Below are 448,572 nucleotides of genomic sequence, written 5' to 3'. Positions count from 1 at the left end.
CGCTTCCGTCAGGTTCAAGCCCACACCGCCGGCCTTCAAACTGATCAGAAAGATCTGACGCTTGCCGCTCTGGAAATCCTTCACCGGCGAGCGCCTGTCGCGGGTCTGTCCGGTCAGTAGTGCATATTCAACGCCACGTTTCTTCAGCTCGACCTCGATCAACGCAAGCATCGAGGTGAATTGTGAAAACAGCAGAACCCGTCGGCCTTCCTCGAACAACTCCTCAAGCATTTCCATCAGGCTGTCGAGCTTGCCCGAGGTGCTTCCGCGTGTCGGCAGGGCGGCATCATTGACCAGGCGTAAATCGCAGCACACCTGGCGCAGCTTCAGCAGCGCCTCAAGAATGATGATCTGGCTGCGCGCCACGCCCTTGCGGATGATCTCGTCGCGCACCTTCTTGTCCATGGCCAGGCGCATGGTTTCGTACACATCGCGTTGAGCTTCGTTGAGCTCGACCCAATGGATGATTTCGGTCTTCGGCGGTAATTCCGTCGCCACTTGCTCTTTGGTCCTACGCAGCAGGAACGGTTTGATCCGACCGTTCAAGTGCTGAAGTCTTACTTCGCTGGCGCGCTTTTCAATCGGCACACGGTAATCGCGGTTGAAGCTTTTCACGTCGCCGAGCCAGCCCGGCAACAGGAAGTGAAACAACGACCACAGTTCACCCAGGTGGTTTTCCAGTGGCGTGCCGCTGAGGCACAAGCGCTGGCGCGCGTTGAGCGCTCGCGCAGCCTGGGCGGCTTTGCTGTTGGGGTTCTTGATGTACTGCGCTTCGTCCAGCACCAATACGTGCAGCGGCTGTGCAGCCAGGCGTTCGACGTCCTTGGGCAATAGCGCGTAGGTGGTCAGGATCAGGTCATATTCGGCCAAATGCTCGAAGTGCTTTTTGCGACTGGCGCCATACAGCGCCAGCACTTTGAGCTGCGGGGTGAAATGCGCCGCTTCGTCGAGCCAGTTGGGGATCAGGCTGGTGGGCATCACCACCATGCACGGGCGATCCAGGCGTCCGGCGTTTTTTTCGCTGAGAACATGCGCCAGCGTCTGTAGGGTTTTGCCCAGACCCATGTCGTCCGCGAGAATCCCGCCGACTTCCAGTTGCCGCAACGACTGCATCCAGCTCAAGCCTTCCAGCTGATACGGGCGCAGCGTCGCATTCAAGCCTTCCGGCGCAGTCGCGGTGTAGTCCTTGATGTCCCGCAGACGCTGGGCAAAAGTGCGGATCTGCTCGCCACCTTCCCAGAGCAGCGGCATGCCTTCCAGCGGGTTCAAACGAATGGCGTCGGCCTTACTCAGGCGCAGCGTGGTTTCGCCGGGTCCTTGCAGGTAGAACTCGCCCAGGGTCGCGAGTACCGGTTTTAAACGCCCAAAGGGCAGGGCCACTTGCAACGGGCCGTACTCCGAGTTCGGGCGATTGGGGATGTTCACCAGAATCAGTTCGTCGTCGCGCCGGCGGGCGAGACGTTCCGGGTTGAGGATCTCGGTGTGTGAGCGCATCAGGTTCAACAGGATCGGCAGTAGACTCAGCCGTTCGCCATTGACGATGATCCCCAGTTCCAGATCGAACCAGTCGCGTTCAGGCGCCTGCTCTACGGTGGCGTACCAATCGTCCACGGCCGTCAGGTCGAAGCCGAACTCCTCGTCGATCTGCAGCTCCCAGCCTTGAGCGCGCAGCTTCGGCAGCTCGTTGAGGGTGAAGGTCAGCCAGGCGCTGTCGTTGATCATCTCGTGGAGATCGCCGGCACTTTCCGGCAGCGCCTTGCTTTGCCGGGTGGCGATCTTGAAACCGAGGATTCGCAACTGTTCCCTGTAGGCCTGTTCGACTTCCGGCTGACGTTTTATCCGCAGCGTCTGCGCCTCCTGACGAATCAAGACGTCGGCATTTTTCTGCCCGCACACATATTCATCCAGATAGCTGAAGGACAGCGCCGCGCGATGCTGGATGTAGCGCTGCATCTTGCCGTTGCGCGGCTCGAAGGCGCTGAACTCGATGCTCGCCAGCCACAGGCGCGGCACCGGTTGCACGTTGTCGACCAGCACTTGCGGAGGCGCTTTCGGACTGCGGTTTTCCAGGACGGCCTGGAGTTTCTCAAGCAATTCGGCGTCTTGTGCGGCGGCGGGGTAGGCGAGGGTTTCCTGTACTTTCAGCAACACCGCTGCGCAATGTTTGCAGTTGCTGCGCACCGGACAGCTGCACGTGGCATCGACCATCAACAGTGTGGCTTTGGCTGACTCACGCAGGCGAATGGTCTGACGGTAAACGTTGCCGCCGGAGCCTTCACACGCGGCGGTAATGGTCGCGTCACCGACCTCGACGATCCTGACGCGGTTTTCCAGCGCATAGCGGCGGCCGCGCTCCAGACTCTGTTCCTTGAATCGGCTGACCCAGGAAGGTGCCAGGGGTTTGCTCAGGGTCGGGGGCATAAGGCCTTCAATCAGTCCGGAATTTCATCGGGGACTGGCCGGGGCGCAGGGGCTGTGAGCGAGGTGATCTTGATCAGCAGGCCGAGGTGGCCGTTGTCGAGGAAGTTCAACTGGCCGTTCTTGGTGTGGCTTTCCTGCTTGAGGCGTTCACTGGCAGTGACCATGCCGTTGCCGTCGATCTGGTTGACCCAGAAGTCGGCATCGACGTCGGTAAAGCGTCCCAGTTTCAGGTTGAGCGTGCCCTCGATCGGGAACTGGCCGAACTGCTCGTTGCCGTCGCTGATCGCTACTTTGCTGGCTGCTTCGCCGAGGTTCTGTTGCCAGGCCTTGTGCAGTAACACCGTGTAATCGTTGCTGGCGGTGAGTTTTTCCACTTCGCCGTTCAGGCTTGGCGTGCGCAGGCTCTGCGGGTTGACGCGCTGGGCGCCGGCGGCCCAGTCTTCCGGGGCGGCGCGACTGACAATGGCGGGCACGGCATTTTGGCGGACCAGAATCATTTCAATCTGATACAGGTCATCGGCAAACGCCGTGGGAGCCACCAGGGTCATCAGCAAAGTCAGAGAGCGAAACAGGCGCATGCGGCGTCCTTCAAGCAGTTTTCGGGATGAGGCATTGAAGCAGAGCCTCGACTGTATTAAAGCGTTCTTCCGGACGCTCCATCGGCACCATGAATTTAAACATCGTGGCCCCTTCGAATTTATAACGTTTAGGCTGGCCCTGAATCAGTTTGATCAGGGTCAGCGGATCGACCGGCGTCTGGGCCGCGAACTCGATTCGACCACCTTGCGGGCCACCATCGACTTTCTTGATGCCCAGCAGTTCGGCCTGCAACTTCAACGCGGTGATGCGCATCAGGTTCTTGGTCGGCTCCGGCAACAAGCCGAAACGATCGATCATCTCCACTTGCAGGTCCTTGAGACCATCCTCATCGGTGGCCGAGGCAATGCGCTTGTACAGAATCAGCCGCGCGTGGACATCTGGCAGGTAGTCTTCGGGAATCAACGCCGGAACGCGCAGATTGACTTCAGGGCCACCGCCCAATGGTTGATCGAGATTCGGTTGTTCACCCTTGCGAATTGACTTCACCGCGCGCTCGAGCATTTCCATATAAAGGGTGAAACCGACCGCCTGAATCTGCCCGCTTTGACCGTCGCCCAGCAGTTCGCCGGCGCCACGGATTTCCAGGTCATTGGTGGCGAGCACGAAACCCGCGCCGAGGTCCTGGGTGTTGGCGATCGCTTCCAGACGCTTTTCCGCGTCGGGGGTGATTTGCTGGCGCGGCGGAGTCAGCAGGTACGCGTAGGCCTGGTGATGGCTGCGACCGACGCGTCCGCGCAACTGGTGCAACTGCGCCAGGCCGAACTTGTCGGCGCGTTCGATGATGATGGTGTTAGCGCTCGGCACGTCGATGCCGGTCTCGATGATGGTCGAGGCAATCAGCACGTTAAAGCGCTTGTGATAGAAATCGCTCATCACCTGTTCGAGTTCGCGTTCGCGCATCTGCCCGTGGCCGATGCCGATCCGTGCTTCCGGCACCAGTTCGGCGAGGTCGGCGGCGCATTTCTCGATGGTCTTCACATCGTTGTGCAGGTAATAGACCTGGCCGCCGCGCAGCAACTCACGCAGCAGGGCCTCTTTTACCGTGCTCTTGTTCTGTTCCATGACGAAAGTGCGCACCGACAAGCGACGGGCCGGCGGCGTGGCGATGATCGACAGGTCGCGCATGCCCGACACGGCCATGTTCAGCGTACGCGGAATCGGCGTGGCGGTGAGCGTGAGGATGTCGACTTCACTGCGCAGTGCCTTCAGCTGTTCTTTCTGACGGACACCGAAACGGTGCTCTTCGTCGATGATCACCAGCCCGAGGTTTTTGATCTTCACGTCGTCCTGCAGCAACTTGTGCGTGCCGATGACGATGTCGATCTTGCCTTCGGCGAGCTGGGCGACGGCGGCGTTCACTTCCTTGGTCGACTTGAAGCGGCTCATCACTTCCACCGTCACCGGCCAGTCGGCGAAGCGGTCGCGGAAACTGTTGTAATGCTGTTGGGCGAGCAGGGTGGTCGGCACCAGAATCGCCACCTGACGACCGCCGTGAACCGCAATGAATGCGGCGCGCATCGCCACTTCGGTCTTGCCGAAACCAACGTCGCCGCAGACCAGGCGATCCATCGGTTTCGGGGCGAGCATGTCGGCGCGCACGGCGTCGATGGTGGTTTGCTGGTCCGGCGTTTCTTCGAACGGGAAACCGGCGCTGAACGTCGCGTAATCGGCTTTCGGATCTTCGAAAGCATGACCCTCGCGCGCTGCGCGGCGGGCATAAATGTCGAGCAGCTCGGCGGCGACATCGCGCACCTGTTCGGCGGCTTTGCGTTTGGCTTTCTGCCAGGTCTCGGAACCGAGGCGGTGCAGCGGCGCCAGGGCGTCGTCGCTGCCGGTGTATCGGGCGATCAGGTGCAGGTTGGCCACCGGCACGTACAGCTTGGCGCCCTCGGCGTATTGCAGGGTCAGGAACTCGGCGACCTGGTCGTCGATCTCCAGCGTCGCAAGACCCAGATATCGGCCAACGCCGTGATCGATGTGCACCACCGGAGCGCCTTCGCGCAGTTCGGTGAGGTTCTTGATGACTGCATCGTTGTTCGCGTCGGTGCGCTTTTCACGGCGTCGACGCTGCATGACGCGCTGCCCGAACAGCGGGCTTTCCGCGACCAGCGCCAAGGCCGGATCGTCGAGGACCAGGCCTTCGTCGAGCGGTGCAATGGTAATCGCCAGGCGTTCTTTGCTCGCGACAAAGTCCGGCCAGCTGTCGACGGTTTTCGGTCGCAGCTTCAGTCGTTCGAGCAGTTCCAGCAATACTTCGCGGCGGCCCGCGGACTCGGCGGTAAACAGCACGCGTCCGGGAAACTCGTCGAGGAAACCCGCCAGCGCCGCCAACGGCTGTGTCGCCTTGGATTCGATCGCCAGGTCAGGCAGTGCACGCGCGGGGAAACGCTCGCGACCGACGCCGGTTTCCACGTCCTGTTGGCTGACGACGACGCGTGGCCAGTTCTTCAGGCGCGCGAAGCAATCTTCCACTGGCAGGAACAATTCGGCTGGTGGCAACAAGGGACGGGCTGGGTCGACGCGGCGCTCTTCATAACGATTGCGCACGTCGTTCCAGAAATTCTCCGCGGCCTGCTCGATGCCCGGCAAGGAAAACACCTGGGTGTCCTGGGGCAGGTAATCGAACAGCGTCGAGGTTTCGTCGAAGAACAGCGGCAGGTAGTACTCGATACCGGCCGGTGTAATCCCGCTGCTCAAGTCCTGAAAGATCGGGCAGCGGCGGAAGTCGACATCGAAGCGCTCACGGAAACGCGCCTTGAAGCGCGTGACCGCATCTTTTTGCAGTGGAAACTCGCGGGCCGGCAACAGGCGCACGGTGTCGACCTTGTCGATGGAGCGCTGGTTTTCCGGGTCGAAGGTGCGCAGCGTCTCGATCTCGTCGTCGAACAGGTCGATGCGAAAGGGCAGTTTGCTGCCCATCGGGAACAGATCGATCAGCGAGCCGCGAACGGTGAACTCGCCATGCTCGTACACCGTGTCGACGTAGCGGTAGCCGCTGGCCTCGAGCCGGGTACGCATCTGCTCGACATCGAGCTTCTGGCCAACGTCCAGCACCAGGCTGCTGCCGAGCAGGAACCGGGTCGGCGCCAGGCGATGCAGGGCCGTGGTAATCGGCACCACCAGCACGCCATGACTCAGCTCCGGCAATCTATAAAGAGCAGCAATACGCTGGGAGATGATGTCCTGATGCGGCGAGAACAGGTCGTAGGGCAGGGTTTCCCAGTCCGGGAAATGCAGCACGGGCAAATCCGGGGCGAAGAAACTCAGCTCCTGTTCCAGCCGTTCAGCCGTCTGGCTGTCGGCGGTGAGCAACAGGGTAAAGCGCTTGGCAGCGCTGGCAGCCTCGGCGATGGCCAGGCTCAGGGCGGCACCGGGCAGATTGCCCCAGTGCTGTTTACCTGCCGCGGCAGGGAGAAGCGGTAGACGCAGAACGGGCACGGAAGGTTGAGCTCCAAGCGTTGCGACAAAGTCGGTAATTGTAGCGGCCCCGGGTGCCGCCTGTCAGTTGCAGACTGCGTCTATTACGCAGGTTTGGCGAAATGTAGTGGTAAACACAAAATTCGCCGTTTTTTTACGGAAAATCACCGATTATGTAGTGGCAAAACGACCGGGTGTTACGGAGGGTTACGGACAAGACAGCGGTGTCTCCAAAAAATTGACTGCGCTGAAAGCCACGGTTTTGCTGGGCTGCGGCAGTGCGTAATTTTTTTGAACGGAAATTGGTTACGGATTGCACGACAGGTGCGCATTGCTACCGAGGTCACTCGGCGGCATAATGTAGCCCCTTTTTTCTGCCCCTACATAGTGGAAGGTTCCCGTGACTCAGAAGCCCGACCAGTGTCTTGGTGAATGGATCGACCGTGAAGCACTCGCAGAAGCGATGATTCCGCTTATCGGTCAGCTCTACCGCAATAACAACGTGGTGAGCTCGATCTATGGCCGCAGCCTGATCAACCAGTCTGTCATCGCGATTCTCAAAGCTCACCGCTTTGCTCGCCATCGTTCTTCCGACGATAGCGAACTCTCCGTCCACGAAACATTCCCTCTGCTGAAAGCCATGAGCGAGCTCAAGCTCGGCGCGGCTTCGGTAGATTTGGGCAAGTTGGCGTACAAATTCCGCGTCGAAGGCAATGGCCGCACTGCCGAGCAGTTCGTCCGTGAAGAAATGGCTGACGTGGTTGGCCAGCAGAACGCCTCCGCTCGCAAAGGCACTGACGTTGTACTGTACGGCTTCGGTCGTATCGGTCGTCTGCTGGCACGCATCCTGATCGAAAAAACCGGTGGTGGCGACGGTCTGCGTCTGCGCGCCATCGTCGTGCGCAAGGGCGCCGATAACGACCTGACCAAGCGCGCCAGCCTGCTGCGTCGCGATTCGGTCCATGGTTCGTTCAACGGCACCATCACCATCGACGAAGAAAACAACACCATCACCGCCAACGGCAACTTGATCCAGGTTATCTACGCGAAAAGCCCGACTGAAGTGGATTACACCCAGTACGGCATCAAAGACGCGCTGCTAGTGGACAACACTGGTGTATGGCGTGACGCCGAGGGCCTGGGCCAGCACCTGGCTTGCCCGGGTATCGACCGCGTTGTTCTGACTGCGCCGGGCAAAGGCAAGCTGAAGAACATCGTTCACGGTATCAACCATGGCGAAATCACCGCTGACGACAAGATCGTGTCGGCCGCTTCCTGCACCACCAACGCCATCGTGCCGGTGCTGAAAGCTGTCAACGACAAGTTCGGCATCATCAACGGTCACGTTGAAACGGTTCACTCGTACACCAACGACCAGAACCTGATCGACAACTTCCACAAGGGCGATCGTCGTGGCCGTAGCGCTGCGTTGAACATGGTAATCACCGAGACCGGTGCTGCCACCGCTGCTGCCAAGGCCTTGCCTGAGCTGGCCGGCAAGCTGACCGGTAACGCGATCCGCGTTCCGACGCCTAACGTGTCGATGGCCATTCTCAACCTGAACCTTGAGAAAGCCGCTACCCGTGAAGAGATGAACGAGTACCTGCGCTATATGGCGCTGCACTCGGATCTGCACAAGCAGATCGACTTCGTCAATTCGCAGGAAGTGGTGTCCACCGACTTCGTTGGTTCGCGCCACGCCGGGGTGGTGGATGCTGAAGCCACCATCACCCAGGATAACCGCGTTGTGCTGTACGTCTGGTACGACAACGAATTCGGTTACAGCTGCCAGGTGGTTCGCGTGATGGAAGACATGGCCGGGGTAAACCCGCCAGCCTTCCCGCGTTAAGCATTAGCAACACATGAAAACGCCCCGACCTCGGTCGGGGCGTTTTTGTTTGTGCGACTTATATCTTTTTAATCTGTGCAGTGAATCATTAATAATTATCTAAAAATGTATACAACGTTCATTCAGCCATTAAAAATAAAAACTTCCAATAAAAATAAACAGTTGTAGTTTGCTCGCCGCTTAAAACCAGGAGTGGATCCAATAGGGTTCGCGCTACATATTTGGCGTCATTTAATCGTTCAGCTCAACTACTTGACACCCCAACTCACTGAATCTAGTGTCGCCAATGACAACGCCCGCTCTGCCTCGGGTTCGGTCACTGCGCTGTACAGCAACTCTCCAAAAAGACGGGAATCTCATTCCTGCTCACATCACAATAAAAACCACATAAACAGCGTCGGCTTAGTTGCCGTCCGAAGAAATCATTGTGTCTCGCTCACCCTGCCAAAAGTGTCTTGCGGTCACGGCCTGCTATTGCCTGACTTTACGCGGTTGGTTTATCGGGAGAGTCGAACATGGCGGAAGAACGCTCAAGGCTATTATCACTGTTGCCCCGTCTGGTCGGTCTGGGAGTTCTTGGTTTCATCATCTGGCTGTTGTTGTCGACGTTACTCATGCCGTTAGTCTCGGCATCGGCCACGCGGGCGATTTTGAATGCACCGGTGATTCTGCTGACAACGCCAATTGATGGCGTAGTGAGCGCATTGGAAGTCAAACCCGGCGCGACGTTTGTTCAGGGCCAGAAAATTGCCGTGGTTGAAAACCCGCGAGCGAATCAGGAAACCTTGCTGACACTGCAAACCCGGCGACTCACACTTGAGCAACAACTGTCATCTTCGGCCAGTCAGGCCGAGCATGATCAGCAGTATTACGAGGCGCTGGAGAAAACCAGCCAGCAATACCAAACCGCATTTCATACCCGCCAACTCTTCACCCAGAAAGCCCTGAAAGCCGAAAACAGCGCCGCCAGTGCGCGGTTGATGGATGCTCAGGAAACCGTCGAACGCAATCTCGAGTTGTTCGTGCAAGGCGCGGTGAGTGGTGCGGTGGTCGCCTCGTCGAAAGCGCAGCTGGCGTCTTTGCAAGGTGCGGCGGAGTCGGTGCGTTCGCAACTTCGCATCAGTGACGGCGATGTCAGCGCCGCCAACCAGCAGGTCTACCTCGATCCCGATCAACTGCGCATGTTCGACCTCAGCGCGCAGATGACCACGCTCAAGCTCAGTCTGGACAATCAGGCGCGCAATCGCGCGACCTATCAGCAGGAACTCGACAACCTCAACCAACTGATCGAAACCGAACAAAACCGCATGAAGTTGATGGCCGGTTACGACGTCGTCGCCTATTCGCCCGGCACCGTTCAGGAATTGTTGGCGCCACAGGGCACGTTGGTACAGGCCGGCTCGACCTTGTTGCGCGCCACCGATTGCGCGCAGAGCTACGTGATTGCGGTGTTCCCTGAGCGCATGGCGAGCAAGATCAATCGCGACAGCGTGTTGACCGTGAAAATACGCGGCCTCGACCAACCGCTCAAAGCCAGTGTGGTGCAGTTGCTGTCCAGCGCCTCGGACATTCGCGCCAACACCTACAGCGTGCCGTTTCCGTACGCCGAGCAAAACTCGGTGTACGTGGTCGGCACCTTTGCGGCAGACCTGACCGAGAGCCAGCGCGCCATGACCTGCAATCCGGGGCTGTGGGCCAGCGCCGAGGTGTCGCGACCATGAACAGCGTCTTGCGAGGAGTGGTGGGTGTGATGCTGATCAGCAGCGGGGCGTCCGCGCTCGCGGCCCAGGCGCGGCCGCAACTGGCGGCAATGACGTGCGCGGCGCTGGATCGGGCGGTCACCTCGCAACCGGCGGGTCCGGTGCTGGTGGCGAGTTATCCACCGTTGAACGGTCAACCTGCACCGATCCTCGCGTTGCGTGGCGTGGCATTCACGTACGACAACGCCTTGGCGAGCATTGCGCTGTTTGCCTGTGGCAAAGCCGAATCGGCACGACGCATCGCCGACGCCTTGGTGTTCGCCACGCAGCACGATCCCGAGTACCAGGACGGCCGATTGCGCAACGCCTACGCCGCCGGCCCGGCAGGTTCGCCGTCGATGAAATTGCCCGGTTACTGGAGCGTCGAGCGCAACGCCTGGAATCAGGACGCCTACCAGGTCAGCAGCGCCACCGGCAATCAGGCATGGGCGGCATTGGCGCTGCTGGAGGCTTTTCGCCAAAGCGCTGAGCCGTCTTACCTGGAGGCCGCAAGAAAAGTCCTGCAGTGGTCGCAGAAAAATACCTACGACGGCCAATCACCGGCCGGCTTCAGCGGCGGTTATTACGGCTACTTCTCCAAACAGGTCCAGCAGAACTGGAAGTCCACCGAGCACAACGTCGACCTCGCGGCGGCGTGGTCGGCGCTTGATGCGGTGGCGCCGGATCAGGGTTCGGCGCAACAGGCGCAGATTGCCCGGCAATTCGTCTCCAGCCAGTGGGATGCCAAGGAAGGGCGGTTCCTGATCGGCACCGGCGCGGATGGCCAGACGTCCGACCGCGTGCGCTCGGGACTGGACGCGCAGATCTGGCCGCTGATTGCCCTGCAGGACCCGCCCAAGGATTGGCGGCGGGTCTTCGCGTTTATCGATCATGCTCACCGCGCTGGCGACGGCTACGGTTTCAACCGCGACCCCGACGGCTTATGGACCGAGGGCACGGCGCAGGCGGCGGCCGTGGCGCAATTGAATGGCCTGAGTGACAAGGCGCAACCGCTGTGGAGCGTGCTGCTCGCACAAGAGGCGGGCGATGGCTGGCTGTTTGCGACACCGGCACCGCGCATCAGCACCGGGCTGGCCATCGGCCCGGATTCGGTCACCAACGATTTCTTCTATTACCACCTGCCTCACCTGGGCGCCACGGCGTGGGCAGCGATTGCGGCCACCGGCGTCAACCCCTTTACCGGCTCGCCAGAGGCTAACTGACATGCAGGCACTCGACTCGCTGCAACTGTTGCAAATCAACTTCTGGACGCTGGCGGCGGTGATTCTGTTCACCTGCCTGACGCATCGGGACCAATGGGCCGCACGTGCCGGGTTCGGCGCCGTCACCGCATTGTTGCTGGTCAACTACGCGGCGTGGCGGATTCGCGACACCTTGCCCGACGACCATTCCGGGTTCGCCACGGTCTGGGCTTATACCTTCCTGTTTTTCGAAATGCTGGCGATTGGTTACACATTGTTTTCCATCGTCGTGATGCTCTGCCGCTCGGATCACAGCAAGGACGCCGATGCGGGTGAGCGCCGCTTGCGTGCTGAAGGCAGCAACGCGCCGGCGGTGGATATCTTCATCGCCACCTACAACGAAGGCCTGGAGATCCTCGAAAAAACCATTATTGCTGCCCAGGCCATCGACTACCCCAACTTCACCATCTGGGTGCTCGACGATACGCGCCGTGACTGGTTGCGCGACTACTGCGCCGAAATGGGCGTGCAATATGCCCGGCGCCCGGACAATTCCCACGCCAAGGCCGGCAATCTCAACAACGGTTTACGCCAATCAGCGGCCGGCAGCAATGCGCCGTACATTCTGGTGCTCGACGCCGACTTCGCGCCGCAGCAACCGATCCTGCTGCGTACGCTGGGGCTGTTCGACGATCCGAAAGTCGGCCTCGTACAAACGCCGCAGTTCTACTACAACCCTGATCCGATCCAGCACAACCTTGGTACGTCCGACTGCTGGGTGGATGAGCAGCGGGTGTTCTTCGACGTGTTTCAACCGGCGAAGGATGGTTGGGATGCGGCGTTCTGCGTTGGCACGTCCTTCGTGGTGCGGCGCGATTTGATCAACGAAATCGGCGGCTTTCCTACAGGTTCCGTCTGCGAGGACATCTACACCACGTATCGGTTGCTGCAAAAAGGCTACGTCACCCGTTGGTTGAACGAGCGCCTGTCGATCGGCCTGTCTGCCGAAGGCCTGACCGAATACATCAACCAGCGTGGACGTTGGTGCCTGGGCACGATCCAGGTGGCGTTGCTCAAGGACGGACCGTTGCGCGGTGGCGGCTATACGCTCAACGACCGCTTGCACTACATCCACGGGCTGATGCACTGGTTTTCCAAGCCGTTCATTTTGATGATGCTGGTGTCGCCGGTGTTGTACTGGTACTTCGGCATCGCCGGTTTCTACGCCAATCCGGTGGATTTCCTGGCGTTCGGCATGCCCGCATTGATTGCGTTCTGGGGCTACGGCACCTGGGTCACGGACCGGCGCACCTTGCCGATTTTCACCGAAGTCACGCAGATCGTTGCTTCTTTGGCGGTCACGGCGACGATTGCCAGTGCGATGATCCGCCCCTTTGGGCGCCCGTTCAAAGTCACCGCCAAAGGGCTCGACCGGACCAAGACAATGGTGCACTGGAAACTGTTCGGGTTCTTTTTTGCCTTGACCCTGTTTTCGCAGATCGGCGCTTACATCGCTATCAGCACCGCCGCCGCGTTCGACGGCAACATGCTGTTCAACCTGTGCTGGACGGTGGTGGCACTGATCTACAACCTGGCCACATTGGTGGCGTGTGTCGACCGCCCACGCTTGCATGGCGAAGAGCGTTTCCCGTTCGACAAACCCACCGGGTTTCGTTTCGGCGGCAAAGTGCTTCCCGGTCGACTGGTGGATATTTCCCTCAGCGGCGCGTCGTTGAGTTGCGCGTTCGCATCGTCGATCAAGCCGGGCCTGTGCGGCGAAATGTGGGTCGACAAGCTGGGCTGGCTGAGTGTCGAGGTCATGCGCAATCACGGTAAAGACCATTTGGGCCTGCGCTTTGCCGAGCTCGATGAAGACCTGCGGCGGCGGCTGATTGCGCGGCTGTTCAGTGACGCATCGATCAATGTCGTGAGCAAGGCCGAACCGGCGCTGGCGTTCGGCACCTTGCTGCGTCGCGCGTTGCTCGGCGAAAAACGTCGCCATCCGAGTTTGCCCGCGCCGGTCAAGGCAACGTCCTACGTGCCGCAGCGCCGGTGGCGGCCGGTCAGTGTTCGTTCGCGTAGAAGACAGGCGCTGCCGCACATCAATGTCGGACGGTCAGGCTTGTGGTCTGTGCTTCTTTCCCCCTTGCGAGCTTTGCTCGGCCAACGTTTTTAGGTGCGCGCCATGAACAGTTGCTTACCGACTACCTGCTTGATGTCATTGCTGCTGCTCGGCGGATGTTCGCTGGAACCGACCTACGAGAAACCCGACGCACCGATCGATCAGCAATGGCCGGCCAACACGACGGGCGAGTGCTGCGTCGGCAAGCAGGCGTTCGACAAGGACTGGCGCGGTTTTGTGGTGGATGACCGACTGCGCCAGTTGATCGAGATGGCCCTGGTCAACAACCGCAGCCTGCGCCAGTTTGCGGCCAGCGTCGAAGAGTCGCGGGCGGGGTATGACAGTGCGCGCTCAGGGCTTTTTCCTACAATCGGCATCGACACCTACGCCGGACGCAGTAAGTTGCCGCCACTGGTGCGCACGCCCAACGGCGGCGACAGCTCTGGCAGCATTGCCAACACCTTTCAGGCAACCGGCGGGTTCACATCCTACGAACTGGATTTTTTCGGTCGCATCCGCAGTCAGCGCAATGCCGCCGGGGCGCGCTTCGAAGCGTCCGAGGCGGATTATCAGACTGCGCGGCTGGCGCTGATCGGCGAAGTGGCCAGCACCTGGCTGAGCCTAAAGGCCAATCAGCATTTGCTCGACCTCGCACAGACCACCTACCAATCCCAGGACCGCTACGGACAGCTGCTGCGCAAGAGTTTCAACCTCGGCTCCAGCGCGCGGATCGACGTGCACCAGGCCGATGCGCAAACCAACACCGCGGCGGTGCAGGTCAACACCTATCGCATGGCCGTGGCGCAGAACAGCAACGCGTTGCGAGTGCTGGTGGGGCAGCCGGTGCCGGTGAGTTTACTGCCGACCGGGGCGTTGGGTCAGAAATTGGCGACGCTGGATGTGCCCGCAGGTTTGCCTGCGTCACTGATCGAACGCCGTCCGGACATCATGTCGGCGGAAGCGTCATTGCGTGCGGCCAATGCGGATATCGGCGCGGCCCGGACGGCGTACTTCCCGACGTTTTCCCTGACCGGTGCGCTGGGCAGCCTGACCGGGGATTTTTCCCGGTTGCTCACGGGTCCGGCAGAGTTCTGGTCGGTGGCCTTGGCAGGGACGTTGCCCTTGATCGACGGCGGTGCTCGGCGGGCGCAGGTGGATGCCAGCCATGCGCGGTTTGATGGTCAGGCAGCGGCTTATGAAGCCACCGTGCAGAACGCCTTTCGCGAAGCGGCGGATGCGTTGAACGCGCGCCAGGAAATGCTCACCCAGGTGGAGTTCCAGAAAAAACTGGTGTGGGATTATCAGGAGGCGTATCGCCAGTCGCGCTTACGGTTTGAAGGGGGATTGGACAGCTATTTTTCTACTATGGACGCGCAGCGTTCGCTGTTCGATGCACAGCAGGAATGGGTGCAGCTGGAGTTGGCGCGGGAGATCAATCAGGTGACGTTGTACAAGGCGTTGGGCGGCGGGTGGAGTGGGTCGTTGAAGATGGCTAACCGATGAATCTGTGGTGAATTTTAGGGCCTCTTCGCGGGGCAGCCTCGCTCCTACAGGATTTCGGTGATCTTGTGGGAGTGAGCCTGCTCGCGATGGCGATCTATCAGGCGCCGCCGACCACCGCTGCCTGCGCCGTACGCAGTTCATGCTTGTTGCCATGGAACAACACCAGCGTCGCAATCAACCCCATCACCGCCGCACCGCTGAGCCAGATCCCCGGTGCAGCCTTGTTGTCCAGCACATGAATCAGGTAAGTACAGGCCGCCGGGGTAAACCCGCCGAAGGTCGCGGTCGCCAGGCTGTAGGCCAAAGAGAAACCGGTTGTACGAACTTCCACCGGCATGATCTCGGTCAGCGCGACTACCATGGCGCCGTTGTACGAGCCATACAGGAACGACAGCCATAGCTCGACAATCAGCAAATGGCTGAAACTCGGGTTGGCTACCAGCCAAGACAGCGCCGGGTAGGCCGTTAGGATCGCCAGAATAGTCGCCGCCAACAGCAGGGGTTTACGCCCGATCTTGTCGGACAAGGCACCCATCACCGGAAGCCAGAAAAAGTTCGACAGGCCGATGCACACCGTCACCAATAATGCATCCAGGTCCGACAGGTGCAGTTCGGCTTTGCCGAAGGTCGGGGTGTAGGCGGTGATCAGGTAGAACGACACGGTGGTCATCACCACCAGCGCCATGCCTGCGATGACGATGCCAAAATTCTGACCAATCGAGCGGACAATTTCCCGCAGCGTAGGGCGGTGTTTACGCGCCTGGAACTCAGGGGTTTCTTCCAGCGAACGGCGAATCACGAAGATCACCGGCACGATCATGCACCCGATCAGGAACGGCACGCGCCAGCCCCAGTCACCCATTTGTTCCGGGCTCAGCCAGTGATTCAGTCCGACGCCCAGCAGGCCGGCAAACACCACCGCTGCCTGTTGGCTGGCGGACTGCCAGCTGACGAAGAAGCCTTTGCGGCCCGGCGTTGAGATTTCTGCCAGATACACGGACACGCCGCCCAGTTCCACGCCGGCGGAGAAGCCTTGCAGCAATCGCCCGAACAGCACGATCAACGGCGCTGCGACACCCAATGTAGCGTAGCCCGGCACGCACGCAATCAACACGGTACCGGCGGCCATCATCGCGAGGGTGATGATCAGGCCTTTGCGGCGGCCATGACGGTCGATGTAGGCGCCGAGGAAAATCGCCCCCAGCGGACGCATGAGGAAGCCGGCACCGAACGTGGCCAGCGATAACATCAGGGACGCGAAAGCGCTGTCGGCAGGGAAGAAGGTCTTGGCGATGGCCGTGGCGTAAAAGCCATAGACCATGAAGTCGAACATTTCGAGGAAGTTGCCGCTGACAACGCGAAAGATCGCCTTGCCTTTGCCGGTCGTGGAGGACATGTCTGGATACTCACTTTTAAATCTTGTAAGAAAGCGTTTCGCGTGTGCCCCATAATGGCCGGCGTGCTTTTGCTGGGAGATGAAGATTTGTTCACTGGACGTTGGAAGGTGGTTGTGATGCTGGCCGGTGTTTTGGCTGGCTGCGGCAATGGCGATTCCATGGAGAGCTTCGGCGGCCGGACAATGGGCAGCACTTATTCAATCAAATACGTGCGCCATGCCCATCTGCCCGAGCCTGCGCAGGTACGCAGCGAGGTGGAGAAGATCCTCGCCGAGGTCGACAAGCAAATGTCTACCTACCGCAGCGATTCTGATATCTCGCGCTTTAACGAACTGCCCGCCGAGCGCTGTCAGACCATGCCCGCGTCGATTCTTGAATTAATTCGCGTCGGCGAGCAGCTGTCGCAACAAAGCGAAGGCTCCTACGACCTGACCGTAGAACCGCTGATGAATCTCTGGGGATTTGGCCCACAAGGGCGTGAGGAAAAAGTCCCAAGTGATGCGGCGCTGACTGAAGTGCGGCAGCGGGTCGGCCGCCAGCATCTGCATATCGATGGCCACCAGTTATGCAAAGACGCGGCGGTCGAGGTCGACTTCAACAGCATCGCTGCCGGTTACGCCGTCGATACGATTGCCGCCCGCCTCGAAGCGCTGGGCATCCACGATTACCTGGCCGAAGCCACTGGTGAACTCAAGGCCTGCGGCAAAAAACTCGATGGATCTTCGTGGCGCATAGCGTTGGAAGAACCGCGCGACGATCAACAAGTCGCCGAACGCATTATCAATGTCGACGGCTATGGCGTTTCCACTTCCGGCGACTACCGCAACTATTTCCAGCAGGACGGTCGGCGTTATTCCCACACCTTCGATGCCCGTACCGGTGCACCGGTCTCACACACCCTGGCGTCAGTCACGGTAATTCATCCTTCCGCGTTGATGGCCGATGGCTTGTCGACGCTGTTGCTGATTCTCGGACCTGAACGGGGGTGGGACTACGCGCAAATGCATAACATCGGTGCATTCTTTGTGATTCGTGCCGATACAGGTTTCGTCACACGAACCAATCAGGCTTTTGAGCGCCTCGCCGGCGGCAAAACGGGCGGCAAAACCGAATGATTGCGGCGATTTGCGCATTCAAGACTGGCGTTGTAGTGCAGGCAAAAGTAGCCTACGACGCGACCAAGGGTTAATGTGCGCGGCGTTGACGCTTCTATAGACTGTGTCCGGGTTCTGCACTGGCCCCAAATTGTTCCTTCACGCCGCAGAATCGGCGTGATTTAGCCGCAGGTGCCGAGGGCGCCGCGGCCTGTTCTGAGGAGTACGCATGGCTGTCTACAACTACGACGTGGTGGTGCTGGGTTCCGGCCCGGCCGGAGAAGGCGCGGCAATGAACGCCGCCAAAGCAGGGCGCAAGGTGGCGATGGTCGACAGCCGTCGCCAGGTCGGCGGCAACTGCACCCACCTGGGCACCATCCCGTCCAAGGCATTGCGTCACTCGGTCCGACAGATCATGCAGTTCAACACCAACCCGATGTTCCGGGCCATTGGTGAGCCGCGCTGGTTCTCGTTCCCGGACGTGCTGAAAAGCGCCGAGAAAGTCATTTCCAAACAAGTCGCCTCGCGCACCGGCTACTACGCCCGTAACCGCGTCGACGTGTTCTTCGGCACCGGCAGTTTCGCCGACGAGCAAACCATCGAAGTGGTCTGCGCCAACGGCGTGGTCGAGAAACTGGTGGCCAAGCACATCATCATCGCCACCGGTTCGCGTCCTTATCGCCCAGCGGACATCGATTTCCACCACCCGCGTATCTACGATAGCGACACCATCCTCAGCCTCGGCCACACCCCGCGCAAACTCATTGTTTATGGCGCTGGTGTGATCGGTTGCGAATACGCGTCGATCTTCAGTGGTCTGGGCGTACTGGTTGAGCTGGTGGACAACCGTGGTCAGTTGCTGAGCTTCCTCGACTCGGAAATTTCCCAGGCGTTGAGTTATCACTTCAGCAACAACAACATCACGGTTCGTCATAACGAAGACTACGACCGCGTCGAAGGCGTGGACAACGGTGTGATCCTGCACCTCAAGTCCGGCAAGAAGATCAAGGCCGACGCCTTGCTCTGGTGCAACGGTCGGACCGGCAACACCGATCAACTGGGTCTGGAAAACATCGGCGTCAAGGTCAACAGCCGTGGCCAGATCGAAGTCGACGAGGCTTATCGCACCGGCATTCAGAATATCTATGGCGCGGGCGACGTGATTGGCTGGCCGAGCCTGGCCAGTGCCGCGCACGACCAGGGTCGTTCGGCGGCGGGCAGCATTGTCGATAATGGCAGCTGGCGTTTCGTCAACGACGTGCCGACCGGCATCTACACCATTCCGGAGATCAGCTCGATCGGCAAGAACGAGCAGGAACTGACGCAGGCCAAGGTGCCGTACGAAGTCGGCAAGGCGTTCTTCAAGAGCATGGCGCGTGCACAGATTGCCGGCGAGCCTCAGGGCATGCTGAAAATCCTGTTCCACCGCGAGACGCTGGAAGTGCTGGGCGTGCACTGCTTCGGTTATCAGGCGTCGGAGATCGTGCACATCGGTCAGGCGATCATGAACCAGCCGGGTGAACTGAACACCCTGAAGTACTTCGTCAACACGACGTTCAACTACCCGACCATGGCCGAAGCCTATCGTGTCGCCGCGTACGACGGCCTCAACCGGCTTTTTTGAGCGGCTCCGGCCGGTGGCCTGAGCCGGCCGGGGAGACCGATTTCAGCAATTCTCGAGGGTGGCAGTGGCCAAACCGGGAAAGTCTGTAATCAGGCTGTCAACGCCGAAGTCGGCGAGTCTGCGCATCAGCGCGGGCTCGTTGACTGTCCATACCGACACATGCAACCCCTGGCGCTGCGCCTTTTGCAGGCGTTCCGGCGTACACAGGGTCCAGTTCAGCGCCAGAATCTCGCAGCCATAGCTTTGCGCAACCTTCAAAGGGTCGAGCCAGGCGTATTCGGCCACCAGTCCGCGAGACACGTCCGGCACCAGATCCAACGCCGCTTTCAACACTTCCCGCGAGCTCGAGGTGATCGTGACCTTGTCTAGCAGGCCGAAACGCTGAGCCATTTCCCGAATCGCCAGCACCGTGGTGACGGCGCGGGTGCGTGAAGCGCTTTTGACTTCCAGCTGCCAGTGCTCGAACGGACATTTCTCGAACAATTCTTCCAGCGTCGGAATCGGGCACGGCTTGATCCAGCCCGGGCCGCCTTTGCGTGCGTCGTAGGTCACCAGGTCGGCGGCGGACTGCTCGACTACTTTGCCGCGCCGGTCGGTGGTGCGCTTGAGCGTCGGGTCGTGGATGACCATCAACTCGTTGTCCTTCGACAGATGCAGGTCCAGTTCGCAACGGCGCACGCCGTGCTTGAGGCATTCCTGAAAGCTGATCAGGGTGTTTTCCGGTGCTTCGCCCTTGGCGCCGCGATGGCCGTAGATGAGGGTCACGGTTCTTCCTTAAATTAAATGCCTGATTCGTTTTCGCGGGCCAGACGTCGTTCCTGGGCCTGCTTCTGCAAAATGTAGCGAGCCAGCAGTTGGCGCTGGGCATCGGTGGGGCGTTCGAACTCGGTGCCGACGTCGTAGCCGCCGCCCTTGCGATCGCAATGGGTGACGCGCGCCCGTAACAACAGGCCAAGGGCTTGCGGCATCAGCACCAGTTTCACCGACAGGTGCGCGCCGACAGCGATCGCGGTCGGGTGCTGGAAGTCGATACCGCCCTCGGAGATGATCACCGGCTGCGGCTCGCCAATCTGCCCGAGCACGGTGAGGGCGATCACCTGGCTGAGCAGGTCGATGCGTTTGTTCTGAGATTTCAGGAGCGCAGCGAGGTTGCGGTCGCGCTCGCTGATCTGGCGCAGCAGGTGTTGCGACTCGAATTCGCTCAAGTGCAATTCGCTGAGCAGGTTGAAGAGTGGGGAAGCATCCTGCAACACTTCCTGGCCTGCGGCTTCGGGAGCGGACAGGGGCCGAATTTCCAGTGCGATCGTGTCCTCGATACGGTAGTATTCGCGGCGATCTTCTTCATCTAATGTCGACATGGCGAACCCATGGTAGCGGCGGTGGTCTGAGTGTAAAGCTGGTTTTCGACCCCCGCCACAAGGACGTTCCTTTTCCCTCCGAACAAGCCCCGACATGTTCAGACCTCTCTTCGTATTTATTGGCACGCGCTACACCCGTGCAAAGCGTCGCAATCATTTTGTGTCGTTCATTTCCCTGACCTCGATGATCGGTCTTGCCCTCGGCGTGATCGTGATGATCGTGGTGCTGTCGGTGATGAATGGCTTCGATCATGAGATGCGCACCCGCGTGCTGGGCATGGTGCCCCACGCGACCATCGAGTCCAGCGAACCGATCAGCGACTGGCAAAGCCTGGCCGCCAAGGTCAAGCAGAACCCGCAGGTCACGGCCGTGGCGCCGTTTACCCAGATGCAGGGTTTGCTGACCAACAACGGCAAGGTCTCCAAGGTGCTGCTCAACGCCATCGATCCGGCGCTGGAACGGCAGGTGTCGATCATCGACAAGTTCATGCTCCAGGGCAAACTCGACGACCTCGCCCCCGGCAGTTTCGGCATCGTCATCGGCGACAAGGCCGCTGCCAAGCTCGGCGCAGCCATCGGCGACAAGCTGACGTTCGTCGCGCCGGAAGTCACCGTGACCCCGGCCGGGATGTTTCCGCGCATGAAGCGCTTCACCGTGGTCGGCATCTTCCATGTCGGCGCCGGTGAGATCGACGGTTACCTGGGCGTCACCAATCTGCAGGACCTGGCCCGGCTGCACCGCTGGAAACCGGATCAGGTGCAGGGCATCCGCCTGAAGTTCGACGACCTGTTCCAGGCGCCGCGCACCGCGTGGAACATCGCCCAGCAGCTCGGCGAAGACCATTACTACGCTCGCGACTGGACCCGCACCCACGGCAATCTGTATCAGGCGATCCGCATGGAAAAAGCCATGATCGGTCTGCTGTTGCTGCTGATCGTCGCCGTCGCTGCCTTCAACATCATTTCCACCCTGGTGATGGTGGTGAACGACAAGAAGAGCGACATCGCGATTTTGCGTACCCTCGGCGCCACGCCGCGGTCGATCATGGCGATCTTCATGGTCCAGGGCACCGTCATCGGGGTGGTCGGCACGTTGATCGGCGCCGTGGTCGGGATCTTCGCCGCGCTGAACGTCAGCGCCGCGATCTCGGCCCTCGAAGGCTTGATCGGGCACAAATTCCTCAATGCCGACGTGTATTTCATCGATTACCTGCCGTCGCAAGTGCAGAGCCAGGATGTGTTGATGGTCTGCGCCGCCGCGTTGGTCCTGAGTTTCCTCGCCACCCTGTATCCAGCCTGGCGTGCCGCGCGCACCCAGCCTGCGGAGGCGCTACGTTATGAGTGAGTCGGGCATGAGTGAAAAAGCAATCTTGAGCTGCCGCAACCTGGGCAAATCCTACGAGGAAGGCCCGGAGTCGGTAGAGGTTCTGGCCGGACTGCAACTGGAACTGCACCCCGGTGAGCGAGTGGCGATTATCGGTACGTCGGGCTCGGGCAAAAGTACTCTGCTCAACCTGCTGGGCGGTCTCGACACGCCGACCAAGGGCAGCGTCTGGCTCGACGGCGAAGAGCTGTCGGCACTCAGCGAGAAAAATCGCGGCCTGCTGCGTAACCGTTCCCTCGGGTTCGTGTACCAGTTCCACCACTTGCTGCCGGAATTCACCGCGCTGGAAAACGTCTGTATGCCGCTGCTGATCGGCAAGACCGCGATCCCGGAAGCGCGTCAGCGGGCGACGGCGTTGTTGGAGCGGGTAGGGCTGGGGCATCGTCTGGAACACAAACCGTCTGAGTTGTCCGGTGGTGAACGCCAGCGTGTGGCCATCGCCCGTGCCCTGGTGAACAAGCCAGGTCTGGTGATGCTCGACGAGCCGACCGGCAACCTCGACTCCCACACCGCCCAGGGTATTCAGGATTTGATGCTGGAACTCAGCACCTCGTTGCGCACGGCGTTCCTGGTGGTGACTCATGATATGAACCTGGCTCGCCAGATGGATCGCGTCCTGCACTTGCAGGAAGGTTGCCTGACGCCCATCTGATTGACCGAAACCCGGCGTACTCAACAGTACGTCGGGTCTTTTATTTTTATACGGTGCCCCAGCGAATGTTCAGACCGTTATCGATCTTTATCGGCACGCGCTATACCCGCGCCAAACGCCGCAATCGCTTTGTCTCCTTCATCTCGATGACCTCGATGATCGGCCTCGCCCTGGGCGTGCTGGCGATGATCGTGGTGTTGTCGGTGATGAACGGCTTCCAGCGCGAAATGAGTTCGCGCATCCTCGGCATGGTGCCCCACGCGACCATCGTCGGCGTTAACCCGATTGACGACTGGCAGCCCGTGGCGGCCGCCGCGATGAAGAACCCGCAAGTGACCGCCGCCGTGCCATTCACTGAAATGGAAGGCATGCTGTCCTACAAAGGCACGATGCAGCCGATTCAGGTCAGCGGCGTCGATCCGGCGCTGGAAGGCAAGGTGTCGATCGTTGCCCAGCACATCGTTCAGGGCAAGCTCGATGACCTGAAGCCGGGCGAGTTCGGCGTGGTGATCGGCGAAATCACGGCGCGGCGTTTCCGCTTGAATGTCGGCGACAAGATCACCCTGATCGTGCCGGAAGTCAGCAATGCACCGGGGGGCATCACCCCTCGCATGCAACGCTTGAATGTGGTCGGTGTGTTCAAGGTCGGCGCGGAGCTGGACGGTTCGATGGCACTGATTCACGTCGCCGATGCCGCGCAGATGCAGCATTGGCAGCCGAATCAGGTGCAGAGCGTGCGTCTGGCAGTGAAGGATTTGTACGCGGCGCCGCAGGTGTCCAGCGAAATCGCGGGCGGTCTGGGCACGGCTTACAAGGCTGACGACTGGACCCACACCCAGGGCAGCCTGTTCAGCGCCATGAAAATGGAAAAAACCATGATCGGCCTGCTGTTGCTGATGATCGTCGCGGTGGCCGCGTTCAACATCATCGCCACGCTGATCATGGTGGTGAACGACAAGGGCGCGGACATCGCGATCCTGCGCACCATCGGCGCCACGCCACGGCAGATCATGGCGATCTTCATGGTCCAGGGCACGGTGATCGGGGTGGTCGGCACCCTGATCGGCGGTGTGCTCGGCGTGATCGCCGCGCTGAACGTCAGTGAACTGGTGGGCTGGATGGAGCGGGTCAGCGGACAACACATCTTCAGTTCCGATGTGTATTTCGTCAGCAACCTGCCTTCTGAATTGCAGGGCGGTGATGTGTTGCTGATTTGTTCGGCGGGGTTTGTGTTGAGCTTCCTGGCGACGGTTTACCCGGCTTGGCGGGCGGCGAAGATTGAGCCGGCTCATGCGTTGAGGTATTCGTAAGTCCTGAGACCGCTATCGCTGGCTTGCCAGCGATGAGGCCGTTCCTGCTGGCCTCATTCTCCCCTTGGCAACTCAATCACAAACCGCGTCCACCCATTCCCTGATTCGCAACGAATCTGCCCGCCATGGGCGCGAATGATCGACTGGGTAATCGCCAATCCCAACCCCGCATGTTCACTGCTGCCTTCCTGCCGTGCCGGATCCGCCCGATAAAACCGGTCAAACAGTCGCGGCAGCAACGCTTCGTCGATGCCATCGCCGCTGTTCTCAATTGTCAGACTCAAACCTTCCGCCAGATCGACAATCCGCACCCGAACCTCACCCTCGGCCGGTGTAAACCGCAGCGCGTTATCCAGCAAATTCGACAGCGCCCGTCGTAACATGCTGCGGTCGCCCTGCATGCGCGCGGTGCCTTCACGACTCAACGTCACCCGCGTGTCCTCGGCCAGTGGCGCAAAAAACTCCAGCAACACATCCGTTTCCTCCGCCAGTTCCAGCGGTTCACGTTTGGGCATCAACAAACCATGGTCAGCCTTGGCCAGGTACAACATGTCGTTGACCAACTGAGCCATCCATTGCAGTTCTTCGAGGTTGCTGTGCAGCGCTTCGCGGTAGTCTTCGAGGGGCCGTGGGCGGGTGAGGGTGACTTGGGTGTGGGTCAGCAGATTTGACAGCGGCGTGCGCAGTTCATGGGCAATGTCGGCAGAGAACGCCGAGAGCCGCTGGAAAGAGTCGTCGAGGCGTCCGAGCATGGCGTTGAAGTGGTGGGCCATTTCCGCGAGTTCGGGCGGCATGTGTTCTTCGGGCAGGCGAGCGTTCAGCGATTGCGCCGAGACACCTCGGGCGACCGCGCTCATGCGTCGCAATGGCCGCAACCCGCTGCGAGCCGCCCAGGCACCGAGCAGTGCCGTGGCCAGGGCGGACAAGCCAACAGTCAGCCAGATCAGGTGCTGCATGCGTTGCAGAAAATGCTGGTGATGGGTGATGTCCAGCAGCAAGGTCAATTGCGGAGACTCGGGCTTGTCGACAAATAACGGCGCATTCAGCACGCGGTAGTCGGTGCCGTTTTCGTTCACCGTGGACAGCCCCGGTTTTTTTGGCAACTCGGCGGGCAGACGCACCGAGCTGTCGTACCAGCGTTGGCCGTCACTGCCGGTAATTCGCAACGACAGATCGGCCTGACGACTCAACTCATCCGCCAGTTTTATTTCGCTGTCAGGCGACTGAATGTCGTGAAGCGCGCGGCGCACGCCAATCAGCTTGCCGTCCAGCAATTGCTGGTCCAACTCAACAAAGTGCGCCTCACTGGCACGACTGAACAGCACTCCGGCGAACAACGACACCACGGCGGTGCAGGCGGCGAACAGCAGCGCCAGACGGCTACTTAATGACAGTCGGCGCATCAGGCGGGACGCTCTTCGAGGACGTACCCCATGCCGCGCACGGTGTGGATCAACTTGTTCGGGAACTCGTCGTCGATTTTCAGGCGCAAACGGCGGATCGCCACTTCAATGACATTGGTGTCGCTGTCGAAATTCATGTCCCAGACCTGGGAAGCAATCAGCGATTTGGGCAGCACTTCGCCCTGACGACGCAAAAGCATTTCCAGCAGGGCGAATTCCTTGGCGGTCAGGTCGATGCGCTGACCACTGCGCTCGACGCGGCGGCGGATCAGGTCCAGGCGCAAGTCCGCCAGTTGCATGCTGGTTTCCTGCGACGCGGCGCTGCCCCTGCGCAAGAGGCTGCGGACCCGGGCCAACAGCTCGGAGAAGGCGAAGGGTTTTATCAGGTAGTCATCGGCGCCGAGTTCGAGTCCGTGGACTCTGTCCTCCACCGCGTCCCGTGCCGTCAGAAAAAGTACCGGCGTATCGAGGCCAGCGCTGCGCACCGCTTGCAGGATTTGCCAGCCGTCGCGGCCGGGCAGCATCACATCGAGGATCAACAAAGCGTAGTCGCCGCTCAATGCCAATTGCTGGCCGCTGATGCCGTCGGCCACCAGTTCGGTGTTGAACCCGGCCTCGGCCAGGCCTTGGCGCAGGTAGTGGCCGGTTTTCGCTTGGTCTTCGACGATCAGCAGTTTCATGGTCAACTCGGGTCAAATGGAACGAACGCTTTATACCGTGGGGCGTGCCGGTACAGGTCAACCTGACAAAGTTGTAATCTGGCTGTCAGGTTGCGGGCAGTGCCCGCAGTTTAAAGTTTTCCACAGGCTGAACCTTATCTTGTTGGAGTACGACTATGTTTTTGCGCAAACCTCTGTTGCTGGTCGCATGTTTGCTGGCGCTAAGCTCGCCGGCGTGGGCAGCGCCGGCGCATTACTATGATTTCGGTGAACCGGCCCCCGCCGCCAAGGCGACCCGCAGCGTTGAAGTGGTGATGGGTGACATGTCATTCACGCCCAAAGCCATCGACATCAAGGCCGGTGAGACGGTTCGTTTTGTGCTGGTGAATAAGGGCCAGCTGCTGCACGAATTTAACCTCGGTGACGCAGCGATGCATGCCAGACATCAGCAGGAAATGATGAAGATGCAGCAGAGCGGCATGCTCACCCCTACAGCGATGAAGGAAATGGACCACAGCTCGATGCCCGGCATGGATCATGTAATGAAGCATGATGACCCGAACAGCGTGCTGATCGAGCCGGGCAAGATCGCCGAACTGACCTGGACCTTCACTACGGCCACCAATCTGGAATTTGCCTGCAATATCCCTGGGCATTATCAAGCCGGCATGGTCGGCAAGTTGACTGTCAGTCAGTAAGCACTCAAAGGCGCACGCAAAGGCTGGTAGAATCCGCTGATTCTTCAGTCAGGTTTCCGCCATGCATCCCGCAGCCGAACACTCGCCGCTGGGCAAATCCAGCGAATACATCGCCACGTACACGCCGTCATTGCTGTTCCCGATCCCGCGCACCGCGAAATGGGCCGAGTTGGGCCTGACGGCAGAAACCCTGCCGTATAAAGGCGTGGATTTCTGGAACTGCTTTGAACTGTCGTGGCTGCTGCCGTCCGGCAAGCCCGTGGTGGCGATCGGCGAATTCAGTATTCCGGCGGATTCGCCGAATATCATCGAATCCAAGTCGTTCAAGCTGTACCTGAACTCGCTGAACCAGACATCGTTCGGCGATACCGAGAGCCTTGAAGCGACGCTGGTGAAAGACTTGTCCGCCGCGGCTGGCAAACCGGTTGGCGTGCGGATTCGCAGTTTGCAGGATGTCGAAGTCGAAGGCGTCATGGCACTGCCAGGCGTGTGCATTGACGATCTGGACATCAGCGTCAGCAACTACGAACACCCGCGTCCGGAGCTGCTGCGTTGCGATGATTCGCGCATTGTGGAGGAGAGCGTGCACAGCCATCTGCTCAAATCCAACTGCCCGGTGACCAGTCAGCCGGACTGGGGCAGCGTGGCGGTGGAATACCGTGGCGCGGCGCTGGATCACGCGAGCCTGCTGGAATACATCGTGAGCTTCCGTCAGCACTCTGACTTCCATGAACAGTGCGTGGAGCGGATCTTTCTTGATCTGCAACGGTTGCTGAAGCCGGAGAGGCTGACGGTGTATGCGCGGTATGTGCGTCGTGGCGGGTTGGACATCAACCCGTATCGCAGTACGGAAACCGTACAATTGCCGAACCACCGCTTGGCCCGCCAATAAAGTCAGGATCTTTTGACTTCTCTGAAAATGAAAAGCCCCGCTATCAATAGCAGGGCTTTTTTGTATCCGACGGATTCAGATTCCGATATTGCCCAGGGTTTGCACGATGTTGCGCAAGGTGCCGGCAATGGCGGGGTGTTCGAGTTCAAAGCGTTCTACTGCGAGGTTCACGCCGTCAGCGAGGTTGGAGTCTTTGGTTTTGGTTTCGAGCTCGATCTCAAGTTCGATCTGTTGCATCAGCGCGTGCAGGTCCTCGCGCTCGGCGTCGGACAGCGGCGGATTCTGTTCCAGTTGCTCGCGCAAAGTAATGAGCTGTTGTTGCAGTTCGCGGGCAGGCATGGCGTTCTTCCTTTTATCGATAGGCACTGGCATAGACCGCAGCGGCGCGCCAAAGGTCTATGGCTGACCTATAGATTAATCCACTCGTGCGCAACGTGCCTGCCTTCATAGGTATAAGGCAGCTGTCAGGGCTTTTCGCCCTTGAGGCGACGCAGGCTGATGTCCGCCAGGCAGGTGTCGAGCTCGCCCAGGTTGTCGATCACCGAATGCACGCCGAGGTTGAACAGTTGCACCGTGGCCTTGCCACGCAGGTGTTCGCGTTCTTTTTGGCTCAACGCCTGCCATTCGCTGGGCGCGAGCCCGCAGAGCGAGCCACAGGACGCCAGGCCAATCGTCCACAGCCCCGCGGTCAGGCCCGACTGCAGCAGTCGCGGTTCGCCGCTGACCAGCACGCAGCCATCCAGTCGATCCACATTTAGCGCCATCAAGGCTTGCCAGCACGCATCCGGCTTCGGCCACGGATTGATTGTTGCAGGGTATTGCGAAGGTTTGATCCATTCCGGCAGCGCGCTGGCCAGGGAATGGCTGAGGGCAGGGGAGAGCTCATCGAGCCAGGCGCAGGGAATCTGCTGGCGCTGCAGACTCCGCAGACTGTCCAGCGCGCCGGGCGTGACCTCGGAATGCTCTGCGGCATGGGCGTTGTGCTCGCGCGTGCGAGCGCCGAAATCCACCAGGCAGCCGCTGAGGCCGAATAGCACGGCGGTCAGGCTGGATGCAGCAAGGGGCAACGCTTCGGCATGCGACATATCTACGTCCCTGAAATAGCCATAAGGCTATGCGCTGCCGGTGACAGTTACGTGACATTGATGTGAATCGCTCACCGTCGTGGCGAATCATCCGTAGGCCATCGCGCACGATGCTGCCTAAAGCGGCTATTCCGTCTTATACTAGCTAGCTTAACGCCCGGGCCAAGCCGCCCGAGCCAGTACAATCCAAGGAGTTTTTCTATGCGCTGGAGCAATCATCTCGCTCAGCTGTTTGTGTGCGCCAGTGTGTTGCTGGCTCCGTTCGCTGTCCAGGCAGCCACGGAAGACGACCCTTGGGAAAGCATCAACCGCCCGATCTACACGTTCAACGACGTGGTTGACACTTATGCGCTGAAGCCTCTGGCGCAGGGCTATCAGTTCGTGACCCCGCAATTTCTCGAAGACGGCATCCACAACATGTTCCGCAACGTCGGTGATGTCACCAACCTTGCCAACAACCTCTTGCAGGCCAAACCGGCCGCTGCCGGCGTCGACACTGCGCGCCTGATCTTCAACACCACCTTTGGCCTGCTGGGCTTCTTCGACGTGGGCACCAAAATGGGCCTGAATCGCAGCGACGAAGATTTCGGTCAGACGCTGGGCTACTGGGGTGTGGGAAGCGGCCCGTACGTGATGCTGCCGTTGCTGGGCCCAAGCACCTTGCGTGACGCGCCGGCCAAGTTCGTCGACGGCTACACCGGCCCGTACCCGTACATCAACGACGTGCCTGTGCGTAACTCGATCTTCGGTCTGAACATCGTCGACACCCGCGCCAGTCTTTTGTCGGCTGAGAAGCTGATCAGCGGCGACAAGTACACCTTCATTCGCAACGCCTATCTGCAGAATCGCGAATTCAAAGTCAAAGACGGTAAGGTCGAAGACGATTTCTGATCTCGACCAGTAAAACCAAAGAAGGCGGCCAAATGGCTGCCTTCTTTGTTTTTGGATCCTGGTTATTTCATTTTCAAGATTGTAAGGCCGAGTTTCTGGCTTCCGCCGTCCTGCTCTCTCACCCACACCACTTCCGTGTCGGCTTCGAGACCCTTGAGTGCCGCGTGATCGGAGTCTATCCGTACGCTGAGAAGGTCGCCCACCTTGAACAGACGAGGCGCCTCGACCTGCATGCCACTGCTGGAAAGGTCGAGGCAGACGCCTGCAACCTCATCTCCTGCGTGAATCAGCGCGACATCGGCATCGACCCGCATGCGGATGAAATCACGCTTTTCGCTGTAGTCCCGATCGGTTTGACTCATGGGCTTCGTCCTTCAATTGGGTTACGGTTTTGCCTGTTCTTATAACTCTCGGTCATTTGACAAGTAAAGACGTCAAGCGACCATCGGCGTGAGCTTGAAACGCCCCGCGGATGGGAGTACCGTCTGCGCCTTAGAAGGGCACCTCTGGTGTGCCTGTCAGTAGGGCTTGTGCCCGAAAGCGGTGCAGTAGAGAGGCTAGAAAGCGAATCCAGTAGTGTGAGTCGGGTCAAATTCCCAACCTGCTACGCCAACCTAATTCTGGCGCCGTTTGCCCACATGCCAAAAACCAGTGCCACGCTGCTGATAATCGATGATGACGAAGTAGTGCGCGCGAGCCTCGCCGCCTATTTGGAAGACAGTGGTTTCAGCGTCTTGCAGGCCAGCAATGGTCAGCAGGGTCTTCAGGTATTCGAGCAAGACAAGCCCGACTTGGTCATCTGCGATCTGCGCATGCCGCAGATGGGCGGACTCGAACTCATCCGCCAGGTCACTGAGCGGTCGCCCCAAACCCCGGTCATCGTGGTTTCCGGCGCCGGCGTGATGAACGACGCGGTCGAGGCCTTGCGCCTGGGCGCAGCGGATTACCTGATCAAGCCTCTCGAAGATCTGGCCGTGCTCGAGCACTCCGTGCGCCGGGCCCTGGATCGTGCGCGCCTGCTGCTGGAAAACCAGCGCTACCGCGAGAAGCTGGAAAAGGCCAATCGCGAGCTCGCAGCCAGCCTGAACCTGCTCCAGGAAGACCAGAACGCCGGTCGCCAAGTGCAGATGAACATGTTGCCGGTCAGTCCCTGGACCATCGACGAGTTCCAGTTTGCTCACCAGATCATCCCGTCGCTGTACCTGTCGGGTGATTTCGTCGACTATTTTCGGGTCGATGAGCGTCGGGTTGCGTTCTACCTGGCGGACGTTTCAGGCCATGGCGCCTCTTCAGCTTTCGTCACCGTGCTGCTGAAATTCATGACCACGCGCTTGTTGTTCGAATCCAAGCGCAACGGCACTTTGCCGGAATTCAAGCCTTCAGAAGTCCTTGGTCATATCAACCGGGGCCTGATCAGTTGTAAGCTGGGTAAACACGTCACAATGGTCGGTGGAGTCATCGACGAGGAGACAGGTTTGTTGACCTATAGCATCGGCGGTCATTTGCCGTTGCCAGTGTTGTACACGCCAGACAGTGTCCGTTATCTGGAAGGGCGTGGTCTGCCGGTGGGCCTCTTCAATGAAGCCACCTACGAAGACCACGTGCTGGAATTGCCGCCGACGTTCAGCCTGACGCTGATGTCTGATGGCATTCTGGACCTTTTGCCAGAACCGACACTCAAAGAAAAAGAAGCGGCTTTGCCCCAGCGGGTTAAGGCAGCGGGCGGCACCCTGGATGGGCTGCGGCAGGTTTTTGGATTGGCCACGCTTGGGGAGATGCCGGATGATATCGCCCTGTTGGTGTTGAGCAGGAATCTTTGATGAGTACCGGTAGAATCCAGTTCGCCGAGCAGGACGGCACCTTCGTCCTCAAGTTCGTCGGTGAAGTTCGCCTGACCCTGTGTTCGGCGTTGGATGCGACTATTGAGCGGATCTTCACCGCGTTGAATTTCAACGCAATCGTGATCGACCTGACCGAAACCCGCAGCATCGACAGCACCACCCTTGGCCTGCTGGCCAAATTGTCGATCCTGTCGCGGCAGAAGGTCGGCTTGCTGCCGACCGTCGTCACCACCCACGAAGACATCACGCGTCTGCTCCAGTCCATGGGCTTCGAACAAGTGTTCAACATCGTGGATCGCCCGATCCCGTGCCCTGAATGCCTGACCGATCTGCCAGACCAGGACCAGTCCGAAGAAGTGGTGCGGATTAAAGTGCTCGAAGCGCACAAAATCCTCATGGGCCTGAACGATTCAAATCGCGAAGCGTTTCATGATTTGGTGAATGCTTTAGAGCGTCACTGATCCTTGAACTAGTCGGGAGTGTCGGTTCACGCAAAACCTGTAGGCGCCAGGCTTGCCGGCGAAGGCGTCCGCCCAATCTCCACATCCGCCCGCGCGAAGCCAAACAAACATCAAACCACGCACACAAAAAAGGGCGAACCCATCAAGGTTCGCCCTTTTTGCGATACGCCGAAGACTAAATCACAGCTTGGCCTGCAACAGCGCCTCAAGCTTCTCCTGATCCCGGGCAAACTGGCGAATCCCCTCAGCCAGTTTCTCGGTCGCCATCGCATCTTCGTTGGACAACCAACGGAACTGTACTTCATTCAGGATCAACCGCGCCTCACCCGCATGCCCCGGCGCCAGTTTGCGCTCCAGCTTGCCGGTGTCTGCTGCCAACTTGTCGATCAGGTCCGGGCTGATGGTCAAACGGTCGCAACCGGCCAGTTGCTCGATCTGATTCAGGTTGCGGAAGCTTGCGCCCATGACCACGGTCTTGTAGTCGTTGGCCTTGTAGTAGTTGTAAATGCGCGTCACCGACTGCACGCCCGGATCATCTGCGCCGCTGTAGTCGCTGCCGTTGGCCTTCTTGTACCAGTCGTAGATGCGGCCCACGAACGGCGAGATCAGGAACACGCCCGCATCGGCACACGCCGCCGCTTGAGCAAACGAGAACAGCAGCGTCAGGTTGGTCTGGATGCCTTCCTTTTCCAGGATCTCCGCAGCGCGGATGCCTTCCCAGGTGGACGCGATCTTGATCAGCACGCGGTCGCGGCCAATGCCGGCCTTGTCGTACAGGTCGATCAGACGGTGCGCGCGCTTCAGTACGGCGTCAGTGTCGAACGACAGGCGTGCATCCACTTCGGTGGAAATACGCCCAGGAATCACTTTCAGAATCTCTTGCCCTACCGCAACGCCAAAACGGTCACTGGCCAGGCCCACATCACCCTTGCAGTCACTGACGCAAGCGTTGAGCAACTCGGCATAACCCGTAATGGCCGCGGCTTTCAGCAGCAGGGAAGGGTTGGTGGTAGCGTCTACCGGTTTAACACGAGCGATCGCTTCGAAGTCGCCGGTGTCGGCAACCACGGTGGTCATTTGTTTGAGTTGTTCCAGCTTGGAAGTCATGGGCGTGCTCTGTCCTATGGGTCTAATGACATTACCCGAGCGCTGACAGCCACTCAAGGGCGCATGTACGTATCGAAGGCCCCGGGGACAACATCTGAGAAACGAATGTTTGAAAGGCTGGGGCACGGTGTTCGTATGTACGATGCCGAATCGGGGCGCAGGTTCAACTCAAGCGACCGTTAGCGCCTCTGGACTCTGCATCCTCGACTTTACGAATGAGGCCTTGAGCGCGTGAGCCGAGCGGTTCTTGGCGCCAAGCTCAACGCTCCCGTCTCGTAACGTCACAAACTCGACTACATCTCCGGCAACCAGTCCAAGCGCGGTGCGCACCTGCGCCGGAATGGTAACCCGTCCTTTCGTCGTTAGTTTCGCAGTTGTCATCAGTGATGCTCCATTCCGCGGGACCAAGGATCTTTCCGTTACCGCCCCTCAAGCAACTCCGCCGCCTGATCCAGCAACACTAAAGGCTCTTTAGCCTTATGAATATCCACCGACAACAACTGCCGAAACTTGCGTGCCCCCGGAAACCCGGTGCCCAGCCCCAGCACGTGCCGGGTGATATGGTGCATCGAACCACCCGCATCGATGTGCGCGGCGACATAAGGCCGCAACTGCGCCAGCGCCTCGGCCCGGCTGATCACCGGCGCCGTGCTGCCGAACAGTTGCTGATCCACCTCGGCCATCACATAAGGGTTGTGATACGCCTCGCGGCCCAGCATCACGCCGTCGAACGTTTGCAAATGTTCGTGACACGCTTCCAGCGTCTTGATCCCGCCGTTGAGAATAATTTCCAGATCCGGAAAATCCTTCTTCAACTGCGCAGCCACGTCATAGCGCAAAGGCGGAATGTCGCGGTTCTCCTTCGGCGACAGCCCCTCCAGAATCGCAATCCGCGCATGCACGGTAAAACTCGTGCACCCGGCGTCGCGAACCGTGCCGACGAACTCGCACAGCTGCTCGTAACTGTCTCGCCCGTTGATCCCGATCCGATGCTTCACTGTCACCGGAATTGACACTGCATCACGCATCGCCTTCACACAATCCGCCACCAACTGCGGATGCCCCATCAACACTGCGCCGATCATATTGTTCTGCACCCGATCACTTGGGCAGCCAACATTCAGATTCACCTCGTCATAGCCGTGCTCCTGCGCCATGCGCGCGCAAGCGGCGAGGTCCAGAGGAACGCTACCGCCGAGTTGCAGGGCGAGCGGATGTTCGGCTTCGTTATGGCGCAGGAAACGCTCGTGATCACCGTTGAGGAGTGCGCCGGTGGTGACCATCTCGGTGTAGAGCAGGGCGTGCTTGGAGAGCAGGCGCAGGAAGAACCGGCAATGGCGGTCGGTCCAATCCATCATCGGGGCGACGGAGAAGCGGCGGGAGAGCAGGGCAGGGGTAACGGCAATCGAAGACATTGGGGATCTGAATCGGTGAGGCTGAGAGGTGGAGAAGTTTATCAGGATTGGGCTTGCCGGGCCTCTGCAAGTCTTGCAACCGTCGTATCAGGTGTGTGAGCCCACATCAATAAATCGCGGTAGCTGAACACATGCTGTCGCCCCGCGATATTTCACCCTGAATCTCGGACATGTGGCCTACGATAACGTGCAGGCCGTATGACCATGCGTATGACCATGCCCTCCGCCCACAGGAAATTGAAAAATGATCCCGAACCTCTTCAAAGTCGTGATGATCACCAGTGCATTGCTGTTGAGCGCCTGCTCGGGCGTGAGCAGCCAAAGCAATGACTCAGAAGACCTGGGGCCATCGTCCGGCTTCGGCCCAGGCCCAACCAATAACCACAGTCAGTTGAATTTCCACGGCAGCGCACTCGGTAGCAGCTTCGGCGAGTACAGTTCTGGGTTGTTGCACGACGATTGAGGTATTCCAGTAGTTGCGTGTTTGCGGGGTGATCGACTGCTGCGCCCGAGCGCGGACCGGTCGACGCAGGCTTCGCCCGCTGCTACAGGGGGCGGGTGGTTATTGGGGGGCGGGGGTGGATTCCCATTGGCCGAGGACTTTCTGGTCGTTGCCCGTCACCTTGGCCAGATGCAACCACTGATCGACATACAACTTCTACCTCATGTCATCTCGCGGCAGCCAGTACGCCTTTTCCCCCTACTGCATAATTTGCACCCACTCGGTCTTCACGCCGAGGCTGTCGGCCAGGGACTGGGCCATGGCGATGTGGATTCCCGAGTAGGCGCCGTCCTCGGCTTTGACGGTGTAAGGCTTATAGTCGCCCGTGGTGCACACGCGCAGTTGGCCTTGCTGAATGACGCTGTGCAGATGCGCATCGGTTAGTGCGCAGCCGCCTTCAACGGGAAATAAACGCTGAATACCGTACCGTCTTCCACACTCGAACTGACTGAAACATCCCCGCCATGGGCCTTGGCAATTTCCCGAACGATAAACAGCCCAAGCCCGACGCTGCGCACATCACTGGCCGTTTCAGTACCTCGGGTCATCGGCTCAAACAGCACATCTATTAGAGCCTGGGGAATAACCGGCCCGTGGTTTTGCACTGACACAATGGCCTGATCAGCGTCCACGCGGGAGGTAATCGTGACGGGCTGCTGCAAATCCCCGTACGCCACGCTGTTGGCCACCAGGTTGCCGATGATTTGCTGCACCCGATCGGCATCCAGGAACGCAGAGCCGCATCCGAATAAGCGGTGCAACAGCGCTGCTTTCGGAAACGCAACCCGCAACTCATCGACACTGTGACTCACGAATGCATGCAAGTCCTGCGACGAAGGGGTGACGGCGATGCCGCTGCCCACCCTGGCGAGCGCGAAGTCCAGCAAGTCGGCAATCATGCGCTCGGCGCGATCCGCCGACTGGCTGATGTGGCCCAGCAGTTTGCTTTCTTTGGCGGTACGCTCGTTTCGCCCCAGGATGTCGGAGGCCATTTTGATCGCGGTCAGCGGGTTTTTAAGGTCGTGGCTGACGATGGCGACCATCTGCTCGGCAAACGACGCGCGACGCTGGGCTTTTTCGTAGGCGTCGCTCAGGTCGGCCTGGGCTTGCTTGAGGGCGGTTTCGGCAGCGGTTTTTTCGCGCAACAGGCCTTCAGCGTTTTTCCGAGCGCTTAGCAATTCGCGCTCATATTTGTCGCGGTCAGTGGTACCGAACAACGCCAGTTCATAGAACGCACCACTGGCGTGCTCGCGACGGACGCCGTTGAGCAGCATGGTCACGGTGCGCTTGTCTTGATGAACCAGGTCAAGTTTGACCTCGGCGACCGAGCCTTGTATCTGCATCAGTGGCGACCAGTGCGTTTGATGGAAGATACGCCCGCCCATGGTCAGCAGGTCCTGAAAGCGCCGGCCGATCAGCGCTTGGGCATCGAAGCCGATCCAATCGCTGAACGTCTGATTGCTGCGCAGGATCGTGCCGTCCTGTTTCGTCACCACCAATGCGCAGGGGGCTTGTTCGAACAACGTCTGCGCATCGGGTAGCGGCGGTAGATCAGTCGACATCAGTGCTTACCCAGGACGACAAAAAGCTGTCCATTTCCGCAGAGCACGCGCTCGGTGCGCTCATGTGCGGGCAATGCCCGACGTTGGCCACCAGGCACAGCGAACTGTTGGGCAGCACGGCGTGCAGGTACTCGCCCACGGCAATCGGGGCGATGAGGTCGTCGGTGGATTGCAGAATCAGCGTCGGCGTGGTCAGCCCTGCGATGTCTTCGCGGTTATCCGAGAGGAACGTTACGCGCGCGAATTGCTTGGCGATTTCCGGTTCGGTGCGGCAGAAGCTGTTGGTCAGTTCTTCGCCCAGCGCCGGTTGCCCGGGCGCGCCCATGATGACCGGGGCCATGGTGCTGGACCAGCCGAGGTAGTTGCTGTCGAGTGTGTCGAGCAGCGAATGGATGTCTTCGAGTTTGAAACCGCCCACATAGTTGTCGGAATCGATGTAGCAGGGCGAAGGACCAATCATTACGTGGGCGGTGATTCTTCCCGGCGACAGCCGATCCGCGAGGGCCGCGATCATCGCGCTGACGGAATGGCCGACCACCACCACCGGACCGCTGGCGACCTGATCGATGATTTCGCTCAGGTCTTTCGCGTAACCATTCAGCGAGCTGTATTTTTCTTTTTCGTAGGCTCCCAGGTCCGATTGACCGGCGCCCACCAGGTCATACAGCACCACTCTGAATCGACCGGTGAAATGATCGATGAGATAACGCCACATGGTCTGATCGCAACCGAAGCCGTGGGAAAAGATCATGGTTGCCCGGCCTTCGCCTATCACTTTGAGGTTGTTACGACGTTGAAGGTCCATGAGGTTTTCCCGAGCGAGCCGAAGGTATTTCTGGCGTGTCGGGAGTTTAGATAGTCGCAGGCATCCGGTCACGTGTTGTCATTGCGAATTGCGACGTCAACGCCTGGTCGTGGACTTCGCCGCTGTCGCCACCGTCCCGGAACCACAGTTGATGTACGACGACTTCTTCAGCCAGCTTTGATCGGGGTAATAGGAAAACAGCAATTGCCCGTCTTTCATCGAATCAATCAGCCGGTGCGCAATGGCCGGTCGCACGGCAGGGCAGCCCAGGCTTCGACCAATCCGCCCGTTGACCCGCGCCAGCATGGGGCTGACATAAGGCGCGCCGTGAATCACGATCGCCCGGTCAAACGCGTTGTCGTTGAAACCCGGCTCCAGGCCTTCCATGCGCAGGGAATAACCGTTCTGCCCGACATAACTCTGTTGGGTGCGATACAAGCCGAGGCTGGTGGCGAAGCTTTCATTTTGATTGGAGAAGTTGACGGCCATGTTCTCGCCGCTGTTGCGACCATGGGCGACCAATTCATGAAACAGCAATTTGCGCTTTTTTAAATCGAACACCCACAGCCGCTGTTCGGTCGAAGGTAGGGAATAATCGATAACCGCAAGTCTTTGGACAGGAGCAGCGCCTTGAGCGATGCTGCATTGCGAGGCGCGAACGGCGAGGCTGATGACGTTGGCGTTAGCTTTCGGGGCCGCTTTGATGAGGGCGGCCGCGAGCGAATCGGCGTAGGCTGACGGTACGGACATTGCAGTCAAGAGCAGGCCCGGCAGTAGAAAGCCAAAACGTAGTGGCGCCATATAGATGTCTCATCATGTTAAGTTCGAGTCTAGCAGCGTGTTGAAAGCCAGGCGTTGATTGCGGGAGATTAAGGATTATTCATGGTGCTTTTAACAAGGTTATTCGTCATAAGCCGCGTATTTTTTATGGGCTTTCTGATCAGCGGCACGGCCCTCGCGGAAACTTCGCCAAATGAGCCGGTAAATGCGCCGACCTCCGTTATCGAAGCTGCAGCGGACGACAACGTCGGTCAAGCGATCCAGGCCTCCCTCGAACCGCTGAAAACTTCATTTCCGCCGTTGCTGACGACGCCGCGTAATCGTCGGATCGATGTCAGCCGTCTGGTTATGGATTTCTACACCCATCGCGCCTATCGCGCGGCATGGACCCGCGACAGCGACGTTGCGCAACTGATCGCGAGCTTGAACGCGACGGAAGCCGATGGTTTGAACCCGACAGATTTCCATATTGAAGCGCTGGTCCGCTCCCAGGCCTCGTTGCAAAGCCAGGACACGCCCGAACAACGGGCTGCTTTCGATATTGCGACCACCCATAACTTTATTACTGCGCTGCTGCAACTGCGGCGGGGCAAGGTCGACCCTTCGAGACTCGACATTCACTGGAATTTTGACGCCAATGGCGTTGATCCGCGCGACGACGTCAATGCGTTCTTCGCTGCACTCGACAGTCACGATGTGGCGAAAGCGTTTGCCATCGCGCCGCCTCAGGAAGCGGTGTACGTCGGTTTGCGTCAGGCGCTGGCGCAATTGCGCGGTATTCGCGACCGGGGTGGCTGGCCGAAAGTGGCGGTCGATCATTCGCTGAAACCTGGCATGGACGAACCGGCGGTCGCGCAGTTGCGCTCGCGCATGGTTGCCGCAGGTTTCCTCGATCCGCGTCTGATCCACGGCACGAAGTACGACGCTGCCGTCACCGCAGCGGTGAAAAAGTATCAGAACGAACAATATCTAGGCGCGGACGGCATGGCGGGGGCGACCACGCTGGCAGCATTGAATGTACCCGTTGACGCGCGCATCGATCAGGTGCGGGTGAACATGGAACGGGCTCGCTGGCTGCTTTATAAGCTCCAGGGCACGTTCGTGATCGTTGATATCGCCGGCTACAAAGTGGCGATGTACCGCGATGGTCAGCCGATCTGGCGCTCCCGGGTGCAGGTCGGCAAAACGGCACGCAACACCCCAATCTTCCAGGCGCAGATTACCTACATCACGTTTAACCCGACCTGGACCGTGCCGCCGACGATCCTCAAGGAAGACGTGCTGCCGAAAATTCAGAGCAATCCTGGCTACCTGGCCGCCAACCGTATTCGCGTGATTGACCGCGAAGGCAATGTGGTGGATCCGTCGACCGTCGACTGGACCAACCCGCGCGGCATTAGCTTGCGTCAGGACGCGGGTGCGGATAGCTCGCTGGGTCAGGTGGTGATCCGTTTCCCCAACGACTACGCGATTTACCTGCACGACACGCCGCACCGCGAGTTGTTTGCCAAGACTGTCCGCGCGACCAGTTCGGGCTGCATTCGGGTGGAGAACCCGCTGCAGCTGGTGGAGTTGTTGTTCAACGATCCGGTTAAATGGAACAGCGCCGGTATTCAGAAACAGCTGGCCAACGGCAAGACCGAAAACATTCGGCTGCCGGTGAAAGTACCTGTGTTGCTGGCTTACTGGACCGTAGATTTAGCCAGTGACGGGCGCGTTTCTTTTAAACCGGATGTGTACGGTTACGACGAACCCGTGTTGCGGGCATTAAATCGACCTTCGCAATTGCCGGTGTTGAATCTGCATGCGGCGACGGCCTCGGTGGGGACCGTTCAGTAACCCGCGCTTGGAACTGGCGCTGTGCATGCAATGCCACGCCTGCCCAAACGACAATTGCCCCGCACCATCCCGTAGACTAAGCTCGCAAACATTAAGGGTTTTGGGCCTTCGCCCACGCCTTACCCTTGCAGGACGAGCTTTTGCCTATCTCCCATGACGATCCGCGCCACACCAGTGGCGTCGCTTTGAAACGGCTGCCGCTGCGCAAGGCAGCGGTAGCGTTTATTGCGGTGGTGTGTCTGTGCCTGTGCGGTTTGCTGTACCTGCAACTGGAGCAATCGCGCCGCCACGATCTCGCGGTGGCTGAAGTGGCGTCCTCGAACCTGACGCGCGCCATGGCGCAGCAGGCCGAAGACACGTTCATGAAAGCCGATCTGGTGCTGACCAGTTTGGCAGACTGGATTCAGGCGGACGGTTTTGACCTGGCACAAACGCCACGCCTGCAGAAAACCTTCGCCCGTCGGGTCCAGGCGCTGAGCCAGTTGCATGGGATCTTCCTGTTTGATCAGAAGGGCCAGTGGGTCGTCACCTCGTTTGAAGACCTGCCTCGTGGCCCGAGCGTGGCGGACCGCGACTATTTCCTGTTTCACCAGCAGAACGTGTCTTCGGTAGCGCACATCGGCCCCGCTATTCGCAGTCGCGCGAATGGCGAGTGGATCATTCCGATTTCCAAGCGGGTAAACGATCAAGACGGTCATTTCCGCGGCGTGTTGATGGCCGGCATCAAAATGTCCTACTTCGATCAATTTTTCAAAAGCTTCAGCCTCGATGACGACGGCACGATGTTCCTCGCACTGACCGACGGCACACTGCTGGCGCGGCGGCCGTTCGTGGAGTCGCAGATCGGCCTGTCACTGGCCAAAGGGGATATTTTCACCAAGCACCTGGCCGGTGCCATGTCTGGCAACGCGATGATGGGTTCCGTGCTCGATGGCACCGTCCGTTTGTATGGCTACCGGCAACTGGATGCGTATCCGTTGGTGGTGTCCGCGGCCTCGTCCCGGGAATCGATCCTCAAGGGGTGGCACGACACGGCGTTTCAATCCAGCGTCATCGTGGCGCTGGTGGTGCTGGGCGTGGGGTTGTTCGGATGGGTATTCGTGCGCCAGGTGCGCCTCGGCGAGCGGGTAGAGAAGGATTTGCGCAAGGCCAAGGAAGCGCTGAAGCTGATCGCAACGCATGACAGTTTGACGGGGCTGGCCAACCGCCGATTGTTCGAGCAGGCGCTGGACATTGAGTTCGGACGTGGCATCCGACAGGCAACTTCGCTGAGCCTGATCATGCTCGATATCGATTATTTCAAGCGTTACAACGATGCTTACGGACACGTGGCGGGTGATTACTGCCTGGCAGAAGTGGCGCGGGCGGTGAAGAGTTGCTGCCATCGAAGCGTCGATCTGGCGGTGCGCTACGGTGGTGAAGAATTCGCCGTGTTGCTGCCGGGCACGGATATTCATGGAGCGCTGGTGATCGCCGAGCAGATCCGCCGCAGCGTTATGGCACGCAATATCAATCACAGCGGTGCACCCAGCGGTTTTGTGACCGTCAGCCTGGGTTGTTATGCCTTTGTTCCGACTCGCCTGGACAGCACCGAAGTGCTGATCAAGCGTGCGGATGCGGCGTTATATCAAGCCAAGCATTCCGGGCGAAACCGTTCGGCAGTGCTGTCGAAGGAAGGCGGCTTCGACGAGCTGATGCGCTCAGATCGTTGAGCGAACGGTGTGTCGGCCAACCATCGCCCCGTGAGTTCACGTCACGGGTCACTCTTGTGCGTTCAGCTGCCGGTCCCGCCTCCGGCACCGCCAGTTCCGCCGCCCGCACCCCCAGTGCCACCGCCCGCGCCTGAACCGCTACCGCCACCAGCTCCGCCCGAACTGCCGCTCGATGAGCCCGCGCCGCCATCGCCTTTGCTGCCGCCGTCGCCAGTGTTGCTGCCCGAAGGCTGCCCCGGGTTGTTGTTGGGCGCCATCGTCGAGCCGCTCGTCGATCCGGATTTTGTGCCAGTGGCGTCTGCGCCGTCACCGGTCGCTGCGACAGTGCTGGCGGATGCCACCACCAAAAGACTCGCCAGTAACAGTGATGTGATTTTGATGTTCATCAGAATGCGTCTCCAAAGAAGAGTCGGTACCTGATATTGGTGGAATTTACCGTGCAGTTGGTGCCGGGAGGATGACCAACGGTCTCAGGGTGAGTCGAATCCGTTATCTGCAAGCCTTTGTTCAAGACGCTGGCGCACCTGCGGCCACTCATCGTCAATGATGCTGAACCGCACCGAATTGCGCTTGCGCCCGTCTGGCATGATTCGCTCGTGACGCACGATGCCTTCCTGCTGCGCACCGAGCCGGAGAATGGCGTTGCGCGATTTCAGGTTGTTTTCATCAGTGGTGAATTGCACCCGCACACAGTTCAATACCTCGAAGGCGTGGTGCAGCATCAGGTATTTGGCTTCGGTGTTGACGAAGGTTTTTTGCCAGCGGGCCGAGATCCAGCTGCTGCCGATCTCGAGCTTGCGATTAGGCCGGTCGACTTTCCAGAAGCGCGTGGAGCCGATGACTTCGCCGGTGTCCTTGAGCACGATGGCGAACGGCAGGACAGTGCCGGTATCCCGGCCATCCAGGGCTTTTTTCAGGTAACTGTCGACGGTGGTCGGGGAGGGCACGACGGTCACGGTGAGGTTCCAAAGCTCACCGTCACTCGCAGCCTGTACCAGTGCGTCGGCATCGCTGTATTGCAGCGGACGCAGTTTGATGGCGTGACCTTCCAGGGTGGTGTTCATGACGTCGGTTTTCTCGGCGGATCAGGTGGGCAGTGGGCGCCTATTACGCCGTACTTGAGACAACCGACGCAACCACCGGAACGCGTGGAGGTCACACGTGAACACACTTTTCCGGAGCGCCGGCCCATGAAAAATCTGCGCATCGCAACGTTCAACGTCAATGGCATGCGCGCCCGGCTGCCCAACCTGCTGGCCTGGCTGGAGCGCGAGAGGCCGGACATCGTCTGCTTGCAGGAGCTCAAGTCGGTGGACAGCGCCTTTCCTGCCGCAGAACTTGAAGCCGCCGGCTACGGGGCAATCTGGCAGGGACAGTCGTCGTGGAACGGGGTGGCGATTCTGGCGCGGGATGCGCAGCCGCTGGAGAGTCGGCGCGGTCTGCCGGGCGACGACAGCGATACCCACAGCCGGTATCTGGAAGCGGCGGTGCACGGAGTGCTGGTGGGTTGTTTGTACCTGCCCAATGGCAATCCGCAGCCCGGGCCGAAGTTTGACTACAAACTGGCGTGGTTCGAGCGGCTGATCGCCTACGCGAAGGATCTGCAGAGTAGCGAGCACCCGGTGGTGCTGGCCGGCGATTACAACGTGGTGCCCACCGACCTCGATATCTACAACACGCGCTCCTGGCTAAAGGATGCGTTGCTGCAACCGCAAAGCCGCGAGTGTTATCAGCGATTGCTGGATCAGGGCTGGATCGACTCCCTGCGCTATTTGTACCCGGAGGATCGGCTCTACACCTTCTGGGATTATTTCCGACAACACTGGCAGAAGAATTCCGGGCTGCGCATCGATCATCTACTGCTCAACCCCGCGTTGAACCCGTACCTGCAAGAGGCCGGTGTCGACGCCTGGGTGCGCAACGAGCCGCACGCCAGCGACCATGCTCCGACGTGGATTCAACTGAGCTCGCGCAAACAGCGTTGATGTCCACGAGTACAGCGATTGGCGAAATCAATTGTCGTTTGCAGCGCTTTTTCCCTTATACATGGCGCCCATTGGCGGAGTGATCCGCGGCACCGTGCATAAGGACCTAGCAATGAACGAAACACGTCTGAGCAATCTTGCGTTATACCTGCAACGCTTGGGTTTCGACACGCCACCTGCGCCAACGCTGGAGACCCTGCGTCAGTTGCAGTTTCGGCATACCGGGGCTTTTGCGTTCGAAAATCTCACGACGCTGTCCGGTGAACCTGTCCGCATCGATCTGCCGTCCATCGAGCAAAAGGTTCTGCACGAGCGCCGCGGTGGTTACTGTTACGAACTCAATAGCCTGTTCCTCGCCTTGCTTCAGGCGCTGGGCTTCGATGCTCGCGGCATCTCCGGCCGCGTCGTCATGGGGCAGCCGGAAGGAGCGTGGACCGCGCGTACCCACCGCTTGAGCCTGGTCACCCTCGAGGGCGTGCGCTACATCACCGATGTTGGCTTCGGTGGCATGGTTCCCACCGGACCGCTGCTGCTCGATACCCAGGCGGAACAACTCACACCTCACGAACCCTATCGCATCGAACAGCATGTCGATGGCTATACCCTGCGCGCCAACGTCGCCGGTGAGTGGCGAGCGATGTACATCTTCGACCTGCAACGCCAGGAAGACATCGATTACGCCGTTGGCAACTGGTACGTCTCGACCCATCCCGAATCGACGTTTGCCAAACAGCTGATGGTGGCGCGGACCGGTGAGGGCTGGCGGCGCACGCTGAACAATGGCAGCTATGCGATCCATCGGATCGGTGGCGAAAGCGAGCGTCGGCAAGTTGCGGACGTGGGTGAACTGGTTGGGCTGCTGGAGAGCGAGTTCAGGATTCGGGTGCCGGAGCACGGGCAGTTGAAGCGTGCGCTTGAGCGATTGATCGAACCCGCCTAGGGGCGCACGTCCGGCTCCATCATTCGATGGATTTCGCTGACGGCGTCCAGCAGCTTTTTTTCCAGGCTTTTCAGGTCGGAGGCCGTTAAGCCTTTTTTTAGGAGCGCGGTCTCGGCTGGCTTTCCCTTGTCATTGAGCAGGGCGTGGCGGAGCGTATTGTTGATCACCGTCTGGTAGCCATACCCCTCGCTCTCCGCGAGCGTACGCGCAGCCTCTATGACCGATTCATCGAGCATGATGGTAATGCGGGTTTTACCTTTGCTGGAGGCGACCGCTCCACGCTTGGCATTGCTGAAGTCGTATTCATCTTTCATCACTCAAGCCTCCAGATAGTGGCGGCGCTCGTTTTTCGTGGCGAGGCGCGCGGAAATGATTCGAACGAAATTCGGATCGCGATAGGTGTACGCGACGACCAGCAAGCGACCTTTGGCGTCCAGCCCCATGATGATCCATCGCTGCTCATCATGGTGATTGTCCTGAATCGTCAGCGCTCGCTCGTCATGGAAGACCGCTTCCGTTTCGGCGAGGCTGATGCCTTGATGCTTGAGTTTGTTCGCTGCGTTTTTTGCCTTGTGATACTGAATTTCGAATGGCTTCATTATGCATACTTTATATGTATAAAAAAGAGGGCGACCTTACCGGTGGTCGCCAGGAACTCAAAAGACTAGCGGGATAAAAGACGGGGCCCGATGCGCATATATTTCAAGGTTTATTGGCGGAGTGCTTGATGGGGCAGTTGGCTGAAATGGACACATGTCCATAATCTGACTGACGAGTTGTATACAACTCTATAGACATTTGTCCTGAGTCTTGCATACAGTGTGCGCATAACAAAAACCAGGGAACCCTTCAAACATGAAAACGCCCCATGTTTCACACCCACGGCCTGAGGACGAAAACCTCGGGGTCGGCGCGAATATGGCTTACGGCCTGCAACATGTTCTGACCATGTACGGCGGCATCGTCGCGGTGCCGTTGATCATTGGCCAAGCGGCCGGGCTCTCGCCGGCAGATATCGGTTTGTTGATTGCTGCTTCATTGTTTGCAGGGGGGCTGGCGACGTTACTCCAGACCCTTGGTTTACCGTTTTTCGGTTGTCAGTTGCCGCTGGTGCAGGGCGTTTCCTTCTCGGGCGTCGCCACCATGGTGGCGATTGTCAGCAGTGGTGGGGAGGGCGGATTTCAGTCAATTCTCGGAGCGGTGATCGCCGCCTCATTGATCGGATTGCTGATCACCCCAGTGTTCTCGCGCATCACCAAGTTTTTCCCGCCGCTGGTGACGGGCATTGTGATCACTACCATCGGCCTGACGCTGATGCCGGTGGCTGCGCGCTGGGCCATGGGTGGCAACAGCCATGCTCCGGACTTCGGCAGCATGGCGAATATCGGTCTGGCGGCGGTGACGCTGGTGCTGGTGTTGTTGCTGAGCAAAATTGGCAGCGCGACTATCTCGCGGTTATCGATCCTGCTGGCTATGGTCATCGGTACGATCATCGCGGTGTTCCTCGGTATGGCGGATTTCTCATCCGTCACCCAGGGCGCGATGTTTGGCTTCCCGACGCCGTTCCATTTCGGCATGCCGACCTTCCACTTCGCCGCGATCCTGTCGATGTGCATCGTGGTCATGGTGACACTGGTGGAAACCTCGGCGGACATCCTTGCTGTCGGCGAAATCATCGGCACCAAGGTTGACTCCAAACGCCTCGGCAACGGTTTGCGTGCAGATATGCTGTCGAGCATGATCGCGCCGATCTTCGGTTCCTTCACCCAAAGTGCATTCGCCCAAAACGTCGGGCTGGTGGCGGTGACCGGGATCAAGAGTCGGTTCGTGGTCGCCACTGGCGGTTTGTTCCTGGTGATCCTTGGCTTGCTGCCCTTTATGGGCCGGGTCATCGCCGCCGTACCGACCTCCGTGCTCGGCGGCGCCGGGATCGTGCTGTTCGGCACCGTGGCCGCCAGCGGTATCCGCACCTTGTCCAAGGTCGACTACCGCAACAACGTCAACCTGATCATCGTCGCGACCTCCATCGGTTTCGGCATGATCCCGATCGCCGCGCCGAACTTCTATGACCACTTCCCCAGCTGGTTCGCGACGATTTTCCACTCGGGCATCAGCTCCTCGGCAATCATGGCCATCGTGTTGAACCTGACCTTCAACCACCTCACCGCCGGCAACTCGGACCAACAGTCGGTGTTTGCGGCAGGGACCGAGCGGGTCTTGCGGTATCAGGATCTGGCGGCGCTGCGTGAAGGGGATTACTTCAGCGAAGGCAGGTTGCACGACTGCGACGGCAAGGAAATCCCGGTGGAGGAGGTAGACCACGGGCATGGAGAGGCGAAGGCGGTGCAGGTGAAAAGCGGTGAGCATGTCTGATCGCGATAGCTAGATCAAAAGATCGCAGCCTGCGGCAGCTCCTACAGGGTGAACGCCATCCCAACGTAGGAGCTGCCGTAGACTGCGATCTTTTGACTTCATGAGCAGCACAAAAAAGCCCCTGAACCTTTCGGTTCAGGGGCTTCTCGTTGTTGCTTGTCTGGCTCCACGACCTGGACTCGAACCAGGGACCCAGTGATTAACAGTCACTTGCTCTACCAACTGAGCTATCGCGGAATGGCGTGTATGTTACTGATTCAAAAAGAGAAGTCAAGCACCAGTTGGCGGTTGGATGAATTCTTGGGAACGGGCGGTGGTTTATCGGCGATTGGCGGTTACCAGAAACGCATCAGAGGTCTACCATGGCCGCCCGGAAGTGGTTACACGCGCTACCGGCCATTCGCCGAAAAGGTACGCGTCATGAATCAACCAGTCCTCACAGCTTGTAACCGCGGGGTGTCCGCATGAGCATCGCACAGATCAGCCTGCCAAAAGGTGTCGGCCCGCACGCCGAAAAACTCCTCGATGCAATCACTCAGGCCAGTACCGCTGACGAATTGAACCGTGCTGGCGGCAAAGCCGAGGGTTTTGTTCTGGGTCTGGAAAGTGCCAAGGCCATCAAAAGCCAGGTCGCTGAATCGCTGTACGTTGCCTATGACGACGCCGCCAGCCAGCGCGCGACCGAACTGGCTTAACCGCCGAACGTCACGGTGCCGAGCATCAGTTTGGCGTATAGAAGCGTCGCGCCCAGTTGCACCAGCCACAACGCCAGGCCGCCGAGAAACACCCCGGCCGCGACTTGCAGGACCAGGTTCTTGCCGCGTTTGGCGGGTGTGCGGGCGGTAAAGGTGTCCAGTTCGTCCAGGTCATCGCGCTCAGCGCGCAGGTCATCGTTTTTCATATCGGCTCACATCGAATCGGTGGTGTACACAAACCCTGTTGGAGCCGGCAACCCGGCTCCAACAAAGTAGATGTGCGCAGTCTAGAGGGCTTGGCACGCCGGTTGAGAATTATCTGCGAGCAAAAAAAACGGGAAGCCCAAGGGCTTCCCGTTTTTTGTATCAACCTGCGACTCAGATCACCGCTACGATGGCCTTGGTCACTGCGTCAATGTTGCTCTGGTTCAACGCAGCGACGCAGATGCGCCCGGTGTCCAAAGCGTAGATGCCAAACTCGTTGCGCAGACGGGTCACTTGCTCAACCGTCAGGCCGGAGTAGGAGAACATGCCGCGCTGACGGCCGACGAAGCTGAAGTCGTGCTGCGGAGCCTGTTGCGCCAGCAGATCAACCATCTGCGTGCGCATGCCGCGAATCCGCAGGCGCATTTCAGCCAGTTCGGTTTCCCACTGGGCGCGCAGTTCCGGGCTGTTCAGCACGGCGGCGACGATGGTTGCGCCGTGGGTCGGCGGGTTGGAGTAGTTGGTGCGGATCACGCGTTTGACTTGCGACAGCACCCGCGCGCTTTCTTCTTTCGATTCGCTGACGATCGACAGGGCGCCAACGCGCTCGCCGTACAGCGAGAAGGATTTGGAGAACGAGCTGGAAACGAAGAAGGTCAGGCCCGACTCAGCGAACAGGCGCACGGCAGCGGCGTCCTCGTGGATGCCGTCGCCAAAGCCTTGGTAGGCCATGTCGAGGAACGGCACGAGACCTTTGGCTTTCACCACGTCCAGCACATTGTTCCAGTCCGCCGGGCTCAGGTCGACGCCGGTCGGGTTGTGGCAGCAGGCGTGCAGCACGACGATCGAACCGGAGGGCAAAGCGTTCAAGTCTTCCAGCAGGCCGGCGCGATTGACGTCGTGTGTCGCGGCGTCGTAGTAGCGGTAGTTCTGTACCGGGAAACCGGCGGTTTCGAACAGCGCGCGGTGGTTTTCCCAGCTCGGGTCGCTGATCGCCACGACGGCGTTCGGCAGCAGTTGCTTGAGGAAGTCGGCACCGATTTTCAGTGCGCCAGTGCCGCCCACCGCTTGGGTGGTGATGACTCGGCCAGCAGTGATCAGCGGCGAGTCATTGCCAAACAGCAGTTTTTGCACGGCCTGGTCGTAGGCAGCGATGCCATCGATCGGCAGGTAGCCACGGGAAGCGTGTTGAGCGACGCGAATCGTCTCGGCTTCGACAACGGCGCGCAGGAGTGGAATTCGCCCCTCCTCGTTGCAGTAAACGCCGACCCCCAGGTTGACCTTATTGGTACGGGAATCGGCGTTGAATGCTTCGTTGAGGCCCAGGATTGGATCGCGTGGTGCCATTTCGACAGCGGAGAACAGGCTCATTTTTGCGGCGGCTCTGAATGGAGTGTGGAGGGACGTGTCGCGCTCCAGCCGAATGCACTAGAGCGGTGCACAAACGGGGAGCTAGTATAGAGGCCATCTGCGATCGATGGCGACAGTCGATTCGGCTTTTAGCGTAAGTTTTTTCGATTATTTTTCGACCGTTAGTCGATTGGCTGCGTCAAAGATGTCGAGGGATGTAGGACGTTTGCCTTGAAAGCGAGGGCAATCGGCACCACATTGAGTGCAATCCAGTTTTTTCCTCGGGCGACGTCGGTCGTTTGTGGTCTTTCCCGTTCCTGCCAGTTTGATCGGCCAGGCGCGAATCAGGGGTATTGAATGTCTGAATTCCAGCTTGTCACTCGCTTCGAGCCCGCCGGCGACCAGCCAGAAGCCATTCGCCTGATGGTCGAGGGCATCGAAGCCGGGTTGGCGCACCAGACATTGCTCGGTGTGACCGGCTCGGGCAAGACTTTCAGTATCGCCAACGTCATTGCCCAGGTGCAGCGCCCGACCTTGGTGCTGGCGCCGAACAAAACCCTGGCCGCGCAGTTGTACGGCGAGTTCAAGGCGTTTTTCCCAAACAACGCCGTTGAGTATTTCGTTTCCTATTACGACTACTATCAGCCCGAAGCCTACGTGCCGTCCTCGGACACCTTCATCGAGAAGGACGCTTCGATCAACGATCACATCGAACAGATGCGACTCTCGGCGACCAAAGCGCTGCTGGAGCGCAAGGACGCGATCATCGTCACCACCGTGTCGTGCATCTACGGTCTGGGCAGCCCTGAAACCTATCTGAAAATGGTCCTGCACGTGGATCGCGGTGACAAGCTCGATCAGCGCGCCCTGCTGCGTCGCCTGGCCGACCTGCAATACACCCGTAACGACATGGATTTTGCCCGCGCGACTTTCCGTGTGCGCGGTGACGTCATTGACATCCACCCAGCGGAATCCGATTTCGAAGCCATCCGCATCGAGCTGTTCGATGACGAAGTCGAGAGTCTGTCGGCGTTCGATCCGCTGACCGGCGAGGTCATCCGCAAACTGCCGCGCTTCACCTTCTACCCGAAAAGCCACTACGTAACGCCGCGGGAAACCCTGCTCGGCGCCATCGAGGGCATCAAGGTCGAATTGCAGGAGCGCCTGGACTACCTGCGTACCAACAACAAACTGGTGGAAGCCCAGCGTCTGGAGCAGCGCACCCGTTTCGACCTCGAGATGATCCTCGAACTTGGCTACTGCAACGGCATCGAAAACTACTCGCGTTACCTCTCGGGCCGCGATTCCGGTCAGGCACCACCGACCTTGTTCGACTATTTGCCGGCCGATGCCTTGCTGGTGATCGACGAATCCCACGTCAGCGTGCCGCAGGTCGGTGCGATGTACAAAGGTGACCGTTCACGCAAGGAAACTCTGGTGGAATACGGTTTCCGCCTGCCGTCAGCGTTGGATAACCGGCCGATGCGCTTCGACGAGTTCGAAAGCATCAGCCCGCAGACGATCTTTGTTTCGGCCACGCCGGGCAATTACGAGGCGGAACACGCCGGTCGCGTGGTCGAGCAACTGGTGCGCCCGACTGGTCTGGTGGACCCGCAAATCGAAATTCGCCCGGCGCTGACTCAGGTCGACGATCTGCTCTCGGAAATCGGCAAGCGTGTGGCGTTGGAAGAACGGGTTCTGGTCACCACGCTGACCAAACGCATGTCGGAGGATTTGACCGATTACCTGGCTGACCACGGCGTGCGCGTGCGTTATCTGCACTCGGACATCGATACCGTGGAGCGGGTGGAAATCATCCGCGATTTGCGCCTCGGCGCTTTCGACGTGCTGGTGGGGATCAACCTGCTGCGTGAAGGCCTGGACATGCCGGAAGTCTCGCTGGTGGCGATTCTCGATGCGGACAAGGAAGGTTTCCTGCGGTCCGAGCGCTCGCTGATCCAGACCATCGGCCGCGCGGCGCGTAACCTCAATGGCCGGGCGATTCTGTACGCGGACCGGATCACCGGTTCGATGGAGCGGGCGATTGGCGAAACCGAGCGTCGCCGCGACAAGCAGATCGCCTACAACCTGGCCAACGGCATCACGCCCAAAGGTGTGTTCAAGGACGTGGCCGACATCATGGAAGGCGCCACCGTACCGGGTTCGCGCAGCAAGAAGCGCAAGGGCATGGCCAAGGCTGCCGAGGAGAGCGCCAAGTACGAAGCCGAACTGCGCTCGCCGGGAGAAATCGCCAAGCGGATCAAAGGGCTGGAAGAGAAGATGTACCAGCTCGCGCGGGATCTGGAATTCGAGGCGGCGGCGCAGATGCGCGACGAGATCAGCAAGCTGCGGGAGCGATTGATCGCCGTCTGATCTCTAGCGCCTTTTGGGCCCCATCGCGAGCAGGGATTACGCTGAACCCTGTAGGAGTGAGCCTGCTCGCGATTGGGGCACCACTGATTTAATGGGCTTCCCCAGCCTTCAACCCCGCCGGCAACTTCTTGGTCAGCAACACGGCAATCATGCTGATCCCCAGCGCAATCCCGACAAAGTGAAACGCATCGTTGTACGCCATGATCGATGCCTGCTGATGGGCAATCTCACTGAGCTTGCCCAGCGCCGCCGTTTCACTGCCAATGCGATCCGTCAGTGAGGCCATGCGTTCGGCCACTTGCGGGTTGGTTGGCACAATTGATTCGCGCAAGTAATCAAAGTAAGTCTTGGTCCGCGCATCCAGCAACGTGGCGAGCAGGGCGATGCCGATCGCGCCGCCGAGGTTGCGCAGGATGTTGAACAGGCTCGACGCCGACCCCGCATCCTCCGGCAGGATGTACGCGGTGGCGATGAGCGAGATGGTCACCATAATCAGCGGCTGGCCCAGCGCGCGGATGATCTGGATCTGATTGAATTGTGGCCCGGCGAAATCCGGGTTCAGCACCCCCGACGAAAAACTTGCCAGCCCGAACAATCCAAATCCCAGGGTGCACAGCCATTTTGGCGAGATAATCTTCATCAGTTTCGGCACCAGCGGAATCAGGAACAGCTGCGGCACGCCCATCCACATGATCACCTCGCCGATCTGCAGGGCGTTGTAGTTCTGGATTTGCGCCAGATACAGCGGCAACAAATAGATCGAACCATACAAGCCGACACCCATCCCGACACTGGAAATGCTCGATAAACCGAAGTTGCGATTACCGAGGATGCCTAGGTTGATCAGCGGATTGGGCTTGGAAAACTGCACGATCACGAAGGTGATCAGGCTGACCAGTGCGATGCTGCCAAGGGTGACGATCAGGTTCGATTCAAGCCAGTCCTTGCGATGGCCTTCCTCCAGAAACACTTGCAGACAACCGAGGCCGACACCGAGCGTGACGATCCCCAGGTAGTCAGTGCTTTTCAACAGTTCCCAGTGCGCCTCTTTCTTTTCCAGGCCATACATCAGGCCGGCGATCATGATCAGGCCCGGCGGAATGTTGATGTAGAAGATGTATTCCCAGCCCCAGTTTTCCGTCAGCCAGCCGCCAAGTGTCGGGCCGATGGAGGGCGCGAAGGTGGCGGTCATGGCAAACATCGCCATGCCTTTGGCGCGATGGTGCTCAGGGAGTTTGATCAGCGTGAGGGTGAACGCCAGCGGGATCAGCGCGCCGCCGGTGAAGCCTTGCAGCGCGCGGAACACGATCATGCTTTCCAGGCTCCACGCCATCGAGCACAGCAGCGATGCAGCGAGAAATCCGAGGGAAACCCACACCGCCAAACGCCGCGCCGAGAGCAACTGCACCAGCCACGCGGTCAGCGGAATCATGATGATTTCCGCCACCAGGTACGACGTGGAAATCCACGAGCCTTCTTCGAGAGTCGCCGACAGCGCGCCTTGAATGTCCTTGAGCGACGAGTTGGTGATCTGGATGTCGAGCACCGCCATGAAGGCGCCGAGCATCACACTCATCACCGCGATCCAGTCGCGCCGGGTCGGTTCGCCGACCGGGCGCAGCAGTTGATCACCGGCCATCGTCAGGGGCGTCTTTGATGTTCACTTTGGCGGTGACCGACATGCCCGGACGAATCTTGCCGTGCAGCGGATTGTCCGCGGCGAAGGTCAGTTTTACCGGAATCCGTTGTACGACTTTGGTGAAGTTGCCCGTGGCATTGTCCGGCGGCAACAGGCTGAACTGCGCGCCTGAGGCGGCGAACAGGCTGTCGACCCGCGCTTCGATCGGCATGTCGCTGTAGGCGTCGAAGGTCAGCTCGGCTTTCTGCCCGGGCTGCATGTGGCCGATCTGGGTTTCCTTGAAGTTGGCCTGAATCCAGATGTCCTGATCCGGGACGATCGACAGCAGGTAGGCGCCGGCCTGCACGTATTGGCCTTCGCGAGCGGCGCGCTGGCCGATCAGGCCGCTGATCGGCGCGTGGATTTCGCTGCGGGTGAGGTTCAGTTCGGCCTGGGCCAGATCGGTTTTCGCGTTGGCGATCATGGCGTCGAGGCGTTTGATTTCGGCGCTCAGGGAATTGACCTGCTGGCGCTGACTTTGCGCGTCGGCCTGGGCCTTGCTCACTTGCGAGCGGGCTATGTGGTTATCGGCGGAAAGGGTGGTTACCCGTTCCTCTGAAACATAACCGGGTTTGCGCAAGGTTTGCGCGCGAGACAAGTCGATTTGCGAGCGGCCCAGGCTGGCCTGGCTGGAGGCGACTTGCGCGTCGCTGGCGGCGATCAGGCTGCCTTGCTGAGTCAGTTTGCTCTGGGCTTGCAGACGTTCGGCCTGGCGGGTGGCGAGGGCGGCATTGGCGCGGTCGACGGCGAGATGGAAGTCATCGCCTTCGAGCTTGATCAGCAACTGGCCTTTCTCGACGTGCTGGTTGTCCTGCGCCAACACCTGATTGATGCGCGCGCCCAACTGGCTCGACACGCGGGTGATCTCACCCTGGACATAGGCGTTATCGGTGCTTTCATAAAACCGCCCCTTGAAGAACCACTGGGCAAAAAAGCCCCCGGCAATCAACAGGACGATCAATAGGAAAATAAACAGGCGGCGCTTGAGTTGGGCAGGCATGGGGCAAACTGTAGTCGAGAAATTGTAAGGGAAGTTATCAGCAGGCGAATCTGGCATACAGTCGATAGTGGGTAAATGCCAGCGGCTGATAATCCATCATTCATCGCGACGGAGGCCCGTTGTAGACGCAACCTTGGCTTAAATGCCCTGTTCACTGGAGCCGGGCGGGCAACGCCTGTTACCATTCGCGCTTTGTTTTATCTTCATTTCGAGACTTGCCATGACCACCGTCCGCACGCGCATCGCGCCATCGCCTACCGGGGACCCCCACGTAGGTACCGCTTACATCGCTTTGTTCAACTACTGCTTTGCCAAGCAGCACGGCGGTGAGTTCATCCTGCGGATCGAGGACACCGATCAGTTGCGTTCGACCCGCGAGTCCGAACAGCAGATTTTCGACGCCCTGCGCTGGTTGGGTATCGACTGGAGCGAAGGCCCGGACGTCGGCGGCCCGCACGGACCTTACCGTCAAAGCGAGCGCGGCGAGATCTATCAGAAGTACTGCCAGCAGCTGGTTGAAATGGGCCACGCGTTCCCGTGCTTCTGCACCGCCGAAGAGCTGGACCAGATGCGTGCCGAGCAAATGGCCCGTGGCGAAACCCCGCGGTACGACGGTCGTGCGCTGTTGCTTTCGGCCGGAGAAGTCGCGCGTCGCCTGGCTGCCGGCGAGCCGCACGTGATCCGCATGAAAGTGCCGAGCGAAGGCGTCTGCGTGGTGCCGGACATGCTGCGTGGCGATGTCGAGATCCCGTGGGATCGCATGGACATGCAAGTGCTGATGAAGACCGACGGCCTGCCGACGTACTTCCTCGCCAACGTCGTCGATGACCACCTGATGGGCATCACCCACGTGCTGCGCGGCGAAGAATGGCTGCCGTCGGCGCCGAAACTGATTCTGCTGTACGAGTACTTTGGCTGGGAGCAACCGCAGCTGTGCTACATGCCGCTGCTGCGTAATCCGGACAAGAGCAAGCTGTCCAAGCGCAAGAACCCGACGTCGGTCACGTTCTACGAGCGCATGGGTTTCATGCCGGAAGCGATGCTCAACTACCTTGGGCGCATGGGCTGGTCGATGCCGGACGAGCGTGAGAAGTTCTCGTTGCAGGAAATGGTCGAGCACTTCGACCTGAGCCGCGTTTCCCTAGGCGGGCCGATTTTCGACGTCGAGAAACTCTCCTGGCTCAACGGCCAGTGGTTGCGTGATTTGCCGGTGGAAGAGTTCGCCAGCCGCTTGCAGACGTGGGCGCTGAACCCTGAATACATGATGAAAATCGCGCCGCACGTGCAGGGCCGCGTTGAAACCTTCAGCCAGGTCGCGCCGCTGGCGGGGTTCTTTTTCGCCGGGGGCGTAAACCCGGACGCCAAGCTGTTTGAATCGAAGAAGCTCTCGGACGATCAGGTTCGTCAGTTGATGCAGTTGATCCTGTGGAAGCTGGAGAGCCTGCGTCAGTGGGAGAAGGAGAGCATCACCGCGACGATTCAGGCGGTGGTCGAGTCCCTGGAATTGAAACTGCGTGACGCTATGCCGTTGATGTTTGCCGCGATCACTGGCCAGGCCAGCTCGGTGTCGGTGCTCGACGCGATGGAAATCCTGGGCCCGGACCTGACGCGTTTCCGCCTGCGCCAAGCCATCGACTTGCTCGGTGGCGTGTCGAAGAAGGAAAACAAGGAGTGGGAAAAACTCCTCGCTAACATCGCCTGATCCCCACGCTTCTGTAGGAGCGGAACTTGCCCGCGAAGAACGATGACACCGTGTAACAGCTACACCGCGGCGTCCCATTCGCCGGCAAGCCTGGCTCCTACAGATGCAGGTATGCACCGGATTTACGGGGGGAGGGCGGTAAGTGATTGTTATGTCGGCAAAAAACTTCGGAAATAGTTAAAAATAAATTTGACACGTTTCCGAAGCGCCATTAAGATTCGCCCCGTCCTCAGCGATGAGGGGCTATAGCTCAGCTGGGAGAGCGCCTGCATGGCATGCAGGAGGTCAGCGGTTCGATCCCGCTTAGCTCCACCAATTTACACTTCAAGGTCTGGCCACACCGGTCTTGAAGCGATCAACACTCAGCGTTGATCGGGTGTATAGAAGGGTTTGCGTCCCCTTCGTCTAGTGGCCTAGGACACCGCCCTTTCACGGCGGTAACAGGGGTTCGAGTCCCCTAGGGGACGCCATTTTTACAGAAGCGATGTTGCAAGATGTCGCTCCGCCGCGAGGCGAAAAATCCGGGGCTTTAGCTCAGCTGGGAGAGCGCCTGCATGGCATGCAGGAGGTCAGCGGTTCGATCCCGCTAAGCTCCACCAATTTACAGTTCAAGGTCTGGCCACACCGGCCTTGAATTGATCAGCTCTCAGCACTGATCAGTTGTATAGAAGGTTTTGCGTCCCCTTCGTCTAGTGGCCTAGGACACCGCCCTTTCACGGCGGTAACAGGGGTTCGAGTCCCCTAGGGGACGCCACGATTACCCGCTCTGCGGGATTTTATAAGGGTCATTCAATTATTGAATGGCCCTTTTGTTTGTCTGGCGTTTGGCCAAATCCCCCAATTCTTTCAAACTGTTCTTCTCTTCAGGCCAGTCTTCAGGCCAGTCTTCAGACCAGCGGTCACAATCACGACTTGCAGAAAATTATTATGAGAATAATATTCTAGTCGTAATATTCGGAGGCAACGATGAACGATAAAAAAGCTCAAACCCGCGAACGCATCCTCAAGGCCGCCAGCGCAGCGCTGATTCAGCGTGGCCCGGCCGAACCGAGCGTGGGCGAAGTGATGGGCGCAGCCGGCCTGACGGTGGGTGGCTTCTATGCGCACTTCGAAAGCAAGGACGCGATGATGCTGGAAGCGTTCAAGCAACTGCTCAGTCACCGCCGCGGCTTGATCGCCGACATGGATGCCGAGTTGACCGGCGAAGAGCGTCGCGCATTGGTGGCGGCGTTTTACCTGTCGCGCAAACACCGTGATTCCTCGGATTCCGCGTGCCCGATCCCGGCGTCCGTTGGCGAGTTGGGGCGTCTGCCGGACTCGTTTCGCGAGGCGTTGAACGAGCATTTGGAAATGATGGTCGCGCAGTTGGCGGCCAGCCCGGAAGACACTGACAAAGCTTTGGCTGACATGGCTCTGATGGTGGGTGGTCTGGCTCTGGCGCGGGCGCTGGGGCCGGGAGAGTTGTCCGATCGATTGCTGCGTGCCGCCAAGTCGGCGGTGCTATGACCTGAAGGCAGAGCCTTGGGAGGGAGAGCGATGAGCACGTTGAAGTGGGTTCGTGGCGTTAATGGCACCCTGGGCTGGTTTGCACCGAAACTGGTCGCAAGCAAAATGCGACTGGCATTCATGACGCCGCGGGACCTGCCGCCGCGTGATTGGGAGTTGCCGCTGTTGGCAAAATCCGAACGGATCACTTTGCGCTTCGGCCTTTCGGTGTTGCGTTGGGGGCAAGGCCCGGCGGTGTTGCTGATGCACGGATGGGAAGGGCGGCCGACGCAGTTCGCCAGCCTGATCACCGCGCTGGTTGATGCCGGTTACACCGTGGTTGCGCTGGATGGCCCGGCCCATGGCCGCTCGCCCGGTAGCGAAGCCAACGTCGTGCTGTTCGCCCGCGCCATGCTGGAAGCTGCTGCCGAGTTACCACCGTTGCAAGCGGTGGTTGGTCACTCGATGGGCGGTGCCAGCGCCATGCTCGCCGTGCAGTTGGGCCTGCGCACCGAGACCCTGGTGACGATTGCTGCCCCGGCGCGGATTCTAGGGGTTCTGCGAGGTTTCGCACGCTATGTGCGGCTGCCGCCAAAAGCCCGTTCGGCGTTCATTCGTCAGGTCGAGAAAGACGTGGGCATGCGCGCGGCGACGCTGGATGTCGCGCACTATCAGCTCGACATGCCGGGCCTGATCGTGCACGCCGAGGACGATTGCTTCGTCTCGGTCAAGGAATCCCAACTGATCCATGAAGCCTGGTTCGACAGTCGTTTGCTGCGGCTGGAAGAGGGTGGTCATCAGCGAGTGCTCGCCGACCCGCGAGTGATTGATGGCGTGTTATCACTGCTGGCCGGTCGCAGCCTGCAATCGCGCCAATCAGCCTGAGCATCCGTTACACTGCCCCGGTCGCAATAATCTGACCGGGAGTGGGGCATGGGCTGGGATCGGGCAACGCCGTTTATCATTGATCTTGAAGTGGGCGCCGAGGACATCGACGGCCTGGGCCACGCGAATAACGCGGTGTACGTGACCTGGCTCGAACGCTGCGCGTGGCGCCACTCCCAGCGGCTGGGCCTGGATCTGGTCGAGTACCGGCGGCTGGATCGGGCAATGGCGGTGGTGCGACATGAGATCGATTACCTGGCCGCGGCTTATGAAGGCGATGAGTTGCAATTGGCGACCTGGATCGTCGATTGGGACCAGCGCCTGAAAATGGCCCGGCACTTCCAGCTCAAGCGCCCGAGCGACAACACCACGTTGTTGCGCGCGCAAACCACGTTTGTTTGCATCGAACTGTCGACGGGCAAGCCCAAGCGCATGCCGGCGGAGTTCATCGAAGGTTACGGCCCGGCGTTACAAGTAACGATTTAATTGACCCCTTCGCGGCGCCGAAACCAGTAAACTGCCGCACGTTTTTCGTCGAGTGTGTTTTTCATGCAAATTGCTTTGGCGCCCATGGAGGGGTTGGTCGACAACATCCTGCGGGACGTGCTGACCCGTGTGGGCGGTATCGATTGGTGCGTGACCGAGTTCATCCGGATCAACGACCAACTGCTTACCCCTGCCTATTTCCACAAGTTCGGCCCTGAATTGCTCACGGGCGCGCGCACCGCGTCTGGCGTGCCGTTGCGCGTGCAGTTGTTGGGTTCCGATCCGGTGTGCCTGGCGGAAAACGCGGCGCTGGCCTGCGAGCTTGGCTCCGAAGTCATCGACCTCAACTTCGGCTGCCCGGCCAAGACTGTCAACAAGTCCCGAGGCGGCGCAGTGCTGCTCAAAGAGCCCGAGCTGCTCAACCAGATCGTCGAACATGTCCGGCGTGCCGTGCCGGCGCACATTCCGGTCACCGCGAAAATGCGCCTCGGCTTCGACAGCCCGGACGGCTCGCTGGTCTGCGCCACGGCCCTGGCCGAAGGCGGCGCGGAACACATCGTGGTGCATGCGCGAACCAAAACCGATGGCTACAAGCCGCCGGCGCATTGGGAATGGATTCCCCGCGTGCAGGAAGTGGTCAAGGTGCCGGTGTTCGCCAATGGCGACATCTGGAGCGTCGAAGACTGGCGCCGCTGCCGCGAAATCAGCGGCGTGGAAGACATCATGCTCGGTCGCGGCCTGGTGTCGCGCCCGGACCTGGCCCGGCAAATTGCAGCTGCCCGTGCCGGTGAACAAGTGGTCGAGATGACCTGGGCCGAGCTGCTGCCGCTGATCCAGGACTTCTGGTTGCAGGCCAAGGCGCAGATGACGGCCCGTCAATCGCCGGGTCGTCTGAAGCAATGGCTGGCCATGCTGACCCGCAATTATCCCGAGGCGGTCGAGCTGTTCACCGTCCTGCGCCGTGAAACCGAACTGGATCATGTGTCGCGCTTGCTGGGTTTGCAGGTCGCCGAAGCGGCTTGAATCCCGATCAATAGGGTGCAAAAGCAGGCTCCGCAGCACTCAGGCAGAGCAGTAAAAAAAGGGCGCCAATGGCGCCCTTTTTTGTGCCAGTAATCTCCAACGTTACGCACGCTCCGTAGCAGCTGCCGAGCCTGCAAGAGCTTTTTAGCTGAAACACCGCGGCGTTTGATTTCACGACTGCTGCGCAGCCGAACGCAACCTCGCAGGCTCGGCAGCTGCTACGTGGGTTCGGGTTATTTCAGGAGTTTCTGGAACGACTCCACCGGCAACGGCCTGCTGTGCAAATACCCCTGATAAAGATGGCAGCCCAGCCCCTGCAAAAACTCCAGTTGCTCCGGCGTTTCCACGCCTTCTGCAATCACCTTCAACTCCAGGCTGCGGGCCATGGCGACGATGGCGCGGATGATCTCGGCGTCGTTCGGGTCGGTGGTGGCGTCGCGGATGAATGACTGGTCGATTTTAAGGGTGTCGACCGGCAGACGCTTGAGGTAAGTCAGCGAGGAATAGCCGGTGCCGAAGTCATCCATGGCAAAGCTCACGCCGAGTTTTTTCAGGCGACGCATTTTGCTGATGGTGTCTTCCAGGTTCTGGATCACGATGCCTTCGGTGATTTCCAGTTTCAGTATCGAGCAGGGCAGGCCATGGCTGGTGAGGCTGTGCTCGATGCGCTCGACAAAGTCGTTCTGACGGAATTGCCGCGGACTGATGTTCACGCACAGGCTGAAATTCAACGGATCGATCAGTCCCTTGGCAGTCAATTGTTTGAAGGCATTGCACGCTTCGTCGACGATCCAGGTGCCCACCTCCAGAATCAACCCGCTGTCCTCCAGCACCTTGATGAACTCGGTAGGTGATTGCGCACCGAGCTCCGGGTGGTTCCAGCGCACCAGTGCCTCGGCGCCGACGATGCGGTTATCCCTGGCGTCGACCTGCGGCTGGTAATGCACGTGGAACTCGCCCCGGGAAAGGGCCAGGCGCAAGTCGGTTTCCATGCGCAGGCGTTCGCTGGCCGCCTTCTGCATGGTGTTGTGATACATCTGCGTGGTGTTGCGCCCCGAGTCCTTGGCCCGATACAGCGCGATGTCGGCGCGCTTGAGCAGATCGGTCGGAGTCGAGCCGTGATCGGGAATCAGCGCGATGCCGATACTCGGCGTGACTTGCAGGCGTTGGCCGTCGAGGAACATCGGCTCCGACAGCAACTCGCGCAAGGTGTCCGCCAGCCCGCGGACCTGGGCGCTGACCTCATTGCGCGAGCCTTCAAGGCCGCTGAGCAGCACCACGAATTCGTCACCGCCCAGGCGCGCGACGGTGTCCTCCATGCGCACGCTGGCTTCAAGGCGCGCGGTGATGATCTTCAGCACCGTGTCGCCCACCGGGTGGCCGAGAGAATCGTTGATGTGCTTGAAATGGTCGAGATCAAGGAACATCAGCGCGCCGCGCAAATTGTGGCGTTTGAGCAGGGCGATCTGCTGGCTCAGGCGATCCATCAACAGCGCGCGGTTTGGCAGGTTGGTCAGCGGGTCGTGGTAGGCCAGGTGGCGGATCTGCGCTTCGGCGTTTTTCAGCAGGCTGACGTCCCGCGCGGTCAGCAGCAGGCAAGCGGTTTCATTGAGGGTGATCGGCTCCACCGACACTTCGACGGTCAACAATTCGCCGCGCTTGTTGCGACCGAGCATTTCCTGGTGGTGCACCCGACCCTTGATCTGTAGCTCGGCCAGCAGCGCCGAACGTTGTTTTTCTTCGGCCCAGATCCCGACCTGGTACACCGTGCGACCAACCACTTCATCGGCGCGATAGCCGGTCAGGCGGCAGAAACCATCGTTGACCTCGACATAGCGCCCGGTGTCGCGTTCGGTGATGGTGATGGCGTCCGGGCTGGAGTGGAAGGCTTTGGCGAACTTCTCTTCGCTGGCCTTGAGCGCCGCTTCCGAACGCTGCTGCTGGGTGATGTCGCGCAAAGTGGTGACGATACACGGCTGCTCGCCGACGCTGATCTGACGACTGGAAATCACGCAGGTCAACGATTGACCGTCCCGGTGCTGAACCAGAATGGCCACATTGTTCAGGCCTTGTTCGCGGATGACTTGTTCGATTCGGCTCAGGCTCTTCGCCGACGCATCCCACAGGCCGATTTCGTCGGCGCTGCGGCCAATCACTTCGGCGGTGCTCCAGCCGAAGGTCTGGGTGAAACTGGAGTTGATTTCGATGAACTGGCCGGTGTCCTGGCGAGTGACACAGATCGGGTCCGGGCTGACTTGGAACAGGGTGGCAAATTTCTCTTCGGAGGCGACCAGCTTTTGTTCGCGCTCGACCTGATCGGAAATGTCCAGCAAGGTGCCGGCCATGCGCAACGGCACGCCATGTTCATCGCGGTAGAGGCGGGCGCGGCTTTCCAGGTAGCGCGAGGTACCGTCCTGCAGTTGCACGCGGTAGGTCAGCTGATAATTGCCCGCCGGACCTTCGCGCAGGCTGCGATAGGCATCGCGCATGCTGCCGCGCTCTTCGTTGGGTACGCCTTCGAAAAATTCTTCGAAGGATTCATGGAACGGTTTGGCTTCCAGTCCATGCAACTGGGCGGCCCGGGCCGAGCCATAGAGCATGCCGCTGGGAATGTGCCAGTCCCAGGTGCCGAGTTGCGCCGAGTCCAGCGCCAGGTCGAGACGCTCCTGGCTGTCCTTCAAGGCATGCTCGGCGACCTTGCGTTCAGTGGTGTCGAGAAACGTGCTGAGCAGATAAGGCTGGCCCTCGAGTTCAACTTTCTGCGCACTGAGAATGCCGTCGTGAATTTGACCATTGCTGGCGCGAAACTGCACTTCCATGCTCACCAGTTCGCCTTTGGCCTTGGTTGCCCTGACCAGTTTTTCCCGTTGTTCCGGGTGCACCCACAAGCCCAGTTCGACGGTGGTGCGGCCAATCGCATTTTGTACCGGCCAGCCGAACAGGCTTTCGAAATACTGGTTGGCTTCGGTGATCAAGCCGTCTTCCTGGCGCGTCAGCAAGACCATGTTCGGGCACAGGTGAAACAGCGTCGCGAAGCGTTTTTCCGAGCTGCTCAGCGCCTGCTCGCGCTGGCGCTGGTGGGTGATCTCGCGGATCACCCCGATCATCCGGGGCCGCCCGTCTTTATCCGGTAGCAGGCTGCCGTTGATTTCCAGCCAGTGCAGGCTGCCATCGGGCCAGCGAATGCGGTGGTGCATCGCTTGTTCCAGCGGGGCGCCGGCAATCACTGCATGAAACGCGCGCACGGTTTTCGCCCGGTCTTCGGGTGGCAGCAGGTCGAGGTATTCCAGATCGGCGGGCAGCGGCTGGCGGGGGTCAAAGCCGAACAACGCCTGCGTCCCCCGCGACCAACTGATCTGCCCGCGCTCTATGTCCCAATACCAGGCGCCCAGACGCGCGCCGTTGAGGGCGGCGAGCAACTGCGGCGCGCTTTCCCAGCTCTGCTCGGACCGTTTCGGGTCAAGCGCCTGAATACGTGGCATCGGCGGAATACGGTCAACAGATTTCGGCATTGGCAGGCCTTGGGCTGAATTGGGCGTTAGGCACAGGAATTCGCGGCTCTATAGGAGTAGCACAAGTTAGCCTTGAGTCCCTGGCAGATCGAGTTGTGCATCCAGCAAGGCCATGAAGGCCCGTGCTGCGTTCGACAGCGTCCGTTCGGTGTGCAAGATATAGCCTAGCTGGCGAGTGAGTTGTATGCCCGGCAAAGGTATTCGCGCAACTTGACCGTCGAGCATGGTGCGCGGCAGCACGCTCCAGGCCAGGCCGATCGAGACCATCATCTTGATGGTTTCCAGGTAGTTGGTGCTCATGGCGATGTTCGGCGTCAAGCCCTGGGCTTCGAACAGCCGATGGACGATGTGGTGCGTAAAGGTGTTGCCGCCAGGAAATACGGCCGGGTGCAGGGCAATGTCGGCGAGGCTGACCGCACCGTTGTTGACCAGTGAATGCTCCGGGGCGACTACAAAATCCAGCGGGTCGTCCCACACCGGCGTGGCCTTGACCAGCGCGTGGGGCTCCGGCGCCAGGGTGATGACCGCCAGTTCAGCGCGGCCATGAAGAATTTCTTCGTAGGCCACTTCCGAATCGAGGAACTGAATATCCAGCGCCACTTGTGGGTAGCGGCGGGTGAACTCCCTTAATAAGGGTGGCAATCGGTGCAGGCCGATGTGGTGACTGGTGGCCAGGGTCAGCCGACCGGTCACTTCGCCGGTCAGGTTGGTCAACGCGCGGCGGGTGTCGTCCAGCACATTGAGAATCTGGTAAGCCCGCGGCAGCAAGGCGCGACCGGCTTCCGTCAGGCCGACTTCCCGGCCCAGGCGATCAAACAATCGCACGTTCAATTGCTGCTCCAGCCCGGCGATGCGTTTGCTGATGGCCGGTTGTGTCAGGTGCAGCCGTTCCCCGGCACCGGAGAAACTTCCGGTCTCGGCGATAGCAATAAAGGCATTGAGGTTGGCCAGATCCATTCAAGTATTCCAGTTGGTTATCCAAAGCATAAAAAATATGAATTTGAGTTATTTAATGTAACCCCCTAGGATCGACCTCACAAGCCAAAGGGTTATTGAACTGTTCAAAGCCCGGGTAGAAACACGCTGATGAGGACCTTCTGATGGCCGGCAAAACGCTTTACGACAAGCTCTGGGATTCCCATGAAGTGAAACGGCGCGACGATGGGTCGTCGCTGATCTATATCGACCGCCACATCATCCATGAAGTGACATCGCCCCAAGCTTTCGAAGGCCTGCGTCTGGCCGGGCGCAAGCCTTGGCGCGTCGACTCGATCATCGCCACCCCGGACCACAACGTGCCGACCACGCCGGATCGCAAGGGCGGCATCGAAGCGATCACCGACCAGGTCTCGCGTTTGCAGGTTCAAACCCTCGATGACTACTGCGACGAATATGGCATCACCGAATTCAAGATGAATGACGTGCGTCAAGGCATCGTGCACGTGATCGGTCCGGAGCAGGGCGCCACCTTGCCGGGCATGACCGTGGTCTGCGGCGACTCGCACACCTCGACTCACGGCGCATTCGGCGCCCTGGCCCACGGCATCGGCACTTCCGAAGTCGAACACGTGTTCGCCACGCAGTGCCTGGTTGCCAAGAAAATGAAGAACATGCTGGTGTCGGTCGAGGGCACATTGCCGTTCGGCGTGACCGCCAAGGACATCGTGCTCGCGGTGATCGGCAAGATCGGCACCGCCGGCGGTAACGGCCACGCCATCGAGTTCGCGGGCAGTGCGATTCGCGACTTGTCCGTCGAAGGCCGCATGACCATCTGCAACATGTCCATCGAGGCTGGCGCTCGCGTAGGGCTGGTCGCCGCTGACGAAAAAACCGTGGCGTACGTGAAAGGCCGTCCATTTGCTCCGAAAGGCGCGGAATGGGACCTGGCAGTCGAGGCCTGGAAGGACCTGGTTTCCGACAACGATGCCAGGTTCGACACCATCGTCGAACTCGACGCGACCCAGATCAAACCGCAAGTCAGCTGGGGCACTTCGCCCGAGATGGTATTGGCGGTTGATCAGAACGTGCCGGACCCGGCGAAGGAGATGGACCTGGTCAAGCGCGGTTCCATCGAACGTGCCTTGAAATACATGGGCTTGAGCGCCAATCAGGCGATCACCGATATTCAGCTCGATCGTGTGTTCATTGGCTCCTGCACCAACTCGCGGATCGAAGATTTGCGCGCTGCTGCCGTTATCGCCAAGGGCCGCAAAGTCGCTTCGACCATCAAGCAGGCCATCGTCGTGCCCGGTTCGGGCCTGGTGAAGGCGCAAGCCGAGGCCGAAGGCCTGGACAAGATTTTCCTCGAGGCCGGTTTCGAGTGGCGTGAACCGGGCTGCTCGATGTGCCTGGCAATGAACCCGGACCGTTTGGAGTCGGGTGAACATTGCGCCTCGACCTCCAACCGCAACTTCGAAGGGCGTCAGGGCGCCGGTGGCCGTACGCACCTGGTCAGCCCGGCCATGGCCGCGGCGGCTGCCGTCAACGGTCGTTTCATCGACGTTCGCGAACTGATCTGAGGAACCGCACATGAGAGCTTTTACCCAACACACCGGTTTGGTCGCGCCTTTGGACCGTGCCAACGTCGACACCGACCAGATCATTCCGAAGCAGTTCTTGAAGTCGATCAAGCGCACCGGTTTTGGCCCGAACCTGTTTGACGAATGGCGCTACCTGGACGTGGGCTATGCCTACCAGGACAACTCCAAGCGTCCGCTGAACAAGGACTTCGTGCTCAACGCCGAGCGTTATCAAGGCGCCAGCGTGTTGCTGGCCCGCGAAAACTTCGGTTGCGGCTCCAGCCGTGAACACGCGCCGTGGGCGCTGGAAGAGTACGGTTTCCGCAGCATCATCGCGCCGAGCTATGCCGACATCTTCTACAACAACAGCTTCAAGAACGGCTTGCTGCCGATCATCTTGAGCGACGCCGAGGTCGATGAGCTGTTCCAGCAGGTCGAGGCGAATCCTGGCTACAAGTTGACGGTAGACCTGCAAGCCCAGACCGTGACCCGCCCTGACGGCAAGGTCTACCGCTTCGAGCTGGACGAGTTCCGCAAGCATTGCCTGGTCAATGGCCTTGACGATATTGGCCTGACATTGATGGATCACGAGGCGATTGCAGCATTTGAAAGCAAGCACCGGGCGAGCCAGCCTTGGTTGTTTCGCGACGCATAAATTTGCGCAAGTTGTGATGACGCCATCGCTGGCAAGCCCGCTCCTACAAGGACAGCGCACTACCTGTGGGAGCTGGCTTGCCAGCGATGAGGCCCCCAACAGATACTTCAAGACTCACCCCAAAAAGGAAGTCCCCATGACCCGCACCGCCCAGCACAGCCAGGTCGTACAAAAGCAATTCGGTGAACAGGCTTCGGCCTACCTGAGCAGCGCCGTCCACGCTCAAGGCACCGAATTTGCGCTGCTACAGGCGGAACTGGCCGGGCAGGGCGAGGCCCGGGTGCTCGACCTCGGTTGCGGCGCCGGCCACGTGAGTTTTCACGTCGCCTCGCTGGTCAAAGAAGTGGTGGCTTACGACCTGTCCCAGCAAATGCTCGATGTGGTCGCCGGTGCGGCCGTTGATCGTGGGCTGAGCAACGTATCCACAGTCTTGGGTGCCGCTGAGCGCCTGCCGTTCGCCGATGGCGAATTCGACTTCGTGTTCAGCCGTTATTCGGCGCACCATTGGAGCGATCTCGGCCTGGCCTTGCGCGAAGTGCGTCGGGTGCTGAAACCGGGCGGCGTGGCGGCGTTCATTGACGTGTTGTCGCCGGGCAGTCCGTTGTTCGACACGTACCTGCAAAGCGTCGAAGTGCTGCGCGACACCAGCCACGTGCGTGATTATTCTGCCGGCGAGTGGCTGCGTCAGGTCAGCGAGGCCGGGTTGCACACCCGTAGCACCACGCGTCAACGCCTGCGTCTGGAGTACAACAGCTGGGTCGAACGCATGCGCACGCCAGAAGTGATGCGCGCCGCGATTCTTGAGTTGCAGCAATCGATGGGCAACGAAGTGCGCGAATATTTCGAGATTGAGGCCGATGGTTCGTTCAGTACCGATGTGCTGGTGGTGATGGCCGAACGATAAGCGTCGAGCGATAGACTTTTTCCGGGTGCGTCCGAGCACGCACCGACTGATGACATGAGGAAAGCATGAGCAAGCAGATTCTGATTCTCCCGGGTGACGGTATCGGTCCGGAAATCATGGCCGAAGCGGTCAAGGTGCTGGAACTGGCCAACGACAAGTACAGCCTCGGCTTCGAACTGAGCCACGACGTGATCGGCGGCGCGGCCATCGACAAACACGGCGTGCCACTGGCCGACGAAACCCTGGAGCGAGCCCGCGCCGCCGACGCCGTTCTGCTGGGCGCCGTGGGTGGCCCGAAATGGGACACCATCGAGCGTGACATCCGTCCTGAGCGCGGTTTGCTGAAAATCCGAGCGCAATTGGGCCTGTTTGGCAACCTGCGCCCGGCGATCCTTTACCCGCAACTGGCCGAGGCGTCGAGCCTGAAAGCCGACATCGTTTCCGGCCTCGACATCCTGATCGTCCGCGAACTGACCGGCGGCATCTACTTCGGCGCGCCGCGTGGGACCCGCGTCCTGGAGAACGGCGAGCGTCAGGCCTACGACACCCTGCCGTACAGCGAAAGCGAAATCCGCCGTATCGCCCGCGTCGGTTTCGACATGGCCATGGTCCGCAGCAAGAAGCTTTGCTCGGTGGACAAGGCCAACGTTCTGGCGTCCAGCCAGCTGTGGCGTGAAATCGTCGAGGAAGTGGCCAAGGATTACCCTGAGGTCGAGCTGAGCCACCTGTACGTCGACAACGCCGCCATGCAACTGGTGCGCGCGCCGAAGCAGTTCGACGTGATCGTCACCGACAACCTGTTTGGCGACATCCTCTCCGATCAGGCGTCGATGCTGACCGGCTCCATCGGCATGCTGCCGTCGGCATCCCTCGATACCCACAACAAGGGCATGTACGAGCCGTGCCACGGTTCGGCGCCGGACATCGCAGGCAAAGGCATTGCCAATCCTTTGGCGACCATTTTGTCGGTGTCGATGATGTTGCGTTACACCTTCAATCAGTCGGCGGCGGCGGACGCCATCGAGAAAGCCGTGAGCCTGGTGCTGGATCAGGGCCTGCGCACGGGCGACATCTGGTCGACCGGTTGCACCAAAGTCGGTACGCAGCAAATGGGTGACGCAGTAGTCGCCGCGCTGCGGAATCTGTAATCTCTCGGGCCCGCTGCCACTTTCAACTTCGAAAGCAGCGGCCCACTTTTCAAGAAGGTGTAGTTGCGATGAAACGTGTAGGTCTGATCGGTTGGCGCGGTATGGTCGGTTCCGTGCTCATGCAGCGGATGCTGGAAGAGCAGGATTTCGATCTTATCGAGCCGGTGTTTTTCACCACTTCCAATGTCGGTGGCCAAGGCCCGTCTGTGGGCAAGGACATTGCTCCGCTCAAAGACGCTTACAGCATTGATGAGCTGAAAACCCTCGACGTGATTCTGACCTGCCAGGGTGGCGACTACACCAGCGAAGTCTTCCCGAAACTGCGCGAGGCCGGCTGGCAGGGTTACTGGATCGACGCCGCATCCAGCCTGCGCATGCAGGATGACGCAGTGATCGTGCTGGACCCGGTGAATCGCAAGGTCATCGACCAGCAGCTCGACGCGGGCACCAAGAACTATATCGGCGGCAACTGCACCGTCAGCCTGATGCTGATGGGCCTGGGCGGTCTGTTCGATGCCGGCCTGGTCGAGTGGATGAGCGCCATGACCTATCAGGCGGCCTCCGGTGCCGGCGCGCAGAACATGCGTGAACTGATCAAGCAAATGGGCGCGACCCACGCCGCTGTCGCCGATCAACTGGCCGATCCGGCCAGCGCCATCCTCGACATCGACCGCCGTGTCGCCGAAGCCATGCGCAGCGATGCGTACCCGACCGAGAACTTCGGCGTGCCAATGGCCGGCAGCTTGATCCCGTGGATCGACAAGGAACTGCCGAACGGCCAGAGCCGCGAAGAGTGGAAGGCCCAGGCCGAGACCAACAAGATTCTTGGTCGTTTCAAGAGCCCGATCCCGGTGGACGGTATCTGCGTGCGCATTGGCGCCATGCGTTGCCACAGCCAGGCGCTGACCATCAAGCTGAACAAAGACGTGCCGATCGCCGACATCGAAGGGCTGATCAGCCAGCACAACCCTTGGGTCAAACTGGTGCCGAACAACCGCGACATCAGCATTCAGGAACTGAGCCCGACGAAAGTCACCGGCACCCTGAACGTACCGGTTGGCCGTCTGCGTAAGCTGAACATGGGCACTCAATACCTCGGCGCCTTCACCGTCGGCGACCAGCTGCTGTGGGGCGCGGCCGAACCGCTGCGTCGCATGTTGCGGATTCTGCTTGAGCGTTGATTAACTGAAGTAATAACGGAACCCGCACCTTGAGAGAGGCGCGGGTTTTTTTATGGGTTTCATCGGGCGGCGAAAATTGCCTGCACGCCACCCACCCGGTAAAGTGCCGCTCCCCCCGTTTCGCCTGAGGTAGAACCATGAGCCAGTCCTTTGATATCGCTGTGATCGGCGCCACCGGTACTGTCGGCGAAACGCTGGTGCAGATTCTCGAAGAGCGTGATTTTCCGGTCGGCAACCTGTACTTGCTGGCCAGCAGCGAGTCGGCCGGGCATTCGGTGCCGTTTCGTGGCAAGAACGTGCGGGTGCGCGAGGTGGATGAATTCGACTTCAGCAAAGTGCAGTTGGTGTTCTTTGCCGCCGGCCCGGCGGTGACCCTGAGTTTCGCCTCGCGCGCCACGGCCGCCGGTTGCTCGCTGATCGACCTGTCTGGTGCCTTGCCCGCCGATCAGGCCCCGCAAGTGGTTCCGGAAGCCAATGCCCAGGTGTTGGCCGGTCTGAAAAAACCGTTCCAGGTCAGCAGCCCCAGCCCGTCGGCCACCACATTGGCCGTGGTGCTCGCGCCGTTGCTCGGTTTGCTCGATTTGCAGCGCATCAATCTGACCGCCAGCCTGGCCGTCTCTGCCCAGGGCCGGGAAGCCGTCAAGGAACTGGCCCGACAGACCGCCGAATTGCTCAACGTGCGTCCACTGGAACCGACTTTCTTTGACCGGCAAATGGCGTTCAACTTGCTGGCTCAAGTCGGCAAGCCAGATGATCAAGGCCATACGCTGCTGGAAAAACGTCTGGTGCGCGAACTGCGCCAGGTCATGGCGTTGCCTTTGTTAAAGATTTCCGTCACTTGCATTCAAGCCCCGGTGTTTTTTGGCGATAGCTTTAACGTGACCCTGCAATCTGCAAGCGCCGTGGACCTGGTCAAGGTCAACGCTGCGCTGGAAGACGCTCCGGGCATCGAGTGGGTGGAAGCCGGTGATTACCCGACGCCGGTCGGCGATGCGGTAGGGCAGGATGTGGTTTACGTCGGTCGTGTGCGGGCCGGAATCGACGACCCGTCGGAACTTAATTTGTGGCTGACGTCAGATAACGTACGCAAGGGCGCGGCGCTCAATGCTGTGCAGGTGGCCGAATTGTTGATAAAAGACCTGCTGTAAAAGATACTTGCAACAATTTGCAGAATGATTCCAGCCGAGCGCTATGCTTGGCCAGATTGCTTAAGGCGAGCCACCCTGCGAGGCTTTCCGGGGCATGACAGAAATGATCGCGCGCGACGACTCTTCGCCGCCGCGCGCAATGCCTTACGGCAGCGACTATCAACACCTTCTCGCTGGCCGAGGAATGTTCAAACAAAGGATGAGGCTATGGTTCAAGTTCGCAAACTGGTGTTAGCAATAGCGGCCGCCTCAGCGCTGTCCTCCGGTATGGCGCATGCGCTCGGGCTTGGGGAATTGACCCTGAAGTCGTCCCTGAACCAGCCGCTGGTGGCGGAAATCGAGTTGCTCGACGTCAAGGACCTCACCGCTGCCGAGGTGGTGCCGAGCCTGGCTTCGCCCGACGATTTCGCCAAGGCCGGTGTCGACCGCCAGGCGTTTCTCAACGACCTGAGCTTTACCCCGGTGCTCAACGCCAGTGGCAAGAGCGTCTTGCGTGTGACTTCCAGCAAGCCGCTGTCCGAACCGATGGTGAAATTCCTGGTTCAGGTGATGTGGCCTAACGGTCGCCTGCTGCGCGACTACAGCGTGCTGCTCGATCCGTCCAAATTCTCTCCGCAAACCGCTGAAGCGGCTGCGCAACCGGCGCCGACGCAAACCGTCGCCGCACCGGTCACCGGCGCCACCAAGCCGAATCAATACACCACCACGCCACGCGATACCCTGTGGGAAATTGCCGCGAAGGCGCGCAATGGCGGTTCGATTCAGCAAACCATGCTGGCGATCCAGGCGCTGAACCCGGATGCGTTCATCAACGGCAACATCAACTTGCTGAAAACCGGACAGGTCCTGCGCCTGCCGGATCAGACCCAGACCGCCAGCGTGCCGCAACCCAAGGCCGTCGCTGAAGTCGCTGCGCAGAACACCGCGTGGCGCCAGGGTCGTCGTTATGTTGCGAAGCCCGGCACCGGGCAGCAACAACTCGATGCCACCAAGCGCCCTCGCGCTGAAGTCGCTCCTGCGCAGCCTGCCAAGGATAATCTGAGCCTGGTTTCCGCCGAGTCCGGCAAGGCCGGCAAAGGTGCCAAAGGCGATGCGAAGAACAAGCTGGCCCTGGTTCAGGAAAGCCTCGATACCACCCGCCGTGGCAACGAAGAATTAAAAAGCCGCATGTCCGATCTGCAAAGTCAGATGGACAAGCTGCAACGCCTGATCGAACTGAAGAACAATCAACTGGCCAAGTTGCAGGCCGATGGCGCGGCGGCGGCTCCGGCTGCTGCCGTGGCGACTGCTCCGGTCATTTCCGCCGAACTGACGCCAAGCCCAGCGCCGGCGCCGGTCGAAGCAGTGCCTGTCGAAGCTGCGCCGGTAACGCCAGCCCCGGCAGCGACTGCTCCAGAAGCAGTGCCGGCCCCGGCCGAAACGCCTGTGGAGCCGAAGCCTGCCGCGTCCGACGATCAAAAATTCAACGAGTTGCTGACCAATCCGCTGCTGCTGGGTCTGGTTGGCGGCGGCGTGATCGTTCTTCTGCTGTTGCTGTTGCTACTGGCCCGTCGCCGCAAAGCCCAGCAGGAAGCCGAGAAACACCTGCGCATGGCTCGGGCCTTGTCCGAGGACCAGGAATTCTCCGCTGAACAGGACTTGCCAGACAGCAGCTTCGAAGGGCTGGAAGTTCCGCCGCCGAGCGTGCACCTCGCGACCGCCCCTGCGCCAGCACCGACCCCGGCACCCGCTCCGGCTCCAGTGATTGCACCTGTGGTGGTCATGCCGCCGATCGCCGCGCCATTGGTGTCGCCGGCCGCTGAGCGCGACGACGACGTGCTGAGCAAGGCGCAATCGCACATCGCCGCCGGTCGCCTGAATCAGGCGGCCGCGTTGCTGGAAGACGGCATCAAGCAAGAGCCTCAGCGCAGCGACTTGCGCCTGAAGTTGATGGAAGTCTACGGCCAGCAGGGCGACCGCGATGCATTCGTCGGTCAGGAGCGTCAGTTGGTGGCCAACGGTGAAAACTTCGCCCGCGTCGAAGAGCTGAAAAGCCGCTTTCCGACGATGGCTGTGGTTGCCGCCGGTGGCCTCGCCGCAGCGGCCATTGCTGCCGAGCTGGACGCGCAATACGTCAAGGACCTGTTGCTGGACGAACCCGAAACGCCGGCAGCAGCACCGGACGACGACTTCGACAGCGACTTCGACCTGAGCCTGGATGACCTGGAATCGACATCACCCGCCGTAGTGGCGCCTGAGCCGGTGGCAGAGGATCTGTCTGAGCTGGAAGAGTTTCCACTGGATGACGACCTGAGCTTCGAGTCGGTGCTGGCGCAGCAGACCGAGATTAAGGAGAACCTCGATGACCTGTCGGATTTCGATCTGGACATGGACCTCGGCGCCGGTCCTTCCACGGCTACGCCGGCTGACGACGATTTCCTGCTGAACCTGGATGACGACGCCAAGGGCCTGCCTTCCGCTGCCGCACCGACGGTAACGCCGGATGAACTGGAGCTTCCGGCTGATTTCGATCTGTCGTTGGCCGAAGAAATGGATGCGCCGGATGCCTTCTCGGCGGAACTGGATGACGTCAACGCCGAGCTGGATCGTATGTCCCAGGGCATTGGCGAGCCGACGTTCACCGCAGAAGACGCCATGGCCTCCGCTGCTGACGAGCCTGATTTCGACTTCCTCTCTGGTACCGACGAAGTGGCCACCAAGCTCGACCTGGCCCAGGCTTACATCGACATGGGAGACGCCGCGGGCGCGCGGGACATTCTCAATGAGGTGGTGACTGAAGGTGATGCCGGCCAGAAGACTGAAGCCAAGGAAATGCTTTCGCGTCTGGCTTGAATGACTGGTAGGGCATAAACAAAAACGGCAGCCATCGAGGCTGCCTTTTTTTATGAGAATGGCGCATGGATTCGCGCATGGACACCACGTGCCACTGGCGTCCGGTTACGACGGCCTTATAATGCCCGCCTTTGCGCACATCAGCAGGCTTTCACTCCTTGGCAAATATAGATAACCCGGCCGCCGAAAGGGTCCCCGACGGTTTTTTCCGCATCGCCTTGGGCGTTGAATATAAAGGCTCGCGCTATCGCGGCTGGCAGCGTCAGGCATCCGGCGTGCTCACGGTGCAGGAAACCCTGGAAAATGCCCTGTCCAAAGTCGCCGACGCCCCGGTGTCACTGCTCTGCGCCGGGCGCACGGACGCCGGCGTGCATGCGTGCGGTCAGGTGGTGCATTTCGACACGCAGGTCGAGCGCTCGATGAAAGCCTGGGTCATGGGCGCCAACATCAACTTGCCCCATGACGTCAGCGTCAGTTGGGCCAAGGTCATGCCGGCGCATTTTCACGCGCGATTCAAGGCCATCGCCCGGCGCTATCGTTACGTGATCTACAACGATCAGATCCGCCCGGCGCACCTCAACGAAGAAATCACCTGGAATCACCGTCCGCTCGACGTCGAGCGCATGGCCGAGGCCGCTCAATATTTGGTCGGCACCCATGACTTCAGTGCTTTTCGCGCCGGTCAGTGCCAGGCCAAGTCGCCGATCAAGGAATTGCATCACCTGCGGGTCACACGGCACGGCAAAATGATCGTGCTGGATATCCGTGCCAGTGCCTTCCTGCATCACATGGTGCGCAACATTGCCGGTGTGCTGATGACCATCGGTACCGGCGAGCGTCCGGTGGAATGGATGAAAGAAGTGCTGGAGAGCCGGATTCGTCGTTCAGGCGGGGTGACGGCGCATCCGTTCGGCCTGTATCTGGTGCAGGTCGAGTACCGCGACGAGTTCGAATTGCCCGAGCGTTACATTGGCCCACACTTCCTGACCGGTTTCACCGAACTTGACGGCTGACGCCCTCGAACGCATTTGTTACCATCCGGGACTTTCCCGGATTTGCCCTGAGGTTTTATCGACATGTCGGCCGTTCGCAGCAAGATTTGCGGGATTACCCGCTTAGAAGATGCGTTGGCGGCAGTCGAGGCCGGGGCGGATGCCATCGGGTTTGTGTTCTACGCCAAGAGCCCGCGGGCCGTGACGTTCCAGCAGGCGCGCGACATCATCAAGGCGCTGCCACCTTTCGTGACCACCGTGGGTTTGTTCGTCAACGCCAGCCGCTGCGAGTTGGGTGAACTGCTCGATGCCGTGCCGCTCGACCTGTTGCAGTTCCATGGCGATGAAGCCGCGGCAGACTGCGAAGGCTGGCATCGACCGTACATCAAGGCGTTGCGGGTCAAGGCTGGCGACGACATTGCGGCCGCCTGCGATGCATTCCCGAGCGCCAGCGGTATCCTGCTCGACGCCTACGTCGAGGGTGTGCCCGGCGGAACCGGCGAAGCGTTCGACTGGTCTCTGATACCGCAAGGCTTGAGCAAGCCGATCATCCTCGCGGGTGGTTTGACGCCGGACAACGTTGCCCAGGCGATTACGCGGGTTCGACCTTATGCAGTGGATGTCAGCGGTGGGGTGGAGGCGAGCAAGGGCATCAAGGATCACGCAAAGATTCAGGCATTCATTAACGCGGTACGCGCATCGATGTGACGGCTGGCACACTGCCGCCGTCCACAGGCATGGCTGAGGATTTTTGGGGTGTACGCAGGTCATGTTCAGCTGATCCGGCATCTCATCGATCATCGCCACACACATGAATTTAGCTCAAGGGCATACGCGGGGCTGCGAACCAGAGCGTTCGGGCCGCCGGTACTGGAGAAAGAAAGCATGAGCAACTGGTTAGTAGACAAACTGATCCCTTCGATCATGCGTTCCGAGGTCAAGAAGAGCTCGGTGCCTGAAGGCCTGTGGCACAAATGCCCGTCTTGCGAGGCTGTGCTGTACCGTCCGGAGCTGGAAAAGACCCTGGACGTTTGCCCCAAGTGCAACCACCACATGCGTATCGGCGCGCGCGCCCGTATCGACATTTTCCTCGACGCCGAAGGCCGCAACGAGCTGGGCGCGGACCTGGAGCCGGTTGACCGTCTGAAATTCCGCGACGGCAAGAAGTACAAGGATCGCCTGGTCGCAGCGCAAAAGGCGACGGGCGAAAAAGACGCACTGATTTCCATGAGCGGCACCTTGCTGGGCATGCCAGTGGTGGTTTCGGCCTTTGAATTCTCCTTCATGGGCGGTTCCATGGGCGCCATCGTTGGTGAGCGCTTTGTTCGCGCCGCCAACTACGCCCTGGAAAACAACTGTCCGATGATCTGCTTCGCTGCTTCCGGTGGCGCGCGGATGCAGGAAGCCCTGATTTCCCTGATGCAAATGGCCAAGACCTCTGCGGTGCTGGCGCGTCTGCGTGAAGAAGGCATCCCGTTCATCTCGGTGCTGACAGACCCGGTCTACGGCGGCGTTTCGGCCAGTTTGGCAATGCTCGGCGACGTGATTGTCGGCGAGCCGAAAGCCCTGATCGGCTTCGCCGGTCCACGCGTTATCGAACAGACCGTTCGTGAAAAACTGCCGGAAGGTTTCCAGCGCAGCGAGTTCCTCCTGGAGCACGGTGCGATCGACCTGATCATCCACCGTCAGGAACTGCGTCCGCGTCTGGGCAACCTGCTGGCGCAACTGACCGGCAAGCCGACGCCGAAATTCGTCGCCGCGCCTATCGAGCCGATCGTGGTTCCGCCGGTGCCTGCAAACATATGACCCAACGCACCCTTGGCGAGTGGCTCGCCTACCTCGAGCATTTGCACCCTTCGGCCATCGACATGGGCCTTGAGCGCTCGCAACGGGTAGCGTCCCGCATGGGACTGGGCAAGCCGGCGCCTCGGGTGATCACGGTCACTGGCACCAACGGCAAGGGTTCTACCTGCGCATTCGTGGCTTCATTGCTGCGAGCGCAGGGCTTGAAAGTCGGTGTCTACAACTCTCCGCATTTGCTGCGTTACAACGAGCGGGTGCAGGTCAACGGCGTCGAAGCGACCGACGCCGAGCTGTGCGAAGCCTTCGCTGCGGTCGAGGCTGGGCGTGGCGAGATTTCCCTGACGTATTTCGAGATGGGCACTCTGGCGGCGTTCTGGCTGTTTCAACGGTCAGCGCTTGACGCGGTGGTGCTTGAAGTCGGCCTGGGCGGGCGTCTGGATACGGTTAACGTGGTGGATGCCGACATGGCGCTGGTAACCAGCATCGGCGTTGATCACGCGGATTACCTGGGCGACACCCGTGAATCCGTGGCGTACGAAAAGGCCGGCATCTTCCGCCAGGGCGCGCCCGCGCTCTGTGGCGATCTGAATCCGCCCCAACCGCTGCTGGACAAGGCGCGCGAACTGGCGTGCCCGTTTTTCCTGCGGGGGCGCGATTTTGACCTTGGTGTGACCGAGCACAATTGGCAATGGCGCGGGCTCGACGCTCAAGGGCAGGGGGTTGAGCTACACGGATTGCCGTTGCTCGATCTGCCGATGGAAAACGCCGCGCTGGCGTTGCAGGCTTATCTGCTGCTTGGTTTGCCTTGGGTCGACGCGCAAATTATGGATGCGCTGAAGGTCACTCGGGTGGTTGGTCGACTCGATCGCCGTCAATTCGACTGGCAGGGAAAACGCCTGAACCTATTGCTGGACGTGGGGCACAACCCTCACGCCGCCGAATACCTGGCCCGTCGTCTGGCCAGTCGGCCGCCGGCCGGCAAGCGTCTGGCGGTGTTCGGGCTGCTGGCGGACAAGGATCTGGATGGTGTCGTCGGCGAGTTGAATGCTAGTGTCCAGCACTGGGCGGTTGCGCCGCTGGATTCGCCGCGGGCGAGACCGGTTGCCGATTTACACGGGGCGTTGCAGAACCTTGGCGCGTTGGTAACGTCCTATGACAGCGTCGCCGCTGCCTTGGAAGGGCAGTGCGCGCAAGCGACGAGCGACGACGAGATTTTGTTGTTCGGATCATTTTATTGTGTCGCCGAGGCCCTTGAATGGCTGGCCCGGCGCTCCACGGAGGACGCGGCAAATGGCATTGCTGGATAAAGCTTACAAACAGCGCATGGTCGGCGCCCTGGTGCTGGTGGCGTTGGCGGTGATTTTCCTGCCGATGCTGTTTTCCCGTCAGGATGAGCAGCGTCAGGTCACGGTCGAAGCACCCGCTGCTCCTCAGGCGCCTTCGGTGCCGCCTGTGCAGGTCGAATCGGTGGTGGTGCCTGAGCCGCAAGCTTTGCCGCAAGAGCCTGTGCCGAGTGATGACGACATCGCCCAGCAGGAAGAGCCATCGATGCCGGTAGCACCTGTAGCGCCGGCACCTGCGCCTGCCGCGAAACCGGTCACACCGCCTCCGGTCAACAAACCGACGACTGCACCGAGCCAGCCGATTACCGCTGCACCGGGCAAGCCGGACACCACTCAAAGCCGCATCGATGCCAATGGCCTGTCAGTCAGCTGGTCGGTGCAACTGGCCAGCCTGGCGAGTCGTGCCGGTGCAGAAAACCTGCAGAAAACCCTGCGCAGCCAAGGCTACAACGCCTACATTCGCACGGCCGACGGCAAGAATCGGGTGTTCGTCGGGCCACTGATCGAGCGGGCAGAAGCCGATCGCTTGCGTGACTTACTGAACCGCCAGCAGAACCTCAAGGGTTTTGTGGTGCGCTTCCAGCCTGAGCGCGGTTAAACACTATCGACCCGATTTGAAATGCACTGACAATCGCAGCTTACCGATAAGCATGGGCTCTGCTAAAATGCGCCGCCTTATCCGTCTGTAGGCTGCACTGTGCCATTTACCTGGGTTGACTGGGCGATCGTTGCAATCGTCGCCATCTCCGCATTGATCAGTCTGAGCCGCGGCTTCGTCAAAGAAGCATTATCGCTGGTGACCTGGATCATCGCAGGAGTCGTTGCCTGGATGTTCGGTGGCGCATTGTCCGAGTACCTCGCCGGATACATCGAAACACCTTCGGCTCGCGTGATCGCGGGCTGCGCAATCATGTTTGTCGCCACGCTGATCGTAGGCGCAATGGTCAATTATCTTATCGGCGAATTGGTTCGCGTCACCGGGTTGTCCGGGACCGACCGATTTCTTGGCATGGCCTTCGGCGCCGCGCGGGGCGTGTTGCTGGTGGTCGTGGCGGTCGGGCTATTGAGCCTGGGGCCGGTACAGCAGGACGGGTGGTGGCAGCAGTCGCAACTCGTACCCAAATTTCTATTGGTCGCAGACTGGTCCAAAAACCTGATCCTTGGGTGGAGCAGTCAGTGGCTTGCCAGCGGTATCAGCGTACCCGCTGATATACCGTTCAAGGAGCACCTCTTGCCGATGGCCAAAACGCCTCAGTGAGTTGTGTTCAGTCCAGATCCATTAAGTAGGGGTTGCGTCGCATGTGTGGCATCGTCGGTATCGTCGGTAAGTCGAACGTCAATCAGGCGCTGTATGACGCGCTAACCGTCCTCCAGCACCGCGGCCAGGACGCTGCCGGTATCGTGACCAGCCATGACGGCCGGTTATTCCTGCGCAAGGACAATGGTTTGGTGCGTGACGTGTTCCATCAGCGTCACATGCAGCGCCTGGTCGGTCACATGGGCATTGGCCATGTGCGTTATCCGACCGCTGGCAGCTCGACCTCGGCCGAAGCTCAACCGTTTTACGTCAACTCGCCTTACGGCATCACGTTGGCGCACAACGGTAATCTGACCAACGTTGAACAGCTGGCCAAGGAAATTTACGAATCTGACCTGCGCCACGTCAACACCAACTCCGATTCGGAAGTGCTGCTCAACGTGTTCGCGCACGAATTGGCCCAGCGCGGCAAGTTGCAGCCAACCGAAGAAGACGTGTTTGCCGCCGTGACTGACGTGCACAACCGTTGCGTCGGTGGTTACGCCGTGGTGGCGATGGTGACCGGTTACGGCATCGTCGGTTTCCGCGACCCGCACGGGATTCGCCCGATCGTCTTCGGCCAGCGTCACACCGACGAAGGCGTGGAGTACATGATCGCCTCCGAAAGCGTTTCCCTGGACGTGCTCGGCTTCACCCTGATTCGCGACCTGGCACCAGGCGAAGCGGTCTACATCACCGAAGACGGCAAGCTGCACACCCGTCAGTGCGCGATCAACCCGTCCCTGACCCCGTGCATCTTCGAACACGTCTACCTGGCGCGTCCGGACTCGATCATCGATGGCGTGTCGGTCTATAAGGCCCGTCTGCGCATGGGCGAGAAGCTGGCCGAGAAGATCCTGCGCGAACGCCCGGAACATGACATCGACGTGGTCATCCCGATTCCGGACACCAGCCGCACCGCGGCCCTGGAACTGGCGAACCACTTGGGCGTCAAGTTCCGCGAAGGCTTCGTGAAGAACCGCTATATCGGCCGGACCTTCATCATGCCGGGCCAGGCCGCGCGGAAAAAATCCGTACGCCAGAAGCTCAACGCCATCGAACTGGAATTCCGCGGCAAGAACGTGATGCTGGTGGACGACTCGATCGTTCGCGGCACCACCTGCAAGCAGATCATCCAGATGGCCCGTGAAGCCGGCGCCAAAAATGTCTACTTCTGCTCCGCAGCCCCGGCCGTTCGCTACCCGAACGTCTACGGCATCGACATGCCGAGCGCGCACGAACTGATCGCCCACAACCGTTCGACCCAGGACGTGGCGGATCTGATCGGTGCTGACTGGTTGATCTATCAGGACCTTCCTGACTTGATCGAAGCGGTCGGTGGCGGCAAGATCAAGATCGACAAGTTCGATTGCGCGGTGTTCGACGGCCAGTACGTCACCGGCGACGTCGACGAGGCTTACCTGAACAAGATCGAGCAGGCACGTAACGATGCCTCCAAGGTCAAGACGCAGGCAGTCAGCGCGATCATTGATCTGTACAACAACTGAGTAACTACCGGCCCTGAGGGGCCGGTTTTGTATCTACTGAAAGAGCAAGGCAAGGAGTGACAGCATGAGTCAGGATTGGGATGCCGGTCGGCTGGACAGCGACCTCGAAGGCGTAGCGTTCGATACCCTGGCCGTACGCGCCGGTCAGCACCGCACGCCGGAAGGCGAACACGGTGATCCGATGTTCTTCACCTCCAGCTACGTGTTCCGTACCGCCGCCGACGCGGCCGCGCGGTTTGCCGGGGAAGTGCCGGGCAACGTTTACTCGCGTTACACCAACCCGACCGTGCGCGCGTTCGAAGAGCGCATTGCCGCGCTGGAAGGCGCCGAGCAAGCCGTGGCGACCGCGACCGGCATGGCCGCGATCCTCGCGGTGGTGATGAGCCTGTGCAGCGCTGGCGACCATGTGCTGGTTTCGCGCAGCGTGTTCGGTTCGACCATCAGCCTGTTCGAAAAATACTTCAAGCGCTTCGGCATCGAAGTCGATTACGTGCCTCTGGCGGACTTGTCCGGCTGGGACGCGGCCATCAAGCCCACCACCAAATTGCTGTTCGTCGAGTCGCCATCCAATCCGTTGGCCGAGCTGGTGGACATTGCCGAATTGTCGAAAATCGCAAACGCCAAAGGCGCGATGCTGGTGGTCGATAACTGCTTTTGCACACCGGCATTGCAGCAGCCGCTGAAGATGGGCGCGGACATCGTCGTGCACTCGGCGACCAAGTTCATCGACGGTCAGGGTCGTTGCATGGGCGGCGTCGTGGCTGGCCGCAGCGAACAGATGAAAGAAATCGTCGGTTTCCTGCGCACCGCCGGGCCGACCCTGAGCCCGTTCAACGCCTGGATTTTCCTCAAAGGCCTGGAAACGCTGAGCCTGCGCATGAAGGCGCACTGCGCCAATGCGCAGCAACTGGCCGAGTGGCTGGAGCAGCAGGACGGCATAGAGAAAGTCCATTACGCCGGCCTGAAAAGCCACCCGCAGCACGCGTTGGCACAGCGCCAGCAGAAGGGTTTCGGTGCCGTGGTGAGTTTTGAGGTCAAGGGTGGCAAAGAGGGCGCCTGGCGCTTTATCGATGCGACCCGTCTGATTTCGATCACCGCTAACCTCGGCGATAGCAAGACCACCATCACCCACCCGAGCACCACCTCCCACGGCCGTCTGGCGCCACAGGAACGTGAAGCGGCGGGTATTCGTGACAGCCTGATTCGCATCGCGGTCGGTCTGGAGGACGTGGCCGACCTGCAAGCCGATCTGGCGCGTGGGTTGGCGGCCTTGTGATCGAGTTGTCCACGTCGACGACTGGCTCCAATGGCCGCGTTGCGCTGGTGACCGGCGCGGCGCGAGGCATTGGACTGGGAATCGCCGCCTGGTTGATCGCTGAAGGCTGGCAGGTGGTGTTGACGGACCTGGATCGGGTGCGAGGGTCGAAAGTGGCGAAAGTGCTGGGCGCCAATGCCTGGTTCATCACCATGGATGTCTCGAACGAGGGGCAGGTGGCGCTGGGCGTCGCCGAGGTGCTGGGGCAGTTCGGGCGCCTGGATGCACTGGTGTGCAACGCTGCGGTGACCGATCCGCACAACATCACCCTGGAAAGCCTCGATCTGGCGTATTGGAACCGGGTGCTGGCGGTGAACCTCAGCGGGCCAATGCTATTGGCCAAGCACTGCGCGCCGTACCTGCGCGCTCACAGCGGCGCGATCGTCAACCTGGCCTCGACCCGCGCCGGGCAGTCGGAACCTGATACTGAGGCGTACGCGGCCAGCAAGGGCGGCTTGCTGGCCCTGACTCACGCGCTGGCGATCAGCCTCGGCCCGGAAATCCGCGTTAATGCCGTCAGCCCTGGCTGGATCGATGCGCGAGACCCTGTGGTGCGACGCGCCGAACCCCTGACCGATGCCGACCATGCGCAGCATCCGGCGGGCAGGGTCGGGACGGTCGAAGACGTGGCGGCGATGGTTGCCTGGCTGCTGTCGAAGAATGCAGGTTTTGTCACGGGCCAGGAGTTTGTGGTCGATGGCGGGATGACCAAGAAGATGGTCTACGCGTAGAAGCGGCAAGGGACAGTTTTCAAGTAGAGGCAGGCGTCGGCGGCGCTGAGTACGCAATTCTGCTTTTGCTTGCGGCTTGAAGCTTGCGACTTGAAGCTGTTTTGAAAAAACTCCAATCCTGCTATTGACTTAGCTTCGTGAGGTGCGTAAATTTCGCGGCCTCGGAGAAGCAAAGGGTGATTAGCTCAGCTGGGAGAGCGTCTGCCTTACAAGCAGAATGTCGGCGGTTCGATCCCGTCATCACCCACCACTTCTTGAGAGTCTTGCGAAAGCAAGATGGAAGCTGAAAAGCCTCCACCGACGCGCAGCGGTAGTTCAGTCGGTTAGAATACCGGCCTGTCACGCCGGGGGTCGCGGGTTCGAGTCCCGTCCGCTGCGCCATATTTCCGGGTCAGGTTTTTTCCTGATTCGAGACTGAAAGCCTCGAAGCTTCCAGTCAGACGAGTTACTTGGATGAAAGTCCAAAGCGATACGCAGCGGTAGTTCAGTCGGTTAGAATACCGGCCTGTCACGCCGGGGGTCGCGGGTTCGAGTCCCGTCCGCTGCGCCATATCTGCCTCAAGGCCCACTGAACGCCTTGGAGCTACGAAGAAAGCCGCTGGCTTATTCGAGTCGATAGCAAAGACCCTGGTCGAAAAGACCGGGGTTTTTTGTGTCTGAAATTTGGTTTTTATTCCCGCCCTTTCTACCCGTTCCGACCTTTCTGTGCATGCGGTGCATAAAGGGCTTGGTTCAACGCGTCGACATTAATTAGAATCACTCTCATTTACGATAACTCCTTGGCCCAGGGCTTTTTGAGATGAGTGATGCTGCGATGCCGAAGGAGCAAACCCTTCACGACCTGTACCGCGATCACCGTGGCTGGCTCGAAGGCTGGCTGAGAAGGCGCCTCGGCAACCGCTGTGATGCAGCGGACCTGAGTCAGGATACGTTCCTGCGCGTGCTCGCCAGCTCCCAGCGAGTCGCCGACCTGCAAGAGCCGCGTGCTTATCTGCTGACCGTGGGCAAACGCCTGCTGAGCAATTTCTATCAGCGCCGTAGCCTCGAACACGCGTATCTGGCCGCGCTGGCGTCGATGCCCGAAGGGTGTGCGCCGTCACCCGAGCAGCGCTGGCTGTTGCTGGAAACCCTGCAAGCCCTCGATGAACTGATCGATGGATTGCCAAGGGCCGTGCGCCGGGCGTTTTTGTGGAGTCAGCTCGAAGGCCTGACCTATCAGCAAATCGCCGAGCGCCTGCAGGTGTCCGAACGCACGATCAAACGCTACATGGCGCAAGCCTATGAACATTGTCTGTTGGTGGACCTGTGAACAGCCAGGCGGCCGATGCTCGTCAGGCCGTCCGCGCTGCGGCGCAATGGCTGGCATTGCTGGAGTCCGGCGGCGCCAATGAGCTGGACCGGGCAAATCTGCAGCGCTGGCGCGAGACGAGTGCCAGTCACGAGCAGGCCTGGCAGAAGGCGCAAGCCTTGCGTCAGCGTTTCGCTGATCTGCCTTCGGGGCTGGCGTTGAGCAGTCTGGATCGTCCCGATCCGGCGCGACGCGTGGTGCTGAAACGTGCGCTGGGCGCCGTCGCGTTGGTGCCGGCAGCGTGGTTGATCAGCCGACAATTGCCGCTGGATGCCTGGCGCGCGGACCTGCGCACCGCCACCGGCGAGCGTAAAAAAGTGCCGCTCGCCGATGGCAGTTCTCTGCAGCTCAGCACCGCCAGCGCCGTCGATGTCGATGTGCTGGCGCGCCGTGTGAAATTGATCGAAGGCGAGCTGTCGTTGAAGGTGCCGGGACTCGCACCGCTGACGATTCGGACAAGGTTCGGCAACGTCATCGTCAGCCAGAGCGAAGTCTGTGTGCGTCAGGACGCGCGCGGTTACCAGGTATCGGTGTTCAGCGGTTCCGTGTGGTTGCAGCCCTTGCAAGGGTCGGCATTGGCAATGCAACGCGGCCAACAGGTCAGCCTGCAAGCGGCAGGTGTCGGCACGATCACGCCATTCGATGCACTGGCGCCGGGTTGGCGCGAAGGCGTGCTGATGGCGAAGAACCAACCCTTGGGGGATTTCCTCCGTGAACTAGGGACCTACCGACCGGGCGTTCTGCGTTGGGAGCCGGAGCTGGAAACCCTGCGTGTTACCGGCAGTTTCCTGCTCGACGACACCGATCGCGTCCTCGCGCTGCTCGCGGCCAGCCTGCCAGTGGAGGTGCATTTCCGAACCCGTTACTGGGTGACGTTACTGCCGCGCAAAAATAGCGTGTGAAGCCTGTCCCTTTTTTTCGGCTCGCTTGTCATTCAAGGCATGTGAACGATCAAGAGAGCACTTCCAATGCCTTCACCTTGTTACCCGCGTCCGGTTTCCTCCCGCCTGCGTCCGTTGTTGCACCTGAGCCTGTTGCTGGGCCTGAGTGCCAGTCCGATGTTCATCACCACAAGCTGGGCCGAAGACACTGTCCGGCGCCAGTATCAGGTGCCGGCCGGCAGTCTCAGCGATGCGCTGACCCGTTTCGCCGGGCTGGCCGGGGTCAATCTTTCAGTGGACCCGGCGTTGGTGAGCGGTCGCACCAGCAACGGTCTATCCGGCGAGTATGCGGTGGAGCAGGGCTTTGCCCGGCTGCTGCAGGGTTCCGGTCTGCAATTGCAACCGGTGGGCGAGCAGGCATACATCCTGACCCCGTCGCCAGACAGCGGTAGCTTGCAACTGGCACCGACCTCGATTTTCGGGGCCACGGGCGCGGCGGGCGACGAGGTGTATGCCGGCGGCCAGGTCGCGCGTCGTGGTTCGCAAGGCTTGCTGGGCTCGAAAGACTTCATGGAAACGCCGTTCAGCATGACCACCTACACCCGCGAGGCGGTCAAGAACCTGCAGGCCCGGACCTTGGGCGATCTGATCGCCAGCGATCCTTCGGTACGCGCCACCAACCCGGCGGGTGGGCGTTACGAGCAGTTCACCATTCGCGGGTTCAGCCTGTTCAACAGTGATGTTTCCTACAACGGCCTCTATGGCGTCCTGCCGACGTACACGATCGACATGGAAATGGCCGATCGCGTCGACATCATCAAAGGCCCGAGCCAGCTCATCAACGGCATCTCGCCGCGGGGCAGCGTCGGCGGCGGGATCAACGTGGTGCCCAAGCACGCAACCGACAAGCCGATTACCTCGTTCACCGGCAACTACGCCTCCGACAGTCAGGTCGGTGGCGCCGTGGATGTCGGCCGGCGTTTTGGTGAGGACAACAAATTCGGCCTGCGTTTCAACGGCGTGAAACAGTCCGGTGATACCGAATGGGATCACCAGAGTGTCGACCGCGAGATGGCGGTGTTGGGTCTGGATTTTCGCGGTGAACGCCTGCGCCTGTCGACCGACATCGGGCGCACCGAGCGCGATACCGATTCGCCGCAGGAGCGTGTGCAGGTCGGCGCCAACGCCAAGGTGCCGAATGCCAACGATGTGCGCCACAACTATGCGCAGCCCTGGAGCAAGGCCAGTACCAACGATACCTTCGGCATGGTTAATGGCGAATTCGATGTCAGCGATTCCGTCATGCTGTACGGCGGTGTGGGCATGCGCAAAAGCAATCATGACTTCCTCCGGCATGCCGTTTCGGTCACCAATGACCGGGGTGATTTCAGCGTGCTGCCGCGTGATTTCACTCGTGATGAACATGTCCGTACGGCCACGGCCGGGGTACGCAACTGGTTCCATACCGGCCCGGTGAGCCATGAAGTCAACCTGGCCGCCAGCTACTTCTACATGGACTTTGAAAACGGCGGCGCCCGTTATGCGGCGGCCCCGAGCAACCTTTACAACCCAGTGGAAACCCGCACGCCGGTCACGCCCACGCGACTTGATTCCAAGGTCTACACCGAGAACCGCTTCAGCGGCGTGGCGTTGTCCGACACCCTGGGACTTTTCGATGACCGCCTGCTGCTGACCCTCGGCGCCCGCTGGCAGCGGGTGAAGGTTGACGACTGGACCGATAACGTCAAAGGCGACACGGCCTACGACGAGGAAAAGGTCTCGCCATCGGGTGGCATCCTGTTCAAAGCCACCGACACGCTGTCGCTGTATGCCAACTATATGGAAGGTCTAAGCCAGGGCAAGATCGCGCCGTCGACTTCGATCAACGAAGACGAAATTTTTCCGCCATTCATCAGCCGCCAGATCGAGGTCGGTGCCAAATATGACGCGGGCGCGTTTGCCATTACCGCCGCCGTGTTCCGGATCAAGCAGCCGGCCTATGAGACCAACGCCACGACGCGGGTCTTCGGCCCGAACGGCAAGCGGCAGAACGACGGTGTTGAAGTGACGATGTTTGGTGAGCCGCTCAGCGGTTTTCGCCTGCTCGGCGGCGTGATGTACATCGACAGCGAACTGACCAACACCACCAACGGCACCTTCGACGGCAACCGTGCACCGGCCACGCCGAAATACAACGTCAACCTCGGCGCCGAGTGGGACGTGCCGACCGTGCAAGGTTTGACCCTGACCAGTCGCGGTATTTACTCAAGCTCGCAGTATCTGGATCAGTCAAACCAGAAGGAAATCGATTCCTGGGAGCGTTTTGACGTGGGCGCCCGTTACGCGTTCAAGGTCGAGGACAAAAACATCACCCTGCGTGCCAATATCGAAAACGTCGCGGACAAGCGCTACTGGAGCTCGGCAGGGGCTTCGGATGACAGCGAGCCTGGCTTGACGCTGTCGACGCCGCGCACGTATCTGCTGTCGGCGACTGTCGATTTCTGAGGGTTTCCCATCGCCTGGGCTGACGCCTTCGCGGGCAAGCCCCCTCCCACAGGATTTTTGTTGTTCATTCGGTTTGTGTACCACCGGAGACCACTGTGGGAACGGGCTTGCCCGCGTAGGCGATATCAGCCGCACCGCCACCGTTCGGCCCATGCAGGGCTCACGCACCCAGCACGCCCGCGCATGAACAACAGCGGTTTTCTGATTATTTGGTCAGATTTATGTAACCAGTTGTTTTCTAAAAGTGCATAAGCCTATAAAGTTAACCTTTCGGTCAGCTTTGCACGGTCAATTCAGCCCTTCGCTTCGTCAATAAGGGCTTCTGCAAGACTCGAGATTTCCAGAACACAACCAGAAGGGCGGACCCATAACCGCCCAGAGGATGATCCATGTCCAACTGTGAAATATCCCGGCGCTCGTTCCTTCAGGGCGGGCTGGTGGCGGGTGTGAGCGTGACGCTTACGCCGCTCAGCTCCCAGGCGCTGGCCGCCTTGATGGAAAACAGCGTGACCGTGCCGTCCGAGCAATGGCTCGGCAACAACGGCAAGGTGCGCTCGCGTAACGATGCCTTGTCGAAAGTCTGCGGCAGCAAAGTCTTTGCCCGCGACATCCGCGCCAAGGACATGCCGGGCTGGCCACAGCAGCAGGGCCACGCCATGCTGCTGAAAACCGTCAGGGCCGACCGCATCTACGCAGGCTACGACTTGTCGTGGCTCGGTGCCGAGTTGCAGCCTGATCGCATCGTCACTGCCGCTGACCTGATCAACGACGGCATCGTTTTTCCGGAAGAACACGCGCCGGACCCGTTGCTGCCGGAAGGCAAGGTGCCGATGTTCATCGGGCATCCGGTTGCGATCCTGATCTGGAATGATTTCGAGCGATTCCGTCAGGCCAAGGGCAAACTCAAGTTCAATGACAAAGCCATCCGCTATGGCGAAAAAGCGCCTTACTACGAAGGCGATCCATACGGCAGTTTCCGCTACGTTCGCGTCGGCGGAGTGACCTCGGCGGACGAGGACGAATTCGCCAGTCTCAAGGATTCGATCCTGTTCCCGATGCTGCGCAACCGGCGTCCGGTGTGGAATTCCCAGCCAAACCTGCACGGCAACCTGACCGAGCGCGGGTTGTTTTACGCCGACCGCATGAAGCAGCAGATCGACGCGCCGCCGGATAACTGGCTGGTATTCGACGAGCGCTACAAAACCCCGTCGATCGAGCCGGCGGCGATGGAGCCGGACAATGGCAACGGCTGGTACGACCCGGCGACCAAGACCCTGCATTTTGTCGTCGCCACCCAGTGCCCTCTGGAGACCGCGACCGAGACCGCGAAGATGATCGCGCCATCGCGATTCGGTCTCGCCAACCTGAACATGCACCCGGGTTACACCGTCGGTTATGGCTCCAAAGACCACAACATTTTCGTCTACTACGCGGCCCTCGCGGCGCTGTACGGTGCCGGTGTGCCGGTGCGTCTGGCCAACGATCGCTACGAGCAATTCCAGAGCGGGATCAAGCGTCACCCCTTCGACATCCGCTATCAACTGGCGGTGGACAAAACCGATTACAGCTTCAAGATTTTCCGTGCCGAAATGAACGTCGACGGCGGCGGTCGGATCAACTACAGCCCGTCGGTGGCGGCGGTTGGCGCCACGGCGGCGCAGTCGATCTACTACATGCCGCAAAACGATTTGCAGGTCACCGCCTACCATTCCCGCGCCGTTGAGGCCGGGTCGATGCGCGGTTACGGCACGCTGCAAAGCATGGCGTCCACCGAGATGATGGTGGATGAAATCGCCGGTCGCCTTGGTATCGATGCCATCGACCTGCGCAAGAAAAACGCCATGCTCTCGGGTATGAAAAACACCCAGGGCGCTGTGCCGGCCGGTGCCTTGCGCCTGCATGAAATCCTCGACAAGGCCGCCGTGCACGAAGTCTGGAAAAACCGCGACGCGATCAAGAAACAACGCGAAGCGCAGGACCCGGATAACTGGTACGGCGTGGGTTTCGCCATTTGCCAGAAAGACTTCGGCACCGGTTCCGAAGCGCCGATGGCCAGCATCGAATTCACCGCTGAAGGGCACGTCACCCTGCGTCACATCGGTATCGAAATCGGCACCGGGATGTCCACCTCGCAAGCGTTGGTGGTGGCGGATTTCCTCGGCGTCGCGGCGACCGAAGTGAAGACCGGCGAGACCGAATGGAAAGAGTTGCAGCTGATCACCGGCGGCAACCCGTACATCATGAGTCAGGCCGAGCAGGACACCTTTCTGCGTAACCCGCGCTGGGTCGGCAAGTTGGCCTCAGCGTCGTCGGCCACCAACTCCGCGTACTACTTCAGCCACGCCACCCGTGAAGCGGCGCGTGTGCTGTTCAACCACGGCTTGTGGCCAGCGGCGTTGCAGATCTGGGGCCAGGGCCCTTACGGCGGCCAGGCCAACCCGTATGTTGTGCGTCGCGAAGATGCGCATTGGGTCGACGGCAAACTCACCGCCAACGGCATGCAGCCGTTGAGCTTCGAACAGCTGGCCCAGCATGCCCACGAAAAAGGCCTGGTGACAGGCGCGACCGTGCACGGTTTCAACCGCTGGAGTTGGGCCGAGTCCGAATTCAGCATCGACGGCGTGCGTGAACGCCTGCCGCTCGACGGCTTGGCGGTGAAGTACGGCGACGGCGCGCCGAACGTAAAAAAGGCGCAGATGAACAGCGCCGGTTTCCACTTGCTCGACCGCCAGAACGTGCATTACCCGGACACGCAGTTGAACAACGCGGCGGTGACGTATTACAGCCCGGTCGCGACGCTGGTGGAATTGAAAGTCAACAAGGGTTCAGCCGAAGTGCAGGTGCTCAACCACCACTCGTGGGTCGAGTGCGGTCGGGTGCTGGTGGAAGAACTGGTGAGGGGGCAGCTCGAAGGCGGGATCGCGATGGGCATTGGCCATGCGCTGATGGAAGAGATGCCGCTGTACGAAGGCGGGCCGGGGGAGGGTGACTGGAACTTCAACCGTTACCGCTTGCCGATGGCGCGCCACGTTGCGGTGTGGAAGCAGACGGCGGAAATCCTGCCGCCGCTGTCGCCGAGTGATCCGTCCAAGGGCATCGCCGAGGTGGTGATGATTCCGGTGGTCGGCGCCATCGGTAACGCCGTGGCGCATGCCATCGGCAAACGTGTCCGCGACTTGCCTATCACTTCTGCCCGCATCAAGGAGGCCCTCAATGGCTAACCGTCCGCTTCAACTGACCCTCAACGGTCAATCCGTCGGCCCGGTGGACATCCCTGATGACCTGCCGATGATCGACTACCTGCACGAATACAAAAACCTCACCGGCTCGCGCCTCGGCTGTGGCCAAGGAATTTGTCATGCCTGCGTGGTGATCGTCGACAACCCCGACGGCACCAGCGAAGAAGTGCGCACCTGCATCACCGGCGCGCACTATTTCGAAGGCAAGAAAGTGCGGACCATTGAAGGCCACGCGACCCGCGACGAGCAGGGCAAGGTCTCCGAGCTGAACCCGATCCAGCAACGTTTCGTCGATGAATTCGCTTTCCAGTGCAGCTATTGCGCGCCGGGTTTCGTCAATGCCGCGACCGTATTGGTAGAGAAACTGCAGCGCCAGCCAATCGTCAAAAGCCAGCTCGAACAAGTCATTGAAGACAGCCTTGGTCATCACATCTGCCGCTGCACCGGCTACGTGCGCTACTACAGCGCGACGCGCAACGTGCTGACGGATCTCGGCCTGGTCAAGGAAGGTTAAGCATGAACACTCTACTTTCGCGCCTGGCGTTGACAGCCGGACTGGCATCGTCCGCGTTGCTCGCGCAGGCCGATGATCAGGTGGTTCGCGGGGCCTATCTGGCCCGCGCCGCGGACTGCATGGCCTGCCACACCGCGCCGGGTGGCGCGCCTTACGCGGGCGGTCTGCCGATCGTTTCGCCGTTCGGTACGATCTACGGCACTAACATCACCCCGAGCAAAAAGCACGGCATCGGCCTCTACAGCGATGACGAATTCTTCGCCGCGCTCACCGAAGGCAAGCGTCGTGACGGCGCAAACCTGTACCCGGCGATGCCGTACACCTCGTACCACTTGATGCCGCGCGCGGATTCGGACGCGATTCACGCGTACCTGAAAACCGTCGAGCCGATCGAACGGACGACGGCGGTCACCAGCCTGAGCTTTCCGTTCAACGTGCGCCTGGGTTTGATGGGTTGGAACATGCTGTACGGCAAGGACGTGAAACTGTCATCCACCGAGGGCAAAAGCGAGGCCTTCAAGCGTGGCCAATACATGGTCGACGTGCTTGGCCATTGCGGCGAATGCCACACGCCGCGCGGGTTGCCGGGTGCGATGCAGCAGTACAAACGCCTGACCGGCGGCCTGCTCAACGGCTACCTGGCGCCAAGCCTGCTGGCGACTGACCTGGCCGCGCGCGGCTGGAATCATCAGGATTTGAGCACGTTCCTCAAGCACGGCATGAGTGCCCAGGGCACGATGTTCAACGAAATGTTCCCGGTGTTCCACAACAGCACTCAGGGCCTCAATGATCCGGATCTGGCGGCGATGGCGACCTTTCTGCTCGGCGATCAACCGCCCGCGGCCAAAGTGCTGACCGACGTGCCGCTGGACACCCTCAGCGCCAGCGCCCAGCGCGGTCATCAGAATTACCTGAACGTCTGCGCCGGTTGCCATGCGGTCGGTGGCGAAGGCAAGCCGCACATCGCCGTGGCCATGCGCGGCAACACCACGCTGCGCCTGGAAGATCCGCGCAACCTGGTGCGGGTGATCGACGACGGTATTGGCGAGCAGAAGTTTGCCGGGTTCGAACACATGCAGCCGATGCCGGCGTTTGCCGAGAAACTCAGCCACGAGCAACTGACTGACCTGCTCAATTACCTGCGTCAGGGCTGGGGTGGTCAGGCGAACGATCTCGCCGTGGGCGACGTGCAGAAGTTGCGCGCCGATGCGCCGCCGCTCGAGCACAAGGCGCACTGACATGCAGCATCTCGATCTGCAAGTGGTACGCCGGGCGCTGGCGTGGTCGATGGCCGGCCAGCGCGTCTGGCTGTGCACGGTGCTCGCCACGTACGGCTCGGCGCCGCGTGCGCCGGGCTCGCTGCTGGCGGTGAATGCCGAGGGGCAGTGGATCGGCTCGCTGTCCGGTGGCTGCGTTGAGGAAGATTTTCTTGAGCGCGTCGCCGAGGGCGCATTCGATCAAGCCGTCAGCGTCGTGCGTTATGGCGAGGGCGATGATCCGCGTTCACGGGTGAGCCTGCCTTGCGGTGGCGTCCTTGATGTGCTGGTCGAGACGCTGGATGCGGAGTGTGAGGTTCAGGCGCATTTGCGGGAGCTGGAGTCGGCGCTGTTGGGGCAGCGCCGGTTGATCCGCCAAGTTGATCTCGCCAGCGGAGCCCGCAGCCTGTTTGATGATCGCGAGCAGGGTGTGCGCATCGAGCGTGAGATCGATTGGGTGCGCGTGCGCGTTGGCGCCGCTCAGCGCTTGTTGCTGGCGGGGTATTCCAGCGTGGCTCAGGCCTGCGCCGAGTTTGCCGTCGGGTTGGGTTTCGAGGTGATTCTCTGCGACCCCCGGGACGACGTGTTGGAAGGTGTGGTGCTGGACAACGTCGAGATTCGTCGCCAATTGCCATCGGTGTTTATCGCCGATGGCGGTTGCCACAGCGACACGGCGGTAGTGGCGCTGACCCACGACCCGCGCATCGACGATCTGGCGATGATGGAAGCGGTGCGCACCGAGGCGTTTTACATCGGCGTGATGGGCTCCATGCAGACTTCGCAAAAGCGCTTTGAGCGGTTGCGCAGGATAGGTGGTTTAGGTGACGACGAACTAGCTCGAATCCATGCGCCGATCGGCCTGAACCTGGGCAGTAAAACCCCCGCGGAAATCGCCCTCGCCGTGCTGGCGGACATCCTGCGAATCCGTAGTGGCATCCCTCGGAATAGGCTCTGACCACAAGCCCGTTCCGACCTGGTTTTGTGGTGGTGCTTAATATCCGAACTTGTCCCTTAACCCGTAATACCACGCCCCCAGCGCCGCAAATGGCGTGCGCAGTAATTGCCCACCCGGAAACGGGTAATGCGGCAAGTCCGCAAATGCATCGAAGCGTTCCGCCTGGCCACGCAACGCTTCGGCCAGGACCTTGCCCGCCAGGTGCGTATACGTCACACCGTGGCCGCTGCAGCCCTGGGAATAGTAAATGTTGTCGCCCAGGCGACCGACCTGCGGAAGACGAGACAGGGTCAGCAGGAAATTGCCGGTCCAGGCGTAATCGATCTTCACGTCCTTGAGCTGCGCAAAGGCCTTGAGCATTTTAGGGCGGATTATCGCCTCGATATTCGCCGGGTCACGCGCGCCATACACCACGCCGCCGCCGAAAATCAGGCGCTTGTCGCCGGTCAGTCGGTAGTAATCGAGCAGGTAATTGCAGTCTTCGACACAATAATCCTGAGGCAGCAGGTCGTTAGCCAACTCGTCGCCGAGGGGTTCAGTGGTAATCACCTGAGTGCCGCAGGGCATCGACTTGGCCGCCAGCTCCGGCACCAGATTCCCAAGGTAAGCGTTGCCCGCCACGATGATGAACTTGGCCCGGACTTTACCCTCAGGCGTGTGCACCACCGGGTTCGCGCCGCGCTCGATGCGCACCGCCGGCGATTGCTCATAAATAGTGCCACCCAGCGACTCCACGGCCGCTGCTTCGCCCAGTGCCAGGTTCAGCGGATGAATGTGCCCGCCGCTCATGTCGAGCATGCCGCCGACGTATTGATCGCAGTTCACCACTTCGCGGATGCGCTGCTGATCCATCAGCTCAAGCTGAGAATGACCAAAACGCTCCCACAGACGCTTCTGCGATTCCAGATGACCCATCTGCTTGGCGGTGATCGCGGCAAACACACCGCCGTCCTTCAAGTCGCACTGGATGTTGTACTTGGCCACCCGCTCACGAATGATCCGTGCGCCTTCAAACGCCATGTTCCCCAGCAGCTGTGCCTGCTTGGGACCGACCGTGCGCTCGATAACATCAATGTCGCGACTGTAGCTGTTAACAATCTGGCCACCGTTGCGGCCCGACGCGCCAAAGCCGACCTTGGCGGCTTCCAGTACCGTGACCTTGAAACCGTTCTCCAGCAGAAACAGGGCAGAGGACAAACCTGTGTAACCGGCGCCGATCACACAGACATCAGTCTCTACATCACCCTGCAAGGCCGGGCGCGGCGGAACCGCATTGGCTGATGCAGCGTAATAGGACTCTGGGTAGGGAGTGTTCGCCATCCTGCAGCCTCTGTTTAATATATTTTACGAGTGCGTCGATCCTACCCGAGTTAAAAATCGACCGCCAGCCTGCGCATTTTCTTCTTCGCAGCAGCCAAATTAAATATTTTGCATATTCATAGGGTTAGCGCGAAAAAAGGTGTTGACACCCCTCCGGATTTCCGTAGAATGCCGCCTCACAGCAGGCACGTAGCTCAGTTGGTTAGAGCACCACCTTGACATGGTGGGGGTCGTTGGTTCGAGTCCAATCGCGCCTACCAAACAAAATCCGCTCTGCTGGGCGGTCTAGAAGGGCTCACCGAAAGGTGGGCCCTTTTTGCTGTCTGGGATTCATGCAGAACGTTCACAAAATATAGGCTTCGTTCACACTGGGCAATGTGAATGACACGCAGGCGTTCTTTAGCTGGTCTGTTCATCGTGTTTGACACCAATGGAGTCGCTGTCTCCATGCGCCTGGCCCGTAATCGGGAAAGCTCCCCGCCATACTCACCTGTTAAATCCGGATTCACCGTTTTTGGCCATTGGCTTACTTAATGCCGAAAAATCTTCATTGACGAGATATTCCCGGCCCTCGGCGGTGAGAGCGGCATTCGCCTCACTTAGGCCATGATTTCGATTTAGTCCGATGGAAACAAACTTGAGAGGCAGGCAAGGCTACTTCTATTTAAGCGAGACCTTTTATGCTGCTTCGAGTTCTTTGGTGTAATCTGGTTTTTGGCTCGTAACGGGGCCAGGCGTCGATATCCTTTAGCTCCCATTAATCCGTTGTCAGTCATCCATACTCATTTAACTGCGAGGCTACTTTTCATTAGGCGTGGTTAGTGCGGGGGGGGGGGGCTCTAGCTTCCATCCTGTCTGACAGACGGATTCCTGGTTTTTGGGAATAATAATTTCAGGTCGAACCGAGCGTGGCCTGAGGGGAGTATGTCGATGCTGGTCCACTGGATTCTTGCGGCGGTTCACCTCTCGGCATTGGTCCTGGGTTTTTGGGCTGTCCTGTCCCGTGGTACGGCTTTCCGGCGCATGGCTACCGGCATCGGCGAAGCTCGCAGCGTTTTGATCGCGGATAATATTTGGGGGATTTCTGCAGTGATCCTGCTGGTCACAGGCGGAATGCGCGCCTTTGGCGGGTACGAAAAGGGCACTGATTACTACCTTCACCAGCCGCTGTTCCATCTGAAGATGACGCTGTTTGTCCTTATCCTGTTACTTGAGATCGCGCCGATGGTGACGCTGATCAAATGGCGGATTGCGCAAGCGCGGGGCGCGGCTATCGATTCAGGTCGTGCAACGCTGTTTGCGCGGTTCAGTCACGTCGAAGGGCTGTTGATGTTGCTGATGGTCGTGGCGGCCACGGGAATGGCGCGGGGCGTGACCTTTGGTTAGCGCTGAGTGATAGCAGGCGTTAACAGCGTAAATCCGAAACGTCCGACAATCATGACGTGAGGAGTGCCGATAGTATCGGCGTCACGTGCTGGGTAGGTGATGGCGTAGATAGCGACGCTTGAATCTTAGCCAGCCGTGATTCCGGGGCGAACGGGCTGGCTACTGATTGCAGCAGGATTCAGGATTGTGGCTTGTCCGGGGCGGTCAGGCCTGCCTGAATGCGCTGATAAATTTCTTCACGGTGCACCGCAACGTCTTTCGGGGCGTTGATGCCGATTCTGACTTGCTGGCCGCTTACGCCCAGGATGGTGATCGTAATGTCATCACCAATGTTTATGCTTTCACCGACTTTGCGGGTGAGTATCAGCATGGTCTTCTCCTTGATTGCTTTGTGGGGCACCTGATTCGGACAGTGCAGAGGTCGGTGGTATGTATAGATTAGTGCGAAGTCTCACGGTTTGGGTGCCTCTTTCTGACGTGCAGATGCTGCTTTAATTCCCAAGGCGTAACTATACAGAGGCCGCCTCCATCATTCTCGTTGTTTTAAGCCCATTTTGCGGCACTCGGGAAGTATTCATGGATGTTAAAATCCCGGCTTTCAGCATTCAGAGGGAAGCGTTGTGCGCAAAATGGCCTTGGTAATCGCAGTACTGGCATTGGCGGGATGTGGTGAAGGCAAGAGTGTTGACGCGCAAAAACCGCAACCGGCGGCGACCGTGACGCCTGCGGTGGCCTCCGCTCCCCAGTGGGATTTGGAGGTGCGAGGTGAAATCACCCAGGCTGTCAGCGATCTGAGTGGCTGGCTGATCGAGCACAGTTTCGTCTCCAGTGTGGTCAAGGAAAACGGCAGGACTCGCATTTTAATGGGGCCATTCAGTTCGAAAGCTGAAGCTGAGGTTAAACAGGATGAAGTGCGCGCGGCACTGACCCGAGCGAAAAAACAGAACATCGAATTACTCATCATCGAACGTCCGTTGATTCAGTAACAGCTCATCCGCCGGAGCGGTGTTGAAAACAAAAAAGGCCTCGAGGATTAACCCGAGGCCTTTTTTTGTGCGCTTGTCTGCATTTAACCGCAGGTTTTCATGTCAACCGGCCCGACGAACTCGTTGCCGCGTCCCATCACGCACGCCACGCTTTGGTTGCGTTGCCGCTCCCAGGCTTGTACCGGGTAGGTTTTGTTCCAGGATTCGAACAGTTGCCGGTCCTGCTTCGACAGGCGCAATCCATATTGTTGGCTCATGTAGAAGTAAGTGCGGGCGATCATGCCGCGAATGGACGGGCGGGGCATGACCTTCTTCGCCTTGAAGTCGACCTGGGTCAGGCACGAGCCGTATTGACCGGATTGCTCCGGCAACCAGCCATAACTGAAGTTACTGCGATCGCCATTCACCTCGCCGATGCTGGGCACCAGGTTATGCAAGTCAGCCTCGGCTTTTTGATAGGTCGGGTCGTAGCGCGTGCAGTTCTTGCGTCCACCATCCTGCCAGCACTGACGCAGGTGGCCGATCTGCCAAGCAGGAACGATATGCTCCCATTCGATGCGGGAGGCGCGCTTGGCATTTTTGCGCGGCACATAACCGCAGGCCGAAAGATTCACCTTGTTGCCGGTGTATTTGCACCCGCAATAGAACTCGGTGGATTGCGGGGCATAGAGTTTCCAGGCGACTTTCTTGGCTTCGTTGAAAGTACGTGGGGCATCGGCCTGGGCGCCCATTGCGAAGAACACAAACAGTAAAGCAAAACAACGCACACTCATTGACTCAGTCTTCCTTCGGCACAACCCAAAAAATCTGCACACCGCCATCGTCGCGATAAGCGAGGGTGACGTTGTCGTTCTCATCGATTTCTTCGAGCAATTGTTCCCACTCATCCGCTGGCTCGTCCGGTAGACGGAAGATCAGTGCTGCCTTGGCTTTCTGGGCAGTGGGGGAATTGATGATTTTCTGAACGCGAACGCCCATGCGTTGATAGGCGTCAGGAGAAGCAGGGGTCGTAGCCACGGAATTATCCTTATTAAGCTGTACGTGCATACAGTATTTAACTGTAAGCATTTTCGCAACTGCTTAAAATTCAAGAAAATCCTCTGACAGCGGTTTTTTCCGTTTGGTGTAGGAAGAAGGTAAATTTTTTATCGGATAAATTACCACTCGCCGGGGGTGGCGAGTGGCGACTGCGGTGCCCGACCTGGAACCGGTCGGGCGAGTGTCAATCAGTATTCCCAGAACATCCGCTGCAGCTCTTTACTGTCATTGGTCTTGGTCAGCGCGACCATGGCCAGGATACGAGCTTTCTGCGGGTTCAAGTCATGCGCCACCACCCAGTCATATTTGTCGTCAGGTTGTTCGGCGTTTCGCAGTACGAAACCACCGGCATTGACGCGGGAAGACCGGATGATTTGCACGCCGTCCTTGCGCAAGGCCTGCAACGCTGGAACCACCCGCGAAGAAACCGAGCCGTTGCCGGTGCCGGCGTGGATGATCGCTTTGGCGCCGGATTGAGCCAGTGCTTTGTAGGCGGTATCGCTCACGTTGCCGTAGGAATAAGCGATTTCGACGTCGGGAAGGCTCTTGATGTCCTTGATGTCGAATTCCGAATCCATGGTGTGACGCTTGGCTGGCAGGCGAAACCAGTAGGATTTGCCTTCCACTACCATGCCGAGCGGGCCCCATGCACTTTTAAACGCCTCGGTCTTGATGTTGATCATTTTGCTGACATCGCGACCCGACTGGATTTCATCGTTCATCGTCACCAGCACGCCTTTGCCACGAGCCTCTTTGCTGCTGGCCACGGCGACAGCATTGTAAAGGTTCAGCATGCCATCGGCGGACATCGCAGTGCCCGGGCGCATGGAACCCACGACGATAATCGGCTTGTCGGTTTTTTCTACCAGGTTCAGGAAGTACGCGGTTTCTTCCAAGGTGTCGGTGCCGTGAGTGATGACGATGCCATCGACGTCCTTGCTGTCGGCCAGTTCGGCCACGCGGCGGCCCAGTTGCAGCAGATTGTCGTTGGTGATGCTTTCCGAGGCGATCTGCATCACCTGTTCGCCGCGAACGTTAGCCAGTTGGCTCAGTTCCGGAACGCCAGCGATCAATTGTTCAATGCCGACTTTTGCCGCCTGATAAGTCGCGCTGTTGGCGGCGCTGGCGCCTGAGCCGGCAATGGTGCCGCCGGTGGCCAGGATCACCACGTTCGCCAGTTTCTGTTGGGTTTCGGCTTCTTTTGCCTGGAGAGCTGTCGGAAGGAGCAGCAGGAGGGCTAAGGCGCCCGGAACGAAAGTCTTGAAAGCAGATGTCATTATTTTTCTCTTCTAGTAGTGAGACGGTGCTGATGCAGGTTCATCTAGATGCGCCCCAAAGCGAATCTGAACGCTTGGGGTGAAGGAGAGGGAGCACGATCTGTACCAGTCATATTCAGAATTGAATGAACAACTATAACGTGATGATTTTTATAGATTTTACGTTCTATTCAGTAGAAGCGCTAAACACCTCGTTGTCCGGCATTCCGAATAAGGTTGGTGTTGGCGTTCGGCTCTCCGAAAGGGACTACGGCATGTTTTAAACAGCAGGTGATTCCAGCGTGGGCAATCGTTTCTAAAGAAACCCGGACGCAGGTCGATGCCCTTCAAAGGATTTTTCTTTCAGGAGTACACATGTCATTTTCGGTTGGTTTTCCCAATGCTGGCGCAGTCACCATCGGTGGCAAATCCACGGCAACCATCAATGCCCTCAGCGAATCGACGTCCGAGGCTTCGAAGCTGGCGTTAGGTAACGACGACGAAGATGACGCAACACATGTCCGGACTGGGGGCGGTACGCCGGCCGCAGTGAAAGCGGAGAGCGGTGGCGGCGACCAAAGTATCGCGGTCAAAATGTTGCTCAAGCGTATGCAGGAATTGCAGCAGCAACTGCGCGAACAACAGCAGCAACTGGCGTCCGCGCAGTCTGCGTCTTACTCGACACCGGAAGCCAAGGACGCAGTGGTCATCGCGATTCAAGGCCAGGTCGCCGACACAAACGGGGCGCTTCTGGAAGTGACCGGCAATCTGGTGAAGGAATTGGCCAAGGGTTCCGGCTCGGGTGGTTTAATTAGCACCACGGCCTGAACAGGATTTCCTTTCGAAGCATTAACCGTGCTTTCCAGTCGTTGACAAATCGCAGCAGGGTTCGCATAGTTCGTTCTACGCAAACGTTTGCGCGGCTGCCGACGGCTGGTATCGTTGGTAATTGTGGTTAAGCCTACGCCAGCGCAAATGTTGCTCAGAATAATCATAAGATCGGAGTGAACCCATGAAGCTGCCATTCGCTGGACGTCTTCTCGCTGTCGCTATGCTAGCTGCCGCATCCGTCGCGTTGCCTGTCTCCTCGGCCTTCGCCGAAACCCCGGAAAAACCTAAAGTCGCGCTGGTCATGAAGTCTTTGGCCAATGAATTCTTCCTGACCATGGAAGATGGCGCCAAGGCCTACCAGAAAGAACATTCCGCCGATTTCGACCTGATCTCCAACGGCATCAAGGACGAAACCGACACCGCAGGCCAGACTCGCATCGTCGAGCAAATGATCCTGGCCAAGGTCAATGCGCTGGTCATCGCGCCCGCTGATTCGAAAGCCATGGTCCCGGTGATCAAGAAAGCCATCGATGCCGGCATCACCGTCATCAATATCGATAACCAGTTGGACCCGGCCGTGGTCAAAAGCAAAAACATCACGGTTCCCTTCGTAGGCCCGGACAACCGCAAAGGCGCGCGTCTGGTGGGCGAATACCTGGCCAAACAACTGAAGGCTGGTGACGAAGTCGGCATCATTGAAGGCGTGTCCACCACCACCAACGCCCAGGCCCGTACTGCCGGGTTCAAGGATGCGATGGAAGCGGCGCAGATCAAGGTCGTTTCGCTGCAATCCGGCGATTGGGAAATCGATAAAGGCAACAAGGTCGCTGCGTCGATTCTCAGTGAATACCCGGACGTCAAAGCCCTGTTGACCGGCAACGACAGCATGGCCGTCGGCGCAGTCTCCGCGGTGCGCGCCGCGGGCAAGGCCGGCAAGGTGCAAGTGGTCGGCTATGACAACATCAATGCGATCAAGCCGATGCTCAAGGATGGTCGCGTCCTCGCTACTGCCGACCAGTTTGCCGCCAAGCAAGCTGTGTTCGGCATCGAGACTGCGCTGAAGATCATCAAGGGTGAGAAGGTCGACAGCGGCACCAACGGCGTCATCGAAACTCCGGTGGAGCTGGTGACCAAGTAGTCCTTGCGCTGAGACAACGGCGCTCGCCCTGTCGGGCGAGCGCATGGAGAGTTTTTTATGTCAGTTTCCGCTCCGAACGCTGTCCTCTCGGTCAGCGGTATCGGTAAGACCTACGCGCAGCCTGTCCTCACCGGCATCGACCTGACGCTGATGCGCGGCGAAGTGCTGGCGCTGACCGGCGAAAACGGTGCCGGCAAGAGCACGCTGTCGAAGATCATCGGCGGGCTGGTCACGCCGACCACCGGCCAGATGCAATTCCAGGGTCAGGATTATCGCCCCGGCAGCCGCACCCAGGCTGAAGACCTCGGCATCCGCATGGTCATGCAAGAACTCAATCTATTGCCGACCCTGTCGGTGGCGGAAAACCTGTTTCTCGACAACTTGCCCAGCAACGCGGGCTGGATCAGTCGCAAGCAACTGCGCAAGGCCGCGATCGAAGCCATGGCTCAGGTCGGGCTCGACGCGATTGACCCCGATACACTGGTCGGCGAGCTGGGCATCGGTCATCAGCAGATGGTCGAGATCGCCCGCAACTTGATTGGCGACTGCCATGTGCTGATCCTCGACGAGCCGACCGCGATGCTGACGGCACGTGAAGTGGAAATGCTCTTCGAGCAGATCACCCGTCTGCAAGCGCGCGGCGTATCGATCATCTATATCTCCCACCGTCTCGAAGAATTGGCGCGGGTCGCCCAGCGCATTGCCGTGTTGCGCGACGGCAATCTGGTCTGCGTTGAGCCAATGGCCAATTACAACAGCGAACAACTGGTTACGTTGATGGTCGGCCGTGAACTCGGCGAACACATCGACATGGGCCAGCGCAACATCGGCGCACCGGCGTTGACGGTGAAAGGTTTGACCCGCTCCGACAAGGTTCGCGACGTATCCTTTGAAGTGCGTGCCGGCGAAATCTATGGGATCTCCGGGTTGATCGGTGCAGGGCGCACCGAGTTACTGCGGCTGATCTTCGGTGCGGACACCGCGGACAGTGGCACGGTCGCGCTGGGTTCGCCGGCCAAGGTCGTGAATATCCGCTCCCCGGCGCACGCGGTCGGTCATGGCATTGCCTTGATCACCGAAGACCGCAAAGGCGAAGGTTTGCTGCTGACCCAGTCGATCAGCGCGAACATTGCCTTGGGCAACATGCCGGTGATTTCCAGCGGTGGTGTCGTCAACAACGGTGACGAGATGTCCCTGGCCCAGCGGCAGATCGATGCCATGCGCATCCGCAGTTCCAGTCCGACGCAATTGGTGTCGGAGCTGTCCGGCGGCAACCAGCAGAAAGTCGTGATCGGCCGTTGGCTGGAGCGTGATTGCTCCGTGATGCTGTTCGACGAGCCGACTCGCGGTATCGACGTCGGCGCCAAATTCGACATCTATGCACTGCTCGGTGAGCTGACCCGTCAGGGCAAGGCGCTGGTGGTGGTGTCCAGCGACCTGCGTGAATTGATGCTGATCTGCGACCGGATCGGCGTGCTATCGGCAGGGCGCCTGATCGAGACGTTCGAGCGCGACAGCTGGACCCAGGATGACTTGCTTGCCGCTGCTTTTGCCGGCTACCAAAAACGTGATGCGTTGCTCAATGAAGCAGCGCCTAGGGATCTTCCATGAAAACTGCAACGTCTGCCGGTAAACGTAGTGGCAATTTTTACGGCCTCGGCACCTATCTGGGGCTGGCCGGTGCCTTGCTGGCGATGGTCGCGCTGTTCTCCGTGCTGAGCAGCCATTTTCTGTCTTACGACACTTTCAGCACCCTGGCCAACCAGATTCCGGACTTGATGGTGTTGGCGGTCGGCATGACGTTTGTGCTGATCATCGGCGGCATCGACCTGTCGGTGGGCTCGGTGCTGGCACTGGCGGCGTCGACGGTCAGCGTGGCGATTCTCGGCTGGGGCTGGAGCGTCTTGCCCGCCGCGTTGCTCGGCATGGCGGCGGCCGCATTGGCCGGGACCATCACCGGTTCGATCACCGTGGCGTGGCGGATTCCTTCATTCATCGTGTCCCTCGGCGTGCTGGAAATGGCGCGTGGCGTGGCGTACCAGATGACCGGCTCGCGCACGGCCTACATCGGCGATGCCTTTGCCTGGTTGTCCAACCCGATTGCTTTCGGCATTTCGCCATCGTTCATCATCGCTTTACTGATTATCATCATTGCCCAGGCGGTGTTGACCCGCACGGTGTTCGGTCGTTACCTGATCGGCATCGGAACCAACGAAGAAGCCGTGCGTCTGGCGGGGATCAATCCAAAACCTTACAAGATCCTGGTGTTCAGTCTGATGGGGTTGCTGGCGGGCATCGCCGCACTGTTTCAGATTTCGCGCCTGGAAGCGGCGGACCCGAATGCCGGTTCCGGCCTGGAGCTGCAGGTGATTGCTGCGGTAGTCATCGGCGGCACCAGCCTGATGGGTGGGCGCGGTTCGGTGATCAGCACCTTTTTCGGCGTGCTGATCATTTCCGTCCTGGCAGCCGGCCTGGCGCAGATCGGTGCGACCGAGCCGACCAAACGCATCATCACTGGCGCGGTCATCGTGGTCGCGGTGGTGCTTGATACCTATCGCAGTCAACGCGCAAGCCGGCGGTCCTGAGACATGGCAACCATCAAGGATGTGGCAGCGCTCGCGGGGATTTCCTACACCACGGTCTCCCACGTGGTGAACAAGACGCGGCCGGTCAGTCAGGAAGTGCGAATCAAGGTCGAGGCCGCGATAAAAAGCCTCGACTACGTGCCCAGTGCCGTCGCTCGTTCGTTGAAAGCCAAGACCACGGCCACCATCGGTTTGCTGGTGCCCAACAGCCTCAACCCGTACTTCGCCGAACTGGCGCGTGGCATCGAGGATTATTGCGAGCGCAACGGCTACTGCGTCATTCTCTGCAACTCCGACGACAACCCGGACAAGCAGCGCAGCTACCTGCGGGTGCTGCTGGAAAAGCGCATCGACGGGTTGATCGTGGCCTCCGCCGGTGGCGATGCAGGGCTGGCCGAAGGTCTGGCAGGCGTGCGCACGCCAATGGTCATCGTCGACCGTGGGCTCGACGGCGTGAATGCCGACCTGGTACGCATCGATCACGAGTACGGCGCTTATCTGGCGACCCGCCACCTTCTGGAATTGGGCCATCACGACATCGCCACCATTGGCGGGCCGGCGGGAACCAGTGTGGCGCAGATGCGTCTGGCCGGTTATTGCCGCGCCTTGAAAGAGGCGGGCATCGAAGTGCCCCGTGAGCGCATGCTTGAAAGCGATTTCACCAGCACTGGCGGTTACAGCGCCGCCGCGATTCTGTTGGAAAAGAATCCGCCCAGCGCGATTTTTGCCGGCAACGACATGATCGGCATCGGCGTGCTGCGAGCCGCCGCCGAGCGCAATATCCGGGTGCCGGCCGAGCTGTCGGTGATCGGCTTCGACGATATCCAGATGAGTCGTTATGTCTACCCGGCGCTGACCACCGTGGGGCAGTCGATCCTGCAACTCGGCGAGATGGCGGCCAGTGTGTTGTTAAGAAGGATTGCCACACCGGATTTGGCCACCGATCAGCGGATCGTGACACCGAGTATTGTCTTGCGCGAATCGACTGCGCCGCTGGCCGGTGTGTTCGCCGAATATCGTTGAATAGCGAGTAGTGATGTATGCCAGCAAAAGTAGTGGTGATAGGCAGCCTGAACATGGACCTGGTGACCCGGGCCTCGCGGTTGCCCCGTGGCGGTGAAACGCTGATCGGTGAGTCGTTCACCACGGTCCCCGGCGGCAAGGGCGCCAATCAGGCGGTGGCCGCGGCGCGCTTGGGCGCGCAGGTGTCGATGGTCGGTTGCGTGGGCAGCGACGCTTACGGTGAAGAATTACGCGGTGCCTTATGGGCTGACGGGATCGATTGTCAGGCGGTCAGCACGGTTGAAGGTGCCAGCGGCGTAGCGCTGATCGTGGTCGATGACAACAGCCAGAACGCGATCGTGATCGTTGCGGGTGCCAATGGCGCGTTGACGCCTCCAGTGATTGACCGTTTTGACGCGGTGTTGCAGGCCGCGGACGTGATCATCTGTCAGCTGGAAGTGCCGGATGCCACGGTCGGGCATGCGCTCAAGCGCGGCCGCGAACTGGGCAAAGTGGTGATTCTCAACCCAGCGCCGGCCAGCCGTCCGCTTCCGGCAGACTGGTATGCTGCCATCGATTACCTGATCCCCAACGAAAGCGAAGCTGCGGCGCTCAGCGGTTTGCCGGTCGATTCGCTGGCAACTGCCGAAATCGCAGCGACCCGACTGATTGCGATGGGAGCGGGCAAGGTCATCATCACCCTGGGCGCCCAAGGCTCGCTGTTTGCCAATGGCAAACACTTCGAACACTTCCCGGCGCAGAAGGTGCAGGCGGTCGATACCACGGCGGCGGGCGACACCTTTGTCGGTGGTTTCGCCGCGGCACTGGCGGCCGGAAAAGATGAAGCCGAAGCGATCCGTTTTGGCCAGGTGGCCGCCGCGTTGTCGGTGACCCGTGCCGGCGCGCAGCCCTCGATCCCGAATTTGTCCGATGTACAGGCCTTTACGACACCATGAAGAAAACACCTCTGCTCAACGTCGCGTTGTCGCGACTGATCGCTTCTTTGGGGCACGGCGACCTGGTCGTGATTGGCGATGCCGGCCTGCCGGTGCCGCCGGGCGTCGAACTGATCGACCTGGCCCTGACTCACGGAATCCCTGATTTCATCAGCACATTGAACGTCGTGCTCAGCGAAATGCAGGTTGAAAGCCACGTGTTGGCCGAGGAAATTCTGGTCAAGCAGCCGTCCGCAATGGTCACGCTGGACCACCTGAATACCGAAGGCGCGCTGGGTCAGCGTGAGCTGCTCAGTCATGAGCAGTTCAAGGTCATGACCCGACGGGCGCGGGCGATTGTTCGTACGGGCGAATGTCAGCCGTACTGCAACATCGTGTTGGTGGCTGGGGTCACGTTCTGATTCTAAGTTGTCTCTCTGCTTCCCACGCACAAGGAGTGCGCCATGCACCGCTATGCTCAGAAACTGCACCATCTGCTCTGGAGTCTGCTGCTTTTGTCCGTGATGACCGCAACAAGCGCCCAGGCGGCGGAAAAGATCAACTTGATTATCGACACCGATCCGGGCGCCGATGATGTGGTGGCCTTGCTGTTTGCCCTGGCCTCACCGGAAGAGCTGAACATCCTTGCGCTGACCACCGTCGCCGGCAACGTGCGTCTGGACAAGACGTCGCGCAATGCGCGGCTGGCCCGCGAGTGGGCCGGGCGCGAAGAGGTGCCGGTCTACGCGGGGGCACCCAAGCCGATGATGCGCACGCCGATCTACGCCGAGAACATTCATGGCAAGGAAGGCCTGTCGGGCGTCACCGTGCATGAGCCGAAGCAAGGCCTGGCCAAAGGCAACGCGGTCAATTACCTGATCGATACCTTGAAGTCCGCCAAGCCGCACAGCATCACCATCGCCATGCTCGGGCCGCAGACCAACCTGGCACTGGCGCTTATCCAGGAGCCGGAAATCGTTCAGGGCATCAAGGAGGTGGTGATCATGGGGGGTGCTCACTTCAATGGCGGCAACATCACGCCGGTGGCCGAATTCAACTTGTTCGCCGACCCGCAGGCCGCTGAAGTGGTGTTGAAAAGCGGCGTCAGACTGACCTATCTGCCGCTGGACGTGACGCACAAGATCCTCACCAGCGAAGCGCGCCTGAAGCAAATCGCCGCGCTGAGCAACAATGCCAGCAAACTGGTTGGCGATATTCTCAACGAATACGTCAAAGGTGACATGGAACACTACGGAATGTCGGGTGGTCCGGTGCATGACGCCACGGTCATTGCCTATTTGCTGAAGCCAGAGCTGTTCAGCGGTCGGTCTGTCAACGTGGTGGTGGATAGCCGCGATGGCCCGACGTTCGGGCAAACCATCGTCGATTGGTATGACGGCCTGAAAGCGCCGAAGAACGCGTTCTGGGTTGAAAGCGGCGACGCCCAGGGTTTCTTCGACCTGCTGGTCCAGCGTCTGGCGCGTCTGAAGTAAGCTTTACGCCCGCAGGTGCCAGCCTGCGGGTCTATTACTCCCTCTCGGTGTCTACCGCACCGCTGTAGTCGGCCGGGTACTTTTCGAACACCTGCGCGATGAAGGATTGCGCGGCTTCAGTGCCCAACTCCTTGACCAATAGATCGATACCAATGAGTGCCAACTCTTCCGGGCTGCCCGGGCTATAGGAGCTATGACCTTGCGGCCACTTGGCTTTGATGTCGGCGTCGATGCTTACGGTGGTCATGATGGCGCTCGTGAATTCGGGAAAGTCTGCGTGTGAGTTAACCATTTTGCAGAACGTTTGGCACTCCGACTTAGGCATGAGGGGAGGGCTATGCGACACTTGGTCTTTCATTGTTTTTCAAGGACCGTGCTGTGCAGATCGATTTGAACTCTCCTGACGGCTTGACCCTGGAGGCGGTGCGCCAGCTGCTAGCCTCGGCCAGCGATGATGAGCACACCCAGTTGCGGGTGACCAAGGGCGGCATTGCTTATATTTCATCTGGGGTTGTAGGTGGTACTGATATCGAGGGGCTGCTGTTCCGCCTGGAGACGTGGGCCAAGGGCTCAGGGTACGTAGGATTGGTTGCAGCCAGTGACGAGGTCTGGGTCATGCAGATTCTCAACGCGTTGAAAGAGAATTGGCCGACACCGTCGTTCGACTACATCGACATTTACTGAGTGCTGTTCATATCCAGTCACGATTGAGTCGTGAACGACTGGGGAGGGTCAGGCAAACTCGCCGATCGTCAGGATCGAAGGCAGGGTGAAAGCGCTGCCGGCGAAACCAAACGCCAAATTGGCGGTCGCACGATTTCAGCTAAACTATTGAAAAGGAGGCTTCATGCCTTGGAAGTTCGCGTCATTGGGTGCCTTGTTGGCCGCTAGTCTGCTGGCAGGTTGCAGCAACACGTCCACCGAGTCGGCAACAGACCCTGTTACGACGACTGATACGGGTCACAGCCGTTGCGAAGCAAAGGCTGCCGAATTCACCCTTGGCAAACAAGCGACGCCCGCACTGCTGGAACAGGCGCGCACTCGCGCAGGCGCGCAGAATGCCCGAATCCTCAAGCCTGACGATATGGTCACGCTGGAATACCGCTCTGATCGCCTGAACCTGAACACCGATGCCAATCTGGTGATCACACGCGTCAACTGCGGCTGACCGCGTCAAGCCTTTTGCTTCACCCATAAAAAACCCCGTCACATGGACGGGGTTTTTTTAGTGCGCCTGGAAATTACTCTGGGCGAACTTGAGCAGCTTGCATACCCTTTTGGCCTTTCTCAGCCACGAAGGAAACGGTCTGGCCTTCTTTCAGGCTTTTGAAACCGTCGCTTTCGATAGCTTTGAAGTGTACGAACAGGTCGTCACCGCCACCTTGAGGAGTGATGAAGCCGAAGCCTTTTTCATCGTTGAACCATTTAACGGTGCCGGTTTGGCGATTAGACATGGTGTATCTCCAAGAAACATATATTTTCAGTAGTACTGTGCTGCTCAGGCCAACTGGGCACACCGGGGTATCATAGTCGAAATGTTCGCTTTGGGAGCCCCCCGGACGTGCTGTTTGCCCTACCGTTGCGCTTTCTTTGTTGTCTGATATGGCTGGAAGCCCCGATTTACAAGGCTTCCAGTCAAAAGTAAAGACGATAAAAAAAGCTGTAAAACCTGCATAATTTGTACGAAAAAGCCCTTTTCAGGGGCTTTTCATCGGCTTTTGAGGCCTTCAAAGCGTCCTTTCGGGCTTATTTTTTTGCCTTATTATCCGCCTTGCACGACGAAATCTGGGTCAGTGCTTTTTGCTTCAACGCATCACTGGCCGTGTTGTCCATCAAGGACTGAATGTCGCTGGCCGGGTACGACTTGATGGCGTCCGCCCCGCAAGCACAGTGTGCTTTCGCCGCGGGTGCACCAATCTGCGGAGTAGCTGCCTGGGTGCACTGAGCCATGTATTTATCGCGCTCGCCCTTTGGCCAATCGGCATGGGCGGCCAGCGGCAGCAGCAGAAGGATGGGGGAGACGACGGCGAACAAACGATTCAGACGCATGCTGGGATGCTCCTTGTGGGTCAATGTCTTGGTATCTGAGAGGTAAAGCAGGATTCAAGTTCAGCACTCTGGCATAAATCAGGTGATTTGCCCCGCTGGAAAACCCGGCACCGCGACGACCGTTCATCTGTGCTAGCATGCCCCGCTCGGGTATTTGCAAGCTCCGGAGACCTTCAGTCCCGGTGGCGGCAGCAGTCCGAATAACCCTGATTTGAATCCCAGTCACTCTGGTTCGGTTTTCCGGTTGGCCGCAAGGCTCCTGCCGCTGTAAGGCAGGCGTTCGTTATTGAATGGCCTGGATCGGATCTTGTACTGGCTCATCCCAACCCACGTGACCTTTGGTAGGGGTCACCACTAGGAGAGGAGGCGCCATGCCAACTATTACTCTTCCCGATGGCAGTCAACGTTCATTCGATCACCCGGTTTCCGTAGCCGAGGTCGCCGCATCCATTGGTGCAGGTCTGGCCAAAGCCACCGTGGCCGGCAAGGTCAATGGCAAGCTGGTTGACGCCAGCGACACCATCGACAGCGATTCCACGCTGCAAATCATTACACCAAAGGACGAAGAGGGGCTGGAGATTATTCGCCACTCTTGCGCTCATTTGGTCGGCCACGCGGTCAAGCAGCTGTATCCGAACGCCAAGATGGTCATCGGTCCGGTCATCGACGAAGGCTTCTATTACGACATCGCCTTCGAACGTCCTTTTACTCCGGACGACCTGGCCGCCATCGAACAGCGCATGCAACAGCTGATCGAAAAAGATTACGACGTGATCAAGAAAGTCACTCCGCGCGCCGAAGTGATCGAAGTGTTCAAGGCTCGCGGCGAAGACTACAAGCTGCGCCTGGTCGAGGACATGCCGAACGAGCAGGCCATGGGCCTGTACTATCACGAAGAATACGTCGACATGTGCCGCGGTCCCCACGTGCCGAACACGCGTTTCCTGAAATCCTTCAAGCTGACCAAGTTGTCCGGCGCCTACTGGCGTGGCGATGCCAAGAACGAGCAATTGCAGCGCGTCTACGGCACCGCCTGGGCAGACAAGAAGCAGTTGGCGGCTTACATCCAGCGTATCGAAGAAGCTGAAAAGCGGGATCACCGTAAGATCGGCAAGCGCCTAGGGCTGTTCCACACCCAGGAAGAATCCCCAGGCATGGTGTTCTGGCACCCGAACGGCTGGACGCTGTATCAGGTACTCGAGCAATACATGCGCAAGGTTCAGCGCGACAACGGCTACCTGGAGATCAAGACTCCGCAGGTCGTTGACCGCAGCCTGTGGGAGAAATCCGGGCACTGGGCCAACTACGCCGACAACATGTTCACCACTCAGTCGGAAAACCGCGACTACGCCATCAAGCCGATGAATTGCCCGTGCCACGTGCAGGTATTCAATCAAGGCTTGAAGAGCTACCGCGAGTTGCCAATGCGTCTGGCCGAGTTCGGTGCGTGCCACCGTAACGAGCCATCGGGTGCGTTGCACGGCATCATGCGCGTCCGCGCATTCACTCAGGACGATGCCCACATCTTCTGTACTGAAGAGCAGATGCAAGCCGAATCTGCCGCCTTCATCAAGCTGACCATGGACGTTTACGCCGACTTCGGCTTCAAAGACGTCGTGATGAAGCTGTCCACTCGTCCGGAAAAACGCGTCGGTTCCGACGAATTGTGGGATCGCGCCGAAGCGGCATTGGCTGCAGCCCTTGATAGCGCTGGCCTGCCGTACGATCTGCAGCCGGGCGAAGGTGCGTTCTACGGTCCGAAGATCGAGTTCTCGTTGAAAGATTGCCTCGGCCGCGTCTGGCAGTGTGGTACTCTGCAGCTCGATTTTAACCTGCCTGTCCGTCTGGGAGCCGAATACGTCTCCGAAGACAACAGTCGCAAGCACCCGGTTATGTTGCACCGGGCGATCCTCGGGTCCTTCGAACGTTTCGTCGGAATCCTGATCGAGCACTACGAGGGTGCATTCCCTGCGTGGCTGGCTCCGACCCAGGCAGTGATCATGAACATCACTGACAAACAGGCCGATTTTGCCGCCGAGGTTGAAAAAACCCTCAATGAAAGCGGATTTCGTGCCAAGTCTGACTTGAGAAATGAAAAGATCGGCTTTAAAATCCGCGAGCATACTTTGCTCAAGGTTCCTTATCTCTTGGTTATCGGAGATCGGGAAGTCGAGATGCAGACTGTCGCTGTGCGTACTCGTGAAGGTGCTGACCTGGGCTCGATGCCCGTCGCCCAGTTCGCTGAGTTTCTCGCGCAAGCGGTTTCCCGGCGTGGTCGCCCAGATTCGGAGTAATTACTATTAAGCGTGAAATGAGACAAGATAAACGAGCTGCACCGAAAGCCCCGATCAACGAGAATATCTCGGCACGCGAGGTTCGGTTAATTGGGGCTGAAGGTGAACAGCTTGGGATTGTGTCAATTGAAGACGCGCTTCTTAAGGCTGAAGAGGCCAAACTGGATCTGGTGGAGATTTCCGCCGATGCAGTACCCCCTGTTTGCAAACTGATGGACTACGGCAAATCGATCTTCGAGAAGAAGAAGCAGGTTGCCGCGGCCAAGAAAAACCAGAAGCAGATTCAGGTTAAAGAAATCAAGTTTCGTCCAGGGACGGAGGAAGGGGATTACCAGGTAAAACTGCGCAACTTGGTACGTTTCCTGAGTGATGGGGACAGGGCCAAGGTATCTTTGCGATTCCGTGGCCGTGAGATGGCCCACCAGGAGCTGGGGATGGAACTCCTCAAGCGAGTTGAAGGTGACTTGCTCGAGTACGGTTCGGTCGAACAGCATCCTAAGATGGAAGGACGCCAGCTGATCATGGTCATCGCCCCGAAAAAGAAGAAGTAATCATCAGGGCACGGCAGGCCTTCTGATTATGTTTATCAACTGAATGCGGAGTACCGAACATGCCAAAAATGAAAACGAAAAGTGGTGCTGCTAAGCGGTTTTTGAAAACTGCTAACGGTATCAAGCACAAGCACGCTTTCAAGAGCCACATCCTGACTAAAATGTCGACCAAGCGTAAGCGTCAACTGCGCGGTAGCAGCTTGCTGGCACCGTGTGACGTTGCAAAAGTCGAGCGCATGCTGCGCCTTCGTTAATTTAGTCAAGAATAGAGGAAGTAACTCATGGCTCGTGTAAAGCGTGGCGTCATTGCCCGTAAACGTCACAAAAAAATTCTGAAACTTGCTAAAGGCTACTACGGCGCTCGCTCGCGCGTATTCCGTGTCGCCAAGCAAGCGGTAATCAAGGCAGGCCAATACGCCTACCGTGACCGTCGTCAGAAAAAACGTCAGTTCCGCGCTCTGTGGATCGCTCGTATCAACGCTGGTGCACGAATCAACGGTCTGTCCTACAGCCGTTTCATCGCCGGCCTGAAAAAAGCGTCCATCGAGATCGACCGTAAGGTTCTGGCTGATCTGGCAGTGAACGAAAAAGCGGCGTTTGCTGCGATTGTCGAGAAAGCTAAAGCCACCTTGGCTTAAGTACCCCCGACAGTCACCCGGCCTCACCTCTGTGGGGCCAGGTGTTAAACGTCATAAATAGGGGAAGAGCCTTCAAGCTCTTCCCCTATTTTGTATCTGGAGTCTGTACATGGAAAACCTGGACGCGCTCGTCTCTCAAGCACTAGAGGCTGTGCAAAGCGCTGAAGATATCAATGCCCTGGAACAAATCCGGGTTCACTACCTTGGCAAAAAGGGTGAATTGACTCAGGTGATGAAGACCCTGGGGAATTTGCCGGCTGAAGAGCGTCCGCAAGTCGGCGCCCTGATCAACGTTGCCAAGGAGCGTGTCACAGAGGTTCTCAATGCCCGCAAGGCACTGTTTGAAGAGGCCGATCTGGCCACCAAACTGTCTGCCGAGTCCATTGACGTAACCCTGCCTGGCCGCGGCCAGACCTCGGGTGGTCTGCATCCGGTTACGCGTACGCTGGAACGAATCGAACAGTTCTTCACCCACATCGGCTATGGCATTGCCGAAGGACCTGAGGTCGAAGACGATTATCACAACTTTGAAGCGCTCAACATCCCAGGCCATCACCCGGCCCGGTCGATGCACGACACCTTCTACTTCAACGCCAACATGTTGCTGCGCACCCATACCTCGCCGGTACAGGTCCGCACCATGGAATCGACCCAGCCGCCAATCCGCATTGTCTGCCCAGGCCGTGTGTACCGCAGCGACTCCGATATCACTCACTCGCCGATGTTCCACCAGGTTGAAGGCCTGCTGGTCGATCGCGATATCAACTTCGCCGACCTGAAAGGCACCATCGAAGAGTTCCTGCGCGTGTTCTTCGAGAAAGAACTGGCCGTGCGTTTCCGTCCTTCGTACTTTCCGTTCACCGAGCCCTCCGCTGAAGTCGATATGGAATGCGTGATGTGCAGCGGTAAAGGCTGCCGCGTCTGCAAACAGACTGGCTGGCTGGAAGTCATGGGCTGCGGCATGGTTCACCCGAACGTGCTGCGCATGTCGGGGATCGACCCGGAAGAGTTTTCGGGCTTTGCCTTCGGCATGGGCGTTGAACGTCTGGCCATGCTGCGTTACGGCGTGAACGACTTGCGTCTGTTCTTCGACAACGACTTGCGGTTCCTCGCGCAATTTCGCTAGTCGTAATGAATTCTTAGGAGAGCAGGATGAAATTCAGTGAACAATGGCTGCGTGGCTGGGTAAGCCCGCAGGTAAGTCGCGACGAGCTGGTTGCCCGTCTGTCGATGGCCGGTCTTGAGGTCGATAGCGTTACGCCGGCCGCCGGTGAATTCAGTGGCGTGATCGTGGGTGAGGTGCTGAGCACCGAGCAGCACCCGGACGCCGACAAGCTTCGCGTTTGCCAGGTCAGCAATGGCTCGGAGACCTTCCAGGTTGTGTGCGGTGCGCCAAATGTGCGCCCGGGCTTGAAGATCCCATTCGCCATGATCGGCGCCGAACTGCCGGGCGACTTCAAAATCAAGAAAGCCAAGCTGCGTGGCGTTGAGTCCAACGGCATGCTGTGCTCGCAAGCCGAGCTGCAAGTGGGCGAAGGCAACGATGGCCTGATGGAATTGCCGGCCGATGCGCCGGTTGGCCTGGACATTCGTGAATACCTGCACTTGGATGACGCCAGCATCGAGGTCGACCTGACCCCGAACCGTGGCGACTGCCTGTCCCTGGCTGGTCTGGCCCGTGAAGTCGGCGCGCTGTACGACGCCAACGTCACCCGCTTGGTTATCGCCGTCGTCCCCGCCGTGCACGATGAAGTGCGTTCGGTTGAAGTGCTGGCGCCTGCCGCTTGCCCGCGTTACCTGGGTCGCGTGATCCGTAACGTCGACCTGACCAAGCCGACGCCGCTTTGGATGATCGAACGTCTGCGTCGCGGCGACGTGCGCAGCATCGACGCCGCCGTCGACATCACCAACTACGTGATGCTGGAGCTGGGCCAACCGCTGCACGCCTTCGATCTCGCTGAAATCAACGGCGGCATCCGCGTGCGCATGGCCGAAGAGGGCGAGAAGCTGGTATTGCTCGACGGTCAGGAAGTCAGCCTGCGTAGCGATACCCTGGTAATCGCCGACCACACCCGCGCCCTGGCAATCGCTGGCGTCATGGGCGGCGAGCACAGCGGCGTCAATACCGCGACCACTCGCGACATCTTCCTTGAAAGCGCGTTCTTCGATCAGATCGCGGTCGCTGGCAAGGCCCGTTCATACGGCCTGCACACCGACGCCTCGCACCGCTACGAGCGCGGCGTGGATTGGCAACTGGCCCGTGAAGCCATGGAGCGCGCCACTGGCCTGCTGCTGGAAATCACTGGCGGCGAAGCCGGCCCGATCATCGAAACCGTCAGCGAACAACACCTGCCTTCGATTGCGCCAGTGACTCTGCGCGCCCAACGCATCACCCAGATGCTCGGCATGGAAATGGATTCGGCTGAAGTCGAGCGACTGCTCAGCGGCCTGGGTCTGAAGATTTCTGCCGATGGGGCAGGGCAGTGGCGCGTTGAAGTACCAAGCCATCGGTTCGACATCAGCCTCGAAGTTGACCTGATCGAAGAGCTGGCGCGTCTGTACGGCTACAATCGTCTGCCGGTTCGTTACCCGCAGGCCCGCCTGGCGCCGCAAGCCAAGGCTGAAGCGCGTAGCGATCTGCCTGAACTGCGTCGCCTGCTGGTGGCGCGTGGTTATCAGGAGGCGATTACTTACAGCTTCATCGATCCGAAACAGTTCGAGTTGTTTAATCCGGGCGTAGAGCCGCTGCTGCTGGCCAACCCAATCTCGAACGACATGGCTGCCATGCGCTCGTCCCTGTGGCCGGGTCTGGTCAAGTCGCTTCAGCACAACCTGAACCGTCAACAGGATCGCGTCCGTCTGTTCGAAAGCGGCCTGCGTTTTGTAGGTCAGCTGGATGGCTTGAAACAAGAGCCGATGCTGGCAGGTGTTGTTTGCGGCAGCCGTCTACCGGAAGGCTGGGCGCAGGGTCGCGATGTCGTGGATTTCTTCGACGTCAAAGCCGACGTGGAGGCCGTGTTAGGCTTCGCCGGTGCCTTGGATTCGTTCACATTTGTGCCGGGCAAACACCCTGCGCTGCACCCGGGTCAAACCGCGCGCATCGAACGCGAAGGTCGACTGGTGGGCTTCGTTGGCGCAATCCACCCTGAATTGTCGAAGGCCCTCGGTCTCGACCGTCCGGTCTTCGTTTTCGAGCTGGTTTTGGCCGAAGTGGCGTTGGGCAAAATGCCTAAATTCCAGGAGTTATCGCGCTTTCCTGAAGTGCGCCGTGACTTGGCGCTAATCGCTGAGAAAGACGTCGCAGCCAGCGCTGTACTGGACGTAATCCGTGAAAATGCAGGGGAATGGCTGACAGACCTCAGGCTATTTGACGTATATCAGGGTAAAGGCATTGATCCTGATAGAAAAAGCCTTGCAGTTGGCTTGACCTGGCAGCATCCATCGCGCACTCTTAATGACGATGAGGTGAATACCACGACGCAAAATATCCTCACCTCGCTCGAACAAAGGTTGAACGCCACGTTAAGGAAGTGACGTATGGGGGCTCTGACGAAAGCTGAGATGGCGGAACGTCTGTATGAGGAGCTGGGCCTGAATAAACGGGAGGCCAAGGAATTGGTCGAACTGTTTTTTGAAGAAATCAGGCACGCTCTCGAAGACAACGAACAGGTCAAATTGTCCGGTTTCGGCAATTTCGACCTTCGGGACAAACGCCAGCGGCCTGGCCGCAATCCGAAAACGGGTGAAGAAATCCCGATCACGGCTCGCCGTGTGGTCACCTTTCGTCCAGGGCAGAAGTTGAAGGCCCGAGTTGAGGCTTATGCTGGAACCAAGTCATAACGACGAGCTACCCGTCATCCCAGGCAAACGCTACTTCACCATCGGTGAAGTCAGCGAGCTGTGTGCGGTAAAACCGCATGTGCTGCGCTATTGGGAGCAGGAGTTTCCTCAACTCAATCCCGTCAAACGGCGCGGAAACCGCCGGTATTATCAGCGCCAAGACGTGCTGATGATCCGGCAGATCCGCGCGCTTCTTTACGATCAAGGATTCACCATCGGCGGCGCGCGCTTGCGTTTGTCCGGCGATGAAGCCAAAGACGACACCACACAATACAAACAAATGATTCGGCAGATGATTGCCGAATTGGAAGATGTGCTGGTGGTACTCAAGAAATAAATTCCTGCTTTTGAATACTTCCAGTTTTCAAAAGCTTGCGATATATTCTTGAGCGTTCTTCGAGATGAGAAACGAGTTCCACGCCTAGTCGGGGCGTAGCGCAGTCCGGTAGCGCACTAGCATGGGGTGCTAGGGGTCGAGTGTTCGAATCACTCCGTCCCGACCATATTTTTCAATGACTTAGCCCAGCTTTCGCGAGTTGGGCTTTTTCATGCGCAGGGAGTTTTGCGGGGGTTCATCCAATTTTCCTCCTCAAGATGGTCAGAGCCGGCCCGCGTGAATCCGTCGCTGACACTTTGTTTGCCGCCTCAATCAACTGCTCAAGCTCTGCGGTAGAATAGTGGCTCGTAACGCTGCCATTTTTGTGCCCCAGAAGCGCCTTTCGATCCTCCAGTGTCACGCCCGCTGCACGTAGCCTTCTGCCAAAGGTGTGTTTTAGGTCGTGAATCCTGATTGATCTGAATCCAGAGTGTGCCGGTGACTTGTGCTCAATTTCCCACTTCGCCGCCGCTCTCACCCTGGCCTTCTTCCACGCTGTGTCATTCATCCGGTGCATCGCGGTCGGACCACGTTCGTCCGGCTGCCCATACGGGAAGACATACTTCGAATGCAGCCCGCGCTGTCCATCGATTACCGACATCGCCACCTTGTTCAGCACAACCAGCCTTTCGTCGCCATTCTTCACGCCTGATTTTTCACTTCTCCCGCCAAAGTCAGCAGGTATCAGGAACACACTCGTTCCCAGTTCCGGCACCCGGATTTCCCAATCCCACTGAAGCTTGCAGACTTCCTGTTCTCGGCAACCCGTGTTCACTTTGTAGAGCGACATTCTCAACAGGTGGTCGGGGATTTCCGAAAACAGCATCGACTGCTCTGCCCAAGACATCGGGTAGGGCTTCCTGCTCGACTTCTTCTCCTCCAGCATCGAGATCATCGGCACGCTATCCAGCCACGGCCGTTTCTCAGCGTCTCGCCACTTCCTGTGGCACAGGTTCAAGATCCGAACGATTCGCTGTAAGGCGATGTTCACCGTCCGGTTCGAGACGCCTGGTTTCACCTTCCCCTTTTCGCTCTTCGTCGTCTGCCTGTCTCGCTTGAAAGCAGCTAGGGTTCCGTCATCTATATGGGTGATCGGCAGATCCCCGATGTACGGGTCCAACTGCTCAATGTGCGAGGCGGACAGGCCGATGGATGCCTGATCCTTGAACTCAACCAGGAAACGCGTCGCCGCCTCACGCCAAGTTCGCACCTGGCGCACGCCGTAGACCTTTTCCTGTCTGAGCTTTTCCAGCCGGTGAATCAGGTACTGCTCCGCTTCCTGCCTTTCGCTTGCTCCAGTGCTTTCCTGAAGTCGGTGACCTCTGACGACCTTGTCGATGTGCCAGATTCCGTTTCTCTCGTAGAGACCGGAGATCGTTTTTCGCGCCATTTATTACCTCCTTGGCGCCCACTGCGGGGCTGATTGTTGTCTTGATTGGCGGCCTTTTCAATCGACTTGCGGGCGACATAGGCGTCCGCCCACTCGTCCAGCTCATGCCGGTCGAAGGCAACACCTTGTTTTCCAATAGGGAATTCATGAATGTGCGGGCGTACCTCGGCGTCAAATACCGCACGACACATCCCCAGGTAGGCCGGCGCGTGCTTTGCTCGAATGAAGCGGGGGAGAAGTGCTAGATCCGCAGTCATTTTTCGCACCTCTCTCGATCGAAGTGGCTAGTAGACTTGGCCTCGAGTGTCGACTTCGCGGGGGCGTGACGTGTAGGAAATGCCTCTCCTTCCCACTTTCCTGGCTTACCGCGTATCGCACCGTGCCCCGCATAGCACTGTGGTTTCTTGCTGGCGAAGAGCGCCTCGCAAGCCTCGAACAGCGCCTTCTCCCCCTCGATAGCTGCCAGGTCTCTTCCTGCAATCGAGCCAACCTGAATCCAGCCCGATTTGTCGCGGCCGAAGTTTTCAGTCTTGAACAGCCGGTAACGGTTCCTGTGTCCAGTGTTGGGCGATGAGCTTTCCGTGTTTAGGTAGAAGTGGACTCCGTCCTGATGCACCTGCAGGATTGTTTTAGCCATTGTGTGCCTCTGGTTCACTGACCGAGCGAAGGCACGGGAGCTTGATGCCACAAGCCTTAGCTAGCTCCTGGAGGTCCCTAACGGTGGTCTGCTCGCGTTTCATTGCCATGCCTAGATCTATGAGGCGCTGGCCGAATTCCGCGAACTCGCTTGATTGGTTCGGTGTTTGAGCGGTCACTGCATTTCCTCTCGGTCAATGGATGCCTAAAAGGCAGTTTCTCCAAGGCGAGCAAAGGCCCGCCGCGTTGTTGGCTTTCGCAAAATTGGTGAAGGCTTTGGATTTGCCGTGAGGCAAAGGAGAAGTGATGGGAATTTAGCAAACGCTAAATAATTCGTCAATACAAATTGCTAAATGATATTTTGCTAATGCGTTGAGAGAGCGGCAGATGCGACGCGGTGCTGCTCGTAGTGGCGATTTAATGGTGCTAAATTTCGCTTCGGTGAGAACTAGCTAAGCCAGAAGAGGCCTTTCTAGGCTAGACCGACATCAGCCGAGCATAAATTGGGACATCAAGTGGAATTGAAGATGTGCGCGCGTCAAATTGCCAGTCTATTGCTGGCGACGTTTCTCTCGGGTTGTAGCAGTGCCCCAAAGGAAAAGACTGAATTTGAAAAGCAGCTAGACGCGGCGCCGATGCCCACCACTGAGGCTGATCGGTTGAATCAATGCAAAAATCTCAGCGACCTGCTTTTTTTTGAATTGCAGGATATTGCCGGCTTAAATGGGTCCTCTTCTGCTATCAAGCCTCATGACCCTTCGAAATCCTTAGCACTTAGCCGGCGCATGGATTCGATAAGCTGCACTAAAGCAGAAAGGCAAAACTGGCTCCAACGGCTTCAGCTTTAGCAGAATGGATGGCTGGATACGCTGATGAGGTGAAGGCGGGAAGGAATGTGCGGGAGATGTGCCAGGAGGCTGAAGAGGCATTTTACAAAGAGCTTTGAGGTGTCATCGTCCGTGAAGACAAATCCCTGAATCAGCATGTGGCGTTTTGCCTTTAACATTTTTGTAGAAGCTGTAGAATCGCGAAAATTTTTGTCATCACGACGTGCTAGGCTGCAAGGATGGCGCATGTTCAAACGATTGTATGCGGTGCGATTCGATCGGCCAGCTTCCGCGGGGCGTAATAAGGCTTGCATGATTGAATGCACCGATGAGGCCGACCAAAGGACTGACGTTATCGTGAAGTTCACAGGATGTGAAACTGGACCTACCGGGCTGATTCGTGAGTCGTTAGCTGCCTTTTTGGCTGCCGATTTAGGTCTGCCAATACCGGAACCCATCCTCGTCGAGATTCCGGAAGGTTTTACTGCAGGGCCTGACTTTCCAGAAGTGAATCATCTGGTAGGCAAAAGCTCCAAGTTCGCGTTTGGATCAACCGCCCTACCAGGTGGTTACACAATTTACGCGCCGACCCAGCCTCTACGTGGTCCAATAGTCCAACGTGCCGTGCATATCTTCATTTTTGACACTCTAATTGCGAACATCGATCGTGCACCCAGCAACCCTAACTGCTTGGTAAAAGGGGAGAATGCAATCATTATCGATCATGACCTCGCCTTTATTCTGGACGCTCTTTTCTGGAAAGAGCCCTGGAAGCTTGGTGGTGGAGATGAGTTGGCGGCACCGGAAAAACATATTTTCTGGACGCTCGCGAAAAATCACAGCTTCGATTTCGCCGAGCTGAAGGCTAGGCTGCAGGCAATCTCAGATGATCGATTGTCTGAATACGTTCAGGCCCTTCCCGATGAGTGGCAAGCCGGGAACAAATCGGCTCAGCGGATAGTCGAATACATAACGAAATTACGAGACAATGCAGATAGTGCTTTCTCTGAAATTCAGAGGGTTTTGCAATGAAATTTAAGAATTATGATTTCTCAATATTGAAATACGTACACGACCGTATCACCGGGGAGTTCATCAATATTGGCGCAGTTATATACTGCAAAGAAGACAAACTTCTTAAGTTGAAATGCAAGTCTAGAACGACGCGCATATCAGCGATATTCCCAGATCTTGATAGAACTCATTTAAAGTCCGTTCTGAAGCATATTTCAAATCGATTTAACGAAATAAATAATAGAATCAAAGAGGGTTTGGATTTCGAAGGTGATACACCTCTTTCAAGCTTCATAGCAGAAACACTTAAAAAAGACGACAGCGCCCTTCAGTGGAGCAACGTGTCGTCGGGTCTCTCGCTAGCACCTAGTTTAGAGTTAGATAAGATATTTGAACGATATGTTAGCTTTCACGATGCTCCTGAGGCTCGCGAAAGAAGGACTGAGCAAGACATCTGGCGAGACTTTGAAAAACACTTGAAGAGTTTTGTACCGACAGAAACATTTTCGCCCAAGAAAATATCCGTCCTTGATGATGAGCTCGAATTCAAACACGCATGGAAAAACGGTATATGGCACTGCGTTGAACCTGTTTCATTTGATTTGTCCGATGCTGACAATATGAAGGACAAAGCGCATCGCTGGCTGGGACAAATGACCAGCATTCAAAATAGCAGTGAAGAGTTTAAGCTGTATTTAATTGTCAGCAAACCTACAGAGCAAAAACTGGCAGGCGCATTTACTCAAGCACTGAGTATTTTACGAAAAATCCCAACCAACAAGAAAATTTTCTTAGAGGATGAAGTGGAGGAGTTGGCGCTTGAAATGAAGTCGAAATTTGACAGCCATATTCAAAGCCAAGTTTCTCACTAGAATATATCAGGCATAAAGCCAAACACATTTGGCTAATCCACGAAAAGCCCGGCCCAGCGCCGGGCATTTTCGTTCTGCGCGTTCACGAGTTTTTCACGGGCTGCAGCCTATGGTGATTTCAGCTCTTAATGAAACCTTTTAGCCTGCGCTCCCCACGTGGGCTTTTCGTTGTCTGCGATTTACTGATCGCTCCAATGTCTTCCCTGCGCTAGGCTTTCGACTCCTCGAATGGAGTCGAAGCGTATGCGTCCGGCCAAGTCATCTACCCAACCCCGCAACGCCAGGACATGGTGTGCACTTAAATTTAAGTGGGCACCAGTTCTAGCCTTTTAAGCGGGTATGTCATGCAGCCAACACGCCGTTCCTATTCCAAATTCTTCAAGGCCCAGGTCATTCAAGAGTGTGTCCAGCCCGGCGCTTCGATTGCCAGCGTCGCCCTCAGCCATAGTCTCAACGCAAACCTCGTCCACAAATGGATTCGAGTGCAAGCGCAGAAAAGCACGGCGCTTCAACCTGCATTCATCCAATTGCCCATGCAAACAACGGCGCACGTATCTTCATCGAATATCAGCGTTGAGATTCTGCACCCGCGCGGCACCGTCAAAGTGAACTGGCCAACCGATAGTGCTGCTGCCTGCGCCGCTTTCCTTCGAGACCTGTTGCGATGATCCGCATCGACGCCATCTGGCTCGCCACCGAACCCATGGACATGCGTGCCGGCACTGAAACGGCGCTGGCCAGGGTGATCGCGGCGTTCGGTGCGGCGAAGCCGCACTGTGCCTATCTGTTTGCCAATCGCCGCGCGACTCGGATGAAAGTGCTGGTACATGATGGAATCGGCGTTTGGCTGGCTGCACGTCGCTTGAACCAAGGCAAGTTTCACTGGCCAGGCATTCGACAAGGCAGCGAAATGCAGCTCGATACCGAACAACTTCAGGCCTTGGTGCTCGGCCTACCTTGGCAGCGTGTTGGCGCTGGCGGTGCAATCACGCTGCTTTAACAACTGTAATTGGCGTCTTGGCTTGCTGTCGCAAGTGGCCTGCTTTGGTAAAATCCACGGCATGACTTCCTCGCCCAATCTCGATCAAATGACTCCCGACCAACTGCGTGCATTCGCTACGCAGTTGCTGTCGCAGGTCGAGACCATGGGCAAGACGGTCGAAACAATGGGCAAGAAGATCAACCGCGATCAAACGGTGATCGAGAAACTGACCCACGAGATCGCACAGCTTAAGCGTTTGAAGTTTGCCAAGCGCAGCGAGCAGATGAATCCTGAGCAGGCGAGCCTGCTTGATGACCTGATCGATACCGATATCGCGGCGATTGAGGCCGAGCTTCAGGCCTTGCAAATAGCCCCAGCGGCGACCGAGAAAAAGCAAAAGCCCAAGCGCACGGCCTTGCCGGCAGAGTTTCCACGCACCTTGATCCATCACGAGCCGGACAACACCCACTGCCCATGCGGCTGCGCGCTCAAGCGTATCGGTGAAGATATCAGCGAAAAACTGGACTACACACCGGGCGTGTTTACCGTTGAACGCCATGTTCGTGGCAAGTGGGTTTGCGATAGCTGCGAAACGCTGATCCAGGCACCAGTGCCGGCGCAGGTTATCGACAAAGGCATCCCAACCGCCGGGTTGTTGGCCCATGTCATGATCGCGAAGTTCGCTGACCATCTTCCGCTTTACCGTCAGGAATTGATTTTTGGTCGTGCCGGCTTGGCGATTCCACGTTCAACTTTGGCTCAATGGGTTGGCGTTACGGGCGTGCAGTTGCAGCCACTGGTCGATGCCCTGCGTGACGTAGTGATCGGGCAGCAGGTTGTGCACGCGGATGAAACGCCCGTGCAGATGCTCGCTCCGGGCTCGAAAAAAACCCACCGTTCTTATGTTTGGGCTTACGCCACCAGCCAGTTCTGCGAAACAGCCGCTGTCGTCTACGACTTCAGCCCCAGCCGCGCCGGTGAGCATGCTCGCAACTTCCTGCAAGGTTGGAAAGGTAAGTTGGTCTGCGACGATTTTGGCGGTTACAAGGCCAGCTTCGAACTCGGCGTAACCGAGATCGGCTGCATGGCCCATGCCCGGCGCAAGTTCTTCGAACTGCACGCTACAAACAAGAGCCAGCTCGCCGAGCAGGCCCTGCGTTACATCCAGTTGCTGTACGAGATCGAGAGCGAAGTGCGTGACCTGGAGCCGAATTTACGGTGCCGAATACGGCAAGAAAAAGCCGTGCCGGTGATGGATATCCTGCATGCCTGGATGATCGCCCAGCGTGATCTTGTGCCCGAAGGTTCGGCCATCAGCAGAGCACTCGATTACAGCCTTAAACGCTGGGCAGCGCTGTCGCGCTACCTCAATGACGGGGCCGTACCCATTGATAATAATTGGGCGGAGAACCAGATCCGACCATGGGCTCTTGGACGCAAGAACTGGCTCTTCGCAGGGTCGCTACGCAGCGGAAAACGGGCGGCGGCGATCATGAGCTTGATCCAGTCTGCGCGGCTGAATGGTCATGATCCGTATGCCTATCTAAAGGATGTTCTCACGCGCCTGCCGACGCAGCGGGCGAGTGAAATCGAGCAGTTGCTTCCGCATAAGTGGCAGCCGGTTTAATCACGCAAGATGTGATGCCCGGACGCATACGTCGAAGCGATGCCTACACCTGAATACTCTCTCCCTGATGTTCTTGAATGCCTCTACCACAACCAGCTCGCCCTCGAGGCTGCGCTGATGGAGCTGACACTGCTTGTCGAGAATCAGGGCCATGTCCGGGCCGGCGACAACGTGCGCGGAGCCCTAGGGGCGATTGGTGAGATCGCCGGGCATATCAGGCAGGGTTTGGCCAGGCTCAAGCTTCAGAGTTGATCGTCGTAGCCAGGAGGAGGGCGGCCGCGATCTCGTCCATCGTCGCCTTGTCTCGCTCAAAGTAAGCGGCGCCCGCGTGCGTTATCGCAAGCTGATGGTCTCCAATCTCGACAACGTCCACCAAAGCAAAGAGCGAGATCAGGTCTAGCCCTTCGGCTCTGCCGATCTCTGTATCCCACGACTCATTTCCCTCTTTCAACATATCGGCAAAGTCTTTGGCCTCTTCGTGCGTGCCGAAGAGTTCGAGCATTTCTGTCGACGAAATTCTATTGAGATCGCGATACGCCACCGTCTCTGGGGATCCTGGACTCCCGAGATAAAAGGCATGCCTGTTTGTGAGAGCTTGAGTGTCCGGATGGTTGGGCCCGCGCCGAATTATCCAGGCGCCGTTCGGGCCCTTCGCGCTTACATGTGGAATGAGGACGTACTGCTTGATGGTGGGTTCGTCATCGAAAATATTGTAGGGCAGGGACGGCCGGCCCAAGCGTAAAGCGGTAGCGCCGCATCTCAATCTCCCACGATTGCTCTCGAATGTGTTCCAAATGCCAAGAGGTTTGAGCCTGGCCATCAATCGAATTATTGCCGGTACCAGCACCTGGGACTTTTTGCCCATATAGGGTGCGACTCGAATGAGCTTCCTATCCCGTTCGTTGACTTCATCTGCAGCTATCGGCTCAAGGTCCGCCGGGGTGAACTCTACGAACTCCCACTCAAGTAGGCCTTCTTTTTCTAGGGCCGCTAACGCCTTCAGACCCTCCGGTTCCATGTACAGCTGTTCCGGTCGTAATGGGATCGAGTCCGTCTCGCGCGCTGCGCGGCCGGCGCCGGTGACTGGCTTAATTGAATCTATAGCCGCTCTCCAGTTGCAGCCAGGCCCAGTCCAGATCGGGATTACGTCAGCGAATACCACTCCCGACGTGCTGCTTTCTGGCTTGCCGAAGTAATAACTAACGTACGGAACTGCGCCGAAGAACGTCCTCGTTATCGTCCGAGGCATAGGGTGATTCCCCTCGACAAGTCGATACTCAATGACGAGATCCAGGTCACCACAAAGCAGCGCGCCCCGGGCGTATGAGCCCACGACCCATAGCGAGGTGATCTCGACCTGGGATGTCACTGCTTTTTTGAAGAAGTCTTTGTGAGCGATGGTGCGGACGGATGCCTCGTCCAGCCGCTGGCAGATCCGCTCCAGCTTCTTGGTGAACGACTCGCGGGGATAACGCTTTTCGAGTGCGGCCATGCTCATATCTCTTCAGAAGGAAGAAGAGATCGAACGTATCACTCTGGGCAGCTAAACCACCATTAGCAACCAGTACAGGGAGCACATAGCCTGGCGGGTAAAATGTAGCGATCGACATGGCGTCGGGGAGGAGCAGGGCGAGTTGATTACGCTGGTCATTCACCTTAGGCATGGCCTTGGTCGGGACGGCGACTGTTCGCTGCTTGAAAAGCCGCGACACGAATATGTCATATTCGCCGTGTCGCGGAAAATGAAAATGGCCTAGCGCGAAGAGCTGCGTATAGGCCAGGATGATTAGGTCTCCAGCGACCGCATCATGTCCCGAAGGGTATCAATTGCCTTTCGTTGGCACTCATCATGGGATGCATATTGACCATCCTCCTCATGCCTTAGCTCCCTACCGTCGGTTGTTTTCACATGAAAGCGTACGCCGCGCGGGACCGGATTATCGCCATCGCCCCACTTGAATTCTATGCGGCCAGCTTCTTGATTTGGACCGGTCCAAGTGATGTTTCTTGGCCGGTCAACGGGCATATTCATCGCTCCTCCTTGATCCGGCCTCATGCCGGGCCATCAACCAATAGCCCATAAACTCGAATCTCGCCATCTGCCAAAGCCAGTGATGTGACGGATCAATATCAACGTTTTCGAATTCAAAGAGGATCCAGGGAAAGGCCTTTCGGGAACTGGTCGTAACCATCAAGTCGAATAGAGCGAAAAAGAGCTCTCATTATTGATCTAGACGCCTCCTGAACATGCGGAAAACCTCTTTCGAGCTGTCGCCACATCTCTCTCGCCAGAGGCCTCAGTTCGAGCCGGGCACCCACTCTCGCTGTATGGAGCCAAACCATTACCCCTGCGGCATCCTGCGGTCTACCTTCAGCCTGCAGGCTTCGAACAACGCCCTGTAGCTCAGCAGGTGTTTCCGGCCTGAGGGTGTGCGCGCCAATTGGATCGTTCAAAATGAACCCCGCTTCCTCAAGACGGTTTCTGGCATTCGCGGCCAGCGCCACGACCATACCGATTTCATCGGCGTCCATCTGACTGGGCTGAGCAGTAAAGAGGACATTTCTCTTTCCTGAATCCGAAGATATCGAGCTAGCTTCCATTTCGCGAGCAGACCCATTTTTCCTCCTTGGCAGAGTTAGTGACTGTTCCCTTCAACGATACCCTGCTCCGGCCAAGGTATATCAGTACATGCTCGGGCATTTGTAGAATTTGATCGCCGAGCTATCGAGCCGGGAGCCTAGGACGTAGAGAGTCTGAATCTGATTTTTTTGCGCAATGAAGCCCTCACATGAGAGGCCGCACGAGACATTCGCCGTGAAGCAAATGTTCTGCATGCTGAATTTGAAGAGGTCGTGCGGCCAGGTCAGACAGTCATATTTGCCACCGACAGGGCAGTGGACCTGTTCTAACCCACCAGACGCTACAATCGCCGATCCCGTCAGGCGATCGATTTCCCCGTATCCCCATGCAGCATGGCTCATCCCTGTAACGATCATCGAAAACATCCAGCGCAGAGTAGTCATCATCTTTCCATGATTTAGGTGGCAAGAGCCGACTCTATCAACTCAGTCCGCGGGCCTCAATGCTGCCGATAGGTCCGTAATAGCCGGATTCTTTGATGCGCTCGTTTGGCTATTACATTTTGCTAACTGGCGATAGACTGAGTGCTATTGCTGGCAGGTGGGCAGCACATGATCTGATCAAATTTGGCCTGCCTAGTATCGCGGGGCGAAAAGTGGACTTCCCTTCCGCCTGGTCAGCCGATCTATTCGACATGGGATCGCTTGGGAGGGCGTAAGTGTGAGCAAGCTACGAAAGCTCCGAGAATGGCTGACTATTGATGAAGCTGCCAAGCAGCTGTCAATCAGTTTAAGAGAAGAGGTTAACGAGGCTGACATATTGCGCTTGGCACTAGATGATCACTTGACTCTCTCTGTGTATTTTGTGAATCACGCGAGAGGTCGCCCAGCGAGAATCGAGCCATTAGCTAATCAGCCACCCATTCTGAAAGAGGCAGAAGATTTCCTCGCAGGACACGCCGATACGCTGTCAGGATCGCCAGAAGAGACAAAAAAATGGTTGAGCGATTTTGTTCGAAATTACCGGGGTGACCTCTTACCAAACGGAATAGAGGTTTTAGTTCTTGAAGGCGACGGGCAGAAGCCGGTGAGACTAGAAGGTGTGTGGGATTTGCTCATGTTGGGCGCGGAAAGATTGGATATTGAGCACGCGTACCAGAACCTCACTGGTGGTCCCGCAGTTGAATTGGTTTGCCTGGGAGGGCCACTCGTTTCCAGTCCAGACCGAGGACATATTTACCAATTGCTCGATAACTACAAAAGTAGCACCCGCCCCCTTAAACCAATGCCGCCATCGGTTAAGCCCCAAATTTCTAAAGGACAAAGAGAGGCTTTAGATCTCTTGAGCGCCATTTGTGGTCCTGTAACCACGCGAGCCCCCACGAATGTAATCGAAGATAATTGGGATTACGAGACTGTCTACTATCCTGCTTCTGGGCTTCCCGAAGGGCATGCCTTAGTTGTGCGAACTGCTGCACTGCGAGAGCTTGAGAAAAAGTTGTTGTCCGACGAAGAGGAGCCGGAAAAGCCCCTTCACCCCAGCGAGCGTAAAAGCGTCGCCCAGATAATAGCCGCGCTTGCAGCGATGGCTGGTCTTGATCTCTCAGCACCTTACGCCGCCGATGAAACTCTTAGAGCCTCTGCCGCAGTCAATGGCCTAGAACTTCCAGCTAGTCCTGAAACGGTGGCGAAGTTCTTCAAAGATGCCACAGCCCGAGGCGGCAAGGGCTGACCCCGACTTCCCCATTGGTGTTTCCCTCGACCCCAATAGAGCACAAGCCGCACGCCTGCTGACAAACTATATCTCGTCGCTCCACCAATCTCTATTAATCGTGGGATACAGAATTATGCTCACCACTTCTGCGCATATGCAGCCAGCCACGGAAACCGTTCGCCAGTTCGGCCCAGCCACTGCCTTCATTCGCTTCAGTGAGCAGCCAGCGATCACCGTCGGTGCTCGAAAATCTAAAAGCGTTTTAAAGACGATCCAACTTTCCCCGTCCTCCGCCACTGCAGATGTAGGCATGAATAGGAATCAGAGCCCCAGATCCTTTTCCAAGGCTCCCACGATCATGTCTTCTGCAAGATGCGTGAGAATATCAACTGGATCCTTGCTCAGAACGTCGTTCAGTGAAGCTGCGTAAATGGCTATGCGCGCTCTATGGTGATCAGTCACCGCGTCAGGGAAAGCCGCTTGAAGTGCGATGAATGAGATCAGCGCCTTTATTTGTGGGCTGATAGCGAGATCCGCGACTTGCTTTGCGAGTGCATTACCGTCCAGTACAACGGGGTTGTTAATTGCATCATTTAAGTCGGCACGAAACTGCGCGTTTTCAGATTCGAGATGTGAAATCCAGCTGGCGACGTCTGTGTGGTCGAAATCTCCACTGGTTCTCTCGGCCATTTCTTGGTCAAGGGCAACCGTCGCCTCAAGACGATCAATCAGCTCGGCGTTCACCGAGCGCCTCCCCTTGTCTGCTGATGCCTTTAAAGCCTCATACAAGGGGTAGGGGATACGGAACTGGGATCTATAAATTTCTTCGCTCATGTCACTAGCTTGACACTAAACATGATCACAAGTATAGTGACACGCAGTCACTAAAGGAGCTTTGTATGGGCCCGATATCGAGAACACAGATTCGCCTGCCGTGCGACCTGATGGCTTGGTTGAAGCAACAAGCCAAGGATCAAAATCGATCCATGAATGCCCAACTCGTGGAACTAATCGCGCAGGTAAAACGGAGAGCTCAGCAATGAGCGGGCATGAAAAAGCCCCAAGCGCGCCAACGCTTGAGGCCTATGAAGCAGTGAACTTTTCTAAGGACATTCACATGACCAAGCATACCGAAGTAAACGAAAAACTCAATGCTGCCGCTGTCAGGATGCCGGTCACAGTGGAGTTGTCCTTCGCAATTTGCAACCCGGACCAGGGGCACCTGCTTGCTGTTCGGCCCGGGATCCCAGTAACAGACGCCCTTGAGGAGGCGTCTTGCATTCTTAGTGAGTTGAAATCATCACTTGAGGCGGCTGCGACGGGGGTCGATGGAATCACGCCTAATCAAGCTTGGCTTCTGTTTCGGGCTGCGAATACAGCGAAGGTTATTGTCGACTCGACACATGCCGGCCTGGAGAACGCGCAATGAACATTTCCTCTAGTCAGCACGTGCAGAATGGCGTCGGGACACATTTTCGGATTCAACAGGATGTGTCGCGCTCCACAATGTCTTCTCGCGAGGTTGCGGATCTTGTTGGCTCGCGTCATGACAGCGTGAAACGCACCATCGAACGCCTTCAAGAGAATGGCGTTGTAAGCTTTACACCGTCGGTGGAAACCTCACACGAAGGCGCGGGCGCGCGACCAGTAGAAGTTTACCTGGTCAACAAGCGCGACAGCTTCGTTGTGGTCGCCCAGCTCAGCCCTGAGTTTACGGCTCGCCTCGTTGATCGCTGGCAGGAACTGGAACAGCAAGTTGCTAAGCCAGCCTTCGACTACGCGGCAGCACTTAGCGATCCCCGAACACTCCTGGCGCTGCTAACCGAAAACGTGACAAAGGTCGTTGCGTTGGAGGCGGACAATATCGAGCTCTCGAAAGAGAACCACGAACTGGAAGTGAAGGTGGAGCAGGATGCGCCGAAGGTGGCCTTCCACGACATGGTCGCGGTGTCCCATAAGACGTACAACGCAGCCCAGGCCGCGAAGATCATCGGCACTGGTCGAACTAGGCTGCTGCAGTTCATGCGCCAGAAGGGATGGGTGACGAGGAACAACGAGCCCTACCAGGTGAAGATCGAAGCAGGCCTACTCGATGTGAAGCTCGGCACCTTCGAGCATCCAATCGATGGCACGGTACCGACGTGCTCAACACTGATCACTGGCAAGGGGCTGGCCAAGCTTCAGGCTATGTGGCAGAGCAGGGAAGAGGATTTGCTGAAGTAGGAGCGAAGGGCCCGGCCTTGCGCCGGGCTTTTGCCATCTCGGGTTCAGGATTTTTCGGCGTTGGCTTTTTCGAGCAGCCCGGCGATGCCTTCCAGCAGAACCAGATCTGATTCCTTCAGCTTGCCCTTCGCCGCGGCTCTGGCCAGTTTCTCAACGATTGCGATTGCCCGGGGCGAGGCCGATCCCAGCATCGCTTGGTAGGCAGGCGAATGCTCGCGATGCACTTCATGTCGCGAGAACTCACCCTCGATGACGTTCGATCCGTAACCGCCCGGATTAACGAGGAGGCCAGGAGCCAGGCCGATTTTCTGCTCAAGATTGAGCGCAGCTTTCTCGCCCAAGCCTCGATGTCCGTTGAGGATCTGTGACAAATAGGACGCGTCCAGATCGTGCTGTTCGGCGAAATCTTTCTGGCTGAGTTGGCCGATTATGCGCCGCAGCGCTTCGACCCGAAGAGTTTTCATATCCATAGGCGAATAGTGATCCTGCGTTAGCAAACAGTAAATTATTTATTGCTATTGCAAAACAAATTAGCAAAGCGTAATCTTGAGATTCTTTCGGAGATCATCATGACGCTACTCGACCTCATCCGCTCCCTGGAGCCGTCCCAACTGGATTCCCTGGCAGAGCGCAGTGGCACCAGTGTCGGCAACCTTAAACAGATCGCCTACGGGTATCGCATGGCTGGTCCTGGGCTCGCCATCAATCTTGATCGCGAGTCGGGGAGGGCGGTGACGTGTGAAGAGCTTCGTCCTGATATCGACTGGGCTTACTTGCGTAATTCATCCACCAGCTCCGAGCAATCCGCGGCCTGATTCGAGTGAAGTTTCGCTCATCCCTAACACGTGCTGCCACGACAACCGTAAAGAGGTTTCCCGAATGGAACAGGTACATCGCGCAATTCATGAGGCAGTGCTTGATGCGGGGCCAAAGCAATTGGCTCACCTGATGGGCATGAGCCACACCGCGTTGCTCAATCGCAGCAACCCGAATGATGATTCGCATCGGCTGAACCTGGAGCAATTCCTACAGATCTTGGTGCACAGCAAGAATCCTGAGCCATTGCAGTTACTGGCGAGTGCGCTGGGGTACGAGTTGGTGCCTCTCGTGAGGCCTGAAGGGGTCAGCTTAATTCAAGCGCTAGTACATCTGGCTGCCGAGTCTGGGGATGTGTCACGCGCAGTCCATGACGCCATGGCTGACGGACATATCTCTCAGATCGAGAAGGCCGGTATCCAGAAAGAAATCGGCCATGTGCGACAGAGCTTGCTGGTGTTGGAAGAGTCGGTGAAGGCGGCGTGAATGCGCTGCCAGGGTAGGGCTTGCATTATTTCAAGCGGGAGGATGAAGAAATTCGCCCGGTGCAGAAAGCAACAAGCCCGGCGGGAACCGGGCTTATCAAATCGTCCTGTGCAACCAGGACAACACATCTCACAGAGGTACTTATCATGGCACACGCAATCCGTAGCGAACAAGCTCGCCTGTTGATGTCGATTAATTTCCCGCTTATTCGTACGCGCGACGACCTAAGTTTTACGTCTCGTGACGATCAAGGACGCATGGTCAATTGGCCGCGAAACAACCCGGGCGTTGCCGCCGACTGGGAAAAGGGCAAGACGTTCTTCGATCACGAAGTCAGCGCATTAGCGGCCTTTGACGAAACTGAAGCGTTCGAAGCCATTCAGTTCGCAATCACCGACATGTGCCGTCGCTGTACGTGCCTTGAAATTGGTTTTGCTGAGCGCGTTGCTGCAGCCGCTGTGTTGGGCCTGCGCGCCATGCGAAATGGCGAAGCCGATTTCCTTCCTGTCGATCAGGAGGACGACTAAATGGGCCGTTCAATCATTCCTCCAGGTCGCATCACCGGTGGCGCAGACACTTTAACGGGCAACCTTCAAACCTCGCCTGCTGAGCCCTTCTCAGCCTGCAAGATCGCCGGCCCTTGGCCAACCTATGCCAGCTTCCGAAATCTTCCTGAGCGCGAACGCTGGGTGCTCTACGGCAGCGCCAAGGCGTATCGGCAGTCTCTGGAGGATCAGGGATTCGTCATGGCTGAATCCTACGACGCTTTCATCAAGCGCGTTACTGACGAGATGGAGCTCTGACCTATGAGCATGGAATTGATGGTCAAAGCCATGAAGACGAAGGTGGGTAATCCGTTGCGCAAACTGGTGCTGATCAAGCTTGCTGATAACGCCAACGACCAGGGGGAGTGCTGGCCGTCCTACCAGCACATTGCTGATCAATGCGAGATAAGCCGCTCAACGGTGAAGGTTCACATTCGGGAGTTGGAGAACACGGGATTGCTTCGTCGTGAATTCCGTCGCAAAGGCGAGCTGAATCAGTCAAACGTCTTTCATCTGACGCTCTCTGGTGGGGCGTCAGATACCCCAGGGGGTGGGGCGGCAGAAAACCCACCTGGGGCGGCAGAAAACCCAGGGGGTGGGGCGGCAGCTGCCCCCAGAACCAGTCACCTTTATGAACCAGTCAAGGAACCTAAACCTATGGGCACTCCAGCACCACTGGAAGGGTTTGAAGCGTTCTGGAAGCTGTACCCGAAAAAGAAAAGCCGCAAGGAAGCACTCAAGACTTGGACGAAGCTGAATCCCGGAGCTGAACTACACCAGACCTTGATCGCTGCTCTTGGCGACCACTGCCTTTCCGAGGACTGGACCAAGAATGGTGGCCGCTACATTCCGAATGCCGCCACCTGGCTGAATGGTGAGCGGTGGCACGACATTCTCACGCCGGCTACCTCCAGCAAGTCATCGGCCTTCACCAACCTGCCGATCCATACCGAAGAGATGTATCCGGAGGTGAAAAATGGCGCGAATTTCTAATTTCTGCAAACAGCCTCAGGTCCGCTTTTTTGACCTCGACTGCGCCATACATGGTTCGGTGAACAGCTCCGAAACTGAGCAGTTCGATGGCTCGGTATTACCTCGGGGTTGCAAGCATTGCCACTGGGAGGCCCTGCACACGGCTCCGAAATCGACTGAGGCTTACGCCTTGGCGAAGGGTAGAAAGAAGGCTGAAGACCTGAACCAGTTACTCGTAGGCTCCGGTATCACACCACGGTTCAGCGCCTGCACCTTCGACACCTACAGGACCGCAGGTGGAGGTGAGGGCATGTCCAGGGCGCTGCATGCCTGTATGGACTACGTCGATCAGTTTCCCGATAACTACGCTGCTGGGCGCTCTCTGGTTCTTTCTGGCAACGTCGGTAATGGCAAAACCCATCTAGCTTGCGCGATGGTTCAGGCAGTCATTCGTAAGCATGGTGCCCGGGCCGTAATCGCCACCGCAGCTGAGATCATCCGAGTCTTCAAAGGCGCTATGGATCGTAACGCCGAGTACTCGGACAACGACATTCTGGAAGAGCTTGCGAGCTTTGATTTGTTGGTCATTGACGAAGTCGGCGCTCAAAGCGGTAGCGCATATGAGCTGAGCGTTCTGCATGAGGTCATCGATCGACGTTACCAGTTCGTCTTACCCACTGTGGTGGTTTCCAATCTTGTAACCGCGGATCTCACGCGTTACATCGGAGATCGCGCCTTGGATCGCCTACGGCAAGCGGGTGGACAAGCTGTCGGATTCAATTGGGCATCCGCGCGAGGTGCTGTATGACTCGGGAACTGTTCAGCGTCGAGGCGGAGCACGGGGTTCTCGGGGCAATCATGATGGACCCGAGTCTGTTCGACGACGTCACTAGTAAGGTAAAGATCTCGGACTTTCATGATCTGGAAAACGCCGCGTTGTATCAGGCAATTGTCGACTGCCATGCGATAGGGGATCCCATCGATGCGGTGACTGTAGGGCTGTTTCGCCCGCGGTTGCCTAGCGGTGAAAGCATGCTGGCATTCGCTGCCGAAATCGCCAACAACGTCCCAAGTACTGCGAACTGGAAGGCCTACGCTCGTCACGTTCGGGAACGTGCTGTGCTGCGTCAGGTTGTTCAGGCTGCTGACGTCATCAGAGAGCAGGTGAGTGAAGATCGGTCGTTGTCAGAGATCATCGCGCTCGCACAACAGGCTACTGCAGACCTTCGCGACCTGGATGACGACCACCCGAAGTATCAACGCCTTGATCACGTCATGGGCCGGGCTGCTGAAGGTGTCAATGACAAACACCTCGGCTTGAGGCCTGATTGGCCTTCAACCGGGCTGCAAAAGCTTGATGAGCTGATGCAGGGGATTCGACCGAAGAAGGTGACCATCATCGCCGGCCTGCCTGGTAGTGGGAAAACGACGTTGGCACTGCAGATCGCCCAACACAATGCCTGTGTCGCCAAGCTGCCGTGGTTAGTGTTCTCGATCGAAATGCCTGGCGAGGAACTGGGCGTGCGCGCTATCGCATCCCTTGGCGGTGTTGATCTCCGCAGGCTCGACAACCCAGAGAAAATGCAGGATGACGACTGGTCACGAATGGTCGGAGCAGTAGCCAAGGCGCATGGAGCCCCTCTGTTCATCTGTGACGAACCGCACCAGAGCCCAGCGACCATTCGATCAACCGCAAGGCAATGTCAGCGTGAACATGGCTTGGCCGGAATCATGGTCGACTATCTCGGCCTGGTTCAGTCGGAGCGAAGAGGGAGGACACGAAGTGAGGAGGTGGGCGCGATCAGCAAAGCGCTACTTCGCCTTGCGAAGGAGCTCAACATCCCGGTCGTAGAGCTCTCACAGTTGAACCGCGACTCCACCAAGCGTGTAGGCAAGAGGCCTCAGGCGAGCGATCTGCGCGACTCTGGCGAGATCGAGGCTGATGCCAGCTGCATTATCCTGGTTCATCGCGACATGGATAGCGAAGAGGGCCAGAACGGTGTGACCGAGCTGATCATGCCCAAGTGTCGACACGCGAAAGTCGGAAGCTGTCTCGTCCAGCAACAAGGGGAGTACGGTCGCTTCGCCGACTTCTGCAGCAATTCGTATCCATCCGACGAGGAGGTCGAGATGAATCGCCCCTTCGTCAGTAAGTACAGGGGGAAAACACAATGAACGATCGAAGCGCTGCACCGCTTCCGCGCAAAAGCATGAGTGAGCTGGAGCGGCAGTTTTTGAAAGTGGCCGCCGAAGAATTTGCCAAGATCAAGATCGGCGGCGCTGCAGCTTTGGCGTGTCTCCTGGAGATGGTTGCTTGCTGGCACGGGGGCCGGGGAAAGATCGGGTTCCACGACTTCGGCCAGCGTTGGCTCATTCAGGGCAACGCCAAGAATAAACCTGCCGACCGTTTGCTGCGTGATCTGTTTGGTTTGAGTGATCCAGATCCGAGGAAGGCCGCATGAAGAAGCGCACCTACGTCGATAAACCTCTGGGCGATACGGAATACCTGCTGGAGCAGTGGGGATGGTGGCGAATGGATGGGATGGGCGTACCACGCTACGTATCTCCGCTACTGGCACTCATGCGGGACAATGTCCAAATGGCTAGCACGGCCAGCTATGTCATCACTGACGATCAGGCGTTAGCAGTGGATTCAGCCGTAGCCAAGCTGACGCAACGTAGTGGTCAGATGGGCCTGTTCCTTTGGCTATACTTCGGTGCCAAGTGGACGATGGTGCGGGTAGGGGAGTCGGCTGGCATTTCGGAGCGATCTGCAAGGGAGCTAATCAAGTCCGGCGTCGGTTGGATTGACGGTGTATTGCATGGAATGAGTGAGGCTGCCTAGAAAACTCTTTCATGCCGGATAACAACCTGTTTCCATGGCACGGTGTTCAGCTGTTCCAGCGCGGCACCCAGGCAAAAGGCTCCGAAGACTCGTTGGGGCTTTTTGTTGCCGCGCAGTCTTTTGAGATTGGGATGATGTCTATATGATGGCATTGTCATCATCGGTCAGAAGGGAATCTCATGCGGTCGTTATTTGCAAAAACGTTTGGCGGGTTGAGCGGTCCGGTGTATCTCCGGCACTTTTTGTTCGGTGCTGTCATCGCCGCACTGCTGATCACCGTGTCGGTCAGCGGCAAGCATCAGCCAAATTTTGGGTTCATCACCTTCGTGCTGATCAACACAGTGCTGTATCCCTACGCAAGGTTCGTCTACGAGAGCGTGGTTAACTACATTGTCGGAAACAACCAGTTTTACTGGAACGCCACAACGTTCGTGATCGCGAAATACCTCACTATTATGGTGTGTTGGGCGTTCGCGATTTTCATCGCTCCCGTTGGGCTGATCTACCTGTTCTTCCGGAATAGCAAGCGTTCAGCGATGTGACGCTCGCCGAAAGCCCGGCCATTGAGTCGGGCTTTTTTGTTTATGCAGATGAATGCTTAGGCTGATGAGCAGTTAAACGGTGCCGTTCAGCGGTAGAACACTGGAAGTGGCGACCCAGGGGTCGCGGGTTCGAATCCCGCAGTGCTGGCAACAGTGCTTATATGCGCCGAGCTACCAATGCACGCCACATGGAAAGCCGGAGATCAGCACCGGTCATCTGCAACCAACTCCCCCGGCAGTGAAACAGCATAACGCTGCGAATCAGACCGGAACGCACCGCCGGGAGGAAACATCCGGCGCCGGATAAAGGTAACCGGCATAGCCCAGCCCTAAACCAGCTGGGCTTTTTTATGTCCCCATTTTGGCGAATCCGCTCCCCACGGAATTCCGCCAGGCCTCGCAGGCCTTCTTATCGCCCACATCCCGAAAGGGAACACCTGAGATGCCAAAGATGACTCCAGATAAAGACCCTACATCTTGGGCTGACGTCTGGCGAATCATCAGCAACCCTCTTTGGCAGGGAGCAATCATGGCCGCGACAATTTCTCTTCTTCGTGTTTTGTACGACGCCAAGGAGACGAAGGTGTGGCGAGTGATCCTTGAGTCTCTGATCTGTGGCGGGCTGAGCCTGTCAGCCAGCAGCATCATCAAGTGGATGGAGTGGCCTGACGGGTTGTCAGTGGCCGCTGGCGGGATGATTGGCTTCCTCGGCGTTACTGCCATCAGGGAGTTCGTCCTGAAATTCATTGGCAAGAAGGTGGAGACCGTATGACTACCACCCGAGGCGTGCGGAACAACAACCCCGGCAACATCGATTACGCACCGTCGAACAAGTGGCGCGGCCAGCTCCCGCCGAATCCAGCCATCGAGAAACGGTTTGCCCGGTTCGACACGCCAGAGAACGGCATCCGTGCGCTGTGCAAACTGCTGCTGACCTACCAGAACCGGTACGGGCTGAAGACGGTCAAGGACATCATCGGCCGCTGGGCACCGAGCAACGAGAACGACACCGCCGCGTACGTACGAGCAGTTGAGTCGAGCATCGGTATCAAGCCCGGAGTTGAGGTGGACTTGTGCCACGACGGCGTGATGCGAGCCTTCGTCAAGGCGATCATCCGCCACGAGAACGCCGGCTTTGGATACCCGCAGGCCGTCCTCGATGAAGGCGTGCGGCTGGGACTGACGTGAACGTCCTGCGTGCACTGGCGCTGGCAGCCGTCATAGGGTTGGTCGGCGCACTGCTCGTCGGCATCCAGCAATACCGCGTCATGGCCCTGCAAGCCTCTGTCACCTTTGAACAGGGCGAGAAGCAGAAGGCCGTGACTGCCAACACCGAAAGTCAAGCCACCATCACCACACTACAGGCCGAAGCCAAGCGCAACGCAGCGTTCCAGGCAGACCTGAACAAACGGCTACAGGCCAGTAAAGCCAAAGCCAGAAAGGCGGAGAAGGACTTTGAAGAACTCAAGCGCAACAGCAAGCCTGTTCGTGATTGGGCTGACCAGCCTCTGCCTGGCGGCCTGTTCAAGCCCGCCGATGGTGACAAAGACAAACGCACTACTAATTGAGTCGCCCGAACTCGTTCCGTGTGAGCGAGTGACCGCCGAAGACTCTGACCTGCGCACCAACGGCGATGTGTGGAACCTCAAAGACCGGGCAATCAATCTGCTCGACACCTGCGCCGATCAGGTAGACGCATCCATCCAGCGGAGTAAGAGCAAGTGACTAACTATCTGATCAAAACCCGTGACGGCGAGCTCCATCTTGTGACTGCTTCAACCTACGTGCAAGACGCCAACGGCTTGCGCTTCGTAGGGGATGCCGGAACCACTCGCGGGCTGTTCCCGCAATTCGAATGGATGAAGGTCAAAGACGACGAAGCCGTTGTCGTTCCAGGCCAAGCCAATCCGGTCGCGTCTTCTGAGCCTGCTGCCTCATCCTCGCCCGAATTGGCTGGGGAGTAAGACGTGTTTGACCTCACCGGTAAGCAGGCTCTCTTCGTTGATGAGTACCTTATCGACTTGAATGCCACTCAGGCCGCCATACGAGCCGGGTACAGCGCTCGCACGGCAAACGAGCAGGGTTGCAGGCTGTTAGCCAATGTTAGCGTCCAGGCAGCGCTGCAAGAGCGCATGCAAAAGAGGGCGCAGAAGACAGAAATCACCCAGGAGAAAGTGCTTGAGCGCCTCTGGATGATCGCCACTGCCGATCCTAACGAGTTGGTTGAATACCGCCGTGAGTGCTGCCGGCATTGTTTCGGCGAACTCCACATGTACCAGTGGATTGATGAGGAAGAGCTCGCCATCGCCATCGCCGAGGCATCAGACCCGGATAGCGTGAGCCAGGATGGCGGGTTTGGCTACGACTCATCGATTGCGCCGCACCCGAAGTGCCCCAAGTGTGCAGGGAATGGCAAGGGTCGCGTTCACGTTCACGATTCGCGTCAGCTGAGCCAGTCCGCAGGCACACTCTATGCCGGCGTCAAGGTTGGTAAAGATGGGCTTGAGGTGAAGATGCACGATCAGCTCGCCGCACTCGACAAGGTGGCTCGTCACCTCGGGATGTTCAAAGACAAGCTTGACCTGACCATTGATATTCACGATGGCCTTGCAGATCGGATGGCCAGAGCCCGTGAGCGCGCAACCAAATCCCAATCCTGAGCTGCAGCTCGTCGAGGACATTGCCTCGTTCACCCATGACCCCCTCGGATTCGCGCTGTATGCGTACCCATGGGGCGAGGGCGAACTGAAGGGCGTTGAAGGGCCTCGGCAGTGGCAGCGCGACGTGATGGGCGATATCAAGACTCACCTGAGCAATCCCGAGACTCGGCACCAGCCGCTGATGATCGCTGTAGCGTCAGGGCACGGTATCGGTAAGTCAGCCGAAATGGGCATGCTGCTTGATTGGGCCATGTCCACTTGCGAAGACTGCAAGGTGGTGGTGACTGCCAACACCGACAACCAGCTCCGCACCAAGACGTGGCCAGAGATCAGCAAGTGGTTCCGCCTGGCGATCAACAAGCACTGGTTCAACCCAACGGCTACCAAGATCGCCTCCGTGGATCCTGAGCACGGAGACGCATGGAAGGCTGACGCGGTGCCATGGAGCGAGCACAACACCGAAGCATTCGCTGGCCTGCACAACAAGGGCAAGCGAATCGTGCTGATCTTCGACGAAGCCTCGAACATTGCCGACAAGGTGTGGGAGGTGGCCGAGGGTGCGCTGACGGACGAAGACACCGAGATCATCTGGCTGGCCTTCGGTAACCCGACACGCAACACCGGGCGCTTTCGTGAGTGCTTTCGCAAATACCGCCACCGCTGGATCCCCCGGCAGATTGACAGCCGCACAGTGGATGGCACGAACAAAGACCAGATTGCCAAGTGGGAGGCGGACTACGGCGCCGACTCGGACTTCTTCAAGGTCCGCGTCCGTGGGCTGTTCCCGTCCTCCTCAGACGTGCAGTTCATTGGCCAGAACCTGGTTGATGCCGGCATGTCGACCACGGTCACCGAGGCAATGGTCAGCCACGCGCCAGTTATCATCGGCGTAGACCCGTCATGGTCTGGCGAGGATGAGTTCGCGATCTACATGCGCCAGGGCCTGCACAGCAAGCTACTGGCAACGTTCCAGAAGAATGACGACGACGTGCTGAGTGCTCAGCGCATCGCTCAGCTCGAAGACCAGTACAAGGCCGACGCGGTCTTCGTGGACTTCGGCTACGGCACTGGCATCGTCTCTGCCGCCAGGGCAATGGGTCGCAACTGGACGCTCGTGCAGTTCGGCGGTGCGTCCTCAGACCCGGCGATGCTCAACAAGCGCGGCGAGATGTGGAGTTCGGCCAAGAAATGGCTGATGGAAGGCGGCGAGCTGAATGACCAGCAAACCGCAGACGAACTCTCAGCCCCCGAATACAGGGTCAAGCTCGACGGCAAGATCGTCCTCGAAGACAAGGGTGAGTTGAAGAAGCGCACAGGTGTCAGCCCCAACCGGGCGGATGCACTGGCGCTGACCTTCGCATTTCCTGTTGTCAAGAAGCTCGCCTACTCAAACGGCACCAGCCACCAAACCGATTACGACCCATTTAACCAGTAGGAGAGCAGCCATGTGTGGCGGCGGCAAACTTCCAGGCACTGACATCATCAAGAAATGGGACCCGCTGCGGGGTGGCGACGTGATCCTCGACAAGCTCGGCCTGCCCAGCGTATTGGGTGACAAGCACGGGATCATGAACGGCAACGAGCCCGAGATTAACGAAACGGGCAGCACCGCTATTCCTCAAGAGACCAACGTCGCCGAGGAAGTGCAGTCGGCCCGCGCATCGGAGAAACGCCGTCGGGCTGCTGCGTCTGGTATGTCCTCGACCATTCTCGGCGGCGGAACGGCCGGCACCACTACTGGCGCGAAAACGCTTTTGGGGCAATAGGTTATGGACGAGACTCCACGTCAACGCGCCGACAAGCGTCTCGCGATGCTCAAGAACGAGCGTCAGCCGTGGGAGATCACATGGAAGGACCTATCGGATTACGTCCTGCCGATGCGCTCGAAGTTCCTCTACGACGGCAAGCCCCAAGGTGATCGTCGTAGCAAGAAGATCATCAACAGCACGGGTACCAAGGCGAGCCGCACACAGTCTGCGGGCATGGTCTCGGGCATCACCTCGCCGGCCCGGCCATGGTTCCAGATGAGCACCGAGTCGCAAGAGGCGATGGAGTTCGGCCCAATCAAGGCCTGGCTGTATGACGTCACCCAGCGCATGCGGGACAAGTTCCTCAAGTCGAACCTGTACAGCGCATTGCCGGTTGTGTACTCGGAGATGGGGACGTTTGGTATTGGCGCCATGTCGATCGAGGAAGACGAAGACGAGGTGTTTCGCTTCGAGGCCTTCACCGTCGGCCAGTATTACGTCGCCAATGGTGCCAACGGCAAGGTGGACACGTTCTACCGAGAATTCAAGATGACCGTGGGCCAGCTGGTCGAGAAGTTCGGGCTTGAGCAGTGCTCGACCCGGGTGAAATCGGAATGGACCGCGGGCCGTCGTGACACCTGGGTTGACTGCGTGCAGGCCGTAGAGCCCAACAAGTACCGCGAAGACGGCAAGCGCGACAGCAAGAACCTGCCGTTCGCCTCGATCACCTACGAAGTTGCAGCCGAGAACCCCAAGGACCTGCTGGAAGAGAAGGGCTTTCACGAGTTCCCGATCATCGCCATCCGCTGGGACACGCTGCCTGAAGACTCGTACGCCACTGGTCCGGGGCATATCGCACTGCCGGACATCAAGGCCCTGCAGCTCTACGAGAAGCGCTCGGCGCAGATGGTTGACCGAGGGTCCGATCCGGCCCTTCAGGCTCCGTCATCGCTGCGTGGCCAGCCAAGCTCGATGATCCCTGGCGGTATCACCTACGTCGATCAGGTGGGCGGGCAGAACACCATCCAGCCGATCTATACGCCCAATCCGGGCTGGCTCGGTCCGCTGCAGCAGAAGATCCAAGAGTTGGAGCAGAGCGTCAAAGAATCCTACTTCGCTGACCTGTTTCTGATGATCAGCCAGCTGGACGACGTGCGCAGCGCCACGGAGATCGTCGAGCGCAAGGAAGAGAAGATGCTGATGCTCGGCCCAGTGCTTGAGCATATCAACGACGAAGGCCTGGACCCGCTGATCGACCGCTGCTTCAACATCATGCTGCGCCAGTCGCTGCCGATCTGGCAGGGGATTATCGACGGCGTGCCTCTGCTGCCTCCACCGCCAGAAGAACTCAGCGATATCGAGCTGAAGGTCGAGTACGTCTCGATCCTGGCTCAGGCCCAGCGCGCACTCGGCGTGGCCAGCCTTGAGCGTTACGCGGCGTTCGTGGGCAACCTCTCCGGGGCGTTCCCGACGGCCGCCGACAAGATGGACTCCGATCAGCTCATTGACGAATACGCCAACGCGATTGGCGTGGTGCCAACGGTTGTCCGCGGTGACGAACAGGTGGCACAGATCCGCCAGCAGCGCGCCCAACAGCAGCAGGCAGCACAAGCCCAGCAGGTACTCGGCGCAGGGATCCAAGGCGCCAAACTCCTATCCGAAACCGAAGTCACGCCGAATAACGCCCTCGGCCAAATGCTCGGAGCCTAAATGTTCGATGACGACGATATCCAGCGCACTGAGCTGGAGGCCAAGGCGCGCCTGGAAGAAAGGCGCGAGGTCGACGACTTCCTTTGGCTGATGGGCGATCTGCGGGGTCGGCGCATCGTCTGGCGCCTGCTGAGCCAAGCCCGAATCTTCCACTCCACCTTCGACACCCACGGCGGGCGCATGAGCCTGAACGAAGGCGAGCGCCAGTCAGGCCTGCGCCTGATGGCAAAGATCAATCTCTTATGCCCTGACCTGTACCCCTTGATGGTCCGGGAAAACACAGTGAAACCAGAGGAAAAAATCGATGGCTGACGCAACCGAGGCAACCACCACCACAACCGTAAGTGGTGCCGAGACCGCTCCGTCACAGACCGCCGCAGCACCAGCAGTTGCACCCGCAGCAACAGCGCCCGCTGAGCCTGCCGCAGCCGCTCCAGCCGCGACGGAACCACCTGCCGAGCCTGCAAAGCCAGCAGGCGCCCCAGAGAAGTACGAGTTCAAGGCCCCCGAAGGCTATGTGCCTGACGCGCAGCTGCTTGCTGGGTTCGAGTCTCTTGCCAAAGAGCTGAACCTGCCGCAAGACGCCGCGCAAAAGCTCATGGAGTTCGACGCCAAACGACTCGCCTCTTCCCAGGATGCGGCTGCGGCTGACCAGAAAGCGCAGGTGGAAGCGTGGATTGGCGAACTGAAACAGGACAAGGACTTCGGCGGTGCCAACTTCGACGCCAGCGTCAAGGTTGCCCAGAAGGCCATGGCCGATTTCGGAACGCCAGAACTGCGCCAGATGCTGGATGCGTCGGGCCTCGGGAGTCATCCCGAAGTCGTCCGCTTCTTTCATCGAGTTGGCAAGGGCTTGGGTGAGGGTTCGATTCACAAAACCACCACCGAGCAACCGGCCGAGCGCTCGCTCGCCGAACGCATGTACCCAAATTATCCAGCTTAAGGAGCGCCATACATGGCCACTATTGGTAATACCGTACCGACGCTGCTCGATGTAGCCAAGCGTATGAACCCGGACGGCGGCGGCATCATGCCGATCGCTGAAATGCTCACCCAAGAGAACGAAATGCTGCTCGACATGCCGTGGTACGAAGGCAACCTGCCGACCGGCTCGCGCATCACCACCCGCACCGGTTTGCCGTCGGTCATCTACCGCAAGCTGAACAGCGGTGTGCCGCCAAGCAAGTCGACCACTGCGCAGGTTGATGAGTCGTGCGGCATCTTGGAAGGCCGTGGTCAGGTCGACGTTGACCTGGCAATGCTCAACGGCAACACCGCCAGCTTCCGCCTGTCCGAGTCGTCTTCCTTCATGGAGTCGATGAACCAGGAAATGCAGCGCGGTGTGCTGTACGGCAACACCGACGTGACGCCCGAGTCGTTCACCGGCTTGGCGCCACGCTTCAGCACCGTCGTGACGGCCAACGCCCAAACCGCCAACAACGTCATCGACGCGGGCGGCACCGGCTCCACCAACACCTCGATCTGGCTGATTGGCTGGGGCGAAAAGACTGTGCACGGCATCTATCCGAAAGGTTCAAAGGCCGGTCTGGTGCACAAGGACCTGGGCGAGGGTGATGCCTTCGACGTCAACAACAACCGCTTCCGCGCGCTGATGGATCAGTACCAGTGGAAATGCGGCATCGCGGTCAAGGACTGGCGCTATGTGGTCCGCATCGCGAACATCGACGTGGCCACCCTGACCAAAAACGCCGCAACCGGCGCGGACATCATCGACTTGATGACCCAGGCACTGGAACTGATCCAAGGCCTGACCGGTGTGACTCCGGTGTTCTACGTCTCCCGCCGTATCCGCGCGTTCCTGCGCCGCCAGACCGTGAACAAGGTGGCAGCGGGCACCCTCAGCTACGACAACGTTTCCGGCAAACCGGCGCTGATGTTCGGCGAAGTCCCGGTCCGTCGCGTGGACGCCATCCTCAACACTGAGGCAAGGGTAGTTTGACGGCCCCCGCTAATTTTAGGAGTCACAACCATGTACGTCGATAAGCAAGCCGAGTTCTCGGACAACCAGACCGTCACTGCGACGGCCGTATCCACCAACGTTTACGACCTGTTCCCGGTCGGCAACGGGGTGAACAGCAACGCCGTGCGCGACATCGGTGTGGGCGAGGACGTTTACCTGGTTGTTCAGGTAGACAACGCCGCCACTGCCGCTGGCGCAGCGACTGTCACTGTCACGCTGGAGTCGTCCACCACTGCGGATCTGGCAACCGCGCCAACCGTGCATTTCTCTTCGGCGGCCTATGCCTTGGCAACCCTGACCGCCAACAAGACGCTGATGGCGTTCAAGTTGCCGGCCGACGCCTACAAGCGCTACATCGGTGTGCGCTACACCGTGGCCACCGGCCCGTTGACTGCCGGTTCGTTCTCCGCGTTCTTCGCGAAGGACATCCAGGCTTTCCGCTCTTACGCCAAGGGCTACAACTTCTGAGGATTGAGTGATGGCTAAAACCCAAGAAGTAGGCAGCAAGGAGGCCGCCCACACGTCGTGGTACGAGGTTCTGGAAGTCAGCTACATCGGCGACCGCCTCTACACCCCAGGGCAAGCCGTGCAGTACGACGGCGAGGCCGGCAGCAACCTCCGTGAAATTACGGATAAGGAAGCTGCAGCTCTCAGCGCCCAGTAACACCACCCGCAACAATAGGGGCCTTCGGCCCCTTTCTTTTTGTCCCGAGGAATCCCATGGCCAGTGTCGTTGAAGTCTGCAATATGGCGTTGTCGCGTATCGGCAACAGTCAGCGCATTGACAGCCTGACCGAGCGCAGTGTTGCCGCTGAGCAATGCTCGCTGTTCTACGAGCAAACCCGCGACATGGTGCTGCGCGACAAGCCGTGGCCGTTCGCTACCAAATTCGTCAGCTTGGCGGAAATTGCCGTCAATCCAGACCCTGCCTACCCCTACAGTTACTCGATGCCGGCTGATTGCCTGATGGCGCGCCGCATTGTGAACGACGTATTCCCCATCAATGCCTGGCCCTATCAGGGGTACGGCTGCGGGATCGACCTGCCACAGGTTCCGGCAATCCCGTTCCGCATCATTCAGGGCGAGTCCACCCGGCTGATCGCCACGGCGGTATCCCCTGCAACGCTGGAATACACCGTGCGCGTCGAGGACCCTGGCTTCTTCGACCCCATCTTCATCTCGGCGCTGGCCTACAAGCTGGCTGTAGAGATTGCGGGCCCACTCTCGAAGGACCAGAGCATCGTCAACCGGTGTGAGGGCGCGTATCAGTCCCTTGTGGCCACTGCGTTCGCCCAGGGCATGAACGAGGGCACCTCTGACCAGATGCCGGAATCGGTGTTCATCGCGGGGCGGAACTGCTCATGACCGAAGCCATTCAGCCATCCTTCAGCAGTGGCGAGCTGGCGCCGGCCACCTATGCACGCGTTGACCTGGGGCGCTACTACACCGGCCTGCGTACCTGCCGCAACTTTATGGTGATGCCAGAGGGTGGTGTGCGTAACCGCGCTGGCACCAAGTTCATTGCCGAGACCAAGAACAGCAACTTGCGAAGCCGGCTGATCCCGTTCCAGTTCAGCACCGAACAGACGTACGTCATGGAGTTTGGTCACCTGAGCCTGCGGTTCTTCACCAGTGGCGGGCAACTCCTGAGCGGTGGATTGCCATACGAATTGGCGACCCCGTACGCGGAAACCGACTTGTTCACGCTGAACTACACCCAGTCCGCCGACGTAATGACGATCGTTCACCCGGGCTATCCGCCGTATGAGCTGCGCCGCCTTGCGCCGACCAGCTGGACACTGCTACCGATCAGCTTCGCGCCCTCGATCACGGCGCCTACCGGGCTTTCTGCCTTACCACGTACTGGCGGGGCGGGCGACAGCACCCCATTCCGTTACGAGGTGACAGCCGTATCCAGTGCGGAGTCGGCCGAGGAATCGCTGCCGTCTGCCCCTGCAAGCGTGGCGAGCTGGGACAACAAGGCCGGCGCGACTCTGAGCTGGACTGCAGTTGTGGGGGCGGCGTCCTACAACGTCTACAAGGAGAACAATGGCAGCGGCATCTTCGGCTTCATCGGCCGGGCCAGTGGGACGACGTTCACTGACCTGAACATCGCGCCGGAGAAGACCGATACGCCGCCTTCCTATGACAACCCCTTCGCTGGCGGAAACAACCCCGGCGCAGTGGCCTACTATCAGCAACGCCTCATCATGGCCGGCAGCAACTTCAACCCGCAAACCATCTGGATGAGCCGGGTAGGGTCGTTCCACAACTTCGGGTTTTCCACGCCGACCAAGGATGACGACGCGATCACCGTGACCATCGCCTCGCGCCAGGTGAACCGGATTCGCAACATGGTGGCCCTGAAAGAGCTGCTGGTGCTGACCTCGGGGGCTGAGTGGACAATCTCGGGTGACGCCACAGGCCTGAAGCCCACCAACGTGCAGGCGAGCGTGCAGAGCTATATCGGGTCGGGCTCCGTCCTGCCTGCTGTCTACGGCAATACGGCGCTGTACGTGCAGGCCCGGGGGCAGAAGCTCGCTGATCTGGCGTACTCCTACACCAGTGACGGGTTCCAAGGGCAAGACCTGACCGTGCTCTCGTCGCACCTGGTGCGCGGGTTCGAGATCCAGGACATGGCGCTGGCACAAGTTCCTAACAGCGTGCTCTGGTCCGTGCGTAATGACGGCGTGATGCTGGGGTTTACCTACCTGCCATCCCAACAGGTATTCAGTTGGCACCGTCACGACACCGACGGCTTCTTCGAGTCGGTGGCCAGCATCCCCGAAGGCGACGAAGACGCGCTCTATGTGGTCGTGCGCCGGCTGGTCGGCGGCACCTACAAGCGCTACGTGGAGCGGTTCGCCTCTCGGCAATTGAGCGTTCCCGGCGGGGAGACGGCGCTCGACCGTGCGTTCTTCGTGGACAGCGGTCTTACCTACGACGGCCGCGGCCTGTCATCGGCCTTCCTCACCCTGAACGGCGGCACGGATTGGAAATACCCGAACCCCTTGAGCATGGTATCGGTGACCCCCATCTTCTCCGCGCCCGACATTGGCTCAACCTTCAAGCTGGTCGGTGATGATGGGCAAAGCGTCCGCGTGGTACTGACCTCGGCGCCGACCACCACCAGCGCCACGGTGATCCCGCAATCGATCGTCCCTGAGTCGTTGCGCAACAAGCCTGCCGCTCGATGGGGGCGTGCAAAAACTACGTTCACCGGCCTGGGTCATCTCGAAGGGAAAACCGTGAGCATCCTGGCCGACGGCAACGTTGAGCCTCAGCAGGTCGTCACCGGTGGATCTGTGAGCATCCAGCGCCCGGCAATGCTGGTGCACATCGGACTTCCCTACACCAGCGACTTCGAGACGCTGGACCTGACGCTATCTAATCAGCCGAACTTCCTCAGCGTGCAGAAGCGCATCAATGACGTGACGATCATCTGCGAGGAAAGCCGCGGCATGTTCGCCGGCAGCGACGTGGACAACCTGTACGAGTTCAAGCAGCGCAACAGTGAAAACTACAACGACGCCATCGCTCTGCTGACGGGGCAGGCTGAAATCCTGATCTCGGCCCGCTGGGAGAAGCCTGGGCGTGTGTTCGTGCGCCAAGTCGATCCTCTACCCACCACTATCTTGGGGGTCATGTTCAATGTTCAAGCCGGGGGCTGAGTTGGTAGCGCTGGAGCACTGGCATATCGCCGCGCTTCTGACGGATCTGCGCGAGGCCGACCGTGTAGAGCTGGAGGCGATTCGCGGCTGGACGGCGGAGCAGGAACTGAAAAACGCCATCGCCAGCACCACGTTCGTGCGCACCTGTCTTTATGAAGGCCGGGTGCTGGCCATCTTCGGCGACACCAAGCACGACGCCACCTACGGCCTGCCATGGATGGTGACGTCGACGTGGGTCGAGATCCATCCACGCCCCTTTATTGCTGTCTGCCGCGGCGCTCTGGTCGAGGCCCGAGCCCGGCACGTTCAACTGATCAATTTCGTCGACATACACAACCAGCTGGCTATCCGTTGGTTGCGGTGGCTCGGCTTCGAATTCGCAGCGCCCATCCCTTACGGGATCAATGGCGAGCTGTTCTACCCATTCCAGATGGAGGGCACTTTATGTGCGCAGTAGCGGCAATCCCGTTCGCGATCATGGCGGTCGGCGGTCTGATGCAGGCCCAGGCGGCGAAGAAGGAAGGCGCGGCAGCAGCTTCGGCAGCCTTGCAGAACGCTCAGTTCTCCGAGGCGTCGGCGGCAGACACCATCAAGCGTGGTGATTTTGAATCTGACCAACAGCGCATCCAGACCCGTGACGCCATCGGCACCCAGCGCGCTGGTTTTGCGGCCAACGGCATCGACGTCAACAGCGGTACCGCAGCCAACATTCAGGATGACACCGCGCAGCTCGGCGAGCTGGACGCCCTGACCATCAAGAACAACGCCGCGCGCGAGGCTTGGGGCTACGGGACGCAGGCCACCCAGTTCAAAACCTCGGCCAAGAACTCGCTCAGCACTGCGAACAGTAACATGTTCGGGTCCTTGCTGAGCTCAGGCGCCAACGGTGCACGCGCTTACAGCGCCATGGGGGGCTGATCACATGCCATCAGTTCCAACCTACCGCCGACAGATCACCACGCAGGGCTTGCCGCAAGCGCGGGCAATCGCCGAGGGCGGCGATACCTCCGGCCTGCAACGTGGCCTGAATGACGTGTCGAACGTCGCCACGCAGATCATGGAGAAGAAACAGCAAGAGGCTGACACCACCTCGCTGCTGGAGGCTGACAACAAGCTGACCGAGTGGCAGAACAACGCTTTCTACAATCAGGAGAATGGCGTCTTCACCAAGAAAGGTCAGCACGCCATTGATGTGACGGGCCAAACCCTGTCCGCCTTCGACAAGGCCCAACAGGATATCGGGGCATCATTGGGCAATGACCGCCAGCGTCTCCGATTCAACCAGGTCGTGCAGCAGCGCAAACAGTCCATATCCAATGACTTGAACCGCTACGAGTATGGCGAGCATCAGCGCTACATGGACGATGTTGATCAGGCATCGGTGCAACTGTCCATTGATTCGGCGGCGCTGAATCCCGGCGACCCGAGCAAAGTCGGCTTCTACAAGCAGAAGGCGTTGGACGTCGTGCAGAACCGGGCTGACCGTCTGGGCTGGTCCGAGGAAGAGACCGTGCTGCAGAAGCTCAACACCAGCAGCAAGTTGCTCTCCGGGGTGATTGGACGGGTGGCGCAGAACGACCTTGGCAGTGCCAAGCAGATGTTCGAGTCCAACAAGGACGGCCTGAGCGCCGATGCGCAATTACGGCTGACCGACCACTTCCAGCAGGAGCAGCGCCGGCTGGACTCAGAGGCCCGTCAGCGCCAGGTCGAGGCTCGGCAGATTCGGGCCATCGCTCGCCAAGAGCTTTCCGGCAGGCTTCAGGATGCACAGGTCGCTCTATTGAGTGGTGTACAGCCTGTCGACATGCCAAGCAAACACGAAATAGTCAGCGCCCACGGCGAGGAAAAAGGCTCACAGATCTACGGGCAACTGAGCAAGCTTCAAGAAATCGGCCCGACCATGCAAGAACTTCGGACTGCAACGCCCGAACAGGCCGCAGCGATTGTCGAGGCCCATGACCCTACGAAGGGCGCACCACTGACTGCAGAAGGAGTACCCATCGTAGCGTCAGGGTTTAAGACGGACGCTCAGGTGCACAGCATAGTTGCCAAAGCTGCTGTGCAATTCCAGCAGCAGCGCCAGGCGGACCCCGCCGCGTATGTCATCCAGACCAGTCCTGCCGTCCAGCAAACCTACTTGCAGGCACAGCAGAACCCGTCTGCCGAAACCAATGCGGCGTATATAACGGCCTCCTTTGCTGAGCAGAAGCGGCAAGGGGTCGCTGATCCGAAGGTCCTCCCGACACAGCAGGCGTCTGCCATTGCGAGCAAACTAACGCAGTCCGACCCTTCTGGTCAGGCCAAAATCCTGTCTGATTTGTCAGACACGTATGGTCGAGCTTACCCCAAGGTGCTCTCCCAGCTTGGCGGTGATGCCCCTGTGCAGACAGTTGCCGGGATGGTTGGCAGTGCAAACAAGGACATCCAGACGCAGCGCTCTGGCGTCTTCAGCCAAGGCATTAGCCGGTCGCCAGAATTCATACAGAACACCCTTTTGACGGGCGATTCCGCCCTGAAGACCAAGGCCTACAAACTGCCTCCATCGACAAACGCTGCTGGTGAAATCACATCAGGGCCGGATAAAGCCTTTTACGATGCCGCCAACGGCCTGCTTGATCCAGGATCGATGCGGACTTATCACGCCGCCTACCAGTCGTACTACGCCGGTCGCGCCATTCAGGACGGCAAGTATGGCGAACAGTTCGAGGCGGGTTATGCCCGAGAAGCGCTGGCGGCCATTGGCTTGAGCCCAGTCGAGATAGGGGCAGGAAAAACCCTCCCGCCTTACGGGATGGACGCCAACGCCTTCAAAGATCGGATATCCGCTCAATACAGCGCCTTTCGCAAGGAGTCCGGCAGTCAGCACGAATTGGGCGACGTCAAGATCTACGCCGGTCCGAACTCCACGTACGTGGTGCGCGATGCCTTGGGCAACAAGCTCACCACCCTCAAGGTGGATCAATGAACTTCATCGACGAGAAGGGATTTAACGACCTGCAAAGCTCGCTGGATGAGCGGGCGCAGTCCGAGTTTGATCCGTCCTTCATGGCGGGCTCGGCAGGGGCTCTGTTCAATGGGGCCGCGAACGGGTTCGCCCAAGTAGCGTCTGAGGCCCAAGCGGGCGGTTACGACTCCACGGATGGCGCCAGCGCTTTGTTCGGCCTGATCGATTCCGACCCATCGGCGGCCTATCCGGGGCCGGAGAAAATTCGGGAAAATGCCAAGTGGGCATCCGACACGCTCAGGCCCGACCCGCAAACTACAGGAACGATGGCGCAGGTGTTATTCGGCGTGGGCGATGTCGGGGCACGGTTTGCAACCGGGTTTGCCGTAGGCGGGGTGGCTGGCGGGGCCGCACTGTCTGGTGGGTCGGTGGGCAAGGAGCGCTATGACGAGCTGATCGGCGAAGGTGTTGACCCGAAGACCGCCTTGGGCGCGGCATCGATTCGCGGCATCGTCACGGGCGCCGGGGCGCTACTGCCTGCCGGGGTTGGCGGATCGCTATTGACGCGAGTTGCCAGCGGGGTAGGCATCAATACGACGGCAGGCATTGGAGGCCGCGCCGCAGAAAGTAAGGCGCTGGAGGGCTACAAGCAGGGCGACGAAATCCAGGCCTTTGCTGCACAGGATATTGCGGTCGACGCAATCTTGGGCGGCATTTTTGGCGGTGTATCGCGCCTTGGGATTGATGTATCCCATGACCAGTACGATGCGGCTCTCGCCTTGAAGAACGCCAAGAGCTTCAATATGGACGCGATGCCGGGAGTCCCGGAATCGGTAGGCGATATAGCACGGCACGGCAAGCTCATGGATGCGGCTATCGACGACATCATCAACGACCGCGCTGTGAGCGTCGATGCTCAGTCTGGCGGGGTAAAGTTTGCGCCCCGCGAAGATCCCTCTGCTGGGCAGGCGCTGGCCGATGGCGAGTTGTCTTATGCCGACATCGTCAAATCGGCATTCGACGAGCAGGGCTATGGCCGGGTCTATGAGGAAATGACCCAGGCCGAGGCGCGGGCTGCGCAGATCGATCGGTCACAATCCCAGTTCGCCTTCGAAGATGCCCCGGAAGTGGTGGAGCCTACGGCGTTCAAAAGCATTCAGTCCGAATCGTTCCGCGACCTTCTCCCGGGTGACCGCGTGACGACAACCCGTGACATGGCAGGGCTGCGAGCTGGCGAAGAAGTGCACGTCAACTCAGTTGATGAGCAGGGGGCTGTTCATTTTTCCAACAAAGACGGCAAAGGCTTTAGCGTGCCGCGTGCCGCGGCAAGTGATGCCCTCGATGTCGGCCTGAACATCCGCCGACCCGTACCGGACAGTAAGCCCGTGCCTACTGAGTTTGGAAAGGTTGAGCCGGCTGACGACCTTATTGCATCTGCAGACAGGGCCGTTGAAGAAGCTGCAACAGAAGGCCGGGCGTATGACGCCGCTATTGATTGTTTCCTAAGCAGGGGTAACTGATGCATCCAGCATGCAGGCAAGAAGTCGCCAAGGTGATGGGGCGCGAGGTCACTGACGGTGAAGCGCGCAACCTTGAGTTGCGGATCAAGAACGGCATGCGCCAGCTGGCCGCCCAAGACCCTGCCGCCTGGGGGGCGCTAACCAGCGCGGAGAAGCTCAAGCAGGGCGCTCAGTTTGCAGCCAAACAGCTGATTGCGGTTGCCAACAAGAGGAAAGAGCGCGCCGAACTGGCCATACAAGCCAATGATCGTCTGACAAGCCAGATCGATACCATGGTCAAAAGCGGCGTTTCGAAGGACAAGCTTGACGCGCTCTCGCGCCTGCTGGCCCCGGTGGGCGACGGTCGCACCGGCATCAGCTCGCTCGACGAATCCATACAGGGCATTAAGACTGTCTATGGCGGGATGGCAGCAGGCGGGCTGGAGCTGACAAAAGGAAAGGCCTTTGGATTTGCGCGAGACGTGCAGGCCGAGGTCCAGCTCGTTAAGGCGCTATGGCGGGATAAAGACGTGACGCCTGAGTTTTCCAAAGGTGCAGACGAGATACACGCCGTATTTGACGCCATGAAGGACCGGATGAACCGCGCGGGCGGCATGATTGGCACGCTGGAAAACTACGATATGCCGCACGCATGGAGCACGGACGCCATCATCAAGTCTGCTGGCAAGGAAGACCCCGTAAAATTCTTTGCCGACCAGATGCTGCCGCGCATGAAGCGCAGCGAGTACCGCACCCCTGAAGGTGCAATGCTCAATGATCAGGAGCTGCATAAGTTTTTGATTGAGGCTGCCACCTCAATCCTGACCGATGGCGCCAACAAACGGCTGGACGCCAAGGCCGTGATCGGGAAGCCGGGGGGCGGCATCAAGGCCAACCGCGGGTCAAAGGAGAGGCAAATCCACCTGTCTGACTCGGCGGCCTACTTGGACGCCATGAAGCAATTCAGCGAAACCCCGGTTCAGGCCGCCGTGTACAACCACATCACGCAGATGGCGCGGGACATCGCACTAATCGAGACCCTCGGGCCCAATCCAGACGTGACCGTCAGCCACCTCGCTGGTCAGTTCCATGATGAAAAGGTCGTCGAAAACGTAGGAGACACCAAGAAAAAGACAGAAGCCGAGATTCAGGTCCGCAGTATTGAGAATCTCTACAATGAATTGTCAGGTAACAGCGGCAGCACTCCGAACACCAAAGTGTCCAAGTTTTTTGGGGCATACCGAAACCTGAAATACTCTGCCACGCTGGGCGGAACTGCGCTTTTGGCAGGCCCTACTGACTCGGCATCTGCGCACCTGGTGGCCCAAGGCATCGGCCTGTCATCCGCCAAGCTGTTCAAGAATCAGCTAAAAGCCTTCACTCATACCGATGAGGCAATGCGCGATGGAGCGCGCCGTTCGGGCATTGCATTCCAGGCTTTCGGCGAGGACATGGTGCGCTGGGGCGGGGAGGTAGGACATCCGGGCGTTACATCGGTCATCGCCTCGACAGTGATACGCGCTACCGGGCTAAACTATGTCACCAACGCAAATCGCAATGCGTTCTCGGCTACGATGTTTGACGGCATCGGCCATCTTACCCGCGACCACGCGAACCTGGCTGACATAAAGGAAGGCGACGGAAAATTCATCAGCCGTTCCGGGATTACTCAGCAGGACTGGACGCTGATGAGAGCCGCCGAGGTGGAAGACTGGGGCGGAGGCGATCGCATCCTGACTCCCCAGGCAGTGATGGCGGTGAAGGATGCAGATGTTGCGGCCGCCATTGGCAGCACCGACCCTGGCGCTATCATTGCAGCGAGGGAGGGCGCGGCGACCAGATACGCTGGGTTTGTCAGCCGCGAGATGAACTCGGCAGTCATTACTCCAGGCTCGCGCGAGAAGGCCGCCATGAACGCCTTCATTAACAAAAAGGCTGCGTCGGGCTCCGTGATAAACGAATGCATCCGCTCTTTCCTGATGTTCAAGTCCTTCGCGTTCGCGGCCTTCAACAAGCTCATTCTACGGACGGGCGCCTACGAGGGATCCGGTGCCAAAGCAAGATACCTGGCCAGCATGATTGCCATGACTACTATCGGAGGCGCGGCAGGGATAACCCTGCGCGGCATGGCGAGCGGGCGAGACCCTAGCCAGATGGTCCCCACGGAGGACAGTAAAAAGCCAGCATTCGACTTCTACCTGAGGGCAGTTCTTGCTGGTGGAGGCCTTGGCCTCTACGGGGATTTGTTGACGACTGCAGTGCAGAAGCCATTCGGCGGCGTTCTGGGGTCGCTGGCCGGGCCATTCGCCGACGACATATCAAACGCTTCTGGCGTCGCGGCCAGCGCTCTAGGCTTGGCATCCACGGGCTTCGAGGATGGTGATGCGGAGCAAGGGGCCGACAAAGTTGCATTGGCCGTGAACAGGTTGATCAGGGGTATTACGCCTGGCTCAAACCTCTGGTACACAAAAGCCGCCACTGACCACTTGATTTACAACCAGCTGCAGGAAGCGCTCTCGCCCGGTTCGCTGGCGCGCAGTCAATCTAAATCCAGACAGAACGGTACTACGTTCTGGTGGGCGCCTACCGAGGCGGCTCCGACTCGCGCTCCAAGCCTCTCGGCCATCCTGGGTCAGTAAGCGCCATCCCTTGAACTGAGCATGACAGCGAATCTCCACCCAACGCCCGGAAGGCTAGTAACAAAATCAGTGGTGTAAGTCACCAGCAACGCGGCTACTGCTAGGCCGACAACCCAGCCAACAAGTATATGGCCGCTTAGCTTATGGGATTTCGACCCTATCCATGCCGCAGCAGCGAAAGGGGCGAACAACACTGGCAGATATATCAAGTGGGCGAGCAACCATAACAGGAAAGATGACGGGAAATGTCGGTCTCCCCACGCCGAGGCCAGCCCTAGAACGGAACATAGCGCGGTGTAGACAAAGCCAATTCTCCCCCAAGCGTCTTGGGAAATAGATACAGCGAGAGTCCTGATTCTATTCATGGGCCTGACCATCCTGTTTGGTTGAGGCGCCAGAATACTGCAAATCGAACCCTCTTCTGGCTGGTTTATTCCTCGCCAGTTACTACTCATCCGAAATCAAACACCAGAAACCCCGCCAAGTGCGGGGTTTTTGCATTTAAGGAGTAAGCACTTTGACCGTCTCCAATACGACCAGCGTTGTTCAGTACAACGGCAACGGCGTCACCGTCGCCTGGCCAACCGGGTACAGGTTCTTCAAAAACACCGACCTTGTGGTGACGAAACGTTCTGTGTCTGGCACCACCACGCTGCTGACATTGAACACCGACTATTCAGTATCCGGAGCCAACTCGGTTACGGGCGGCACGGTCACTACGACCAACCCCCTGCTGGGCGGGGCAACTCCCGAACTGTTGACCATTGCGCGGGTGCTCACCGTCCAGCAACTGACGGACTTGCGCAACCAGGGCGATTACTTCGCCGAGATCCACGAAGACGTTTTCGACTACCTGACGATGCTGATTCAGCAGACAGGCGAGAGCGATTCCAGAGCCTTGCGTCATCCGCGTGACAGCGAGCACTATCAAGCAGAGGGGCGCCGGATCGTCGATTTGGAAAGCCCTGTTGACCCGCAAGACGCCGCGACCAGAGCCTCTGTCGAGGCCTACGTAGCAAGCGTATTGGCAACCGGCCAAGGGCCAATCAACAACGCGGCAAACGTAGCTTATGTGTATCCGAACGCCGCCGTACGCAATGTCCAGTCCCTTTCCAACTACACAGACCCCTTGCTCGGCTCGCAAGGGATCGGCCATTACAACTCAAGCGGCACGTTGCAGACTGCGGGTGACGTGCTCAACCGAGCCGTTGAAACAGTAGACTCAGTCTATGCATTGCTTTCCGCCCCCAAAAAACAGAACTGCGGTATCTATGTACCCAGCTACCACACAGGGTGGGCAGCAACCACCAACGGCGCCATTGGCGGCGGGATGTTTATCTGGGCGGCCACAAAGCTGAAAAGCGCTCACAACGGTGGCACGGTGATAAGCCCAACGGTTCCTTGGGATGGTACACAGGGAGGCTTATCGGCATTCCTTTCCGGTACCGGCGAGACCGCTCCAGCGGGGCAGGGTTGCTGGGTTCGGGTGAACTCTCGCCCTGATGTTCTGATGTTCGGCGCCAGAGCCGATAACACCAGCAACGATCTGGCCGCTTTCCAGAAAGCAGCCGACTCCGTGAAAACGCCCTTTATCCCAAACGGCACATATACCCTTATCGGCACGCTGCTGTTTAATTCTGATGGAACTACGTTTGCCGGTGAGAGCATGTCGGGGACGGTGCTGAACTTCCAAGGGGCGGGGGTGGCGTTTAAAAACCCGGCGGCCACAACGACAACTCGTCTGTTTTGTGGCATCAATAACTTGCGGATCAACGCACTCGCAGCAGGGGCGAATAACATTGTTGACTGGAAGTCAATGCAGTTCGGTAGAATCAGCAAAGTATGGATTCTCGGACAGAGCACTGTGGGGTGCGTTGCCATTAATTTGGCCGCTACCTGGGTTGTTACTGAATGCACTTACAATGTGATCGAGGATTGCTACTTTGGACTATTTGCCACGGGCATATCTATTAGCGATGGGGCCAATAATAACAACATCGCGCGGAATCGGTTCCAGCCTTCCTTTGCAAGCGGCATCGGAATATTGCTCGCTGCTACCTCCACGGGTCGGGTTTCGGTCATCAACATTATAGGGAATGGTTTTGAGTTCCCTGGAAACATCAGCACCGGCATAAACGTCCTTCAAAACTGTGATTTCGTCAACATCCAAGGAAATCGTTTTGAACAGTTGCTCAGCGGCATCGTGGTAGGCGCGGTAGGCAACAAGCACATCACCGGCACAAGCAGAGGAGAGAATTATTTCGAGTCTTGCACGAACTCAATCAATCTGTCGGGCGGCGCGAATTCTGCACGACCTGGGCTTATCGCATCTGGGGCCTATGCGAGCGGTGTAGCCTTGGGCTCACCGTTCGGGCTGGGTCCGATATCCAACCCAAGTCTCGGTGTCTATACCTTTACGTATCTCGACACTACCTACCCCGACAGCGGCCAAGTTATTGAAGTGACTGCATCCACCCCAATCGCCGCTGTGTCGCAAACCGCGACCGGCTTCACTGTCACCTGTCAGAATCTAGCCGGTGCAAGCGCTGCGGCGGCGCTAATCGGGGTTAACGTCTTGTACAATAAATGACGCAAATTGATGACGGCGATTAGTCAATCGCCGTCATCATAAAGTGCAACTGGCACAGGTATGTAACTAAGGAACAAATATTTCCGCCGACCCAGTTATTACGTTTTTCCCTTTAACCTTACAGACTGTATTAAAAAATACACGGCGTTTCGCTAGGTCTATTCGGGTAACCTCGACCTCTGCAGTAACGGTGTCGTCAATATAAACAGGCCTAATAAAGTTCAGGCTCTGCGAAACATACACGCATCCCGGCCCAGGAATTCTGGTGCCGAAGATGGCAGAGAAGAATCCGGCAGACATCAGCCCGTGCGCAATGCGCTTCCCAAACCGTGATTTGGCAGCATATTCATCGTCGACGTGGACAGGATTATGGTCACCGCTGACCCCCGCAAAAGCCTTTATGTCGGCATCAGTAATCGTCTGCGAGTAGTTAGCTTTTGTGCCAACCACCAAATCATGGAGAGGCATCGAGCATATGGAAAAATCGATCATTAGCCGCCGAGCCCTTTCCGAAGTGGCTTAGCTGGACTGGCATGAAAACTCCTATTTCTCTATGCGGATCAACAGCTTGTATGGGTTTCGGGGTCACCTTGACATGGTGGTGGGTATGACACTATCCGGCTGGCGGATAGATCGCTGATGAACAGAGTTGGCTCGCTATAGCACCGACGGGCGAATTCCCCATGATTACCGACTTGCCACCCGCAGGAAGAAGGGCCCAGGTGTAACCAACGTAAGCCCCATAGCTATTTTTCCCGTTGATTTCGATACACCAAGAATCTTTCGATTTGTCTCTGGCTTCCCCTCGGCCGTCCGACGTCAGGAAAAACGTATCTCGATACTTCGCGCTTTCAGGATCCTTTAGGTCGTAACTCGCCATTGTATGGGCGAGCTGGACGATATTGTCGTTCATCGTATATCGATAAAGGACCAGGGGTTTGGCAGGTGCAGACTTTGGTGGCGCGGTGCAGCCAGCTAGAGAGAGAACCATCAGAGATAGCACGAGCTTTTTCATGCGGACATTCCATTGTTTGTATTTATCGATGCGGCATTGAGGATGCTACATGATTCAGCTCGCGTCAGGCCGGAATGCCGGAGCTTTCATGCAGAAAGCCTGTAGGGACTTTTGCGGGGATTCGTAGAACAATGTTAGTCACGGTTGGGCATCGATTGCAGTGGGCGCCGCTCCAAAGGACTGTTCCGTATAACTTTTTAGCACCCCTGCAAGCATGGGGTGCTAGGGGTCGAGTGTTCGAATCACTCCGTCCCGACCATTATTCCTGAGTAAAATCAGACACTTGAGCCGATCAGCTAGATCGGCTTTTTTGTGTCTGCGCAAAACCCGCGCAAAACTGGCGCAAAACTATCCCGTGATTTCGGTGATATTCAGGTCTGGAATTGCCTCGGACCAGATGACTTCCTCGTGGTCACGCTGGTAGTTTTTGGTCATCTCTTCGCTGGCGTGGCCGGCAATCTTCTGCCCATCCTTTCCGGCTTTCTTGTACAGGTGCAGCGACAGCGCCCTGACTTCATGGAAGCCCGGCATTTCTTCTTCCTTCCACCCCTTGTAGCATTCCGCCGCCTCTCGTGCGTCCTTGAACGCTCGAGTCAAATACCTCTCTTCAACCTTCGTCCAGTGCGCTTTGGTCTCTGCCTGCTTTTGTTTCTTGCGCTCGGGCTTTCGATGGACCAGGTACGGCGAAGCGACATTGTCACGACACCGGCTGATAACTGCCTGCAACTCTGGCGTCACGCGAAAGCGAATCCACGCGGCGTCGCTAGCCTTGGCCGTTTTCTTCTGCACGACGTAGAGGAAACCCTCCCGAACGCCGTCGAACCGCATATCGAGGATGTCGGTGCGGCGCTGCGCAGTGATAAGTGCCAGGTCGATTGCGTTCTTCAACCACTCAGGCGCCTTTTCCCGAATAGCTTTCAGGCCCTCGGCGGTGTGGCGCTTGCGCTGCTTCTTCTCGATCCGGTTGATGGTGCTGGCGGCCGGGTTATCCGGGCACAGCCCTTTGGACGCTGCATGATTAAAAATGTCCACCAGCAGCGCCCGGCATTGGTTGGCGGTGCGCGGGGTGAGGGCGTCCAGCATCTCCGCGATCATGCGGATCGTTATCTGGTCGACGGCCTTGCCCTCGAATTGTTTACGGAAGCGCCGGAAGTGCACTGCGTACAAGCCGAGCGTGCCTTTGGCAAGCTCTCGCGGTGGCAGGACGTCTCTCTCGTACGTGTCCAGGAAACCGTCAAATGAGTCGGAGGGTTTGTTCATCACGGCGCCGACAAGGTCAGCGCCGCGCATGAACTCCAGATTCAGTTGCTTGGCCGCATCGATTGCTTTGATGCGATCAGTCCCGAACTGAAACCATTTGCCGTCGGTTGGCCGGCGGTAACGATATGTCGAGCGCCGCGCATCGAAGTAGAGGTTCTGCGGGAGGTTCTTGTTCGCAGTATTGCGCGGCCGAGGGACCATCATGCAGCTCCTTTCAATACCATCGCGACCAGGTCGTTTCCGTCCGATCGGCTAAATGCGGTCCAATCAACGTACCAGAGTTTCCCGATCTGCTCCCCGGGTACCTGGCCGTTTCGGATGTGATTACGGATTGCTTGCGGGCACTGTGGCGTGCCGTTCTCGCCCCAGCGTCGGCGCTGGAACTCACTGATCTTGATCAGCTCTCGTTTCATCGTGTGCTCCATGCCGCGCGTGGCGGCAGAAGGGGGATTAGACGGCCATCTCGGCCTGAGTTTCTCTCTGCCAGATCGGCGAACTGTTGTGCGATTCGATTCGATCCGCAATTACGTTGGCGCGCTGGCCGGCGGTAGGCGGGGCATACATGCCGAAGCGGCTGATGCTGCCGCCGTTTACCGCGGCGTTTGTGGAGTCGGCGGACGCTAAGGGCAGGTTCTGGAAAATCGCAGGGTCGAGCATTCGCAAACCATGAAGCCTGCAAGCAGGGCGGCCTTGGTCATCGCAGATGGCATCCATCGCGATGCCCATCCGCTTCCACCATGCTCCAGTTCCCGGTGAAGCCCATTGGCCAGAACTGCCCAAGGCGACCGTTCGCCAGCACCTCGCCAACCGCTGCAACCGCTCAAGCGATTCGTGCAAGTGCCAGACAGGCACGCCGCGAAGCTCCTCTGGCCACTGCCGAACAAGGTCGTCGTTGGCCTCTTCGTCGCCGTCGATAACGTCCGGAATGAGCGCCCAAGTGAATCCAGGGTGTCGGTGCCAATCTTCGACCCAGCGTGTGTAGCCGTCGACGTCTACCTGGCCGCCTTTTTGCCACACGGTGAATGCGCCGTTATCGAAAACAAACGATTTGCATACATCGGCGACGATCCCTAGGTCGTCCTTGCGTGGGAACGGCACCAGAGCGTGCCGGCCGGCCAGGAATTTAGCGGCGTCCTCGCGCTTACCGCCGATAGGCGTGCCGTGATAGTGGATCATCCGCTGAGCCTCACTGTTTCGATTTCGACGCCTTGATGCGTGGCGATAATGGTCTGCTCCCCGCCGAAGGTTTCGGCCAGGCGATCGGCGATTTGTTCGTGCCAGCCTTTCTTGATCAACGCGGTCGCGGTCTTGATGTGCTCGACGCGGATCATCAGCGGCGACCGGACTTCCAGCCGGTAGATGATCAGTTCGCCATCCGACGGGCAGACGGCTGCGAAGGTGTGTCTGTAGATATTCACGCGCAGTCCTCGCCCGCCGTTCACCGGCAGGCTGATTGGTAAAAGGGTTGTGGTAAGGTCCGTATTTTGGAAGAGGGAGCGGTATGTTGCTAAGGGAAGACGATCATCTTGGCCCGGTACTCCGCCGCGCATTCCGCCGTGTAGACGGCGTGACGATGTACGTATTCATTGCTGCTTGGCTTCTTCGCCCAGTCTGGCAGTGGGTAATGGGCGACTGGCATGGCTGGGCTTTCGTATTATTGTCGGCGTTGGCATGCCTCTTGAACCTATTCATCTTCATTTTCATGGGGCTGTCAGGCTCTCCAGGCCTGGTCACGGCCATATTTATTACCGCCATCAACATCCGATTTTTTTTCTGAGTCCTACGCCCTCCGTTCGCCGGCAGGCAGTTGTGTTCCGTATATGAGGCGTATTGCCGCTTGATGCTCCGTTTATGGTTCATATGGCGGCAAGTGCGAGTAAGTGGAGGGCTACATCAAAGTGGCTAGGTAGGCTTCAGCGATCCGCCGGCGTAATTCCTGACGCTGGTAGAGATTTATAAAGCCCTGCTTGTATAGGCGGTTGCTCCACCTATCGCAGTCGCGGAAAAAGCGATTTCTGGACTTGCGGGTTGCCACGGGGGCGATCGCGACAATTGCTTCTGCAAATTTTCTCATGAGGCGTTACCTGATTGGTTGGGCCTCGATGGTCAATGCGTTCAACTGTCGGTTTCCCGACTATTTCAATCTGAGCCTGCTTGTCACCGTGGCCCCGAGTAGATGAGCCAGGCCATGTAGGCGAGGGCGATCATGGAGTCACCTGCCGCACCCAGACACAAATCGGGCCGTCATCTGCATCATGAATCGAGAATATGAACCAGCCATCACCAGCGGGCTGCGTTGGTACCCACGCGGTGCAATTCGGAATGCCGTCGTGAAACCAGGTTGCTTGTAGTTCTTCAGGGGCGTCGTATTCGAAGTTGGTTTCGCGAACCTCCAGGCCTCGCTCGGTAAACCATGCATACGGAATCAATTCGTCGTCAGTGGAGGGCCACTGAGGGTGAGTCCAAAGGCCCATGTCATCGCGCTCAACCGGCACCGGCTGGATCAAAACTGTTTCTTCAGGCATGACTTTCCTTTACCGCTATAGCGGCTTTCAATTTCACATTGGGGAGAGGTATCGTGCCGCCAACAATAGGTGGAGGTGCGATATGGTCGTACACGGAGTTGAGTACCGGTTCTTTCGTGCTTCAAGCGTTGTTGAAGGTCACGATGGCCTGGCGCTGGAATGCTGGCGAGGTGACAACGGACCGGTATTTGAGATATTTCGGAACGATGAAACGTTGCGTTTCGAGGTGACACTGTTTGAGCAGGACGTTCCACTTGAATTGCTCGAGTACGCCATTTCGGACGCTCGCGAGCAGTTGGGCGAATTTGATCCGCTATAGCGGCTGACTTTGAAGGGGGAGGGAGTTACTGCGGGGTTTAGAGTGCGGCGCGGGCTTGCCAGCCAACCCATGCACGCTGGAGCGTCTCGTCGCAATATTCGCCGTAACGTGGGTCGTTCTTTGGTAACAGGTCGCGGACGTTGCTAAGTGGTGCCTGCGGCCATTCACGGCGAACCCACGCTATGAACTCTTCACGCTCGTCCGTGCGGCGCTCCTGCGATCCGACAGTGATAGCGCGCCCGGCAGTGCTGTATTCGAGAGGGGCTGGATTTGCAGTTGCATCCAGCGCTGCGCGCAAGGCAACCTCCAGCAAATCCGCCCGTTCATCCGCTGCGTTCAGGAGCAGCTGCAGGGCTTGTTCGCGGGCCGCCGATTCTTCAAGAGCCCGCGACAGCCAGCGGATTCGATCCTTGCCGGCGGTGAGCCAGACAACCGCCGAGTGATAGCCAGGAGTTTTCCGGAGCAGGGCGTTAATGTTCAGCGGCTCGTTGCCGTGAAGGAACACGCCGTTGGCCAGTTCATCATCCGTCAGCTCGCCGAGTGTCAGGGCGGCGCGCTGGCAGTTGTAATGCTCGCCATGCGGATCGACCTGGCCTTCTTGCCGCCACTTCGCGGCCGGTGTTTTCTGTATGTCACCCATCATGCAATCTCCATCAATACCAGATCATGGGCATTCACAACCGTCATGCCGAGGCGCTCAGCGATCAGCACTTCGAGGCGGGCACCCTTTGAATGCTCCCAGCCAGGGAGCGTGGCCACCGTGTCGCAGTTCATCAGGGCGGTGATGTCGCGGCGCATGCAGTCGTTCCAGCTTCCGCCGTCCGGGTTCAGCTCGGCGGGGTTGGTGACGGTGTGGCCGTCGGCGCGCAGGTTGGCGGTCATTGCGGCGAAGGCGGGGAAGTTGAGGGCGGGCAGGCCGGTCATTGGCCCGCTGAGGTAAATATTCTTTCGGAGCGCTTGGGGCATGGTGATACCTCGCCGACTATGCTTGAGGATTGATATCTGTTTATGGGAGTAGAAAATGCCAGATCAAAATCAAATGCTTGAACTGATCTTTACCGCCGAAATACTGACTTTGGCGAAGGCCATTCGAGCTGAGAAAATTGCGAAAAACGGGAGGGATCCCGGTGACTGCGTCACCGAGGCCGTCCGTGATGCGAAGGTCTCAAGAGAAAACGTGATGAGGATCTTTTCGGAACTCAGGGTTTAGGCGGCCACGGCTTCCCGTACAGCTAATCGCCAAGGATCGTTGGCGCGAGCGAGCGCTGCCATTGGCGGAGGGCTGACACTGTTACCGCACATGTGGACCTGCTGAGTTTTGGTGAACGGCTTGCCGTCGGCGCCGTGGCTGATGATGTAGTCGGCAGGGAAGCCCTGAGCCTTGTACAGCTCGGCCGGTTGCAGCATCCGCAGGCAGATGTCGACGATCACGTAGGGCGTGCCCTTGATGGTGACGGTGACCAGGCCTAGTCGATCCTTGGTAGTTATCGTGGGCGCTGGTGCGTCGGCGGCGCTCATGTTCTCGGTGCCGTAGTAGCTGATCAGGAATGCCGCGACCCGAAGCGCACCTGCTTCAACCTCCGGCGAAAGCTGGAACTCAACCAGTGAGCTTTTACCGCCGCCGCCCGCGGTGATGGTGGGTGCTGGCTCATCTACCGCCTGGCCGACGCTGGCGCCGAACTGACGCTCCATGAAAGCGGTGACCAGTCCGTGGTGAGTGCCGCCGGCGCTGATGGTGTGCAGTGGATCCGCGGCGTCCCGCGCATCGCAGTTGCCGCGCAGGTGTATCAGATTCGCTGTCACCAACTGCTGCTGGCTGCCGGTGTTGGTCACGGTGGTCATCGGGTCTTCGATGCTCTTGGCGTCAGTGGTGTTGAAGCCGCCATTCATCTGCGCCATGAACACCGTCGAGATACCCATTGCGTGGGCGGCACCTGCCGGACGCTGGTAATTACCTCCGCTGGTGATGGTCGGAAGCGGCTCGTTCAGTGCCTTGCCTTCATCGGCAAACCGGAACTTCACCAGGTGCGCCGCGGCGATCGCGCGATGGTTTTGGGTCATCAGTGTGCCGGCTGGCTGATCGATGGACGCAGGCTTGCCTGAATACTGCGGACCTCCGGCACCGACCAGCACCGGGCTGATCAATGTCAGCTCGCCGCGGTTGGCGCAGGTGACCGTCGGCAGAGGGGCGTGTGGATCGTTGATTCGGTCGCTACCCTGGTGCGTGGCTGGCGCGATGATCGGGCTGGCCATGGCAAACGATCCGCCGCGCGGCCAAGAGGTGACAGTGCGCAGCGGGTCGTGCGCTGACTGCACGCTTTCGCCGGACCAGTTCGCGATCGGCACGATGAACGGGTCGGCCGCATCGATGACGAACTTCTTCATGCCCTTGGCGATTCGCCGCAGGGTGGCCGGCGCCAGTGGCTTCGGCCGGTCGAAAATGCTTTTGCTCGGGATGGTCCAGTCGATGCACTCGGCGGCGGTGCGCCACTTCTGCTGGCCCTTCACAGGATGCTTTGCGTGGGTAGGTGCCGGCCAGACAACCGGCTCACCGTCGCAACGAGCAATCATGAATAAGCGTTCGCGGCTGGTCGGCGCTCCGAAGTCGCAAGCTTTGATTACACGCCACTCGACGACATATCCCAAGTGCTGCAACTCAGCGACGAAGGTTGCCCAGGTCTGCCCGCGGCGTTTGGGGTCCGGGACCAAGAACTGCTGGTGAACCGGGACCACTTCGCCCGGCTCGGCAATGGCGCCGCCCAATTTCATTACCCGACCAGTCGCCTTGCAGCGCTTGGCGATCAGCGGGCCCCACTGCAAGATCTGCTTTACGTTCTCCAGGCTGATGACGCGGGGCTTCTTCTTGCCGGCCCACTTCAGCCCGATCCACGAAAGGTTCCGGATCTCGCGCTTGCGAGGTTGTCCGCCGGCGGCCTGGCTATGATGCGTGCAATCCGGCGACATGTGGAACCAGCCGACGGCCTTGCCTTCGCACTCGGTGTCAGGATCACCCTCGAACACGTCGGTGGTGTAGTGCACTGCGCCCGGGTGATTCACGGTGTGCATGCTGATCGCCTGAGGGCTGTGGTTCTTTGCAACGTTGACCGCGCGACCCAGGCCCATTTCCAGCCCGGTACCGGCGCCGCCACCGCCACAGAAGAAGTCGACAACGATCTCATCGTCCTGAGTGCTGAAGCCAAGTCCGTATTGGGTTTTGAAATCGAAGGGGTGTTTCTTCTGTTGTGCGGACATAGAGGATCCTCGCCGGCTGGCGTGATTCGTTGAAGTGGGGTATTTGTGTTCGGCCCGGCATTGGGTCGGATCAGGGAGAGAACGTGGCAGTTATTCGGTTTTTAGGCGGGTTGGTGTTGAGTGGCGCAAGCTTATCCGCCTTTGCATACGGGGAGATGAATGCTCTGCCAGGCTCGCAGGTTCTGATAGCTGGGGATATTCAGAAGGTCAGTTGCCCTATAAACGGTCAATACGACTGCCTGTCTTGGCCGAGCAATCTTTACGAATTTTCGATGCAAAATATCTGCTTTACAACTACCGCATCTTGCCCACTCAGCTGCGAAGGGTTCATAGCGCAGAAAGGTGGTGTACAGACACTCTATGTACTTGGTGGATTTTCCGGCCTAGATAGCTCGAGCATTAAGCTATTCAAATGTCCAAGTAAGTTTTAGCTGACGCAACTTCACATGCTTCAGATTTTTTGGTGAGTGTGGGGGCAGGCTTCGCCGCCGATCTTCGCGAACCGCTCAAGCTGTCGCGACTGATCTTCAGTAATCACAATCTCCTGTCGCGGCATATTTGCGTATTTTCCGGACTCGAAGGCCGTTGCGCCGGCGAGGTTGATCAGGAACGTTGACACCGTCTCCTGCCATTCCTCGAAGTCGTGCCGCTCGCCCAGCACTTGAAGTGCATCAGCGAGCGCTTTCGAAACAATCAGCGTGCGCTTCTCGGCGCCGATCTTGTCGAGCAGCGCCTTCTCCCTGGCTCGCTTGTCCTTCTGCAAATCCGCGTTGCTCTTGGCCATGGCCTGCCTCTTCAATTCCGTGGGCCGGTATATCCAGCCATGTCTGTCGTCGGCGCTGGCGCACCTGGTTGCTGATCTTTCTCACGCTGCGACCTTCACCTGATGCCAAGCGCCGGCGGCGTAGAACAGCTTCGCGGCCTGCGCTTCTTCGAGCGACACCTCTGCGGGAACGGCGATCCAGCCCGATGCAACGAGGTGGTTCGGGTTGCAGCTGTTTCGCAGCTCCAAGTAGTAATGTTCGATGGCATCCGTCAGGCGTTCGACCTTGTAGATGCCCTCCGGCGATATCTCCACCGACTTGACGTACTCGACGCCGCGCTCGTCCCGACACATGGCGCTGAGGTAGATCGTCCAGTGGTAGGCGAAGTCGAACAGGGCATTGGCGATGGCCAAGCTCCGGATCGGCCGGCAGCTTTTCCAGTTCGCCATGATCTGGGCGCCGCTCGGGTCGATGTTCACCACGGCGACGTGATTGGTGCTGAGCAGCGCCCGACAGCTGCGTTCGGCGCGGGCGAAGCCGTTGTTCGCTTTTCGCTTGCTCATAAAGCCTCCGCAAGTTTCCGCAGCGCCTTGCGCTCGGCCGCCGAAATGACGGGGCGGCGGCGCTTGAGCACGGTGTCGGGATCAATCTTTTCGGATCGCTCAGCGGGTGGTGGATTGATTTGAGCGGGCTCGGCTCTGGAGAAGCGCCCGCCGGCGGCCAAGTGCTGTTCGACCTGACTTGAAAGCTCCCGCGCCTTCTCGCGCCGGTACTCGATGTCGTACTTCAGGTTGCTGATCATGATCAAGCTCCTAAACGATGGGCCTGGGCCCTTGCCTTGTCCGCGACTTCATCAACCATGCGATTCAGTTCCAGGTTGAACTGGACCAACTCTTTATGAAGGTTGGCGATGTAGTCCTCGTCGCGGTGAATCGTCTCAATGTAGAGCTGACACTCTTCGTCTTGGCGAGAATCGAACGATAGGAAGTCCCACCATTTCCGGCCGGTAACGAACATGCAGCCCTGGACCTGAGGCATGTGTTCTTCGGGCATGCCTTCGAGCCATGTCCTGACGTGGATCGCCTCATTGAAGGGGCACTTCGACTCGGTGCCGCCGTCATCGTTGATCAGGCCGTCGGGCGAGCAGCCGAGCCAGTCGTACTTCGGGTGCACGATGAACTCAGACGGCACAACGATGTTGCCTGTCAGCATTTCGTAGGCGTCCTGAGCCTTCTGTTCTTCCGTGTGACCCCACTTCATGGAAGCGCTGCTGACGTTGTGCTTCGACTTTTTTGCCAGCCGTTCGAAGCACAGTTCGCGCATGTATGAGGTGCGCGCGCCCATGGGCTCGCGCTTTCCATGTTTGTCAGGCTTTCCCCAAGCGATCACGTCTTTAAAGCGACTGGCTGTCACACGGCCTGATCGGTCTGCTTGCCACTTTTCAGTGCCCTGAAGTTCCGTTCTCACTACGCTGCTTCCTCGGCCTGAGACAGGTCGTCCAGATTGCCAGTGACCTCGGTGAAGTCACCATCAACGGTTGCCGCCATGGCCTTGAGCGCTTCGTGGCACTCCAAGCCGATCGCCGCACGCTGCTTGGGCTTGAGTCCTGCCCAGGCTGCTGCATAAGCTTCGATGTCCTGCTGTTTCGCGACGGCCAGCAGTTCTGCGAACACGCCATCAATCTCCGGTGACGGGGATTTCGGGCCGAAGGAAACGCTGGAAGCGGCAGCAGTGTTGGCGGCCTGCGCCGCGGGAGTGATGTCAATCTCGTTGCCGTTGGAGCTTTCGAACTCGTCAGGCGTGTAAACACCCAGGATCACATCAGGACAAAACAAGCGAGCCCACTTCTTTGTGGCCAGGTAAGCAATCTGCTGCTTTGGGTCGTCAGCCCAGAGAGTGGAGTTGCGAGTGCGAGCTTGAGCCATGAGGGTCTCAAGCACTCGCGGTTCATCCTCTCCACGGAAGGTTGCCCATACTTTGACGCCCAAACCGACTTCGTCGAGCAGGCCCCACCCGGGAACACGGTATTCCTTGTTTTCGGCGTTTTTCTTGACGATGAACTTGCCAACAATTTTTTCCCACGGTCCAAACCACTCATAGTGCAGGCGGTCGATCGTGGGGGCCTTGGATGTGATTACGGCATTCACCAATTGGGCTTCGTAGCTCAGTGCGCCACCTTTCACGATGAACGTTTTCTGAGCTACCGCGAATGGGTTCATCTGCCATTGCATCGCCTGCAAGACGATTGCCATGCAGTCGGCCCTGTTGCCGCGTAGATGCTCAGGAACCGTCGTTTTTCCATCAGCCATCATGGTTGCAAGTTCGGTCATCGACCTCATGGTGCCGGGGTCAAGGATGAGCGCTGCCGCGTTGTGCGATGGATCGTGGTATGTGGCGATGCCAGTTGATGCTTGGGTTTCTGAGTCGGTCATTGCGCTCTCCGTGGCCGACTTGGAGTCGGTCGGCCGTCAGATGGAAAGGGGGATTAGAAGCGGATGGCGCGAAGCCAGGCGCGAGCAGTGTCGAGGTCCACGTCGAAGCCCAGAGCTACGACCTCGATGATGTCCTCGACCACCGGCGCAGTGGTGGTCACGTCGTCGAGCTCAGCGGCGATCGCCTGTGTGCTGGTAGGTGCGACTTCAGCCTTCGCCTCGACCATCGCAGGCGTCGCGGCAGTGACCGGGGCCGGTGCCGGTGCGGCAGCTTGGGCGCGCAGACGGGCCAGTTCTTCCTGGTCACGCTGATACTGGGCGTCACGTTCGCGCTGCTGGCGCTGTTGCTCTTCCTGTTGCTCACGCTGTTGGCGTTGCTGTGCTTCCATGTCGCGGCGCTGCTGGTCTAGCTCGTCCTGCTGCTTCTTCAGCCGCAGGCGGTCTTCCTCGGCTCGTTGCTTGCGCAGCTCTTCAGCCTCGGCGTCGGCAATACGCTGCTTTTCGCGCAGCTCGTCGAGTTCTTTCTGCTGGGCGAGCAACTTGACGGCGGCCTCTTCTCGCTCAATGGCAGATTTGTGCAGCGTTTCCAGCTGCTCGATAGCGTTGTCGCGAGAGATGGTGCCTTCAGCTTCGAACTCGGCATATTCTTCGGGCAGGATCACCGACGCCTTGAGACCTTCCAGGATGTTTGCGACGTCGGCAGCGCTGCGGCTTGCATATGCCGCGGCGACAGAGTTGAAGCGGGTGATCTTTGCCCGGATGGCTTCGACACGTTCCGCCTCGACACGCTCGCGTTCGGCTTTGGCGTCAGCTACGCGCTTTTCTTCGGCCTTGATTGCTTCGTCAACAGGCGCTTCGATCGCCAAGACTCGATCCTTCAGCGCCTCGCCGAATTCCTTCACTTGGTTGACGCGAGCCTGGGCGTCCTTGACCTTCTGCTGATAGGGAACGAGCGCGGTCTTGGTGGTGTTCGCCAAGGCATAGCGAACGTCGCGAATATCGACACGGACTTCCTTCGCGTTCGCCAGGCCTTCGCTGGTCGAGCAGTCAACGACCAACTTGGCGTAGGTGGTTTCCAAACGAACGATCTGCTCCTCGTGCGGCCGGTATTCGGCGATGTCGGTGACAGCGACCGAAGGGGCAACAGCGTTTTGCGCAACTTCGGTTTCGCCCATTTCGAGCGAGTCTTGTGCGAGTGCTTGTTTATTTGCAGGCATGACAGTTCCTTGCCGCGCGGTGCGCAGCGTTTGAGGAGGTGGGTTATTGGGTGAGTTGGCCGACGTATGCGCTTGCCAGCATCCAGGCTGTGAAGAAGAGAAGGGCGATGGCTGAGCCGCGCCAGAACCAGAAGCGCTTGGCGCGCTGGTAGGAGGTCATGGCGAGCACATCGACAGACTGCCGTAGCAGTAGAAGCGCCGCTCCTGACCATCGTCGTAGTTCACTTCGCCGCGGGCACCGCAACCGCAATCAGCCAGCTCTGGCTCGTCCTCTTCAGGCTGAACATCGCGCTGGCAATTCTTGCCACCGCAGTGCGGGCACTCGGTGCCGGTGAGATTCCCGTACGGGCCAACCCAATGGATGCCGAACCTTTCACACTTGCTGCAAATCATGGTCATGACGTACTCCTGATGAGTGATCGCCCCAGCGCCGCAATGCTGCGCTTGATCAAACCAGCTTCAACACGCAGCGCCGCCTTTCGGTCCAGCAGGTCAGCCAAGTCGCGCTGCTCGGCCGCGGTTGCGTCATCGTCATCGGGGTCGCGATTCCCTTGGACATATTCGATGGCGTGCTTCCAGCCGCGCCAGCGATCACCGTCTTCCAGATATTCCTCGCGGATGGAGTCGAGATAAACGCCGCCACCTACGCGCCCAAACGCGGAAAACTCGTTGATTGAGTGGGTCAGGTCCGCGATTTGGCTTCTGTTGTTGGCGTACCTGATGGCCAACGCGACTGCACGGCTTTCGGGGGTTTCGCTCATGGCCGAACCCTCACCGCGATCCGGCCGCCCTTCATGGTGGCCGCCAAGCGCTTCGGCAGGCTTGCCACCGCACGCTCACGCGGCTGGCCGATCACTTCATTAAATGGAAGGCCGAAGCCGAGCATGACCAGCTTCGATTCAATCTCGTCGAGCTGGTCGTCGATCAGTGATTTGACTGGCGGGGTTGTCATGCTGGAGCTCCCTGCTTGAGTGAGATGTTATAGGTGGCGTAAATCTGGTCGACGCGTGCCCGGTAGTGCCGATGCTCGCTGTCGTCGATGGCGCGCAGCAGGAAGGCAAGAGTGATGACTGACGTAGCCGCGGAACTCGCATTTGGCTTGCCGAGGTCGCGGATCATGTTGTTGATCTCGCCTTCGATCCAGGTGACCGCCGTGTCATGGTCGCGCTGTTCAATCGTCACCGTGAAACCTCCTTTAAACCCCAGAATTCGGCGATCTGGTCGACAGCGGCGGCGACCCGTTTGGCGGTTGCCTTACGCTCGGCCCATTCACGAGCCGAGCGATCCTCCAGCGCCTGTGTGTGCTTAAGCGCTTCAGCCTCGTAATCGTGAAACTCCTCAGGCTGAGGTCTTTTATCGCGGCCCCAAGCGTCGTAGCGCCTGTCCCACTCTCGGGCCTGGGCACTGTCTGCATAGCTGGTTGCCATGGTTGCCTCCAGAGTGGCGGTTGTGATCCAACAAAACTCGGCTGCACTCATCCGTTCCGCTGGTTGCCGTTGGGCGCGGAGGGGAGTGCATGCGAATTTGTTCGGAAGGGTGCCCAGGCCCGCTACTGGCGACGGCCTAGGTTTGCAGCATCAAGTTGTTCTGGTGCGATGGGGTGGCCTACCGGTTGCCCGGCCGATGCGCGGTGACATCGACGACCTACTGTCCGCTGCCTGAATGGGTGTTGGGCGTAGCCTTCAGGCTTACTGCGCCACGCAGGTGGATCGCTTACTGGTGCATGGGTGCAAATCCTCCGTGTCTAATGTGGAAAAACTTTTCCAATTAGGTGCAAAGTTTTTCCGGTCAATTGCATGCAGGTGGCCGGCGCATAGCCGGGTGTTCGTCCGCATCGGGATGGACGCTGAAGCATTCCGCTTTGCAATCGCGGCGCTGGCATTGTCACAACGTCCACTCCGATGCGGCCTGGTGCTGGGGAGTACCAGGTGCTCGGGCAGTTATCGTCAGGCTGACGTGGCGCTGGTTGTCAGGATTTCTTCAATTCGTAGCCTTCCGGCCCGAACGCCTTGGTAAGGCGCTTATTGACCTGCTCGAGCGAGTAAGCAATTCCGCCATGGCCTCTGGGGCCTTTGTAGATGTACATTCCACCCTTCACTTCGTAGGTAAATTGCATAGGTGCATTCCATGGTTGGGAAGATCGAGCCGCGCTTCGGCGCAGAGGTTTACATTTCGGATACTGGGAACATCTGCATCAAGCAGGACCAAGGGGACCGGGAAGAGATGATTCTGATTTTCGATGAAGGCGAAGTAGCTGATCTCATCGTTCTGCTAAATCAGGCCAAAAGTGATCTCGCGGAAGAGCGTCGTGTGGCTCTGGAAAACGAGGACAATTAATCGCATTGGGCATCCAGTTGCCCACTCAGTGAATGGGCAGAAGTGATGCTGCCTCGTCAGTTGTCATCTGAAAGTTGACGACTCACTTGCCACCCTTCATCAGCTCAAGGGTGGTGATCGCCGAGTTGTAGCCGCGAGCCCACTCAGCCGGCTTGCAGCGCATCTCGTCTTTTAGCTTGATGATTGCCTCATCAATAACCAGCCGCCTTTCAGCTTCGTACTTCTTCCGCCAGTTGATCGGCGTCTTCTGCGGTGTTGCGTGGCGCTGCTTGAACCCTGCAATGAACTGTTCTGCCGTAGCCATTTCGTTACCCTCGAACCGTCAAGCCTTACTTGTCCGTTGCATCCCGCTGCACCCTGTCGCCAAGGTGCAGAAGTGATGCTGTCCGTCACGCGACTGCTCTGCAGTGACCGAGATCGACGAAGCCGCTCTTGCCTTCCAGGAAGATCACGGCGGAGTGCCCGCCGAATACCGAGGCTTCATCCCGCGTCGCAGCTCGAAACGTTTCGCCGCGACCAACAATGTTTTCAAAGCTGACTGTGGTCCCGACTGGGTGCTTGGCATTCCAGTTGTCGACTTGGCGTTGCAGTTGTGCGGCGGTAGGGCGTTTAGGTGCTGGCATTTCTGTTTCCTCCGTTGATTTCCAATGCCGCCTCATCGAAGCGGCATCAGTAAATCTGTGGGTGTTTCATCTCCACCACGCGCATCGCCTCGGTTTCCCCACCTGGCCGGGTCACACATTTCGTGTTCAGTGTTCTTCCCGGCTGGCTTGCGTGGTTTCGCGCACTCACATCTGGTGAGCACGGCCAGTTCCAGAGCTGGCGTGGCATCGACTATTTATTGCTCGCACTTACCGGCTGAAACCCGGGGTAGTCGATGGCGAGGATCCTTAGCTGTTAAAGAGCGGCGGATCTCTCGACCCTTCGCTGCGGTTTGTCGCTGCGATGAGCGAACTATCACGTATCGTGTTTATCACGTCAACACGTAATGTGATTTATTTTGAAGAATTATCACGGAACAAAGCGCTTACGTTTCGGGAGGTCGTGAGCTATGATCTTGAAATAACTGGATGCATATACAGCATTAGGAGGCGAGAATGGCGAAGGCAAATAGCACAGATAAGCCAGTGGCACGGCATGAGGTCAGCGGAATTGAAAGGCTGGGGCTGAGGGTTTCGGAGATGATCAATCACCCCGTAGCGCAGATTCAGCGCTGGGTGATGATCCATCGCCTAGACGATGACGGCGATCGGGAGTGGGAAGAGGTGATGGGCTTGCTATCCGAGACGGACGGCATAGACATGACGTTCAACGACGATGAGTCGGTGACGCTGAAGTGGGAAGCGAGCGCAGAAGAGGATCGGCCAGTTGAGATCTACGAGCCAGTCGAGGAGCCGGCGCCGTTCTGACAGACATGAAAAAGCCCGCGGTTTGCGGGCTCTTTTAGATATGGGTATCAGTCGAGGATTGGCGGATATTTCCCGCTCACGGAATCCCGGTAAACGATCTCGCTATATAGTCTCGGGCCGTCCCGCAGATTCGCCAGCGCCTGCCTGGCTTCTTCCTTCGTAGCGAAAGGGCCGGCACCTAAGTTCATGCCAGTCATAGGCACAACGGGCAAGCCAATAGCGACAATCGCATCAATTGTGCGATCCCGGTCATCCTCATTCTTGCACTCGGTTGAAGCCACCCAGCCGACCTTTAATTGCGCAGGCTTTCCCACCTCAACTTCGGCGCCGCAGTGTTTGCACCTGACCGCAGCATTCTTGATTGTTTCGGCGCAAAAAGGGCAGGGGCGGATATCGATTTGGCCAGCCGCATTCGCCCGCGTGGCTTTTCCACCGAGTAGAACCATCAGCAGGCCCGCCAGTAGGATTATGCCGCCGACAATTGTATGAACTTGCCGATCTGCCATAAGCCCCAGGTTGTTCACTCGCCCGCCCGCGCCAGTTCCCACGGATACGTCCATGCTCAGTGCGAACACAAGCCAGCACGCTCCAACGATTAGAGCAAAAGTCCCAAAACCTTTCATTGGATCCCTCCGTAATTAAGCCCGCACTTTATCATTCGTGGCGTACGGCCTCCATTGGCGAGAAGGTAAGGGCAGATACAAAAAGCCCGGCGCTGAGCTGGGCTCTAGATTTTCAACTGCTCAAACTTTCCGGGTGCAGTAAATCGCCAAGCAACCCTAAATGCGGCACCGCCGCTTATGAGTTCTGACTGCTGAATTATTGATGGCCACCATTTCACAAGGTTTTGCGCCTTGCTCCAATAGGGCTCCTGCCCCCATTGTTTTGCTAGGCAAAAAATTGGTAATCCGCACTCGCGAAATGCCTTCCGCTCCGCGTCGCCTTTGGTGAACTTGTCTTGCGACACGACAGTCCAGCGCCCCTCCGATTTCAACTCTGAAATCCAGTCAATATCGCTAGCGTTGCGCTTGAACTTATCCCGAAGGGCGACCACTTGATGCCCCTCTAGCTTGCATAGCTCATGAAGGGCTCGTGCTATTGCGGGTGGGAGATTGTTATCAATCAGAAAATTCAAGCAGCAATCCTATGCTCAAAGGTCACTGCCGCATCCACTGCCGCAGTCGGGATTTCAAAAATCATTGAAACACGCTTGGCGTCCTGACCTTCTGCCAAATACGCATGGTAAATAGACGCTGTGTCCACCCCCGTAGAGGATAAGACAGGCTTACCAAAGTTTCTATTTGGGTCCAGCACGATTGCCTTGCTTTTCTTGACTGGATACCAGCGCTGCGCCTTTCCCTCTCCCGTGTAATCGATTCCCTCATAAAGTGACGGGCCGATTACCTGCCTGAATGCATACTGCCGTTTTGCAAGGTCGAGAATTGCTTCGTCGCCGGTTTCGTCAAAGACGGTCGCAAAGATACTCCTGCCATCGGTTTGGAAACGCTTGCAGGTGAAAGGGTAGCGCTGATTGAATATTTCTCTGGCTTGCCTGGATGCTGAGCGAATTGCCTGAAGGCTGACACCGTGCTTACGAAAGGCATGCACAAATCTGATTTCTAGCAAATCGTGGAACCCGAGTAGCTTTTCCTCAGAAGAAACTATTTCTGGTGTCCAAAGCCCTGAGTGATCGATACCCTCAGACTTGTAACCAAACATCCATCTGCGGATATCTTTTGCAGGTATGCCTGTGTAAAGGGCCGCCTCTGCTGGCGTATAGATCCCCACCCCAATGAGGCGGCTTGTTGCTTCGATGCTTTTCATATGCCCCCTTGTCCGTGGGTTAATCAAAAAATCCATTTTGGGGATGAACGAGACTTCGATCAACACATCTTAGACGGGCTGCCAATAGAATGGTCACTTTTCACTTGCGATATTTGCGTGTCTACGCCTACTCAGCCTTTCCCCACATAATCCTTCCCGCCTTCACCTCATCCGCATAACCATTCAGCTTCCGCTGCTGAGCATCCAGCAGCGCCCCAATTCTCATCAGCGCCATTGCTTCGTCGGGAGTCTTGTTGCATCCAGCCATGCTGGTCAGTTCGCCCACGGCCCAGCGAATGACTGCGCTCGCATCCTCAAGGTCATAGAACAACTCCTGCTGTGGGGTGCGTGGCCCGTCGAGCCCCTGCATTAGATCGGCTGTCAATTTGCCCGCCTGCCATGTCAGTCTTCAATGAAGGGTTTTGCGGCTCTCTCCAATCCTTATCCGGTCCAGCGCTCGGTTGAGCGCATCCAGGGCGTCAAGGAGGGCTTTCGCCTCCGCTTCCCGACCGTCACCCCAAAGCCGTTCAGCCATTCTGTTCAGGGTGAGGATTGAGCGATCAATGTCTGCAGCGGTTGCTGCGCGTTCAGGGTGATTTTTCTTGGTGGTGGGCATGGCTTCAAACCGGTTGTCCGTTCCACACGTAAAGCACCCGAGCCAGTATGTGGGTGTCGTCCACACGAATGTCCTCAGGGTCGTGGTGCTTGTTGTCCGAAATCATCTTGAAGCGCTCCTTGCCTTTCTTCTGAAGGCGCTTCACGTACAGCATTTCGTCATGGGAGAAGAGGTAGATACCATCCCCGGTGAACTCCCTGATCGTGATGTCGACCAGTAGGGGGTCTCGATCCTTGATCGTCGGGGCCATCGACTGCCCCCATCCAGTGATCATTTTGAGATGAAAGTGTTCTTTGAACGTGACGCCCAGGTCACGCAGGTGCTTGGGGCTGACCCGTATGTCCTGAAGCATTTCCGGGTACTCGTGCGGGATCTGCCCGCCGCCCATCGCAGCGCGCACGTCGTAGTGGGCAATCCACACCTCATCACCGACCTGGCCTGGCCGAGAGAAATCTACGGTGATTACGTTGCCCTTGTCCTCTTCTGTATCTACGGCTGCGGCCAATATCCGAGACCTGACCCGATCAGAGAGGCCCTTGCCAGCTTTCTCAAGCATCGCCTGGATGATGTCCGAAGTTGTGTTCGTCTTTCCGGAGCCTGTTGCCATCGTGATTGCGTACGGCTCGGGCGCGCCCAGCAGGAGTTCTGATTTGTCGACTCCCATGGCTTTAGCCATGGTCTCAATATCTGCAAAGGAGGGCTCGCGAGTCCCCGCTTCGTAATTGCCGACCCTGGATTGCGACCAGCCACAAGCTTCAGCCAGCTGGGACTGAGATTTTCCTGCTCTCTTTCGTGCGCGTTTTATGCGCTCAGCTAATTCGTTCATGCGCGGGATTCAATCACGTATTGAAATAACCGGCCTTCACTTATTGTGTTTGCCTTTAACACGATGCGTGTTTATCCTTGAGCTAAGTGCCATAGGAGCGAATTTCATGAACCACGTCCGAAACATCCGAGAGAAAGCCGGGATTACCCAGGCAGCTCTTCGTCGGTCGCTTGGGTGGAATCAATCGCGCCTCGCAAATTACGAGTCTGGCTTGCGCTGCCCTGGATTGAGCGAGGCGCGGCTCATCGTGTCTGCGCTGAACACTCTCGGGGCCAAGTGCGGTCTCGATGAAGCTTTCCCCCCTGAAAACATTGCAAACCAATCCGCCGCCTAATTAATCACTTTCCGTTTCGAGGCTAGCGACACGGTTGCGCGCTCAAAACCGCGCAGCTCTTCATTGCCAAGTCGCCCCCTCAGCGGGTCGGCGATCTGCTCAAACGCAGGCCAAAGCCTGATCTGAGATGACAAGGGAAGGGTGGAAGCCAAGGCGGCCACCAAGCAACAAAGGGCGGCTATCTCGCCTTGTAATTCGGAATGAGTGGTCATGGATACGTCCCTGATCTGAGCAGATTTTCAATGTACCCAGACTACGAGCGAGACAGCCCCATGCAAACGTCCAGTCCAAGACACAGCGCGCAAACCCGTGACCAGGTGCTGGTCGCGCACGCGGCGAATCAGATCGCTCGCACCAGCCTGAGCCAGGACGACTTCGCGCAGGCGTTGAGCCGCGAAATCTACCTGACCGTACCTGCCAAAAAAATAACAGAAGCCAAGGTTCCGGACTTCGAAGAGCTGGCCCGCCTGAATGATGTCGGCGAATTCATCAAGGCGACCGGGCGCTGGCTGAAGCGGGTGCAGCGCTGGCTGTCAGGCGATCAGGAAATGCCGTCCTGGCTCGAGGAATCGTGGGTCAACGCGCTTGAGCCTGAATTCCGCGACAACTGCATCAACGAGTTGGCCGGCCGGCATGGACTGATCGGCGCTCGCCAGATGACCAGCGACCAGTGCGCGAACAAGAGCTTTGGTGCGCTGATTCGCGCCCTTGGCGATGTGATCGATACAGGCAGCGAGGTGTTTGACGACCAGGTGATGTGCGAAGTCGATTTGCCGCACCTCCCGGCGTTCGCCGCGCAGTGCCGCCAAGTTGAAGCGCGGGCAGGGGAGTTGGGCCGGAAGGCCGAAGCCCTGCTTGTGAAGCATCGCCCGAATTTGAAATCCATCGCCTGAATTTCAGACACAAAAAAGCCGACGTAAGAGGTCGGCTTTTTCTACAGCGGTAAAGCAAGTGGAGAAGATTATGCACGCACAGACACAGCAGGACAATACCGGACAGGTCGCGACACGTTTTGCTAATTCCGAAAACGTGTCGCGTACCACGATGTCTTCCCGCGAGATCGCCAACGTCACCGGTAAGCGTCACGCCAACGTGAAGCGCGATGTCGGGGCGATGCTGAAAGAACTGAAATTAGATGTACTCAGTTTTGAGCACATCTATTTAGACGGTCAGAACCGGGAGCAGGTCGAGTACCTGCTTGATCGCGAGCACACCGACTGCCTGCTCACCGGTTACAGCGCGCCGATGCGCATGAAGGTGATTCGCCGTTGGCGCGAGCTGGAGCAGCAGCAGGGCGCCCGCGAGCAGGTTCTGCTCAATGGCACCAAGGTCGTCGGCGAGATCGCCATCATGGAGTGCTTCACGCGCCTGCTGAAGCCCGCGCCATCTTGCCAGATGGCCATGCTCACGAAGATCGCCCAGAACAACGGGCTCGATCCGAAGTTTCTCCCAGGCTACGCCGTCGACTCTGCACCTGATGCCGCCGGCGGCTCTTCGATGCCCACCAAGTCGGCCACGGCCTTGCTGAAAGACAACAGCATCCGTATCGCGCCGGCGGCATTCAACCGCGCACTGGCCGCCAAGGGCTTCCTCAAACAGCTCCAGCGCAAAAACTCCAGACAGGAAATGGTCGACTTCTGGTCGGTGACCGAGAAGGGCCTGGCCTACGGCAAAAACCTCACCAGCCCTCAATCCCCCCGCGAGACGCAGCCTCACTGGTACGTCGATCGCTTCCTCGAACTGGCCGACCTGATCGGCAAAGGCGGCAAGTAATGGCCGGAGACTGGATTAAATTCGAACTCGTGACGATGGACAAACCTGAGGTTTGCCAGATTGCGGACCTCGCCGATATCGATCAGGACGCAGTGGTTGGAAAGCTGATGCGTGTGTGGGCCTGGTTCGATCAGCAAACTGAAAAAGGTAACGCTCCGAGCGTTAGCAAAAAGTTACTCGACCGTTCCGTTGGCGTTATTGGTTTCTGTGAGCACATGAAATCGGTGGGCTGGATGGTCGAAGCCGACGGCTTTATTTCCCTGCCTCACTTCGAACGACACAACGGGAAGACCGGTAAAAACAGGGCTTTGACGGCAAAGCGCGTGTCAAACCACAAAACAAAAGGTAACGCTGCCAGCGTTACTCCTGCGTTACCTAAAGAAGAGAAGAGAAGAGAAGAACAACACCACTCTCACACTGCGGGCGAAGAGCCTCAGCCCGAACTGGATCTCGAAGCCGCTACGGAACCTGTCGACCCAAAGGCCCCTGTCGAGATGACCCTGGAGTGGATGCCTGACGACAACCTCCTGAAAACATACTGCGTCCACTTTGGGGTCTCGACTGAAGTGTTCACCAGAGAAGCTGTCGCCCCCTTCACCGCTCACCACGAAACGACCGGCATCCTGCAAACCCAATCCAAATGGGTATCCCTGCTGGTCAAGTGGGTGAAGGACGACAAGCACCGCGCGAGCAATGTCCGGCAGTTCCCGAAACGTGAAACTCAATCTCGTCACACCGGCTTCGCTAATCGCGACTACACGGCCGGCCTGATCCAGCGTGAGGACGGCAGCTATGCGATCTGAAAAAGTACTCACCATGCCGAGCAGCGGGTCAGCTCCCCAAACCATCACTGGGGCCTGTAAAGACCACGGCCAGTTTTCGCAAACCGTGAACGTGATCTTCGGTAAGCAATTCAAGACCGGCTGCCCCGAGTGCATGCGTATCGCGAAGGAAGAAGAGGCTGAGCGGGCCAGGATTCACGAGCGCTACGAGCTCTCCGTCAAACTCGGTTCTGCACTGATTCCGAAGCGCTTCATCGACAAGACGCTCAACGGCTACAGCGCTGAGTCGCCCGAGCAGAAAGAAGCGCTGCGCATTTGCCGCAAGTACGTTGCCAAGTTTTCGGAAATCTCCGAGTCGGGCCGCTGCCTACTGATGCTGGGCAAACCGGGTACCGGCAAAACACACCTGGGCGTTGCGATCGCCAATGAGCTGATGCGCAAGACGGCTGCTACCGCCGTATACCGCACGGTCGGCTCAATCCTGCAAGACATCAGGTCAACGTACGGCGGCGGTACCGAGCGCACTGAGGGGATGATCCTGTCCGGCCTGATTGCTCCGTCGCTGCTCGTATTGGACGAGATCGGCGTGAGTAAGGAAACCCCGAGTGACTTCGAGCTGACCACTCTGTTCTCGATCGTCAATGGTCGTTACGAGCAGATGCGCCCGACGGTGATTATTTCCAACCTGGACGGCAAATCTTTGCCATCGGCCATGGGGGAGCGCTGCGTGGATCGTCTGCGGGAGGGAGGGGTGATCGTCATCCCGTTCGAGTGGGAATCACAGCGCGGCAAGGAGGGCTTCTGATGAGCGAAATGATCGAAGTGAAGGTTTCAAAACTGATCGGGGCGGCGCTGGATTGGGCTGTTGCACACGTCGAGGGCGTCCCGGTGAGGTTGGCCCCTTCGATATCTGATGATGGCGAGCTGCGGGTTATCGAGGACATCGAGGCCCCAATCGACTACCGATTCAATCCCTCGACAGATTGGCGACTTGCCGGCCCGTTCATTGCCAGTCGGCGCATCTGCCATAGCTGGATCAGTAACGACATATGGACTGCCTGTCCGGCCCGTCCGAACGAGCCAACGATTCATGTTCGCGGGCCCACGCCGCTCATTGCGATTTGCCGCGCCATTGTCGCCAACAAAGTTGGCGAGATCGTAAGTGTTCCAGCGGAGCTTGCCCGATGAACCCTAAATCAGAAATTCCCCAATCTGCAATGACACTGGCCTGCACCCTGTTGGGATTTGCCATCGGCGTGTTCTGCGTCCTCATCACTGTGGTGCTGACCTCATGAGCTTTCTGATCATGCATCAAACCCAGCCGACCGATAACACCTGTTTCTCGACCTGCATGGCGATGGTCAAGGCTGATCCAGCTGGATATGTGGTCTCGAAAATTCACGACTGGTATTGGGCCGGCGATGTGAGCACAAGGCAGGTGCTGGACAAGCTGGAGATACCTTTCCAGTCTTTTGACACCGCAGATCTGCACGTCTTCCAAGGCAATGGGGTTTACCTGGTAGCCGTTCCATCCGTAAACCAGCCCGGCGGCTTGCACCAGATCCTTTGTGAATGCTTCGAAGGAATGTTCGTAGTCCACGATCCATGCAAAGGCCTTGCTGGCAGCAAACACTACGTTGCCGCTCTGACCGAAGGCGCCCAGAACGAGGTCAAGCTTCACGGCTATGTCATCGACGCTTTCATTCCGCGGAGCTACTTGCTCGGGCGGTACGCGCAGAGGGCTGCGGGATGACGGACAAGATCAGCGTCAACAGCCAGGCCAAACTCACTGAGGCAATTACCTGCCTCAACGCGATGTTCCGCGAGAAGAAGTTCGTCGTGGTCTCGCTGCGCCCGGGCAAGGATCGCACCCTCGACCAGAACTCCCTGTGGTTTGGGATGTACAGGCGCATTTCCGAGATGACCCAGATCGGCGACGCGGCCGATGCCCGGCGCTACTGCAAGCTGCACTTTGGCGTGCAGATCCTGCTGAACGAAGACTCGGGATTTCAGGCCGCGTGGTATCGGGTGATGCGGCATCTGCCCTACGAAGAGAAGCTGGCCATGATGGGCGAGTGCAAGTTATTCGGCCCTGACGGCTTTCCGGTCACCAGCCTGTTCAATCGCGCCCAGGGCATCCAGTACACCGACCGCATAGCTGCATTTTTTACCAGTCAGGGCGTGGTGTTCACCGACCTGCTCAGCAAGGAGGCTGCATGAGCCATCAATTCAAGCAGGGCGATCTGGCACTGATCCTTGTGCCCAATTATCAGTTCACCGCGATGTCGACCGTATCACTTGTGATTTTCATCCTCGAAGGCCAGGGCGCAATTGAGCCGGACGGCACGCGCTGGTTGGCACCTTATGCGGGTTGGATTGTTGAGCGTGAAGGCGAGGACGGCTATGGATTCTTTCGACCTCAGCACCTCATGCCGCTGCGCAGCGACTTTTCCTCGGAGCATCAGAAGTCGCGGGAGGTGGCCGCATGAAGCGAACCGAGTTGAAGCGCACCGCGCCGCTCAAGGCCGGCGGCATTCAGGACCGCCAGCGCCGGAAGAAGCGCTGCAAAGTCTGCCAAGTAATGTTCGCCCCCGCGCGCGACTTACAGGCGGTGTGCGGCGAGATCGCTTGCGCCATCGCCCATGCGCCGGCGAACCAGGTGCGCGCACGCAAAGCCTTGGCCGAGATTGATCGCAAAGAGATTCAGGTCCGCAAAGAGAGGCTGAAGAGCAGGGCGGATCATCTCAAGGACACTCAGCGCGCCTTCAATGCCTGGGTACGTGAGCGTGACGCCGATCTGCCGTGCATCAGTTGTGGCCGCCACCACCAGGGCAAGTACGACGCAGGGCACTACCGAACCGTTGGCAGTAATCCAGCGCTCCGCTTCGAGCCGCTCAACTGCGCAAAACAATGTGTGCCCTGCAATCAGCACAAGTCCGGCAACGTCGTGAGTTATCGAATCGAGCTGGTCAAGCGCATTGGCGCCGACCAGGTCGAGTGGCTGGAGGGGCCGCATGAGGCGAAGAAGTACACCGTCGATGAGCTGAAGGCGATGACCGCCGACTACCGGGCAAAAACAAAAGAGCTGAAGGGGAGAGCGGCATGACTTATCGCAACGTGGTATCCGCAGTTGTCCGGGCGCTCGCCGCCGAAACCATCAACTCCGCCGGCGGATGTGATTTTGAGCCAAAGGTGCAGTGCGCCAAGCAGAAGGGGGAGATCGTCGGCAAGGAGGCTGCATTCCTGACCGACTGCTGGGTATTCGGTCGACTGCACAAGTCGTTGTCAGCGGTGCACTGGCGGGCGCTGGTGGCGAAGTACTCCACGCACGACGAGCGCAAGCATGGGGCGATCCTTGAATTGATCAAGACGGCGCAGTCGCCAGCGCCGCAGCGCTTCCGGGAGTGCGCAGTGCTGACCTGGGCAATTCCGCAAGTAGCGGGCGCCGAGGGCAAGCGTTCCGCCGCGGTACTGCCAGCAGCCTGGTACGACATCACCAATTGGGACAACGACGGCAAACCGGAATCGACCCGGTACCGGTGGCGCTCGAACATCTGGAAGGCGCTAGATGATCAAGTGAACGAAGCACTCACAGCGGCTCAGGAACTGCTCGATACAGAGGGCCTGATCGAAAGTTGCGCGGCGTAGCAAATAGCCATTGCAATGAGTGAGAAAGTGAGAGAGTATTTATCCATCCTGTCGTCATTACGCGTTAGGGATTAATACTTTAAAGCCTCGCTACTTTGCGGGGCTTTTTGCTTTCTGGGGACGAGGTGATATGGATACGCCTGCTCAAGAGCTCCACCGGTTTTACTTCGACGCAATGCTTGTGCCTGGGCTACTGTCGTTTGCCTTGGTCGTCCTCTTGGTAATTTTCCGGGGAAAGTATCCTGATACCGCTCGAGCATGGCTCTGGGCAGTGTTTGCTGCAGGTTTTCTAGGGATCACTTGTGTGCCGCATGCATGGCAAATTCTGTTTCCAGAACCCTGCGTTATCCGGTTTTCCTCCCCGACAGATATGTGCTTCTTTAGCCCATCAGCTCGGTTGCAAGTTGGCGTGTTCTTTGGTGGGCTAGGGGCATTCGTGGCTTTTTTGATAATGAAACTTTGGCGAATCACTGCCAATAATTTCAAGTACGGATCACCGCCCAAATGAGAGCGTCGACCCTTTCTTCCTCCGATTTTTAGTCCGGCCATTCGCCGGATGTTTCGTTTTCGCCGTTCGTCCAGCGCCCGGCACTTGCAGCGCGTCGCCGCCTCTCAAGTTTAAGCACGGACATCCCGCGCGCCAGACCGGAGAGCGAACATGGACATTAATGAAAATGCGCCTGGCAACATTTCTCAGAAGGGCGTAACGAGCAACACGGACAACGAAACAGGCCATGATCCTGCGAAGCATGAGCTTGAAGCTCCACTGCCTGCTGACGACGAATCGCCTGTCGATGAAGAGATGCTGGATGTGGATGCCGTAAACTCGGTGTCGAGCGAGCATCCAGAAGCGGGAACGAGGGGTCGCGACGATGATCCGGATGCAGACCCGCAGATGAATGATCAGGATGATAATGAGACCCGCGGCTTGCCTGCGAGCGACCCGGAATCAGGTGCCTGATCAAGCTTTTAATTATTTTCAATAGCCCGCCGAGAGCGGGCTTTTTTACGTCTCAAATTCACCTGTAGCCAGGGCAGCCTTCGGGAAGGCCTGGACACTGATAAGCCGGCAAGTGCAGTGCTACGGAAAAACACCGGCAGTCCGCGAACCCCGTCCTCACCATGCTTACGGGGTTGCGCGAGATTGGATCTGCGAGATCGATGCATTAGGGCGTCGACGCAGTGAAAGTCTTTGGCGGACAGCGCGGAAAGACGCGCGCACCTATTCAGGGCCTTAGCAAACGCTGGGGCCTTTCTGTTTTGGGCTATGCCCAGGCCAACGCAGGCCTCTTTTATTCACGGTACCGCCAATGACTATTGCTGATAGCACCACATTTAAGGTCGCTGTCCCGATACTTCAAACGATCCTGTCGGCCGGTGCCATTGGTGCGTTTGTTTACGTAGTCGGGTCCCTTGGCTCGCTGCAGGTGCAGTTGGCCGCCTACCAAACCAGCCAGGCGCTGATCGGCCAGAGGGTCGACTCTTTGGAGCGCTCAAGGGAGTCGACAGACAAGTTCGTCGATTCCCTTCGCACATCGACCCAGCGCCAAGAGTTCCAGATCAATCAGCTCGGCGAGAGCCTTAAAGGTATCGCCCAGATGGGTCGGCCCAAGTGAAGCGCTTGCTGATCGTCCTCATGCTGCTCACGGGTTGCACGCAGAAAGACACGATCCAAGAGCCTCCGCAGGTTCAACGCACAACCGTCTATCGATACACCAGCGGGCAATGTGTACCCGCCGAGGGCCAGAGCGCTGACTTGCGCCAGGCTTTGAAAAGTCGTGACGAGTGGAAACGCTACGCCGAACGCCTCGAAAAACTACCTGGAGCTACAACTAATGACCCTGATCGATAACTGGAAACAGGCCCTAAGCATGGCCAGCGTGCAGACCGGCGGCGCAATCACCGTGCTTGGCGTGGCTGAGCAATTGATGCCATCGCTGCAAGCAGTATTGCCTCCGATTGCCTACGGCGTGCTGGGGCTACTGGTGATGATTGCTCGCGTGATCCTTCAGCCGAACCTGAACAAGTAGTCCGCGACACGTTTCGCGAATCCTCAAATCGTGTCGCGACATCAAAGGAGAAAGCCATGAGTAACGGACGAACAGATTCAACTTGCCGCGGTGACATGAGGCTCGGCACCGGCTGTGGGCATTGCGTCCGCTGCACTGCAGCTGGGGCTATTGCGCCAACCAACGTCACCCGCCTGCACCACGCATTGCCGCTGAGCCAGGACATCAACAAGACGCTGACCGATTTGGACAGTGCGTTCGCCAAGGCCATCGACGCTGCCAAATCTGCCGGGTTGCCTCAAGGCATTGTGGTCGCAACCCTGCACGGGCACGCCCTGGTGCAGACCAACATCATGGTGAGCTGAATGACCGTCAAGGTTCTGGAGTTCAAGCGGGAGGACTGGCGCGACGCCGCTAAGACCCTGCGCAAGATTGCTGACGATCTTGATGCTGGCGAGCATCCGGAATGCACGGTTGGCGCCTTAACCCTGATTGGGCCGAAGGGCGAAGTGACTGTGTTCGGGTTGGGGCCTAAGTGCGACGACTTGCAGTGTCTGGGTGCGATGCGCCTGGGCGAGCAGAAGCTGATTGATGTGCTGCTGGATCCTGAATAACTTGCGTGCCATTGAATTAGCATCACACGTCCCCATGTAGATATTTCACCTACAAAGGAGCTGTGAGATGTCTGATTTTAAGAAAGGCGATGTGGTTCAGCTGAAAAGTGGCGGACCTAAAATGACCATTCAGGATTTGGGGGACTATGGACCGACCGGTCCTGAAGAAGGCGCGCATTGTGTTTGGTTCGAAAAGGAAAAGCGCCAAGAAAGCGTATTCGATGTTGCGACGTTGAAATTGCCGGCCGCGCCTGTTGGGCCTCTGGTGTTCTAAATCGATCACGTTCCCGACCCCGCCTTGTGCGGGGTTTTTTATTTGGAAGACTCATGACAACCAAGCAACCTGACTGGGAGCGCATTGAACAGCTCTTCCGGGCTGGTCTGCTCTCAGTGCGAGAGATTGCCGCTGCATGCGGCGTGTCTCACACAGCAATCAACAAGCGGTCAAAGGCTGACGGCTGGGACCGTGATCTGAACGCCAAGATCAAGGCTAAAGCGGATTCGCTGGTTTCCAAGCGGGAGGTTTCCACAAAGGTTTCCACGGAAACGCTGGCAACCGAACGTGGAATCGTGGAGGCCAATGCTGAGGTCATTGCTGACATTCGGATGGCCCATCGCACTGACATTGGCCGCTCTCGTCGTCTGGCCAACAAGCTGCTGGATGAGTTGGAATCGCTCACCGATGAGCAGGGCTCTATCAAGTCGCTGGTCAAGCAGTTTAAGGAAGGCGATCACGAAGACGGCGAGGCGATGGCTGACATGCTCGCCCTGGCCAACAAGATCGGCGCGCTCCCATCCCGGACCAAGACCATGAAGGAGTTGGCCGAAACGCTGAAGACGCTGGTTGCCTTGGAGCGCCAAGCCTACGATCTGGACACGAAAGCCGGCGGCAGCGACGCCGATGAGCTCTCGAAATTGATGGACGATCTATCGAAGGAAGCCTGACATGAAGCCCGAGCACTTGAAGCTGCTCAGGGACAAGCGCTGGAGGCTGAACAATCTCTATTTCATCACCGACAAGCAGGGCAAGAAGGTCCGCTTCCGGATGACGGACGAGCAGATCGAGTACTTCGATGGGATGCACACGCGCAACATCATCCTGAAGGCTCGGCAGCTCGGCTTCACCACTGAGTGCTGCATCATCCAGCTGGACGCCGCACTGTTCGAGTCGGCCAAGTGCGCACTGATCGCCCACACGCTGAACGATGCAAAGCGTCTGTTCCGCGAGAAGGTCAAATACGCCTACGACAACCTGCCTGCCGAGATACGCGCGGCGAACCCGGCGAGCAACGATGCGGCCGGTGAGCTGGTGTTCAGCAAGGGCGGTTCGCTCTACGTCAGCACCTCATTCCGGGGCGGCACACTGCGCTACCTGCATGTGTCCGAGTTCGGGAAGATCTGCGCCAAATTTCCTCACAAGGCTCGCGAGATCGTCACCGGCGCCTTCGAGGCCGTGGCCACCGACTGTTTCGTCACCATCGAATCGACGGCGGAAGGCCGAGCCGGCTACTTCTTCGACTATTCGCAGAGCGCGGAACGCCAGCAACTGGCCGGCGTGCCCCTGGGCTTGCTGGACTGGAAATTCTTTTTCTTCAGTTGGTGGAAGAACAAAGCCTATTGGCTTGACCCGACTGACGTGGTCATCCCGCAGCGCCTGACCGACTACTTCAGTGAATTGCACGCCAAGCACGGCATAGCAACGAACGACGGCCAGCGCGCCTGGTACGCCGCCAAGGAGAAGACGCTCGGCGATGACATGAAGCGGGAATACCCGTCGATTCCCGTCGAGGCGTTTCAGCAGTCGGTCGAGGGCGCCTACTACGCGCAGCAATTGACCAAGCTCTACGCCCAGCAGCGTATCGGTGCGCTGCCGGACAACAGCCACCTGCCGGTGATGACCGTTTGGGACATCGGCGTTAGCGACTCAACAGCCATCTGGTTCGTGCGTCAGGTTGGCGAAGAGTTTCACGTCATCGATTACTACGAGAACTCCGGCGAAGGCCTACGGCATTACATGAAGGTGCTCAAGGACAAGGGCTACGCCTACTCCGAGCACTGGGGCCCGCATGACATCGAGAATCGCGAGTTCGGTAGCGATGCAAAAACGCGCAAAGACATTGCCCGAGAAGGCTATGAAATTGACGGTCAGGTCTACCGAATGACGTTCCAGGTGGTTCCGAAGATCGGCGTGGACGATGGCATTGAGCAGGCTCGCGAGATTCTGGCCAAGTGCGCATTCGACGAATCGAAGTGCGAAAAAGGCATCACCGCGCTTGAGAACTACCGCAAAGAGTGGGATGACAAACGCGGCTGCTGGAAAGACAAACCGCTGCACGACTGGACGTCTCACGGCTCCGACGCCTTCCGGTACTTCGCTGTCGCCAAGAGCGCAAGGAAGCCGGTCAAATCAATCAAAATGGGATTCGCACGCTAATGGCAGACGTCACTTACACCCGCCCGGAGTACGACGCGGCACAGTCCCGTTGGCGGCTGGTGCGAGACGTCTGCAAGGGCTCCGAAACCGTAAAGGCCCGCGGCGATGCTTATCTGCCAAAGCCCAACGAGCACGACAAAAGCCTCGAAAACATCGCTCGCTACAAGAGTTACAAGCAGCGGGCAGTGTTCTACAACGCAACCGGGAGAACCAAAAACAGCCTGGTGGGTGCGGTGTTCCGCACCTGGCCAACGCTGACTGTCCCCGGCGCACTCGACTACGTGTCCAAGGACATCGACGGGCAGGGCGTGAGCATTTATCAGCAATCGCAATCGGTCATCGGGCATCTGCTTGAAGTCGGCCGCCACGGACTGCTGGTGGACTACGTCGCTGTCAAAGCTGGTTCAGTGAGCAAAGCGGACGAGCAGGCGGGTCGAGCCCGGGCGAGCGTTGCCAGCTACCCGACCGAGTCAATTCGCAACTGGAAAACTCGCAAGGTCGGTGGTCAGTACCTGCTGAGCCTGGTTGTCCTGCGCGAAGAGACGGACATCGACACTGATGACGGATTCGGCGGCGAAAAGGTTGTGCGATACCGCGTGCTTCGTCTCGATGAAGCGGGCTTCTACACGCAGGAAGTCTGGGAAGAAGGCAGCAGCGAAACATCGATGATTGTCCCGCCTTTCACGCCACTCAACGGCCTCGGCCTTCCATGGAAGATCATCCCGTTTCAGTTCCTCGGCAGCGAGAACAACGACACCAGCGTCGACGACTCTCCGCTGTACGACATGGCCGTGCTCAATATTGGCCATTACTGCAACAGCGCAGACTACGAAGATTCGGTGTGGTTTTCTGGCCAGCCTCAGTTCTGGATCTCTGGCCTTGATGAGGCTTGGCGCGATCACCTGGAAGCGAACGGCATCTATGTCGGCTCCCGCGCACCATTGACGCTGCCGGTCAGTGGGTCGTGTGGTTTCGCGCAGCCTGAACCGAACACGCTTGTCAAAGAGGCCATGGATGCCAAGAAAGAAGACATGGTGTCGCTCGGCGCTCGGTTGATCGAGCGGGGAAGCGCGGTGAAGACTGCTACCCAGGCCGACAACGACAGCGCCGCCGAACACAGCGTGCTGTCGCTGGTGGTGAGTAACGTAAGCGAGGCCTACAGCCAGTGCCTGTTATGGATGGCTGAGTTCGTGAACGCCCCGGGCGAGACGCTCTACAAGCTCAATCAAGACTTCAGCCAGATCAGCCTGGACGCAACGATCCTCACTGGTCTGTTCAACGCGGTCCAGGGCGGCAAGCTGCCGTCGTCTGACTTCTGGCAGTACCTGCGAGATCGCGGGGTTATTGATCCCGAGAAGACCGACGACGAGATCCGGGACGAGCTGGAAGCTGAGGCACCGGCGCTCGACTTGGACGACGACACCGAGGTGAAACCAAATGGCGGCAAACCAAGCAATCCTTGATGCCACGATTCGGCACGCCGTCTTCCTCGAGCAACTGAAGTCGGGGGAGGTCGCGAAGTTCGGGCCATTTCTCAAGGAGATTGACCGCTCGATCCGTGAGCGGCTGACCCGGGCGGACCTGACGGATTACACCATCGTCCGTCTGGAGCGGCTGCTGAGCGAAGTTGACAGTCTGTTGCTGGGCATCTTCGACCGGTACAGCGAGAAGCTGAACCTCGACCTGGTCGACATCGCCAACTATGAGGCCGAGTTCGAAGCGACCAGCCTGACCCGAGCAGCACCGGTGGGCGTCTCGTTTGATGCGGCAGTGCCTGGTGCTGCTGCGATCCGGTCGGCCATCCTCACCAATCCGCTCAGCGTGCGCGGTGCTGATGGCGGCAAGCTGCTCAAGTCGTTCATTGATGGCTTCATCGCCACCGAACGACAACGCCTCACTGGCGCGATCCGGCAGGGCTTCTTCGAAGGCCAGACGAACTTCCAGATCATCAAGAACATCCGCGGGACCAAAGCGCTTCAGTACAACGACGGGATTCTGGCTACTACCAACCGGAACGCCGGCGCCGTGGTGCGAACTGCGGTCCAGCACGTCGCCACCCAGGCGCGCATGGAGACGTTGAAGGAAAACAGCGACGTCGTGCAGGCGGTGGAATGGGTCAGCACCCTAGACACGAAAACTACCAGCCATTGCCGGACGCTCGACAAGCAGCGTTTCAAGCTGACCGAGGGGCCGAGGCCGCCGATTCATATCAACTGTCGCTCGACGATCGTTGCCGTGACCCGCTTCAGCGCGCTGTTTGCCAAGGACGCCACTCGGGCATCCATTGGCGACGGCGGCGCCCAGCAGGTAAGAGCGGACCTCAGCTATTACGACTGGCTTCAGCAGCAGCCGGCAGCGTTTCAGGACAGGGCTATCGGACCGGTCCGCGCTAAGTTGTTTCGCGAAGGCGGGCTGACTATCGAGCGATTCTCTGAGCTGCAGCTTGATCGCAACTTTGCACCTCTGACCCTTGTGCAGATGAAGGTTCTGGAGCCTCTGGCGTTTGTGCGAGCAGGCATTTGATACTCTTCCATCACATGGTGAATGGAGGCGTGTACATGAAAGAAGAGATTCAGCAGCAGATATCCGACGCACTTGGGCAGTTATTCGATGCGGTCTCGAAGCTTCAATTGGCGTACCCAGGGAAACCCTTTACTCCTGACGGCCGACTGGTGGGCGATATCGGCGAGGTCGTCGCCAGTCTCAACTACCAGATCACTCTGAATGAGGGGCTGACGAAGCATCACGATGCGGTTGCTGATGACGGGCGCTTGGTTCAGATCAAAACCACATTCAGCGATCACCTCACCTTTCCTGTGCATCACGTTCCCGACTATTACATCGGTATCAAGCTGCAACCGGATGGATCCTTCGAAGAGATATACAACGGCCCCGGACAGCTGATTTTCGACCAACTGGTGAACCGGAAACCCACGCGAACCGGGCTCCATGGCGGCTTGATGAGCATGCTGAAGAGAATCAACAAGGATGTCCTTGACGCGGAACGGATCCCGCAACGATAAAACCACTACCAACCCGCTTCGGCGGGTTTTTTTATGTCCGCAGGCAGGGCCTGCACTCGTCTCTGGGAGACAACCAAATGGGTTTGAAATATCAGCTGGACACTCTGGACGGTCTCGATGACTCCGTTAAATCGCTCTACACCGAGAAGGAAGGAAAGTTTGTCCTCGGTATTGAAGGCCTGCCGCAACCAGAAGACGTATCCGGCCTGAAGGCCAAGGTTGATGAACTGCTCGGCGAGAAGAAAACGGCCGAGAAGAAAGCGCGCGAGGCTGAAGAGCTGGCCCGCACCGAACGTGAAGAAGCTGCTCGCAAGTCCGGCAACGTTGAAGAGCTCGAAAAGTCATGGTCCGAAAAGTACAACCGCCGCGAAGCTGAGCTGAACGGCACGCTGGAGCAGGAGCGCACAACGCTGAGCACTCAGATCCGGGATCTGACCGTCGGCCGTACCGCTACTGACATCGCGTCTGCACTGGCAATCCCAGGCAGCGCCAAAGCCCTGTTGCCGCACATCGAACGCCGATTGAGCGTCGAGCAGCGCGACGGGAAGCCTGTTGTGGTCGTACTCGACCAGCAGGGCAAGCTCTCTGCGGCAACGCTGGATGAGCTGAAAGCAGAATTCGCAAACGACACGGCGTTCGCGCCGTTGATCGCGGGTAGCAAGGCATCGGGCGGCGGGGCCGGCGGTGCGGGAACAGGCGGCGGGGCCGCGAAAGGCAACATCGGCGGCACCAAGACGGAACGCACTGCGGCAATCGCCAGCAAGTTTCCGGACCTCCCTCTCAATTAAGGAATAATTCATGTCCCTGTCTCAAATGCAGGTCTTCAACGATTACGTCATGCCGGCGACGCTGGAGACCCTTGATCAAATGCTCGCGGCTTTCAACGCCGCAAGCAATGGCGCGATCGTGCTCTCGCCTGACGGCTTCACCGGTGACTTTCTGCAGGAGTCTTTCTTCCAGAACCTCGGCGCAGCACAGCGTCGCGTAAACCGCTACGCCGCGCAGGCCGCTGTGACCCCGGTGGATCTGACCGAGCTGCAGAACACCACGGTGAAAGTTGCCGGCGGTTTCGGCCCGGTACGCTACGAGCCGTCTCAGATGACCTGGCTGCAGCGTCCAACTGCTCAAGGCATCGAGGTCGCGTCCCGGGCGTTCGCTGAGATCCTGCTCAAGGATCAACTGAACACCGCGATTGCCGCTCTGGTTGCCGCGATCACCGCCCAGGCTGCCGCGGTCAACGACGTGTCGGCGACCGCCGGCATCTCGCAGGCAGGCCTGAACAGTTCGCACGCTAAGTTCGGCGACGCGAGCCAGAATCTGGTCGCTCAGGTCATGACCGGCAGTTCGTGGCACAAGCTGGTCGGGCAGAACCTGGCCAATGCCCAGAACCTGTTCTTGGCTGGCAACGTTCGTGTTGTCGACATCCTCGGCAAGACTTCCGTAGTGACCGACGCCCCCGCACTGTTGCAGACCGGTACTCCAAACAAGGAAATCATTCTGGGCCTGGCGTCCGGCGCGGCGCTGGTGCATGACGGTCGGGACATCATCTCGAACGTGCAGACCACCAACGGTCAAACCCGCATCGAGACCACCATCCAGGTCGATTACACCTTCGGTCTGGGCCTGAAGGGCTTCACATGGGACACCGCGAACGGCGGCAAGTCGCCTACCAGCGCTGCGCTGGCCACCGGTACCAACTGGGACAAAACCGCCACCAGCATCAAGGACACCGCTGGTGTTGCTCTGATCGGTGACGCTTCCAAGTAACCCCTGATAGCTGAGCCGGGCTTGCGTCCGGCTCAGCGAGGACATGATCATGAGCAACAAGAACATCTGGTATCTCCCGGGGCCGTTCCACCAGTACCAGGAAGACGTGAAGGCACTGGCCAAGAAGGCCGGCCTGCGCATCATCGACGCGAATGTGACCGAAGGTCGTGAAGATGAAGCTGAAGACACGCCCGAAGTAAGGCTGAAAGAAGTCGAGCAGAATCTGATTCTGGTCGTTGGCGCTGGTGACAATCGCGTCGAACTGGAAGCGCTGATCGGTAAACTGCAGATCGAAAGCGATACGGTCCGCGCTGTCATTGATGGCTTGGACGCCGGCGAGATTGAAAAGCCGGAAGCTGGTGAACTTGCAATCCGCCTTTTCCATTCGCTCGACGCCCTGCGCCTCCAGATGGCCGCCCTGGTTGATCAGCGCGATGCTGAAGCTGAACGCGCAAGCAATCTGCAAAAGCAGGTGGATGACCTGTTGGCTCAAGCTGCCCAGGCCAGGCTGGAAACGGACGAAACCAAAGAGGCAAAGGACATTGCTGAGCTGAAGGCCCGGCTCGACGCTGCTGGTGTGACTTACCGGGCAAACGCCTCGAAAGATTCCTTGGAAAAGCTCGTCGCCGATCTGCCCGAGGCGTGATACTGCTGGCTACCGGAAAACCGGTGGCCATTCCTTCAAAATTCAATCCAGCGAGTTGATCCATGACACTCATCATCGAGGACGGCACCGGCAAGCCAGACGCCGAAAGCTACGCGAGCGCCGCGGACTTGGTCATGTACGCCGGCAAGTTCGGCGTGACCATTCCTGCGGACGAGCCCGCGCAAGAAGCACTGCTTCGCCGGTCCGCCTTGGCGATGGATGGAATGGCGTGGAAAGGCCGCAAGACGGACAGCGATCAGGCTCTGGCTTGGCCGCGCCGGGGTGTCGAGTTGGATCAGCAGATCAAGCCTGACAACTACCTGCCGGCGCGAATCCAGTACGGGCAGATGGCCTTGGCCGCCGAGATTCATCAGGACGATATTGACCCGGTGGAGAAGCGCAAAGGTGCTGTGACGCTGGAGCGTGTCGAAGGCGCGGTAACCCGTGAGTATGCGACGATCTCCAACACTAGTGGTCGACTGTTGCCGGCCGCGCCGGATAGGCCGAGCGCCACGCAGTTCGCTGATTATCTCGCCAGACGAGGCCTTTTTGCAGTTAGAGCCTAAAGCCCTAAATCGTCATAAAGCTTCTCGCCGGTATACCAAGACAGCCCTCGGCCTCCGTGGCAGAGTGCCTCCGTAATAGAGTCTAGTTTTTCCAGATCTACGTTGGGATTTCTGTCCCTCGGGAAGCAATCGTCCAAGATTTTCGCCGCGAGACCGGCTATTACAGGATTTTGTTTGGAAAGCGCATTTGCTACCGCATGGGCAGCGGTAACTTTTTTGGCATTTACGGTGCCGCAGTCGCTTTCCACTGCCTGCCTGAGCTTGTGAACTGCGTCTAACACTTCGGGATACATTTCTTAAATCCATTCGAGGAGGTTTGATCGTGCCATTTTACGACGAGATGGCCGTGATGGCTCTGGAGATGATTACAGAGTTCGGCCAGCCCGTGATCATTCGGGAAATCACTGTCGGCGAGTACGATCCCGAAACCGGTACCGCACCGCCCGACACAATCACCGAGCAAACCGCCCAAGGCATCTTGCTCGATTTCACCGGCCAAGAATTTCAGAACAACAGCCTCATCAAGCAGGGCGACAAGAAGCTGAAGGTCGCCGCGCAGGGGTTGGCGTGGGTGCCTGATCTACTGAACAAAGTGATCGTTCAGGGGCGCATCTGGTCAATCGTCCCGCCGCTGAAAGAGGTCAACCCGGCCGGCACTCCGATTTTGTATGAGCTGCAGGTGCGGTCATGAGCCGCGCTGGCTCCGGCCAGTCCGGCAGCTTTGCCCTGAGCCTGGCCGAATTCGCAGCCCAAGCCACTGAAGCCATCGACGCCAGCCTGCGCGAGATCATCATCGAGATCGGCAGCAGCGTCATACGCATGTCACCGGTGGGCAATCCCGAGATTTGGGCGCAGAACGCGGTGGCCAGCCAGTACAACAATGCTGTGGACGATCACAACAGCGGCTTGCGAAGCGATCCGACCAACCTGTCGAAGGCGGGACGCCTCAAGCCCGGGCGAAAGCTGAACGATGGTATGGATATTGTCGCTCCCGAGGGATACGTCGGCGGTCGCTTCCGGGCGAACTGGCACCTCTCGATCGATGTCGTTGAAAGTGTCACTTTCGACGAGGTAGATCCCGGCGGCCAGGCGACAATTGCTGCACTGGTTTCCGCCGTGAGCGACTTCACCGCGGGACAGACCGCCTACCTCATCAACAACCTGCCGTATGCGATCCCGCTGGAGTTTGGGCATTCGACCCAAGCACCCGGCGGCATGGTCCGCATCACCGTGGCCCGCTTCCAGCAGATCGTGCAGGAGGCCATCAGGAACAACCAAGTATGAGTCACAACATCATTGCCTCAATCTTTGAGGCCAAACTGATCGCTTGGGCAAAAGCGTTGCCGACCCCCCTGAAGGTTGTCGTCGAGAACGAGGCATATACACCGGTCAACGGTGCCACCTACCTCAAGGCCTTCACGCTGCCGGCCGACACAGCAAGCAATACGCTCGGCGGCGACCACAAGCTGTACACCGGCGTTTTTCAGGTCAGTATCGTGACGCCGTCGGGCAAATACCGCGGTGCGGCTGGCGCGCTGACTGATCAGATTGCCGAGCTGTTCCCTCTGTACGAGCGAGTCACGAAAGGCGCGTTCACCGTGGTGACCATGAGCCCGGTTGACCCAGGCCCCGGTATTTCCGACGACACCACCTTCACTGTCTCTGTGTCGTTCCAATACCGAGCCGATGTTGGCTGAAACTGAATTCAATCGGCCAAGCAATTGGTGATTCTTTGGGCCACTAATTTAAGGGAGTTATGTAGCGCCTCAACGTGCATCGTTGCCTCCTCCGAGGCATTCAGCTCGTTGAACCCGTAACCGGAGTTAACCAAAATATTGCGAAATACATACTCGACTCCGCTGTCTTTTCTGATGGCGACAACGGTGAATTTCGTGAGTGATCTCAGGCTGGTTCCCATCACTGTTATGTAATAGCTCCCCGTGCCGGGCATGACCACTCGTTGTTTGGACGGATCGGTAACAGGCGCTATCGAGTCATTTGTTATTTGCTGAACCATGCAGAATTGGATCTGCTCAAGAGACGCTTTGTTGGTATCTCGAAACCGCATTTCCTGCAATGTCGGCCATCCATTCTGGGCAGTACTCACGACTATGTCTGGATTCTGGGAGGCGAGTCGCGTAGTGGCGGGCGGGACACTCGCACAAGCAGTAAGCGCGCAGACAGCAATGGCGGTACAAAAAATTTTGAACATTACTCATCCATGATTCAGAAGGGGGGGCGGCATTGTAAACAAATGATTAGATGCTGGCTCACATTCAATCCTCAGCATCGCAGGGTTGCAGAAGACCTGTAGACATCCCCTCTATGACCTAAACCGAACCCGCTTGCGAGCGGGTTTTTCATTTTCTGAAAAGAGGAAACCCCATGAGCGTCAAGATTCCCAACGGCACCACGTTCGAGATTGCGGCCACCCTGAGCATTCCCAAGGCATTCACTGCCATCAGCAACGCCAAGCCGGCGGTGCTCACCGCTGCCGCGCACGGGCTTACTGATGGCGACGTTATCGTCATCGACTCCGCCTGGGCGAAACTCAACGGTCGCCCAGCTCGCGTCACTGACTCGGAAACTGGCGAGTTCGCGGCTGAAGGCTTGGATACCACAAGCGTGAAGAACTACCCGGCAGGCTCAGGTGCGGGCACGGTTCGTGAGGCGTCTGGCTGGACCCAGCTCGCACAGATCACTGAGCCCACGGCCAATGGCGGCGAGCAGCAGTTCCTCACATACGGTTTCCTCGAGGACGATGATGACCGTCAGCTGCCGACCAACAAATCGGCCAGCAGCATGACCTTGCCTGTCGCTGATGATCCGGCCCAGGCATACGTCGCGATCGTTGAAGCGGCTGATGACGACAAAGAGCCGCGCCTGATCCGCGCAAACCTCCCGGGCGGCGCAACCATTTACTACTACGCGTACGTGTCGATCACGGCGACTCCGACGCTGAGCCGAAACAACATCATGACCCGGACGATCACTCTGTCGTTCGCCTCCCGCCCAACTCGTTACAACGCCTAAGGGGTTTCCATGGCCAAGTTTTCCATCGCGCCCAAACCGACGTTCACCGTAGATGTGGCAATCCCCCAGGTTGGCGGGAAGCCGGCCATGGTGCCGTTCACCTTCAAGTATCGCGACCGCACTGAACTTGCTGAATTGTTCGACTCTTGGAAGGCGAAGGCAGAAGCCATCGGTGAAAGCTTCAAAGGGACCGAGCCGACGCTCACCGACCTTACTGCGGCAGAGGTAAAGCAAGGCGTCGATCAGATCAAGGATCTGGTCGTGTCGTGGGCCTTTGGCGACAAGCTCAACGATGAGTCGATCACGGCCTTAGTGAAAAGCTGCATCGGCGTGTCGGATGCCGTCGTAAAGGCGTACAGCGAAGCCTTCGGCAAGGCCCGCTTGGGAAACTGACAGCCGCTGCCCGTGCGCTCTACGAGGCTGACGGCGATCCCGAGCAAATGGCGATGTTCGGTTTCTCGCCAGAGGACTACGACGAGACCTTCGAAGTCTGGCCGGACAATTGGAAGTCGTTCCTCGTCATGGATTCGATGTGGACTCAATGGCGCACAGGCGCATGCGGCGCAACCGGCCTCGACTACGGCGTGCTGCCGAACGTAATGAAACTCGTCGGTGTTTCAGCAAAGGATCGCCCTGGCGTGTTCCAAGACATCCGCGTAATGGAATCGGAAGCCATCGCGGTGATGGCTGAAGCCCGTGACAACAGCCCGTGAAGACGGGCACATATTCAAGGTGAGTCGATGAACATTGCAGAACTCGGCATCAAGGTCGATTCGGCTGATGCCGCCAACGCTGCGACCGATCTCGACAAGCTCACCAAGGCTGGCGATCGCGCTGAGCAGTCGGCCGTCGGCCTGATGAAGGAAATGGAAGCGCTGGAAAAGTCGCTTTCGAAAGGCGCGACCACCACGCAGGACCTGGCCAAGCAACGGGAGAGCCTGGCGAAACTCACGAAGACCGGCGCCTATGGCGAGGCCGAATTCACCAAGATCACCGCGCAACTCGACAAGCAACAGGTGGCGCTGGCCAAGTCGACGCTGGATGAACAGAAAGCTCTGAACAGCCTGCTCGGTGCCATTGACCCGGCCCGCGCGGCCATGTCCAAGCTGGACACTCAGGTCGAGCAACTGGGCAAGCACCTCGACGCCGGCCGTATCAGCCAGGACCAGTACAACTCTGCGCTGGGCAAGATTGATGGCAACTATGCAGCGCTGGAGGAAACCGCCACAGGCTTCGATAGGCTGAAACTCGGCACCCGCCAGGCTCAGGAAAACGTCGTTCAACTCGGTAACGCGCTGTCGTCAGGCGACTGGGGTAGTGGCGTTCGCGCTGTGGCTCAGTTGGGTGCAGGGGCTGGCGCTTCGGCCGCCGGACTTCTTGCCATTCTGGCTCCGATTGCCTTGGCCACTGCCGCTGTGGGCGCCTTGGGCTACGCCTATTACAAAGGCAGTGAAGAGCAGGACGCCTACAGCAAGGGCCTTATCGTTACTGGTAACTCTGCGGGGCTCAGTGCCGAACAGCTGGGCATTATGGCGCGGCAAGTCAGCGCAACCGTCGGCACGACCGGTCAAGCAGCGGAAGTACTCGCGCTGCTGGCGGGCAACGGGAAGATCGCTGGCGACAGTTTCGCCGGAATCACCCAGGCGGCCGTGTCCATGCAGGAAGCAACCGGCAAGGCTGTCAGCGAAACAGTTGCTGAATTCTCCAAGTTGGCGGACGACCCGGTTAAAGCATCCGCCGCGCTCAATGAGCAATATCATTACCTGACAGCCTCGGTTTACTCGCAGATCGCAGCACTGGAGAAACAGGGCGACCACGCTGGCGCTGTGAAACTGGCGACAGAGCAATACGCTGACGCGATCAGCGAGCGTACGCCAAAGATCCTCGAAAACCTGAGTTTCTGGGAAAAGGGCTACAACGCGGTCGCGCGCGCGGCGGACGGCCTGAAGAACATCGGCCGGCCAGATATCGATGCTGATATTGAGCAGGCCCGGCGCAATCTCACGCGGGCGCAGTCCGGCGATATAGGTCTGTTTCAGAATCAGAAAGAAATGGTCGAGGTGTACAGCAATCAGCTGAACATGCTCGAGGATCAAAAAGCCGCAGCGGCTGACATTGCAAAATGGGATGGCGAGCAGGCGAAGGCCCAAAATGACGCCGTCGTCGCCATGGGCAAAGTCGACACCTTGACCAAATCCGCGCTGACCAACGAGCAGAAGCGTGCAGAGGCTCTCAAGGAGTACAAGAAGCAACTCGACGACATCCGCAAGGTTGCTCCGACTGATCCCCGGCTGAATCAGGCGGCGATCGACAAGAACATTGCGAACATCAACGACCAGTTCAAGGACGCCAAGACACCGGCCGGCAGCGTCGACACCACCGGTTTCAACAACGCGAAGAACGCCTTGGCCGAAACGCTGGCGTATTACAAAAACGCCGACAAAGAACTGGAAGCTTCCCAGCGCGCCGGAGTAATCAGTCAGGCCAGCTACACCGAGCAACGCGTCAGTTTGCTGAAGCAGCAGGCTGATGAAGTTGAGCAAGGCTACAAAGCTGAAATCGATGCGTTGGAGGCGACCAAAGCAAAGAAGGGCACGACCGGTGCCCAGATCATCCAGTTGGATCAGAAGATCTCCGACGCCCGAACCGCCATGGTCAAGGCGCAGCAGGACAGCGACAGCGAACTGGCGATCATCGCGACCAACGAAGAAGGCCGTTTGAAGAAGCAGGCCCTCGCGGTGAGCACCTACACCAGCGCTTTGCAGCAGCAGGTCGAGACACTTCGGCAGCAAGGGTTGCGTGCAGCGTCCGGACTTGGCCAGGGCGATCGGCAGCGCGGGCTGACGGATCAGCAAAACGGCATCGACGATCGTTTCAACCATCAGCGGTTGGAACTCGCCAACCAATATGGCGATGGTTCACGGGGCATGAGCCTCGACGAGTACACCAAGAAGCTGGCAGCGCTGAAAACCACGCAGCAGGATCTGCACGACACCGTTCAATCCAACTACGATGAGATGACCGCCGCCCAAGGTGACTGGAGCGCCGGCGCATCGTCAGCGTGGCAGAATTACCTGGAGTCGGCACGGGATGTCGCCGGGCAAACCAAAAGCCTGTTCACCAATGCCTTCAGCTCTATGGAAGACGCGATCGTCAACTTCGCCATGACCGGGAAGCTGTCGTTCGCTGATTTCGCGAAGTCGATCTTGGCAGATATGGCGCGCATCGCGACGAGGCAGGCCAGCTCATCGGCACTGAGCGCTATTTTCGGCTTGGCGGCATCGGCCGGTGCATCGTACTTCGGTGGCGGCACAGGTTCGTCGGGATCAGCCCAGGCTGATTACACCGGCACAGACCTTTCAGGTTTCACTCCGATTCCAAGCGCCAAGGGCAATGTCTTCGACACACCTGGTCTCAGCGCCTATTCGAACAGTGTGGTCAGCTCGCCGACTATTTTCCCGTTCGCCAAGGGCGCCGGGCTGATGGGCGAGGCTGGGCCAGAGGCAATCATGCCGTTGACCCGGACTACCGGCGGCCAGCTGGGAATTCGGTCGCTCGGCGGTGCAGGAGGGACTGCGATCAGCGTTCAGGTATCCATTGCCAGCGATGGTTCAGCAACTTCCACGACCGACGATCCTGCCTACGAACAGTTCGGCAAGGACTTGGCCGACTTCGTTGATCAGCGTTACCAGAAGCTGGTGACCAAGGATCTGGGGCAGGGCGGGCGAATTAAAAGAGCCATCACGGGGTGATCCATGGCAATTGAGCGATTCACCTGGTCGACGGAAAAGGGTGCGACTGGCGATATCAAGCAGCGCATCCGATCCAAGGGATTTGGCGACGGTTATAGCCAGTCCGTGTCGGATGGAATCAACAACAAAGTGCAGTCCTGGCCGGTCAGCTACACCGGTACCGCGGCGAGGATCAAGGAAATTATCGTATTCCTTGATCGCCACAAGGGCGCGAAAGCGTTCCTATGGACGCCGCCGCTCGGTGAGCTCGGCTTGTACAAATGCCCCAACGGCTACCAGCCGTCTCACAAAGGCGGAGCGGTCTACGTCCTGACCGCGACCTTCGAACAGACTTTCCACCCCTGAGGTAGCGCCGCATGGCATTGATCACGGACATCCAGAAACTGGAGCCCGGCGGCGAGATTCGTCTGTTCGAAATCGACGGCACGGAATACGGCGCAGACTTTCTGCGTTTCCATGCCCACGCGATTCCGCACACGCCCGCTGAACTGTTGGCCTATGAGGGCTCCGTCGAAGAACTGCCCGCGAAATCGATCTGGTGGCAGGGCAACGAGTATGCGGCCTGGCCGGTGCAGATCGAGGGCATCGGCGCCGACAGCAATGGCAGCGCGACTCGCCCTACGTTCATGGCAGGCAACGTGAATGGTCGCATCACCGCGCTATGCCTGGCATTCGACGATCTGCTCAAGTTTCAGCTCACCGTGCGCGAAACCATGGCGCAGTACCTGGACGCCGTGAACTTCCCCGAGGGCAACCCGACTGCCGATCCGACTCAAGAGGCATTGGAAATCTGGTACATCGACCAGAAGACCGGCGAAGACGGTGAGGTCGTGCAGTGGGAGCTTTCCTCACCGGGAGAGATCGACAACCACGGATTGCCCGGGCGCCAGATGACCACCTTCTGTCACTGGGCGATGACCGGCGGCTATCGAGGGCCGAACTGCGGATACACCGGCGGCGCGATGTTCGATGACGACGACAACCCGACGGATGACCCAAGCAAAGACCAGTGCAAAGGCGGGCTGAACTCCTGCAAGTTGCACTTCGGCGAGAACAACGAACTTCCCCACGGCGGATTCCCCGCTGTTTCGCTCATCGCACGGAGCTGACTATGCGCAAGCACATCTTGAGCGCGATGGCAGCACACGCGGCCGCGCAGTATCCACGGGAGGCTTGCGGGCTGCTGCTGGCGATCGGCAGGAAGCAGCAGTATTTCCCGTGCCGCAACATCGCTACCGAGCCAACTGAAGAGTTTCGAATCGATCCGGAGGACTACGCTGCGGCGGAAGACGTGGGTGAGGTAATCGGCATCTTCCACACGCACCCGGACGCAACCAGCCGACCTTCACCGCATGACCTGGCTATGTGCGAGGCGACGGCGCTGCCTTGGCACATCTTGAGCTGGCCGGAAGGCGACTTGCGCAGCATTACCCCGACCGGCCACACGCCGCTGCTCAATCGCCCCTTCGTCCACGGCGCATGGGATTGCTGGCAGGTCTGCGCAGACTGGTACCAGCGCGAGTGGGGGCTAGAGTTTGAAGCCTTCAAGCGGGCTGATGGCTGGTGGGAAAGCGCCGATGCTGAAAGTCTGTACGAAGCGAACTACGAGGCTGCCGGGTTCGTGCGTGTGGACCAGCCGCAGCGTGGTGACATGATCGTCATGGCGGTTGGCCGGACGGCTCATCCGAACCATGCCGGGATTTTCGTCGGCGCCGACCCGGCGCTGCCCGGTGAAGAGTCAAACACTTTCGGGCCCGGCCCGTTTCTCTTGCACCACCTATATGGGCGTCCTAGCGAGATCATCGTCTTCGGTGGACCTTGGCTCGACCGAACGCGCCTGATTCTAAGGCACAAAAATGCACAACCAACCACTTAACGCGGCGAGGCCGCTGGAGCTAATTATGAATCAGCCATTTGAAATTTCCGCTGACGGCAAGGTGCGCATTGTCGGAGGAGCGATTATCGACAATGCGCAGCCTTTGGGTAACGAGAAAAAGCTGGCCGAAAAGTGGTCAGTGGCAATGGTTAAAAACCCAAACACCGGCCACTTTTACTCGGCAGGGTTCAAGCTCTCCCAGTGATTCCCAAGGTAAGGCTATCTACGAAGTTATCGTAGATGTCTTTGTCGATATCGCTGTACGACAGTGATTTCAATTCTGCCAAATCAGCAGCGATTGCATCTGCGATAGCTGGGTTGCCCGCCGAAATTCGCTTGCCCAGCACGGCTGTTGTATTTGAATTGAACAGAATCAGGGTTTTTACTACGGTTTCCAGATCGCTCAAGCGCTGATCCAGGGCTTTCATATCTACCATCAGTAACTCCTAGTTTAGAAGCGCCGAAATTGGCGCATTCCCAGTCCTTGGGCTTGCAGGCAAAGGACTGGGGGTATCCGTTGCGTGGAGGCAGGAGGCTACTACGGTGAGGTGCGGCGCGTTAGTGGTGTTCCATCCACGCTGGATGCTTGGCCAGGTCCGAAAGTTCGTGCTTGCACGCTCCGAAGCGCCTCGGTTGAGGCAGCTACGGTTCGCTTAAAATTATTCCGAGGATACTGGCTTAGCTAAGCTCGGCCGCGCTTCCACTTAGTAGGTACGCATAAGAAGAGTGATTCGCGAGCCGTTGTTTACGGTTTCGTATTCTCTCCCTACCTGCAAATTGGCTTTGACGTGGCCGGACTTGTGTTCGTTGCGTTCCTGATTCTGGAAGTCATAAACGATATCGGCTTTCGCTTGGCCATCAGAGGAGAGCTCTGTCACTACGCAACTGATGTATTCAGATGATGCACTTCCCCTCGCGCTTTTATCATTTGAGGCGGCAGCTGCAACATGGCCCACGATGCTGGAGCAGTTACCAGAATAGGAGCCGACCCTAACTTGAAGAAAAAACGGCTTGAGGTTTGGGTCGTTCTGATCTACGTCCGCTTCATAAATGACCTTTCCATTGTAGGTCATTGTTTGATGGCTCATCGCTGGTATATGCGGGAACGGCTCAGTGACCGGCTGCTGGGCCGCAGCAGAAGTAGCCCCTAGGATAGTGAGCAGCGAAAGGGTGTTTACGATACGAGCAAGCATGCTGAATTTCCTTTTTATGGAACAGCTCTTTTCGGCACTATGCTCCGAATCTTTATGGCAAGGCGGCAAATTGCCTGATGACCAGCGATCGGATTGATAAGTAGATTTGAGGGGCGGCCCGATGTCGGTTTGAGCTAGAGATTAGAGATTAGAGATGCTAGGTTTCCGCACTAAACACGGAGGGAACGACATGCAGATTTTGATAGCAGCGATGGCCTTGGCAATGTCTATTTCTGCATCGAGAGTAATGGCATCCGACGACCTAAAAGTGGAAGTCCTCAGTAGGGCCCTTGCTTATCGCGAATGCGTGGAAACATACGCGCGTGCTCACGCAGGCCCAGGGGCATCCCCGACAGAGATTGCCGAGGCCGCGAATTTTCGGTGCCAGAAGCAACTTGAAGAGTTTAGGAGCTACTACCAGACCAACGCTGTCGACAGCTTCCCTATCGACGAGTCCAGCGCGAAAACGAAGAGCGTGACGTCTCAAGCGAAATCATATTTGCAGGCGCAAATGACCCAAAGCCTGAAGGAAGTACAGGATGCTGCGAAGGGTGAGGCTGCGGCCATAGTCATCGAACAAAGAAACCGATGACTGCTGCCCTTTTTACGTGCAGAACCGCGTGCCGGTTTTTTTCTATGCTGCTATCCCGATGATATCTTGCAACTTTCCACAGGAGTGACCGACATGAAATTATTCACAGGGGCGGTGGCAGTAATGCTGTTGGCGGGGTGTATGGCGCCGACGATGAACGAAGCCAGGCAGAAAGGACCGGATAAAATTCTGTACTCGAAAAAATCTGACAAGGCTGTGGCTCAATGCCTCCAATACGAATGGCAGAACCAGTCTCTGTTTGGGGTTACACCTGAGGCTACTCTTCAACCAGGTCGGGATGGGGGGTACACCGTATTCACGGCGGGCTCTGAATACTTCGTCGACGTCCAGCCAGGCGCCTCCGGTGCTGTAGCCAAATATTACGCGGTGCTGAACAACTGGATTTCCGCAAAAAGGCTGACCGCGCTGCAAAGTTGCCTGTAGAGAAATAATTTATTTTCAAAACCCGCTCCGGCGGGTTTTTTGTTGTCTGGAGAAAACATGAGCGCGCTGGCTATCAGTTACCAACCCATGACCACGATCAAGCTTTATGGCCAGCTCCGGCAATTTGGTAGGTCGTTCCGGCTTTCTGTCCGATCGCCGGCTGAAGCAATCAAGGCTCTGTGTGTGCAGATTCCAGGCTTTGAGCGCTTTCTGTCCAATGCGAAATCGCGGGGGATGGAGTTCGCTGTGTTTCGCGGCAAAACGAATATTGGTGAGCAGGAACTGAGCTTCAGTGGAGATGGGGATATCCGGATAGCGCCGATCATTACAGGTAGCAAAAAGGCTGGTGGGCTCCAAACGATTATTGGGGCTGTGCTGATCGTGGTAGGCTTGGTCATCACCGGTGGCACATTTGGCGCTGGCGCTCCTTTCGGTTCGGCATTGATCACGATGGGCGCCTCGATGGCTATTGGTGGCGTCATCCAAATGCTCAGCCCGGCCGCGAAGGGGCTGAAAACCAGCGCCGCACCCGAGAACACGCCGGGTTACGCGTTCGGAAGCGCCAAGAACACGACCGCATCAGGCAACCCAGTACCGCTCTGTGTCGGCAAACGTCGGTGGGGCGGCGCGATCATCAGCGCCGCCATTTATGCCGAAGACCAGATGTAGCCTGACCGATGAGCACCCCGGCCGCCCGTGAGGCGGTTTTTTATTGCCTGGAGATAAGCATGGGCGCAGCACAGCAACTTGATATCTACGGCGCCAAGGGCGGATCGGATAAGCCAAAGACCCCGACAGAAGCGCCGGACAGCCTGCGCTCGGTAGCCGTCGCCAAGATACTGATTGCTATGGGAGAGGGTGAGTTCGCCGGGAACCCGACAGCGCAGGACATCTACCTTGACAACACCCCGCTGCAAGATCCTCAGGGCAACATGAACTTCCCGAATGTGAAGTGGGAGTTTCGCAGCGGCTCGGTTGAGCAGAGCTATATCCAGGGCATCCCATCGGTAGAGAACGAAACCTCCCTTGGCATTGAGTTGCGTAGCGGCACGCCTTGGGTGCGAGCGATCAGCAATACCGACTTGTCAGCGGCGCGCCTGCGCTTCGCCTGGCCGGCGCTACAATCGGTCGATGCCGAAGGCAACGTGAATGGCTACCGCATCGAGTACAAAGTCGAGATTGCCACTGACGGCGGCGCCTATCAGCAAGTGCTGAGCGAGGCCGTCGACGGCAAGACGACCAGCACTTACGAGCGCACTCGGCGGATTGATTTGCCGGCGGCCACCAGCGGCTGGGTGATCCGTGTCACCCGCATCACCCCGAACCAGAACAACAACAAAATCGCCGACACGATGCAGATCGCTGGCTTCACTGAAGTCATCGACGCGAAGTTGCGCTACCCGAACACCGCTTTGCTGTACATCGAGTTTTCCGCCGAGCAGTTCCGAAGCATTCCGGCCGTGACGGTCGATTGCTTCGCCCGCAAGTGGCTGGTGCCCAGCAACTACAACTCGGACACCCGCTCGTATACCGGCATTTGGGATGGAACGTTCAAAGAGGCCTGGACGGATAACCCTGCCTGGATCACTTACGGCATCACCGTAAATGACCGCTTCGGCCTCGGCCGCCGGATCAAACCGTGGCAGGTCGACAAATGGGAGCTTTATCGGATCGCTCAGCACTGCGATCAGTTGGTGCCGAATGGGAAGGGCGGCCAGGAGCCGCGTTTCATCTGCAACCTCAATCTTCAGGGCAAGGCCGACGCTTGGTCGATGCTACGCGACATCTCGACGATCTATCGCGGCATGACCTACTGGGCTCAGGGCCAAGTCTTCACTCTTTCCGACATGCCGCGCGCGACTGACTTCGACTTCGCCTACACCCGTGCCAATGTGATCGACGGCAAGTTCACTTACTCCAGCGCATCGGAGCGCACCCGGTACAGTCGAGCCCTGATCAGCTATGACAACCCGGCCAACAACTACGATACCGACGTCACCGCAGTCACCGATCCCAAGCTCCAGCGGCGCTACGGCGACAACGTGCTGGAGCTCAGTGCTATCGGCTGCACCCGCGAGTCGGAGGCGCAGCGCCGCGGCAAGTGGGCACTCCTGACAAACTCCAAGGACCGAGGAATCAATTTCAAGGTGGGGCTCGACGGGCGCATCCCATTGCCGGGCTACGTCATTCCTGTGGCCGACGAACTGCTGGCTGGCCGTGCCATCGGCGGGCGTATTTCGGCAGCGGCTGGCCGTGCGGTCACTCTCGATCGCGATACCCAGGCGAAGACAGGCGATCGTCTGATCTTGAATCTGCCCAATGGCAAGTGCGAAGGACGAACCGTGCAGTCCGTGGCGGGCCGAGTCGTGACCGTGACTGTCGCGTACTCGGTCGCTCCTGAGCCGGAATTGGTTTGGGCACTGGATGCTGACGATCTTGCCGTGCCGCTGTATCGGGTCACCGCCGTTTCCCGGCCAGAGCCCGGTGTGTTTGAAATCTCGGCCGTCCAGTACGACCCGAGCAAGTTTGCTCACATCGACACCGGCGCGCGTCTGGAAGAGCGGCCGATCAGCGTCATCCCTATCACCGTCGTTCCGGCGCCGGCGAGCGTCACGCTGACAGCAAACTCGGTGGTCTCCCAAGGCTTGGCGGTCGCTACCATGACTATCACCTGGCCAGCGGTGCCCGGTGCGGTCGGTTATGACGTTGAATGGCGCAAGGACAGTGGCAATTGGATCAAGGTCCAGCGCACCGGTATGACCAGTATTGACGTGGTTAGTATTTACGCTGGCGCATACGTGGCGCGAGTGCGAGCGGTGAGCGCTTTCGACATCTCATCGGTCTGGCGCAACTCGATCCTGACCAATCTGAAAGGCAAAGAGGGTTTGCCGCCGGCGGTGTCGTTTCTCTCGGCCACGCCGCTGCTGTTCGGCATCTATCTCAAGTGGGGCTTTCCTGCTGGCGCAGAGGACACTCAGCGCACTGAGATTTGGTACGGGCCGACGACCAGCCTGGCGGCTGCCACCAAACTGACGGACTTGTCATACCCTCAAAGCGATCACTCGATGCTGGGCCTGAAAGCTGGCGTGACATTTTACTTTTGGGCTCGCCTTGTGGATCGGATCGGCAACATCGGTCCGTGGTATCCGGTCGGCCTGGGCGTTCAGGGCCAGTCGAGTTCCGACGCGGCGGCAATTCTGGAAATGATCGCCGGCCAGATCGGCGAGACCGAGCTCGGTCAGGACATACTTGATGAGATCGCCAAGATTCCCGGCCTTCAGGATCAGATCGACGCGTTGGACGACATCCTCGCCTACGACCCTGAGAAAGCGTACGCCAAGGGCGACATCGTCCGACAGGGCCAGCGCCTATACCAGGCTGCCGGAGCCGTGCCAGTCAACAATCCTCCACCAAACGTTGCCTACTGGCGGGACGTCGGACAGTCGATTGAGACGGCGAATGGCTTGGCGCAACAGGTGGCGTTCAATACCGCCGACATCACCGAGCTTGATGGTGTGGTCACCGCCCAGGCGACCGCGTTCGAGGCGTTGCGGGCATCTTCCCGCGATGACAACGGCGAGGGTGATTTGGCCGACGCGCTGAAAGGCTGGACCAGCACGGCGGCCATCGCGTCGGAATCGAAGGTACGCACTTCCGAAAACGAAGCGATGGCACAGCGGATCACCACCTTTGACGTTGCGATCGGCGATAACAAGGCGCACATCACCGAATTGGAACAGGTGGTCGCCACCAATCAGTCAGCAACGGCGACGAAGATCGATCAGTTGAATGTATCGGTGGGGGAGAACGCTGCCGCGATACAGCAGACGTCGACGGCCTATGCAGACACCGCCGGAAAGCTGACCACCATGTGGTCGGTGAAAATGCAGGTGAATGCCCAAGGCCAGTACGTGGCGGCGGGCATTGGGCTTGGCATTGAGAACACCGCCGCCGGGCTGCAAAGCCAGTTCCTGGTGAGCGCTGATCGTTTCGCCATCGTCAACGGGATCAACGGCAATCTGTCGGTGCCGTTTGCGGTTCAAAACGGTCAAGCGTTCCTTCAATCGGCCTTCATTCTCGACGGCACGATCACCAACGCCAAGATCGGCAGCTACATCAGCTCCACCAACTACATCGCCGGCCAGCAGGGATGGATCCTCAACAAGGATGGAACACTGGAAATAAACGGCATCGTCCCAGGGCAGGGCCGGCTGGTGATCAACTCGCTGAACGTCTCTGTGTACGACGCGAACAACGTGCTTCGGGTACGTCTCGGATATCTGGGGTAGATCATGGCTCACGGAATGCGGGTATGGGGTGCGGACGGCGCACTCCAGCTGGACGAAAATTCATTCACGATGAGGGTCGTTCTATCGACGCTGGTGTCTTTTGCCGTGGGCGCCGGGAAAACCAACCAGGACTTTTCGGTCCCTAGCTGTGACGCCTCGAACTCAGTCGCGATCGTGATCCCTATTGGCCCTTACGACGAGAGCAGCGCAAAACAGTTTGAAACGGAAATGGTGGCGGGAGTGGCACGTGTCTACAACCACACTAGGACGTTTGCAGCCAGCCTAATCGCCAGCGGCACCATGCGGTTAATGGTCATAAGGTTTGCCTAAATGAGCTACGGACTTTCGTTCATCAACAACAGCAATCAGGTGGTGATCGATTCCGAGTTTGCTCGACTCAACGTTATCTGCAGCGGGCGGTACGCTCCGACGCAGGAGGGCGGACTTGGATCGGTCACTTCTTTTCCTCGCGTCATTACCAGCCAGGAGCCACCGCTGGTTTTTTGTCGGCCTGACACCGGCGGCATTGCGGGCCTGACTGCAATGCAGATAATCGGATCAGCCGGTAATTGGACAGGCTTTTATGTCCGGGCCTATGACGTGAACACCAACCAGCCAAACGGCCGGTACTTCGCGGCGACGTTCGGCGCGCAGCCGGTGGCCACTTACGGCATGCGGTTGTGGGATGGCTCTTCGAAGTTGCTGTTTGACTCCGGCACCCCAACCGCGCTGTTCACCAGGTCATTTCAAAACTGGACCTATGTTCGGTCCGAAACTACAGCCACCAGCAGCACCCGCAGTTTTTACACGGTCAGCTTCAACTTCCCCGAAAACGAATACCTGCTCATCAACACTTTCGGTATGAACATGCTGACGGGGTCGTCAGCGGGGCGCCTTGTGAAAACCTTGTGGAGCTTTAGCACCGGGACGCTGTATGCCGTCACCGACGGATTCTCCAATCCTTTCGCCTTCTTCATGCCGGCCGTGTTCGCAAAGCTCGCGGTCTAACCTTTATAGGAAGTAATCCATGCCCTGGTACAAATCAGGAACGGTCTCTGTCGCCCAGAATTCCAATGCGGTGACTGGGACCGGCACCGCGTTTATTGCAAACAGCCGAGTTGGTGATGCCTTTCGCGGGCCGGATGGCGCCTGGTACGAAGTGATCAACATCGCCAGCGATACAGCGATGGCGATCGCACCGAGCTATCAGGGTGCCAACAATGCTGCCGGAGCATACGCCCTCGCGCCGATGCAAGGGTACGTCAAGGATTCGGCTGATGCGCTGCGGGGTCTGGTTAATACCTACGGCACAAAGCTCGCAGCGTTAGGTACAACCGGCAACTACGACATATTGCCCGTCCTAAAGGGAGGGACCGGGCGCACGGCTTTAGGGACTGCCATCGCGGCAGATGTGATGACAAGTGCCACGGACACGACTGAGGGTCGTCTGGTTCGTGTGGGTGATTTTGGCTTGGGCAACACTGGTGGCCCGCCCCCTGTGGCGGATGCGAATCTGGCCGTGACAACCGGCTTTTTTCTGATAGCGCAGCCATTCACGAATGCCCCTACTGCGGCTCCGCACACGCTTCTGGTTCAGCGCTTTAACCTCGAAGTCACCCAACTGGCGTTTCTCGAAGGTTCCACTGCTACGGCTGCTTATATCCGCAAGAGAACTTCGGCATCGCAGACTTGGGGCAGCTGGCGACCGCTTGCCCTGGGCGGGGCGAATGCGGACATAACCAGCCTGAGCGGACTGACAACAGCGCTCAGTATTGCGCAAGGCGGGACAGGGAATATTACTGGCACCGCTGCAAAGCTTTCGGCTGCCGCGATGGTTGGGACGGTGTCACAGACAGGCGGGGTGCCGACTGGCGCACTCATGGAGGCGGGTGCGAATGCAAACGGGACGTTTGAAAAATACGCCTGCGGGACTTTGATTTGCCGCGACGTGCAGATCATTAACGGAGCCTTGGGAGCGGGCGCGTATGTATCCCCAGCGCTGCGCCTGCCGATCACGCCGGTGGGCGATTATTTTTGTGCAACTGACGTCCTGTTTTTCACCCTTTTTGATGGAGCTGGAAGCTCTATCTATTCATCAAAGCAGGGGTACCAGAGGACTGGACTGTTCATCAACACTGGGTTGAGTTCGGCGTCATACGTCCCCAGCTTCACGACGCTGGGATCCACAGTCGCTAACTCTTATATCTATCGGTCGTTGGTCGTTGGGAGGTGGTTCTGATGCACATCAAGCTTTCGCCGCGGAGGATGGACGAGACTCTCGATGTCTTTCGCGCGGGAAATACGCTCATCGTCAACGGTACTGCATTTGATTTTTCGGCAGTGGGCGAGGGCGACACGTTGCCGCTTTCGGCGATTTCTTCAGAATGGTTCGACGGTAGCGTCGATAACATTCATGGCGAACTCTCGCTGACGTTGCTCCTGCCCAATCCTTGGAACTACAGCCCTGAGCAAGCCTTCCCCGCTGATTTGACGGAGGTGCCGGACGGGCGCGTTATCCTTCCGCAGCCGCTTCCCGATGAAGATGGGGTATCCCCCGAGTTGGCGCCGATGCCGATCACCCCCATTGAAGGGCGTATTGACTGGAGCCAGCTTGTTACAAAAGCCATGAAGGCTGCAGCCGCTCAGGCCGTGCAGTTGGCTGCAGCGAAGGTAGATCTTGCTGCAAGAAACGTCAGGACCGTCGCGCAGATATCCCGCATCCAGGACCGTATTGATACGTTGGGCTACGGCATAGATGCTGGCGAGGCAACTGAAGAGGATGAAGCTGAGCAGGCCGCGCTGCTCGTGAACCTGAAAACTTGGAAGGCGTACAAATTCGCCTTGGGCAAAGTCACCGTGCAACCAACCTGGTACGCAGCTCCGGTGTGGCCAAATGAGCCCGCGGTACCGGTAATTGTGGCTGACCCCGACGCGCAGGTCGCCGATCTGATCTAACGCCACACAGCAGCAACGCAACCCGCCATCGAGCGGGATTTTTTTTGCTTGGAGAATAGTTATGCAAGTTCCCGAGAAAGACCGCGACATCCTTGCTCGCACGCTGTGGGGCGAGGCTCGCGGCGAAAGCCTGACCGGCCAAATCGCAGTGGCCTGCACGATCCGGAATCGAGTGAACGATGGCAAGCATAAATCATGGTGGGGCGAGGGCTACTCCGGAGTTTGCCAGAAGCCCTACCAGTTCAGTTGCTGGAACAAGACTGACCCCAATTACGCGTTCCTCATCGGCCTCAAGCAGATTCCGTCCCGTGAGCTTGCGCAGGCGCGGATCGCTGCTGATCATGTGATCGACGGCAAGGTGCCGGATCCCACCGCCGGCGCTACGCATTACTACGCGACCACCATGCCGATGCCGCCGGCGTGGGTGAAGGGCGCTAAGCAAACGCTGAAGCTTGGCCACCACATTTTCTTCAGGGACGTGCCGTAATTTTCAAGACAGTCATTTTTTGAGTGCTTCCTGCAATTGCTGGCGAAGAATTTCATTTTGAGATTTTACCAGCTTCAAGCTTCCGATCTCGGTCAACTGTTCAGTCGCCTCGGCCATCAAATTCGCCATCCACTTATTCTTCCGTTGAAGCTCGGCAGATAGCTGATCGTTCATCGCAACGAGTCCGGTGATGTTTTCCTTCGCCGCGCGCAGCTCAAGCTTCAGCGCCTGAATGTCGTCCTCGAGCATGCTCGCGTAGTGCTCGACTGTCTCCAGCCTGGTCGGACAACCCAGCCAGTCGCTGGTGTCTTCGATTTCGTACGGGTCCACGGAGAGGCCTTATTGGTACTGTTTTAATATACAGTAATCGAGGCGAGGCAATTCGGCGAGGGGCGGGCGACGATCAGTAACGTGTGGATGGTGTGTGTGGCAGAACGCCTGGAAGGGATGTTGCTGAAATGTCGCTGAAGCCGGTATGAATCGACATGAATCCACAACAACCTTCAGCAACTTACCAAGCCCCAGATGCAGCGAAACCCGCACTGGGCGGGCTTCGTTGGTGTCTCTAATGGTGGAGCCGGGGGGATTTGAACCCCCGGTCATTCCGGCGTCATCAGAACCGCGAGCGTCAGCTTGATGAATTCTTCGTTCTTGTCGATGGTGTCTAAGGCGCCTCGCACGTTGTCGGCAACCTCGGCAGCTCCGCGCTGCTCGACCCAGTTGGTCAACTCCATGATGGCAGCCTCAAGGGCGAGTTGATTTTCGTTGAGCTTGAAGAGCAGGGAAGGGAGCAGGTCTGAATTTGGCATGGCGATTCCTCCGTGGATGGTGGAAAGCGTAGCAGCGCAGGGGGGTTAGAGTCTGGTGAGCGTTAAGCCAGCAATTGTCCCAACAAGCAATATCGAGCAGATGATATTGGTGATAGCGCGGCGGCTTGGGGGGACGATAAACCAGAGCGCCATCCAGATGAGAGAAAGAACGATCGCGAGGTAAAACGTAGACATTGAATTTCGCCAATAAGAAAGTGAGCCAATTTTTATTGTGATGGCTATTAAGTGGCACATCAACAGAGGGGTGCAGTCAGCTCGCTTTCATCTGCCATCCGAGAGCTGCGCAAAACCTCCGCTACAGGCCCCGGTTTTCCGTTTGCATAAGCACAAAAAAACGGATGTTTTGCTACCCTAAAAACAGGCTGTTATCCTTATAAAACAAATGCTTGCGGCGCTACAGTCCCCAGCATGGGGTGCTAGGGGTCGAGTGTTCGAATCACTCCGTCCCGACCATATTTGTCTATGACTTGGCCCAATCTGTGAAGGTTGGGCTTTTTCATGTGTGTGGCTTTTGCGTAACTCAATTTTTTGCAGCCTATGCATTTCAAACCACACGCGAGCAGAAGGCATATTAACCAAAACCCACCGTTCGTCGGAACCCGCGCACGATCAACCACTTAGCCAGTCGATGTAGTAGCCCAAAAAAAACAGGTGCCTATGCGACCTCTAATTCTAGATATGCCCAATGGGCGCGAGCTCATTGATGAGCTGGATCTTGCGACCGCTCTGATGATGTCCATTCCGGTCGAACACCTCGGTAGCGCTCAATGGCAGGAAGCGGCCAGCAGGCAGTACCAGGCCTTCAAAAAGTGGCGCGAATACCTTCATAGCATGGCTGACGGGCGGGTACGGGTCGAGACACTGAAAGTCGCCTGACCCGATGTTCCCGAGTTAGCGCTGGGTGGCGCGGGCCCCACTTGGCGCCCTATGGATGCCGGTCAGCGATTTGGCCGCTACAATGCGTGCCTCGACCGTGCCAAACCAGATAATAAAATATGTCTCTGCCCAAGCATCACCTGGAACTGCTCAGCCCTGCCCGTGACGTGAGCATCGCTCGCGAGGCCATTCTGCATGGTGCCGATGCCATTTATATCGGTGGCCCGAGCTTCGGTGCGCGGCACAACGCCTGCAACGAAGTGGGCGAAATTGCGCAGCTCGTGGAGTTCGCCCATCGCTACCATGCCCGGGTGTTCACCACGATCAACACGATCCTGCATGACAATGAGCTGGAGCCGGCCCGCAAGCTGATCCATCAGTTATACGATGCCGGCGTCGATGCGTTGATCGTGCAGGATCTGGGGGTGATGGAACTGGATATCCCGCCGATCGAGCTGCACGCCAGCACCCAGACCGACATCCGCACCCTGGCGCGGGCGAAGTTTCTTGATCAGGCGGGCTTCTCGCAACTGGTCCTGGCTCGCGAGCTGAATCTGCAAGAGATTCGCGCCATTGCCGACGAAACCGATGCGGCGATCGAATTTTTTATCCATGGCGCGTTGTGCGTGGCGTTCTCCGGGCAGTGCAACATTTCCCACGCGCAGAACGGTCGCAGCGCCAACCGTGGCGATTGTTCTCAGGCCTGTCGCTTGCCGTACACCCTCAAGGACGATCAGGGCCGCGTCGTCGCCTTCGAAAAACACTTGCTGTCGATGAAGGACAACAACCAGAGCGCCAACATTCGCGCGTTGGTGGAAGCCGGCGTTCGCTCGTTCAAGATCGAAGGGCGCTACAAGGACATGGGCTACGTGAAGAACATCACGGCCTACTACCGCCAGCGTCTGGACGATGTGCTTGAAGACCGTCCGGACCTTGCCCGAGCGTCCAGTGGCCGCACCGCGCATTTCTTCGTGCCGGACCCTGACAAAACGTTCCATCGAGGCAGCACCGACTATTTCGTCAGTGAGCGCAAGGTCGACATCGGTGCCTTCGATTCCCCGACGTTCACCGGTTTGGCGGTGGGCGTGGTGGAGAGTGTGGGCAAGCGTGACCTGCAGGTGGTGACCACCGAGCCGCTGTCGAACGGCGATGGTCTCAACGTGCAGATCAAGCGCGACGTGGTGGGTTTTCGCGTCAATATTGCCGAGCCCAAGGGTGAGTTCCTCGAAGAAGGCGAGAAGCGCTATCGCTACCGTGTCGAGCCCAACGAAATGCCGGACGGGATGTACAAGCTGCGGCCCAACCATCCACTGAACCGCAACCTCGACCACCACTGGCAGCACGCCTTGCAGAAGACTTCTGCCGAGCGTCGCATCGGCCTGGAGTGGGTGGCACGGCTCGACGAGCATCAGTTGCAACTGACCGCCACCAGCGAGGAGGGCGTCAGCGCCAGCGTGGCGCTGGACGGTCCGTTCGGTCTGGCCAACAAGCCGGAGCAGGCCTTGGAGCAACTGCGTGATCTGCTCGGCCAACTGGGCACCACCGACTATCACGCCACCGCCATCAAGCTGGATGCCCCCCAGGCGTTTTTCATCCCCAATTCGCAGCTCAAGGCCCTGCGCCGGGAAGCTATCGACGCGCTTACGGCGGCTCGTCTGCTGGCTCATCCTCGGGGTGGCCGCAAGGCTGAAACCGTGCCGCCGCCGGTGTACCCGGAAGCGCACCTGTCGTTCCTGGCCAACGTCTACAACCAGAAGGCTCGCGACTTCTATCACCGTCACGGCGTCAAGCTGATCGATGCGGCGTTCGAGGCTCATGAGGAAAGGGGCGAAGTGCCGGTGATGATCACCAAGCATTGCCTGCGGTTCTCCTTCAACCTTTGCCCCAAACAGGCCAAAGGCGTCACCGGCGTTCGCACCAAGGTCGCGCCGATGCAATTGATACACGGTGACGAAGTGCTGACGTTGAAGTTCGACTGCAAGCCCTGCGAAATGCACGTGATCGGCAAGATCAAGGGCCACATTCTTGGCCTGCCGTTACCGGGCAGCGTTGCGGAACCGGTGGTGGGTTATATCAGCCCGGAAGATCTGCTCAAGACGATCCCTCGCGCACCCCACTGAAGGCTCGCTCCTACCTTTGATCGCGGGTACTTGAGCTACTTCAAATACCAACCCCACGGCTGGTCACTGATGTACTCGGTCACCTGCTTGACCTCCAGATAGTTATGCAGCCCCCACTCGCCGAGTTCGCGGCCAATGCCGCTGTGTTTCATCCCGCCCCATGGCGCCTCGACGAAGGTCGGCTGCGAGCAATTGACCCAGATAATCCCGGCCCGCAACTGGTTGGCGACGCGGGCGGTACGTTGCAGATCGGCGCTCATCACCGCAGCCGCGAGGCCAAAGCGGCTGGCGTTGGCCATTTGCACTGCTTGCTCTTCGGTCTTGAAACGCTTGATGCACAGCACCGGGCCGAACACTTCTTCGCGCCACAGGATGCTGTTGTGGGCGGGTTCGTCGAAGATCGCCGGCTCGAGGAAATACCCCTCAGGCAAATGCGCCGGGCGCCGGCCACCGGTGAGCAAGCGGGCGCCGCTGGCGAGCCCTTGATCGATGTAGCCCAGGACTTTCTCGTGCTGACCTTGACTGACCAGCGGGCCGAGCAGCACGCCGCTTTGCATGCCTGGCCCGATGGTGATCTTGCGCGTTTCCTCGACCAGTCGCTCGATCAACCGCGAGGCAATGTTTTCCTGCACTAACAGGCGTGACGTGGCGCTGCACACCTGACCCTGGTTCCAGAAAATCCCGAACAGAATCCATTCCACGGCGGCGTCGACATCGGCATCGTCAAACACGACAAACGCCGACTTGCCGCCGAGTTCCAGGCTGATGTTCTTGATGTCGCGAGCCGCCGCCGACATGATTTTTGCCCCGGTCGGCACGCTGCCGGTGAAGGCCAGTTTGTCCACACCGGGGTGCTCGGTAAGCGGGCCGCCCGCGTCGGCGCCGAGGCCGCTGACCACGTTCAACACCCCGGCCGGCAGACCGATGCGGTCCGCAGCGGCGGCCAGTTCCAATGCCGTGAGTGGCGTCAGTTCCGACGGTTTTAATACCAGCGTTGCCCCCGCAGCCAGGGCGGGCGCGACTTTCCAGGCGGCCATCAGCAGCGGGTAATTCCACGGGATGATTTGCCCGGCGACGCCAATCGGTTCGTGGCGGATGCGGCAGCGAAAGCGCTCATCCGGCAACGCCAGCGGTTGATCCTGTTGTTGATCCAGTTCGCGGGCCAGCCCGGCGTAGTAACGGAAGCAGGCAATCGCGTCGCCCACGTCCCACTGCGCTTCGGGCAACGGTTTGCCGTTGTCGCGCACTTCCAGTTCGGCCAGTGCCGGTTGGCCGCTTTCCAATTCATCAGCCAGCGTTTCCAGCCATTGTCCGCGTTCGGCGCCGGTGGTCTGGCTCCAGCCATTGTCGAACGCACGCCGGGCGGCGCGCACCGCATGATCAATGTCTTCTTCGGTGCCGGCCGCGACCCGATGAAATACCTGGCCGGTGGCCGGGTCGATGACGTCCAGATAACCGCCCAGGTCCGGGCTGACCCACTCGCCGTTGATGTAAAGCTGATCACGCATGGTTTGACTCCTGAACGCCGGTGCGGCGGTTTTGCAGAGAGCGGGAAGTGAAGAGCAGTGCCAGCGAGGCGCAGATGATCACGGTCGACACCGCGTTGATCTCCGGCGTCACGCCACGGCGGATCGAGGAAAAGATGTAGATCGGCAAGGTCGTCTCGGAACCGGCGACGAAGAACGCGATGATGAAATCGTCGAAGCTGAAAGTGAACGCCAACAGAAATCCGGCCATGATCGCCGGACTGATCTGCGGCAGCGTCACCCGCCAGAACGTCTGCATCGGTGGTGCGTAAAGGTCCGCCGACGCTTCCAGCAACGCCTTGTCCAGCGAGTCGACGCGGCTGCGCACGATCACCATGACCAGCGCCATGGTGAACAGCGAGTGCGCGGCGATCACCGTGAAAAAACCCATGTTCAAGCGCGGAACGCCGGGAATCCAGGCCGCCAGCAGCGGGTTGATCAGGTCGAACAGGCTGATGAAGGCAATCAGCGTCGAGATGCCGATGACGATGCCCGGCACGATGATCGCGCAATAGGTCAGCGCATCGAAGAGCAGGCGCACCTTGGGGCCGGCGCGTTGCAAACCGAACACCGCAAGGGTGCCGAACAGGGTGGCAATCACCGCCGAGGTGAAGGCAATGAACGCGCTGTTGCCCAGCGCTTCCATGATGAACGGATTGCCGAACGCGCGACCAAACCATTGCGTCGAGCAGCATTCGAACGCCAGGCCACTGCGCCCGGCGTTGAAGCTGAACAGTACGATCAGGGCGATCGGCGCATACAGAAACAGGTACAGCGAAGTCGAATAGCTGCGCAGCCACATGTCAAATCCCTCCATCCGCTGGCCGGCCGCCGTAGCGCGCCACCAGTTTCAAATACACGCCGATGATCAGCAGCATCATCGCCACCAGCGTCATCGCCAACGCACTGCCAAACGGCCAGTTGCGCGATTGCAGGAACAGGTCCACCAGCGCGTTGCCGACAAAAAACACTTTGCCGCCGCCGAGAATGGCCGGGATCAGGAACTCGCCCATCAGCAGGATGAACACCAGCATCACCCCGGTGATGATCCCCGGTGCGGAAAGGGGCAAGGTGATCCGTCGGAAGCTTTCAAAGGCGCTGGCACCCAAGTCCGCCGAGGCTTCGAGCAGGCGCTTGTCGAGTTTTTCCAGACTGACGTAAATCGGAAACACCATCAGCGGCAAGTAGCCGTAGATGATGCCGATCAGCACCGCCCACGGCGTGTTGATCAGGCGCACGTCTTCCAGACCGAGGCTGGCGAGCAGTGCCGGAATGCCCTTGCCGCTGAGGATGAAAATCCACGCGTAGGTACGAATCAGGAAGCTGGTCCAGAACGGCACGATCACCAGCGTCAGCAACAGCGAGCGGTTGCGGGTGACCTTGACTGCCAGAAAGTACGCCAGCGGGTAAGCGGCCACCAGGCACACCAGCGTGCCCAGCGGCGCCAGCATCAACGTGTTGCTGAACGCCGCGCCACGGGAACCGAGGTTCAGGTAATTGGCCAACGTGAAGCCACCGGCATAACCGCCCACGGCGCTGCGCTCGCCGAAACTGAAGACCAGAATGATCACCAGCGGCATCAACAACAGCAGCAGGAACCACAAGGTCGACGGCAAGAGCATCAGCAGGGTGATCCGCCGGCCAAGGCTGCGCCGCTGGCGCACCTCGACTGACAGGGCATGGCCCGGCTGCACCGTTTGCGGGTGGGCGGCGGCATTCATGGGTAACTCCTCGTTGGCCATGGTCAGGTGGCGATCAGGCGGACTTGAAACGCGCCATCAGTTCGGCGCGCGCCGGGCTGGTGAGCGTTGCAGCGGCGCCGAACTCCAGCGGGCTGAGTGCTTCGGCGGCCGGGTACATGATCGGGTCGCTGAGCATGGCGGTGGGCAGCAAGGCATCGACGCGTTTGTCGCCGCTCGGGTAACCGTGGCTCAACACTTCGAGTTTGTTGTGCTGCGGATCGAGCAGGTAATTGATGAAGGCGTACGCCGCGTCCTTGTGCTCCGAGCTCTTCGGGATGGCGAAGAAGTCGCTCCAGAGTTCGCCACCTTCCTTGCCCAGTTCGAACTGCATTTTTGCGTTGTCACGGTGCAACTGCGAGGCGTCGCCGGTCCAGGACATCGCCAGCCAGGCATCGCCGCTGCGCATCGACGGCTGGATGTCGGAGTTGATCGCGAACAGGTGCGGCTTGACCTCGATCAGCAGTTTTTCGGCGTCGGCCAGTTCCTTCGGGTCCAACGAATTAAAGCTGTAGCCGAAGCTTTTCAGGGCATTGCCAATGGCGGTCAGTTGATAGTCATGCACCATCGTCCGGCCGCTGGCGGGGCCTTGGGCGGCGGCCCAGAATTCTTTCCAGCTGCTCGGGCCGTTTTTCAGTTTGCCGCTGTCGTAGAGCATGCCGGTGGTGCCCCAGTTTTTCGGCACCGCGTACACCTTGCCGTCCACCGTGCCTTGGGCCATGAACTTTTGCTGGAACGCCGACGCATCGAAATTGGGGATGCGCGACAGGTCCAGCGGTTCGATCAGGCCGAGGCCGACGTAAGTGCTGATGGTGTAGTTGGTCGGCACCAGGACGTCCCAGCCACTGCCACCGGCCTGCAACTTGGCGAGCATTTCTTCATTGGAACCGAACACGCTCATCGACACGCGAGCGCCGGTGGATTTAGCGAACGTGTCGAGGTTTTCCTGACTGTGGTAGTTCGGCCACGTCGCCAGCGACAGGCGATCCCCGAGCTTGGTTTGCTCGGCGGCCTGCGCGGTGGAGGTCAGCAACCCCGGCATGTTGGTCGCGACCACGGCGGCGGCAATCCCCAGGCCGGTGCGGCCAAGAAACTCGCGGCGGCTGATCGAGCCGTTCTGCCAGCTGCGCAGGGTTTTGATAAACGTCTTCTGGTCCATAGCACGCTCCACATCCGGTTGATGAATCGAATCGATGATTTACAACGCCATGGCCAAGCCGTTGGCGTGATCCCAGCCGACGCTGACTGCCGCGCCGTGTTCGAATGCGTTGGCGCCATGATCCTGCTGGCGCGGCACCCGCACGCAAACCACGCCAAAGGCTTGGGTGCGCACGCGGTACTCGGTGGAATTGCCGAGGTAGATGCGGTCTTCCACGCAGCCTTGCAGCTTCACTTCGCGGGCCATGTCGGCGTTGGCGGCAGCGATGCTGATCAGCTCCGGGCGCACGGCGATGCAACCAGCGGCGTCGGCGCTCAAGGCTTTGCCGGTGGGTGTCAGCGGGCTGGTGAGTTCCAGTCCCTGCTCGGTGCGCAACACCACGCTATTGCCGTGAAGGCTGCGCACTGTGCCGTTGAACAGATTGGATTCGCCGATGAAGTCAGCGACGTAGCGGCTGGCCGGCGCTTCGTAGAGTTGCTCCGGGGTGGCGGTCTGGATGATCGAGCCGTTGTGCATCACGCTGATGCTGTCGCTCATCGACAGGGCTTCTTCCTGATCGTGGGTGACCAGCACAAAGGTGATGCCGACTTCCCGTTGCAGGCGCAGCAATTCCGACTGCATTTCCTTGCGCAACTTGCGGTCCAGAGCCGCCAGCGGTTCATCCAGCAGCAACACCGTCGGCTTGTTCACCAGCGCTCGGGCCAGTGCCACGCGCTGTTGTTGGCCGCCGGAGAGTTCGCTCGGCTTGCGTTGACCGAAGCCGCTGAGGCGCACCATCTCCAGCGCCTCGTCGGCCATGCGCAATTGGCTTTTCTTATCCGGTCGCGGGGTGCGATAACGCAGGCCGTAGGCGATGTTCTGCGCCACGGTCAGGTGCGGGAAGAGGGCGTAATGCTGGAACACCATGTTCACCGGCCGCTCGAACGCCGGCACCCCGGCGACGCATTTTCCGGCCAGGCGCACTTCGCCGCTGGTGGGTTGTTCGAAGCCGGCGATCATGCGCAGGGTGGTGGTTTTTCCGCAGCCAGAACCACCGAGGAACGAATGAAACGAGCCGCGACGCACGGCGAAATTCAGGCCATCGACGGCGGACACCTCGCCATAGCGTTTGACCACGTTACAGAATTCGATATCGCTGGGCGAAGTGTCATTCACGCTGTTGTTCACGAGCCGGCTCCCTTGCAGTGATGAATCAGTGCGTCGGAGGCCAAACTAGCAATGGGGGTTTTGCGCTGTATATATCCCTTTGGGGGTAGGGGCCGCTTCAAGCTTCAAGCTTCAAGCTACAAGTTGAAGGCGCGACTGCGTTCCTCTTGCAGCTTGTCGCTTGAAGCTTGCAGTTGATCGTCTGTCAGATCTCGAATGAACAGCCCCAGCAGTTCGGACTGGCTGCCAATGCCGAGCTTGGCGTAGATGTTCTTGCGATGAATTTTCACCGTGCCGGGGCTGATGTGCAGTTGTTCGGCGACCGACGCGCTCGAGTGACCGCGCAACAGCAGTTGCACGATTTCCTGCTCGCGTCCGGTGAGGATGTGCGCCCCGAAATGATCGAACGCTTCGCGGATCTTGAAGTCCAGGTCCTGCGCGGGGCGCGGTTGCTGGGCCTGACGCAAACGCCAGGCTTCGTTGATGACTTGTTCGACCACCGCTTGTGCGCACTCGATCAACTGCATCTCGTCACGACTGAACGCGCAACTGGCCGAGGAGCGCATCAACGACAACACGGCCATGGCGCCGCCGCCCAGCTCCACGAAAAACGCCACTTCTTCCGCCAGGCCGGTTTGCTGGTAATAGGTCAGGTAGTACTCGCCGAGGTAGAAGTGGTCGGGCGCAAACTGGCGCAAACGCCACAACCCCGGCGCCTGCCCACGGGTGCAGGCGAGGTAGAACGGGTCCAGCAGATACGGTCCGCACTGATAGTCATCGACATACACCGCTCGCTTGTCGGCGGCGAAGGTGTCGAACATTGCCAACGGTCGGTGATTGCCTTCGTAGACGAACAACACGAAATGATCGACCGGGCACACCTGACGCAACCAATGGCTCAGGCCCGCCAACCGTGAATGGCCTGCGGGCAGGTCAAGCAGGTGAGCGACGCCGGTGGTCCAGAGTTTGAGTTCCTTGGGGCGCATGGCTGATTCAGGCAAGAGTGGAACGCAGTTGAATGCACAAACTACGCCATGGCCGTCCGGGCCATACAGGGCTGGACAGTCGACGATGCGTCATCGAAAACGCGCACCGTAACAGGGCCGGATGTTACCGAGTGCCACACGATTTGCAGGCGCAGTCAGAGCGCGTAACCGGCAACCAGCCCCAACGGGTTGTCCTGCACACCAGGAATCTGATGCAGAGGCATGTGCGGCTGATCGTCGACGGACGTGACTTCGAAACTACCCACCACTAACGGTAGGCGTTCACACATTTCGGTCGACTCTCCAGCCAGTTTTTGCAACATTTTCGCGTGGTTCGCTGCGATTTCACTGAGAGTTGACACGTTGCTTCTCCGGTGTGACAGAACCAGCCTTTTGCTGGTGTCGGTGAGTATAGATGAGCTCGGCCACGTCAGAATTATGTCGTTCCGTGGTCGCTACCGCAGCGTGTGCAAACCCTGAGCCAGAGCCTGTGGCAATTTCCTGACGGGAGTTTTTCGGCGACGAATGGTGTTTGAAGCCCAACCTTTTCAGGTTGGGCGGTCATGCTCTGTTATCGCGGAACGTCGAGTTGATCCAGTGCCCGGTTCACGTCGAGTTCTGCCAGCATGATGAATTGAGCAATGCCTTAACAGATTGAATCGATATCCAGCGTGTACGGCGCGCCGATGACGTGCCCGTAGATCGAACCCATTAGCGCGTCCTGATCCGGCTCCTCGGGCGCCATGGCCATCGGGTCCTTGACCTGATTCTCTGGGTGCGCGAGCCAGCGCTCGACGCTTTTTATCAGATCGGGCTGTTGCGACAGCGAGCCGTAAAGCGCGTGGGCGCTGATTCTCTGAGGATGAATGCTTCGCAGGCGTGCGACGGTGGTTTCAATCTGGCTCCTCTCAAGTTCGAGTGCGCGGATGTTGTTCTCCTGGGTTCTGGCGTAAGCCTCGGAACGGCCCCTTAAATCACGTTCTACCGCCCGCAGGTCGGTGGTGGCCCGTGCCAGTGAATCCTTGACCCAGTTGAACTCGCTCTCGGTGATACGCGTACGTTTCTCGTCGTACGCCTGCTTCCATCGCCGCAGAACCGCCCAACACGCCGGAACATAGCCGCCGGTCATAGAATGATTCCCGGCGTGGAATATCTGCGCCAGCAACGGCGGCCGGTCCGGCAGCCCGTTTTTCTGCTGAATCGCCAAAGTGCACGCTGCATGCTGGGTGATGGTGTCGCAACCGGGTTCCCAGATGAACGCGGACTTTTCCCCAGCACTCAATCGCACCGGCATGAAGTGCTGCAACTTGCCATGGTGACCGTAGGGTTCACCCTTCACATTCGTGATGCCCGTAAAAAACACCGACATCCCGACTGGTACGTTAGCCAGCGTCAACGCCAGCCCCGTCATGAACACACCGGGCTTGGTGTCCATCCACGTGCCCGGCACGCTCGGCACCGGGTCGTTGTGATTGACGACGCGGTGATGCACCAAGTCCTTTGCGCCGGCGACGAAATTGGCATCGCCGGCGCGGGGGGCGCCGTAGGTGTAGAGCTGTATCGCGTAGTCGAAGCCCGGCCGACGACGCAGCATTTCAGAGAGCAGCAATGCAACGGCACCGCCGAGGCTGTGGCCGCAAATGATGAACTTTTGTCCGGCGTAAAATTTTTCAAGATAGTTAACAACGAATTCGTAGGCTTTCTTCGCGGCCTCGTAGAAACCACGGTGCACTTTGCTCTCGGTGCCCTCAAACGGCACCTGAAGTGCATCGGCGTCCCGCAATCCGTCCGCAATGAGTTCGTAGGTGCCGCGTACCGCGATCAGGATCAGTTCGTCGGTGTGAGTGATGAAGGCTTGGGTATCGGTCGACTTCGCGCCGAGTGTTCTGTCATCGAGAAAGTGAATGTTGGCAGGGTGTTCTTGTTCTACTTCCTGATCGAGTCGGTTGACCTCATAAAGGCCCGGATCGAACGGCACGATTTCCAGGCGTTTGGAGTACGGCACATCCTCATAAAGAGGGTAGAAGGCGCTTTTTTGAGTCGCGTCGACACGCCACAACTCGTCAGCCTTGGCCAACGCATCGCCGAACCAATTGCCCACGCTGGGTTGTATCGGGAAGGTCACGGTCGTCGTTTCAACCGGATGACTGTCTGGCTGCTGCCCGAAAGGGCAATAACTCAACGTAGCCATCAGCGCGAGCTGGTAGAGATTTAGCGCACAAAACTCTGGGTCGGTCGACAGCATGGGTCGCAACGCTCGCAGAGGGCGCACTTCCAGAACCGTGTGTTTAAGGGGCATCAGCGCAACGCCGAGTTTCCCATGTTCACCTATGGTTCTCGCTCGGTGCGGGCTATGGGGATAGTGTCGATAGACCTCGGGCGGCAGGTGGGATGCATGCTTGACCAAGTGACGGACTTCTACTTGGAGGAATTCATCTGCGCACGCTTGTGCCGGGTTCGTCCGGGTGCGGGTTGAGTTTTGATATAAATAGCGGGTTTGTTCGGCGCGTACTTGGAGCTCTGTGATTTCGAGCGGGTAATACGGTCTTGTTAATGAATCTTTGTAGAGGGGCTCAGTTCCTTGATATTTCTCGTTAACGATTAGTGCAACGGGGCCTGCAAAGTGGTTGCTGACCTTACCGACCCCCCTATCATCCAGATATCCGGCATACATAATACCTTCCGAGTCAGTAGCCATATAAGCCAGTCCGGCGTACGGGACGCCGGAGCCAAGTTCATCGACCAGTTGGAAGCTGGTCCATTTACCTTGCATGGGGCACGTCAGCACCGTGCTGCTTAACGGTGAAGTCAGTTCTTTTTCCAATGAATTCATGCTCAAACCTCCTTATTCGGTGCAACCGGGGTAAATAGTACAGACTCGGCCATCAGGTGATGTAAAGGTGCTGAAATCTGTGTAATTGCCGTTGCAATAGGCCCGTTGATCTTCGAAGCCTTTCCCCATACATCGCTTCCATCCGCCGTTTACCTCCACCCAGGTATCACCCCAGCCAGGCCTTTCCACCTTGGCCAGCGTAACTTTCAGCTTCACGGCTTTACCCGGTAGCTGATCGAGGCTATACCCCGAAACCGGGCGGCCGTTTTCCGGCTCGGCTAGGGCATTCGCTTTTTTGCAATCAAGGATTTTGACAATGCGTCGCTGCGCGCCTGCGGTGCGAAATAGCCACTGACAATGACCATAAAAAGTGCTTTCACCGGCGTCACTAAACGTGCCTTTGTATTGTTCCTCCAGATCATCGCGAACGATGACCATCGCGCTATCGCCCCCGATGTCCCCTCGATGTGTCCAATAGAAAGCCTTGATATCCAGCTTGATGCGCCTGATCACCAGCGGACAGCCACTGACGGTCCGATACATGGCAATTTCAGAGTTTGGCTCGTAACTCTCACGCCACTCCATGTTGTAACCGACTGCCGTATTCCTTCCCCCCGGCACGGTGCAGGTTTCGCCCTTCGCAGGCACATACTCGGCGATGGCCTTGTAGGCAAAGTTGGGCGGTAATTCGGCGGTGAAGGTAAAAGTGCCCGGCTTACTCTTGGCACATCCATTGGTTAATACGATGCAGCAACTCAAGGCAAAAAATTTCAGCAATAACTTAAACCGCGAAGAAAAAATGGGCATGTGATTGAAATCCTTATTCCGTGCAACCGGGGTAAATAGTACAGATGCGCCCATCTACCATTTTAAATGTGCTGAAATCCTCGTGATTTCCAAAACAAAAGGCGTACTGGTCTTCGAGGTTATCGCCCATGCACCGCTTCCAACCGTTGGGTACTCTGACCCAAGTGTCCCCAATAGCGGGTCTCTCCGTATCGGCTAACTTGATTTTCATACTCACCGTCTTGCGTGGCAGTTGGTCAAGGGAGTACGCAGCAAATGGGGGCCCAGGCCCTGATCTGCCCTGAGCATCAGTTGCCTTGCAATCGAGGAGTTTGACGATGCGTCGTTTCGGTCCCATTGTGCGAAACAGCCACTCGCACTGACCGTAGAAGGCGCTTTCACCTGCTTCGCTAAAGGTGTTTTTGTACCTGTCTTCCAGTTCAGTGCGGATTGCTACCGTTGCGAAGTCACTGCCGAAGTCTCGGCGGGTCTTGCCGTATGCAGAATTGATGTCCAGCTTGATACGTCTGATCACCAACTTGCAGCCGCTGACTGTTCTGTAAATGTCGATCTCAGAATCCGGCGTGTAACTTTCACGCCATTTAGAGTTGTAAACGATTGCGGTGTTTCTTCCTCCCGGCACAGTGCAGGTTTCACCATCGGCCGGTACATATTCGGCAAATGCCTGATAGAAAAAATTGTCGGGTAAGTCAGCGGTGAAGGTAAAAGTGTCCGGCTGGCTCTTGGCGCAGCCGGTGGTTAATGCGATGCAGCAACTCAATGCTGAGAGTTTTCGCAGTAACTTAACCAAGGACGAAAAAATTGGCATGTGATCGAAATCCTTATTCAGTGCAGCCCGGGTAAATGGTGCATTGAGTTCCATCAGGCATTCGGAAATTGCTGAAGTCTTTGAAATTGCCGAAGCAAAAGGCGTACTGATCTTGGAAGTTGTCTCCCAAGCAGCGTTTCCAACCGTTGGGGACTTTTACCCAGGTATCGCCCATGTAAGGCCTTTCCTCGCTGGCTAAAGTAATTTTCATCTTCACCGTCTTTCCCGGTAATTGATCAAGGCTATACCCAGAAACCGGGCGGCCATTTTCCGGCTCGCCTAGGGCGTTTGATTTTTTGCAATCAAGGATTTTCACGATGCGGCGCTGCGCACCTGAAGTGCGAAATAGCCACTGACAATGACTGTAAAAAATGCTTTCACCCGATTCACTAAACGTGCCTTTGTATTGTTCCTCCAGATCATCGCGGACGATGACCATCGCGCTGTCGCCCCCGATGTCCCCTCGATGTGTCCAATAGGAAGCCTTGATATCCAACTTGATGCGCCTGATCACCAGCGGACAGCCACTGACGGTCCGATACATGGCAATTTCAGAGTTTGGCTCGTAACTCTCACGCCATTCCATGTTGTACCCGACTGCCGTATTCCTTCCTCCCGGCACGGTGCAGGTTTCGCCCTTCGCAGGCACATACTCGGCGATGGCTTTGTAGGCAAAGTTAGGCGGTAAGTCGGCGGTGAAGGTAAATGTGTCCCGTAGCCCACTAGAACAACCCGAGACCAACGCAACACAACAACCCACACCTGCGATTCCTGATATCCGCTTCATATCGCCCCATCCCCCTTCCAAAACTCGACCATCAATCGCACTCGCTCAAAGTGCTCCGCCGCGCTCTCATCCTCCTTCACCCCCCACTGCGGCGACAGCGCAAACCCCGGTGCCTGCAAGCTCTGAATCAACAAAAACTCCAACTGCTCCGGCTCTGCCCAACCCCATTCATCCGCCAACGCCAAGCGCCCACGCAACCAGGCATCAGGTTCATGCACTTCGGCGAGGTTGGCGTAGGCCTCGACATGCTCGGCCAGCAAATAGCGATGGGCGTTGAGCCGGCGAATTTCCGAGGCCTGGGGTTGGGGCAGGGGTGTGTGTAGCCAGAGTGGGTTGTCTGGAACGGAGTACGTTCCGGGGGCAGGGTTTTGCGCGGTTTGCCAGGCCGTGCCATCCCAGTAGCAGACGCTGATTGCCGGCCCGAGGAAGGCTGAATATTCCTCAGGCGGCAGATGTTTTAATGCGCGGCTCAACACACGGTTGTCGTGAAAGCGATATAGCGCCTGATAGGGTCGCGTCCCCACAATCAGCCGCTGTTGCCAGTGATCGACCAATCCGCGCAAGGCGCCTTTTTCCACGCTCGCGAGCCAGCCCCAGTTGCGTTCAGGATGATCGAGCAGTTCGTCGAGGCGCCTGTCGCGGGACGGTTCCAGCGTGAACATGTACGGACCGGCGTCGGCAAGGTTCACGAGGCTGGTGCCGTGGTAGGCGCTCAGGTACTGGTCATGTTCGCTGGATTTCATCAGCAACTGACGTGTTTCGCGCTCGTTCTGTGAGTCCAGCACCAGGCACAGTTCATGGCCCGAGCGGCGCTGTTCGTTCATCCATTGGCGGGGGAGTGTGTTGATCATGCGGCGGCTCCTTGAGTTGGGCAGACGCCCTCGCGGCAGGCTTCGCAGATCGGGCAGAAGTCCGCTGCCAACGCGTTGCTGGTGGCCATCAGTGCGGACTGGGACGAGGCGAGCATCGGCGGCAATTCGGGGGGGACGGACAAGCCATCCACTGACCGGGGCGCCGCGACAGAGGCGGCAGGCATGCGCAACGGAGCGCCACCGATCTGGAACTCGCTGCTGCCGAATATTCCGCCGCCGCCAACCTGTAAATGTTCACCACCGGCTTCGATCAACACCTTGGCTCTGGCCTTCAGAACGATCACGTCGGCTTCAATGACAACCACCCCGCCGGCGCTGAACGCCAACGTCTGATCAACATGGGTGTAGCTTTTGCCCGCCACTTGCAGGTAATCGTTGGCCTCGAGTTGTGTGTGCCGGTCCCCGCGGGTGGTGCGATTTTCCGTGGCGTGCAGCACGGTCACGCTGTCGCCTTTGACGGTGGTGCGCTGCTCGTTGCCGACCTCCAGACGGCTGTCGTTTTCGATCCGCTGTTCCATGTCCCGCTGGGCGCGCAGGTAAATCAATTCCTGGCCGGCACGGTCCTCAACCTGAAGTTCGCTGAACCCGGTGCTGTTTGGCGAGCTGCGGGAGCGGAAGACGCTGCGTGTTTTGTTCGCGGGTAGCTCGTAGGGCAGCGGGTTGGCGCTGTTGGCGAGGCAGCCGATGATTTCGGGGTGATCAGGGTCGCCGTTCTGAAAGCTGACTTGTACTTCCATGCCTACTCTTGGCAAAGCCAGGCCACCAAAGGCATGGCCGGCCAGGAGCGAGGAAACCCGCAACCAGCAACTGCTTTTATCGTCGTTGCGACCTTCGCGGTCCCAGAAGAACTGCACCTTGACCCGACCGTAGCCGTCGCAGTGAATTTCTTCGCCTGTCGGGCCGGTGACCACGGCGCTTTGAACGCCGGCGATGCGCGGTTTGTCGTGGGTCAGTGGCGAGCGGTAGATCACGTCCCACGGCGTGGCGAGGAACTGGTTGCGATATCCCTGAAAGCCTTTTTCATCGCCGGTGCCGCTGTAGGCCGCGAACTGTTGCAGGACTTGCGGCTGCTCGCCTTCATGCTCGATTTCGGTCAGCAGCCACAGGTCGTTCCATTCTTCATCGGGATGTTCGGCCAGTGGCAGGAAGTGCCCGGAGAGCAGCTTTGGTTGATCGCTTTTACCCTGTGCCACACGGCACGCGGCGCCGTGGCGCTCCTGATCGCGTCGGCTCAACAGCTTGCCGCGATCGCGCTGGGTAAAACGACCGGGATATTGGTAATCCTCCAGGTCCGGCTGACGCCTTGAACCGTCAGGCCGGCTTTCGGCCTCCAGTAAAATCCGCGCTTTCTTGAAGTCGTAATCGCGGCGCGTGGTGCGGCTGGTGCCGGCTTCCACCTTGACGTCAAAGTGATTGATCGTCGGCGTTTCGGCGACCATGCCATTGTCGTGTTTATAGCGTGTTGGACGGTCGAGCCTGGGAAACACGGTCTGGTCGTCGCCAAACACCAGCACATGTTTTTCCCGGCTGTGCTGGAAGTGGTAATGCAGCCCTTCCTCCTGGCAGAGGCGTTCTATGAACGCTCTATCGGACTCGCCGTACTGAACGCAATATTCACGATCCGAATAAACGCCGCCGAGTTGAAACCGGTGGAAATCACCATGGATGCCGTGGTCGGCCAGCACTTGGGCAATGATGTGCGGGACGGTCATTTGCTGAAATATGCGGCAATTGACGCGGTGGTCCAGATACGCCAGCCGAGGCACCAGCGTCACGCTGTAGCGGGTCAGGCCACTGCCGAGACAGCCTTTGCACACAGCATGAATTTGCCCGTGGATGCCGTCGCCGGTGTCGTTGAACGTCAGAAAGGCCAGTTTGTTTAACAGGTCGTCCTGGTTCAGGTCCGGTCTGTCGCTGACCAGTTCGATCTCGAAGGCAAACGGCTGGCTGATGAGTTCCTTACCAGTAAACCTGAGCACCTGCAGATCATGTTGAATGTCGTTGATCGTCAGGCCGAAACGGGCGGAGGGATTTGCGTTGGGCATTCAGGGTTCCTTTTCCTGTGGTATGGCACAGGCTTGGGGGCGTTGATGCAACGCTTGCATTTGACCTTCCATGGCCAACACGACAACACGTCCCTGAGCCGGGTCAGTGCAACTTATCAGGGGTTAACAGGCGCTGACGTGAGGCGCTCTCGAAATGGGGCATTTCAGAGTTTTCCCACCCGGATTCCGACTTAATCCGTAGGAGCAGGCCTTAGGAACGCCGCTCAGCAGCGATGGCGTCCATGAAATCGCCATCGCCGGCAAGCCGGGCTCCTACGGGGTTTTGCGTGAGCCGCACGTGCAGAGAAGTGCCGTATATTTCTAAAAAGTATAAATAGATAATTATTTATTCCTTTTAATGTTGTTCCGTGAGGTGCACTTTGGACCCCTGACCATCCGTTCGGATGTGCTCGACCTCACACAGGAAGCTTCAACATGACCATCAAAGCGATCAACGTCCGTAACCAGTTCAAGGGCGTCATCAAGGAAATCGTCGAAGGTGAAGTGGTTTCGGAAATCGACGTGCAAACCGCTTCCGGCATCGTTACTTCGGTGATCACCACCCGTTCAGTGCGCGATCTGGAATTGAAGGTCGGCAGCGAAGTGATCGCGTTCGTCAAATCCACCGAAGTTTCAATCGCCAAACTCTGAAGCGACTTTCAGGAAAAGGACAATCCCTGGCTCGCGCGAATCAGGTCATAGGCCTTGCGCGCAATCAGATTGGCGGTATTGGGCCGGATCCACAGGTAGTAGGTGACGTCCGGCAGTCGCGGTAGTCCGTCGTTTTCACCCAGTACGCGCATGTCCGGGCCGAGCATTTCCATGCTGCGGGGGGTGACCCCCAGCCCAGCGCGCGTTGCGGCTTTGATGCCGATCAGGTTCGACGCCAGGTAAGCCTGGCGCCACGGGATATTCGCCCGTTCCAGGGCTTCCAGGGCATAGCGGCGATAGATGCTCGGCTCGTCCACCAGAATCAGCGGCAACGGTTCACCGGGGTTGTGCTGGTACTGCGCCGAACAAATCCACCACACCGGCGAGGTGCGCAGGGCGAAGCCTTCGAGGTTTGGGTCTTCGCGCGTGGAGATCACCATGTCGACTTTGCCGCGATGCAGGTCTTCCATCAGAAACGGGCTGCGACCGACGTCGATTTCCAGGCGCAAGCGCGGCGCCGACCGGGCGATGTGGCTGAGGATCGGCGGCAGAATGGTGTCCGCGATGTCGTGGGGCGAGCCAATGCGCAGCACGCCGCTCAAGCTGTTTTCACGCAGCGAACTCAAGGCCTCATCGTTGAGCGAGAGCATTTGCCGCGCATGCCGCAGCAACTGTAGCCCGGCTTCCGTGAGCTGCTTTTGGCGTCCGCGCTTTTCAAACAGATTGACCCCGACCTGCTGCTCCAGACGTTGCATGTGCTGGGTGACCGACGATTGCGTGCGGTCGAGGTGCGCACCGGCACCGGCAAAACTGTGGTGATCCACCACCGCAATGAAGGTGCGCAGTAATTCGAGATCGAGCGTGGGCAGGTTCGACATGGCCGGTTCCAGGGCTGCTTTTACATCATGAGTTTAAACATAAGCATCACAAAACATTATGTGTTTTTTATGATCGCTATATCGATAAAGGCGTAAGGCCGCGTATTTGCTGGTTATTGACCCGTTATGACAGCCACGTCTGGACCGCAAGTTATAACGATATTAGATATTTGAATTTCCGTTACACCGACGCTGTACCTAGGATCCCTCACATCAGGTCGGGGGGACGCCGATCATCCATGAGGGAAAATCCATGTTGCTCAAGCGCTCGCCTGTAAAACGTTTAATGCCTGTGATGTTGGGCGCCTTGATCTCGCTCGCCGCCAGCACTGCTGCCCAGGCGGATGCAACGCTCGAAAAGATCGAGCAGCGTCATGTGTTGGTGGTCGGTGTGCTGCTGTCGGGCGGTCCGTTTGGTGGAATCGATCCGGATACGCAAAAGCCACGTGGTTTGAACGTCGAGCTGGCTCAGGAACTGGGTCGCCAATTGGGCGCCGAGGTTGAACTGGTGCCGGTATTGCCGGCCAACCGCGTGCAGTTTCTGCAGCAGGGCAAGGTCGATTTGCTGATCGCCAATATGGAATGGACCGCGGAACGCGGCGAGATTCTCGGTTTTGTGCCGACGCCGTTTTACCGGGTTGGCGGCACTGCAGCCGTGCTCAAGGACAGCAAGATCACTCGCTGGGAAGACTTGAAAGGGCAACCGGTGTGCACCTCCCAAGGTAGCAGTTACGTGAAACCGCTCACTGAATTGGGCGCGGAACTGAAAGCCTTCAAGAGCTCGTCCGAATCCTTGCTGGCGCTGCGTGGCAACAACTGCGTGGCGGCGGTGCATGACGCCACGCTGATCAATCCGTTGATCGCCGACAGCGCCGAATGGAAGGACTACCGCACGATCACCCCGGAGCTGAATCCGGCGCCGTCGGTGATCTGGACCCGTCGCGGCGAAAGCGACACCCAGGCCAAGCTCGATCCGATCGTCAAGCAACTGCATCGCAGCGGCTGGCTGATCGAGGCCCAGACCCGCAATCACATCACGCCTGCATCACCCGCGCTGGTCGAACTGCAAAAGCAGTTTCAGGCCAACGGCGCCTGATTCATTTCATCGAACTCAACTCGCCGCCGCATTGCGCGACGGCCGCTCAAGGTAGTCGCGCATGAATCGTCGTTTCTCCGTTAAAACCTTGTCCTCACTGTGCCTGGCTGGCGCGGTCGCTTTGGGCGCCAGCCTGGCGCACGCCGACGCGACGCTGGACAAAATCCAGCAGCGCCACGCCATCAATGTCGGGGTAATTCTCAGTGGCCCGCCGTTCGGCACCATCGATCCGAAGACCGGCGAACACCTGGGCTACAACGTCGAGTTGGCCAAGGGTGTGGCCAAGGCGCTGGGCGTCGAGGCCAACACCGTTTCGGTGCTGGCGCCGAACCGCGTGCAGTTCCTGCAGCAGGGCAAGGTCGACATCCTCATCGCCAACATGCAACTCACCGAAGAGCGCGCCGAGATTCTCGATTACGTACCTACGCCCTATGAAGAAGTGGGCGGCGCGGCGTTGATTCGTAAGGGCTCGGGCATTTCCCAGTGGGCCGACCTCAAGGGCAAGCCGGTGTGCGTGTCCCAAGGCAGCAATTTCATCAAGCCGTTGCAGGAAACCTACGGCGCCGAGATCAAGGCGTTTCGCAGCCAATCGGAATCGTTGTTGTCACTGCGCGGCAATGGTTGCGTGGCGGCGGTGCATGTCAGCCCAACCATGCACGCGTTGTTGAGCGATACCGAATGGGCCGGTTACGAGATCCCGCTGCCGGGTGATCTGATTCCGTCGAACTCGGTGATCTGGCTGCGCAAGGGTGAACAGGATACCCAGGCGAAACTCGACGCTATCGTGCGTGACTGGCACCGCAGCGGCTGGCTGATCGAGCTCGGCGAACGCACGGGCATGGCGCCGTCGCAGGCCTTGCGTGATTTGCACGAAAAATATCGCAACGCCGCGCCACTGGCGGTGTTGCCGTGAGTCTGTTCGCCGACTTGCAGCACCTGCTCGGCGCCCGCCATGTGCAGGGCAGCGAAGAGGCCGCGCCGTACCTGACTGACAAACAGGGCCGTTACGTCGGGCACGTTCTCGCCGCCGTGCACCCGGCCAACACCGAAGAAGTCGCGGCGGTGGTCCGTGCCTGCGTAGCCGCCGAAACACCGATGGTGGTGCAGGGCGGCAACACCGGATTGATGGGCGGCGCGACGCCGGACGCCAGCGGTCGTGCGGTGTTGCTGTTTCTCGATCGCTTGAACCGGGTGCGCGCCGTCGACGCCGACAACGACACACTGACCGTCGAAGCCGGCTGCATTCTGCAACACGTGCAGGACGTGGCGCGTCAGGCCGGTCGCCTGTTTCCCCTGAGCCTGGGCGCCGAGGGCAGTTGCACGATTGGTGGCAATCTCGGCACCAACGCCGGCGGCACTGCGGTGTTGCGCTACGGCAATACCCGTGAACTGACGCTGGGTCTGGAAGTGGTGACCGCCGAGGGTGAAATCTGGAATGGCTTGCGCGGTTTGCGCAAGGACAACACCGGTTACGACCTGCGCGACCTGTACATCGGCAGCGAAGGCACTCTCGGCATCATCACCGCCGCCACGCTGAAACTGTTCCCGCTGCCCAAGGCGCAAGCCACGGCGCTGCTGGCCTTTGATTCGCTGGCGCAAGCGGTGGAATTCCTGTCCCACGCCCGTGCCGGTTTCGGCGCCAGCCTCACGGCCTTCGAGTTGCTCAGCGCCGAATGCCTGGCGCTGCTACGCGAGCAATTCCCCGAAGGTCCGCAACCTTTTATCGGTGTCAGCCAGCCATGGTTCGCACTGTTGGAACTGTCGGATAACCACAGCGAAAGCCACGCCCGCGAGGTCTTTGAAGAGGTCCTCGGCGAGGCGTTCGAAATCAGATTGCTGGCCAACGCGCTGATCGCCGAAAGCCTCGGCCAAAGCGAAGCCCTGTGGCTGTTGCGAGAGAACATGAGCGAGGCGCAGAAACGTGCCGGTCGCAACATGAAGCACGACATCTCGGTGCCGATTTCCCAGGTAGCGGCGTTCGTCAGCCACACCGATGCGCTGTTGCAGGCGAATTTCCCCGAGGTTCGCCACTTTACGTTTGGTCATTTGGGCGACGGCAACCTGCACTACAACGTCGCGCATCCGCTGGAGTCGACGGTGGATGCGCACATGGCGAATTACGCAGTGCTCAGTCTGCTGGTGCACGACAGCGCCCACGCCCACGGCGGTTCCATCAGCGCCGAACAAGGTATCGGCCAGCGCAAACTGGACCTGCTGGAACGCTATAAGAGTCCGGTAGAGCTGGACCTGATGCGTCGGATCAAGCACGCGCTGGACCCAAAAAACCTGCTCAATCCGGGCAAGGTCGTGGAGGTGAATCGCGCATGACCCTCAGACTCTCCGAGCGTGTGCAGCGCGTTTCAATGTCGGCCAACGCCGCCGCCAAATCCCGCGCCACCGAATTGCGCGACGCCGGTCACGACATTCTTGACCTGACCACCGGCGAGCCGGATTTCGATACGCCCGAACACATCAAGCAGGCGGCTTATGCCGCCATCGCCGGCGGTGCCACCAAGTACACGCCGACACCCGGGGTAAAAGCCTTGCGGGTTGCTGTGCAGCGCAAGCTTCAGCGCGAAAACGGTCTCGACTATTCGCTACCGTCGATCGTGATTGCCAACGGTGCCAAGCAGATCATCTTCAATGCCTTTGCCGCGACCCTCGACGACGGTGATGAAGTGCTGGTGCCCACGCCGTACTGGCCATCATTTCCGGACAGCGTGCGGTTCAACGGTGGAGAGCCGGTGTTTATCGAATGCGGGCTGGAGCAGGGCTGCAAGCTGACAGCCGTGCAACTGGAGCAACACATCGGCGAGCGTACCCGCTGGCTGGTCCTCAACGGTCCCGGCAATCCCAGCGGCGCGGTGTACGGCGAGACCGAGTTGCAGTCGATCGCCGAAGTGCTGCGCCGTCATCCGCAGGTGTTGATCCTGCTGGATGAGCTCTACGAGCACATCCGTTTCGACGGGCAGCCGCCCCAGAGCCTGCTCAACATTGCGCCGGATCTGCAAGCGCGCTGCCTGCTGGTGGGCGGTGTCTCGAAGACCTACGCGATGACCGGCTGGCGCATCGGTTTCGGTGCCGGGCCGCAGGTGCTGACCAGCGCGATGGCAGTGGTGCAATCGCAATCCACGTCGGGCGCTTCTTCGGTGGGACAAGCCGCTGCGTTCGCGGCCTTCGAGGGAGGACTGGATTTCCTGCCGGAACAAGTCGCTGCTTATCAATCGAGAAGGGATGTGTTGGTTAACGCTTTGCGCAACGTCGACGGGCTCGAAGTGCTTGAACCTCAGGGCGGCTTCTTTGTGTTTGTGCGCTGTGCCAGTTTGCTCGGTCGCTATCGCCCGGACGGTGCTCGCCTTGAGAGCGACGCCGACGTCGTCGCGTATTTGCTGGAGGAGGGCGTGGCCGGTGTGGCGGGCAGTGCGTACGGCTTGTCGCCGTGGTTTCGCCTGTCCATCGCCACCGCGACCGACAGCGTCGCCGAAGCCGGTCGCCGCATCGCGCGGGCCTGCGCAAAACTGCGGGGTTCGGCATGAATCACTGGCTGGAGATTTTTGTCCACTGGACCGCCGGATTCGGCCTCAATTACAGCTTTCTGCTGGACGCCTACCAGCGCGGGACGATGGTGCAGGGTGCATTGACGACGGTGCTGTTGTGCCTGTTCACCATCGTTGGCAGTTTGCTCGCCGGCGTCGGGCTGGCGGCGATGCTGACCTCCGGCAACCGCTGGCTGGCGAAACCGGCGCGGGTTTTCGTTGAGGTCACTCGGAACACGCCGACACTGGTGCAGCTGTATTGCGCGTTCCTCGTCCTGAACATGTTGCTGACCCAGGCCGTCGGCGCGGCCAACCCCCTGACGCCGTTTGCCTGGGTGGTGATCGTGATCTCACTGCACAAAGGCGCGTTTCATGCCGAGGCCTTGCGCGCCGGTATCGAGGCGGTGCCAGCGGTGACGATGGAGGCGGCCAGTTCCCTGGCGTTCAGCAGTCGCCAGTTGTTGTGGAACGTGCAGCTGCCGCTGGCCCTGCGCTTTGCCTTGCCATCGCTGATCAACAACCTGATCGACCTGGTGAAAATGACCGCCGTCGCCTCGGCGATTGCCGTCGGCGACATCACCTATGCGTCGATCATGATCTGGACCCAGAGCGACAACGTGCTGGAGCTGATGATCCTGATCCTGAGCTTTTTCGGCCTGCTGAGTTTTATCGTCAATTGTGTGGGGCGCTACCTTGAAGCGCGCCTGAGGATGCCCGGCTATGGCCATTGATTCGTCCGTCACCGTCACGGCGGCCTGGCCACGGCGGCATGTCGGCAAACTGTTGCTGTTGATCGCTACCGTGTTTTGGCTGCTGTGGTTCGCGCCGCAAAGCCCGGTATTGAAGGCGCTGCTGCAATGGTCGCCGGCCTTGGCCGTTGGTTTCGGGCAGAACATTCTGATCAGTCTGGTCGCCATCGCGCTGGGTTCGCTGCTGGGATTGCTGGTGGGCGCCTTGGCGTTGTCGCCGCTGCGGCTATTGCGCCTGCCGGCACGGATCTGGGTGCAGATTTTTCGCAATGCGCCGTGGCTGGTGCTGATCTATTTCACCACCTATGTATTCCCGTTCGAGATCAAGCTCGGCAGCACCTATATCTCGTTCCCCGACTGGGTCAAGGTCACCATCGGCCTGGCGTTGCCCGCAAGCGCCAACGTTGCGGAAATCTTCCGCGGTGCCATCGCGTCGATCCCCAGCACGCAGTGGGAGGCCGCCCGTTCTCTGGCCTTCACCCGCGGGCAGATTTTCCGTTCGATCATCCTTCCGCAGTGCTTCAAGCGCATGTTGCCGCCGTGGATGAACCTGTACGCGGTGATCACCATGGGCACGGCGCTGGCCTCGTTGGTCGGTGTGCATGACGTAATTGACACCGCACAGATCGCCAGCAACACGGTGAACATGACCGGCTTTACCGTGGTGATTTACCTGAGTTTGCTGGTGCTGTTCTTCGCTTATTGCTACCCGATTTCCCGACTCACCCAACGCCTGGAGCGACGTTATGCCTTCTACTGAAACCGTCGCCGAGCCTCTGGTCAGCCTGCGCGACCTGCACCTGTCGTTTGCCAGCAATCCGGTGCTCAAAGGCATCAACCTCGATGTGCACCGGGGGCAGGCGGTGTCGATCATTGGCCCATCGGGCTCAGGCAAATCGACCATCCTGCGCTGTATCACCGGCCTGTTGCAGCCCCAGCGCGGGACCCTCCGCGTCGGCGCCACCGAGGTTCACACCCTGGCCCAGGAAGCCCAGCGCATCGAGTTGCGCAAGCGTGTGGGGTTTGTCTTTCAGCAGTACAACTTGTTCCCGCATTTGTCGGTCCTGGAAAACCTGGTGATTGCGCCGCGCAAGGTATTGGGCCGCAGCCGCGCCGATGCCGAAAAAGACGCGCGTGCCTTGCTCGCCAAAGTGCGCATGGAACACAAGGCCGACGCTTATCCGGGGCAGCTGTCCGGCGGCCAGCAGCAGCGCGTGGCGATTGCCCGTGCGCTGGCGATGCGCCCGGAACTGATCCTGTTCGATGAAGTGACCTCGGCCCTTGACCCGGAAACCGTCGGCGAAGTGCTGACGGTGATTCGCGAGTTGACTGAGGAGGGCATGACTTGCGTGCTGGTTACCCACGAGATGCGTTTCGCCGAAGAGATCAGCGACATCGTCTACTTCACCGAAAACGGCGTGATTGTCGAGCACGGCAGCGCCGAACAGATTTTTCAACGCCCCACCAGCGAACGCACCCGGGAATTCCTGCGCCATGCGTTGGGTGATCCGGGGCGTCGTCCCGCCATCGCCAATGATCCTTACCTGCTGACCCATTTGGGTCGCTACAGCCTGTCCGTCTGAACCCGAGGAGCCTGTCCATGAGTACCGAAAACCGTGCTGCCGTCATCGAGGATTTCCTGAAGAAAATCCGTGTCATCAATCAACGTGGCGTCGACCGCGCCGCGCTGGTGGAAATTGTAGCTCTGCTCGAAACCCTGGCCGAGCGTCGTGACCTGTTCAATTTCGCTGAATTCCCGGCACCGGTGCCGGGGCAGGGCAGCACCGCGTTTCGCTACCGTCTGAATGACGACGGCGACACCCCGACGCTGTACCTGAACTCGCTGTTGCCGGGCAAAAGCACCATCGCCCACAACCATGAAACTTGGGCAATTATCAGCGCCGTCGAAGGTCAGGAAATCAACTTCGTCTATGGCCGTGACGATGAAGGTCGCGAGCCGGGATACACCACCTTGCACCTGGAGAAAGAAGTCGTCGTGCAACCCGGCACTTCGATTTCGTTTCTCGGAGAAGAGCTGCACGGCATTCGCGTTGAAGGCGAAGACGCGACGCTGCATTTCCATCTCTACGGCTTGCCGCTGGAATCCCTCAACGGCCGTTACGGCGTCGAGGCCGACGGGCGCATTCTCAATTACAACGCCTCGCAAATGGCGCCGTCGATCAAGGCTTACGCATGATCGATTTGTACGACTGGCCCACCGGCAACGGCTTGAAGGTCGCAGCCAACGAGCGCTCTCTGGCGCTTCAATAATTTCATTTCAAGCGGGACTTCCATGAGCCAGACCGTAACCCCAGGGCAATTGCAGCAGTGGCTGTTCGACGGGCAGGAAATCGCCCTGTTTGACGTGCGCGAACACGGCCAGTATGGCGAAGCCCATCTGTTTTTCGGGGTCAATCTGCCCTATAGCCGACTGGAACTGGAGGTTCGGCGTCTGGCGCCCAACCCTCAGGTGCGGCTGGTGATCTATGACCAGAATGATGGGGACGTCGCTGCGCGTTCCGCCGCGCGCCTTGAGGCGTTGGGCTATGGCTGCGTGCATGTGCTCAAGGGCGGTACCGAGGGCTGGGAGGCTGCCGGTTACCAGCTGTTTGCCGGGGTGCATGTGCCGTCGAAGGCCTTTGGCGAATGGGTGGAAGAAGCCAGTCACACGCCGCATGTCACCGCGCAACAACTGGCCGAATGGAAACGTCGCGGCGAGCCGTTGGTGGTGCTCGACGGCCGGCCGTTCGATGAGTACCGCAAGATGACCATTCCCGGTTCCGTGTGCTGCCCGAACGGTGAGTTGGGGTATCGCATCCATGATCTGGTGCCGGACGAAAACACCCCGATCGTGGTCAATTGTGCCGGTCGCACCCGCAGCATCATCGGCGCGCAAACGCTGATCAACCTGGGGCTGAAGAACCCGATCTATGCGTTGGAGAACGGTACTCAGGGCTGGTACCTGGAAGATTTTGAGCTGGAACACGGCAGCAGTCGTCGTTATGCCGATGCGGTGTCGGTTGCGCCATTGGCGGCTCAGCGTGCGGCCGCCGCACGATGGGCGGAACGGGCCGGTGTGAAAACGGTTGCGGCTGCGCAGGTCGCCCAATGGTCTGAGGAGGCTGGACGCAGTCTGTTTCTGTGCGACGTGCGCACCGCTGATGAGTTTGCCGCCGGCAGTCTGCGCGGTGCGCAACACACGCCGGGCGGGCAGTTGATTCAATCCACCGATCTGTACGTCGGCGTGCGGCAGGCGCGGCTGGTGCTGATCGACAGCGATGGCGTGCGCGCACCGATTGTCGCGAGTTGGCTGCGGCAGTTGGGGCATGAGGCGTATGTGCTTGAGGGGGGCGTAAGCAGCGGTCTGGCGTTGTCTGCGGCCGAGGTTGATGTTCGCGAGGCGCTGCCATTGATCACCGCATTGGCCTTGGCCGATGCCTTGAAAGATGACGCCGTCGCGCTGATTGATCTGCGTTCGAGCATGACGTACCGCAAGGGCCATGTTGCCGGCTCGCGCTGGTCGATCCGCTCGTTGTTGGCGACGCATGTGGTGGGTGAGAACCGGCCTCTGGTATTGCTGGCCGATGATCCGCTTTTGGCCGCGTTGGTTGCGCAGGAATTACCTGAATCCCAACGCGCAACACTGCGCCTGCTGGACGGCGGACTCGCGGCGTGGCGTGCAGCGGGGCTTGCCGTGCAGGAAAATCCCGATACGCCATCCAACGAGCAATGCATCGATTTTCTGTTCTTCACCCACGATCGCCATTCCGGCAACAAGGACGCGGCGCGTCAGTACCTGGCGTGGGAAATCGGTTTGCTGGCGCAGATGAGCGACGATGAAATCGCCAGTCTCACGCCGCTGCGCGCCCAGCCGACAGAAGACGCGCGAGTGCGCACTCGTCTGGTTCATTCGGCGCGCACCGAGCCGGGTGCTGGCGGGCGCTCGGTCAACGTTCCGGTCACTCGTCTGAGTACCGTGCTGTTCGATAACCTGGCGCAAATGCGCGACGCCCGAAAGCGCCGTGACAGCGAGCGCGTGTTGAGTTACGGCGCCCGTGGCAATCCGACGGCTTTCGCCCTCGAAGACCTGGTCACCGAGCTGGAGGGCGGTTACCGCACGCGCTTGTTCGGCACCGGGCTGGCGGCGGTCGCGCAGACGTTTCTGGCGTATCTGCGCCCCGGCGATCATCTGTTGATCACCGATGCGGTGTACGCCCCGGTGCGACGTCTGGCGCGGGAATTCCTTGAGCCGTTCGGCATTCAGGTCAGTTACTTCGCCCCTGACGGCAGCGGTCTGGAAGCGCACCTGCAAGCCAACACGAAAATGGTCTACACCGAAGTGCCGGGCTCCCTGCTGTACGAACTCAGCGACCTGCCGGCCATCGCCGCCCTGTGCAAACCCCGAGGCATCCTATTGGCCGTCGACAACACCTGGGGTTCGGGTTATTTGTACCGGCCGCTGACCCTCGGCGCGGACATCTCGATCATCGCGTTGACCAAGTACCTGTGCGGCCACAGCGACGTAGTCATGGGCAGTGTCTGCACCCGGCAGGATGTCTGGCAGCCACTGGCGGCCATGAGCGACACCTTTGGCACCACCGTCAGCCCCGATGACGCTTATCTGGTGCTGCGCGGCGCCCGAACACTGGCTGCTCGGCTGGAAGTGCACGAGCGTCAGGCGCTGAAAGTTGCCCATTGGCTGCATGCCCAGCCGCAAGTGAAACGGGTGTTCCATCCGGCCTTGCCCGATCACCCCGGTCACGCCTTGTGGCGACGGGACTTCAAGGGCAGCAATGGCTTGTTGTCGTTTGAGCTGAACGAGGCAGACGCCGCTTACATCGAGCGCTTCATCGACGCGCTGCAGTTGTTCGGGCTTGGCGCTTCCTGGGGTGGTTTCGAAAGTCTGATCACCGTGGCTGACATTCAGGATCGCCAGAGTGCGGCGGATCGTGCGCTGAATCCGGTGCTGCGTCTGCACATCGGGCTCGAAGATGTCGAAGCGTTGATCGAGGATTTGCAGCGCGGGTTTGCGGCGGCCGCCACAGCCCGCCTCACGACCTTGTAGGAGCCTGCTTGCTGGCGATCGCGTCCATTCAATCGATAAAAAAGGCGACTGAAAGGGCGCTCGCTGCCAAGCCAGCTCCTACAAGGAGTGGCGGTTCACTGATCCTTTTCGCAGTTGACCATCCACGACACACCGAACCGGTCCACCAGCATCCCGAAGCGCGCCGCCCAGAAGGTCGTCTCCAAGGGCATTTGCACGCTGCCGTCTTCGGCCAGTGCATTGAAGACACGCTCGGCCTCGGCAATGCTATCGACATTCAGCGATACCGAACAACCGGCCATGTCATCCGTGGGGCGGTCGGGGGTGGTGTCCGAACCCATGATCGCCTGATCGCCCACCGACAGACGGGTATGGATGATCAGGTTGTGCAGGTCCGCTGGCATGTGCTCGCGTGCCGGGCTCTCACCGAAGGTCATCATGAGGTCGAGCTGGCCTTTCAGGGCTTGGGCATAGAACGTGAACGCGGCTTTGCAGTCGCCGTTGAAGATGAGGTAGGGATTGATTTTCATTGTTTGCTCCCAGAGAGAAAGGAGGGCCGTCTTGCCCTGCTGTCTGTAGGAGCGAGCAAGCTCGCCCCTACACACCTGCATAGCGGTTAGAACCGATAGTTGGCAAGTTTCAGTTAGACGTTTTGTCTATTGAGCCCGCTCGGCTTATGCGTTCAGGCGACTGCGCGAGCAGCCGAAGGCCGCAACAGACGCTCGATGGCCCCCCCGACAAGGTTTTCCAGCAGTTCATCACGCTCCCGTTCATCCAGCGCGTGCGGCGCCAGCGAGCCGGGCGCACTGTTGAGCAGGTTGGCGATGGCGTGACCGGCGGCGAGTTGCGCCGGTTGGCTGAGGCGCAATCTGGTCCCGGTACTCGGCAAAACGTGAGCAACGCTCAGGCATAGGCATGGAAGCCACGCCCCGTTTTGCGTCCTAGGTAGCCGGCGGCGACCATTTCCTTGAGCAGCGGTGCGGGGCGATATTTGCTGTCGTTGAAGCCGTCGTAAAAGGCTTCGAGAATCGCCAGCACGGTGTCCAGTCCGATCAGGTCAGCCAGCGCCAGCGGGCCGATGGGCTGGTTGCAACCCAGGCGCATGCCGGCATCGATGTCGTCGGCGCTGGCCAGGCCTTCCTGAAACACCAGGATCGCCTCGTTGATCATCGGCACCAGAATCCGGTTGACCACGAAGCCCGGACGATTGCCGGCGGTGATCGCGGTTTTGCCGAGGGTGGTCGCCATGTCCAGCGCCAGAGCGTGAGTTGCGTCGCTGGTTTGCAGGCCGCGGATCACTTCGATCAGGCCCATTACCGGCACCGGATTGAAGAAGTGCAGACCGATAAAGCGCTCAGGCTGGCTGACGCTGGCGGCGAGCTGGGTGATGGACAACGACGACGTGTTGGAGGCGATCACACAATCGGCGCCGACCTGCGCGGCGATCTGTTGCAGCACGCGCAGTTTCAGGTCGAGATTTTCGGTGGCCGCTTCGATCACCAGTTGTGCGTGGTGCAGGCTGCTGTAATCGGTGCTGGTGCGGATCTTGTCGAGGGCGGCGAGCTTTTGCTCCGGCGTGAGCGCTTCCTTGGCAATCTGCCGATCAAGATTTTTACCGACGGTTGCCAGCGCCTTTTGCAGCGCGCTCTCGGAAATATCGATCAGGGTTACGTTGAACCCGGCCAGGGCACAGACCTGCGCGATACCGTTGCCCATGGTGCCCGCGCCGATCACGCCAATGTGTTGCAGATTCATGTACCTGTCCTTGCGATCAAACCCTGCGATACCTTGGCCGCCGTAGCGGTCGAAGGCGTACTATTGGCCGCGAGTCTAGAACCGGCGGGACAGTTGTCCTATGCCGGAACTGTTCAACGGTGCTGGTGTTTTTTGCCACTCGGATGATGGGGAGCGAAGCGATCAGATGCGGGAAAAGGACACGGTGGCGGCCTACTTTGTGCGGGCGATGATCCATGGGCTGGGGGATAATCCGCAGCAATTGAGGGCTGCACTGGACCAGGCCGGTATTGACCCCGGGTTGATCGAGCAGCCACTGGCGCGAGTGCCGGCCAGTGCGTTCGCAGCGTTATGGCTGATCCAGATCCGCGAGCTGAACGACGAATTCTTTCGCCTCGACTCCCACGGCATGCCGCCCGGCAGCTTCGCCCTGATCTGCCGCGCCTTGATACAGGAACCCGACCTGCACAAAGCCATGCGCCAGTGCCTGAACAACTTTGCCTTGTTCCTCCATGACTACCGCGGCACGCTGACGGTGCGCGGCAAACGTGCCGTCATCAGCCTGGACACCCGCGCGCAAAACGATGATCTCGCCCGTTTTGGCGAAGAGACGTTCCTGGTGCTGATGATCAGCCTGCTGTGCTGGCTGGGCGGGAGGCGAATCCCCATCGACCGCGCGGACTTTCGTCATGAACGCATGTCCCTCAGCGATGACCGTTTGCTCTGGGGACCGAACCTGACCTTCGGTGCCGAACGCACTGAAATCGAATTCGCCAGCCACTACCTGCGCTTGCCGGTGGTTCAAGACCTCGCCTCGCTGAAAGTATTCCTGCGTACCGCACCGCAATGGCTGGTGATCCGCTTCCGCAACCAGCACGGCCTCGCGTCGCAGGTCCATCAGCGTCTGCGCAGCAGCCATTACAGCCAGTGGCCGACCTTGCAGGCGTTCGCCCTGGAACAACACCTCAGCCCCAGCACCTTCCGGCGCAAGCTGGAGCGGGAAGGGTGCTCGTACCAGGAGATCAAGGACGAGGTGCGGCGCGGGGTTGCGTTTGAACAGTTGCGTCAGAGCCAGGCCAGTATTGGCGATATTGCCGAACAACTGGGTTTTCAGGAGCCGAGTGCGTTTCATCGGGCCTTCAAGAAGTGGACGGGGGAGAGTCCGGGACGCTATCGGGCGCGGTTTTTGGAACACCTGACGTCGGATTTGGATTGAGTTTTTGTCCTTTTATTATTGGTTGAATGTAGGAAAATTTTTCGCTTGTAGTCCCGTTTGTAGTCCTGAAATTTCTGGTGGCGAACGCACTTCAGCAGTGGATGACACAGGCCGTTGAGGTGCTGTATTTATTTGCCTCAGGTCGAACTTTTCAATGGATTGAAACGGCATGGATGGCTTGGTCAAGGACGTGATTCCGTTACTGCAATATTTGCTTCCGGGATTTTTAGCAACCTGGATTTTTTACTCGCTCACGGCGTTCAAGCGTCCGGATACGTTTGGACAGATCGTCCAGGCGCTGATTTTTACGTTTGTGATTCAGTCGCTGGTGGTCGGTTTGGAAGGGCTGTTGATATGGGTCGGAGAGCGGTTTTTTTCGATCGGTGAGTGGGACAGGAAGTCCGAGGCTTTATGGTCGGCAGTGATTGCGGTGGTAATGGGGTTTCTGTCGTGCCACGTCGCGAACAGCGACAGGCTTCATGCGTTACTCAGGACGCTGGAAATCACCATCCAAAAATCGTTCCCTTGCCAGTGGTACAGTGCTTTTTCATCGAGACAGGAATTTGTAATATTGCATTTGATTGATGGAAGGGATCTGTCTGGCTGGCCAAGCGAATGGCCATCGGAGCCTGCAAACGGGCAGTTGTTCTCGAGTTCCCTCGCTGGATAGATAGCGACGACACTCCGTTACCTAGCAGGGCCAATGCCGTTGTGATTGACGCATCGAAGGTGCAGTGGGTCGAATTCGCAATAACGACAAGGTGATCAAATGACATGCAGAGCACCACAAGAAATGCCGCCTGAGTTGAGGCGAATGATGGAGGAATGGGAAAATGGTGGTCCACCTCCTCCCGGATTGGTGATTCCAATCGGCGCTCCACCTTCAAGAAGAGAATACGAGAAACCGCGTAGGCGCAACCGATAAACATGCCAGCGGCCCTTTCTCGTTTCACCTCATTGCTCGACCAAGCCAGACGCGCCTTGCTCCTTGTCTGGTCCACCTCGCGCGCGTTATTTCTCGGCCTGGTGCTGGCCACCCTGATCGCCGGCATGCTCCCGGCACTGGCCGCCTGGCTGGGCCAGCGCATTGTCGATGCGGTGGTGTTCGCCATGCAGTTGCATGCGCAGCAGGGCAGTGCGCCGCTGTGGCCGGTTGTGCGTTACGTGCTGTTTGAAGCGGGTGTGCTCGCGTTGTTGTCCGGAGCCCAGCGCGCGCTTTCAGTCCAGCAGTCGCTGCTGCGGGTGCAGCTGGGGCAGAAGGTCAACACGATGATTCTGGAGAAAGCCCAGACGTTGTCGTTGGTGCAGTTCGAGAACTCCGAGTTCTACGACAAGCTGGTTCGGGTGCGACGCGAGGCGTCGACCCGGCCGCTGGCATTGGTGATGAAGTCGTTGGGATTGATCCAGAACCTGATCGTGCTGATCAGCTTCGGCGTGTTGCTGGTGCATTTTTCACCGTGGGCACTGGTGTTGCTGGTGGTTGGCGCTTTGCCGGTGTTCTTTGCGGAAGCGCATTTCTCCGGTGACGCCTTCAGGCTGTTCACTCGCCGTGCACCGGAGAGTCGGCAGCAGAGTTACATCGAGACGCTGCTGTCCCATGAGGCGTACATCAAAGAGGTCAAACTGTTCGGTTTCGCGCCGCTGCTGTTGCAGCGCTATCGCGATACATTCTCGCGTCTTTACGCAGAGGACCGTCGACTGACTTTGCGCCGGGACGGTTGGGGTTTTGTTCTGGGGTTGCTGGGTACCGGGGCGTTCTATCTGGCCTACGCGTGGGTGGTGGTCGACACCGTCCACGGCAGCATCACCCTGGGCCAGATGACCATGTATCTGGTCTTGTTCAAGCAGGGCCAGTCTGCGGTGAGCAGCAGTCTGAGTGCCATCAGTGGTCTCTATGAGGACGGACTGTACCTGTCGAGTCTTTATGAATACCTCGCCGAACCTGTCGTCGCGGACACTGGACACCTCACCGTGGGTGCGCTTCCCGGCGACGGTTTACGTTTCGAAAATGTCGGGTTTCGTTATCCGGGCGCGAGTCGCGCCGCGCTGGAAGGTATCGACCTGCACCTGGTGCCGGGGCACAGCGTGGCACTGGTGGGCGAAAACGGATCGGGCAAGACCACGCTGATCAAGTTGCTGACCCGGCTGTATCGTCCTGATCAGGGGCGCATCCTGCTGGACGGCAGCGATTTGCAGGCGTGGGAAGAGGATGCGCTGCGGCGGCGCATCGGGGTGATTTTTCAGGATTACATTCGTTACCAGTTTTCCGTTGGCGAGAATATTGGCGTTGGTGACACCCTGGCGTTCAACGATGAGCAGCGCTGGCAGGCTGCTGCCGCTGAAGGCATGGCCGCCCCTTTCATCGAACGACTGGACCGGGGGTATGCCACGCAGCTGGGCCGATGGTTTGCCGGCGGGCAGGAGCTGTCCGGCGGGCAATGGCAGAAAATTGCCCTATCCCGCGCGTACATGCGCCGGGACGCCGACATCCTGATTCTCGATGAGCCGACCTCAGCCCTCGACCCGGCAGCGGAAGCAGCGGTGTTCGAGCATTTCAGCGAGCACACCGAGGGCCGAATGACGCTGCTGATTTCCCACCGGTTTTCCAGTGTGCGCAATGCCGACCACATTATCGTGCTGGATCAGGGCGCGATCCTTGAGCGCGGTGACCACGACAGTCTGGTGGCGGCGGGTGGGCGTTACGCGCAGTTGTTCAACTTGCAGGCGCAAGGTTATCGCTAAGCGTCAGGAGTCCTGCGCGCTTCGCGTCAGCGCGGGTCCAGCGATCTGCGGCGGCTTTGTTTTCATCAAGCCTTCAAGCGCCTGGCGATACTGAGTTCCACCCAGGCTCATGCTGTTGTTGTGTGTTCCGCCCGGCACCAGCAACAGGCGTTTGGGTTCGCTGGCGGCGTTGAATAACTGCTGGCTGAAACGCGAGGGCATGAATGGGTCAGCCAGGCCATGCACCACCAAGAGTGGCATGTCGATGTCGACGATCTTGTCGATGGAGTCAAATTTCTGCGACAGCAACCAGCGCACCGGTAGCCATTTCACCGGCAGGTTGCTTTCAGCCACTTGCGCCACGGCATCCCCCAGCGACGTGAACGTGGACTCGATCACCAGACCACGCACCGGGACGCCGACGTGGTTTTTTTTTGCCTGCGCAGCCAGGTCTGCTGCAAGGTCTATGGCCACGGCGCCGCCGAGGGAGTGGCCGTAGATCAAACGCTTGCTGGCATCCGGTTGCATGGTGATGAAACGGTCCCAAGCGGCTCGGGCGTCTTCGTACACACTGGCTTCCGACGGCAAGTCACCTTTGCTCTGGCCAAAGCCGCGGTAGTCGATAGCCAGCACGGAATAGCCCATCGCCCGTAACTGCTCAATCCGAAACGCCTGGCCGGTGAGGTTCCAGCGCACGCCATGCAGATAAAGAATCGACGGCGCGTCACGCCGCGCGGCGGGCCACCACCAGGCATGCAGGTTTTGCCCACCTTTGAAACTGGCTGGCTTGATGTCGAATTCTTGAACATCGTTGGGCAAACCGCGATACCAACCGGCAGTGCCCGGTTCGATGCGAAACAGCAGTTCGCGTTCCGTATGCTGAAGCACGCCGCAACTCACGGGCAGGCCGACGATCAACGTGGCCATGCACAACGCCGTCAACCAGCGGCGGCGCAAAAGTGAGAGAAGTGAGAAGGGCATGGTCGGTTTTACCGGTCATTAAGACTGAAGTTCGGGTTGTAACAGAAGCGGTCGGACGGCGGGAACATTTTAGACCGCCGCGCATTGATCCCGTCGTCACTCCACCCGCAACACAATCTTGCCAATATGATCACCCGCTTCCATCCGCGCATGCGCCTGCGCTGCCTCGGCCAACGGATAGACCTTGTCGATCATCGGCAAACAACGCCCGGCGGCGAGAACCGGCCAGACATATTCGCGCAGTTGTTCGGCAATCGAGGCTTTTTCTTCCACGGTGCGTGGGCGCAACAGAGAGCCGGTCACGATCGCGCGTTTGGCCATGATCGCCAGCAGGTCCACGTCTTTGGCATGGGCGCCCCCGAGAAACCCCAACATGACCAACCGACCTTCCATACCCAGCGCCGTAATATTCGAATTCAGGTACGAGCCGCCCATGATGTCGAGGATCACATTGACGCCTTTGCCAGCGGTTTTTTCCTGAATCACCTGGGCAAAATCCTGGTCGCGATAGTTGATCGCCTCGGCGCCGAGCTTGCGGATCGCCGCGCATTTATCCTCGCTACCCGCCGTAGCAAAGGCCTTGACCCCGAACTCGCGGCACAACATCAGGGCCGTCGTACCGATGCCGCTGGTGCCACCGTGGATCAACGCGCGCTGGCCCTTGCTGGCGCCGCCCATGTCGAACAGATTTGCCCATACGGTGAAGAAAGTCTCAGGCACCGCCGCCGCGTGCACCCAATCCATGCCTAAAGGAATCGGCAGCGTCTGGCCGGCAGGGGCGACGCAGTATTGCGCGTAGCCGCCGCCGTTGGTCAGTGCGCAGACGTTGTCGCCAACGATGAACTCGCTGACGTCTTTACCCACTGCGACCACTTCACCCGCCACTTCCAGGCCGGGGATCGGGCTCATGCCGGGTTTCATCGGGTACTTGCCGGACCGCTGGATTACGTCCGGGCGATTGACCCCGGCGGCATGCACGCGAATCAACACTTCGCCCGCGCCGACGTTGGGCAACGGAACCTGGCGCGGCTTCAACACCTCGGGGCCGCCAGGTTCGGTGATTTCAATCAGGGTCATGGTGGTGGGCAGATTCATGGAAGCGTCCTGTCGGGAAGTGAAGGTGTTCAGTAAGTGGGACCAAATCGAAGTGTCAGTGACTCAGTTCAGTGCCGGTTGCAGCCGATCGTCCCGGCTCACCAGGCGCATGCCCTGTTCCAGCAGCAACGCTACAACAATCGCACCCGCCGCAATCAAGAACAACAGTCCGTGATGGCCGCCGCTGGCATTGAACAGCGCCGAATAGGCGAAACCGGCGATCGCCTGGAAAGTGGCGAACGACACGGTGGCGCGGCTCCAGGCAATTTGCTGCTGATGATGGTGGGGGATCAACTCGTGAACCCGGGCCAGTGCCAGCGGTACGATGCCGGGCGGGAACGAACCGAGGACCACCGCCAGCATGGCCAGCGCAGTGAACGAACTGGAGCTCGACAGCAGGCCGACGGCGATGGCTTGCAGCACCAGTACCAGGCGAATGCTCAGGCGGGCGCCCAGTTTGTCCGCGAGAAAGCCGTAGCTCACCGGCCCGAGAATCGCGCCGACGCCGTACATCACCCAAATCAGTGCGCCCACGTGCGACCCGGCGCCAAGCCCGCGGGCGACGTAATCCACCAGGAACACCATGGCCGGCACCAGCCCGGCGGCCATGAACGCGTATTGGGCAAACAGCAGGTACACCCGTGGATCGGTCGGCGTCTTCGTGTCGTCAACCGACGAAACCACCGTTGTCGCAGGTGCGGCGGACGGCCAGCCGAACCAACTGGCGGCGGTCAACACCAGTGCCAACACGCCGAGGCCGAACCAGGTGTCTTGCAGCCCGAGGCTCAGCAGCGGCGGAACGAGGGTCCCCGAGCCGGCAATGCCCAGGCCGATACCCAGAAAGATCGCACCGCTGGCCAATCCTCGACGAGAGGTCGGCACATGCGGCAGCACGGTCGCGGCCACCAGCACCATGATTGCGCCACCTGCGATGCCAGACAGCAGGCGCCAACCGAAGAACCAGCTCACCGACAACGGAAAGCCACACGCGAAGAACGACAGCGTCACGGCCACCATCATCAGGCGCAGGGCGCTTTTGTTAGACGTTTGACGGGCCAGCGGATGACCGATCAAGGCGCCGATCAGGTAGCCCACCAGATTGGCGGCGCCGAGGTAGACCACGTCGCTGGCGGAAAACCAGTGAGCCAGGATCAACGAAGGAATCAGCGGCGTGTAGGCGAACCGCGCCAGGCCGATACTGACGAGGCTTGCGAAGAGGCCGGCGAATATCGGCAGCCAGATCGCGTAGCGCGGGGTGGTGGATGTGCTGAGCATGGGCGCTCTCCAGTAGGGTTTTCTCTGGCGCCCAGCTTATCCAGATTCGTTGATGCAAATACGCAGCGAATTTGCGCTATGGTGATGCGTATATGCATCAATGGAGACTCGTATGAATTGGGATGATGCGCGGGTATTTCTCGCGGTGTGCCGAGAATCGACGCTGCGGGGCGCAGCGCGGGTGCTGGGGGTCGATCAGGCCACCGTCGGCAGACGCATCGCCGCGCTGGAAAAGTCGTTGAGTGCAACGCTTTTTTTGCGCACTTCCGAGGGCTATGCGCTGACAGCGGTGGGTGAAGCGGCATTGAAGGCCGTGGAAAAAATGGAGCACTCCGCGCTGGAATTGCAGCGCCAGATTCAAGGCCTGGACGACCGTTTGACCGGTATCGTGCGGGTGAGCACCACGGATTCCATGGCCATCGATTTCGTGATTCCGGCCATTGCCCGTTTGCATGCGCTGCACCCAGATGTGCGGGTGCAACTGGATGCCTCGACGCAGATTCTCAGCCTGTCGAAACGCGAGGCCGACATCGCCGTGCGCAACACCCGCCCGGACAACCCGGACTTGATCGCCCGGCGCATTGCGCGCTGGCCCGTGGGGCTGTTTGCGTCGCAGCAATACTTGGACGCCCACGGCGTGCCCGAGCCGGGTTCGGCATTCGAAGGGCATGACCTGGTGGTGTACCAACCGTATTTGCAGGCCAACAAGGACATGACGCTGGTGTCGGAACCGCTGGGGCGCGGGCGCATTGTGTCGAGCCTGAGTTCCAGCCTGCTGGTGCGCCGAGCGATTGCCGCCGGGATCGGACTGGGGGAAATGTCGGTGAACATGGGCGAAAGGGAAGGGCTGGTCAGGCTGTGGCCGGAGCGCACCCGACCGGTGCCGTATGACGTGTGGCTGGTGACCCACGCCGACTTGCGGCATACGGCGCGGGTGCGCGCAGTCATTGATGAAATTGTCGCGGTGTTCGCCGGGACGGGCGACTAACCCCCACAGCCGGGCGCAGGCTTCGCCAGCTGTTTCAGGGAAGGTTTCAAGTTACGGCATTTCTGGCAGTTCTTGCGGACGCAAGTCAAACACCAGCACTTCCGCATCGACGCCATTGCTCAGCGTCAGCAACTGCTCATCCCGCACCCGCACGCCATCGCCTTCCTGCAACTGCATGCCATTGAGTTCGACGCTGCCGCGCGCCACATGCACGTAGGCATAGCGATTGGCGGCCAGTTCGAGGGTGGCGCTTTCCTTGCCATCGATCAGCCCGGCATACACCCGTGCATCCTGGCGCACCTTCAGCGAACCGCTTTTCCCCTCGGGGGAAATAATCAGTTGCAGACGACCGCGTTTTTTCTGAGTGCTGAAATGCTCTTGCTGGTAGCGCGGTTTGGCGCCGCTGACCTCCGGCACAATCCAGATTTGCAGGAAGTGCACGCCACGGGTCGCCGAGTGGTTGTACTCGCTGTGCGCCACGCCGCTGCCGGCGCTCATCAGTTGCACGTCACCGGGGCGGATCACCGAACCGGTGCCCAGGGTGTCCTTGTGTTCCAGGGCGCCTTCGAGCACATAGGAGAAAATCTCCATGTCGCGGTGCGGGTGCTGGCCAAAGCCTTTACCGGCGGCGACGCGGTCGTCATTGATCACCAGCAGATCGGAAAAACCCTGTTCTTTCGGGTTGCGATAGTTGGCGAAGGAAAAGGTATGGAAGGACTTCAACCAACCGTGATTGGCCGCGCCGCGATCGGAGGCTTTGCGAAGGGTCAGCATGATGAAATCTCCTGTGGGGACGGTGATTCGTCCGAGTGAGGAGAAGGTTAATGTTTATCTGCTGGCGCAATAAGTAGATGGATATTGAAATACTGTCCCTTTGAAGTTGACAATAATAGGCAGGCTGTTCGTGCAACACTCGGCCATAATGCACAGCACAATCTGCGATCCTTTTTTGACCTCATTGATGTGTACCCCATGAAAACCGTGGCAATGGTGCTGTTCCCCGACTTCCTCCTGCTCGACATGGCCGGGCCCATGGAGGTGTTTTCCATCGCCAACCGTTACCTGGCCCCGGCTGAGCGATATGAACTGTCGACCATCGGCACCGAACCGTACGCATTGCGTGCCTCCAACGGCGTTAGCGTTCACGCCGATGTGCACATCGATCAGGCGGACCAGGCGTATGACCTGTTGCTGGTCCCGGGCGGCCCCGGTGCCTATAACGAAAAACACCCGCCATTGCTCGAATGGCTGCAGCGTGCGGTCACCCGCTCAGGCCGCTACGGTTCGATCTGCACCGGCGCCTTCGTGCTCGGTCATGCCTGTCTTCTCGACGGGTATCGCGTGACCACGCACTGGCATTACACCGAACGGCTGATCAAGGGGTTCCCGAAGGCGACGGTGGAGACCGACCAGATTTATGTGCAGGACCGCAACCTCATCACCTCCGGCGGCGTGACCGCTGGCATCGACCTCGCACTCGCCGTGGTCGCCGAAGACCATGGCAAGAAAGTCGCCCAGGACGTAGCCAAAGTGTTGTTGGTGGTGATGAAGCGACAGGGCGGCCAGGCGCAATTCAGTCCGTTGATGGCCGCCGTCTCGCCCCATGAAACACCGGTGACGCGCGTACAGAACTACGTGCTCGAGCACCTCGACGAAACGTTCAGCATTGAGCGCATGGCCAGCCTGGCTACCATGAGCCCGCGGCATTTCGCACGGGTGTTCGCCCGGCAGGTGAACATGACCCCGATGGAGTTCCTGCAAAGTGCGCGCATCGACTGCGCCCGCAATCTGCTGGAAACCAGCGAGCTCCCGCTCAAGACCGTGGCCTTCAAAAGCGGCTTCGGCAGTGTCCGGCACATGCGCTTCCTGTTCAGTGAAAAGATTGGATTGACCCCGACCCAATACCGCGAACAGTTCAGCTAGAGCCTTGTTGTCCGTTGCGGGCATCGGGATGGCCGTAATGCTCCCACCGTGGCAGTTGTTCCGTCACCGAGGCCTGCCAAGATACGGTGAACTCTTGTCGATGGAGGCGAGCGAGTCAGGTGCGCAACGAATTTTTGCTGTTCGTTGAGGCGCCTGGGGTTCGCACACGTGAATGAGCATGAACAGCGTCAGAGACATAAGCTGCGACGCGGTGCTGCAATTTGGCCCCTACGCCTTCCACCTGCAGCAACGGTTGATTCTGGACGGTGATCGGCCGCTGCGCATGGGCGGGCGAGCCCTGGATATCCTGCAGGTGCTGGTCCAGCGCGCGGGCACAGTCGTCAGCAAAGACGAACTGATCGCGCTCGTCTGGCCAACGTCCGTGGTTGAGGAAATCAACCTGCGCGTGCACATCGCCGCACTGCGCCGCGCCTTGGGCGACGGGCAGGACGGACGACGCTACATCGTCAACATCCCCCAGCGCGGCTACAGCTTTATCGCCGCCGTGCAGCAGGTGCCCGCCTGTTCGCTGGCGTCGATCGAGACCGTGCAGAAATCCCAGCACAATTTGCCCGCGCGGCTGACACCGGTGACGGGCCGTGACTCGATCGTCGGCAGCCTGGTCCGACAGTTGCCCGTGCGGCGCCTCATGACCTTGGCCGGACCCGCCGGCATCGGCAAGACTACCGTGGCGTTACGCGTCGCCGAGTTGCTCTTGCAGCATTATCGGGAGGGCGTCTGGCTGGTGGACCTGGCGGCGATTGACGACCCCGCGCAGGTGGTCGATCAGCTGACACGGTCCCTCGAACTGGACGTCGGGACCACCCTGGATGCCCTGGCGCACTGGCATGCGTTGCTGGTGCTGGACAACTGCGAGCACCTGCAAGTGCGCTGCCGCGCACTGGTTGAAGAATTGCTGGTCGCCGCGCCGCGCCTGTCGATCCTGGTGACCAGCCGCGAGCCGTTGCAGGCGCTGGGAGAAACGGTCCAGCGTTTACCGCCGTTGGCGGTGCCACCGGCGTCGGCGCTGCACAGTGTCGCTGAGGTCATGAGCTATTCGGCGGTGCAGTTGTTCGTCAGTCGCGCCCGCGCCCGTCAGCAGGGTTTTGCCCTGCGCGAGCAGGACCTCAAGACGGTGCGCGAAATCTGTCGCCGCCTCGATGGCTTGCCCCTTGCCATTGAACTGGCCGCCGCACAAATCGATGCGCTGGCGCTGGTGGGCTTGCAAGCCCAACTCGACAACTGTTTCCAGCTGCTGACTCAAGGCCGGCGCACCGCTGTGCCACGCCATCAAACCCTCGAAGCGGCGCTCGATTGGAGCTATGAACAGCTGAGCCCGTTGGAGCAAACCGTGTTGCAGCGTCTGGCCGTGTTCAAAAAAGCCTTCACCCTGGACGCGGCAATTGGGGTACTTGACTGCGCGGCATTGTTGCCCGGCCGTCTGGTCGAGGTAGTGGAAAGCCTGGCGCTCAAATCATTGCTGTCGCTGGAGCAGGGCAGTGGCCTGAGACGCTATCGATTCCTCAACACCACGCGCAGCTACGCTCTGGAAAAACTTGAACACAGCGGCGAACTGCGGGCCTTCGAAGTGCGTTACGCCCACTACATCAACCGCCCACGCTGAACGCTTTGAGGAGCGAGCTGGCTCGCGATCGACGTTAACGATCACGCGTTCTTTCTGGATAAACGCGTCGCCTTTACGACCACCGCGAGCAAGCTCGCTCCTACAAGGGTATGGGTTTCAGGCAGGTATCTGGCTCTGCAACTCGTCGAGTAACTGGCGGACTTTCCTCAAATCCGGTGTGGCAAACCCTTCGGTAAACCTGTTGTAGATCGGTGCCAGCAGCGTATGGGCCTGGCGGTGCCGACCTTGTCGTTGCCAAATCTGCGCCAGCGCGGTGGCGCTGCGCAGTTCCCACGCCAGCGCGCCTTGGTGTTTCGCGATATTCAACGCGCGGATCAGCGCGGCTTCAGCAGCGTCGGTCTGCAACGGGCAATCCTGCGCCAGCAGTGCTTGCGCCCGGGCACGGAGGATTTCCGCGGTGCTCCAGCCCGCCGTGCCGGTGTCTGCCCGTTCCAGCAAGGCGTCGTCGACGAACGCGCTGTCGAGCGTGACCATGATGTCCTTGATCAAGCCCTTGGCGGGCTGAAGAGGCAGCTGTGTTTCGCTGCGGTCGATCACCTGCGCATAGTGGCGGGCCCACGTGGAGAACAGCAGCACCGAATGCTTCTGCGCCTGCTCCAAGAGGAGGCGCAAGAGTTCGCGTGCGGTTCGGCTGTCGCCATTGTAGTGAGCGATCAGGCAGCCGGCCAGCGCCAGGGTGTAGCAGATGGACGTGCCGTGGTTGATCTGGATCGCGATGTCCAGCGCCTGCCGGGCGGTGCGCCAGGCCTGTTCCGGTTGACCCTGCAACCAGAGGATGCGCGCCAGAATCGTCAGCGAAGCAACGCTCTGATCGTATTGCACGCCGAAGCCGTGAGTGAAGCGGTTGAGATGCCCGCTCTGGGCCATGCGCTGCAGCACCTGCTCGGCCATCAGCCGCGCCTGTGGCTGGTCCCCGGAAAAGTGCAGCGCCAGCACCCGCAAGCGATGGGTGCTGAGGGACAGCATCGCATCGCCGTGCAGCCCCAACCGGTCAAATTGCTGACTCTGCTCCAGGGCCGTCTGATAGTTTGCGCAACTGAGATTGACCGCCATGTGCCCGGACACCGCCCGCAATTGTCCGGGCAGATCGTTGCACTGTCGGGCCAGGATCCTGGCACTGACGAACGCCTCGACGGTCTCCTCGTCGCCGCCCAAGGAGTGATAGCAGGAACTGCCGAGGGCCAGCTTCAGGGTCATTTTCAGCTGAGGGCAGGGCTCGGGTGCGGCGTCCAGCAGGGCCAGCGCCCTGCGCACGTACATGCCGTGTTCCTTGAGCAGCGACAATTCCTGCCACAGCGGCGTGGACGTCGCGGTCAGGCGGATCGCCATGGCCTGTGGACCTTGCGTATTCAAGCCCCAGTCGAGCGCCGAGCGAATGTCTTCCAGACTGCGGGCATAGCGCTCGATCCACGTCCCCGTCGGAATCAGTTCCCAGTCATGCTGGGCCTGATCCATCAAGGCCAGGCACCGTTCAGCGTGGCGTACACGGGTCCCCGGCAGATCCTCTGTCTGGTCGAGTTTTTCCAGGGCATAACTGCGGGTGGTGTCGAGTAGGCGGTAGAACACTTCTTCATCGCCGACTTCCACGTTCAGCAGCGACTTGGCCACCAGTTGCGTGATCGAGCCAAACACTTCACGGGGGGCGATGTGTTCGCCGACAATCACCGCAGCCGCCGATTCCAGGGTGAAACCACCCCTGAACACACCCAGTCGCCGCAAGCAGGTCTGCTCGCAGGCACTGAGCAGCTCGAAGCTCCAGTCCAGCGTGGCGCGCAGGGTCTGGTGACGGCCCGGATGGGTCTGACAGCCTTGGGTAAGCAGGCGAAAACTGCCTTGCAGTTGTGTCAGCAATCCGCTCACACCCAGATTGCCGACTTGCGCGGCGGCCAGTTCGATTGCCAGCGGAATACCGTCCAGGCGCCGGCAGATTTCAATCGCGAGCGGCAATTCGTCATCGCTCAGTTCGAAGCTATCGTGGCTGGTCATCGCCCGTTCGAGAAACAACTGCAGGGCCGAAAAACTCAGTGCTTGAGTGCGGTCGAGCATCGCGATGGGCGGGGGGCAGTCCAGTGACTCCAGGCGCTGGACGAATTCGCCTTCGGCCCGCAGGCTCTCGCGGCTGGTGGCCAGAATGTGCACCTCGGGCGCGGCGCGCAGGATGCTTTCGCACAGCAGGGCGATGGCGTCGATCAGGTGTTCGCAATTGTCGATCACCAGCAGCATTTGCCGGTCACGTAAAAAAGCAGCGAGCCCGCTCATGGGATCGGGGTCGTGCAAGGACAGTTCGAGCAGCGTGGCCAGGTGAGCACTGATCATTGCCGGATCGGCGATCGGCGCCAGGTCCAGCAGACGAATGCCGTCGCGGTAGCGCCCGATCAGTTGCTCGGCAACACGCAGGGCGACGGTAGTCTTGCCAATCCCGCCGGGGCCGACGAGGGTGATGAAACGCTGGCGGGACAACTGCACCATCACGCTGTCGACGATGGACTTGCGGCCGATCATGCGGGTCCGCCGCACCGGCAGGTTGTGGCCGCTGGGCGCGGGTGCCTGGTCTGCCGCAGGTTGTTCGACGTGCTCAAGCGAATACGGCGCGACGAAACTGTAGCCGCGCTGGGCCACGGTGACGATGTAGCGCTGGCCGGCCTGGCCGTCGCCGAGGGCCTTGCGCAAGGCGGCCATGTGCACCCGCAGGTTGATGTCCTCGACCACGCTTTTGGGCCAGACCCGGGCGATCAACTCCTGTTTGCTGACCACATTCCCGGCGTGTTCCAGCAGGATCAACAGAATGTCCAAGGCCCGCCGGCCCAATCGCAGGGGCTGGTCAGCCTCCATCACCAGACGTTGTCCGGGATAGATCCGGTAAGGGCCGAAATGGAGGGCCTGTTCGGGGGGATGGGTCAACGTGTCGCTCCTGCTTGCAGCCGTCTGGTTCGCGGTTTCCGAGCATATTGGTAAGGTTTGCTCATTCGCGCAATGCGCTGGCCTGCTGACTGTCGGGTGTTCAGTTGGACTGCCGGTTCCGATCTTCTGTGCAGGTTGCGTTTTTACTGGGTGCGACGGCTGTACAGACGGTGTCGGGGCTTTTGGCGCGCCAGGGAAAATTAACAACGTTTAACTCGTCCTGCGTCTGGTCTACGCCCAAAACTCTGCTTCTTCAACTTCCACCGGTCAGTCGCGCGTGCTTCCACAATGGGGCGGTGTTGTTGCAAAGGGATTTATTCGTCATGAGGACGCCGGAATGAGCAACGTAGTGGTGGTCTATCACAGTGGCTACGGGCACACCCGCGTCATGGCCGAGGCCGTGGCTCAGGGTGTGGAACGGCACCTGGGTAGCACCTGTCTGCTGATTTCGGTCGAGGACGTGGATCGTCACTGGGATCGGTTGCACCACGCCGACGCGATCATCTTCGGCGCCCCAACGTACATGGGCAGCGCCTCTTCGCCGTTCAAGGGCTTCATGGAAGCTACCGCCGCGTTTTACCTGGCCCAGCCCTGGCGCGACAAATTGGCCGCCGGCTTCACCAACTCTGGCTGCCTGTGCGGCGACAAACTTAACACCTTGCTGCAGATGGCCGTGTTCGCCGCGCAGCATTCGATGATCTGGGTCGGCCTCGACCTGCTGCCGGCGCGCTCCGGCACCGGGGTGTTCGACGGACAACTGAACCGCCTTGGCAGCTCGCTCGGCGCCATGTCGCAGTCGAACGTCGAACAGTCCCCCGAATTCGCCCCGCCCGCCGAAGACCGCTGCACCGCCGCGCATCTGGGCGAGCGCGTGGCGCGCCTGGCTGAACGCATGAGCCACCCACCGGTTTGATCCATCCAACACTCGCTAAGGAGATATCCCATGAGCACGTTCACCACCCGAGACGGCACCGAGATTTACTACAAGGATTGGGGCACCGGTCAGCCCATCGTCTTCAGCCACGGTTGGCCGCTGAACGCTGACAGTTGGGAATCGCAGATGATCTTCCTCGCCTCCAAAGGCTATCGGGTGATCGCCCACGACCGTCGTGGCCATGGCCGTTCCAGCCAGCCCTGGACCGGCAACGACATGGACACCTACGCCGATGACCTGGCGCAGTTGATCGAGCTGCTGGACCTGAAGGATGCCGTGCTGTTCGGCTTCTCCACCGGCGGCGGGGAAGTGGCACGCTACATCGGTCGCCACGGCACCGGACGCGTGGCCAAGGCCGGGCTGATTTCCTCGGTGCCGCCGCTGATGCTCAAGACCGAAGCCAACCCGGGCGGCCTGCCGCTCGAGGTGTTCGACGGCATTCGCCAGGCCTCCCTGGCCGACCGTTCGCAGCTGTACATCGACCTCGCCAGTGGTCCGTTCTTCGGTTTCAACAAACCCGGCGCCAAACCGTCGCAAGGCGCTATCGACTGGTTCTGGATGCAGGGCATGACCTCCGGCCACAAGAACGCTTATGACTGCATCAAGGCGTTCTCCGAAACCGACTTCACTGAAGACCTGAAAAAATTCGATATCCCGACGCTGGTGGTGCACGGCGACGCGGATCAGGTGGTGCCGATCGAGGCGGCCGGCATTGCGTCGGCAAAACTGGTCAAGGGTTCTACGCTGAAAGTCTACCCCGGCGCGCCCCATGGCTTGACTGACACCCACAAGGATCAGCTCAACGCTGACCTGCTGGCGTTCCTCAAGGGTTGATGCACCCACGGCGCGGGCGTAGATCCGCGCCGTTTTTTTTGCTCCTGATGAGCGGCAATCCTTCGAGAACATCACCATGAAAAAGCTGACCAACGCCACCGGTGCACCGGTGGCCGACAACCTCAATATCCAGACCGCCGGGCCCCGTGGACCGGCGCTCTTGCAAGACATCTGGCTGCTGGAAAAACTCGCCCACTTCGACCGCGAACTGATCCCCGAGCGACGCATGCACGCCAAGGGTGCGGGCGCCTACGGCACCTTCATCGTGACCCATGACATCACGCGCTATACCAAAGCCAATATCTTCAGCGCCGTGGGTAAAGAGACGCCGCTGTTCGTGCGTTTTTCCTCGGTGGCCGGCGAGCGCGGTGCGGCGGACGCCGAGCGCGATATCCGTGGCTTTGCCGTGAAGTTCTACACCGACGAAGGCAACTGGGACATTGTCGGCAACAACACGCCGGTGTTCTTTTTCCGCGACCCGCTGCGTTTTTCCGACCTCAACCACGTGGTCAAACGCGACCCGCGCACCGGCCTGCGCAACGCCACCAGCAACTGGGATTTCTGGAGCCTGCTGCCCGAGGCGTTGCACCAGGTGACCATCGTGATGAGCGATCGCGGGATTCCCACCAGCTTCCGCCATATGCACGGCTTCGGTAGCCACACCTTCAGCCTGATCGACCGTGACAACAAACGGGTGTGGGTGAAGTTCCACTTCGTCTGCCAGCAGGGCATCGAAAACCTTTCGGACGCCGAGGCCGAAGCAGTGGTCGGCAAGGACCGCGAAAGCAATCTGCGGGACCTGTACGAAGTCATCGAGCAGGGCAATTTTCCGCGCTGGAAACTGTGCATTCAGGTGATGGAAGAGGAGCAGGCGCTCAACTATCGCCACAACCCGTTCGACCTGACCAAGGTCTGGCCGCACGCGGAGTTTCCGCTGATCGACGTGGGCGTCATGGAGCTTAATCGTAACGCCGAAAACCATTTTGCCGAGATCGAGCAAGCGGCGTTCTCGCCGGCCAACGTGGTGCCGGGCGTCAGCTTCTCGCCGGACCGGATGCTCCAGGCGCGGCTGTTTTCCTATGGCGATGCCCAGCGCTATCGCCTGGGGGTGAACTTCAATCACATCCCGGTTAACGCACCGCGCTCACCCGTCCACAGCTACCACCGCGACGGCGCCATGCGCACCGACGGCAATCTGGGTGGCACCGCGAGTTATTTCCCCAACAGCGTGGGCGAGTGGCAGGATTCGCCGGAACTGTCTGAACCGCCATTGGCGCTGGAAGGTTTTGCCCAGCACTATGATCATCGGTTGGAAGAGGACCATTACGAGCAACCGGGCAACCTGTTTCGATTGCTCGACCCGGTGCGTCAGCAACTGCTGTTCGACAACACCGCACGGGCCATGAACGGCGTGCCACAGGCGATTCGTCAGCGCCATATCGACAACTGCACCAAAGCTGACCCGGCGTACGGGTTTGGCGTGGCGGAGGCGCTGGAACGATTGGTTCCGTTGGGGTAACACAACCGCGCTCTGTAGCAGCTGTCGAGCTTGCGAGGCTGCGTTCGAGGACGTAGTCCTCGCAGCTCCTGGCGACTGCTGCGCAGCCGAACGCAAGCTCGACAGCTGCTACAGAGCCGAACGCAGCCGCTACAAATCCGGTGTTGAGTTTTATTGGGCGTGAGGTTGGGTGGTGGGGATGGAGCGCACCGTGCGGCAGCGCCAGGCAAACGGGTTGATACCTTCGCTGCGGGTGAAAATGTGGCAAAAATGCGCTTGATCACAGAAGCCACATTCGAGGCTGATCTGCGTGAGGCTGAGGTCGGTGCTCTGGATCATTTGTTTGGCCAGGGCAATGCGTTGCTGGCGGATCCAGTCCTGGGGTGAAAGGCCGGTGCTGCACTTGAAGGCGCGGGAGAAATGACTGCGCGAGAGCGCGCAGGCGCGTGCCAGTTCGGTCACTTCGACGGTTTCGCCCAAGCGTTCGAGTATCAATTGCTTGGCCAGGCTTTCGCGCCACGGGGTCAGGCCCCCGGTGTTTTTCTTTGGCGTGTCAGTGACGGCGACGCGAGCGACGTTTTGCTGAGAAGGAGCCATGACAAATGTCCGTGTCGGTGAGCTTCATTCTTGGGCGCGGTGCCCTGGCAGGCGAGTTAAACGTTGTTAATTCTGCAGCGGCGCAGTGGCGAACAACGTGGCTGACTCAGCACATTGCTGCAATTTTCAGAGGGCCGGGCGCGTGCATGATCAGTACCACCTATCGCTTCACCTCGCAGGGCCAGAGCACTCTGTTCATGCGCGATCTGATGCATAACCTCGCCGTGCAGTTCCTGCACCCGGAAGTCTCGATTGGATTTGACGTCAACAGTCAGCAGGCGATCAAAAGCCGCGCCAACGTCTTCAGTGATGCTGCCGCCAGCAAGACCTGGATGACGGCGGCGCACTTGCCGTTCCGGGCATCGGCCACATTGCCGCAGAAGGTAAACACTTCCAATGGGTGCCGGTCGAATACGGGCCTTACAAACGTGCGGCCAAAGTCCCGCTGATCGAGTAAAGTCCGCTGCACTCACAAGGAAATCGTGCCTATGAACCGTAACGATCTGCGCCGCGTCGACATGAACCTGCTGGTGATTTTCGAAGCATTGATGTTCGAAAAAAACCTGACTCGTGTTGCTGAAAAGCTGTTCATGGGCCAACCGGCGGTGAGTGCGGCGCTGGGGCGGTTAAGGGATTTGTTCGACGATCCGTTGCTGTTGCGCAATGGCCGCGGCATGGAGCCGACGGCACGGGCGCTGGCGATTCTCAGGGAGTTGCAGCCAGCGATGGATGTGATTTCCGGCGCGGTGAGTCGAGCGAAGGAATTCGACCCGACGACCAGTTGCGATGTGTTTCGCATTGGCTTGTCGGACGATGCCGAGTTCGGCTTGTTTCCGCCGTTGCTGCGGCAGCTGCAAGAGGAGGCGCCGGGGATCGTGGTGGTGGTGCGTCGCGCCAACTATCTTTTGATGCCGGCGTTGCTGGCGTCGGGAGAAATTTCAGTGGGGGTGAGCTACACCACGGATTTGCCGGCGAATGCCAAGTGCAAGAAATTGCGCGACATCCCCTGCAAGGTGCTGCGCGGGGACAAGCGGCCGGGCTTGCTGACGCTGGATGAATTCTGTGAGCGGCCGCATGCGATGGTGTCGTTCTCCGGGGATTTGAGCGGCAATATTGATCTGGACCTGGCCAAGGTGGGGCGCAGTCGTCGAGTGGTCCTGGGCGTGCCGCAGTTCAGTGGATTGCGTGCATTGCTTGCGGGCACCGAGATGATTGCCACTGTGCCGGATTATGCGGCGTGTGCGCTGGTCGAGGGTTGTGCGTTGCGTGCTGAGGATCCGCCGTTTCCCATCGAAGCGGCGCAGCTTTCGATGGCGTGGAGCGGGGTGCATGACAACGATCCGGCAGAGCGCTGGTTGCGGTCGCGGATCAGCGAGTTCATGTCCCGTCCTCTGCCTTTGGCGGGTTAAGCGCGGCGGCCTTCGCGCCGACGCCAACAAAAAGAGCACGTACATCCAATTTCCCCCACCTTCCTCCCTGCATTATCGAATGACGTCCCGGCGCACTGACGCCGGTGGTTTTTCATTTGTGCAGGTAGCCCATGAACGTTTCTCGATGGGATCAACGGGCTCAGGATATCGGGCTGTTTTTTTTGCGGGTCAGCGGTGGTTTGTTTCTGCTGTGGGTGCATGGTTTGCCGAAGCTGCTTAACTACGGCGCTCAACTGCAAGTCATTGAAGACCCTTTCCACCTCGGCGCGAACGTCACGCTGATGCTGGCGATTTTTGCCGAAGTGCTCTGCCCTTTGCTGATCATCCTCGGGGTGTTTGTACGGTTGGCGTGCCTGCCGATTTTGTCGGTGCTGTTGATCGCGCTGTTGGTCGTGCACCCGCAATGGAGTGTCGATGAAGGGCAGTTCGGCTGGCTGCTGTTGATCCTGTTTACCAGCCTTCTTATCGCCGGGCCGGGACGGCTGGCGCTCAATGTCCGATTCGCCGGAGCTTTGCGTTATGCCTGAATCTCATCCTTTCGAAGAAGTCGTGACTTTGGTCATCAAGCACCGGGTCAAGGCCGGTTATGAAGTGCCGTACGAAGCCTGGTTGCGCAACATTGTCGGTATTGCCGGGCAGCAGGAAGGGCACCTGGGCGTGGATGTGATGCGCGCGAAAAACGCCGGCCTCGACATGTACACCTGCGTGCTGCGCTTTTGCTCCACCGACGCCATGCAGCGCTGGCTCGATTCGCCGCAACGCCTGGAACTGGTGAACGAAGCCACTCCGATGCTTGCCGACGGCGACCAGACCGAGGTCAATCCGGTCAATGAATTCTGGTTCGCCCCTCAGGTTGAAACCAGTTCGCCGCCGCCGCGCTGGAAGCAGGCTGTGGTGACGCTGCTGGTGATTTTGCCGCACACCCTGCTGGTGCCGCTGATCTGGGGCCCGTTGCTGCGGCTCAACGCGTTGCTCTCCAATTACGTGGTCGCCACGTTCCTGATTACGCTGACCATCGTCGTGTCGGTGGTGTACCTGTTCATGCCGATGGCGACGCGTCTGTTCGCGCCTTGGCTGTCCCTTTCCACTCAGCCCAAGGAAACGCGATGAACGCCGATCTGATTTTGTTCAATGGCCAGTTTCATACCGTTGACCGTGAAAACCCGCGCGCCAGTGCTGTCGCCATCAGCGAGGGTCGTTTCGTCGCGGTCGGCACCGATGCCGAAGCCATGGCCCTGCGCGGCTCCGGCACCCAGGTTGTCGACCTCAAGGGCCGCTGCGTCATCCCCGGCCTCAACGACTCGCACCTGCACCTGATTCGTGGCGGTTTGAACTACAACCTCGAACTGCGCTGGGAAGGTGTGCCGTCGGTGGTCGATGCGTTGCGCATGCTCAAGGATCAGGCCGACCGCACACCCACCCCGCAATGGGTCCGCGTGGTCGGTGGCTGGAACGAATTCCAGTTCGCCGAAAAACGTATGCCGACCCTCGAAGAGCTCAACCAGGCCGCGCCGGATACGCCGGTGTTCGTGCTGCACTTGTACGACCGCGCCTTGCTCAATCGCGCGGCGTTGCGCGTGGCCGGTTACACCCGCAACACGCCGAACCCGCCGGGTGGCGAGATCGTCCGCGACTCCAATGGCGAGCCGACCGGCATGCTGGTGGCGCGTCCCAACGCGATGATTCTGTACTCGACGCTGGCCAAGGGGCCGAAGTTGCCGCTGGAATACCAGGTCAACTCGACCCGCCAGTTCATGCGTGAACTCAACCGCCTCGGCCTCACCAGTGCCATCGATGCCGGCGGCGGTTTCCAGAATTATCCGGACGACTACCAGGTGATCGAGCAGTTGGCCAAGGATCAGCAACTGACGATCCGTATCGCCTACAACCTGTTCACCCAGAAGCCAAAAGAAGAGCTGACCGACTTCAAGAACTGGACCAGCAGCGTGACCCTGCATCAGGGCGACGATTACCTGCGGCACAACGGCGCCGGGGAAATGCTGGTGTTCTCGGCCGCGGATTTCGAAGACTTCCTCGAACCACGCCCGGACCTGCCGCAAACCATGGAAGATGAGCTGGAGCCGGTGGTTCGGCATCTCGTCGAGCAGCGCTGGCCGTTCCGTTTGCACGCCACCTACAACGAATCCATCAGCCGCATGCTCGACGTGTTCGAGAAGGTCAACCGCGACATTCCATTCAACGGTCTGCCGTGGTTTTTCGACCACGCCGAAACCATCACCCCGCAGAACATCGAGCGGGTGAGGGCGCTGGGCGGCGGCATCGCGATTCAGGATCGGATGGCGTTTCAGGGCGAATATTTCGTCGAGCGTTACGGCGCCAAAGCCGCCGAAGCGACACCGCCGATCAAACGCATGCTCGCTGAAGGCGTGCCGGTCGGCGCCGGTACCGACGCCACGCGTGTGTCGAGCTACAATCCATGGACCTCGTTGTACTGGATGGTCAGCGGCCGTACCGTCGGTGGCCTGGAGTTGCACGCTGAAGGTCTTTCGCGGCAGACCGCGCTGGAACTGTTCACCCATGGCAGCGCCTGGTTCTCTTCTGAGCAGGGCAAGAAAGGCATGATCAAGGTCGGCCAATTGGCTGACGTCGCGGCCCTGAGCGCGGACTTTTTCAGCGTTGACGAAGAGGCGATCAAATGGATCGAGTCGGTGTTGACCGTGGTCGGCGGCAAGGTGGTGTACGCCGCCGGGGATTTCGAAAAACTCGGGCCGGCCAGTGTGCCGGTGCTGCCGGACTGGTCGCCGGTGGTCAAGGTGCCCGGTCACTGGCGTCCGACCTCGCCGATGCAGGCGCAGGTTCACCATTGCAGCGGGCCGTGCGCCGTGCATTCCCACAGCCATGAAAAGGCGCGCTTGTCGAATGCGCCGGTCAGCGATTTTGCGGGATTCTGGGGCGCCTTCGGCTGCTCGTGCTTCGCGTTCTGACGATCACAAAAAAGTGCCGGCATGTGTGCCGGCGCCTTACGTAATACCCATCCATCAAGGAGTTTCACATGAGCAACGTTCCTTACAAACGCCTGAACAAAGACGATGCCGTTGTCCTGTTGGTCGATCACCAGACCGGTCTGATATCGCTGGTACAGGATTTCTCGCCGAACGAATTCAAGAACAACGTGCTGGCGCTGGCCGACCTGGCCAAGTTTTTCAAACTGCCAACCATCCTAACCACCAGCTTCGAAAACGGCCCGAACGGCCCGATGGTTCCGGAGCTCAAGGAACTGTTCCCGGACGCGCCGTACATTCCGCGCCCAGGCCAGATCAACGCCTGGGACAATGAAGATTTCGTCAAGGCCGTCAAGGCCACCGGCCGCAAGCAACTGATCATCGCCGGTGTGGTAACGGACGTTTGCGTGACGTTCCCAACGCTGTCGGCATTGGCCGAAGGCTTTGAAGTGTTCGTGGTGACCGACGCTTCGGGCACCTTCAACGAAACCGTGCAGCAAGCGGCCTGGGCGCGCATGGCGGCGGCCGGTGCGCAACTGGTCAACTGGTTCTCGGTGGCCTGCGAGCTGCAGGGCGACTGGCGCAACGACATGGAAGGCCTGGCAAACCTGCTGTCGCCGCGCATTCCGAACTATCGCAACCTGATGAACAGCTATTCGGTCCTCACCTCGAAATAGTGCTTTCCCCTTAAGGAGCGAGCCTGCTCGCGATGGACTCAAGGACACCGCGTTTATCCTGGAAATACGCGTTATCGTTAACGTCCATCGCGAGCAGGCTCGCCCCTAGAGGTCCTGGTTATGCCTGGCGGTTTTGCAACCAGCTTAGAAATCCTCCTTTCTTGATCGGCACCGGTTTGGCCAACACCGCCAACCGGCTGTTCTGCTGCCGCACTGCCTGCAACTTGTTCAACGCCCGAGCGACTTCTACCTGCTGTTCCATGCAATGGCGGGTCAGGGATTTGTCGATCCGGTAAATGATGCACGACGTCAGCGTGGTGAAGGTCACCTGCGACGGTGTATCGGTGAGGATGCTCTGTTCACCCATCACCTCGCTCGGCCCCATGCGACCGGCCTCGGTTTGCCCGGCACCGTCGGGCACTGTCGCGCTGACCACCCCGGTGGCGATGACCATCAGGCTGTCCGGCACTTCCCCCAGTTCCAGCACCACCTGGCCGGCTGCGTACTGTTGCGCGACCATTGACCGGGCCATCTCATCGCGTTGATCTTCGCTCAGCGAACGGAAGATCTTCACTTCGTCGAGCAAGGCCCGCGCACGGGTGGTCGGTTCTATCACGCCGTCGAGCTGACGGGAAATGCCCGCTGCTTCGAGGTGCCGGTGAGCCAGGTCGAACAGCTGATTGCGCACTTCGCCTTTTCTGCTCAGCTCGGCGATAAACCCACTGGCGACGTACTCGGACATGGTTTCCCCAGCCTCTTTCAGCACGACTTTCGGCGCCGGGTTAAGCAACAAACTGCTGCTGCCCTGAAGTGTGCGATCCAGGGCATCCAACACCCGACGCGGGCGGATATGGTTGGGCACCTGAATGCTGATCGACACGCCATGCATGTTGTTCGGTCGGCTCAGGTTGACGATCTTGGCCTTGGCCGCCACCGAGTTCGGCACCACGGCGGTGCTGCCGGCGCTGGTCAGCATGTGCGTGGCGCGCCAATCGATGTCGAGCACCTTGCCCTCGACGCCGTCGATCATGATCCAGTCATCCACCTGATACGGCTTGGTGGTGTTGAGCACGATCCCGGAAAACACATCGCTCAAGGTGCTTTGCAACGCCAGACCGACGACGATCGCCACCACCCCGGACGTCGCCAGCAAACCTTTCACCGGCAACTCCAGCACGTAACCGGCGGCGGCGACGATGGCGATCAGGAACACCAGCGCGCCAATCACATCTTGCAGCAACCGGCCGCTGTGACCGATCCGACGCATCAGCACCAGGCCGATGACTTCGGTGAGCACGCGGGCGGCGTACAGCCACCAGAGAATCCCCAGCGCCGTGGCGCCCAGTTGTGCCACGCGGTCATCGGCAAACAGCGGTGCCTGCAGCGGGCTGACGCCGGCGTTGATGATGATCGCGCTGAACATCACGAACAGCGCCAGACGCACACCGACCCGGGTCACCCGATGCCTGAACGGCGCGACGTGCCAGAGCACCGCGTCGATCACCAGCAGCAGGGCACTCCAGGACAGCAGATGATCGAGGACGAAAGACATGTTTGGAGAACTCCGGGCTTGGTTTTTGTAGCAGCTGTCGAGCTTGCGAGGCTGCGTTCGAGGACGAAGTCCTCGCAGACCTTGGCGACTGCTGCGCAGCCGAACACAGAGCTGCTACCTAAGCAAAAAGCGCCTCGCCACACAGTGCTGTGTGGAGAGGCGAGGGGGCTTATTTCAGATGCGTCTTGAGTTCCAGGGCCGCCTGACGCACCGCCGCTTGCACTTCCGGAATCTGGCTCAGCGGGTTCAGCAGGCCGAAGTCGTGGATCATGCCGTTGTAGCGCACCGCCGTCACCGGCACACCGGCCGCGTCGAGGTGGCGGGCATAGGCTTCGCCTTCGTCGCGCAGCACGTCGAACTCGGCGGTCTGCACCAAGGCGGCCGGCAAGCCTTTGAGCTGTTCGGCGCTGGCTTGCAACGGCGAAGCATGGATCTGCGCACGCTCGGCCGGGTTGGTGGTGTAGTTGTCCCAGAACCAATTCATCATGCCTTTGGTGAGGAAGTGACCCTCGGCAAATTGCTGGTACGAACCCGTGTCGAACTGCGCGTTGGTCACCGGCCACATCAACAGCTGAAAGCGCAGTGCCGGGGTTTTCTGTTCCTTGGCCATCAACGCCACGACCGCGGCCATGTTGCCGCCGACACTGTTGCCGGCCACCGCGAGGCGCTTGCCATCGACGCCGATCTCCTTGCCATGCTCGGCCACCCAGCGGGTTGCGGCGTAGGCCTGGTTGATCGCGGTCGGGTAGTGCGCTTCCGGCGACGGCGTGTAATCGACATACACCGCGACGGCGCCGGAGCTGACCACCAGGTCGTGGATCAGGCGTTGGTGAGTCGGGTAATCGCCCAACACCCAACCGCCACCATGGAAGAACATGAACACCGGCAACTCACCCTTGACCTTGGCCGGCCGCACGATTTTCAGGTTGACGGTTTGACCGTCGACCTTGATTGCACGGTCGCTGACGTCCACACCCGACAGATCCACCTTCACCGAATTCTGCGCGCCGGTCAGAATCGCTCGGGCGTCTTTCGGGCTCAGTTGTTCAAGCGGCTTGCCACCACCGGCGGCGAGCGCTTCGAGGAAGGCTTGGGTGTTGTGTTCGACACCCGGGCTGCCCGCGGCAAATACGTTGCCGACGGCGAGGGCGAGGAGGGAAGCGGTCAGGGTTTTCTTGACGAGGTTCATGACAAATCCTTTTTAATTAATTAGATGTTTTTTTTACCTGAGGGTCAGGTGGCTGTTTGCACTGTGGTTCAGGCCTCAGCAACACCGTGGACACAGATTAATAGAGTGCCGCGAAGGGAAAAAGCAGCTATAAAGCGTTTAACTGTCAACCAAGGCGTGACAATGAACCCGTTCGAAGACATGCGTATTTTTTGCCAGGTCATGGAGTCCGGCAGCTTCACCTCGGCCGCCGATCAACTGGGCCTGTCGAAGCAGTTTGTCAGCCGGCGCCTGATGCAACTCGAAGAGCGCCTGGGTGTGCGCTTGCTCAACCGCTCGACGCGGCGACTGGACGTCACGCCCCTGGGCCAGAGTTACTATGAGTCGGCGCTGCGTCTGCTCAGTGAAGTCGAGCAGGTGGAGCAGGGCATCGCCGGGCAGACTACCGAGCCGCGCGGCACCATTCGCGTCAGTGCGCCGCTGTCGTTTGCGCTGGCGCATTTGGGGTGCCTGTTGCCAGTTTTTTTGCAGCGTTTTCGCGATGTCACCGTGGAAGTGGACTTGAGCGATCGCCCGGTGGATTTGCTCAGCGAGGGTTACGACCTGGCGTTGCGCATCGGCGTTTTGGAAGACTCGACGCTGATTGCCCGGCGCATCGCTTCGATCCAGCGGGTGTATTGCGCCAGCCCGGCGTACCTGGCGGAGCATGGAACGCCACTTAAACCCGAGGACTTGCACACGCACGACTGCCTGCCTTACGGCCATGGCCGTCAGGTGCAGTGGCGTTTTGCGGGGCAGGGCAAGCCGCTGGTGGTCAATGTCACCGGGCGGATGCGGGTCAACAACGGGGAGTTGCTCAAGGATGCGGCGATAGCCGGGTTGGGGATCACGTATTTGCCGACCTTTATTGTCGGGGCGGCGTTGAAGGATGGGCGATTGGTGTCGGTGCTGGACGCGTTTCGCACCGAGCCGCTGACGTTGTCGGCGGTGTACCCGCAGCATCGCCAGAGTTCGCGACCGGTGCAGGCGTTGGTCGAGTTTTTACGCGAGCGGCTGGATCAGGCTGAAGACATTTTATAAGGCCCACGCGGTCCCTGTAGGAGCGAGCCTGCTCGCGATAGCGGTGTGTCATTCGACATTCATGTTATCTGACACACCGCTATCGCGAGCAGGCTCACTCCTACAATGGACTCGTGGTGGTCCCGAGATCAGGGGTGATCAGGACCTTTTGTCATCGCCCGGCTCGCCACCGACATGCACGCCATGGTCGTCGCCGATTTCACCGGCGTGATGCACGCCTTGGTTATGACCTACTTCACCGGCGTTATGAACACCGTGGTCGTCGCCAATTTCGCCGGCATGATGAACGCCTTGGTTATGACCTACTTCACCGGCGTTATGAACGCCGTGATCGTCACCCGCTTCGGAATGGGTGCCGCTACGCCCGGACGATGCGCTGTCCCCGGAGTGTCCCGAGCCATTGTCGCCGCCACTGTGACCGCTGCCGCTGTTACCGCCGCTGCCACTGTTGCCGCCACTGCCGTTTCCACCATGACTGCCGCCATTGCCGCCGCCACCGCTTCCACCGCCGCCGCCACCACCGTTGCCGCCTCCTCCACCACCACCAGAGCCACCGCCACCACCTCCGCCACCAGAACCGCCGCCACCTCCGCCCCCACCACCGCCACCACCAGAGCCGCCGCCGCCACCACCGCTACCATCCTTGGCCTGTGCGCTCGATACCCCGGACAGGCTGTCCGGAATCAATACGGTAGACGCCGACAGAACTGCGCCAATCGCTACTGCCAATAAAAGCTTGTTGATGTGCATGTCGTTCTCCGTCTTTCTTATTCAGGTTGGAACGTAGATGAACACTGCAACGTGCTGATCGATTCAGTGGGTGAACACCGCAACTTCACGGTTTATTCGGTGGCCATGTCGCCAGGCGATGAAAGGTACAACTCGACTCTATTCAGAAGGTCAGTGGATGCTCGAGGCCAGTTCGAAGATCGGCATGTACATCAGGATCACGATGACCCCGATCAGCAGGCCGATGAAGGTCATGAGCAAGGGCTCGAACAGGCGCACGAACCATTCGATCCAGCGGCTGATTTCTTCGTCGTAGAAGTCCGCGCTGCGTTCCATCATTTGCCCGAGGTTGCCGGACTGCTCGCCCGCGCGCAGCAAGCGCAATGACACCGGGGTGACCAGGTGGTTGAGTTCCAGCGCGGTCGACAGCGATTGCCCTTCGTTGACCCGTGCACAAGCCTGATCCAGGCGGGAGCGCGAGGCGACGGTGAGCAGGCCGCGGACCATGCCCATGGCGGTGACGAGGGGGATGCCGCCTTGCAGCAGAATCCCCAGCGAGCGGTAGAAGCGCGCCAGTTCGTACATGAAGATGCGTTGGTGGACCGCAGGCAGCTTTTCGATCACCCGGTCCACGCCCCGGCGAAAAGCCGGTTGGCGTTGCAGGAACGTCAGGGTGACGATGATCGCCGCCAGTCCGCCGAAGAATTCCAGCTGGTGGTTATGCAGGAACATCCCGCTGCTCATCAGGATTTGTGAGAGCCACGGCAGGTCGGAGCCCAGGCCTTCGAACACCAGGCTGAAACGCGGCACCACATAGCCCATGAGGAACAGCACTACGCCACCGCCCACTACCAGCAACAGCAGCGGGTAGATCGACGCGCTGATGATCTTTTGCCGCACCTCGTCCATGCGCTGGCGATAGCTGACGTAGCGGCCCAGGGCATCGCCCACGGCGCCGGTCTTTTCGCTGGACTGTACCAGTGCGACGTACAGCGGCGGGAATACCGCCGACAGTTGTGCCAGTGCCTGGGAAAAGGATTTGCCCTCGTACAGCAGGCGCACCAGTTCACTCAAGGTTTTGCGCGCCTGTGGCGCGGTTTCTTTTTCCGCCAGGCTTTCCAGCGCGTCGATCAGCGGCAGGCCGGCGTTCAGCAGGGTGGTCAGTTCCTGGCTGAACAGCACCAGGTTGAACGTTTCGCGTTTGTGTAATCGCAACGCCCGCCAGTGCCGTTCAGCTTGCAGGCTGACGACCCGCAAGCCCTGGTCTTCGACGATGCGCCGGGCTTCGCTGTCGCCTTGGGCCTCGACGATCATCGACACTACGCCGGCCTTGCCCACGGCCTTGAGATGAAAGCGCATGCTCGTCTCCCGTCACTGCCAGCTGGTGACTTCGGCGTTTTCGCCTTCGCCACCGGGTTGGCCGTCCTTGCCCATGGACAGCAGATCGTATTCGCCGTTTTCACCGGGGTAGCGGTAGGTGTAGTTGCGGCCCCACGGGTCCTGCGGCAGTTTTTTCTGCAGGTACGGGCCGGTCCAGCGGGTTTCGTCGCTAGGTGCGATAACCAGCGCCTGCAAACCCTGTTCGGTCGACGGGTAGTGACCGACCTCCAGACGGTACAAGTCCAAGGCTTTGCCCAGGCCTTCGATTTGCGCCTTGGCGACCTTCACTTCGGAGCGGCCCAACTGGGCGAAATACTTCGGTGCAACGATGCCGGCGAGTAACCCGAGCACCACCAACACCACCAACAGTTCAAGCAGGGTGAACCCGCGCTGGTCTCGCGGTGAAGCGTTACGCGGGGTACGACATAGACGCTGATTCATGATGACCTCACACAGTCGGCAGAAGGGTCGCCACAGCGGCTCATGCAATTGCCATGCTCACCCCCGCGCATCGTGCTGAAACCCTTGTAATACGGGCCTTTTCGCTTTCGGCACAGTGCTTGCGTATGGCTGGTTTACTACCGGCCATTGGGGCATTACCCCCATTTTTCGGGGCCGGTCAGGGGAGGCAAAAACAATGAAAACACTCACCGCTGGACTGCTCGGTTGTGTGCTGCTGGCAGGCACAGCCCAGGCCGATGTATTCATTTCCCTGGACAGCAAGGGCAGCTACGTTCTGTCCAATGTCCACCGTCCCGGCCGGGTTTATGAACGGGTGATCCACGAGCCGGAAAAGGCCCTGGTCAGCCTTGATCAGCAGCCGCAACTGATCGCCGCCCGACCTTATGCCGAGTTGGTTTCGGCGGCCGCTACAGCCAATGAATTACCCGCCGCGCTGTTGCATGCGGTGATCCAGGCCGAGTCCCATTACGACGCCGACGCGACGTCCGCCAAAGGCGCGGGAGGGTTGATGCAATTGATGCCCGACACCGCCCGCGAGCTGGGCGTGGCCAACGTCTACGACCCCAAGGCCAACATCCAGGGCGGGGCCAAATACCTCAAACGTTTGATGACCCTGTTCGACAACGATATTGCCCTCGCCGTGGCCGCCTACAACGCCGGGCCGCAGGCGGTGCTGAGCCGGGGCGGGGTAATTCCGCCGTTCGCCGAAACCCAGCGTTATGTGCCGAGCGTGCTGCGCCAATACCGCCGCTTGCAGGGACTGGCCGTGGATGCGCCGCTGTGATGGGTGATGGGTGATGGCCCCACATGTGGGGAACAACGCCCTTCATCACAAACACCCCATTCCCTCTGTCCGCGTTTTTAGTTCGGGGCAGCCCGGAAAGTGGGGGAAGTGGGTGGGGGATTTGCCCCGAGTTGTTAAGTGGTATCTGTAACTAACTGAAAAACAACATAAACATTTATGGCATACGGATTGCTCAAGGGGTTTTTGTCGAGAGCCATTCCGGTGAGCACCCACAGCGAGGCCCGTGATCATGACCGGCATACACCACGCTCAGCATTTGGTTAACCTGCTGTTGTTTATCGCGCCGTTGCTCGGCATCGAGCTGGCTCAGGCGGCGGTTCGCTGCGAGCGCAATCTGGTGGCGAACGTCGTGGCGCTGGATCAGCCGCTGATGTTCAACCGCCTTGGCGCACAGAACGCCAACGGCATGATGTTCGCCCTGCGCCGCGACGTGGTCGATGACCATGACATGTCGCTGGCGCAGGGCGGCGCCGCAGTGCCGGGCAAGGTTTCGTTGCGGCCCGACAAACGTCCGCGTCCGCTGGTACTGCGTGTCGCCGCCGGTGATTGCCTGACCATCAACCTGCAGAACCTGCTCGCCTATCAGGCCAACCCCGGCAGCCACGGAGGCGGCGAGGCAGAAGTGGGTGAAGTGGCAATCGGCGAGGCCGAAAATTTCAAAGTCGACGAGCAGGTCACCAATCGGCACGTCGGCTTCCAGGTCAACGGCCTGCAAGCGGTCAACAGCATCGACGACATCGCTTCCTACACCGGGCGCAACCCCAACACGCTGATTGCCCCAGGCGCCAGCCGTTCCTACACGTTGTACGCCGAGCGCGAAGGTGCCTTCGCCGCCAGCAGTCGTGGCGCGACCTTCGGTGGTGAAGGTGATGCGGGCAACGTCGCCAACGGCCTGTTCGGCGAAGTGGTGGTGGTGCCCAAGGGTGGCCGCAGCTATCGCAACACCGTGACCGAAGAAGAAATGCGCCTGGCGAGTTCCGGTCGCACGCCGGCCGGTCACCCGATTGTCGATTACCAGGCGCGCTACCCGCAGCGTGAACCGTGGGTCCGTGAGGGCAAGGCCGGCACGCCGATCATCAACATGGTCGACGGCAACGAAATCATCTCCAGCGAAAGCGATGCAATTGTCATGGGCAGCAACGCCGACGGCAGCTTCCCGCCATCGACCTACCCGTTGGAGGCCATCGGCAAACGCAACCCGGCGTTGCCCAACCGCCTGGAACCGTTCCGCGATTTTGCTTCGCAGTTTCAGGACGAAACTGCCGCCACACAGGCGTTCCCGGCGTACTGGGAAGACCCGGTCATGGCCCACGTGCTGGAACCGACGCGTGACTCGTTCATGATCAACTACGGCTCCGGCGGTATGGGCGCCGAGGTGGTCGCCAACCGCTTGGGCGTCGGGCCGATGCATGACTGCCTGTCCTGCGCCTATGAAGAATTCTTCCTCAGCTCGCACACCGTCGGCGACGTGGCGATGCTGGTGGACGTGCCGGCCAACGCCGGTCTGGAAAACATTCGCCCCGGTGAAACACCTCGCGCCGATCAGGTCGGCGTCAAGGCGACCATGGCGCTGTATCCGTCCGAACCGTCCAACGTCAACCACAGCTACATTGGTGACTTCGTCAAATTCCGCAACACCCACAACGGCCACGAGCAGCACATTTTCCACCTGCACGGCCATCAGTGGTTGTTCAACCCCAATGATGACAATTCCGACTACGTGGATGCCCAAGGCATTGGTCCCGGGGCCGGCTACACCTATGAAATCGCCAATGGCGGCTCGGGCAACCGCAATCGCGTGGCCGGTGATGCTATTTATCACTGCCATTTCTACCCGCACTTCGCCCAAGGCATGTGGGCCATGTGGCGCGTCCATGACGTGTTTGAGGAAGGCACCCGACTTGAAGTATCGCAACAGGGTGCCGACGGTTATCACAGCGAGCCTTACGCCTTGCGCAGCGGCAAACCGGCTGCTGGCGCCCGGGCCTTGCCCGACGGCGAGATCATTGCCGGTACACCGATTCCGGCGGTCGTGCCGCTGCCGGGCAAAGCCATGGCGCCAATGCCGGGCAAAGTCGCGGTGGTGCCGAAAATCGGCCAGACCCTGGTGGCCGCTCAGGGTGACGGCGATGACGGCGATGACGGCGAGCAGCATGGCGGCAACGGCGGCCCCCGAGCCATCGGTTCGCTGGCGCTGGTGGATCGCAGTGAAGCCAACCGCAACGCCGATGGCAGCCTGAAAAATCCGGGCTATCCATTCTGGATCGGTGGCATGGAAACGTCGGTTGGCCAACGTCCACCGACCCCACCGCTGGACATGCTCGACGCCGCCACGGCGCAGGCCTTGAAAACCAGCGGAAATGCCTTGTGGGCCAACCTTGACCCGACGCAATCCGGTGGCTGGGATGGCGGTCTGGGGCGGCATTCGCTGGATGGTTTCTCCTCCGGCGGCGAGGCGCACACCATTACCACGTCCATGGATTTTTCCAAGGAAGTGACCCGCGCCAAGCCGATCTACATGCCGGAAGAAGGCACCGAAGTCGAACAGGCCGCCATGGCTTTCCACGCGAAAAAGGACCATCCAAGCTTCGCCGTGCTGCCGGGCAATCAAATCGTCGCGCGCGCGTTCCGTACCAATGGCGCGTTGCCGACGGCGGGCGCACCGTACTACGAACCGTGCATGGATGATCGGCAAAAACGCCTGACCAGCAGCGCCGGCACCGGCGAGTTTGCCAGTGGCGAGCGGGCCGACGGCATGTCCTTCACCGGTTCCTCGACCTTCACCGCCGACCGTCCACGGGTGTACAAAGCCGCGAACATCCAGTTCGACGCGGTGTACAACAAGGTCGGTTACCACTTCCCGCAAGCGCGCATCCTCGCACTCTGGGAAGACGCCTGGCCGGTGATCACCAAACAGCGTCCGCCAGAGCCGCTGGTGATGCGCATGAACACCTTCGACTGCGTGCAATACCAGCAAACCAACCTGGTGCCGGCCACGTACGAGATGGACGATTATCAGGTGCGCACGCCGACCGACGTGATCGGTCAGCACATTCACCTGCCGAAATGGGACCTGACCGCTGCCGATGGTTCGGCCAACGGCTGGAACTACGAAGACGGCGTGCTTTCCCCGGGGGCCGTGCAAGAGCGCATCCACGCCATTCGCGCGTTCAACCAATGCACCGCCACCGATCCGCGTGACGGCACACCAGCCTGTCCGAAAGCCAAGAATCATCCGTACTTCGGTCAGTTCGGCCGCGCCGATTGGGTCGGTGCGCGTACGGCGATGCAGCGTTGGTTTGTCGATCCGGTGGTCAACACCAAAGGCGTTGACCGTGGTCTGGGGACCATTTTCACCCACGACCACTTAGGCCCATCGACTCACCAACAAATTGGCCTTTACGCCACCGTGCTGGCTGAACCTGCGGGTTCGACCTGGTTCCATGCGGAAACCGGCGAGCCTTTGTACAGCGGCGCGCGGCAGGACGGCGGGCCGACGTCGTGGCAAGCGGTGGTCTCCACCGGCGACCTGGACGGCGACGGCAAGAACGACAGCTTTCGCGAGTTCTTCCTCGAATACAGCGACTTCCAGCACGCCTATGAAGCCGGTGTGTATGTCGGCGCTGGCCCGAATGGCGTACCGAACCCACAAGCGTTCCCGGCCACTGCCGACAGCTTCCGCTACGCGATCAATCCGCCAGTGCGCAACAACGCCAGCAGCCTGCTCGACGGGATTGTCGAAGTGCAGGGCGGCATGGTTCCTGGTTGTCCGACCCGGCCATGCCCACAGGCGATCTCGGTCGATGACCCCGGCATGTTCGTGGTCAATTACCGCAACGAACCGCTGGCCCTGCGGGTGTACGATCCGAACAGGGTCGGCCCGGATGGCAAGCGCGGCATGCAGGCCGACGGCCTCGGTGGCGACCTCGCGTACGCCCTGCAAAGCCGCACTGACCGGGCGATCCCGGCGATGAACCTGGCGCCTAACCTCGTCACCGCGGCGACCGGCCCCACCGGTGGCAGCACGTTGTTCCCGCCGCATATCAACCGGGGCGGCGCCGAACCGGGCGACCCGTTCACGCCGATGTTGCGCACCTACACCGGTGACAACGTGCGCTTGCGGGTGCATGCAGGCGGTCACGAAGAAGAGCACAACGTGACCCTGCACGGGGTGAAGTGGCTGCAAAGCGGTTCCGGTTTCGGCAACAGCAGCAACTCAGGCTGGCGCTCGTCGCAGATGATCGGGATCTCCGAACAGATGGGCTTCAATGCGCCGGTCTCGATGATTTCCAGTTCGGCGGCAACCACGGGTGATTACCTGTATTCGATGGACGCATCCATTGAAGGTTATTGGAGCGGGATCTGGGGCGTGATGCGCAATTACACGGCGCAGCGCAGCGATCTGTTCGCGCTGCCGAACAACCCGAAACCGGCCGGCATGCGCAACACCGTGGCGTTCGACGGGACCTGCCCACGGATCAGCGCCAACCCGAATGGCATCGGCACCCGGCCGACCGTGCAGCGCAACTACGAAGTGGTCGCGGCGCTGGCCAACGACATTCTGCGCAATCCGTTGAGCCTGACCCTCGGCGACCCGGCCGGCCTCGGCCAACATGTCGGCGGGCCGCTGAATCCGGCGGGCGGCACCCTGGTGTACAACTCGCGGATGGTCAACATCCCACAGGTCACCGTGACCGATCCGCAGGATGGCGAAACCATCACCATCGGCGGGCAAAGCGGGCCATTGCATGATCCGACCGCGATTCTGTATGTGCGCAAGACCGACCTCGATCCCACCACCGGCAAGCTCAAAACCGGGGTGCCGGTCGAACCGCTGGTGCTGCGCGCGGCAGCGGGGGATTGCATCAACATCACCCTGGAAAACCGTCTGCCGATGGTCATGCCGGACCTGGTCCAGACGGCGGTGATGCAGGGCATGGTCAAGCGCGATCGCAACAGCGGCCAAGGCTCGACCACGTTCAGCAACAACCTGATGCGGCCGTCCAGCCACGTCGGTTTGCACGCGCAGTTGCTGGCGTATGACATCACCAAATCCGACGGCACCAACGTCGGGGCCAACCCGATCCAGACGGTGCCACCGCGCGTCGGCAACAGCGGCGCGTACCCGACCCGCACCTATCAGTACTACGCCGGACACCTGGAGCGTGAGGGCAAACCGATCACCCAGCTGGGCCGCAGTGTCGACAACATCAACGCCACGGCGGTGGAATTCGGCGGGCTGAATTTCACCCCGGCGGACGTGATCAAGCAACCGCAGAAAGGCTTGGGCGGGGCGATGAGCATCCTGCCGATCGGCGCCACTTGGGTTGAAGATGCGCGCAAGACCAACGCGACCGTCACCGCGCCTGGGCAGGCGGTGTACCGCGACTTTGCGATGGTCTGGCAAAAAGCGTTGAACATTCGATGGGCCAATGGTCGGCCGGTGGAAGGCATTGCGGCGGAAGGCTTTGGTGTGCCGACCGATCCGCAGGACAACTCGAGCATGGCCATCAACTACAAGGCGGAGCCGCTGTGGTATCGCTTTGGCCTGGCGCCGGATGCTCCGTTCGGGCATGCCGACGGCGCGGGTTACGCCGACGTGCCCAACGCGCACATGGCCTACAGCAACGCGCTGGTGGGCGGCGATCCACAGACACCGGTGCTGTATGTGAAACCGGGGCAACCGTTCCGCACGCACATCCTGATGCCCACTGGCGGCAGTCGCGGTTCGACCTTCCAGCTCGATGGTCACGTCTGGTCGGTCAATCCGTTCCAGTCGGAGAAGAGCGACACCGGCGGTTACCCGATGTGGACGCCGGGCGTGGGCTCGGTACGGTTCGGCTACAACCCGATGTCGATGTACATCGGGGCCCACGAAAGCATTCTGCCGGCAGCGCACTTCAGCTTCATGCACCCGAGCGCCGGGGGCAGCAATGCGATACCGGGCGATTACCTGTTCCGCGACTACGCCGCGTACGGCAACACCGCCGGATTGTGGGGATTGCTGCGGGTGACCAACGAACCCGAACCAGCGCCGGCCCCTTAGGCCGCGCGGGCAACGCGGTTTCACTGTAGGAGCTGGCTTGCCAGCGATGGCGGCCCGGAGGGCGATGCAGGTTTTGAAGGCCTCATCGCCGGCAAGCCGGCTCCTGCAGGGGATTGGGTTTACACAGGTCAATGGTGGCGGGCGCAAGGCCGGCGCGGATCTGGACGAGGACAGGACACATGAATAGAACAATAAAAATCACCGGGTGTTCGCTGGTCGCAGTGGCGCTGCTGTGGCTCGGCGTCTGGCGCACCACGCCGACGGCCATGCGCGGCGAAGTGGCGCTGCCCGACACCTGGAGCGGCCAGACGCTGCAGCGCGACGGTGTGTCGGTTGCGCTGGAGGTCAAACCACTGGCCGCGGACGGTGTGTTGCGCGAAGGCGAGTTTGCCGATGTGCGCTTCCGGGTCACTGACAGCGCTTCCGGCCAAGCCCTTTCCGGCGTCAATCCCGGTGCCTGGCTGGACCCGGAAACCGTCGCCGCCGACCAGGCCCAGGGCCGTGAACAGAGCTGCAAATCCCGGGTCGGGGTGTTCCTCAAATCGAGTATTGGCGCGCGGCCGCTGCTCGACCTCAACAGCTATTTCCTGCTGGTGATGAACCGCGACGCCAGCGTCTCGGTGGTCGACCCGTCCGTCTCGGTGGGCGGCATCACCAGCACCATGACCCGGATCGACATCAAGCAACCGCCGATGGATTGGGTTACCCCCAGGGACAACAAACGCGTGTTCGTGTCGATGCCCACCGCCAATGAAGTCGCCGTCATCGACAGCGAGCAATTCACAGTCCTCGATTCGGTGGCGGCCGGCAGCCACCCGGTGCGCGTGGCCCTGCAACCGGACGAACGCCTGCTGTGGGTCGGCAACAACGCCGCGAAAGCGCAAAAGTCCGGCGTCACGGTGATCGACACCCGCAGCCTCAAAACCCTGAAACACCTGGCCACCGGCCGCGGGCATCACGAAATCGCCTTCAGCAAGGACAGCCGTTTCGCCTTCGTCAGCAACCGCGACGACGGCACCCTGAGCATCATCGACATCGCCAGCCTGACCCTGATCAAGCAACTCAAGACCGGTTCGAACCCGTTGTCGGTGGCGTACTCGCCACTGTCCGACGCCGCGTATGTGGCGGATGGCAAGGACGGCACGGTCACCGTGGTCGACGCCGCTAGCCAGTCGGTGCGGCGGGTGATCAAGCTGAAACAGGGCCTGGGCCCGATGGGTTTCAGCGCTGACGGACGTTTCGGCATCGTCCTCAACACCCTGGAAAACCAGGCGGGCGTGATCGACGCGGCCACTGATTCGCTGATCCATGACGTGGACGTGTCCGCCGAACCCTACCAAGTAGTGTTCACCAACGCTTATGCCTACGTGCGCGGGCTCGCCTCGCCGAAGGTCACCATGATCAACCTGGCGTCACTCGGTGAAGGTCGCAAGCCGATCAGCCAGGGCTTCGAAGCCGGGCCGCAGGCGCCTCGCCTGGCCGGTGATTTGCCGCTGGCGTCGAGTTTCGCGGTGTCGCGGGACGATAATGCGGTGTTCGTGGTCAACCCGGTGGACAACACCACCTACTTCTACGCCGAAGGCATGAACGCACCGATGTCCGGTTACCCCAATCGCGGGCAAGTGGCGCGAGCGGCGATGGTCATCGATCGCAGCCTGCGCGAAGTCGAGCCGGGGCTGTACAGCGCGCGGATCAAACTGCCGAACGCCGGGCGTTTCGACGTGGCGTTCCTGCTCAATCAACCGAACATCATCCATTGCTTCACCGCGTTGGTTGAGCCGGATACAACCCTCGTCCGCAAGCCCGGGGTGCCGAAAGTCGAGTTCATGCTCGACCGGGCCACCGCCGAAATCAACAGCCCCTACACCGTGCGCTTTCGCATTGTTGAAGGTCAGCACAAGGCTCAGCGCAGCGGGGTCAAGGATGTTCAGGTGCGTTACTTCCGCGCCCCGAGTTCCCGCGCGCTGGCGGTCACGGCCCTTGAAGTCGGCAACGGCATCTATGAAGCGCCGGTGACCCTGGACCGTGACGGCGCCTGGTACCTGCACGTGCGCGCCGCGTCCCTCGGCGCCAGTTTCGACGACAAGACTTTTGCCAGCGTCCGGGTCCTGCCCGGCGATGCCCACTGAAGAGGAAATCGACATGACCCGATTCGCACACCGTGGACTGCTGACGTTCTGCCTGTTGACCGCCGGTATCGGCCAGGCCTTGGCGCACTCGGCGGATGAACACGCCGGGCACGACATGCCGGCCAAAAAAGCCACGTCGGAGAGCGCCCAGGTCAAGTTCGTCGACGTCGCGCTGGTGGACCAGAACGGTAAACCGGTGCGCCTGGAAAAAGACCTGGTGACCAACAAAATCGTGGTCATGAGCTTCATCTACACCAGCTGCACCACGGTATGCCCGGTGGTGTCGTCGATCATGGGCAAAGTGCAGAAAAAACTCGGTGCGCGGGTCGGCACCGAGGTGCAACTGGTGTCGATCAGCATCGACCCGCAGCGCGATGACGCCCGACGCCTGAACGACTACGCCCGCAACTTCCAGAACGGTCCGGGCTGGAGCTGGCTGACCGGCAGTGCGCAATCGATCAACGCCACCCTCAAAGGCCTCGGTACTTTCAGCGGCGACTTCAAGAACCATCAGCCACTGATCCTCGTCGGCGATGGCAACAGCCGCCACTGGACACGCTATTACGGTTTCACCGACCCCGCCGTGCTGACCCGTGAAGTGGAAAAACTCAGCGGCCAGCGCAACGCCCACGCCAAGCACACCGCCATTGCCATGGAGCAGCAGCCATGAGACTCATCGACTGGATTGCCCTGAGCCTGTGCTTCTGGATTTTCAGCGCCTCGGCGTTCGCCCACGAAGGGCACCAGGAACTTGCTTCCATGGTGGCCCCCGTCGTGGCCGACGAGCGACCGGCGAGCGGAACCCGTGATGCAAAAACCTGGTTCACCGACACGCCGTTGCAGGACCAGAACGGTGAGACCCTGCGGTTCTACAGCGATGCGTTGCACAACCGTGTGGTGCTGCTGAACGTGATTTTCACCAGTTGCACCGACGCCTGCCCGTTGATCACCCGCAAACTCAAGGAGGTGCGCGAGTTACTGGGCGACAAGGCAGACGGCATCACGTTTATCTCCCTTACCAGTGATCCGCTGCGGGACACCCCGGCGGTGCTCAAGGCTTACACCTTGAAACAGGGCGTCAATGGGCCCCACTGGCTTTTTCTTACCGGCGACAAGGCGCAAATGGACCTGGTGCTGGGCCGCATCGGCCAGATCGTGCCCACGCCTGAACAGCATTCGACGCAACTGATCGTCGGTGACGTGGCCAACAAGCGCTGGAGCAAAATTCGTCCCGATGCCCCGGCGGCCGCCATTGCCCAGCGCTTGCAGTTGCTGACAATGCCCGTGGCCGACCGCTGAGCCCGCGCCATGAAAGTATCCCTGATCCTCGGCCTGCTCCTGATCGGGCTGCCTCTGATCCACAGTGCGTATTGCGCGGCTGAAACGTTGTCCCTGAGCCCCGACGAAAGTGCCGGCAAACGGCTTTATCGCGAGGGTCTGTCGGGCAGCGGTGAACCGATCATGGCGCGGGTCGGGGCCGCGGGCATGTTACTGCCGGCCACCAGCCTGCCGTGCGCCAATTGCCACGGCGCCGATGGTCTGGGCCGGCCCGAGGGCGGGGTGCGCCCGCCGGACCTGAGCTGGTCGCGGCTGACCAGCACCTACGGCCAACAGCAAATCAACGGCCGCACCTACCCGGCGTACACCGAAGGTGCGTTGACGCGGGCGATTCAGGAAGGACGCGATCCAGGCAACAATCGCCTCGACCCGGCCATGCCGAGGTTCATGTTGTCGATGAACGACCAACGCAACCTCTCGGCCTACCTCAAACGCCTGGCCGATGAACGCGATCCTGGCCTCACCCCCAACAGCTTGCACCTGGGCACGCTGTTGCCCAGTCGCGGGCCGCTGGCCGAGGAGGGCGCAACGGTGGCGGCGGTGCTCAATGGCAGCGTGGCGCGGATCAACCAGGCGGGCGGGATTCATGGTCGCCAGTTGCGCCTGACGATCCTTGATCCGGGGCCGGACCGTGCCAGTGCCGAACGGGCGCTGGATCAGTTGATCGATCGGGACCAGGTGTTTGCCCTGATCGCGCCGCTGGTCCCGGCACTCGACACGCAACTGGTCACGCGTCTGGAGCAAGCGGGTATCCCGCTGATCGGCCCGATCTCGTTGCAAGGCGCGGCACAGAGCAGCCGGCAGATTTTTGAACCGATGCCGGGGATACGCGAGCAACTGATCGCCCTGGCCGACTACGCCTCTGCGAGTTTGCGCGTGCTCCAGGGCCCGACGCTGATTACCTATTCCGACCATCCCGGGCAACAATTGGCGGCGCAGACCCTCAGCCAGTATCTGCAAGATCACGCCTGGCAAAATGTCAGCCTCAAGGCCTACGACTCGGCACAGGACGAGCTGCCGCTGGGCTCGCGCTCATTGTTTTATTTGGGCTGCGGTGGCGGTTTCAGCCTGCTCGCCGAACGGTTGCAGACGGCGGGACAGGTGCCTTACCTGTTCGCCATGTCGAATCAGGTGGCGGGTGACCTTCTGGAGGTGCCCAGCGGTTTTTCCCGGCGGGTGTTTCTGTCCTATCCGTTCGTGCCCAGTGACTGGACGCCGGCCGGCCGTCAGGCCCTGACCCAATTGCGCAAGCAGCAGGGGCTCGACGGCAAACACGCGGTGCTGCAAGTCGGCGCGTTCAGTTCGATGCTGCTGCTCAGCGAAGGCATGAAACAGGCCGGGCGTGACGCCAGCCGCGAAAAGTTGATTAACGCGCTGGAAGGCCTGCATGACTTCGATACCGGGCTGACCCCGCTGATCAGCTTCGGACCGGGCCGGCGCCAGGGCTTGAGCGGCGCGCACATCGTGACCGTGGACCTGCCCGGCCAGCGCTTCTTTTTGGTTGCCCCTTATAAATCGACTGTTGCGACGCCCTGACCGGAGGATTCGATCATGACCTTCAAAACGCTGCTGATGCTGCTAATGCTCGTGATCCTGTGGTTGCCCGTGGCGTTCGCCAGCAACGGTCCGGCCGCCGCGCGGGTCAATGGCCAGGAGATTTCCGAATTTCGCCTCGAACGTTACTTTGCCGAGTACCTCGACGATCAGGGCCGGGCGCTGGGCAGCATTCGCAATCCCAAGGCGTACAAACAGCTTCGGCAACAGGCGCTGGACGCATTGATCGACCGCGAACTGCTGTGGCAGGAGGCGGTCAAGCGCGGGGTGGTGATCAGTGATGCGACGGTGCAAAGCCAGGTTGACCAGACCCGGCAAGCCATCGGCGGCGCTGAGCCATTCGCGCGTCGCTTGAACGACGCCGGGTTCGACGAGGCCGGATTTATCGAATACACCCGGCGTGAACTCGCAGCCCAAGAGGTGTTTGCCGAGCTGACTAAAGTCGACGGCCCGGACGAAAAACAGGTCCGCGCATTCTACGAAGAACACCGCGCCGAGAGGAGCCGTCCGGAGGACGTGCAGGTGCGGCACATCCTGATCAAACTGCCTCGGGACGCCGACGCCGCCACAGTTGAAGCGGCGCGACTACGCTTAGTAGAGATGCGGGTGAAAATCAGCCACGGAGCCCTCACTGGACCGGTGCGCACACCCCTGGGCTGGCATTTGATTTATCTACAGAACCACCGGGAGGCCACCGATGTCACAGAATTACAGGGGCTTGAAAGCGTCCGGGTTTACCTTGCCCGACAGCAACAGGTTCAGGTTCGTCGACAGGTTCTGGCGCAGTTGCGGTCGAACAATCGTATCGAACGGATTGACGACGAATGAAGGGTTCTCCCCAATAGTGGGGGAAAAGCTTCAGTGGCAATCCGTGTGCTTCCCCGTCTTTGGGGGAGGGGGTACCTGGACGAAAAGGCTTTTCCATGAATATCAACCACATGCAGTGGTGAAACAACCGGCGCTCAGCCTGGCATGAAGTGTGCGTTAGCCTCAGTAAGGCGCACTCGGCCAGGTTCGGAAATCGGACCTGCGGTTTCAAGGAGTCCACCTTGTTAAACACTTTGCGAAACACTTTGCGAAATAAAGTGCTGGTTGTCGAAGACGAACAGCTTCTTGCGGAAAACCTCAAGGATTACCTTCAGGCGCAAGCGCTGGACGTACGGATTGCACACGACGGAGCGACGGGTATCGGCGAAGCCGAACGGTTTGCGCCCGATGTGATGGTGTTTGATTACCGCTTGCCCGATATGGAAGGTTTTGAGGTGCTCAATGCCATCCGCCAGAACAGGAAGTGCCATTTTGTGCTGATTACCGGGCACCCGACCGCTGAAGTCTGTGAGCGGGCCCGGCAACTGGGAGTCAGCCATATCCTGTTCAAACCCTTTCCGTTGGCGGAGTTGGCCCGAGCAGTCTGCGACCTTCTGGGGATGGAGCGCGAACCCAAAGCAGGCGTGAGCACATCCGAAGGTTATGTCGAACGACGCCAGAGCAGGACCGAGAGTTTCCCGCTGCAGTTGTACGACGGCAGTTGGGTGCTGGCGGATCGTCGACGAAGTTCGACCGCCATGGCACCAGACGACGAACAATTGCTCACCGGGGAGTAGTGGCGCGACCAGCCGTTCCGGTTACCACCGTAATTGCTTGCCGCGTCGACAGGGCTCAAAGCCCCCGGCGTTGGAGAGCAAGCCATGGACCGTCTATCCCTTGTCGTCGAACCGGCGCAGTCGCAACCCGTACCTTCGCGTTTTTCCAGTGAGCAACTGGCCCAGGCCCGCGCCAGGGCACCCAGCTCCGGCGAGCGGATGCTTGAAGCCCTTGGGCTGTTGTGCGAACTGGCCCCCATGCCCTTCATCCAGTGCCTCGGCGCCACCCTGCATTACCCGGTGCTTGACACCGACAGCCTGTTCAACTCCACGCCTGTTTTCGACCGGGTCACCCTGGCCCAATGCCTCAAGCGCGAATTCATCCTGCTGCGTCACGACGATGCCGTCATCGGTGTCTTTGCCGATCCCTTCGACACCTCGCGTCTGGCCTGGATCGATGACTGCCTGCACGGCGCGCCGTTGTACCTGGTGCATGCCGACGACCTGAAAGCCTATCTGGCGCGCCACGAAGAGAGCTTCCACGCGGTGGAATCGCTCAACGCCCAGGCTGACGCCAACATCGAAATCGATACCCTGCAAAGCCTGTCCCTGACCAGCATCAGCGAGGACGCCAGCGTCGTCGTCAAACTGGTCAACTCGACGCTCTACGACGCCTTGAAAATGCACGCCAGCGACATCCACCTCGGTACCACCGGCAGCGGCCTGGTGATCAAGTACCGCATCGACGGCGTGCTCAACAACATCAGCAAGATCCAGGGCAGCGAGTTTGCCGAGCAGGTGATTTCCCGGGTCAAGGTCATGGCCGAACTCGACATCGGCGAGAAGCGCGTGCCCCAGGACGGTCGCTTCAAGATCGGCATCAGCGGCCGCCAGATCGATTTCCGGGTGTCGATCATGCCGAGCATTTTTGGCGAAGACGCGGTGCTGCGGGTGCTCGACAAACAGGACCTGGCGGACAAGGTCTGCGGCGTGCAATTGCAGGCGCTGGGCTTTGAAGACGAAACCCTGCGCCAACTGCGCCGCCTCGCCGCCGAACCCTACGGCATGGTCCTGGTGACCGGCCCGACCGGCAGCGGCAAGACCACCACGCTGTACGCGATGATCACCGAGATCAACCACGGCGTGGACAAGATCATCACCATTGAAGACCCGGTGGAATATCAATTGCCGGGCGTGCTGCAAATCCCTGTGAATGAAAAGAAAGGCCTGACGTTTGCCCGCGGCCTGCGCTCGATCCTGCGCCATGACCCGGACAAGATCATGGTCGGTGAAATCCGCGACCCTGATACCGCGCAAATTGCTGTGCAGTCGGCGCTCACCGGGCACCTGGTGTTCACCACCATCCACGCCAACAACGTGTTCGACGTGATCGGCCGTTTCACCCAGATGGAAATTGACCCCTACAGCCTGGTCTCGGCGCTGAATGCCGTGCTGGCGCAGCGCTTGATCCGCCTCGTCTGCACCAGTTGCAGCGCACCGAGCCAGCCGAGCGACGACGAACTGTGCGCCTCGGGGCTCGATCCGCAAAAGGTCGATCACTACCACTTTGTGCACGGCAAGGGTTGCGGCCATTGCCGGGGCACCGGTTATCGCGGGCGCACGGCGATTGCCGAGCTGCTGCACCTGGATGACGAGCTGCGGCAGATGATCGTCGAGCGCCAACCGATTGCGAAAATCAAGGCCCATGCGTGCAAACGCGGCTTGCGCCTGCTGCGCGAGTCGGCCCTGGAACTGGTTCAGGAAGGGCGGACCACGCTCGAGGAGATCAATCGTGTCACTTTTGTCTCGTGATCGTTTTGTCGCCGTCATCGGCGCCAGCGGTGTCGGCCTCGGCCAGCGCCGGGGCAGCGAAACCCTGTGGCTGGGCAGCGTCGGCTTCATCGACGAAGGCTTCCATGCCTGGGCCGTGGCGCTGGACACCCTCGACCATTTGCTCGCCGATCACACCCGCGCCGGCGCCGAGTTGAGTGTGGTGATTTCCGGGCACTTCAGCCGTTTTTGCCTGGTGCCCTGGAGTGAACAGATCAGCAGCCCCGACGAACTGCTCGGCTTCGCCCGGCTGTGCTTCGAGGACCTCTACGGCGCGCCGGCGCAACCGTGGCGCCTGGTGCTCTCGGCGGAACCTGCAGGCTACGACCGGATCGCCAGCGCGCTGCCCGAGGAGTTGCTGATGCGTCTGCGCACACTGGTCAGCGCCCGTGGCGTGCGCCTGCAATCGGTGCAGCCGTACCTGATGGCAGCGTTCAATCACTTCGACAGAAGCTTCGATGCCGGCGACTTCCTGTTCGTCGTCGCTGAACCGGTGCGCAGTGTGTTGCTAGTGGCCCGGGAAGGTCGCTGGAGCTCGGTGCGCTCGGTGGGCAGCAGCGACAGCGATGCCGCGTTGAGCGCACTGATCGGTCGCGAAAGCCAATTGCAGGCCTCCGCCAGCGAACGGCCATTGAACGTTTATCTGCATGCTCCCGCGCGTATCGACGCACAGCCCGACGTCCCCGATGTGCAGTTGCGCACCCTCGAAGAAGGCCGGACACCCGTACGGGATTGCCTGTACGTGATGTCCCGGGCGGTGGCCTGAGATGCGCGCCCTCAACCTCGATTTTCAGCCGCGCCGTCGCTCGGGCCCGTTGGGCTGGAGCCTGCTCGCCGGCGGTGTGGTACTGGCGCTAGGTTGCTTGTTGGTCCAGCAACACCTCGGCGAAGAATTCGCGCAACAGCAAGGGCATTTGCAAACCACCCAACGTGTGCTCACCGGCGACACCGGCAGCAAGGTCAGCCTGACCCCGGCGGAAACCCGCGAGCAGGCGCAGAACCTCGCCGAGATGCGCAAGGTCTCGCAGCAATTGCGCCGGCCCTGGGAAAACCTGTTCGCCATGCTCGAAGCCATGCCGCGCGACAACATTGCCCTGCTGACCCTGACCCCCGATGCCCGCAAAGGCCAGGTGCGGATCAGCGCCGAGGCGAAAGACCTCGACGCCATGCTCGATTTCCACCGCAACCTCGAAGCCAGCGACGAGCTGTCCGACGTGTCGCTGCTCAGCCATGAAATCGTGGCCAACGTGCCGGAGCATCCGGTGCAATTCAACCTGTCGGCTAGCTGGGAGATTGGCGATGCGAATCCCTAGATTGATCGTCCACGAATACCTGCAAGGCCTGGGCATTCCCGGTCTGGCCGGGCTGGCGATGCTGCTGCTGGCGTTAGTCTACGGCTTGGCGGGGCTGATGCCGGAATGGCAGTCGTTGCAACACCTCAGCCAGCAGACCCGCGATGCCAGCGAGTACCTGGCCAAGGTCGAAGACGGCAGCATTGCCGCCCCCGTAGTGCCGCAACGCCAGCTCGACGACTTCCGCAGCAAGTTGCCGTCGCAGCCCCAGGCCACCGTCGCCATCGACAAGATTTACGCGCTGGCCGCCCAGGAACACATCACCCTGGCGCGCGGTGAATACTCATTGGGCATCGATCCCAAAACCCATCTGGCGCGCTATCAGATTTTGCTGCCGGTACGCGGCAGCTACCCGCAACTGCGGCGCTTCCTGCACGCCTTGCTCGGCCAGTTGCCGGCGGTGGTGGTGGAGGACGTGGAGTTTCAGCGCAAGAAAATCGCCGACACCGATCTGACCGGGCGGATCCGCATGACCCTTTACCTGTCGAGGTCATGATGAATACCAAACGCGTAGCGGGGTGGGTGGGCTTCTTCAGCATCGCGGCGGCGCTGGCCTGGTTGCCCGAATACTGGATGCCGGCGGATGACGGCGATGCGGCTGGGGCGGTCGTCGCTCCTGCGGCCAGTAGGAAAACCGGCGCTGCCGTGGCTGGCGCGACAGTCTCTGGTAAACCGGCGCTGGTGAAAGACCTGAGCCCCGCGGGTGACCTGTTCGCCGCCGGCAGCTGGAAAGCCGCACCAAGCCTGGCCAGCGTCACCGAACAACCCGTCAACCTGACCCCGGTGGTGCAAATCCCCAGCGCACCGCCGATGCCTTTCCAGTTCGTTGGCCGCCTGTCTGACCATTCCGATCTGCAGGTGTTTTTGCAGAGCGGCGAAAAAATATACGTCGTACGCAAAGGGGATGTGATCGACGAAACGTGGCGGATCGAGGGCATTTCCGACGTGGAACTGAGCTTTGTCTACCTGCCTTTGCATGTGTCGCAGACCTTGTCTGTGGGGAGTACGCAATGAACAGAAACCGTTTGCTGATGAGCCTGTGCCTGTGTGCAGGTCTCGCCGCTTGCAGTTCCGCGCAGGTGGCCAACAAGGAGGCATCCGAGCTGGTCGAGCAGGGGCAATACGAAGCCGCGCTGGCGCGGATCCAGGAAGGGTTGCGCGAAAACCCTCGGGATACCGATCTGCACCTGGCCCTGAATACCGCCCGCGTCAAAGCGATCAATGCGCTGCTGACCGATGCCGACACTGACCGCGCGCGCCGGGACTTTTCCGCCGCCCGGGTGAGCTACAGCCGGGTGCTGACCATCGAGCCGAACAACCGCCGTGCCCAGGATGCAATACGTCAACTCGAATACCTGCGCAGCATGGACGAAAAACTTGAACTGGCCCGTGGCGACCTGCGTCGCGGCGACATCTACGGTGCCGATCGCCAGGTCAAACAGATCCTCGAACTGGACCCGCAAAATGGCGGCGCCCTGGAACTGCAAGGCAACATCCGCCTGGTCCAGAGCCGCAACGTGGTGGCGTATCCACAGCTGCGCACGCGCCTAGATCGGCCAGTCACCCTGGAATTTCGTGACGCCAACCTGAAAACCATTTTCGAAGTGCTGTCCCAGGTCGCCGGGTTGAATTTTATCTTCGACAAAGACCTGCGCCCGGACATGAAAGCCACGATCTTCGTGCGTGACGTGCGTATCGAAGATGCCGTGGAACTGCTGCTGCAACAAAACCAGTTGCACCAGAAAGTGGTGAACGAAAACACCTTGCTGATCTACCCGGACTCGCCGCAGAAGCTCAAGGACTATCAAGAGCTGGTGATGCGCACGTTCTACCTGACCAGCATCGACGCCAACACCGCGCTGAACATGGTCAAAACCATGCTCAAGACCCGCGACGTGTTCGTCGATGAGCGCCTCAACACCCTGACCATGCGCGACACCGAAGACGCCGTGCGCATGGCGGAAAAACTCCTGCAATCCCAAGACCAGTCCAACCCCGAAGTGGTGCTGGAAGTGGAAGTGATGGAAGTCGCCACCCAGCGCATTCTCGACCTGGGCCTGCAATGGCCGAACACCTTTGGCGTGGTCAACGGTGACGGTTCGGCGGTGACCATTCTCGATCAACTGAAGGGCATCAACTCCAGTCGCATCAGTATCTCGCCGTCGCCGCAGGCCAAGATCAACGCCCAGGACAACGACATCAACACCTTGGCCAGCCCGACCATTCGCGTCAGCAACCGCGAGCAGGCGCGCATCCACATTGGTCAGCGCGTGCCAATCATCAGCGCCACCTCGGTGCCGTCGACCCAGGGGCCGGTGATCACTGAAAGCGTCACCTACCTCGACGTCGGTCTGAAGCTGGAAGTGCAGCCAACCGTGCACCTGAACAACGAAGTGGCGATCAAGATTGCCCTCGAAGTGAGTAACGCCACGCCGCTGGAGCCGACCCGTCAAGGCACGATCCCGGTGCAGGTCGACACCCGCAACGCCCAGACCACCTTGCGCCTGCATGACGGCGAAACGCAGATTCTCGCCGGCCTGATGCGCAACGACCATGGCGCCACCGGCAACAAGATTCCAGGCTTGGGCGACATCCCTGGGCTGGGCCGGTTGTTCGGCAGCAACAAGGACAACGTCAGCAAATCCGAACTGGTGCTGTCGATCACCCCTCGGATCGTGCGCAACCTGCCGTACCAGAGCCCGTCGGACATGGAATTTCCGACCGGCACCGAAACCAGCATGCATATCCAGGCCCCGGACCGACGGATGGAATCGTCCATTTCGAATCCGGCGACCCCGTCGATGGAGCGCTCGGTGGCCGGTACCACGACTTCAATCGAAATCGGGAAGCCTTGATCATGAACGCCTCGCAGCGCGGTTTTACCCTGATCGAAGTTGTGGTGACGTTGGCCCTGGTCGGCCTGCTGGCCGGCATGGCCGCGCCACTGACCGAGACCGTGGTGCGCCGGGGCAAAGAGCAGGAACTGCGTACGGCGCTGTATCAGATCCGCGATGCCATCGACGCCTACAAACGTGCGTTCGATGCCGGTTACATCGAGAAGTCGCTGAACAGCAGCGGCTATCCACCGAACCTGAAGGTGCTGGTGGACGGCGTGCGCGATGTGCGCAGCGCCAAGGGTGCCAAGTTCTATTTTCTGCGCCGTTTGCCCCATGACCCGCTGAAGGCGGTGAAGCGTGACGACGAAGGAGGCTGGGGTTTGCGCTCCTATGACAGCACGGCTCAAAACCCGCGTGATGGCGAGGACGTCTTCGACGTTTACTCCCAGGTGCGCGGCAAGGGGCTCAACGGCATCGCCTACCGGGAGTGGTGAGCATATGCGTCGGGAAAAGGGTTTTACCCTGCTGGAATTGATGGTGGTCATGGCAATCATCGCGACCTTGATGACCATCGCCTTGCCACGCTATTTCAACAGCCTCGAAACGTCGAAAGAGACCACGCTGCGCCAGAGCCTGTCGGCGATGCGTGAAGCGCTGGATCATTATTACGGCGACACCGGGCGCTATCCCGATTCGCTCGACCAATTGGTGGAGCAACGTTACCTGCGCAATCCGCCGATGGACCCGATTGCCGAACGCAAGGACCTCTGGGTCCTGGTCGCGCCACCGGACGGTGTAGCGGGCGGAGTCGCCGATATCAAGAGCGGTGCCACCGGGAGGGCGCGTGATGGCAGTCTGTATTCCGAGTGGTAAGCCGGCCGGCGAGGACGGTTTCACCTATTTGGGTGTGCTGTTGCTGATCATGGTGATGGGCATGGGCCTGGCGAGTGCCGGCGAGTTGTGGGCCACCGCCTCGCGGCGTGACCGCGAGCGCCAGTTGCTCTGGGTCGGCACCCAGTACGCCCAGGCATTACGCAGCTATTACCGCAGTTCGCCGGGGCTGGCGCAGTACCCGAAAGCCCTGGAGGACCTGCTGCAGGACGAACGTTTTCCCAGCCCCAAACATCACTTGCGTCAGCTGTATCCGGACCCGATCGGTGGCGGCGAATGGAACTTGATGCGCGGTTTCGACGGGCGCATCACCGGCCTCAACAGCGCCTCAACGGACAAGCCACTCAAGCAGGTGGATTTCCCCAGCCAGTGGTCGGACTTCACCGGCATGGCCAGTTACCGGGACTGGCAGTTCGTGGCCGAAAAAGCCTTCCTCGACGGCCCGTCGGGACCTGCGAAAGGCCAGTCGACAGCGCCTCAGGCGTTGCAGCCATGAACCGCTTCTGTGTGGCGGTGATCCTGATGCTCACGGCGTCTGTCGCCCCGGCCGGCGAAGAGGACGAAATGATGGGTTTCATCGTCGATGACACGATCTCGCACATCGGCCATGACTTTTATTACTCGTTCAGTGAACGCCTGCGCGCCACCAGCCCGATGGATTTCAACCTGGTGGTGCGCGAACGACCTTCGGCGCGCTGGGGCGCCCTGGTTACCGTGGAATATCAGCAGCGCCTGGTTTACCGGCGGTTTCTGCCGCCGAACACCGTGGACCTCAAGGACGACGCCTATGACGCCGCCGACTGGGTTCGCGGGCAGATCGTCCAGCGCAAGCTGGAAGCCTTGTTGCAGGACACAACGGACCTTGAGAGGGACGAATTATGAAAACAAAAATGTGCTCGCAGCGCTCCGGGCTGGCATGGGTGGGCTTGTGCCTGCTCGGGCTCGGCAGTGGTGGCCTGGTTCAGGCCACGGAGCTGGTCTACCAGCCCATCAATCCGTCGTTTGGCGGCAACCCGTTGAACGGAACCTGGCTGCTCAATAACGCCCAGGCCCAGAACGATTACGACGATCCCGACTTGAAAAAACGCACGACCGCGACAGGGACGTCGGCGCTGGAGCGGTTCACCAGTCAGTTGCAATCGCGGTTGCTCGGGCAGTTGCTCGACAACATTTCCTCGGGCAACACGGGGAGCCTGACCACCGACGCGTTCATCGTCAACGTCGTCGATGACTCCGGGCAATTGAGCATCGTCGTGACCGACCGGGCAACCGGTGAGGTTTCGGAAATCCAGGTGAGTGGCGTGTCCCCTTGACGGGACTCGGGCGGATGGGGAGTAAAGGACATGAAAAAAATAATTCTGCTAGGGCTGATGCTGGCGACATTGCAAGGGTGCAGTCTGCGCGAGCCCATCGGGGCTGAGCAGGACACGGAAACGCCGACCCTGACGCCGAGGGCGTCGACCTACTACGACCTGATCAACATGCCGCGACCCAAGGGCCGGTTGATGGCGGTGGTGTATGGTTTTCGCGACCAGACCGGGCAGTACAAACCGACCCCGGCCAGCTCGTTTTCCACCAGCGTGACCCAGGGCGCGGCGAGTATGTTGATGGACGCGTTGCAGGTCAGCGGCTGGTTCGTGGTGCTCGAACGCGAAGGCCTGCAGAACCTGCTGACCGAGCGCAAGATCATCCGCGCGTCGCAGAAGAAACCCAATACGCCGGTGAACATCCAGGCTGAACTGCCGCCGCTGCAAGCGGCGAACATGATGCTCGAAGGCGGGATCATTGCCTACGACACCAATGTGAAAAGCGGCGGGGAAGGGGCGCGGTATCTGGGTATCGACATTTCCCGGGAGTATCGCGTCGATCAAGTCACAGTGAACCTGCGGGCGGTGGACGTGCGCAGTGGGCAGGTGCTGGCGAATGTGATGACCAGCAAGACCATTTACTCGGTGGGTCGCAGTGCCGGGGTGTTCAAGTTTATCGAGTTCAAGAAGTTGCTTGAGGCCGAGGTTGGCTACACCACCAACGAGCCTGCGCAGTTGTGTGTGTTGTCGGCGATCGAGGCGGCGGTGGGGCATCTGCTGGCGCAGGGGATCGAGCGGCATTTGTGGCAGGTGGCGGGGGATAATTCGCCGCAGAGCAGTGAGACGCTTGACCGTTATCTGACCCAGAACAAGGTGCCTGAAGAAGAGTGAACCGAGGCGGCCTGCGGGCCGACCTGGCTTATGCCCTCAATATCCTGGCAGGCGCGAGGCTTGCCCGCGAAGGTGGCCTCAGCCGATCTATTTCTTGCTGGTCGAATACATATCCAATCCTGCGGTAATCAATTTCAAGTTTAAAGTTGGCACTTAACTATTACTTCTGATAGTAGACAGAAAAATGTCAAACCCCTAAGTTGGATCTGGTTGCAACGGTCCCTCATGGAACGCTTGCTTTTCGAAAATCCAACAAAGGAAATACAATGACAAACTTATTCACAAGCAGCGAAGCTTTGGTACTTGCAGAAGAAGTAATTCGAATTGCGAGAGTGCAAAATCGTCAAGTAGGCGTGGCAGTTCTGGATCACACCGGTAAGGAACTGATTTATGTTGCGGACGACGGATCGCGCTCCGAGCTTTATGAAGTTTGCTATAAAAAAGCATTCACAGCTCATCTGGCCCAAGAAAACACGCTGGCGTTTGCTGAAAAGCTGGGCAGTGATGGTGGTGTTCTGCTAGATGCATTTTTAATCAAACATCTGGTTCATCACGACAAAGTACTCTTTTTAAGTGGTGGGGATATTATTAAAAAAGGTAATGTTATTGCCGGTGCGGTGGGTGCTAGCGGTGCGGGAAATGCAATCATTGTAAATGGAATCGTGAAGGAAGCTTTGGCTAATTTGGGCTTGAACTAACGTTTGGCCTTAACCATCTATCTCGACATGTACCACTGGGTCGCGAGCGCCCAGTGGTAAGTTACTTTGTTGAGTTATTCTGAAACTCAGTGGTCGAGAAGGTAACGTGCTCTGGTGGACGGATGCCGGAGGAGTCACTCTGTAATGTAGGGGGAGATCCGATTTTTTCGGGTTGGTCCGATGCGTGGCATCGATTTGTAACTATGCGCAAACCTGTGGGAGCTGGCTTGCCAGCGATGGCGGCCTCGTGATCATCGAAAGGCTGGCGGCCTCATCGCTGGCAAGCCAGTTCCCACAGGGAATGGGTTGGCCTGGGGGGGTTGTTTAACGGTGTTTAGGTTTACTTCCTGAAAGCTACAGTTTCTTGCGTCGTTGCCTACACCTACGCCAGAATCCGCCGGCTTGTGTGCTTTGGTACGGGTCTCTGTTGTTTGCTTGTCGCTGAAATTTCAGCGAACGGGTTTAGCAGCTCGGACAATTTCAAGGCACGCCAGTATCACCTCCCGACCTTTCTGCGCGAATGTTGCGTGGGTAGGACTGCGTTTTATGGTGGCTGTGCGTGGGGCACTTCGGTGCGCCGGGTTCCTTGATCCCTGGTCTGCTAACCCGCGCACAGCCGCCACCCCTTTGTTTAGCAGCAATGTGTGGCGGCTCCATTGATCAAGGAGCTTTCCCCATGCCAAAACCAACCCCCAATCCCCCCGAATCATCACCCCTCATACCCAGCAGCCTGTACGTCATCGCCCCAGACATCGACACCGAAACCCTGCTGGCAAGCGCCTGCGAATCGTTGGCTTCAGCCAGTGTCATGGCCTGTGATTTCGCGGTGTTTGTCAGCGGCCCGCAGCAAAAAATGCTGTTGGGTATCCAGCGGCTCATCATGCTGGCCGACCTGGCGGTGAATAGGGCACTGGATAACATTGATCCGAAGGTATAGCGCAGACGCACGATCCTTCCCACGCTCTGCGGGGGAAGGATCTGAACAACCTCAATTACTTCTGCATCACCGCCGCCCGGTTATCCGAACCCATCTGTTGAATGGTCGCCATCTGGGTCGCGCCACTCTGATCGACATTGGCAACGTTCCCGGTGCCGCCCTGGGTCACGTAGGCCACGTTCATGGTGTCAGCCTGTTTCACAGTGATCTGGTTGTCGCTGCCCCACTGGCTGGTGAGCGCCTGGTTGCCGGTGCCTTCCTGGTTGAAGTCAGTGCTGTTGCCGCTGCCGCTGCTGCTGCCCGACGCCAGGTTGTTGGTGCCGCGCTGGTCAGAGATGAGGATGTTGTCGCTGCCGTTCTGGTCGAAGTACAGCTCGTTGTAATTCTCAGCCTGTTTGACCGTGGTTTTGTTGCCGGTGCCGGTCTGGCTTGTCGTCATTACGTGGCCGACGCCGTCCTGGGTGAAATTGGCAATGTTGGCGTTGCCGGTCTGGGTGATGGTGGCGGTCTGGTTGCTGCCGAACTGGCCGCCTTTTTGCGGACCTTTCCAGTTGCTGGCGTAGACCTTGTTGTCGCTACCCACGGAAGTGGCGGTGAGCGTATGGCCCTCGCCGGTCTGGTAGGTGAAGTGCACGTTGCCTGTGCCCGTCTGGTACAGCGCCAGGGTCGAGGCGGTGGACTCGAACTGGTCGGCATAGATCGCGTTGAGGTCGCCGACCTGGAAGACCTGTGCGGTGTTGCTGTCGCCGAAGCTTTGGTCAATTACGGTTTCGTTAGTCATGCCGATCTGCTGGACAGTGGCGTTGCTGGCGGTCTGGCCGTCTTGCCAGACTTCGCTGCCGTTGCCGTCGCCGAGCTGGTTGATGCTCAGGTTGCCGCCGACGCCGTTGCGCTGGTCGCCGTAGGCATAGTTATTGGTGCCGGCCTGGTTGATGTCGATCTGGCCGCCCATGTGGAAGATCTGTTCGGCGGTGGCGTAGTTGGTGCTGCCGTACTGGATGATCAACGCGTTGTTGGCGGTGCCGAGCTGGATCTGTTCGATATTGGCTTCGTTGCCGTCACCGAACTGCAAGGTGTGCCCGGTTGTGCCCTCCTGGCTGTCCTGATAAACGAACGAGAAGTTGCCGGTGCCTTGCTGTTGTTGCAGCACTTCACCGCCGCCGACGCCGATGGACTGGCTGGCGTGGGCAGTGTTCAGACTGCCGGTCTGTTGCTGGGTGATTTTGCTGTTGTCTTCGAACAACTGTTCGCCGTAACTGGCGTTGAAGTCGCCGATCTGGGTCTGCTCGAGGGTGCTCGTGGCCGAATCCTGCACGGCGGCCGCGTCGTTGCCCTGGCCCAGTTGCTGCTGGAAGGCCGAGCTGAACGGCGCCTGGGTCTGCTTCACGTCGGCGACGTTGGCGGTACCGGTCTGGTCCTGGCTGGAAATGCTGTCGTCGGCCATCGCCTGGGCACTGACAATGACCAGGATGGCGGCAGTGAGGGGCGTCAGTTTAAACATGATGAAACCTCCAAGTGGTGCAGTGCTTTAGCGATATTGTTTGACCGAAACGCTCATGCCGTTCCCCGACTGCGACACGGCGCTGGACAGCCCCGTACCCGCCTGGTCGATGCTGGCGTCGTTGTTATTGCCGTTCTGGGAAATCTGCGCGCGGTTCTGGCTGCCGGCCTGCGTTATCGAGGCGGAGTTGCCGGAACCTTGCTGATTGATCAACGCCATCAGGTCGCTGCCTTGCTGCAGGATGTAGGCTTCCTGATTGCTGCCCGACTGGACGATGGTGCCGAGCAACGACTGACCGTTCTGTTGCAGCAGCGCCACGTTGGCCTGGCCGTTCTGGTTGATCAGCGCGTGCTGGCCAATCGGCGGTGGCAACTCGCCGAGGTCGGCGCCGGGGGCCAGGTCGTCGTTGTCCATCAAATCATCGGCGCGCACCCCCGCACTGCCGCAGAGCAGGAGCAGGCAGAGCAGGGCGGCGGTCGACGTTTTCATGCTGTGGTCCTTTTGGTAGAGACCCGCCCCATCAACCCGGAGATTGATGGGGCGAGGGCTCAGTTGGAGATCACCGACACCGAACGCGTGGTGCCTTGGGACGAGGTGATGGTGGCGGTCGGGTTCGCCGACGGAATCACCGTGGTGATGTTGTTCACCGTCAGCCGCCAGCGACCGGTCACCGGCACCGTGGTGGTGCCCAGGAGTTGCAACCCGGTCGGGGTCGACACCTGGATGGTGATGGTGTTGCCGGTGGTCACCGATGAGGTGCCCGCGAAGTCCCAGGTGAAACGGTTGTTCGAGCGCGCCGAGACCGTGGCCGTGGTCACCGTGAAGACTTCAGCCGCTGGCTTGGGCGAGACCTGCACGGTGACCGTCGCCGGTGACACCGACACGGCGCCGAAGCTGTCCTTGACGAAGTAGGTGAAGGTCGTGGTGAACGCCGTGGTCACCGTGGCCGGTGGGGTGTAGGTGATCACCGTGCCGTTGCTGCTGACGGTGCCGCGAGTGGCCGGCGGTTGAGTGAAGCTGGCGACCGCGAGCGGTACGTTGCCTTCCGGATCGGTGTCGTTGGTCAGCACACTGATCGGTATCGCCACGCCCAGGGTCGCGACGCTGTCGGCGACCGCCACCGGTGGCTGGTTAGGCGCCACGGTAATCGTCACGGTGGCCGGAGTGGCCGAGGCCAGGCCTTTGATGTCTTGCGCCTTGTACGTGAAGGTGGTGGTCAGCGGTGCATTGACCACGGCGGGCGGTGTGTAGGTGACCGCAGTCGTGCCGCTCAACGCCACAGTGCCCTGGCCGGTGGCCGGTTGGATCAGCGCCGTGATGCTCAGCGGCGTGTTGCCATCCGGGTCGCTGTCGTTGGTCAGCAGGCTGAGGGTGATCGGCACGCCGAAGCTGGTGCTGCCGGTGTCGGCCCGGGCGATGGGCGCCTGGTTTTCACCGGTGTCCGGTGCCGTCCCGGCTACCACCACCAGTTCGGTGTCGTTGCCGCCAGCGGCGGATTTGATCGTGACACTCGCCGGTGGCTGCGTCAGATCGGCAACGGTCAGGCGCTGCAATGTACCGGTTTTCGTCAGGCGCCCGTAGCCTTGGGCGACCATGTCCGGTACCACTACTTCGTCAGACGAAGTGGCTTCTATCAGCAGGCTGTGATTGCTCCAGTTGTAGCGTGCGGTCTGGATTTTCACGATGTCGGTCACTTTGCTCGACACCGCTGTTGGCCGTTTAGTACCGCTTGGGTCAGTTGCGGTCACCACGATCACCGAAGGCACGGTGGCACCGGTCAGACGATGGCCGAAAAATTGGCCGGTGTTGTCGCCGAGCATGTTGACCAGGCAGGGCGACTGCGGTGGTCCGGGAACCAGGGGCACGGTCTCGCGAAAGCACACACTTGAACCGTTGGTCGATTTGCCAAAGACCTCAACGCGGGTGCTGCTGGTACCCGTGCCTGAGGAGGTGCGGCGGTAAGTAGCGCGACCGATTTCCACGGGTGTTTGTGCGCGGTTGTCGAGGACTTTGCCGGACAGGGTGAAGAGGGTGGTCTGGATGGTCCCGGCCGGACCCTGGACACGCAGGAAGTTGTTATTGAATGGGCTGCCGGTGACCGCTTCCGTAAGGTTGGGATCGCCCACGAATGTCTCGATGGAGCCGGTGTCCGGATTCACTTCGGTGTACGGCCCGTTCACGCTGCGCAGGAATGGCCCGACGTCCCCGTTGAGTGCACCGGCGAAGTTGCCCGGTGCGCCGATGCCGATGTCGCGGGTGATGTTGATCGCCCGACGGCCCGGCGTGGTGACGTTGACCGTTTCTACGCCAAACGGGTGGGTGATGGTGTAGGTCCCCGCGACAGGAATGTTCACCCGCAGGCGAATCCGCGCGAAGCTGGCCTGATCGCCGTCGACAGGGTTTCCCCCAGTGAACGCCGCTTCGACCCCGGCCACGTAGGCATCCACGCCATAGCCGCCGACATCGGTGATGCTGGTATCGGCGAGGAACCAGAACGCTTCCGGCGGCCAGTTATCCGGGAACACCATCGGCTGGGTGTCGTCGAACACGCCAGGCTCCGGATTGAGGATGCACATGTAGGCGGGCGCGCCAGGAGCACCAGGTGACCGCGAGCTGGTAGCCCGCGACTGGCACAGCTCCAGCGACAGCAAACCGCTGTCCTGATACCACGTGGGGAATTTCCCCGTGGCGAAGGTGTAGGGGCCGGTATCGACAGCAGCGAGTTGCGCGAACGCACTGCCGGACAGCGAGAGAGTCAGCCCGAGCGCGTTGAGCGCGAAGCGTGGCCACTTGTTCATGATGCCTCCTGATGCGGATCTGGGCATGAGAGCGTTCATTGCACGATGACCACTTCTTCGGTATCGGTGCCGCCATTGGAGGACGTCACCCGAACCTTGGCCGGTGGAATCGGCGAGATGCCGGTCGACAGAGTTTTCTCTGCACCGTTGCCGCTGAGGGCGCCGATGGCGACACCCGTGCCGGAGGTGACGGTGAGTACCGGTGGCGAAGTTTCATCGCTGGTCGATGCCACGACCGTGATTTGCCCGCTACTGAGGCTGTACTCGGCCCGTGAAATCACCACCAGGTCGGTCAACGGCATGGACACGGTGGTCGGCGTGCTGCTTGGGATGGCCAAATGGTTGTCGGCCGTCACCAGCAGGTTGCTCGGCAACGTCGGGTTGGTGGGTGACTGGGCGTACCAGTGGCCGGTGGTGTCAGCCTCGGTCAGTTTCAGCACCGGGCTGTTGCTGTCCAGGCTAACGGTGGCCGGTGGCGGCGGGGCCATGACGAATACGTCCTGCTGGGCCACCGGGGCGCTGCTGCCGGCCTTACGCGAATAGGTGCTGCGCTCGGCAATGATCGGAGTGGGGCGCGCCAGCGTCGACAACTTGCCGGAAATGGCCATCACGGTGGTGCGCAAGTCCAGCCCGTTCGGGCCTTCAATGCGGATGTAGTTGGTGTTGAAAGGGCTGCCGGTGAAGGCCTCATCCAGGTTCGGATCGCCGACGAATTTGTCGGCGGAACCGGTGGCCGGGTTGGTCTCGGTGTAAGGGCCGTTGACGCTGCGCAAGAAGGGGCCGACATCACCTTTGAGCGCGCCATCGTAGGTTTTCGGCGAGCCGATACCGATGTCACGGGTCATGTTGATCGCCTTGCGCCCGGGGGTGTCGATGTTGAATACATCGACGCCGTAGGGGTGGGTGATGACATAGGTGCCCGCGGTGGGTACGTCCACGCGAATACGGATACGGGCGAAACTGATCTGGTCGCCTTCCTTGGGATCACCTCCGCTGAAGGCGGCTTCAAGGGCGCTGACGTAGGTCAGGTCGATGCCCCGTGCCACGTCGACGATGGCGCCGTCGCCGGTGAACCAGAACGCTTCATCGGGAAAGTTGTCCGGGAAAGCCACAGGCTTGGTGTCGTCAAAAATGCCGGGCGACGGATTCAGCAGGCACATGTAGGCCGGCGCGCCGGGTACACCGGCGACCCTGGAGCTGACAGCCTTTGACAGGCACAGGTCGACGGTCCGACCGTGGGTGTCCTGGTACCAGGAAGCGAAATTCCCGTTGGCTGGCACATAGGGGCCGGAATCCACGGCATACAGCGCTGCGTGTGAAACGCCTTGGGCCAAAGCGGACACGATCAGGGCGATCGCGGTTTTGGACAGTAAAGGGTGCATGAGTATTCCCTCTATCAGAGACCTGCCCCGGGGGGATGGGTCAGTTGAAGAGGCATCGGCAACTTCCATACCAATCGTTTGAAAACGGCGCGAGAGGCGCGTAGTCAAGGCTTTTCAAACTTGCGCGACGGTTGCATGCGCGACGGACATACGGGCCACTGTCCCCAGCATTGGGGGTAGGTGGGGATAACTGCAAACCTGTAGCCGCTGGCGAAGCCTGCTGCTAAAAAGTGACGGTGCTGGTGAAACAAGTGGAGGGACCCAAGGGCGGGCAAACCGCCGTGAGTGGGCTATAACCAATGGGGGAATCGCCGAGAAGTAGCCCATGAACATGCCAACGCAAACACTCCAGGCCGGGGAGCGCGATATCCATTTGAGCGCGCGTAAGCAGCCGTTCAATCTGCTGCGCTGGTTTTCGCTCATCAGCATGGCGGTGATTGGCACAGTGGCAGTAGCGCTGGGCGCGGTGTCCACGCGATTCGTGATTACCGAGAGCGTGCAGCGCGATGCGCTGCTGACCTCGCAGTTCATTCAGGCGATTGCCTCGGCCGAGGTGCGCCACGTATCGATCCCCAATGTGCGGACCATGGGCGAACTGCTCGATCCGCGCCAGGACCGCCATTTCCCCGACGTCGACCCGCTGGCCCGGGCCAATGCCCGAGGCGAGTTTCTCGACCATATCGAACATTTGCCGGACGTGATCCTGGCCAACATCTACGCCCCCGACCGCATGGTGATCTGGTCGACCAACCCGGCGTTGATGGGCACGACAATCCATGCCGACGAAGACCTGGATCAGGCGTTTTCCTCCAGGACGCCGGTTTCGGCCAGTTATCACGACGTCGATAAAACCCGCATGGAACAGAAATTCGTCACGCCGCCGGAATACATCTTCATTGAAAACTACATTCCGCTGTTCGATGCCGATGGCCAGAACGTCACGGCGATGGTCGAGATCTACAAAGAACCCAGGGACCTGATCGACCGCATGGAGCGCGGCCTGGTGCTGATCTGGATGGCCACCGCACTGGGTGGCGGCCTGATCTACCTGGGGTTGTACTGGATTGTACGGCGGGCGGCGATTCTGCTGGCGGCACAACAACAACAACTGATCACCAACGAAACCTTTGTCGCCCTGGGCGAGATGTCGTCGGCGGTGGCCCACAGCTTGCGTAATCCGTTGGCGACCATCCGTTCCAGCGCGGAACTGGCGCTGGAATTCGATCCCGGCCCGGCACACAAAAACATCAACGACATCATTGGCCAGGTTGATCGCATGTCGAAGTGGGTCAGGGAGTTGCTGCAATCCCTGCGCCCGCTGCATGACGAACCGGAACCGGTGAATCTGGTGGCGGCGCTGCACGACAGCGTCATGGCGTTCGAGCAGCAGATCGCCAAGGCCGGGGTCGACGTGGTGTTTGCGCCGAAGGAAACACCGATGGTCCTGAGCCAGCAGATGCAGCTGTCGCAGATACTCAACAGTCTGCTGGCGAATGCGCTCGAAGCCATGGACAAGGGCGGCACGCTGACCATCACCCTGGAGGCGACCGATTCCCGGGGCGTCAGTGCGCTGATCAGCGACACCGGCAAGGGCATGAACGACGAACAACGCAGCATGGCCTTCCGCCCGTTTTTCACCACCAAGCAAGGCGGGCTCGGCGTCGGGCTGGTGCTGGTCAAGCGGATCATGGAGCGGTGCGGCGGTGCCGTGAGCCTGGAAAGCCGCGAAGGTGAGGGCACTCGTGTTCGTCTGTCGTTCAAGCGGGTTCCCTGGAAGCGGGGATGAACTTTCCCCGGTGGTGGGTGTCATTCCCCATTCGTTTTTTGGGTCATGGCACATTGATGTTGATAAGCCATTGTTTTATGGGTGATTAATACTTTCGTATAAAGCTGTTACAAATCTGGCGAGCTCCTTGCAAAACCTCCATCACCCCCTTCACGACTTCGAGGCGGCTGGTGATGGACAGAAAATCGCGGTACCCCTTCAAATGGCTTGGCCTGCTGACACCGCTGAGCGTCCTTCTGACAATGATGCTGAGCACCGCGAGCCTGCGTGCCAGCCCGATCGATGACGAACGACAGCCCGAACCGTCCGACCCTTCGGCCTATTACGACGAACCGGCTGACGAAGCGACCGCTTTGAACGCCATTTTGACCCTGCCCGAGGCCAACCAGGACTCCTTCGATTTGCCGGATGGCGTCAAAGGCAGTCGCGACACCACGCGCAAGGAAAACATCCTGCCGCCGGCGGCACAGACCAGTTTCAATTACCCCACCAACGGCAAACCCAGCCCGCTGTTTGGCGCGCTGCCGTTCACTCAGCAACTGACGTTGTTTGAAGAGTTCGGCCCGGAAAAACTCGACCCCACCACCCCGGCCGCGCTGTTGCCGTTTCCACCGGCCGCCATTGGCCCGCTGCCGGCGCAAGACCCCAATAACGCGGCCCGCAGTGCGCCACCGGGCGTAGCGCTCGATACTTTTTTGCGCCAACCGGGGCTGACCCCGTTCCCCAGTCAGTTTTCCAACGTGGTGGATCGCAATCCGTGGCAGGCGCAGATCGAGTACTTCCTCAACCGCCATATCGGTTCGTCTGCCGAAGGTCGTCCGCCAGGAAAGGGCTGGTCGCATCAGCGCTGGAACGAGTTCTACCCGCAAAACGCCTACAAGACCGTGCAGACCGGTGCGCGGATCAACGGCGGGGTGCGCGACAGTGTGCAAATGCACCATTACGCCGTGGGGGAATTCGGCCCCGGAGGTCTCTATCACAACGTCGCCGGTGTACCGGTAACGGATGGCACCTCCAAAGGCGTCGATCCGCGGTTCCACCCGAACATGCCGGTGCAGAACCACAACTCGGTGTGGACCTTCGACGGCACCCTGCCGCCCAAATTGTTGATGGTGCGCTACGGTCAGCCAGTGCTGATGCGCCATTACAACGGCTTGCCGATCGACCCGGCGGCCAACATGGGCTTCGGCCTGCACACCATCACCACCCATGAGCACAACGGTCACGCGCCGGCGGAAAGCGATGGCTATGCCAACGCGTTTTTCTTCCCGGGGCAGTATTACGACTATCGCTGGCCGATCCAGCTGGCCGGCTACGACAGCATCAACACCGACGCCCATGATCCGCGCGCGGCGTTCCCTTGCGCGCCGGGCGAATCCCTGTGGACCAACGACCTGAGCCCGAGTCGCAAGACCTGCGAAAACGGCACGATCAAGATCCGTGGCGACTGGCGCGAAACCATGAGCACCCACTGGTTCCACGACCACATGCTCGATTTCACCGCGCAGAACGTCTACAAGGGCAACGCGGCGATGATGAATTACTACAGCGCCCTGGACCGCGGCAACGAGTCGGTAAACGACGGCGTCAACCTGCGTTTCCCCAGCGGCAGCGGCTTGCCGTGGGGCAACCGCGACTACGACGTCAACCTGGTGTTCGCGGACAAAGCCTGGGATGCGAATGGTCAGCTGTGGTTCAACCCCTTCAACACCGACGGCTTCCTCGGTGACCAGGTAATGGTCAACTGGCAGTGGAAACCGACGCTGGACGTCCGGGCCCGCAGCTATCGGTTCCGCATGCTCAACGGTTCGGTGTCGCGTTACTACAAATGGGCGCTGGTGCGTGAAATCAAGGGCACCAGTGGCGAGTTCCAGGGCCCCAAAGGCTCGGGTCTGTCGTATGCCCGCGTGCCGTTCCACATGATTGCCAACGACGGCAACATCATGGAACACAGCGTGCCCTTCGACGGCACCATGGACCTCGACGCCGACGGCGATAAACAGAACCACAACGCTATCTTGCCGACACAGGGCATTGCCGAACGCTTCGACATCATCGTCAACTTCGCCAGGAACGGCATCAAGCCAGGGGACAAGATTTTCTTGGTCAACCTGCTGGCCCATGATGACGGCAAAGGTCCGAAAGAACCGATCGCCCTCGCCGACGTGCTCTCCGAGAAATACCTGGCGGTGATCAAGCAATCGAGCAAGGGACCGCAGTGGGACAAAGGTGATCCGGCGGTGGGCAAAGTGTTGCAACTCAACGTCAAGGCCTACACCGGTCAGGACTTGGCCATGGACCCGGCGCTGTACGAGCCGGCCAAACCGGGCAAGGCTGAAGGCCTGGTGATGATCCCGCTGAAGATTCACCGCGACAATGCGGCCGACAAAGTCCTGCTGTCTCAGGCCCGGCACCGCAGCTTCATCTTCGGTCGTTCCGACGGCACCGATGAAGCACCGTGGACCGTCAAGACCGATGGCGGCTTCGGCTTCCACATGGACCCTCGGCGGCTGAACGCGGCCACCCAGTTGAAGAGCGGCCCGACCGATGCCGGCACCAATGGCTTCGGCACCCTGGAAGTGTGGAACATCAAGCTGGGCGGCAAGGGCTGGAGCCACCCGGTGCATGTGCACTTCGAGGAGGGCATCATCCTCAGCCGTGGCGGCAAGGCACCACCGGAATGGGAAAAATGGGCACGCAAGGACGTGTACCGCATCGGCTCTGAAAACGACGGCCTGGACAGCGTCGAGATGGCGATCAACTTCCGCGAATTTGCCGGGACCTATATGGAACACTGTCATAACACTCAGCATGAGGACAACTCCATGCTGCTGCGCTGGGACATTGAGAAACCCGGGCAATTCCAGTTGATGCCGACACCGCTGCCAAGTTGGGATGGCGTGCGTTACGTCAACTCCGCCGCGCTGCCAACCTTCCGCAATGGCGATGGCTACGGCCCGCAAGTGACGGTGAAAAAATGATCCGCCGGGGAGCCGACACGCCAGTGCATACGCCGCGCTCCCGCGCCCTGGGTATGCACCTGATTCTGGTACTGGTGACGTTCCTGCTGGCCAGTCAGGTGCTGCTCGCCCATGAAGGCGTTCTTGAAAATGCAGTGGCGCCGACGGAGTCGGCGACACCCTGGGGCAGCGATTATTTCCCCAATACCCTGCTGACCGATCAGGACGGTCGGCAGGTGCATTTTTTCGATGACCTGATCAAAGACAAAGTGGTGGTGATCAACTTCATTTTCACCTCGTGCAGCGACTCTTGTCCGCTGGAAACCGCGCGCCTGCGTCAGGTGCAAAAACTGCTCGGCGACAGGGTCGGCCAGGACATCTTTTTCTACTCGATCAGCATTGATCCCTTGAGTGATACACCCGAAGTGCTCAAGGCCTATTCGCAACGGTTCAAGGTCGGCCCGGGCTGGAAATTCCTCACCGGGACATTCGAGGCCGTCACCGACCTGCGCAAAAAGCTCGGGTTGTTCATCGAGGGCGTCGATAACGGGCGCAGCAAGGACCACAACCTGAGCCTGATCGTCGGCAATCAGAGTACGGGGCGCTGGATGAAAGCCTCTCCGTTCGAAAACCCGTGGATACTCGCCGATCAACTGGCCAACACCTTGCAGAACTGGAAGCAGCCCAGTGTTGAAGAAAATTATGCCAATGCACCCGAGATCCGCCCGCCGAGCAACGGCGAAGAATTGTTCCGCACCCGTTGTGCTTCGTGCCACAGCCTTGGACCGCTGGACGGACAGGGCATCGGCATGCGCAGCATCGGCCCGGACTTGATCGGCGTCACTCGACAGCGCGCCCCGGCGTGGCTTAATCGCTGGATCCGCGAACCGGATCGCCTGCTGGCCGAGAAGGACCCGATTGCCGTGGAACTGTTTCAACGCTTTGACAAAGTGCCGATGCCCAACCTGCGTCTGGACGAAAAATCCGCGCAGTCCATCATCGATTTTTTGCAGGAAGAAACCGATCGTCAGCAACCGTTGCAAGCGGCGCAGGCGCCTTAGCGGCTGATGACAGTCATTGAGCCACCGTGCTCGACCAATGCCACCTACACTGATCCGAAACCCCTACTGAAAAAGCTCCATGCCAGTACCCGGGACACACCCATGCAGATACTCGAACAACATAAAGTACCTGCGCCGTCGAACACGCCGGCGGGAGAAGGTACGTGCTGGCGGTGCCAATTCAATCTGCTGCGCTGGTTTTCCCTCGGCAGTTTTCTGATCATCGCCGGCGTCGCGATGGTACTGGGTTACATTTCCACGCGTTTCGTGGTCGAGGAGAGCATCGAGCGCGACTCCATGCTGACCGCGCAATTCATTCAGGCCATCGGCGCCGCCGAAATACGCCACGCGACGATTTCTCCGAACAGAACCATGGGCGAAATGCTCGATCCGCGTCAGGACAACGCCTATCCCGACGTGAATCCCGGCGCACGTGCTGCTTCGCGGATCGAGTTTCTCGATCATGTGGAGCATCTGCCGGATCTGCTGCTGGCCACGGTGTATGCCCAGGACCGCACCGTGGTCTGGTCGACCAACCCGGAACTGATCGGCGTGCGTATCGAGGACGATGATGAGCTGGACGAATCCTTCGAAATGAAAGAGCTGGTGTCCACCAGCTATCACGAGATCGATGAGGAACGTCCCGAACAGCGCCTGCTCCGCGAGCCTGAATACCTGTTCATCGAGAATTACATCCCGATGTTCAACGCCGACAAAAGCAAAGTCATTGCCATGGTCGAGATCTACAAGGAGCCGGCGGATTTGGTGGAACGTATCCAGCGCGGCTTCAAGGCTATCTGGCTGGCGACCGTGCTTGGCGGTGCGGTCATTTACCTGGGGTTGTTCTGGATTGTGCGGCGTGCGGCCAAGCTGCTGGAAAGTCAGCAGAAGCAGCTGGTTGCCAACGAAACGTTCGTCGCCCTCGGAGAAATGTCCTCGGCGGTGGCCCACAGCTTGCGCAACCCGCTGGCGAACATTCGTTCCAGCGCCGAGCTGGCCCAGGACATCGCCAGCCACGGCGCGCAGAAGAACATCGGCGACATCATCAATCAGGTTGATCGCATGTCGCGCTGGGTTCGCGAGTTGCTGGTGTCGTTGCGGCCGATGAATGACGACTATGAAACCGTGGACCTGGTGCTGGCCATCGACGACACCCTGAGTGCCTTCGACGCGTTGATCAAGCGTTGCGGCGTTGAAGTGCGCTTCACCCCGCAAACCTGGCCACCGGTGCTCACCCAACAGGTGCTGCTGACGCAAATTCTCAATAGCCTGTTCGCCAACGCGCTGGAGGCCATGCCCAAGGGTGGCGTGCTGAGCATCGACATCGAGGCGCCGCAACCCGGACAGGTGCGCATGACCTTGAGCGACACCGGCAAGGGCATGACCCCACAGCAGCAGCAAATGGTCTTCAAGCCGTTTTTCACCACCAAACAAGGCGGGTTGGGCGTTGGCCTGGCCCTGGTCAAACGAATAATGGAACGCTTTGAGGGCTCGGTCGAACTGACCAGTCGAGAGCAGGAAGGAACCCGCGTCAGTCTTAATTTTAAAGTGGCAACGGGAGGGGAATATGGAGCACAGCATTCTGCTGGTCGAGGATGACGAACTGCTCGCCGAGAACATCCAGACCTACCTTGAGCGCAAAGGCTTCGAGGTGACTGTCTGCCATTCGGCGGAAGAGGCGCTTGAACAATTGAGCACGTTCGCGCCTGACGTGGTGCTGACCGACAACTCGCTGCCGGGCATGAGCGGTCACGACCTGATCCAGAAGCTGCGCATCAGCGCGCCGGATCTGAAAGTGATCATGATGACCGGCTACGGCAATGTCGAAGACGCCGTGGTAGCGATGAAGGAAGGCGCATTCCATTACGTCACCAAACCGGTGGCGCTGCCAGAGCTCAAGCTGTTGCTGGACAAGGCGCTGGCCACTGACCGAATGGAACGCACACTGTCGTTTTATCAGGAGCGCGAGGCGCAGAAGTCGGGGGTTCAGGCATTGATCGGCTCATCGGCACCGATGCTTTATCTCAAGGGCACCATTGCGCAATTGCTTGATGCCGAGCGCCGCATGGCCAATACCGATCTGCCGCCAGTGCTGGTGGAAGGCGAAACCGGCACCGGCAAGGAACTGGTGGCCCGCGCGCTGCATTTTGACGGCCCGCGCAGCAAGGGCCCGTTCATTGAATTCAACTGCGCATCGATTCCTTCAAATCTAGTCGAGTCGGAACTGTTCGGCCACGAGAAGGGCGCGTTCACCGATGCCAAGGACCGCCGCGTCGGTCTGGTGGAAGCAGCGGATGGCGGTACATTGTTTCTCGATGAAGTCGGGGAAATGGACCTGCTTCTGCAAGCCAAACTGCTGAAGCTGCTGGAAGACCGGACGATTCGCCGGGTCGGTTCGGTGAAGGAGCGCAAGGTCGATCTGCGGGTGATCAGCGCGACCAACTGCAACCTCGAACAAATGGTTCAGCAGGGCAAATTCCGCCGCGACCTGTTCTTTCGTTTGCGCATCATCTCGATCAAGGTGCCGCGCCTGTATGCCCGTGGCGAAGACATTCTGTTGCTGGCCCGGCACTTCCTCGCCATCCACGGCAAACGCTACGGCAAACCGAACCTGCATTTCAGTGATCAGGCCGAAGAGTTGATGCTCAGCTATACATGGCCGGGCAATGTCCGCGAATTACGCAACATGCTCGAACAAACCGTGCTGCTGGCCCAGACCGACACCATCGCCGCTTATCAGTTGAACGTCTGCCAGAGCCTGGTAGATGAACCGATGGTGATGCCCGAGATGCCCCACCATCATCATAATCATCACAGTGAGCCGCGCCCGATGTACAACGGCAGCGAGTCGATGAACCTCCCGGAAGTGGAGCGCGACATGGTGCGCAAGATGCTCGACAAGACTGACTGGAACGTCACCAAGTCCGCGCGTCTGCTGGGTTTGAGCCGCGACATGCTGCGTTATCGCATCGAAAAACTCGGCCTCGCGCGCCCGGACAAACGTCAGTGGTAGACGGGCGTGGCCTGGCCCTGGCGAGTGAGGCAGGCCAGCAGGCAGCTTGGGTCGACGACTTCTTCATTGACGTAGACACCGCGCGCTTCATCGTAAGAACGGATGAACACGCGCACGGTGGCGTCCGCGACCGTGGGCAAGCGTGAATCGGAAAACACGTGCTCGCTGGAAATCGGGATGAAATCCTGCGGCGCCGTGGGGATGTACGAACCCGGCGGCACGGTGCTCAGGGTAGGCGGAACCGGGTGGGCAAACGGCTGGTTGTCGCCGTAATAGTTGAACTCGCTGCTGTACTCGGACGGCGGCGTCAGGGTGTCGTTCGCGTGAGCGGCAGTAGCGGCAGTAGCGGCGGTCAGGCAGAGAAGGAATGACAGCGTCAGATCGATGTTTTTCATGGCAGCACCCGCGAATCGGTTTTCCGGAATTCCCCAAGGCCATTAACTATAGCTGCCGCAGGTTGGGGTTGCCGGCCGACACGCAGATGATCGTTCCCACGCTCTGCGTGGTAACGCCTCACTGGACGCTCAGCTTCCGATCTTGGGACGCGGAGCGTACCTGGCTGCATTCCCACGCGGAGCATGGGATCGATCATTGATCTGTGCCATGCCACGCGCTTTAACGACATGACCGATGGCCCGAAGAAATTCGTCGTTATCGCCGTCTGCCAGCACTTGCGAAAGGTATTCGCTGATCGCTTCGTCACTGTCCAGCAATGCAGCCATGTCGAATGTGGTCATGGTTAAAATTCCTTTATCAATTCTCCAAAGATCAGTCAGCCCAACCCCCACCGCATCCGATACACCCCCGGTGCGCATCCGAACCAGCGCAGGCAGGCGCGGTTGAAGCTCTGTACGTCGCTGTAGCCCAATTGATCCGAAATCTGCACCAACTCCAGTTCTGCGGCCTGCAACAGATCCTCGGCCTTGCTGCGGCGATACTCGTCCAGCAATTCGGAAAAACTCCAGCCCAGCGCCTTCAAGCGCCGGGCTGCGGTGCGTTCGAGCAAGTGCTGGCTGGCGCAGAACTGCTGCCAGTGGGCATTGGCGAGATCGGCGATCAGATGATCGCTGACTTGTTCCAGCAACGTCGGTTCGCTGTTGCGCCGGGTCTGTTCCAGCAGTTCGACCAACGTTTGCTCAAGCTCATGGTTGCCGGGAGTCAGCGCCGCCACAAAAAGCTGCGGGTCGAGGCGAATCGCGTGGTGCGGCTGCGCCCATTGCACCGGCGCACGGAACGCTTGTGCATGTGTCTCGGGATCGGGCGTGCACGCCCGGGACAGGCTGACCCCGAGGATCGGATCACGCTCCAGCCCGCTGGCGAGAAACTTGCGACGCAGCATGCTGCACAGGCTGATAAGGATGTAATCGGCAATCGGTGCGCTGGCTTTCAGGCTGCCATGGTCGAGCAGGCGCAATTCGACGCCTTGGCCGTCGTGCACGATGAGGGCCTGGAAATGCCCGTTGAAGAACGGGAAGAAGCGCTCGAAATAGGCGCAGGCACTTTCCAGCGAGGCCGCCACGTCGAACAGGTAAGTCAGGCCGTTGGTGGCGGTCGAGACGAAGCGCCGACCGGCTGCCAGCCCGATCAAAGGGTCACCGGTCTGCTCCAGCGCAAACACCCAGAAGCGTCGCGACAGAAACAGCGGAATCCGCATGAACGGCGCGCGCAACTCGAACAGGCTGCGCCGGAATAGCGCTTCGAGGGTTTCCCTGGCAACGCCTCGGGCCAGTAACTCTTCGATGGCCGGCAGCAGAGTCGGCGCATAAAACGCGTTGGGGGATGGCTGATCGCTTTTTGTCATGTAGGGCTCACAGCTTGTCTCTGGACACTGGTTAGGCTGCGCGACGTTAAGCGATTTGCCGGAGCAAGACCATGCTTGATTTACGCCAGCTCGATCTGAACCTGCTGCTCGCCTTCGATGCCATTTACCAGCAGCGCAGCGTTACCCGTGCCGCTGAAGTAATGTGCCTGTCCCAACCGGCGATGAGCAACGCACTGCGCCGCCTGCGCGATTTGTGCGGTGATCCATTGTTCATCAAAAGCCGTCTGGGCGTGACGCCGACGCTGGTGGCGCATCGTCTGGCAGATTATGTGCGCGTGGCGCTGGAGTCGTTGCGCGACGGCTTGCGGATGATTCCGGCTGCCCGCCAGAACAATCCGTTGCTGCGCATCAGTTGCCTGGACTGCCTGCAACCGGTGCTGCTGGATGCCCTGCTCGAAGCGCCGCACGCCGACTGGCAAGTGCGCTACTTCCAGCCGCGTCGTCGAGACGCCTTGCAGGAACTGGCGAGCGGAAAACTGGACATCCTGGTCGACCTTGACCAGCCTTTGGCTGGTCTCGCCGGTCTGCACAAACAGGTGTTGCCCGCCGATCATTACGTGTTCGCTTATGGCGCAGCGCTCAAGGAACCGCCGCGAACCCTGCAAGCGTATCTGGAGCAACCGCAGATTCAGATTTCAAGCCGTCGCGACGGGCTCAGCCCGGTGGATTTGCACCTCGGTCTGAAAGGCCTGCGCCGGACACTGGCGGTCAATACGCAAAGCACGCTCGCAGCGAAGCTGATTGCCGATCGACAGCCGTTCGGCATGAGCCTGCCGAGCCGGGTCGCCGTCGTGCTGGGTTTGCAGCAAGTGCCGATCCCGCTGGACGAACCGGTGGAGTTGAAACTGGCGCTTTACATCGAGTCCCGTTACCGCTTCGAACGCAGTCGCGAGGAAGCGATGCATTGCCTGTTGCGTGCCTTGGGTGAGCCGCGTGCGCTGCAAACCTTCGCCCGCCGCGCGTAATTCGTGTGGGCCTAGGTGGTCGCGAGCAATCGCTGATCCACCGCCAGAATCGCATCGACCATCGCCAGCGCTGCCGGTGTCAGCGAGTAACCGGCGCGGCTGACGATGCCGTAATGCAGTTGCAAACCGGGATCGTCGCGAGGCACGTCGACGAAGTCCAACAGTTGGATCATTCCTTGTTCGGCCATTTCAGCGAGGGCTTCCATGGTCGCAATACCGACCGCATCGGAACGCATCACCACGCGGCGGATCGCGTCAAATTGCGCGCATTCGACACTCGGGTTGAAGTCCGGCTCACCTTGCACGTCGGCGAGGATCTTGCGGATCATGGGCGGAATTCGTGTGCCGACCACGGCGTAGTCGAGCAGGGCGCGCAAGGGCAGTTTTTCCCGCGTCGCCAACGGATGGTCGATGCGGCAGAAGAACCGCCCACGTCGCGACCGCAGCAGTTGCACCTGATACTGCGGATCGCCGGTGAAGTAACGTGCGTCCGCCACCAGGAATTCGATTTGTTGTTCCCGCAACCACAGCGCCAGTTGTTCCCAGTCACCCAAATGAAAACGGGTGCGAATCGCCGGGTGTGCCTGGATAAATTCCGCCAACGCTTGCGGCACCAAGAGTTGCGCGGGGTAAGGGCCGCTGCCGAAATGCAACTCGCCGCCGGTAAGGCCGTTGTACTGGGTCAGTTCGTTGTGCAGCGCCTGACTGCCGGCGAGCAAGCGCCTGGCATGCTGCAGCACCAGTTCACCTTGTCCCGTGAGGCGGAATTCGCGGCTGCTGCGTTCCACCAGCGCGCAATCGAGATCCCGTTCGAGGGTCTGGATGCTGCGACTGAACGCCGGTTGGCTGAGATTGATCGCCTCGGCGGCACGGCCGAAGCTGCGGTAATCGGCCAAAGCCACCAAGTGGCGAAGCTGGCGTAAATCCATCATGCGTCTCCTGCATTCCGTTGATACTTTTAATGCATTTGATCGATATCACATGGACTGGCATAAGTACAACCCTGACTCTTCGCCGTAGCCTGCCATGTCCATTCAACCGTTCGCTTCCAGCGCTTTCACCCGCACCATTCTCAGCCATGCGCAACAGTCGGGCCTGTGTCAGGACCAGCTATTACAGCGCGCAGGCATCAGCCTGTCGTGGCTGGATGGCCAGGGGCAGCATGTTCCTGCGCACTTGGTCGAACAACTGTGGAGCGAATGCGAAAGTGCCGGTGCCGGGGCCACCTTTGGTTGTGAACTGGTCAACGGCATGGCGACCACGTGCCTGCAAGGTTTGAACATCCTGCTGGATTCCGCTGCTACATTGCGCGCGAGCCTGGCGTGCTTCATCGAGTACCTGCCGCGGGTGACCAATTACGTCGTGGCGGAGTTGGACGAGGGCGACGGACAGGCTCGACTCCACCTGAAAGCGGCCCACCAACCGCCGCACTTTTTCGGGCTGGACGCGGCGACGTTAAGCCTGGTCCGCAATATCGCGCGACGGGTCGGGCGAGCACCGAGGGAGGTGTTTGTCAGCGTGACCCTGACGTCGCAACAAGCCGCCGGCCACTGGTTGCGCGATGTTGGTATCACGGTCGAAGAGGGCGCGCATCCTCGCCTGACATTGCCGCTGGCAAGTCTTGATGAACCGTTGCTGGGGGCCAATGCGTATTTGCACCAGAGCATGCTTCGGCATTGGCAGATCGAGGTGGGGCAACACGTGCGCAGCGACAGTCTGGACATGGCGCGGCATTGGTTGACGGCAGGGGATCAGCCGATTGAACGGATTGCGCAGCGGCTCGGGTATCGGCAGCCGAGCAATTTTATCCGGGCGTTTCGAAAGCAATTCGGGATTACGCCGAAGCAGTTTCGGTTGGGGTTGGGGTTGGGGTTGGGGTTGGGGTCGTAGGGTCAGATGATCATTTTTTGTCACCCATCGCTTGCGTGTCCCTTCCGAACATAAGTCACCGTGTCGGCGCTGAGTAATCCTGACCGGAGCCTAATAATGATAAGAAATAGCTCGGCCACAGCCGAAGTCCGTCCGCGACTTCACCGGCTTGGCCATTCCCGCCCGCAACCCCTTGCGCTGGCGATTCTTGCTGTCCTGACCACACCCAGTTACGCCACCAGTATCGACATCAACGAAGACTGGAGCCTGTCGACCAAAACCACCCTGACGCTGGGCAGCAGCTGGTCGACGCAAAACCCTGACAAAAGCCTGATGACCCGGGCCAACGCCCTGCAAGCGCAAGGCGTGAGGGCCAACGGCACCAGCGTCAGCGCCGACGACAATCGGCTGAACTTCGAAAAGGGCGACCCCATCTCGCAGAACTTCAAGGGCCTCACCGATTTCAGTCTCGATGGCCAGGGCCAGGGCGCGTTCATCCGCTTCAAATACTGGTACGACCACGCCTACGAAACCCGCGATGGCCGCTTCAAGGATTTCGACGATTCAGGCTGGGACGACCTGTCGAAGTTCAAGGGCTTCCAGATGCTCGACGCCTATGTCTGGAAAGATTTCCAGGTGGCGGAGCACCCGTTGACGGTGAAGGTGGGCAACCAAGTGTTGTCCTGGGGCGAGTCACTGTTGATCCAGAATGGCATCAACGTGATCAACCCGCTGGACGTCTCGGCGTTCAACCGCCCCGGCGTGGAAATCAAGGAAGGCCAGTTGCCGGTGGAGATGGTTTCCTTCAGCTTCGGGCTGTCGGACACCACCAACCTCGAAGGCTTCTACCAATACAACTGGCGCCCCAGCGTGCTCGACGGTTGCGGCACTTTCTTCGCCAGCAGCGATGCAATTCAGAAAGGTTGCGGGCCGTTGTATCTCGGCCAGGTGCAGACCGATCAACAGATGCAGGCCGCCGGGTTGTACGCCACGTCCCGGGGTAACGAATCGCCGTCTGACAACGGCCAGTTCGGCTTTGCTTTGCGCCAGCTGATCCCGGCGCTGAACGATGCCGAAGCGGCGGTCTACTTCATCAACTATCACTCGCGGCTGCCGTATTTCACCCTCGACGCTAAAAACACCAGCGTGCGTGGCACGTTCCCCGGACGAGTGCAGGCGCCGAGTTACGCGGCGGCGTTCCCGGAAAATATTCGTCTGTACGGCATCAGCCTCAATGGCGTCGAACCGAACAGCGGGATTTCCCTGGCGGGTGAGTTGAGCTATCGGCCGAACATGCCAGTGGCGATCAACGCGCCGGACATCAACGTTGCGGTGATTACCGGGGCGCCTGGCAGTTCCTGGGTGCAGTTGCCAGCAGGGTTCAACATCAATCGCGGTAACCGTTTTGACGGTTGGGAGCGCAAGGGCGTCTGGCAAATGACCGGCTCGGCGACACAGGCGATCGATAACGTGCTGGGCGCCACTCGCCTGAGCCTGTTCGGCGAGGCCGGTGCCGTGCACATCGAAGACATCGGCGACGAGCGCCTGGGTCGCAATGCCGCGTTTGGGCGTAGCGCGCCGCGCAATGGCACTGCCTGCAACACCGTGGCGTCCGGCGTCACCAATCAGTACTGCACCGACAAGGGCTTCGCCACCGACTGGTCGTGGGGCTATCGCTTGCGCGCGAGCCTGGAGTACAGCGACGTGCTGCCCGGTATCAACCTGATCCCGGCGGTCAACTGGCGGCATGACGTCTCCGGTTATTCCTACGATCCGCAAGGTCCGTTCCAGGAAGGCCAGCAAGCACTCGGCGTAAGCCTGACCGGCACCTACTTCAACGATTACAGCGTGGAACTGGCCTACAACGCGTTCTTCGGTTCCAACGACTACAGCACCCTCGACGACCGCGATTTCGCCTCCGTCAGCTTCAAGGCAGATTTCTAAGGAGAACCTCTATGCGTATGCAATTGTGCGTGCTGGCGCTGGCCTGCACCGTCGGCCTGGCCCAGGCCAAAGGCACCGATTCGGCCGCCCTCGGCAAAACCCTGACGCCGATGGGTTCGGAAATGGCCGCCAATGCCGATGGCAGTATTCCGGCCTGGTCCGGTGGCCTGGCGAGCAATGCCGGCACCGTCGACAGCAAGGGCAGTTACAGCGACCCGTATGCGGCGGATAAACCGCTGTTCACCATCGATTCGAAGAACGTGGCGCAGTATCAGAAGTTTCTCAGCCCCGGTCAGGTCGCGTTGTTCAAACGGTTTCCCGACAGCTACAAGATGAACATTTACCCAACGCATCGTAGCGCCAGTCTGCCCAAGGACGTGTTGGCGCAAAGCCGTGACAACGTCGCCAAAACCAGCATGGCCGATGGCGGCAACGGCTTGCATGACTACGCGCGGGGCATTCCGTTTCCACTGCCCACCGAAGGTCTGGAGGTGATGTGGAACCACATGACCCGTTATCGCGGCGGCAGTTACGAACGCATCAGCAGCTCGGCGCTGGTCCGTGAAAACGGTGCGACCAGTTATGTGCGCAACCAGTCGCTGATCAACTTTGCCGACACCGTGGGCGGGCTGGAACCGGGCTCCAACATCCTGTTCATGTTCAAGAGCCGGGTGCTGGAACCGGCGCGTCTGTCCGGTGAAGCGGTGCTGGTGCATGAGCCGATTGACCAGGTCTCCGAGCCGCGTTCGGCGTGGCAATACCTGCCGGGCCAGCGTCGGGTTCGCCGCGCGCCGATGATCGCGTACGACAACAGTGCCCGTTACAGCAACGGCCTGATTACCGCCGACAACATCGACGGCTATAACGGCGCGCCGGACCGTTTCGACTGGAAGCTGATCGGAAAACAGGAGCTGTTCATTCCCTACAACAGCTACAAGATCGGCAGTCACGGGCTGAAGTACGACGAAGTGATCAAACCCAATCACATCAATCAGGACCTGGCGCGTTACGAGAAACATCGGGTGTGGGTGGTGGAAGCGACCCTCAAGCCCAACGCCCGGCACATTTACGCCAAACGCCGCTTTTACGTGGACGAGGACAGTTGGCAGATTGCTCAGGCGGACCAGTACGACAGTCGCGGTGAACTGTGGCGCAGTGGTGAACTGCATGCGATTCAGCAGTACGACCACGGCTTCACTTACAACGTGCTGGAAACGTCCTATGACCTGATTTCCGGCCGCTACTACGCCGGTGGCCTGACCAACGAAGAGACGCAACCGATGCGGGTCGGCTTCGCGGCCAAGACGGACGACTACACGCCATCGGACCTGCGCCGCTGGGCCAAGTAACCGAACGCATCATCACCACACGTCCATGTGGGAGCGGGCTTGCTCGTGAAGAGGTAGTCATATTCAACATTATCGTTGACCGACGCACCGCTTTCGCGAGCAAGCCCGCTCCCACAAGGAGACCCGTGTGGGCTGATGTTTTTTCTGCCAGGAGACCTGCCATGCGCTACTGGATTTCCGCACTGGCCCTGGGCGCAAGCCTGGGCACTGTTGACGCTGCAACCCTCGATCAATCCCAGGCAAAGGCTTTGGCTCAAGAGGCTTATGTCTTCGCCTACGCGACCGTCGAGCATGACAAAGTGCTCACCGCCATCGCCGCGAAGTTGCCGTTCAACCGGCTCTACAGCGATCCGCGCTTGCTCGGCCCGCAGGACAACAAAGTGGTGTCGCCAAATAACGACACTTTCTATTCGCGGGCCCTGCTCGATTTGCGCAGCGAGCCCGTGGTGCTGGATGTGCCGGCAGTCCAGGGGCGCTACTACAGCTTTCAGCTGGTGGACATGCGCACCGATAACCTCGATTACATCGGCACTCGCGCCACGGGTAATCAGGCGGGACGTTACCTGATTGCCGGACCGGACTGGCAGGGCGAATTGCCCAAGGGGTTCAGCGCGCTGATTCGCTCGCCAAGTCGCCTGGTCTTTCTGCTCGGACGTACCGAGGTCAAGGGTGAAGCCGATCAAAAAGACGCCGCAAACGTGCTGACCGGCTACGTTTTGCAACCGCTGTCCAAAGTGATCGGTGGCCCCGCGCCCGAGGCGTTGTCACCGCTGCAATTACCGGCGTATCAGGACACCAAGCAAGGGCCGGCGCAGGCGCTGTTCAGCTGCTTCAATGCTTTGGCGCCGTTGCATGAATGGACGCCGCACGAGCGCTTGAAACTGGAGCGCTACGCCGCTATTGGCGTTACACCCGGCAAGGCGTTCGAGCCGCCGGCAGCATTGATCGAGACCATCGCCCAAGGCGCCGAAGCCGGTCGCGATCAGGTGCGCACGGCATCAAGCCAGCTCTCGGTAGAACAGCAGGGCTGGTTCCGCTCACCGGGCAATGTCGGCAAATTCGGCGACGATGACCTGACCCGCGCGGCGGTAGCCTGGCGTTACATCTACGCCAACGATCCGGTGGAAGCCTTGTACCCGATGGCCTTGCATGACGCTGAAGGGCAAACGCTGGACGGCACCCACGCCTATCGCCTGCATTTTCCCGCCGGGCACCTGCCGCCGGTGAACGCTTTCTGGTCGTTGACCCTGTATGACGGCAAGACCCAATTGCTCGCCGCCAATCCGATCCAGCGTTACGCACTGGGGGATCGCAGCCCGGGTCTGAATTATGACGCTGACGGCGGTTTGACCCTGATCCTGCAAACCGACGCGCCGGCCACCGCACAGCAAAGCAATTGGCTGCCGACGCCGCAAGGTCCATTCAATTTGCTGCTGCGTTTGTACCTGCCCAAAACCGAGGCGCTGAAGGGCGCTTATCAGTTGCCCGTGATCGCGAGGGTAGAACGATGAAGCTGATTTTCAGTCGTCGACGGGTATTGGGCAGTTTGGGTGTATTGGGAGGCAGTCTGATGCTGCCACGTTGGTTATTATCGGCGGAATCCGACGACGTACGAGCGGTTGCTCGAGAGGCATGGATCTACGCCTACCCGATGCTCATGCATTACCAGACCCTGGAAAAACAGGTGCTCAAACCCGACGCGCCTGAGTACGTCGGCGGCTTCAATCGCTTCCGTCACTACAGCGAACTCTACACCCCGAAAAATCGCGAAATCGTCACGCCAAACAACGACACACCGTATTCCTGGGCCTGGCTCGACCTGCGCAGCGAACCGCAAATATTGAGCGTGCCGGCGGTGGGCGATGACCGTTACTACGTGCACCAGTTGGTCGACCAGTACACGCACAATTTCGCGTACGTCGGCGTGCTCAGCACCGGTCGCGAAGCGGGGGATTACCTGATTGCCGGTCCCGACTGGCAAGGACCGACGCCGGCCGGGATCAAAGCGGTGCTGCGCAGTGAAACGGCGATCGTCATGGTGCTCGGGCGCACCGGACTGAAAAACGCCGACGACTTGCCGGCCGTAAGTGCCTTGCAGCAGCAATACCGTTTGCGCGGCCTGCATGAATACACGGGTGATTCCGCGCCTGTTGCGGCGCCTGCATTGGGGTGGTCGGCGTGGGACAGCAAGACCGGTCTGGGACTGGATTTCATTGCGATGCTGAACCAGATCCTCACCTTGTGTCCGACTCATCCGTCCGAAGTGGCGTTGCGTGCACGATATGCGCAAATCGGCATCGTGCCTGGCCAGGGCTTCGACTCTGCCACCTTGCCGACGGACACGCGCCAGGCATTAATCGCCGGAATCCAGGATGCCCAGGCGCAACTGCAAGCCAGCTGCCTGAAAGTGCGCAATACGCTGGGCCTGTTCGGCACGCGCGAGGTGCTGAATGGCAACTACCTCAATCGCGCGGTTGCGGCGGCGGTCGGCATCTATGGCAACAGTGTCGAAGAAGCGTTTTACACGGGCAGCCGTCTGGACAACCAGGGCCAGCCGTTGCAGGGCGGGCGTCGGTATCAACTGCGCTTTGCGCCGGGGCAATTACCGCCGGCGAAGGCGTTCTGGTCGTTGACGCTTTACGATTTGCCGGACCGGCAACTGGTGGCCAATCCGATTGACCGTTACTGCCTGAGCAGTCGCGATCATTTGCAGCTGGATGCGCAGGGAGGGGTGACGCTGGTGATGCAGCCTGCGGCGCCGCGAGAGCAGAGCAACTGGCTGCCGACGCCGACGAGTGGGGCGTTTACGCTGGTGTTGCGCCTGTATGGTCCAGGGCGGGAGGTGATTGAGCAGAAGTGGCAGATGCCTGTGGTTGAAATAATTTCTGCATAGCTCCAACTGACACCTTCGCGAGCAAGCCTGCTTGCTCTCGAAGGGTGCACTACGGTCTCAGGGCGTAACGATATTGAACTGCGGACTGAAACTGTCCAGATTCCCCAGCAACTCCCCAAACTTCTTGCCGTTCCCCTGCAACTTGATCAACCCCTTCTGCATCGCCGTCGGGAAATCCAATTGCTTCAAACTGATCTGATCCAGTGTCGCCTTGCTCAAACTCACACTGGCATCCGCCACTGGATTGAGTCCGCTGCGGTGGGTCAGCACGCCGTTGCGCAGGGTCAGGTTGTAGTCCTTGTTCTGGTCTTCGAACGTCCAGTTTAACGTGAGGTCATGACCCACGGCCTTGTCGCTGTCGAGGCGGATCGCCAGGTAATCGAAGAACATGTCCGGCGTCATCGCGCGCACCATGTCCACCGACACCGAACTGCCCGCATGCTGCGGCACGCCGTTGCGCAGTTCCATCGCCCCGGTCAGGTACATGTTGCGCCAGGTCGCGTTCTCGCTTTGATAACCCAATTGCTCCAGCGCTTCAGCCTGGGCGCTGCGACCCGGCGCGTTATCTGGCTCGGCAAACAGCAATTGATTACCCAACTGCGCCGCCCAGCGGTATTCACCCCTGGCCATCGCTGCACGCATTTTTTCGATCACCGCCGCGCCGCCACCCATGGCCTCGACGGTGCGTTTGGCGGTGTCCACCGGCGGCAGCGGATTGAGGTTGGCCGGGTTGCCGTCGTAAAAACCCATGTAGCGCTGGTACACCGCCCGGGAATTGAAACTCAGCGAACCGTAATAACCACGGGTGTACCACTTTTGATCGAGGTCGCCGGGCAGCTTCTGCATGTTCTCGGCGATTTCCATCGGCGTCAGGCCCTGGTTCAGCAGGTGCAGCGTGCGGTCGTTGAGAAACGCGTACATGTCGCGCTGATCGGCAAGGAAGGTGCGAATCCGCTCGCCGCCCCAGGTCGGCCAGTTGTGCTGGGCAAACAGCACGTCGCTCTTGTCGCCGTAGCGCGCCAGGCTGCTGTCGAGGTATTGCGCCCAGGCCTTGGCGTCACGCACTTGCGCGCCGCGCGGAGTGAGGATGTTGTGCATCATCTGCGTGGCGTTCTCGGCCATGCACAACGCGTGAAACTGTGGCAGGTAGAGGTTCATTTCCGACGGCGCTTCCGTGCCCGGCGTGAGCTGGAATTCCACCTCGATACCGGCAATGGTGCGGGTCTCCAATTCCTTGCTGATCAAGTCCGTCGGCTCGATCAGCGTGATGGTGCCGCCGGTGGGCAGGCTCTTGCCCATACCCGAATCCACCTGGCCTTTCTCGCCACGGGGCAGCAGGCTGCCGAACTGGTACTGCGCGCGGCGGCTCATGGCGTTGCCGGCGTAAACGTTCTCGCTCATCACGTGTTCCATGAACCCGGATGGCGCAAACACTTTAACCTTGCCGGCCTTGACGTCAGCCTCATCGATCACCCCGCGTACGCCACCAAAGTGGTCGACGTGGGTGTGGCTGTAGATCACCGCCACCACCGGTTTTTGCGGACGATTCTGGTAGTACAGCGCCAGGGCAGCCTTGGCGGTTTCGGCCATGGTCAGCGGGTCGATGATGATCAACCCGTCGTCGCCTTCAATGATGGTCATGTTCGCCACGTCGAGGCCGCGCACCTGGTAGATCTTCGGGCTGACTTCAAACAATCCGGCGTGGGCGCTGAGTTGGGCCAGGCGCCACAGGCTCGGGTTGACCGAGGCCGGCGCCTGATCCTTGGCAAGGAACTCGTAAGCCGGCAAGTCCCAGATGACCTTGCCGGCCATGTCCTTCACCTGACTTTTGAACGGCGCGATCAGGCCACGGGTGACCGACTCGAAATCCGTGCGGTCGCTGAAAGGCAGGTGTTGCAGGACCGCAGCATTGTTCGTGGCAGTGACGGAGCTGGCGTTGGCCGGTTCATCGGCGGCGTAAACCGGTTGCGTCAGGCATGCCGTGATCAGGCAGGCCAGCAGGCCACGAGGGCTCAAAGTGAAACGAGGCATGGCGTCTCCGTTTTTTATCGTTATGGTTAGACCAGCCTCGAGGTTAGGGCCGCGTACGGGCGCGGCCGCAATCGCCAAAGGACAAAAACCATGCATGCCCGCTATCCTTGCCCCCACGCCCTTCAAACAGGTTTTCCCATGCTTTCGGTCCAAGGCGTTTTCAAAAGCTTCGCCACTCCGCAAGGCCCGTTGCCGGTGCTGCAAGGTGTCGACCTGACGCTGAAACCCGGCAGCAGCCTGGCGCTGATGGGCGAGTCGGGCAGCGGCAAAAGCACGTTGCTGCACCTGATTGCCGGGCTGGACAAGGTCGACAGCGGCAGCATTCGCAGTGGCGAGCATCAGCTCGAACAGATGAGCGAAGGGCAACTGGCGAACTGGCGACGGACCGAAATCGGCTTGGTGTTCCAGCAGTTCAACCTGATCGGCAGTTTGCGTGTGGAAGACAATCTGGCGTTCCAGGCGCGGCTGGCGGGGCGGCATGATGCGCGTTGGCAGGCGCATCTGGTCAAACGCCTGGGATTGGGTGATGTGTTGCGCCGTTATCCGGAGCAGTTGTCCGGTGGGCAACAGCAGCGGGTCGCGCTGGGTCGGGCGCTGGCGTCGCAACCCAAGCTGTTGCTAGCCGACGAACCCACCGGCAGCCTTGATGAAGCCACCAGTGATGAAGTGTTGAAGTTATTGCTGGAACTGCTCGATGACAGTCCGACGACAACCTTGTTGATGGTTACCCACAGTCCAAGAGTGGCGGCGCGGCTCGCGGAAAAAGTCGTCTTGCATCGTGGTCGCCTGGCTGGCGTGGACGCGCGCTGAGGTGCGGGTTTTTCGTGAAACATTGCGCGCGCTGCTCAGCCACTGGCGGCAGCATCCGGTGCAGTTTTTCAGCGTGCTGACCGGGCTCTGGCTCGCCACCAGCCTGCTGACCGGGGTCCAGGCGCTGAACAGCCAGGCGCGGGAAAGTTACGCGCGGGCCAGTCAGTTGATCGGCGGCGAACCTCAGGCGAGCCTGAGTGCGCCCGGCGGCGGGACGTTTGCCCAGTCATTGTTTGTCGAACTGCGCCGCGCCGGTTGGCCAGTGTCGCCGGTGCTGCAAGGCCGGGTGACGCTCAAGGGCCACGAAGATCAGCGCCTGCAATTGATGGGCATCGAGCCCGTGTCACTGCCGGCGAATTCCGCCGTGGCCGGGAGGGCGTTGTCCATCGAGCAGATTGTCGGCTTCTTCAGCCCGCCGGGCAGTACCTGGATTTCACCGCAAACGTTGCAGGCATTGGGATTGCGCGAGGGCGAACGTCCTTCAAGCCAGAACGGCGTGGCGCTGCCGCCACTGCACCTGCAAACAGACATGGCCCCCGGCGTATTGCTGGTGGACATCGGCGTTGCCCAGCAGATTCTGGGGTTGCCGGATCAACTGTCGCGGCTGCTGCTGCCCAGGGATTACGCCGGGAAGCTGCCTGAGCCGTTCAAGGGTCAACTACAATTCAGGAGCAGCGGCGAGGAAAACAATCTCTCGCGCCTGACCGAAAGCTTCCACTTGAACCTCAACGCCTTGGGGTTTCTCTCCTTTGTCGTTGGCCTGTTCATTGTTCACGCGGCCATCGGGCTCGCGCTGGAGCAACGTCGCGGCTTGCTCAGAACTTTGCGCGCTTGCGGTGTCAGCGCTCGCACGCTGATGGCTTGCCTGTCGATTGAACTCGGCGCGCTGGCGCTGATCGGCGGACTTTTCGGCGTCGCCAGCGGCTACTGGCTGGCGAGCGTGCTGCTGCCGGACGTCGCTGCCAGTCTGCGCGGTTTGTACGGCGCCGAAGTGGCGGGGCAATTGAGCCTCAGTCCTTGGTGGTGGCTGAGCGGTGTCGGCCTGAGCCTGCTCGGCGCGTTGCTGGCCGGGGCCAACAGCCTGCTGCGCGCGGCGCGTTTGCCGTTGCTGGCCCTGGCCGATCCGCAAGCCTGGCATCAGGCCCACGCGCGCTGGTTGCGACGCCAGGGGTGGGTCGCGGCGACGGCCGCCGTGATCGCCCTGTTGGCGTTGATTTGGGGCGACAGCCTCGCCAGTGGCTTTGTGCTCATGGCCGCGCTGCTGATCGGCGCCGCGCTGGCGTTGCCGGTGCTGCTCAACACGCTGCTGAACCTGTTGCTGCATCGCAGCCGTTCAGTGCTCGGTCAATGGTTTCTCGCCGATTGCCGCCAACAATTGCCGGCCCTCAGCCTGGCGTTAATGGCACTGCTATTGGCACTGGCGGCGAACATCGGCGCCGGCAGCATGACCGCCGGTTTTCGCCAGACCTTCAGCGACTGGCTCGAACAACGCCTGACCGCCGAGCTGTACGTGAACCCGCAAAACCCGGCCCAGGCCCGAGAGCTGCAGAGCTGGCTCAAGCAGCAACCAAGCCTCAGCGCGGTGCTGCCCAACTGGCAGGTGTCGATCCAGTTGCAGGGCTGGCCGGCGGATGTGTTTGGCGTGATCGATCACCCGACGTATCGCCAGCACTGGCCACTGCTGGAAGCCGTGGGTGACAACCCATGGGATCGACTGGCCAAGGACGACGCGCTGATGCTCAGTGAACAACTGGCGCGGCGCCTGAAGGTCCGTCTTGGCGATCACCTCACGCTGCCCACGCCCACCGGCAGTTGGTCGCCGCGGATCGTCGGCATCTACGCCGACTACGGCAACCCCAAGGGCCACATCCTGGTCAACGCCGACCACCTGCTGCGCGGCTGGCCACAACTGACGCCCAATCGATTCAACCTGCGCATCGAGCCGCCGTTGATCCCGGCGTTCCTGAAAACCCTGCAAACACGTTTCGTGCTGGACGATAGCCGTATCGTCGATCAGGCCCGGCTCAAGGGCTGGTCCACTCAAGTGTTCGAGCGCACCTTCGCCGCCACCGCCGCGTTGAACAGCCTGACCCTCGGCGTCGCAGGCGTGGCGTTGTTCATCAGTCTGTTGACCCAGAGCCAAAGCCGTCTCGGACAACTGGCGCCATTGTGGGCGCTGGGCGTGACGCGCCGGCAATTGATGCTGCTCAACCTCGGGCAAACCTGGTTGCTGGCGGTGCTGACGCTGGTGCTGGCATTGCCCTTGGGCATCGCGCTGGCGTGGTGCCTGGACACCGTGATCAACGTTCAGGCCTTCGGCTGGCGCCTGCCGTTGCGCCTGTTTCCGTGGCAGCTGTTGCAGTTGATGGGGCTGGCGTTGCTGGCGACATTACTCGCGTCGGCGTGGCCGCTGTATTCGTTGTATCGCACGCAACCCGCAGACTTGCTGAGGACGTTTGCCCATGAGGATTAAGCTCGGCGGGTTGCTACTGATGCTGCTGATGCTGCTGATGCTGCTTTTGAGCGGCTGCGATGACCCGGCACCGGGTGAAAAAGGCTTCGCCGGTCTTGGTGGCGAAGCCGCCGCGTTTACCCCGGTGGTGCCGGGGCGCGTGTTCAGTTTTCCGGCGGATCACGGTGCTCACGACGGTTTTCGCATCGAATGGTGGTACGTCACCGCCAACCTCAAGGACGCTCAGGGGCGCGAGTTTGGCGTGCAATGGACGTTGTTCCGCAGCGCGTTGAACGCCAGGCCCGAGGTGACGGGGTGGGAGAACCCGGCAATCTGGCTGGGCCACGCGGCGGTGACGTCGGCGACGGCGCACCACGCGGCTGAACGCTATGCCCGTGGCGGCATCGGTCAGGCGGGGGTGAATGCTCAGCCGTTCGATGCGTGGATCGACGATTGGCGGTTCAGCAGTCAGGGGAATGCTGTTTTGGCTGATCTGCAACTTAGCGCGCGCGACAAGGGATTTGGCTACGCGTTACGGCTGACGTCCACGCGACCGTTGGTGCTTCAAGGCGACAAGGGTTTCAGCCAGAAATCCGAGCAGGGCCAGGCGTCGTACTATTACAGCCAGCCTTTTTTTCAGGCCAGCGGTACGCTGGACATCGACGGCACGACCTATCAGGTCAGCGGCCCGGCATGGCTCGACCGTGAGTGGAGCAGCCAGCCGCTCACCGCCAACCAGAGCGGTTGGGATTGGTTTTCCCTGCACCTGGACAGCGGCGAACAGGTGATGCTCTACCGCATGCGGCAGAAGAATGGCGAGCCGTATCTCACCGGTACGTGGATCGACGCGCAGGGTCAGCCCCAACTGCTACACGCGGCCGATATCAGCCTTACGCCGCAAGACACCGCGAAGATCGCCGGGCGTTCGATGCCCGTGCGCTGGTCGATCAAAATCCCCGGCAAGCAGCTCGATATCGTCATTTCTGCGCTGAACCCGAATGCCTGGATGGATTTGCGCATTCCCTATTGGGAAGGTCCGGTGCGCCTGAGCGGCAGTCACGCGGGGCAGGGCTATCTGGAAATGACCGGGTATTAACATCAACAGATCGCATTACCCTTCAGTAGCGGGCGAAGCCTGCGATCCTCCACCGTATGCGAAAACTGCGTCTATGCTGAGGGGCACGGACGGCGCTGATCCTTGATTCAGAGCCCCGCGCTGCCATCCATCACAGGGAATGTACTGCTTATGAAACTCAACGCACTGACCAAAGCCATCACCCTCGCCACCGTGCTGTCCGCCGCCAGTTTCAGCGCCATCGCCGCGGATATCCCGTTGTCAGCCACCGTGGAAGACGATCAGGTCGTCACTGAGGTCGTATCGGTCGATGCCGCCAATCATCAAGTTGTCCTCAAAGGGCCGGAAGGTCGTGAGGTTCATGTGCAACTGAGTGATAAGGCGAAGGATCTGGGCAACCTGAAAGTCGGTGACAAAGTACAAGTCGACGTTATCCATTCAGTGGCGGCGTACCTCGACACCGACGTCGACAAAGGCCTGCCAGGCTCCACCGAACGCACCGGCGTTATCCGCGCGACAAAAGACAATCCCAACCCAGGCGGTGAAGCCTACCGTCAGGTGCAAGTCCAGTTGAAAATCACTGCTATCGATCTGAAGAAAAATCAACTGACCTTCGAGAACCCCGCAGGTAAGTCGAAAGTCGTGACGGTGGAAAAGCCTGAAATCCAGAAAAAACTGAAGGATTTGAAAACAGGGCAGAGTGTGGTCGTGACTTACACCGATATATTGAAAGTGGCCACTCAGCACTGAAGTTAAGTATTAAATCTATACGCCGATTGTTCTTGTACAGATATTCTGTACAAGGACAATCAGTTTTAGGGTCGGACTGGAGCGTTTGAGTGGTGTATGTAAGTCGGGTGACATTCAATCATAACCCGATAAATTTCATGTTCTGTGCGCGGACAATGGCAAGAAGTTCTATTAATATACCCACCGTTCGCCCAGTGGCAGGGCTCTTTACCAGTGCAAGGATTGCCGAGGCCATTACACTGGGCGAACACCTTCTCCAGGTGCATAGGTCCGTAAGTTCCTAAAGCAAAAAAACCGGTAGTTGTTTAATCGTCCGTTTTTTATTGTTGCTTGGTTTCTCACTCGAAATGCACACCCTTCTTGAGTTTCTCTAGAGTTTCGTTTTGAGCGAGCGTTTTTTTATTCCTGGCGCGTTGTCGACGCAATCGCCCGCATGACAGGTGCAACGAACTGCGCAACCCTGTGGTCAAAAAAATCGCGTCGAGATGACCGAACATTTTCCGAATTCAAGGAGCGCGACATGAAAATCCTGATGGTTCTGACGTCCCATGATCAATTGGGCGACACAGGCAAGAAAACCGGCTTCTGGCTGGAAGAGTTCGCCGCACCGTATTACGCCTTCAAAGACGCCGGCGCCCAACTGACGCTGGTCTCACCCAAGGGTGGCCAGCCGCCGCTGGACCCCAAAAGCGACGAGCCGGACGCGCAGACCGCGGCCACTGATCGCTTTCGTAAAGACTCAGCTGCGCAGTCTGCGCTGGCCTCCACAGCGCTGCTGAGCAGCGTGCGAGCCGGAGATTACGACGCGGTTTTCTATCCGGGTGGTCATGGTCCGTTGTGGGATCTGGCCGAAGACAAGACGTCGATCGCGTTGATCGAGGCGCTGTACAAGGCGGGTAAACCGGTGGCAGCGGTCTGTCATGCGCCAGGTGTGTTGCGGCATGTGAAGGGTACAGATGGCGAGCCATTGGTCAAAGGCAAGCGGGTGACCGGTTTCACCAATTCCGAGGAGGAAGCGGTGCAATTGACCAACATCGTGCCGTTTCTGGTGGAGGACATGCTCAAGGAGAAGGGCGGGATTTACTCCAAGGGCGATGATTGGGCGAGTTATGTGGTGACCGATGGTTTGTTGCTGACCGGGCAGAATCCGGCGTCGTCCGAGGCCACCGCTGAAGCGCTCCTGGCGAAACTGAAGTAACCACGAACCTTGTAGGAGCCTGGCTTGTCGCATCGTCCGGGCTCCTGCGGGTTGGTGTACATCGAAAAATGGTGGGTCATCTGGAATTTAGTGTTGAAAAGCATTCCTCAATGGAACGCCGCTGCGTCTCTGCATACAACCCCAGTTCATCAATGGTTGATCGCCCCAGCGCGTTCTCGAACGCCTGTCGGTTCGAATGCTCGCCGTAGTAAGTTTGCGCCGCATCCCCCAGGTTCGACTGAAAAATCCCGGCCGCGCTGACCGGCAGGAAGTCTTCGTACACCAGTGGCTCCACGCGCAGATGGCCATTGATGAGCAAGTCCTCCAGCGACGCCTGCCGAAGCTCACTCGTCGCCAGGCCTTTTTCCGTCACGAAATAGCGAAAGTACGCGAGTCCTTGAAGGCGCATTCCCTCTACCGTGTCAGGGAATTCGCCAAAGTGCTGCGTCATCAGTGCGTTGTAGCGTGCGGCATTACCTTCGTTAGGGAATTCATTGAGTTCGTCCCGGGCGGCGTTGAGCAAACGATCATAAAGCGCCCGGCCTTTCGGTGTGAGGGCGGCGCCGCGCTGCTCGATCTCACCGAAACGTGCACTGTGGCTACCGTGACTCCCGGTCTGGTCGGTGAAAGCAACGGGCTCGTCCAATGCCTTGAAACTGGTCTGACGCAGCAGGATCGGGCACTGACGGCGCGGCGGGCCTTCGATGACTGCTTTGGGCGTGATGCCATGGGCCGGCATCTGTGCCTGCACGAGGTCGATGTCCAGAGTCCGTGGCGTCAGGTGGTTGATATGTGGGCCCTTGAACGCCACCACGTCGGCGATCAGGCGGTGCTGGGCGCTGAGTTTCTGGTATTGCTCGGCGGTAACGGTCGCGCTGTGATGCCAGCGGAAAGTTTCCAGTGCCTGCAGGACGAAGTCCTGTGCTTCCTGTTCGGTGAGGCCGCCCTCGGATTCAGCCCGTTCGATGAGGGTCAGCGCAGTTGGCGTGAAGATCGCGCGTTTATCCAGCACCGATTGGGCAAAGGCACGCAGTTCCGGGTCTTCGATCAGCTCCAGGCGCAGCAACGAGGTAAATACCCTGAAGGGGCTGACCTGCAACGCGTCTTCATGCACCGCGCGGAACGCTGTGGAATGCACCGGCACGCCGGCTGGAGTGAGGTCGTAATAGCCGACGGGCTGCATGCCCATCACCGCGAACAAACGGGCAAGGGTCGCGAGTTCATTGGCCGTCCCCACGCGAATAGCACCGTGGCGTTCCAGGTCCAGACGCTGGATTTCGCCGGTGCTGTTCAATTGCCTGGCGATGTGCGGATCGCTGTCCAGCACATGCCGGTTGGTCCTCTCCACCAGTTCCATCAGCGCGCCGTACAGCGGCACTTCTTCGCGGTACATGTCGGACATCGCTTTGGAAAAGCGTTGGCGGATCAGGTCGGGGCTGTCAAAACGTGGGTGGCTCATGAAAGGATTCCAGGCGCGGTGACGTGAAGGATGGGAGAAAAGATCGCAGCCTTCCACGACGCCGACAAACGAAGAATCTTACGGACCTCATTCTGCAAAGGACTGCATGCTCAGTGCATTCGCTGGTCCTGAGGACTCTCAAGGCGCTGTGATGCCAAAAACTCCCGATACAGGCGCGCAGAACCCGCGGGTGCCTCGACCATCGGCATATGGCCGACGCCTTCCCAGATCTCTACACGCAGATCTTCGATGCCTTTGCTCCAGACCGCCACGCTGCTGACGTCGATCAAACGATCCTTGCGCCCCCAGAGCAACAGGGCCGGGCACTTGATGTCGGCCAGTTTCGGCTCCATCGGCGGGCTGGCACGGAAATCCCTGAAGATTTCTTCCAGCTCATCCCGGTACTGTTCATAACGCTGGGCGATGGCGTCCAGCACCACGCCCGGGACCCAGGGGGGCTCGGCCATGGTCATGGCGTAGAAACGCCGGAACTCTTCACGCGAGTTGATCAGGAACGGGTTGTGCCCCTTGGCCAGCTGGCGTTCCAGGTCGCTGACCTCGGGGGCGGTAACGCCCGCCGGGTCGATCAGGGCGACCGACGCGATACGGTCCGGATAAGTCGCCGCCAGCCAGGCCGCCATGTAGCCGCCCATCGAGTTGCCGATTACATGCACCTTCTCGACCCCGCAGACGTCGAGTAACTGGATCATCCGCTTCGCTTGCAAAGGGATGTCATATCCGCCGCCCGCCTTGAACCCGGTTTCTCCATGCCCGGCAATGTCTGGGATGATCACTCGATAGGTGCCGACAAAATGCCGGGCGAAGCGCAGCCAGAGGTTCTTGTCGCCGCTATAGCCATGCAGCATCAGCACGCTGCTGGACGCTTCGTAAGGTCCGCCTTGCCAGGTTGAAACGGTCATTTCAGCGATTGGCACAACGATCTTGTGCAGCCGATACAGCTTGGCTTCGGCCGCCATGTTCAAGTCGTAGAGCCAGTAACCGATGGCCGGATAGCTCAACCAGCTCCAGGCCGCGAACACCGCGATTGCGACAACCAACAAAAGCATCAGACGTCTCCCTCTTCTCTGATCAGGACAGGATGTGATCCGCAGGTTTCAGCGTTCGGGTCAGTCGGTGGTAGCTGAAACTGAACCCGGGAAACATCGCGACTACGTGGCCACTCTTGCTTTGATACCAACTGTGGCAGCCTCCGGACTTCCACACAGTGCGTTCCATTTCCCGGTGGATCATTTCAGTGTAGGTACGTTCCGCCTCGGGGCGAACTTCGATGCTGCGCAAACCCTGTTTCTTGAGTGTGCAAATGCAATCGAGGATGTAATTCATCTGGGATTCGATGATAAACAGCGCCGATGTGTGGCCGATGCCGGTATTCGGCCCGGTAACGATAAACAGGTTGGGGAAGTCCGGGAGGCTGGTGCCCAGGTAAGCACGAGGGTAAGTCGCCCAGAAATCCCTCAGTTGCTTGCCGTTTTTTCCGCTCACCGGGTAGGAAATCACCCCGTCGGTGGCGTCGTAACCGGTGGACCAGACGATCAGGTCCACGTCGATGTGCTGCCCGTCTTTGGTGACGATGCCGGTTTCGTCGATGGACGCAATGCCCTGGTCGCGGCTGTGCAACGTGACATTGGAGCGGCCGAGTGCGGGGTAGAGCGTGCTGGAAACGATCACCCGTTTGCAGCCGATGGCGTAATCCGGCGTCAGCTTGCGTCTGAGTTCGGGATCGGTGACCTGCCGTTTGATGAAGCGCAGGGCATGTTGCTGGACCATCCGGATCGCCGGTTTCGAGTATTTGAAGGCAATCACCCGGGTTTCGAATTGCCAGTAAATCATCCAGCGCAGCAGCTTGTAAGCCGGTTTGAGACCCAGCAGCCAGCGCTGGAGCGGCCCAAAAAAGCGGTCACCCCGTGGCAGCACCCAATGCGGTGTGCGCTGGAACACGTGCAAATGCTCGACGTCCGGTGCAATCGCTGGAATCACCTGGGCCGCGCTGGCGCCACTGCCAACAATGGCCACGCGTTTTTTCCGATAGTCGTATGAATGATCCCAGTTGTTGGTGTGAAACGTCTTGCCTTGAAAGCGCTCCTGGCCCTCGAAGTGTGGGATGACAGGTTGGCTCAGCGGCCCCGTGGCATTGATCAGGAACTGCGCATGGAACGTGCCTTTGTTAGCGGTGTGCACGGCCCAGCGTTTTTCCGTGTCGTCCCATTCGATGCGCTCGACGTTCGCCGCCAGTTCGACTCTGTCGCGCAGACCGAATTGATCCACTACGTGCTGGGTGTACTGGTGCAGCTCGGCCTGTCCGGCGAACATCTGCGTCCAGGGGTACGGGGCGAAGGACAGCGAATAAAGCGGCGAGGGCACGTCGACGGCCGCGCCGGGGTAGGTGTTCTGGCACCAGGTGCCGCCGAAAAAATCCCGCCGTTCCAGCAGTCGAAAATCATCAATACCGGCCTTGAGCAAATTGATCGCCGCACACTGCCCGCCAAAACCGCTGCCGATGATCAGTACCTGAAAAGTTTGCATGGGCCGCCTTTTTTTATCGTTATCTGTTGAAACCACCCTTCATGTATAGCCAAACATTCGACGCACGCCTCGCGGCAATAGGGGGGTATTCAGGGAGTCAACCGGTAATGGCTATTTGACGTCGCCCTGTTAGACTCCCAGCACACCTGATACTGGGTATCTGCAGGATTCATTGAGTGGCACAGAGGCTCCAATGGGAAAAACGGGGGGAAAAGGAACTTCACTGACCAGGAGGCTCTACGCATCGCGAACGCTGGGGCTGACGCTTGGGTTGCTGTGTGTAGGTGCTGCGATGTACCCGCTCGATCCTGCGCTGTGGGTATGGGGGCTTATGCTCTTCAACGGCGTTTTATGGCCGCATGTCGCTTACCAATGGGCGCGTCGGGCACCGGTTCCTTATCACGCCGAACACCGTAACCTGATGGTCGATGCCTTTCTCGGCGGCGTCTGGGTCGCCGCGATGCAGTTCAACCCGCTGCCGAGTGTGGCAACGCTGGCCTTGATGGCCATGAACAACGTAGCGATTGGCGGTCTGCGCTTCATGCTGGCCGGGACGGTCGCGCAAATCCTCGGAATCGGCATCGGATTTGTGGTGTTTGCACCGACCTTTATTCCGGAAACCAGCCAGTTGCAGCTGTATGCGTGTCTGCCGTTGCTGTGCCTGTATCCCATGGCCCTCGGCTGGATCTGCTTTCGCCAGGCCACCACGCTGGGCCGGCATAAGCGCGAGTTACTGGCCCTGAGCCGTACCGACAGCTTGACGGGTCTGCTCAATCACGGCGCCTGGAAGGACCAGCTGGAGGTCGAATTCCAGCGCTGCAAACGTCAGCATCAGGGCGGGGCGATCGCGCTGATCGACATCGACCATTTCAAAAGCATCAATGACACCTACGGCCATGTCGCCGGCGACATCGTGTTGCGACAGTTGAGCAAAATGCTCAAGCAGAACCTGCGGGTGACGGATGTCGCAGGGCGCTACGGCGGCGACGAGTTTTGCGTGATCCTCCCGGACGTTGCGCTCGACCACGCTGCGGTCGCCATGGATGCCCTGCGAGATCGCTTCGCCACCCTCGGCTACGAGCAGAACCCGGCGCTGAGCGTCAGCCTGAGCATCGGTCTTGCCGCTTTCAACCCCGCGCACACCGACGCGACGCTGTGGCTCAATGACGCCGATCAGGCGCTCTACGAAGCCAAGTCAACGGGGCGCAATCGCGTGATCTGCAGCGGCATTGGTGCGCCACATCATGAGCTGATCGACTCGGTCTGAAGGCAATCTCCGATCGCTTGTAAGAGTCCTTATGTTGCACCGCGATCTAAGATGTTCAGGTTGTGGGTTGTGTGCATATCCGTTTGTGCGGTAGCGGCGGCTATTGGTTTCGCCCTTACGGCGAGCCGATTGGAAAGCCAGGCCAGGGATGGCCCATCGCGGCGACCTGCGGAGCAATGCCGGACTGAGGGCACACCGAGTCTAAGCGAGGTGCCAAGTGGTGGGGCAAGAGTGTCGCGCCGACGCTGAACAGTACCAGGGTGACGCCCTGAAATTGCTGGAACGGCTGGTGATCATCGACTCCCGGGCCTGACCCAAGTCAGCGCCATCGAGCTCGTGCCGAACACGCCAGACAAAAGCAACCATGTGATCGCGACCCTGAAGGGCACCGGCAAGGCAAAAATTCTCCTGATGGCGAGCCTGTCGGCAGGCGTGGGGACACCGACGCTGGATGGCTTCGGACCAAAGGCTGTTGATTCGGGGCAGGCAGGGGGGGCTTGCTATCAAGACATCACATTGCCCGCAACGTGTTCAGCTACTCCGCCTCCAGCAATGACAACGTGTGTTCGTAGAGCGCTGTTTCCTCCGTTGCAATGCCGGGATACGTCGGCAAGTAATCCCCGTCAAAACACCAGGCTTGGGCTGTAGGTATTGGCGGCGCATGAATGATCAGGCTGAGTGAAGAAGACATTTCCCGGGGAGGCAGTTGCCGATGAATCTGATAATAAGGCGGCATGTGCAGCACTTCGCCTTGAGTGAGTTTGAATGTTGTTTCTTCGCCCAACGGAGGGCGGATCCCTGCCTGTAAGGGCCTTGGATCAAGGATGTCGCACTTGACGGTGGTGTAGCCGTCGCCGCTGTAACCTACCGCGTAAATCTCGAAATCGTGGGTGTGGTTCAGGTGGTAGATAAAGGTTTCGCTTTCGTCATCGCTCGATACCGGGGCCCAGAAACCCAGGCGCACGGTGTAGGCATCCGAGGAATGTAGAACGAAGGCATAGGCGTTATACAAACTGTTTTTGGTGCTGTAGCCGTCACGTTGGAGGGTGTTGTAAAGATGCTCGCTCAGCAATGCTCTGTGGGTGGCGAGTTCGCGCAGGTCCGCGATGATGCGTGATGAGTCTTGATGGAGGTCGTAAGTGTTCATGCGTTCGACAAAGGTGGTCAGTTTCATGCCCTCTCACCCATGTATTGATCCAGCAAGTTATTGAGTCGGGTGTTCTGCTGTTTTCTCAAAAGCGGCGCATAACCCAGTGCTGTGGCGGGATTGACCAGATGAATGAGCTGGAACGCCTTCCAGGCGACGGCGGGGTGGTAGTGATAAATCAGTTCCTCGGCCACCTGTCCGGCGCCGGGATCTCCGGCTGCTTCCAACAGTTCCAGACTGACCAGGTAGCGGGCGGCGCTATCGTCATGGGGGAACCAGCCGGTTTTCTGCAATGACACGCGATCGAACACGTTAATGTCGGCATGCTGGTCGGGGAAGTTCAGACTGCCGATGAATGCAGAGTGTCCAGTACCGTCCACATTGCTATCAAACAGGGTCTTTGTGCCATCGATGAACAACGGGTTTTTGGCATCCACGATAACCCGCTTTCCACGAGCCAGATGTTCATCTTCGAGCTCGTAAAGTTGAAGGGCGAACGATTCGTCGTTGACAGAAAATAAGATACTGTTCCCAGGTACGGAATACAGCTGTTCAGGCGCCGCCGCATTGTCCGGCACCTTGAGGCTGATATTTCCATTTTGGTTGCAGTGTAATGTCAGTGTTCCAGTATGGATGTTTACAAGTTTCATGAGTTCGGCGCGATAAGCTGTTTCTGAAGCAGTGGTTGTTTGTTTGGGTAATTGGTCTGCCAGGCTTTTTATTTCTGCTTTCATATTCAGTGTTTTGATGCTGGTAATGATGTGTGTTGGCTTCAGGCCTGGGTTGAGCAGGGTTTTTATCATGCAGGTTCGCCTCGGTTTTTTAGGGTTCTGATTAGGCGCAGCGGAAGTGGTTGCAAGCAGACGTCAACGGCAGTTGTGGCCACTGACGTCTGCTGTTATGGGTGGAAGACTGTATTGCCGATGTTATTTCGCGACGTCGGTAAGCTGCAAATACTGCCTGATTGCCTGGAGATTGCCGACATTTAGTCGAGGCGTGTTTAACCAGCAGTTCATCGCCTGACGACTTCTGGTCGACGTGGTAATTACAATTTTCTCAGCGTGAAAAAGCGGTATTTCCGACCAGTGTGTGGTTGTGTGTTGCATCGTTGTTTCATCCTGTCTGATTAAATCGATGCGCGTTATAAAGGATTAATGTGCGGTGTTTACATTCCAGAATTGCTTGATTTCGTGAATGTTTGCTACGTTGTAGCGCGTCGTCATGCCGCTATTACAATTAATCTCGTTGTCTGATTGGGTAGGGGTTGAAATAACTTTTGCTTCGGTGTGCAGCAGTGGAGCGGTTTGCCAATTTTGGGTGACGTTTTTCATAAGTAATTCCTTGTTGTTGTAGTTATTCAGATTGGGTGGTTCGGAATGTAAGTATGGGTTAAATATTTTTAATATTTAACGGTTTTAAGGTAAGGGAGGGCAGCACTTAATATCAACTGTTGAGTTGTTATTAAATATTGGTGATTGTTTTAGAGTGTGTTTTTTTTGCAAGCCCGGATGATGCCTGTTGTCCGCGCATCCCTTGCAACTCTGCCGGTGACATTGCATCTACCGGCCGAATCACAAGTCGTTCAAGGCGCCAACGTCAGGGAAGTCTCATTCCTTGACGCTCATGAACTCTTGCGCCCAACGAATGTATTCTTCAGGCTGGGTGTAGGTATGCGTCAGTTCCGTCGCGCTGAGGTCCGAGGCCTGGGTGAAGATCTGCCGTTGTTCGCGCAAGCTGTCGTAAGTCGCCTTGATCGCGGCGAAGTACGCGCCGTGCCCGTCGATGGTGACGCGCACGCCCAGTTCGGCCAGGCGTTTGTCGTCACGTAGCAGCGGGTTACCGTAGGTCACCAGCATCAGCGGTACGCTCAGGTGTTCGGCAATCTGTTCCAGATGATCGAAGTCCCGCACGCCGACCATGCAAATCCCGTCCGCACCGGCTTTCTGGTATTGCTGTGTACGGCTGATGACTTCCTGCACTGGCAGAATCCCGGCATTGGTGCGAGCAACGATAGCCATCTCGGTATCGACCCTTGCTTCCAGGGCTGCGCGAATCTTGCCGACACCTTCGGCGACGCCGATCAGGTCAGTGGACTTGCGGCCGAACTGCGCAGGCAACAGCGTGTCTTCGATGGTCAAGGCCGCGACGCCGGCGCGTTCGAGCTCGACGATGGTGCGCATCACGTTGAGCGCGTTGCCGTAGCCATGATCGGCGTCAGCGATGAACGGCAATTGGGCCACGCGGCCGATGCGGGTGGCTTGTTCTGCGAATTCGCTGAGGGTGATCAAGGCGAAGTCGGGGGCGCCCAGCACCTGCAGCGAGGCGACCGAGCCGCCGAGGATTCCCACTTCAAAACCCAGGTCCGCGGCGATGCGTGCCGACATCGGATCGAACACCGATGCAGTGTGATAGCAAGTGTTTGAAGCGAATAGCTCGCGGAAGTTACGGCGCAAATCCTGATGTGAAAGCCTGGACATATAAGTTCCACCAATACAAAGAAATGGAAGGGCTTGAGCAAGAGTGTCAACGCCGAAGATACAAAAGGCTATCACGCAACAGTGGGGAGAATGATGACGAATTTACAGACGGGCCCCAATCGAAACGATCGTGTGGGATGGGCTCACCCTGGTCATGCGGCGACAACTCGTTGCTGTTGGTTCTGCAGCGGCACCGCGCGGACCGAGTTGCCAGGCTGCAATTGCAGACGTTTGGCGGTGAGCCGGTCGACGATCAGGCTGTTACCTGCCAGCCGGGCCGGAGCGGCGGTGATGCGGCAGTTTTCCAATCGGCGATTGTGGATCAGCCAGATCGGCGCTTGCTCGTCCGGCGTGCCGATGGCCAGCACCAGCGCCTGACTGTCGCGTACAGTGCGAATTGTCGACAGCGGCGCCTCGATGACCGGGCCGGCGTCGAAGATGTCGATGTAGCCCTCGTGAGTGAAACCTTCTGCGGTGAGGATTTTCAGCGCCGGCGCAGTGTCGGGATGCGCCTTGCCGATTGCGGCCTGGGCCTGTTCGGTGAGCAGGCAGGTATAAAGTGGCTGGCGTGGCATCAACTCGGCTATGAACGCTTTGCTACCCAGGCCCGACAGGTGGTCAGCGTGGCTGAAGTCCATTTTGAAAAAGTGCCGGCCCAGGCTGTCCCAGAAAGGCGAGCAGCCTTGTTCGTCGGCACTGCCGCGCAGCTCGGCGATGAGTTTTTCGCCGAACAGGCGGGCAAATTCAGCGACAAACAACAAGCGGCCCAGCGACAGCAGACGGCCATTGCTGCCCTGGCGTTGATCGGGTCGCAGAAACAATGAGCAGAGTTCCGATTGCCCGGTCATTTCGTTGTTGAGGAACAGCGTCGGGATCTGCCGCCGGATGCCAAGGTCGGATGAAGAACTCACGGTCAGTCCGACCCGATAGTTGTACCAGGGTTCGCGCTGGCCGACGGCCCCCGTCAATGCACTGAGCCCCACCAATTGCTGGTCGTCGTCTTCGAGCACGAACAGGTAGTCGGCGTCTGCCCGTTCGACCTGTTCGGCGAACGTCCGCTGTGTCCAGCGTAACCGGTGGGCGAGGCGCTCCTCGCTGGAGGGCAGGGTGGAAAAATCCGTGCCTGCCTGGCGCGTTAGAGCCAGCAGGGCGTGCAGGTCGGTGACCTGCGCCGGGCGGACAATCATGGTGCTGTTCCTTCTACAAACGCTCGCAGGACACGGGGGCGGACGAAGCTCAAAGGGCGATTACTCGCAGAGGACTGCCTTCGGTCACGTTCAGCGCGGCGCACATCTCGGCGCTCAGGGCCACGGGACTTGCGACTGTGTAGTCAAGGTCCGCGACGATAGCGCGATAGTCTTTCAAAGAATCATTACTCACCAGATAGCGACCGCGAGCATCCATGACGTCGCCTGTTGTGACTCTGGCGATCTCGCTCTGCGCGATGGAGCGGATGCCAGCGAGGCGCGCATACAAGGTTGGGCCTGCGTCGAACAGGTCAACGTAGCTGTTGGTCTCGAACCCCTCGCGTTCAAGGATATCGAACGCTTCCCGGCCATCGGGGTGGATGCGGCCGATGCAATCCTGCGCCGCCTGGGGCAGCATTGGCACGTAGATCGGGTATTGCGGCATCAGTTCGGCTAGGAACTTCCGGCTCTGCAGTCCGCACAGTCGCTCCGCCTCGGGGTAGGGCAGGTCAAAGAAGTGTTTGCCCAGCGCATCCCAGAACGGCGACCGGCCTTCTTCGTCGCTGTAGCCGACGATCTCGGTGATCACCGCTTCAGCGAACCGCTGCGCATGCGCGGCAATGAACATCAGCCGGGCCCGTGACAGCAACTCGGAGGACGACGTGCCCACCAGCGCTGCATCAATGTGAAACCCCCGCAGCAAGGTATGGCCACTGAGGTCATGACACAACGACAGCGCCGGCACGCCATGCTCGATGTTCAGCTCACGCGAGGCGCTGGTGAAATGACGGTTGCGCAGGCTGTAGAACGGTTCGTTGAAACCTGCCGTGGCGAGGATTTCCGAGCAGCCTGACAGACGCCGGTTCGCCAGGTCCTCCAGCACAAAGAAGTAGTTCTCCGGACCGTGAGCCCGGACGTCTTTATCGAATGAGGCACAGGAGTCGAGTATCCGCTCGCGCAAGCGTTCGGTATCGTCCGGCAACGACGTGACGCCGACCAGGCTTTCGCGCGCCAGGCGCTGCAACTCGGGCAGGTCGTTTAATTCCACTGGGCGTAAGAGGTGGTGATTAGCGCTGCTGGAAGAGAACATCCGGGCTCCTGCTGGATGATGGGCAGTGTTTACATTTTTTAATCCGTTTCGGCAGTATTTATTTAACGCGCGCCACATGTCTAGTGAATTTTTGCGCCGTTATTTCGGCGCCAAAATGAGGCGAAATGCCCGTAGTCGCGGGGCTACACGAATGCCGATCAGCCTTGTAGGTCGTCGCCTGATGTGCTGTCGGAGATAGCCGTTTTTTCCCAGGACGGCAGGCGTAATCAAAATCCCCTATCACATTTCTTACGGCACAATTACCCTCTGATAGCGTTTGTTCTTCCTTCAACCGAGTGATCTTTCGTGCAGGCGACCCGTTTAACTCTGATGTGCCACGCTCGAACCGTCGCACAGAAATTGGCGCGTTTTCCTACGGGCGAGCCTGTGGAGATGGATTGGCAATCGGCCCAGGGTTCGCTGCGTTCCCGGTTCACCGGAACGCTACGTCTTGTCAGCGGCCCGGAACTGCGGGCCCGACAAACCGCCGGGCTGTTCGGCAGCGACGTGGAGACTGTTGAAGCACTGAGGGATTGCGATTTCGGGCGCTGGAAAGGCGCGCGAATCGACGATCTGCAAAAATCTGAAACTGAGGCGTTGCAGGCCTGGCTCGACGATCCTCATTCGGCGCCTCACGGTGGCGAGTCGGTGGTGCAACTGAGTGAGCGGGTCGCCGCCTGGCTGGCGACACTGGAAGCAACACCCGGGCATATCGTTGCCATTACTCACCCCTTTGTTATTCGTGCCGCGTTGACCCTGGTCTTGCGCAGCCCGGCATTCAATCTGATCGACGTCGAACCGTTGTCAGCCATCGAGTTGCGGTTCAATGGTCGCTGGCGGCTGCGGTTGTCGGGCACTGGCGTGGAGGGTAACTGTTGATGAAAAAATTGATGGTCATTGGCATCGGCGCGGGCAATCCCGACTACATCACGATGCAGGCCGTGAAGGCGCTGAACCTGGTTGATGTGTTTTTCCTGATGGACAAAGGCCACAGCAAGGACAAGCTGATCGACCTGCGACGGGAGATTTGCGAACGCTACATCACCGGGCACGATTACCGTTTCGTTGAAGCACACAGCCCGGAGCGTGAGCGCGGCGATGTGGACTACAAGGCCAGCGTGGAAGATCTGAACCTCGCCAAGCAGAAGACCTTCGAAACGCTGATCAATGAGGAAATATCCGACGACCAGTGCGGCGGATTTCTGGTGTGGGGCGACCCGTCGTTGTACGACAGCACGATTCGGATCCTCCAGGAGATTCTGGCGTCAGGCCGATCTGTCTTCGAGTTCGAGGTCATTCCCGGCATCACCAGCGTTCAGGTGTTGGCGGCGCAGCACAAGGTGCCGTTGAACCGCATCGGGCGTTCGATTGAAATCACGACCGGCCGGCGATTGGCTGCAGGGCAGGTGAGTGATGCGGACAGCCTGGTGGTGATGCTCGACGCGGAAGATTCCTACCATCAGGTGGCGGATCAGGAGACAGAGATTTACTGGGGCGCTTACCTGGGCACGCCGGATGAAATCCTGATCAGCGGCCAGCTCAAGGATGTGGCGGATGAGATCGAACGAGTGCGCAAGGCGGCTCGGTTGGCCAATGGGTGGATCATGGATACCTACCTTTTGCGCAAGCCCTAGGTACTTCAGTGCCTTAAAACGCTCCTCATATCTTCGCTCCGACCTCCTGCCCAAACCGCTCCCGATATACCGATGGCGGCACACCTACCACAGTGCGAAACGCCACCCGAAAACTCTCTACCGAACGATAACCGCAGCGTTCAGCAATCTGGTCGGTGTTCTGGCGAGTGCTTTCCAACAACTCGCGAGCCCGGGCCAGGCGTTCATGCTGCAACCACGCCTTGGGTGGCATGCCCGTCGCTTCGGTAAACCGGCGCAGGAAGGTCCGCTCACTCATGGCCGCCTCGCTGGCCAGATTGCGAACTTCCAGTGGTTCATGCAAACGTTCCCGAGCCCACTGCATCACGCGGGAAAGATCGCTGCGGGGCGTAGGACTGACCGGGGTTGGAATGAATTGCGCCTGGCCGCCGGTGCGTTGAGGCGACATCACCAGCCGCCGCGCCACGGAATTGGCCACTTGCGTGCCGAAATCCCGCGCCACCAGGTGCAGGCAGGCGTCGATGCCGGCCGCGCTGCCGGCCGAGGTAATCAATTGACCTGAATCGACGTAGAGCACGTCCGGGTCCACCAGGATTTTCGGGAATCGCTCGGCCAGCTCTGTGGCGTAGCGCCAATGGGTGGTGGCGCCGTGACCGTCAAGCAGGCCGGTGGCCGCCAGTACAAAAACCCCCGAACAGATCGACAGCAACCGCGCGCCCCGAGCATGGGCCTGACGCAGTGCCGTGATCAACGCTTCGGGCACCGGGGCGCCGCGATCTCGCCAGCCGGGAATGATGATGGTGCGGGCCTCAGCCAGCAGTTCCAGGCCGCCATCGGCCAGCACCTGAATGCCACCCATGGCGCGCATCGGGCCTGGGTCCACGGCGGCGATCCGGTGTTCGTACCACGGAAAATCGAACTCCGGCCGCGTCAGGCCGAAGATTTCCACGGAGATGCCGAATTCAAATGTACAGAGGCCGTCGTAGGCCAGGATGGCGACCAATCCAGGGTTGGGCTGCATTTGGCGGAAAGTTCCCGGTGAGTGTCTTGTGCGCCACTTTAGCCTCAAGTGAGCCGCGTATAAAGTCGTCTTACACCCACCGTGATTCTGGAGTACGCCTCATGACCAGCCTGGTTTGCCTGATTCCCGCCGCCCCCTCGGCCATCGCCCTGATGCATTTCAGCAATCGTCTGACCTTTGAAACCGATTGTTCTGACGTTCACGGTAGCCAGCAGTCGGGTGACGTGGACTTTGTCCTGGTGGACGTGCGCGGTCCGTTGGCGTTTGAGCGTGGACACGTGCCCGGCGCGGTCAATCTGCCGGGGCGACTGCTGACCGTTGAAGCGCTGGCGGAGTACGGAAAATGCACATTGTTCGTGGTGTATTGCGCTGGGCCACATTGCAACGGCGCCAACAAAGCCGCCGTGAAACTGGCGGCGCTGGGTTACCCGGTCAAGGAAATGATCGGCGGGGTGACCGGGTGGCTGGACGAAGGGTTCGAGTTGAGCACGCCGGTGCTGCGGCCTGCCGCGATTGTCATAGGTTGTGAATGCTGACGTAGATCCCTTGTAGGAGCCGGCTTGCCGGCGAAAAACCTTGAGGCTGGTGCCAATCTCCAGGCCGCCATCACCAGCAGGCCGGCTCCTACGGGTTTTGGTTGTTCATGGGATCGTTGGTCAATTGCCCGAGGTGGCCCACCACTCATCCAGCGTCGCCTGCAACCATTGAGAAACGGCCGCATGCGCGGCACTGTCGGGCTGACCCTGTGGCAGTGGCGATTCATTGGCAAAGTGCGCATTGAGCGCTGCCACCGATTCGGCATTCCACTCCGGGTGAAACTGCAAACCCACCCGCGTGGGCCCAGCGCGATACATCTGCTGCTCGCAGTGATCGCTACTGGCGAGCAGTTGCGCGCCGGGCGGCAGGTCGATTGCGTCTTCGTGCCACTCCAAGACCTTCAGCGTCTGGCCATCGGCGAATCTCACTGAGGTCCAGCCGGTTTCGCTGCGGTCCATTCGCCGCACCGTGCCGCCCAGGCTCAGTGCCAACAACTGCGCGCCCAGACAAATCGCAAACACCGCCGCGCCCTGATCCAGGCAGCCCCCCAGCCATTGCCGTTCGGTGTTCAGCCACGTGGGTCCGGCGTTCGATTCAAACGGTCCACCCAACACGATCACCGGTTCCCCGCTTACGGGCGGTAACTCACCCAGATCGGCGCGATAGACATTCAACGTCAATCCCCGCGACTCGGCCCACGCGGCAATCGCGCCCGGACCTTCGGCGGGGTGGTGTTGGATCAGGTTCAGCCCGCGAATCGCGTCGTTCATTCAGTTCGCCTTTTTTATAAATATTTGTCGCTTAGGCACAATTTACCCGTTTGAAGCCGCTCTAGACTGCCGGCCACTTCGGTCTTCTCTAATAAAACAGCTCTGACCGAAAGCTACCAATCGAACGCTGCCAATAAAAGCCTCCGCACACGGGAGTTATAAAATGAAAAAGCTAGTGATGTTCGGTGCCATGGCACTGTCGATGTTGTCCCTGACCGCTGTGGCCGATGACGCCAAGCCGGTCCGCATCGGTATCGAAGCCGGTTACCCGCCCTTCTCGATGAAAACCCCTGACGGCAAACTCACCGGTTTCGACGTCGATATCGGCGATGCGCTGTGCGAACAGGCAAAAATGAAATGTGTCTGGGTCGAGCAAGAATTCGACGGTCTGATCCCGGCGTTGAAGGTCAAGAAAATCGACGCGATCCTGTCGTCCATGACCATCACCGACGACCGCAAGAAAAACGTCGATTTCACCATCAAGTATTACCACACCCCGGCGCGCTTCGTGATGAAGGCCGGCTCTGACGTGAAAGACCCGCTGACCGAGCTCAAGGGCAAGAAAGTCGGTGTGCTGCGCGCCAGTACCCACGACCGCTTCGCCACTGAAGTGCTGCAGCCGGCCGGCATTGTGCTGGTGCGTTACGGTTCGCAGCAGGAAGCCAACCTGGACATGGTCTCCGGCCGCCTCGACGCGATGCTGGCGGACTCGGTCAACCTCGACGACGGTTTCCTGAAAACCGACGCAGGCAAAGGCTTCGCTTTTGTCGGCCCGACTTACGAAGACGCCAAGTACTTCGGCGGCGGCGCCGGTATCGCTGTACGCAAAGGTGATACCGAGCTGGCGGACAAATTCAACACTGCCATCACTGAAATCCGCGCCAACGGCAAGTACAAAGCCGTGCAGGACAAGTACTTTAACTTTGACGTTTACGGCGAGTAATCCGGCTGTTTAAAAAAGTGGCAACCGTGAATGCGGTTGCCACTTTTTTTATGTTCTTTAATCAAGATTCAGTGCCGCCTATATCGGAGTTCCCATGCAACGCATCGACCATCCCTTGCCTTGGAGCCACCTCGGCAGCGAACGCACCCTCAGCGTGTTTCGTTACGGCACCGGCCCGCGCAAGGTGTATATCCAGGCCAGTCTGCACGCTGACGAACTGCCGGGGATGCGCACGGCCTGGGAGCTGAAAAAACGCCTGACCGAACTGGAAACCCAGGGCCAGTTGCAAGGTGTGATCGAGTTGGTGCCGGTGGCCAACCCCATTGGTCTGGACCAGCACCTGCAAGGCAGCCACATGGGCCGTTTCGAGCTGGGCAGCGGCCAGAATTTCAATCGCTCGTTCGTTGAACTGAGTGCGCCTGTCGCCGAGCTGATCGGCGATCGGTTGGGCGCTGATGCCCAAGCCAACATCTCGTTGATTCGTCAGACCATGGGCCAGGTGCTCGATGATCTGCCGGCACCGAAGTCGCAACTGGAAGCCATGCACCGCTTGCTGTTGCGCCATGCCTGCGATGCGGACATCACCCTCGATCTGCATTGTGATTTTGATGCGGCGATTCATATCTATGCCTTGCCGCAACACTGGCCGCAATGGCAGCCACTCGCGGCTCGACTGAAGGCGGGGGTCGCGTTGTTGTGTGAAGATTCGGGCGGCAGTTCTTTCGACGAATCATGCTCTTCGCCTTGGTTACGACTGGCCAGGGCTTTCCCGGAGGCTGCGATTCCACCGGCCAACCTGGCGACAACTCTCGAACTGGGCAGCATGGGCGATACCCGCGTTCATCAGGCCGTGGCCAACTGCGAGGCGATTCTAGGGTTTCTTGCCGAGCAAGGGTTCATCAAAGGCACTTGGCCGGCGGCACCCGGCGAGTGCTGTGAAGGCATGCCGTTTGAAGGCACCGAATACCTGTTCGCGCCGCATCATGGCGTAGTCAGTTTTCTGCGCGACGCCGGTGAGTGGGTGGAGCAGGGTGACGCCCTGTTTGAAGTGGTCGATCCGTTGAATGACCGGTTGACTACCGTGTGCGCCGGGACCAGTGGTGTGCTGTTTGCGATTGATCGTGGGCGCTATACGCAACCGGGGACGTGGCAGGCGAAAGTCGCGGGGCGCGAGCCTATTAGGGTTGGAAAGCTTATCAACGATTGACCAACATTTTTTGCTGTGGAACAGGGCCCCTTCACGCGGGCAAGCCCGCCCCCACAGGGATTTTTGTTGGCCGCAGATCTTGTGCACGGCGCAAAAACCTGTGGGAGGGAGCTTGCCCGCGAAGGCGGCATCAGCTGCACCGCACGTGCATCGACGGGAAGAGATGTTAGGCTCTGCCCCGAATCCTGCGCGTTGTGAAGGAAGGTTTATGTTTAAGATTCTCGCTCTGCTGACGCTTCTGGCGTCCACCGCCGTCCATGCCGAAACCCCGCTGCACACCGATCTGCCGCTCAAGTACCTGGAGCAGGCCAATCCCGAATCCGTCGATCAGCCCCTGATCATTTTCCTGCATGGTTATGGCAGTAATGAACAGGACCTGTTCGGCATCAAGGACGATTTGCCCGCCCACTACAACTCTCTGTCGGTGCGCGCACCGATCGTGATGGAGGAGGGCAGTTATCAATGGTTTCGCAAGAAAGGCGAGGGCGCCTACAACGGCGAGACCGATGATCTGAAGACCAGCGGCCAGGTATTGCTGGATTTCGTCGCACAAGCGGCGAAAAAATATCACACGCAAGCGAGCAAGGTTTACCTGGTGGGCTTCAGCCAGGGCGCGATCATGTCCTACGAGGTCGGGTTGCGTCACCCCGACGCCGTGGGCGGGATTGCCGCGTTGAGCGGACGGATTCTGCCGGTGCTCAAGTCCGAGCTCACACACGACAAAACTCTCCAGCCACTGGCGATTTTCATCGGCCATGGCACGGCGGACAAGCGCCTTCCCTTCATCGACGGCACCGAGGCCAACAGCCTGTTGCAGAGCCTGTCACTCAAGCCTGAGTTTCACGCCTACCAAGGTGTTGGCCACAACATCAGTGCCGAGGAAGTGCGGGACTTGGGCGCCTGGTTGCAGCGCCTCAATCCCTGAGCCTTACTTACCGCTGACGATCTGTTTGACCAGTGCTTCGTGGCCGGCATTGTCGCTGAGACGGGAAATCACCTGAACCAGCGCCATGCGCTTGCCCGAGGCGGCCAGCACGGTGGTGTCGAGGGTTTTGCCGCCGCCTTGGGTGGCAACGCTGTCGATCTGGCGCAGCCCCAGATTCGTGCCTTTTTGGGTCAGGCTTTTCTCATTGAGCTTGGTGAAATCCGGCAGTGCCTTGGCTTGATGAGTGGCGAAGTCGGCCGCTGTGCCGTCGAGGAACTCACTGTCGTTGTCTTTGACGGTGGCGCCACCGGGGATGATGTTTTCAGCCGCGATCACCACGGTTTTCGTGGTTTCGTTGGTGTACATGGTGCCACTCGCGCCAGTCGGGTCCGCCGGCAGCGGATTGGCAACGAAGCCTTTGGGCAGGGTGAATTTAAACTTGTCGTCCAGCATTGAGACCTTCTGCGCCGGCCCTGTGTCGGCAGCCTTGGCGGCATAAGCGTTCAAAGCCCCCAGGCTGGCAACCGCCGTCAGCAGCAGGACAACGGTTTTTTTCTTCAACAACGACATTCTGAATCTCCAGGGTGGGTCTCGCAGTGGGGGCGATCATCCCATGGAGGTTGTGACGCATTCCAGCGCGGGATAACGGACGGTCGGGTTGCTCAGCATTCGGAGCGAAGCATTCATTGATAGACACCATGTTCAATCCGGCTCAAATAGTCCTCTATGACTTGGACGCCGAGCGGGTTGTTGACCAGTTCTAGGGGGATATTATTCGTCAAGTATTTGCAGGGTTTATTTAACCAGTCTTCAGCCAGCGGCTGATCGCCAAATACGATGGTGGCGTGTTTCAGGACTTCTTCAAACTGGAAGGCAACTGTCATTTTCGGGTCATTGAGTGGCATTTTTTGCTCTCCTTCAACTAATGCTGAAATGGGTCCCTCACCGGATTTGGCTTCACCACGCTAGTCCTAAACTTTCCGATAGCCAACCCGAAAAGCTTGTGGGAAAAAATCCGCTTTTTTGATTTGTTTCATCACTTGTGGGAACGATGTTGACGGCAAATGCACGGTTTCACGAGCCTTGTTTAATTGCGCTCTGTGTTACTTCATGAAAGCTACAACTCCCTGCGCCGTTGCTTGCAGGTAAGGAAGAATCCGCCGGCTTGTGCGCTTTTTAGTGGGTTCCATTGTTTTCCGGTCGCTGAAAAACGCAGTGATCGGGTTTGGGAGACCCTCACCATCGACGCGTAGCGTCACCTTGTTCGGCCCTTTCTCAGGGCTGCGTTTCCAGACCCTGCGTGGCCATGCGTGCGAGTCGCTGGCATGGGCCAATGTCTTGGCCCTGGATGTGGCAGATCATATGGACGGGACCCGTCGCACTTCGCTGTTGGGCATTGCGCAAGTCATCTCGCTTGGGGAGCTGGCGGTGAACCAGGCACTGGATAAATTCGACGCCGCCGAGGAATAAGGACACTCGTGGTGAAAGTCTGGCCTTCACCACGGGATTTGTGCATTTACACTGCCCGGCGTACCGGATAACTCTCGATCACCTCCAGAAACTCGATCCGGCGTTCGCTGGCCAACAGCTCCGGCAAGTGCTTTTCGTACTCTTGGCGGTACGGCTTGCCCAGGTGACGGGTGATGAAGTCTTCCTTGCTGCAGTTCCAGGTTTCGTAGAGCACCAGGGTGTTCGGATCGTCCTGCAATTGGTGGACCCAGGTGTTGACGAAGTCTGGCTCGGCCGACATCTGATGTACCACGTCCAGCAAGCGCTCTCTGGTTTCGGCAAAACGTTCCGGTTTGGCCGGCAGGTAAACGACAAACGCGACTTGATCACTCATTTTCATCACCTTTGCATGCGTGGAGTGGCTTACTGCGCCTGGTTCTGGGGGAACAGATTGCGACGGGTTTCTTCGTCGAATTCGGCTTTCAGTACCAGCTTCTCTTTGAGGCTGTGAGCACGCACTGCCGCCGGGCGAGCGCTGATTTCATCGAACAGGCGCTTGACGTTCGGATAGGCCGCCAGACCGTTTTCGCCAAGGACATACGGCGCGTAGTTGGCCCAGCCCCACAGTGCCATGTCGGCGATGCTGTAGGTGTCGCCGGCCAGGTACTGGTGGTCGGCCAGACGCTGGTCGAGCACGCGGTAATGACGCTCGACTTCCTTCAGGTAACGGTTTTTTGCGTAGGCAATATCTTCCGGTGCGTGATGCAGGAAGTGCACAGCCTGGCCGGAGAAAGGCGACAGGCCGGTGGCGATGAACATCAGCCACGACAGCAGCTCGCCTTGCCCTGCAACAGAGGTCGGCAGGAAGCGCTGATGTTTTTGTGCGAGGTGCAACAGGATGGCCTGGGAGTCGAACACGGTGGCTTCGCCATCGACTAGCGCTGGTACTTTCGCGTTCGGGTTGATTGCCAAAAAGGCTGGCTGGTGTTGTTCGCCTTTGAAGGTGTCGACGCCGATCAACTCGTACGGCGTTTGCAGCTCTTCGAGCAGCAGGGCAACTTTCATCGGGTTCGGCGAAGGGTGGAAAAAGAACTTCATGGTAGTGGCCTCAGTCAGTGGTTGGTCGGTAACTGAGGCTGATGATGGGCAAATCCCGTTCGATTGACGTGCGAGGTTGTTGTTCTACCCGTTCGAAATAGTTGAATGAGTTGTCGGCGTCTTCACCGGTTTTGCCAAAAGGCGTTTAGTAACACCGAGCATTGCCACCGACACGGCAACGCCGAAACCGAACGCGGACAGGCCCATACCGGGCAAGGTCAGCGCGACAACCAAGCAAAACGTTGCAAACGAATACATTCCCGTCGCCGTGGCGCGCAACAGCGCTGCGGTGAACGCCGGGCCGCGGGTTTGCTGGGAAAACACCGCCATCACGCTGCCCAGTACCGGAAACACCGCGAGCAATCCGCTCCAGCGTTCGCCGACGGTGCTGGCGAGCAAGGTGACCGCCAGGGTCAGCAGGGCGCCTGCAATCATACGCAGCATTAATTTGTCGGACTTCGGTGCCGGCCCCGCAACGATCGGCTGTATTGTCGGAAACAGGTACGGCGCCGCCAGCAATGCGGTTGCGGCGGCGATCACCGAGAACACCAGGGACGGCGGAATCAGCGACAGCACAGCGGCCACCGTCGCCCAGACCATCAGCGAAATCACCAGCGCCCAAGGCCATCGCGCACGTTGTGCGACCTGAGCGTAGGTCACGCAGAAGGCAATCATCGCAAACATGGCGGATAACGCCGCCGTCGCCGATTGCGCGGCAAACACCTCGCCTTGCTCGATGGCGAGGAAGAACAGAATTGGCCCGACCACCACCGGCAATCCCGACAGCCAACCGGCAACGCTGGGGCCCCAGCGTTTGCCCGCGAGAGAGATCAGCAACAGAAATCCGGGAATGACCAGCAGTTTGAGCAGCAGCACGTAGGCGGCTCCGACCTGAGTGAGCGGGCAACGTTAGCATTGAGTGCAGAAGATTGCTTCGGGAATCAGCGCGTTTTGTATACAAAAATTTAATCTGCTAATAGTTGTACAAAAACGTCTATTGCGTATAGGTTTTCAACAGGCCCTCACATTGGCTCGACCAACCATGAACAGACCACGATTGCGCTTGCTGTTGTTGCTGTCGGGATTGTTTGCCACCCAGGCTTTTGCCAGTTGGCAAGAAGCATTGCCCGGTGCGCAGATCATCGGTACCGGAGAGTTTCGGGTGTTCGGTTTCGATGTCTACAACGCTCGGCTCTGGAGCGCCTCGCGGCCACTGGCCGCGGACCAGCCGTTTGCCCTCGAGTTGATCTACCAGCGCAGTATTTCCCGGGACGACCTGGTGCAGGCCAGCGTCGATGAAATCAAGCGATTGTCCGGCGCTTCGGTCAGCGCCGAGCAACTCGAACGCTGGAAGGCGCAGATGCAGCAGTCGTTCGTCGATGTCCAAGCGGGCACGCGCATTACCGGGGTGTATTTGCCGGGGCAGGGCGCTCGGTTTTTTGTCGGCCAGCAGCCGCAGCATGACGTGAAAGATCCGCAGTTCGCCCGGGCATTTTTTGATATCTGGCTCGACCCGCGTACGCGTAACCCCGAATTGCGCCAGCAATTGCTGGGCACCACCGCGCCTTGAGGGCCTCGTCATGCTGAAAATATGGTTGCTGGTGCTGGTTGTCTGCCTGGCCGGTTGCAGTGGCGTCAATGTGCAGCGCTACAGCGAGCAGACTCCCAAACTTGATTTGCCCGGGTTCTTCGTCGGCCGGGTCGACGGTTGGGGGATGTTCCAGAAACGTTCTGGGGAAGTGATCAAGCGCTTCCATGTGCTGATCAACAGCCGCATGGACGGCCAAAATCTGATCATGCATGAGGACTTTACCTACAGCGATGGCACCAAGCAGACCCGGGTCTGGACGTTGCGTCCTGCCGGCCCCGGTCTTTGGCGTGGTACGGCCGGCGATGTGGTCGGCGAGTCTAGCGGTGAGGTGGCAGGAAACGCCTTGCATTGGCGCTATGTGCTGAGCCTGCCGGTGGACGACAAGATTTATCAGGTGCATTTCGATGACTGGATGTATTTGCTGGATGACAACACCATGGCCAATCGCTCGGCCATGACCAAGTTCGGTTTTGAATTGGGCCAGGTGACGTTGTTTTTCCGCCGACATGGAGCTTTGTAGGAGCCTGCTTGCTGGCGATGCGGCCGGTGTGGTGTGTCAGACATACCGCTTTCGCTGGCAAGCCAGCTCCCACAGGGGATCTGCAGTGCGTCCGGCAGGACAACTTTGCCGGAAAGCCCCTTGGGCACAAACGCTGAACCGTCTAAGCTGCCCCCTCCCACGTGTTTCCGGATGTGTATGTGAAATTCAGCTTGCCCAACGTCGCCACTGCACCGTTTTGCCCACCGGAAGTGGCGGGCAGCGTTGCCGTTGACCCTCGCGCATCCTTCTTCAAACGTGTCCTGCTTTTTGCCGGTCCGGGTTTGCTGGTGTCCATCGGCTACATGGACCCGGGCAACTGGGCCACCGCCATCGAAGCCGGTTCGCGGTTTGGCTACAGCCTATTGTTCGTGGTGCTGCTGGCCAGTCTGGCGGGGATGGTGGTGCAGTGTTTGTGTTCGCGCCTGGGCATCGCCACCGGGCGTGATCTGGCGCAGTTGTCCCGCGAGCGCTACAGCACGCGGACCGCGCGCACCCAGTGGGTACTGGCGGAAATCTCGATCATCGCCACCGACCTCGCCGAGGTGCTCGGCTGTGCGCTGGCATTCCATCTGCTGCTGGGTTGCTCGCTGACGGTCGGCATTGCCCTCACCGCATTCGACACGCTGCTGGTGCTGGCCCTGCAAAACCGTGGCTTCCGCCGACTGGAAGCGATCATGCTGGTGCTGGTGAGCACCATCGGCGTGTGTTTTTTTGTGGAACTGCTGCTGATCAAGCCGTATTGGCCGGACGTGTTCCGCGGATTCACGCCGTCGCTGTCCGCCATCGGCGGTGCCGCGCCTTTGTACCTGGCGATTGGCATTCTGGGCGCCACGGTGATGCCGCATAACCTGTACTTGCACACCTCGATCGTACAGACGCGGATGATCGGCAAAGACCTGGCCAGCAAACAGGACGCGGTGAAACTGGCGCGCATCGACACCATTGGCTCCCTCGCGCTGGCGCTGCTGGTCAACGCCGCGATCCTGATCCTCGCGGCGGCGGCGTTTCACAAGACCGGGCACACCGATGTGGTGGACATCCAGGATGCCTATCACTTGCTCGATCCCTTGGTGGGCGGGGCGTTGGCCAGTGTGTTATTTGGCGTGGCATTGCTGGCGTCCGGCCAGAGTTCGACATTTACCGGCACCATTGCCGGGCAGGTGATCATGGAGGGCTACCTGAACCTGCGGATTCCCTGCTGGCAACGCCGGTTGATTACCCGCGGGCTGGCGCTGATCCCTGCATTTATCGGCGTGTGGCTGATGGGCGATAACGCGATTGGCAAGATGCTGGTAATGAGTCAGGTGGTGTTGAGTCTGCAATTGCCGTTTGCGTTGTACCCGTTGATCCGCATGACCAACGATCACCAGTTGATGGGGCCCTTTGTGAACCGGCTGCCGACGCGGGTGCTGGCATGGGGGTTGTTTGTGGTGATCAGTGGGGCTAACAGCTGGTTGATCTTCCAGTTCATAGCTTGATCGTTCCCACGCAGAGCGTGGGAACGATCAAAATGCATCAACCATGAAATCAATAAACGCCCGTGTCTTGGCCGGCATCAGCGTCCGGCTCGGGTAGTACAGCGAAATCGGCCCCGCATCGGCGTGCCAGCCCGGCAGCAAGCGCACCAGCTCCCCGCGCTGAATATTCGCCGCCACATCCGGCAACACCAGCAACGTGACCCCCAACCCAAGTATTGCCGCCTCACGCATGGCCGCCGGGTCATTCAGGACGATGTTTTCGTTCAGGCTGGCCGGTGCTTCATGGCCTTCACCATCCTGCATCACCCATTGGCGAATCCGTCCGGTGCGGCTGCCACGCATGACGATGCCGTTGAACCGCTGCAAGTCCGCCGGACTGCCGGGCAGCGTGCGTCCGGCCAGGTAAGCGGGGGAAGCCACGGCCACGATATTCGCCTGGGCCAACGTCCTCGAGACGACGCCCAACGTCAGCTCGAAAACTCCACCAATCGCCGCGTCATACCCCTCCGCGATCAAATCCACCTGACGGTTTTCGAAGTGCCATTCCGGGCGAATCAACGGATAGCGTGCAAGGAATGTCGGCAGCAATGGCAGCACATGGCTGATGCCAAACGTCGGCGGCAGGCTGACCTTGAGCACGCCGGCCGGCTCACCCTGGTCGCTGCTGACGGCGCTGATCGCTGTCTGCAACGCCTGCAGATTTCCGCTGATACTGGCCAGAAAACGTTCGCCAGCCTCGGTCAGTGACAGCTTGCGGGTCGAACGCTGGAACAGGCGCACGCCGATGTTCCGTTCAAGCATCGCCACATTGCGGCTGACCGCCGCGGGCGTGAGCGCGAGCAATCGAGCCGCCCCGGAAAAGCTCCCGGTTTCGGCGCTGCGAACGAAGGACTCAAGGTTGGCGAGGGTTTCCATGGCTGACACCTGATAGCAATGCTTGAAAATAATTCAAGGTATTACCATCTAAACAAGGGCCAATGGCAAGCGCAGTATCCACTCCAACGACAACCCCCTGGAGTTAACCAACATGAGCACAATCGGAATCATCGGCGCCGGCGTTATCGGCGCAGCATTTGCCAGAGCCCTGTCGCGTCAGGGCATTGAAGTGATCATCGCCAACAGCCGTGGACCTGAAACCCTCGCTTCGCTGGTGGCGGAACTCGGCCCGACGGCGCGCGCGGGTACCCGTGAAGCCGCCGCCGCCCAAGCGATCGTGTTGGTGGCGGTCAACTGGTCGAAGTTACCGAAGGCACTCGCCGGGTTGCCAGACTTCGGCGGGCGGATTGTGATCGATGCCAACAATTCGATTGAGGCGCCATCGTATGAAGCCGTTGATTTGAGCGGGCGGATGTCCAGCGAAGTGTTCGCCGAATGGGTGCCGGGGGCGCGCGTGGTGAAGGCGTTCAATCACCTGGCAGCGCGTTTTCTGGAGAGCGATCCGGCAGCGGAGGGCGGTCGACGGGTGCTGTTTATCTCGGGCGATGATGCCGAGGCGAAAGCTCAGGTGGGGGCGTTGATCGAGCGCTTGGGCTTCTGCGGGATTGATCTGGGGACGTTGAGTGTCGGCGCGCGACTGACGCAGTTTCCGGGTGGGCCGTTGCCGATTCTGAACCTGGTGAAGTTCGGCTGAAGGCCACGCAAAAAATAAACCCGGTGCGACATGAGTCACACCGGGTGTTTTGCCAGACTGCGCAGTTCTTCGTGGGTCCCCGCGCCGTCTGTTGAACGCTTACGCCCGCTCGAGCGCCAGTGCCACGCCTTGACCGCCACCGATGCACAGGGTGGCGAGGCCTTTGCTGGCGTCACGCTTGATCATTTCGTGCAGCAAGGTCACCAGCACGCGGCAACCCGAGGCACCGATCGGGTGACCGAGGGCGATGGCGCCGCCGTTGACGTTGACCTTGTTCAAGTCCCATTCCAGGTCCTTGGCCACCGCCAGGGATTGCGCGGCGAAGGCTTCGTTGGCTTCGATCAGGTCGAGCTGGTCGATTGACCAGCCGGCTTTGCTCAGGCAACGGCGCGTGGCCGACACCGGGCCGATGCCCATGATCGCAGGATCAACGCCCGCATTGGCATATGCAGCGATTTTCGCCAGCACCGGCAAACCGAGGGCCTTGGCTTTTTCCGCGCTCATCAGGATCACGGCAGCGGCGCCGTCATTCAGGGACGAAGCGTTGCCGGCCGTCACCGAGCCGTCCTTCTTGAAGGCCGGTTTCAGTTTGCCCAGGGATTCGGCGGTGGTCCCGGCCCGTGGCTGTTCGTCGGTGGCGAAGGACAGCGGATCGCCCTTGCGCTGCGGGATCAGGATCGGCGTGATTTCATCGACAAAACGCCCGGCTTCGATGGCGGCCGTGGCTTTTTGCTGAGAGGCGGCGGCGAATGCATCCTGCTGCTCGCGGCTCAGGTTGTACGTGTCCGCAAGGTTTTCGGCGGTGATGCCCATGTGGTAATCGTTGAACGCATCCCACAGGCCGTCGCTGATCATGGTGTCGACGATTTGTGCGTGACCCATGCGCAGACCGGTGCGCGCGCCCGGCATCACGTAGTTGGACAGGCTCATGTTTTCCTGGCCGCCGGCAATGATCACCTCGGCATCGCCACAGCGAATCGCCTGGGCACCCAGATGCAGCGCTTTCAGACCCGAGCCGCAGACCTTGTTCAGGGTCATAGCCGGCACGGCGAACGGCAGGCCCGCCTTGATCGAGGCCTGGCGCGCAGGGTTTTGCCCGGCGCCGGCAGTCAATACCTGGCCCATGATCACTTCATCGACTTCAGCCGGGTCGAGGCCGGTTTGCGCCAGCAACTGACGGATCACCGCAGCGCCGAGGTCAACGGCGGATACACTGGCCAGCGCACCCTGGAAGCTGCCAATGGCGGTACGGGTGGCGGCAACAATGACGACTTCTTGCATGGAATGATTCCTCACTGGGCAGCGAACTGCATTTGCGGAACATGATCGGGCACGATCAGCTTGCCGGCGGTCTTGGCGACAATTTCCTCGACGCTGACGCCCGGCGCGCGTTCCTTGAGAATGAAGGCGCCGTTGTCGATTTCAAGGTACGCCAGGTCGGTCAGCACGCGTTTGATGCAGCCGGCGCCGGTCAGCGGCAGGCTGCATTGGGACAGCAGCTTGGACTCACCGTCCTTGGACGCGTGGGTCATGATGACGATGATGTTGTCTGCGCCGGCCACCAGGTCCATGGCGCCGCCCATGCCCTTGACCAGTTTGCCGGGGATCATCCACGAAGCGATGTTGCCTTGCACGTCGACTTCAAACGCGCCCAGCACGGTCAGGTCGACATGACCACCGCGAATCATCGCGAAGGACTCGGCCGAGGAGAAAATCGACGCGCCGATACGTGCAGTCACCGTTTGTTTGCCGGCGTTGATCATGTCGGCATCGATGGTTTCTTCAGTAGGAAAAGGACCCATGCCCAGCAGGCCGTTTTCCGACTGCAGCATGACTTCCATGCCTTCGGGAATGTAGTTGGCGACCAGGGTCGGAATGCCGATGCCGAGGTTCACATAGAAGCCGTCCTGCATTTCGCGGGCGACGCGTTGAGCCATTTGTTCGCGGGAAAGTGCCATTGTTGTTATTCCTTCATTCGGTCCGGGGGCAGGGGATCACTTACGCACGGTGCGCTGTTCGATGCGCTTCTCGAACGTGCCGCAAATGACCCGGTCGACATAGATGCCAGGGGTGTGGATCTGCGCCGGGTCCAGCTCGCCGGGTTCGACGATTTCTTCGACTTCGACCACGGTGATTTTGCCGGCAGTGGCGGCCAGCGGGTTGAAGTTTTGGGCGGTGTGGCGGTAGATGACGTTACCGAAGTGGTCGGCTTTCCAGCCTTTGACGATGGCGAAGTCGCCGGTGATGGATTCTTCCATCAGGTACTTGCGGCCCTTGAATTCGCGCACTTCCTTGCCTTCGGCAACCGGGGTGCCGACGCCAGTTGCGGTGAAGAACGCCGGAATGCCGGCGCCGCCCGCGCGCATTTTTTCCGCGAGGGTGCCTTGGGGGGTCAGGACGACTTCGATTTCGCCTTTCAGCAATTGGTCTTCGAACAGTTTGTTCTCGCCAACGTAGGACGCCACGACTTTGCTGATCTGCCGGTCTGTCAGCAGCACGCCGAGGCCGAAACCGTCGACGCCGCAGTTGTTGGAAACCACCGTGAGGTCGCGGGTGCCCTTGCGCTTGATTTCGGCGATAAGATTTTCCGGAATCCCGCACAGGCCGAAGCCCCCAGCGATCACGGTCATGCCGTCTTCAAGACCTGCCAGAGCTTCCTCATAGGAACTCACGCGCTTGTCGAAACCTGCCATATGCACCTCTTTTATTCTTTGTGGGCGGCTGGCTAGCCGAATGGGACGAAGTGTCTCGCCGGGCAATTGATTTGTTAAGTTGATTTTTAGGGTTGATTGATTCATAAAACTCAACAAATCGCTGCTTTAATCCTGCAGCTTGAAGCTTGTAGCTTACAACTGGAGCGACGCGAGATGACCGTCAAGCAGATCCGCGCCTTTCTGGCCGTGGCCCAGAGCCTGAGCTTTGCCGTGGCCTGCGAGCGGTTGCACCTGTCCCAATCGGCGTTGAGCCTGACCATCAAGGCCTTGGAAGAAGGCCTCGGCGGACGCCTCTTCACCCGCAATACGCGCAATGTCGCGCTAACCGCCGAGGGTGAATCCCTGGTGCCGCTGGCCCGGCGCCTGATCGCCGACTGGGACAACGCCGAAGATGAACTGCGCCAGCGTTTCACCCTGCAACGCGGGCGGGTGACGCTGGCGGCGATGCCGTCGTTTGCCGGCAACCTGCTGCCGCCGATCCTCAAGACGTTCCGCGCGCGCTACCCGAAAGTCAACGTCACCGTTAATGACGTGATCAACGAGCAGGTGCTGGAGATGGTGCGGGACCGGCAGGTCGAGCTGGGCGTGGCGTTCGAGCCGACGCAGAGTTCCTCGCTGCACTTCACGCCGTTGTACATGGACCGGTTCGTGGCGGTGGTGCCCCTTGATTCTGCGTTCGCCGAACAGACTGATATCGACTGGCAGACCTTGCTCAAGGAGCCGTTCATCACCTTGCAACGACCGTCCACGGTTCGAGTGATGCTGGAGGAGCACTTGCAGGCGCGGGGGATGAAGTTGCCGGTGGAGTTCGAGAGTCATCAGTTGGCGACGGTCGGGAAAATGGTCGCGAGCGGGTTGGGCGTCAGCGCGGTGCCGGCGTTGTGCGCCGGGCAGATGCGCGAACTGGGCGCGCGCTGTCTCACGCTGCGCGATCCGGTGGTGGAACGGGCGATCGGGGTGTTGACGAAACCGGGGGTTGAGCTGTCGGCGGCGGCGCAGGCGTTGTTCGATATTTTCAAGCAGGAGAACCTGGGTGAGCGAGTTTTCAAGCACTGATCACGGTCCAACTGTGGGAGTGAGCCTGCTCGCGATAGCGGAGTGTCAGTCGAGATAAACGTCTACTGACTCACCGCTATCGCGAGCAGGCTCACTCCTACAGGGTTAGTGGTGATCAGGGTGTCATGCGTTGGGCCAGCAGCGGCAACAGCTGTTCGCAGGAGCCCTCAATTTTCATGTCCAAGAGGTCATCTGCCCGGGTCTTGCCCAGATTGATCGCCAGCAACGGCTTGCCTTGATCCGCCACGGCCCGGCACAGCCGAAACGCCGAATACGCCATCAGCGACGAACCCACCACCAACAAGCCCGCGGCTTTCTCGACTGCCGCCATCGCCTTTGCCGCCGTCACCTGCGCCACGTTCTCACCGAAAAACACCACGTCCGGTTTCATTCGTTCACCAGCACAATGCGGGCAGTGCGGCACCCGGAACCGTGCCTCGAACGCCGGGTCGAGCAAGGTGTCGCCATCCGGCGCCTGCACGGCGTCGACGCCGGCGAGGTAGGGGTTCTGCGCTTCCATCAGCTTCTGGATCGAATCCCGCTCGCTGCGCTGCCCGCAATCCAGGCAGAGCACCCGATGCAGGCTGCCATGCAGTTCAATGACGTCATGGCTGCCGGCCTGATCGTGCAGGGTGTCGACGTTCTGGGTGATCAGCGCACTGATTTGCCGGCTACTTTGCAGGCCGGCGAGGGCTTCGTGCGCCACGTTCGGCTGGGCCAGGCGCACTCGCGGCCAGCCGAGCATGGCCCGCGCCCAGTAGCGGCGCCTGGATTCCGGGGCGGAAAGAAATTCCTGATACATCATCGGCTGCCGGCCCCGCCGTACGCCCTGATTGTCGCGGTAGTCCGGTATGCCCGACGGGGTGCTGATGCCCGCGCCGGTCAGCACCACAAACGGTTGGTCGGCCATAAACTGCTGGAGCCGGTCGAGTTGTTCGCGGATGCGGCGGTCGAGCATGTTCAACACTCCGGTAGACCTGGGGTGTCTGCAGGGTAGCACCGAACCCTTGGATTCCGGCTTGTTGACCATGATGATCGCGATTCCCCTTGTAGAAGCCCGGCTTGCCGCACCTCGGGCTCCTACAGGTGGAATGCTTACTTGCGAGCTTCTAAAATAAGGTTGAACGGGGTTTCGGTGGCTCGACGGAATGTCTTGAATCCTGCCTCCGTGAACACTTTGCGCAATCGCGCTTCCCCAGCCTGGGCACCGAGCCCGAGGCCGACTTCCTGCGACAGCGAGTTTGGTGTGCAAATGAACGTCGAGGCCGCATAAAACAACCGCCCAACCGGGGTCACGTTGTCGTCGAGCTTGTCATTGGCAAACGGTTCCACCAGCAACACCGTGCCATCCGGTTTCAGCGATTCATACGCATGCCGTGCCGCGCCCACCGGGTCGCCCATGTCGTGCAGGCAGTCGAAGTAGCAGATCAGGTCATAGTCATCGCCGGGGTAACTTTTCGCCGTGCCCTGGAAGAACCGCGCCCGACCGGACACACCACCGGCTTCGGCGCGCTGGGTGGCGACGGTGACGGACGGCGCGTGGTAGTCGAAGCCGACAAAACGCGAGTCCGGAAACGCCTGGGCCATGATCACCGTTGAGGCCCCATGCCCGCAGCCAATGTCCGCGACCTTGGCGCCGGCCTCCAGTTTGGCGACCACGCCTTCCAGCGCCGGCAGCCATTCGGCCACCAGGTGCGCTTTGTAGCCGGGCCTGAAAAAGCGTTCCGTGCCACTGAACATGCACGGGTGGTGATCGCCCCAAGGCAGCGCGCCGTTGCCGCGCATGGCCTTGACCAGCTTGTCCTTGTCATGAAAAAACGACGCGACCACCCCGACACCGCCGGCCACGTAGACCGGGGAGTCTTCAATGGCCAGCGCCAACGCTTGCTCTTCCGGCAGACGGAACTGGCCGTCATGGTGTTCCATGTAACCGGACGCGGCGTGGGCGCTGAGCCATTCGCGCAGCAGGCGGGCGTTGCAGCCGGTTTTATCGGCGAGCGCTTCCGGGCTGGTCAACTGGCTGTCGGCCATAGCCCGGTATAGCCCGAGCTCTTCACCGAGGATGACATTGGCAAGCATCGCCGCGCCGCCCATGTCGTTCACCAGTTTGCCCATGAAATCATTGAGTCTGGCCTCGTCCATCTCGTGTGCTCCTGTGACAGGATCACGGTCCAGAGGCGTTTTTCGAGGCTGACACCTCTGGGCGGTGGTCGTGGGAATGAACAGGACGATTGCTGCGTCCTGGGTGCATTTAGTTTAGTTCGGGGCCCGCGCAGTGCTGGCTCGAGCGACGAAAGCCCTGGCACCACGAACCCCCGTGGGAGTGAGCCTGCTCGCGAAAGCGATCTAACCTTCAACATTGATGTCAACTGGCAGGACCTCATCGCGAGCAGGCTCGCTCCTCCAGGGGATGTGAGGTGTGTATCGCACTGTATCTAACTCCTTGCTCGATACAGTTCCCGGCAATACCCGGCCACTGCAGCCACAATCCCGATACACCCCGTCGGTTAACTGTAAGTCCGTTTTGAACACTTGAGATCGCCATCATGCAGAGCCCATTCACATCGACAAAGGTCAGCGTAGGACTCGGCTTGCGCCGCGGTTTGATGAAAGACCTTCAGGCAGCACCGCTGGGCGATTTCGACTTTCTGGAAGTCGCGCCGGAAAACTGGATCGGCATCGGCGGCGCCCATGGCGCGGCGTTGCGGGCGCTGGCCGAGCGCTATCCGTTGTCCTGTCATGGCTTGTCGCTGTCACTGGGCGGGCCCGCTCCGCTGGACGTCGGTTTCTTGCAAGAGATCCGGGCTTTTCTCGATCAATACAACGTGCCGCTGTACAGCGAACACCTGAGTTACTGCAGCGATGACGGTCACCTTTACGACCTGTTGCCGCTGCCATTCACCGAAGAAGCGGTGCATCACGTCGCCGCGCGCATTCGTCAGTCCCAGGACATTTTGGGTCGGCGCCTGGCGGTGGAAAATGTCTCGTATTACGCGGCGCCGCAGCAGGACATGGACGAGCTGACCTTTACCAATGCGGTGCTACGGGAAGCCGATTGCGACCTGCTGCTGGACGTCAACAATGTGTACGTCAACTCGATCAATCACGGCTTTGATCCGCAGGCCTTTCTCGCGGGCATCGATGCCGGCCGGGTGGTGGCGATGCACGTGGCCGGGCATTTCGATGAGTCTGACACTCTGAAAATCGACACCCATGGCGCCTCGGTAAAACCGGTGGTCTGGTCGTTGCTGGCCGAGGCTTACGCCCGATTCGGTGCGCAACCGACCTTGCTCGAGCGCGATTTCAATTTCCCTGCGTTCGCTGAGTTGGTTGCCGAACTGCGCACCATCCGTCGTCTGCAGGCCGAGGGGGTGAACCGTGGATAAGTCGGCGCTGTTCCAGCAGCAGAACACCCTCGGTCTCTACCTGCGTGACCCCGAGCACTGCGCGCCGCCGGAGGGGATGGATGTGGCGCGGGCCCAGGTTTACCGCGACTTGATTTTCAACAACCTGTCGATGTTGCTCCGTGGCACGTTTCCAGTGCTGATCAAGATTCTCGGCGATGAACACTGGCGTACGCTGGTGCGCATCTTCCTGCGGGACTACCGCGCGCGCACGCCGAAATTCGGTGAAATCGCCGAGGAGTTTGTCGGGTTTCTTGCCGCACAGCCGGCGGCACTGAATGACGGGCCATGGCCGCCGTTCATGGTGGAGCTGGCGCATTACGAATGGGTTGAGATGGCGTTGCAGCAGTCCGAGGCTGAGTCGTTGCCGGTCAGTGATGCCGGGTTGTTGCTGGATCGGCCGCTGCAGGTTTCACCGCTGGCCTGGCCGTTGGCGTATGCGTGGCCGGTGCAATGGGTTGGGCCGGATGTTCAACCTGAAACCCCACCCGCGCAACCGACATTGCTGCTGGTGCGGCGAGTGGAAGACTGGAGTGTGAAGTTTTCAGAACTGAGCCCGTTGGCGTGGCGGTTGTTGCAGCGGATCGGCGAGTTTAATCAGTTGAACGGGCGTGAGCAGCTGGAAGGATTGGCCGTCGAGGCGGGCGCGACGGGATCGCAGGACTTCATCGACAGCGGCGCGGCATTGTTGCGGCAGATGCACGGGGAAGGGGTGGTTGGCCCGCAATAACACAGCCATCTGTAGGAGCCTGCTGGCTAACGATCGCTGCGTACCTGACACACCGCGTCGCCTGGATCGCCAGCAAGCGGGCTCCTACAGGGCGAGGTGTGTCAGGTGCCGGGTTACACAGCGGTAAAGAAGTACCGCGTCAGGTGGAAGAAGATCGGCGCCGCAAAGCAGATCGAGTCCATGCGGTCGAGCATGCCGCCGTGCCCCTTGATCATGGTCCCCCAGTCCTTGGCGCTCAGGCTGCGTTTGATCGCCGACATGACCAGACCGCCGAGGAAGCCCATCACCACGATGACAAACGACATCATCAGCGACTGCCAGAAACTGAACGGCGTCATCCAGAACATGCAGCCGCCAATCAAGGTCGCCGACAAACCACCGCCGACCAGGCCTTCCACGGTTTTCGACGGGCTCACCAGCGGCGCAACCTTGTGCTTGCCGAAGAGTTTGCCGAACACGTACTGCAACACATCACTCAGTTGCACCACGAATACGAGGTAGAACAGCAACAGCGCGTTCTGCCCGTGGAAGCCTTGCAGATCCAGCAGTAACAGCGCGGGCGCGTGGCTGATGCAGTAGACGCAAATCATCACCCCCCACTGGATTTTTGCCGCCCGCTCCAAAAAGGCGTCGGTGTCCTGGCTCAGCACCGCAATCGCCGGCAGCAGCAAGAAGGCGTACACCGGAATCAACAGCGTGAACAGCGAATACCAATGGGTGCCGATCAACACGTACTGCAGCGGAATCAGGATGAAAAACGCCGAAAACAGCGCGTTATGGTCGCCGAGCCGGGTGGGCGTCAGGGTGATGAACTCCCGGAGCGCGAACAGTGAGATGAAGCCGAACAGCAGGACCGTCGCGTTCCCGCCCAGCAGGTAGGACACGAAGAAGATGATCACCATGCCCCACCAGGCATTCACTCGCTGGTTGAGGTTTTCGATGGTCGAGATCGAGCCCTCGGTTTTCGCGCGCCTGGCCAGCAGCCGACCGATGATCGAGGCAATCGCAAGCAGGCCGGCAATGGCGCCGAAGAACCACAAGAATTTTTCGTCAAGATTCATTCCGACAGCCTCACAATGGCGTCACGCGCGCGTTGCAGAAACACCTGTTTTTCCTCGCCTGCGATCCGCGGCAGTGGGTTGCCGATGCGGATCGTGCAGATAATCGGCAGCGGCACGTGTTTGCCCTTGGGCATGGAGCGGTGCAGGTTTTCCAGATAGATCGGCACCAGGTCGACGTCGGGAAAGGTCTCGCTCAAGCGGAACAGCCCCGATTTGAATTCGCCGGGCAAGGCCTGGCTGGAACGCGTGCCTTCCGGAAAGATGATGATCGAATGACCGGCGCGAACCACATCGAAGATCGGCTCCAGCACGTTGACGCCCGGCGCCGGGTTGCGGTCGATCAGCACGGCATTCAGGCCTTTCTGCGAGATGTACGACAGAAAGCGGTTCTTCCCCCAGTAGTCGGCAGCCGCCACCGGCTTCACATTCACCCGGGCTTCCGGGGGCAGGGCGGCGATGATGGCGAGGGTGTCCATGTGGCTGGTGTGATTGGCGAAATAGATGCGCTGGCGCGACAGGTCCGGTGGGCTCTCCCATCTCGCCGTGACGCCGATGAGGAAGCGCAGGACAGAAATCAGCGCATTACTGATCCACATAGACGGCCCCTTTCAGCTGCTTGGTGATGGCCAGCGTGCGCGTGACGCAGGTAGCGACGGCGCCGATGGCGATGATGATCAGCGCAATCAACAGCACATAGTGGCTGGCATAAACGCTCGCTTCGATGGTGTTCAGTACAAGCGCTGCGGTCATTACCGCCATCCGGTGCTGCTTGGCCATCGGGCCGATGAAGCTCTGCGGCAGACCGATCGAGCCGCCAAAGACCCTCACGTAGGCGGTCAATGCCGCGGCCAGTGCGGCGAACCAGCCGAGGTCCGAATAACCGATGGCGTAGCCGAGCCCGACGATCAGCAGGGTGTCGGCAATCCGGTCGGGGAATTCGTTGTAGAGGCTGCCGATGGCGGATTTCTTGCCACCCTCAATCGCGACCATGCCGTCGAAGAGATTGCACAGCAAGCGCAGTTGAATGCCGATAGCGCAGAGGATCGAGCCGGTGATGCCAGTGTCGATATTGAGCGCGATGATGCCAGCGAGGGCGAAGAAGAGGCTGGCGACGGAGATCTGGTTGGGGGAAATGTCCTTTTTTACCAGCATGTCGGTGATGTATCTGGCCCATCCCGCAGAGCGCGTCGCGATGGGTCTTCTGTTTTCATCCATTGGCAATGTCCGTATTACTTTGTAGGAGCGAGCTTGCTCGCGATGGACTTTAACGATAACGCGTTTACTCAGGCAGCACGCGTTATCGTTGACGCTCTTCGCGAGCGAGCTCGCTCCTACAGAGGGCCGGGCGGTAACTTCAGCTCGGCGCAGAGGCCGCCGCCTTCGCGGTTGCTCAGGATCAACGACCCGCCGAGGGCCAGCGCCAGTTGCTGGGCGATCGCCAGGCCCAGGCCGGTGCCGCCGGTGCTGCGGTTACGGGAATTCTCCACGCGGTAGAACGGCTCCATGACATGGACGAGTTCTTCTTCGGCGATCCCGGGGCCGCGGTCCATGACCTTTACCGACAAGCTGCCGCCGGACTTCGTGTCCACTGATAATTCCGCCGCGCCGGCGAATTTCAGCGCGTTGTCCGTCAAGTTCACCAGCACGCGGCGCAAGGCGTGGGGCCGGGTGTCGATGACCGCTGCACTTTTGCCACTGAGCTGCACGTCCTTGCCCATGTCCTGATAATCGAACACCAGGCTGTCGAGGAACGAATCCAGGTCGGTGCGGCGGCTCTCTTCGGTGGCGCCGTGGACGCTGCGGGCGTAGGCAACGCCCTCGCGCACCAGATGCTCCATCTCGCCGAGGTCGTTCCACAGTTTGTCTTTTTCGCTGGAATCGTCCATGAATTCGGCGCGCAGTTTCATCCGCGTGATCGGGGTTTGCAGGTCGTGGGAAATCGCCGCCAGCAGTTGCATGCGTTCCTTCAGGTAAGCCGCGATGCGCGCCTGCATGGCGTTGAAGGCCATGGCGGCATGGGCCACTTCGGTCGGGCCTTGTTCATCCAGATGCACCGGGTGGGTGTTCGGGTCGAGGGTTTCCACTGCTTGCGCGAGGCGGGTGAGGGGGCGGATGGCGATGCGCACGGCCAGCCAGGTGCAAAGGATCATCAGCAACAATTGGCCCAGCAACACGATGGGCAACCAAGGCGACAGCGGCACCATCGAGGGGCGCACATCAATGGTTACTGGGCTGCCATCGGCCAGTTTCAGGTGAACCTGGAAATGTTTGATCGGTCCGGGAATGTCGGTCACGGTCATCGGGTAGTCCTTGCCGATGGCTTCCTTGATCGAGGTCACCGCAATCGGTGTGTCGTTCAAGGCGGTGCCCGGCGAACCTTCATCCAGCAGGTAGCGGTAGTTGCGCCGATCCAGTTGTTGCAACCAGCTCGCACGCTCTTCGGCGGGCAAGCGGTCGAGGATCGCGATGGATGTCGAGACGTCGGTCTCCAGGTTGCCGAGCATGGTGGTTTTCGCGGTTTCATAGCGCTCGTAATACTGCGCGCCGAAGGACAGCACCTGCGCCAGAATCAGGCCGATCAGGAAGATCAGCGACAGCCGCGAGGCGAGGGTGCGAGGCCAGTGCATCGAGCGTTTCATGACGCCGCACCGAGGATTTCCACCGGCAGGGAGAACACATAACCCTCACTGCGCACGGTCTTGATGTAAGCCGGTTCCCGCGCGTCGTCGAGCAAGCGCTGGCGCAAGCGGCTGACCAGCAAATCGATGGAACGGTCGAACAGATCGGCGTCGCGGCCCTGGGTCAGATTCAGCAACTGGTCGCGGTTGAGCACTCGTTGCGGATGGTCGAGGAACACTCGCAGCAACCGGTATTCGGCGCCACTGAGGGCGACCATGGTGCCGTCGCTATCCAGCAAGTGACGGGCCGACGTGTCCAGCCGCCAGCGCCCGAACGCCAGCAGGCGACCGCTTTCGGTGACCACCAGGTTGGGCGGGAGCATCCGCGTGCGGCGCAATACCGCATTGATGCGCGCCAGCAGTTCACGGGCGGCGAACGGTTTGACCAGGTAATCGTCGGCGCCCATTTCCAGCCCGATGATGCGGTCGGTTTCATCGTTGCGCGCGGTGAGCATCAACACCGGCGTGGCCTTGTGTTTGCCCGAGCGAATCTCGCGGCACAGCATCAGGCCATCGTCGCCCGGCATCATGATGTCGAGCACGATCAGGTCGACCGGCGTCGATTCGAGGAACGAACGCATCTGCCGGCCGTCCGCGACGACGGTGGTGCGCAGGCCGTTCTTCTTCAGGTAGTTGCCTACCAGCTCTCGAATCTCGCGGTCATCGTCAACGATGAGGATGTGATCGACGTGTTCCATGGGGACAGGCCTCTGTAGAGGGGGAATGACGCACAGTCTATCGAGCCTTTGCCCGCTCGACCGCCACCCTTTGTATTGCAGTGTATCTGCTGTGTCGGCGGATACACGGGGAGGCAAAAACATCGGATTTCAGGGGTTTTGTATCGCTGTGTATCGCCAGGCCTCTCTGATACGTACCGATTTACACGCGCTGGTTTTCGACACAGACCAGATACCTCGCAGGCTTCTAATGGGTTCCATCGAGGCCAACCCAACCGCCTCGGATCAATCGAACGACCTACCTAACGATCTACCTACTGAAGCCTTGAGGAAATCGCCATGAACACTAAAGCCATCTACGCCGCTTGCCTGTTTGCCGCCCTGAACATCTGCACCCTGTCGGCCCGTGCCGAAGCCGACGTCAGTGCCAAAACCTACACCTACGGCACTCACCTGGATATCAAGAAAGTCGTGTCGTTGACACAGGATGCCAACGACACCTGCGGGATTGTCGATGCCCGGCTGACCTACCTGGACTCCCAGGGCAAAACCCAGTTACTGGACTACCGCAAATTTGCTGAGTGCAACTCGGATAGCTGAGTGCTTCGTCGGATTTTCGAATACCCCCACAGGGATGTGGGGTGTGCCGGCCTCCATTATTCCAAGGTGATTCTCATGTTACTCATCGCGTTCCTCGGCGGCATTTTGACCGTCCTCAGCCCCTGCATCCTGCCGGTCGTGCCGTTTCTGTTCGCTGGCGTTGACCGCCAACGTTCATCCATTCTGCTGACTCTCGGCGGCATGGTCCTGACCTTCGCGCTGATCTCCAGTCTGGCCGTGGTCAGCAGCGAGTGGGTGGTGCGAGCCAACAACACCGGGCGCCACGTGGCGCTGATTGTGATGGCACTGTTCGCCCTGTCGCTGATTTCCGCGCGGATCGGTGGCTGGCTGGCACGTCCCTTCGTCTTGCTGGGCAATCGCCTCGACCCTGATACCCGAAAAATGTCCGGGCCGCTGGGCTCGGTGATGATTGGCGTCGCCACCGGCCTGCTCTGGGCGCCGTGCGCGGGGCCTATCCTCGGGGTGATCCTCACCGGTGCCATGCTGCAAGGCGCCAATGCGCAAACCAGTCTGTTGCTGGTGGCGTACGGTTTGGGCAGCGCGTTGTCCCTGGGCACGTTGATCTTCGCCGGTCGCGGCCTGGTCAATCGCCTGAAAGCGTCAATTCCGGTCACTGGCTGGCTGCGTCGCGGTGCCGGGTTTGCCGTGCTGGCGGCGGCCGCGGTGATTTCCACCGGCGCCGACAAGACCCTGCTGGCCGGCACCTCGTCCGAAGGCGTCAGCAGCCTCGAAAAAGGCGTGCTGGAAACCGTGCCGAAAGTGGTCGATTACCTGGTCAGCAAGGTCAAGGCCGACTCGATGCTCGACAATGCTCAAGGCCCGATGCCGTCGCTGTCCGGCGCCGTCGAATGGATCAACTCGCCAGCGCTGACCAATGATTCCCTCAATGGCAAAGTGGTGCTGGTGGACTTCTGGACGTTCGACTGCATCAACTGCCAGCACACCTTGCCCTACGTGAAGGACTGGGCGAAGAAATACGAGAAGGACGGGTTGGTGGTGATCGGCGTCCATACGCCGGAGTACGGTTTCGAGCGCATCATCGACAACGTCAAGGACCAGGTGAAAAAGCTTGGCATCACCTACCCGGTGGCCGTTGACAACAACTACGCGATCTGGCGCAACTTCGATAATCAGTACTGGCCCGCTCACTACCTGATCGACGCCAAGGGTCAGGTGCGCTACACCCACTTTGGTGAAGGCAGTTACGACACGCAGGAACGGGTGATTCAGCAGTTGCTGCAAGAGGCAAAAGCGCCTGGCGCGTAATCCGGATCAATGGCTCACAGGCTCCGCGCCGTGGGCCCTTTTTTCCTGACTGCGCCGCCACGCCGCGGGCGGCGCGCCGAATTCACGCCGAAAGGCGCGACTGAACGCGGTATCGGTCTGGTAGCCGACCTCCTCAGCGATGCGCAACAGTGAACTGTTACTGCTGCGTAACAGATTGGCCGCGAGCAGCATCCGCCATTGCGTCAGGTACTGCATCGGCGAAATCCCTACCAGTTGCTGAAAGCGTTCCGCCAACACTGATCTCGAGGTGCCGGCGGTGCGCGCCAGTTCCTCCAGGCTCCAGGCATGACAGGGTGTTTTGTGCAGCGCGTTGAGCGCGGCGCCGACGATTCGATCACTGACACCCGCCAGCCAGCCGGTCCGGCCTTCGCCCTGTTCGTGCATGTACAGGCGCAGCACTTCGATGAACAGCACTTCGGCCAGTTTTGCCAGAACGCCTTCGCCGCCAGGTCTTGGCGAGCGCGCTTCGGCCAACGCATAGCGCACCGAAGATTCCAGCCAGATGCCGGCATTCGAGCCGCGCACGTTGACCTTGACCACGGCCGGCAAACCGGTCAGCAACATGCCCGCCAGCCGCGTATCGCAGGCCAGATAGCCGCACACCAGACGCGTGACCGCGCCACCACCGCCATAACTCAATTGCCGCGGTCGGCGTGCAAGCACCGCCACCAGGCGTGCGCCGGTCGCCGGTTTCAGGCCCGGTTCCGAGGTCATGCGGTGGGCATCGCCCTGGGGAAACACCACGGCGTCACCCGCCGTCAGCAGCAGCGGCGGACCATCGCCCAGTTCGACGTAACACTCGCCTTCGGTGATCAAGTGGAAAATCACCACCCGCTCGGCGCCGGGCTCCAGATACGGCGCTGCGCTGTCAGCGCTCGGCGACTGGTAGCACCAGGGCGCGGTGAACCGGGCGTTGATGAAAATCGCACCGACGAGGCGGACCACGCGCAGGGTCTGGGACAGGGCATCCATGAGGGGTTTCCCCGGTTGGCAAGTTGCCGTTGATTGTGAGCCTGTCCCGGCACAACGCAAAACCTCCGGACGATCGGGCAAGGTTGGCCGACGATCGGGCAGGACGCTTCCGGCCAGCGGCGCGATAGTGGACGTACAGGGTCTGCCGACCCTGTCATCAATAACAAGAATGAGAGGTTGCCATGCCGAAGTTCGTCATAGAACGCGAGATACCGGGCGCTGGAACACTGTCAGAAAGGGACTTGAAGGCCGCTGCGCAAAAGTCGTGCAAGACGTTGCGCGACTTGCCGCAGGTGCAGTGGCAGCAGAGTTACGTCACCGGTGACAAGCTCTACTGCATTTACATTTCGCCGAGCGAGGAATTGATCAGGGAACACGCCAGGCAGAGCGGTTTCCCGGCCAACAGCATTTCCCGGGTCACGACCATCATCGATCCCACCACGGCGGACTAAGCCTTGGATGTAGCCTGTAACGGAGCGGATTTAATGAGTACACCCATTGATCTCACTGCCTTGAAAAACCGTCAGATGGCCTCTTGGGCCAGCGGCGACTATGCCGTGATTGGCACCACCCTGCAGATTGTCGGCGAGCAACTCGCCGAAGCCTGCGACCTGCTGTGCGATGAGCGCGTGCTGGACGTCGCCGCTGGCAACGGCAATGCCACGCTGGCCGCCGCACGTCGGGGCGGGCATGTCACGTCCACCGACTACGTGGCTGCGCTGCTTGAACGCGGCGAAGACCGGGCCCGGGCCGAGCGTCTGGAAGTAACTTTCCAGGTGGCCGACGCCGAGGCACTGCCGTTCGAAGCTGGCAGCTTCGATCTGGTGCTGTCGACCTTCGGTGTGATGTTTGCGCCGGACCAGCCCAAGGCCGCCGCCGAGCTGGCCCGGGTTTGCCGCCCGGGCGGCCGGATCGGCCTGGCGAACTGGACGCCAGAAGGCTTTGTCGGCCAGATGTTTAAAGCCCTGGGCCGCCACCTGCCGCCTCAGCCGGGAGCGCAACCGCCGTCGAACTGGGGCAATGAGGCGTGGCTGCGCTCGCACTTCGATGAACGGGATTTTCTGCTTCAGGTGACACGGCGGACATTCAATTTCCGCTACCGTTCGGCCGCGCATTTCATCGACACGTTCCGCACCTGGTACGGGCCGGTCCACAAGGCGTTTGCGGCGTTGCCACCGGAGGGCGCAAAGGCACTGGAAAGCGATTTGACCGAGCTGATCAATCAATCGAACCGGGCGGGTGAGAAGTCGCTGGTGGTGCCGAGTGAATACCTTGAGGTAGTCATCACCCGACGCTGACCATAATGCAAAAAAACGGTAGGAGTGAGCGTGCTCGCGATAGCGAAGTTTCAGTCGAGATAAACATCAACTGATACAGCGCTATCGCGAGCAGGCTCACTCCTACAAGTTATGCGTTCAAATGGGGAGCGACTTATCGCTGGCGCGACCCGTCAAACCACTCCAGTGCCGTGCGCCAGATGCAGATCCCCAGGAAGTAAGCTGACATCAGCAACCACAGCCCCATGACCATCGGGTTGATCACAGGGTGATTGATCACCAGCGACAAACTGCACAGCAGCCAGATGGCGGTCACGGCAATGTTAATCGGCATGAAGCGGCGCACGCGGAAGGGGTGCAGGAACTTCATCCGGGTCACGGTTAACAGCGCCAGGCCAATGACGGTGAGCAGGGTGATCCACGGCGAGGGCGCGATGATGTACAGGCACAGCGCAACCACGTTCCACGCGGCGGGGAAGCCCTGGAAATAGTTGTCCTTGCTTTTCATGTTGACGTTGCAGAAACAGAATAGCGACGAAACCAGGATCAGCGACACGGTCAGCAGCAACGTGTAGTCCGGCAGCGGGATGTACCGGTAGATGAACAGCGCCGGGATAAACACATACGTCAGGTAATCGATCACCAGGTCAAGGATCGAACCGTCAAAACTCGGGAGCACCGACTGTACGTTGACCTTGCGCGCCAGTGCGCCGTCCAGCCCGTCGACGATCAGCGCGACGCCCAGCCACAGCAGGCAATTGGTGGGCTGGTTTTCCAGGAGGGCGAGGGTCGCAAGGAAGGCGGTGACGACGCCCGTGGCCGTAAAACCATGGGCGCCCCATGCTTTGAGCCTGGCGATGTGTAGAGTGGATATCACGGGGGCGTTCTCCAGAAAGTGAAGCAAGCCAGTCATCGCCCTCGATGTTCGAGGGCGGCGGCAAACCGGGTCGGGTTGCAGGTATCGACCGGAAATTCGGGAATAAGGTTCACCGTCTGTAAATCTTAGCTGGGTCGGCAAAAAATACGTTGGATTGTTGGATTAATGTAGGTGCGGAACCAATACCCGCCATCTCCCCAATAATGGATAGATCCCTCAGCCAAACGGTAATGGCGCAATAGCGTACGAGGACTATCGTTGCCTGACTGGATAACTCCAACCCTGAGGACGTCGTCATGAACACCAGCGATCTGCTCGAACAACTGCTAAGAGCCGGCCAAGGCTCAACGTCACAGCCAGGTGGCGGCGCACCTCAAGGCGGTCTCGGTGGCCTCGGCGGCGGACTGGGCGGATTACTCGGCGGCCTGCTCGGCGGTGGCGCCGGTTCGAGCGGAGGCGGCGGATTGGGCGGTTTGCTCGGAGGATTGCTCGGCGGCGGCTCACCCGTAGGGGGTTCAACCCGGCAGCGTTCCGGTGGCGGCACCCACTACACCGCGCTGGCGTCCCTCGGCATGATGGCGTTCCAGGCGTACCAGGCCTGGCAACGCAACCAGGCATCCGCACCACAACAGGCCCCGCGCACCGTGGATCTGTTATCCGGCCCCGACGTCGAGGATCACAGTCACGCCGTCCTGCGTGCATTGATCGCCGCAGCGAAGGCCGATGGCCGGATCGACGACACCGAGAAGCAAATGATCAGCACCGAAATCGGCCGCCACACCGACGACCCGCAATTGCAGCAATGGCTGGATGACGAAGTCGCCCGTCCGCTGGATGCCGCCGATGTCGCGCAGTCGGCAACAGACCCGGCGATCGCGGCGGAAATGTACCTGGCCAGTGTGATGCTGGTGGACGATCAGCAGGACGCCGAACGCAGCTACCTGGATGAACTGGCGGCGGCATTGAAGATAGACCCGCAGTTGCAGGTCCATCTGGAACAGCAGGCCAAAAGCGGCGTGGCCTAGCAACCGCAATCCTGTAGCAGCAGGCTACGCCAGCTGCTTCAGAGGATGTGGTTTCGAAAACGGGCTCGTGACAAGCCCGTCTGTCAGGGCAATTTCAACCTCGATTGAATTTTTCACCGGGCAAATCGCTCTGCTGATGTAGAGACGCGCTGATGCAGCGTCCTGCCATTGGCCACAGACCGAGAGATGCGCCCATGACTGCCCTGACCCGACTCGAATCCCGTCCTGCCCATGAGCACGCCATTCCGACTGCCGGCAGCCTGAGACAATGTTATGAACAGTTGCTGCTGGGCGACGATACCGAGTATCGCCTTGCGCTCGGCCAGTCCTTCCTCGAAACGCAGCTACAACGGGCGACAGACCTGCCTCAGGAAATGCCCGAGGACCTGTCGGCCCTGCAATCTTTCGTTGAGCAGCACAGCACCGAAGTGGCGCGTCAGTACGCTGACTACCTGAGCGCGCGCAAGGCCGGCGGGCCCCGGCAGTTTTTCAGCAACAAGGCGCACGCACTGTTCTTCCTCCAGACCGTCAGTCCGACCAAACTCGTCGACGGCGCCTGGTTGTTCGGACTGTTGCAACATTGGCGCGACCCCCGATTTGAGGGGCTGATTTGCACGTACCTGGAGGAATTGGGCGACGGCAACCCGGCGCAAAACCACGTGGTGATCTACCGCAAACTCCTGGCCGACCTGGGCCTGGATAATAATGTGATCGCCGACGAGCATTACCTGCAAGGCGCCATTCAGCTGGCGTTGGGCGAATGCGCTGACGAGTTTTTGCCAGAGGTGATCGGCTACAACCTCGGCTACGAACAATTGCCGCTGCACTTGCTGATCAGTGCCTATGAATTGAGCGAGCTGGGCATCGATCCGTATTACTTCACCCTCCACGTCACCATCGACAACGCCAGCACCGGGCATGCGCAGAAAGCCGTGCAGTCGGTGCTTCAGCTGTTGCCGATCGAAGGCGACCGCGAGGACTTCTTGCGCCGTGTCGCGCTGGGTTATCGGCTGAATGATCTGGGGCAGGGCACTCGCGCAATCATTGAATCCTTCGACCTCGACGCTGAAGTGCTGAGCATGCTGGAGCGCAAGCGTCCGTTCGGTCAGCACATGCATTCCGATTACTGCCGATTTGAAGGCAAGACGGTAAATGAATGGCTGTCGTCGCCCGAGCAACTGCCGCATTTCCTCATTGCCCTGGAAAACAAAGGCTGGATCAAGCGTCATCAGGCCCCCCAGGAAAGTCGCTTCTGGCAATTGATAGAAGGCGATGGCGCAGCGATGTTCGGGGTATTCAGTCCGTATGAAAAACAACTGCTGCACGACTGGATCGCCGGAGACTGGACACCTGAACGCGCAATGCCAGCGTTCCGCCGCAACACCGTAGGCGCGGTTGAAACCGAGTTGCCAGCAAACGACCCGGATATCCAGACCCTGCAAGCCGCACTGGAAGGGCTGAGCGCAGCCGAACAAATGCAAGTGCTGATTCCATGGCTGTCCGCCCATCGACACGCCCATCCTGCTGGCCTGATGGCGACACGGCGGTTCATCGAGCTTAAATCCAGCCTTCGATAGGGAGCCACGCATGAATCAGGAAGAACAACTGGGCTCGGGCGATCTGGCCTTGCTGCAATTGGGGCGTCGTTTGCAGGCTGACGGCTACCGCTTTATCACGCCGACCCCGCTGACCCATCAGCGGGTCAACGACCGTACGTTCGGGCAAAGTGCCCGGACCTTGCGCGAGGTGTTCGGCTGGTCGCGGCCGTTCGAGCCGGGCCTGTTATCCGAGGATGAACAACGGCAATTGCAACAAGCGGGCGTTCTTGAGGAAAGCAACGGACACCTGAAAAGCCAAGTGCGCTGGTCCAGTCTCGACGATTTGCTGTTCGTGCATTCCGGATTCCCCACCGACGCGGCCGACGCGGTTTTCTTCGGCCCGGACACTTACCGTTTTGCCCGGCTGATCCACGCCCATCTGCAACAGAATTTCGCGCCGATCAGGCGCGCGGTGGACATCGGCTGCGGCACTGGCGTCGGCGCCATCGTGATCGCTCGCGCACGACATGAGGCCGAAGTATTGGCGGTCGACATCAACCCGGCGGCGCTGCGCCTGACGGCGGTCAACGCCGCGCTCGCCGGATTGACCAACCTCAGCATCGAAGCCAGCGATGTGCTGCAGGATGTCGACGGCAGTTTCGACCTGATCGTCGCCAATCCACCGTACATGGCCGACCCGGCCGAGCGTGCCTATCGCCATGGCGGCGGGGCGTTCGGCGCGCAGTTGTCGGTGCGCATCGTCGAGCAAGCCTTGAATCGGCTCACCCCCGGCGGTTCGCTGGTGCTGTACACCGGCGTGGCGATGATCGACGGCTGCGATCCTTTCCTCGATGCGCTGGAGCCTTATCTGGATACGGCGCGATTCGGCTGGACCTATCATGAGATCGATCCGGATGTGTTCAGCGAAGAACTGTTGACGCCGGGCTATCAGCGCGTGGAGCGAATTGCGGTGGTTGCGCTGATCGTGACGCGTATCGACACGAGTCTTGGGGGCCGCGTTGTATCTGCCAGAGGTGAATGAGCCATGAGCAAGAATCTGGATGACTACAACCGCATGCGCGACTTTTCGGCGACGTCTGAGCCGGCCGCCAAACGTTCGGGCACTAAAGCCGCGAAAGACCACGCCTTGCAGTTTTGCATCCAGAAACATGACGCCTCGCACCTGCATTATGACTTTCGCCTGGAACTCGATGGCGCGCTGAAAAGCTGGGCGGTGCCCAAAGGCCCGTCGCTGGACCCCAAGGTCAAGCGCCTGGCGGTGCATGTCGAGGACCATCCGATTGATTACGCCACGTTCGAGGGCAGCATTCCCGAAGGTCACTACGGCGCCGGTGACGTGATCGTCTGGGACCGTGGCGTGTGGATTCCCCAGGAAGATCCGGCCAAGGCCTACGCCAAGGGCAAGCTCAAATTCGAACTGCAGGGTGAGAAGCTGGGCGGTCTGTGGAACCTGGTGCGCACGCACATGCCGGGCAAGCAGGAACAATGGTTTTTGATCAAGCATCAGGACGGCGCCGCCAAACCCGAAAGCGATTACGACGTGGTTGCCGCTGAACCGGACAGTGTGCTCAGCGACCGTACCATCGTCGCGAAGAGACCGAAAACAGCGGACAAACCCAAGCCAATCAAGAAACCGGCGCGCAAGGTGGCGGTCAAGCAACAGTCGGCGCAACTGACCGGTGCGCATAAAGCGAAGCTCCCGGACCTGATCAAGCCCGAACTGGCAACGCTGGTGGAAAAGGCCCCGGACGGCGAATGGAGCTACGAGATCAAGTTCGACGGTTACCGGATCATGGCGCGCATCGACCATGGCGAGGTCAAGTTGTTCACCCGCAACGGTCATGACTGGACGCACAAACTGCCGAAACAGGCGCAGGCACTGGCTTCGCTGCAACTGGAGTCCGCGTGGCTCGACGGTGAAATGGTGGTCGCCAACGAGCATGGCGTGCCGGACTTTCAGGCGCTGCAAAACGCTTTCGAAGCCGGGAGCAGCGGCAACATTGTTTATTACCTGTTCGACATGCCCTACCTCAACGGCGTGGACCTGCGCGAAGTGGCGGTCGAAGAACGTCGGGTGGCGCTGGCAACGGTGCTCAAACCGAGTGAAGATCCACTGTTGCGCTTCTCCGACGCATTCGCAGAAGAGCCTGATGCCCTGCTCAATAGCGCCTGCCAGATGCAGATGGAAGGGCTGATCGGCAAACGCCTGGGTTCGCCCTACGTGTCACGACGCAGCAGCGACTGGATCAAGCTCAAATGCAAACACCGGCAAGAATTTGTGGTGGTTGGCTACACGGATCCGAAAGGTTCGCGTAATGCGTTTGGCGCGTTGTTGCTGGGCCTGCATGACAGCGCCAGCGGCAAGTTGAAGTACGCCGGAAAGGTCGGCACCGGGTTCAACGAGAAGACGCTGAAGCGTATCTATGAACAGCTCAAACCGTTGCTGGCGAAGAAGCCATCCGTGATCAACCCGCCGACCGGTTTTGACGCCAAGGGTGTGCATTGGCTCAAACCCACATTGCTGGCGGAAATTGCCTTCGCCGAAATGACCAAGGACGGCTCGGTGCGCCATGCGGTGTTTCATGGCCTGCGCGACGACAAACCGGCCGAAGACATCACCGAGGAGCGTCCCGACGTGGTGAAGAAAAGCCCTGCGGAAAAACCTGCTGCCAAAAAGAAAGCCTCGGCAAAAGCGGCGGCGCCGTCACAGCTAGGCCTGGGCGAGGGCAAGGTGCGGATTACTCATCCGGACCGGGTCATTGACGCCAGCAGCGGCACCACCAAAGTGCAACTGGCGGAGTATTACGCCAGTGTCGCCGAATGGATCCTGCCCGAACTCAAGGATCGTCCCGTGGCGCTGGTCCGCGCGCCGGATGGCATTGCCGGCGAACTGTTTTTCCAGAAGAACGCCGATCGACTGGCCATTCCGGGGATCACCGTCCTCGACAAGGCACTCACCGGCCAGCCCATCATGCTGATCAACAGCGCCGAGGCGTTGATCGGCGCGGTGCAGATGAGCACCGTGGAGTTGCACACCTGGAACGCCATCTCGGACAACCTCGACAAACCCGACCGCTTCGTCCTCGACCTTGACCCGGACCCGGCGTTGCCGTGGAAAAGCATGGTCGAGGCCACTCAACTGACGCTGTCGGTGCTGGATGAGCTGGGGCTCAAGGCTTTCCTGAAAACCAGCGGCGGCAAGGGCATCCACCTCGTGGTGCCGCTGACCCGCAAACTCGGTTGGGACGAGGTCAAGGATTTCAGCCACGCCATCGTCAGCCACATGGCCAAGTTGTTGCCGGAGCGGTTTTCCGCGGTGTCGGGGCCGAAGAACCGGGTCGGGCGGATTTTCATCGATTACCTGCGCAACGGCCTCGGCGCCACGACGATTTGCGCTTACGCCGCTCGCACCCGTGAGGGGCTGCCGGTTTCAGTGCCGATCTTTCGCGAGGAAGTCGGCGAGCTCAAGGGCGGCAATCAGTGGAACGTTCTCAACGTGCATGAACGCCTCAGTGAAGTGGGTGACGAACCTTGGGCTGATCTGAAGAAAACCAAACAGTCAATCACCGCCGAAATGCGCCGGCGGGTGGGAATGAAGAAATAGCCGCCTCGGCCGTCCTGTCCTCGTCGCCCGAGTTGGCGGCGTCGGTGTAGGCGCTGCTCACGAACAGACCGTCGAGGTAGTAAGTCCAGGCGTGGGCGAAAAAGTGACAGCCGCCATCAACGTTGAACGGGTTGCGCTAGGCGAACGGCACTTCGTTGTCCTTGAGCGCCGATCGAACGGCATGATAGGCCTGAGGCGAGGCAGAGCGGCTGGCGCATCAAGGACGATTCCCGATACCTCTCGCAGGGTGGGCATGAGTGTTGCACCGCCCGCCAGTGCCAAAGGCTATCTGGAAATCAAACTCAAGCCCGATCAGGACGCCTACCTGCAGATCCAGACGCTGGACAGTTACTCGGTCTGTGGCAACACGCTTAACCTCGCGCCCGAAAAAGGCGCGGTATACGAGTTGACCCTTGATGCGGGGCGCTGATATTGCACGGTGTTGTTGCAACGGGTGCAACGTACGACGGCAAGGACGTGGGCAAGACCATGCCCATTGTGCGTAATGGCTAACCTGCTTGCATCGGTCGCGGTCCGATGTTCGTAGAGTTGCCCGATCCGTTGCCGGATACACCGCGCCGCGTAGCGTTGATCAACCAGATCATCGATAGCTCGATTATTCCGGCCATGAAGCCTGACACGGTCAAGGATGCGTCTATTCGCTCAACCCCGGTAAAACTCGACAGTCGGGCGACGAGCATCACTCGCCGCCCGACGTCTATTGTTTGCCGACAGCCGCCGCCAGCAAAGGCCCCGCTTGGGCATCGGTCATTGCCGCATGAACGTGCATGTCCATGAGGTCATTCCATTCCAGCACCCACTTCTGAATCTGTAGGACGTCATCGGTTTCGGCAATACCAAACCCCGTCGAGCTGCCGACGGCGTGCCAGCGGCCCAACATCTTGACGCCAGCGGGTGGCGCCCCCTGGGTTTCGAGGAAACGCTTGATCACGCTGTTACGGTTTTGCGGGCTGATCGACCAACTGACTATAAATAGCATCTGCCACCTCCTGCGAAGGGTCGGCGCCTATTGCTCTTCGCGCGTCTGGCTGGCACCCGGGCCACGTCCGCGTCGCGTTTGGGGGGAAAAACGTTTTCCCCTGGAGAAGGCATAGCAGCGCGCAGCGGCGCATGTATGACCATTGATCCGAGGAAATGAGGCGGGGTGGTTAACCGTCAAGCATCGCGCAACAGGTCGTTGGCGTTCAGCAGCTCGTAGGCGATTTCCGGGCGTTTCTCCAGTCCGCGGCGAATGGCGGTCGGGATGGCCTGGCGGGTTTTGCGGCACAGGCCCGGCAGTTCGCCGACGGTGATGGCGATGCCGCGCATGGTGCGGACTTCGTTGAAGCCTGGGGCGATCTCTATTCGAATGCCCAGTTGCTCGTACATCCGCTGCTGCAGGCGTTCCAGGTCGCTCAGGCTTTGGAGGTTTTCCAGGCGTTCGATCAAGCGTTTTTCTTCAGCACGGGTCAGAAACAGGATGCGCAGGTCCGCGCCCGGCGTTTCCAGCAGTGGTTCACGCTCACAGATGCAGGCACCGGGCGGGCAGGGTTGGCGGATCGGCAGCGAGGTCGTCATAGCGCCCAATCATAGAGTGCTATTCGTCGTATTGCCCACAGGTTTTCGGGGTGATTTTCAGCGTAATTGAACGCGCATGAAGCGGGGCAAAATATCCACTTTTGAAGCAATTCATAGGCATAGCGCGGCCATCCTCGAACGGCCTTTAACGTCGTTATTTTGACGTCATCTGCCCCTGATTTTTATTTTATTTTATTGGTGTGACGGGCTATTGACGTGATGGCGATGTGCTTATAGTCTGGCCTCAATCCGGTAACGATTCCTTCGTCCGACAACAGAAAAAACCCTCTGTGCAGGGAGGCGGTGTTATGCGCAAGTCACTCGTCCTTAAAAGCGTTTTGTTGTCGGTGCTCTTTAATGGTGCGGCCATTGCCAGTGCTCATGCCGGGAATTTGGCCTATGAAATTAGTCGCATAGGAAACGCTTGCGAAGAATCCGGCCCTCAATTGGGCTTGGCGGTCGAAGAACAGGGTGGCGTACCGTTTACTGTAGCGAGCGGCCTTGGGTTGCCAACTTCCGTGAGCGATATGTTCTTTGCTGATAATACGAAAGAGCAGTTCAATAACCTCATTGCTTCTGCTAAAAAAGTAGGCGCTTCCGTCAATAGTTCTGCCTGTGACGGATTAATGGCGGAACTTGCCAGCAGTAAGCTTGCAGTGAGTTTAGATGCGCCGGGCAAGATTCTGGGTGGGGTGTCTGAAGCATTCGCCAGTCAACCGAATGCCGTTTCTCTGCCTGCTGCAGCCTGGTTGTTTTCTTCCGCGCTATTCGGTTTTGTTGTCGTTGCCAATCGGCGCAAGGTTTAGCTGACGTTCGGTTGTATCCAGTAAAGACAGAATGGCTGATTCATTTGATAGGTCGGGAGTGGCACCGTAGTACTAGCTGTATCGAGTGTGCGTGGCGCTGAAGTTGCTGAATGACAGGCTCTGAAAGATTAGGGTGCTAATTATTTGGCTAGCGAAGATAGGGGGCAACATGTTTGACTGCAACTTATTGTTAAGTAAAAAACTTCCCTCTCTCAAGCCTGCCAGACAGGCTTGTTTCACGTTGGGTCCACGAAAAGCGGCCGCCGCCACACGTAAAAATTCTTTCCTTGACGTGAGAATAGGCGAGCGTGATTTGCTCCCGTTTTTATGCAAAACTCCTGGCAAGGCTATTTAGGCGGAGGGATCCCATGTCGCGTTTCTTGGTACCTGTGTTTTGTGCGCTGGCAATTCTGCCCAGCGTTTCCAGTGCTGCTGACGGCAGCGGGGCGTATACGCTGAGTCCTGGCGATAAACTCACCGTTTCTGTCTGGGGCGAAGACAAGCTCAAAACGGACGTCATCGTTCTTCCTAACGGCAGCATTACCGTGCCGCTGGCAGGACAGGTTGAAGCCGCGGGCTTCGACACCACTGCCGTCGAAGAGAAGATTGCCGCCAAGCTCGTCAAGTACATACCCGATCCGCAGGTCAGCGTCAGTGTTACCGGCACTGAAGGCAATGTCGTGTACGTGCAAGGCAAGGTGCTGAAACCGGGCAGCGTCCATTTGACCGGTCAAACGTCAGTGCTGCAGGTCTTGAGCATGGCGGGTGGGCTCGACAAATTTGCCTCCACGGGCAACATCAAGGTCGTGCGCCTCAATGGCACTCAACAGAAGATTCTGCGCGTCGATTACAGTGACTTGATGTCCGGTAATGACATGTCGACCAATTACATTCTCAAGGCCGGCGATACGCTGGTAGTGCCTTAGCCTTGCGCGAAGCATTAGGAGTGACCTTGCTGGCGCTGCGAAAAACCGGAATTGCTACGGCAATTTTCTTCCTGCCGTGCTCCGGCATGGCCTACGCTGCCACCTGGCAGGCGTCTTATGCGCTTCCTTCGACGGTCGAGTACGACAGCAACCCGACGCTGCTCACCAGCGGCGAGAAGGGTGTGACCCGTACCATCATCGCTCCCCAGGTTGATCTGGTGGCGACTTCCGGCCAGGAGGAATTCCAGTTCGGTCTCGGTGTGTACGTCGTGCATTCGTCGGACACGTCGATCGTTTCGAACCGTGAAGATCCCCGGCTGAAGATAGGGTGGCAGCATCAGACCGAAACCGGTGCTTACGGGCTCACGGCGAGGTACGAAGAAAGCTCCACGCTGTCCTCGGCAGTTCAGGACACTGGCGTTGTCGCCGCCGATGGCACCCAGAGCCTGACGTCGCTGGCCGGCAACTGGCGGACGGCGCTGACGGAACGCAGCACCCTGCTCAACGAGATCGAATACAGCCACGTCACGTATGACATCAATACGCTGACCAACTATGACGAGCTGTCGAACCGGTTGAGCTATACCTACGCCTGGAGCGAGCGCCTGGAGCTGTTCACGCGTTTTCTGGCCAAGCGTTATGAGCCCGACTCGGGATCTTCGATCGCTTCGTCGAACAGCTATACCCCTGATATTGGCATGAACTACCAGTTTTCCGAGCGACTGAGAGGGTCGGCGTACGTCGGCGTCAATGAAGTCTCCGGCACGGACAGTGGTCCGACTGGCCAGGGCGGTGTGAATCTGAACTACACCGGCGATCGGGTGGAGACCGGCATCGACGCCAGTCGCTCCACGCTCGCCAGCGGCGACGGGGGTTTTGTCGAGGTTGATAGCCTGAGCGGGACTTGGAGTTATGCCCTCGACGAGGTCCGGCGCGTCGGTTTCGACGCCTCCTGGCAAGATTCCAAAGGCCAGACGCCCAACACCCTGATCAATTACCGAGCCTGGATCAGCCAGGAGCTCTCGCCTTTTTGGATCGCGCGCCTATCCTACATGTACAAAGAACGTCAGCAAGATGGCTTGCCGGACGCTACTGCAAACGTCGTCGGGTTGACGGTGACTTATAGTTATCCTGGTCTTTAGTTATCCCGGTCTCTGAAATCTTGTTGTGTGAGAAATATGGCCTCTGAATACGAAATGTCGGTCAACGACTACCTAGCTATCATCAAGCATCACGCGCTGCTGTTGATCATCAGTGGCGTGGTCATTCTCGGTGCATGCCTGGCCGTCGCATTCTCACTCCCGCCCACCTATGAGTCTTCCGGCACGATTTTGATCGAGTCGCAGCAAATCTCGCCTGAACTGGTCGCGGCCAACAATAATACCTTTGCCGACGAGCGCATCGAAGTCATTCGTCAGCGGGTGATGACGCGTGAGAATCTGTCGTCGATCATCGACAAATACAACTTGTTCTCTTCGCAAGGCCGGCAGTTGAGCGTTTCCGAGAAAGTCGATGAAATGCGCAACGCGATTGCCGTCACGTTGGTCAGCGCGGCGGTAAAGGGCCGTGGGGAAGTGACGATTGCCTTTCGTCTGTCCTTCGAGCACCGCGATCCGGAAATTGCCAACAAAGTGGCCAATGAACTGGTGACGCTGTTCCTGAATGAAAACATTCGCCAGCGCACCGAGCGCGCCACTGAAAACACAGAGTTTGTGAAACAGGAAGCGGACAAGCTCGAAGTTGCCCTGAATGCCCAGGATAATCTCGTGGCGGATTTCAAGCAGAAGCACAGTGACGCGCTGCCCGAGCATCAGGAATTGCGCATGAACATGCTGACGCGCGCCGAAACCGATCTGAAAGAGGTCGACCGCGACTACAAAGCAGCTCGCGAGGAATTGCGCTTCAACGAGTTGGAAGTGACCGCCGCCAGTGCCGGGCTCGCAAGCAAAAATGGATCGAACAGTGCGGGCGCTGACAAGCCGCAGGATCTGGCCAGCCTGAAGGCGGAATACGCTCGCTTGCTGACGCTGTACACCGAAGCCCACCCCGATGTGCGTGCCGCGAAACGCAAGATTGCCGCATTCGAGGCCAACAAGGCGCTGGCGGGAAGTGCGCCGGTAGCTGCCAATATGGATATCGCGAGGGCTCAGGCCCAGGTCGCTGGGACACAGGCACGTATTAACTCGCTGGCCGATCAAAAGCAGCAGACGCTGAAGAAAATCTCCGAAATCGAAGCGCAGATCATTGAAACGCCGCAAGTCGAGCGTGGCCTGATCACGCTGATGCGCGATCATGAAAACGCGAAAAAGAAATATGAAGAGATGCGCGCGAAGGAGATGAGTGCAAAGATTTCCGAAAGCCTCGAGCAGGAAAACAAAGCCGAGCGTTTTGTTCTGCTGGAATCGCCGCTGATGCCCGAAAAGCCGATCCGGCCGAATCGCAAGAAGGTGGTCGCCATGGGCTTCGTACTCGCCCCGGTAGGCGCGGGTGCGCTGGTGATGCTTCTTGAGATGATCAGCCCGCGTGTACGCGGGGCCGAAGCACTGGCCAGTGTGCTGGGCAAACGCGTGTTGGTGTCTATTCCCTACATTCACACCAGAGCGGAGCTCGCACGACGCAAGCAATGGCGGATGCGGTTGATCATCAGTGGGCTCGTGATCCTCACGATTTTCCTGGTGCTCGTGCACTTCCTCTATATGCCCCTGGATCTGTTGTTGTATAAAGCTCTGGGCCGGTTTGCATAAGGAAATATAGTGATGGACATTATCAAGCCCGATGCCGATAAGGCCGAGCAACCGACTTCGTCGAAGGCCATGACGCCGACCGGACAGTCGCCGGGGCTGAATGCGCTCAGTTATGTGCAAACCAAAGTGGTCCCTTTGCGGCCCGAGCACCTCGAGCGCCACCGCATTGTGGCCTACAACAAGAATTCGAGCATGGGGGGGGCTTTCGATCTGCTGCGTACGCAAGTGCTGAAAGTCATGGAAGAAAATGGCTGGCGTACGCTGGCCATCACCTCGCCGACGCCGGAGGCAGGCAAGACGGTTCTGGCCATCAACCTGGCGATGAGTATCGCGCACCACACCACCAAGACTGCCTTGCTGGTTGACTTCGACTTGCGTCGTCCCACGGTGGGTGCCTGCCTGGGGCTGCCGATGGAGAATTCGCTGAATGAGCTGCTGAGCGGGAAGGTCGAATTGCAGGATGCGCTCGTCAACCCGGCGATTCCGCGGTTTGTGGTCCTGCCGACTCGTGAGCCGATTCCGCTTTCCACCGAGGTGTTGTCATCGCCTGAGGTGAGTCATTTGATCACTGATCTGCGTGAGCGCTACAGCTCGCGTATCGTGATTTTCGACTTGCCGCCGATCTTGAGTTCGGACGATGTGCTTACCGTGTTGCCGAAATTCGATTGTGTCTTGCTGGTGGTTGCTAATGGCATGAACAGTAAGAAAGAGATCGAGGAGAGCCTTCATCACCTTGGGACCGCCAATTTGGTGGGCACGGTATTGAATAAGGCTGAGCCGCAGAATCGCTCTTACTACTAGAGTGGTTTTTGGTGGTGTGAATATCCGTTGCTGTGGTTGCGGCGGGTATTGGTTTCGCCCTAACGGCGAGCAACACGGAACGCCGCCCGGCGGCAAAAAACCATCGGCTCTTTCCCACTGCGCAGAACCTGCGCTCGGCCTCCCCGTTGGGCAAGACGATCAAAAGCGCACGAGGCAGCTTGATAGCCGACCTGACTTTCTGGTCGAACGTGTTCCCCTATAGGAGCCTGCTTGCTGGCGATAGCGTCCGTTCAGGCGATAAACATGTCGACTGACCCACCGCCATTGGCAGCAAGCGGGCTCCTACGGGGCAGCGTCAGCCCGGAGGGCACACCGAGCCTAGGCGAGGTGCCAAGTGGTGGGGCAACAGCGTTTGGGTTACTTTTCGCCGGGCCGCGCAGGCTTTACGAAAGTGACTCGCCGTAAGGGCGAAACCAATACCCGCCGTTACCGCAGCAACGGATATGTACACCACCAAAAACTGGGTGCCAGTATCAAGATCAACTCAACTCAACTCCACGGATACTTCTTTTCCCAAGCCCAGGCGTGCGTCACGATCTGTTCCAGTGACGCATACTGCGGCGCCCATCCAAGCAGTCTATACGCCCGCTGAGGATCGGCCACCAGACGCGGCGGGTCGCCGGCGCGGCGCGGCGCTTCGCTGACGCGGATTTCCTGGCCCGTCACCCGGCGTGCGGTGTCTATCACTTGCTGCACCGAAAACCCCTGGCCGTTGCCGAGGTTGAACGCCGTGCTCGCGCCTCCTGCCAGCAGATAATCCAACGCCAGTGCATGGGCGGCGACGAGGTCGGCGACGTGGACGTAGTCGCGAACGCAGGTGCCGTCGGGCGTGTCGTAATCCCGGCCGTAGACGGTGATGGAAGCGCGTCGACCGGAGGCTGCCTGCAGGATCAATGGCAGCAGATGGGTTTCCGGCTCGTGACGTTCGCCCAGTTGTCCTTCGGGGTCTGCTCCGGCGGCGTTGAAGTAGCGCAGGCACACCGACTTGAGCCCGTAGGCGCGATCGAAGTCCTCCAGCATCTGCTCGACCATCCATTTGCTGCGACCATAAGGGTTGATCGCTGCCTTCGGATGCTCTTCGTCGATCGGCACGTACACCGGGTCGCCGTAGACGGCAGCGGTCGAGGAGAAGATGAAGTGTTTGACGTTCGCACGAACCATGGCTTGCAGCAGCGTCAGGGTGGCGGCGAAGTTGTTTTGATAATACTTGGCCGGTTCGGTGACGGATTCGCCGACTTGTATAAATGAAGCGAAGTGGAACACTGCATCAAATCGCTGCGTGGCGAACACCGCATCCAGAGCTTGCGCGTCGGCGATGTCCAGCTCGACCAGTTTGCCGCCGGTCAAGGCGCTGCGGTAACCCGTAGAAAAGTTGTCGGCGACGACCAGGTCGTGACCGGCGCGCAGCAACTGTTTAACCATGTGCGAGCCGATATAGCCCGCGCCGCCCACCACCAAAAAATTCATCCTGTCCTCCTGGAAACCGTTGCTGTGCACACGCGGATTGTACCGTCAGCGAGTGACATTCTTTCTTAAAAACAACCAGTTGGATGCCTGTAGATCGTCGAACTTGATGACGTAGCGGCCATCAAGGTACGTCGCGGGCAGTTTCTTCAATTGTGCAAGGGTGCCTTGGGTGAACAGGGTCAAGCCCGGTGGCGCCTGGACAGTCAGCGTGCCTGCAATGGGCTCAACGTTAAACGGTATCTTTTCGTCGTCCTGAGGGATGGCGCGGGTGCCCAGGGAAATCATCAGGTCCGGCGATTGGCCAATCGGTTTGTCATTCAGACTTTGCACCACCACGCTCGCATTGGGGGTTGTCACTTGGACCTGGACATTACCGAGGCTGATCGTCTCGCCGCCGATCCAGCCCGTTGCGGCCTGGGTGCGCGGCGTATTGATGGTGTAGATCCCTTGTTTCCAGTTGCGTTTCAGCTCACCAGTGTCGGTGGTGGCCTCGCTGGCATTGGCGTCCAGCAGCGACTGGTCAGGGTCGTGGAACACCTGCGCATCGCTGGCGATGGCGCCTGTCTGCAACCACGGCAATTGCGGTGTCTGCGGCATGGCGATTTGAAGCTTGCCTTTCCCCATGGCGGTGCGTAGCAGGGCGGAGTTGGCCGGGGTGATGGATTGGTTGAACAGGGTGGCTGGCGTCGGCGCGAAGACATACGTGGTGGTGGCTTCGCGGACGTCGGCGCGGCGATAGAGCAGGGCGGCGGCGGGCAGGGTGGCCAGCAGCGCGGGATCGTTATAGGAATGCCAGTTGCCGGCCGTAACCCAGGCGCCGGACAGCGGCTCCTGGCTGTAGGCATATTGCATCAGCGCGTCCCAGCCCTGATGACTGGCGGCGGCTGCGACGTAGAGCGGCAGCGAATGGCGATCAGGTGTCGGGAAAGGTTCGTTGTTCCACTCGGTGACGGTCAGGGGTTTGCCCGTGACCTGGCCGGCGGCAATCCAATCGACGATGCCGGCGGTGGTCAGCGGGTTTTTCTCCAGCTGACCGCCGCCGCCGTAACTGTGGACGTCGATGACGTCGCCGGACGTCAGGGCCGGCAGCGAGCTCAGGCCATCGAGCCCCCACGTGCTGGTGGTGGCAATGGGCACTTTCACGCCTAAACCGCGCAGGTGCTCAATCATGTCGACGTCGAAGCGTCGCTCCAGATCATTGAGGAATAACTTGGACGGACCATGCTCCCAGGAGCGCCAGGTCTGGTTGGCGGAGAGATTATGCTGCTTGGCAAACGCTTCGGCCTCGGCCATGTAGAGCTTGCTGTGCTTCGGCACGCCCTTGTCCGGCAACAGGGCGTTGCCAAAGTGATTGGTGACGTCGTTTTCGTTGGTGATCAGTACCGCGGCGATGGTCGGATCGTCTTTATAGGCAAGACCGGTATAGGGATTGACGTGGGTCACATAGGCCGCAGCAAAGCGCTTCATCGCCTGTTGAATGGTGATGTTCACATAGGCATAGCCCTTGAGATCGGCGCTGTTGGCGCTGTTTCTTGGCATTTCTTCGAAACCGTAAATATTGTCTTTGTCCGTCAAGGCGCGCTCGACGTGCATATCGAGCCAGACATAGATGCCCTCGTCTTTCAGGGCCTTGACCCACAGATCGATTTTTTTCAGCGACTCCGGGTTGGGCAGCTGGGTGTCATGCGGCACGGCCGGGTCGCCAAAAATGTTCGGGCTGACCCATGGCGAATCGTGGTGGTGCAGACGGACGAGGTTGAAACCCAGTGCCGACAGGCGTTTGGCCTGCAGTTTGATGTCTTCGTCCGGCGTGCGGTACAACGCATAGGCCGTTACGTTGGTGCCCCAGAACCGCGCCGGGGTGTTGTCAGCGAACTGCAATTGTTCGCCGACCGCCTTGACGAAGCCGCGCTTGCCCGCCGGTTTTTCGTTTGCGTTCAGAAAAGACAGATCGACCGGTGAGGTTTTCAGGTCGACCTTGTCAGTCGGCCAGCTCTTTGGGTCCGCCATGCCGAAGCGCTCGGTCGTGGTGGGGCCGAGGGCTACGTCGCCGGACAGGCTCAAGGTCGCTTTGACAGTCTGGTGTCCCGGCTTGATCGTGTCTTTGTAGAAGAACGCACGTATCTCGGATTTATCACCCGGTTCGAAATAGACCCGCGTCAGCGCCGGCTCGAATCGCATTTCAATGCGCCGTCCTTGGGCATTCCCCCAGGACCAGCCAGCATTGCCCGCCAGCAACTCCGGTACACCCATGTCCTTGAACAGGGCGGAGTCGAATTGGAACACCAGACCCCCACCCATCACCCCGGACTTCGTGCTGTGCGCATCGAGGGCAAAATCCCAGCTCAACTTCTGCTCGCCTTCCTTCTGGATTTTGGCGGTCAGGTCGAAATCGAGGGTTTTGTTCTGGCCCACGAGGGAGTAGTCGTAAGGGCTGTTGATCTTGAATTGGGTCGCGAAAGACGTCCAACCCCAGTTGCCTTCAAAGAACACGAACGAAGAAATAAACACCGGGCTGCCCCCCCGCACCAGCACTGGCAGGCCGCTTTGATCATCGACTCGGGCGACCCAGTCGGACGCCCAGGCGTTGAACGGCCAGAGAACAACAGACAAAAGAACCGGAAGCAGCAAACGGGTGCGGCGAAAAAATGTGGCCATGGGGTTACCGAAGTTGAAGGTGGGCGCTCGCAGTCACTGCAGGTGAGGTTTGCTTGAGTCTGCGCGCCATTTGAGCATAGGCAACGGCCAATCCGGCGACCGACCAATACACCACGGGAATCACCGTGATGCTGCTGACGGTAAAGATGGTCACCAATATGCCAGCCAGTGTCGCGAAGAGCGCACGTCCAAGTCGCCGTCCCTCGTCATCTTTATCAGGGAACGCACGCATCGCCTTACGGATGCCGACCAGGACTGTGATGAAAAAAGCCACGAAGAACGCCAATCCAATCAATCCGAACGACAGCGCAATGCCGATGTAGGTGTTGACGATATCGATGATGCCTTCGCCCTGAATCATCGACTGCATTTCTGGCGTATTGCGGTAATCGAAGCTACCCAGCAAGGGGTTGCGCTGGATAACGATCCAGGAATTGTCAATCAAGCGCTGGCGGTAGGTGATGTTCTCCACTTCGACCGTACCGATGAAAGGCAGCAGGTCGAGCACTTTTTGACCGCCCGGCACGACGGCCAGCAAGGGCAGGGCAAGGACGGCGGCGAGCCCCAACAGCATCAGGCGTTTGACCGCGTTACGCCCCGACGCGACATAGACCATGAGCATGCTCGCCGCACCGATCCACGGACCCCGCGACAGCGGTGCAAACAGCCCGCCGGCAAGCAGCAGTGCGCCGAGGCGTCGCTGGAATTTGCTGCGTACGGCCTCCTGCAAAAACAGGTAAAAACCGATGGCTACGCTGATCACCAGCCCCAGTGCGATGGCTTGCCCAGTCGTGACGCTGGCGCGCAGTGAGCCGCCACGGCTCAAGTAGCTGGACATTTCCCAGTGCATGCCAAGGGCGGAGATCAGCGCACTGTAGAGCAGCCAACTGCGGACAAACTCGAAGATTCCGATCAGCGACAGCACCATGGCCGCGAGCACAAAGGCCAGCATGGCGTCCTTGAAATCGTCGAGGTTTTTCAGTGCCCGGCTGGCGACGTAATAAGGCAGGAAAATGTCGGTGAACAGATAAAGCGTCTGGCGCAACGTGTCGGAGACGGTGGTTTGACGCAGTAAAAGCAGGCTCGTCAGGATCAGATTGGCGGCGATCAGTTTGTCCGGCCAGGTGCGCCCGAACGAAACGGTGTCGGCGCGCCGGCGCAAGGCGAAAAATGCTGGCAGCAGAAGGAACAGGGACAGCAATCGAACATGGTTGAAGTCGAAAAAATAATTCATCACGCCGAAGCCGGGAATCTGTGCCGAGACCGGCGGAATCAGAAACAGCAGCATAAAAAACAGCGCCAGAGTATTGCGCTCGCGTTTCCTTACGATGGTCAACACCACGGCGGCCACGGCCGCATACACCCAGAAACTGTTCGAGACAAAAGCCACAATCGTCAGCACGAACCACAGATTACGTCGACGGGTAAAGTCGTTGTTAGCGATCATGTCTAATGCAGGTTTGCGTGCCATGGCAAAAACAACGCCGGCAAGAACCAGGATGACGACTAACGCGCGAATGTGCTCAGGCATGGATTTTGGGGCTTATTAAGTAGGTGAACATAGGTGAACATAGGTGAACAGGGGTGAACGACAGGTATTAGTGGAATGGCCAAATGCGACTATAGTACCTTTCGTATCATCGAGTCCGGGATTGTTGTCATGCCACCAGCTGATTTATCGCCATCGTTAAGCCTTCGCCGGCGAGCGATATCTGCCGGGGTATGGAATCTGGGGGCGATGGTCACCTCTCAGGCCATGCGCCTGGGCGGCAACCTGATCATAGCCCGGTTATTGATGCCGGAAATGTTCGGCATCATGGTGATCGCCACCACCGTTTCGATGGTCCTGCACCTGCTTTCCGACGTTGGCTTGCGCCAGAACATCATCCAGAGTCCGCGTGGCGACGATCCGGCGTTCCTGAATACGCTGTGGACCGTGCAGATCATCCGCGGCTTCGTGCTTTTTGCTTCGACCTTGCTGATCGCCGGCTTCGCCTGGTTCGCCCAGGTCATCGATGTGTGGTCGGCCCATTCGACCTATGCCGCACCGCAGTTGCCGCTGGTGCTGGCCGTGACGGGGGTGTCCGCGATCATCTATGGGTTCCAGTCGACCAAAGTCGACGTGGCCGTTCGCGACTTCCAGCAGAAAAAAGTCGTGCTTGCCGAGTTTGCCTCGCAGCTGGCCGGTCTGTTACTGATGCTGGTCATCGGTTATTTCACCCGGTCGATCTGGGCGCTGGTGGGGGCCGGGCTGTTTAGCGCACTGGTCATGACGCTGCTGGGCCATCTCTGGTTCTCGGGCTCGCCGAACCGTTTGCACTGGGATCGCCCTGCGTTGCAGGAACTGGTGAAGTTCGGCCGCTGGATGCTGTTGTCGTCGGCCGTCGGTGTGCTGGCCATGAACGGTGACCGCATCTGGTTCGGCGGCAGTATGTCGGCGAGCGAACTGGGCGTGTATTCCATCGCCGTGCTGATTTTGGGTGCCCTGCAAACGGGCATGCAAAGGTTGGTCGGGGCCGTGACCCTGCCGGCGTTCAGTGAGGCCGCGCGAACCCAGGACACGCCCCGCCTTCAAAAATTGTATTTGCGCTTCAAGCTGGTGTTCGACCTGACGTCGCTGTTTCTCTGCGGACTGTTCTGGACCATCAGCCCGCTGCTGATTAACCTTTTGTACGATCAGCGTTATGCCGAGGCAGGCAGCATGCTGTCGATTCTTTCACTGTCTTTTTTCACCTGGCGTTTTACCGTGGCGCATCAAGCCTGGCTGGCCTTGGGGCTGACCAAGTACCAGGCGATGGACAACATCATTCGTGCCATCTCGTTATGGGTGCTGTTGCCGGTGTTGCTGGCCATGGGCGGCGTCACCTACGCAATGTGGGGCGTCGCGTTGCATGCGTTGCCGACGTTGATTTTGATTGTGTACGTCAATGCCAAGGTGGGTTTGTTCAATCTCAAGCGTGAACTTATCGTTCTGCCGATGGTGCTGGTGGGGGCGGTGTGCGGGGAAGTAGTGTTGAGGTTGGCTGACTGGATTTGATTGGACTTTAATGTCGGGGAGTTTTTGAATCATGAAGGAAACTGATTTGAATACCTCTGTGATGGGGCGCCGAGGCTTCCTGCAGCGGCAAACACACGCATGATCAAAGACTACCAATCTCAGAAAGAACTCCGCGACCTGTATGACGTCTGCATCATCGGTGCCGGTCCGGCCGGGATTACCCTGGCTTTGCGTCTGGCGCGCAATGGCCGGCATGTGCTGCTGATCGAAGGCGGGGGGCGTGAGTATTCGCAGGACTCGCAAAACCTCTATAAATGCCCTTCGACCGGCCTTGAGGTCTACGCCGAGGAAACCCGCCTGCGCTACCTCGGCGGCACCTCCAATCACTGGGCCGGGCGCTGCCGTCCGTTCGAGCCGTCCGATTTCAATGTCGGGCCGCCCGTACATTTACCCGGCTGGCCCATTGCGTTTTCCGAGATTGAGCGTCATCTACCGGAGGCCATGGCCATCCTGGATCTGCCGCCGCACGCCGAATTCAAGACGATCAACGCCTCGCTGGACGGTGCCGACTTTGAAGCGGACCGTTTCCTGCTGAGCACGCCGACTCGATTTGCGCCGAAGTATGCGAAGGCACTCAATGAAACCGAGGGTCTGGACGTCTTCATCAACTGCAATTGCGTCGACCTTGAATTCGACAGCAGCACCGGGCGCATCGCGACCATCGTCGTCTCGGACTACGACCTGCATCAAGAACGTGTCACCGCAAAGCAATTCATCCTGGCGACCGGCGCGATCGAGAATGCCCGCCAACTGCTCAACAGTGAGTCACTGGCCGCGAGCGGCGTCGTGACCCGGGATGGTTACGTTGGGCGCTGTTTCATGGAACACCTGAACGTCGAGCTCGGCACCTTCATCCTCAAAGACGGACAGGACAAGGATTCGCGCGAGTACTTCACCACCGATGCCTTCATTACGGAACACGGGTCGGGCAAGGGCAATGTGAGTGCCTCACTGGTCGTACAAGTGAGATCTTACGGGCGAATGGCTGCCATCAAGAGTTTTGTAGAGACGCTCGTCTGCGACATGGGCGTGGAGAAAAAGATCGAATTCATCACCCAGTTCGATTGTCCCGGAGATGGCGTCATCGGCACGATGATCGAGCAGTTTCCCAACGCCGATAGCCGTGTTTCGCTGCTCGATGAGCGCGATGCGCTGGGAATGCGCAAGACCACCGTGCACTGGGAACTGAAGACGGCCGACCGCGATACCGTCAAGGTCATCGGGCTGGAAATGGCCAAGTGCTTTGCCGACACAGGCCTGGGTTTCGTCAGGCTCGAAGAGTGCGTGTATGACGTGTCCGTGCCGCTGAAGGTCAATCCTCATGCGCACCACATGGGCACCACGCGGATGGCCAGTTCGCCGGACTTCGGGGTAGTCGACGAAAACTGCAAAGTGTTCGGAATCGAGAATCTGTATGTGGCGGGCAGCAGTGTTTTTTCCACGGGCGGCGCCAGTAACCCGACGATGCCGCTGTTGCAACTTGCGCTGAGGCTGGCTGAGCATCTTGATAATAAAAGTTAGTGCTTTCGCGGCGTTGTCGTGATTTCTTGGTGGATTGGTTTTTTACAGCCTCTGGTTTTTCAGGGGGATTGGAGATGGTTTGATGAAAGTGACTTTTGTACTGCACGTGGCGAGCATGTCCGGTGGGGTTCGTGTCGTTGCAATCTACGCCAAGGCATTGGCCGAGGCCGGGCATGAGGTGACACTCGTTTCCGTGCCTTATCCGCCTTTTTCGCTGCGCCAGAAGATCAAGGGTTTCATTAAAGGCAAAGGCTGGCTGAAAACTCCGAAAATCCCCTCCCATCTGGACGGCCTCGGCCTCGATCACCGAATGATGGACACCTACCGGCCCATTGTGGATTCGGATGTTCCAGACGCAGATGTGGTCATTGCCACCTGGTGGGAAACAGCGGAGTGGGTTAACTCACTGAGTCCGAACAAGGGTGAGAAAGTGTATTTCGTACAGGCGCATGAAACCTTTCCTTATTGCCCGGTGGATCGAGTCGTGGCGACGTACAAAATGCCCCTGCACAAGATAACCATCTCGAAGTGGCTGGTTGATTTGTTGCGTGCGGAGTACGGCGACTCAGATGTTTCCCTGGTATTGAACAGCGTCGATCATCAGCAGTTTTTTGCTGCGCCGAGGGGCAAGCAGCAACGCCCGACCATCGGTTTCCTGTACCACGAAGCGCCATTCAAGGGTGTTGATCTCGTGCTCGAAGTCATTGCTTCACTCGCGGAAAAATTCCCGACGCTTCGAGTGATCACCTTTGGCAGTTTTCCTCGCAGTGGCGCATACAATCTGCCAGAAAACTGTGAGTTTCACCTGGCTCCCGATCAGCACCGTATTCGTGATCTATACGCGCAATGTGATGTCTGGCTGGCGCCCAGCCGCAGTGAAGAAGGTTTCAACCTGACGGCGATGGAGGCGATGGCCTGCCGGGTGCCATTGGTGTCGACGCGTACGGCCTGGCCAGCCGAGGCCGTTATCAGTTATGAGAACGGTGTGATGACCGAGATTGACGACATTGCCGCCCTGACTGCCGGTGTTGATTATATTTTGAGCCTGGACGAGTCGCGATGGCGGGCGGTTTCAGAAAACGCCTATCAAACCGTGGCGTCGAGTTCGTGGCAGAAGTCAGCAAAATTGTTCGAAACAACCCTTGGCAATGTGTGTGAGAAACGACACCTGCGTAGTGAGTCGCCAGCCTGAAGTCCAGAGGCTCAGGGGTAGACCCCCAAGCTGATCGCCAGGTGAACGACAGGTACTAGTGGAATGGCCAAATGCGACTATAGTACCTTTCGTCTCATTGATTCCGGGGTCGCCATGCCACCAGCTGATTTATCGCCATCGTTGAGCCTGCGCAGGCGAGCGATATCTGCCGGGGTATGGAATCTGGGGGCCATGATTACCTCTCAGGCCATTCGCCTGGGCGGCAACCTCATAATTGCCCGACTGCTGATGCCGGAAATGTTCGGCATCATGGTTATCGCCACCACCGTTTCGATGGTGCTGCACCTGCTTTCCGACGTTGGCTTGCGCCAGAACATCATCCAGAGTCCGCGTGGCAACGATCCGGCGTTCCTGAATACGCTGTGGACCGTGCAAATCATCCGCGGCTTTGTGCTTTTTTTCTCGACCCTGGTGATCGCCGGCCTCGCCTGGTTCGCCCAGGTTACCGATTTGTGGTCGGCCCATTCGACCTATGCCGCACCGCAGTTGCCGCTGGTGCTGGCTGTAACGGGGGTGTCCGCGATCATCTATGGTTTTCAGTCGACCAAGGTCGACGTCGCCGTTCGCGACTTCCAGCAGAAAAAAGTCGTGCTCGCCGAGTTTGCCTCGCAACTGGCTGGCCTGTTGCTGATGCTGGTCATCGGTTATTTCACCCGGTCGATCTGGGCGCTGGTGGGGGCGGGGTTGTTCAGTGCGCTGGTCATGACGCTGCTGGGGCATTTCTGGTTCTCGGGGTCGTCGAACCGTCTGCACTGGGATCGCCCTGCGCTGCAGGAACTGGTGGTTTTCGGCCGCTGGATGCTGTTGTCGTCGGCCGTCGGTGTGCTGGCCATGAACGGCGACCGCATTTGGTTCGGCGGCAGCATGTCGGCGGGCGAGTTGGGTGTGTATTCCATCGCCGTGCTGATCTTGGGTGCCCTGCAACTGGGCATGCAAAGGCTGGTCGGCGCCGTGACGTTGCCAGCGTTCAGTGAGGCCGCGCGAACGCAGGACACCGTCCGGCTGCAGAGGTTGTATTGTCGCTTCAAGCTGGTGTTCGACCTGACGTCGCTGTTTCTCTGCGGACTGTTCTGGACCATCAGCCCGTGGCTGATCAGTCTTTTGTACGATCAGCGTTACGCCGAGGCGGGCAGCATGCTGTCGATTCTTTCACTGTCCTTTTTCACCTGGCGTTTTACCGTGGCGCATCAGGCCTGGCTGGCCTTGGGCCTGACCAAGTACCAGGCGATGGACAACATCATTCGCGCCATCTCTTTATGGGTGCTGCTGCCGGTGTTGCTGGAGATGGGCGGCGTCACTTACGCAATGTGGGGCGTCGCGTTGCATGCGTTGCCGACGTTGATTTTGATTGTGTACGTCAATGCCAAGGTGGGTTTGTTCGATCTCAAGCGTGAACTTATCGTTTTGCCGATGGTGCTGGTAGGGGCAGTGTGCGGGGACGTTGTGTTGGGGCTGGCTAACTGGTTTTGACTTGGACTTTTAAGTCGGGGAGCTTTGAATCATGAATGAACTTGATTTGAATACCTCTGTAATGAGCCGCCGAGGCTTGCTCCAGACGTTTACCCTGCTGAGTCTCGGGGGGCTCGTTTTCGGTTTTTCAGAAGCTGTGGTCCGGCCTTCTGTGATCAAGTCTGTCACCAAGTCCGAGTTCGTGGTCATCAATGGATGGGTGCTCCCGGCACAGCACTTTCGGCAAACACAAGCATGATCAAAGACTATCAAACGCAGAAAGAACTGCGTGACGTGTATGACGTCTGCATCATCGGCGCCGGGCCGGCCGGGATTACCCTGGCCTTGCGTCTGGCGGGCAACGGGCGGCGTGTGCTGCTGCTCGAAGGCGGGGGACGCGAGTATTCGAAAAACTCGCAGAGCCTCTACGAATGCCCTTCGACCGGCCTCGAAGTCTACGCCGAGGAAACCCGCCTGCGTTTTCTTGGAGGCACCTCCAATCACTGGGCCGGACGCTGCCGCCCGTTTGAGCCGTCCGACTTCAGTATCGGCCCGCCGGTGAATTTGCCCGGTTGGCCCATCGCGTTTTCCGAGATCGACCAGCATCTGGGCGACGCTATGGCGATTGTGGATCTGCCGCCGAATGCCGGATTCAAGACGATCAATGCAGCCTTGGACACGAGCGACTTCGAGGCGGATCGTTTTCTGCTCAGCACGCCGACGCGATTCGCGCAGAAATATGCCAGGGAACTCAACGAGACCGAGGGCCTTGAAGTCTTCATCAATTGCAATTGCGTCGACCTTGAATTCGACAGCAAAACCGGGCGCATCGCGACTATCGTCGTCTGCGACTACGAGCAGCACCAAGAACGCATCAGGGCCAGGCACTTCATTCTGGCGACGGGGGCAATCGAGAATGCCCGGCAGTTGCTCAACAGTGAGTCGCTGGCGGCGGGCGGCATCGTCAGCAAGGATGGCATGGTTGGCAAATGCTTCATGGAGCACCTGAACGTCGAACTCGGCACCTTTATCCTCAAAGACGGAGCGGCAACCGATTCCCGCGAGTACTTCACCACCGATGCTTTCATCAAGGAACACGGGGCGGGCAAAGGCAATGTGAGTGCCTCACTGGTTGCTCAAGTGAAAACCTATGGGCGAATGGCAGCCATCAAGGGCTTTTTCGAGAACCTCATTTGCGAAATGGGCGGGGAGCGAAAAATCGAATTCATTGCCAAGTTCGATTGCCCGGGGGATGGCGTCATCGGCACACTGATCGAGCAGTTTCCCAACCTCAACAGCCGCGTATCGTTGCTCGACGAGCGTGATGCGCTGGGGATGCGCAAAACCACGGTGCACTGGGAACTGACCCCGGCCGACCGCAATACCGTCAAGGTCATCGGGCTGGAAATGGCCAAGTGTTTTGCCGAGGCAGGGTTGGGCTACGTCAGGCTGGCAGACTGCGTGTATGACGTCTCGCTGCCGTTGAAGGTCAATCCTCATGCGCACCACATGGGCACCACGCGGATGGCGACGGCCGCGGCTTTCGGGGTGGTCGACGAGAATTGCAAGGTATTTGGCGTCGAAAATCTGCATGTGGCAGGCAGCAGTGTTTTTTCCACCGGCGGCGCCAGTAACCCGACGATGCCGCTATTGCAGCTTGCGCTCAGGCTGGCGGATTATCTGAATCATGAGCTGGGCCCTTTGGTGAGCCGGTAATCCGCAGTGCCAGCATTTGTGGATTATTGGTGTGTCGGATTTCAGGGAGGGGGGCTACGCTACGGACACGGGTATTCAAGAGTCGGGGCGGATCTGACCCCTATACGGATGTTTTTTTGAATTATTGAGGCTGACAGGATGATTGGTCTACTAAAGCGCGCTATTGCTCATTACGCCAAAACTACCGGCCGTGGGACCTCGCTCTATAAAAAAGTGTGTAAGCCGGACGGGTACGAGTGGGCTAAACATCTGGCGCGTTGGGGGGGGCTGCACTCCATCGGCAAAGGCGTATGGATCAACGTCGGCTGCAACATCACTGACCCTTCCATGCTTCGACTCGGCGACAACGTCGGCTTGTCTGATTGCACAATATTCGGCCACGATGGCATCGTCCATGTATTGAATGCCCGTAACGGAACAAGCCTCGATTCAGTTGGCCCCGTCGATATCCGTGCCAATTGCTTTATCGGTCATGGCTCTATCGTTATGCCGCGCGTCACCATCGGCCCGGATTCAATCGTGGCCGCCGGCGCGGTTGTACTCAGAGACGTTCCGCCTGGAGTGGTGGTCGGCGGTAATCCTGCCCGCGTCATCTGCACCATGGAAACGCTGGTCAAGAATATTGAAGAACGCTGCAATGCTTATCCGTGGATTGACCTTATCCGCAATCGTGAAGGCGTGTATGACCCGGAACTTGAACCGAAACTCCAGGCCATGAGAACGGAGTATTTTTTTGGCGAACAACCCAATGGTTAGTGCTCCACTTGATGTACTGGTCGTTAATTACAATACCGCGGGTCTGTTGCAGCCTATGTTCAACGCATTGCGTCAGCCGAGCAGTGCGCAGCCAGCGCGCTATCTGGTCGTGGACAATGCCTCCGCCGATAATTCCCTGGAGTGCCTGGCCACTGTTTGTCCGGAAGCGTTGTTGCTGGCCAATAAAGATAATGTCGGCTTCGGTCGAGCCAACAATCAACTGGTTGAGCATCTGCAAGGCAAGTACGCGTTGCTGCTCAACACCGATGCCTTCGTCGCTCCTGACACCTTGCAAAAGACCCTGGACTACATGGAAGCGCATCCTGATTGCGGCGTCCTCGGTGTCAGGCTCGTGGGGCGAGACGGCGATCTGCAACCGTCCTGTCGCTTTTTTCCGACGCCATTGAACGTCTTTCTCTCTCGTACCGGGCTTGAACGTTTTTTTCCAAGGGTGAAGAGGGTCGATGACATGGAGTGGGACCATGCCTCGGTCCGGGAATGCGACTGGGTGCCCGGCTGCTATTACCTGATCCGTCGTGAAGTCATCGACCAGGTGGGCTTGTTCGACCCGCGCTACTTCCTTTACTACGAGGAAGTTGACCACTGCAAACGGGTCAAGCATGCGGGTTGGAAAGTGGTTTTCTACCCACACACCACCGTGGTCCACATCGGCGGTGAAAGTGCCAAGTCCGTCGACGAACTCAACGCGGCCAGTCGGCAGATACCCCGGCTGCAAATCGAAAGCGAGCTGTTGTATTTCCGCAAGCATCACGGTGCCGCGGGTTTGGCCTGGCACATGTTCCTGGTGTGCCTGGGTGATCTGATTCTGGCGCTCAAGGCCTTGTTGAAAGGCCGCGGCCGCGTCGCCATTCGCGCGTGCTGGGAGCATGCCCGGGTAACCTGGGCGCTGTTGCGTGACACCCAATTCGCTAGTCAACCGACACGGTAGAGCCATTTATGTTTGAACACATACGCGCGGACTTGCGTGCCTATGAAGGTGATTGGGCTGCCCAGGGATTCTGGGTGATGCTGGTTTACCGCTTTGGGCGCTGGCGTTACGGAGTGCGCCCGGCATTGGTGAGGAAGTTGTTGTCGTTTATCTACAAATTCCTGTTCAAGCTGGTGCAGATCATCACGGGTATCGAATTACCGTGCGAAGTGGTGGTGGGGCGCAACTTTGTCATCGATCATTTCGGCGGAATCATCATCAGTGGATACGCGCAGTTCGGCGATGATTGCCGCATCCGAAATGGCGTCGTCGTGGGCCTGAAGAATGTGCAGGAGCCGATCGCTCCGGTGTTCGGCAACAATGTCGATATCGGCACCGGCGCCAAGGTGCTGGGCAATATCCGCATTGGCAACAATGTGGTGATCGGTGCCAATGCCGTGGTGTTGATCGATGTTCCGGACGACTGCGTGGCTGTCGGCGTGCCTGCGATCATCAAGAGAAGAAAGCCCGCAGAGGCAAAGGAAGGCTCATGAAATACTCCGGACACAACGCGAAGTGAGCGCCCTGGCGACCGGCATTGGAGTCGTTGTCATTGGGCGCAATGAAGGCCAGCGGCTTGAGCGTTGCCTGGCTTCATTGGCCGGTGCGGCGGACCAAGTGGTGTATGTCGATTCCGGGTCAACCGACGGCTCGGTGCAGATGGCACGTTCACTGTCGGTCGAAGTGGTCGAGCTGGACATGACCCTTGCGTTCACGGCGGCGCGCGCGCGCAACGAAGGGTTTGCCCGCGTGCAGGGCTTGTTACCGGGGGTGCGGTATGTGCAGTTCGTCGATGGCGACTGCGAGGTGGCCGCTGACTGGCTGACCCGGGCGCAGGCCTTTCTCGATGCGCAGCCCCAGGTAGCGGTGGTCTGCGGGCGGCGCCGTGAGCGCTTTCCCGAACATTCGATCTACAACTTAATGTGTGACATTGAATGGAACACGCCGGTCGGCGAGGCCAAGGCCTGTGGCGGCGATGCGTTGATGCGCGCAGATGCCTTCGTCGCCGTGTCCGGGTTTCGCGCGGACCTGATTGCCGGCGAAGAGCCCGAGTTGTGTGTGCGCCTGCGCGAGAAAGGCTGGAAGGTCTGGCGCCTGGGGGAGGAAATGACCCTGCACGATGCCGCCATGACCCGCTTCGGCCAGTGGTGGCGGCGCACGTTGCGCGGTGGCCATGCCTTCGCCGAGGGGGCTTTTTTGCATGGGAACACGGCAGAGCAGCATTGGCGTCGTGAGTCGCGCCGTGCCTGGTTCTGGGGCCTGGGTGTGCCGCTGGCAACGCTGGTCGCCTGTTTGCTGGTGGGGGCGGCAGGGCTCCTGTTACTGCTGGTGTATCCATTACAGGTGGCGCGTCTGGCCCGTCGGGGCACTAGATCGACGCGCGAGAACTGGTTGCTGGCGTTCTTTCTTGTGCTGGGCAAATTTCCCGAGATGCTCGGGCAAGCCAGGTTTCTTTTGAACAGATACGGCGCCGGCAAGACGGCGTTGATCGAATACAAGTGAGTCGTTCATGGATTATTGGCTGACCTTCAAAAGCGTGTGGAACTTGCATGCCGGGTATTCGTTGAGGGCGTTGAAAAACAAGCTCAAGCTCTTGGTTTTGGTATTGAAAAACCGGGTGGCGCTGAAATCGTTTTTGTCGCGCATGTCGAATGCGCTGGGTAAGAGCGGCTTCCAGAAGTTGGGCGACGATTGCCTCGGCGTAGTTCAATGGCCCTACATCAGTAAAAGCTGGGGCGCCGAGGAACGACTCGCTGCCATCGCCTCGCATTACGAAGTGGTTACGAAAAGTAGCCCGACACTTTTGTTGTCGGGCCGCAATGAACACTTGGTTCTGGCTGACGTGTCCGAATGGGCCGAAGGTTGCACTCTGGTGCTGGACCGCCCTGTGTGGTTCATGCGCGAAGGAGAGGTGGTGCTAAACCTGTTTCAGGGTGATCTGCGCATCGCATCGTTGGCGTTCACCTTATGCCGTACGGAAGGTGAGCTGTGCCTGTTCATCGGTGCGGTGCAGGGGATCCACAAAGGCATAGACAGCGACCGGTCGCTGACTATTTATCGGGACCTGACCAAAGCATTCGAAGGGCTTCGTCCGCGAAGCTTTCTGATTGAAGTGCTCAAATACATCGCGGTCAATATCGGTGTTGGAAAGCTATACGCGGTGGGGGATGAATATCGGCATCATCGCCATGCGTATTTTGGCGCGGAAAAAACCCAGGAACTCGCGGCCAACTATGACGTGATCTGGCTGGAACATGGGGCGACGCTCTCTCCCGCCCGCGAAGACTTTTTCGAGATCCCGCTGGCCCCGTCCGCCAAGCCGCTGGAGACCATCGCGGCGAAAAAACGCGCGATGTACCGCAGACGTTATGAGCTACTGAACAGTACGTTCAAGAAGATCGACAGCGTGTTGCCGGGCAGCTACATCGCGATCCCCGCCGTGCCCGTCGATGCGCCTGATCATCGTGCTGCTGTGGCAACGCCTGCAGCAGAAATCACCTCTAACGATCACTAAGTCCGGTCCCTATGCGCATTGCTTACTTCATCAATCAATACCCCAAGGTCAGCCATAGTTTCATTCGTCGCGAGATTCTGGCGCTGGAACGTCAGGGCTTCGAGGTGCAGCGCATTGCCTTGCGGGGCTGGGATGACGAGCTGGTGGATGCCGAGGACGTCGCCGAACGCGATAAAACCCGCTACGTGCTGCAGGGCGGCGTAACTGAGCTAGTGTCGCCGGTATTGCGAGTGCTGCGGGCGTCGCCGGGGCGCTTCTTTTCGACGCTGTGGCTGGCGCTGCGCATGGGCCGGCGGGCTGATCGCGCGTGGCCCTATCATTTGATCTATCTAGCCGAAGCTTGCCGTTTGCTGCCGTGGTTACAGGCATTCGGCGCCGAGCATGTGCATGCGCATTTCGGCACCAACTCCACCGAGGTCGTGATGCTGGCCAACGCACTCGGCGGGCCGGCGTACAGTTTCACCGTGCATGGCCCGGAAGAGTTCGACAAACCGCAATTCATTCACCTGAGTGAAAAAGCCCGGCGCGCGGCGTTCGTCGCGGCGATCAGTTCTTATGGGCGCAGTCAGTTGTTTCGCTGGGTGGATCATGCGCACTGGTCCAAGGTAAAAGTCGTGCATTGCGGGCTGGAGCGGGCGTTTCATGAGGTGCCGGCAGTGCCGGTGCCGTCCGCGCCGCGACTGGTGTGCGTGGGGCGCTTGTGTGAACAGAAGGGCCAGCTGTTTTTGCTGGAGGCGGCTCGCCTGCTGGCCGCGAAAGGCGTGGCATTCGAGATCGTGCTGGCCGGCGATGGTGAAATGCGCGGGCAAATCGAAGCCCTGATCGCCCAGCATGGCTTGCAGGCTCAGGTTCGAATTACCGGCTGGATCAGCAGCGAGCAAGTGCGCGCAGAAATCCTGGCCGCGCGTGCCCTGGTGTTGCCGAGCTTTGCCGAAGGCTTGCCGGTGGTCATCATGGAAGCCATGGCGTTGCGCCGTCCGGTCCTGACGACGTATGTGGCGGGCATTCCCGAGTTGGTGCACCAGGGTGAGAACGGCTGGCTGTTTCCTGCGGGTGCCGTGGATGAATTGGCGGCGGCGCTGCAAGACTGTCTCGCGCAACCGGTCGAGGTGTTGCAGCGGATGGGCGAGGCGGCGCATCAGCGCGTATTGGAGCGGCACGATATCGATACCGAAGCAGCCAAATTGGCTGATCTATTCAAGGTGCGAGCATGATCACATTACTGGGGTGGCTGTTCAGCGCACTGCTGATACTCATCGTACTGCCGGTGTTGGTGCTGTTTGTTCAAGTGCTGTTGGCCTGCCTGCCTGCGCGTTCGCTGGCGTCCCCGCAAGGATCGCGGCCACGGGTGGCGGTGCTGGTGCCGGCGCACAACGAATCCTCGGTCATCGTCGCCACGATCAACAGCATTCGCCAGCAGTTGGAGGCGGTTGATCGCCTGTTGGTGGTGGCGGACAACTGTTCTGACGACACCGCCGTGCTGGCCCGCACCGCGGGTGCCGAAGTGGTAGAGCGCAGCAATGAGCAACAGCGGGGTAAGGGATATGCGCTGGAATTCGGTGCGCGCCACTTGGCGAGCGATGCGCCGGACGTGATGATCGTGATCGATGCTGATTGCCAGTTGGGCGAGGGCACGCTGGCGCATTTGGCCATCCGCTGCATCGAATCCGGGCGGCCAACCCAGGCCCTTTATTTGATGCACGCCCCCGAAGGTTCAGGACTGAAAGTCAAGCTGGCGGAATTTGCCTGGTGCGTGAAAAACCGCGTGCGCCCGCGCGGCTGGGCGCAGCTGGGTTTGCCCTGTCCGTTGATGGGATCGGGTATGGCGTTTGTCTGGAAGGACCTGGTACTGATCGAGTTAGCCAGTGGCCATATCGTTGAAGACTTGAAGATGGGCCTGGATTTCTGCCTCAGCGGCAAGCCACCGCTGTTTTGTCCCGAGGCACTGGTGACCAGCTATTTTCCGCGCAGCGATGAAGGCTTGGCCAGCCAGCGAACCCGCTGGGAACACGGCCATCTGGGGGTGATCCTCAAGGACGCGCCGAAGTTGTTCGCGACCTCGCTGAGCCGGCGTAACGGCAACCTGCTGGCCATGACCCTGGACTTGTGGGTGCCACCATTGGCCTTGTTGACCCTGGTGCTGGCGGCGGGTTTCGTTCTGGCATGGCTGGTGTTGCTGCTCGGCGCAACGTCGGCGCCCGCCGTCATCGCCACGGCCGGGATGGCATTGTTGGGCGCGACCATCTTGCTCGCCTGGAGTCAGTTTGGTCGCGGGATTATCGCGTTCTCCGCCCTGATGTATGCGCCGTTCTACGCACTGAAAAAAATCCCGCTGTACATCGGCTTTCTGCTCAAGCGACAGGTCGAGTGGGTACGATCAAAGCGGGATGATCAATGATGAGCGCTTTGGGCTGGCAGCGCAGTTGGCAAACGATTGTTCAGAAGCTCAGTGTCGTGAACGATCCTGCTGCTGAACAGGCAATGATTGAGACATTGTCCAGGTCCGAGCGGCCGACTGTCCTGGGCTTCGTCAACGCCCACGCCATGAATCTGGTGTCGCACAACACCGATTATTACCATTCGCTGGCGGCCGCTGACGTGCTGCTGCGCGATGGTTCCGGCATGGCCATTCTTTTTCGCCGACTCGAACGGGAGCCGGGTCTGAACATGAATGGCACCGATCTGATCCCCAAATTGCTGGCTGCATTCAACGGGCAGCGCGTGGCGTTCTGGGGCACTGAAGAACCCTGGCTGGTCAACGCGGTCCGGCACAGCGAAGCGAGTTTTGCGGTCAATGTCGTGTCGGCTCACCATGGTTTTGCACCGATGGAAACCTACCTCGATCTGGCCCGGGAATTTCGGCCGGAACTGGTGGTGCTGGGCATGGGCATGCCCAAGCAAGAAACCGTCGCGGCGCAGTTGGCGGCCAGCGGCGTGCCGTGCCTTATTGTGTGCGGAGGGGCCATCCTCGACTTCCTTGGCGGCAAGGTCACTCGCGCTCCGCAATGGGTGCGTCGTCTCGGTTGCGAGTGGGTGTTCCGGCTGCTGAGCGAGCCTAAGCGTTTGTTTACGCGTTACGTGGTCGGCAATCCGATGTTCCTGTTGCGCACGATACTCTGCAAAAAATCTTGACGTTGCAGGTAATCTCAAAAGGCCACTGAAATATCTTGCAAAACTCTCGTCCAGCATCTTTACTCAGCCTAGGTCATCGACTTGACGGCTGTCGTAAAGACTTTTCTCTTGATGAAGATTAATGGCGACTAAATGACGTCAGAAAGTCTGGATTCCCGGGAGGGAGTTGCGAGTTTTTCGCAAGAAAAAATGTGTTGGGTCGTCGAACGTTCATGTCCGGTATTTAGTTTATTAATTATCAAATTCAGATGAACTTTACTTGGCGTGTGTTAATAAACAAATGAAAGAGAAAATAGCAGCTCTATTGCGCAAGCTACTATCGCCATCCCTGCGATTCGAGCTCAGGAAAGCGCTCGCCTGGCTGCGGGATATCGCTGCACGGGCGTGTTTTTGGCGCTGGGAGATCGTCAGATTCAAACTGCGCGAAGACAGCGCATTCGACATTATTTACGTCGGCCGGAAAACCCAGCGGGAATTTGCCAAGGTTTTGCTGGGCGCTCCCTCCCAAGGGGCAGATACCCGGTTGAAACTGGAAAAGTCAGAACGGACGGTGCTGGTCAGCGAAATGCCGACACCGGGAGCGTTGTACGTGCCTCAATACCTGAGTGCGGTGGTGCCGCTCAGCCGATCGATCGACGAGATCACGGCGAGATACAACACCGAATTACGACGAAACCTGCGCAAGAACCGGACGCGTTACCGGATGCTGCAAGCGTTGAATGATGACGAGATTGAAAGTGCAGACCGCGAAATGCTTCAGCCGTACGCCAGCGCCAGGCACGGTTCGGCGGCCTCCCAGATTGAAACGAATGAAGTGCAACGGGTAGCAAAAAGTGCCGGGCGTCTTGATCTGGTGTTGCTGGAAGATGAGGTCGTTGCCTGCCATCTGGGTTGCGTGGTGACCCGTGCAGGCAAGCGTTACTGGAGTACCGTGCGGTTCGGCTACCCGGATACCGTGTTTTCAGATCACAAGAAGTTACGAGAAATCAACTCGATTACCACCTTCATGGCCCTGGAGTGGGCGATCGAGAATGGATTCGATTACTACGACATCGGCACCTGCCTCGCCCGCCCCGATGACGGACTTCTCGAATGGAAGAGAAGGCGCGGTGGTGATGTTGATACGCTGGGTAATCATGGCTATTTGTTTGTCCAACTGCCGAAAGTGGGTGTAGCGCAGTTTCTGTGGGAAACACCCCTGTTTGCTGTTGAAGGCAAACATTTGACGCTGCATCTTGGTATACCGGACGGGCAGAGTGATGAAGAAGTTGCCAACCGCTATCGCGAAATGGGTTTCGGTGGGCTGTTTAAAATAGTTCTGCATTGCGCACGAACACCAGGAGAAGCGCTCCTCAGCACTTTGCATAGCCGATACAGTCACTTAAAGGTACCCCCTGTTTTGGAAGTTGTTGTAAGCACTTGAACAAGTTGCAGATTCAAAAGAGCAAGTTGGTATAACCGCACTTTAATGGGGGTGCACATGTCGGAATTTAACGCATTGGCCGGTGGCAGCCCATTGAAGTGGAGTTTTGCTGCGTATAAACACCTGTTCAACACTCGGGTAACACGCAAGCCGTCCATCCCCCTCGAGAGTCTGGCGATCAAAACCTGGGAGATTGCGCCAGGCACGAGCGCCATTGCGCCGCCGGCTTTTTACCTGCCCAACCAGCTTGAACGTGTAACCGGATGGGAAGAAACGCTGTTTTTTCCTTTCGAGCATCCCCGTCGCACGATGCAAGGCACCGGGCCCGTTGAACATGGTCCGACTCGGGGTTATCTGCTGAAAGATGTCTGGATGATCGACGGCGCTCTTTACAAGGGCAATGCCAAATCATGGCTGACGCCCGGTGCAGGTCGGTTACCGGGGATACGCGTCGCACATGAAATAGACCGTGGGGCGTTGTATTGCACGGTGGGCGGTAACAAATGGTTTGGCTCGTGGTTAATGGATGATTGCCTGACCTATCGATTGGCCTGTGACGAAGGCGTTCCGGTGACCACGGCCCCCTTCGCCGACAATGCCTCCGTCACCCGCAATGGCATCCTGCACGCCCCCGGTTATGAGAACTGGCTGGACATGCGACCGGTGCGCGTACGTAACGCGTTTTTTCGTGAGCTGGTGATCTTTGACGACCTCAGCCAAAACCAGCATAAACACCTGCGTTTCCGGGCGATGGGTGAAAAATTGCTCTCGCACGTCAATGCCAGCGCTCATCCCGGTGTATTCATTCTGCGGGGCGGCACGGGTTCATTGCGCAAGTTACGCAATGAAATGGAAGTCGCAGAACGCCTGCGTGACCGCCGGGGTTTTCGCATTCTCGATCCGGCAAAATCCGACGTCCCGACCATCGTCGCCGCCTGCGCCGGGGCGAAAACCGTGGTGGGCATCGAGGGCAGTCACCTTATCCATGGGGTGAACGTACTCCCGCCGGGCGGTTCGCTGCTGGTGTTGCAGCCGCCGACGCGCTTCCTGTGCTTTTTCAAATACCTGACGGATCGTGATCGGCAGAACTTCGGTTTCGTGGTCGGTATACCCGAGGGTGATGGATTCAGAATCGATCCTGATGAGGTCGAGCGCACGCTGGATCTGTTCCCGTCGCAATAAACAGAAAACTGTAGGAGCGAGCTTGCTCGCGAAAACGCCTGGGCAACGCAACCTTCCAGACAGCACGCGTTGACGTCCATCGCGAGCAGGCTCGCTCCTACAGGGGAACGCGCACGACAAAAAACCAGGTCGGCCCCTCTAAAAAGCATTCTTCCCGGAGAACGCAAAAACCGTCCGCACAAGAATCACAAAGTCGAGCCACAGCGACCAGTTGTTAATGTACTCAATGTCCGAATCCACCCGCCGAATCATTTGATCAATCTCTCGCGTTTCACCCCGCAAACCCCGCACCTGAGCCAGACCCGTAATACCCGGTTTAATGTTGTGGCGCGCAAAATATCCAGAGACATCGGGCGAATACTGCACATCATGCTGAATCGCGTGCGGCCGAGGCCCCACGAGCGACATTTCTCCCATCAACACATTAAACAACTGCGGAAGCTCATCCAGGCTGGTCCGCCGGATAAAAGCGCCCACCCGAGTCACCCGCGGATCATTCTTCTGCGCCTGCTTGACCACACCGTCCGCCGGTTGATCGGTCACCATGCTGCGGAATTTCCAGATCCGGAAGGATTCTCCACTCCAGCCCATGCGCTCTTGGCGAAAGAACACCGGCCCAGGGCTATCGAGTTTGATCGCAAGCGCGACCATCGCCAGCACTGGCGCCGCAAACAGCACGATGAGGAAGGCCAGCACCTTGTCTTCAAGGTTCTTCAGAAACAGGCGCATCCCCATCAGCGGCGTTTCCGACAAAGTCAGCACGGGAATGCCGGCAATTTCGCGAACACTGTGGTTGATCAGGCGCAGCGAAAAAATATCAGGCACCCAGTTAACCGAAATGTGTTTGTCAAACAACCTTAAATAAACGTCCTGAATGACCTCTGACCCCCCCAGAGGCGTCACAAAATAAACGGTCCGGATGGCATGTTTGACGACCAGTTCATCAAGGTGGGAAATATCGCCCAGGATTGCCAGACGATGCTTGCCGTCCGGACTGTCTTTTCCGCGAACATCGTCAGCACCAATTAACACACAGCCGACGATGCGTTCGCCCAGCCAGGGGTTATTGCTGATTTTCTTGTAAAGATAGCTGGCCAGTTCGCCCGAACCAATGATCAGCGCATTTTCCAGCTGCGTCGGATGGGCCAGAAACTTCTTCTGCATTTCCCGCGTCGCCAGGTGCAACAGCAATTGGGCGAAGTAACCGAGCACAAACAATTCACCCATCAATAGCCGTGAATACACCTCGCTTTGTTTGGTCAGAAACGCCATCGCCACCAGAAAACCGAAAGTGGCGGTCCATGCTTTCAGAAGCTTGAAGGCCTTGACGGTAAACCCGACGTTACTGCGGTAAATCGCATAATGGTCGTAGACAACGGCCAATGCCCCGAGGAGTAACAGCAGCATGATGACGTAGTCTTGCGAGATGAAACCGATGTGATAGTTGATCAGAAACCAGGCGACGCCGGTAACCGCAACACAATCCAGACCGGCCTGGACGACAACACTGCTACTGCTTCTTCGCTGGAGAACGGAACGGGTACTGTTAGGCTCAAAAATCATGCTTGGACCTCATTTGCTTTCCTTCGCGCTCGATAATGACGAAATACAGGTCAATCAGCCCTCCCGCGAGAGCCCAGCCGTCACAACAAGCCACTCATACTTGCCATACGTCATCCATCACCAAAATCTCGGGATCAGGGTAGATGGAAACGCATGCTGTCACTTTAGCAGCACTGGCTAATCATTCACTGTATTGCTGCCGTTTCATACAACATCCTTGTCAAAAAATGAAGCCCGTCACGCGGTGCGACGAGTTAAAACAACACTCAGGACAGCATTGGCAGCAAGCCACCTCGACGGTCCAGTTTAGCCAGGTCGTCGAACCCTCCGACATGCGTGTCACCGATAAAGATCTGCGGCACGCTGCGACGACCGCTGCGGCTGAGCATCTCCTGAAATTTCCCCGGTTCGCCCTGAACGCTTATTTCATGGGCAGCAATGCCACGGCTGGCGAGCAGCGCCTTGGCGTTACGGCAATAAGGACAGGTCTGGGTGGTGTAGATCGTCACTGTGTTCATCAGCGGTACTCCTGATTCAAAGTCCGATTCAAAGTCCGATTCAAAGTCCGGTTCAAGCATCGATCGCAGGGAAATCGATCTCGGTCAGGGCCACGTTGTTGAGGTAGTTGGTCAGTGTTTGCGAGGCCACGTGGGCGATCACTTCAACGATTTTGGCGTCGTCGATACCTGCTGCCCGCGCCGCTTCGATCTGCTCATTGCTCAGGTGGCCGCGGCTTTCGGTGATTTGCCGGGCGAGGGTGGCGAAGGCATTCAGTTCGCCTCGACGGGCGTCGAGGATGTCTTGCGCCGACAATCCGGCCTTGCCGGCGAACAGCGTGTGCGCTGCCAGGCAGTAGTCACAGCCGTTGACCTGGGACGTAGCGAGGAAGATCGCTTCTTTTTCAGTGGCGCTCAGCGAGGTTTTGCCGAGGGTCGCCGATTGTTGCAGGTAGGACGTCAGCACTGCAGGTGCGTGGGTCAGCGTTTTGAATACGTTCGGCAGGAAACCGATTTTTTTCTGCACGCCTTCCAGCAGTGGGCGGGTGGCGTCGCTGGCTTGTTCAAGGCTCAGGGTATTGATGCGGCTCATGGTGATTCTCCGTAAAGGACGGCGCGGTATGCGCTGGGTACGAGGTCCATGCTAATGACGAGGGCTGGTCTATTGGCTGCAAATCGTCGAGGATATGCGACAGATCGTCCAGATTTGCTCTCGGGAGACCGTCCATGGATCGTTTGTCCACCTTGCTCAGTCATTTCGGCGTCAGTGCCGGCACCTTCCACAGCGGCACCTTCTGCGGCACCACGGCGTTCGACGGCGAGCACGCCTGCGGCCACCTGCATCTGCTTCGCGCCGGCGAGTTGACCCTCAAACTGGCGGATGAGCGCGACCTCCAGCTCAACAAACCCACACTGATTTTCTTCCCCAGGCCTTACCGTCATCGTTTGTTCGCCGCGGACGCATCCGAGACTCAACTGGTGTGCGCCTCTCTTGATTTCGATGGCGGTGCCGGCAATGCCCTGGCGGCGGCCTTGCCCGACTACTTGGTGCTGGATCTGGAAGACGTGCCGACCCTGGCGGGCACGCTCGACTGGCTATTCAACGAAGCCTTCGACGGCATTTGCGGGCGTGAAGCGATGATGGACCGCTTGTTCGAAATGCTGGTGATCCAGTTGCTGCGGCATCTTTTGACCAGCCGTGAACAGAGCACCGGCATGATGGCCGGCCTCGCCGATCCACGGTTGGCGCGCGCCCTGAGCCTGATGCATGACACGCCCGCCCGGGCCTGGACCGTGGCCGAATTGTCGGCGGCGGCCAACATGTCCCGGGCCAGTTTTGCTGAACATTTTCGCCAGGTGGTGGGGCAGACGCCGGTAGATTATCTGGTGAGCTGGCGCATCAGCCTGGCGCAGAAACGCTTGCGCGAAGGCAAGTCGATTGCGCTGATTGCCGATGAAGTCGGCTACGAAAGCCCCTCGGCACTGGCCCGGGCGTTTCGTCGCAAGACCGGCGTCAGTCCGCGGGAGTGGGGGCAGGGGGGGAAGGTTCGATAGTCGACGCCGAATGGTCATCTGTAGGCGCGAGCCCGCGCGCGATGGACGACAACGATAACGCGTGCTGTCCGGATGAACGAGTTGTCTTGGCATTTTTCGCGAGCAGGCTCGCTCCTACAAGGGATCCCGGGAGCATCAGGCGAAGTATCCAGCCTCTCCTATACTTGCGCTCTGAAAGTTTCCCGACCCTGCACAGCGAGGAGAACCAACATGACCGTTCGTATTGGCGACGAAGCACCGGATTTCACCGTCGAAAGCACCGAAGGCACGCTGCATTTCCACGAATGGATTGGCGACCAGTGGGCCATCCTGTTTTCGCACCCGAAAGATTTCACCCCGGTGTGCACCACTGAGCTCGGTTACATGGCAGGGCTCAAGCCCGAATTCGACAAACGCAACACCAAGATCGTCGGGCTCAGCGTCGATCCTGTGTCCAACCATGCAAGCTGGGCCAAAGACATCGAAGAAACCCAGGGCCATGCGGTCAACTACCCAATGATCGGTGACGAAAACCTGGTAGTGGCGAAGCTCTACGACATGATTCACCCCAACGCCAGCGGCGGCGCGCGCACTGCCGTGGATAACGCCACGGTGCGTTCGGTGTTCATCATCGGCCCGGACAAAAAGATCAAGGCCATGCTGATCTACCCGATGAGCGCCGGGCGCAACTTCGATGAGGTGCTGCGCTTGCTCGATGCGATTCAACTAAACGCCAAGCACACCGTCGCCACTCCGGTGAACTGGCGTCCGGGGCAGGACGTGATCATTCCGACGTCGGTCTCCGACGAAGATGCGAAAAAGAAATACCCGGACGGCTTCAAAACGGTGAAACCTTACCTGCGCACAGTGGCGCAGCCGAAGTAGGCGTCAGTTGATCATCCCGTCTTCCATCACGACGCCCTGGGCGCGCATCGCTTTGATCAGCTCGGCGCGTGTGCCGGGCAGGTTGAGCATGGTTTTCGCCCGCCATGCCGTCCTTGCGCATCAGCCAGTTGGGCAGGTCCGCCAGTTGCGCGTTGTTCAACGCCGGTTGCGACATGCCCGGCACGCGCACGAGAAACTCGCGACCGGCCGGCACCTTGAGGAAATTGCCGACAAACCCGGCCATGCGTGGGGTGTCATTGGCGGCGGAGCCCATGCCATTGCCGCTGACCTTGGACGAAAAGAACATCATCGATGTCGGCGCCCCGCGCACGGTGGGTGTGGTTCTGCGCTACGACATGTAAAACCCCGGAGACGGGGAAGCCGATTCCCCGCGTGCGGCTTCAGGCAGCCCTGTCAATTTGATGTTTTTTTCACACGCGTCAGGCTACAGTGGCGGCCCTTGTTGGGGAGTAGCCTGCTCTTTGATCCCGGTCACAGAGCGTTCGCGTCAACATTCTCGGCTGCATGCCGTGGTGCGAACACCTTCGGGTTGGCGAGACCAACGATGCATCCATGCCTATAGTCGGGCGTGTGGTTGCGTCGTTGACTCATAGCCCGGCTGGACGTTTAACCGTGAATCCCATTCCCCTCATTTTTCTCGCCTTGGCCATGTCCACGGACGCTTTTGCAGCGGCCATCGGCAAGGGCGCCAGCCTGCATAAACCGCGCTTTGTCGAAGCTCTGCGCACGGGCCTGATCTTCGGTGTCATTGAAGCCATCACCCCGTTGATCGGCTGGGGCATCGGCCAGGTGGCCACGCAATACGTTGAGCGCTGGGATCACTGGATCGCCTTTACGCTGCTGCTCGTGCTGGGCCTGCACATGATTCACAACGGGATCAAGCACGAGGCCGAGGAAGAAAAGCCTGACCAGCACTCGTTCTTCATACTCGCCGTCACCGCTTTCGCTACCAGCATCGATGCGTTGGCGGTGGGTGTGGGCCTGGCCTTTGTCAACGTGAACATTCTGGTCGCAGCCGCCGCTATCGGCCTGGCCACCACCGTGATGGTGACCGTCGGGGTCATGCTCGGACGCGTACTGGGAACCGCCGTGGGCAAGCGTGCTGAAATCATCGGCGGCGTAGTGCTGATGCTGGTCGGGTCGACAATTCTTTACGAGCATTTGTCGGCCGTGTGAGGGGGTTTTAGAATCCGCTCTCTCTACTCAAGGAATCAACACGCATGGAAACCCACTTTTCTCAAATCAGCGAACGTTTGAACAATCGCCGATTTACCGTGGCGAACAACAGCCAAGGACTGTCCGGTGCAGGCACGGTGTTTCATTACCATGTCGATGGAAATGGCATTTCGAGCACTTACCAAGGCGGGCGGATTCGCACAGGTCATCAAGTCGGGCGCGCAACAGGCCCCGAAACCATCGAGCTGCTCTTTCACTGTTTGACGCTGGATGGCGAGATTCTGGCCGGTTGGTCCCGTGGCACGGTGGGCGTCGATCACGCCGGACGAACCACCCTGGCCTTTGTATGGGGTTGGTTGTCCGGCGCGACTGGAGGCGGAGAGTCGAGCTACGTCGAGCTCATCGATTATTCCGCAGAATAGAAAAATTCAGCGCGGCGGCGACGCAAAGCCACAGCAGGTAAGGCAACAGGATCAAGCCGGTTACGGTGTCCAACTGCAGCGCCATCACCACCATCACAGCGACCACCACCCAGAGCAGCGAGAGGATCACCATTGCAGCGAGCACGCGGTGGGCGCCAAAAAACACCGGTGTCCACAGCGTGTTCAGGGCAATCTGCGCCGCCCACAAGGCCAACACTGTCTGGCTCCCCGGTATCAGGGTCAGACGGTAGCCGGCCCAGGCAATCAGCAGGTAGATCGTCGTCCAGGCAACGGGAAACAGCCAGTTGGGCGGAGTGAAGCCGGGCTTGACCAGTGCTTCGTACCATTGGCCCGGTTTGAACAGGATGCCGGTCGTCGCCGCCGCACCGCAGGCGATGAGGAAAATAAGGAAGGTCATCAGGAGTCCTTGCTGAGATCAGCTGTCCGGTTTTGAAAAGCCACGATGGGCGCTTGAGCAATGGACCTATGGCAGGCGCGAAGAGATCCAGCGCGGTGTTTTCAACTTCAAAGCGCCTCACCGTTATCCAGAGATCTAGCGCCTCAAAGGCCTGAAGAATTCACGGATCTCTTCAGCCAGAATTTCTGGCTGCTCCAGCGCTGCGAAATGGCCTCCTCGTGGCATGTGTTCCCAACGGTGGACATCGAACACACGTTCAACCCAGCTGCGGGGTGGCATCGGCAGCTCTTTTGGAAATAACGCCACGCCCAACGGCGTTTTCACTCGCTCGTTGACGTCGAAAATCAGCGGATTCTGTCGGTTTTCCTTGTACAGCCTCAAGGTCGCTTGAATGCTTGCGCTGAACCAGTACAGCGCGATGTCGCTGAGCAGGGTGTCAAACGGCACCACGTGCTCAAGATCGTCAGGATGATCGACCCACGCGTGAAATTTCTCGACGATCCATGCAGCGAGACCCGCCGGCGAATCCGTCAGTGCGAACGCCAGGGTTTGCGGTTTCGTACTGTGCAACGCCGCATAGGCACCTTCGGTTGCCGCAAATTGAGTGCCTCGATTCAGAAAATCCTGCTCTTCCTCGCTCAATGCGCTTTGGTCTCCCGCACAAGTTGGTTTGAAGCTGCCTGGGATGTAGTTGAGATGCACGCCGGTGAGATGGGCGCTGTGGTGACGCGCAAGCCACATTGACACGCCGGCACCGATATCGCCGCCTTGGGCGCCAAACCGGTCGTAGCCCAATTGCCCCATCAGCGCTGCCCACAGGTCGGCAATCTGCCTCGAACTGATGCCGGCCTTGGTCGGGGCGGGCGAACAGCCGTAGCCGGGTAGGGAGGGCACGACTACGTCAAAGGCATCGGCGGCGTCACCGCCATAGTTCGCCGGGTCCGTGAGCAGGGGCAGCAACCGTTCCATCTCCAGGAACGAGCCGGGCCAGCCGTGGGTGATGATCAGCGGCATGGGCTTGGGCCCAATCCCGCGCTGGTGCAGGAAGTGGATCGTCTGGCCGTCGATTTCGGTCAGGAATTGCGGCAACTGATTGATTCGCCGTTCTTGGCTTCGCCAATCGAATTGATCGCTCCAATACTCCAGAAGGCGCTGGAGAAAGAGCGTATCGGTACCGTCCTCCCAACGGCCGGGGGCCAGGGTGTCGGGTAAGCGTGAAGCGCGCAGGCGTCGCTGAAGGTCGTCCAGCTGCTCGTGGGTAATGGCTAGCTTGAAAGGGCGGATGGACATGACGATTCCTTGCGCGATGAGATGCTCAGGGTAGGGCACTGTTTGGCGATCACACAATAATAAAAGCGCCCTTGCCGGCCCGGCGTCAGCCACTGAAGGTGCCGCGGCGGTGTTCAATCTCGCGGGCAGCGTTGTCCGCGCCTTGCCGCTGATCGCTGGCACCCTGGGTATCGCAGCAGCCGGCATTGGCGCTTTGACACTGTTGATTCCCGGCCTGACTGAGGAGGGCAAGCAGGAAACCCGCGTCCATCGCTTTTCCGATCATCTCAGTGACTACCTGACCCAGTACAAAATCGATGGAGTCGAGAACGGCAGGTACATCCGTGGGGAGCTACGGCTCTGCTATCGTCTAAACAGCGAGTCCATGGAAAACGAATGATGCCAACCCCGCCATTAGACCGTCCGCCCACCGAGGTTCAATCCCGGGCCGAAAAGATCGTCGAATTTCGACGGCAGAAAACCTTGCTCAAAACCGGCGCCCTGCAGGACGCTATCTTCAACAGTGCCTACTTCTCCAGTATCGCGACCGACGAAAAAGGCGTTATCCAGATTTTCAATGTTGGCGCTGAACGTATGCTCGGTTATCAATCCGAGGACGTCGTCAACAAGATCACGCCGGCGGACATCTCAGACCCCAATGAGCTGATTACTCGCGCCGCCGCCCTGAGCCTGGAACTCAATACGCCCATCACTCCGGGATTCGAAGCGCTGGTGTTCAAAGCCTCCCGGGGTATCGAAGATATTTATGAGCTGACCTACATTCGAAAGGACGGCAGCCGCCTCTCAGCCATGGTGTCTGTCACCTCGTTGCGCGACAGCGCTGAAACCATCATTGGTTATTTGCTGATTGGCACCGACAACACGGCGCGCAAGCAGGAAGAGGCAACACAGGCCTTGCTTGACCAACGCTTGCGAGATCAACAGTTCTATACACGTTCGTTGATCGAGTCGAACATCGATGCACTGATGATGACTGACCCCCAGGGCATTATTTCGGACGTCAACAAACAGATGATGGCGCTGACGGGGCGCACTCGGGACGAGTTGATTGGTGCGCCCTGCAAGAACTTTTTCACCGACCCCGCGAGCGCCGATGCGGCCATTAAACGAGTGCTCAGTGAAAACAAAGTCAGCGATTACGAACTTACGGTGCGCGCCTACAATGGTACCGAAACAGTTGTTTCCTATAATGCAGCAACCTTTTATGACCGCGATCGCAAGTTACAAGGCGTGTTCGCCGCCGCTCGGGATGTCACCGAGCGCAAGCGCTTCGAGCGCACACTTGAAGAGAAGAATATCGAGCTCGAACATGCCAGCCATATGAAGTCCGAGTTTCTGGCTACTATGTCTCATGAACTGCGCACGCCGCTGAACGCCGTTATCGGATTTTCCGAAGCGCTCAAGGACGGCATGGTGGGCGATATTACCGACACCCAGCGCGAGTACATCAGCGATATTTTCAACAGTGGCCAACACTTGCTATCACTTATCAATGACATCCTCGACCTGTCCAAAGTCGAGGCGGGGATGATGGACCTGGAGCTTGAACCGGTCGAGCTGCAAAGCCTGTTGAGTAACAGCCTGCTGATCGTGCGCGAGAAGGCCGCGCTGCACAGCATCCAGCTGAAACTGGAATCGGACACCGACGTAGGGGCCTTTGAACTTGATCTGCGCAAAACCAAGCAGATCGTCTACAACTTGCTGTCCAACGCCGTCAAATTCAGTGCGCAAGGCGGCCTGGTGACGTTAGCGGTGCGTCAGGTCGGACGTGATCAAGTCGGGACGCTGGAAGGTGACTGGCCAATGTACGGTTTTCAGTTACCAGATAGCGACTACACACAGTTTTTAGAGCTCAGCGTCAGTGACACGGGCATCGGTATCGCCCAAGGCAACATGGACAAACTGTTCAAGGCATTTAGTCAGATCGACAGCAGCCTGGCGCGTAAATTCGAGGGCACAGGCCTGGGCTTGGCGATGGTCAAGCAATTGACCGAGCTGCATGGCGGCAGTGTCGCGGTCGCCAGTCTTGAAGGGGCGGGAGCGCGATTCGTGGCGTGGTTACCCATTCGTCGTTCAAAAACTGCGGAGGCGCCATGGCCGAAATCCTGATTGTAGAAGACAACGCCGCCAACATGCGCCTGGCCCGGCTGCTGCTGACCAGTGCCGGCCACAGCGTGATTTGTGCCGCCGATGCTGAAACCGGGTTGAAGCTGGCGCGCGAGCTTCAGCCCGCATTGATTCTGATGGACATCCAGCTACCTGGAATGGATGGGTTGAAGGCCACCTCATTGCTCAAGAAAGATGCGCTGACCGCCGCGATTCCGGTGATTGCCCTGACCGCCATGGCGATGAAAGAAGATGAGGAAAAAACCCGTCTCGCGGGCTGTAATGCCTACATCATCAAACCTTTACGCTACAAGGAACTTTATCGGGTCATCGACACGTTGCTGCAAAACACTCTGCCTCAACAGCCCTCTAATTGAGCGTTCCATGATGTCCGACCCCGCCGCCACTTTGCTGATCGTCGATGATGAACCCCATGTACGAAAACTGCTGCAGATCCTGTTGCAGAACAAGGGGTATCAGACTTTAACCGCCAATTCGGGCGAAGAGGCGCTCTTGATGATTGCGCAACAACCGCCGGATTTGATCCTGCTCGATATCATGATGCCGGGGATGGACGGATATGAAGTTGCCCGACAGCTCAAGACCGACAAGGCAACGGCGAACATCCCCATCATCATGCTCTCGGCCCTCGGCGAACACAGTGCCCGTATTTCGGGTCTGGAGGCCGGTGCCGAAGACTTTCTCAACAAACCGGTAGAAAGTGCAGAGCTGTGGCTGCGGGTGCGTAACCTGCTACGGCTCAAGGCCTTTGGCGATTATCTGAAAAGCCACAGTCTGATGCTGGAAGAGCAACTGCAACAGCGCACCATCGATCTTGAGCGTTTTCGCTCGGCCATGGACGCCTCGGGTGACGCTATTTTCCTGATCAATCGCAGCACAATGCGTCTGATCGAGTTCAACCGACGTGCCTGCCAGGTGCTTGGCTACGCCCCCGAAGAACTTTTAAGCAAAACACCTGCCGACCTCAGCGATGACTCCAACGAACAATTGGAGGTTTTGTATGACCAGATCATCGCGGGCAAAGGCCCGAGCGAACCGACGGAAGCGCGCATCCTCTGCAGGGATGGCAGCTTTATTCCGGTAGAAATCCATCGCCAGGCTTTCAAGGCGGGCGGCGACTGGATCATTGTCGGCATTGCGCGTGACATCACACAGCGCAAAGAAAACGATCAGCGCATGCTAAAAATGGCGCATTACGACACGTTGACCGGGCTGCCCAATCGCAACCTTTTTTTCACCACCCTGCAAATGGGGCTCACCCAGGCGGAGCTCAGTCATTGGCAGCTGGCAGTGGTGATCGTCGACCTGGACGATTTCAGTAGCGTCAACGAAATCTGGGGGCACCTGCTAGGGGATCAAATGTTGGCGGAGCTGGGGCAGCGACTGACCCCTTGCCTAAATGCGAGTGACACGTTGGGGCGCATGGACGGTGACGAATTTGCGCTGATCCTGATGATTCGCGAGGGCCAGGCGGATCCCTTGCAAACTGTCGAGCGCATACGTGAAACGCTGCGTGAGCCTTTTCAGCTCGGTGGTCAGTCGATTGCAATGACCGCCAGCATTGGCATTGCCGTGTATCCAAATGATGGGGACGACGCACAGGGGTTGCTCAAGCATGCGAACATCGCCATGCACCGTGCGAAGAAAATTGGCAGAGACACGTATCGTTTCTACACCGCGCAAATGAACGAGGAGGCTTCGTCGCGACAATTGATGGAAACCGCCTTGCGCAAGGCCGTGCAACAGCAGAGTTTTGAATTGTTTTACCAACCCAAGATTGACTTGGCCGACGGCCGGGTGTGCGGGCTGGAAGCACTGTTGCGCTGGCCGCGACCGGGGGAAGTCAATGTTTCGCCGGCGGTGTTCGTACCGATGCTGGAAAACCTCGGGTTGATTACCCTGGTCGGCAATTGGGTCATCACCCGTGTGTGCAAGCAAATCGCCGAATGGCAACGCGCAGGGAAAGGCCCTTTCCAGGTTGCGATCAACGTCTCCGGCCAGCAGATCATCGAAGGTGACCTGATCGCCAGTATTCGGGAGGCGCTGATCGACCATCAGATCGATCCGCACTGGCTCGAAATCGAACTGACGGAAAGTTCGTTGATGGTGAACACTGCACACACCATCGCCACTTTGCAAACCCTGCAAGAACTGGGGGTCAAGGTCTCCATCGATGATTTTGGTACGGGGTATTCAAGCCTCGCGTATCTGAGACGATTCCCGTTCGACAAACTCAAGATCGACATCGCTTTTATCCGAGAAGTGACCAGTAACCCTCAGGACGCTGCCATTGCCAAGACTATTATCGAGTTGGCGCACAGTCTCAATCTGCAAGTCATCGCCGAAGGTGTCGAGACTCATGAACAGTTGGCATTCCTGACGGAAAACGGTTGCGATCAGGTTCAAGGCTATCTGTTCAGCCGGCCACTACCGATAACGGCGCTGGAGACATTATTGCGGGAACGGCAGTCTTTCATTTGAGCCACCCTGACGAGCTTCACGCTCTAGGTGGTTGTAGGTGGATATTGTTGTGCAAGCTTAGCGTCAAAGGTTTTCACGCCCGCGGTCCAGCGTTGCAGATTTTGCGGATGATCCTTGAGCCACTGGCGGGCGGCGGTTTGGAGAGTGTCAGATTTTTGAGCGGCCAGAATGGCCACATCATCTGGCACTCGCCCGCCGTGGGTGGCTTCCTGCTGGCCCCCAGGATTGAGTGGAAGCCCTCAAAACCCTGATAAACGGCACACCCTGGCTCGCCTGGCTTTATCTCGTTTTTGGGTACGCCGGAACGTTCCACCTGCTAGGTACTGTAGAGCTGATCACCGCTGCACTGCTCATCGCGTCTGATCAAGGACATCGCTCTTTCAGGCGTTTCACTCGTGGTATTGGCTGAAGGCATCGCCCTTCTACGAGCGAAGCGCGCGCGGGTAAGTGCATCGGTCATGGGTGCAATGGGGCCTCCCATCTATTTTATGGAAGACCCACTGCGCATCACCCCTGGATGAACGCCAGCAAATCTGCGTTGATAACCTCTGGGTGCGTCGTGCACATGCCGTGCGGATAGCCCTTGTAGACTTTAAGGGTGCCGTTCTTGAGCAGTTTGATGGACAGCTCGGCTGAGTCGGCAATCGGTACGATCTGGTCATCGTCGCCGTGCAGGATCAGCACTGGCACTGTGATTTTTTTCAAGTCTTCGGTGAAGTCGGTTTCCGAGAACGCCTTGATACAGTCGTAGTGTGCTTTAGCGCCGCCCATCATGCCCTGGCGCCACCAGTTCTCCTTCACACCTTCGGAGACTACTGCGCCTTCGCGGTTGTAACCGTAGAACGGAATAGGCACTTCTTTATAGAACTGTGCGCGATTGGCCGCGAGCGCTGAGCGGAAGCCGTCGAACACGTCCAGCGGCAGACCGCCAGGATTGCTGGCGGACTTGACCATGATCGGCGGCACTGCGCCGATCAATACGGCTTTGGCTACATGGCCGGCGCCGTGTTGAGCGACGTAGCGAGCCACCTCACCCCCACCGGTGGAGTGGCCGATGTGCACTGCATTCTTCAGCTTTAGATGAGCGACCAAGGCTGCAACGTCCGCAGCGTAGGTGTCCATGTCGTTCCCGGTGGAAGTCTGCGTTGAGCGACCATGACCCCGGCGATCATGAGCGATCACTCGATAGCCCTTGGAAACAAAGAAAAGCATCTGTGCGTCCCAGTCGTCGGAACTGAGAGGCCAGCCGTGGTGGAAAACGATGGGCTGACCGGTGCCCCAGTCTTTGTAGAAGATTTCGGTGCCGTCGCGGGTGGTAAAACTGGTCATTTCGTTGTGTCCTTCTTTAGTGGGGGACGAAGTCGCTGCCTGGGCAACGTTGCTACCCATCACCATTCCCGAAATCGAACCGGCAGCCAGCGCAGCGGCGCCAACTTTGAGTACCTGGCGGCGGGAACTCGATGGGGCGTTGTATTGATCGGACACAGTACCTCCCGCTCTCGGCGATGCACGAGAGTCAGACTTAAGATCGTGGCTCAACAAGTGAGCGTTACTTGATGCTTGTCGGGTGATGCGATGGGTTCAGGTTTCTTACTGAGCCTTTGCAGCGGCCTCGATGATTTGCGCGACGGGTTTTGGATTGGAAACCATGACTACGTGAGACGCACCTTTGACCACAACCGTCTGTTTGGACTTCGCCCGCTCAGCCATGAACTTCATGGCTTGTGGAGGAATGTTCTTGTCCTTGTCGCCATAGATCCACCACGAAGGAATGGTTTTCCATGCGGCGTCCGTTGCCGCTTCATTCAGTGCTTCCTCAGTGACGGGGCGCTGAGTAGCGGCCATCAAGCGGGCATCGGCAACGGGGACGTCGGCTGCGAATTGAGCGGGAAACTTATCCTGCTGGATGTAGAGATCCTTACCGCCACCCTCCAGCGCTATTGGCGTGCCTAACGTTGGGCCAAGGGTCGCCCCCGGGAATTTGCCGGTGAGCGCGACGGCGCTTTCACCGGCTTCAGGTGCAAAAGCGGAGACATACACCAGTGCTTTCACATTGGCTTGTCCGTAGGCCGCTTCGCTGATGACCGGGCCCCCGTAGGAATGACCGACTAGCACGACTGGGCTTTTGATGCCTTTGAGCAGATTGGTAATGGATTGGGCGTCGCTTTTAACACTGCGCAACGGGTTTGCGGCAGCAATAACGGTATAGCCGTCTTTCTCAAGGATCTTGATGACGCCATTCCAGCTGCTGGAGCCGGCGAAAGCACCGTGAACTAGCACAATGGTGGGTTTGGTTGTGTCGGCCAGGGCTGACGTTGCGCCAGCCATCGCTGCAGAAAAGGCCAGACAGGTCACTAATTTATTCATTTTCATACAAGGTTCCTTCCAAGGGTGCACAGCAGGTTTTGGCGAACACCAAGCATGAATTTGAAGCGCGAGTAGTCAACCACACGCTGCCTCTTCGGCACGCTAAGCGATATCAGACTAAGGGCATACGGAGGTAAGGCGATTGTACTCGTGTGCTGTTACTTGAAGATCAACCGCCAATGGGTACTGCAGCAGTTTTACGAAAGAGCCAAACCGGCTTGCTGACATTCGATCTCGACCTGTGCGTTCTTGACTATAAGGGGTTCCTCAACTTGCCACCGCAGGGATGGCAATCAACTTGGTCGGGATCAAAAGTCGGCAAGCTCTTACCAAGGTTAGTCTGTTGCTGGAGGCTCGGGTCAGCGAGGCTGACGTCGGCTGATGGCAGCAACCAATGACTGCTTTTGGCCGTTTGCCGTCAAGTATTTATGTTTTCGCTACCTCGCAACGGAAAACACGATTGGCTTCGCATGACTCGCGCCGGTAAGGTCGCCAATTGGCGTTTAATCATTCATCCGGAACTCCAGAAAAGGAATGAGCCAGGTGCAGTACTGAGACTCTGCGTTGCAATGAGGGTCGGCTACGAGAAAATTAACTACCTCGCCATTAACGTGTCATGGAAACAGCATGCGGTATCGACGTCTTGACCTGAATCTGTTGGTGGCTTTGGTGGCTTTGGAGGCCTTGCTGAGCGAATGCAGCGTCAGCAGGGCCGCTGAGCGTCTTTGCCTGGGCCAGTCAGCCACCAGTTCTGCCCTCGGGCGTTTGCGTGAGCATTTCAATGACCCGTTGCTGGTTCAGGTCGGGAGGCGCCTGGAGCCCACTGCACTGGGGTTGGAGCTGTTACCCAAGGTGCATGAAACGCTGGCATTGGCCCGAGAAATTGTTGATTCACCGGTGAATTTCGAGCCAGCCAGTTGTACTCGGCACTTCACCCTGGTGGCCTCAGACTACGTGGCCGGGGTGCTGTTGCCGGCGGTCAGCCTCGAATTGGCGCGTGTCGCCCCTGGTGTGCGCTTGAGCCTGCGAGACTTGCCCGTACCGCGCGATGGCGATGTGGTGAACGAAGCGCTCGATTATCGGCGGAGTGATTGTGTGATTGTGCCGCAGCGCCGGCGCAATCCTTCGTACCCCCATGAGGCGTTAATGAGCGACCATCTGTGTTGCATTGTTTGCGCGCAGCAACCGCCGCCACGGTCTGATCTGGGGTGAGAGTTTGTTCATGCCCTCTTTGCACAATGGATTCACTTCATTGGCATCACAGGGCATCCTCATGCATCTGGATCACGCAAACATCGTCGTCGCGGATCTCGGCAAAACCGTTGTTTTTTTCACAGACGTGCTGGGATTCACTACAGGGCACCGCCCCGATTTTCGGGTGCCGGGCGCCTGGCTTTACAGCCAGCGCCGACCGCTTATTCATCTGACACAAGCAACCGGTGGATTACCGGCAGTAAAAGTGTCGTCTCGCATCGACCACATTGCATTACGCGTCGCCGATCTCGACGAGTGGAACGCCGTGCTCGAGCGCTTGAAAGCCCACGGCCTCGACTACCAGGTCAATGCGCCCGACGACGGCAGCGACTATCAGCTCTGGGTGGCACTGGCGCCAGGCGTCACCGTTGAAATCATCGCGAATGGCCGTACCAGGTAGACAAGCGTTCCAGGGTCAGCGACACCGCTGACAAGATCATCACGACACCGGAAAACTGGCTGAAACGCTTCGCTGCGTCAGTTCTGCCTCCGAGGACAGCATGGGCGCTGAACCCGACTGCCAAGCACACGGCAGTGCGCGCGGAGTGCTTGTTACCAGACCGTCCACGCCAGCGGCGACGATCAACGTGGCGCACAAATGCGCCGACACCATGCCGGCAACGGCCGGAACAACCACCCGGCGCGCACTGGAGATGTCCGCGTTCCCGGAGGTAGAGGCGATCCATACCGTGGCAGGGGACACCGCGATGATCCTGAAGGTGCGAACCGAAAACTTCGCCGCACTGGAACGCCTGCTGGGTAAGTTGCCTCGCCTGGAGGGATTCAAAGGCGTGAAGACATTTATTGCGTTGGGCACCTGCCTGGCGCGAGGGCCGCTAACTGTTTAGCGGCACTCCTGTCTTGCGAAGAGCCCTATCGAATCCCTCGATGGGGCTACACCTTGACTCTGTTTTCCGGCAGGCCACAGGTGTCCGTTTCGATGGCCCACAACGAGCCGGCGAGTCGATCTCCGGGCACGGTGTCATAGCCGGCCGAAGTGATGAACAAGGTACTCAAGTCCGGGCCACCAAACGCACAGGTGGTGGGGTTGGCGGTTGGCAGTTCAATGAATCGATCCAGTTGCCCGTCCGGCGCAATACGAGCGATGCCATGACCGCCATAGCGGCAGTTCCAGAGGTAACCGTCGCGGTCAATGGCAGAACCATCGGGCAGGCCGCGCTCGAATCCGGCAAAGAAAATGCGGCTGGTGCCGGTAATATCACCGCTCGCCGGATCGTAGTCGTAGGCACGGATCTCGTTTTTCAGGGTGTCGGCAAAGTAGAACAGGCCACCGTCGGAACTCCAGCACAGGGTGTTGGAAATCTCGATGTTGCGCAGCTTCGCCTGCGCCACACCGTGGGGATCGATGCGGTAGAGCACGCCTGGGGAACCGCCTCCTGGCTGGCTTCCACCCTCGGCATCGACGTTGTTGAACATCGAACCCACCCAGAAGTTACCGTGCAGATCGGCACGGCCGTCGTTCAATCGCGCCAGCGGTGATTCCGGCAGATGAAACCCATGCTCGACGCGTTCGTCGGTCTCCGGCCACCACCACATCAGCCGCGAGGCGAGCGAGACCATCAAGCGGTTTTTGTCTGTGGTCAGCGCCAGTGCCGTGACGGGTTCGGCGAACATCCAGGTCTTCAAGTTCAGCGCCGGATAATCCATTCGGTGAATCAGGAAGCGGTTGATATCGACCCAATAAATCGCATTTTCCGCCGCTGACCAGACCGCACCCTCTCCGCATCGATCGCCCACGGCTGCCAGGCATAAGGGTGTTGAAAGCTTCATATCAAATTCCTTCCCGACTAGGGAGTGTGAGGGGGGGCATGGGTTCGCATGCATTGGACGCCGACGGTACAACGGCCTCGAATCACGAGGTCATGCAGTGTTGTACCGCGTGGTCTTTCCCGGGTTGAGCACGACCGGTAACTGGATTGTCTGATTTTCGAACAGGCCTGATTCCAGCCTGCTGAGGATCGCCAGCGCCGCACTGCGACCGATGGCGTTGGCGTTGGAGGTCACAGTGGTGAGCAGCGGCGTCACGTAATTCCGGAACGAAAAATCGTTGTAGCCCGTGACCTGGATCTGGTTGGGCACACTCACGCCCAGGTCATCCAGCGCTCGCAACACGGCGACCGCAATCTGGTCGTTGGCGCCGATGATCGCGTCAGGCAATGGCGAGTTGGCGAGGTAACGCGTGACGACGGCCATGGTGCCGAACAGATCCTGTTCGTCACACAACACCTTGGTCAAGGTGCACGCTTCGGTCAGCGCCGAATGGATGCCTTTTTCGCGACGCTCGATGGCCGGCCAGTCACGGGAAGGGGAGACGAACAGGAAAGTGCGCGCTCCGCCATCGATCAGGTGTGTGGCCAGGCAACGGCCGCCATCGAAGTCGTCCTGAAACACCGAACAGATATCTTCGTCCGAGTCGGTAAGCGACTCCTGAATCACGATCACTGGCAGGTTGCTGTCGCTGAGCATGGAATACACCTGCTCGCGCATTTCCCTGGGCCCCGAGGCGATGACCACAAAGGCATCGACGCCGATCGGGCGCTTGAGCAGTTTTTCCAGGTCGCGCAGTTCGCGGCAGCCGGTGACGGTCAAGCCGTAACCGGGTTCGACCAGCGCGGTGCTCAGGCCCGTAGCGACTTGAGTGGTGAACGGGTCGGCAAGAAAGTTCGGATCCGGATCGACAATGACCAGCCCGATAGCGAATTCTCGATTGAGCTTGAGGCTGAGGCCACGCCGTTGCGGCATGTATTTGAGCTGCTTGATGGCGGCCTCGATACGCTCGGTGGCCTGCGTACCGACTTCACCCTTGCGCCCGTTGACCACGTACGAAACCGCTGCCGCGGACACGCCAGCCAGCTTGGCGACGTCACGCAGTGAAGGTCTTTTCGACGCAATCATCGTTCGTGTGTTCTTCATTTTTTCCCCTTGACGCTGCAAAACCTTGAGCGTAAAACTAGGGCCATCAGCGACCCGCTGTTTTTTTTCGTAGATGAACTTATACGTTAAAGGCAAACGGCTCGCAACCTGTGCCAGATCTGTGAGTGAAGGGCCAAGCCGTCCATTCAGAGGTTTGCAAATGGGGATGGGATGCGGCGTTAACCGGCGTTATAGGGCAGATTCAGCGATTTTTTACATAGTTTCACTTAAACGTTAAAGTCGAGTGACCATGAACAATAATTCGAACAGCTCACCCAAAAGGCTCCGATCCCAGGAATGGTTCGATAACCCGGATGATCCGGGGATGACCGCCATCTATCTGGAGCGCTACCTGAACTTCGGCCTGACGCGATCCGAGCTGCAGTCTGGCAAGCCAATTATCGGCATCGCGCAATCGGGTTCCGATCTCTCGCCGTGCAACCGCCATCACATCGAGCTGGCCAAACGGGTACGCGACGGCATCATCTCGGCCGGGGGCATTCCGTTCGAGTTTCCGGTCCATCCGATTCAGGAAACCGGCAAACGTCCCGGCGCTGCGCTGGATCGCAACCTTGCGTATCTGGGGTTGGTGGAGCTGCTTTACGGCTACCCGATTGATGGTGTTGTGTTGACCATCGGTTGCGACAAAACCACGCCCGCCATGTTGATGGGCGCGGCGACGGTCGACATTCCTGCCATCGCCTTGTCGGTCGGGCCTATGCTCAATGGCTGGCATCGCGGCGAACGCACCGGCTCCGGCACGATTGTCTGGAAGTCTCGCGAGCAACTGGCAGCGGGGGAGATCAACTATGAACAGTTCATGCAGGCCGTGGAGTCTTCCGCCACGTCGCCAGGTGTCTGCAACACCATGGGCACCGCCACCACGATGAACTCCCTGGCCGAAGTGCTCGGCATGGAATTGCCCGGTGGCGCAGCGATCCCGGCGGCCTATAGAGAGCGCGGCCAGAATGCCTACGAAACCGGCAGACGCATCGTCGACATGGTCAAGGAAGACCTCAAGCCGTCGCAAATCATGACCCGCGAAGCGTTCGAAAACGCGATCGTGGTCAACTCGGCCATCGGTGGCTCGACCAACGCACCGATTCACCTGAACGCCATCGCCCGTCACGTGGGTGTCAGCCTGACCAACGACGATTGGCAGCGGATTGGTTACGACGTTCCGCTGCTGGTCAACCTGCAACCGGTGGGTGAGTACCTCGGCGAGGATTATTTCCGCGCCGGTGGTGTGCCGGCGGTGGTCGCCGAGTTGCTGCGGGCTGGCCGTCTGCCGCACCCCGATGCATTGACGGCCAACGGCCTGAGCATTGGCGATAACTGCAGGACAGCGGAGAACTTCAGCCCGGACGTGATCCGTTCGTTCGACAACCCGCTCAAGAGCCACTCCGGTTTCATCAATCTGCGCGGCAATCTGTTCAACAGCGCGATCATGAAAACCAGTGGCATTTCCCGCGAGTTCCAGGAGCGTTACCTGTCCAACCCGCTGGACCCGAATGCCTTCGAAGGCGTCGCTGAAGTGTTCGACGGCCCCGAGGATTATCACGCACGCATCGACAATCCGGCGCTGGGCCTAAACGAATCGACCATTTTGATCATGCGGGGCGCCGGACCGATCGGCTACCCCGGCGCGGCCGAGGTGGTGAACATGCAGCCACCGGCCTATCTGTTGAAGCGCGGCGTGCACACGTTGCCGTGCCTGGGCGACGGTCGACAGTCCGGCACCTCGGGTTCACCGTCGATCCTTAACGCTTCGCCTGAAGCAGCGGCGGGGGGCGGTTTGGCGCTGGTACGGTCCGGCGACCGGATCCGTATCGACCTCAACCTCGGCACGGCCGACGTAGTGCTCAAGGAAGATGAATTGCACCGGCGCGCCACTGATCTGGCCACAGCCGGAGGCTATGCGTTTCCTGAAAGCCAGACGCCGTGGCAGGAAATCCAGCGCACCATGGTTTCTCAACTGGACGAAGGAATGGTGCTGATACCGGCGCTGAAATTTCAGCAGATCCATCGCACAAAAGGTATTCCCAGGAACAATCATTGACGGGCCATAGCGCCGTCATCAGTAGGTGAAACACACTTTAAAAAACAAAAAAGACACACCCGACGTCAGATCGCGAAGTTCCAGAACAGATACAAAAATAACAACACCAGACCCCGATCGGGCCTTGCCGCCCGGTCGTTAAAGTTGATGGCTGTCATGGCTTAGTGTCTTGCCTGCGAGCTCTAAGAGCCCAGCGAACGTATGAGGTATAACAATGAAAGACTTCAAAAATTCCTTACCTATTTCACGCCGTAATTTGCTCAAGGCGGGTGCAACGGTAGGCGCCGTGGCACTGATGGGCGACTTGGTGCCTATGGCTTATGGCGCTGGCGAGCAAATCACCATTTTCACCTGGGAGACCTATCACGACGACGACTGGATCGCGCAATGGACCGCCCGCACTGGCGTCAAGGTGAACGTGATTCGCACCGGCTCGGTGGACGAAATGTACGCCAAGCTGCGCTCGGGTGCCGTTGAGGCGGATCTCATTTATCTGGACGTGGGCTCGATGCCGCGCTTGATCGCTGGCAATGTGATCGCGCCGATCGACCCGTCGAAAGTCTCTGGGGCGTCGAACATCGCCAGCGGACTCAAATGGCAGGAACGCTGCACCATCCAGGGCAAGGTCTGGGGTGTTCCTTACAACTGGGGCACTCAGCCGCTGATGTATAACGCCGATGTGGTCAAGCCAAAGCCGGCCAGCTGGAAAGTGCTGTGGGACAAGCAATATGAAGGCCGCGTCAACCTGCCGGACGATGCCTATATCACCTTTCAGATGATTGCCTTGAGCATCAAGCCCAAGGACCCGTTCAACCTGACGGATGCCGAGTTCGAGCAGTGCGCGCAGGCCCTTCGTGATTTGCGTCCGCAGTTGCGCACCATTGCCCGCGGCATTGACGACGCCACCACGATTTATGCCAGTGGCGATGCAGACCTTGGCTATTGCCAGAATATTTCTTCGGTGTTCCAGCTCCAGGGGCAGGGCAAGAAATTTGATTTTTCCTTCCCCGACGAGGGCACCCCCGCGTGGATCGATTGCGCAATTTTGACCCCGCGCGGCACCGGTCGAAAAGTGGTGTACGACTTCATCAATGACAACCTGACCCCGCAATGGCAATCACGCTTTATCGGCCGTTCGTTGAACAACGGTGTGATCGACTCGAGCCTGGCGCTCAAGGCGGGCATGACCAAAGAGGTGTTGGCCAAGACCAACATTCTCTCTGAAGAGGAACCCGGCTTCTGGAACAAGATGTCGTTCTCGCAGAACCCCGAAAACATTGATCGTCGCCTCGAAATCTGGAACGCGTTCAAGGCTGGCACACTTTAAAAGAAGGGTTCAAGACGATGAAATCTACCTCTGTTTCAGCGATGGCCGTGCACAGCATTGATTCGAAACCGTCAGCGGTCGCGCAAACCAGTGTTGAGCCCATTATCGAGCTTGGCGCGGTCACCAAATCCTATCCCGGGGCTACTGCGCCGGCGCTTCATCCAATGACGCTGTCGGTTCAACCCGGTGAGTTTTTTTCAATCCTCGGCCCTAGCGGTTCGGGCAAGACCACCACGTTGCGACTGATCGCCGGTTTTGAAACCCCGGACTCCGGGACGGTGATGCTTGGTAGCAAGGATGTGACTCAGTTGCCGCCAGAGAGCCGTGACGTCAATACGGTGTTCCAGAACTATGCACTGTTCCCGCACCTGACCATTGAGCAGAACGTTGCGTATCCGCTGCACATGAAAAAGGTCAAGGACGCCGAGATCAAGGTTCGAGTCAGACAGGCACTGGAACTGGTGGAAATGGTCGGTTTCGAGAGCCGCCTGCCGCATCAATTATCCGGAGGTCAGCGCCAGCGGATCGCACTGGCCCGGGCTCTGGTCGGCAATCCGAAAGTGCTGTTGCTGGACGAACCGTTGGGTGCGCTGGACCTGCGCTTGCGTCAACAGATGCAGCACGTGTTGACCACCATTCAAGAGCGCCTGGGCATCACCTTCGTTTACGTCACCCATGATCAGAGTGAGGCCCTGTCGATGTCTGATCGCGTGGCAATCATGAACAACGGGCGCATTGAACAGATCGGCACCCCCGAGGACTTGTACTACACGCCGAAGAACAAATTCGTCGCAGGCTTTGTCGGCAAGTCCAATTTGCTGGACGCGCAAATCATTACCAGCGGTGCGCTGTCGCTGGCCAAGTTTGCCGGTCAGACCGTCGAGCTGCAGCAACCGGCGACACCTGGCAATGTCACGCTGGCCATCCGTTGCGAGAGCGTCACGGTCTCGCGCACACCGGTCAATGATGGTCGGGTGTGCCTGGCGGCGCGGGTCAGCAACGTGCTGTTCCTGGGTAACTGTCTTGAGGTGTGCCTCAAAGGCGAGGGTGTCGAATTGACTGCCAGCATTCCAGCGCAACGGGTACGGCCGCTGGCAACCGATGACGCTGTCTACTGCTGTTTCGACCCGGCGGATCTGGTGGTGCTCTATGAATGAGATAACTGCAAACTCGGGCTTCAAACCCGCAGGCGGCGGATCTGTGTGGCTATCCGGTCTTCTGAAGGGCCCTCAACGCCTGCGCTTGCCCATCTATGCATGGCTGGTGGCGCTGGTGATCGTTCCCAACGCGTTGCTGTTGATCACCAGTTTCATGTCATCGTCGGGCGGCGCGATCGTGTATTCCCCGACACTGGCGAACTACCAGTCGATCGTAGGATCGATGACGGTGCAAACGCTGATCTTCAAGACGATTGTCGTGGCAATTATTTCTACGCTGCTGGCGACATTGATTGCCTACCCGCTGGCGTTTTATATCAGCCGAAACCTGACGCGCGGAAAAACAGTGGCGGCCTTGATGGTCATCATTCCGCTGTGGATCAGCCTGCTAATGCGGGTGTTCGCCTGGCGGGTCATTCTCGGGGAAAAAGGCATTCTTAATACGGTGTTGCTGGATCTGGGCATCATTGCCAAGCCCAGTTCGCTGTTCCTGTACACGCCGTTTTCAGTGGTGCTGACCTTCACCACCATGGCGATCCCGTTGGTATTCGTCGCGGCCTATGCCGCCATCGAACGCGTGCCGTTCAGCCTGGTGGAAGCAGCGCGGGATAACGGCGCATCGAAGTTTCGCACTTTCACCTCGTTGATCTGGCCGCTGACGCGTCAGGGAACCGGCATTGGCATTGCACTGGCGTTCCTGATGTGCATCGGCGACTACGTGACGCCCTCCATGGTCGGAGGCATCAACGGCACCATGATCGGGATGGCCATCTCCTCGCAATTCGGCATGGCGGGCAACTGGCCGCTGGGTGCGGCGATGGCCGTGTACCTGATGCTGCTGGTTACGTTGTTGCTGGGCGGGCTGTTCATGCTCACCCGCACCCGGGGCGTATTGACTGAAGTCGACGCCGGTGCCGCACCTCACATCAGCGAATGGTCGCGATTGAGCGGCGGGCAGAAAGCGTCGCGCGCCGTGAAGAAAGTGCTCTTTGTGCTGCCCTATCTTCTGCTCTACGCACCGTTGCTGGTGATCATGATGTTCTCGGTCAACGACTCGCCGGTGCAAAGCTTGCCACTCAAGGGTTTCACGATGCGCTGGTACAGCGAGCTGCTGGCCAACACGGCGCTGCTGTCGTCACTGTGGCGCAGCGTTGAGCTGGCCTTGATCACCACCCTGGTCGGCGTGGTCGTGGGCACTGGTTTCGCGTTTATCTTCGCCAACTGGCAAGGCCGCGGTTCGGCACTGCTTGAGAACCTCATCGCCTTCCCGCTGGCGGTGCCCGGCGTGGTACTGGGGATCTCTATGGTGATGACCGCTTCTTCCGTCGGGATCGCACCGGGCTTGGGGCGCCTGATCATCGGCCACCTGGTGTTTGTCATGCCGGTGATCCTGTTGGTGGTGACGGCCCGACTGCGTCGCGTCGATCCGAGCTTCGCCCTGGCTTCGCGGGACTTGGGGGCAGGGCGCTTGGTGACGTTCTGGAAGATCCAGTTGCCGATGATCCGTGGCGCCATTATCGGTGGCGCATTGCTCGGTTTCACCTTGTCGGTGGATGAGGTCGTGGTGTCGCTATTCCTCAGCGGTACCGAGCCGACCCTGCCGGTGTACGTCTGGAACCAGACCCGATTCGGCTTTACCCCTTCGGTGAACGCCATCTTCACCTGCATCGGCGTGATTTCGCTGGCGGCGGTGATCACCGCACAAAAACTCATTAACGCTTCACATGCCCGAAGCCCCAGCCACTCTTAATCAGGACTGTCGAACATGGCAATTACACAAGCACCTTTTGGCCTTCATCACGAACAGCAAGTGACGGCCTACACCCTTACCAATGGCAACGGTTGCCGGGCGCGATTGATCAGCTTCGGTGCCCGTCTGGTGGAAATGCATGCGCCGGACAAAAACGGCAAGGTGGCCGATATTGTCCTGGGGTTCGATGCCCTCGAGCCTTATCTCACCACCGACACGTACTTTGGTGCGACCTGTGGCCGCTATGGCAACCGCATCAAGAAGGGCCAGTTCCAGCTTGACGGCCAGGCCATCCAGGTGGCTTGCAACGAGGCGCCGAATCACCTGCACGGCGGTGAAAAGGGCCTGGACAAGTACGTGTGGGACGCGTCGGTGGACGAGACGGAAAACTCGGTTACCTTCAGTCATGTGTCGAAAAAAGGCGATGCCGGTTTTCCTGGCGAGCTGCTGCTCAAGGCCAAATACACGCTGACCGAAGACAACCGCTTGCTGATCACCATGTCTGGCATCACCGACGAAACCACCATTCTCAATATGGTGCATCACTCCTACTGGAACGTCGCCGGGCATGACACGGGGACCGTGGTCGAGCAGATGCTCACCGTCGAAAGCGATTTCTATACCCCGGTCGGTGATCAGTTGCTGGCCACGGGTGAAGTGCTGACGGTGGCTGGAACGCCGTTCGATTTCCGCAGTGCCAAGTTGATCGGCCAGGACATCGGCAATGTCGCTAACGCAGGGGTTGGTCACTTGACGGTCAGCGAACTGGGCGGAGGTTACGACCACAACTGGGTATTGCGCGGCGCAAGCCCGGCGATGCACCCGGTGGCCACCTTATGGGACCCGGTGTCCGGTCGCGGTATTCACTTGAAGTCCACGGAGCCGGGTGTGCAGATTTACACCGGCGGTTACCTGAGCGCGGCGGTCATCGGCAAGGGCAACAAGCCTTACTGCACCTACGCCGGCCTGACGTTCGAAACGCAGAAATTTCCGGATTCGCCGAACTTCGCGCACTTCCCGACGACACGTCTGGAGCCGGGCGAAACCTACTGCCACGAAATGGAAATCCAGTTTTTTGCTCGGGAGACCTGAGTCATGGCTCAAACAGAAAAATTTGATGTAGCGATCATTGGGGCCGGCCATAACGGTCTGGTGTGCGCCAATTACCTGGCCCGCGCCGGGCTCAAGGTGGTGGTGCTCGAGGCCCGGGACGTCGTCGGCGGTGCCTGCGTCAGTGAAGAGCTGATCGAGGGCGCGCAGTGGTCTTCCTGCGCGTTCATCCAGGGCATGTTGCGCCCGGAGATCATCGAAGACCTTGAACTCGCCAAGTATGGCTTGGTGTCCAGGTCACCTGATGTGCAGGGCTTCGCGTTGTGGGAAGACGGCGATCATTTTTTTCTCTCCAAGGACCTCGACAAGTCCATCGCCTCGATCGAAAAACACAGCAAGGGCGATGGTGAGAACTTCCTGCGATTTGCTTCACGGATGAAACGCTTCGGCGATGTCACCCGCGACGTCCTGCTGTCCGAGCCACCCAGCCGCTCCGAGTTCCTCAAGCTGTTTGAAGACGAGAACGAGCAGGAGTTGCTCAAGGATTTCGTTTTCTCCTCGGCCGGTGACCTGACGCGCAAATACGTCAAGTCAGAACGCCTGCAGGCGTACCTGATGTTCCTCGGCATGGTCTCGACCTGGGGTGGTCCTTCGACGCCAGGCACCGCGTATGTGTATGGATACCACGCACAAGGCGAGTTCGACGGCATCATCGGCCGCTGGGGCATTCCGGTCGGCGGCATGGGCGCGATTACCCAGGCATTGGCGGCCGGGGCGCGTGCCCATGGCGCGGTGATCCGCACGGGCGTAGCAGTGGAGAACGTCATCGTGCGTGGCGGTCAAGCCGTGGGCGTGGCGCTCGAAAATGGTGAAGTCTTTGAAGCCGACACAGTGGTGTCCAATGCCGATCCGAAGCGCTCCCTGACCCGTTTTCTCGAGCGTAAAGTGCTGCCGGAAAAACACTTCAAGGCCGCGGAAAATATCGATCAGCGGGGCTCTATGGGGCGCATCCATCTGCTGATCGACGAACTGCCTAAGTACGTAGGATTTAACAGTGCGCAGCCGGGTCCCGAGCACATGGCGCATACCATTCTCGGGGCTACCGAAGAACGCTACGAAAAAGCCTTCGAAGCCCAGCGCAAAGGCGAGTTTGCCGATGAGTACGTCATCGAACTGCTGATCCATTCAGTCACCGATGCCAGCGTGGCCCGCCCCGGACAACACACCTTGACCCTTGGCGTGCAGCAGTTGCCTTACCACTTGGCCAACGGCACTTGGGACGACCACAAGGAAGCGTGGGCCGACGGTGTGGTCAAGACGTTGCTCAAGTACGCACCGAATCTTGCCGAGCACATCGTCGGTCGCTACGTGATCACACCGCTGGACCTTGAGCGGGAATACAACCTCACCGGCGGCAACATCTTCCAGGCGTCCATGGTCGGGCTGGATCAACTGATGGACGCCCGACCGATGTTTGACGCGGGGCACTACCGCACGCCAGTAGAGAATTACTACCTGTGCGGTGCCGGCACTCATCCGGGCGGTGGCGTCACAGGTGCCCCAGGGCACAACGCCGCGATGCGCATCATGGCCGACCTGCGCGGTGAGCACGACGTGCGCCAGGTTCGTAACCGGGCCGGCGGTAAAACCTTCGCCGACAGCCTGATGGAAACCGGGCTCGGGCAGAAGCTTGGTTTTCAGATTGCAAAATCAAAAGGTCTTCGGATGCTGACGCGTCAATTTTCCAAGGCCAAACGCTAAGTCTTTCGCACACATAACGCTGTATCGATATCGATTGTGGAGGGTGTAGTAGTGGAACGTGAAATCATGAAAAACGGCGCTCGTTTCCCGAGCTTGCAGGACAAAGTCGTATTCATTACCGGTGGTGCCTCGGGCATCGGTCGCAGCCTGGTGGAGCACTTCCACGACCAGGGTTGCAAAGTGGCATTCGTCGACATCAGCGAAGCTGCCGGCCGTGACCTGGCTGAGGAACTGGGCGGGAAGGGAGGCTTCAAACCGCATTTCGAAGCGTGCGATCTGCGCGACGTGAAACAGTTGGAGGCGATCATCGCCAAGGTCGGCCAGACGCTCGGCCCGATTACCGCGCTGGTCAACAACGCCGGCAACGATGACCGTCATCCGCTGCAGGACGTGACGTCGGAGTATTTCGATGATCGTATCTCGGTCAACCTCAAGCACCAGTTGTTCGCAGCCAAAGCGGTGGCACCGCAAATGAAGGCGGCCGGTGGTGGCACGATCATCAACTTCAGTTCGATCACCTGGACCGTCGCCGATGGCGACTGCGTGTGCTACGTCACCGCCAAATCCGCGGTGGTCGGCCTGACTCGCGCCCTGGCCACTGAGCTGGGCGTGGACAACATTCGCGTCAACGCCATCGCGCCAGGCTGGGTCATGACCGAGCGGCAGGTATCGCTGTGGCTGGACGACAAGGGCCGCGAGCAGATTCACGACCGGCAGGCACTCAAGAGCCTGTTGTATTCGCCGGACATCGCGCGCATGGCGCTGTGGCTAGCGGCAGACGACAGCCGGATGTGTTCCAAACAGACCTTCGTCGTCGACGGCGGCTGGATCTGAGCAGCACTGAACCACACCTCAACAAAAAATCAGTCAGGAATTCACTATGTTCGACTTCAAGCAACTCTCCAAAGAACTGTATTCGGCCGTGCTTTCCGATGTCATGGACGACCTCGGCCTGACCAGCCAGGCCATGCGCCCGTTCCTGCGACCGGTGGACGATCAGTTGGTGATGATGGGGCGCGTGCGCACCGGGCTATTCGTTGACACCTATTCGGTGCGCGAGGGCGAAAACCCTTACGCCGTCGAAATCGCGCTGCTGGACGATCTGAAACCGGGTGAAGTGCCTGTGCTGGCGTGCAACGGCCCCACTAACCGCATCGCGCCCTGGGGCGAATTGCTCACCACCGCGTCGAAAGCCCGTGGTGCCGTGGGTTGCGTCACCGATGGTCTTGTGCGCGATGTACGCCACATCAAGGCACTGCAATTTCCGGTGTTCCATGGTGGCATCGGCCCACTGGATAGCCGTGGTCGCGCCCGCATGACTGAAATGGATACGCCGGTCGAGTGTGGCGGCGTCAAGGTGCGTTCGGGCGATATCGTTTTCGGTGACATCGACGGTGTGGTGATCATTCCGCAGGAGCGTGCGGCCGAGGTCATCGAGCTGGCGCGGATCAAAGTCAACAGTGAAAACAACACCCGTGATGAACTGCGCGAGGGTAAGTTGCTGCGCGATGTTTACGAAAAATATGGCGTTTTGTAACCCGTGAAGCTCACTGCTCATTGGAGAGAGGACCTTGGCTCTCGGGGTTTTTCAATGAGCAGTGGCTTAATCGTTAAAGTTTTTACTGGAGCAGTTTGCACAAAATGACAAAAACAGTTGGCGATGAGTTGTATCCGGCAATGTCCCGACCGCGCACCATCGCGTTGATCGGCGAATGCATGATTGAAATGAGTGGGCGCGAAACCATCACGCAGACCTTCGGTGGCGACACGCTCAATACGGCGGTGTACCTCGCGCGTACGACTGCGCGAGACCGAGTGACAGTGGATTACATGACGGCGATCGGCGCCGACCCTTTCAGCAGCGCCATGCGTCAGTTATGGCGTGACGAACAACTGGGGGATCGACACGTTCAGGTGATTGCGGATGCACTTCCCGGGCTGTATTTCATTGAAACCGATGATCGCGGCGAGCGGCGTTTTCTGTATTGGCGCGGGCAATCGGCTGCACGCCGGATGTTCGATGGCCCGCAGGCCGAACCATTGCTATCGGCGCTGGATAGCTACGACACGGTGTACGTCAGCGGTGTGACCCTGGCGATTCTTTCCAACAATGGCCGCCAGCGGTTGTTGCTTCGACTGGAGCAGGCTCGTGCAAACGGCTTGCGCGTCGTCTTCGACAACAACTACCGACCTCTCCTGTGGGCTCATCCGGAAATGGCACGAAGCGCTCATCTGGCGATGCTCAAATTAACCGACCTGGCGATAGTCACCTGGGAAGATGATGTCGCATTGTTCGGGTATGCGGACGCCGAGGCTTTATTCCGTGCCTATTCGGACATTGGTATCGGCGAGGTAGTGATTAAGCGCGGCGCTCAGTCTTGCTTGATTCAGTGCGCCGCAGGGCGCCTGGACGTGCCTGCCCGGCAGGTCGAAACCGTTGTCGACACGACCGCCGCCGGTGATGCGTTCAGTGCTGGCTATCTGGCTTGCCGCCTTCAGGGAGGATCTCCGGGCGAGGCTGCAGCATGGGGGCATCGATTGGCAGCTACGGTCATTCAGCATTCTGGAGCATTGATTCCGCTGGCATCGATGCCTGACGTCCTCGTTTGAAGCAGGCCACTCGAAGTAGGGTGCAACGGCCTGAGGATGCTAGGGCGTAATGCCCTAGCAGATAGCAATGGTCACTTTTTCTTCTTCGCCGGCTTGTCTGCCTTCTCTGATTTGTTGGCCTTTTCTGGCTTGCTGTCAGCTTTTTTGGCAGATTTCTTTGGCTCAGCTTTCTTGTCTTTCTTTTCGGAAGATTTCGAAAGAGCCGACGCCGCAGCTGATTTCTTTTCCGGTGATGATTTTTTGTCTTTCAATTCCTTGCTGGCTTTCGAAGCATCACCTTTGCTTTTTTTCTCGTCTTTAGCCACGTTGACCACCTCTCGGAGTATGCCGGTATTGGCACATCGCTTGTGCAATTGTCCACAAGCTGATCATTAGGCGAGCGCGTCCAGAAGCGGTTCAAATTTTTTTGATGCGTCGAGACAGGCTTTGGTCAAAGCGACTCGCCCTCATCCAGTTTCGCAAGCAATACCTGGCCACGCTGCCAGAGTGCTTGCTGCTTGGATTCAGGCATACGGTCGAGGTTTTTGTAGAGCATGCCCATGCGGTGATTGCCACGCAGGAGATCGCCATGGCGCATCAGAAAATGCCAGTACAGCGCATTGAACGGGCAGGCGTTGTCGGTGGTGGTTTCAGTCACCTTGTAGGCACAACCACGGCAGTAATCCGACATGCGCTTGATATACTGGCCGCTGGCGCAATACGGCTTGGAACCCAGGTAACCTCCATCGGCGTGCATGACCATGCCCAGCGTATTGGGCAACTCGACCCAGTCGAAAGCGTCCATGTAGATCGCCAGGTACCACTCGCAAATCTGGGTCGGGGCGATGCCGGCCAGCAGGGCAAAATTGCCAGTGACCATTAGCCGCTGAATGTGATGGGCGTAGGCATGTTCCAGGCTTTGGCCGATCGCGTGTTGCATGCAGTTCATTTGCGTTTTGCCGGTCCAGTAGAATTCCGGCAGTGGCCTGGTATTCCCGAAAGCATTGCCGTCGGCGTAGTCGGGCATCTTCAACCAGTAGACGCCGCGGACGTATTCGCGCCAGCCGATCAGCTGCCGGATAAAACCCTCCGCGGCATTCAGAGGAATACTGCCCGACCAGTAGGCCGACTCCACATCGCTGCACAGTTTGCGAACATCCAGCAGGCCAATATTGAGCGCCGCGCTGATGCGGGCATGAAACAGAAAGGGTTCATCGCTGGCCATCGCATCCTGGTAATCACCGAACCCGGCGAGGCCAAAATCCAGAAAGTATTCCCACAGCGCCTGGGCATCGGCGTGGGTCACGGGGTAGTCGAACGTCTCCAGTGAGCCGTAGTGGTTGGCGAAACGTTCCCTCACCAGCGCTAGCACTTCCCGGGTGATTGCGTCCGCGGAAAAACGCGCGGGGTAGGGCGCTTTCACACCTTTGGGCAAGGCCTTGCGGTTGTCGGCATCAAAGTTCCAGGCGCCGCCGACCGGGCTGCCGTCGCCATTGAGTAACAGGCCATTTTTGCGGCGCATTTCTCGATAGAAGAACTCCATGCGCAGCTGCTTCTTGCCTTCGGCCCAGGCGGAGAATTCGGCGCGGCTGCACAGGAATCGCGTATCGGTATGCCACTGCAACGGCAATCCACATTGGTTGATCGACTGCTCCAGACGCCAGTCGCCGCACTCGGTCAGGTGCAGCTCATCCGGCTGCAGCAGCGCATGCCATCGCTGCAACTCGCCCGGCACCGAGCCGCTATTGTGCGGATCATCGAGCTTCACGTATTCCACGCGGACGCCGCGCTGCTGCAACGCTTCGGCAAAGTGGCGCATGGCACTGAAGATCAGCGCGATTTTTTGCGGGTGGTGGGGCACATGGGTGGCCTCTTCCATCACCTCGACCAGCAACACCGTATCGCGCTCGGACTTCATGTCCCGCAGGGAGGCGAGGTCGAACGATAACTGGTCGCCCAGGACCAGGCACAGTCGGCGGTTGGTAGTCATCAGGCAGAATCCGTTGAAAAAAGGCGCGTGTCGGAAGTCTCCGTGGCCTCGATCCGCATTGTTCTATCGGCGAAGCGGTGCTCGAATTGTCAGGAAGACTTGTACAAGAATAATTTCTTGTACAAGATTCTTATAGCGGTTTTGACGGAAAACGCCAGCGACTTTTGCATGGCGAATGCCGCTAGACGCTTCAGCCAAGCGGCGACTGAATGCCGCCCTTGGCCGCATCCAGCAATCGATGCAAGCGCAGCGCCTCCTCGAACGTCGCCGCCGCGTGCGTGCCTCCGGTTACATCTTTTGCATGGACGTGATACAGCTCGGCCAATTCCAGCACCGCCGACGGCAATGAAGAATCTGGCAGGCGCATGTAGCTTGATGACGGCACCTACCTGTCTGAATGCACTGCCATTTCGCCGACGACCAGCTTATTGATGCCATCGGTATCTATTTTCACCACGCCACCGACGGCCTTGGTTCGCAACTGAAACCTTACAAAAGTCACGAATGGGCTGACCGGGTCGTATGGGGCTAGATGCACCGTGAGAAAGCCATCAACGGCATTAAGTACTTCAACAAGGTTCTGGAAACTCAGCCGTACGTGGCGGGCGATCAATTCTCGATGGCCGACATCACGGTATGGGCCGGTTTGATCTTCGCCGGTTTTGCTCAGAAGCCATCCCGAATCACTGAGCGCCCAAGCATAAAAAATCCCGCCTGGCTTTGCCTGCGTGACCGTGACACGGCTGCTATATAAAGTGTCGGCACGCAATTCCCCAGGCAGACTGCGTTCTTTCTTGGAACGACCGCCTTTCAGCAAGCCGAGCACGTAACCGGTGTCTTGCACTGGCCTTGGTAGTGTTCGTTGTGGCAGCCGTTGTTCTTTGATCAGTCAAAAGAATTTCTTGAAGGGGGTTGACCCTGCATTTCATTACTGTACTATTCTCCTCCCGCTAACGAGCACTTTGAAAGTGGCGCTAGCGTAAGTAGATGATTTTGTTGATAAAATCATTAACTTTTAGGGTTGCAAGATGATGAGATGCGCTGTAAGATGCGCGCCTCGGTTAAGACGAAAGTTCTTAACCACCCGCTCTTTAACAACTGAATCAAGCAATTCGTGTGGGTGCTTGTGGAGTCAGACTGATAGTCAACAAGATTATCAGCATCACAAGTTACTCCGCGAGAAATCAAAGATGTAACCAACGATTGCTGAGCCAAGTTTAGGGTTTCTTAAAAACCCAAAGATGTTTGAACTGAAGAGTTTGATCATGGCTCAGATTGAACGCTGGCGGCAGGCCTAACACATGCAAGTCGAGCGGTAGAGAGAAGCTTGCTTCTCTTGAGAGCGGCGGACGGGTGAGTAATGCCTAGGAATCTGCCTGGTAGTGGGGGATAACGCTCGGAAACGGACGCTAATACCGCATACGTCCTACGGGAGAAAGCAGGGGACCTTCGGGCCTTGCGCTATCAGATGAGCCTAGGTCGGATTAGCTAGTTGGTGAGGTAATGGCTCACCAAGGCGACTATCCGTAACTGGTCTGAGAGGATGATCAGTCACACTGGAACTGAGACACGGTCCAGACTCCTACGGGAGGCAGCAGTGGGGAATATTGGACAATGGGCGAAAGCCTGATCCAGCCATGCCGCGTGTGTGAAGAAGGTCTTCGGATTGTAAAGCACTTTAAGTTGGGAGGAAGGGCAGTAAATTAATACTTTGCTGTTTTGACGTTACCGACAGAATAAGCACCGGCTAACTCTGTGCCAGCAGCCGCGGTAATACAGAGGGTGCAAGCGTTAATCGGAATTACTGGGCGTAAAGCGCGCGTAGGTGGTTCGTTAAGTTGGATGTGAAATCCCCGGGCTCAACCTGGGAACTGCATTCAAAACTGACGAGCTAGAGTATGGTAGAGGGTGGTGGAATTTCCTGTGTAGCGGTGAAATGCGTAGATATAGGAAGGAACACCAGTGGCGAAGGCGACCACCTGGACTGATA

At 59.2% G+C, this 448,572-nt stretch carries 449 protein-coding genes, 11 tRNA genes, 1 rRNA gene, 9 pseudogenes and 1 riboswitch (2 of these 471 running past the window's edge); of the genes and pseudogenes, 305 read left to right on the top strand and 165 right to left on the bottom strand.

All coding sequences use genetic code 11. From position 1 onward, the window contains the following. The 3 genes in view from ACYZT4_RS11760 to mfd are tightly spaced (at most 11 nt apart) and all read right to left on the bottom strand, a layout consistent with a single transcriptional unit that may run on beyond the window. Positions 1–2,421: the 5' portion of an SNF2-related protein gene (locus tag ACYZT4_RS11760; protein ID WP_461987941.1), read on the bottom strand. The gene continues 270 nt to the left of window position 1, outside the view; 2,421 of the gene's 2,691 nt are visible here — the first part of the coding sequence; the start codon lies at positions 2,419–2,421; its stop codon lies off the left edge, out of view. Positions 2,422–2,432: 11 nt separating this feature from the next. Then, positions 2,433–2,999 (bottom strand): CsiV family protein, encoded by a 567-nt coding sequence (locus tag ACYZT4_RS11755; protein WP_461987939.1) that lies wholly within the window; start codon positions 2,997–2,999, stop codon positions 2,433–2,435. 10 nt (positions 3,000–3,009) lie between these two features. Then, a complete protein-coding gene (gene mfd, locus ACYZT4_RS11750) occupies positions 3,010–6,459 on the bottom strand; it encodes a transcription-repair coupling factor (protein WP_461987937.1) in 3,450 nt (1,149 codons plus the stop codon). Positions 6,460–6,838: 379 nt separating this feature from the next. Between mfd and ACYZT4_RS11745 the strand changes: the two genes are divergently transcribed. From ACYZT4_RS11745 to ACYZT4_RS11725, 5 genes are all read left to right on the top strand, one after another. Then, complete coding sequence (locus ACYZT4_RS11745) at positions 6,839–8,287, top strand: glyceraldehyde-3-phosphate dehydrogenase (protein WP_461987935.1); 1,449 nt, start codon at positions 6,839–6,841, stop codon at positions 8,285–8,287. 515 nt (positions 8,288–8,802) lie between these two features. After that, the gene (locus ACYZT4_RS11740) at positions 8,803–10,008 is read left to right on the top strand and encodes an HlyD family efflux transporter periplasmic adaptor subunit (protein ID WP_461987933.1); all 1,206 of its coding nucleotides are present in this window, start codon (positions 8,803–8,805) and stop codon (positions 10,006–10,008) included. Beyond that, on the top strand, positions 10,005–11,249 hold the full coding sequence (locus tag ACYZT4_RS11735; protein ID WP_461987932.1) for a hypothetical protein: 1,245 nt from the start codon (positions 10,005–10,007) through the stop codon (positions 11,247–11,249). The genes ACYZT4_RS11740 and ACYZT4_RS11735 overlap by 4 nt, the downstream gene beginning before the upstream one ends. A gap of 1 nt (position 11,250) precedes the next feature. Beyond that, positions 11,251–13,404 (top strand): glycosyltransferase family 2 protein, encoded by a 2,154-nt coding sequence (locus tag ACYZT4_RS11730; protein WP_461987931.1) that lies wholly within the window; start codon positions 11,251–11,253, stop codon positions 13,402–13,404. A gap of 9 nt (positions 13,405–13,413) precedes the next feature. Continuing rightward, positions 13,414–14,853, top strand: coding sequence for an efflux transporter outer membrane subunit (locus tag ACYZT4_RS11725; RefSeq protein WP_461987929.1), 1,440 nt, complete (start codon positions 13,414–13,416; stop codon positions 14,851–14,853). Positions 14,854–14,950: 97 nt separating this feature from the next. Here the strand turns inward: ACYZT4_RS11725 and tcuC are convergent, their stop codons facing one another. Beyond that, positions 14,951–16,249, bottom strand: a complete 1,299-nt coding sequence (gene tcuC, locus ACYZT4_RS11720) for a tricarballylate/proton symporter TcuC (RefSeq protein WP_461987928.1) — start codon at positions 16,247–16,249, stop codon at positions 14,951–14,953. Between the two features lie 117 nt (positions 16,250–16,366). On the opposite strand from tcuC, the gene ACYZT4_RS11715 reads away from it, so the two are divergent. Next, on the top strand, positions 16,367–17,365 hold the full coding sequence (locus ACYZT4_RS11715) for an FAD:protein FMN transferase (RefSeq protein WP_461987926.1): 999 nt from the start codon (positions 16,367–16,369) through the stop codon (positions 17,363–17,365). Positions 17,366–17,573: 208 nt separating this feature from the next. Then, positions 17,574–18,968, top strand: a complete 1,395-nt coding sequence (gene sthA / locus ACYZT4_RS11710) for a Si-specific NAD(P)(+) transhydrogenase (RefSeq protein WP_262164907.1) — start codon at positions 17,574–17,576, stop codon at positions 18,966–18,968. A gap of 42 nt (positions 18,969–19,010) precedes the next feature. On the opposite strand, the gene ACYZT4_RS11705 is transcribed toward sthA, so the two are convergent. Beyond that, positions 19,011–19,733 (bottom strand): glycerophosphodiester phosphodiesterase, encoded by a 723-nt coding sequence (locus ACYZT4_RS11705; protein WP_461987924.1) that lies wholly within the window; start codon positions 19,731–19,733, stop codon positions 19,011–19,013. 14 nt (positions 19,734–19,747) lie between these two features. Beyond that, the gene (locus ACYZT4_RS11700) at positions 19,748–20,326 is read right to left on the bottom strand and encodes a PilZ domain-containing protein (RefSeq protein ID WP_461987922.1); all 579 of its coding nucleotides are present in this window, start codon (positions 20,324–20,326) and stop codon (positions 19,748–19,750) included. Between the two features lie 94 nt (positions 20,327–20,420). Between ACYZT4_RS11700 and ACYZT4_RS11695 the strand changes: the two genes are divergently transcribed. The 3 genes from ACYZT4_RS11695 (at position 20,421) to ACYZT4_RS11685 (ending at position 23,672) form a co-directional block, all read left to right on the top strand. After that, a complete protein-coding gene (locus ACYZT4_RS11695) occupies positions 20,421–21,671 on the top strand; it encodes a lipoprotein-releasing ABC transporter permease subunit (protein ID WP_461987920.1) in 1,251 nt (416 codons plus the stop codon). 7 nt (positions 21,672–21,678) lie between these two features. Next, positions 21,679–22,362, top strand: a complete 684-nt coding sequence (gene lolD, locus ACYZT4_RS11690) for a lipoprotein-releasing ABC transporter ATP-binding protein LolD (RefSeq protein WP_461987918.1) — start codon at positions 21,679–21,681, stop codon at positions 22,360–22,362. Positions 22,363–22,427: 65 nt separating this feature from the next. Next, positions 22,428–23,672 carry a lipoprotein-releasing ABC transporter permease subunit gene (locus ACYZT4_RS11685; RefSeq protein ID WP_461987917.1) on the top strand — a complete coding sequence of 415 codons (1,245 nt, stop codon included), beginning with the start codon at positions 22,428–22,430 and terminating at the stop codon, positions 23,670–23,672. 53 nt (positions 23,673–23,725) lie between these two features. Here the strand turns inward: ACYZT4_RS11685 and ACYZT4_RS11680 are convergent, their stop codons facing one another. Beyond that, positions 23,726–25,075, bottom strand: coding sequence for a heavy metal sensor histidine kinase (locus ACYZT4_RS11680; protein ID WP_461987915.1), 1,350 nt, complete (start codon positions 25,073–25,075; stop codon positions 23,726–23,728). Continuing rightward, positions 25,075–25,755, bottom strand: coding sequence for a heavy metal response regulator transcription factor (locus ACYZT4_RS11675; protein ID WP_461987913.1), 681 nt, complete (start codon positions 25,753–25,755; stop codon positions 25,075–25,077). Before ACYZT4_RS11675 ends, ACYZT4_RS11680 begins: the two co-directional genes overlap by 1 nt. A gap of 155 nt (positions 25,756–25,910) precedes the next feature. On the opposite strand from ACYZT4_RS11675, the gene copI reads away from it, so the two are divergent. Together copI and queF are read left to right on the top strand one after the other, a co-directional pair. After that, positions 25,911–26,432 (top strand): copper-resistant cuproprotein CopI, encoded by a 522-nt coding sequence (gene copI, locus ACYZT4_RS11670; RefSeq protein ID WP_461987912.1) that lies wholly within the window; start codon positions 25,911–25,913, stop codon positions 26,430–26,432. 61 nt (positions 26,433–26,493) lie between these two features. Next, positions 26,494–27,324: an NADPH-dependent 7-cyano-7-deazaguanine reductase QueF gene (gene queF, locus ACYZT4_RS11665; RefSeq protein ID WP_461987911.1), complete on the top strand. Its 831-nt coding sequence runs from the start codon at positions 26,494–26,496 to the stop codon at positions 27,322–27,324. A 75-nt stretch (positions 27,325–27,399) separates the two neighbouring features. Here the strand turns inward: queF and ACYZT4_RS11660 are convergent, their stop codons facing one another. Continuing rightward, positions 27,400–27,663 (bottom strand): DUF4404 family protein, encoded by a 264-nt coding sequence (locus ACYZT4_RS11660; protein ID WP_461987909.1) that lies wholly within the window; start codon positions 27,661–27,663, stop codon positions 27,400–27,402. Between the two features lie 125 nt (positions 27,664–27,788). Continuing rightward, positions 27,789–28,409, bottom strand: coding sequence for an HAD family phosphatase (locus ACYZT4_RS11655; protein ID WP_461987907.1), 621 nt, complete (start codon positions 28,407–28,409; stop codon positions 27,789–27,791). A gap of 201 nt (positions 28,410–28,610) precedes the next feature. On the opposite strand from ACYZT4_RS11655, the gene ACYZT4_RS11650 reads away from it, so the two are divergent. Beyond that, positions 28,611–29,300 carry an MlaA family lipoprotein gene (locus tag ACYZT4_RS11650; RefSeq protein WP_461987906.1) on the top strand — a complete coding sequence of 230 codons (690 nt, stop codon included), beginning with the start codon at positions 28,611–28,613 and terminating at the stop codon, positions 29,298–29,300. Between the two features lie 62 nt (positions 29,301–29,362). Here ACYZT4_RS11650 and ACYZT4_RS11645 read toward each other — a convergent pair whose 3' ends face one another. Continuing rightward, entirely contained in the window at positions 29,363–29,662 is a 300-nt protein-coding gene (locus ACYZT4_RS11645) for a PilZ domain-containing protein (RefSeq protein ID WP_461987904.1), read from the bottom strand. 276 nt (positions 29,663–29,938) lie between these two features. Here ACYZT4_RS11645 and rssB point away from each other — a divergent pair, with 276 nt between their 5' ends. Then, positions 29,939–31,120 carry a two-component system response regulator RssB gene (gene rssB, locus ACYZT4_RS11640; protein WP_461987902.1) on the top strand — a complete coding sequence of 394 codons (1,182 nt, stop codon included), beginning with the start codon at positions 29,939–29,941 and terminating at the stop codon, positions 31,118–31,120. Then, positions 31,120–31,602 (top strand): anti-sigma factor antagonist RssC, encoded by a 483-nt coding sequence (gene rssC, locus ACYZT4_RS11635; protein WP_007935262.1) that lies wholly within the window; start codon positions 31,120–31,122, stop codon positions 31,600–31,602. Before rssB ends, rssC begins: the two co-directional genes overlap by 1 nt. 180 nt (positions 31,603–31,782) lie before the next feature. On the opposite strand, the gene tal is transcribed toward rssC, so the two are convergent. The 3 genes from tal to dusA form a co-directional block, all read right to left on the bottom strand. Next, positions 31,783–32,709: a transaldolase gene (gene tal / locus ACYZT4_RS11630; protein ID WP_461987900.1), complete on the bottom strand. Its 927-nt coding sequence runs from the start codon at positions 32,707–32,709 to the stop codon at positions 31,783–31,785. Between the two features lie 168 nt (positions 32,710–32,877). Further along, entirely contained in the window at positions 32,878–33,090 is a 213-nt protein-coding gene (locus tag ACYZT4_RS11625) for an AbrB/MazE/SpoVT family DNA-binding domain-containing protein (protein WP_461987899.1), read from the bottom strand. Positions 33,091–33,128: 38 nt separating this feature from the next. Continuing rightward, on the bottom strand, positions 33,129–34,124 hold the full coding sequence (gene dusA, locus ACYZT4_RS11620) for a tRNA dihydrouridine(20/20a) synthase DusA (protein ID WP_461987897.1): 996 nt from the start codon (positions 34,122–34,124) through the stop codon (positions 33,129–33,131). A 244-nt stretch (positions 34,125–34,368) separates the two neighbouring features. Here dusA and ACYZT4_RS11615 point away from each other — a divergent pair, with 244 nt between their 5' ends. Beyond that, positions 34,369–34,587 (top strand): hypothetical protein, encoded by a 219-nt coding sequence (locus tag ACYZT4_RS11615; RefSeq protein WP_461987895.1) that lies wholly within the window; start codon positions 34,369–34,371, stop codon positions 34,585–34,587. Positions 34,588–34,686: 99 nt separating this feature from the next. Here ACYZT4_RS11615 and ACYZT4_RS11610 read toward each other — a convergent pair. The 4 genes and pseudogenes from ACYZT4_RS11610 to ACYZT4_RS11595 form a co-directional block, all read right to left on the bottom strand. Beyond that, a pseudogene (locus ACYZT4_RS11610) lies at positions 34,687–35,046 on the bottom strand (transporter substrate-binding domain-containing protein). After that, complete coding sequence (locus tag ACYZT4_RS11605; RefSeq protein WP_461987893.1) at positions 35,007–36,188, bottom strand: PAS domain-containing sensor histidine kinase; 1,182 nt, start codon at positions 36,186–36,188, stop codon at positions 35,007–35,009. Before ACYZT4_RS11605 ends, ACYZT4_RS11610 begins: the two are co-directional and overlap by 40 nt. Further along, positions 36,178–36,993: an alpha/beta fold hydrolase gene (locus tag ACYZT4_RS11600; protein ID WP_461987892.1), complete on the bottom strand. Its 816-nt coding sequence runs from the start codon at positions 36,991–36,993 to the stop codon at positions 36,178–36,180. Before ACYZT4_RS11600 ends, ACYZT4_RS11605 begins: the two co-directional genes overlap by 11 nt. A gap of 96 nt (positions 36,994–37,089) precedes the next feature. Further along, the gene (locus tag ACYZT4_RS11595; RefSeq protein ID WP_461987890.1) at positions 37,090–37,794 is read right to left on the bottom strand and encodes a murein L,D-transpeptidase catalytic domain family protein; all 705 of its coding nucleotides are present in this window, start codon (positions 37,792–37,794) and stop codon (positions 37,090–37,092) included. Positions 37,795–37,875: 81 nt separating this feature from the next. Between ACYZT4_RS11595 and ACYZT4_RS11590 the strand changes: the two genes are divergently transcribed. Then, positions 37,876–39,612: a L,D-transpeptidase family protein gene (locus tag ACYZT4_RS11590; RefSeq protein WP_461987888.1), complete on the top strand. Its 1,737-nt coding sequence runs from the start codon at positions 37,876–37,878 to the stop codon at positions 39,610–39,612. A 140-nt stretch (positions 39,613–39,752) separates the two neighbouring features. After that, a complete protein-coding gene (locus ACYZT4_RS11585) occupies positions 39,753–41,324 on the top strand; it encodes a sensor domain-containing diguanylate cyclase (protein ID WP_461987886.1) in 1,572 nt (523 codons plus the stop codon). A 62-nt stretch (positions 41,325–41,386) separates the two neighbouring features. On the opposite strand, the gene ACYZT4_RS11580 is transcribed toward ACYZT4_RS11585, so the two are convergent. Beyond that, positions 41,387–41,713: a hypothetical protein gene (locus ACYZT4_RS11580; protein WP_461988658.1), complete on the bottom strand. Its 327-nt coding sequence runs from the start codon at positions 41,711–41,713 to the stop codon at positions 41,387–41,389. Between the two features lie 81 nt (positions 41,714–41,794). Further along, positions 41,795–42,388 (bottom strand): GNAT family N-acetyltransferase, encoded by a 594-nt coding sequence (locus tag ACYZT4_RS11575; protein WP_461987884.1) that lies wholly within the window; start codon positions 42,386–42,388, stop codon positions 41,795–41,797. A 126-nt stretch (positions 42,389–42,514) separates the two neighbouring features. On the opposite strand from ACYZT4_RS11575, the gene xth reads away from it, so the two are divergent. Beyond that, a complete protein-coding gene (gene xth, locus ACYZT4_RS11570; RefSeq protein ID WP_461987882.1) occupies positions 42,515–43,309 on the top strand; it encodes an exodeoxyribonuclease III in 795 nt (264 codons plus the stop codon). A gap of 112 nt (positions 43,310–43,421) precedes the next feature. After that, the gene (locus tag ACYZT4_RS11565; RefSeq protein ID WP_461987880.1) at positions 43,422–44,249 is read left to right on the top strand and encodes an arylamine N-acetyltransferase family protein; all 828 of its coding nucleotides are present in this window, start codon (positions 43,422–43,424) and stop codon (positions 44,247–44,249) included. On the opposite strand, the gene ACYZT4_RS11560 is transcribed toward ACYZT4_RS11565, so the two are convergent. Continuing rightward, a complete protein-coding gene (locus tag ACYZT4_RS11560) occupies positions 44,246–44,563 on the bottom strand; it encodes a BrnA antitoxin family protein (RefSeq protein WP_461987878.1) in 318 nt (105 codons plus the stop codon). The two genes, ACYZT4_RS11565 and ACYZT4_RS11560, sit on opposite strands and share 4 nt — an antisense overlap. Before the next feature lie 3 nt (positions 44,564–44,566). Further along, the gene (locus ACYZT4_RS11555) at positions 44,567–44,848 is read right to left on the bottom strand and encodes a BrnT family toxin (RefSeq protein ID WP_461987876.1); all 282 of its coding nucleotides are present in this window, start codon (positions 44,846–44,848) and stop codon (positions 44,567–44,569) included. A 256-nt stretch (positions 44,849–45,104) separates the two neighbouring features. Here ACYZT4_RS11555 and ACYZT4_RS11550 point away from each other — a divergent pair, with 256 nt between their 5' ends. Beyond that, positions 45,105–46,622 carry a nucleobase:cation symporter-2 family protein gene (locus ACYZT4_RS11550; RefSeq protein ID WP_461987875.1) on the top strand — a complete coding sequence of 506 codons (1,518 nt, stop codon included), beginning with the start codon at positions 45,105–45,107 and terminating at the stop codon, positions 46,620–46,622. Positions 46,623–46,783: 161 nt separating this feature from the next. Here the strand turns inward: ACYZT4_RS11550 and ACYZT4_RS11545 are convergent. Beyond that, a tRNA-Asn gene (locus ACYZT4_RS11545) sits at positions 46,784–46,859 on the bottom strand. 227 nt (positions 46,860–47,086) lie between these two features. Between ACYZT4_RS11545 and ACYZT4_RS11540 the strand changes: the two genes are divergently transcribed. Then, positions 47,087–47,317: a hypothetical protein gene (locus ACYZT4_RS11540; protein ID WP_054054139.1), complete on the top strand. Its 231-nt coding sequence runs from the start codon at positions 47,087–47,089 to the stop codon at positions 47,315–47,317. Here ACYZT4_RS11540 and ACYZT4_RS11535 read toward each other — a convergent pair. Continuing rightward, entirely contained in the window at positions 47,314–47,523 is a 210-nt protein-coding gene (locus ACYZT4_RS11535) for a hypothetical protein (RefSeq protein ID WP_461987874.1), read from the bottom strand. The genes ACYZT4_RS11540 and ACYZT4_RS11535 overlap by 4 nt on opposite strands. Before the next feature lie 172 nt (positions 47,524–47,695). Beyond that, complete coding sequence (locus ACYZT4_RS11530; protein WP_461987872.1) at positions 47,696–48,892, bottom strand: amino acid aminotransferase; 1,197 nt, start codon at positions 48,890–48,892, stop codon at positions 47,696–47,698. 336 nt (positions 48,893–49,228) lie between these two features. Here ACYZT4_RS11530 and uvrB point away from each other — a divergent pair, with 336 nt between their 5' ends. Further along, the gene (gene uvrB, locus ACYZT4_RS11525; RefSeq protein ID WP_461987870.1) at positions 49,229–51,244 is read left to right on the top strand and encodes an excinuclease ABC subunit UvrB; all 2,016 of its coding nucleotides are present in this window, start codon (positions 49,229–49,231) and stop codon (positions 51,242–51,244) included. Positions 51,245–51,332: 88 nt separating this feature from the next. Here uvrB and ACYZT4_RS11520 read toward each other — a convergent pair whose 3' ends face one another. Both ACYZT4_RS11520 and ACYZT4_RS11515 read right to left on the bottom strand, forming a co-directional pair. Further along, positions 51,333–52,883 (bottom strand): MDR family MFS transporter, encoded by a 1,551-nt coding sequence (locus ACYZT4_RS11520; RefSeq protein ID WP_461987868.1) that lies wholly within the window; start codon positions 52,881–52,883, stop codon positions 51,333–51,335. Beyond that, positions 52,873–53,922, bottom strand: a complete 1,050-nt coding sequence (locus ACYZT4_RS11515) for an HlyD family secretion protein (RefSeq protein ID WP_461987866.1) — start codon at positions 53,920–53,922, stop codon at positions 52,873–52,875. The genes ACYZT4_RS11520 and ACYZT4_RS11515 overlap by 11 nt, the downstream gene beginning before the upstream one ends. Positions 53,923–54,142: 220 nt before the next feature. Here ACYZT4_RS11515 and gltX point away from each other — a divergent pair, with 220 nt between their 5' ends. From gltX to ACYZT4_RS11470, 9 genes are all read left to right on the top strand, one after another. Continuing rightward, the gene (gltX, locus tag ACYZT4_RS11510; RefSeq protein ID WP_461987865.1) at positions 54,143–55,624 is read left to right on the top strand and encodes a glutamate--tRNA ligase; all 1,482 of its coding nucleotides are present in this window, start codon (positions 54,143–54,145) and stop codon (positions 55,622–55,624) included. Between the two features lie 239 nt (positions 55,625–55,863). After that, a tRNA-Ala gene (locus ACYZT4_RS11505) sits at positions 55,864–55,939 on the top strand. A 79-nt stretch (positions 55,940–56,018) separates the two neighbouring features. Then, a tRNA-Glu gene (locus ACYZT4_RS11500) sits at positions 56,019–56,094 on the top strand. Between the two features lie 53 nt (positions 56,095–56,147). Then, a tRNA-Ala gene (locus tag ACYZT4_RS11495) sits at positions 56,148–56,223 on the top strand. 79 nt (positions 56,224–56,302) lie between these two features. Further along, positions 56,303–56,378: transfer RNA gene (locus tag ACYZT4_RS11490), tRNA-Glu, on the top strand. 212 nt (positions 56,379–56,590) lie between these two features. Then, entirely contained in the window at positions 56,591–57,130 is a 540-nt protein-coding gene (locus ACYZT4_RS11485; protein ID WP_461987863.1) for a TetR/AcrR family transcriptional regulator, read from the top strand. A 30-nt stretch (positions 57,131–57,160) separates the two neighbouring features. Beyond that, a complete protein-coding gene (locus ACYZT4_RS11480) occupies positions 57,161–57,994 on the top strand; it encodes an alpha/beta fold hydrolase (protein ID WP_461987862.1) in 834 nt (277 codons plus the stop codon). A gap of 48 nt (positions 57,995–58,042) precedes the next feature. Then, complete coding sequence (locus ACYZT4_RS11475) at positions 58,043–58,480, top strand: acyl-CoA thioesterase (protein ID WP_461987860.1); 438 nt, start codon at positions 58,043–58,045, stop codon at positions 58,478–58,480. Between the two features lie 63 nt (positions 58,481–58,543). Then, the gene (locus tag ACYZT4_RS11470) at positions 58,544–59,503 is read left to right on the top strand and encodes a tRNA dihydrouridine synthase (protein ID WP_461987858.1); all 960 of its coding nucleotides are present in this window, start codon (positions 58,544–58,546) and stop codon (positions 59,501–59,503) included. Between the two features lie 233 nt (positions 59,504–59,736). On the opposite strand, the gene ACYZT4_RS11465 is transcribed toward ACYZT4_RS11470, so the two are convergent. Both ACYZT4_RS11465 and ACYZT4_RS11460 read right to left on the bottom strand, forming a co-directional pair. Continuing rightward, positions 59,737–63,015 (bottom strand): sensor domain-containing protein, encoded by a 3,279-nt coding sequence (locus ACYZT4_RS11465; RefSeq protein WP_461987856.1) that lies wholly within the window; start codon positions 63,013–63,015, stop codon positions 59,737–59,739. Positions 63,016–63,081: 66 nt separating this feature from the next. Beyond that, positions 63,082–63,972 carry a LysR family transcriptional regulator gene (locus ACYZT4_RS11460; protein ID WP_461987854.1) on the bottom strand — a complete coding sequence of 297 codons (891 nt, stop codon included), beginning with the start codon at positions 63,970–63,972 and terminating at the stop codon, positions 63,082–63,084. A gap of 143 nt (positions 63,973–64,115) precedes the next feature. Here ACYZT4_RS11460 and leuC point away from each other — a divergent pair, with 143 nt between their 5' ends. From leuC to ACYZT4_RS11330, 26 genes are all read left to right on the top strand, one after another. Then, a complete protein-coding gene (gene leuC, locus ACYZT4_RS11455) occupies positions 64,116–65,534 on the top strand; it encodes a 3-isopropylmalate dehydratase large subunit (protein ID WP_461987852.1) in 1,419 nt (472 codons plus the stop codon). Between the two features lie 10 nt (positions 65,535–65,544). Further along, complete coding sequence (gene leuD, locus ACYZT4_RS11450; RefSeq protein WP_461987850.1) at positions 65,545–66,189, top strand: 3-isopropylmalate dehydratase small subunit; 645 nt, start codon at positions 65,545–65,547, stop codon at positions 66,187–66,189. Positions 66,190–66,325: 136 nt separating this feature from the next. Continuing rightward, the gene (locus ACYZT4_RS11445; protein ID WP_461987849.1) at positions 66,326–67,093 is read left to right on the top strand and encodes a class I SAM-dependent methyltransferase; all 768 of its coding nucleotides are present in this window, start codon (positions 66,326–66,328) and stop codon (positions 67,091–67,093) included. 65 nt (positions 67,094–67,158) lie between these two features. Then, positions 67,159–68,241, top strand: a complete 1,083-nt coding sequence (leuB, locus tag ACYZT4_RS11440) for a 3-isopropylmalate dehydrogenase (RefSeq protein ID WP_461987847.1) — start codon at positions 67,159–67,161, stop codon at positions 68,239–68,241. Between the two features lie 68 nt (positions 68,242–68,309). Next, positions 68,310–69,422, top strand: a complete 1,113-nt coding sequence (asd, locus tag ACYZT4_RS11435) for an aspartate-semialdehyde dehydrogenase (protein WP_461987845.1) — start codon at positions 68,310–68,312, stop codon at positions 69,420–69,422. Between the two features lie 137 nt (positions 69,423–69,559). Further along, the gene (locus tag ACYZT4_RS11430; protein ID WP_461987843.1) at positions 69,560–70,570 is read left to right on the top strand and encodes an aspartate-semialdehyde dehydrogenase; all 1,011 of its coding nucleotides are present in this window, start codon (positions 69,560–69,562) and stop codon (positions 70,568–70,570) included. Between the two features lie 207 nt (positions 70,571–70,777). Next, positions 70,778–73,402: a FimV/HubP family polar landmark protein gene (locus tag ACYZT4_RS11425; protein WP_461987842.1), complete on the top strand. Its 2,625-nt coding sequence runs from the start codon at positions 70,778–70,780 to the stop codon at positions 73,400–73,402. A 158-nt stretch (positions 73,403–73,560) separates the two neighbouring features. Beyond that, positions 73,561–74,415, top strand: coding sequence for a tRNA pseudouridine(38-40) synthase TruA (truA, locus tag ACYZT4_RS11420; protein WP_461987840.1), 855 nt, complete (start codon positions 73,561–73,563; stop codon positions 74,413–74,415). A 63-nt stretch (positions 74,416–74,478) separates the two neighbouring features. Then, positions 74,479–75,102 carry a phosphoribosylanthranilate isomerase gene (locus ACYZT4_RS11415; RefSeq protein WP_461987838.1) on the top strand — a complete coding sequence of 208 codons (624 nt, stop codon included), beginning with the start codon at positions 74,479–74,481 and terminating at the stop codon, positions 75,100–75,102. 177 nt (positions 75,103–75,279) lie between these two features. Continuing rightward, the gene (accD, locus tag ACYZT4_RS11410) at positions 75,280–76,200 is read left to right on the top strand and encodes an acetyl-CoA carboxylase, carboxyltransferase subunit beta (protein ID WP_461987836.1); all 921 of its coding nucleotides are present in this window, start codon (positions 75,280–75,282) and stop codon (positions 76,198–76,200) included. Continuing rightward, on the top strand, positions 76,197–77,504 hold the full coding sequence (folC, locus tag ACYZT4_RS11405) for a bifunctional tetrahydrofolate synthase/dihydrofolate synthase (RefSeq protein ID WP_461987834.1): 1,308 nt from the start codon (positions 76,197–76,199) through the stop codon (positions 77,502–77,504). The genes accD and folC overlap by 4 nt, the downstream gene beginning before the upstream one ends. Then, a complete protein-coding gene (locus tag ACYZT4_RS11400) occupies positions 77,488–78,138 on the top strand; it encodes an SPOR domain-containing protein (RefSeq protein ID WP_461987833.1) in 651 nt (216 codons plus the stop codon). The genes folC and ACYZT4_RS11400 overlap by 17 nt, the downstream gene beginning before the upstream one ends. A gap of 99 nt (positions 78,139–78,237) precedes the next feature. Next, a complete protein-coding gene (locus tag ACYZT4_RS11395) occupies positions 78,238–78,798 on the top strand; it encodes a CvpA family protein (protein WP_461987832.1) in 561 nt (186 codons plus the stop codon). Positions 78,799–78,839: 41 nt separating this feature from the next. Continuing rightward, positions 78,840–80,345: an amidophosphoribosyltransferase gene (gene purF, locus ACYZT4_RS11390; protein ID WP_461987830.1), complete on the top strand. Its 1,506-nt coding sequence runs from the start codon at positions 78,840–78,842 to the stop codon at positions 80,343–80,345. Positions 80,346–80,409: 64 nt separating this feature from the next. After that, a complete protein-coding gene (locus tag ACYZT4_RS11385) occupies positions 80,410–81,621 on the top strand; it encodes an O-succinylhomoserine sulfhydrylase (protein WP_461987828.1) in 1,212 nt (403 codons plus the stop codon). Beyond that, a complete protein-coding gene (locus tag ACYZT4_RS11380) occupies positions 81,618–82,391 on the top strand; it encodes an SDR family oxidoreductase (protein ID WP_461987827.1) in 774 nt (257 codons plus the stop codon). Before ACYZT4_RS11385 ends, ACYZT4_RS11380 begins: the two co-directional genes overlap by 4 nt. A 174-nt stretch (positions 82,392–82,565) precedes the next feature. Further along, a tRNA-Val gene (locus ACYZT4_RS11375) sits at positions 82,566–82,641 on the top strand. A 54-nt stretch (positions 82,642–82,695) separates the two neighbouring features. Further along, positions 82,696–82,772 (top strand) — tRNA-Asp (locus ACYZT4_RS11370). A gap of 92 nt (positions 82,773–82,864) precedes the next feature. Beyond that, positions 82,865–82,941: transfer RNA gene (locus ACYZT4_RS11365), tRNA-Asp, on the top strand. Between the two features lie 249 nt (positions 82,942–83,190). Continuing rightward, entirely contained in the window at positions 83,191–83,700 is a 510-nt protein-coding gene (locus ACYZT4_RS11360) for a sigma-70 family RNA polymerase sigma factor (protein WP_461987825.1), read from the top strand. Next, on the top strand, positions 83,697–84,641 hold the full coding sequence (locus tag ACYZT4_RS11355; RefSeq protein ID WP_461987823.1) for a FecR domain-containing protein: 945 nt from the start codon (positions 83,697–83,699) through the stop codon (positions 84,639–84,641). The genes ACYZT4_RS11360 and ACYZT4_RS11355 overlap by 4 nt, the downstream gene beginning before the upstream one ends. Positions 84,642–84,707: 66 nt before the next feature. Further along, positions 84,708–87,125, top strand: a complete 2,418-nt coding sequence (locus ACYZT4_RS11350; RefSeq protein WP_461987821.1) for a TonB-dependent siderophore receptor — start codon at positions 84,708–84,710, stop codon at positions 87,123–87,125. Between the two features lie 389 nt (positions 87,126–87,514). Beyond that, complete coding sequence (locus ACYZT4_RS11345) at positions 87,515–90,346, top strand: xanthine dehydrogenase family protein molybdopterin-binding subunit (protein ID WP_461987820.1); 2,832 nt, start codon at positions 87,515–87,517, stop codon at positions 90,344–90,346. Beyond that, positions 90,339–90,878 (top strand): (2Fe-2S)-binding protein, encoded by a 540-nt coding sequence (locus tag ACYZT4_RS11340; protein ID WP_461987818.1) that lies wholly within the window; start codon positions 90,339–90,341, stop codon positions 90,876–90,878. Before ACYZT4_RS11345 ends, ACYZT4_RS11340 begins: the two co-directional genes overlap by 8 nt. 2 nt (positions 90,879–90,880) lie before the next feature. Continuing rightward, a complete protein-coding gene (locus ACYZT4_RS11335) occupies positions 90,881–92,116 on the top strand; it encodes a c-type cytochrome (RefSeq protein ID WP_461987817.1) in 1,236 nt (411 codons plus the stop codon). 1 nt (position 92,117) lies between these two features. Then, positions 92,118–93,089, top strand: coding sequence for an XdhC family protein (locus ACYZT4_RS11330; RefSeq protein ID WP_461987815.1), 972 nt, complete (start codon positions 92,118–92,120; stop codon positions 93,087–93,089). Between the two features lie 36 nt (positions 93,090–93,125). Here the strand turns inward: ACYZT4_RS11330 and ACYZT4_RS11325 are convergent, their stop codons facing one another. Next, positions 93,126–94,409 carry an NAD(P)/FAD-dependent oxidoreductase gene (locus tag ACYZT4_RS11325; RefSeq protein ID WP_461987813.1) on the bottom strand — a complete coding sequence of 428 codons (1,284 nt, stop codon included), beginning with the start codon at positions 94,407–94,409 and terminating at the stop codon, positions 93,126–93,128. A 183-nt stretch (positions 94,410–94,592) separates the two neighbouring features. Here ACYZT4_RS11325 and ACYZT4_RS11320 point away from each other — a divergent pair. Both ACYZT4_RS11320 and ACYZT4_RS11315 read left to right on the top strand, forming a co-directional pair. Continuing rightward, a tRNA-Val gene (locus tag ACYZT4_RS11320) sits at positions 94,593–94,669 on the top strand. A 670-nt stretch (positions 94,670–95,339) separates the two neighbouring features. After that, positions 95,340–95,795: a DUF2214 family protein gene (locus ACYZT4_RS11315; protein WP_461987811.1), complete on the top strand. Its 456-nt coding sequence runs from the start codon at positions 95,340–95,342 to the stop codon at positions 95,793–95,795. A 178-nt stretch (positions 95,796–95,973) separates the two neighbouring features. Here ACYZT4_RS11315 and csrA read toward each other — a convergent pair whose 3' ends face one another. Continuing rightward, entirely contained in the window at positions 95,974–96,165 is a 192-nt protein-coding gene (csrA, locus tag ACYZT4_RS11310; RefSeq protein ID WP_008028241.1) for a carbon storage regulator CsrA, read from the bottom strand. Between the two features lie 250 nt (positions 96,166–96,415). Between csrA and ACYZT4_RS11305 the strand changes: the two genes are divergently transcribed. Beyond that, entirely contained in the window at positions 96,416–96,781 is a 366-nt protein-coding gene (locus tag ACYZT4_RS11305) for an SPOR domain-containing protein (RefSeq protein ID WP_461987809.1), read from the top strand. Between the two features lie 83 nt (positions 96,782–96,864). On the opposite strand, the gene ACYZT4_RS11300 is transcribed toward ACYZT4_RS11305, so the two are convergent. The 3 genes from ACYZT4_RS11300 to ACYZT4_RS11290 form a co-directional block, all read right to left on the bottom strand. Then, a complete protein-coding gene (locus ACYZT4_RS11300; RefSeq protein ID WP_461987807.1) occupies positions 96,865–97,554 on the bottom strand; it encodes an endonuclease in 690 nt (229 codons plus the stop codon). A 4-nt stretch (positions 97,555–97,558) separates the two neighbouring features. After that, positions 97,559–97,849 carry a DUF1654 domain-containing protein gene (locus ACYZT4_RS11295; RefSeq protein ID WP_461987805.1) on the bottom strand — a complete coding sequence of 97 codons (291 nt, stop codon included), beginning with the start codon at positions 97,847–97,849 and terminating at the stop codon, positions 97,559–97,561. A 158-nt stretch (positions 97,850–98,007) separates the two neighbouring features. Next, positions 98,008–99,096 carry an asparaginase gene (locus tag ACYZT4_RS11290; RefSeq protein WP_461987803.1) on the bottom strand — a complete coding sequence of 363 codons (1,089 nt, stop codon included), beginning with the start codon at positions 99,094–99,096 and terminating at the stop codon, positions 98,008–98,010. A gap of 354 nt (positions 99,097–99,450) precedes the next feature. Here ACYZT4_RS11290 and ACYZT4_RS11285 point away from each other — a divergent pair, with 354 nt between their 5' ends. The 8 genes from ACYZT4_RS11285 (at position 99,451) to ACYZT4_RS11250 (ending at position 107,059) form a co-directional block, all read left to right on the top strand. Beyond that, entirely contained in the window at positions 99,451–99,903 is a 453-nt protein-coding gene (locus tag ACYZT4_RS11285) for a hypothetical protein (protein WP_461987801.1), read from the top strand. 184 nt (positions 99,904–100,087) lie between these two features. Then, entirely contained in the window at positions 100,088–101,044 is a 957-nt protein-coding gene (locus tag ACYZT4_RS11280) for a substrate-binding domain-containing protein (RefSeq protein ID WP_461987800.1), read from the top strand. A gap of 57 nt (positions 101,045–101,101) precedes the next feature. Further along, the gene (locus tag ACYZT4_RS11275; protein WP_461987797.1) at positions 101,102–102,655 is read left to right on the top strand and encodes a sugar ABC transporter ATP-binding protein; all 1,554 of its coding nucleotides are present in this window, start codon (positions 101,102–101,104) and stop codon (positions 102,653–102,655) included. Further along, positions 102,652–103,629, top strand: coding sequence for an ABC transporter permease (locus ACYZT4_RS11270; RefSeq protein ID WP_461987795.1), 978 nt, complete (start codon positions 102,652–102,654; stop codon positions 103,627–103,629). The genes ACYZT4_RS11275 and ACYZT4_RS11270 overlap by 4 nt, the downstream gene beginning before the upstream one ends. 3 nt (positions 103,630–103,632) lie before the next feature. Next, a complete protein-coding gene (locus tag ACYZT4_RS11265) occupies positions 103,633–104,652 on the top strand; it encodes a LacI family DNA-binding transcriptional regulator (RefSeq protein WP_461987793.1) in 1,020 nt (339 codons plus the stop codon). Between the two features lie 17 nt (positions 104,653–104,669). Beyond that, the gene (gene rbsK, locus ACYZT4_RS11260) at positions 104,670–105,587 is read left to right on the top strand and encodes a ribokinase (RefSeq protein WP_461987791.1); all 918 of its coding nucleotides are present in this window, start codon (positions 104,670–104,672) and stop codon (positions 105,585–105,587) included. Next, positions 105,584–105,988 (top strand): D-ribose pyranase, encoded by a 405-nt coding sequence (gene rbsD, locus ACYZT4_RS11255; RefSeq protein ID WP_461987789.1) that lies wholly within the window; start codon positions 105,584–105,586, stop codon positions 105,986–105,988. Before rbsK ends, rbsD begins: the two co-directional genes overlap by 4 nt. Before the next feature lie 42 nt (positions 105,989–106,030). Next, positions 106,031–107,059: a nucleoside hydrolase gene (locus ACYZT4_RS11250; protein WP_461987787.1), complete on the top strand. Its 1,029-nt coding sequence runs from the start codon at positions 106,031–106,033 to the stop codon at positions 107,057–107,059. A gap of 34 nt (positions 107,060–107,093) precedes the next feature. Here ACYZT4_RS11250 and ACYZT4_RS11245 read toward each other — a convergent pair whose 3' ends face one another. Next, complete coding sequence (locus tag ACYZT4_RS11245) at positions 107,094–107,306, bottom strand: hypothetical protein (protein WP_461987785.1); 213 nt, start codon at positions 107,304–107,306, stop codon at positions 107,094–107,096. A 131-nt stretch (positions 107,307–107,437) separates the two neighbouring features. On the opposite strand from ACYZT4_RS11245, the gene ACYZT4_RS11240 reads away from it, so the two are divergent. Together ACYZT4_RS11240 and ACYZT4_RS11235 are read left to right on the top strand one after the other, a co-directional pair. Then, positions 107,438–107,743: a hypothetical protein gene (locus ACYZT4_RS11240; protein WP_461987783.1), complete on the top strand. Its 306-nt coding sequence runs from the start codon at positions 107,438–107,440 to the stop codon at positions 107,741–107,743. A gap of 163 nt (positions 107,744–107,906) precedes the next feature. After that, positions 107,907–108,227, top strand: coding sequence for an I78 family peptidase inhibitor (locus ACYZT4_RS11235; RefSeq protein ID WP_461987781.1), 321 nt, complete (start codon positions 107,907–107,909; stop codon positions 108,225–108,227). 73 nt (positions 108,228–108,300) lie between these two features. Here ACYZT4_RS11235 and ACYZT4_RS11230 read toward each other — a convergent pair whose 3' ends face one another. After that, entirely contained in the window at positions 108,301–108,513 is a 213-nt protein-coding gene (locus tag ACYZT4_RS11230) for a cold-shock protein (protein ID WP_003179963.1), read from the bottom strand. Positions 108,514–108,805: 292 nt separating this feature from the next. Further along, positions 108,806–109,108 carry a hypothetical protein gene (locus ACYZT4_RS11225; RefSeq protein ID WP_461987779.1) on the bottom strand — a complete coding sequence of 101 codons (303 nt, stop codon included), beginning with the start codon at positions 109,106–109,108 and terminating at the stop codon, positions 108,806–108,808. A gap of 371 nt (positions 109,109–109,479) precedes the next feature. Here ACYZT4_RS11225 and thrS point away from each other — a divergent pair, with 371 nt between their 5' ends. From thrS to ACYZT4_RS11180, 9 genes are all read left to right on the top strand, one after another. Next, complete coding sequence (gene thrS / locus ACYZT4_RS11220) at positions 109,480–111,402, top strand: threonine--tRNA ligase (RefSeq protein WP_461987777.1); 1,923 nt, start codon at positions 109,480–109,482, stop codon at positions 111,400–111,402. After that, positions 111,402–111,953 (top strand): translation initiation factor IF-3, encoded by a 552-nt coding sequence (infC, locus tag ACYZT4_RS11215; protein WP_176469887.1) that lies wholly within the window; start codon positions 111,402–111,404, stop codon positions 111,951–111,953. The genes thrS and infC overlap by 1 nt, the downstream gene beginning before the upstream one ends. 59 nt (positions 111,954–112,012) lie before the next feature. Then, positions 112,013–112,207, top strand: coding sequence for a 50S ribosomal protein L35 (gene rpmI / locus ACYZT4_RS11210; protein ID WP_008145659.1), 195 nt, complete (start codon positions 112,013–112,015; stop codon positions 112,205–112,207). 27 nt (positions 112,208–112,234) lie between these two features. Continuing rightward, entirely contained in the window at positions 112,235–112,591 is a 357-nt protein-coding gene (gene rplT / locus ACYZT4_RS11205; RefSeq protein ID WP_007905879.1) for a 50S ribosomal protein L20, read from the top strand. A 109-nt stretch (positions 112,592–112,700) separates the two neighbouring features. Beyond that, complete coding sequence (gene pheS / locus ACYZT4_RS11200) at positions 112,701–113,717, top strand: phenylalanine--tRNA ligase subunit alpha (RefSeq protein ID WP_461987775.1); 1,017 nt, start codon at positions 112,701–112,703, stop codon at positions 113,715–113,717. Between the two features lie 26 nt (positions 113,718–113,743). Further along, positions 113,744–116,125, top strand: coding sequence for a phenylalanine--tRNA ligase subunit beta (gene pheT, locus ACYZT4_RS11195; RefSeq protein ID WP_461987773.1), 2,382 nt, complete (start codon positions 113,744–113,746; stop codon positions 116,123–116,125). 3 nt (positions 116,126–116,128) lie between these two features. Continuing rightward, a complete protein-coding gene (gene ihfA / locus ACYZT4_RS11190; RefSeq protein WP_002553164.1) occupies positions 116,129–116,431 on the top strand; it encodes an integration host factor subunit alpha in 303 nt (100 codons plus the stop codon). After that, positions 116,412–116,768: a MerR family transcriptional regulator gene (locus tag ACYZT4_RS11185; RefSeq protein WP_003179985.1), complete on the top strand. Its 357-nt coding sequence runs from the start codon at positions 116,412–116,414 to the stop codon at positions 116,766–116,768. The genes ihfA and ACYZT4_RS11185 overlap by 20 nt, the downstream gene beginning before the upstream one ends. An 89-nt stretch (positions 116,769–116,857) precedes the next feature. Beyond that, positions 116,858–116,934: transfer RNA gene (locus ACYZT4_RS11180), tRNA-Pro, on the top strand. Between the two features lie 69 nt (positions 116,935–117,003). On the opposite strand, the gene ACYZT4_RS11175 is transcribed toward ACYZT4_RS11180, so the two are convergent. Both ACYZT4_RS11175 and ACYZT4_RS11170 read right to left on the bottom strand, forming a co-directional pair. Then, positions 117,004–118,197 (bottom strand): tyrosine-type recombinase/integrase, encoded by a 1,194-nt coding sequence (locus ACYZT4_RS11175; protein ID WP_461987771.1) that lies wholly within the window; start codon positions 118,195–118,197, stop codon positions 117,004–117,006. Between the two features lie 253 nt (positions 118,198–118,450). Then, entirely contained in the window at positions 118,451–118,834 is a 384-nt protein-coding gene (locus ACYZT4_RS11170; protein ID WP_461987770.1) for a hypothetical protein, read from the bottom strand. A 526-nt stretch (positions 118,835–119,360) separates the two neighbouring features. On the opposite strand from ACYZT4_RS11170, the gene ACYZT4_RS11165 reads away from it, so the two are divergent. From ACYZT4_RS11165 to ACYZT4_RS11135, 7 genes are all read left to right on the top strand, one after another. After that, positions 119,361–119,681 (top strand): hypothetical protein, encoded by a 321-nt coding sequence (locus ACYZT4_RS11165; protein WP_461987768.1) that lies wholly within the window; start codon positions 119,361–119,363, stop codon positions 119,679–119,681. Between the two features lie 225 nt (positions 119,682–119,906). Next, positions 119,907–120,692, top strand: a complete 786-nt coding sequence (locus ACYZT4_RS11160) for a HipA family kinase (protein ID WP_461987766.1) — start codon at positions 119,907–119,909, stop codon at positions 120,690–120,692. After that, positions 120,689–121,546 (top strand): DUF3037 domain-containing protein, encoded by an 858-nt coding sequence (locus ACYZT4_RS11155; protein WP_461987764.1) that lies wholly within the window; start codon positions 120,689–120,691, stop codon positions 121,544–121,546. The genes ACYZT4_RS11160 and ACYZT4_RS11155 overlap by 4 nt, the downstream gene beginning before the upstream one ends. A 344-nt stretch (positions 121,547–121,890) precedes the next feature. Then, a complete protein-coding gene (gene tnpA / locus ACYZT4_RS11150; RefSeq protein ID WP_461987762.1) occupies positions 121,891–122,214 on the top strand; it encodes an IS66-like element accessory protein TnpA in 324 nt (107 codons plus the stop codon). Beyond that, positions 122,211–122,546, top strand: coding sequence for an IS66 family insertion sequence element accessory protein TnpB (gene tnpB, locus ACYZT4_RS11145; RefSeq protein ID WP_461987760.1), 336 nt, complete (start codon positions 122,211–122,213; stop codon positions 122,544–122,546). The genes tnpA and tnpB overlap by 4 nt, the downstream gene beginning before the upstream one ends. 61 nt (positions 122,547–122,607) lie before the next feature. After that, positions 122,608–124,155 (top strand): IS66 family transposase, encoded by a 1,548-nt coding sequence (gene tnpC / locus ACYZT4_RS11140; RefSeq protein WP_461988656.1) that lies wholly within the window; start codon positions 122,608–122,610, stop codon positions 124,153–124,155. 39 nt (positions 124,156–124,194) lie between these two features. Next, on the top strand, positions 124,195–124,407 hold the full coding sequence (locus tag ACYZT4_RS11135) for a hypothetical protein (RefSeq protein ID WP_461987759.1): 213 nt from the start codon (positions 124,195–124,197) through the stop codon (positions 124,405–124,407). On the opposite strand, the gene ACYZT4_RS11130 is transcribed toward ACYZT4_RS11135, so the two are convergent. Together ACYZT4_RS11130 and ACYZT4_RS11125 are read right to left on the bottom strand one after the other, a co-directional pair. Beyond that, on the bottom strand, positions 124,391–125,647 hold the full coding sequence (locus tag ACYZT4_RS11130) for a hypothetical protein (RefSeq protein WP_461987758.1): 1,257 nt from the start codon (positions 125,645–125,647) through the stop codon (positions 124,391–124,393). The two genes, ACYZT4_RS11135 and ACYZT4_RS11130, sit on opposite strands and share 17 nt — an antisense overlap. A gap of 294 nt (positions 125,648–125,941) precedes the next feature. After that, a complete protein-coding gene (locus tag ACYZT4_RS11125; RefSeq protein WP_461987757.1) occupies positions 125,942–126,187 on the bottom strand; it encodes a hypothetical protein in 246 nt (81 codons plus the stop codon). Between the two features lie 1,269 nt (positions 126,188–127,456). Between ACYZT4_RS11125 and ACYZT4_RS11120 the strand changes: the two genes are divergently transcribed. Further along, positions 127,457–128,467 carry a hypothetical protein gene (locus tag ACYZT4_RS11120; protein WP_461987755.1) on the top strand — a complete coding sequence of 337 codons (1,011 nt, stop codon included), beginning with the start codon at positions 127,457–127,459 and terminating at the stop codon, positions 128,465–128,467. A gap of 303 nt (positions 128,468–128,770) precedes the next feature. On the opposite strand, the gene ACYZT4_RS11115 is transcribed toward ACYZT4_RS11120, so the two are convergent. Next, a complete protein-coding gene (locus tag ACYZT4_RS11115) occupies positions 128,771–129,283 on the bottom strand; it encodes an Arc family DNA-binding protein (protein WP_461987753.1) in 513 nt (170 codons plus the stop codon). Between the two features lie 205 nt (positions 129,284–129,488). Here ACYZT4_RS11115 and ACYZT4_RS11110 point away from each other — a divergent pair, with 205 nt between their 5' ends. Both ACYZT4_RS11110 and ACYZT4_RS11105 read left to right on the top strand, forming a co-directional pair. Continuing rightward, positions 129,489–129,878, top strand: a complete 390-nt coding sequence (locus tag ACYZT4_RS11110) for a DUF3077 domain-containing protein (protein WP_461987751.1) — start codon at positions 129,489–129,491, stop codon at positions 129,876–129,878. Continuing rightward, entirely contained in the window at positions 129,875–130,672 is a 798-nt protein-coding gene (locus tag ACYZT4_RS11105) for a phage antirepressor KilAC domain-containing protein (protein WP_461987749.1), read from the top strand. Before ACYZT4_RS11110 ends, ACYZT4_RS11105 begins: the two co-directional genes overlap by 4 nt. Before the next feature lie 44 nt (positions 130,673–130,716). Here the strand turns inward: ACYZT4_RS11105 and ACYZT4_RS11100 are convergent, their stop codons facing one another. Further along, positions 130,717–131,169 (bottom strand): hypothetical protein, encoded by a 453-nt coding sequence (locus ACYZT4_RS11100; RefSeq protein WP_461987747.1) that lies wholly within the window; start codon positions 131,167–131,169, stop codon positions 130,717–130,719. Positions 131,170–131,241: 72 nt separating this feature from the next. Between ACYZT4_RS11100 and ACYZT4_RS11095 the strand changes: the two genes are divergently transcribed. The 33 genes from ACYZT4_RS11095 to ACYZT4_RS10935 all read left to right on the top strand — a co-directional run bounded on the left by ACYZT4_RS11095 (position 131,242) and on the right by ACYZT4_RS10935 (position 158,320). Continuing rightward, positions 131,242–131,487, top strand: a complete 246-nt coding sequence (locus tag ACYZT4_RS11095) for a YdaS family helix-turn-helix protein (RefSeq protein WP_461987745.1) — start codon at positions 131,242–131,244, stop codon at positions 131,485–131,487. 64 nt (positions 131,488–131,551) lie between these two features. Continuing rightward, positions 131,552–131,974, top strand: a complete 423-nt coding sequence (locus tag ACYZT4_RS11090; protein ID WP_461987743.1) for a phage regulatory CII family protein — start codon at positions 131,552–131,554, stop codon at positions 131,972–131,974. Between the two features lie 146 nt (positions 131,975–132,120). Next, positions 132,121–132,501: a hypothetical protein gene (locus tag ACYZT4_RS11085; protein ID WP_461987741.1), complete on the top strand. Its 381-nt coding sequence runs from the start codon at positions 132,121–132,123 to the stop codon at positions 132,499–132,501. Beyond that, positions 132,502–132,777, top strand: coding sequence for a hypothetical protein (locus ACYZT4_RS11080; protein ID WP_461987739.1), 276 nt, complete (start codon positions 132,502–132,504; stop codon positions 132,775–132,777). A 3-nt stretch (positions 132,778–132,780) separates the two neighbouring features. Then, positions 132,781–133,512, top strand: a complete 732-nt coding sequence (locus tag ACYZT4_RS11075) for a helix-turn-helix domain-containing protein (RefSeq protein WP_461987737.1) — start codon at positions 132,781–132,783, stop codon at positions 133,510–133,512. Continuing rightward, a complete protein-coding gene (locus tag ACYZT4_RS11070; protein WP_461987735.1) occupies positions 133,496–134,299 on the top strand; it encodes an ATP-binding protein in 804 nt (267 codons plus the stop codon). Before ACYZT4_RS11075 ends, ACYZT4_RS11070 begins: the two co-directional genes overlap by 17 nt. After that, the gene (locus ACYZT4_RS11065) at positions 134,296–135,666 is read left to right on the top strand and encodes a replicative DNA helicase (protein ID WP_461987734.1); all 1,371 of its coding nucleotides are present in this window, start codon (positions 134,296–134,298) and stop codon (positions 135,664–135,666) included. The genes ACYZT4_RS11070 and ACYZT4_RS11065 overlap by 4 nt, the downstream gene beginning before the upstream one ends. Next, positions 135,663–135,953, top strand: coding sequence for a hypothetical protein (locus ACYZT4_RS11060; protein WP_461987732.1), 291 nt, complete (start codon positions 135,663–135,665; stop codon positions 135,951–135,953). The genes ACYZT4_RS11065 and ACYZT4_RS11060 overlap by 4 nt, the downstream gene beginning before the upstream one ends. Then, complete coding sequence (locus ACYZT4_RS11055; protein WP_461987730.1) at positions 135,950–136,336, top strand: antiterminator Q family protein; 387 nt, start codon at positions 135,950–135,952, stop codon at positions 136,334–136,336. The genes ACYZT4_RS11060 and ACYZT4_RS11055 overlap by 4 nt, the downstream gene beginning before the upstream one ends. A gap of 179 nt (positions 136,337–136,515) precedes the next feature. After that, a complete protein-coding gene (locus ACYZT4_RS11050) occupies positions 136,516–136,878 on the top strand; it encodes a hypothetical protein (RefSeq protein WP_461987728.1) in 363 nt (120 codons plus the stop codon). Between the two features lie 77 nt (positions 136,879–136,955). Then, a tRNA-OTHER gene (locus ACYZT4_RS11045) sits at positions 136,956–137,026 on the top strand. Between the two features lie 294 nt (positions 137,027–137,320). Then, the gene (locus tag ACYZT4_RS11040) at positions 137,321–137,650 is read left to right on the top strand and encodes a phage holin, lambda family (protein ID WP_461987726.1); all 330 of its coding nucleotides are present in this window, start codon (positions 137,321–137,323) and stop codon (positions 137,648–137,650) included. Beyond that, a complete protein-coding gene (locus ACYZT4_RS11035) occupies positions 137,647–138,066 on the top strand; it encodes a structural protein (protein ID WP_461987724.1) in 420 nt (139 codons plus the stop codon). Before ACYZT4_RS11040 ends, ACYZT4_RS11035 begins: the two co-directional genes overlap by 4 nt. Before the next feature lie 5 nt (positions 138,067–138,071). Continuing rightward, the gene (locus ACYZT4_RS11030; RefSeq protein ID WP_461988654.1) at positions 138,072–138,446 is read left to right on the top strand and encodes a hypothetical protein; all 375 of its coding nucleotides are present in this window, start codon (positions 138,072–138,074) and stop codon (positions 138,444–138,446) included. Continuing rightward, positions 138,415–138,603: a hypothetical protein gene (locus ACYZT4_RS11025; protein ID WP_461987722.1), complete on the top strand. Its 189-nt coding sequence runs from the start codon at positions 138,415–138,417 to the stop codon at positions 138,601–138,603. The genes ACYZT4_RS11030 and ACYZT4_RS11025 overlap by 32 nt, the downstream gene beginning before the upstream one ends. Beyond that, positions 138,600–138,842 carry a hypothetical protein gene (locus ACYZT4_RS11020; protein ID WP_461987721.1) on the top strand — a complete coding sequence of 81 codons (243 nt, stop codon included), beginning with the start codon at positions 138,600–138,602 and terminating at the stop codon, positions 138,840–138,842. Before ACYZT4_RS11025 ends, ACYZT4_RS11020 begins: the two co-directional genes overlap by 4 nt. A 3-nt stretch (positions 138,843–138,845) precedes the next feature. Then, a complete protein-coding gene (locus ACYZT4_RS11015; RefSeq protein ID WP_461987719.1) occupies positions 138,846–139,538 on the top strand; it encodes a terminase small subunit in 693 nt (230 codons plus the stop codon). Continuing rightward, the gene (locus tag ACYZT4_RS11010; protein ID WP_461987717.1) at positions 139,480–140,973 is read left to right on the top strand and encodes a terminase; all 1,494 of its coding nucleotides are present in this window, start codon (positions 139,480–139,482) and stop codon (positions 140,971–140,973) included. The genes ACYZT4_RS11015 and ACYZT4_RS11010 overlap by 59 nt, the downstream gene beginning before the upstream one ends. 10 nt (positions 140,974–140,983) lie before the next feature. Further along, positions 140,984–141,304 carry a hypothetical protein gene (locus tag ACYZT4_RS11005; RefSeq protein ID WP_461987715.1) on the top strand — a complete coding sequence of 107 codons (321 nt, stop codon included), beginning with the start codon at positions 140,984–140,986 and terminating at the stop codon, positions 141,302–141,304. 3 nt (positions 141,305–141,307) lie between these two features. Next, positions 141,308–142,996 (top strand): portal protein, encoded by a 1,689-nt coding sequence (locus tag ACYZT4_RS11000; protein ID WP_461987713.1) that lies wholly within the window; start codon positions 141,308–141,310, stop codon positions 142,994–142,996. Beyond that, positions 142,997–143,308: a Bbp19 family protein gene (locus ACYZT4_RS10995; protein WP_461987711.1), complete on the top strand. Its 312-nt coding sequence runs from the start codon at positions 142,997–142,999 to the stop codon at positions 143,306–143,308. Continuing rightward, positions 143,301–143,939, top strand: coding sequence for a hypothetical protein (locus tag ACYZT4_RS10990; protein ID WP_461987710.1), 639 nt, complete (start codon positions 143,301–143,303; stop codon positions 143,937–143,939). The genes ACYZT4_RS10995 and ACYZT4_RS10990 overlap by 8 nt, the downstream gene beginning before the upstream one ends. Before the next feature lie 12 nt (positions 143,940–143,951). Next, entirely contained in the window at positions 143,952–144,956 is a 1,005-nt protein-coding gene (locus ACYZT4_RS10985) for a major capsid protein (protein WP_461987708.1), read from the top strand. A gap of 30 nt (positions 144,957–144,986) precedes the next feature. Next, positions 144,987–145,445 (top strand): Bbp16 family capsid cement protein, encoded by a 459-nt coding sequence (locus tag ACYZT4_RS10980; protein ID WP_461987706.1) that lies wholly within the window; start codon positions 144,987–144,989, stop codon positions 145,443–145,445. A 10-nt stretch (positions 145,446–145,455) separates the two neighbouring features. Then, positions 145,456–145,641 carry a hypothetical protein gene (locus tag ACYZT4_RS10975; protein WP_461987704.1) on the top strand — a complete coding sequence of 62 codons (186 nt, stop codon included), beginning with the start codon at positions 145,456–145,458 and terminating at the stop codon, positions 145,639–145,641. Between the two features lie 56 nt (positions 145,642–145,697). Further along, positions 145,698–146,342, top strand: coding sequence for a hypothetical protein (locus tag ACYZT4_RS10970; RefSeq protein WP_461987702.1), 645 nt, complete (start codon positions 145,698–145,700; stop codon positions 146,340–146,342). Then, complete coding sequence (locus tag ACYZT4_RS10965; RefSeq protein WP_461987700.1) at positions 146,339–148,648, top strand: phage tail protein; 2,310 nt, start codon at positions 146,339–146,341, stop codon at positions 148,646–148,648. Before ACYZT4_RS10970 ends, ACYZT4_RS10965 begins: the two co-directional genes overlap by 4 nt. Continuing rightward, positions 148,629–149,105, top strand: a complete 477-nt coding sequence (locus tag ACYZT4_RS10960) for a hypothetical protein (RefSeq protein WP_461987698.1) — start codon at positions 148,629–148,631, stop codon at positions 149,103–149,105. The genes ACYZT4_RS10965 and ACYZT4_RS10960 overlap by 20 nt, the downstream gene beginning before the upstream one ends. Further along, on the top strand, positions 149,093–149,566 hold the full coding sequence (locus ACYZT4_RS10955; protein ID WP_461987696.1) for a virion core protein, T7 gp14 family: 474 nt from the start codon (positions 149,093–149,095) through the stop codon (positions 149,564–149,566). Before ACYZT4_RS10960 ends, ACYZT4_RS10955 begins: the two co-directional genes overlap by 13 nt. Positions 149,567–149,570: 4 nt before the next feature. After that, positions 149,571–151,613, top strand: coding sequence for a hypothetical protein (locus ACYZT4_RS10950; RefSeq protein WP_461987694.1), 2,043 nt, complete (start codon positions 149,571–149,573; stop codon positions 151,611–151,613). After that, the gene (locus ACYZT4_RS10945) at positions 151,610–153,112 is read left to right on the top strand and encodes a hypothetical protein (RefSeq protein ID WP_461987692.1); all 1,503 of its coding nucleotides are present in this window, start codon (positions 151,610–151,612) and stop codon (positions 153,110–153,112) included. The genes ACYZT4_RS10950 and ACYZT4_RS10945 overlap by 4 nt, the downstream gene beginning before the upstream one ends. Then, complete coding sequence (locus ACYZT4_RS10940) at positions 153,112–155,730, top strand: hypothetical protein (protein ID WP_461987690.1); 2,619 nt, start codon at positions 153,112–153,114, stop codon at positions 155,728–155,730. Before ACYZT4_RS10945 ends, ACYZT4_RS10940 begins: the two co-directional genes overlap by 1 nt. A gap of 517 nt (positions 155,731–156,247) precedes the next feature. After that, positions 156,248–158,320, top strand: a complete 2,073-nt coding sequence (locus tag ACYZT4_RS10935) for a phage tail fiber domain-containing protein (protein ID WP_461987688.1) — start codon at positions 156,248–156,250, stop codon at positions 158,318–158,320. Between the two features lie 66 nt (positions 158,321–158,386). On the opposite strand, the gene ACYZT4_RS10930 is transcribed toward ACYZT4_RS10935, so the two are convergent. From ACYZT4_RS10930 to ACYZT4_RS10900, 7 genes are all read right to left on the bottom strand, one after another. Beyond that, on the bottom strand, positions 158,387–158,812 hold the full coding sequence (locus ACYZT4_RS10930; RefSeq protein ID WP_461987686.1) for a MaoC family dehydratase: 426 nt from the start codon (positions 158,810–158,812) through the stop codon (positions 158,387–158,389). A gap of 121 nt (positions 158,813–158,933) precedes the next feature. Further along, on the bottom strand, positions 158,934–159,335 hold the full coding sequence (locus ACYZT4_RS10925; protein WP_461987684.1) for a hypothetical protein: 402 nt from the start codon (positions 159,333–159,335) through the stop codon (positions 158,934–158,936). Between the two features lie 348 nt (positions 159,336–159,683). Continuing rightward, on the bottom strand, positions 159,684–160,796 hold the full coding sequence (locus ACYZT4_RS10920; RefSeq protein ID WP_461988652.1) for a phage integrase Arm DNA-binding domain-containing protein: 1,113 nt from the start codon (positions 160,794–160,796) through the stop codon (positions 159,684–159,686). Next, positions 160,796–161,008: a hypothetical protein gene (locus tag ACYZT4_RS10915; protein WP_461987682.1), complete on the bottom strand. Its 213-nt coding sequence runs from the start codon at positions 161,006–161,008 to the stop codon at positions 160,796–160,798. The genes ACYZT4_RS10920 and ACYZT4_RS10915 overlap by 1 nt, the downstream gene beginning before the upstream one ends. A 37-nt stretch (positions 161,009–161,045) precedes the next feature. Then, complete coding sequence (locus ACYZT4_RS10910) at positions 161,046–161,771, bottom strand: hypothetical protein (RefSeq protein WP_461987680.1); 726 nt, start codon at positions 161,769–161,771, stop codon at positions 161,046–161,048. Beyond that, positions 161,768–162,013: a hypothetical protein gene (locus ACYZT4_RS10905; RefSeq protein ID WP_461987678.1), complete on the bottom strand. Its 246-nt coding sequence runs from the start codon at positions 162,011–162,013 to the stop codon at positions 161,768–161,770. The genes ACYZT4_RS10910 and ACYZT4_RS10905 overlap by 4 nt, the downstream gene beginning before the upstream one ends. A gap of 786 nt (positions 162,014–162,799) precedes the next feature. After that, the gene (locus ACYZT4_RS10900; protein WP_461987676.1) at positions 162,800–163,120 is read right to left on the bottom strand and encodes a hypothetical protein; all 321 of its coding nucleotides are present in this window, start codon (positions 163,118–163,120) and stop codon (positions 162,800–162,802) included. A gap of 82 nt (positions 163,121–163,202) precedes the next feature. On the opposite strand from ACYZT4_RS10900, the gene ACYZT4_RS10895 reads away from it, so the two are divergent. Beyond that, positions 163,203–163,439 (top strand): hypothetical protein, encoded by a 237-nt coding sequence (locus tag ACYZT4_RS10895; RefSeq protein ID WP_461987674.1) that lies wholly within the window; start codon positions 163,203–163,205, stop codon positions 163,437–163,439. 37 nt (positions 163,440–163,476) lie between these two features. Here the strand turns inward: ACYZT4_RS10895 and ACYZT4_RS10890 are convergent, their stop codons facing one another. After that, entirely contained in the window at positions 163,477–164,082 is a 606-nt protein-coding gene (locus tag ACYZT4_RS10890) for a hypothetical protein (protein ID WP_461987672.1), read from the bottom strand. Next, positions 164,079–164,405, bottom strand: coding sequence for a DUF4406 domain-containing protein (locus ACYZT4_RS10885; protein ID WP_461987670.1), 327 nt, complete (start codon positions 164,403–164,405; stop codon positions 164,079–164,081). The genes ACYZT4_RS10890 and ACYZT4_RS10885 overlap by 4 nt, the downstream gene beginning before the upstream one ends. Before the next feature lie 55 nt (positions 164,406–164,460). Between ACYZT4_RS10885 and ACYZT4_RS10880 the strand changes: the two genes are divergently transcribed. After that, positions 164,461–164,649, top strand: coding sequence for a hypothetical protein (locus tag ACYZT4_RS10880; RefSeq protein WP_461987668.1), 189 nt, complete (start codon positions 164,461–164,463; stop codon positions 164,647–164,649). Here the strand turns inward: ACYZT4_RS10880 and ACYZT4_RS10875 are convergent. From ACYZT4_RS10875 to ACYZT4_RS10815, 13 genes are all read right to left on the bottom strand, one after another. Further along, entirely contained in the window at positions 164,646–166,691 is a 2,046-nt protein-coding gene (locus ACYZT4_RS10875) for a DNA cytosine methyltransferase (RefSeq protein ID WP_461987666.1), read from the bottom strand. The genes ACYZT4_RS10880 and ACYZT4_RS10875 overlap by 4 nt on opposite strands. Positions 166,692–167,142: 451 nt before the next feature. Continuing rightward, positions 167,143–167,475, bottom strand: coding sequence for a hypothetical protein (locus ACYZT4_RS10870; RefSeq protein WP_461987664.1), 333 nt, complete (start codon positions 167,473–167,475; stop codon positions 167,143–167,145). A gap of 81 nt (positions 167,476–167,556) precedes the next feature. Then, complete coding sequence (locus tag ACYZT4_RS10865; protein ID WP_461987662.1) at positions 167,557–168,018, bottom strand: hypothetical protein; 462 nt, start codon at positions 168,016–168,018, stop codon at positions 167,557–167,559. After that, positions 168,015–168,257, bottom strand: a complete 243-nt coding sequence (locus ACYZT4_RS10860; RefSeq protein ID WP_461987661.1) for a hypothetical protein — start codon at positions 168,255–168,257, stop codon at positions 168,015–168,017. Before ACYZT4_RS10860 ends, ACYZT4_RS10865 begins: the two co-directional genes overlap by 4 nt. Positions 168,258–168,259: 2 nt before the next feature. Continuing rightward, on the bottom strand, positions 168,260–168,868 hold the full coding sequence (locus tag ACYZT4_RS10855) for a lambda exonuclease family protein (protein WP_461988650.1): 609 nt from the start codon (positions 168,866–168,868) through the stop codon (positions 168,260–168,262). 53 nt (positions 168,869–168,921) lie between these two features. Continuing rightward, positions 168,922–169,887 carry a RecT family recombinase gene (locus ACYZT4_RS10850; RefSeq protein WP_461987659.1) on the bottom strand — a complete coding sequence of 322 codons (966 nt, stop codon included), beginning with the start codon at positions 169,885–169,887 and terminating at the stop codon, positions 168,922–168,924. Between the two features lie 53 nt (positions 169,888–169,940). Continuing rightward, the gene (locus ACYZT4_RS10845; RefSeq protein WP_461987658.1) at positions 169,941–171,062 is read right to left on the bottom strand and encodes a hypothetical protein; all 1,122 of its coding nucleotides are present in this window, start codon (positions 171,060–171,062) and stop codon (positions 169,941–169,943) included. Between the two features lie 198 nt (positions 171,063–171,260). Further along, entirely contained in the window at positions 171,261–171,503 is a 243-nt protein-coding gene (locus ACYZT4_RS10840; protein WP_461987656.1) for a hypothetical protein, read from the bottom strand. Next, positions 171,500–171,865 (bottom strand): hypothetical protein, encoded by a 366-nt coding sequence (locus tag ACYZT4_RS10835; RefSeq protein WP_461987654.1) that lies wholly within the window; start codon positions 171,863–171,865, stop codon positions 171,500–171,502. Before ACYZT4_RS10835 ends, ACYZT4_RS10840 begins: the two co-directional genes overlap by 4 nt. Then, on the bottom strand, positions 171,862–172,056 hold the full coding sequence (locus tag ACYZT4_RS10830; protein ID WP_461987652.1) for a hypothetical protein: 195 nt from the start codon (positions 172,054–172,056) through the stop codon (positions 171,862–171,864). The genes ACYZT4_RS10835 and ACYZT4_RS10830 overlap by 4 nt, the downstream gene beginning before the upstream one ends. Beyond that, positions 172,053–172,286, bottom strand: a complete 234-nt coding sequence (locus ACYZT4_RS10825; RefSeq protein WP_461987650.1) for a hypothetical protein — start codon at positions 172,284–172,286, stop codon at positions 172,053–172,055. Before ACYZT4_RS10825 ends, ACYZT4_RS10830 begins: the two co-directional genes overlap by 4 nt. Continuing rightward, entirely contained in the window at positions 172,283–172,531 is a 249-nt protein-coding gene (locus ACYZT4_RS10820) for a hypothetical protein (RefSeq protein WP_461987648.1), read from the bottom strand. Before ACYZT4_RS10820 ends, ACYZT4_RS10825 begins: the two co-directional genes overlap by 4 nt. 542 nt (positions 172,532–173,073) lie before the next feature. Further along, the gene (locus ACYZT4_RS10815) at positions 173,074–173,220 is read right to left on the bottom strand and encodes a hypothetical protein (RefSeq protein WP_461987646.1); all 147 of its coding nucleotides are present in this window, start codon (positions 173,218–173,220) and stop codon (positions 173,074–173,076) included. 11 nt (positions 173,221–173,231) lie between these two features. Between ACYZT4_RS10815 and ACYZT4_RS10810 the strand changes: the two genes are divergently transcribed. Next, complete coding sequence (locus ACYZT4_RS10810) at positions 173,232–173,441, top strand: hypothetical protein (protein ID WP_461987644.1); 210 nt, start codon at positions 173,232–173,234, stop codon at positions 173,439–173,441. An 82-nt stretch (positions 173,442–173,523) separates the two neighbouring features. Here ACYZT4_RS10810 and ACYZT4_RS10805 read toward each other — a convergent pair whose 3' ends face one another. Both ACYZT4_RS10805 and ACYZT4_RS10800 read right to left on the bottom strand, forming a co-directional pair. Next, a complete protein-coding gene (locus tag ACYZT4_RS10805) occupies positions 173,524–173,745 on the bottom strand; it encodes a hypothetical protein (RefSeq protein ID WP_461987642.1) in 222 nt (73 codons plus the stop codon). Between the two features lie 85 nt (positions 173,746–173,830). After that, positions 173,831–174,064 carry a hypothetical protein gene (locus tag ACYZT4_RS10800; protein WP_461987640.1) on the bottom strand — a complete coding sequence of 78 codons (234 nt, stop codon included), beginning with the start codon at positions 174,062–174,064 and terminating at the stop codon, positions 173,831–173,833. 474 nt (positions 174,065–174,538) lie between these two features. Here ACYZT4_RS10800 and ACYZT4_RS10795 point away from each other — a divergent pair, with 474 nt between their 5' ends. Next, positions 174,539–174,850: a DUF1654 domain-containing protein gene (locus ACYZT4_RS10795; RefSeq protein WP_461987638.1), complete on the top strand. Its 312-nt coding sequence runs from the start codon at positions 174,539–174,541 to the stop codon at positions 174,848–174,850. 47 nt (positions 174,851–174,897) lie between these two features. On the opposite strand, the gene ACYZT4_RS10790 is transcribed toward ACYZT4_RS10795, so the two are convergent. From ACYZT4_RS10790 to ACYZT4_RS10765, 6 genes are all read right to left on the bottom strand, one after another. Then, on the bottom strand, positions 174,898–175,473 hold the full coding sequence (locus ACYZT4_RS10790) for a hypothetical protein (protein ID WP_461987636.1): 576 nt from the start codon (positions 175,471–175,473) through the stop codon (positions 174,898–174,900). Positions 175,474–175,577: 104 nt separating this feature from the next. Further along, complete coding sequence (locus ACYZT4_RS10785) at positions 175,578–175,985, bottom strand: PIN-like domain-containing protein (RefSeq protein WP_461987634.1); 408 nt, start codon at positions 175,983–175,985, stop codon at positions 175,578–175,580. Continuing rightward, a complete protein-coding gene (locus tag ACYZT4_RS10780) occupies positions 175,982–176,674 on the bottom strand; it encodes a DUF433 domain-containing protein (RefSeq protein WP_461987632.1) in 693 nt (230 codons plus the stop codon). Before ACYZT4_RS10780 ends, ACYZT4_RS10785 begins: the two co-directional genes overlap by 4 nt. A 127-nt stretch (positions 176,675–176,801) precedes the next feature. Further along, complete coding sequence (locus ACYZT4_RS10775; protein WP_461988648.1) at positions 176,802–177,044, bottom strand: hypothetical protein; 243 nt, start codon at positions 177,042–177,044, stop codon at positions 176,802–176,804. A gap of 39 nt (positions 177,045–177,083) precedes the next feature. Continuing rightward, positions 177,084–177,290 carry a hypothetical protein gene (locus ACYZT4_RS10770; RefSeq protein WP_461987630.1) on the bottom strand — a complete coding sequence of 69 codons (207 nt, stop codon included), beginning with the start codon at positions 177,288–177,290 and terminating at the stop codon, positions 177,084–177,086. A gap of 4 nt (positions 177,291–177,294) precedes the next feature. Next, positions 177,295–178,116: an XRE family transcriptional regulator gene (locus tag ACYZT4_RS10765; RefSeq protein WP_461987628.1), complete on the bottom strand. Its 822-nt coding sequence runs from the start codon at positions 178,114–178,116 to the stop codon at positions 177,295–177,297. Between ACYZT4_RS10765 and ACYZT4_RS10760 the strand changes: the two genes are divergently transcribed. Next, the gene (locus ACYZT4_RS10760; RefSeq protein WP_461987626.1) at positions 178,094–178,450 is read left to right on the top strand and encodes a helix-turn-helix transcriptional regulator; all 357 of its coding nucleotides are present in this window, start codon (positions 178,094–178,096) and stop codon (positions 178,448–178,450) included. The genes ACYZT4_RS10765 and ACYZT4_RS10760 overlap by 23 nt on opposite strands. Here ACYZT4_RS10760 and ACYZT4_RS10755 read toward each other — a convergent pair. Further along, complete coding sequence (locus tag ACYZT4_RS10755) at positions 178,447–178,662, bottom strand: hypothetical protein (RefSeq protein ID WP_461987623.1); 216 nt, start codon at positions 178,660–178,662, stop codon at positions 178,447–178,449. The genes ACYZT4_RS10760 and ACYZT4_RS10755 overlap by 4 nt on opposite strands. Before the next feature lie 60 nt (positions 178,663–178,722). Here ACYZT4_RS10755 and ACYZT4_RS10750 point away from each other — a divergent pair, with 60 nt between their 5' ends. From ACYZT4_RS10750 to ACYZT4_RS10630, 25 genes are all read left to right on the top strand, one after another. After that, positions 178,723–179,343 (top strand): hypothetical protein, encoded by a 621-nt coding sequence (locus ACYZT4_RS10750; RefSeq protein ID WP_461987621.1) that lies wholly within the window; start codon positions 178,723–178,725, stop codon positions 179,341–179,343. Between the two features lie 151 nt (positions 179,344–179,494). Beyond that, a complete protein-coding gene (locus ACYZT4_RS10745; protein ID WP_461988646.1) occupies positions 179,495–180,223 on the top strand; it encodes a Rha family transcriptional regulator in 729 nt (242 codons plus the stop codon). Continuing rightward, the gene (locus ACYZT4_RS10740) at positions 180,223–181,026 is read left to right on the top strand and encodes a DnaT-like ssDNA-binding domain-containing protein (protein WP_461987619.1); all 804 of its coding nucleotides are present in this window, start codon (positions 180,223–180,225) and stop codon (positions 181,024–181,026) included. The genes ACYZT4_RS10745 and ACYZT4_RS10740 overlap by 1 nt, the downstream gene beginning before the upstream one ends. Continuing rightward, positions 181,016–181,810: an ATP-binding protein gene (locus tag ACYZT4_RS10735; protein WP_461987617.1), complete on the top strand. Its 795-nt coding sequence runs from the start codon at positions 181,016–181,018 to the stop codon at positions 181,808–181,810. The genes ACYZT4_RS10740 and ACYZT4_RS10735 overlap by 11 nt, the downstream gene beginning before the upstream one ends. Next, positions 181,810–182,193, top strand: a complete 384-nt coding sequence (locus ACYZT4_RS10730) for a phage protein NinX family protein (protein ID WP_461987615.1) — start codon at positions 181,810–181,812, stop codon at positions 182,191–182,193. The genes ACYZT4_RS10735 and ACYZT4_RS10730 overlap by 1 nt, the downstream gene beginning before the upstream one ends. Positions 182,194–182,296: 103 nt before the next feature. Further along, positions 182,297–182,758, top strand: a complete 462-nt coding sequence (locus tag ACYZT4_RS10725) for a hypothetical protein (RefSeq protein ID WP_461987613.1) — start codon at positions 182,297–182,299, stop codon at positions 182,756–182,758. Continuing rightward, positions 182,755–183,225, top strand: a complete 471-nt coding sequence (locus ACYZT4_RS10720) for a hypothetical protein (RefSeq protein WP_461987611.1) — start codon at positions 182,755–182,757, stop codon at positions 183,223–183,225. The genes ACYZT4_RS10725 and ACYZT4_RS10720 overlap by 4 nt, the downstream gene beginning before the upstream one ends. Beyond that, positions 183,222–183,494, top strand: coding sequence for a hypothetical protein (locus ACYZT4_RS10715; RefSeq protein ID WP_461987609.1), 273 nt, complete (start codon positions 183,222–183,224; stop codon positions 183,492–183,494). Before ACYZT4_RS10720 ends, ACYZT4_RS10715 begins: the two co-directional genes overlap by 4 nt. Next, positions 183,491–184,111 (top strand): recombination protein NinG, encoded by a 621-nt coding sequence (locus ACYZT4_RS10710; RefSeq protein ID WP_461987608.1) that lies wholly within the window; start codon positions 183,491–183,493, stop codon positions 184,109–184,111. The genes ACYZT4_RS10715 and ACYZT4_RS10710 overlap by 4 nt, the downstream gene beginning before the upstream one ends. After that, positions 184,108–184,653, top strand: coding sequence for a hypothetical protein (locus ACYZT4_RS10705; protein ID WP_461987607.1), 546 nt, complete (start codon positions 184,108–184,110; stop codon positions 184,651–184,653). The genes ACYZT4_RS10710 and ACYZT4_RS10705 overlap by 4 nt, the downstream gene beginning before the upstream one ends. A 658-nt stretch (positions 184,654–185,311) precedes the next feature. Further along, positions 185,312–185,614: a hypothetical protein gene (locus ACYZT4_RS10700; protein ID WP_461987605.1), complete on the top strand. Its 303-nt coding sequence runs from the start codon at positions 185,312–185,314 to the stop codon at positions 185,612–185,614. Between the two features lie 349 nt (positions 185,615–185,963). After that, complete coding sequence (locus ACYZT4_RS10695) at positions 185,964–186,269, top strand: hypothetical protein (RefSeq protein ID WP_461987603.1); 306 nt, start codon at positions 185,964–185,966, stop codon at positions 186,267–186,269. Between the two features lie 219 nt (positions 186,270–186,488). After that, positions 186,489–186,683, top strand: a complete 195-nt coding sequence (locus ACYZT4_RS10690; protein WP_461987601.1) for a DUF7940 domain-containing protein — start codon at positions 186,489–186,491, stop codon at positions 186,681–186,683. A gap of 149 nt (positions 186,684–186,832) precedes the next feature. Beyond that, positions 186,833–187,027, top strand: a complete 195-nt coding sequence (locus tag ACYZT4_RS10685; protein WP_461988645.1) for a hypothetical protein — start codon at positions 186,833–186,835, stop codon at positions 187,025–187,027. Further along, entirely contained in the window at positions 187,028–187,276 is a 249-nt protein-coding gene (locus ACYZT4_RS10680) for a hypothetical protein (RefSeq protein ID WP_461987599.1), read from the top strand. Between the two features lie 67 nt (positions 187,277–187,343). Continuing rightward, a complete protein-coding gene (locus ACYZT4_RS10675; RefSeq protein ID WP_461987597.1) occupies positions 187,344–187,550 on the top strand; it encodes a YodC family protein in 207 nt (68 codons plus the stop codon). Between the two features lie 53 nt (positions 187,551–187,603). Next, a complete protein-coding gene (locus ACYZT4_RS10670; RefSeq protein WP_461987595.1) occupies positions 187,604–188,221 on the top strand; it encodes a hypothetical protein in 618 nt (205 codons plus the stop codon). A gap of 1 nt (position 188,222) precedes the next feature. Beyond that, positions 188,223–189,710 carry a terminase gene (locus ACYZT4_RS10665; protein WP_461987594.1) on the top strand — a complete coding sequence of 496 codons (1,488 nt, stop codon included), beginning with the start codon at positions 188,223–188,225 and terminating at the stop codon, positions 189,708–189,710. Further along, positions 189,710–191,173 (top strand): DUF4055 domain-containing protein, encoded by a 1,464-nt coding sequence (locus tag ACYZT4_RS10660; RefSeq protein WP_461987592.1) that lies wholly within the window; start codon positions 189,710–189,712, stop codon positions 191,171–191,173. Before ACYZT4_RS10665 ends, ACYZT4_RS10660 begins: the two co-directional genes overlap by 1 nt. Beyond that, entirely contained in the window at positions 191,148–192,233 is a 1,086-nt protein-coding gene (locus ACYZT4_RS10655; protein ID WP_461987590.1) for a minor capsid protein, read from the top strand. The genes ACYZT4_RS10660 and ACYZT4_RS10655 overlap by 26 nt, the downstream gene beginning before the upstream one ends. A 35-nt stretch (positions 192,234–192,268) precedes the next feature. Further along, positions 192,269–192,733: a DUF6998 domain-containing protein gene (locus ACYZT4_RS10650; protein WP_461987589.1), complete on the top strand. Its 465-nt coding sequence runs from the start codon at positions 192,269–192,271 to the stop codon at positions 192,731–192,733. 77 nt (positions 192,734–192,810) lie between these two features. Beyond that, entirely contained in the window at positions 192,811–193,521 is a 711-nt protein-coding gene (locus ACYZT4_RS10645) for a hypothetical protein (RefSeq protein ID WP_461987587.1), read from the top strand. 10 nt (positions 193,522–193,531) lie between these two features. Next, positions 193,532–194,500, top strand: a complete 969-nt coding sequence (locus tag ACYZT4_RS10640) for a major capsid protein (protein WP_461987585.1) — start codon at positions 193,532–193,534, stop codon at positions 194,498–194,500. Between the two features lie 49 nt (positions 194,501–194,549). After that, positions 194,550–195,146, top strand: a complete 597-nt coding sequence (locus tag ACYZT4_RS10635) for a hypothetical protein (RefSeq protein ID WP_461987583.1) — start codon at positions 194,550–194,552, stop codon at positions 195,144–195,146. A gap of 62 nt (positions 195,147–195,208) precedes the next feature. Continuing rightward, the gene (locus tag ACYZT4_RS10630) at positions 195,209–195,712 is read left to right on the top strand and encodes a DnaT-like ssDNA-binding protein (RefSeq protein ID WP_461987581.1); all 504 of its coding nucleotides are present in this window, start codon (positions 195,209–195,211) and stop codon (positions 195,710–195,712) included. Here ACYZT4_RS10630 and ACYZT4_RS10625 read toward each other — a convergent pair. Then, positions 195,709–196,005, bottom strand: a complete 297-nt coding sequence (locus tag ACYZT4_RS10625) for a hypothetical protein (RefSeq protein WP_461987579.1) — start codon at positions 196,003–196,005, stop codon at positions 195,709–195,711. The genes ACYZT4_RS10630 and ACYZT4_RS10625 overlap by 4 nt on opposite strands. A gap of 29 nt (positions 196,006–196,034) precedes the next feature. On the opposite strand from ACYZT4_RS10625, the gene ACYZT4_RS10620 reads away from it, so the two are divergent. Genes ACYZT4_RS10620 through ACYZT4_RS10610 form a run of 3 tightly spaced genes read left to right on the top strand, consistent with a single transcriptional unit; the run spans position 196,035 to position 197,409 of the window. Further along, positions 196,035–196,403, top strand: coding sequence for a hypothetical protein (locus ACYZT4_RS10620; RefSeq protein ID WP_461988643.1), 369 nt, complete (start codon positions 196,035–196,037; stop codon positions 196,401–196,403). Continuing rightward, positions 196,400–196,996: a hypothetical protein gene (locus tag ACYZT4_RS10615; protein WP_461987578.1), complete on the top strand. Its 597-nt coding sequence runs from the start codon at positions 196,400–196,402 to the stop codon at positions 196,994–196,996. The genes ACYZT4_RS10620 and ACYZT4_RS10615 overlap by 4 nt, the downstream gene beginning before the upstream one ends. Then, the gene (locus ACYZT4_RS10610) at positions 196,993–197,409 is read left to right on the top strand and encodes a phage tail terminator-like protein (RefSeq protein WP_461987576.1); all 417 of its coding nucleotides are present in this window, start codon (positions 196,993–196,995) and stop codon (positions 197,407–197,409) included. The genes ACYZT4_RS10615 and ACYZT4_RS10610 overlap by 4 nt, the downstream gene beginning before the upstream one ends. A gap of 8 nt (positions 197,410–197,417) precedes the next feature. Here ACYZT4_RS10610 and ACYZT4_RS10605 read toward each other — a convergent pair whose 3' ends face one another. Then, positions 197,418–197,924, bottom strand: a complete 507-nt coding sequence (locus ACYZT4_RS10605) for a hypothetical protein (RefSeq protein ID WP_461987574.1) — start codon at positions 197,922–197,924, stop codon at positions 197,418–197,420. Between the two features lie 173 nt (positions 197,925–198,097). Between ACYZT4_RS10605 and ACYZT4_RS10600 the strand changes: the two genes are divergently transcribed. From ACYZT4_RS10600 to ACYZT4_RS10565, 8 genes are read left to right on the top strand one after another with little or no spacing between them, the layout of a single operon-like run. After that, positions 198,098–198,745: a phage tail protein gene (locus tag ACYZT4_RS10600; RefSeq protein ID WP_461987572.1), complete on the top strand. Its 648-nt coding sequence runs from the start codon at positions 198,098–198,100 to the stop codon at positions 198,743–198,745. Between the two features lie 9 nt (positions 198,746–198,754). Next, positions 198,755–199,138 carry a phage tail assembly chaperone gene (locus tag ACYZT4_RS10595; protein ID WP_461987571.1) on the top strand — a complete coding sequence of 128 codons (384 nt, stop codon included), beginning with the start codon at positions 198,755–198,757 and terminating at the stop codon, positions 199,136–199,138. Positions 199,139–199,185: 47 nt separating this feature from the next. Further along, positions 199,186–199,458, top strand: coding sequence for a DUF1799 domain-containing protein (locus ACYZT4_RS10590; RefSeq protein WP_461987569.1), 273 nt, complete (start codon positions 199,186–199,188; stop codon positions 199,456–199,458). 27 nt (positions 199,459–199,485) lie between these two features. Beyond that, a complete protein-coding gene (locus tag ACYZT4_RS10585) occupies positions 199,486–202,497 on the top strand; it encodes a phage tail tape measure protein (RefSeq protein ID WP_461987567.1) in 3,012 nt (1,003 codons plus the stop codon). A gap of 3 nt (positions 202,498–202,500) precedes the next feature. Beyond that, positions 202,501–202,842: a phage tail protein gene (locus tag ACYZT4_RS10580; RefSeq protein WP_461987566.1), complete on the top strand. Its 342-nt coding sequence runs from the start codon at positions 202,501–202,503 to the stop codon at positions 202,840–202,842. A gap of 11 nt (positions 202,843–202,853) precedes the next feature. Beyond that, a complete protein-coding gene (locus ACYZT4_RS10575; RefSeq protein WP_461987564.1) occupies positions 202,854–203,606 on the top strand; it encodes a phage minor tail protein L in 753 nt (250 codons plus the stop codon). Positions 203,607–203,608: 2 nt separating this feature from the next. Then, positions 203,609–204,373, top strand: a complete 765-nt coding sequence (locus ACYZT4_RS10570) for a C40 family peptidase (RefSeq protein ID WP_461987562.1) — start codon at positions 203,609–203,611, stop codon at positions 204,371–204,373. Positions 204,374–204,398: 25 nt separating this feature from the next. Next, entirely contained in the window at positions 204,399–204,578 is a 180-nt protein-coding gene (locus ACYZT4_RS10565; protein WP_461987561.1) for a hypothetical protein, read from the top strand. On the opposite strand, the gene ACYZT4_RS10560 is transcribed toward ACYZT4_RS10565, so the two are convergent. Together ACYZT4_RS10560 and ACYZT4_RS10555 are read right to left on the bottom strand one after the other, a co-directional pair. Then, positions 204,562–204,810 (bottom strand): hypothetical protein, encoded by a 249-nt coding sequence (locus ACYZT4_RS10560; RefSeq protein ID WP_461987560.1) that lies wholly within the window; start codon positions 204,808–204,810, stop codon positions 204,562–204,564. The two genes, ACYZT4_RS10565 and ACYZT4_RS10560, sit on opposite strands and share 17 nt — an antisense overlap. Before the next feature lie 267 nt (positions 204,811–205,077). Beyond that, a complete protein-coding gene (locus ACYZT4_RS10555) occupies positions 205,078–205,566 on the bottom strand; it encodes a hypothetical protein (RefSeq protein ID WP_461987558.1) in 489 nt (162 codons plus the stop codon). 190 nt (positions 205,567–205,756) lie between these two features. Between ACYZT4_RS10555 and ACYZT4_RS10550 the strand changes: the two genes are divergently transcribed. The 9 genes from ACYZT4_RS10550 (at position 205,757) to ACYZT4_RS10510 (ending at position 214,333) form a co-directional block, all read left to right on the top strand. Then, positions 205,757–206,158 carry a hypothetical protein gene (locus tag ACYZT4_RS10550; RefSeq protein WP_461987556.1) on the top strand — a complete coding sequence of 134 codons (402 nt, stop codon included), beginning with the start codon at positions 205,757–205,759 and terminating at the stop codon, positions 206,156–206,158. 93 nt (positions 206,159–206,251) lie between these two features. Next, complete coding sequence (locus ACYZT4_RS10545) at positions 206,252–206,602, top strand: hypothetical protein (protein WP_461987554.1); 351 nt, start codon at positions 206,252–206,254, stop codon at positions 206,600–206,602. A gap of 57 nt (positions 206,603–206,659) precedes the next feature. Continuing rightward, on the top strand, positions 206,660–207,271 hold the full coding sequence (locus ACYZT4_RS10540) for a tail assembly protein (RefSeq protein WP_461987552.1): 612 nt from the start codon (positions 206,660–206,662) through the stop codon (positions 207,269–207,271). A 59-nt stretch (positions 207,272–207,330) separates the two neighbouring features. Next, entirely contained in the window at positions 207,331–210,891 is a 3,561-nt protein-coding gene (locus ACYZT4_RS10535; protein WP_461987550.1) for a TipJ family phage tail tip protein, read from the top strand. A gap of 15 nt (positions 210,892–210,906) precedes the next feature. Next, the gene (locus ACYZT4_RS10530; RefSeq protein ID WP_461988641.1) at positions 210,907–211,221 is read left to right on the top strand and encodes a hypothetical protein; all 315 of its coding nucleotides are present in this window, start codon (positions 210,907–210,909) and stop codon (positions 211,219–211,221) included. After that, positions 211,222–211,899 (top strand): hypothetical protein, encoded by a 678-nt coding sequence (locus ACYZT4_RS10525; protein ID WP_461987548.1) that lies wholly within the window; start codon positions 211,222–211,224, stop codon positions 211,897–211,899. Positions 211,900–211,918: 19 nt separating this feature from the next. Continuing rightward, positions 211,919–213,130, top strand: coding sequence for a pyocin knob domain-containing protein (locus ACYZT4_RS10520; RefSeq protein WP_461987547.1), 1,212 nt, complete (start codon positions 211,919–211,921; stop codon positions 213,128–213,130). A 329-nt stretch (positions 213,131–213,459) separates the two neighbouring features. Beyond that, positions 213,460–213,846 (top strand): phage tail protein, encoded by a 387-nt coding sequence (locus tag ACYZT4_RS10515; protein ID WP_461988639.1) that lies wholly within the window; start codon positions 213,460–213,462, stop codon positions 213,844–213,846. 61 nt (positions 213,847–213,907) lie between these two features. Further along, positions 213,908–214,333, top strand: a complete 426-nt coding sequence (locus ACYZT4_RS10510) for a cell wall hydrolase (RefSeq protein ID WP_461987545.1) — start codon at positions 213,908–213,910, stop codon at positions 214,331–214,333. A gap of 12 nt (positions 214,334–214,345) precedes the next feature. Here the strand turns inward: ACYZT4_RS10510 and ACYZT4_RS10505 are convergent, their stop codons facing one another. Continuing rightward, on the bottom strand, positions 214,346–214,663 hold the full coding sequence (locus tag ACYZT4_RS10505) for a hypothetical protein (protein ID WP_461987543.1): 318 nt from the start codon (positions 214,661–214,663) through the stop codon (positions 214,346–214,348). A gap of 269 nt (positions 214,664–214,932) precedes the next feature. Continuing rightward, positions 214,933–215,142, bottom strand: a complete 210-nt coding sequence (locus tag ACYZT4_RS10500; RefSeq protein ID WP_461987542.1) for a hypothetical protein — start codon at positions 215,140–215,142, stop codon at positions 214,933–214,935. A 1,016-nt stretch (positions 215,143–216,158) separates the two neighbouring features. Here ACYZT4_RS10500 and ACYZT4_RS10495 point away from each other — a divergent pair. Beyond that, positions 216,159–218,159 carry a peptidase U32 family protein gene (locus ACYZT4_RS10495; protein ID WP_461987541.1) on the top strand — a complete coding sequence of 667 codons (2,001 nt, stop codon included), beginning with the start codon at positions 216,159–216,161 and terminating at the stop codon, positions 218,157–218,159. Positions 218,160–218,194: 35 nt separating this feature from the next. Here ACYZT4_RS10495 and ACYZT4_RS10490 read toward each other — a convergent pair whose 3' ends face one another. The 13 genes from ACYZT4_RS10490 to ACYZT4_RS10430 form a co-directional block, all read right to left on the bottom strand. Next, positions 218,195–219,667 (bottom strand): aldehyde dehydrogenase family protein, encoded by a 1,473-nt coding sequence (locus tag ACYZT4_RS10490; RefSeq protein ID WP_461987539.1) that lies wholly within the window; start codon positions 219,665–219,667, stop codon positions 218,195–218,197. Beyond that, positions 219,660–220,487 carry an ABC transporter permease gene (locus ACYZT4_RS10485; RefSeq protein ID WP_461987538.1) on the bottom strand — a complete coding sequence of 276 codons (828 nt, stop codon included), beginning with the start codon at positions 220,485–220,487 and terminating at the stop codon, positions 219,660–219,662. Before ACYZT4_RS10485 ends, ACYZT4_RS10490 begins: the two co-directional genes overlap by 8 nt. A 1-nt stretch (position 220,488) precedes the next feature. Then, positions 220,489–221,406 carry an ABC transporter permease gene (locus tag ACYZT4_RS10480; RefSeq protein ID WP_461987536.1) on the bottom strand — a complete coding sequence of 306 codons (918 nt, stop codon included), beginning with the start codon at positions 221,404–221,406 and terminating at the stop codon, positions 220,489–220,491. Between the two features lie 34 nt (positions 221,407–221,440). Continuing rightward, on the bottom strand, positions 221,441–222,583 hold the full coding sequence (locus tag ACYZT4_RS10475) for an ABC transporter substrate-binding protein (RefSeq protein ID WP_461987534.1): 1,143 nt from the start codon (positions 222,581–222,583) through the stop codon (positions 221,441–221,443). A gap of 39 nt (positions 222,584–222,622) precedes the next feature. Then, positions 222,623–223,750, bottom strand: a complete 1,128-nt coding sequence (locus tag ACYZT4_RS10470; RefSeq protein WP_461987532.1) for an ABC transporter ATP-binding protein — start codon at positions 223,748–223,750, stop codon at positions 222,623–222,625. Positions 223,751–223,866: 116 nt separating this feature from the next. Continuing rightward, on the bottom strand, positions 223,867–224,715 hold the full coding sequence (locus ACYZT4_RS10465) for a response regulator transcription factor (RefSeq protein WP_461987530.1): 849 nt from the start codon (positions 224,713–224,715) through the stop codon (positions 223,867–223,869). 155 nt (positions 224,716–224,870) lie between these two features. Next, positions 224,871–225,077, bottom strand: coding sequence for a hypothetical protein (locus tag ACYZT4_RS10460; RefSeq protein ID WP_461987528.1), 207 nt, complete (start codon positions 225,075–225,077; stop codon positions 224,871–224,873). Between the two features lie 284 nt (positions 225,078–225,361). Continuing rightward, on the bottom strand, positions 225,362–227,548 hold the full coding sequence (locus ACYZT4_RS10455) for a lipase family protein (RefSeq protein WP_461987526.1): 2,187 nt from the start codon (positions 227,546–227,548) through the stop codon (positions 225,362–225,364). A 12-nt stretch (positions 227,549–227,560) separates the two neighbouring features. Next, positions 227,561–228,355 (bottom strand): hypothetical protein, encoded by a 795-nt coding sequence (locus tag ACYZT4_RS10450; RefSeq protein ID WP_461987524.1) that lies wholly within the window; start codon positions 228,353–228,355, stop codon positions 227,561–227,563. 13 nt (positions 228,356–228,368) lie between these two features. Beyond that, the gene (locus ACYZT4_RS10445) at positions 228,369–229,163 is read right to left on the bottom strand and encodes a hypothetical protein (RefSeq protein ID WP_461988637.1); all 795 of its coding nucleotides are present in this window, start codon (positions 229,161–229,163) and stop codon (positions 228,369–228,371) included. A gap of 13 nt (positions 229,164–229,176) precedes the next feature. Then, positions 229,177–229,950 (bottom strand): hypothetical protein, encoded by a 774-nt coding sequence (locus ACYZT4_RS10440; protein ID WP_461987522.1) that lies wholly within the window; start codon positions 229,948–229,950, stop codon positions 229,177–229,179. Continuing rightward, positions 229,947–230,801, bottom strand: coding sequence for a DUF4123 domain-containing protein (locus ACYZT4_RS10435; RefSeq protein ID WP_461987520.1), 855 nt, complete (start codon positions 230,799–230,801; stop codon positions 229,947–229,949). The genes ACYZT4_RS10440 and ACYZT4_RS10435 overlap by 4 nt, the downstream gene beginning before the upstream one ends. Further along, the gene (locus ACYZT4_RS10430) at positions 230,798–232,867 is read right to left on the bottom strand and encodes a type VI secretion system Vgr family protein (RefSeq protein WP_461987518.1); all 2,070 of its coding nucleotides are present in this window, start codon (positions 232,865–232,867) and stop codon (positions 230,798–230,800) included. Before ACYZT4_RS10430 ends, ACYZT4_RS10435 begins: the two co-directional genes overlap by 4 nt. A 435-nt stretch (positions 232,868–233,302) precedes the next feature. Here ACYZT4_RS10430 and ACYZT4_RS10425 point away from each other — a divergent pair, with 435 nt between their 5' ends. After that, positions 233,303–233,518 (top strand): TOBE domain-containing protein, encoded by a 216-nt coding sequence (locus tag ACYZT4_RS10425; protein ID WP_038983759.1) that lies wholly within the window; start codon positions 233,303–233,305, stop codon positions 233,516–233,518. Positions 233,519–233,526: 8 nt separating this feature from the next. Here ACYZT4_RS10425 and ACYZT4_RS10420 read toward each other — a convergent pair whose 3' ends face one another. Continuing rightward, complete coding sequence (locus ACYZT4_RS10420; protein WP_461987517.1) at positions 233,527–234,396, bottom strand: LysR substrate-binding domain-containing protein; 870 nt, start codon at positions 234,394–234,396, stop codon at positions 233,527–233,529. Positions 234,397–234,649: 253 nt separating this feature from the next. Here ACYZT4_RS10420 and ACYZT4_RS10415 point away from each other — a divergent pair, with 253 nt between their 5' ends. The 9 genes from ACYZT4_RS10415 to metC all read left to right on the top strand — a co-directional run bounded on the left by ACYZT4_RS10415 (position 234,650) and on the right by metC (position 244,842). Beyond that, complete coding sequence (locus ACYZT4_RS10415; RefSeq protein WP_461987515.1) at positions 234,650–235,492, top strand: transporter substrate-binding domain-containing protein; 843 nt, start codon at positions 234,650–234,652, stop codon at positions 235,490–235,492. Between the two features lie 61 nt (positions 235,493–235,553). After that, entirely contained in the window at positions 235,554–236,405 is an 852-nt protein-coding gene (locus tag ACYZT4_RS10410) for a transporter substrate-binding domain-containing protein (RefSeq protein WP_461987513.1), read from the top strand. Continuing rightward, on the top strand, positions 236,402–237,820 hold the full coding sequence (locus ACYZT4_RS10405) for an FAD-binding oxidoreductase (protein ID WP_461987511.1): 1,419 nt from the start codon (positions 236,402–236,404) through the stop codon (positions 237,818–237,820). Before ACYZT4_RS10410 ends, ACYZT4_RS10405 begins: the two co-directional genes overlap by 4 nt. Then, positions 237,817–239,028 (top strand): aminotransferase class I/II-fold pyridoxal phosphate-dependent enzyme, encoded by a 1,212-nt coding sequence (locus ACYZT4_RS10400; protein ID WP_461987509.1) that lies wholly within the window; start codon positions 237,817–237,819, stop codon positions 239,026–239,028. The genes ACYZT4_RS10405 and ACYZT4_RS10400 overlap by 4 nt, the downstream gene beginning before the upstream one ends. Next, on the top strand, positions 239,025–239,759 hold the full coding sequence (locus tag ACYZT4_RS10395; protein ID WP_461987508.1) for an amino acid ABC transporter permease: 735 nt from the start codon (positions 239,025–239,027) through the stop codon (positions 239,757–239,759). The genes ACYZT4_RS10400 and ACYZT4_RS10395 overlap by 4 nt, the downstream gene beginning before the upstream one ends. After that, the gene (locus ACYZT4_RS10390; RefSeq protein ID WP_461987506.1) at positions 239,749–240,537 is read left to right on the top strand and encodes an amino acid ABC transporter permease; all 789 of its coding nucleotides are present in this window, start codon (positions 239,749–239,751) and stop codon (positions 240,535–240,537) included. The genes ACYZT4_RS10395 and ACYZT4_RS10390 overlap by 11 nt, the downstream gene beginning before the upstream one ends. Next, positions 240,524–241,360, top strand: a complete 837-nt coding sequence (locus ACYZT4_RS10385; protein ID WP_461987505.1) for an amino acid ABC transporter ATP-binding protein — start codon at positions 240,524–240,526, stop codon at positions 241,358–241,360. The genes ACYZT4_RS10390 and ACYZT4_RS10385 overlap by 14 nt, the downstream gene beginning before the upstream one ends. A 17-nt stretch (positions 241,361–241,377) precedes the next feature. Then, a complete protein-coding gene (locus ACYZT4_RS10380; RefSeq protein ID WP_461987503.1) occupies positions 241,378–241,974 on the top strand; it encodes a cysteine dioxygenase family protein in 597 nt (198 codons plus the stop codon). Positions 241,975–242,070: 96 nt separating this feature from the next. Further along, a complete protein-coding gene (gene metC, locus ACYZT4_RS10375; RefSeq protein WP_461987501.1) occupies positions 242,071–244,842 on the top strand; it encodes a cystathionine beta-lyase in 2,772 nt (923 codons plus the stop codon). A 95-nt stretch (positions 244,843–244,937) separates the two neighbouring features. On the opposite strand, the gene ACYZT4_RS10370 is transcribed toward metC, so the two are convergent. The 3 genes and pseudogenes from ACYZT4_RS10370 to ACYZT4_RS10360 all read right to left on the bottom strand — a co-directional run bounded on the left by ACYZT4_RS10370 (position 244,938) and on the right by ACYZT4_RS10360 (position 246,576). Continuing rightward, the gene (locus tag ACYZT4_RS10370) at positions 244,938–245,351 is read right to left on the bottom strand and encodes a VOC family protein (protein ID WP_461987499.1); all 414 of its coding nucleotides are present in this window, start codon (positions 245,349–245,351) and stop codon (positions 244,938–244,940) included. Positions 245,352–245,503: 152 nt separating this feature from the next. Beyond that, a pseudogene (locus ACYZT4_RS10365) lies at positions 245,504–245,698 on the bottom strand (TetR family transcriptional regulator); the annotation flags it as partial. 26 nt (positions 245,699–245,724) lie between these two features. Beyond that, positions 245,725–246,576 (bottom strand): 3-hydroxybutyryl-CoA dehydrogenase, encoded by an 852-nt coding sequence (locus ACYZT4_RS10360; RefSeq protein ID WP_461987498.1) that lies wholly within the window; start codon positions 246,574–246,576, stop codon positions 245,725–245,727. A gap of 166 nt (positions 246,577–246,742) precedes the next feature. On the opposite strand from ACYZT4_RS10360, the gene ACYZT4_RS10355 reads away from it, so the two are divergent. The 3 genes and pseudogenes from ACYZT4_RS10355 to ACYZT4_RS10345 all read left to right on the top strand — a co-directional run bounded on the left by ACYZT4_RS10355 (position 246,743) and on the right by ACYZT4_RS10345 (position 250,513). Continuing rightward, a complete protein-coding gene (locus ACYZT4_RS10355) occupies positions 246,743–247,771 on the top strand; it encodes an AraC family transcriptional regulator (RefSeq protein ID WP_461987496.1) in 1,029 nt (342 codons plus the stop codon). A gap of 169 nt (positions 247,772–247,940) precedes the next feature. Beyond that, a pseudogene (locus ACYZT4_RS10350) lies at positions 247,941–248,536 on the top strand (DUF6338 family protein). A gap of 162 nt (positions 248,537–248,698) precedes the next feature. Continuing rightward, the gene (locus tag ACYZT4_RS10345; RefSeq protein ID WP_461987494.1) at positions 248,699–250,513 is read left to right on the top strand and encodes an ABC transporter ATP-binding protein; all 1,815 of its coding nucleotides are present in this window, start codon (positions 248,699–248,701) and stop codon (positions 250,511–250,513) included. 3 nt (positions 250,514–250,516) lie between these two features. Here the strand turns inward: ACYZT4_RS10345 and ACYZT4_RS10340 are convergent, their stop codons facing one another. The 3 genes from ACYZT4_RS10340 to ACYZT4_RS10330 form a co-directional block, all read right to left on the bottom strand. Continuing rightward, positions 250,517–251,473 carry an alpha/beta hydrolase gene (locus ACYZT4_RS10340; RefSeq protein ID WP_461987492.1) on the bottom strand — a complete coding sequence of 319 codons (957 nt, stop codon included), beginning with the start codon at positions 251,471–251,473 and terminating at the stop codon, positions 250,517–250,519. 96 nt (positions 251,474–251,569) lie between these two features. Next, positions 251,570–252,568 (bottom strand): NAD(P)H-quinone oxidoreductase, encoded by a 999-nt coding sequence (locus ACYZT4_RS10335; protein ID WP_461987490.1) that lies wholly within the window; start codon positions 252,566–252,568, stop codon positions 251,570–251,572. Positions 252,569–252,631: 63 nt separating this feature from the next. Further along, a complete protein-coding gene (locus tag ACYZT4_RS10330; protein WP_461987488.1) occupies positions 252,632–253,843 on the bottom strand; it encodes a YbfB/YjiJ family MFS transporter in 1,212 nt (403 codons plus the stop codon). 112 nt (positions 253,844–253,955) lie between these two features. On the opposite strand from ACYZT4_RS10330, the gene ACYZT4_RS10325 reads away from it, so the two are divergent. Continuing rightward, positions 253,956–254,831: a LysR family transcriptional regulator gene (locus ACYZT4_RS10325; RefSeq protein ID WP_461987486.1), complete on the top strand. Its 876-nt coding sequence runs from the start codon at positions 253,956–253,958 to the stop codon at positions 254,829–254,831. Positions 254,832–254,882: 51 nt separating this feature from the next. Here ACYZT4_RS10325 and ACYZT4_RS10320 read toward each other — a convergent pair whose 3' ends face one another. Beyond that, complete coding sequence (locus tag ACYZT4_RS10320; RefSeq protein WP_461987484.1) at positions 254,883–255,605, bottom strand: pirin family protein; 723 nt, start codon at positions 255,603–255,605, stop codon at positions 254,883–254,885. A gap of 198 nt (positions 255,606–255,803) precedes the next feature. On the opposite strand from ACYZT4_RS10320, the gene ACYZT4_RS10315 reads away from it, so the two are divergent. Then, positions 255,804–256,754, top strand: coding sequence for a GlxA family transcriptional regulator (locus ACYZT4_RS10315; RefSeq protein WP_461987482.1), 951 nt, complete (start codon positions 255,804–255,806; stop codon positions 256,752–256,754). A gap of 178 nt (positions 256,755–256,932) precedes the next feature. Next, entirely contained in the window at positions 256,933–258,378 is a 1,446-nt protein-coding gene (locus tag ACYZT4_RS10310; protein WP_461987481.1) for an ATP-binding protein, read from the top strand. A gap of 117 nt (positions 258,379–258,495) precedes the next feature. Here ACYZT4_RS10310 and ACYZT4_RS10305 read toward each other — a convergent pair whose 3' ends face one another. After that, positions 258,496–261,300: an ATP-binding protein gene (locus ACYZT4_RS10305; protein WP_461987479.1), complete on the bottom strand. Its 2,805-nt coding sequence runs from the start codon at positions 261,298–261,300 to the stop codon at positions 258,496–258,498. A 337-nt stretch (positions 261,301–261,637) separates the two neighbouring features. On the opposite strand from ACYZT4_RS10305, the gene ACYZT4_RS10300 reads away from it, so the two are divergent. From ACYZT4_RS10300 to ACYZT4_RS10290, 3 genes are all read left to right on the top strand, one after another. Then, positions 261,638–262,213 carry a flavodoxin family protein gene (locus ACYZT4_RS10300; protein WP_461987477.1) on the top strand — a complete coding sequence of 192 codons (576 nt, stop codon included), beginning with the start codon at positions 261,638–261,640 and terminating at the stop codon, positions 262,211–262,213. Positions 262,214–262,243: 30 nt separating this feature from the next. Further along, positions 262,244–263,068 carry an alpha/beta fold hydrolase gene (locus ACYZT4_RS10295; RefSeq protein ID WP_461987475.1) on the top strand — a complete coding sequence of 275 codons (825 nt, stop codon included), beginning with the start codon at positions 262,244–262,246 and terminating at the stop codon, positions 263,066–263,068. A 76-nt stretch (positions 263,069–263,144) separates the two neighbouring features. Next, positions 263,145–264,587: a catalase gene (locus ACYZT4_RS10290; protein ID WP_461987473.1), complete on the top strand. Its 1,443-nt coding sequence runs from the start codon at positions 263,145–263,147 to the stop codon at positions 264,585–264,587. A 150-nt stretch (positions 264,588–264,737) separates the two neighbouring features. Here ACYZT4_RS10290 and ACYZT4_RS10285 read toward each other — a convergent pair whose 3' ends face one another. Beyond that, positions 264,738–265,163: a helix-turn-helix domain-containing protein gene (locus tag ACYZT4_RS10285; RefSeq protein WP_461987471.1), complete on the bottom strand. Its 426-nt coding sequence runs from the start codon at positions 265,161–265,163 to the stop codon at positions 264,738–264,740. Positions 265,164–265,315: 152 nt separating this feature from the next. Between ACYZT4_RS10285 and ACYZT4_RS10280 the strand changes: the two are divergent. From ACYZT4_RS10280 to ycaC, 6 genes and pseudogenes are all read left to right on the top strand, one after another. Next, a pseudogene (locus ACYZT4_RS10280) lies at positions 265,316–265,620 on the top strand (MBL fold metallo-hydrolase); the annotation flags it as partial. A gap of 31 nt (positions 265,621–265,651) precedes the next feature. Further along, entirely contained in the window at positions 265,652–266,572 is a 921-nt protein-coding gene (locus ACYZT4_RS10275; RefSeq protein WP_461987470.1) for a LysR family transcriptional regulator, read from the top strand. A 131-nt stretch (positions 266,573–266,703) separates the two neighbouring features. Next, positions 266,704–267,120, top strand: a complete 417-nt coding sequence (locus tag ACYZT4_RS10270) for a DoxX family protein (RefSeq protein ID WP_461987468.1) — start codon at positions 266,704–266,706, stop codon at positions 267,118–267,120. Further along, complete coding sequence (locus ACYZT4_RS10265) at positions 267,113–267,703, top strand: antibiotic biosynthesis monooxygenase (protein ID WP_461987466.1); 591 nt, start codon at positions 267,113–267,115, stop codon at positions 267,701–267,703. The genes ACYZT4_RS10270 and ACYZT4_RS10265 overlap by 8 nt, the downstream gene beginning before the upstream one ends. Then, positions 267,700–269,538, top strand: a complete 1,839-nt coding sequence (locus ACYZT4_RS10260) for an amidohydrolase (RefSeq protein ID WP_461987464.1) — start codon at positions 267,700–267,702, stop codon at positions 269,536–269,538. Before ACYZT4_RS10265 ends, ACYZT4_RS10260 begins: the two co-directional genes overlap by 4 nt. 68 nt (positions 269,539–269,606) lie before the next feature. Then, the gene (gene ycaC, locus ACYZT4_RS10255) at positions 269,607–270,233 is read left to right on the top strand and encodes an isochorismate family cysteine hydrolase YcaC (protein WP_123434523.1); all 627 of its coding nucleotides are present in this window, start codon (positions 269,607–269,609) and stop codon (positions 270,231–270,233) included. Between the two features lie 118 nt (positions 270,234–270,351). Here the strand turns inward: ycaC and ACYZT4_RS10250 are convergent, their stop codons facing one another. Further along, entirely contained in the window at positions 270,352–271,785 is a 1,434-nt protein-coding gene (locus tag ACYZT4_RS10250; protein ID WP_461987462.1) for a mechanosensitive ion channel domain-containing protein, read from the bottom strand. A gap of 169 nt (positions 271,786–271,954) precedes the next feature. Further along, positions 271,955–272,974 (bottom strand): alpha/beta hydrolase, encoded by a 1,020-nt coding sequence (locus ACYZT4_RS10245; protein WP_461987460.1) that lies wholly within the window; start codon positions 272,972–272,974, stop codon positions 271,955–271,957. A gap of 162 nt (positions 272,975–273,136) precedes the next feature. Between ACYZT4_RS10245 and ACYZT4_RS10240 the strand changes: the two genes are divergently transcribed. Next, the gene (locus tag ACYZT4_RS10240) at positions 273,137–274,033 is read left to right on the top strand and encodes a LysR family transcriptional regulator (protein ID WP_461987458.1); all 897 of its coding nucleotides are present in this window, start codon (positions 273,137–273,139) and stop codon (positions 274,031–274,033) included. A 138-nt stretch (positions 274,034–274,171) separates the two neighbouring features. On the opposite strand, the gene ACYZT4_RS10235 is transcribed toward ACYZT4_RS10240, so the two are convergent. From ACYZT4_RS10235 to gspG, 3 genes are all read right to left on the bottom strand, one after another. Continuing rightward, complete coding sequence (locus ACYZT4_RS10235) at positions 274,172–274,783, bottom strand: hypothetical protein (RefSeq protein ID WP_461987456.1); 612 nt, start codon at positions 274,781–274,783, stop codon at positions 274,172–274,174. Between the two features lie 150 nt (positions 274,784–274,933). Then, a complete protein-coding gene (locus ACYZT4_RS10230; protein ID WP_461987454.1) occupies positions 274,934–276,121 on the bottom strand; it encodes a type II secretion system F family protein in 1,188 nt (395 codons plus the stop codon). Between the two features lie 12 nt (positions 276,122–276,133). After that, positions 276,134–276,583: a type II secretion system major pseudopilin GspG gene (gene gspG, locus ACYZT4_RS10225; RefSeq protein WP_461987453.1), complete on the bottom strand. Its 450-nt coding sequence runs from the start codon at positions 276,581–276,583 to the stop codon at positions 276,134–276,136. 196 nt (positions 276,584–276,779) lie between these two features. On the opposite strand from gspG, the gene ACYZT4_RS10220 reads away from it, so the two are divergent. From ACYZT4_RS10220 to ACYZT4_RS10115, 22 genes are all read left to right on the top strand, one after another. Next, positions 276,780–277,388, top strand: coding sequence for a lytic transglycosylase domain-containing protein (locus tag ACYZT4_RS10220; RefSeq protein ID WP_461987451.1), 609 nt, complete (start codon positions 276,780–276,782; stop codon positions 277,386–277,388). A gap of 250 nt (positions 277,389–277,638) precedes the next feature. Next, the gene (gene mnxG / locus ACYZT4_RS10215) at positions 277,639–283,455 is read left to right on the top strand and encodes a manganese-oxidizing multicopper oxidase MnxG (protein ID WP_461987449.1); all 5,817 of its coding nucleotides are present in this window, start codon (positions 277,639–277,641) and stop codon (positions 283,453–283,455) included. Between the two features lie 179 nt (positions 283,456–283,634). Further along, complete coding sequence (locus tag ACYZT4_RS10210) at positions 283,635–285,584, top strand: YncE family protein (RefSeq protein WP_461987447.1); 1,950 nt, start codon at positions 283,635–283,637, stop codon at positions 285,582–285,584. A gap of 13 nt (positions 285,585–285,597) precedes the next feature. Then, positions 285,598–286,254 (top strand): SCO family protein, encoded by a 657-nt coding sequence (locus tag ACYZT4_RS10205; protein WP_461987445.1) that lies wholly within the window; start codon positions 285,598–285,600, stop codon positions 286,252–286,254. Next, complete coding sequence (locus ACYZT4_RS10200; protein ID WP_461987443.1) at positions 286,251–286,883, top strand: SCO family protein; 633 nt, start codon at positions 286,251–286,253, stop codon at positions 286,881–286,883. Before ACYZT4_RS10205 ends, ACYZT4_RS10200 begins: the two co-directional genes overlap by 4 nt. 9 nt (positions 286,884–286,892) lie before the next feature. Continuing rightward, positions 286,893–288,458 (top strand): cytochrome c/ABC transporter substrate-binding protein, encoded by a 1,566-nt coding sequence (locus tag ACYZT4_RS10195; RefSeq protein WP_461987441.1) that lies wholly within the window; start codon positions 286,893–286,895, stop codon positions 288,456–288,458. A gap of 15 nt (positions 288,459–288,473) precedes the next feature. After that, complete coding sequence (locus tag ACYZT4_RS10190; RefSeq protein WP_461987439.1) at positions 288,474–289,304, top strand: SurA N-terminal domain-containing protein; 831 nt, start codon at positions 288,474–288,476, stop codon at positions 289,302–289,304. A gap of 245 nt (positions 289,305–289,549) precedes the next feature. Next, positions 289,550–290,080: a response regulator gene (locus ACYZT4_RS10185; RefSeq protein WP_461988636.1), complete on the top strand. Its 531-nt coding sequence runs from the start codon at positions 289,550–289,552 to the stop codon at positions 290,078–290,080. An 84-nt stretch (positions 290,081–290,164) separates the two neighbouring features. Continuing rightward, positions 290,165–291,871 carry a GspE/PulE family protein gene (locus ACYZT4_RS10180; RefSeq protein WP_461987437.1) on the top strand — a complete coding sequence of 569 codons (1,707 nt, stop codon included), beginning with the start codon at positions 290,165–290,167 and terminating at the stop codon, positions 291,869–291,871. Further along, the gene (locus ACYZT4_RS10175; protein ID WP_461987436.1) at positions 291,852–292,655 is read left to right on the top strand and encodes a hypothetical protein; all 804 of its coding nucleotides are present in this window, start codon (positions 291,852–291,854) and stop codon (positions 292,653–292,655) included. Before ACYZT4_RS10180 ends, ACYZT4_RS10175 begins: the two co-directional genes overlap by 20 nt. A gap of 1 nt (position 292,656) precedes the next feature. Further along, positions 292,657–293,202, top strand: a complete 546-nt coding sequence (locus ACYZT4_RS10170) for a PilN domain-containing protein (RefSeq protein WP_461987435.1) — start codon at positions 292,657–292,659, stop codon at positions 293,200–293,202. Then, on the top strand, positions 293,189–293,737 hold the full coding sequence (locus ACYZT4_RS10165; RefSeq protein ID WP_461987433.1) for a GspMb/PilO family protein: 549 nt from the start codon (positions 293,189–293,191) through the stop codon (positions 293,735–293,737). Before ACYZT4_RS10170 ends, ACYZT4_RS10165 begins: the two co-directional genes overlap by 14 nt. After that, the gene (locus tag ACYZT4_RS10160) at positions 293,737–294,255 is read left to right on the top strand and encodes a hypothetical protein (protein ID WP_461987432.1); all 519 of its coding nucleotides are present in this window, start codon (positions 293,737–293,739) and stop codon (positions 294,253–294,255) included. Before ACYZT4_RS10165 ends, ACYZT4_RS10160 begins: the two co-directional genes overlap by 1 nt. Next, a complete protein-coding gene (locus ACYZT4_RS10155; RefSeq protein ID WP_461987430.1) occupies positions 294,252–296,096 on the top strand; it encodes a secretin N-terminal domain-containing protein in 1,845 nt (614 codons plus the stop codon). Before ACYZT4_RS10160 ends, ACYZT4_RS10155 begins: the two co-directional genes overlap by 4 nt. Before the next feature lie 2 nt (positions 296,097–296,098). Next, positions 296,099–296,572: a type II secretion system protein gene (locus ACYZT4_RS10150; protein ID WP_461987429.1), complete on the top strand. Its 474-nt coding sequence runs from the start codon at positions 296,099–296,101 to the stop codon at positions 296,570–296,572. Positions 296,573–296,576: 4 nt separating this feature from the next. After that, on the top strand, positions 296,577–296,951 hold the full coding sequence (locus ACYZT4_RS10145; RefSeq protein ID WP_461987427.1) for a type II secretion system protein: 375 nt from the start codon (positions 296,577–296,579) through the stop codon (positions 296,949–296,951). Beyond that, a complete protein-coding gene (locus ACYZT4_RS10140) occupies positions 296,926–297,465 on the top strand; it encodes a type II secretion system protein (RefSeq protein ID WP_461987426.1) in 540 nt (179 codons plus the stop codon). The genes ACYZT4_RS10145 and ACYZT4_RS10140 overlap by 26 nt, the downstream gene beginning before the upstream one ends. Then, the gene (gene csgE, locus ACYZT4_RS10135; RefSeq protein WP_461987424.1) at positions 297,462–297,851 is read left to right on the top strand and encodes a curli production assembly/transport protein CsgE; all 390 of its coding nucleotides are present in this window, start codon (positions 297,462–297,464) and stop codon (positions 297,849–297,851) included. Before ACYZT4_RS10140 ends, csgE begins: the two co-directional genes overlap by 4 nt. After that, positions 297,848–298,282 (top strand): curli assembly protein CsgF, encoded by a 435-nt coding sequence (locus ACYZT4_RS10130; protein ID WP_461987422.1) that lies wholly within the window; start codon positions 297,848–297,850, stop codon positions 298,280–298,282. The genes csgE and ACYZT4_RS10130 overlap by 4 nt, the downstream gene beginning before the upstream one ends. Before the next feature lie 30 nt (positions 298,283–298,312). After that, entirely contained in the window at positions 298,313–299,167 is an 855-nt protein-coding gene (locus tag ACYZT4_RS10125) for a CsgG/HfaB family protein (protein ID WP_461987420.1), read from the top strand. A 266-nt stretch (positions 299,168–299,433) separates the two neighbouring features. Next, positions 299,434–299,865, top strand: a complete 432-nt coding sequence (locus ACYZT4_RS10120) for a heme-binding protein (RefSeq protein WP_461987419.1) — start codon at positions 299,434–299,436, stop codon at positions 299,863–299,865. Positions 299,866–300,541: 676 nt separating this feature from the next. Next, a complete protein-coding gene (locus ACYZT4_RS10115) occupies positions 300,542–300,802 on the top strand; it encodes a DUF6124 family protein (RefSeq protein WP_461987417.1) in 261 nt (86 codons plus the stop codon). Between the two features lie 55 nt (positions 300,803–300,857). On the opposite strand, the gene ACYZT4_RS10110 is transcribed toward ACYZT4_RS10115, so the two are convergent. Genes ACYZT4_RS10110 through ACYZT4_RS10095 form a run of 4 tightly spaced genes read right to left on the bottom strand, consistent with a single transcriptional unit; the run spans position 300,858 to position 306,483 of the window. Continuing rightward, a complete protein-coding gene (locus ACYZT4_RS10110; RefSeq protein ID WP_461987415.1) occupies positions 300,858–302,303 on the bottom strand; it encodes a curlin in 1,446 nt (481 codons plus the stop codon). A 27-nt stretch (positions 302,304–302,330) separates the two neighbouring features. Beyond that, the gene (locus ACYZT4_RS10105) at positions 302,331–302,792 is read right to left on the bottom strand and encodes a curlin (RefSeq protein WP_461987413.1); all 462 of its coding nucleotides are present in this window, start codon (positions 302,790–302,792) and stop codon (positions 302,331–302,333) included. A gap of 59 nt (positions 302,793–302,851) precedes the next feature. Next, positions 302,852–305,101, bottom strand: a complete 2,250-nt coding sequence (locus ACYZT4_RS10100) for an Ig-like domain-containing protein (RefSeq protein ID WP_461987412.1) — start codon at positions 305,099–305,101, stop codon at positions 302,852–302,854. A gap of 35 nt (positions 305,102–305,136) precedes the next feature. Further along, positions 305,137–306,483 carry a hypothetical protein gene (locus ACYZT4_RS10095; protein WP_461987410.1) on the bottom strand — a complete coding sequence of 449 codons (1,347 nt, stop codon included), beginning with the start codon at positions 306,481–306,483 and terminating at the stop codon, positions 305,137–305,139. Positions 306,484–306,808: 325 nt separating this feature from the next. On the opposite strand from ACYZT4_RS10095, the gene ACYZT4_RS10090 reads away from it, so the two are divergent. The 5 genes from ACYZT4_RS10090 to ACYZT4_RS10070 all read left to right on the top strand — a co-directional run bounded on the left by ACYZT4_RS10090 (position 306,809) and on the right by ACYZT4_RS10070 (position 315,303). Continuing rightward, on the top strand, positions 306,809–308,269 hold the full coding sequence (locus ACYZT4_RS10090) for a sensor histidine kinase (protein ID WP_461987408.1): 1,461 nt from the start codon (positions 306,809–306,811) through the stop codon (positions 308,267–308,269). Positions 308,270–308,442: 173 nt separating this feature from the next. After that, a complete protein-coding gene (locus ACYZT4_RS10085) occupies positions 308,443–311,250 on the top strand; it encodes a multicopper oxidase domain-containing protein (protein ID WP_461987407.1) in 2,808 nt (935 codons plus the stop codon). Next, positions 311,247–312,290, top strand: a complete 1,044-nt coding sequence (locus ACYZT4_RS10080; protein WP_461987405.1) for an SCO family protein — start codon at positions 311,247–311,249, stop codon at positions 312,288–312,290. Before ACYZT4_RS10085 ends, ACYZT4_RS10080 begins: the two co-directional genes overlap by 4 nt. A 102-nt stretch (positions 312,291–312,392) precedes the next feature. Continuing rightward, entirely contained in the window at positions 312,393–313,889 is a 1,497-nt protein-coding gene (locus ACYZT4_RS10075) for a sensor histidine kinase (protein ID WP_461987403.1), read from the top strand. After that, entirely contained in the window at positions 313,858–315,303 is a 1,446-nt protein-coding gene (locus ACYZT4_RS10070) for a sigma-54-dependent transcriptional regulator (protein ID WP_461987401.1), read from the top strand. The genes ACYZT4_RS10075 and ACYZT4_RS10070 overlap by 32 nt, the downstream gene beginning before the upstream one ends. Here ACYZT4_RS10070 and ACYZT4_RS10065 read toward each other — a convergent pair. From ACYZT4_RS10065 to ACYZT4_RS10055, 3 genes and pseudogenes are all read right to left on the bottom strand, one after another. Beyond that, positions 315,294–315,698, bottom strand: coding sequence for a hypothetical protein (locus ACYZT4_RS10065; protein ID WP_461987400.1), 405 nt, complete (start codon positions 315,696–315,698; stop codon positions 315,294–315,296). The two genes, ACYZT4_RS10070 and ACYZT4_RS10065, sit on opposite strands and share 10 nt — an antisense overlap. Positions 315,699–315,839: 141 nt before the next feature. Next, positions 315,840–316,040, bottom strand: a pseudogene (locus ACYZT4_RS10060) (helix-turn-helix domain-containing transcriptional regulator); the annotation flags it as partial. 35 nt (positions 316,041–316,075) lie between these two features. Then, complete coding sequence (locus tag ACYZT4_RS10055) at positions 316,076–317,104, bottom strand: AraC family transcriptional regulator ligand-binding domain-containing protein (protein ID WP_461987398.1); 1,029 nt, start codon at positions 317,102–317,104, stop codon at positions 316,076–316,078. 71 nt (positions 317,105–317,175) lie between these two features. Here ACYZT4_RS10055 and ACYZT4_RS10050 point away from each other — a divergent pair, with 71 nt between their 5' ends. Next, positions 317,176–318,090: a LysR family transcriptional regulator gene (locus ACYZT4_RS10050; protein WP_461987397.1), complete on the top strand. Its 915-nt coding sequence runs from the start codon at positions 317,176–317,178 to the stop codon at positions 318,088–318,090. Positions 318,091–318,101: 11 nt separating this feature from the next. Here the strand turns inward: ACYZT4_RS10050 and ACYZT4_RS10045 are convergent, their stop codons facing one another. Beyond that, complete coding sequence (locus ACYZT4_RS10045; RefSeq protein WP_461987395.1) at positions 318,102–319,022, bottom strand: LysR family transcriptional regulator; 921 nt, start codon at positions 319,020–319,022, stop codon at positions 318,102–318,104. Positions 319,023–319,116: 94 nt separating this feature from the next. Between ACYZT4_RS10045 and ACYZT4_RS10040 the strand changes: the two genes are divergently transcribed. The 5 genes from ACYZT4_RS10040 (at position 319,117) to ACYZT4_RS10020 (ending at position 326,145) form a co-directional block, all read left to right on the top strand. Further along, positions 319,117–319,980, top strand: a complete 864-nt coding sequence (locus tag ACYZT4_RS10040) for a helix-turn-helix transcriptional regulator (protein WP_461987393.1) — start codon at positions 319,117–319,119, stop codon at positions 319,978–319,980. A gap of 96 nt (positions 319,981–320,076) precedes the next feature. Beyond that, positions 320,077–321,903, top strand: a complete 1,827-nt coding sequence (locus ACYZT4_RS10035) for a DUF1302 domain-containing protein (protein ID WP_461987392.1) — start codon at positions 320,077–320,079, stop codon at positions 321,901–321,903. Between the two features lie 11 nt (positions 321,904–321,914). After that, complete coding sequence (locus tag ACYZT4_RS10030; protein ID WP_461987390.1) at positions 321,915–323,252, top strand: DUF1329 domain-containing protein; 1,338 nt, start codon at positions 321,915–321,917, stop codon at positions 323,250–323,252. Positions 323,253–323,413: 161 nt separating this feature from the next. Next, the gene (locus tag ACYZT4_RS10025) at positions 323,414–324,763 is read left to right on the top strand and encodes a DUF1254 domain-containing protein (protein WP_461987388.1); all 1,350 of its coding nucleotides are present in this window, start codon (positions 323,414–323,416) and stop codon (positions 324,761–324,763) included. Then, positions 324,760–326,145, top strand: coding sequence for a DUF1254 domain-containing protein (locus ACYZT4_RS10020; RefSeq protein ID WP_461987386.1), 1,386 nt, complete (start codon positions 324,760–324,762; stop codon positions 326,143–326,145). Before ACYZT4_RS10025 ends, ACYZT4_RS10020 begins: the two co-directional genes overlap by 4 nt. 57 nt (positions 326,146–326,202) lie before the next feature. Here the strand turns inward: ACYZT4_RS10020 and ACYZT4_RS10015 are convergent, their stop codons facing one another. After that, positions 326,203–328,176: an alkyl/aryl-sulfatase gene (locus ACYZT4_RS10015; protein ID WP_461987385.1), complete on the bottom strand. Its 1,974-nt coding sequence runs from the start codon at positions 328,174–328,176 to the stop codon at positions 326,203–326,205. Between the two features lie 138 nt (positions 328,177–328,314). Between ACYZT4_RS10015 and ACYZT4_RS10010 the strand changes: the two genes are divergently transcribed. The 5 genes from ACYZT4_RS10010 to ACYZT4_RS09990 all read left to right on the top strand — a co-directional run bounded on the left by ACYZT4_RS10010 (position 328,315) and on the right by ACYZT4_RS09990 (position 334,461). Then, positions 328,315–328,986: an ABC transporter ATP-binding protein gene (locus tag ACYZT4_RS10010; RefSeq protein ID WP_461987384.1), complete on the top strand. Its 672-nt coding sequence runs from the start codon at positions 328,315–328,317 to the stop codon at positions 328,984–328,986. A gap of 1 nt (position 328,987) precedes the next feature. Then, positions 328,988–331,459, top strand: a complete 2,472-nt coding sequence (locus ACYZT4_RS10005; RefSeq protein WP_461987382.1) for an FtsX-like permease family protein — start codon at positions 328,988–328,990, stop codon at positions 331,457–331,459. Beyond that, positions 331,449–332,534, top strand: coding sequence for a lipocalin-like domain-containing protein (locus ACYZT4_RS10000; protein ID WP_461987380.1), 1,086 nt, complete (start codon positions 331,449–331,451; stop codon positions 332,532–332,534). Before ACYZT4_RS10005 ends, ACYZT4_RS10000 begins: the two co-directional genes overlap by 11 nt. 150 nt (positions 332,535–332,684) lie before the next feature. Continuing rightward, positions 332,685–333,263 (top strand): hypothetical protein, encoded by a 579-nt coding sequence (locus ACYZT4_RS09995; protein WP_461987378.1) that lies wholly within the window; start codon positions 332,685–332,687, stop codon positions 333,261–333,263. Positions 333,264–333,783: 520 nt separating this feature from the next. Continuing rightward, positions 333,784–334,461, top strand: a complete 678-nt coding sequence (locus ACYZT4_RS09990) for a type 1 glutamine amidotransferase domain-containing protein (protein WP_461987376.1) — start codon at positions 333,784–333,786, stop codon at positions 334,459–334,461. A 76-nt stretch (positions 334,462–334,537) separates the two neighbouring features. Here the strand turns inward: ACYZT4_RS09990 and hglS are convergent, their stop codons facing one another. The 3 genes from hglS to ACYZT4_RS09975 form a co-directional block, all read right to left on the bottom strand. Further along, complete coding sequence (gene hglS / locus ACYZT4_RS09985) at positions 334,538–335,920, bottom strand: 2-oxoadipate dioxygenase/decarboxylase HglS (protein ID WP_461987375.1); 1,383 nt, start codon at positions 335,918–335,920, stop codon at positions 334,538–334,540. Positions 335,921–336,030: 110 nt separating this feature from the next. Next, positions 336,031–336,987, bottom strand: a complete 957-nt coding sequence (locus tag ACYZT4_RS09980) for an alpha/beta fold hydrolase (protein WP_461987373.1) — start codon at positions 336,985–336,987, stop codon at positions 336,031–336,033. 22 nt (positions 336,988–337,009) lie between these two features. Next, positions 337,010–338,464 (bottom strand): flavin-containing monooxygenase, encoded by a 1,455-nt coding sequence (locus ACYZT4_RS09975; protein WP_461987371.1) that lies wholly within the window; start codon positions 338,462–338,464, stop codon positions 337,010–337,012. Between the two features lie 193 nt (positions 338,465–338,657). On the opposite strand from ACYZT4_RS09975, the gene ACYZT4_RS09970 reads away from it, so the two are divergent. Together ACYZT4_RS09970 and ACYZT4_RS09965 are read left to right on the top strand one after the other, a co-directional pair. Further along, the gene (locus tag ACYZT4_RS09970) at positions 338,658–339,731 is read left to right on the top strand and encodes a diguanylate cyclase (protein WP_461987369.1); all 1,074 of its coding nucleotides are present in this window, start codon (positions 338,658–338,660) and stop codon (positions 339,729–339,731) included. Positions 339,732–339,966: 235 nt separating this feature from the next. Continuing rightward, positions 339,967–340,154: pseudogene (locus tag ACYZT4_RS09965) on the top strand (glutamate carboxypeptidase); the annotation flags it as partial. A 112-nt stretch (positions 340,155–340,266) separates the two neighbouring features. On the opposite strand, the gene ACYZT4_RS09960 reads toward ACYZT4_RS09965, so the two are convergent. The 6 genes from ACYZT4_RS09960 to ACYZT4_RS09935 all read right to left on the bottom strand — a co-directional run bounded on the left by ACYZT4_RS09960 (position 340,267) and on the right by ACYZT4_RS09935 (position 345,632). Further along, on the bottom strand, positions 340,267–340,905 hold the full coding sequence (locus ACYZT4_RS09960; protein ID WP_461987367.1) for a transposase: 639 nt from the start codon (positions 340,903–340,905) through the stop codon (positions 340,267–340,269). Continuing rightward, the gene (locus ACYZT4_RS09955; protein WP_461987365.1) at positions 340,902–341,681 is read right to left on the bottom strand and encodes a hypothetical protein; all 780 of its coding nucleotides are present in this window, start codon (positions 341,679–341,681) and stop codon (positions 340,902–340,904) included. The genes ACYZT4_RS09960 and ACYZT4_RS09955 overlap by 4 nt, the downstream gene beginning before the upstream one ends. 348 nt (positions 341,682–342,029) lie before the next feature. Further along, positions 342,030–342,209 (bottom strand): hypothetical protein, encoded by a 180-nt coding sequence (locus tag ACYZT4_RS09950; RefSeq protein WP_461987364.1) that lies wholly within the window; start codon positions 342,207–342,209, stop codon positions 342,030–342,032. Positions 342,210–342,485: 276 nt separating this feature from the next. Beyond that, positions 342,486–343,355 carry an isocitrate lyase/PEP mutase family protein gene (locus ACYZT4_RS09945; RefSeq protein ID WP_461987362.1) on the bottom strand — a complete coding sequence of 290 codons (870 nt, stop codon included), beginning with the start codon at positions 343,353–343,355 and terminating at the stop codon, positions 342,486–342,488. Positions 343,356–343,507: 152 nt separating this feature from the next. Beyond that, positions 343,508–344,542: an arginine N-succinyltransferase gene (gene astA, locus ACYZT4_RS09940; RefSeq protein ID WP_461987360.1), complete on the bottom strand. Its 1,035-nt coding sequence runs from the start codon at positions 344,540–344,542 to the stop codon at positions 343,508–343,510. Between the two features lie 49 nt (positions 344,543–344,591). Then, positions 344,592–345,632 carry an arginine N-succinyltransferase gene (locus tag ACYZT4_RS09935; protein WP_461987358.1) on the bottom strand — a complete coding sequence of 347 codons (1,041 nt, stop codon included), beginning with the start codon at positions 345,630–345,632 and terminating at the stop codon, positions 344,592–344,594. 306 nt (positions 345,633–345,938) lie between these two features. Between ACYZT4_RS09935 and ACYZT4_RS09930 the strand changes: the two genes are divergently transcribed. Continuing rightward, the gene (locus ACYZT4_RS09930; protein ID WP_461987356.1) at positions 345,939–346,511 is read left to right on the top strand and encodes a histidine phosphatase family protein; all 573 of its coding nucleotides are present in this window, start codon (positions 345,939–345,941) and stop codon (positions 346,509–346,511) included. Then, positions 346,511–347,266, top strand: a complete 756-nt coding sequence (gene cobF / locus ACYZT4_RS09925; protein ID WP_461987354.1) for a precorrin-6A synthase (deacetylating) — start codon at positions 346,511–346,513, stop codon at positions 347,264–347,266. Before ACYZT4_RS09930 ends, cobF begins: the two co-directional genes overlap by 1 nt. 25 nt (positions 347,267–347,291) lie before the next feature. Here the strand turns inward: cobF and ftrA are convergent, their stop codons facing one another. Further along, positions 347,292–348,266 (bottom strand): transcriptional regulator FtrA, encoded by a 975-nt coding sequence (gene ftrA, locus ACYZT4_RS09920; protein WP_461987352.1) that lies wholly within the window; start codon positions 348,264–348,266, stop codon positions 347,292–347,294. 101 nt (positions 348,267–348,367) lie between these two features. Here ftrA and ACYZT4_RS09915 point away from each other — a divergent pair, with 101 nt between their 5' ends. After that, complete coding sequence (locus ACYZT4_RS09915) at positions 348,368–348,802, top strand: rhodanese-like domain-containing protein (RefSeq protein WP_461987351.1); 435 nt, start codon at positions 348,368–348,370, stop codon at positions 348,800–348,802. A gap of 120 nt (positions 348,803–348,922) precedes the next feature. Here ACYZT4_RS09915 and ACYZT4_RS09910 read toward each other — a convergent pair whose 3' ends face one another. Further along, a complete protein-coding gene (locus ACYZT4_RS09910) occupies positions 348,923–349,573 on the bottom strand; it encodes a type 1 glutamine amidotransferase (RefSeq protein WP_461987349.1) in 651 nt (216 codons plus the stop codon). 163 nt (positions 349,574–349,736) lie between these two features. On the opposite strand from ACYZT4_RS09910, the gene ACYZT4_RS09905 reads away from it, so the two are divergent. From ACYZT4_RS09905 to ACYZT4_RS09895, 3 genes are all read left to right on the top strand, one after another. After that, positions 349,737–350,516, top strand: coding sequence for an ABC transporter substrate-binding protein (locus tag ACYZT4_RS09905; RefSeq protein WP_461987348.1), 780 nt, complete (start codon positions 349,737–349,739; stop codon positions 350,514–350,516). Between the two features lie 94 nt (positions 350,517–350,610). Continuing rightward, positions 350,611–351,723: a succinylglutamate desuccinylase/aspartoacylase family protein gene (locus tag ACYZT4_RS09900; RefSeq protein ID WP_461987346.1), complete on the top strand. Its 1,113-nt coding sequence runs from the start codon at positions 350,611–350,613 to the stop codon at positions 351,721–351,723. A gap of 208 nt (positions 351,724–351,931) precedes the next feature. Continuing rightward, entirely contained in the window at positions 351,932–352,648 is a 717-nt protein-coding gene (locus ACYZT4_RS09895) for an alpha/beta hydrolase (RefSeq protein WP_461987345.1), read from the top strand. A gap of 3 nt (positions 352,649–352,651) precedes the next feature. On the opposite strand, the gene ACYZT4_RS09890 is transcribed toward ACYZT4_RS09895, so the two are convergent. Together ACYZT4_RS09890 and ACYZT4_RS09885 are read right to left on the bottom strand one after the other, a co-directional pair. Then, on the bottom strand, positions 352,652–353,218 hold the full coding sequence (locus tag ACYZT4_RS09890; protein ID WP_461987343.1) for a DcrB/PsbP domain-containing protein: 567 nt from the start codon (positions 353,216–353,218) through the stop codon (positions 352,652–352,654). A gap of 113 nt (positions 353,219–353,331) precedes the next feature. Continuing rightward, positions 353,332–353,553: an antitoxin Xre/MbcA/ParS toxin-binding domain-containing protein gene (locus ACYZT4_RS09885; protein WP_461987341.1), complete on the bottom strand. Its 222-nt coding sequence runs from the start codon at positions 353,551–353,553 to the stop codon at positions 353,332–353,334. 376 nt (positions 353,554–353,929) lie between these two features. On the opposite strand from ACYZT4_RS09885, the pseudogene ACYZT4_RS09880 reads away from it, so the two are divergent. Continuing rightward, positions 353,930–354,118 (top strand): annotated as a pseudogene (locus ACYZT4_RS09880) (DUF6124 family protein); the annotation flags it as partial. A 46-nt stretch (positions 354,119–354,164) separates the two neighbouring features. Here ACYZT4_RS09880 and ACYZT4_RS09875 read toward each other — a convergent pair. From ACYZT4_RS09875 to ACYZT4_RS09865, 3 genes are all read right to left on the bottom strand, one after another. Continuing rightward, a complete protein-coding gene (locus ACYZT4_RS09875; RefSeq protein ID WP_461987339.1) occupies positions 354,165–354,491 on the bottom strand; it encodes a putative quinol monooxygenase in 327 nt (108 codons plus the stop codon). Between the two features lie 29 nt (positions 354,492–354,520). Next, entirely contained in the window at positions 354,521–355,195 is a 675-nt protein-coding gene (locus ACYZT4_RS09870) for a glutathione S-transferase family protein (protein WP_461987338.1), read from the bottom strand. A gap of 84 nt (positions 355,196–355,279) precedes the next feature. After that, entirely contained in the window at positions 355,280–356,071 is a 792-nt protein-coding gene (locus tag ACYZT4_RS09865; protein WP_461987336.1) for a hypothetical protein, read from the bottom strand. Positions 356,072–356,237: 166 nt separating this feature from the next. On the opposite strand from ACYZT4_RS09865, the gene ACYZT4_RS09860 reads away from it, so the two are divergent. The 3 genes from ACYZT4_RS09860 to ACYZT4_RS09850 all read left to right on the top strand — a co-directional run bounded on the left by ACYZT4_RS09860 (position 356,238) and on the right by ACYZT4_RS09850 (position 358,805). Further along, positions 356,238–356,765, top strand: a complete 528-nt coding sequence (locus tag ACYZT4_RS09860; protein WP_461987335.1) for a chalcone isomerase family protein — start codon at positions 356,238–356,240, stop codon at positions 356,763–356,765. A 10-nt stretch (positions 356,766–356,775) separates the two neighbouring features. Next, complete coding sequence (locus ACYZT4_RS09855) at positions 356,776–357,306, top strand: DUF3833 domain-containing protein (RefSeq protein WP_461987333.1); 531 nt, start codon at positions 356,776–356,778, stop codon at positions 357,304–357,306. 179 nt (positions 357,307–357,485) lie between these two features. Beyond that, entirely contained in the window at positions 357,486–358,805 is a 1,320-nt protein-coding gene (locus ACYZT4_RS09850; RefSeq protein ID WP_461987332.1) for an Nramp family divalent metal transporter, read from the top strand. A gap of 27 nt (positions 358,806–358,832) precedes the next feature. Here ACYZT4_RS09850 and ACYZT4_RS09845 read toward each other — a convergent pair whose 3' ends face one another. Beyond that, positions 358,833–359,720, bottom strand: a complete 888-nt coding sequence (locus tag ACYZT4_RS09845) for a LysR family transcriptional regulator (RefSeq protein WP_461987330.1) — start codon at positions 359,718–359,720, stop codon at positions 358,833–358,835. 112 nt (positions 359,721–359,832) lie between these two features. On the opposite strand from ACYZT4_RS09845, the gene ACYZT4_RS09840 reads away from it, so the two are divergent. Next, a complete protein-coding gene (locus ACYZT4_RS09840; RefSeq protein WP_461987329.1) occupies positions 359,833–360,435 on the top strand; it encodes an NADPH-dependent F420 reductase in 603 nt (200 codons plus the stop codon). Positions 360,436–360,534: 99 nt separating this feature from the next. On the opposite strand, the gene ACYZT4_RS09835 is transcribed toward ACYZT4_RS09840, so the two are convergent. Genes ACYZT4_RS09835 through ACYZT4_RS09825 form a run of 3 tightly spaced genes read right to left on the bottom strand, consistent with a single transcriptional unit; the run spans position 360,535 to position 363,128 of the window. Further along, on the bottom strand, positions 360,535–361,716 hold the full coding sequence (locus ACYZT4_RS09835; protein WP_461987327.1) for an acetyl-CoA C-acetyltransferase: 1,182 nt from the start codon (positions 361,714–361,716) through the stop codon (positions 360,535–360,537). Positions 361,717–361,727: 11 nt separating this feature from the next. Then, the gene (locus ACYZT4_RS09830) at positions 361,728–362,393 is read right to left on the bottom strand and encodes a CoA transferase subunit B (protein WP_461987326.1); all 666 of its coding nucleotides are present in this window, start codon (positions 362,391–362,393) and stop codon (positions 361,728–361,730) included. Positions 362,394–362,429: 36 nt separating this feature from the next. After that, complete coding sequence (locus ACYZT4_RS09825) at positions 362,430–363,128, bottom strand: CoA transferase subunit A (RefSeq protein WP_461987324.1); 699 nt, start codon at positions 363,126–363,128, stop codon at positions 362,430–362,432. A gap of 174 nt (positions 363,129–363,302) precedes the next feature. Between ACYZT4_RS09825 and ACYZT4_RS09820 the strand changes: the two genes are divergently transcribed. Further along, positions 363,303–364,205: a LysR substrate-binding domain-containing protein gene (locus tag ACYZT4_RS09820; protein ID WP_461987323.1), complete on the top strand. Its 903-nt coding sequence runs from the start codon at positions 363,303–363,305 to the stop codon at positions 364,203–364,205. A 115-nt stretch (positions 364,206–364,320) separates the two neighbouring features. Here ACYZT4_RS09820 and ACYZT4_RS09815 read toward each other — a convergent pair whose 3' ends face one another. Continuing rightward, positions 364,321–365,163: an NAD-dependent protein deacetylase gene (locus ACYZT4_RS09815; RefSeq protein ID WP_461987321.1), complete on the bottom strand. Its 843-nt coding sequence runs from the start codon at positions 365,161–365,163 to the stop codon at positions 364,321–364,323. Between the two features lie 137 nt (positions 365,164–365,300). Continuing rightward, a complete protein-coding gene (locus ACYZT4_RS09810) occupies positions 365,301–366,347 on the bottom strand; it encodes a class I SAM-dependent methyltransferase (RefSeq protein WP_461987319.1) in 1,047 nt (348 codons plus the stop codon). Positions 366,348–366,751: 404 nt separating this feature from the next. Here ACYZT4_RS09810 and ACYZT4_RS09805 point away from each other — a divergent pair, with 404 nt between their 5' ends. Further along, positions 366,752–367,591 carry an HvfB family MNIO-type RiPP peptide maturase gene (locus ACYZT4_RS09805; RefSeq protein WP_461987317.1) on the top strand — a complete coding sequence of 280 codons (840 nt, stop codon included), beginning with the start codon at positions 366,752–366,754 and terminating at the stop codon, positions 367,589–367,591. Next, complete coding sequence (locus tag ACYZT4_RS09800; RefSeq protein ID WP_461987315.1) at positions 367,584–368,339, top strand: HvfC family RiPP maturation protein; 756 nt, start codon at positions 367,584–367,586, stop codon at positions 368,337–368,339. Before ACYZT4_RS09805 ends, ACYZT4_RS09800 begins: the two co-directional genes overlap by 8 nt. Before the next feature lie 113 nt (positions 368,340–368,452). On the opposite strand, the gene ACYZT4_RS09795 is transcribed toward ACYZT4_RS09800, so the two are convergent. The 5 genes from ACYZT4_RS09795 to ACYZT4_RS09775 all read right to left on the bottom strand — a co-directional run bounded on the left by ACYZT4_RS09795 (position 368,453) and on the right by ACYZT4_RS09775 (position 372,776). Then, positions 368,453–369,400 (bottom strand): phosphatidate cytidylyltransferase, encoded by a 948-nt coding sequence (locus ACYZT4_RS09795; RefSeq protein WP_461987313.1) that lies wholly within the window; start codon positions 369,398–369,400, stop codon positions 368,453–368,455. After that, a complete protein-coding gene (locus ACYZT4_RS09790) occupies positions 369,397–369,996 on the bottom strand; it encodes a lysophospholipid acyltransferase family protein (RefSeq protein WP_461987312.1) in 600 nt (199 codons plus the stop codon). The genes ACYZT4_RS09795 and ACYZT4_RS09790 overlap by 4 nt, the downstream gene beginning before the upstream one ends. Beyond that, entirely contained in the window at positions 369,983–370,615 is a 633-nt protein-coding gene (locus ACYZT4_RS09785; protein ID WP_461987310.1) for a CDP-alcohol phosphatidyltransferase family protein, read from the bottom strand. The genes ACYZT4_RS09790 and ACYZT4_RS09785 overlap by 14 nt, the downstream gene beginning before the upstream one ends. Positions 370,616–370,731: 116 nt before the next feature. Continuing rightward, on the bottom strand, positions 370,732–372,039 hold the full coding sequence (locus tag ACYZT4_RS09780) for an ATP-binding protein (protein ID WP_461987308.1): 1,308 nt from the start codon (positions 372,037–372,039) through the stop codon (positions 370,732–370,734). Continuing rightward, a complete protein-coding gene (locus ACYZT4_RS09775; RefSeq protein WP_461987306.1) occupies positions 372,036–372,776 on the bottom strand; it encodes a response regulator in 741 nt (246 codons plus the stop codon). The genes ACYZT4_RS09780 and ACYZT4_RS09775 overlap by 4 nt, the downstream gene beginning before the upstream one ends. Before the next feature lie 318 nt (positions 372,777–373,094). Between ACYZT4_RS09775 and ACYZT4_RS09770 the strand changes: the two genes are divergently transcribed. Together ACYZT4_RS09770 and ACYZT4_RS09765 are read left to right on the top strand one after the other, a co-directional pair. Next, on the top strand, positions 373,095–373,355 hold the full coding sequence (locus ACYZT4_RS09770; protein ID WP_461987304.1) for a DUF2790 domain-containing protein: 261 nt from the start codon (positions 373,095–373,097) through the stop codon (positions 373,353–373,355). A gap of 75 nt (positions 373,356–373,430) precedes the next feature. Further along, positions 373,431–374,642: a cytochrome c biogenesis protein DipZ gene (locus ACYZT4_RS09765; RefSeq protein ID WP_461987302.1), complete on the top strand. Its 1,212-nt coding sequence runs from the start codon at positions 373,431–373,433 to the stop codon at positions 374,640–374,642. 6 nt (positions 374,643–374,648) lie between these two features. Here the strand turns inward: ACYZT4_RS09765 and ACYZT4_RS09760 are convergent, their stop codons facing one another. Further along, positions 374,649–375,635 carry an AraC family transcriptional regulator gene (locus ACYZT4_RS09760; RefSeq protein ID WP_461987301.1) on the bottom strand — a complete coding sequence of 329 codons (987 nt, stop codon included), beginning with the start codon at positions 375,633–375,635 and terminating at the stop codon, positions 374,649–374,651. A 182-nt stretch (positions 375,636–375,817) separates the two neighbouring features. Here ACYZT4_RS09760 and ACYZT4_RS09755 point away from each other — a divergent pair, with 182 nt between their 5' ends. Next, a complete protein-coding gene (locus ACYZT4_RS09755; protein WP_461987300.1) occupies positions 375,818–376,087 on the top strand; it encodes a DUF4242 domain-containing protein in 270 nt (89 codons plus the stop codon). 33 nt (positions 376,088–376,120) lie between these two features. Next, positions 376,121–376,933, top strand: a complete 813-nt coding sequence (locus ACYZT4_RS09750) for a class I SAM-dependent methyltransferase (RefSeq protein ID WP_461987298.1) — start codon at positions 376,121–376,123, stop codon at positions 376,931–376,933. 133 nt (positions 376,934–377,066) lie between these two features. On the opposite strand, the gene pcsA is transcribed toward ACYZT4_RS09750, so the two are convergent. Next, entirely contained in the window at positions 377,067–377,789 is a 723-nt protein-coding gene (gene pcsA, locus ACYZT4_RS09745; RefSeq protein ID WP_461987296.1) for a phosphatidylcholine synthase, read from the bottom strand. Positions 377,790–378,085: 296 nt separating this feature from the next. On the opposite strand from pcsA, the gene ACYZT4_RS09740 reads away from it, so the two are divergent. The 5 genes from ACYZT4_RS09740 (at position 378,086) to ACYZT4_RS09720 (ending at position 384,407) form a co-directional block, all read left to right on the top strand. Beyond that, positions 378,086–378,814, top strand: coding sequence for a tellurite resistance TerB family protein (locus ACYZT4_RS09740; protein ID WP_461987295.1), 729 nt, complete (start codon positions 378,086–378,088; stop codon positions 378,812–378,814). Positions 378,815–379,008: 194 nt separating this feature from the next. Beyond that, positions 379,009–380,391 carry an iron-containing redox enzyme family protein gene (locus tag ACYZT4_RS09735; protein WP_461987293.1) on the top strand — a complete coding sequence of 461 codons (1,383 nt, stop codon included), beginning with the start codon at positions 379,009–379,011 and terminating at the stop codon, positions 380,389–380,391. 10 nt (positions 380,392–380,401) lie between these two features. Next, the gene (locus ACYZT4_RS09730) at positions 380,402–381,394 is read left to right on the top strand and encodes a methyltransferase (protein WP_461987291.1); all 993 of its coding nucleotides are present in this window, start codon (positions 380,402–380,404) and stop codon (positions 381,392–381,394) included. Between the two features lie 3 nt (positions 381,395–381,397). After that, positions 381,398–383,977, top strand: coding sequence for a DNA ligase D (gene ligD, locus ACYZT4_RS09725; RefSeq protein WP_461987289.1), 2,580 nt, complete (start codon positions 381,398–381,400; stop codon positions 383,975–383,977). 253 nt (positions 383,978–384,230) lie between these two features. Next, on the top strand, positions 384,231–384,407 hold the full coding sequence (locus ACYZT4_RS09720; RefSeq protein ID WP_461987288.1) for a hypothetical protein: 177 nt from the start codon (positions 384,231–384,233) through the stop codon (positions 384,405–384,407). A 288-nt stretch (positions 384,408–384,695) separates the two neighbouring features. Here ACYZT4_RS09720 and ACYZT4_RS09715 read toward each other — a convergent pair whose 3' ends face one another. Together ACYZT4_RS09715 and ACYZT4_RS09710 are read right to left on the bottom strand one after the other, a co-directional pair. Then, positions 384,696–384,977: a DUF3303 domain-containing protein gene (locus ACYZT4_RS09715; protein WP_461987287.1), complete on the bottom strand. Its 282-nt coding sequence runs from the start codon at positions 384,975–384,977 to the stop codon at positions 384,696–384,698. A gap of 176 nt (positions 384,978–385,153) precedes the next feature. Further along, entirely contained in the window at positions 385,154–385,555 is a 402-nt protein-coding gene (locus tag ACYZT4_RS09710) for a hypothetical protein (RefSeq protein WP_461987285.1), read from the bottom strand. Positions 385,556–385,863: 308 nt separating this feature from the next. Here ACYZT4_RS09710 and ACYZT4_RS09705 point away from each other — a divergent pair, with 308 nt between their 5' ends. The 5 genes from ACYZT4_RS09705 (at position 385,864) to ACYZT4_RS09685 (ending at position 390,832) form a co-directional block, all read left to right on the top strand. After that, on the top strand, positions 385,864–386,361 hold the full coding sequence (locus ACYZT4_RS09705) for a hypothetical protein (protein WP_461987284.1): 498 nt from the start codon (positions 385,864–385,866) through the stop codon (positions 386,359–386,361). A 368-nt stretch (positions 386,362–386,729) separates the two neighbouring features. Continuing rightward, entirely contained in the window at positions 386,730–387,287 is a 558-nt protein-coding gene (locus ACYZT4_RS09700) for a polysaccharide biosynthesis/export family protein (RefSeq protein WP_461987282.1), read from the top strand. A 26-nt stretch (positions 387,288–387,313) separates the two neighbouring features. After that, a complete protein-coding gene (locus ACYZT4_RS09695; RefSeq protein ID WP_461987280.1) occupies positions 387,314–388,429 on the top strand; it encodes a hypothetical protein in 1,116 nt (371 codons plus the stop codon). Positions 388,430–388,465: 36 nt separating this feature from the next. After that, positions 388,466–390,031, top strand: a complete 1,566-nt coding sequence (locus ACYZT4_RS09690; RefSeq protein WP_461987278.1) for a GumC family protein — start codon at positions 388,466–388,468, stop codon at positions 390,029–390,031. A 69-nt stretch (positions 390,032–390,100) separates the two neighbouring features. Beyond that, positions 390,101–390,832, top strand: a complete 732-nt coding sequence (locus ACYZT4_RS09685; RefSeq protein ID WP_461988635.1) for a CpsD/CapB family tyrosine-protein kinase — start codon at positions 390,101–390,103, stop codon at positions 390,830–390,832. Positions 390,833–391,342: 510 nt separating this feature from the next. On the opposite strand, the gene galE is transcribed toward ACYZT4_RS09685, so the two are convergent. From galE to ACYZT4_RS09670, 3 genes are read right to left on the bottom strand one after another with little or no spacing between them, the layout of a single operon-like run. After that, positions 391,343–392,320, bottom strand: coding sequence for a UDP-glucose 4-epimerase GalE (galE, locus tag ACYZT4_RS09680; RefSeq protein WP_461987276.1), 978 nt, complete (start codon positions 392,318–392,320; stop codon positions 391,343–391,345). Positions 392,321–392,365: 45 nt separating this feature from the next. Next, a complete protein-coding gene (locus ACYZT4_RS09675) occupies positions 392,366–394,978 on the bottom strand; it encodes a glycoside hydrolase 5 family protein (RefSeq protein WP_461987274.1) in 2,613 nt (870 codons plus the stop codon). Between the two features lie 4 nt (positions 394,979–394,982). Continuing rightward, the gene (locus ACYZT4_RS09670) at positions 394,983–396,509 is read right to left on the bottom strand and encodes an O-antigen ligase family protein (RefSeq protein WP_461987273.1); all 1,527 of its coding nucleotides are present in this window, start codon (positions 396,507–396,509) and stop codon (positions 394,983–394,985) included. 129 nt (positions 396,510–396,638) lie between these two features. Here ACYZT4_RS09670 and ACYZT4_RS09665 point away from each other — a divergent pair, with 129 nt between their 5' ends. The 16 genes from ACYZT4_RS09665 to ACYZT4_RS09590 all read left to right on the top strand — a co-directional run bounded on the left by ACYZT4_RS09665 (position 396,639) and on the right by ACYZT4_RS09590 (position 413,931). Beyond that, positions 396,639–398,015 carry an oligosaccharide flippase family protein gene (locus ACYZT4_RS09665; protein WP_461987272.1) on the top strand — a complete coding sequence of 459 codons (1,377 nt, stop codon included), beginning with the start codon at positions 396,639–396,641 and terminating at the stop codon, positions 398,013–398,015. 99 nt (positions 398,016–398,114) lie between these two features. Then, complete coding sequence (locus ACYZT4_RS09660) at positions 398,115–399,557, top strand: FAD-dependent oxidoreductase (protein WP_461987270.1); 1,443 nt, start codon at positions 398,115–398,117, stop codon at positions 399,555–399,557. An 82-nt stretch (positions 399,558–399,639) separates the two neighbouring features. After that, positions 399,640–400,749 carry a glycosyltransferase family 4 protein gene (locus ACYZT4_RS09655; RefSeq protein ID WP_461987268.1) on the top strand — a complete coding sequence of 370 codons (1,110 nt, stop codon included), beginning with the start codon at positions 399,640–399,642 and terminating at the stop codon, positions 400,747–400,749. 114 nt (positions 400,750–400,863) lie between these two features. After that, positions 400,864–402,240 (top strand): oligosaccharide flippase family protein, encoded by a 1,377-nt coding sequence (locus tag ACYZT4_RS09650; protein WP_461987266.1) that lies wholly within the window; start codon positions 400,864–400,866, stop codon positions 402,238–402,240. Between the two features lie 31 nt (positions 402,241–402,271). Beyond that, positions 402,272–402,478: a hypothetical protein gene (locus ACYZT4_RS09645; protein ID WP_461987265.1), complete on the top strand. Its 207-nt coding sequence runs from the start codon at positions 402,272–402,274 to the stop codon at positions 402,476–402,478. Further along, on the top strand, positions 402,475–403,935 hold the full coding sequence (locus ACYZT4_RS09640) for an FAD-dependent oxidoreductase (protein ID WP_461987263.1): 1,461 nt from the start codon (positions 402,475–402,477) through the stop codon (positions 403,933–403,935). The genes ACYZT4_RS09645 and ACYZT4_RS09640 overlap by 4 nt, the downstream gene beginning before the upstream one ends. A gap of 138 nt (positions 403,936–404,073) precedes the next feature. Beyond that, on the top strand, positions 404,074–404,691 hold the full coding sequence (locus ACYZT4_RS09635) for an acyltransferase (protein WP_461987261.1): 618 nt from the start codon (positions 404,074–404,076) through the stop codon (positions 404,689–404,691). Next, positions 404,684–405,640 (top strand): glycosyltransferase family 2 protein, encoded by a 957-nt coding sequence (locus tag ACYZT4_RS09630; RefSeq protein ID WP_461987259.1) that lies wholly within the window; start codon positions 404,684–404,686, stop codon positions 405,638–405,640. The genes ACYZT4_RS09635 and ACYZT4_RS09630 overlap by 8 nt, the downstream gene beginning before the upstream one ends. Before the next feature lie 8 nt (positions 405,641–405,648). Next, the gene (locus ACYZT4_RS09625; protein WP_461987257.1) at positions 405,649–406,173 is read left to right on the top strand and encodes a serine O-acetyltransferase; all 525 of its coding nucleotides are present in this window, start codon (positions 405,649–405,651) and stop codon (positions 406,171–406,173) included. A gap of 31 nt (positions 406,174–406,204) precedes the next feature. Further along, positions 406,205–407,182 (top strand): glycosyltransferase family 2 protein, encoded by a 978-nt coding sequence (locus ACYZT4_RS09620; protein ID WP_461988633.1) that lies wholly within the window; start codon positions 406,205–406,207, stop codon positions 407,180–407,182. A gap of 7 nt (positions 407,183–407,189) precedes the next feature. Next, a complete protein-coding gene (locus tag ACYZT4_RS09615) occupies positions 407,190–408,194 on the top strand; it encodes a DUF535 family protein (RefSeq protein WP_461987255.1) in 1,005 nt (334 codons plus the stop codon). Between the two features lie 11 nt (positions 408,195–408,205). Beyond that, the gene (locus tag ACYZT4_RS09610) at positions 408,206–409,408 is read left to right on the top strand and encodes a glycosyltransferase family 4 protein (RefSeq protein ID WP_461987253.1); all 1,203 of its coding nucleotides are present in this window, start codon (positions 408,206–408,208) and stop codon (positions 409,406–409,408) included. Further along, positions 409,405–410,592, top strand: coding sequence for a glycosyltransferase family 2 protein (locus ACYZT4_RS09605; RefSeq protein ID WP_461987251.1), 1,188 nt, complete (start codon positions 409,405–409,407; stop codon positions 410,590–410,592). The genes ACYZT4_RS09610 and ACYZT4_RS09605 overlap by 4 nt, the downstream gene beginning before the upstream one ends. Further along, positions 410,592–411,326, top strand: a complete 735-nt coding sequence (locus ACYZT4_RS09600; protein WP_461988631.1) for a WecB/TagA/CpsF family glycosyltransferase — start codon at positions 410,592–410,594, stop codon at positions 411,324–411,326. Before ACYZT4_RS09605 ends, ACYZT4_RS09600 begins: the two co-directional genes overlap by 1 nt. A gap of 280 nt (positions 411,327–411,606) precedes the next feature. Further along, positions 411,607–412,749: a hypothetical protein gene (locus tag ACYZT4_RS09595; protein ID WP_461987249.1), complete on the top strand. Its 1,143-nt coding sequence runs from the start codon at positions 411,607–411,609 to the stop codon at positions 412,747–412,749. A 45-nt stretch (positions 412,750–412,794) separates the two neighbouring features. Further along, the gene (locus tag ACYZT4_RS09590) at positions 412,795–413,931 is read left to right on the top strand and encodes a glycosyltransferase 61 family protein (RefSeq protein ID WP_461987247.1); all 1,137 of its coding nucleotides are present in this window, start codon (positions 412,795–412,797) and stop codon (positions 413,929–413,931) included. A gap of 138 nt (positions 413,932–414,069) precedes the next feature. Here ACYZT4_RS09590 and ACYZT4_RS09585 read toward each other — a convergent pair whose 3' ends face one another. The 3 genes from ACYZT4_RS09585 to ACYZT4_RS09575 form a co-directional block, all read right to left on the bottom strand. Continuing rightward, complete coding sequence (locus ACYZT4_RS09585; RefSeq protein WP_461987245.1) at positions 414,070–415,494, bottom strand: undecaprenyl-phosphate glucose phosphotransferase; 1,425 nt, start codon at positions 415,492–415,494, stop codon at positions 414,070–414,072. Positions 415,495–415,760: 266 nt separating this feature from the next. Next, a complete protein-coding gene (gene grxC / locus ACYZT4_RS09580) occupies positions 415,761–416,012 on the bottom strand; it encodes a glutaredoxin 3 (protein ID WP_461987243.1) in 252 nt (83 codons plus the stop codon). Between the two features lie 52 nt (positions 416,013–416,064). Continuing rightward, positions 416,065–416,583, bottom strand: coding sequence for a carboxymuconolactone decarboxylase family protein (locus ACYZT4_RS09575; protein ID WP_461987242.1), 519 nt, complete (start codon positions 416,581–416,583; stop codon positions 416,065–416,067). A 134-nt stretch (positions 416,584–416,717) separates the two neighbouring features. Between ACYZT4_RS09575 and ACYZT4_RS09570 the strand changes: the two genes are divergently transcribed. After that, a complete protein-coding gene (locus ACYZT4_RS09570; protein WP_461987240.1) occupies positions 416,718–417,545 on the top strand; it encodes an AraC family transcriptional regulator in 828 nt (275 codons plus the stop codon). 210 nt (positions 417,546–417,755) lie between these two features. Further along, positions 417,756–418,409: a peroxiredoxin gene (locus ACYZT4_RS09565; RefSeq protein ID WP_461987239.1), complete on the top strand. Its 654-nt coding sequence runs from the start codon at positions 417,756–417,758 to the stop codon at positions 418,407–418,409. Positions 418,410–418,412: 3 nt separating this feature from the next. On the opposite strand, the pseudogene ACYZT4_RS09560 reads toward ACYZT4_RS09565, so the two are convergent. Then, a pseudogene (locus ACYZT4_RS09560) lies at positions 418,413–418,692 on the bottom strand (cytochrome C); the annotation flags it as partial. Positions 418,693–418,867: 175 nt separating this feature from the next. Beyond that, positions 418,868–419,037: riboswitch (yybP-ykoY riboswitch) on the top strand. Between the two features lie 5 nt (positions 419,038–419,042). On the opposite strand from ACYZT4_RS09560, the gene mntP reads away from it, so the two are divergent. Together mntP and ACYZT4_RS09550 are read left to right on the top strand one after the other, a co-directional pair. Next, positions 419,043–419,606 carry a manganese efflux pump MntP gene (gene mntP / locus ACYZT4_RS09555; RefSeq protein WP_461987237.1) on the top strand — a complete coding sequence of 188 codons (564 nt, stop codon included), beginning with the start codon at positions 419,043–419,045 and terminating at the stop codon, positions 419,604–419,606. A gap of 44 nt (positions 419,607–419,650) precedes the next feature. After that, positions 419,651–420,028, top strand: coding sequence for a hypothetical protein (locus tag ACYZT4_RS09550; RefSeq protein WP_461987235.1), 378 nt, complete (start codon positions 419,651–419,653; stop codon positions 420,026–420,028). Here ACYZT4_RS09550 and tspO read toward each other — a convergent pair. Then, entirely contained in the window at positions 420,006–420,446 is a 441-nt protein-coding gene (gene tspO / locus ACYZT4_RS09545) for a tryptophan-rich sensory protein TspO (RefSeq protein WP_461987233.1), read from the bottom strand. The genes ACYZT4_RS09550 and tspO overlap by 23 nt on opposite strands. A 135-nt stretch (positions 420,447–420,581) precedes the next feature. Further along, a complete protein-coding gene (locus ACYZT4_RS09540) occupies positions 420,582–421,829 on the bottom strand; it encodes an epoxide hydrolase family protein (protein WP_461987231.1) in 1,248 nt (415 codons plus the stop codon). On the opposite strand from ACYZT4_RS09540, the pseudogene ACYZT4_RS09535 reads away from it, so the two are divergent. From ACYZT4_RS09535 to ACYZT4_RS09520, 4 genes and pseudogenes are all read left to right on the top strand, one after another. Continuing rightward, a pseudogene (locus ACYZT4_RS09535) lies at positions 421,804–422,115 on the top strand (hypothetical protein); the annotation flags it as partial. The gene ACYZT4_RS09540 and the pseudogene ACYZT4_RS09535 overlap by 26 nt on opposite strands. Then, positions 422,115–423,845, top strand: a complete 1,731-nt coding sequence (locus tag ACYZT4_RS09530) for a PAS domain-containing sensor histidine kinase (RefSeq protein WP_461988630.1) — start codon at positions 422,115–422,117, stop codon at positions 423,843–423,845. The pseudogene ACYZT4_RS09535 and the gene ACYZT4_RS09530, both read left to right, overlap by 1 nt. After that, on the top strand, positions 423,830–424,219 hold the full coding sequence (locus ACYZT4_RS09525; protein WP_461987229.1) for a response regulator: 390 nt from the start codon (positions 423,830–423,832) through the stop codon (positions 424,217–424,219). The genes ACYZT4_RS09530 and ACYZT4_RS09525 overlap by 16 nt, the downstream gene beginning before the upstream one ends. Before the next feature lie 10 nt (positions 424,220–424,229). Next, entirely contained in the window at positions 424,230–426,344 is a 2,115-nt protein-coding gene (locus ACYZT4_RS09520) for an EAL domain-containing response regulator (protein WP_461988629.1), read from the top strand. Between the two features lie 507 nt (positions 426,345–426,851). Here the strand turns inward: ACYZT4_RS09520 and ACYZT4_RS09515 are convergent. Both ACYZT4_RS09515 and ACYZT4_RS09510 read right to left on the bottom strand, forming a co-directional pair. After that, a complete protein-coding gene (locus ACYZT4_RS09515; RefSeq protein ID WP_461988628.1) occupies positions 426,852–427,673 on the bottom strand; it encodes an alpha/beta fold hydrolase in 822 nt (273 codons plus the stop codon). A 261-nt stretch (positions 427,674–427,934) separates the two neighbouring features. Beyond that, positions 427,935–428,711, bottom strand: a complete 777-nt coding sequence (locus tag ACYZT4_RS09510; protein ID WP_461988626.1) for an alpha/beta fold hydrolase — start codon at positions 428,709–428,711, stop codon at positions 427,935–427,937. A gap of 627 nt (positions 428,712–429,338) precedes the next feature. Between ACYZT4_RS09510 and ACYZT4_RS09505 the strand changes: the two genes are divergently transcribed. The 3 genes from ACYZT4_RS09505 to ACYZT4_RS09495 all read left to right on the top strand — a co-directional run bounded on the left by ACYZT4_RS09505 (position 429,339) and on the right by ACYZT4_RS09495 (position 430,813). Continuing rightward, positions 429,339–429,923, top strand: coding sequence for a LysR family transcriptional regulator (locus ACYZT4_RS09505; RefSeq protein ID WP_461987227.1), 585 nt, complete (start codon positions 429,339–429,341; stop codon positions 429,921–429,923). 10 nt (positions 429,924–429,933) lie between these two features. Then, positions 429,934–430,365 (top strand): VOC family protein, encoded by a 432-nt coding sequence (locus ACYZT4_RS09500; protein WP_461987226.1) that lies wholly within the window; start codon positions 429,934–429,936, stop codon positions 430,363–430,365. Positions 430,366–430,510: 145 nt separating this feature from the next. Beyond that, positions 430,511–430,813 (top strand): Lrp/AsnC ligand binding domain-containing protein, encoded by a 303-nt coding sequence (locus ACYZT4_RS09495; protein ID WP_461987224.1) that lies wholly within the window; start codon positions 430,511–430,513, stop codon positions 430,811–430,813. Positions 430,814–430,859: 46 nt separating this feature from the next. Here the strand turns inward: ACYZT4_RS09495 and ACYZT4_RS09490 are convergent, their stop codons facing one another. Together ACYZT4_RS09490 and ACYZT4_RS09485 are read right to left on the bottom strand one after the other, a co-directional pair. Next, positions 430,860–431,756, bottom strand: coding sequence for an SMP-30/gluconolactonase/LRE family protein (locus ACYZT4_RS09490; RefSeq protein ID WP_461987222.1), 897 nt, complete (start codon positions 431,754–431,756; stop codon positions 430,860–430,862). Positions 431,757–431,846: 90 nt separating this feature from the next. Beyond that, a complete protein-coding gene (locus ACYZT4_RS09485; RefSeq protein ID WP_461987220.1) occupies positions 431,847–432,899 on the bottom strand; it encodes a LacI family DNA-binding transcriptional regulator in 1,053 nt (350 codons plus the stop codon). 250 nt (positions 432,900–433,149) lie between these two features. Between ACYZT4_RS09485 and ACYZT4_RS09480 the strand changes: the two genes are divergently transcribed. From ACYZT4_RS09480 to ACYZT4_RS09440, 9 genes are all read left to right on the top strand, one after another. After that, positions 433,150–434,958 carry an IlvD/Edd family dehydratase gene (locus ACYZT4_RS09480; protein ID WP_461987218.1) on the top strand — a complete coding sequence of 603 codons (1,809 nt, stop codon included), beginning with the start codon at positions 433,150–433,152 and terminating at the stop codon, positions 434,956–434,958. Positions 434,959–435,172: 214 nt separating this feature from the next. Beyond that, complete coding sequence (locus ACYZT4_RS09475) at positions 435,173–436,285, top strand: substrate-binding domain-containing protein (protein ID WP_461987217.1); 1,113 nt, start codon at positions 435,173–435,175, stop codon at positions 436,283–436,285. A 17-nt stretch (positions 436,286–436,302) separates the two neighbouring features. Beyond that, positions 436,303–437,442, top strand: coding sequence for an ABC transporter ATP-binding protein (locus ACYZT4_RS09470; RefSeq protein ID WP_461987215.1), 1,140 nt, complete (start codon positions 436,303–436,305; stop codon positions 437,440–437,442). Continuing rightward, the gene (locus ACYZT4_RS09465; protein ID WP_461987214.1) at positions 437,435–439,192 is read left to right on the top strand and encodes an ABC transporter permease subunit; all 1,758 of its coding nucleotides are present in this window, start codon (positions 437,435–437,437) and stop codon (positions 439,190–439,192) included. Before ACYZT4_RS09470 ends, ACYZT4_RS09465 begins: the two co-directional genes overlap by 8 nt. A 15-nt stretch (positions 439,193–439,207) precedes the next feature. Further along, positions 439,208–440,284, top strand: coding sequence for an aldose epimerase family protein (locus tag ACYZT4_RS09460; RefSeq protein WP_461987212.1), 1,077 nt, complete (start codon positions 439,208–439,210; stop codon positions 440,282–440,284). 3 nt (positions 440,285–440,287) lie between these two features. Continuing rightward, positions 440,288–442,003, top strand: a complete 1,716-nt coding sequence (locus ACYZT4_RS09455) for a phytoene desaturase family protein (RefSeq protein ID WP_461987210.1) — start codon at positions 440,288–440,290, stop codon at positions 442,001–442,003. 63 nt (positions 442,004–442,066) lie between these two features. Then, a complete protein-coding gene (locus tag ACYZT4_RS09450) occupies positions 442,067–442,837 on the top strand; it encodes an SDR family NAD(P)-dependent oxidoreductase (protein WP_461988624.1) in 771 nt (256 codons plus the stop codon). 46 nt (positions 442,838–442,883) lie between these two features. Then, entirely contained in the window at positions 442,884–443,540 is a 657-nt protein-coding gene (locus ACYZT4_RS09445; protein ID WP_461987208.1) for an RraA family protein, read from the top strand. 140 nt (positions 443,541–443,680) lie between these two features. Continuing rightward, positions 443,681–444,613, top strand: a complete 933-nt coding sequence (locus ACYZT4_RS09440) for a sugar kinase (RefSeq protein ID WP_461988622.1) — start codon at positions 443,681–443,683, stop codon at positions 444,611–444,613. 71 nt (positions 444,614–444,684) lie between these two features. Here the strand turns inward: ACYZT4_RS09440 and ACYZT4_RS09435 are convergent, their stop codons facing one another. The 4 genes from ACYZT4_RS09435 to ACYZT4_RS09420 all read right to left on the bottom strand — a co-directional run bounded on the left by ACYZT4_RS09435 (position 444,685) and on the right by ACYZT4_RS09420 (position 447,408). Next, complete coding sequence (locus ACYZT4_RS09435; protein ID WP_461987206.1) at positions 444,685–444,927, bottom strand: hypothetical protein; 243 nt, start codon at positions 444,925–444,927, stop codon at positions 444,685–444,687. 116 nt (positions 444,928–445,043) lie between these two features. Continuing rightward, positions 445,044–446,582: a cryptochrome/photolyase family protein gene (locus ACYZT4_RS09430; RefSeq protein ID WP_461987204.1), complete on the bottom strand. Its 1,539-nt coding sequence runs from the start codon at positions 446,580–446,582 to the stop codon at positions 445,044–445,046. 190 nt (positions 446,583–446,772) lie between these two features. Next, a complete protein-coding gene (locus ACYZT4_RS09425; RefSeq protein ID WP_461987202.1) occupies positions 446,773–446,949 on the bottom strand; it encodes a hypothetical protein in 177 nt (58 codons plus the stop codon). A gap of 18 nt (positions 446,950–446,967) precedes the next feature. Beyond that, entirely contained in the window at positions 446,968–447,408 is a 441-nt protein-coding gene (locus ACYZT4_RS09420; RefSeq protein WP_461987200.1) for a hypothetical protein, read from the bottom strand. A gap of 421 nt (positions 447,409–447,829) precedes the next feature. Between ACYZT4_RS09420 and ACYZT4_RS09415 the strand changes: the two genes are divergently transcribed. Next, positions 447,830–448,572: ribosomal RNA gene (locus ACYZT4_RS09415) — 16S ribosomal RNA — on the top strand; it runs 794 nt beyond the window's last position.

Source organism: Pseudomonas sp. GB2N2 (assembly GCF_054897705.1).
Note: the sequence above shows the minus strand (reverse complement) of the source record. Positions and strands in the feature narration are given on the sequence as shown.

Excerpts from the sequence above, each read along its gene's own strand:
- ACYZT4_RS10640 (WP_461987585.1), top strand. The coding sequence starts at position 193,532 with ATGTCCCTGTCTCAAATGCAGGTCTTCAACGATTACGTCATGCCGGCG.
- ACYZT4_RS09445 (WP_461987208.1), top strand. The coding sequence starts at position 442,884 with ATGTTCGACTTCAAGCAACTCTCCAAAGAACTGTATTCGGCCGTGCTT.
- rbsK (WP_461987791.1), top strand. The coding sequence starts at position 104,670 with ATGCCAGCAAAAGTAGTGGTGATAGGCAGCCTGAACATGGACCTGGTG.
- ACYZT4_RS11035 (WP_461987724.1), top strand. The coding sequence starts at position 137,647 with ATGACTACCACCCGAGGCGTGCGGAACAACAACCCCGGCAACATCGAT.
- ACYZT4_RS10575 (WP_461987564.1), top strand. The coding sequence starts at position 202,854 with ATGGCATTGATCACGGACATCCAGAAACTGGAGCCCGGCGGCGAGATT.
- ACYZT4_RS10810 (WP_461987644.1), top strand. The coding sequence starts at position 173,232 with ATGGTTGGGAAGATCGAGCCGCGCTTCGGCGCAGAGGTTTACATTTCG.
- ACYZT4_RS11520 (WP_461987868.1), bottom strand. The coding sequence starts at position 52,883 with ATGGCCGGTGATCAACTGCTGCGCCCGGTCGGCGAACCGACCCGGCGC.
- ACYZT4_RS09785 (WP_461987310.1), bottom strand. The coding sequence starts at position 370,615 with ATGGATGAAAACAGAAGACCCATCGCGACGCGCTCTGCGGGATGGGCC.
- ACYZT4_RS11685 (WP_461987917.1), top strand. The coding sequence starts at position 22,428 with ATGTTCAGACCGTTATCGATCTTTATCGGCACGCGCTATACCCGCGCC.
- tal (WP_461987900.1), bottom strand. The coding sequence starts at position 32,709 with ATGACTTCCAAGCTGGAACAACTCAAACAAATGACCACCGTGGTTGCC.
- ACYZT4_RS10165 (WP_461987433.1), top strand. The coding sequence starts at position 293,189 with ATGCGAATCCCTAGATTGATCGTCCACGAATACCTGCAAGGCCTGGGC.
- ACYZT4_RS09510 (WP_461988626.1), bottom strand. The coding sequence starts at position 428,711 with ATGAATAAATTAGTGACCTGTCTGGCCTTTTCTGCAGCGATGGCTGGC.
- ACYZT4_RS10670 (WP_461987595.1), top strand. The coding sequence starts at position 187,604 with ATGACAACCAAGCAACCTGACTGGGAGCGCATTGAACAGCTCTTCCGG.
- ACYZT4_RS11700 (WP_461987922.1), bottom strand. The coding sequence starts at position 20,326 with ATGTCGACATTAGATGAAGAAGATCGCCGCGAATACTACCGTATCGAG.
- ACYZT4_RS10920 (WP_461988652.1), bottom strand. The coding sequence starts at position 160,796 with ATGGTCCCTCGGCCGCGCAATACTGCGAACAAGAACCTCCCGCAGAAC.
- ACYZT4_RS10720 (WP_461987611.1), top strand. The coding sequence starts at position 182,755 with ATGACGGACAAGATCAGCGTCAACAGCCAGGCCAAACTCACTGAGGCA.
- ACYZT4_RS09980 (WP_461987373.1), bottom strand. The coding sequence starts at position 336,987 with ATGCTTTTGTTGGTTGTCGCAATCGCGGTGTTCGCGGCCTGGAGCTGG.
- ACYZT4_RS09465 (WP_461987214.1), top strand. The coding sequence starts at position 437,435 with ATGAATGAGATAACTGCAAACTCGGGCTTCAAACCCGCAGGCGGCGGA.
- ACYZT4_RS09645 (WP_461987265.1), top strand. The coding sequence starts at position 402,272 with ATGAATGAACTTGATTTGAATACCTCTGTAATGAGCCGCCGAGGCTTG.
- uvrB (WP_461987870.1), top strand. The coding sequence starts at position 49,229 with ATGTCTGAATTCCAGCTTGTCACTCGCTTCGAGCCCGCCGGCGACCAG.
- ACYZT4_RS10650 (WP_461987589.1), top strand. The coding sequence starts at position 192,269 with ATGAAAGAAGAGATTCAGCAGCAGATATCCGACGCACTTGGGCAGTTA.
- ACYZT4_RS10080 (WP_461987405.1), top strand. The coding sequence starts at position 311,247 with ATGATCCGCCGGGGAGCCGACACGCCAGTGCATACGCCGCGCTCCCGC.
- ACYZT4_RS10745 (WP_461988646.1), top strand. The coding sequence starts at position 179,495 with ATGTCTTCCCGCGAGATCGCCAACGTCACCGGTAAGCGTCACGCCAAC.
- ACYZT4_RS10600 (WP_461987572.1), top strand. The coding sequence starts at position 198,098 with ATGAGCGTCAAGATTCCCAACGGCACCACGTTCGAGATTGCGGCCACC.
- ACYZT4_RS10475 (WP_461987534.1), bottom strand. The coding sequence starts at position 222,583 with ATGGACCAGAAGACGTTTATCAAAACCCTGCGCAGCTGGCAGAACGGC.
- ACYZT4_RS11095 (WP_461987745.1), top strand. The coding sequence starts at position 131,242 with ATGACGCTACTCGACCTCATCCGCTCCCTGGAGCCGTCCCAACTGGAT.
- ACYZT4_RS10025 (WP_461987388.1), top strand. The coding sequence starts at position 323,414 with ATGCGCTACTGGATTTCCGCACTGGCCCTGGGCGCAAGCCTGGGCACT.
- ACYZT4_RS10645 (WP_461987587.1), top strand. The coding sequence starts at position 192,811 with ATGGGTTTGAAATATCAGCTGGACACTCTGGACGGTCTCGATGACTCC.
- ACYZT4_RS09615 (WP_461987255.1), top strand. The coding sequence starts at position 407,190 with ATGGATTATTGGCTGACCTTCAAAAGCGTGTGGAACTTGCATGCCGGG.
- ACYZT4_RS10260 (WP_461987464.1), top strand. The coding sequence starts at position 267,700 with ATGAACGCCGATCTGATTTTGTTCAATGGCCAGTTTCATACCGTTGAC.
- ACYZT4_RS10110 (WP_461987415.1), bottom strand. The coding sequence starts at position 302,303 with ATGTTTAAACTGACGCCCCTCACTGCCGCCATCCTGGTCATTGTCAGT.
- ACYZT4_RS11070 (WP_461987735.1), top strand. The coding sequence starts at position 133,496 with ATGGCGCGAATTTCTAATTTCTGCAAACAGCCTCAGGTCCGCTTTTTT.
- ACYZT4_RS10270 (WP_461987468.1), top strand. The coding sequence starts at position 266,704 with ATGAACGTTTCTCGATGGGATCAACGGGCTCAGGATATCGGGCTGTTT.
- mnxG (WP_461987449.1), top strand. The coding sequence starts at position 277,639 with ATGACCGGCATACACCACGCTCAGCATTTGGTTAACCTGCTGTTGTTT.
- ACYZT4_RS11340 (WP_461987818.1), top strand. The coding sequence starts at position 90,339 with ATGGCTAACCGTCCGCTTCAACTGACCCTCAACGGTCAATCCGTCGGC.
- ACYZT4_RS11515 (WP_461987866.1), bottom strand. The coding sequence starts at position 53,922 with ATGCCTGCCCAACTCAAGCGCCGCCTGTTTATTTTCCTATTGATCGTC.
- ACYZT4_RS09790 (WP_461987312.1), bottom strand. The coding sequence starts at position 369,996 with ATGTGGATCAGTAATGCGCTGATTTCTGTCCTGCGCTTCCTCATCGGC.
- ACYZT4_RS10590 (WP_461987569.1), top strand. The coding sequence starts at position 199,186 with ATGGCGATGTTCGGTTTCTCGCCAGAGGACTACGACGAGACCTTCGAA.
- accD (WP_461987836.1), top strand. The coding sequence starts at position 75,280 with ATGAGCAACTGGTTAGTAGACAAACTGATCCCTTCGATCATGCGTTCC.
- ACYZT4_RS10750 (WP_461987621.1), top strand. The coding sequence starts at position 178,723 with ATGCAAACGTCCAGTCCAAGACACAGCGCGCAAACCCGTGACCAGGTG.
- ACYZT4_RS11135 (WP_461987759.1), top strand. The coding sequence starts at position 124,195 with ATGCCTACACCTGAATACTCTCTCCCTGATGTTCTTGAATGCCTCTAC.
- ACYZT4_RS11485 (WP_461987863.1), top strand. The coding sequence starts at position 56,591 with ATGAACGATAAAAAAGCTCAAACCCGCGAACGCATCCTCAAGGCCGCC.
- ACYZT4_RS11005 (WP_461987715.1), top strand. The coding sequence starts at position 140,984 with ATGTGTGGCGGCGGCAAACTTCCAGGCACTGACATCATCAAGAAATGG.
- ACYZT4_RS10690 (WP_461987601.1), top strand. The coding sequence starts at position 186,489 with ATGACCCTGATCGATAACTGGAAACAGGCCCTAAGCATGGCCAGCGTG.
- ACYZT4_RS11625 (WP_461987899.1), bottom strand. The coding sequence starts at position 33,090 with ATGACAACTGCGAAACTAACGACGAAAGGACGGGTTACCATTCCGGCG.
- ACYZT4_RS10030 (WP_461987390.1), top strand. The coding sequence starts at position 321,915 with ATGCGTATGCAATTGTGCGTGCTGGCGCTGGCCTGCACCGTCGGCCTG.
- ACYZT4_RS10870 (WP_461987664.1), bottom strand. The coding sequence starts at position 167,475 with ATGGCCAAGAGCAACGCGGATTTGCAGAAGGACAAGCGAGCCAGGGAG.
- ACYZT4_RS10530 (WP_461988641.1), top strand. The coding sequence starts at position 210,907 with ATGCGGGTATGGGGTGCGGACGGCGCACTCCAGCTGGACGAAAATTCA.
- ACYZT4_RS11155 (WP_461987764.1), top strand. The coding sequence starts at position 120,689 with ATGAAATTTAAGAATTATGATTTCTCAATATTGAAATACGTACACGAC.
- ACYZT4_RS09755 (WP_461987300.1), top strand. The coding sequence starts at position 375,818 with ATGCCGAAGTTCGTCATAGAACGCGAGATACCGGGCGCTGGAACACTG.
- ACYZT4_RS10380 (WP_461987503.1), top strand. The coding sequence starts at position 241,378 with ATGAGTACCGAAAACCGTGCTGCCGTCATCGAGGATTTCCTGAAGAAA.
- ACYZT4_RS09590 (WP_461987247.1), top strand. The coding sequence starts at position 412,795 with ATGGGGGTGCACATGTCGGAATTTAACGCATTGGCCGGTGGCAGCCCA.
- ACYZT4_RS10235 (WP_461987456.1), bottom strand. The coding sequence starts at position 274,783 with ATGCACATCAACAAGCTTTTATTGGCAGTAGCGATTGGCGCAGTTCTG.
- ACYZT4_RS10275 (WP_461987470.1), top strand. The coding sequence starts at position 265,652 with ATGAACCGTAACGATCTGCGCCGCGTCGACATGAACCTGCTGGTGATT.
- ACYZT4_RS11285 (WP_461987801.1), top strand. The coding sequence starts at position 99,451 with ATGTCATTTTCGGTTGGTTTTCCCAATGCTGGCGCAGTCACCATCGGT.
- ACYZT4_RS09775 (WP_461987306.1), bottom strand. The coding sequence starts at position 372,776 with ATGGAACACGTCGATCACATCCTCATCGTTGACGATGACCGCGAGATT.
- ACYZT4_RS10520 (WP_461987547.1), top strand. The coding sequence starts at position 211,919 with ATGCCCTGGTACAAATCAGGAACGGTCTCTGTCGCCCAGAATTCCAAT.
- ACYZT4_RS09635 (WP_461987261.1), top strand. The coding sequence starts at position 404,074 with ATGATTGGTCTACTAAAGCGCGCTATTGCTCATTACGCCAAAACTACC.
- ACYZT4_RS10230 (WP_461987454.1), bottom strand. The coding sequence starts at position 276,121 with ATGCGCTTTCATCTCAAGGCCGTGGGCAAGGCCGGCGTAGTGTCGATG.
- dusA (WP_461987897.1), bottom strand. The coding sequence starts at position 34,124 with ATGTCTTCGATTGCCGTTACCCCTGCCCTGCTCTCCCGCCGCTTCTCC.
- ftrA (WP_461987352.1), bottom strand. The coding sequence starts at position 348,266 with ATGCAGCCCAACCCTGGATTGGTCGCCATCCTGGCCTACGACGGCCTC.
- ACYZT4_RS10285 (WP_461987471.1), bottom strand. The coding sequence starts at position 265,163 with ATGGCTCCTTCTCAGCAAAACGTCGCTCGCGTCGCCGTCACTGACACG.
- ACYZT4_RS10885 (WP_461987670.1), bottom strand. The coding sequence starts at position 164,405 with ATGCCCCAAGCGCTCCGAAAGAATATTTACCTCAGCGGGCCAATGACC.
- ACYZT4_RS11470 (WP_461987858.1), top strand. The coding sequence starts at position 58,544 with ATGCAAATTGCTTTGGCGCCCATGGAGGGGTTGGTCGACAACATCCTG.
- ACYZT4_RS10665 (WP_461987594.1), top strand. The coding sequence starts at position 188,223 with ATGAAGCCCGAGCACTTGAAGCTGCTCAGGGACAAGCGCTGGAGGCTG.
- ACYZT4_RS11555 (WP_461987876.1), bottom strand. The coding sequence starts at position 44,848 with ATGAAGCCATTCGAAATTCAGTATCACAAGGCAAAAAACGCAGCGAAC.
- ACYZT4_RS11465 (WP_461987856.1), bottom strand. The coding sequence starts at position 63,015 with ATGCCGAAATCTGTTGACCGTATTCCGCCGATGCCACGTATTCAGGCG.
- csrA (WP_008028241.1), bottom strand. The coding sequence starts at position 96,165 with ATGCTGATACTCACCCGCAAAGTCGGTGAAAGCATAAACATTGGTGAT.
- ACYZT4_RS10775 (WP_461988648.1), bottom strand. The coding sequence starts at position 177,044 with ATGCAGGGGCTCGACGGGCCACGCACCCCACAGCAGGAGTTGTTCTAT.
- ACYZT4_RS11115 (WP_461987753.1), bottom strand. The coding sequence starts at position 129,283 with ATGAGCGAAGAAATTTATAGATCCCAGTTCCGTATCCCCTACCCCTTG.
- ACYZT4_RS09845 (WP_461987330.1), bottom strand. The coding sequence starts at position 359,720 with ATGGAAACCCTCGCCAACCTTGAGTCCTTCGTTCGCAGCGCCGAAACC.
- ACYZT4_RS11605 (WP_461987893.1), bottom strand. The coding sequence starts at position 36,188 with ATGTCGACTGATCTACCGCCGCTACCCGATGCGCAGACGTTGTTCGAA.
- ACYZT4_RS10495 (WP_461987541.1), top strand. The coding sequence starts at position 216,159 with ATGTCTCTGCCCAAGCATCACCTGGAACTGCTCAGCCCTGCCCGTGAC.
- ACYZT4_RS09715 (WP_461987287.1), bottom strand. The coding sequence starts at position 384,977 with ATGCTATTTATAGTCAGTTGGTCGATCAGCCCGCAAAACCGTAACAGC.
- ACYZT4_RS09960 (WP_461987367.1), bottom strand. The coding sequence starts at position 340,905 with ATGAAACTGACCACCTTTGTCGAACGCATGAACACTTACGACCTCCAT.
- ACYZT4_RS09815 (WP_461987321.1), bottom strand. The coding sequence starts at position 365,163 with ATGCTCGACCGCCGCATCCGCGAACAACTCGACCGGCTCCAGCAGTTT.
- ACYZT4_RS09970 (WP_461987369.1), top strand. The coding sequence starts at position 338,658 with ATGGGAAAAACGGGGGGAAAAGGAACTTCACTGACCAGGAGGCTCTAC.
- ACYZT4_RS10605 (WP_461987574.1), bottom strand. The coding sequence starts at position 197,924 with ATGTTCAAAATTTTTTGTACCGCCATTGCTGTCTGCGCGCTTACTGCT.
- ACYZT4_RS10635 (WP_461987583.1), top strand. The coding sequence starts at position 194,550 with ATGAGCAACAAGAACATCTGGTATCTCCCGGGGCCGTTCCACCAGTAC.
- ACYZT4_RS09810 (WP_461987319.1), bottom strand. The coding sequence starts at position 366,347 with ATGGACGAGGCCAGACTCAATGATTTCATGGGCAAACTGGTGAACGAC.
- ACYZT4_RS09990 (WP_461987376.1), top strand. The coding sequence starts at position 333,784 with ATGAAAATCCTGATGGTTCTGACGTCCCATGATCAATTGGGCGACACA.
- ACYZT4_RS10985 (WP_461987708.1), top strand. The coding sequence starts at position 143,952 with ATGGCCACTATTGGTAATACCGTACCGACGCTGCTCGATGTAGCCAAG.
- ACYZT4_RS11540 (WP_054054139.1), top strand. The coding sequence starts at position 47,087 with ATGAGCATCGCACAGATCAGCCTGCCAAAAGGTGTCGGCCCGCACGCC.
- ACYZT4_RS09595 (WP_461987249.1), top strand. The coding sequence starts at position 411,607 with ATGAAAGAGAAAATAGCAGCTCTATTGCGCAAGCTACTATCGCCATCC.
- sthA (WP_262164907.1), top strand. The coding sequence starts at position 17,574 with ATGGCTGTCTACAACTACGACGTGGTGGTGCTGGGTTCCGGCCCGGCC.
- ACYZT4_RS10335 (WP_461987490.1), bottom strand. The coding sequence starts at position 252,568 with ATGAATCTGCCCACCACCATGACCCTGATTGAAATCACCGAACCTGGC.
- ACYZT4_RS10765 (WP_461987628.1), bottom strand. The coding sequence starts at position 178,116 with ATGAACGAATTAGCTGAGCGCATAAAACGCGCACGAAAGAGAGCAGGA.
- ACYZT4_RS10125 (WP_461987420.1), top strand. The coding sequence starts at position 298,313 with ATGAAAAAAATAATTCTGCTAGGGCTGATGCTGGCGACATTGCAAGGG.
- ACYZT4_RS10390 (WP_461987506.1), top strand. The coding sequence starts at position 239,749 with ATGGCCATTGATTCGTCCGTCACCGTCACGGCGGCCTGGCCACGGCGG.
- rplT (WP_007905879.1), top strand. The coding sequence starts at position 112,235 with ATGGCTCGTGTAAAGCGTGGCGTCATTGCCCGTAAACGTCACAAAAAA.
- ACYZT4_RS11460 (WP_461987854.1), bottom strand. The coding sequence starts at position 63,972 with ATGGATCTGGCCAACCTCAATGCCTTTATTGCTATCGCCGAGACCGGA.
- ACYZT4_RS11345 (WP_461987820.1), top strand. The coding sequence starts at position 87,515 with ATGTCCAACTGTGAAATATCCCGGCGCTCGTTCCTTCAGGGCGGGCTG.
- ACYZT4_RS11270 (WP_461987795.1), top strand. The coding sequence starts at position 102,652 with ATGAAAACTGCAACGTCTGCCGGTAAACGTAGTGGCAATTTTTACGGC.
- ACYZT4_RS11090 (WP_461987743.1), top strand. The coding sequence starts at position 131,552 with ATGGAACAGGTACATCGCGCAATTCATGAGGCAGTGCTTGATGCGGGG.
- ACYZT4_RS11735 (WP_461987932.1), top strand. The coding sequence starts at position 10,005 with ATGAACAGCGTCTTGCGAGGAGTGGTGGGTGTGATGCTGATCAGCAGC.
- ACYZT4_RS11335 (WP_461987817.1), top strand. The coding sequence starts at position 90,881 with ATGAACACTCTACTTTCGCGCCTGGCGTTGACAGCCGGACTGGCATCG.
- ACYZT4_RS09650 (WP_461987266.1), top strand. The coding sequence starts at position 400,864 with ATGCCACCAGCTGATTTATCGCCATCGTTGAGCCTGCGCAGGCGAGCG.
- ACYZT4_RS09760 (WP_461987301.1), bottom strand. The coding sequence starts at position 375,635 with ATGGATGCCCTGTCCCAGACCCTGCGCGTGGTCCGCCTCGTCGGTGCG.
- ACYZT4_RS10085 (WP_461987407.1), top strand. The coding sequence starts at position 308,443 with ATGGACAGAAAATCGCGGTACCCCTTCAAATGGCTTGGCCTGCTGACA.
- ACYZT4_RS11615 (WP_461987895.1), top strand. The coding sequence starts at position 34,369 with ATGATCCCGAACCTCTTCAAAGTCGTGATGATCACCAGTGCATTGCTG.
- ACYZT4_RS09460 (WP_461987212.1), top strand. The coding sequence starts at position 439,208 with ATGGCAATTACACAAGCACCTTTTGGCCTTCATCACGAACAGCAAGTG.
- ACYZT4_RS09500 (WP_461987226.1), top strand. The coding sequence starts at position 429,934 with ATGCCCTCTTTGCACAATGGATTCACTTCATTGGCATCACAGGGCATC.
- ACYZT4_RS09910 (WP_461987349.1), bottom strand. The coding sequence starts at position 349,573 with ATGAACGACGCGATTCGCGGGCTGAACCTGATCCAACACCACCCCGCC.
- ACYZT4_RS10070 (WP_461987401.1), top strand. The coding sequence starts at position 313,858 with ATGGAGCACAGCATTCTGCTGGTCGAGGATGACGAACTGCTCGCCGAG.
- ACYZT4_RS09835 (WP_461987327.1), bottom strand. The coding sequence starts at position 361,716 with ATGCAAGAAGTCGTCATTGTTGCCGCCACCCGTACCGCCATTGGCAGC.
- ACYZT4_RS10945 (WP_461987692.1), top strand. The coding sequence starts at position 151,610 with ATGAACTTCATCGACGAGAAGGGATTTAACGACCTGCAAAGCTCGCTG.
- ACYZT4_RS09520 (WP_461988629.1), top strand. The coding sequence starts at position 424,230 with ATGTCCGACCCCGCCGCCACTTTGCTGATCGTCGATGATGAACCCCAT.
- csgE (WP_461987424.1), top strand. The coding sequence starts at position 297,462 with ATGAACCGCTTCTGTGTGGCGGTGATCCTGATGCTCACGGCGTCTGTC.
- ACYZT4_RS11675 (WP_461987913.1), bottom strand. The coding sequence starts at position 25,755 with ATGAAACTGCTGATCGTCGAAGACCAAGCGAAAACCGGCCACTACCTG.
- ACYZT4_RS10155 (WP_461987430.1), top strand. The coding sequence starts at position 294,252 with ATGAACAGAAACCGTTTGCTGATGAGCCTGTGCCTGTGTGCAGGTCTC.
- ACYZT4_RS11080 (WP_461987739.1), top strand. The coding sequence starts at position 132,502 with ATGGGCCGTTCAATCATTCCTCCAGGTCGCATCACCGGTGGCGCAGAC.
- ACYZT4_RS10780 (WP_461987632.1), bottom strand. The coding sequence starts at position 176,674 with ATGAAAAGCATCGAAGCAACAAGCCGCCTCATTGGGGTGGGGATCTAT.
- gspG (WP_461987453.1), bottom strand. The coding sequence starts at position 276,583 with ATGAATCAGCGTCTATGTCGTACCCCGCGTAACGCTTCACCGCGAGAC.
- ACYZT4_RS09795 (WP_461987313.1), bottom strand. The coding sequence starts at position 369,400 with ATGAATCTTGACGAAAAATTCTTGTGGTTCTTCGGCGCCATTGCCGGC.
- ACYZT4_RS11315 (WP_461987811.1), top strand. The coding sequence starts at position 95,340 with ATGCTGGTCCACTGGATTCTTGCGGCGGTTCACCTCTCGGCATTGGTC.
- ACYZT4_RS10400 (WP_461987509.1), top strand. The coding sequence starts at position 237,817 with ATGACCCTCAGACTCTCCGAGCGTGTGCAGCGCGTTTCAATGTCGGCC.
- ACYZT4_RS10420 (WP_461987517.1), bottom strand. The coding sequence starts at position 234,396 with ATGTCGAACCTGCCCACGCTCGATCTCGAATTACTGCGCACCTTCATT.
- ACYZT4_RS11560 (WP_461987878.1), bottom strand. The coding sequence starts at position 44,563 with ATGAAAGATGAATACGACTTCAGCAATGCCAAGCGTGGAGCGGTCGCC.
- ACYZT4_RS10890 (WP_461987672.1), bottom strand. The coding sequence starts at position 164,082 with ATGATGGGTGACATACAGAAAACACCGGCCGCGAAGTGGCGGCAAGAA.
- ACYZT4_RS11055 (WP_461987730.1), top strand. The coding sequence starts at position 135,950 with ATGAAGAAGCGCACCTACGTCGATAAACCTCTGGGCGATACGGAATAC.
- ACYZT4_RS09675 (WP_461987274.1), bottom strand. The coding sequence starts at position 394,978 with ATGGCCACATTTTTTCGCCGCACCCGTTTGCTGCTTCCGGTTCTTTTG.
- ACYZT4_RS10020 (WP_461987386.1), top strand. The coding sequence starts at position 324,760 with ATGAAGCTGATTTTCAGTCGTCGACGGGTATTGGGCAGTTTGGGTGTA.
- ACYZT4_RS09575 (WP_461987242.1), bottom strand. The coding sequence starts at position 416,583 with ATGAGCCGCATCAATACCCTGAGCCTTGAACAAGCCAGCGACGCCACC.
- ACYZT4_RS10320 (WP_461987484.1), bottom strand. The coding sequence starts at position 255,605 with ATGCTGACCCTTCGCAAAGCCTCCGATCGCGGCGCGGCCAATCACGGT.
- ACYZT4_RS09610 (WP_461987253.1), top strand. The coding sequence starts at position 408,206 with ATGCGCATTGCTTACTTCATCAATCAATACCCCAAGGTCAGCCATAGT.
- ACYZT4_RS10385 (WP_461987505.1), top strand. The coding sequence starts at position 240,524 with ATGCCTTCTACTGAAACCGTCGCCGAGCCTCTGGTCAGCCTGCGCGAC.
- ACYZT4_RS11125 (WP_461987757.1), bottom strand. The coding sequence starts at position 126,187 with ATGAATATGCCCGTTGACCGGCCAAGAAACATCACTTGGACCGGTCCA.
- tnpA (WP_461987762.1), top strand. The coding sequence starts at position 121,891 with ATGCAGCCAACACGCCGTTCCTATTCCAAATTCTTCAAGGCCCAGGTC.
- ACYZT4_RS10710 (WP_461987608.1), top strand. The coding sequence starts at position 183,491 with ATGAAGCGAACCGAGTTGAAGCGCACCGCGCCGCTCAAGGCCGGCGGC.
- ACYZT4_RS11250 (WP_461987787.1), top strand. The coding sequence starts at position 106,031 with ATGCACCGCTATGCTCAGAAACTGCACCATCTGCTCTGGAGTCTGCTG.
- ACYZT4_RS10160 (WP_461987432.1), top strand. The coding sequence starts at position 293,737 with ATGAATACCAAACGCGTAGCGGGGTGGGTGGGCTTCTTCAGCATCGCG.
- hglS (WP_461987375.1), bottom strand. The coding sequence starts at position 335,920 with ATGAGCCACCCACGTTTTGACAGCCCCGACCTGATCCGCCAACGCTTT.
- ACYZT4_RS11085 (WP_461987741.1), top strand. The coding sequence starts at position 132,121 with ATGGCACACGCAATCCGTAGCGAACAAGCTCGCCTGTTGATGTCGATT.
- ACYZT4_RS10120 (WP_461987419.1), top strand. The coding sequence starts at position 299,434 with ATGACAAACTTATTCACAAGCAGCGAAGCTTTGGTACTTGCAGAAGAA.
- ACYZT4_RS09505 (WP_461987227.1), top strand. The coding sequence starts at position 429,339 with ATGCGGTATCGACGTCTTGACCTGAATCTGTTGGTGGCTTTGGTGGCT.
- ACYZT4_RS10820 (WP_461987648.1), bottom strand. The coding sequence starts at position 172,531 with ATGGCAACCAGCTATGCAGACAGTGCCCAGGCCCGAGAGTGGGACAGG.
- ACYZT4_RS10555 (WP_461987558.1), bottom strand. The coding sequence starts at position 205,566 with ATGCTTGCTCGTATCGTAAACACCCTTTCGCTGCTCACTATCCTAGGG.
- ACYZT4_RS09945 (WP_461987362.1), bottom strand. The coding sequence starts at position 343,355 with ATGTCCAGGCTTTCACATCAGGATTTGCGCCGTAACTTCCGCGAGCTA.
- ACYZT4_RS10760 (WP_461987626.1), top strand. The coding sequence starts at position 178,094 with ATGCGCTCAGCTAATTCGTTCATGCGCGGGATTCAATCACGTATTGAA.
- leuD (WP_461987850.1), top strand. The coding sequence starts at position 65,545 with ATGAGAGCTTTTACCCAACACACCGGTTTGGTCGCGCCTTTGGACCGT.
- ACYZT4_RS10995 (WP_461987711.1), top strand. The coding sequence starts at position 142,997 with ATGTTCGATGACGACGATATCCAGCGCACTGAGCTGGAGGCCAAGGCG.
- ACYZT4_RS09900 (WP_461987346.1), top strand. The coding sequence starts at position 350,611 with ATGCAACGCATCGACCATCCCTTGCCTTGGAGCCACCTCGGCAGCGAA.
- ACYZT4_RS09995 (WP_461987378.1), top strand. The coding sequence starts at position 332,685 with ATGAAACTCAACGCACTGACCAAAGCCATCACCCTCGCCACCGTGCTG.
- ACYZT4_RS11350 (WP_461987821.1), top strand. The coding sequence starts at position 84,708 with ATGCCTTCACCTTGTTACCCGCGTCCGGTTTCCTCCCGCCTGCGTCCG.
- ACYZT4_RS10045 (WP_461987395.1), bottom strand. The coding sequence starts at position 319,022 with ATGATGGATTTACGCCAGCTTCGCCACTTGGTGGCTTTGGCCGATTAC.
- tspO (WP_461987233.1), bottom strand. The coding sequence starts at position 420,446 with ATGACCTTCCTTATTTTCCTCATCGCCTGCGGTGCGGCGGCGACGACC.
- ACYZT4_RS10090 (WP_461987408.1), top strand. The coding sequence starts at position 306,809 with ATGAACATGCCAACGCAAACACTCCAGGCCGGGGAGCGCGATATCCAT.
- ACYZT4_RS11445 (WP_461987849.1), top strand. The coding sequence starts at position 66,326 with ATGACCCGCACCGCCCAGCACAGCCAGGTCGTACAAAAGCAATTCGGT.
- ACYZT4_RS11105 (WP_461987749.1), top strand. The coding sequence starts at position 129,875 with ATGAACATTTCCTCTAGTCAGCACGTGCAGAATGGCGTCGGGACACAT.
- ACYZT4_RS09855 (WP_461987333.1), top strand. The coding sequence starts at position 356,776 with ATGCTGAAAATATGGTTGCTGGTGCTGGTTGTCTGCCTGGCCGGTTGC.
- ACYZT4_RS10625 (WP_461987579.1), bottom strand. The coding sequence starts at position 196,005 with ATGTATCCCGAAGTGTTAGACGCAGTTCACAAGCTCAGGCAGGCAGTG.
- ACYZT4_RS11530 (WP_461987872.1), bottom strand. The coding sequence starts at position 48,892 with ATGAGCCTGTTCTCCGCTGTCGAAATGGCACCACGCGATCCAATCCTG.
- ACYZT4_RS10955 (WP_461987696.1), top strand. The coding sequence starts at position 149,093 with ATGTGCGCAGTAGCGGCAATCCCGTTCGCGATCATGGCGGTCGGCGGT.
- ACYZT4_RS09770 (WP_461987304.1), top strand. The coding sequence starts at position 373,095 with ATGAACACTAAAGCCATCTACGCCGCTTGCCTGTTTGCCGCCCTGAAC.
- ACYZT4_RS11025 (WP_461987722.1), top strand. The coding sequence starts at position 138,415 with ATGGTGACAAAGACAAACGCACTACTAATTGAGTCGCCCGAACTCGTT.
- ACYZT4_RS10240 (WP_461987458.1), top strand. The coding sequence starts at position 273,137 with ATGAACCCGTTCGAAGACATGCGTATTTTTTGCCAGGTCATGGAGTCC.
- ACYZT4_RS10900 (WP_461987676.1), bottom strand. The coding sequence starts at position 163,120 with ATGCCTGAAGAAACAGTTTTGATCCAGCCGGTGCCGGTTGAGCGCGAT.
- ACYZT4_RS11430 (WP_461987843.1), top strand. The coding sequence starts at position 69,560 with ATGAGCCAGTCCTTTGATATCGCTGTGATCGGCGCCACCGGTACTGTC.
- lolD (WP_461987918.1), top strand. The coding sequence starts at position 21,679 with ATGAGTGAAAAAGCAATCTTGAGCTGCCGCAACCTGGGCAAATCCTAC.
- ACYZT4_RS11480 (WP_461987862.1), top strand. The coding sequence starts at position 57,161 with ATGAGCACGTTGAAGTGGGTTCGTGGCGTTAATGGCACCCTGGGCTGG.
- ACYZT4_RS09625 (WP_461987257.1), top strand. The coding sequence starts at position 405,649 with ATGTTTGAACACATACGCGCGGACTTGCGTGCCTATGAAGGTGATTGG.
- ACYZT4_RS11595 (WP_461987890.1), bottom strand. The coding sequence starts at position 37,794 with ATGGCGCCACTACGTTTTGGCTTTCTACTGCCGGGCCTGCTCTTGACT.
- ACYZT4_RS10580 (WP_461987566.1), top strand. The coding sequence starts at position 202,501 with ATGGCAATTGAGCGATTCACCTGGTCGACGGAAAAGGGTGCGACTGGC.
- ACYZT4_RS10290 (WP_461987473.1), top strand. The coding sequence starts at position 263,145 with ATGAAAAAGCTGACCAACGCCACCGGTGCACCGGTGGCCGACAACCTC.
- ACYZT4_RS09750 (WP_461987298.1), top strand. The coding sequence starts at position 376,121 with ATGAGTACACCCATTGATCTCACTGCCTTGAAAAACCGTCAGATGGCC.
- ACYZT4_RS11535 (WP_461987874.1), bottom strand. The coding sequence starts at position 47,523 with ATGAAAAACGATGACCTGCGCGCTGAGCGCGATGACCTGGACGAACTG.
- ACYZT4_RS10910 (WP_461987680.1), bottom strand. The coding sequence starts at position 161,771 with ATGATCCACTATCACGGCACGCCTATCGGCGGTAAGCGCGAGGACGCC.
- ACYZT4_RS09735 (WP_461987293.1), top strand. The coding sequence starts at position 379,009 with ATGACTGCCCTGACCCGACTCGAATCCCGTCCTGCCCATGAGCACGCC.
- ACYZT4_RS09665 (WP_461987272.1), top strand. The coding sequence starts at position 396,639 with ATGCCACCAGCTGATTTATCGCCATCGTTAAGCCTTCGCCGGCGAGCG.
- galE (WP_461987276.1), bottom strand. The coding sequence starts at position 392,320 with ATGAATTTTTTGGTGGTGGGCGGCGCGGGCTATATCGGCTCGCACATG.
- ACYZT4_RS11010 (WP_461987717.1), top strand. The coding sequence starts at position 139,480 with ATGGCCTTGCAGATCGGATGGCCAGAGCCCGTGAGCGCGCAACCAAAT.
- ACYZT4_RS09685 (WP_461988635.1), top strand. The coding sequence starts at position 390,101 with ATGACGCCGACCGGACAGTCGCCGGGGCTGAATGCGCTCAGTTATGTG.
- ACYZT4_RS10975 (WP_461987704.1), top strand. The coding sequence starts at position 145,456 with ATGGCTAAAACCCAAGAAGTAGGCAGCAAGGAGGCCGCCCACACGTCG.
- ACYZT4_RS10700 (WP_461987605.1), top strand. The coding sequence starts at position 185,312 with ATGGACATTAATGAAAATGCGCCTGGCAACATTTCTCAGAAGGGCGTA.
- ACYZT4_RS10525 (WP_461987548.1), top strand. The coding sequence starts at position 211,222 with ATGAGCTACGGACTTTCGTTCATCAACAACAGCAATCAGGTGGTGATC.
- ACYZT4_RS09425 (WP_461987202.1), bottom strand. The coding sequence starts at position 446,949 with ATGCGCCTGCCAGATTCTTCATTGCCGTCGGCGGTGCTGGAATTGGCC.
- ACYZT4_RS09890 (WP_461987343.1), bottom strand. The coding sequence starts at position 353,218 with ATGTCGTTGTTGAAGAAAAAAACCGTTGTCCTGCTGCTGACGGCGGTT.
- ACYZT4_RS10440 (WP_461987522.1), bottom strand. The coding sequence starts at position 229,950 with ATGAAGCGGATATCAGGAATCGCAGGTGTGGGTTGTTGTGTTGCGTTG.
- ACYZT4_RS10300 (WP_461987477.1), top strand. The coding sequence starts at position 261,638 with ATGAGCAACGTAGTGGTGGTCTATCACAGTGGCTACGGGCACACCCGC.
- ACYZT4_RS10325 (WP_461987486.1), top strand. The coding sequence starts at position 253,956 with ATGAATTGGGATGATGCGCGGGTATTTCTCGCGGTGTGCCGAGAATCG.
- ACYZT4_RS10865 (WP_461987662.1), bottom strand. The coding sequence starts at position 168,018 with ATGAGCAAGCGAAAAGCGAACAACGGCTTCGCCCGCGCCGAACGCAGC.
- queF (WP_461987911.1), top strand. The coding sequence starts at position 26,494 with ATGCATCCCGCAGCCGAACACTCGCCGCTGGGCAAATCCAGCGAATAC.
- ACYZT4_RS10180 (WP_461987437.1), top strand. The coding sequence starts at position 290,165 with ATGGACCGTCTATCCCTTGTCGTCGAACCGGCGCAGTCGCAACCCGTA.
- ACYZT4_RS09660 (WP_461987270.1), top strand. The coding sequence starts at position 398,115 with ATGATCAAAGACTACCAATCTCAGAAAGAACTCCGCGACCTGTATGAC.
- rpmI (WP_008145659.1), top strand. The coding sequence starts at position 112,013 with ATGCCAAAAATGAAAACGAAAAGTGGTGCTGCTAAGCGGTTTTTGAAA.
- ACYZT4_RS10480 (WP_461987536.1), bottom strand. The coding sequence starts at position 221,406 with ATGAATGCCGCCGCCCACCCGCAAACGGTGCAGCCGGGCCATGCCCTG.
- ACYZT4_RS10015 (WP_461987385.1), bottom strand. The coding sequence starts at position 328,176 with ATGCCTCGTTTCACTTTGAGCCCTCGTGGCCTGCTGGCCTGCCTGATC.
- ACYZT4_RS10585 (WP_461987567.1), top strand. The coding sequence starts at position 199,486 with ATGAACATTGCAGAACTCGGCATCAAGGTCGATTCGGCTGATGCCGCC.
- ACYZT4_RS09530 (WP_461988630.1), top strand. The coding sequence starts at position 422,115 with ATGCCAACCCCGCCATTAGACCGTCCGCCCACCGAGGTTCAATCCCGG.
- leuB (WP_461987847.1), top strand. The coding sequence starts at position 67,159 with ATGAGCAAGCAGATTCTGATTCTCCCGGGTGACGGTATCGGTCCGGAA.
- ACYZT4_RS10805 (WP_461987642.1), bottom strand. The coding sequence starts at position 173,745 with ATGGCTACGGCAGAACAGTTCATTGCAGGGTTCAAGCAGCGCCACGCA.
- ACYZT4_RS10835 (WP_461987654.1), bottom strand. The coding sequence starts at position 171,865 with ATGAGCGAAACCCCCGAAAGCCGTGCAGTCGCGTTGGCCATCAGGTAC.
- ACYZT4_RS11325 (WP_461987813.1), bottom strand. The coding sequence starts at position 94,409 with ATGGCGAACACTCCCTACCCAGAGTCCTATTACGCTGCATCAGCCAAT.
- ACYZT4_RS10560 (WP_461987560.1), bottom strand. The coding sequence starts at position 204,810 with ATGGTAGATATGAAAGCCCTGGATCAGCGCTTGAGCGATCTGGAAACC.
- ACYZT4_RS11110 (WP_461987751.1), top strand. The coding sequence starts at position 129,489 with ATGAGCGGGCATGAAAAAGCCCCAAGCGCGCCAACGCTTGAGGCCTAT.
- ACYZT4_RS09655 (WP_461987268.1), top strand. The coding sequence starts at position 399,640 with ATGAAAGTGACTTTTGTACTGCACGTGGCGAGCATGTCCGGTGGGGTT.
- ACYZT4_RS11655 (WP_461987907.1), bottom strand. The coding sequence starts at position 28,409 with ATGTCGCATGCCGAAGCGTTGCCCCTTGCTGCATCCAGCCTGACCGCC.
- ACYZT4_RS11160 (WP_461987766.1), top strand. The coding sequence starts at position 119,907 with ATGTTCAAACGATTGTATGCGGTGCGATTCGATCGGCCAGCTTCCGCG.
- gltX (WP_461987865.1), top strand. The coding sequence starts at position 54,143 with ATGACCACCGTCCGCACGCGCATCGCGCCATCGCCTACCGGGGACCCC.
- ACYZT4_RS10660 (WP_461987592.1), top strand. The coding sequence starts at position 189,710 with ATGGCAGACGTCACTTACACCCGCCCGGAGTACGACGCGGCACAGTCC.
- ACYZT4_RS11170 (WP_461987770.1), bottom strand. The coding sequence starts at position 118,834 with ATGGCTAAAACAATCCTGCAGGTGCATCAGGACGGAGTCCACTTCTAC.
- ACYZT4_RS10725 (WP_461987613.1), top strand. The coding sequence starts at position 182,297 with ATGAGCTTTCTGATCATGCATCAAACCCAGCCGACCGATAACACCTGT.
- ACYZT4_RS09840 (WP_461987329.1), top strand. The coding sequence starts at position 359,833 with ATGAGCACAATCGGAATCATCGGCGCCGGCGTTATCGGCGCAGCATTT.
- ACYZT4_RS09765 (WP_461987302.1), top strand. The coding sequence starts at position 373,431 with ATGTTACTCATCGCGTTCCTCGGCGGCATTTTGACCGTCCTCAGCCCC.
- ACYZT4_RS11715 (WP_461987926.1), top strand. The coding sequence starts at position 16,367 with ATGCTGGCCGGTGTTTTGGCTGGCTGCGGCAATGGCGATTCCATGGAG.
- ACYZT4_RS10100 (WP_461987412.1), bottom strand. The coding sequence starts at position 305,101 with ATGAACAAGTGGCCACGCTTCGCGCTCAACGCGCTCGGGCTGACTCTC.
- rssC (WP_007935262.1), top strand. The coding sequence starts at position 31,120 with ATGAGTACCGGTAGAATCCAGTTCGCCGAGCAGGACGGCACCTTCGTC.
- ACYZT4_RS09640 (WP_461987263.1), top strand. The coding sequence starts at position 402,475 with ATGATCAAAGACTATCAAACGCAGAAAGAACTGCGTGACGTGTATGAC.
- ACYZT4_RS10195 (WP_461987441.1), top strand. The coding sequence starts at position 286,893 with ATGAAAGTATCCCTGATCCTCGGCCTGCTCCTGATCGGGCTGCCTCTG.
- ACYZT4_RS10355 (WP_461987496.1), top strand. The coding sequence starts at position 246,743 with ATGCGGGAAAAGGACACGGTGGCGGCCTACTTTGTGCGGGCGATGATC.
- ACYZT4_RS11065 (WP_461987734.1), top strand. The coding sequence starts at position 134,296 with ATGACTCGGGAACTGTTCAGCGTCGAGGCGGAGCACGGGGTTCTCGGG.
- ACYZT4_RS10815 (WP_461987646.1), bottom strand. The coding sequence starts at position 173,220 with ATGCAATTTACCTACGAAGTGAAGGGTGGAATGTACATCTACAAAGGC.
- ACYZT4_RS10040 (WP_461987393.1), top strand. The coding sequence starts at position 319,117 with ATGTCCATTCAACCGTTCGCTTCCAGCGCTTTCACCCGCACCATTCTC.
- ACYZT4_RS11040 (WP_461987726.1), top strand. The coding sequence starts at position 137,321 with ATGCCAAAGATGACTCCAGATAAAGACCCTACATCTTGGGCTGACGTC.
- ACYZT4_RS11695 (WP_461987920.1), top strand. The coding sequence starts at position 20,421 with ATGTTCAGACCTCTCTTCGTATTTATTGGCACGCGCTACACCCGTGCA.
- ACYZT4_RS11740 (WP_461987933.1), top strand. The coding sequence starts at position 8,803 with ATGGCGGAAGAACGCTCAAGGCTATTATCACTGTTGCCCCGTCTGGTC.
- ACYZT4_RS10000 (WP_461987380.1), top strand. The coding sequence starts at position 331,449 with ATGAGGATTAAGCTCGGCGGGTTGCTACTGATGCTGCTGATGCTGCTG.
- ACYZT4_RS10535 (WP_461987550.1), top strand. The coding sequence starts at position 207,331 with ATGGGCGCAGCACAGCAACTTGATATCTACGGCGCCAAGGGCGGATCG.
- ACYZT4_RS09895 (WP_461987345.1), top strand. The coding sequence starts at position 351,932 with ATGTTTAAGATTCTCGCTCTGCTGACGCTTCTGGCGTCCACCGCCGTC.
- ACYZT4_RS10840 (WP_461987656.1), bottom strand. The coding sequence starts at position 171,503 with ATGACCATGATTTGCAGCAAGTGTGAAAGGTTCGGCATCCATTGGGTT.
- ACYZT4_RS10010 (WP_461987384.1), top strand. The coding sequence starts at position 328,315 with ATGCTTTCGGTCCAAGGCGTTTTCAAAAGCTTCGCCACTCCGCAAGGC.
- ACYZT4_RS09805 (WP_461987317.1), top strand. The coding sequence starts at position 366,752 with ATGCAGAGCCCATTCACATCGACAAAGGTCAGCGTAGGACTCGGCTTG.
- ACYZT4_RS09935 (WP_461987358.1), bottom strand. The coding sequence starts at position 345,632 with ATGTTCTCTTCCAGCAGCGCTAATCACCACCTCTTACGCCCAGTGGAA.
- ACYZT4_RS11425 (WP_461987842.1), top strand. The coding sequence starts at position 70,778 with ATGGTTCAAGTTCGCAAACTGGTGTTAGCAATAGCGGCCGCCTCAGCG.
- ACYZT4_RS09490 (WP_461987222.1), bottom strand. The coding sequence starts at position 431,756 with ATGAAGCTTTCAACACCCTTATGCCTGGCAGCCGTGGGCGATCGATGC.
- ACYZT4_RS10915 (WP_461987682.1), bottom strand. The coding sequence starts at position 161,008 with ATGAAACGAGAGCTGATCAAGATCAGTGAGTTCCAGCGCCGACGCTGG.
- ACYZT4_RS10445 (WP_461988637.1), bottom strand. The coding sequence starts at position 229,163 with ATGCCAATTTTTTCGTCCTTGGTTAAGTTACTGCGAAAACTCTCAGCA.
- ACYZT4_RS11235 (WP_461987781.1), top strand. The coding sequence starts at position 107,907 with ATGCCTTGGAAGTTCGCGTCATTGGGTGCCTTGTTGGCCGCTAGTCTG.
- ACYZT4_RS10770 (WP_461987630.1), bottom strand. The coding sequence starts at position 177,290 with ATGCCCACCACCAAGAAAAATCACCCTGAACGCGCAGCAACCGCTGCA.
- ACYZT4_RS11050 (WP_461987728.1), top strand. The coding sequence starts at position 136,516 with ATGCGGTCGTTATTTGCAAAAACGTTTGGCGGGTTGAGCGGTCCGGTG.
- ACYZT4_RS10545 (WP_461987554.1), top strand. The coding sequence starts at position 206,252 with ATGAAATTATTCACAGGGGCGGTGGCAGTAATGCTGTTGGCGGGGTGT.
- ACYZT4_RS10115 (WP_461987417.1), top strand. The coding sequence starts at position 300,542 with ATGCCAAAACCAACCCCCAATCCCCCCGAATCATCACCCCTCATACCC.
- asd (WP_461987845.1), top strand. The coding sequence starts at position 68,310 with ATGAAACGTGTAGGTCTGATCGGTTGGCGCGGTATGGTCGGTTCCGTG.
- ACYZT4_RS09585 (WP_461987245.1), bottom strand. The coding sequence starts at position 415,494 with ATGATTTTTGAGCCTAACAGTACCCGTTCCGTTCTCCAGCGAAGAAGC.
- ACYZT4_RS10850 (WP_461987659.1), bottom strand. The coding sequence starts at position 169,887 with ATGACCGACTCAGAAACCCAAGCATCAACTGGCATCGCCACATACCAC.
- ACYZT4_RS10965 (WP_461987700.1), top strand. The coding sequence starts at position 146,339 with ATGACCGAAGCCATTCAGCCATCCTTCAGCAGTGGCGAGCTGGCGCCG.
- ACYZT4_RS10655 (WP_461987590.1), top strand. The coding sequence starts at position 191,148 with ATGGCGGCAAACCAAGCAATCCTTGATGCCACGATTCGGCACGCCGTC.
- ACYZT4_RS11475 (WP_461987860.1), top strand. The coding sequence starts at position 58,043 with ATGGGCTGGGATCGGGCAACGCCGTTTATCATTGATCTTGAAGTGGGC.
- ACYZT4_RS11600 (WP_461987892.1), bottom strand. The coding sequence starts at position 36,993 with ATGGACCTTCAACGTCGTAACAACCTCAAAGTGATAGGCGAAGGCCGG.
- astA (WP_461987360.1), bottom strand. The coding sequence starts at position 344,542 with ATGATTGTCCGCCCGGCGCAGGTCACCGACCTGCACGCCCTGCTGGCT.
- ACYZT4_RS11400 (WP_461987833.1), top strand. The coding sequence starts at position 77,488 with ATGGCATTGCTGGATAAAGCTTACAAACAGCGCATGGTCGGCGCCCTG.
- ACYZT4_RS10705 (WP_461987607.1), top strand. The coding sequence starts at position 184,108 with ATGACTTATCGCAACGTGGTATCCGCAGTTGTCCGGGCGCTCGCCGCC.
- ACYZT4_RS09440 (WP_461988622.1), top strand. The coding sequence starts at position 443,681 with ATGTCCCGACCGCGCACCATCGCGTTGATCGGCGAATGCATGATTGAA.
- leuC (WP_461987852.1), top strand. The coding sequence starts at position 64,116 with ATGGCCGGCAAAACGCTTTACGACAAGCTCTGGGATTCCCATGAAGTG.
- ACYZT4_RS10880 (WP_461987668.1), top strand. The coding sequence starts at position 164,461 with ATGCCAGATCAAAATCAAATGCTTGAACTGATCTTTACCGCCGAAATA.
- ACYZT4_RS09885 (WP_461987341.1), bottom strand. The coding sequence starts at position 353,553 with ATGCCACTCAATGACCCGAAAATGACAGTTGCCTTCCAGTTTGAAGAA.
- ACYZT4_RS10925 (WP_461987684.1), bottom strand. The coding sequence starts at position 159,335 with ATGAAAAAGCTCGTGCTATCTCTGATGGTTCTCTCTCTAGCTGGCTGC.
- ACYZT4_RS10310 (WP_461987481.1), top strand. The coding sequence starts at position 256,933 with ATGAACAGCGTCAGAGACATAAGCTGCGACGCGGTGCTGCAATTTGGC.
- ACYZT4_RS10250 (WP_461987462.1), bottom strand. The coding sequence starts at position 271,785 with ATGTCTTTCGTCCTCGATCATCTGCTGTCCTGGAGTGCCCTGCTGCTG.
- ACYZT4_RS10140 (WP_461987426.1), top strand. The coding sequence starts at position 296,926 with ATGGCAGTCTGTATTCCGAGTGGTAAGCCGGCCGGCGAGGACGGTTTC.
- ACYZT4_RS11660 (WP_461987909.1), bottom strand. The coding sequence starts at position 27,663 with ATGCCTGCCCGCGAACTGCAACAACAGCTCATTACTTTGCGCGAGCAA.
- ACYZT4_RS10510 (WP_461987545.1), top strand. The coding sequence starts at position 213,908 with ATGCAAGTTCCCGAGAAAGACCGCGACATCCTTGCTCGCACGCTGTGG.
- ACYZT4_RS09670 (WP_461987273.1), bottom strand. The coding sequence starts at position 396,509 with ATGCCTGAGCACATTCGCGCGTTAGTCGTCATCCTGGTTCTTGCCGGC.
- ACYZT4_RS10680 (WP_461987599.1), top strand. The coding sequence starts at position 187,028 with ATGACCGTCAAGGTTCTGGAGTTCAAGCGGGAGGACTGGCGCGACGCC.
- ACYZT4_RS10875 (WP_461987666.1), bottom strand. The coding sequence starts at position 166,691 with ATGTCCGCACAACAGAAGAAACACCCCTTCGATTTCAAAACCCAATAC.
- ACYZT4_RS10450 (WP_461987524.1), bottom strand. The coding sequence starts at position 228,355 with ATGCCCATTTTTTCTTCGCGGTTTAAGTTATTGCTGAAATTTTTTGCC.
- ACYZT4_RS11130 (WP_461987758.1), bottom strand. The coding sequence starts at position 125,647 with ATGGCCGCACTCGAAAAGCGTTATCCCCGCGAGTCGTTCACCAAGAAG.
- ACYZT4_RS11755 (WP_461987939.1), bottom strand. The coding sequence starts at position 2,999 with ATGCGCCTGTTTCGCTCTCTGACTTTGCTGATGACCCTGGTGGCTCCC.
- ACYZT4_RS11725 (WP_461987929.1), top strand. The coding sequence starts at position 13,414 with ATGAACAGTTGCTTACCGACTACCTGCTTGATGTCATTGCTGCTGCTC.
- ACYZT4_RS10595 (WP_461987571.1), top strand. The coding sequence starts at position 198,755 with ATGGCCAAGTTTTCCATCGCGCCCAAACCGACGTTCACCGTAGATGTG.
- tnpC (WP_461988656.1), top strand. The coding sequence starts at position 122,608 with ATGACTTCCTCGCCCAATCTCGATCAAATGACTCCCGACCAACTGCGT.
- ACYZT4_RS10055 (WP_461987398.1), bottom strand. The coding sequence starts at position 317,104 with ATGACAAAAAGCGATCAGCCATCCCCCAACGCGTTTTATGCGCCGACT.
- ACYZT4_RS09470 (WP_461987215.1), top strand. The coding sequence starts at position 436,303 with ATGAAATCTACCTCTGTTTCAGCGATGGCCGTGCACAGCATTGATTCG.
- folC (WP_461987834.1), top strand. The coding sequence starts at position 76,197 with ATGACCCAACGCACCCTTGGCGAGTGGCTCGCCTACCTCGAGCATTTG.
- ACYZT4_RS09480 (WP_461987218.1), top strand. The coding sequence starts at position 433,150 with ATGAACAATAATTCGAACAGCTCACCCAAAAGGCTCCGATCCCAGGAA.
- pheT (WP_461987773.1), top strand. The coding sequence starts at position 113,744 with ATGAAATTCAGTGAACAATGGCTGCGTGGCTGGGTAAGCCCGCAGGTA.
- ACYZT4_RS11645 (WP_461987904.1), bottom strand. The coding sequence starts at position 29,662 with ATGAGTCAAACCGATCGGGACTACAGCGAAAAGCGTGATTTCATCCGC.
- ACYZT4_RS11575 (WP_461987884.1), bottom strand. The coding sequence starts at position 42,388 with ATGAACACCACCCTGGAAGGTCACGCCATCAAACTGCGTCCGCTGCAA.
- ACYZT4_RS10170 (WP_461987435.1), top strand. The coding sequence starts at position 292,657 with ATGCGCGCCCTCAACCTCGATTTTCAGCCGCGCCGTCGCTCGGGCCCG.
- ACYZT4_RS09455 (WP_461987210.1), top strand. The coding sequence starts at position 440,288 with ATGGCTCAAACAGAAAAATTTGATGTAGCGATCATTGGGGCCGGCCAT.
- ACYZT4_RS10130 (WP_461987422.1), top strand. The coding sequence starts at position 297,848 with ATGAAAACAAAAATGTGCTCGCAGCGCTCCGGGCTGGCATGGGTGGGC.
- thrS (WP_461987777.1), top strand. The coding sequence starts at position 109,480 with ATGCCAACTATTACTCTTCCCGATGGCAGTCAACGTTCATTCGATCAC.
- ACYZT4_RS10715 (WP_461987609.1), top strand. The coding sequence starts at position 183,222 with ATGAGCCATCAATTCAAGCAGGGCGATCTGGCACTGATCCTTGTGCCC.
- ACYZT4_RS10980 (WP_461987706.1), top strand. The coding sequence starts at position 144,987 with ATGTACGTCGATAAGCAAGCCGAGTTCTCGGACAACCAGACCGTCACT.
- ACYZT4_RS09915 (WP_461987351.1), top strand. The coding sequence starts at position 348,368 with ATGACCAGCCTGGTTTGCCTGATTCCCGCCGCCCCCTCGGCCATCGCC.
- ACYZT4_RS09830 (WP_461987326.1), bottom strand. The coding sequence starts at position 362,393 with ATGGCACTTTCCCGCGAACAAATGGCTCAACGCGTCGCCCGCGAAATG.
- ACYZT4_RS09820 (WP_461987323.1), top strand. The coding sequence starts at position 363,303 with ATGACCGTCAAGCAGATCCGCGCCTTTCTGGCCGTGGCCCAGAGCCTG.
- ACYZT4_RS10425 (WP_038983759.1), top strand. The coding sequence starts at position 233,303 with ATGACCATCAAAGCGATCAACGTCCGTAACCAGTTCAAGGGCGTCATC.
- ACYZT4_RS11330 (WP_461987815.1), top strand. The coding sequence starts at position 92,118 with ATGCAGCATCTCGATCTGCAAGTGGTACGCCGGGCGCTGGCGTGGTCG.
- ACYZT4_RS10610 (WP_461987576.1), top strand. The coding sequence starts at position 196,993 with ATGAGTCACAACATCATTGCCTCAATCTTTGAGGCCAAACTGATCGCT.
- ACYZT4_RS11165 (WP_461987768.1), top strand. The coding sequence starts at position 119,361 with ATGTGCGCGCGTCAAATTGCCAGTCTATTGCTGGCGACGTTTCTCTCG.
- ACYZT4_RS10075 (WP_461987403.1), top strand. The coding sequence starts at position 312,393 with ATGCAGATACTCGAACAACATAAAGTACCTGCGCCGTCGAACACGCCG.
- ACYZT4_RS10095 (WP_461987410.1), bottom strand. The coding sequence starts at position 306,483 with ATGCACCCTTTACTGTCCAAAACCGCGATCGCCCTGATCGTGTCCGCT.
- ACYZT4_RS10570 (WP_461987562.1), top strand. The coding sequence starts at position 203,609 with ATGCGCAAGCACATCTTGAGCGCGATGGCAGCACACGCGGCCGCGCAG.
- ACYZT4_RS10455 (WP_461987526.1), bottom strand. The coding sequence starts at position 227,548 with ATGAATTCATTGGAAAAAGAACTGACTTCACCGTTAAGCAGCACGGTG.
- cobF (WP_461987354.1), top strand. The coding sequence starts at position 346,511 with ATGAAAAAATTGATGGTCATTGGCATCGGCGCGGGCAATCCCGACTAC.
- ACYZT4_RS11075 (WP_461987737.1), top strand. The coding sequence starts at position 132,781 with ATGAGCATGGAATTGATGGTCAAAGCCATGAAGACGAAGGTGGGTAAT.
- ACYZT4_RS09710 (WP_461987285.1), bottom strand. The coding sequence starts at position 385,555 with ATGACGACCTCGCTGCCGATCCGCCAACCCTGCCCGCCCGGTGCCTGC.
- ACYZT4_RS10990 (WP_461987710.1), top strand. The coding sequence starts at position 143,301 with ATGGCTGACGCAACCGAGGCAACCACCACCACAACCGTAAGTGGTGCC.
- rssB (WP_461987902.1), top strand. The coding sequence starts at position 29,939 with ATGCCAAAAACCAGTGCCACGCTGCTGATAATCGATGATGACGAAGTA.
- ACYZT4_RS11175 (WP_461987771.1), bottom strand. The coding sequence starts at position 118,197 with ATGGCGCGAAAAACGATCTCCGGTCTCTACGAGAGAAACGGAATCTGG.
- ACYZT4_RS10800 (WP_461987640.1), bottom strand. The coding sequence starts at position 174,064 with ATGCCAGCACCTAAACGCCCTACCGCCGCACAACTGCAACGCCAAGTC.
- ACYZT4_RS10485 (WP_461987538.1), bottom strand. The coding sequence starts at position 220,487 with ATGTGGCTGCGCAGCTATTCGACTTCGCTGTACCTGTTTCTGTATGCG.
- ACYZT4_RS10205 (WP_461987445.1), top strand. The coding sequence starts at position 285,598 with ATGACCCGATTCGCACACCGTGGACTGCTGACGTTCTGCCTGTTGACC.
- ACYZT4_RS10895 (WP_461987674.1), top strand. The coding sequence starts at position 163,203 with ATGGTCGTACACGGAGTTGAGTACCGGTTCTTTCGTGCTTCAAGCGTT.
- ACYZT4_RS09950 (WP_461987364.1), bottom strand. The coding sequence starts at position 342,209 with ATGAAAAACGTCACCCAAAATTGGCAAACCGCTCCACTGCTGCACACC.
- ACYZT4_RS10415 (WP_461987515.1), top strand. The coding sequence starts at position 234,650 with ATGTTGCTCAAGCGCTCGCCTGTAAAACGTTTAATGCCTGTGATGTTG.
- ACYZT4_RS10500 (WP_461987542.1), bottom strand. The coding sequence starts at position 215,142 with ATGCCAAATTCAGACCTGCTCCCTTCCCTGCTCTTCAAGCTCAACGAA.
- ACYZT4_RS10035 (WP_461987392.1), top strand. The coding sequence starts at position 320,077 with ATGATAAGAAATAGCTCGGCCACAGCCGAAGTCCGTCCGCGACTTCAC.
- ACYZT4_RS10540 (WP_461987552.1), top strand. The coding sequence starts at position 206,660 with ATGAGCGCGCTGGCTATCAGTTACCAACCCATGACCACGATCAAGCTT.
- ACYZT4_RS10755 (WP_461987623.1), bottom strand. The coding sequence starts at position 178,662 with ATGACCACTCATTCCGAATTACAAGGCGAGATAGCCGCCCTTTGTTGC.
- ACYZT4_RS10970 (WP_461987702.1), top strand. The coding sequence starts at position 145,698 with ATGGCCAGTGTCGTTGAAGTCTGCAATATGGCGTTGTCGCGTATCGGC.
- ACYZT4_RS11230 (WP_003179963.1), bottom strand. The coding sequence starts at position 108,513 with ATGTCTAATCGCCAAACCGGCACCGTTAAATGGTTCAACGATGAAAAA.
- ACYZT4_RS10675 (WP_461987597.1), top strand. The coding sequence starts at position 187,344 with ATGTCTGATTTTAAGAAAGGCGATGTGGTTCAGCTGAAAAGTGGCGGA.
- ACYZT4_RS11730 (WP_461987931.1), top strand. The coding sequence starts at position 11,251 with ATGCAGGCACTCGACTCGCTGCAACTGTTGCAAATCAACTTCTGGACG.
- pheS (WP_461987775.1), top strand. The coding sequence starts at position 112,701 with ATGGAAAACCTGGACGCGCTCGTCTCTCAAGCACTAGAGGCTGTGCAA.
- ACYZT4_RS11265 (WP_461987793.1), top strand. The coding sequence starts at position 103,633 with ATGGCAACCATCAAGGATGTGGCAGCGCTCGCGGGGATTTCCTACACC.
- ACYZT4_RS11245 (WP_461987785.1), bottom strand. The coding sequence starts at position 107,306 with ATGACCACCGTAAGCATCGACGCCGACATCAAAGCCAAGTGGCCGCAA.
- ACYZT4_RS11185 (WP_003179985.1), top strand. The coding sequence starts at position 116,412 with ATGCTGGAACCAAGTCATAACGACGAGCTACCCGTCATCCCAGGCAAA.
- ACYZT4_RS10200 (WP_461987443.1), top strand. The coding sequence starts at position 286,251 with ATGAGACTCATCGACTGGATTGCCCTGAGCCTGTGCTTCTGGATTTTC.
- ACYZT4_RS11550 (WP_461987875.1), top strand. The coding sequence starts at position 45,105 with ATGAAAACGCCCCATGTTTCACACCCACGGCCTGAGGACGAAAACCTC.
- ACYZT4_RS10565 (WP_461987561.1), top strand. The coding sequence starts at position 204,399 with ATGAATCAGCCATTTGAAATTTCCGCTGACGGCAAGGTGCGCATTGTC.
- ACYZT4_RS11650 (WP_461987906.1), top strand. The coding sequence starts at position 28,611 with ATGCGCTGGAGCAATCATCTCGCTCAGCTGTTTGTGTGCGCCAGTGTG.
- ACYZT4_RS10830 (WP_461987652.1), bottom strand. The coding sequence starts at position 172,056 with ATGACAACCCCGCCAGTCAAATCACTGATCGACGACCAGCTCGACGAG.
- ACYZT4_RS09975 (WP_461987371.1), bottom strand. The coding sequence starts at position 338,464 with ATGCAAACTTTTCAGGTACTGATCATCGGCAGCGGTTTTGGCGGGCAG.
- ACYZT4_RS10410 (WP_461987513.1), top strand. The coding sequence starts at position 235,554 with ATGAATCGTCGTTTCTCCGTTAAAACCTTGTCCTCACTGTGCCTGGCT.
- ACYZT4_RS10330 (WP_461987488.1), bottom strand. The coding sequence starts at position 253,843 with ATGCTCAGCACATCCACCACCCCGCGCTACGCGATCTGGCTGCCGATA.
- ACYZT4_RS11000 (WP_461987713.1), top strand. The coding sequence starts at position 141,308 with ATGGACGAGACTCCACGTCAACGCGCCGACAAGCGTCTCGCGATGCTC.
- ACYZT4_RS10860 (WP_461987661.1), bottom strand. The coding sequence starts at position 168,257 with ATGATCAGCAACCTGAAGTACGACATCGAGTACCGGCGCGAGAAGGCG.
- ACYZT4_RS11290 (WP_461987803.1), bottom strand. The coding sequence starts at position 99,096 with ATGACATCTGCTTTCAAGACTTTCGTTCCGGGCGCCTTAGCCCTCCTG.
- ACYZT4_RS11300 (WP_461987807.1), bottom strand. The coding sequence starts at position 97,554 with ATGAGTGTGCGTTGTTTTGCTTTACTGTTTGTGTTCTTCGCAATGGGC.
- ACYZT4_RS10265 (WP_461987466.1), top strand. The coding sequence starts at position 267,113 with ATGCCTGAATCTCATCCTTTCGAAGAAGTCGTGACTTTGGTCATCAAG.
- ihfA (WP_002553164.1), top strand. The coding sequence starts at position 116,129 with ATGGGGGCTCTGACGAAAGCTGAGATGGCGGAACGTCTGTATGAGGAG.
- ACYZT4_RS09430 (WP_461987204.1), bottom strand. The coding sequence starts at position 446,582 with ATGACTACCAACCGCCGACTGTGCCTGGTCCTGGGCGACCAGTTATCG.
- ACYZT4_RS09485 (WP_461987220.1), bottom strand. The coding sequence starts at position 432,899 with ATGAAGAACACACGAACGATGATTGCGTCGAAAAGACCTTCACTGCGT.
- ACYZT4_RS10210 (WP_461987447.1), top strand. The coding sequence starts at position 283,635 with ATGAATAGAACAATAAAAATCACCGGGTGTTCGCTGGTCGCAGTGGCG.
- ACYZT4_RS10845 (WP_461987658.1), bottom strand. The coding sequence starts at position 171,062 with ATGGGCGAAACCGAAGTTGCGCAAAACGCTGTTGCCCCTTCGGTCGCT.
- ACYZT4_RS11280 (WP_461987800.1), top strand. The coding sequence starts at position 100,088 with ATGAAGCTGCCATTCGCTGGACGTCTTCTCGCTGTCGCTATGCTAGCT.
- ACYZT4_RS09905 (WP_461987348.1), top strand. The coding sequence starts at position 349,737 with ATGAAAAAGCTAGTGATGTTCGGTGCCATGGCACTGTCGATGTTGTCC.
- ACYZT4_RS10960 (WP_461987698.1), top strand. The coding sequence starts at position 148,629 with ATGTTCAAGCCGGGGGCTGAGTTGGTAGCGCTGGAGCACTGGCATATC.
- ACYZT4_RS11060 (WP_461987732.1), top strand. The coding sequence starts at position 135,663 with ATGAACGATCGAAGCGCTGCACCGCTTCCGCGCAAAAGCATGAGTGAG.
- ACYZT4_RS11680 (WP_461987915.1), bottom strand. The coding sequence starts at position 25,075 with ATGCGCCGACTGTCATTAAGTAGCCGTCTGGCGCTGCTGTTCGCCGCC.
- ACYZT4_RS09870 (WP_461987338.1), bottom strand. The coding sequence starts at position 355,195 with ATGAAGTTCTTTTTCCACCCTTCGCCGAACCCGATGAAAGTTGCCCTG.
- ACYZT4_RS10435 (WP_461987520.1), bottom strand. The coding sequence starts at position 230,801 with ATGATCAACACACTCCCCCGCCAATGGATGAACGAACAGCGCCGCTCG.
- rbsD (WP_461987789.1), top strand. The coding sequence starts at position 105,584 with ATGAAGAAAACACCTCTGCTCAACGTCGCGTTGTCGCGACTGATCGCT.
- ACYZT4_RS10630 (WP_461987581.1), top strand. The coding sequence starts at position 195,209 with ATGACACTCATCATCGAGGACGGCACCGGCAAGCCAGACGCCGAAAGC.
- ACYZT4_RS11415 (WP_461987838.1), top strand. The coding sequence starts at position 74,479 with ATGTCGGCCGTTCGCAGCAAGATTTGCGGGATTACCCGCTTAGAAGAT.
- ACYZT4_RS09570 (WP_461987240.1), top strand. The coding sequence starts at position 416,718 with ATGGATCGTTTGTCCACCTTGCTCAGTCATTTCGGCGTCAGTGCCGGC.
- grxC (WP_461987243.1), bottom strand. The coding sequence starts at position 416,012 with ATGAACACAGTGACGATCTACACCACCCAGACCTGTCCTTATTGCCGT.
- ACYZT4_RS10220 (WP_461987451.1), top strand. The coding sequence starts at position 276,780 with ATGAAAACACTCACCGCTGGACTGCTCGGTTGTGTGCTGCTGGCAGGC.
- ACYZT4_RS11385 (WP_461987828.1), top strand. The coding sequence starts at position 80,410 with ATGAGTCAGGATTGGGATGCCGGTCGGCTGGACAGCGACCTCGAAGGC.
- ACYZT4_RS09705 (WP_461987284.1), top strand. The coding sequence starts at position 385,864 with ATGCGCAAGTCACTCGTCCTTAAAAGCGTTTTGTTGTCGGTGCTCTTT.
- ACYZT4_RS10340 (WP_461987492.1), bottom strand. The coding sequence starts at position 251,473 with ATGCCCTTCTCACTTCTCTCACTTTTGCGCCGCCGCTGGTTGACGGCG.
- ACYZT4_RS10465 (WP_461987530.1), bottom strand. The coding sequence starts at position 224,715 with ATGCGCCCCAAGGAACTCAAACTCTGGACCACCGGCGTCGCTCACCTG.
- ACYZT4_RS09825 (WP_461987324.1), bottom strand. The coding sequence starts at position 363,128 with ATGGCAGGTTTCGACAAGCGCGTGAGTTCCTATGAGGAAGCTCTGGCA.
- ACYZT4_RS10245 (WP_461987460.1), bottom strand. The coding sequence starts at position 272,974 with ATGAACCTCGTCAAGAAAACCCTGACCGCTTCCCTCCTCGCCCTCGCC.
- ACYZT4_RS11360 (WP_461987825.1), top strand. The coding sequence starts at position 83,191 with ATGAGTGATGCTGCGATGCCGAAGGAGCAAACCCTTCACGACCTGTAC.
- ACYZT4_RS09475 (WP_461987217.1), top strand. The coding sequence starts at position 435,173 with ATGAAAGACTTCAAAAATTCCTTACCTATTTCACGCCGTAATTTGCTC.
- ACYZT4_RS10950 (WP_461987694.1), top strand. The coding sequence starts at position 149,571 with ATGCCATCAGTTCCAACCTACCGCCGACAGATCACCACGCAGGGCTTG.
- ACYZT4_RS10345 (WP_461987494.1), top strand. The coding sequence starts at position 248,699 with ATGCCAGCGGCCCTTTCTCGTTTCACCTCATTGCTCGACCAAGCCAGA.
- ACYZT4_RS09720 (WP_461987288.1), top strand. The coding sequence starts at position 384,231 with ATGAGTGTTGCACCGCCCGCCAGTGCCAAAGGCTATCTGGAAATCAAA.
- ACYZT4_RS09630 (WP_461987259.1), top strand. The coding sequence starts at position 404,684 with ATGGTTAGTGCTCCACTTGATGTACTGGTCGTTAATTACAATACCGCG.
- ACYZT4_RS11275 (WP_461987797.1), top strand. The coding sequence starts at position 101,102 with ATGTCAGTTTCCGCTCCGAACGCTGTCCTCTCGGTCAGCGGTATCGGT.
- ACYZT4_RS10795 (WP_461987638.1), top strand. The coding sequence starts at position 174,539 with ATGGCGAAGGCAAATAGCACAGATAAGCCAGTGGCACGGCATGAGGTC.
- ACYZT4_RS11565 (WP_461987880.1), top strand. The coding sequence starts at position 43,422 with ATGAACGAAACACGTCTGAGCAATCTTGCGTTATACCTGCAACGCTTG.
- ACYZT4_RS10930 (WP_461987686.1), bottom strand. The coding sequence starts at position 158,812 with ATGATCGATTTTTCCATATGCTCGATGCCTCTCCATGATTTGGTGGTT.
- ACYZT4_RS10360 (WP_461987498.1), bottom strand. The coding sequence starts at position 246,576 with ATGAATCTGCAACACATTGGCGTGATCGGCGCGGGCACCATGGGCAAC.
- tnpB (WP_461987760.1), top strand. The coding sequence starts at position 122,211 with ATGATCCGCATCGACGCCATCTGGCTCGCCACCGAACCCATGGACATG.
- ycaC (WP_123434523.1), top strand. The coding sequence starts at position 269,607 with ATGAGCAACGTTCCTTACAAACGCCTGAACAAAGACGATGCCGTTGTC.
- ACYZT4_RS11295 (WP_461987805.1), bottom strand. The coding sequence starts at position 97,849 with ATGCTTACAGTTAAATACTGTATGCACGTACAGCTTAATAAGGATAAT.
- metC (WP_461987501.1), top strand. The coding sequence starts at position 242,071 with ATGAGCCAGACCGTAACCCCAGGGCAATTGCAGCAGTGGCTGTTCGAC.
- ACYZT4_RS10615 (WP_461987578.1), top strand. The coding sequence starts at position 196,400 with ATGAGCCGCGCTGGCTCCGGCCAGTCCGGCAGCTTTGCCCTGAGCCTG.
- ACYZT4_RS10145 (WP_461987427.1), top strand. The coding sequence starts at position 296,577 with ATGCGTCGGGAAAAGGGTTTTACCCTGCTGGAATTGATGGTGGTCATG.
- ligD (WP_461987289.1), top strand. The coding sequence starts at position 381,398 with ATGAGCAAGAATCTGGATGACTACAACCGCATGCGCGACTTTTCGGCG.
- ACYZT4_RS09860 (WP_461987335.1), top strand. The coding sequence starts at position 356,238 with ATGAACAGACCACGATTGCGCTTGCTGTTGTTGCTGTCGGGATTGTTT.
- ACYZT4_RS11590 (WP_461987888.1), top strand. The coding sequence starts at position 37,876 with ATGGTGCTTTTAACAAGGTTATTCGTCATAAGCCGCGTATTTTTTATG.
- ACYZT4_RS10695 (WP_461987603.1), top strand. The coding sequence starts at position 185,964 with ATGACTATTGCTGATAGCACCACATTTAAGGTCGCTGTCCCGATACTT.
- ACYZT4_RS10315 (WP_461987482.1), top strand. The coding sequence starts at position 255,804 with ATGAAAACCGTGGCAATGGTGCTGTTCCCCGACTTCCTCCTGCTCGAC.
- ACYZT4_RS09780 (WP_461987308.1), bottom strand. The coding sequence starts at position 372,039 with ATGAAACGCTCGATGCACTGGCCTCGCACCCTCGCCTCGCGGCTGTCG.
- ACYZT4_RS10295 (WP_461987475.1), top strand. The coding sequence starts at position 262,244 with ATGAGCACGTTCACCACCCGAGACGGCACCGAGATTTACTACAAGGAT.
- ACYZT4_RS10190 (WP_461987439.1), top strand. The coding sequence starts at position 288,474 with ATGACCTTCAAAACGCTGCTGATGCTGCTAATGCTCGTGATCCTGTGG.
- ACYZT4_RS10065 (WP_461987400.1), bottom strand. The coding sequence starts at position 315,698 with ATGAAAAACATCGATCTGACGCTGTCATTCCTTCTCTGCCTGACCGCC.
- ACYZT4_RS09525 (WP_461987229.1), top strand. The coding sequence starts at position 423,830 with ATGGCCGAAATCCTGATTGTAGAAGACAACGCCGCCAACATGCGCCTG.
- ACYZT4_RS09605 (WP_461987251.1), top strand. The coding sequence starts at position 409,405 with ATGATCACATTACTGGGGTGGCTGTTCAGCGCACTGCTGATACTCATC.
- purF (WP_461987830.1), top strand. The coding sequence starts at position 78,840 with ATGTGTGGCATCGTCGGTATCGTCGGTAAGTCGAACGTCAATCAGGCG.
- ACYZT4_RS10050 (WP_461987397.1), top strand. The coding sequence starts at position 317,176 with ATGCTTGATTTACGCCAGCTCGATCTGAACCTGCTGCTCGCCTTCGAT.
- ACYZT4_RS10370 (WP_461987499.1), bottom strand. The coding sequence starts at position 245,351 with ATGAAAATCAATCCCTACCTCATCTTCAACGGCGACTGCAAAGCCGCG.
- ACYZT4_RS09550 (WP_461987235.1), top strand. The coding sequence starts at position 419,651 with ATGGAAACCCACTTTTCTCAAATCAGCGAACGTTTGAACAATCGCCGA.
- ACYZT4_RS10740 (WP_461987619.1), top strand. The coding sequence starts at position 180,223 with ATGGCCGGAGACTGGATTAAATTCGAACTCGTGACGATGGACAAACCT.
- xth (WP_461987882.1), top strand. The coding sequence starts at position 42,515 with ATGAAAAATCTGCGCATCGCAACGTTCAACGTCAATGGCATGCGCGCC.
- ACYZT4_RS10150 (WP_461987429.1), top strand. The coding sequence starts at position 296,099 with ATGAACGCCTCGCAGCGCGGTTTTACCCTGATCGAAGTTGTGGTGACG.
- ACYZT4_RS09955 (WP_461987365.1), bottom strand. The coding sequence starts at position 341,681 with ATGATAAAAACCCTGCTCAACCCAGGCCTGAAGCCAACACACATCATT.
- ACYZT4_RS09565 (WP_461987239.1), top strand. The coding sequence starts at position 417,756 with ATGACCGTTCGTATTGGCGACGAAGCACCGGATTTCACCGTCGAAAGC.
- ACYZT4_RS10790 (WP_461987636.1), bottom strand. The coding sequence starts at position 175,473 with ATGAAAGGTTTTGGGACTTTTGCTCTAATCGTTGGAGCGTGCTGGCTT.
- ACYZT4_RS09600 (WP_461988631.1), top strand. The coding sequence starts at position 410,592 with ATGAGCGCTTTGGGCTGGCAGCGCAGTTGGCAAACGATTGTTCAGAAG.
- ACYZT4_RS09740 (WP_461987295.1), top strand. The coding sequence starts at position 378,086 with ATGAACACCAGCGATCTGCTCGAACAACTGCTAAGAGCCGGCCAAGGC.
- ACYZT4_RS09730 (WP_461987291.1), top strand. The coding sequence starts at position 380,402 with ATGAATCAGGAAGAACAACTGGGCTCGGGCGATCTGGCCTTGCTGCAA.
- ACYZT4_RS09515 (WP_461988628.1), bottom strand. The coding sequence starts at position 427,673 with ATGACCAGTTTTACCACCCGCGACGGCACCGAAATCTTCTACAAAGAC.
- tcuC (WP_461987928.1), bottom strand. The coding sequence starts at position 16,249 with ATGTCCTCCACGACCGGCAAAGGCAAGGCGATCTTTCGCGTTGTCAGC.
- ACYZT4_RS09690 (WP_461987278.1), top strand. The coding sequence starts at position 388,466 with ATGGCCTCTGAATACGAAATGTCGGTCAACGACTACCTAGCTATCATC.
- ACYZT4_RS10550 (WP_461987556.1), top strand. The coding sequence starts at position 205,757 with ATGCAGATTTTGATAGCAGCGATGGCCTTGGCAATGTCTATTTCTGCA.
- ACYZT4_RS10730 (WP_461987615.1), top strand. The coding sequence starts at position 181,810 with ATGAGCGAAATGATCGAAGTGAAGGTTTCAAAACTGATCGGGGCGGCG.
- ACYZT4_RS11225 (WP_461987779.1), bottom strand. The coding sequence starts at position 109,108 with ATGCGTCTGAATCGTTTGTTCGCCGTCGTCTCCCCCATCCTTCTGCTG.
- ACYZT4_RS10735 (WP_461987617.1), top strand. The coding sequence starts at position 181,016 with ATGCGATCTGAAAAAGTACTCACCATGCCGAGCAGCGGGTCAGCTCCC.
- ACYZT4_RS10940 (WP_461987690.1), top strand. The coding sequence starts at position 153,112 with ATGCATCCAGCATGCAGGCAAGAAGTCGCCAAGGTGATGGGGCGCGAG.
- ACYZT4_RS10515 (WP_461988639.1), top strand. The coding sequence starts at position 213,460 with ATGCCGATCACCCCCATTGAAGGGCGTATTGACTGGAGCCAGCTTGTT.
- copI (WP_461987912.1), top strand. The coding sequence starts at position 25,911 with ATGTTTTTGCGCAAACCTCTGTTGCTGGTCGCATGTTTGCTGGCGCTA.
- ACYZT4_RS09875 (WP_461987339.1), bottom strand. The coding sequence starts at position 354,491 with ATGAGTGATCAAGTCGCGTTTGTCGTTTACCTGCCGGCCAAACCGGAA.
- ACYZT4_RS10395 (WP_461987508.1), top strand. The coding sequence starts at position 239,025 with ATGAATCACTGGCTGGAGATTTTTGTCCACTGGACCGCCGGATTCGGC.
- ACYZT4_RS10490 (WP_461987539.1), bottom strand. The coding sequence starts at position 219,667 with ATGCGTGATCAGCTTTACATCAACGGCGAGTGGGTCAGCCCGGACCTG.
- ACYZT4_RS10105 (WP_461987413.1), bottom strand. The coding sequence starts at position 302,792 with ATGAAAACGTCGACCGCCGCCCTGCTCTGCCTGCTCCTGCTCTGCGGC.
- ACYZT4_RS10430 (WP_461987518.1), bottom strand. The coding sequence starts at position 232,867 with ATGCCCAACGCAAATCCCTCCGCCCGTTTCGGCCTGACGATCAACGAC.
- ACYZT4_RS09700 (WP_461987282.1), top strand. The coding sequence starts at position 386,730 with ATGTCGCGTTTCTTGGTACCTGTGTTTTGTGCGCTGGCAATTCTGCCC.